The organism is Allobosea sp. LjRoot237 (assembly GCF_964253285.1).
GTDB lineage: Bacteria > Pseudomonadota > Alphaproteobacteria > Rhizobiales > Beijerinckiaceae > Allobosea.
The window spans coordinates 3887179-4334102 of the sequence record NZ_CAXUQP020000001.1 but is presented as its reverse complement, the minus strand read 5'-3'; the positions used below and the strand labels follow the sequence as shown (position 1 = coordinate 4334102).

Below are 446924 nucleotides of genomic sequence, written 5' to 3'. Positions count from 1 at the left end.
CGAGCTGCGTCGCGAATTTGGTGAAGCGGTGGAAGCGATGCACCCAGGTCGCGTAATTGCCGGCACCGTTGCATAGGATCGCATCGGCCGGGATGTTGCGGCGTAGCCAGGTCACCATCTCGCCAGGGTGGAACTTGCCCGGCACCGGCGCCGGCTGCTCGCTCCAGCCGAGATAGGACTCATGCGCCTCGGATGCGGCACCGGCCCACGGGATCACCTGCGGCGGGTGCACCGTTTCGAGCGCGGCGCAGAAGGCGGTCGGCGAGGCGTTGATCGCGAGCTCCGGCCGGTAGACGCGGCCGAGCTCTTCCGCATCTGGATGGACATGCACCAGCGGCCGGCCCGGATTGGGAATGCCGAACAGCTGGTAGGACTGGCTCGGCATCTCAGAGAGCCGCCCGCCGACCAAGAGGACGAGATCGCTGTCCTGGATGCGCTTCAGCAGCTTCGGATTGGGGCCGATGCCAAGATCGCCGGCGAAGTTCGGATGATCGGCCGGGAAGACCATCTGCCGGCGGAACGAGACCGCGACCGGCAGGTCGAAGCGCTCGGCGAAGCGCTGGAAGCGCTCGATCGCTTGCGGGTTCCAGCGCGAGCCGCCGAGGATCGCGATCGGCGCCTTCGCCGTCCAGAGCCGCTTCTGCAGGTCGATGGTCTGGAGCAGAGACGGGTGCGTCTCGGTGACCTGATAGGGCAGCGCATCCGGTACGTCGGCGAGGTCGGTCAGCACGTCCTCTGGCAGCGCGATCACCACCGGGCCGGGCCGGCCCGCCGTCGCGACATGGAACGCGCGGCTGATGATCTCGGGGATGCGGGCGGCATCGTCGATCTCGGTCGCCCATTTCGTCATGGTGCCGAAGACGGCGCGGTAGTCCAGCTCCTGGAAGGCCTCGCGCTCGCGCATGCCGCGCTCGATCTGGCCGACGAACAGGATCATCGGCGTCGAGTCCTGGTCGGCGATATGGATGCCCGGCGAGGCGTTGGTCGCGCCCGGACCGCGCGTCACGAAGCAGATGCCGGGCTTGCCGGTCAGCTTGCCGGCGGCCTCCGCCATCATTGCCGCGCCGCCCTCGGCCCGGCAGATGGTGACCTTCATATCGGCGTCATGCAGCGCGTCGAGCACGGCAAGATAGCTCTCGCCCGGCACGCAGAAGGCGTCGGTCGCGCCATGGATCAGGAGTTGGTCGACGAGGATCTGCCCGCCGGTGCGAGGTCCGGTCATTGAAACATCCGTCCTAATTAGCTAAGTTGGTCAGGTTGAACGAGGAGACGGCGATGACGCGCGTCACCATCCATGAAGCCAAGACAAATCTCTCGCGCCTGATCGAGCAAGTCGAGAAGGGCGGCGAGGTCGTGATCTCGCGCCGCGACAAGCCGGTGGCGCGGCTGGTGCCGATCGAAGCGGTGCGACCCGAGCGCAAGCCAGGGCGATTCAAGGGCCAGTTCACCATTGGGCCGGAGTTCTTCGAGCCGCTGCCGGAGGAGGAATTGCGACTCTGGGAGGGCCATGGCGATTGAGGCTGCTGCTCGATACCTCGACCTTGCTTTGGTTCTGGCTCGGAGGCCGGACATTGAGCAGGTCGGTCATGGATGCGATCACCGATCGCAATCACCAGGTTTACGTCAGTCCGATCTCGGCGATGGAGATCGCGACAAAGCATCGGGTCGGAAAACTGCCCGGGGTTGAAAACGTCCTCGCGACATTCGACGAGGCGCTGCAAGCGGACGGATTTCAGTCGCTTCCGCTTCTGAATACGCACGCTCGCCTGGCAGGCTCCATTCCCGGCGAACATCGCGATCCTTTCGATCGCCTGCTGGCGGCGCAGGCGATCACCGAGGGACTGCTCCTGGTTTCCTCCGACACCGCCTTCGACACGCTCGGCGCCCGCCGTCTCTGGTGAGCCGGCCATTCAGCCGCCTCCGCCCCAGGCCGGGTCGTTCAGGATCTCGTCTTCGTGCTCGCCGAGGCGTGGGCTCGGCCGGCTCGCGACCTGCCTGACACCGTCGAGCACGATCGGCGAGGCGATCGTCGGGATCGCGCCGGCCTTGGCTGCCGGGCTCGGCAGGTCGACGCGCACGCCGCGCGCCTTGACCTGCGGGTCGGCGAAGACCTCCTCGATCGTATTGATCGGGCCGGCTGGTACGCCGACCGCCTCCAGCTTCGCCAGCAGATCGAGCTTGGGAACGCGGCTGGTCAGCGCATTGAGGCGCGCCGTCAGGGCGACGCGGTTGGCGACGCGCGAGCGGTTGTCGATATAGTCGGGCTCGCTGGCGAAGCCGGCATCGCCGACGACCTCGCAGAGCTTGCGCCATTGCCCGTCATTGCCGGTGGCGATGATGATGTGTCCGTCCGCCACCGGGAAGACGTCGTAGGGCACGATGTTGGGATGGGCGTTGCCGAGGCGCTGCGGCGCCTTGCCGGAGGTGAGGTAGTTCATCGCCTGGTTGCCGAGCACGGCGACCTGCGCATCGAGCAGCGCCATGTCGAGCGTCGCGCCTTGGCCGGTCTGATCGCGCTGGCGCAGCGCGGCGAGGATGCCGGTCGTGGCGTAGAGGCCGGTATAGATGTCAGCGACGGCATAGCCTGCCTTCATCGGCGCGCCATCAGGCTCGCCGGTGACCGACATCGGCCCGCCCATGCCCTGGACGAGGAAATCGTAGCCGGCGCGCGGCGCGTAGGGGCCATCCTGGCCAAAGCCGGTGACCGAGCAGTAGATCAGCCGCGGATAGGCCTTGCGCATAGAGGCTGCGTCGAGCCCGTATTTGACGAGCCCGCCGACCTTGAAGTTCTCGATCACCACATCGGCATGGGCGGCAAGGTTATGCACCAGCACCTGGCCTTCCGTCGTGCGGAAATCGGCCGTGATCGAGCGCTTGCCGCGATTGGCCGAATGGAAATAGGCGGCCGAGAGATGCTCGTCGCCGACGCCCTCGACGAAGGGCGGGCCCCATTTGCGGGTGTCGTCGCCCTCCGGCGCCTCGACCTTGACGACATCGGCGCCGAGATCGGCAAGGAGCTGCCCGATCCACGGGCCTGCGAGGATGCGCGCCAGTTCGAGGACACGCAGGCCGGCGAGGGGAGGGGTCATGACGCGCTCTTTCCCTCCCCCCGCTTGCGGTGGGGAGGGTTAGGGTGGGGGGCCGGAAAGCAAGGCGCTACGTTGCCGAATTGGTGGGTTCCGGACGAGCGAGTGGCCGCGTCACCCAGTCGCGCGGCCCCCCACCCGACCCTCCCCATCGCAAGCGGGGGGAGGGCAGAGCCCTCATCGGCGATCACTGCAGCCATGACGGGCGAAGCTCAGAAGAACGCCTGCAGCCCGGTGACGGCCCGGCCCAAAATCAGCGCGTGGACGTCGTGCGTGCCCTCATAGGTGTTGACCGTCTCGAGGTTCGCGGCATGGCGCATGACATGATACTCGATCGAGATGCCGTTGCCGCCGTGCATGTCGCGGGCTTGGCGGGCGATGTCGAGCGCCTTGCCGCAATTGTTGCGCTTGACGAGGCTGATCATCTCCGGCGCCATCTTGCCTTCGTCGAGCAGACGGCCGACCCGCAATGAGCCCTGCAGGCCGAGCGTGATCTCGGTGACCATGTCGGCGAGCTTCTTCTGGAAGAGCTGCGTCTGGGCGAGGGGCTTGTTGAACTGCTTGCGGTCGAGCCCGTATTGGCGGGCGCGGTGGAAGCAATCCTCGGCGGCGCCCATCGCACCCCAGGAGATGCCGTAGCGGGCGCGGTTGAGGCAGCCGAACGGGCCCTTCAGCCCCGAGACGTTCGGCAAGAGGTTCTCTTCCGGCACGATCACGCCGTCCATCACCACCTCGCCGGTGATCGAGGCGCGTAACGAGAGCTTGCCGCCGATCTTCGGGGCGGACAGGCCCTTCATGCCCTTTTCGAGGATGAAGCCGCGGATCTGGTTGTCATGCGCGGCGGACTTGGCCCAGATGACGAAGACGTCGGCGATCGGCGAGTTCGAGATCCACATCTTCGATCCCGTCAGCTTGTAGCCGTCGGCGACCTTCTCGGCCCGGGTCTTCATGCCGCCGGGGTCGGAGCCGGCATCCGGCTCGGTCAGGCCGAAGCAGCCGACCCATTCGCCCGAGGCGAGCTTGGGCAGGTATTTCTTGCGCTGGTTCTCGTCGCCATAGGCGTAGATCGGGTACATCACCAGCGAGGACTGCACCGACATCATCGAGCGGTAGCCGGAGTCGATGCGCTCGACCTCGCGGGCAACCAGCCCGTAGGAGACGTAGTTGGCGCCGGCGCAGCCATACTCTTCGGGAACCGTCACGCCGAGCAGGCCGAGCTCGCCCATTTCGTTGAAGATGCCGCGCTCGGTCTTCTCCTCGAGATAGGCGTCCGCCACGCGCGGCATCAGCTTCTCCTGCGCATAGTCGCGCGCCGTGTCGCGGATCAGGCGCTCGTCCTCGTTGAGCTGGTCGTCGAGCAGGAAGGGGTCCTGCCAGTTGAACTCCGCCAGCTTGTGGCTCTGGGCGGTCTTGCGCGCGGCTTCGGCCATGATCTCAACTCCCCGTTTGGTCTGATCGTCATGGTCGGGCTTGGCCCGACCATCTCGGAAACCAGCTGGCTGGTCACGAGATTCTCGGGTCTGCGCTTCGCTTCGCCCGAGAATGACGGCTTATCGATCACGCATCCACATCGAAGCTGACGCCCTGCGCCAGCGGCAAGGTGATGCCGTAGTTCAGCGTATTCGTGGCGCGGCGCATATAGGCCTTCCAGGCGTCCGAGCCGGCCTCGCGGCCGCCGCCGGTCTCCTTCTCGCCACCGAAGGCCCCGCCGATCTCGGCGCCTGACGGGCCGATATTGACGTTGGCGATGCCGCAATCCGAGCCCTCGCCGGAGACGAAGGTCTCGGCCTCGCGCATGTCGAGGGTGAAGATCGAGGAGGACAGGCCGGCGCCGACCGCATTCTGCAGGGAGATCGCCTCAGCTAGCGTCTTGTACTTCATGACGTAGAGGATCGGCGCGAAGGTCTCGCGCTCGACCGGGCCGCACTGCCTGGGCATCTCGACCAGCGCCGGGCGGACGTAGAAGCCGCCTGCGCCGACATCGACCTTTTCGCCGCCATGGACCTTGCCGCCTTCGGCCTTTGCCTCGGACAGCGCCTTCTGCATGCCGTGATAGGCGGCCTCGTCGACCAGCGGGCCGACCAGCACGCCGGCCTCGCGCGGGTCGCCGATCTTCACGGACCCGTAGACCTTGGCGAGCTTCGGCACGAGCGTGTCGTAGACGCTCTCATGCACGATCAGGCGGCGCAGCGTGGTGCAGCGCTGGCCGGCGGTGCCCATCGCGGCGAAGGCGATGCCGCGCAAGGCGAGATCGAGATCGGCCGAGGGCGCGACGATCGCGGCATTGTTGCCGCCGAGCTCGAGGATGGCGCGGGCGAAGCGGGCGGCGAGCTTCTGGCCGACTTCCTTGCCCATCCGGGTCGAACCGGTGGCGGAGAGGATGGGAACGCGATGGTCCTGCACCAGGATGTCACCGATCTCGCGGCCACCGATCAGGATTTCCGACAGGCCGATCGGCGCCTCGGGGCCGAAGCGCTTCATCGTCTTCAGGGTGATCGCCTGTACGGCGATGCCGGTCAGCGGGGTCTTCTCCGATGGCTTCCAGACGACGCTGTCGCCGCAGACGAAGGCGAGTGCCGCGTTCCACGACCAGACTGCGACCGGGAAATTGAAAGCCGAGATCACGCCGCAGACGCCGAGCGGGTGCCAGGTCTCCATCATCCGGTGGTTCGGCCGCTCGGTGGCGATGGTGAGCCCGTAGAGCTGGCGCGACAGGCCGACGGCGAAGTCGCAGATGTCGATCATCTCCTGGACCTCGCCGAGGCCCTCGGAGGTGACCTTGCCGGCTTCGAGCGTGACCAGCAGGCCGAGATCGTCCTTGGCGGCACGCAGTTCCTCGCCGAGCAGGCGGACGAACTCGCCCCGCCGCGGCGCCGGAACCTTGCGCCAGGCGAGGAAGGCGGCCTGCGCCCGGCCGATCGCGGCCTCGGCTTCCGCCGGAGAAGTCTCGCGCAGCGTCGCGACCGTCTCGCCGGTGATCGGCGAGGAGGCCGAGAGGCCGGCGCTGGCATAGGCGCTCTCGGAGACGCCGAGGCGTTTCAGCAGGGCAAGAGCGTCTTTCGGGAGGGAGGTCGTCATCGTTCGCTTATGCTCCTGCCGCCATCGGGCCATCGCGCAGCATCAGCAACGCAAATGAACCCGGATGCCGGTCCATCCAGGGATGGCGGCTTGCCGGAAGCCTGCCAGTTCGGCTGCACAATGCCCTCTTCCGGTTACTCTCCGCAATCGATATGTTCTCACGACTTGATGATATGAGGTCATGAACTTGGAGATCGTTCCCGGCCGCCTCTCTGTGCCCTCGCTCTCGGCGCTCGCCGCCTTCGAGGCGGCGGCGCGCCATGGCAGCTTCACCCGCGCGGCCGAGGAACTCAACCTGACGCAAGGCGCCGTCAGCCGCCAGATCGCGCTGCTCGAGCAGAATCTCGGCCTGAAGTTGTTCGAGCGGGTGAAGAAGCGCGTCAGCCTGACGCCGGCCGGCGGCGCCTATGCAGCCGAGGTGCGCGATGGGCTCTCGCGGCTCGCCGCCGCGACGCTCTCCGCCATGGCCTTTCGCGGTGGCGCTGGCCTGCTCCATCTCGCCATCCTGCCGACCTTCGGCACGCGCTGGCTGATCCCGCGCCTGCCGCGCTTCACCGAGGCGCATCCCGGCGTCACCATCAATTTCTCGACCAAGCTGGTGCCCTTCGATTTCGCCCATGACGAGGCCGACGCCGCCATCCATTTCGGCCATCCGGTCTGGCCCGGCACGCGCCTGCATCGGCTGATGGGCGAGGAGGTCGTGCCGGTCGCGGCGCCGGCGCTGGTGGCGCGCGCTGGCATCCGCGAGGCGGCTGATCTCCTGCGCCAGCCCTTGCTGCAGCAATCGACCCGTCCGCGCGCCTGGGCCAACTGGCTGGAGCAGCAGGGCCTGCCGCCGGAGCGGGCGCTGATGGGCCCGCGTTTCGAGCAGTTCGCCATGGTGGCGCAGGCGGCGGTGGCGGGCCTCGGCGTCGCCATCGTGCCGCGCTTCCTGATCGAGGAGGAATTGCGCTCAGGCGCGCTGGTCATTCCGGTCGATCGGCCGGTGCGCGGCCCTGAGGGCTATTACCTCGTCTACCCCGAGGCCAAGGCGAGCCTGCCGGCGGTGATCGCTTTCCGCGACTGGCTGCTCGGCGAATGCGGAGAGACGAGCTAGCCTCTCGACAAGCGCCGATTGAGGCGTCATTCATGCGCTGAGATCACGAACCACCGCTCGCGCAGGTCACTCATGTCTTCCGCTACAGGCTCGGCCGACATCGTCATCGTGGGGGGCGCGGCGATCGGCTCCTCCGTCGCCTATCACCTCGCCAGCGACCCTGGCTTCAAGGGCAAGGTCGTCGTCGTCGAGAAGGACCCGACCTATCGGCTCTCGGCTTCCGCACTCTCGGCCGCCTCGATCCGCCAGCAGTTCTCCAGTGCGGTGAACATCCGCGTCTCGCTCTTCGGCATCGATTTTCTGCGCAATATCGGCCAGCACCTTGCAGTCGATGGCGAGGTGCCGTCGATCGATCTGCACGAGGGCGGCTATCTCTATGTCGCCGGCGACGAGGGGCATAAGATTCTCGAGCAGAATCAAGGCCTTCAGCAGCAGGAAGGCGCCGATGTCGCGCTTTATGCTGCAGAAATGCTGCGCAGCAAATTCAGCTGGCTAAATACCTCCGACCTCATTTGTGGCACCTATGGCGTCAGCGGCGAAGGCTGGTTCGACGGCTGGGCCTTGCTGCAGGCCTTCCGCAAGAAGGCGCGCTCGCTCGGCGTCGAATATCGCCAGGGCGAGGTCGTCGGCTACGTGGTCGAGGGCGGCCGGGTCACCGGCGTCGAGCTGGCCGATGGCAGCCGCATCGCCTGCGCCGCCGCGGTCAACGCCTCCGGCACGCATGGCGCCAGGCTCGCCGCCACCGCCGGCGTCGACATCCCGGTCAGGTCGATGAAGCGCTATGTCTATAGCTTCACCTGCAAGGGCGAGGTCGAGAACTGCCCGCTGCTGATCGACACCTCCGGCGCCTATGTTCGCCCCGAAGGCAAGCGCGGCAATGACGGTCAGATGTTCATCTGCGGCTCGTCCCCGCCGGCCGAGCTCGACCGCGAATGGATCGAGACCGACGCTGATGTCGAAGACGTCGACTGGTCCTTTTTCGAGGAATATGTCTGGGCGCCGCTCGCCCATCGCGTCCCCGCCTTCGAAGCGATCAAGCCCGGCCGCGCCTGGGCCGGCCCCTATGACATGAACGGCCTCGACGGCAACGCCATCCTCGGGCCGGCAGTCGGCGTACCGAACCTCTACCTCGCCAACGGCTTTTCCGGTCACGGCCTGCAGCAATCCCCTGCGGTCGGCCGCGGTCTCGCCGAACACATCGTCAACGGCCGCTACCTGTCGCTCGATCTGGCCGATCTCGGCCATGAGCGCATCACCGCGGGCCGGCCGCTGAGGGAAGCCAACATCATCTGATATCAATTACAGCCCTCATCCTGAGGAGCGATCGCAGATCGCGTCTCGAAGGATGCTTCAGATGGTTCCGGAGCCTCGGCGATCATCCTTCGAGACGCCGCTGCGCGGCTCCTCAGGATGAGGGCTGTTGGGCAGACTGAGCCGGGAGCTGGAGAGAAATGCCATGATCGACAAAGCCTTCGTTGCGACCATGGCGCGCTACAATGCCTGGCAGAATGAGAATCTCTACGGCGCGGCCGCGAGCTTGAGCGATGAGGCGCGGCGGCAGGATCGCGGCGCCTTCTTCGGCTCGATCCATGGCACCTTCTGCCATCTCCTCTGGGCCGACCGGATGTGGCTCTCTCGTTTTGCCGGTACGCCGAAGCCGTCCGTCCCCGGCAGCGAATCCTCCAGGATGATCGAGGCCTGGGAGGAGCTCGTCGCCGAGCGGCAGGTCACCGACGCGCTGATCGGCGACTGGGCGGCGGGTCTTTCGCCGGACTGGCTTGCCGGCGATCTGACCTGGGTCTCCGGCGTCTCCCGCCGCGAGCTGACCAAGCCGAAAGCCCAGCTCGTCATGCACTTCTTCAACCACCAGACCCACCATCGCGGCCAGGTCCACGCCATGCTGACGGCCGCCGGCGTCAAGCCCGGCGACACCGACCTGATGCTGGTGGAAGCGCGAGGGTAGCGCGGGGAACCCCTCTCCTGGAAGGAGAGGGGCAGGGGTGAGGTGTTCGGACTGAAAACGTTGGCCTGAACCCAACCGCGCGGTCAGGCCTCGCGGCACTGGTCACAGGGCCTACCCCTCACCCTGCCCTCTCCCTCCGGGAGAGGGTTCCCCGCGCGTCACTGGTTTATTGGGTTGCCTTTTTAGCCCCGGCGGTCTTCGGCACCCGCGGAGCAGCCAGTGGCTTCTCTTCCTCACTCCCTTTGTCCTCGACATCGTCGGGGATCGCTGCCGTCGCATGCTGGCTCAGCTTCTGGAACAGGCCGAGCCCGACCAGTGCTGCGACCGCGACCAGCATCAGCAGGGCCGGGAACAGGATGTCGGCCGGCTTGTCGCGCGCCGCCTTGGTAATCAGCACCAGCGATTCCAGGCTGAGCGCGACGATGATGATGGTCATGAACTTGGTCAGCGATCCCCGCGCCTCCGCCGGCCGCCGCAGTTCCCGGTCGGCGATGACCTCCTCCTCGAACAGGAACTTGCCGACATCGGCGACGGCGACCGCGATGATCACCAGCCCGATGCCGTCGAGCATGGTGTCGAGCGCGCCTTCCCCGGTCCAGAAGCCGGTGAAGGTGCGCGAGACTGCGACCGCCATCAGCAGGACTGCGGCCAGCAGCAGGACACCGGCGATGGCGGAATAGAGCAGGCGACTGAACAAGGTCATGGTGCGTCTCCCCCCGAAATCGTGCGCCATGAAACCCGGCAGGCGGCTACTCGTTCCCGCCAGCTCCTGTCAGGACCCGCCGAGCTTGGGATGGCGGCGATGCGGCGGCTGCATGAGCTGCGTCTTGCGGTCGTTTCGCCGGCAATGCCATGGTCCTGCACCTAGAGCCGGAAGATTTCAGATGGAATCGCTTTGCGCTTCCATCTGAAATCTGAATCCGTCTCTCATCAAAAAGTTAGAGCAGGATTCTTGCGAAAAACCGGTTTCCACTTTTTCGCATCCTGCTCTAGCCGCCGGAGCGCGCCATGATCGACACGACCAATCTGATCGCCTTCATCCTGCTCGCGTTCGGCATGGTGCTGACGCCCGGGCCGAACATGATCTACCTGATCTCGCGTTCGATCTCGCAGGGGCCGGGCTCCGGGCTGATCTCGCTCGGCGGCATCGCGCTCGGCTTCGTCTTCTACGTCGTCTGCGCCGCCTTCGGCATCACCGCGCTGCTCTTTGCCGTGCCTTTCGCCTATGACGCGCTGCGGCTGGCCGGCGCCGCCTATCTGCTCTGGCTCGCCTGGCAGGCGGTTCGGCCTGGCGCCAGCTCGCCCTTCCATGTCCGCGCGCTCAAGCATGACGGGCCACGCAAGCTCTTCGCGATGGGTTTTCTCACCAGCCTGCTCAATCCGAAGATCGCGATGTTCTATCTGGCACTGCTGCCGCAGTTCATCGACCCTGCCGCCGGCAGCGTGCTGGCGCAGTCGATCATCCTCGGCTTCATCCAGATCATCGTGTCCGTCAGCGTCAACACGCTGATCACCTTCGCCGCGGGCGGCATCGCCATCTTCCTGCGCACGCGTCCGTTCTGGGCGCTGGTGCAGCGCTGGCTGATGGCCACGATGCTTGCGGGCTTTGCCGTGCGCATGGCGGCCGAAGCACGCCGTTAGACCCGGCAGTACCGCTGTATCGCGGCGCCGGTTTGCACCACCGGTAAGGATTGTGCATAGCGCCAGCCGGTTGCGGCGGGGCTGGTCACGTCGCAGCGCAAGGCAGGAGCTTTCCATGAGTGTCGCCAATGGCCGGGCCCTGCTCGCGATGCCGGGTCCGACCAATGTTCCCGATCGTGTGCTGCAGGCGATGATCCGGCCTGCCGAGGAGCTCTCCTCGAAGACGATCGTCGATCTGACCGAGACCCTGCTGGGCGATCTCAAGGCGATCTTCCGCACGACCGGCGAAACCTTCATCTATGCCGCCAACGGCCATGGCGGCTGGGAAGCGGCGCTCACCAATGTCATCGCGCGCGGCGACAAGATCCTGGTGCTCGCCAGCGGCCGCTTCGCAGTCGGCTGGGGCGAGACCGCAAGGTTCATGGGCGCCGAGGTCGAGGTGCTCGCCGGCTCCTGGCGCGCGGCGGTCGATCCGGCTGCCGTCGAGGAGCGCCTGCGCCGGGACACGGACCATGAGATCAAGGCCGTCCTGACCGTCCAGGTCGACACCGCCTCGGGCGTGGTCAACGATATCCCGGCAATCCGCCGCGCCATCGACGCTGCCGGCCACCCGGCGCTTTACATGGTCGATGGTGTCGCCTCGATCGGCTGCATGCCGTTCGAAATGGATGCCTGGGGCGTCGATGTCGCGATGTCGGCCTCGCAGAAGGGCCTGATGACGCCGCCCGGCCTCGCCTTCGTCGCCGCGAACGGGAAGGCCCTGCAAGCGCATCAGCGCGCGACGATGCGCACGCCCTATTGGGATTGGACCGCGCGCCTGAACCCGCTGCTCTACATGAAGCATTGCGGCACGCCGCCCGAGCATCTGATGTTCGGCCTGCGCGCCGCCCTCGACATGATCTTCGCTGAGGGCCTCGACGCCGTATGGCTGCGCCACGCCTTGCTGGCTTCGGCGACCCATGCTGCCATGTCGAAATGGGCCGAGGGCCAGGTGCTGAGCTACAATGTCGTCGAGCAGTCCCAGCGGGCGCCCTCGGTCACCACGATCCTCGTCGACGGCGACCCGGCTGCGATCACCGATTACGCACAGCAGGTCTGCGGCGTGACGCTCGGCATCGCCATCGGTGATCTCTCCGGCAAGGCTTTCCGCATCGCTCATATGGGCCATGTCAACGCGCCGATGGTGCTGGGCAGCTTGGGCGCGGTCGAGATGGCTCTGCAGGCGAAGGGCATCCCGCATGGCAGCGGCGGTGTCGCGGCTGCGATCGCCTATCTCGGGACCCACGCGCGCGAAGTGGCTGCGTAGGCAGATCGTCGGGATACCCGTCTCAGCCGGCCGAGACGCGCTGCAGGAACTGATGCACTGCCGCCTCGAGCTCCTCGGCCTGGCCTTCCAACGCCGTGGTCGAGGCGAGCACCGCGCTCGCGACCTCATGGGTCTGGTTGGCCGAGCCGCGGATGTTGTTGGTGTTCTGCGCCAGATATTCGGTGCCGGTCGCGACCTCGGCGATGCTGCGGCTGATGACATGGGTCATCTGCCCCTGCTCTTCCAGCGCTCCTGCGATCGAGAGCGTCCGCTCATCCATGTCGGCCATGCCGGCGGTCAGCCTGGCGATGGTCTCGACCACGCCGGCCGTGGCCTGCTTGATCTCGCCGATCTGCCCGGCAATGTCCTGCGTCGCGATCGCGGTCTGGTGCGACAGGCTCTTCACTTCGGCGGCGACGACGGCGAAGCCCTTGCCGGCATCCCCGGCGCGGGCGGCCTCGATCGTCGCGTTGAGCGCCAGGAGATTGGTCTGCTCGGCGATGCCGCGGATCAGGGTGACGATGCCGTCGATGCGCTGGACCGCCTGATCGAGCAGGCTCACCGAACTGGCCGTTGTCCGAGCGTTGCCGTTCATGTCGGCGACCAGCGCCTGGGTGGTGGCGAGCTGGCGGTCGATCGCCGTGATCGCGGTCGAGAGCTGCTCGGTCGCGGTGGCGACGTCAGAGACGTTGCGCGAGGATTCCTCCGAGGTCGAGGCCACGGCGGTGACTTCGCTATTGGCGATGTTGGCGATCTCGTTCAGGGCGGCAGCGCGCCCTTTCAGGCCGCGGATATTGTCCAGAACCGTGTCGAGCGTGGCGAGGAACTGGGTGTTGAAGCCAGCGACGATGTTCTTCGTCGCCTTGCGGCGAGCCGCCTCGCGCTCCATGTCGCGCAGTTGCGCCTGATGCAGTTCCTCGGCCTGGGCCGTGGCGTCCTCGCGCGCCTGTGCCGCCATGTCGCCCGCCGCTGCGAGCGTCCTGGCCTGCTGCCGCGTGATCCAGAGCAGCAAGCCCAATTGGATGACGATACAGGCGAGGAACAGTGCCTCGTCATGCAGGGAGAGATTGGTGCCGGACAGGAGCATCCGAAGCAGGGGGGCATGGCCGAGTGCCAGGATGGTGGTGGCGACGAGCGGCTGCCAGGCGCACCAGCCGGCAGAGAGCGTCAGCATGATCAGCAGCACCGCGTCGCTCGCCTCATGCCAGCTCGGGCCCTTGAGCGCGAAGGTGAAGGCGAGGGCGCTGCCGGCGGCGCCCACGGACAGGATGATCTGCGTTGCCACGCCCGTCGGATCGCGCCGCCAGGCCAGGGTCGCGAGCGCTGCCAGCCCGACCGTGAGCAGCAAAGGCGGCAACGGCTCGACGCTGCCGGCTGCGAGCGAGGCCAGCATCGCCGCCGGTGCGAAAAGCCAGAGCAGCAGGATCAAGGCTCCACCGACGCGCAGCCGCAGCTGCGTCAGATAGATCTCGGCGGAATCTGTGTGCATGCGGGCGGTGGCCTGTGAGCGCGCGATCCGAGGATGGCTGCTGGCAAGCCTATTCCCCTTGGATAGTCTGCCCTCTCTCACTGAATTTTCGCTTAACCAGCCGCGTGCGCCCGGCCGCGCCGGAGGTCTGCCGGGCTTGCGCGCTCGTCCTATCGGCGCCGGAAAGGCTTGGCTAAGCTCGCGGCAGTTCTAGCAGCCGGAAGCCCGATCATGACCGACACGACACAGGAAGAAGCCCGCATCCTTGCCTGGCTCGGCGAGCGCAAGCAGGCGATGATCGATCTGCTGCGCGAGATGGTCGACACCGATTCAGGCTCCTACGACAAGGCGGGCGTCGACCGGGCCGGCCAGGTCCTGGCGCGCTTCCATGAAGCGAACGGGCTCTCCGTCGAGATCGTGCCCGATGCCCGCTATGGCGACGCGGTCAAGGCGCACCTGCCCAACCCGACCGCCAACGACCAGCGACCGGTCCTGCTGCTCGGCCATCGCGACACCGTCTTCCCCGAGGGCGAGCCGACGCGCCGCCCCTTCACCATCCGGGACGGGCGCGCTTATGGGCCGGGCGTCGCAGACATGAAGGCGGGGCTCGTCATCGAAGCTTTCGTCGCCGCCGCCTTCGCCGCCAATGGCGGCCTGAAGGCACCGCTGATGATGCTGACCACCAGCGACGAGGAGATCGCGTCGCCGTCCTCGCGCCCGGTGATCGAGGCCGCGGCGCGCGAGTGCCGCTGCGTCTTCAACGCCGAGCCGAGCAGGCTGCCGACGGGTACGGATTACGGCCGGGATCACAAGCAGTCGATCACATCAGGCCGCAAGGGCGGCGTCTTCATGCGCGCCGAGTTCGTCGGCAAGGCCGCCCACTCCGGCGCGAATTACGAGAAGGGCGTCTCGGCGATCGTCGATCTCGGCCACAAGATCCCGCGTTTGCAGGGGCTGACCGATCTTCAGGCCGGCGTCACCGTCAATGTCGGGCTGATCGGCGGCGGCCAGACCGTCAACACGGTGGCGCCATCGGCCTGGTGCGAGATCGATCTGCGCTACAAGACACCGGCGCAGCGCGCGGAACTGGTCGAGGCGATCCGTACGATCGTCGAGACGCCGGTGGTCGAAGGCACCTCGGCCAGGCTGATCATCAAGGGCGAGTTCTACCCGCTGGAGCAGACGCCGGATTCACTGCTGCTCTACGACACCTATCGCGAGGCGGCGGCTGGCCTGGGTATCGCGGTGACGGCGGAATACACCGGCGGCTGCGCCGATTCCGGCTTCACCGCGGCGCAGGGCTGTCCGACCCTGTGCAGCGTCGGCCCGATCGGCGGCATGGCCCATACGCCCGACGAGTTCCTCGAGGTCGAGAGCATCGTGCCCGCGGCGCAGACCTTGGCGCTGGCGGTGATGCGGACCGCGGCACGGATGGAGTGAACAAGCGACATCGCCGCGTCAAGTAGAGCGCGGGGAACCCCTCCCCCTTGTGGGGAGGGGCAGGGGTAGGGGTCGCAAAGCCGGAACAACCGGCAGGAGCTGGGGGTGCTTCCGCTGCTGCCAGCCCCATTTCCTGCTGGCAATCACCAAGCGGCACCACCCCCATCCCCAACCCTTCCCCACAAGGGGAAGGGAGGAGCCCAGGCGATCGGCCTTGCGCAGGGGAAACCATCCGGGAGAACGGATTCCGCGCGCTTGATTGGCTCAGTTCAGCGCAACCCCGGCCGGCCGGCTCTCGCTCGCGGCGGGAAACTCGCCAAGCATCAGCCCGGCCGGGCCCACGGTGAGCGGCACGCTCTCGCCGTCGCGGATCGTGCCGGCGAGCAGCAGCTCGGCCAGCGGATCCTGTACCGATTTCTGGATCACGCGCTTCAGCGGGCGCGCGCCATAGGCCGGGTCGTAGCCCTTCTCCGCCAGCCAGTCGCGCGCCTCCTCCGAGAGATCGAGCGCGATCTTGCGGTCGATCAGCAACTTGCCGAGCCGCGCCATCTGGATGTCGACGATCGCGCCCATGTCCGCGCGCCGCAGGCGGTGGAACAGGATGATGTCGTCGATCCGGTTGAGGAACTCCGGCCGGAAGGCGTGGCGCACCACGCCCATCACCTCGTCGCGCACGGCGTCGCTGTCCTGTCCCTCGGGCTGGTTGACCAGATACTCCGAACCGAGGTTCGAGGTCATGATGATCAGCACGTTGCGGAAGTCGACCGTGCGACCCTGGCCGTCGGTCAGGCGCCCGTCGTCGAGCACCTGCAGCAGGACGTTGAACACGTCCGGATGCGCCTTTTCGACCTCGTCGAACAGCACGACCTGATAGGGCCGGCGCCGGACGGCTTCGGTCAGCGCGCCGCCTTCCTCATAGCCGACATAGCCGGGAGGAGCGCCGATCAGCCGGCTGACCGAGTGCTTCTCCATGTATTCCGACATGTCGAGCCGGACCATCGCCGTGTCGTCGTCGAACAGGAACGACGCCAGCGCCTTGGTCAGCTCGGTCTTGCCGACGCCGGTGGGGCCGAGGAACATGAACGAGCCGATCGGCCGGTTCGGGTCCTGCAGGCCGGCACGCGCCCGCCTGACCGCCTTGGAGACGGCCTCGACCGCTTCGGCCTGGCCGACGACGCGGTTGGAGAGGCTCTGCTCCATATGCAGCAGCTTCTCCTTCTCGCCTTCCAGCATCCTGTCGACGGGCACGCCGGTCCAGCGGCTGACGACCTGCGCGACATGGTCCGGCGTCACCGCCTCCTCGACCATGCCGGGCGCATCGCCCCTGGCCTCGATCTCGGCGAGCTGCTTCTCGAGCTGCGGGATCTCGCCATAGGCGAGCTCGCCGGCGCGCTGGTACTCGCCCTTGCGCTGCGCCTGGGCGAGCTCGTTGCGGGCATTGTCGAGCCTGGTCTTGATCTCCGCCGCCTGGCCGAGCTTGTCCTTCTCGGCTTTCCAGGTCGCGGTGATCACGGCAGAGCGCGCCTCGAGCTCGGCAAGCTCGGATTCGAGCCGCTTCAGCCGTTCCTTCGAGCCGGCATCGCTTTCCTTCTTCAGCGCCTCCTGCTCGATCTTCAGCCTGACGATCTCGCGGTCGATCGAATCGAGCTCCTCAGGCTTGGAATCGACCTGCATGCGCAGCCGTGCCGACGCCTCGTCGACGAGGTCGATCGCCTTGTCGGGCAGGAAGCGGTCGGTGATGTAGCGGTTCGACAGCGTCGCGGCCGAGACCAAAGCCGAGTCGGTGATGCGCACACGGTGGTGCTGCTCGTACTTTTCCTTGAGGCCGCGCAGGATCGAGATCGTGTCCTCGACCGTCGGCTCGTCGACGAAGACGGGCTGGAAACGCCGCGCCAGCGCCGCATCCTTCTCGACGTATTTCCGGTACTCGTCGAGCGTGGTCGCGCCGACGCAGTGCAGCTCGCCACGGGACAAGGCGGGCTTCAGCAGGTTCGAGGCGTCCATCGCGCCGTCGGTCTTGCCGGCGCCGACCAAGGTGTGCATCTCGTCGATGAACAGGATGACCCCGCCCGCCGCGGCCGAGACCTCGGAGAGCACGGCCTTCAGCCGCTCCTCGAACTCGCCGCGATATTTCGCGCCGGCGATCAGCGAGCCCATGTCGAGGGCGAGCAATTCCTTGTCCTTCAGACTCTCGGGCACGTCGCCATTGACGATGCGCAGCGCGAGGCCTTCGGCGATCGCAGTCTTGCCGACGCCGGGCTCACCGATCAGCACGGGATTGTTCTTGGTACGCCGGCTCAGCACCTGGATGGTGCGGCGGATTTCCTCGTCGCGGCCGATCACCGGGTCGAGCTTGCCGTCGCGGGCCGCGGCGGTGAGATCGCGTGCGTACTTCTTCAGCGCGTCATAGCCTTGCTCCGCGGAGGCCGAGTCGGCGGTGCGGCCCTTGCGGATCGCCTCGATCGCAGTGTTGAGGCCCTGCGGCGTGACGCCGGCCTTGGCCAGGATCTTGCCGGCCTCATTGTCCTTCTCGATCGCCAGCGCGAGCAGCAGCCGCTCGACCGTGACGAACGAGTCGCCGGCCTTGTCGGCAGCCTTCTCGGCCGTGTCGAACACACGCGCCAGCGCGGGGGTCAGGTGCAGGCTGTTGGCGCCCGCGCCGCTCACCTTGGGGAGCTTGGCGAGCGCGGCGTCGACCTGCTGCTTGGCCTGCCGCGACTGTCCGCCGGCCCGGTCGATCAGCCCGGAAGCCATGCCCTCGCTATCGTCGAGCAGTGCCTTCAGCAGATGCTCCGGCGTGAACTGCTGATGGCCTTCGCGCATCGCGATCGTCTGCGCTGCCTGCAGGAAACCCTTCGCCCGGTCCGTATATTTCTCGATGTTCATTCAGTTGCCTCCGCCCGCCGGTCACGCCCCGAAGCGACGGAGCCGGCTGCCTTTCATGGGATAGGGCCCCCTCGAGCCCGTCCCGATCGGCTTGCTTCGCAAGTCGATCGGGACGGGCTCGATCTTTAGATGGGAGACGGATTCACCGATCAGGCTGAGTCAGCCTGATCGGATCCGGCTCCCGCGGGCAGCCCTTCGTCCAAGAAGATAGTGTTGCTTTCGCGCAACGGAAGGGGGATGGCGCTGCTTTCGCATTGACCTTCACCGCCGGCCTCGCCCAGCCTGCAGCAATGGTCGGCACCAAACGGCAACAGGCGATTCGCAAGGCGCTGCGGGCTCTCGCGCCCGGCATTCCGCTGCTCGATGCCGAGGCGGTGCTGGCGCTCGCCGGCCGGGCCCAGATGAAATCGCTGCCGCCGTCGACCGCGCTCTGGCTCGCGCTCGGCAGCCATATCCGGCACAGCCACACCGACTACGACAGCCTGCTCGCCGAGGGCTATGAGCGCGATGCGGCCCGCTTCTTCGTCGTCGACGCCATCGACGATGTGCTCTCGAGCTGGGGCTGCCAGCGCTCGATTGCCGAGGAGGACGTGGAGGAGGGCGCAGAGCAGCCGCATTGATCGGATCGATGCAATCCTTTCATCGACCATCGAGTGCGCCACTGTAGCGTCTTGGCGCTCGGCATGGCAGGTTCCGGCGCCTCGCAATCGGAAGGGCAGAGCCTATGCGTATCGCTTCGCTGTATCGCTATCCGGTCAAGGGATTGTCGCCGGAGCGGCTGAGCCAGGCCGAACTGCCGACCGATGGCTATTTCCCCGGCGACCGACTCTTCGCCATCGAGAATGGCCCCTCCGGCTTCGATCCGGCCGAGCCGGTGCATCAGCCGAAGATCAAATACCTGATGCTGATGCGCAATGAAGCGCTGGCGCGCCTGCACACCCGCTATGACGATGGCAGCGGCGATCTCGTCATCGGCCATGACGGTGCGGAGACAAGGATCGCGACCGGCGCGGCGGCGGGCCAGGAACGGCTCGGCGCCTTCTTCAAGGCCTTCATGCCGGAGGAATTGCGCGGCGAGCCACGCCTGCTCGCGGCGCCCGAAGGCTATCGTTTCACCGATTCGCGCTCGGGCTTCGTCTCGATCATCAACCTCGCCAGCGTCGCCGATCTCGAGGCTCGGCTCGGCGTGCCGGTCGATCCGCTGCGCTTCCGCGGCAACATCATGGTCGAGGATCTGCCGGCCTGGGCCGAGCTCGATCTGGTGGGGCGTGAGCTCGCCGCGCCGTCCGGCCTGCGGCTCTCGGTGATCAAGCGGATCGAGCGCTGCGCCGCGACCAATGTCGACCCGGCGACGGGAATTCGCGACCTGCAGATTCCGAAGGCGCTGATGCAGGGCTATGGCCATGTCGATTGCGGCATCTATTGCAGGATCATCGCCGGTGGTGCGCTGGCCGAGGGCGAGTGCCTGACCCTGGTCGAGGCCAGCGAGCCGGCAGCGCTCGGCGTCGCCTGAAAAGAAAGAGGGCCCTTTCGGGCCCTCTCTAAACGATCCTGTTGTCCCTTGGAGGATTACTCCGCCGGGGGCTCGCCACCGTCGCCGCCGAGCGCGTCCATCACCTCTCGCGGCGAACGCCGCCGGGGCGCCCGGCGCTTCGGCTTCTCACCGGCCTCAGGCGCACCCTCCGCTGCTTCCACCGGAGCGGCTGCGGCTGCGGCAACTGGAGCCTCCGGCTCAGCGATCGAGATCGGCACGCGGGTCGGCGTGGTCAGGAAGGCCGGCAGCCCCGCCGGGACGTCCTGCTCTTCATTGTTGTTGCTAGCCCGGGCCTCGTCACGGTCACGGCGCGAAGGACGCTCGCCGCGTGGAGGGCGGTCCGGGCGCTCGGAGCGTTCCGGACGCTCGAAGCGACGCTGCTCGATCGGCGGCTGGACCGGCGCGATGTCAGGCTGTTCCGCACCGGGCTGGGCCTCGGGACGCGGAGCATAGGACGGCTGGCCGTTCTGGCCCTCGGGCCGGTCGAAGCGGCGCTCGCCCCGGTCCTGCCGCTCGCCGCGATCAGGGCGGTCATTGCGATCATTCCGGTCGAAGCGGCGCTGGCCGTTCCGATCGAAATTGCGATCGTTGCGATTCGGCCGGTCGAAGCGCTGGCCGTTGTTCTGGCCGCCTTCAACATCCTCGCCTTCCTGGCGCTGGCCGCCATGGCCGTTCACGCCGTTGCCGTTGTGCTGGCGCTCGCCCTGCTGCTGGCCGCCCTGGAAGTTGACGTCCTCTTCGCCCTCTTCCTCACCATCGTCAGCGTCTTCGACGAAGGCGCGGTTCGGCTGGAAGCTGTGGCCGAACTGCTGCGTCATCTGCTCCTGGGCAGCGAGCAGGATGCGATAATAGTGCTCGGCGTGCTGGAAATAGTTCTCCGCCGCGACTGGATCGCTGGAGGACTGTGCATCACGAGCAAGCTGGAGATACTTCTCCGCCACATTTTGCGCCGTACCCCTGACCTTGACGTCCGGGCCGTTCGACTCGTAGCTGCGCTGCAGCGGGTTGGGTGACTTACGGTTGCCGTTGTTGCTGTTGTTATTGTTGCTGTTGTTGCTACGGCCGCGCATGCGCCGGTTCTGACCTGGTCTCATTCGCGTCTGTCTCGCGTTCCGTTCATTCAAAGCAACCTTGAGGTCGTCATGCGCGTCGTGACGCGCGGCGGGTTGCGACGCCGTGCGTAAGAAATCCGACCTGAAAGGGCTCTGAGCCGATATGGGTCTTCACGCGCTCTTTCCAATGGAGCCTACCGGCTCCCCCTCCGAACGGCTGTCTCGCGCATTCGGAGTCTCGGTCTCGCTATGTCAGTAACGTCGATTCTGGCAGTGATCCGAGGGCTTGGTCTGCTCTACAGGGCCCAGCCAACGATCATATGCTGTCGACACTGTCTTCAAGACCATGCGTGCATAACTGGTTTTGCGGCTGCTTCCAAGCAAATTCGCGCAACTTGCTGTGCACGGTTCACGATCGATGCCCGAAGACAAGGGCACGAATATGGCCGCCGAGATCGCGGCGGGAGTGAAGATGGCGCAAGCCCGCCTGCTCCATCAGCGCGACGACAGCCGCCTCCTGTCCGGCTCCGATCTCCAGGATGGCATGGCCGCCGGAATTCAGATGGCCCGGCAGCGCGGCGGCGAGCGCGCGATAGGCGGTGAGCCCGTCGAGCCCGCCGTCGAGAGCGAGGTGCGGATCGTGCTCGCGCACGTTCCTGTCGAGCTCGGCGATCTCGTCGCTGGCGATATAGGGCGGATTCGACAGGACGAGATCGAAGCGCTCCTCCACCCCGTCGGTCCAGTCGCCCTGACGGAAAGCGGCGCGCTCGGCGACGCCGTTGCGGGCGGCATTCGCCGATGCGGTCGCGACCGCATCGGCCGAGAGGTCGATGCCGAGCCCGGTCGCCTGCGGAAACTCGCGCAGCGTTGCGATCAACAAGCAGCCTGTGCCGGTGCCGAGGTCAAGCACGCGCAGTGGCTCGTGCCGGCGAGCGGCAAGATGGATGAGCGCCGCCTCGATCAGGGTTTCGCTGTCCGGCCGCGGTTCCAGCGTTCCCTGTGAAAGCGTGAAGGTCAGCCCCCAGAACTCGCGTGCCCCGATGACGCGCCACAGAGGTTCGCCGGCAAGGCGTCGCGCGAGCGCATCATTCAGCCGCGCGGAGGCTGCTTCATCAATTGGATCGCTGTCGCCGGCGAGATCCTCGACCAGGATGCGGGCCTCAAAGGTGAAATCGCCGATACCGGCGCGCTTCAGCGCCAGCGCAATGGCCTTGCGGACAGCAGACACAGCTTCGCCCGTTGCCGGAGAAGCAACGGGCGCGATGTCATTTGGTATTTTGTCCGTGCCGGTCAAGCGCGTCCTTGGTCCGGCGCCTGGCCGGTCATCTGCCCTGCATGCCTTCCCGGATGCAGTCGTTGATCTTGATCCGCAGCGCGGATTTGCTCTCCCTAGCCCCGCGATACTGGCGCTGGCAATCGCGCCGTGCCTGCGATTCGGTCTTCGCACCTTGAAGCGTCGCCGGCTGGCCGCTGAGGATCTTCTTGGCGGTCCGCTCCTGCGCGCCTGCGGATGCCGGCACGAAGGCGACGGCGGCGGCGAGGGCAATGGCGCTGAACAGAACTTTCATCTCTCTATCCTCCCCATGAGAACGGTCAGGTGCGTCCAGAACGCGCGAGAGCGGTGAAGGTTTCACACGCGGCCTTGCTCGGCGAGAAGTTCGGCCTGGCGCTGCGCCGTCAGCGCATCGATGACCTCGTCGAGCACGAGCCCCTGCATCATCTCGTCGAGCTTGTAGAGGGTCAGATTGATGCGGTGATCGGTGATCCGCCCCTGCGGGAAGTTGTAGGTGCGGATACGCTCCGAGCGGTCGCCGGAGCCGACTTGCGAGCGTCGGTCGGCCGAGCGCTCGGCATCGGCGCGGCTGCGCTCCATGTCATAGAGCTTGGCCCGCATCAGGTCGTAGGCGCGCGCCTTGTTCTTGTGCTGCGAGCGCTCGTCCTGCACCAGAACGACGATGCCGGTCGGGATATGGGTGAGGCGCACGGCCGACTCGGTCTTGTTGACGTGCTGGCCACCGGCGCCCTGAGCCCGCATCGTATCGATGCGCAGGTCCTTGTCGTCGAGCGTGACGTCGACCTCGCCGGCGAGCGGCAGCATGGCGACGGTTGCCGCCGAGGTATGGATACGTCCGCTCGTCTCGGTGTCCGGGACGCGCTGCACCCGGTGCACGCCGGATTCGTATTTGAGCCTTGCATAGACGCCCTTGCCGGAGATTTCGGCGATGACCTCCTTGAAGCCGCCCATCGTGCCCTCGCTCTCCGTGAGGACATCGACGCTCCAGCCTTTGCCGGCGGCGTAGCGCTGATACATCCGCAGCAGGTCGCCGGCGAAGAGCGAGGCCTCGTCGCCGCCGGTGCCGGCGCGGATTTCGAGGATGACGCCGCGCTCGTCGGCAGCATCCTTCGGCAAGAGCGCGATCAGGATCTCGCGGGCCCGCGCCTCGATCTCGGCCCTGGAGGCATCGCGCTCCTCATAGGCGAGGTCGCGCATCTCGGCGTCGGTCGATGGATCGTCGATCAGCGCGAGCGCCTCCTCCAGCCCGGCCTGCGCCTTGCGCCAGGCTGCGATCGCCGCGACCACCGGGTCGAGCTCGGCGATCTCCTTCGACAGTTCGACGACGCGGACCGCCTCGGTCGCATGGTTGATGGCGTCGCTCGCCGCGGCATGGCGGGCGACGATCGAGTCGAGGCGGTCTTGCGGGAGCTGGAGCGACATGATGCGGGAACAATCTGAACGGAACTGAGGCGGGTGCAGGCGAGGGGTGTCCCGCTAGACCGGCACTTTCATCTCGGTGGCGAGGGCTGAGAGCAAGGGACGCAGGCTGGCGGCGCCGTCGGAGGAGCCGAGCCAGGCGTCGAGGCGCTGGCGGGCCTTGCCGGCATCGAGCGCGCGCAGCATCGCTTTCACCGGGCCGACCGAGGCGGCCGACATCGAGAACGAGCGGTAGCCGAGCGCGATCAGGGCCAGCGTCTCGATCGGCTTGCCGCCCATCTCGCCGCAGACGGTGACGGGGCAATCCGCCTTCCCGGCCTCGTCGACGATGCTGCGCAGCGCCCGCAGGCCCGCCGCGCTCAAGGGGTCGAAGCGTTCGGAGACGCGCTTGTTCTCGCGATCGGCCGCGAACAGGAACTGCATCAGGTCGTTGGTGCCGATCGACAGGAAATCGGCCTCGCGCGCGATCTCCGGCAACTCGAACAGCAGCGAGGGGACCTCGACCATGACGCCGAGCTTCAGGCTCGTCGGTCCATGTCGGCCATCGCGCTCCAGCATGGCGAGCTCGCGTCGCACCAAGAGGCGCGCCCGCAGGAACTCGTTCACCGTCGCGATCATCGGCAGCATGATCTTCATGTCGCAGCCGGCGCCGGCGCGCAGCAGCGCCCGGACCTGGCCGCGCAGCAGCCGTGGCCGGTCGAGGCCGATGCGGATCGCGCGCCAGCCCAGCGCCGGGTTCTCCTCCTCGAGCCGCTCCATATAGGGCAGCACCTTGTCGCCGCCGATGTCGAGCGTGCGGAAGGTCACCGGCCGGCCGTTCGCGGTCTTGAGCACGGCGCCATAGAGCGCCTGCTGCTCGGCCGTGGTCGGCATGTGCTGCGCCACCATGAACTGCAGCTCGGTGCGGAAGAGGCCGACGCCCGAGGCGTTGGTCTCGTCGAGATTGGCCATGTCGACGAGGAGGCCGGCATTGATCTGCAGCTGGATCTCGACGCCGTCCTTGGTCACCGAGGCCTGCGTCTTGAGCTTGCGGTATTGCTCCTGCTTGCGGGCGCGCAGGCGCGCCTTGTCCTTGTAGGCGTTCTCGACATCCGGCTGCGGCCGGATCTGCACCTCGCCGGCCTGGCCATCGACGATGACGGCGTCGCCGGCCTGGATCAGCGCTGTCGCATTGGCGATCTCGCCGACGGCCGGAATGCCCAGCGCCCGTGCCACGATGGCGATATGGCTGGTCGGACCGCCTTCCTCGAGCACGACGCCGCGCAGGTGCCTGCGATCGTAGTCGAGCAATGCCGCCGGCCCCATCGAGCGCGCGATCAGGATCGCGTTCTCGGGCAGGTCTTCGCGGGTGACGCCGTTCGACTTGCCGACCAGCGTGCGCAGCAGCCGATTGGCGAGGTCGTCGAGGTCGTGCAGGCGCTCGCGCAGATAAGGATCGGTCTGGCGCAGCATCTTCGCGCGGGTGTCCGACTGCACGCGCTCGACTGCGGCCTCGGCGGTGAGGCCGGTCATCACCACCTCGCGCATGCGCCTGAGCCAGCCCTGGTCGTGCGCGAACATGCGGAAGGTCTCGAGCACGTCGCGGTGCTCGCCGGTATGGGCGACGTCGCCGCGCTCGATCAGTTCGTCGATGGCGAGCCGCATCGTCGCGATCGCCGCTTCCAGCCGCTGCACCTCGCGGCCCGGATCCTCGGCGATCAGGTTGGTGATCGCGACGCGCGGTTCGTGCAGCACGGCATGGCCGAGGCCGACGCCGTCGGCGAGTGTGGTGCCGATGCTGTGGATCGGCCGGTCGAGACCGATGGTCGCGCCGGGCTTCGACAGCGCCTTGAGGCCGCCGGCGGCGATCATCTCGGCCATGATCATGGCCGTGGTCTGCAGCGACTCGACCTCGTCCTCGCTGTAGAGCCGCGAGGCGCGGTTCTGCACCACGAGCACGCCCATCACCGCGCCGCCGCGCAGGATCGGCACGCCGAGGAAGGAGCGATAGATCTCTTCGCCCGTCTCCGGCCGGTAGGAGAAGGCCGGGTGCGATTGTGCGTCCGAGAGCGCAATCGGCTCCGCCTCGCTGGCGATCAAGCCAACCAGGCCCTCGCCGGCGCGCATGGTTGTGAGGTGGACCGCCTCGCGGTTGAGGCCTTCGGTGGCGTAGAGTTCGAGCGAGCCGTCTTCGCGCAGGACATAGACCGAGCAGACCTCGGCCACGAGGTTGCCGGCGATCACGACGACGAGGCGGTCAAGCCGCTCCTGCGGACTGACCGGCGCCGCCATCACCTCGCGGAGACGGCGCAGCAGCACGCCCGATCCCCCGAGTGCGCCTCGCATCAAGAAAGCCCTCCGCCCGCCTCCTCGGCCGTTTCAGCCGAATACCCTCAGCAGACCTGACACCGCAACAGCTGAGTCGCAAGCGCAAGCCGGGTTCCGCCGCCCCCTAGAGCCGGATCCGACCGGATTGAAACAATCTGATCGGTGAATCCGTCTCTCACTTTGAGATAGAGCGAGGAGCTTCTAGCCAGCCGAGGGAGCGTTCGGCAAGGCCTTTGCGCGCACCGAAGCGAACTTGCCATGCGCTGGCCGGGAGGCCTGGGGGAGGGTATCTAGGCGTGCAGGCTTGCTGTCCGCGCCCGATTTGCGTGTGCTGCGCAGCGGTTTCGGCCGTCCTGGCGGCACGACGTCGCCGCTGGGAATGTCGAGGCCGGAGAGTGCGGCGAGATAGCGCGATGTCCACCATGCGATGTCGGTCGAGGAGATCGTCGCGTAGAGTCGCTCGAAGCGGCGCAGACGCTCCGACTTCGGCATGGCGAGCGCGGTCCGGATCGCTTCGGCCACCTCGTGCGTGTCGAACGGGTTGACGATCAGCGCCTCGCCGAGCTGCTGTGCCGCGCCGGCAAAGCGCGAGAGGATCAGTACGCCAGGATCGTCGGGATTCTGCGCGGCGACATATTCCTTGGCGACGAGGTTCATGCCGTCGCGCATCGGCGTCACCAGCCCGACCTGTGCACGCCTGTAGAGGCCGGAGAGGGCGCTGCGTGAATAGGCCTTCTTCACCACGCGGATCGGCGTCCAGTCGAATTCGCCGAGAGCGGCGTTGAGCCGGCCCGCGACCTCGTCGGACATGCGGTCGAGCTCGACATATTCAGGCACGTCGGTGCGCGAGGGCGGCGCGATCTGCAGGAGGCCGACCTCGCCGCGGTGCTCCGGGTGATTGCGCAAGAAGGTGCCGAAGGCCTCGAGTCGTTGAACGATGCCCTTGGAATAGTCGAGCCGGTCGACGCCGATCACCAGCTTGCGGCTGCCGAGCGGCGCCGTTGTCGCCCGGACCGGCTGCGTCGCGGCCCGGACGGACGCGACGGCGAGCTTGCGGAAGGCCTCGACATCGATGCCGATCGGGAAGGCCTGCACCACGGCCTTGCGCTGGCCGGACCTGACGCGGTTGCCGTCGCGCTGCGCGCCGCATAGCGCCACCATCCCGCCGATCAGGTTGGCCACGTCGTTCGGTGTCTGCATGCCGATCAGATCATAGGCCGCCATCGTGCTGATCAGCGTCGCGGAGAAGGGCAAGGCGCCGAAGACCTCGGCCGGCGGCCAGGGGATATGGTGGAAGTAGCCGATCCGGTTGGTGACGCCGCGCCGGCGCAGTTCGGCTGCGAGTGGGATCAGGTGGTAATCATGGATCCAGATGATGTCGTCCGGCTTGAGCAGCGGAATCAGCAGCCTGGCGAAGCGGCGGTTGACGCCGAGATAGCCGGCATAATCGGTGCGGGTGAATTCGGTCAGGCCGAGCCGGTAATGCATCAGCGGCCAGAGCGCCCGGTTGGCGAAGCCGAGATAATAGCTTTGGCGCTCGGCTTCGGTCAGGTCGGTGACGGCGTAGGTGACCTTGCCGTGCCGTACCGGCTCCACGCTGCTCGCCGGCTCCGCCTTGGTCGCTCCGCTCCAGCCGAACCAGAGGCCACCATGCTCTTCAAGTGCGGAACGCAGGGCGACCGCCAATCCACCTGCCGCCACCTTTTCGCCTCGCTCGGGCATGGTGACGCGGTTGGACACGACGACAAGACGCATGATGCCTCACTTTTTTGCTGACGCTCGCCATAGAGGCGCGGGAACAGAACGCGCGGGCAGGCGTAATGTTTCGTGTGCACGCCGGCATCCCGGCTGGATCGCGTCGCCGCCGTGACCGGAACATGGCGACCATGCGCCAAACTGAACCGCGAATGTGGCGATGAGGGGACCATCTCTCGATTGTCGTCCTTTCGCCCGTTTCGCCTTCTAACCAGGCCGTCATGTCACAGATGCTAAATCCCGAAATCGCCGATCCTCCCGCAAAAGCCGCCGCCCAGACCGCCCAGACCGGGCAGATCGCGCTTTTCCTGGATTTCGACGGAACCCTGGTCGAGATCGCGCCCTCGCCGGACGATGTGAGGATCGACCGGCGCTTGCCGGGAGCGCTGGACGCGCTGCGCCAGCGGCTCGGCGGGGCGCTGGCGCTGGTTTCGGGGCGCCCCGTGGCGCTGCTCGACGAGATGATGGCGCCCCATCGCTTCGACGCCGCCGGTCTGCACGGTGCGCAAATCCGTCTCGGCAGCGCGGACGCGCCGCTCGCGGCGCCCTCCGAGGCGCTGCACACTGCGATCCGCGCCATGGTCCGCTTCGCCAACACGAATGTCGGCGTCATCGTCGAGGACAAGCGCCAGTCGGTGGCGCTGCACTGGCGGCTTGCGCCCGCGCTTGCCGACGAGGCGTTGGCGCTGATGGAAAAGATCGCTGCCGATATCGGCCCGTCCATGCGCCTGCAGCGCGGCAAGGCGGTTGCCGAGCTGGTACCCGCAACCGCGAGCAAGGGCGGAGCGATCACCTGGCTGATGCAGCAGGAGGCCTATGCCGGCCGCACGCCGGTCTTCATCGGCGACGACATCACCGACGAGGACGGCTTTGCCACGGTGAATGCCGCGGAAGGGCTGTCCATCCGGATCGGCGGGGGAGAGACCTGCGCCCGCCACCGTCTGGCTTCGCCGACCGCATTGCATCATGTTCTGCTGGCGGCCGCCGATGGCGGCGACCTAACGCTCGAAACCTTCTTCCAAGGCTGACTTCAGGAACAGGCATGACTGTGACGACCACCGCCTCGCCGCGCGTCGCTTCGCTCGATCTCGGCGTCATCGGCAATTGCTCGATCGCGGCGCTGATCGACCGGCGCGCCCATATCGTCTGGGGCTGCTTTCCGCGCTTCGACCGCGACCCGGTCTTCTGCTCGCTGATCGACAATCAGATCGACGACGGCGACGTCACGCCGAAGAAGGGCGTCTTCGCCATCGAGATGGTCGGCATGACCCGTTGCGAGCAGAGCTATCTCGACAACACCGCGATCCTCTCCTCGGTGCTCTCCGACGATCAGGGCAATGCGCTCGAGATCCTCGACTTCGCGCCGCGCTTCGTCCGTTTCGAGCGCTTCTTCCGGCCGCCGCAGCTGGTGCGCCGCGTCCGCCGCATCTCCGGCCGCCCGCGCATCCGCGTCGTGGTCAAGCCTTGCCTCGGCCTCGGCGAGGAGCCGGACGAGATCACCCGCGGGTCCAACCATGTCCGCTTCGTCGGCGCCGATCAGACGATCCGCCTGACCACCGACGCGCCGATCTCCTACGTGCTGGAGAGCATCCCCTTCGCCGTCGAGAAGCCGTTCTCCTTCTTCATCGGTTCGGACGAGGCCTTGCGCGCCGAGATCGAGACGACCTCGCGTGAGTTCCTCGACAAGACCACCGACTATTGGCGCGACTGGGTCCGCTCGCTCTCGATACCCTTTGAATGGCAGCGCGAGGTCATCCGCGCCGCGATCACGCTGAAGCTCTGCTCCTTCGAGGAGAGCGGCGCGATCGTCGCGGCGCTGACCACCTCGATCCCGGAGGCGCCGGGCACGCAGCGCAACTGGGACTATCGCTTCTGCTGGCTGCGCGACGCCTATTTCGTCGTCCATGCGCTCAATCGCCTCGGCACGACGCGGACGATGGAGGACTATCTCGGCTTCATCACCAACATCGTCGACACCTATTCGGAGAGCGGCGCCGAGCATCTGCCGCCGCTCTATCCGATCACCCGCGGCGGCGAATTGCGCGAGTTCGAGGTGCCGAACCTCGCCGGCTACCGCGGCCATCAGCCGGTTCGCGTCGGCAATGGTGCGGCGACGCAGATCCAGAACGACGGCTATGGCGCGGTCGTGCTCGCCGCGACCCAGTCCTTCTTCGACCGCCGCCTGATCCAGCCCGGCAAGGAGGCACTCTTCGCCCAGCTCGAGCGTATGGGCGAGCGCGCCATCGCGGTCTTCGACAAGCCCGATGCCGGCCCCTGGGAGCTGCGTGAGAAGCAGGTCGTGCACTCCTTCTCCAGCGTGATGTGCTGGGCCGCCTGCGACCGGCTCGCCCGCATCGCCGGCACGCTCGGCCGTGCCGACCGCAAGGAATACTGGCGCGGCGAGGCCAAGCGCCTGAAGGGCATCATTTCCGACCGGATCTGGAACCAGGAGAAGGGCCATTTCGTCTCGACCTTCGACGGGGCCGATCTTGACGCGACCCTGCTGCTCATCGCCGAGCTCGGCTTCGTCAAGCCTGAGGATCCGCGCTACATCGCGACGGTGGAGGCGATCGGCCGCGATCTCGGACGCGGCGATTTCATTTTGCGCTACGGCACCGAAGACGATTTCGGCTTCATGCACACGGGCTTCCTGATCTGCGCCTTCTGGTATGTCGATGCGCTGCACGCGATCGGCCGCAGGGACGAGGCCAAGGAGCTGTTCGGCCGCATCCTGACGCGGCGCAACAGCTTCGGCCTGCTCTCGGAGGATGCCGATTTCGAGACCGGCGAGCTCTGGGGCAACTTCCCGCAGACCTATTCGATGGTCGGGCTGATCAACTCGGCGATGCGGCTCAGCCGGAATTGGGAAGAGGCGTTTTGAGAGTAGCCGTCATTCTCGGGCGGGCACGTACTTTTAGCGAGGCGCGGGGAACCCCTCTCCCGGATGGGAGAGGGGCAGGGGTGAGGGCCCGCCGCTGATCATTAGGACGATGCGGAGCCGTTGCGCCTTTTGCGGATAGGGCAGGCCCTCATCCGGCGCTCCGCGCCACCTTCTCCCATCCGGGAGAAGGTTGGGTTGCGGTTCCGATCGCGAGCTCTCTTACCCCCGCTTCAGCAAAAACACCGCCTGCGCGCCGAAGAGGTTCCAGAACCACCAGGGCGCGCTGACGCCGACCCTGCCGCCGGCGACGTCGAGCGCGACCGCGCGCTCCTTTTCCGCGCCCACCGTGTCGCAGAGCGCCACGAAGTCGCGGATCGTGCAGAAATGGATGTTGGGCGTATCCCACCAGGCATAGGGCAGGGAGTCGGTCACCGGCATGCGGCCGAGGAAGAAGACCTGGGTGCGCATCCGCCAATGCCCGAAATTCGGGAAGGAGACGATGGCGCGCCGCCCGATGCGCAGCATGTGCTCGAGGACGAGGCGCGGATTGCGCGTCGCCTGGATTGTCTGCGAGAGGATGACGTAGTCGAACGAGTCGTCGGGATAATCGGCGAGATCGGTGTCGGCGTCGCCCTGGATCACCGAGAGCCCGCGCGCCACGCAGCCGGCGACGCCCTCGCGCGAGAGCTCGATGCCGCGCCCGTCGACGCCGCGGGTCTCGGCGAGCAGCGACAGCAATTCGCCGTCGCCGCAGCCGACATCGAGCACGCGCGAGCCCGGCGTCACCATCTCGGCGACGAGGCGCAGGTCGATGCGGTTGGTCTGGGTGTCCGGGAGGGTCATACGCAGCACCTCGTCAGCACGCGCCATTCCCTCCCCCCGCTTGCGGTGGGGAGGTTAGGGTGGGGGGGGGCGAAAAGCAGGGTTGCGCCAAGTCTTCGTCGTCGGGCCGAGCGGCACTGCCCCCCACCCCAGCCCTCCCCACCGCAAGCGGGGGGAGGGGGATCGGGCTGTGCTTGTCACGACGGCCATCACAACCCCCTGGCCCGCGCTGCGGCGCCGATGAAGCCGCGCGTCGTCGCGAACAGGTTGGGCTCCTCGAGCAGGAAGGCGTCGTGTCCCTTGTCGCTTTCGAGCTCGACGAAGGAGACCGAGGCCCCCGCCGCATTGAGCGCGTGCACGATGGCGCGCGAGTCGGTGGTCGGGAACAGCCAGTCCGAGGTGAAGGACGCGACGCAAAAGCGCGTCCGCGTCCCGGCGAAGGCTTTCGCCAGCACGCCATCATGGTCGGCGGCGAGGTCGAAATAGTCCATCGCCCGCGTCACATAGAGATAGGAGTTGGCGTCGAAGCGCTCGACGAAGCTGATGCCCTGGTAGCGGAGGTAACTCTCGACCTGGAAATCCGCGTCGAAGGTGAAGGTCGGGGCGCTGCGCTCCTGCAGCTTGCGGCCGAACTTGCGGTGCAGCGCCGGCTCCGAGAGATAGGTGATGTGGGCACCCATGCGCGCCACCGACAGCCCTTTCGAAGGCCGCGTGCCCTCGTCGAGATAGCGCCCCTGGCGCCAGTCGGGGTCGGCCATCACCGCCTGCCGGCCGACCTCGTGGAAGGCGATGTTCTGGGCCGAGTGCTTGGCGGCGGTCGCCAGCGGCAGGGCAGAGAACACCCGCGTCGGATAGGTCGCCGCCCATTGCAGCACCTGCATCCCGCCCATCGAGCCGCCGGCGACGCAGAACAGGCTGTCGATGCCGAGTGAGTCCATCAGGTGGGCCTGCGCCCGCACCATGTCGCGGATCGTCACCATCGGGAAGGACAGGCCCCAGGGCTTGCCGGTATCCGGATTGGTCGAGGCCGGGCCGGTCGTGCCCATGCAGCCGCCGAGCACATTGGCGCAGATCACGAAGAAGCGGTCGGTATCGATCGGCTTGCCCGGCCCGATCATCGCGGTCCACCAGCCGCCCTTGCCGGTGACGGGGTTACGGCTCGCGACATACTGGTCGCCGGTCAGGGCATGGCAGACCAAGATGGCGTTCGACCGAGACGCATTGAGCTCACCATAAGTCTGGTAGGCGATCTGCCAGTGCTCCAGCGTCGCGCCGGAATCGAGCTGCAGCGCCTTGTCCGGCCCGAACCGGGCGAGCAGGCTCGACGGCTGGTTGGCTTCGGCCAGCGGGTCGGCCAGGAGTTCGGGAGCTTGCGTCCGGTTCGGCATTCGGATTTGTCTTGTCGTCCGGTCCGTTCGTAATAGCGGACTTTACCGATGGCGCGGCTCTTCCCGCCTGTCAACGCGGCGATGCGTGGCGAGCGCTTTGCCAAGGCGGCTTGGCGCGCGTAAGAGGCTTTCGAACCTCAGCCCTCATCCTGAGGAGCGATCCGCAAGGATCGCGTCTCGAAGGATGCTCCAGCGTACTCTGGATCATCTTTCGAGACGCCGTTTTGCGGCTCCTCAGGATGAGGGCTGGAGGTCGTTCTTTCTAGAGGTTGGTCACAAGCCCCATGACCGAAGCCGCACCGACCACGCTTGCCGATCTGCGCAGCGAGATCGACCGCATCGATTCAGCGATGCACGGCCTCCTGATGGAGCGCTCGCAGATCATCGAGACGCTGATCGCGATCAAGAAGACGCAGGTTTCCGGCTCGGCCTTCCGCCCCGGCCGCGAGGCCGACATGATGAAGCGCCTGGCCTTGCGCCATCAGGGCCTGCTGCCGCTCGACACGGTCGAGAGCATCTGGCGCATCATCATCGCGACCTTCACTTATGTGCAGGCGAACTATTCGGTCCATGCCGACGTCTCGGGCGGCGATGCGCCGATGCGCGACAGCGCCCGCTTCCATTTCGGCTTCACCGTGCCTTACGTCCCGCATGAGGATGCCCGCGCCGTGATCGCGGCGGTGGCGGAATCGGCCGGCGATCTCGGCATCTTCCGCATGGATCTCGGCGCCAGCGCCGGCGTCTGGTGGCGAGACCTGATCGGTCCTGACCAGCCCAAGATCATCGCGCGCCTGCCCTTCATCGAGCGCCCCGACCATCCGGCCGGCACACCGGTCTACTGCATCGCCAAGCCGCTGACCGACGCCGCCGTGCGCGAGATCGTGCTTTATGCCGCCCGTGTCGAGCGCTGGTCGGAGCAGCTTCGCCACGGCCTCGCCCATCATCTCGCCGAGGTCTCGGCCAGTGCCGCCGACGGCTCGCATCTGGCCTTGCTGGTCGCCGCTTCCGGCGAGACGCCGGTCGAGGCCATCCGCGGCGCGCTCGAGCCGGCCGGCCTCAAGGAGCTGACCGAGATCGGTAGCCACGCCGCCCGCTTCGCCTTCAAATCCGTTCGCTCTTGAAATGAACCCTTGTCGCTGAACCCTCTTCGTCATCCCGGACAAGCCGCGTCAGCGGCGCCGATCCGGGATCCATTCCTGAACCGTTCCGGCATGGATCCCGGGTCTCCCTCCGGTCGCCCGGGATGACTTGGGTGGTTTAGAGAAACGCCTGAAACCGAAAGCCCCTCGTCATGGCTCTGCCCGCTCCCCGTCCCGTCCCGCGTCCCGGTGTCCTCGACATCGAGGCCTATGTCCCTGGCAAGTCCTCGGCTCCGGCCGGCGTCAAGCTGCACAAGCTCTCCTCGAACGAGACCCCGCTCGGGCCGAGCCCGAAGGCGGTCGCGGCCTATGGCGGCCTCGCCGGCAAGCTCGAGCTCTACCCGGACGGCTCGGCGACGAAGCTGCGCGAGGCGATCGCCGGCCGCTACGGCCTCGATCCGAACCGCATCGTCTGCGGCACCGGCTCGGACGAATTGCTGCAGCTGATCACCAAGGTCTATCTCGGCGATGGCGACGAGGGCGTGTTCACCGAGCACGGCTTCCTTGTCTACAAGATCGCCATCCTCGCCGCCGGCGGCAAGCCGGTGGTCGTGCCCGAGAAGAACCTCACGGCCGATATCGACGCGATCCTTGCGGCAGTGACGCCGCGGACCAAGATCGTCTTCCTCGCCAACCCCAACAATCCGACCGGCACCTATCTGCCCTTCGACGAGGTCAAGCGCCTGCAGGCCGGGCTGCCGCCGCATGTGCTGCTGGTGCTCGACGCGGCCTATGCCGAGTACGTCCGGCGCAATGACTATGCCTCGGGCCTCGAACTGGTCGCGACCAGCGAGAATGTCGTGATGACGCGCACCTTCTCGAAGATCTATGGCCTCGCCAATCTCCGCCTCGGCTGGCTCTACGGGCCTGCCGATATCATCGATGCGCTCAACCGCACTCGCGGCCCGTTCAACGTCAACGGCGCCGCGATCGAGGCCGGCGTCGCTGCCATCGCCGACGAGGCGCACATCGCCGCCGCGATCGAGCACAACGATAAATGGCTGGCCTGGACGACGGCCGAGCTGGAGAAGCTCGGCCTCACCATCACGCCCTCGGTCGGCAACTTCATCCTGATCCATTTCCCGGCGGGCGCCGGCAAGAGCGCCAAGGAAGCCGACGCTTTCCTGAGCCAGCGCGGGCTGATCCTGCGCTCCGTCGCGTCCTATGGCCTGCCGGACGCATTGCGCATGACCATCGGCAGCGAGGAGGCCAACCGCCTCGTCGTCTCAGGCTTGGCCGAGTTCCTGGGCAAGACAGCGTGAGCGCGCCGGAAAGCTTCGCGCCGCGCCGCGACGAGCCGCTGTTCGGGCGGCTCGCCATCATCGGCATCGGCCTGATCGGCTCCTCGATCGCGCATGCGGCGAAGGAACTGAACCTCGCCGGTCATATCGTGCTGAGCGACGCCGACGGCGATGTCCGCCGGAGAGCCCGCGAGCTCGATCTCGGCCATGAGATCGCCGAGAGCGCCGTCGACGCCGCCCGCGACGCCGACCATATCGTGCTCTGCGTGCCGGTCGGCGCCTGCGGCGCGGTCGCAGCCGAGATCGCCGGCGTGCTGAAAGCCGGCGCGATCCTGTCGGATGTCGGCTCGGTCAAGCATGCGGTGGTCGAGGCGGTGATCCCGCATCTGCCCGAGGGCGTGCATTTCGTTCCGGCCCACCCGGTCGCCGGCACCGAGAATTCCGGTCCCGACGCCGGCTTCCCCAGCCTCTTCCTCAATCGCTGGTGCATCCTGACGCCGCCGCCCGGCACCGACGAGGCCGCGATCGCCCGCACCCGCCAGTTCTGGGAGGGGATGGCGGCGATCGTCGAGGTGATGGGTTCGCAGCACCATGACCTCGTCCTCGCCATCACCAGCCATCTGCCGCATCTGATCGCCTACAACATCGTCGGCACGGCCGAGGATCTGGCGGCGGTGACGCAGTCGGAGGTGATCAAGTTCTCGGCCGGCGGCTTCCGCGACTTCACCCGCATCGCGGCATCAGACCCGACGATGTGGCGCGACGTCTTCCTCGCCAACAAGGAGGCGGTGCTGGAGATGCTCGGCCGCTTCAACGAAGATCTGGCGCTACTCACCCGCGCCATCCGCTATGGCGACGGCGAGACCCTGCACAAGCATTTCACCCGCACCCGCACCATCCGCCGCGGCATCGTCGCGCTCGGCCAGGAGAAGGCCGAGACGGAGAAGCTGAAGAAGGGGTGAATGAGAGGGGCGCTTACGGCCGTGCAGGATTCCTGGGCCGGGTGTGAATTCCGTGCGCCTTGCGACGCCTGCCTGCCTTGTCAAAATGGGGTCGGGCTGATACAGCCCCACCCGTCGCCGCAATAGCTCAGCTGGTAGAGCACCTCATTCGTAATGAGGGGGTCGGGGGTTCGAATCCCTCTTGCGGCACCATCCAACCTCTTGAGGTTGTTGATTTTCCTCGCTAATTTCGACCTGAAGCCGCTCCTTGGTACAAAAGGGCGGTACACATGGCCTTGCGAATGGCGAAGCTAGAACGAGACCCCAAGACCGGAAACTGGCGAGCCCGTAAGGTGATTCCTGCGGACTGCCGGGTCGAGTTTGGAAAGCGGGAAGAGAAGCCCGTCTGGCCCGCGAGGCTCTCCGAAGGGGAAGCTCGGGAACAGTTCGGGGTTTGGCTGGCGACCGTTGAAGGGCGCGTAGAAGCCATCCGACAGCGCAAGGCATCGCCTTCGGTCTCCGAGCTGTCAGACTTCCATATCGACCGGCTGGCTCGGCTCTGGCACGCCCATCTCCTTCAGGAGGACGAGGACCTTCGCAGCGACGGCCTATCCGATCACGGCTTCCGAAAGCATGGTGAAACGCTACAGGTCGCGGACGCTGTCAGCGGCTACGATGTAGCTCGGGGAGACACTGGCCGACTTCAGGAAGAGATGGACGATTTTGTTCGCTCCTACGGGTTCCGCCCCGACCTTGCCTCGCCGGAATACCGGAAGCTCTCGCTCCGGTTCCTGAAGGACTACCGCACTGCCACCAAGGGGGCCGTAGCGAGGCAGGAGGGGGAGATAATCGAAACCCCGAAGGCCCCTGAAGAGGTCGAGCTTCTCACAACCACGGAACTCTTCAGGCGTTTTGAAGAGGCGAAGAAGGGCCGGCTGGCTGATGTCACCCTGCGGGGATATGGTCGGAAACTGGCGTCATTCGGGGAGTTCGTGAAGGGCAGGGATGCGCGGTCCCTGACGGATGACGATGTGTACGCATGGGCGGCGCATCGGGAGAAGGAAGATAAGATCAAGCCGCATATCGTCCAGAAGAATGACGTGGCGGCCGTCAGCTCTGTCTTCGGGTGGGCGGCTTCGAAGCTCGGCGGCCAGCTTGTCCCCGTCAACATCGCGAAGGATATCGACCTTCAGGCTCCCGACCCTGTCCAAAATCGGGAACCGGTCTTCACCCTGAAGGAGGTCCGGAAGATACTGAAGGTTGCCCAAAAGGCGGGCGACGATAAGGAAACTCACGAGACCCGCAGGAATGCTCGCCGCTGGTGTCCGTGGCTCTGTGCCTACTCCGGAGCCCGGATCACGGAAACGACGCAGCTCCGCAAAGAGGATTTCTTTGAGGAGGGCGGCCAGTGGTTCATGCGGTTCACTCCCGCCGCAGGCAGCATCAAAACCCGCAGTTCCCGTGTCGTGCCCCTGCATGAGCATGTGCTGGCTGAAGGATTTCTGACCTTCCTACAGGCGGCCAAGCCGGGTCCCCTGTTCTATGATCCTAGCCGCAGGGCGAAGGAAGGAGCGGTGACGAGTCAGGCTGAGATTGAGTCGCAGAAGCTCGCGACATGGCTGGGGAAGGAAGCCAAGATCACGGACGGGGGCGTCCGGATCAACCATGCGTGGCGGCACACATGGAAGACAGAAGCCCTTGGGGTCAGGATTGAAGAGCGGATACGCGATGCCATAGCCGGCCATTCGGTCGGGAAAACCGCGCGGAAGTACGAGCATCCGAGGCGCTTGCTGGCGGAGGCTATGAAGCGGTTCCCGAGATACCGGCTGGATGACAAGCCAGCGCCAGCGGCCGGGGAGCTTCGGGAGGACGTTGGTCAGCCTGGAGGAGAGCACGGATTGGTAGCCGAGACTCCAAGCCGCAATGGCTAGAATGCTGCCGACTTATTCGGTGCAATGACATAGCTGAAAGTCAGCTCGTCTAGGGGGTCGCCGTGGCCTCGGCTCTGCAATCTCGTGATCTTAGTCGCGAGATAGTAGCCGGCCGCATTCTGCCAAACGACAATTTCGCCGAGATGCGGACACCTATTTTGTGAGGAGGTATCGTAGAGGGCCGCGTCCCCTATATCCTCGATGCGTGACACATTAAGAGCTAGTGCCACGGAGCGGATGCTAGGTGGATTCGAGTAGACGTAGATCGCTGTCGATCCTGCCCGCGACCATGCTGTCTCGAATGCCGTATCACCTGCGCCAACAACGTACCTGCCGTTGTTATTTGAGTAGTCGAAGGTCACCGTGCCTGACATTGCCGGGGAGACGTACCGCTCGGACGAGAATGACAGGCGCGGGACGACTACGTCGGGGCCCGGCTCCAAAAAGGGGTTCTGGCCCAATGGCGGTCGGGGCCTAATCTGCTCCCCGTGAATGTCCCGAAGAAGTTCCGCGTAGCCCGACTCATACAGCACCTCGTCACGGAAATCGACGTAGACCCGCGATGAAAGGAAAGTGGGCACAGGCGCCGTGGTCGCACTCTGACGGACTACAGGCACGATGCGATCTGATTTGAGGTCGCGCATGAGCTGTGCCGTGAGGATCATTTTCTCGTAGCCAACTCCGCCTTCCCCTGCGTTCGCCTTCTGAACGTAGCGTTCGGTACAGATCGCTAACACCCGGTCGGCATCACTCAGCCCGGACTCCATGAACCGAGGAAGATCGCTTCCGAATGTGAGGTCCCATTGGTCAAGGATAATGTCTACTCCGTTCTTGACCAGTCTCGTGGATACGCCAAGAACCCAATCCTTATGGGCCTGACTATCATGGGAGTAGGAAACGAAGACGCGCGGCGCAGGCTTCAAGGCGTAGTTCCAGTTTTCGCTACAGCGATGCTAACCAAAGCCTAGCTATAAGGATAGCGGATTGGCTGGGCACCCGGAGAGCTTTCACCCTCCGGGGCTCCAAACATGAAGTCACTTCACTTTTCGTCGCCGCTACCCGGAACCATGGCCCGGTGTGCCCTAATCCTATCCTTCAGGATCGCCTCACGGACCTCCGGGTTCTCCTCGCCAAGCCGCCGCTCATCTCCCGCCGCTAGCCCTAAACGCGGCTATCGCTCCCGGACTCACATCGCTCGGGTAGCAGAGTGGCGCTCGGCCGCCTGCCCGTGAGTGGGCGCTTCTGGCTCCGCATCGCCGCCCGGCTCTGTCTGTGTTTTCGGGGCAGCGGCAGTTGCCGGAGTAGGAAGCTGCGTCGAGCGTAATGAGCTTCGCGATGATCGCCGTATCAGTCAGGACTTCGATTTTGGGAGTCGGCTTCTGCTCCGCCTCGTCGTCGGGTGAAGGGCGCTTCGTCGTCAGCCTCCGCGTGCTCATCCACCCTTTAATGGCGCTGATCGGATGACGGACCTCCACCCATCCTTCACGCCTCGCCAGTTCTCCGACCTCCATCCCTGTCGGTAGTCTGTCCAGTATCTTCGCCCTGCTATCAGGGGCCGCGCGGAGAGGCACTTCCTTTCCGGTGACATACAGGCTCCGTTTAACGGAACGCTGGACTGCCGCAGACTCCCCCGGTGCCGTTTGGCGAGGAGGCGCTTGCCGAAGGCTTGGCTCCGGAGCTGATTGGGTTAGCCACTGTGAGGAGTTCCCGGTAGATGGCGCGAGCTCTGGCTGTATGAGGGCGACACGGGTAGGTGCGGGAGCCGTCGCAACAGGGGGCGACTTCGTCTCCCCGCACTTCGCGAGGGCGAACACGCACGCTCCTACAACGAGCCACCCGTTTAGCTTCCGCCCCATCGCCCGTTCTCGGACTGCTTGAAGGGACGCTAAGTCATCGCTTGGGCAACCTCAAGTTGGTCGGTGCGCCGTCCTGGTTGAGGCCTTCCTGGCTTCTGCGTCCGCTTGGATCGTCGCCTCGGTTAGGCACATGTCGAGGAAGTAGGCGAGCCCCGCGTAGCCTCCTGCCTTCGCGGCTTGCCGAAGGTTGGCTATGGGGTGGATGAAATCCTCGGCGCTGTAGGCCGGCGAAATACGGGCAGGGGAGTGACTCTTTTCCATGCCTTGCCTCATCCAGCGGCCGGGAACCTTCAGGAGGGCCTAGGGTAGCCTGAAGTGACGAACGGGTCTGTAGGGTCGAGCACATCGGAAGGCGGGTCAAAGTCGCGCTGCTCTTCTCACTTCAAGCAGGTCATCACCCCGCTCTTGACCTTCTCCTCCCATTCCGGCCCCAAGGCGGCCTTCGCCGGGATAGCATTCTCGGAACCGGGTTCTCCGTTCTTGAACATCCGAACGACGAGTGACTGGTCGTGCGATCCAGAGACGATAACGGGGCCAGGTGTGTAGGACGTGGTTGCACTGTAGCTGCCGCTGCCGCCGCCATAAGTCAGCGAGCCTTGCGTTTGGTACTGGCCGGGTAGCTGAGTCGTCGTGACGTTATTTGCGGCCGATCCACCGCCGATTACGTAGCTGTCATATCCAGCCTTGATGGTCTCAACCGCGGCCATATTGGAGGCGACTCTCGCCGCACCTGTTGAGCCGCAAACGGGGGCTGCGCTCGTTTGGATGACTAGCGTATTTCCTGACGTTCTGATTGCTTCACTTCTTGCGCAAGCGGTAAGCACGACAGCAGTAAGCATAGCGAACGCCAGATTTTTCATTGTAGCTCCCCCCGTCTTTGAGGCCACCATAGACGGCAGTGCACGCACAGCAAGAGCGTCGAGAGAAATGTGCTTAAGACGCGAACTTCCTCACGCTCCATAGCTGCCCCTTCACGTACCCTTTGGACACCTTCCTGTTGCTGTCCTCGGCAAGCACCTTCAGGTCCCTTATCAGGGCTCCTATGGCGTCCCTCGGGTTCCCTTTGAACTCGTACAGGACCGCGTCAATCTCGGCCTCCGTTGTTTCCTCCACGACAATCTCCGGCTCCTCGTCCGCCATCGCTTGACTCCCACTTCCGATATGATGTTCTAGGTATGTTCTCATATCGGAGGGAAGGCAATGGGAAGCGTGACCTATTTCGTGGCGCTGCCGTTTGGCCGGGATGATGATGGCAATCTCTGTGCTGGCGAGGCTGTGGAGGCTCCGTCAGAGCTGATCGCTAGGAGCCGGGCGGCAAGGCTCGCGGCGGTACATGAAGGTGCGGTGGCGTTCTCCCGAACGGGGGACCCGGACCTTGGCGAGTTTGCGGAGGCGGTGGTTCTTGCCCGCTATGGTGAGGTGCCGGCAGACGTAGCCACCTATGTCCTGTGACTGCCCCCCCGGAGCACCCTCCGGGGCTCCAAACATGAAGTCACTTCACTCTACGTCGTTGTCGCCCGGAGCCATCGCCCTGATCCGATCCTTGATGATCGCCCACGGACTGAGGGTTTTCCTCGCCAAGCTGTTGTTCCGCCGCCTGCCAGTAGGCCCCGAGGATGGACTTCAGGACCTTGATACGGGAGCCGTCGTACTCTTCGTCACCATCCGTCAGTTCCGTCCGGTGCTCCGGGGACCTGATGAACTCCTGCATGGTCTCCTGAGCGTCTTGTCGTCCAGCTTCACGAGCCCCGTCAGCTCCTGATGCGGTTAGCGGCCCACTGCTTTTGCTGCGTCATCGATCCACCGGCCGATCAAAAGCGAACCAAGCTGACCAGCGTAGCAGTGTTCCTTGGTTCCCATGCTCAAAGGCATTGCTACGTTGAAGGCGGCGTCCGGCAGGTACCTCGGGCGGTCTACTGCCGCAGTGTGGTTTGCATAGGGTATCCACCCGTCGGCTGTTAACTCGCACAGGTGCCATGTTGGCTCTGAAAGAATGCCTCGGGCTTTCTTATAGACCCCCATGAAATGGAGTGGGTTTGGGCCAAGCTGATCTGGGCGTAGCCGTCGATGGTGGTTGATACCGTTGAGATGAACGGCCAGCAGACCTCGCTTATCGACTACAGCGCGCGCGATTTCGTACCGAACCCATTCGCGCTGCCACGTCTCGTGGCCAACGAGAACACACACAACCGAGGTGTGCCCGACACCATATCGAATAAGGTTCTTTATACCCTCGCGGCTCGTGAGCTTCCGTTCTTCCCACAACGAGCTGTCGAAGAACCTTGGATGTCTTTTGGCGTCTCGCTCTCCGAACTCGAAGGCCTTCCTGACGTTATTGACCCGCATCACGTCGTCGTAATGGAATGAGAAAAAAGCTCGCCGTTCTTTTTGGTCCGAATAGAGCGCCGCAAGGCTGGCCGCGACAGAGGCACTAGGCGAGGATGCGCCGAGTAGTGCAAGGGTCGCGGGTCGCGGAGACGGGCCGCCAAGTCCGAAGAGGCCTCCTAACGGTAGCTTAGTCGGTCGGTCGAAGACGGACCCTCCCATCATCACCTCCAAAGAAACCAAACCAGCCCAATCAGAGCGGCTAGTAGGCTGTAAAACGGCCAGATCGACCAACTGCTAGCAGCGTTCCACCAGCCAATCTCAGACTTTGTTTCCAACTCCAGCCGGAACGTCGGCGGCGAGGTCCAGTCCTCGTCTGCAACTTCTCTGAAGTGTTCGCGGAACCACCGCTCGGTTTTCAGGTAGCGAGCGTCCAAATAGACGAGCCCTACGATAGGCACGAATGCGGCCAGCAAGAGAGCTGATGTCTTCAGGGTTAAGGCGATGCCCATCACGGCAGCAACGAGTGTCACTGCTGTTGTCTTGAGGCCAGCACTGTACCCGGCGGTGCGCGTGATGATTGTCTGGATCATCTCCAGGTTCTTCACGCGCAGCTCGGCAGTTTTGTCACGACTCAATGTCATGGCGCTAGTGTAGCACGTCTTACGTAGAGGGAGATGGAGGGCTGAGCGTTGTCCACGGGAAAATAGGGCATCGGGCCTACCAACCCCGGAGAGCTTTCACCCTCCGGAGCCTCTTTTGCATTCGTGAAGTGACTTCAGTTTTGCTTGGGCTGCTGAACGAGTGCCCGAGCTCTCGCGATCTGGCCCTTGATGAGTTCCTGCGCGAGGTCAGGCATCTCCTTCTTCAGGGCCTCCATCGCCATCAAGCGGAACCCGCCGAGGATAACCTTGAGGTGCCCTAAACGGGACCCGTCGAGGTCCTCTTCCTCATCGCCGTCCGTCATCATGTCCTGATAGGCCCGGCTGGCGATTTCAGCGGCGAGCATCTCATGGACGTTCATGCCGCCCATCTTCACCTCGCCGGTCAGCTCCAGATAGCGATCGTAAGCCGTCCTGCCGGTGACCGGACTGCGGTGGTCGAGGAGGTCAACGCCGTCCTGCACGGTCGGCGGGTGGGTGAACCCTTTGTCGCCGATCAGCGCCAGCCGTGCCATCTCGTCCTTCACGTCCTCGCGGGGGCTTGCCTTCCACTCTTTGGTGGTCGGCTGCTCCTTCCCGGTATGGACGCCAGCGACGATAGGCGAGAGCCAGCCCGGCCCGTAGGTCGGGGGCGGAGTGACCGGCTCGCCGAGGATGTTCCGGACGGGGTCCAGGTCCTGAGAGAAGCCGGGGACCTTGCGCCTCATCGCCTCCATGACCGTCCGCGCCTCCCGCTGGTACGGGTCGTCGTTCATCTTGGCGATGACGTTCGGCGCAAAGGACGCGGCGAGGCTCTTGGCGAGCTTCTCAGCGTTCCTGTCGGGATTGGTCAGAGTGTCGAGGAACTCCGTCAGCCCCTGAAGGTAGGATTTGGAGCTGAGCTGCTTCAGGGTGACGACCATGGCCTTGCCAGCCGTCTCCCACATGTCCTCATCTGACATCCCCCCGGCAAGCTCGGTGTAGTCAGCGGCCATCCCCAGGAACCCCGCGAAGGGGTCGAACCGGGCGAAGCTGACATAGGCGGTCGAGCCGTCCTCCTTTTGGACCCGCATCGAATAGGGCCGCCAGCCGGTAGCCTCCAGCAACTTGCGCTGCTTCGGGTCCTGCGGGCCGGCTCCGGTGAGAGAGCCTTCCGTTGCCAGCGCAACAGCGCCACCCCAAAGCAGCCCGCCCATCGCCATCTTCGCCTTGGCGTCGGCCTGAGCCTGAACACCACGGGCTCCGGCGAGAGCGTCGTAGTATTCCTTCCGACCCAAGTTCAGGACTGGCGTGCGATCCCAAGCGAACCGAAGGAGGTTCGTAGGTGTCCTGATGAAGGGCATGATGACCCGCATTGACGGGTGGTTGCCGGCGAACCGCTGGAGGTCCTCGCCAACGGTCGGCCTGCCGAACCATGTCGCCGCCTTGAGGTCCTTCGTGAAGGTGCTCTCGCGGGCATACTCAAGAGCGTCCGGGTTCTGAGCCCGGCCGAGGTCATCGACGCTCTCCTCCAGGCGCTTCGCGACGATCTGCCCGAAGGTCGTGAGGTCGCCCGACTTCCACGAACCCTCCTGCATCGCCTCTCGGTACGCCTGAGCCCGGACCTCGCCGCGATAGCTGATCTGCTTCACGAACTCGTCCATCGACATCATCGCGCGGCCCGGAAGGTTCACGAGGGTCCCGACAGCATCCGCGACCTGAGCGATGGCCGGGTTCTGGATGTTGAAGGCTTCGGACGGCGGGCGCTTGTAGGACATGTTCTCCATAACTCGAGAACGGCCGGGGTCGAGCTGCGGGGCGTTGAGGCGGAACGCCTTGGCGGCCATGCTGATGCCGTCCTTCACGGACGCCACCATGGTGCCGTACTGGATCGCCGCCTCAGCCATCTGAGCCCTTCCCTCCGCCGTGGAGTAGCGGGAAGCTCCGGCAAGGAACTTCTCTGCCGGCCGGAGCGCGGCGGTCATCGTGGAGGACACGAGGTTGACCGTCTGCGTCGTGAGGGCGGAGAGCATTCCGTTGGTGCGGAAGGAGATGACCGCGTTGACGAGGTTCTCGGCGAAGCCTCCCCGGATGACCTTGGAGACCGCCTTGGTGTTGATGCTGCCGTCAGCGTTCTTGCCGGCCGCCGCGATGTCCCCTGCCATGGCCCGGAGGCGCTCCTCGCCGGCTCCCCGCAGGCTCTCGATGTCGAGGTCCGCAAGAGCTCCGGAGCGGTTCTTCGCCGTGATCTTCATGGCGTTGAGCGACCGCGCGATCTGCGTCTGCTGGCCCCGGTAGTAGGCTTGGATGTTGGCGGCCACCTCGTAGTTCTTGATGAACGCCTCCGTCACCTCCTGCCGGTTCTTGTAGGAACCGACGCCGCCGAGCGGGTCGTGGTAGATCGCGGCGATATCGGTGAGCTTCGTGTACGCGGTCGTGAGCACGTCCCGATACATCAGCATCGCAGCCGGCAGGTTCTGAAGGTCACCCGCCGTCTTCCCGATCTGCTGGAGGAGAGCGGTCGAGTTGGTCCCGACCACGTCCGCCAGCTCGTCAGCCTGAGCCTTGAGCATCTCATTTGTGAGGACCTCGGCTCCGCCGCGCTGCTTGGCGATGGCGTCGGCATACATCCGCTGCGTCGCCGACATGACCGCAGTGAGGTCGTCGCCGTTCTCGATGAGGTCCGTGCGGATGCCCGAGAGGTTCCGGCCTTGGCCCCATGCCTGTTCCGCGATGGTCAGCTCAACGCTTTCGCGCAGGGCCTTCTCATCCACCTTGATCGGGGCTTCGGGAGCCACGGAGTTATCGTTCGAAGGCTTCGGCGCGGTCTCTTCGGTGACCTTCGCGGATGCCTCTGCGGAGGCCTTGGGGGCCTCCTTGGCGGCAGCTTCAGGGTTGGCGTTAGGATCAGCCTTGTTGTCGTTCGTCGGCTTCTGAGCGGCTTCCTGCGGTTGCTCGATGCGGTCCTTCGAAAGGTCCGGCTCCTCCGGCTTGAAGCCAGACTGCTCCATCTCATCGAAAGCCTTCACGGCCTCCTCGCGGTTGCCCGCACGGATCGCCCTAATCCCCCTGACGGTGTGGATCAGGCCCTCCGCCGCCATGCCGATGCCGAGACCTTCGACCGCATTCTTCAGGCGTCCGAGTGCCTGGCTGTCGTCTGGCTGGGCAGCGAGGAACTGCGTGACCGGATCGCGAAGCGAGGTGTGCGTCTCGATCAGGTTGGACAGGCGCTCCTCGTAAGGGTCGAAGGAGAGCATATCGACCAAAGCGCCACGGCCTGCGCCTTGAGCGACAGCAGCGCCGACAGTCGGGGCCGCGACCATGCCCGCCGCCTTCAGGAAGCGCCCGCCTGCGTAGTAGGCGGTGGCGAACTGAGTGACTTCCTTGACGAGACCTCCGGTGACCGTCTCGGCCTTCGGAGTGACTGCGGTATCCAGTGGGAGCGCCAGCGGGTTCGCGGCTCCACTGACGATGCCGGGCGCAATGCCCGACATGTCAAAGAGGTTGTTATGGATCCACTGGACGGCCGGCTGAGTGACCAGCCCGTACATGGCCCCGGAGGTTTCGTTGACGGCGGTTGCGATACCCCGGTTCACTTGGCCGGGGATTTCAAGAATGCCCCCGCCGATGTCCTTGGCGACCTTGCCGGCTGTGGCGAGGGGGCCTGTAGTGGAAGCGGGAGCAGTGAGAGACTCACCTTTTGCTTCAAGTGCGTCCAGCTCGTCTAGGAGCGGGTCCTCTCCCGGTGCGATCAGGGATTGGCCGGAGGCTTCAAGAGCGTCCAGCTCGTCAAGCAATGCGTCTTCGCCCGGCGCGATGCGCTGGGGTGCTGTGGTGTCTGCCATGGTGGCGTGAGGCTTTCTGTGAGGGGTCGGGGTTAGGCCGCCGAAGCAGGCGCTAGCCGGAGAACTGCCGGAAACTCGGCGGGTTTGCTGGGATGGTAGGGCGAGAGGGGGCGATGCCCCTGCCGGCTGGCCTTAAGCCGAAACCGGCTCAATTTCCGGGGTTTCCTGCCGGTGGCCATAGAAGGGGTTTGAGCCCATCCTGAAGGGCCAGAGCGGGCAGGCGACGGCCGTGCAGCGCCGGGCTTCGGAGCGGCTTCCACCGCTGCAATCTAGGCACTTTTCGCGGATCGCCTTCAGGATGGGCCTAGGCTCATGGCCGAAGGATCGAAGCTCGGAAACGTCCAAGTCTTTCGGGTTTCTGCCGATGAGGAAGCCTTCCACGGGGTCGGCTTCCATTACGGCGGTCAGGTTGGAGTAGAGGAGTTGGGACAAGGGGTCTTTCAGGGTAGGAGAAAACGAAACCCGCCGAGCGGATTGGCAGGGCGGGTTCTGGACTGGAGGTTAGGCTGCGCTTGACAGGCTATCGATGGCACCCCGCGCCATATTCAAGTTGAAATAGTCTGGCCAGACATCAGGCAGCGGCGGCATGATCTTGTACATGTTGAGCCGGAGTCGCTCTGCCTCCTTCAGACCCTCCTCGCAAAAGTAGTGAGCGTCCGAAATCAGGCCGAAGCTGCCTTGTTGTCCGAAACTAGCGCCCGAGCGTTCTCGACCTAGGCGGCTGAGCACACACAGGACATCGTCAATCAGCCAGTTTAGCCATTGATCGAACGCCCGCCGCTCGTGGCGCGACATTCTTTTCCACGACTTCCGAACCGGAGGGGTGGTCCACGGGCCAGTGATTACATTCTGCATTGGTTTTTCTCCAGGAAGCTCAGTCGGGATGTCCGACATGAAAAGCCCGCCAAGCAGGATTGCCGGGCGGGGTGGGTGAACTCGAAATGTGAAGTGACTTCAGGCGATCTTCTGGCGGGCCAAGTGCGCTTTGAGCTTTTCAGCTTCCGCCCTCGCCAGTCCATCGACCTCCTCATTCTGGAGGTGACCGGCATGCCCCTTCGTCCAAACCCATTCGAGTTTGGCAGGCTTCTCCGCCAGCTCCACGAGCTGAAGCCAAAGGTCGAGGTTCTTGATTGGCTTGTTGTCCGACCCGCGCCAGCTCTTTCGCTTCCAGCCGAAGCGCCACTCGGTCATGCCTTTGGTGACGAGCTGAGAGTCCCCGACCATCGTGACGAAGGCTCCCGGCCGGATGGCTTCAAGGGCCTTGATGGCGGCTGTTAGTTCCGCGCGGTTGTTCGTCGTGTCGGGCAGGGGGCCTTTGAGAGTCTTGCGGGAGCCTGTCAGGTCGTTGAGGAGGACTGCGGCGTATCCCCCTGGGTGAAGCGTTCCGGGCGGGGCTCCGGCAGTGAGCAGGCATGAGCCGTCGAAGTGGACGGTGATTTCCCGACGGGGCAGAGCTTCAGAGCCAGTCGGTGATTGCTCTTCGGTTTGGGCGAGCACCTCACTCATCGTTCTCTTCCTTCGGAAGGACCCACACTCGATGGTGCCTTTGAGTTGGCGACATCCGATGAAGAGTTGGGGCGTACCTGAGAAGCTCAACAATGGTGAAGTTCGGATCAGTGGGCTTCACCCAGCGGCGACCGCAATCCGGGGTGTAAAGTGCTTCAGTAATGTATCCATCAGGCAGGGCCTCACTGTCCGACCACTTGATGGCTTCGACAGGCGCGGTGCAGCTTCGACCCCGAGGCGGGACTTTGTCCCCGACCATCCGCTTAGCCCAATATAGCGCCTGCTCTTTCCGACGCTGGCAAGCGGCTCGCTGTGCTTTGCGGGCTTGGCTGTACCGCGTGACCAATGCAGGTGTGACCTCAAGGATGGTCGCTACGGTCTTGAGCATCAGGTGCGGGTAGTGGTCGAGAACCCAACAGGTGAGCTGTCGGGTATCGAGCGGTTCCTGACGGGTCGCCTTGAAGGCGGTGAGGGCGCGCCTGACTTCGCCGACCTCATCATCCTTCCGACACTCCCTCTCATAGTCAGCCCTTGCATCGTGCCATCCTTGGTCGATGACGGCTTGCCCATAGGGGCTGAACACGTCGAAGGGGTATCCGGACCTGGGCTTGTCATGGCGTAGGCCAAACCCCGCCTCTACGAGGTTTCGGGGAAGTCGGAACCGGACGCCCTCCTTAGCGAGGATGCCCATGTGATGAAGAATGAGACGGGTGGTCTTTGGACCTACCCCGTACCGTTCGCCGAGTTCGGTGGTCGTGATCCACTCTCCGATGGACTTGGTTTCTAACCGGCCGGTGGCACGGTCGAGGACCTCTTGTTGGTATTGCATGATCGGGTCTCCAGCGGGCCGAAGGCCCTGAGAAACGAGAAAACCCGCCACTGAGGGCGGGTCGGTGAAGTGACTTCAGATTTGGTCAGCTAAGTCGGCTAGGTTCGCCAGCCGGCTCCGGAACGGGCCTGCGGGCGTCTGTCATCTCTTCCGTAGCGGGGCTTGGTCTCTGAGACTTTACGGATGGTCAGGTTCAGGCGGCGAAGGTCGGTGTGGTCGCCGCTGACATATGAGACGCGCACTGAGCGATCCTGCGGGGATGTAAGCCCGAGGATGACGCGGGCAACCCGGGCATGGCCGCGCCCCTTCGCGTAGGTGGTGACGTATCCGAGGTGGAGATACCAATTCGGGGAGAAGCCTGCGGCAAGCACCCGCTGGTGGTCTTGAGGTGAGATGCGGGCGAACCTGTCAGAGTTCGCGAGGGGAACGCGGAGGAAAGGCTGTCCGGTTCGGACGTCGGTCGTCGTATCGGGTGGCCGGAGGGCCTCGTAAGGCATCGGCAGGGGGCTCCTGTAGTTGTGTATGAGGATAAAGCGATAGATCAGACAGAGATGAAGCGGAACTTCACAAGTGAAGTCACTCCACGTTTGGCATCGGTATGGGTAGAGGTGGTCCCTATTCGACCGCGCGCGCTCCGGCCAATGCGACCGAAGCGGTTTTTAGGGCAATAGTGGTCCCTAATCGACGCCCGGCAGCACGTTCCCGTACTTCGGGGCGGCTACGGCTTAAGGTGCAACCCAATCGACCTGAAGTGACTTCACGGTGGCCGGCAATGGCGGTCTGGATAAGTGAAGGTGGTCCCTAATCGCCGCGCGCGCCTAAAAGTCCCTCAATCTCTCCTGCAACGCCCCTGCCGTACTCCGTCAGGCTCACCACAAGCACGCCCTTCTCCTTCCGCGTCCGCACCAACAGCGCATCCTCCATGAGCACGATGTTCCGGTAGCCACTGCCGGCTCCCATCGTCAGGGCCTTCTCCAGCTCTGGCTTCGCTATCTCTCCCCGGCAGGCGACCAGCAGGAACGCGGCGGCCGACCTCATCTCCCATCGGTCGTGGATTTGGTTGAGCCGCTGGAGGACTAGGAGGAGGCGTGCAAGGGGCGGGAGGCGGCTGGCGGGTTTCGTCCTGGGGGCCTGCGTCGTCATGGGCAGCTCTTCGGGCAGTAGCTCGGGCGGCCGCTCTCCGGGTGGTCGGGACCGCAGTAGGTCAGCGCATGGCGGACGATCTGCGCATTGCTAGGCGAATAGACCCACATGAAGAGGGTCCCGGCGAGGAACCAAATGACCGGCATTGGGGGGCTCCGGATGGTCGAGCTGGAGACGGAAAGGCCGGAGTGGATTGCTCCGCCCCGGCCGGGTAGGCATCGAAAAGTGAAGGGACTTCAGGTTTCTGAGGAGAGACCCTGATGGGTGCGTCCCAAGGGCTTGCCGATGAAGTGGCTGAAGAGGCCCCCGAGGAGGCATGCGGAGAAACCTGCGAGGGTGACGACAGGAGCAGCGAGGGTGAGCCAAGCGGTCTGGTTCCACGTCAGCGGGGAGTTCCGCGTCTCCAATCCGGCCTTGGTCGGGCGGTCCACGTTGATGAGCCAGCGTCCAACCTGAAGGCTATAGCCCCGGATGGCCCCGGTCCCTTTGATCTCAACGCCATCGTCGCCGCATGTATCGTCTTCGTGGTGCGTGTCGAGGTGGAAGAAGGGGAGCCAGTCATGGCGCTTCTCTTCCCGCTGAACGAATGATGCGCCGATGAGAGGGATGGCGATGTACTGTGAGAAGTTGATGCTATTGCTGGAGGTCGTCACGGTCGGTCCCCGGAAAGGCAGCCTTATGGCTACACTTTCATGAGTCCTTGTCCGTTTCCGGTCTAATCAGTTTTTTGACTCGATCAGGCCGGATGGATTCCGTTCTGTGATGTATCCGGGGGTGGATCGCTGTCGGCACTAGGGCGTCGTCAGAGGACCTCTGCTCCAAGACGTTTTTGGAGGCGTCCCTTCAGTTCGAAGAGGCCCGAAATGAACCGCTGCAAGCTGAAAAAGTCGCGAGTCGCAAAAAGGTCTCGCATGTGATCTTCATCGAAATCGTCCACCCCCACGCCGAGATGATCGAGCATTAACCGCTCAAACTCCTCGGTCTCGTCGTCCGGAAGATACCGCAAGACGCCGTCCGCGATCACGGTCTCGCAAAAGCACTCGGCCACCCGCTCGCCAATCGGGAGAGAGTTCAGCGTCGTGCTATAAAAGAACTGGTCTAGGGAGGCATGAAGACGCTCAAGGCCGTGCATCTGACAAACTCCGAATCAGGTCGCTTTAGCGTAGATCGGATCATATCTCAGCCATGACAGCCACGCGGCTTTGGCGCTATGCCGCTTCCTGAGCTTCCTTCCGGGCCTTTAGGATACGGTGGACGCTCGCCTTACCGATGCCGAGCCTGCGGGCAATCTCTGACAGGCTGACCTCCTTAGCGGCCAGCTCGGCGACCTGAGCCTCCTTGGCCTTGGCTGTAGGAGCCCGGCCCTTATACTTCCCTGCGGCCTTCGCTTTGGCGATACCCTCACGCTGACGCTCCAGCATGATCTCCCGCTCAAACTGCGCCACGCTCCCGAGCACGTTGAGCATCAGGCGTCCCGTAGGCGTCCCGGTGTCGAGGCTCATGGACAGGATGCGGAGGCTCGCGCCCTTGCCTTCGATGGCCTTCAGGAGGTCCATCAGGTGAGCCATCGAGCGGGCGAGGCGGTCCAACTTCGTGACCACGAGCGCGTCACCCTGCCGGAGGTTGTCGAGGGCGCGGGCAAGCTCCTGCCGCTCCCCTACGTCTACCGACGACACTTGCTCAACATAGGTCCGCTCGCACCCGGCCGCTGCAAGGTCACGCTGTTGAGCGTCCAAGCCGGCTGTCTGGTCGAGGGTCGAGGTGCGGGCGTATCCAATGAGCATGGCGTGGTCTCCGAGAGGCTAGCGTTCCACTAGGCTCTTAGAGTTCGCACTGAATGTCAATGGGCCATTCTTGCGGAACGATTTCGCTCGATCCGGAACGGTCCATATGAGCCTGCCCTATTGGGCCGAGAAGGTTCCCTGTGGCTGGCCGAGCATCTGGTCTTCACTCGCTCGTTCAACCTTTTTGTCCAAGCTCGCGAGAAGGGAAGGCCCATTGTCCATCGCCCATTTGGCTGCCTCTGGCGTCAGCTCTCTAGAATGAACGGCTGCGTTGAGGAGCGGTAGCAAATCGCTAATGACGCTCGCCTCTTGAGGCGTCAGGACGCCCTTCGAGCGTAGCCAGCGAACTTGCTGAGGCAGCATTGGGCGGGAGGAACCCGAAGGCGTTTTGCCCTGTTCCCAATCAGACTTCAGGAAGAGCGCATTGAGTCGGCGCTCAAGTTCGATGCGCAGGCCAGCTAGAGCAAGGATTGGATCATCGTTGAAAACGGCCTGATATGCAGGTGTTGGTACGCGATCAGCAGGCTCATGAGGCAAAAGGCCAGCGTCCTTGGCTTTTTCTGCAACCTCTTCGAGTTGCTGCATTTCGACGGACACCCCGCCAGGCAGTTCGAGGCGCTTTACGAAGCGCAGCAGCCACGGCAGGACAGCGAGTACAGAGAGCCCAAGGGCTACCAGCGTCAATGGCTTAACGAACGAGTCGATGATTATAAGGACGACCGCGAACAGCGCGATCCAATGCTGAGGCTGAGCATCACTTAGCCACCATCCCGGATGGAGCAACCGGCTTCCATATTGTTGCCACCACGTTCGGACTGACCACTTTTTCATTATTTCATCAACTCAGGGCCCGCATCTTCGGTCAAGGGCTGCGTAGTTGGCCTCCACAGTAGGATCAGAGTCCGCTTCTCGTCCTCTGCGGCGGGGCCAGCATCTCGACGCCCTCCGGCACTCGGCAGGTTCCCGTGATGTCACCTACAGGAAACGCGAGGGTGCCACGGGGGGAAATCCGAAAGCGGCCGGAGAGAGGAGGGCTTTCACATTTTGGCGGCTGAATATGCGAGGATCGCGAGAACACCTTCGTCATATAATCTGAACTAGCAGTCGGATCGCCCATGCGCGTCTACGTTGATGAGAGCATTCACGACAGCGGCGGCTTCATAGTCGTTGCAGCCGTTGCGAGCGCCGGACCTATTCAGTCGATCATGGACGATGCCTTACGAGCGAGCGGTTTTGTGCCCGGTCGCGACGAGTTCAAAAGCTCTTCGAAGATGCTGGGGAACGAGAAGGCGCAGCTTTTGCGGGATCGTATCAAATCCCTTCTAAATACAGAATGTAAGATCGCGATTGCGGTTTGTGATGTCAGCGAACGCAATAGCGTTATGGCCTACGGGGGGCAGCTTGCAGCCCATATCGCCCGCAATAAAAGCCCCGGCAATGGAGTCGTCTATTTCGACGGCGGCATGAAACGAAACGCGCTGGATTTGCCCCTTGGCTGGCAAACAGAATGCGACTGTGACTCTCGGAAGGTAGCAGGGATACAGCTCGCCGATAGTGCCGCGCACACTGTTTCGATAGTGATCCTAGGTGCGATGGGATTGTTCACTAAAACCGTCCCCATGAGCAACTTCGATCCAACTGATGATGGTGAGATAGCAGTCGCATGGGAACTGTGGGCATCGACAAGATACGCTCTTGCCGGTGGCGAGCCCGTGAGCGGCTACGATGAGGAAGGATGGTGCGATCCGCTGATGAAGCCATTCGGCTTGATAGTGTCTGACAAGTGCTCAGCCGAGGTTAAGTCTGCTGTCGAGAGGCGGCTTTCGTCAGTATGGGTAGGATGCATTCACTGAACGGCTAGAGACCTTCCCGACGCACCAATACCGTGCCGCCCCCTTCATCCCCACTTCAAAGCCCGTCAACTGCCCGAATAACGCCCCTTTCCGAAAGTCCTCATCGACCCCCCAAGCCGGAATACGTCTTTGCTTCCGGCTCTCCAAAACCCAACCATCTGAGGGGGCGGGGGATCGGGATGCGGCCGGAAAGGGCTTGGCAGTGAGATAGGGGTTGGTCGTGTTCAACCATGAGCGTCTTTACGCCGTTCGTCGCCTGATCTTTGACTATCTCCGCAGTCCCTCGCTGCGCCACCTGCGTGACCCTCACTCGGTCAATGGGTTCGCGGAGCGCATCGTCAAAGCCATCGACCGGGAGCAATCTGTCTGGCGTAAGTGGGAAGGCGCACGAGAGGACCTGATACGAGCCGCTGCCCTGTGCTGGGTACCTGAGGATGACCTCCGGGAGTTCCTCAACAGCCTGCCCGGCCCTCGGCTCACGGGGACCGACGTGGCTCAGCGTCTCAGGGCGATCCACGCAGAGCCGAATGGGGCCTATCCTGACGAGGACCTTCGCAAGGGGTGTCTGGCTCTCTATGCCCGCGAGATCGAGGAAGGAACGGAACTACCGGCGATCATTGGTGCTCTCCAGGAGTACATAGAGACCGAGACCGAGCGTCAACGCCTTGCGCGTGAGAACGCATGGCGCCAGCGCGTCCAAGAGGAACGAGACGCATTGGAGCGGCGGTTTCTCTCCGGGGCCGACTGTAGGTGGACCCACTTGAGCGGTTCGCGAGACCTCTACATCCGCAAGAATGGTCGAGCCTACCGGCTGGTTCTCAATAAAGAAAAACGCTGGGACCTGTTCCGGATCGAAGCAGCGACGGACACGGGCGCCATGGTGGGCACCTATGGCTCACGAGGGGATGCCGGCAAAGCCCTGACCAAGTTGGCCTACGAGCCCGAGCCTCGTTGGTAGGTGTAAGGCCGCTCTTGCAGTTCGGTACAAACATGAAGTACAAAACATCATCGGCTTCAGGCTGAAAAACGCAGTAAAATCAGCAAATGGTAGCCTCCGGTGGGAACTTCGAATCCCTCTTGCGGCACCACCACTCTCCCTCCTCACGTTTCGTCAGAGTTCACGCGGCGCCTTCGCATGTCACGTGCGCCTCCGAAAGGATGTTGCGGGTTCTGTTGAGCAAGGGTGTTCCACCCGTCAGCCCTGCGACTTTCAGCGGTGCGGCGTGTCCAAGTCGTTGTATTGGGCGCCTGGCTATTGCCATCCCGGCCGGGAATCATGACGGTCCCGGTCCCGGTCCCACTGACGTGCCTGCAGCCCCGGAAGCCGGGCAGGCCAGAGCGCGCGGATTGCTTCGGATCATTTTAGTCAGCGTTAACTAAGGTTCACCCGTCGGATCCAGGTCGTATTCGACAGGGCGGCGCGATCATGTTTCCATCCTCCAGGCTATCGAAGTTAAGCCTATTTGATTCACGAGCCTATGCGGAGGTAGTGAATGTCGCGGCTACGCCTCTCAAAGCTCCCGCGCACAGCCATTTTGTCGGCGCGCAAGAGCAAGTGTTTGTGCGATTGTTTACCGCTATTGGACGGACGTCGGCACGATACGCGCAGGGCCGTGCTTTTCGTCTCCGCGAGCGTCATCGCCATTGGGTGGCTAGGTGCCGAGAGCGCATGGGCGCAGACGACTTGCGCTATCCCGGCAGGCAACGGAGGCGTTGTCCAGAACGGCCTCCCGCCCTGCGTCGTCGGCGATATAGCCGTCGGCTTCGGTACCGCGATCACAGCGACGAATAGCGCCGATGTCACGGCCAATGGCTTGGTCTTGGCCCAGGGGTTCGGTACCGGCATTGACGCGAGCGGCAATTCGCTCGTCACGGTCAATGGATCTGTGACGGCGAGCGGCCTCGGGTTGAGCGCGAGCAGCGGCGCCCGCATCGAGGCCAACGGCATTGTGCTCAGCAACGATGGCGGCGGCGGCGCCATCGCCATGAGCGCGAACAACGGGACCATCATTGCGCGCGGCGTCACCGTGAACTGGCCGAGCGGCGGCGGCCAGAGCCTGGTGCAGGCGCTCGGCGGAGGCCTCATCCAATTCACTGCCGGATCCGCGATCAACAACCCAAATGGCGGCATCCCATCGGCCCTCCTCTCGGACGGGGCCGGCAGTCGTATCCTTGCCGACGGGCTGTCCATCTCGTTGGGCAGCGCAGGCGGGATTACCGGGGCTCAGGCACAAAACGCAGGGGCAATCAGCTTCTCCGGAAGCAGCCAGATCAGCTTTGCCGGCGGCGGAGGTAGCACTGGCCTGTTGGCGACCGGGGTTGGCAGCATGATCGCTGCTCAGGACCTGACCATCACCGCAGCGAACGGCGGCGGCAATGATGTCGGCGCCAGAGCTGAGGCTGGTGGCGTGATTCAACTGGGCGGCGGCAGCATCACCATCAACGGTGCCGGCGGTGGCGAAAAGGGTCTGCGGGCGACCGATGCCGGCAGCGTGATCTCGACGACGAACAACACGGTCAGCGTCACCGGCGGCGGCGGCAACGCCGGCGTGAATGCCGTGAACCGCGGTCGCATCGAGACCACCGGCGGCTCTGTCTCGGTCGTCAACGGCGCCGGCGGCCTGCTGGAGAACAGCGGCATCGCCAGCATGACCGGGACCAATGTGACCGCCTCAGGCAATGGCGGATTCGGCTTCCTGCTCAACAATGGAGGCATCAACCTGCTGCGCTATGGCAACGGGGTTATCCAGGCGAGCGAGGCTTCCTTCTCTGTCCAGGGGGCAACAGGCGACATTATCCTGAACGGCACAACTGCCGTCGCGAACAACAATACGTTGTTGGAGACGAACGGTGGCGGAAGCACGCTTTTCACCGCCCGGGGATCAACGCTGCGAGGGGTTGTGACCACACCCGCCGGGAACACCAGCAGTCTTGTCCTGGCGCAGTCTTCAGTCTGGACGATGACCGGAAGCTCGACCGCCACGAACGTCGCCAACAGCAACAGCCAGATCGTGTTCACGCCGCCGACGGGCGACGCCACTCAACTGGCGAGCTACAAGACGCTCACCGTCACCAACTATATCGGCCGGGGTGGCTCTCTCGCCCTCAATACCTTTCTTGGCGCCGACAGCTCACCGTCCGACCGCCTGGTCATCGGCGGCGGTCGTGCGTCGGGTACCTCTTCGCTTCTGATCAGCAACACCATCGGGCCGGGCGATCTCACGCAAGGCAACGGCATTCTCGTCGTCGACGCGACCGATGGCGGCACGACCAACCAGGGCGCGTTCTTCCTGGGCAGGCCGGTGGTCGCCGGTCCTTATGAATACGCTCTCATCCGCGGCAGCGTGGACGGCTCCGGACCGCAGAACTGGTATCTCCGCTCGGACGGCGCAGTTCCGCCACTCCCACCGGCGCCTAGTCCAACGCCTGATCCCGGACCGGAACCGACGCCTGGTCCCGACCCCGATCCGGGACCTACCCCGGCGCCATCGCCAGCCCCGCAGCCATCGCCCACCCCGAATTTCCGGCGCGAGGTCTCGCTCTACGCCGCGCTGCCCTCGATGGCTCTCATCTACGGCAGGACGATCATCGACAGTCTGCACGAGCGTCGTGGGGAACAGCGCACCCTCGAGCCGCTGCCGGTAACCGAGCAGCGCTATATCTGGTGCAAGGATCCCTCGATGAATTACCGCTGCACCACGACCGTTCAGCTCCCCCCGAGCGCCGTGGCGCAGCGAAGCTACGCATCAGCCGGCTGGGCTCGGATCATCGGCAGCCACGGCGAGCGTGATAACGGTGTGAACGGCATTTTCCGGGGTGGGCCGAGCTTCGATTACGACATCTTCGCCCTCCAGGCTGGCCTCGACCTCTATCGCGGCCAAAATGCCGACGGCTCCCGAGACCACGTCGGCATCTACGGCGTGATTGGTCGTCTTCAGGGCGACGTCAGGCACTTCAACGGAATCAAGGCTGGGACCAATACGATCGACGGCTACTCGCTCGGCGCCTACTGGACGCATTTCGGCGCGTCGGGCTGGTATCTGGACGGAGTCGTTCAGGGCACCTGGTACGATGTCGAGGCCGACTCCAAGCGCCTGATCAGTTTGAAGCGTGAGGCTTTCGGCTTCGCCGGTTCTCTGGAAGGTGGCTACCCAATCCATCTTGGCAATGGCTGGCTTATCGAGCCTCAAGCTCAGCTGATCTATCAGACGCAAGTGAACGGCTCCGGTCACGACGGCGCCGCCCTTGTCCGCTTCAGCGATGTCGAATCCCTCGCTGGTCGGCTAGGCGCGCGGCTGGCCAAGAGCTGGACCCTGGAAGAGGCCACGGCGCAGTCGCAGCCGCGAATGATGACGGCCTGGCTCAAGGCCAGCGTCTGGAACGAGTTCCTGGGAAGTCCCAAGGCGTCTTTCTCATCCGCCACCGGCTTTATTCCGTTCCGTTCGGATCTGGGAGGAGCCTGGGCCGAAATCAAAGCAGGCGTTGACGCGGCGATCACCCGGAACACAGCACTCTATGCATCTGCCGGCTATTCTGTTGGCTTCGACGGTCGTTCCCATGCCTATGACGGCCGCGTTGGCATCAAGATCACTTGGTAGCCCTTCCACCTGATCGGCAAGCTCTACGAGAACACCTCGATCATCACCGCCGCAAATGCGGCCTTCGCCGATTGGCCGCAGCTCTTCGCAGAGATGGCGACCGGGATGCTCGATCGGTTCGCCGACCGACGGCGCTTTGCATCCTCATCCCTGTGCCAAAAGCCCCGCCGGCTCCCGCCGCGAGGGTTTGAAGGCGAGCGCAATCCCAAGGGGTGCGCGGGGTCCGGGTGCGGCAGCTTTCGCCGCTGTGTCGAATGTCGATGTCGAAATGTCGAAGCGGCTTGGAGTTGCCGCTCCCGAACCCCGCGCGCGGTTCTCTTCAGGTGCCTCGCCGTACCATCGGGTCGGGCAGACCCGGCTTCGCCCGGACGAGGCCCTCCGCCATCATCGACCCGCAACGGTCGGTCAGGACGGACACCGCTCTCCCGCCCGGCCGCACGATGCCTCGCGACAGCCCCCTTGGTCGGGTGGGACGGGATGAGAATACGCCAGGTTTCGAGGGCGGGGATTGATTGGCGAGTTATCCCCGCAGGTTCTATCCCTCAGGCTTGTATTGCCGCGAGCGCCCGATCTCGCGCCCCGCGCTCGCCAAGACAAGTGCGAGCCCTCTGCGGGCTGTGTCCGGCTTGTCACATGCTCGAAAGTTAATTGGATGTGAACAGCGGTTCATTGTGCCGGCACTTCGATGACGTAAGGTCGTGCCACGGGCGGGGTGGGACAGTGTCAGCCAGACGAAGAATGCAGGCGAGCCCGATGCGGCCGACGGCGGAGTGCGTCTTGCCGGCGCAAGGGCGGCGGCCTGCACTCGGCCATGCGCTGATGCGGCCTATGACGGCTTCGCTTGATGACGCGCGTTTGCTAAGCCCGCCCCCCATCGTCAGGCATCTTCGCGCTCGGCTCGCGGCCGCCTCGATTCTCGCCCTCCTCGCCGCGATGCTGGCCACGCCAGCTCTGGCCAATGGCGGCAGCGGCGGCGACGAGCTGGGCGCACCCGGCACCGGCGGCGCCGGCGGGGTCGACAATCCGACCGGCGCTGGCGGGGCCGGGAGCAGCGGCACCAACGTTGTCAGCGGCGGCGGCGGCGGCGGCGCAGGCGCCGTCACGGGCGGGGCCGGGGGCTTTCGCGGTTCCGGAGTTCCCGGTTTTGGCGAAGGCGGCACGGGCGGCGTTCACGGCTCGGTCGGCACGGACCCGCCGGCTGGCGCCAGCGCCGGCAGCAATGGCGGTGCGGGGAACGATGGCTTCAGCTGGAGCGGCGGCGGCGGCGGCGCCGGCGGCTATGGCGCGGTCGTCACCGGCGCCGGGACGGCGGGTACGATCACAGGCGCCGTCACCGGTGGCAATGGCGGGGCTGGCGGAACCAGCATTGTCGACCAGAGCGGCTCCGGCGGCTCCGGCGGCATCGGCCTGCTCTTCACCAACGGCAGCTTGCCGACCACGCTCGTCGTCAACGGCACGGTCCAGGGCGGCAACGGCGGCGCGGCGGGCGCGGGCGGCTCGGGCTCGAGCGCCAATGGCCTCGGCGGCTTTGGCATCGTCGGCTCCAATCTGCACATCACCAACAACGGCACGATTTCGGGCGGGCTCGACGGCGGCGGCGGGCTCCTCAGCTCTGCTATCGTGTTCACGGGCGGTGCCAACTCGCTCACCTTCGGCAACGCCAGCTCCGGCCTCACCGGCGAGATCACGGTCGGCGGCGGCACGCTGACCTTCGCCCAGCCGACCTACGTCATGGTCGACAACGTGATCAGCGGCGCCGGCGCCGTCATCAAGACCGGTGCCGGCACGCTCGAACTCTCCGGCGTCAACAGCTACGCCGGCGGCACCACGATCAATGCCGGCAAGCTCTCGGTCGCCGCCGACGCCAATCTCGGCGCCGCCGCCGGCGGGCTGACGCTGGATGGCGGCACGCTCCTGGTCAGCGGCAACGTCAGCACGGCCCGCACGGTGACGCTGAACGCCGGCGGCGGCACGGTCGAGGTCGATGCCGGCCGCGCGCTGTTCGTCTCCATCGCCGGCAGCATCACCGGCGATGGCGGGCTGACCAAGATCGGCGCCGGCACGCTCGCGATCCAGGGCACCAGCGACTATAGGGGCGCCACGCTGGTCCAGGCCGGCCGGCTGGTCGCGAGCTCCGATACGGCGTTCTCGGCCAATTCCGACTATACGATCGCTGCCGGCGCCGTGCTCGAGATCAGCGACGTCTTCATCGCGCCCGTCGTCGGTTCACTCTCGGGCGCCGGCGCTGTCGAGATCGGCTCGGGAGCGATGCTGGTCACCGGCGCGACCAGCCGGACCGCGACCTTCTCCGGCAGCTTCTCCGGCAATGGCTCGCTCGCTTTCACCGGCGCGGGCACGCAAATCTATACCGGCACCGGCACGCTCGGCGGCGGCTTCTCGATCTGTGCCTGCGACACCGGCCAGTTCATCATCCGCGGCGGCTCGCTGACCTTCGGCGACCATATCGACATCGGTGGTGGCACGCTCGTCGTCGACCAGGGCGGCACGCTCACCAATCCCGGCTGGGGCCTCGTCGTCTATTCCAATCTGCGCATCGACGGCGTCGGCTCCTCGGTCACGACCGACGTGTTCCTGCTGCAGGGTCTGGCGAGCAACGCTTCGCTGATCATCTCGGGCGGCGCGAGGCTGACCGTCACTCTCGGCGCCGCGGTCCAGGCCGATTTCGGCGGCAGCGCCAGTGCGCTGGTGACCGGCGCGGGCTCGCTCTGGACCATCCCCAACACCTTCGCCATCGGTCCCGGCTCGGCGGATCCGACGTCCGTCACCCTCGCCGAGGGCGGCGAACTCCGGATCACCGCGGGCGACCTCGTGATCGACACGCTCGGCACGCTCAACCTCGGCAATGGCGGCACGGCCGGTCTGCTGACCATCGCGGCGGGAGCGATCGTCAACGACGGCGCCATCGTCGCCGACTTCACCGACACGGCGACGCTGGCCTATGACATCTCCGGCTCGGGAACGCTGACCAAGCGCGGTTCCGGCGTGCTGACCCTGACCGGCACCAATACCTATACCGGCGGCACGACGCTGGCGGGCGGCGTGCTGAGCGTCGCGGCGGAGGCCAATCTCGGCGATGTCTCGGGTGCGCTGACCTTGAATGGCGGTGTGCTGCAGGTGACGGGCACGACCTTCAGCCAGACGGCGCGCAACATCGTCTTCGGCGCGGCCGGCGGCGGCTTCGACATCGCCGCAGCCGGCAACACCTTCACCGTGACGCAGTCCTTCTCGGGCACCGGCTCGCTCTCGAAGGCAGGGGCCGGCACGCTCCTCCTGACCAACACCCATAGCTACGCCGGCACGACGACGGTCTTGGGCGGTGTGCTCCGGGCCGGCCGGATCGGTTCGTTCTCGTCCAACTCGGCCTTCACGGTCGCGGCCGGCGCGACGCTCGACCTTGCCGGCTTCAATCAGACGATCACCTCGCTTGCGGGCGGCGGCACGGTCAGCTTGGGCGCCGGCCGACTGGCCACCGGCTCCGACAACTCATCGACGACCTTCTCGGGCTCGATCTCCGGGACCGGCGGCTTGACCAAGACCGGCACCGGGACATTCACGCTGACGGGGACGAGCAGCTATAGCGGCGCGACCACGGTCAACGCCGGCAAGCTCGTGGTCAACGGCTCGGTCGCGAACTCGGTGACGACGGTCAATGGCGGCGCGGAGCTCGGCGGTACCGGCACCGTCGGCGGCATCGTCGCGAATGCCGGTGGCACGGTCGCGCCCGGCAACTCGATCGGGACGCTCAACGTCTCGGGCAACGTCGCCTTTGCGAGCGGCTCGACCTATCGGATCGAGATCAATCCGGCCGGGCAGGGCGACAAGATCCTGGCTTCGGGGCTGGCGACGATCTCGGGCGGCACGGTCGCCGTGCTGGCCGAGAGAGGCACCTACGCGGCGTCGACCAGCTACACCATCCTGACCGCTTCGGGTGGGGTCAGCGGCCGCTTCGCCGACGTGACCTCGGACCTCGTCTTCCTGACGCCGTCGCTGGCTTATGACAGCAACAACGTCGTCCTGACCATGACCAGGACCGCCACGAGCTTCCCGGAGGTGGCGGGGACCCGCAACCAGGCCTCGATCGGGCATGCAGCCGAGGCGCTCGGCGCCGGCAACCCGATCTACGACACGCTGCTCTCAGGTACCGCCGCCGAAGCGCGCGCCGGCTTCGACCTGCTCTCGGGCGAGGCCCATGCGCAGGCCGTCAGCGTGATGATCGACGAGAGCCGGCTGGTGCGCGAGACCATCCTGGGCCGCCTGCGCGGGCCGCTGCTGACGCAGGTGCCCGGCCAGGTCGCGGCGGGCTTCAGTGCCGATCTGCCCGGCCGCAAGGGTGCGGTGCTGATGAGCGCGCCGCAGCCGCGCTACGCACTCTGGGGCGAGGCCTTCGGCGGCGCCGGCAACACCAACGCCGACGGCAATGCCGCGAGCCTTGGCCGCCGCAGCGGCGGCGCCCTGCTCGGCGCCGACCTGATGCTCTACGACAATCCGGGCTCGTCGCTCAGGGTCGGCGTCGCCGGCGGCTACAGCCAGTCGCGCTTCGATCTCGATGCGCGGCGCTCCTCGGGCAAGCTCGAGAGCGGCCATGCCGGCCTCTATGCCGGCGCCCGTTTCGGCAACCTCAGACTCGATGCGGGCCTGGCCTACTCATGGTCTGAGACCGACATCCGCCGCCAGGTCCAGATCCGCGGTTTCGGCGATGCGTTGCGCCTGCAGCGGCCGGGCGCGGTGGCGCAGGGCTTCGCCGAACTCGGCTATGGCTTCGCCTTCAGCGGCTTCGCGCTCGAGCCCTTCGCGCAGCTCGCGCTGATCCGGGTCAGCACGGATGCCGGCACCGAGCAGGGCGGCGCCGCGGCGCTCCGCGTCCTCTCCTCAGAGCAGCTGCTCGGCTTCAGCACGCTCGGCCTGCGGGCCGAGGCGCAACTCGGTACAGCCCCGCTGTTCGCCCGCGCCATGCTCGGCTGGCGCCACGGTTTTGGCGAGCTCACCCCGATGGCCAAGACCGCCTTCGCGCTCGGCACGACGCCGGCCCAGGTCTTCGCCGCCCCAATCGACCGCGAGGCGCTGGTCGCCGAAGCCGGCCTCGACTGGCGCATCTCCTCTGCCACCGCGCTCGGCCTGACCTACTCGGCCGCCATCGGCGAACGCTCGCGCGACCACGCCCTCAAGGGCAGGGTCGAAGTCAGGTTCTGAGGGGAGGCGCTCTACTGCGCCTCGAGCACCAGCTCCAGCGTCATCAGCACCGGATTCTCGCCGCGCTTGAGCGCGCCTTGCGCCAGGCCGCCGGTATAGTCGACCAGCGCGATGGCGAGTGCCGCTTCCGGCTTGCCGTCTTCGCCGGGCGCGACATGGCCGGCGGTGATCGCGATCTCGGTGGCGAAGGGCTCGATGACGCGCTCATCGGCGAAGCGGGCGCCGATGGTCGAGCCGACGCCGCCATGGATGACGGCATGCGTTATCCCGCGCTCGGCGCAGAACGCTTCCAGGGCGGTGAAGACATCGCGGTTCGGCCGCAGCCGCAGCACGAAGAAGCGGCCACTGGCGTCCGCGCCGCGGCTCGGCCGCTCGGCCGGCATGAACAGCTTGAAGTTGGTCTCGGGGTCATGGCCGGCGACGAAGCCGGCGCCATCCAGCCCGACCGCATCGACGCTGATCGGCTCGGCCAGGAAACTCTGGTCCGGCAGGATATGGCCGCCATTGTGCCTGCCGTCGGCCTCGCGCCAGAGCGCGTGGCCATGGAAGAACGGGGCGCCGTCGCGCTCGCCGAAGGTCAGGGCCCCGGTCTCGATCCGGGTCACGCCATCAGGCCGGAAGGTCTCGCTGTAGAAGGCGGCATGCTCCGGCGTCGCCGAGAGCGCCGGCATGACATAGGCGAAGGGCGCGAGCGCAAGCCCGGTGGGCAGGCGCAGCACGCCGCTGGAGAAGCCCTGCGCGGCGAAGGCCTCGGTGATCGCGTCGAGCAGCAGGCCGGGCTTCAGCTCCAGCGTGAGCTTGCGGCCGCGCGCTTCGACCCATTGGATGCGCTCGGGCTCGGCCGGCCCCGGCTGCTCTATTCGCCTCATGCGGCCGATCCCGGTGCACGAATGAAATCGAGCAAGCCGCGCTTCTCCAGTTCGTCGCGCACCAGCCGCTTGGGCACCTTGCCATAGCCGGACTTAGGCAGCTCCTCGAAGAAGAAGAAGCGCTTCGGCATCTTGTAGCGCGGGATCTTCTCGGCAAGATAGTTTGCCAGCTCATTTTCATCGATATGACTGCGCGCAACGCAGACTGCGATGCCGATCTCGCCCCAGACCGCGTCGGGCACGCCGAGCACGGCGGCCTCGGCGATCGCCGGATGGGTCAGGAGCTTCTCCTCGATCTCGCGCGGATAGATGTTCGAGCCGCCGGAGATGTACATGTCGGAGGCCCGTCCGGTGATGTAGACGAAGCCCTGTTCGTCCATATGGCCGAGGTCGCCGGTGCGGAACCAGCCGTCGCGGAACGACTTCGCATTGGCTTCGGGGTTCTCGTAATAGCCGGCGAAGACGGCCGGGCCGATCACGCAGATCTCGCCGGTCTCGAACGGCTTGAGCTCCTCGCCCGCGTCGTTCTGGATCGCGACCTGGATGCCGGTGCGCTCGATGCCGCAGCTGCCGATGCGCGCGGCCGGCCCGTCCTCTTCCTCGTGCAGATAGGGCGGCAGCACGGTGATGTTGCCGGTGACCTCGCCGAGGCCGAAATACTGCACCAGCACCTTGCCGAGCTTGGCGAGCGCCGTCTTCTGGTCCTCGCGATACATCGGCGCGCCGGCATAGATGACATGGCGCAGGCTGGAGTGGTCGTGCTGGTCGACGGCCGGATGCTCGACCAGCATCTTCAGGATCGTCGGCACGGTGAAGATATTGGTGACCCGGTGCTTTGCGATCAGCCGGAAGGCCTCGTCGATGTCGAAACGCTCGGTCGGCAGGAGGATCGTCGGCGCGCCTCGGGCGGAGAGCACGAGCTGATGCACGCCGGCGCCATGCGAGAGCGGCGCGACCACGAGCGATGCATCCTGCTCGGTCGAACCGGGTACCAGATCGGCAAGGTGGTTGGTCACCACGAAGCCCATCTGGCCATGGGTCAGCACCGCCGCCTTGGAGCGGCCGGTGGTGCCGGAGGTGAAGAAGAACCAGCAGGGATCGTCGCGGTCGACGGCCGCATCCGGCACGCGGCTGCCCTGATGCGCGGCGATCGCCTCGGTCAGCGTCGTCTCGCCGAAGGCGCCGGCGCCGATCCGCCAGATGAATTCGAGCGCCTTGCTCTCCTTGGCGACGGCCTCAGCATGCTCGGGGAAATCGCCATGGCAGAGGAAGCCCTTGGCGCCCGAGGAGGTCGCGAGCCAGGCGACCTCGTCCGGCATCAGCCGGAAATTGGTCGGCACCCAGACGGCGCCCAGCCGGAAGGCGGCGAACATCGAGACGAACATCTCGTTGCAGTTCTTCGAATGGACGAGGATGCGGTCGCCCTTGCCGATGCCGCGGGCGGCAAGCGCGGCGCAGAGCGCATGTGCGGCCGCGTCGAGCTCGCTCCAGCTCCATTGCCGCTCGCCCCAGATCAGCCCGGGCCGGTCCGCGAAGCGGCGGGCGTTGCGCGTCAGGAAATGCGCGAGGTTCATCACCCGCGTCGTGACGGGCTTTTGCCCACCCGCCGGGCCGGCGCCCGTTCCCGAAGTCGTCATGGTGCAAGCCCTCCCCCCGCTTGCGGTGGGGAGGGTTGGGTGGGGGGCTGTGCCGCTCGGCGAAACATCGAAGAAGTCCCGAATCCTGCTTTCCGACCCCCCATCCCTAGCCCTTCCCCACCGCAAGCGGGGGGAAGGGGATTCGCGCCTCCTCCGTTTGTCGTCATGGCGTCGTCTCCGCTGTCCTGATTTCGTCTTGCGCGGGCTGCTCCGGCTTCGTTCGCCGCTCCAGCATGGCGACGATCCGCGTCTCGACCTCTCGCGCCTCATGGCGCAGCACGACGGCGAGTTCCTCCTGCCGCTGCGGCTGCATGCGTGAATCGATCGCGGCGATGCTGAGCGCGCCGGCGACCCGCCCGTCGGGGTAACGCACGGGCACGCCGACGCCCCAGGAGCTGGCGACGATGTGGCCGGGATTGAGGGCGAAGCCCTGGCGCCGGGTCAGGGCGATCTCGGTCCTGAGCTGCGCCGGCGAATAGGCCGGGTAGCGCGCGTCGAGGATGGCGCGATTGGTCTCGATGATCTCCGCGATCTCGTCGTCCGGTAGCGCCGCCAGCATGGCGAGCGAGCCGGCGCCGACGCCGAGCGGGTGCTGGTCGCCGGCCTGCAAGGCATGGGTGCGCACCGGCCAGGTCCCTTCCTCGCGGTGCAGGCAGATGACGAAGCGGTCGCGCCGGATCGAGAAGAAGCTGGTGTCCTGGGTCGTGTCGGAGAGCGCCCGCAGACTCGGCATGGCAAGGTCGAGCAGCCCGTGGCGCTGGCCTGAGAGCAGGCCGAGCACGAAGGCTTCCTCGCCGAGATGGTAGCGCCGCGTGCGCGCCTCCTGCTCGACCAGCCCGGCCCGCATCAGTGCCAGCAGCAGGCGCCGGACGGTCGGCTTGTTCAGCCCGCTATCCTCGACGATCTCGCTGAGCGGCAGGCCGGATGCCGTCTCGCGGCCGACGAGCGACAGCAGCCGCAAAGCGCGGTCGACGCTCTGCGAACCTGACAGATCGGGCGTCGTGATGGCCTCGGGCTGCATTTCCTCTGCCGTATTGGGTCCATGATGCGGACCTCTCTTCTGCTTTAAAGGTGTAGATGGCTGCGCCAGCGATTGCAACAACAGCCGATCCGTGTATGTTCCAGGCGGAACGAGCGAGCTAAATCGCCATAATGTGGACCCCTTGCGATCGGCGATGCCGACGCGGCGGGCGGATGGGAGGAGCGGCCCTTATGGCCGAAACAAGCACGAGCGCAGCCGCCGGCGCGCATGCCAGCGATGGCGTCGCCGCGGTCCTGGAGAGCCTCGACCATACCCCGAAGCGTGTCGGCTCGGCGCTGGTGCGCCCGCTCGAGGTGATCGCCGCGATCCTGCTCGTCGCCATCGTCACATTGCTGCTTGCCGGCGTGACCTCGCGCTATGTGCTCTCGATCCCGGTGGTCTGGATCGATGAGGCCGCCTCGATCTGCTTCCTCTGGCTCGCCATGCTCGGTGCCGCCATTGCGATCGACCGCAACGAGCATCTGCGCCTGACCTTGTTCGTCGGCATGTTGCCGGAGCGCTGGCGCGGTCTCGTCCATGCCTTCGGCCTGCTCGCGGTCGCGACCTTCCTCGCGGTGATGACCTGGCCGGCGATCGATTATGTCATCGAGGAATCCTACGTCACCTCGGCGGCGCTCAACATACCCTCGAGCTACCGGGTCTCGGCCATCGCCTTCGGCATCATCGCCATGCTGGCGCTGGTGCTGACCTATGCGGTGCGCACCTGCACGCTGCGCGACCTCCTGATCTCGGCTGCGGTGATCGGCGTCGTCGCGGCCGCCTTCTTCCTGCTGACGCCGGTGTTCAAGACGCTGGGCTACGTCAATATCGCGATCTTCCTGCTGGGCGTGGTCGGCCTCTGCCTCGTCGCCGGCATCCCGATCGCCTTCTGCTTTGGGCTGGGCGCGCTCTGCTTCCTGTCGTTCAGCACCACCGTGCCGATCTTCGTGATGATCGGGCGCATGGACGAGGGCATGTCGAGCCTGATCCTGCTTTCGGTGCCGATCTTCGTGCTGCTCGGCTGCGTGCTCGACGCCACCGGCATGGGCAAGGCGATCGTCGACTTCCTCGCCTCGCTCCTCGGCCATGTCCGCGCCGGCATGTCCTATGTGCTGCTCGGCTCGCTCTTCCTGGTCTCCGGCATCTCCGGGTCCAAGGTCTCCGACATGGCGACGGTGGCGCCGGCGCTGTTTCCCGAGATGAAGCGGCGCGGCTACCAGCCGAAGGAGCTGATCGCGCTGCTCTCGACCGGCGCCGCCATGGCCGAGACCGTACCGCCCTCGATCGTCCTGATCGTGCTCGGCTCCGTCGCCGGCGTTTCGATCGCCGGGCTCTTCACCAACGGCCTCGTCGTCGCGACCGTGCTGTTGCTCGTGCTCGCGATCCTGGCGCGCTGGAAGGCCCGGGGCGAGATGCTGAAGGGCGTGCGCCGCGCCCCGTTCGCGACGATCTGGAAGACGGCGCTGATCGCGGCTCCCGCCCTCGTCCTGCCTTTCCTGATCCGCAGCGCCGTCGGCGGCGGCGTCGCCACCGCGACCGAGGTCTCGACCATCGCCGTGCTCTACGCGCTGATCGTCGGCATCGTCCTCTATGGCGGCATCAGCTGGCGCACCTTCTACGGCATGCTGGTGGAGACCGCGGCGCTCTCCGGCGCGATCCTGCTGATCCTCGGCACCGCCTCGGCCATGGCCTGGGCGCTGACCCAGACCGGCTTCGCCCGCGATCTCGCAGTGGCGATGTCGCATCTGCCCGGCGGCTGGATCAGCTTCATGGCGGTGACGATCGTCGTCTTCATGATCCTCGGCTGTGTGCTCGAGGGCCTGCCGGCGATCGTCCTGATGGCGCCGCTGATGTTCCCGATCGCCAAGAGCCTCGGCATCAACGACATCCACTATTCGATGGTCGTCGTCACCGCGATGAATATCGGCCTGATGACCCCGCCAGTCGGCATCGGCTTCTATATCGCCTGCAAGATCGGCAATGTCGAACCGGACGAGGCTATGGGCGCGATCTGGCCGTACCTGCTGGCCCTGCTCGCCGGCCTCGCCATCATCGCCTATGTGCCGTCCTTCTCGACGATGTTCCTGTGATCGTGATGGCGCACATGTTTCGTCATGCCGTCATTGCGAGGAGGCCCTGCCGACGAAGCAATCCAGGAGGATTGCGCGAAACCTTCTGGATTGCTTCGCTTCGCTCGCAATGACGACGAAACCTGATCGCCGATAACAACGAATGTTTGGAGGAAACATCATGTCGATTTCACGCCGCACGATTCTGCAGGGCGCCACCGCCGCCGCCACGGTCGGGACCTTCTCGATCGCCCGCGCCCAGACGCCGGAATTCACCTACAAATACGCCAACAACCTGCCGCTGGCGCATCCGATGAACGTCCGCGCCGCCGAGGCGATGGAGAAGATCAAGGCCGAGACCAATGGCCGGGTCGTCATCCAGATCTTCCCGAACAACCAGCTCGGCTCCGACACCGACATGCTGAACCAGGTCCGCTCCGGCGGCGTCGAGTTCTTCACGTTGTCGCCGCTGATCCTCTCCACCCTGGTGCCGAACGCCTCGGTCAGCGGTATCGGCTTCGCCTTCCCGGACTATGACTCCGTCTGGAAGGCGATGGATGGCGAGCTCGGGACTTACGTCCGTGGCCAGATCGCCAAGGCGAACCTGCACGTCCTCGACAAGATCTGGGACAACGGCTTCCGCCAGATGACCTCGTCGAAGGGCCCGATCAACTCCCCGGCCGACCTCAAGGGCTTCAAGATCCGCGTGCCGGTCTCGCCGCTCTGGACCTCGATGTTCAAGGCCTTCGACTCGGCCCCGGCCAGCATCAACTTCGCCGAGGTCTATACGGCGCTGCAGACCAAGATCGTCGACGGCCAGGAGAACCCGCTCGCGATCATCGCGACGGCCAAGCTGTTCGAGGTGCAGAAGTACCTCTCGCTCACCAACCACATGTGGGACGGCTTCTGGTTCCTGGCCAATCGCCGCGCCTGGGATCGGCTGCCACAGGACCTGCGCACCATCGTCGCCAAGAACATCGACGCCGCCGCCCTGCTCGAGCGCGCCGACGTCGCCAAGCTCAATGCCGGCCTGCAGGCCGAGCTGACCTCGAAGGGCATGGTCATCAACCCGACCAAGGCCGACGAATTCCGCGCCGCGCTGCAGAAGGCCGGCTTCTACGGCGAGTGGAAGGGCAAGTACGGTGACGAGGCCTGGGCGATCCTGGAGAAGGCGGTCGGCGGCAAGCTGGCCTGAGTTCTTCGGACTGACGAACCACACCGTCATGGTCGGGCTTGTCCCGACCATCCACACTTCTGCCGTCATTGCGAGCGCAGCGAAGCAATCCAGGATGTCTCGCTCCGTCCCTTCTGGATTGCTTCGTCGGCTTTGCCTCCTCGCAATGACGCGCAAGCCTTAACCGCCCTTCTTCGCGGCCTTACCTGGCTCGCTGAAATCGAGCTGCTTTTGCAGGCCGAGCTGGACCACGAAGGCCGGCACCGCTTCCAGCCCGGTGTCCTTGGTCTTGCGCCAGGCGGCCGAGGCGGTCGCGGTCATGCCGTCGCCGAGGCCGCGCGCATAGTCGAGGCCGATGCTGGAGGTCCGCGTCGTCGAATCGAGCCCGAGATAATCCTCCAGCTTCTGCCTGATAGTGAGGGAGAGCGCGTTGGTGTCGTTGAAGCGCGCGGTGAGCTTGCCCTCGTGCTGGGTCACGAGATTGACCACGGCGAAGGGCAGGGTGGTGTCCTCGACGGTCCGGCCCGACGACAGGTCGAGCGTCAGCCGCTCATAGGGAACGCGCAGCTTGGCCGTATAGAGCAGCGTCTTCTCGTTCTCGAACTCCTTGTCCGGGAAGATGATCTGCAGCGGCGAGAGCGAGGCCTCGAAGCTCGCGCCCGCCAGCGCTGTCGAGACGAACAGGTTGGGCTGCAGCCGGTAATTGTCGCGGCGCAGGCCGAGATAGTCGGTGCCGTTGGTGAAGCGCGTGCGTGACGCCGTGAAGGAGACGCCGATCTCGGTCTCGCCCTGGCGCCAGGCGATACCCGGCGTGATGCCGAGCGTGGTGAGGTTCTCGTCCTGCGGCAGGAAATCGCCGCTGGCGAAGACGTTGCGCTCGTTCAGGGCGGCGAGCCGCGCCTCGGCATTGGCGAAGAGCCTGATGGAGCCGAGGCTGAGATTGAGCCGCTCGCGCCAGGTCAGGCTGCTGCGGCGACGCGACCAGGTCTGCTCGTTCTCGAGCGCGAGCGAGGATTGCAGGGTAAGGTTCTCGCCGATCCCGGTTGCGTGCTTCAGCGTCAGCGTGTGCAGCCGGCTGGCGGCGAGTTGGCGTGGATCGTATTGGGTGTCGACCAGGAGCAGGTCGAGCCCGTAGCCGTCCTGCACCGTGCCGCGCAGATAGTTCCAGCTCGCAAAACCGGTCAGCGTCGGGCTGCCCTTTTCGCCCTTGCTGTTGGTCGGGCTGGAATCGAAACCGCCGCGCAGGCCGACCACCGCCGTCGAGACCAGAGTCTCCGCCGCCTTCTCTTCGGCCATAGCCGGAAGAGTGCAGAGCAAGGCGCAGACAAGCACGAATACCCTACGGACAGGACGCATGACATCACCCCTCTAAGATAAAGATAGGTGATCATGCCTAATGGCTGGTTAATCTAGCCAAGATATCGCCGGAGTCTTCAAGAATAGATTCCATGAAATACATAATATGCGAAGCTGTATTGGTTTCTGTATTCAAGTGCTCTCCGGTTAAGGCTAGCAAGTATGGTTAACAATACGTTCAGATTGTGCTCAAAGTGAAGCACAACCATAACGTGTATATCGCTTCGACACCCGGAGCGAGAGCAGGGAGAGAAAGATGAAATACGCAATTGTTCTTGCCTCGATCGCTGCCTTTTCCGTCACCCCCGCCTTCGCCGGCAGCAAGGGCGGCCGTGGCGGCGGCCTTCTCGGCGGTCTGGTCACCTCGGTGGCCTCGGTCACGACCGCCGTCTCGAACGTCAAGGTGCTCAACAACGTCTCGGTGCTGAGCGGCAACGGTATCCTGAACGGCAACCGGGTCAGCGTCGGCCGCGGCGGTATCGGCATCGGCAATGGCGGGCACGGCTGCGGCTGCAACTGAGCCCTGAGGAGAGCTAGGCCGGTCGACGACACCGGCCCGGAGGAAGAGAGGAGCGAGCGCCGCTCCTCTCTTCTTCGCGGCATTCGGGAGTTGTCTACCTGCCGACCGGTAGGGTAAGCTAGCGCGGAGGCACAGGGAGCATGCTGGCGGCGATGGACAGTTTCGATGCGGCTGGCGGCGGGACACTCCGTTCGCCCTATTTCAGCGAGGAACACGAGGCGCTGCGCGATCAGTTGCGCCGCTTCGTTACGACTGAGGTCAAGCCGCACGGGCTCGCCTGGGAAGAGGCCGGCATGGTGCCGCGCGAGGTGCTGCGCCGCATGGGCGAGCTCGGCTTCCTCGGCATCCGCTACCCGGCCGAATATGGCGGCTCCGAACTCGACACGCTCGCGACCGTGGTGCTGGCCGAGGAACTCGGCCGCTCGACCTTCTCGGGCTTTGCCATCACGGCGCTCGTCCACACCGACATGGCCTCGGTCCATGTCTTCAATGCCGGCAGCAAGGAGCAGCGCGACCGCTGGCTGCCCGATGTCATCGCCGGCAAGGTGATCTGCGCCATCGCCGTCACCGAGCCCGATGCCGGTTCCGACGTGAAGGGCATTCGCACCTCGGCGCGGCGCGAGGGCGATTCCTATGTGCTGAACGGCGCCAAGATGTTCATCACCAATGGCGTCCACGCCGATCTCTACTGCGTCGCCGCCAAGACCGACCCGTCGGCCAAGCCCTCGCAGGCGGTCTCGATGTTCCTGGTCGAGAAGGGCACGCCGGGCTTCCGCGTCGGCCGCGCCCTCGACAAGCATGGCTGGCGCTCTTCCGACACCGCCGAGCTGATCTTCGAGGATTGCCGGATTCCGGCCGAGAACCTGCTCGGCGGCGAGGGGCGCGGCTTCTACGCGATCATGCGCAACTTCCAGAACGAGCGCACCGTGATCGGCGCCATGGCGATGGGCGAGGCGCAGGCCGCGATCGAGCTGACGCTCGATTATGTCCGCACGCGCATGGCCTTCGGTGCGCCGCTCTGGGAAAAGCAGGCGATCCGCCAGAAGCTCGCCATGCTCTCCGCCAAGGTCGAGGCCGGGCGCCAACTCGTCCATCACGCCGCCTGGCTCGACGCCAGGGGCTTCGACGCGACGCGCGAGGTCTCGATGGTCAAGGCTTATTGCGGCGAGCTGGTCAACGAAGTCATGTACGCCTGCGTCCAGTTCCACGGCGGCATGGGCTTCATGCGCGAGAGCGCGATCGAGCGCATGGCCCGCGACGCACGCGTCCAGGCGATCGGCGGCGGCGCCACCGAGGTCATGCTCGAAGAGGTGGCGAAGCGGCTGTGACGATGCGCTACCGTCTTTCCGGGGCGCTGCGCAGCAGCGAGCCCGGAACCCATGAACACGACCTCTCTCCGTCATGGTCGGGCTTGTCCCGGCCATCCACGTCTTCCTTCGGGCGGTGCGGTGTTCAAGACGTGGATGCCCGCCACAAGGGCGGGCATGACGGGCTGGATTGGCGTCGTGGTCATGGGTTCCGGGCTCGTGCCTGCGGCACGCCCCGGAATGACGGGAGCGGTTCATGAGCCAGGCAGTGGCAATCTCCCTCGCCCGGCCAGGAGGTGGTTCCCGCCGCCTGATCCTCGATCATGCTGCACGTTTGCTGCGCAGCAATGGCTATCACCAGACGAGCCTGCGCGAGATCGCCGAGGCGGTCGGCATCCGCAAGGCCAGCCTCTATCACCACTTCGCCTCGAAGGAGGAGATCGTCGAGGCGGTGGTCAATGACGGTGTCCGCCGCGTCCACGAGGCCGTGGCGGCAGCATTGGCCGCTGCCGGCGAAATTGATCCGCGCCGCCGCCTCGCCGCGGCGATCGCCGCGCATCTGGCGGCGCTGCACGGGCATTCCGACTACACCTGCGCCAGCATCAAGGTCTTCAGCTTCGGCGAGAACCCGACGCCGGAGAGCGTCCGGCGCATCCGCCGCGACTATGAGGATGTCTGGCGCTCGCTGATCGAGGAGCTCGCCGGCGCGGGCGCACTGGCGGCCGGGGCGGCGCCGGAGCGGCTGCGCCTCTTCCTGCTCGGGGCGATGAACGGCTCCGTCGACTGGTATCGCCAGGGGCGCTTCGACATCGCCCAGCTTGCGGATGAGCTCGCGGCGCTGGTCGCGCCGGTCAAGGCCGGCCGAGGGGGCTAGCCAAGACTATTGGCCAAGACAGCTGGCCGCTTCGCCTTAACCTCGCTTTGACCAGCGCCGGGTGACGGTACGCGCATGACGCGCGACGGCCTGTTTCGATTCGGTGGTGAATTCCGCGATTCCCTCCGGGAGGCGGCGTTCCGCGATGCGCGCTTTGCCGAGATGCTCCGGCAGTGCCGCCTGATCTTCCTGATCTCGGCGATCCTCAACACGCTCTTCCTCGCCAGCGACTGGCGTTTCCACGGCACGCCGCATGTCTTCGTCGCCGTGCCGGCGCGGCTCGTGGTCGTCTTCGCCTCGCTGCTCTGCTTCGCGCTGGTGCGCCGGGCGACACGGTTCTCGCAAGCTCAGGCCGTGCTGATCGGCTGGGAGGTCACGACCGGCCTTGCGGTCGCGCTGCTGGTGTCGTCGCGCAGCGATCTTGCGCTCTTCGTCGTGCTGATGCTGCCCTCGATCTTCTACCTGGTCGCGCCGACGGCCTTTCGTTGGACCATGGTCCTGGGTGTCGGTTGCAGCGCCCTGATGCTAGTCGGCTATCTTGGTCGCGGGCTGCTGCCCACGACCTTGCCGGGCCTGATCCTCGTCCTCGTCATGCTCAATTTCGCGCTTGGGCTGGTCGTCGTGCACGGCAACCGCCTGCGCCGGCTCGAATGGGCGGCGACGCAGGCCGAACGGCAAGCCAAGGACGAGCTCGTCGCCAGCCAGGCGATGATCGAGCGCATCTTCATGGCGGTGCCGATCCCGCTCATCGTCACCTCGCGAGACGAGGGCCGCTTCCTGCGCGGCAACGATGCGGCCAAGCGCTATTTCGGCGAGGAGGTCACGCAGGCCCAGGTCCAGGATATCCTGCTCGATGGCGGCAACCGGCGCATGATCGCCCGCTTGCTGCACGAGCAGGAGCAGATCAAGAGCCATGAGGCGAAGGTCCGCGACGGCAGCGGCGCCGTGCGCGACGTGCTGATCACCGCGACGACGCTGCCGATCGGCGAAGCACCGGCGGTCGTCGCGGGGATCGTCGACATCACCGACCGCAAGGCGGCCGAGGCGCGGACGCGCCTGCAGGCGACACATGACGCGCTGACCGGCCTGCCGAACCGGCTGCTCTTTGGCGAGCGGCTGCAGCAGGGACTGGCGCGCATGGCGCGCAAGGGCGGCGCGGTCGGGCTCTTCCTGATCGATCTCGACGACTTCAAGTCGATCAACGACACGCTCGGCCACGATGCCGGCGACGCGCTCCTGATCCAGGCGGCGGGGCGGCTTGCCGCAGCGATCGGCCCGGAGGACTTCGTCGCCCGCCTCGGCGGTGACGAGTTCATCGTTTTGTCCGCCGAGCGGCTGACGACAATGCAGGCCCTGGCGAAGGGTGAGCGGCTGATCGAGGCGCTGCGCCAGCCCTGCGAGCATGCCGGGCAGACGATCGCGACGCGGGCGAGCCTCGGCATTGCGTTTGCGCCGGAGCATGACCGGGATGCCGTCGAGCTGATGAAGGACGCCGATCTCGCGCTCTACCGGGCCAAGGCGAACGGCCGCAACATGGCGATCGTCTACGAGCCGGCGATGCGCGCCGCGATGGCACGCCGCGTCGCCGTCTGCCAGGGGCTGGCCGGGGCGCTGAAGGAAGAGCGCATCCTGCCCTTCTACCAGCCGCAGGTCGCGCTCGACACCGGCCGGATCATCGGTTTTGAGGCGCTGGCGCGCTGGCGTCATGCCGAGCGCGGCATCATCCCGGCCGCCGCCTTCCAGGAAGGTTTCCAGGACGCCGAGATCGCCGCCGGGATCAGCGATGCGATCATCGCCGCGGCGGTGAGCGACCTGCGGCACTGGCTCGATGCCGGCCTCGATGTCGGGCACGTCCATGTCAATCTCTCGGCGAGCGTCTTCCGCGACCCTGCGCTGCCGGAGCGCCTCCTGGCGCAGCTGGCGGCCGCCGGCGTGCCGGCCGATCGCTTCGGCGTCGAGGTCACAGAGACGGTGCTGCTCACCCGCGATGCCGACGAGGCCGAGCGCACGCTGAAGACCCTGCGCGCGGCGGGCCTGCGTGTCGCGCTCGACGATTTCGGCACCGGCTACGCCTCGCTGACCCATCTCAAGCGCTTCCCGGTCGACGCCCTCAAGATCGATCGCGGCTTCGTCAGCCATGTCGCCGAAGGCAGCGACGATGCGGCGATCGTGCGGGCGCTGATCCGGCTTGCGGCCGATCTCGGTCTCGACGTCATCGCCGAGGGGGTCGAGACTGCCGAGCAGGAGGCCTTCCTGCGCGAGCATGGCTGCCGCTTCGCCCAGGGCTATCGCTATGCCAAGCCCGCTCCTGCCGGCCGCGTGCCCTGGCTCTTGCAGCTTCCGGATCTGTTGCCGAAGAACGGCGCCATGCATGGGGATAGTGCCGCCGCCTAAGCCGGCGCACTGGTCGTGGCGTAGTTTTCGTGGCGCTATGCGCGCTTCCGGACCAAAGCCACGAGCCTTGCATGCGCGCCTTCTATCATCCCGACCAGTCCAAGCACGATCCGCAGCAATATATGCGCTTCGGCCAGATCGTCGCGCCGAAGGACCTGCCGGAGCGGACCGAGCGGCTGCTCGGCGCGTTGGCCAAGCATGGCATCACGCCCGAGCGTCCGGCCGAGCATGGCACCGGCCCGATCCTCGCGGTTCATGACGAAGGCTTCGTCCGCTTCCTCGAGGGACTATGGCAGCGCTGGCTTGCTTTGCCCGAGCGCGGACCGGAGGCCTGGCCCAACACCTTCCCCTATTGGAGCGGCCGCACCGACGAGGACGTGCGCCCACCCTGCAGGCCGACCGGCATCGTCGGCCAGATGGGCTGGTATCTCGGAGACATGTCGGTCCCGGTCGGCGAGCATTGCTGGCTCTCGACCCTGCGCTCGGCCGAGACGGCGGTTTCGGGCGCCGAGGCGATCCTCGCCGGCGAGCGCGCGGTCTACTCGCTCTGCCGTCCCTCGGGCCATCACGCCCGCGCCGACCGCGCCTCCGGCTTCTGCTATCTCAACAACACCGCGATCGCGGCGCAGCGCCTGAGATCAAAGTTCGGCAAGGTCGCGATCCTCGATGTCGACGCCCATCACGGCGACGGCACCCAGCAGATCTTCTATCGCCGGAACGACGTGCTGACGATCTCGGTCCATGCCGATCCGGTGAACTACTACCCCTTCTTCACCGGCTATGCGGACGAGCGCGGCAATGGGGCAGGGGAGGGCTTCAACCTCAACCTGCCGCTTGCCCCTGGCGCCGCCGGCGCCGAGATGGAAGCGGCGGTCGATCGTGCCGGCCGCGCCATCCGCGAGTTCGGCGCCGAGGTCCTCGTCATCGCGCTCGGTTATGACGCGCACAAGGACGATCCGATCGGTGTGCTCAAGCTCGAAGCTGCCGATTTCGGCACGATCGGCGAGCGGGTGAAGGCGCTCGGCCTGCCGACGCTGGTGGTGCAGGAAGGTGGCTACGCGATCGAAGCGATCGGCGATTGCCTGGATGCGTTCCTGGGCGGGTTCAAGGGTTAGCATCCTTCTCCCCTCGGGGGAGAAGGTCCCGGCAGGGGGATGAGGGCGCCTCAACGGGCGAAAAGAAAAGGGCCGCTTGCGCGACCCTTCCCTCATCCGTCAGCGCTTCGCGCTGCCACCTTCTCCCCCGAGGGGAGAAGGGTAGGTTTCCGCTGCTATTCCGCGGCTTCGCGGCGTGGCAGCACCCAGTCCGGGCGGACCCAGTGGCAGGTATAGCCGGCCGGGTAGCGCTCGAGATAATCTTGGTGCTCCGGCTCCGCCTCCCAGAAATCGCCCTCGGGCTTCAGTTCCGTGACCACCTTGCCCGGCCAGCGGCCGGAGGCGTTCACGTCGGCGATCACCTCCTCGGCGATCTGCTTCTGCGCCTCGTCGACATAGTAGATGCCCGAGCGATAGCTGGTGCCGAGGTCGTTGCCCTGGCGGTTCAGCGTCGTCGGATCATGGATCTGGAAGAAGAACTCCACCAGCTGCCGGTAGCCGATCTTGCCGGGATCGAAGGTGATCTCGATGCCCTCGGCATGGGTCTCGTGATTGCGATAGGTCGCATTCTTCACGTCGCCGCCGGTGTAGCCGACCCGGGTCTTCTCGACACCGGGGAGCTTGCGGATCAGGTCCTGCATGCCCCAGAAGCAACCGCCTGCGAGTACAGCACGTTCCGTCATGTCAAACCTCCTTGATCCCGCCGAGATAAGCATCGAAGCCTGAGTTCGCCATGTCGCCGCGTCAGGTTACGGCTCGCAAGGCCGATCCTTCAAGGCCATCGTTTTGTGGCGGTCGCCTCTCTCGGCTTCGCCAAGTGCCTTCCTCAGATCACCGCCTCGATCAGGAACGGCCCCTTGCGGCCGAGCGCGCCCTTGAACAGCCGGGTGAATTCCTCGGCGGTCGTCGCCCGTCCGGCCTCGACGCCCATGCCCTTCGCAATCGCGACCCAGTCCAGCGCCGGCTCGTCGAGGTTCAGCATCAGCTTGGCGTTGCGGCCGAAATCATTGACGCCGACTGCGCGCATCTCGCCGTGCAGGATCGCATAGGTCCGGTTGGCGAAGATCACGGTGACGACGTCGAGGTTCTCGCGCGCCTGCGTCCACAGGCCCTGCACGGTGTACATGCCGGAGCCGTCGGCCTGCATGCCGATGACCTTGCGGTCGGGGCAGGCGACCGCGGCGCCGACGCAGAGCGGGATGCCCTCGCCGATCGCGCCGCCGGTGAGCTGGATGTAGTCGTGCTGCGGCGCGCTGTGGCAGTCGTAATAGAAGCTGCGGCCCGACGAGACCGACTCGTCGCAGATGATGCAGTTCTCCGGCAGCAGTGCCGAGACGATGGCGCAGACCTTGTCGGCGTCGAGCGTGCCGGTCGGCAGTGACGGCTGCTCGGTGCGCGAGGGCGCGATATAGGCGGGGGCGATCCTGGTCGCGCCCATCTCCTCGGCGAGCGCCGTGACCGCCGCGGGCAGGTCGTCGCCGGGGCGCGCCAGCGTCGCGACCTCGCAGCCATCATGAACCAGCCGGCCGGGCTTGCCGGGATAGGCGAAGAAGCCGACCGGAACCTGCGCGCCGATGAGCACGAGGTAATCGATGTCCTTGAGCTGATCGAGCGCCTTGTCGATCGGGTAGAACACCTTGGGCATGGCGACGCGGCCGGCGCCGCGCTGGATCCGCCCGTTCGACATCTGGCTGAAGATTTGGGCGCCAGTCGCCGCGCAGGCGCGGGCCGCCATCTCCATCGACTTCTCGCGCAGCGCAAGGCCGGTCAGCATGATCGCGGCGCGGGCGCCGTGCTTGCGCAGGCCGGCTGCGGCCTCGCGGATAGTGGCGGCATCGACGCTCTTCAGCGCCGGCAGCGGCGTCGGCTTCAGCTCAGCCGGCTCGACGCTGCCCCAGGCGCAATCGGCCGGCAGGATCACGGTGGTGACGCCGGGCAAGGTGAGCGAAGCGGCATAGGCCTCGCCGATCGCCGGGCCGACATCCTCAGGCGAGGCGATGCGGCGCACGAACTGCGACATCGGCCGGGCGAGGCTTTCGATGTCGCTGGTCAGCGGTGCATCATGCTGGAGATGATAGGTCGCGTGGTCGCCGACCACGTTGATCATCGGCGTCCAGGCGCGCCTGGCGTTGTGCATGTTGGCGAGCGCGTTGGCCATGCCGGGCCCGCAATGCAGCAGCGTCGCCGCCGGCTTGTCGGCCATGCGGGCATAGCCATCGGCCGCGCCGGTGACCACGCCCTCGAACAGGCCGAGCACGCAGCGCATCTGCGGCTTGCGGTCGAGCGCCGCGACGAAGTGCATTTCGGAAGTGCCGGGGTTGGCGAAGCAGACATCGACATCGTTGACCAGCAGCGTGTCGCACAGGCGGTCGGCGCCATTCATCCCTGAGAACCTCTCGATAGCCATGGCGTTTCGCGCCGATAGCCCGAGGGGAAGGGATCGCTCCTGCGGTGTCAAACAAGAGAATGTCATTGCTTTCCCAAGCGGCGTTGATCGGCGCGTTCCCTTCCCCCGCTTCTCCAATGTCGGCTGTTGCCGACATTGGCGCTCGAAGTGCCCGAAGTCGGGAACACCCGACTTCGGATGGGGGAAGGGTTAGGGATGGGGGGACGGAAAGCAGGGCTTGGGTTCTTTGTCCATGTCGCGCCGAGCGGCACTGCCCCCCATCCAACCCTCCCCACCGCAAGCGGGGGGAGGGCGGGCGTCCGTCAGCAATGATCGAGGCCTCCAGTGGCCGGCGCAGCGCCTTGACGGAATTGCATATGCATTTAACGTGAATTGGAACGAAGCTTGCTTTCTCGGATGCGATCGGGCTGCGATGGCCGGGGCGTCCGCGGCGGGCGGAATCAAGAGGGGAAGAGGTTCGTCATGACAGTTGTGAAGCGTATCGGGATGGCCGCCGGGATCGGCCTTGCAGCCCTCATGGCCGCAGGCGGCGCCCAGGCGCAGACCAAGGTCAATGTCGGCATCTCCGGCTGGACCGGCTTCGCCCCGCTGGTGCTCGCCAAGGAGGCCGGCATCTTCGCCAAGAACGGCCTCGACGTCTCGATCAAGAAGATCCCGCAGAAGGACCGCCACCTCGCCATCGCCTCGGGCGACATCCAGTGCGCTGCGACCACGGTCGAGACCTGGATCGTCTGGGACGCCGCCGGCATCAAGACCAAGCAGATCTTCCAGCTCGACAAGAGCTATGGCGCCGACGGCATGGCGGTGCGCAGTTCGACCGGCTCGATCAAGGACCTCAAGGGCAAGACGGTCGCGGCCTCGGCCCCCGGCACCTCGCCCTATTTCGCCCTGGCCTGGATCCTCAAGGAGAACGGCATGTCGGTGAAGGACGTCAGCGTGGTCAACATGGAGCCCGGCCCGGCGGCGCAGGCCTTCATCGCCGGCCAGAACGACGCGGCCATGACCTATGAGCCCTATCTCTCGGCCGTGCGCGAGAAGCCGGATGCCGGCAAGATCATCGCCACCACGCTCGACTACCCGATGGTGATGGATACCTTCGGCTGCACGCCGAAATTCCTCGCCGAGAACGATGCGGCCGCCACGGCGCTGACCAAGAGCTATTTCGAGGCGCTCGCCCTGATCAAGGCCGACAAGGACAAGGCCTATGGCATCATGGGCGCCGATGTGAAGCAGTCCGGCGAGCAGTTCGGCAAGTCGGCGAACTACCTGCGCTGGTCCGACGCCGAGGGCAACAAGGCCTTCTTCGCTGGCGAGTGGCAGGCCTTCACCAACAAGGCTGCGGACCTCCTGCTCGAGATCGGGCTGATCAAGGCCAAGCCCGACCTCAATTCGCTGATCGAGACCAAGTACGTCGCCGGCAAGTGAGCTGAGCACCGCTATCAGGACAAAGCGCGCGGGGAACCCCTCTCCCGGATGGGAGAGGGGCAGGGGTGAGGGACCGCCGCTGATTATTTGAGTGCAGCGGCGCCGTTGCGTTTTCTACGGATAGGGCAGGCCCTCATCCCTGCCCTTCTCCCACACGGGAGAAGGGTTCCCCGCGTCCGTCCGATTCGTCAGCATCTACTGGAAAACTTTCGGCACAGATGAAACCACTTCAGCCCGTCTCAGCCGGCGCCCGCGTCGGCTACGGCGTCGCCTTCTTCGCGCTCTTCGTCGTCGTCTGGTCTATCGCGACCTTCGGCGGCTATGTGCAGAGGCTCTTCCTGGCCGATCCGCTGACCATGGTCGCGGAAGGCTGGAACCTGCTCGTCAACCACGGCTTCCTGTTCGACATCGGCATGACGATCTGGCGGGTGCTGGGCGGCTTCGTCCTGGCTGTGGTCCTGGCGCTGCCGTTCGGTATCCTGATGGGCGCCTACAAGCCGGTCGAGGCCTTCCTCGAGCCCTTCGTCTCCTTCGCGCGCTATCTGCCGGCCTCGGCCTTCATCCCGCTGCTGATCCTCTGGGCCGGCATCGGCGAGACGCAGAAGCTGCTCGTCATCTTCATCGGCTCGTTCTTCCAGCTCGTGCTGATGATCGCCGTCGCGGTCGGCGGCATCAGGCGCGATCTGGTCGATGCCGCCTATACGCTGGGCGCGAGCGATCCTTCCGTGGTGCGCCGTGTGCTCCTGCCCAATGCCGCGCCGGAGATCGCAGAGATCTTCCGCCTCGTGCTCGGCTGGGCCTGGACCTATGTCATCGTCGCGGAATTGATCGGCTCGTCCTCCGGCATCGGCCACATGATCACCGACAGCCAGGCGCTGCTCAACACCGGGCAGATCATCTTCGGCATCATCATCATCGGCCTGATCGGGCTGATCTCGGATTTCCTCTTCAAGGCGGTCAACCAGCGCCTCTTTCCGTGGGCGCAGGCATGAGCAAGCTCCTGATCGACCAGGTCGGCAAGGTCTTCCCGGCGCGCGGCAAGGGCCAGCCGACGCGCGCGCTGATGCCGACCTCGCTCAGCGTCGCCGACAACGACTTCATCACCATCCTCGGCCCCTCGGGCTGCGGGAAGTCGACGCTGCTGCGCATCATCGGCGGGCTGGAGACGGCGAGCGAAGGCAAGATCCTGCTCGATGGCGCGCCCGTCACCGGGCCAGGTGCCGATCGCGGCTTCGTCTTCCAGAGCTACACGCTCTTCCCCTGGCTGAATGTCGCCCAGAACATTGCCTTCGGCCTGCGCGAGAAGGGCGTGCCGGAGCGCGAGCGGCTCGGCATCGCCCGCAAATGGGCCGAGCGGGTCGGGCTTTCGGGGTTCGTCGACCATTTCCCGAAGCAGCTCTCGGGCGGCATGCAGCAGCGCACCGCGATCGCCCGGGCGCTCGCCAACGATCCAAAGATCCTGCTGCTCGACGAGCCCTTCGGCGCGCTCGACAACCAGACACGCGCGCTGATGCAGGAGATGCTGCTCGGCATCTGGGAGCGCGAGCAGAAGACCGTACTCTTCGTCACCCATGACATCGAGGAGGCGATCTTCGTCGGCTCGCGCGTCGTGGTGATGAGCGCGCGGCCCGGCCGGATCAAGGCTGACATCGCGGTCGAGCTGCCGCATCCCAGGCCCTACACGATCAAGACCTCGCCGGAGTTCGTCGCCCTGAAGGAGCGGCTGGTCGAGGAGATCCGCGTCGAAGCCGTGCTGGCGGCCGAGGGGCACTGAGCCCGGAGTTCAGTGCGCTTCCGGCAGGTTGAGGTGCTGCTCGACCCGGCGCAGGCGGGCTTCAAGTTCGCTGATCAGCACGCCGTGGCCGATGACCGAGGTGTGGTATTCGACCACGGCACGGCGAAGCCCGACGATGCGGTCGCCCAATTCCTTGCGCAGGGCGATCATGTCCGACGCGACATCGGCCCTGAGCGAGCTGAAGTCGGCTTTCAGACCGCCGAACTGGGATTGCATGGCCGCGATGTCACCCTTCACTGCCGCGACATCGTCCTTCGTGGCCATGTCGGCGCGCATCTCGCGCAGCATTTGCAGGATCAGACTGTCCGGTTCGGTGCTCATGCGGATCCGGTGGGTTTTGGGTCACGCCTCGCTGAAATTGTAGCCTGCGCGCAGAACAGGTGGCAATGCCACCGCTCGGGCCACTTACTCGTCACCCATCGGTTCACTGAATTGAACGCGCGGGCGATTGACACTGGACCGGTATGGTGGTTCCTTCCCTCCCGAAATTGGCCTGACCACATGGCCAAATCGATGCCACGCAAACGGGCGGGGCAGGGAAGGGTCCAGGGAGCTGATGCCGCTCGCAGTCGTCGAGTCGCCGCGTCTTTATCGGCAGATTGCCGATCAATTGCGCCATCTCATCGACCAGCATGAATTCCCGGTCGGCAGCCGCCTGCCGCCCGAACGCGAGCTCGCGGAAAAGCTCGGCGTCTCCCGCCCCTCGGTGCGCGAGGCCCTGATCGCCCTCGAGGTCGAGGGCCGCGTGCGCATCCGCATGGGCTCGGGCGTCTATGTCGTCGATCCCGCGCAGGCCGCGGCGCAACTCGCCGGAGCCGGCTTTCCCGCCGAAGGGCCGTTCGAGGTTCTCGCGGCGCGCAGGCTGATCGAGGGGACGGTTGCGGCCGAGGCAGCGGCGCAGGCGACACCGGATCGGCTCGCCGAACTCGCCGGCATCCTCGACCAGATGGACCAGCCGGGCCTGCCGGCGGAGCGGCTGATCGCGCTCGACCGCGCCTTCCATGTCGAGATCGCCGCGATGCTCGGCAACACCGTGCTGGTGCGCTGCGTCGGCGAGCTCTTCGACCAGCGCATGAGCCCGTATTTCCGCCAGCTCGCGCAATATTTCGAGAACGAGCAGTCATGGCGCACGGCCGCCATCGAGCATCGCGCGATCCATAGCGCACTCGCCCGCGGGGATTGCGAAGCGGCGCGCGCGGCGATGTGCGCTCATCTCCAGGCCTCGCAGGAGCGCTTTTCGCAAAGCTTCGGCGAGACCGACCTCAAGCGGGCAGGCGAGCGTCAGCGCCGACCCGGCCCGATCAAATGACGCAAGGCCAGATCACATCCGTGACCTTCAGGGAGGACAGACGATGAAATTGCACTACGCCCTCGCCGCGCTCGCCGCCGGCGCTCTTTTCGCCGGCGCTCCGGCGCAAGCCCAGACCAAGCTGAAATGGGCCCATGTCTACGAGACCTCCGAGCCGTTCCACACCGAGTCGGTCTGGGCCGCCGAGGAGATCAAGAAGCGCAGCAACGGAAAGTACGAGATCACGGTCTATCCGGCCTCGCAGCTCGGCAAGGAGACCGACATCAACCAGGGCCTGACGCTGGGGACGGTCGACATGATCATCTCCGGCTCGAGCTTCGCCGCCCGCGCCTATCCGCCGATCGGCGTGACCTATTACCCCTTCATCTTCCGCGGCCCCGACCATTTGCTCGCCTATGTGAAGAGCGATGTCTTCAAGGAGATGGCCAAGGGCTATGAGGAGAAGAGCGGCCACCAGATCCTGGCTGTGACCTATTACGGCACGCGCCACACCACCTCGAACAAGCCGATCAAGACCTGCGCCGATATGAAGGGCCTGAAGATCCGCGTGCCCGACGTGCCGGCCTATCTCGCCATGCCGCGCGCCTGCGGCGCCAACACCACGCCGATCGCCTTCGCCGAGGTTTATCTCGCGCTGCAGAACGGCACGGTCGAGGCGCAGGAGAACCCGCTCAACACCATCGACGCCAAGAAGTTCTACGAGGTCCAGAAGCACATCGTGCTGACCGGCCATATCGTCGACCATCTCAACACGGTGGTCTCCAAGCAGCTCTGGGCCAAGCTCTCGCCCGAAGATCGCAAGCTCTTCACCGACGTCGCCCAGGAGGCGGCGACGCGCGCCACCAAGAAGATCCAGGACGACGAGGTGAAGCTCGTCCAGGTCTTCAAGGACAAGGGCCTCTCGGTCACCGAGATCGACAAGGCCGACTTTCTCGCCGCCGTGCAGAAGAACGTGAACTTCGAGCAGTACGGCTATCGCAAGGCCGACTGGGAGAGGATCCAGGCGATCAAGTGAGCTGACTGCAGGGCTCGTCATGCTCGGGCTCGACCCGAGCATCTCTTTCAGGAGATTCTCGGGTCTGCGCTTCGCTACGCCCGAGAATGACGCCTGGCACGCCGCCTTCGTTAGAAAAGACATGCCATGACCACGACGCCGGAAGTCCATACCCAAGTCACCAGCGAGGAGATCGCCCACGTCTTCGACGAGGCGCCGCCGCCGGCCGATCTCTCCGGCTATGGCCTCGAGGACTGGGCGACGTTCGCCGCCTTCTGGCTGATGGTCGCCTGCGTCGTGGCGCAGTTCTTCACCCGCTATGTGCTGAATGACAGCTTCGCCTGGACCGAGGAGATCGCGATCTATGCCCTGATCGTCGTGGTCTTCCTCGGCTCCGCGCTCTGCGTGCGTGCCTCGCGGCACATCCAGGTCGACTTCCTCTACCGCTATCTGCCGCATGGCGGTGGACGGGCGCTCTCGACCTTCGTCGACATCGTCCGTATCGGCTTCTTCGCCTATGGCACGGTGCTGACGCATCGCTATGCCGAGCTCATCCCGGACGAGATGATGACGACGATCCAGTTCCCGAAATCGATCGTGTTCTATGCGGTCGTGATCGCCTTCGCGCTGATGACGCTGCGCGCGATCCAGGTCGCCTGGCAGAACTGGCGCCGCGGCTACTCCGTGCTGGAGCGTCCCGCGGCCTTCGACGGCTCGGAGGCCTGAGAGAGACCATGCTGATCTTGCTCGGAACCTTCCTCGGCCTGATGGTGCTCGGCGTTCCCGTCGCCATCGCGATGGCCGTCGCCTCGCTCGCCTTCATCCTCGCCTCGGGCACGGTGCCGGACGTGATCCTGGCCCAGCGCATGATCGCCGGCGTCGAGAGCTTCCCGCTGTTGGCGGTGCCCTTCTTCATCCTCGCCGGCAACCTGATGAACATCGCCGGCGTCACCGGCCGCATCTACGCTTTCGCGGTCTCGCTCGTGGGCTGGATGCGCGGCGGTCTCGCCCAGGTCAACATCATCGGCTCGGTGATCTTCTCCGGCATGTCGGGCACCGCGATCGCCGATGCCGCCGGCATCGGCACGATCGAGATCAAGGCGATGAAGGACCACGGCTATTCGGCCGAGGTCGCGGTCGGCGTCACCGCGGCTTCCGCCACGCTCGGGCCGATCATCCCGCCGTCCTTGCCCTTCGTCATCTACGGCATGATGGCGAATACCTCGATCGGCGCGCTCTTCCTCGGCGGCGTCATCCCCGGCGTGATCATGACCCTGTTCATGATGCTCACGGTCGCGATCTTCGCCCGCATCTACAAATGGGGAGCGGATACCAAGTTCTCGCTGCGCGAGCTCGGCTCGGCCGGCGTCGAGGTGCTGGTCGTCATGGGCTTCCCGGTGCTGGCCTATGGGCTGGTCTTCGCCGGGCTCGATCCCAACCTCGCCATCGGCATCGCACTCGCCGTGCTGCTGGCCATGGACTACTACTTCAACTTCGCGGCAGTGATGGCGCTGATGACGCCGGTCATCCTGATCGGCGGCATGACCATGGGCTGGTTCACGCCGACGGAGGCAGCCGCCGCGGCGGTGATCTGGTCGCTCTTCCTTGGCCTGGTGCGCTACCGCTCGATGACCATGCGCAGCCTGACCAAGGCGACCTTCGACACCATCGAGACCACGGCCTCAGTGCTCTTCATCGTCACCGCCGCCTCGATTTTCGCCTGGCTGCTCACGGTATCGCAGACGGCCCAGCTGCTCTCCGACCTGATCCTCGGCTTCACCCAGAACAAGTGGGTGTTCCTGATCCTGGTCAACCTGCTGCTGCTCTTCATCGGCTGCTTCCTCGACACCATCGCGGCGATCACCATCGTGGTGCCGATCCTGTTGCCGATCGCGCTCAAGCTCGGCGTCGATCCGATCCATTTCGGCCTGATCCTGACGCTGAACCTGATGATCGGCCTCCTGCATCCACCGCTCGGCATGGTGCTGTTCGTGCTCTCGCGCGTCGCCAAGCTTTCGGTCGAGCGCACCACCATGGCGATCCTGCCCTGGCTGATCCCGCTCTTCGCGGCGCTGTTCGCGATCACCTTCATCCCCGAGCTGACGCTCTGGCTGCCGCGCACCATGGGCATGATCCGATAGCGGAAAAGGCGGTGGAGCCGGTCCTGGCGCCGGCTCCGCGGCCGCGGAACATGCCGCAACCTTCCTCGTTTCTCCTGATGGGACTGACGGTTGCGGCATGCGGCAGGCGGGGATCAGCTTTGCGCAGAACCCACTGTTACGCTGCCGCAGGAGATTGCCATCTTTGATGGCGAAGGGGGCACTACCGCGAGGTGGAGCCATGCGGGCGCTGATTGCGAAGATGTTGTCCCGGTTGGTCCGGGAACCCAGGATTGACGTCGTATTCGCCGATGGATCGCTCTATTCGGCCGGTCAAGGTGCTGTGCCGGCGATCAAGCTGCGTATCGCTGATCGCGAAACCGAGTTCAAACTGGCGCTCGATCCCGAGCTCGCGCTTGGCGAGGCCGTGATGGACGGCCGCGTCATCGTCGAACGCGGCACGATCTACCAATTGCTGGAGACGCTGGTCTGCGGCCTGTCGCGCCAGCCGCCCTCGGCCTGGGCCGGAGCCCTGGAGCGGTTGCGCACCTCGGTCAGGCGCCTGAAGCAGCACAACACACCAGCCTGGGCGAAGCGCAATGTCCATCACCATTACGACCTCAAAAGCGAGTTCTTCCGGCTCTTCCTCGATGCCGACCAGCAGTATTCCTGCGCCTTCTTCGAACGGCCGGATGCGACGCTGGAGGAGGCACAGGCCGCCAAGAAGCGGCGTATCACCGTGAAGCTGGCGCTGAAGCCGGGCCAGCGCGTGCTCGACATCGGCTCCGGCTGGGGCGGGCTCGGGCTTTCGATCGCGCGCGAGACCGGCGCCAAGGTGACCGGGATCACGCTGTCCGAGGAGCAACTTGCCGCGGCGAGCAAGCGGGCGGAGGAATCGGCCCTGCCGGTCGAGTTCCGCCTGCAGGACTACCGCGCTGTGAGCGAGCGCTTCGATCGCATCGTCTCGGTCGGCATGTTCGAGCATGTCGGCGTCGGCTATTACCGCGACTACTTCCGCAAGATCCGGGAGCTGCTCGAGGAGGACGGCGTCGCCCTGATCCATACGATCGGGCGGACGACGCCGCCCGGCGCCACCAACCCGTTCATCGCCAAGTACATCTTCCCCGGCGGCTATATCCCGGCGCTCTCGGAGGTGATGGCGGCGGTGGAGAAGGAGGGGCTGGTCATCGCCGATGTCGAGGTGCTGCGCCTGCATTATGCCGAGACGCTGAAGGCCTGGCGCGAGCGCTTCCTGGCGCGTCGCGAGGAAGCGGTCGCGATGTATGACGAGCGTTTCGCCAGGATGTGGGAATTCTACCTCGCCGCGTCCGAGGCGAGCTTCCGCTATGACGGCCTCGTCGTCTTCCAGCTCCAGCTCGCCAAACGGCTCGACACGCTGCCGATGACACGCGACTACATGAGCGAGAAGGGACGGGCTGCCGGGACGGTCGAACGGGCAGCCTGACCGGCGCGATTGAGCTGCCGCACCGCCCCCGCTAGGCTCCGGCCCGGCGGGGAGCATTAGCGGAGGTTGATCGTGCGATCATCGATGATTGCGCTTGCGGTGGCAGCGCAGATGTCAGCTCTTCCAGCCCTTGCCCAGGAACGCCAGCCTCGCGACGAGTTCTTCTGGCTCGGCGAGATCAACAAGGCCACGGCCGTGATCAACACGGATGAAGGCCTGCTGGACAAGGCGCTGGCGCCGCGCATCGCAGCGGGTCTCGGCAAGGTGCTGCAGGAGGGAGCCAGTCCCGGCGCGAAACGGCCTTCGACCGTGATCAGCTTCGAGCCGCTGCTGATCGCCGCCGCCGGCCAGGAAGTCACGCTGCTGCATGCCGGTCGCTCGAGCCAGGACATGCACGCGACCTATCGCGCCGCGATCCTGCGCGACGACATGGTGGCGCTCGCCGACCAGCTCAATCGCACCACGGCAACGCTGGTCGGGCTGGCGGAGAAGCATGCCGCGACCATCGTGCCGAACTACACCAATGGCGTCGCAGCCCAGCCGAACAGCCTAGGCCACACCCTGCTCGGTCATGCCGCCGGGCTCGAACGCGACGCCCAGCGCATCCGCGAGGCCTATGCCCGGATCGACCGCTCGGCCATGGGCACGACCGTGCTCAACGGCACGAGCTGGCCGCTCAACCGCAAGCGCATGGCCGATTATCTCGGCTTCGCTGCCATTGTCGACAACGCCTATGACGCCGGCCAGATCTCCTCGGCCGAGCATCCGGTCGAGGCGGGCGCGATCGTCACCAGCATCGCCCTCCATGCCGGCGCCTTCGTCGAGGACGTGATGACGCGATACGCCTTTGCGCGGCCCTGGATGCTGCTGCAGGAAGGCGACGGCAACACCTATGTCTCCAGCGCCATGCCGCAGAAGCGCAATCCCGGCCTGCTCAACACCACGCGCCAGCAGGCCTCGACCGCGATCTCGCTCGCGATGGGCGCCGCAATCCAGGCTCACAACATCACCCCGGGCATGAGCGACCCCAAGGACGTCAGGCCCAATAGCGCGATGGTGAAGAGCGCGGTCACCGTGCTCGCCAACTGGGACCGTATCCTGAAAGGGCTGGTGATCAGCCCCGAGCGGGCGCTGGAGGAATTGAACAGCGACTGGACCGCCTCGCAGGAACTGGCCGACCTCCTGATGCGCAAATACAGGCTGCCCTTCCGCGTCGGCCACCACTTCGCTTCCGAGGTCGTCTCCCACGCCAAGGATCACGACATCAAGCCGCTCGACTTTCCCTATGCCGAGGCGAGGCGTATCTACGCCGCAGCGGTCAAGGGCACGGATTATCCGGCCGAGCTTCCGATCAGCGAGGCCGAGTTCCGCGCCACGCTCGATCCCGTCGCGATCGTGCGCAACCGCGCGACCGTCGGCGGCCCGCAGCCGGCCGAGATAGAGCGGATGCTGGCGGCGGCCAAGGGCCGAATCGCGGAGCAGGGCGCCTGGATCAAGGAGCGGCGCGAGCGGATCGCGACCGCGCTCGCCAGGCTCGACAAGGATTTCGAGACGCTGCGGGCACGGGCGCAGTAGCGTAGCCTCGTCATCGGCGCGCTGTTTTTAGTGCGTGCTGATTTCACACGGAACCGCCATCGTCATCCTGGGCGAGCGCAGCTCGGCCCGGGATTCATCGTAGAGCTCCGGAACCTTACGATGGATCCCGGAGCTGCGCGGCTCCGCCGCTTGTCCAGGATGACGGCGTGGTTCCGAGTAATATCCGCATGCTCTAGGCGGGCGCCGGCCCGACATAGCGGGCGCGCGGGCGGATCAGCCGGCCGGTCTCGTTCTGTTCGAGCGCATGGGCGAGCCAGCCGGTGCAGCGCGCCGCCGCGAAGATCTGGAACGGCGCGGTTTCCGGCAGCTCAAGCCTCGCCGCGAGCGCGGACAGGGCGAAGTCGATATTCGGCTCCTCGCCGGTCAGCGCTCCGATCGCGGCCTGCGCCTGCACATAGGGAGCCGGCGCCTCGAAGGCCGCGAACAAGGCCCGCGCCCTGGGGTCGCCGTCGGGGTAGAGCGGGTGACCGAAGCCGGGCAGCTTGGCGCCGGTCTCCAGCCTTGCCGCGATCGCCGTCTCCAGCCCGTCGCGCTCGATTTCCCGCATCAGCGCCAGCACGCGCGGCGCGACGCCGCCATGCAAGGGACCGGACAGCGCCGCCAGCCCGGCCATGGCGCAGGCGGCGAGCGAGGCGCCCGTCGAGGCGGTGACGCGCGCAGCGAAAGTCGAGGCGTTGAGCTCATGGTCGGCGAGCAGCACCAGCGCTCGCCGGATCGGCTCGGAACCTTGTGCTTCGCAGCCCCAGGCTCGTGCCAGCCGCGCATGGATCGGCCCTTCGCCCGGCCCGCCGGCAATGGCGTCGACCAGCGCGTCGAGCACGGCGGCGGCTTCGAGATAGAGCGCCTTCTTGGCCCGCCCCGCCATCGGCCGGTCGGTTGCGGTCCGGGCGGCGATCACCGCGAAGATGCGATGGAGCGGCTCGCCCGGCGGGACGATCGTCGTCAAGGGCGGGAAGCGCTGTGTCCCGCAATTCCAGAGCAGGCGGGCGACGTCCTCGAGCTTGGCGCTCTCGGACAGGCGCGCCGCATCCTGTCCGCGATACCACAGGCCGCCGCGCTCGATCGTGGTGATGCCGGAGGCGAGCACGGGCTCGCCATAGGCGATCGCATCCTCGGCGATCGCGGCCGGGCGCCGGCCGCGCGCCTTGCGATGCTCCAGCCGGGCGACGTCCTCGGCGCGGTACAGGCTACGACGCGAGTCCCCTTCGTCGCCGCGGGCCTCGATCAGCCCGCGACTGACATAGGCGTAGAGCGTCTGCGGCTTCAGTCCGAGCCGCGCCATCGCCTCCTGCGCCGTCAGCCAGTCCTGCATCGCCTCTCGCTCGATAGATTGATTATATTGTTCAAGATTGATTCTAGCAGTGCGGAGACCGATCCTCAAGGCGAATGCTTTTGAGGAGTTCAACTCATGTCCGATGGTCTCGATGACGTCGTCGCCGCCCATACCGTGCTCTCGGAAGTCGACGGCGCCGCCGGTCGCCTGGTGATCCGCGGCCACAGCCTCGCGGAGCTCGCCGGCCGAACCAGCTTCGAGGAGATGGCGGCGCTGATGCTCGACGGCTTGCTGCCCGGCCTGCCGACGGGGCGCGAGTTGCCGGCTGCGCTCGGCCGCGCCCGTGCCGATCTCTTCGGCATCGTCGAGCGCACTGCACTTGCGGACGGTCTCGGACCGGTCGAGGCGGTGCGTGCCTGGACCGCTCAGATCATGGATGGGGAGGGGCCCGAGACGGCGCTGAAGCTGCTCGCTGCGCCGGCCGTCTTCACGGCGGCCGCTGTCCGCAAGCGGCGTGGCCTTGCCCCGATCGCGCCCGATCCAGCGCTGTCGCAGGCGGCCGATACGCTGCGCATGCTGCGCGGCGAGGCGCCGACGGCGACCCAGGCGGCGGCGCTCGACACCTATCTCGTTACCGTCGCCGATCACGGCCTCAACGCCTCGACCTTCGCGGCCCGCGTCGTCGCCTCGACCCGGGCCGGGCTGGTCTCGGCCGTGCTGGCCGGGATCAGCGCGCTCAAGGGTCCGCTGCATGGCGGCGCGCCGGGGCCGGTGATCGAGATGCTCGATGCGATCGGCGAGCCGGCCAATGCCCGCGCCTGGCTGGAGGATGCGCTGGGTCGCGGCGAGCGTTTGATGGGCTTCGGCCATCGCATCTATCGTGTCCGCGATCCGCGCGCCGATGCGCTGAAGCAGGCGATTGCGAAGCTCGGCGCCGATGCCGGGCGCCTGCGCCTTGCCGAGGCGGTCGAGCAGGCGGCGCTCGCCATCCTGCGCGAGCGCAAACCCGGCCGTTCGCTGGAAACCAATGTCGAGTTCTACACGGCGCTGCTGCTCGAGGCGCTCGGCTTCCCGCCCGAGGCCTTCACCTGCGTCTTCGCGCTCGGCCGCACCACCGGCTGGCTCGCCCATGCCCGCGAGCAGATCGAGACCGGCCGGCTGATCCGGCCGCAATCGGTCTATGTCGGCCCGCAGCCGCGGCGGGCGGCGTAGGAGAGAATGGGCGACGGCGTAGATGGCATCCGCGGGGAACCCTTCTCCCGAGTGGGAGAAGGGCAGGGATGAGGGCCTGCCCTAACCGCAGAAGGCGCTGCGGTATCCCCATCGCCCCAGTAATCAGCGGCGGTCCCTCACCCCTACCCCTCTCCCATCCGGGAGAGGGGTTCCCGCGCCTGTCTACGATGCCGTTAGCCAAACTGCGTAGAGTTCCGCTTGAGCACCATCACTGTCGGCAACCAGCTCAACGCGCCCCGGCGCGTCGAGGATCGCGCTGTCGCCGGCGGCGAGCGCCACGTCGTTCACCTGCCAGTCACCCTTGCGGGCGACCAACACCAGCAGGCCTTCGCTTGCGGCGAGCGACGCAGCGCCAGACAGGCGCTCGACCCGGTGCCGCCAGCGACCGCGCCGGGACATCACATTGAGATCGTCGATCGGCCCCTCGACCAGCAGCCCGTCGACGGCCCGGTCGGCGGCAAAGGGGTAGGGCGTGCTGGTGCGATCCAGCCTGACGCATTCGCCATCGCCGAAGGCCAGCGTGATGCCGGCTCCGGTCAGGACCGACAGCGTCCGGTCGATGCCGGGAAAGGATGAGAACGGTCCGTCCTGCCCGACATGGGCCATGCTGATGCGCCAGTCGAAATCATCAAGCGAGGCGCCTTCCGGCGCGACCGCGATCTCGGTGGTCGTCCCGCCGCCGTTTTTCCACGGCATGGAGAGGCAGTCGGCGGCGCGGATGATGCGCATCGAACGGTCCTTCGAATTCAAGCGGGTCCCCTTGTCATTCCGGGGCGTCCGAAGGGCGAACCCGGAACCCACGACGGGGTGCACCGTGATGGTCAGGTCGGGCTCGCCCAGTCATGGGTTCCGGGTTCTCCGCTGCGCGGAGCCCCGGAATGACACGTGGGGTCAGCCCAAAATCCCCGGCAGCTTCAGGCCCTTCTCTCGGGCGCAGTCGAGCGCGATGTCGTAGCCGGCATCGGCATGGCGCATCACGCCGGTGGCCGGGTCGTTCCAGAGCACGCGTTCCAGCCGCTTGGCTGCTTCCGGCGTGCCGTCGGCGACGATGACGACGCCTGAATGCTGCGAATAGCCCATGCCGACGCCGCCGCCATGGTGCAGCGAGACCCAGGTCGCGCCGCCGGCGGTGTTGAGCAGGGCGTTGAGCAGCGGCCAGTCGGAGACCGCGTCCGAGCCGTCCTTCATCGCTTCGGTCTCGCGGTTAGGCGAGGCGACCGAGCCGGAATCGAGATGGTCGCGGCCGATCACGATCGGCGCCTTGACTTCGCCCTTGGCCACCATCTCGTTGAAGGCGAGGCCGAGCCGGTGCCTGTCACCGAGGCCGACCCAACAGATGCGCGCCGGCAGGCCCTGGAACTGGATGCGCTCGCGCGCCATGTCGAGCCAGTTGTGCAGGTGCTTGTCGTCGGGCAGCAGCTCCTTGACGCGCTGGTCGGTGCGGTAGATGTCCTCCGGATCGCCGGAGAGAGCGGCCCAGCGGAACGGGCCGATGCCGCGGCAGAACAGCGGGCGGATATAGGCCGGCACGAAGCCCGGGAAATCGAAGGCGTTGTCGACGCCCATATCCTTGGCCATCTGGCGGATGTTGTTGCCGTAGTCGAGCGTCGGCACGCCCATCCTCTGGAAGTCGAGCATCGCCTTCACATGCTCGGCCATCGACTTCTTGGCGGCCTCGATGGTACCCGCCGGGTCGCGCTCCTTACGCTCCTCCCACTCTTCCAGGGTCCAGCCGGCCGGCAGATAGCCGTTGAGCGGATCATGCGCCGAGGTCTGGTCGGTGACGACATCCGGGCGGATGCCGCGGCGGACCATGTCGGGGAAGATCTCGGCGGCGTTGCCGAGCACGCCGACCGAGACGGCGCGGCCCTTGGCGTGGGCGGCTTCGATGATCTTCAGGGCTTCGTCGACGCTGTCGGCCTTCTCGTCGAGATAGCGGGTGCGCAGGCGGAAATCGATGCTCGACGGCTTGCACTCGACCGCGATCATCGAGGCGCCGGCCATGGTCGCGGCCAGCGGCTGGGCGCCGCCCATGCCGCCGAGCCCGCCGGTCAGAACCCATTTGCCCTTGAGCGAGCCGCCATAATGCTGGCGGCCGACCTCGACGAAGGTCTCGTAGGTGCCCTGAACGATGCCCTGCGTGCCGATATAAATCCAGGAGCCGGCCGTCATCTGGCCGTACATCATCAGCCCGAGCTTATCGAGATGATGGAAATGCTCCCAATTGGCATAGGCCGGGACGAGGTTGGAATTCGCGATCAGCACGCGCGGCGCGTCCGCATGAGTCCTGAAGATGCCGACCGGCTTGCCGGACTGGACCAGCAGGGTCTCGTCGGCCTCGAGCGAGCGCAGGCTGGCGCAGATCCGGTCGAAATCCTCCCAGGTGCGGGCGGCGCGGCCGATGCCGCCATAGACCACGAGCTCACCCGGCTTCTCGGCGACATCCGGGTCGAGATTGTTCATCAGCATGCGCAGCGCAGCTTCGGTCAGCCAGGACTTGGCGCTGCGCTCGTTGCCGTGGGGCGCGCGGATGACGCGGCTGTTGTCGATGCGGGTCATGGCTTGCTCCGTTCGAGCTTGGTGGCGGCGGCGATCGCGGCCTCGATCATGGTGGAGAGAGTGGCTTGCAGGCTGGCGGCCTTGGCGGGCGCGAAGGTCCAGGGCGCGGCTTCGTCGTCGAGATAGGCCGAGAGCGCGATCTCCATCTGGAGCGCGTGAACGTGCTCGGCCGGTTGGCCGTAATGGCGGGTGATCCAGCCGCCCTTGAAGCGGCCGTTGACCACCTGCGTGAAGGCGCTGTCGGCCATCGCCGCGGCGGCAGCGGCCTCGACGGAAGGTGCAGCGCTCGCGCCGGAATTGGTGCCGAGATTGAGCGTCGGCAGCGTGCCGGGGAACAGGCGTGGGATCACCGGCTTGATCGAATGGCAGTCCCAGAGCAGGCAGAAGCCGTGCCGTGCCCTGGCGTGTGCGATCTCGGCGGCGAGTGCGTCGTGATAGGGCCGGAAGTAAGCCTCGCGCCGGCGGATAATCTCGGCCTCGTCCGGCGTGGTCTGCCAGATCGGCGCGCCGTCGAAGGTGGTGGTCGGCACCAGCTCGGTCGTCGCCTGGCCGGGATAGAGCGAGACGCCGGCCGGGTCGCGGTTAAGGTCGATGACGAAGCGCGACAATTGCGCCTCGACGATGCTCGGCTGGAAGCGCTCGGCGAAGGCGTAGAGCTGGCGCATATGCCAGTCGGTGTCCTCGACGAGGCGGCCGCGCGCATTGAGCTGCGCCGCGACCTCGCCCGGCAGGCCGGTGCCGGGATGCGGCATCGACAGCACGAGCGGGGAGGCGCCGCGCGTGACGGAGACGGTGTTGGTGCTCATGCACGGCGTCCTTCGCTGTGTCGCCGGGCGTTGAAGCCGAGCGACATCCCAACGAGAAAAAGCGCGGGGAACCCCTCTCCTGTAAGGAGAGGGGCAGGGGTGAGGTGTAGGCCCGAAATCGTTGGCCTGAACCCGACCGCGCGGTGAGCGCCGCGCCTCACTGGTCGAGGGGCCGACCCCTCACCCTGCCCTCTCCCTCCGGGAGAGGGTTCCCCGCGCTTGTTGTTGCGAGGGCTCACCTCTCGAACTCCGCGAAGCTGTCGACGCCGGCCGCCTGGCCGAGCGCACCCGAGAGGACGAGTTCCGTCGCCGCCGCGAGATCTGGCGCGAGATAGCGGTCCTCGGTCAGCGGCGCGATTCTTTCGCGGATCAGCGCCAGAACGGGCTCCAGCCGCGGCGAGGTCTTCAGCGGCCGGTGATGCTCGATCGCCTCGGCGGCGGCCATGAGTTCCACGGCGACGATGCTCGCCGCGTTCTTCGCCATCTCGATCAGGCGGAAGGCGCCATGCGTCGCCATCGAGACATGGTCTTCCTGATTGGCCGAGGTCGGGATGGTGTCGACCGAGGCCGGATAGGCCCGCTGCTTGTTCTCCGAGGCGAGGGCCGCGGCCGTCACCTGCGCGATCATGAAGCCGGAGTTGAGGCCGGCATCGCGGGCGAGGAAGGGCGGCAGGCCGCTCATGACGGGATCGACCAGCAGCGCGATGCGGCGCTCGGCGAGGTTGCCGATCTCGCAGACGCCCATCGCCAGCATGTCGGCGGCGAAGGCGACCGGCTCGGCGTGGAAATTGCCGCCCGAGACGATCTCGCCCGGCCCGAGCACCAGCGGATTGTCGGTGACCGCATTGGCCTCGATCGCCAGCGTCGCCACGACATTGGCGAGCAGGTCGCGCACCGCGCCCATCACCTGCGGCTGGCAGCGCAGCGAATAGGGGTCCTGCACCTTGGAGTCGCCGAAGCGGTGGCTCTCGCGGATCTCGCTGCCGGCGATCAGCTGTAGCAGCAATGCTGCGACCTTGATCTGCCCGGGCTGGCCGCGCAGCTGCTGGATGCGCGGGTCGAACGGCGTGTCCGAGCCCTTCAGCGCATCGACCGAGAGCGCGCCGGCGATCAGCGCCGCATCGAAGACGCGGGCGATGCTGGCGAGCCCGGCCAGCGCCAGCGAGGCCGAGACCTGCGTGCCGTTGATCAGCGCGAGGCCCTCCTTGGCGCCAAGCGCCAGCGGCGCCTGGCCGATGCGCTTCAGCGCCTCGGCCGCCGGCAGCACTTCGCCCTTCAGCCTGACCTCGCCGACGCCCATCAGCGCCGCGGTGAGATGTGCGAGCGGGGCGAGATCGCCCGAGGCGCCGACCGAGCCCTTGGCCGGCACGACCGGCAGCGCGCCGGCCCTTAGCGCGCCGATCAGCGCCTCGACCACCACGGGGCGGACACCGGACGCGCCGCGGGCCAGGCTCGCCGCCTTCATGGCGAGGATCAGGGAAACGACCTCGTCCGGCAAGGCAGGGCCGGTGCCGACCGCATGCGAGAGGATGAGGTTGCGCTGCAGCTTGGCGAGATCATTGTCGGCGATGCGCACGCTGGCGAGCTTGCCGAAGCCGGTATTGACGCCATAGGTCACGGTGCCCGCGGCGACGATGTCGTCAACGATCGCCTGCGCGGCGGCGATCGCGCCGGTCTCCGTGAGAGAGATGGTGGCGCCGTCGAGGACATCGCGCCAGTCGGCGAGGCGGGCCTCGCCGGGAGTGAGGGAGAGCGTGGTCATTGTCCGTTCCGGATGCGGGCGTGAAGCGGGTTGAAGCCGATGCGGTAGGCGAGTTCGGCCGGGCGCTCGATCTCCCAGATCGCGAGATCGCAGGCCTTGCCGGCTTCGAGCGTGCCGATCTCATCCTGGAGGCCGAGGGCGCGGGCGGCGTTGCGGGTCATGCCGGCCAGCGCCTCCTCCGGCGTCAGCCGGAACAGAGTGCAGCCCATGTTCATGGTCAGCAGCGGCGAGGTCAGCGGCGAGGTGCCGGGATTGGCGTCGGTGGCGAGCGCGATCGGCACGCCATGCTGGCGCAGAAGCTCGATCGGCGGTTTCACCGTCTCGCGCAGGAAGTAGAAGGCGCCGGGCAGCACCACCGCGACAGTGCCGGCCTTGGCCATGGCGATCACGCCGGCTTCGTCGAGATGTTCGAGATGGTCGGCCGAGAGCGCGCCAAAGCCGGCGGCCAGCGCCGCGCCGCCGAGATTGGAGAGCTGCTCGGCGTGGATCTTGATCGCAAGGCCCTTCGCCTTGGCTGCGGTGAAGACGCGGGCGGTCTCGTCGGGCGAGAAGGCGATGCCCTCGCAGAACACGTCAACGGCGTCGGCGAGCTTCTGCTCGGCGATCGCATCGAGCATCGGGCCGCAGACCAGGTCGATATAGTCGCCGGAGCGGCCCTTGAATTCGGCCGGCACGGCATGGGCGCCGAGGAAGGTGGTCTGCACTCCGACCGGACGCTCGCGCCCGAGCCGGCGGGCGACGGCCAAGACCTTGACCTCGCTCTCGGTATCGAGCCCGTAGCCCGACTTGATCTCGACGGTGGTGACGCCTTCGGCGATCAGGGCAGCGAGGCGCTTGTCGGCGCTGGCGAAAAGCTCGTCCTCGCTCGCCGCGCGCGTCGCCTTGACGCTGGAGACGATGCCGCCGCCGGCGCGGGCGATCTCCTCATAGCTCGCGCCCTTGAGGCGCAGTTCGAACTCGTTGGCGCGGTCGCCGCCATAGACGAGATGGGTATGGCAATCGATCAGCCCCGGCGTGATCCAGCGCCCCTCGCAGTCGACCACCTCGGCGCTGCCGAAGGCGGGCGCCTTGGCGCGCGGGCCGGCGAAAGCGATGCGGCCGTCACGGGTGACGACGACGCCGTCCTCGATCGCGCCATAGGGCGTGCCTGCATCGGCCGCCATGGTCGCGAGCCGTGCGTTGGTCCACACTCGCTCGCTGGGGGAAGGGGTCGCCAACACGTCGCTTCCTCTCGACTTCATTCGCCTTATGGCTATGCTAGACAATTGCATATGCAATTAGCAAGCTTCATTTGCATATGCAATTAAACGAGGACGCCAGCGTGACCGGATCGACGACACTGCATCTCGCCCAGGCGCTGCTGCCCGAGGGCTTCGCCGAGAACGTCACGCTGACGCTCGCTCATGGAACGATCATGTCGGTCGCGGCGGGGCAGGCGGCACCTGCGGGTGCGACGAAGCTCGCAGGCCTCGCGCTGCCCGGCCTTCCCAATCTGCACAGCCACACCTTCCAGCGCGGCATGGCCGGCCTCGCCGAGCGGCGCGGCGCTTCCGAGGATTCCTTCTGGACCTGGCGCGAGGTGATGTACCGCTTCCTCGACCGCCTGAGCCCGGACGATGTCCAGGCGATCGCGGCGCAGGCCATGGTCGAGATGCTGGAAGGCGGTTTCACCGCCCTCGCCGAGTTCCATTATCTGCATCACGACAAGGATGGCCGTCCCTATGGCGACATCGCTGCGATGGGGGCGGCGATCGCGGCGGCGTCCGAAGAGACCGGCATCGGCCTGACCCTGTTGCCGGTGCTCTATCGCTACGGCAATTTCGGCAATGCGCCGGCCGCGGCTGGCCAGCGCCGCTTCCTCAACGATCGCGATGCCTATGCCCGCCTGATCGAAGGCAGCGAGAAGGCGGTAGCCAGTCTGCCGGACGCCCGCGTCGGCCTCGCCCCGCATTCGCTGCGGGCGGTGGCGCTCGAAGACCTGACCTGGATTACGGAGCTGCGCCAGAACGTGCCGCTGCACATCCATGTCGCCGAGCAGACCCGCGAGGTCGACGACAGCCTCGCCATTACCGGCCGCCGCCCGGTCGAGCTGCTGATGCATAACGTCGCGGTCGACGCACGCTGGTGCCTGATCCATGCGACGCATCTCAGCGATGCCGAACGTGATGCGATGGCGCTGTCCGGCGCCGTCGCGGGCCTGTGCCCGATCACCGAGGCCAATCTCGGCGATGGCATCTTCGACGGCGTGCGCTACCGCGAGAAGGGCGGACGCATCGGCGTCGGCAGCGATTCCAATGTCGAGATCGGGGCCGGCGGCGAACTGCGCCTGCTCGAATATTCGCAGCGTCTGCGCGACCGGCGGCGTGCGCTCTGGGCTGAAGCTGGCGTCTCGGCCGGTCTCAGGCTCTGGCAGGACGCCTGCGCCGGCGGGGCGCAGGCCTGTGGCCGCAGCATCGGCGCGATCGCCGCCGGCCACCGCGCCGACCTCGTCACGCTCGATGCCGAGCATCCCGCCATCGTCGGCAAAGGCGGCGACTTCGCCCTCGACAGTGCGATCTTCGCCGCTCCTGCTCTGCCGGTCGCGGAGGTGATCGTCGGTGGAAAGCCTGTGGTCAGCGCCGGCCGCCACATTGACCGCGCCCGCATCGCTGCCCGCTATGGCCAGGTGATCCGCAATCTCCTCGCCTGAGAGTCAGGGAGCCGATGTCAGCCCCTCAGATCGATGCCGTGACGCTGGATGGAGCCGGGCCGCTCTACGACCAGATCCGCCGCGCGGTCCGCGATCTGATCCTGGCCGGGACCTGGCCGCCGGGCACAGGGGTGCCGCCGGAACACGCACTGATGGAGCGTCTTGGCGCCTCCCGCATGACCGTGCATCGCGCGCTCGCGCAGCTTGCCCGCGAGGGGCTGATCACGCGCCGGCGCCGTTCGGGCACGATCGTCGCGAGCCCGCCGGCGAGCCACGCCATGCTCGACATCCTCTCGATCCCGCAGGAGGTTCGCGAGCTCGGGCAGGCCTACAGCTATCGCATCCTGCAACGGCGTGACGGCAAGGTGCAGCGTGAGATTGCCGCGCGCTTCGGGCTCGGTCGAGCCGCCGAGATCGCACACCTGACCTTGCTGCATTTCGCGGGAAGCGCGCCGCATGTGCTGGAAGACCGGGTGATCCATCTTTCGACCATCCCGCAGGTCGCGGACGAGACCTTTGCCGAGACGCCGCCGGGCGACTGGCTGCTTCAGAACAGCCTCTGGAGCCAGGCGGAGCACGCGATCAGCGCAGTCGCCGCCGAGCCGCACGAGGCGGAGCTGTTGAAGGTCGATGCCGGGGAGCCTTGCCTCCTGGTCGAGCGCCGGACCTGGAACCAGGCCGAGCCGATCACCGCCGTGCGATTGCTCTATCCGGGCGGCCGCCACCGCTTCGTCGGCCGTTTCGGGCCTTACGGACAGGTGTAAGGGGGCGAGTGGCGAATGGCGAGTGGAATTCGCCAATCGCCATTCGCCTCTTTATCAGCAGGAGTAGCGGACGCGCCGGCCCCATTCGTCACGGCCGACGCAGACGCGGTCCGGTGACGTCGCGTGGCCGATGATGGCGCCGCCGGCGCCGCCGATCGCAGCGCCGGCCAGAGCGCCACCGGCGCGACCCGTCGCGGCGCCGCCGATGAGGGCACCCGCTCCAGCGCCGATCAGCGCACCGGTCGCGGTTCTTTCTTCACGGGGCGTGCACGCACCAAGCGCAGCCACCGCGGCGGTCACGAGAAGGAACTTCTTCATCATCGGACGTTTCCTTTGCTTGTGTCTGCTGCGAACGCGCACATGGCGCATCGCGGCGAGGCATCGCCTGTTCGCCGCCTGGTTTCGCACCGACGCAAATCCGCGCGGCCGATCGTTCGCTGCCCTGTCAAACAGCAGGCTCCGGGTTTTGTTCCGCGTCGCGCTCGGCTGGGCCTTCGTCCGGCCGATCCCCGGGACTTCTGAAGCGCACAATTTTGTCGTCTGAGGCGGGAACCTAGGCGCTGACGCCGGGTTGAAGGGACAGGCCGGCCTCGCGCCGTCCAGTCCGATATTCATGGAGGAACCGATGAGCGCTACGATGACCGCAGCCTCTCACGCCGCCAACCCGCTGATCGCCGGCGCTCGCGTTGCCGGCACCGATGTCTACAACACCGCCAGCGAGCATCTCGGCTCGATCTACGACGTCATGCTCGACAAGGCGACCGGCAAGGTCGCCTACGCGATCATGTCGTTCGGCGGCTTTCTCGGCCTCGGTGAGAAATACCACCCGATCCCGTGGAGCATGCTCGACTATGACGTCGAGAAGGGTGGCTATGTCGTCCCACTCACCCGCGAGAAGCTCGAAGCCGCTCCGATGTACGGCGCCGATGGCGAGCCCGACTGGCACGACAAGGAGTACGGCAAGCGGGTGCACGATTACTACGGCACGATGCCGTACTGGATGATGTGAGAGCGCGCCGTACGGCCTGCGTTCCACACAAGGGCGCAACTCGCGGCGGTCGCTATCCCCCCAGCCGGATCGTCGTGATTGCGTGGTGCGGGCCGAAAGGTCCGCACCTTTTTCATGCGCCGATGTGCAGGGCGGGCAGGGAACTTCGCGGGGAGCCGAGCGTCATTGTGTGCCGGCTGGGCGCCGACCAGCCGCGGTGGGGCCGGGCGTTCGTATATCGTCGAGGTCATCATGCATATCCGCTATGGCTACCGGATCGAGGTCGTCTGCGAGCAGCCGACTGCCCTGCTCGTGCTGCTCGATATTCATCCCTCGCGCCGGCACGATCTGATCCGTCCGGATGAGATGCGCGTGGCGCCTGTCATGGGCCGGCCTGCGCCGATCGAGATCAGCCAGCATCTCGATCCGTTCGGCAACATCTGCCGCCGCTTCACCGCGCCGGCAGGTGGTGTCGTGCTCGCATGCGAAGGCCTCATCCATGATAGCGGCGAGCCAGATGCAGCTGATCCTACTGCCCGCGAAGTTATGCCGGCGGACCTGCCGGACGAGGTCCTGCCCTATCTGCTCGGCAGCCGCTATTGCGAGACCGACCGGCTGGCTGACGCCGCCTGGAGCCTGTTCGGCCAGATCGCGCCGGGCTGGGCTCGTGTTCAGGCCGTGACCCAGTTCGTCCATAACCATGTCAGCTTCGGCTACGCCTTTGCGCGCAACACCCGGACCGCAGCCGAGGCCTTCGAGGAGCGGATCGGGGTCTGCCGGGATTTCGCCCATCTCGCCATCGCGCTTTGCCGCTGCCTCAACATCCCGGCGCGTTATTGCAACGGCTATCTCGGCGATATCGGCGTCGTGCCCAACCCGGCGCCGATGGACTTCAACGCCTGGTTCGAGGTCTGGCTCGGTGGGCGCTGGTTTACATTCGACGCCCGGCACAACCAGCGCCGCATTGGCCGCATCGTCCTCGCTCGCGGTCGCGACGCGACCGACGTGCCGATGATCACCTCCTTCGGTCCGCACTGGCTGCGGCGCTTCGAGGTGATCACCGAAGAGGTCGAGGAGGAACCGCTGCGGATTGCGCCGCCGGCGACCCGCCTTGTTCCCGCCAAGAGAGACGCCCATATCGCCGCCTGACATGGCGAAACTGTCGGACCCGTTACCCGAGCTTGAAACGCCGGCGCCAACGCGCTGCTTCCGCGTCATCGCCAATGCGCGTGCCGGCACGGTGCTGGAAGCGGGAGCCGACACCTTCGCGCGGCGCATCGAAGCGGCGTTCGAGGCCGCCGGTTGCCGCGCCGAAGTCGAACTGGTGCCGCCGCGCCAGTTGCGGGAACGCTTGCAAGCCGCGGCTGCCGACGAAGCTACGATCCCCGTCATTGCCGGCGGGGACGGCACCATCAATGGCGCTTTGCCGGTCCTGATCGGCTGCCAGCGGCCGGTCGGCGTGCTGCCGCTCGGCACGATCAACGTGCTCGGCCGTGATCTCGGTCTCACCGGCACGGTGGAGCAGCAGATCGCCGCGCTCTGCCAGGGCGAGCCGGTGGCGATGGATCTCGGCAGCGTCGATGGCCGCCTGTTCCATTCGGTCTCGGGCATGGGCTTCTTCAGCCTGATGGCGCGCCAACGCGAATATGCGCGCCGGCGCTTTCCCTTCAGCCGGCTCGTCGCCTTCCTCTTCGCCGCGATCCGCTCGATCCTGTTCACCCGTCCTATCCGCATCGAGATGGAGATCGCCGGCGAGCGCCGTCTGGTCGAGGCCGATGCGGTTCTGGTCACCGTCAACCAGTTCGACGGTGCCGAATGGCGTCGCACCTGTCTCGATGGCGGCGAGTTCGAGATCCATATCCTCGATACCGGCGGCCCCCTCTCGCGCGCCAAGGCGGCGTTCTCGATGCTGACCGGTGGCTGGCGCAACTCCCGGCACCTGGTCTCGCTGACGGGCACCGCCGTCACCCTGACCCGTCGCGACAAGCGCCGCGGCCATGTCACCTTCGACGGCGAGGTCGAGCGCCGCGCCAGCCCGTTTGCCTATCGTCTGCTGCCAGGTGCGTTGCGCGTCATCGCAGCGCGCTCCCAAGAGACCTGACCATGCCCCGCCCAATCATGGCCCCGCGCTTTCGGACGACGACCTGATGTTCCTGCTCCAGCCTCGCTTCCTTCTGCCCGTCGCCGCCGCCTTCGGTTTCGTCGGGCTGGCGATCTTTGTCGCCTCGGGCCGCGACTTCGCCTTCGACACCACGTTGGTGATGCTGTTTCGCGATGCCGCCGACCCCTCGGTGCCGATCGGCCCTGCCTGGTTGCGCGAGATGATGCGCGACCTCACCGCGCTCGGCAGCTTCGTCGGATTGGGCATCGCGACGGTGATCGCGGCGCTGACGCTGAGACTTTGCGGCCATCGGCCGCTGGCGATCGGCCTGGTGGTCAATGTCCTGGCGGCGACAGTGACGAGCACGTTGCTCAAGCTCGCCTTCGGCCGCGAGCGGCCGGGTATCGTCGAGCATGCCGCGCTGACCTTCACCGCGAGCTTCCCGAGCGGTCACGCCTTCCTTTCAGCGGTGGTGCTCCTCGGCATTGCCGGCTTCGTCGGTATCGCCTCGCGCCGCGCCGACATCGCCCGGGTCTGCCTGTGGACGGCCTGGGTCCTGATCATCGCGATCGGGGTGAGCCGGATCTATCTCGGCGTGCACTGGCCGAGTGACGTGCTCGGCGGCTGGTGCCTTGGCGTCGCCTGGTCCGGCCTCGCCATCTTCCTGATCGGACGTTTCGCGGCTCGGACGGAAGCGAAGATGGCGCAGGTCACCGCGGCAGGCGGCGAGCCAGCCGTGTGAGACGGGCCGGGGCCTTCAGCTACGCGCTCCATCAGGAGAGGAAGCAGCCTGAGGGCGTCGAGATCTCGGTCGGCAGGCACGGCCTGTCGATCAAGGCGAAATAGGCTGGCCGCTCAGCTGTTCGCCAGGATCATGTTGCGGACGATCGGGTAGATCTGGCTCTCCCATTTGCGGCCCGAGAACACGCCGTAATGGCCGACGCCGGCCTGCATGTGGTGGCGCTTGCGGAAGGGCTTGAGCCCACGGCAGAGGTCGTGCGCCGCCGCGGTCTGGCCGAGCGAGCAGATGTCGTCGCGCTCGCCCTCGACCGTGAGCAGCGCCGTCTTGCGGATCGCGCCGCAATCGACGCGCTCGCCGCGATAGGTCAGCGTGCCCGCCGCCAGCCGCGCCTCCTGGAAGATCCACTGCACGGTCTCGAGATAGAACTCGGCCGGCAGGTCGAGCACCGCGAAATACTCGTCGTAGAAGGCCTTGATCGTTTGCGCCTTCTCGGTTTCGCCGGCTGCGAGGTGGGTGAAGAGATCGATATGTGCATTGACGTGCCGGCTCATGTTCATCGCCAGGAAGGCGCCGAGCTGGACGAAGCCGGGATAGACGCGGCGACCGGCGCCGCCATAGCGCCGCGGCACGCTCGAGATCAGGTTGCTGCGGAACCACTCGATCGGCTTGTCGCTGGCGAGCCGGTTGACCGCGGTCGGGTTGATGCGGGTGTCGACCGGCCCCGCCATCAGCGTCATGCTGCGGGCCTGGGCGCGATGGCCGGCCTGCGCCATCACTGCCGCCGCGGTGAGCACCTGCACACAAGGCTGGCAGACCGCGACGAGATGTGCCTGCGGACCGAGCACGTCGAGGAAGTGGATCAGATAGTCGACATAGTCGTCATAGCCGAAGGGGCCGGCCTCGAGCGGCACGTTGCGGGCATTGTGCCAGTCGGTGATGTAGACGTCGTGATCCTGCAGCAGCGTCGCGACGGTGTTGCGCAGCAAGGTGGCGAAATGCCCCGACATCGGCGCGACCACCAGCACCTTCGACTGGGCGAGATCGCTGTCCTTGCGGAAATGCAGCAAGGTACCGAAGGGCAGGGTCAGCGCCGCCTCTTCGATGATAGGCACGTCGCGATTCCCGACGCGGGCGCTGGCGATGCCATAGGGCGGGCGCTCATGCGTGAGCTCGGCCCGCGTCACCATCTCGTAGCCGGCGGCCGCGGCACGCAGGCTCAGCGGCTCGCCGAGCAAGGCGCGGCTGCCGAGCGTCACGATCGCCGCCTGGGCGAGCGCGCGAGCCGGATCGAACAGGTCGGACTGGGCCTGATAGGCGAGATAGAGCATCCGTCTGGTGATCCCGATCGTGCCGCGCCTGCATGGGCCGGTTCACCGTGCAATCGCCGTGCCCGCGCCGCCGCGCTCGTGCCGGCGTCGCTGGAACGTCTCTTGCTACGTTGGCTCTCCCAGGGCCGAGGATGCCGAGCATGCCTGCCACCACGCTGACCATCAGCAGCAAGAACTACTCGTCCTGGTCGCTGCGCGGCTGGCTGCTCTGCCAGCTCGCGGGTCTCGAGGTCGAGGAGATCATGCTCTCGGTCGACGATCCCTCGGCGCGGGCCGAACTGCTGCTGCTCTCGCCCTCCTTCCTGGTGCCCTGCCTGCGCCATGACGGCACGAAGGTCTGGGACACGCTCGCCATCGCCGGCTATCTCGACGAGCTGAAGCCCGAGGCCGGGCTGCTGCCGGCCGAGGTCGGCGCGCGCGCCCATTGCCGCGCCATCTCCGGCGAGATGCATTCGGGCTTCGCCAATCTGCGCTCGGCCCTGCCGATGAACCTCAAGGCGCATTATCCCGGCTTCAAACTCTGGGCCGGCGCCCAGGCCGATATCGACCGCGTCACCGAGATCTGGCGCGACTGCATCGCCAGCTATGGCGGGCCCCATCTCTTCGGCGAACGGCTCACCATGGCGGACGCGATGTATGCGCCGGTCTGCCTGCGCTTCCTGACCTATGACGTCGGGCTCGACCCGCTCAGCCGGGCTTATTGCCAGACGATCCTCGGCTGGCCGGCGCTGCAGCGCTGGATCGCGGCCGCGAAGACCGAGCCGGACGAACTCGAGGAGCTCGACGCCGAGTTCTGAAGGCGCGGCCAGGACTGAAATTTCAGATTCTGCATGCGGGCCTGTTCTTCGTGCATGGCGCGCGCCGGCCAAAGGCGCTAACACGGCCGTCCGTTGTCAAGACAAGCTCGGGAGGCCCTGCCCATGAATGCTCCGTTCAAGAACCTGATCGCCGGCGAGTGGGCCGCGTCGCAGAACGCCTCGCGCAACATCAACCCGTCCAACACCAACGATGTCGTCGGCGAGTATGCGCAGGGCTCGGTCGATGACCTGAACAACGCGGTCGCCGCCGCCAAGGCTGCCTTCCCGGCCTGGAGCCGCACGACGCCGCAGGAGCGCTACGAGGTCCTGAAGAAGGCCTCCGACGAGATTCTCGCCCGCAAGGACGAGCTCGGCCGCCTGCTCTCGCGTGAAGAGGGCAAGACGCTGGCGGAGGGCATCGGCGAGGCCGGCCGCGCCGGCCAGATCTTCGCCTTCTTCGCCGGCGAATGCCTGCGTCTGGGCGGCGAGAGCATCCCCTCCGTGCGCCCCGGCGTCGGCGTCGAGGTCACCCGCGAGCCGGTCGGCATCATCGGCATGATCACGCCCTGGAACTTCCCGATCGCGATCCCGGCCTGGAAGATGGCTCCGGCCCTGGCCTACGGTAACTGCGTCGTGATCAAGCCGGCCGACCTCGTGCCCGGCTCGGCCTGGGCGCTGGTCGACATCATCCAGCGCGCCGGCCTGCCCAAGGGCGTGCTCAACCTGGTGATGGGCCGCGGCTCGGTCGTCGGCCAGGCGCTGCTCGAGCACAAGGATGTGCACGCGATCTCCTTCACCGGCTCGGTCTCGACCGGCCGCAAGGTCGCCACGGCTTGCATCGCGGGCAATCCGATGAAGAAGGTCCAGCTCGAGATGGGCGGCAAGAACCCGCTCGTGGTGCTCGATGATGCCGACCTCAAGGTCGCGGTCGAGGCGGCGGTGCAGGGCGCGTTCTTCTCGACGGGCCAGCGCTGCACGGCCTCATCACGCCTGATCGTCCAGGCCGGCATCCATGACCGCTTCGTCGAGGCGGCGATCGAGCGGCTGAAGGGCGTCACCGTCGACGACGCGCTGAAGGCCGGCACCACCATCGGCCCGGTTGTCGACCAGAGCCAGCTCGACCAGAACCTGAAATACATCCAGATCGCCCGTGACGAGGGTGGCAAGCTCGCCTGGGGCGGCGAACTGCTCAACCGCGAGACCCCCGGCTTCTACCTGCAGCCGGCGCTGTTCACCGAGACGACGAATGCCATGCGCATCTCGCGCGAGGAGGTCTTCGGCCCGGTCGCCAACGTCGTCCGCGTCAAGGACTACGAGGAGGCGCTCGCCGTCGCCAACGACACCGAGTTCGGCCTGTCCTCGGGCATCTGCACGACCTCGCTGAAGCATGCGACGCACTTCAAGCGCAATGCCGAGGCCGGCATGGTGATGGTCAACCTCGCCACGGCCGGCGTCGACTACCATGTGCCGTTCGGTGGCCGGAAGGGTTCGAGCTATGGCCCGCGCGAGCAGGGCGCCTATGCCCGCGAGTTCTACACCACGGTGAAGACCTCCTACACGCTGGCGTGAGGTGGAGAGCAGGCGCTCTTCCGGTGATGATGAGGCGGAGCGTCGGATGAAGAGCGCGGGGAACCCTTCTCCCGAGTGGGAGAAGGGCAGGGATGAGGGCCTGCCCTATCCGCAGAAGGCGCTGCGGTGACCGCCTCGCCTCAATGATCAGCGGCGGTCCCTCACCCCTGCCCCTCTCCCATCCGGGAGAGGGGTTCCCCGCGCCTATTTCTGGAATGTTGGCATAGAAGCGAGGAACTCCCTCAGCCGAACAGCGCCTGCTCCAGCGTGGCGATGCTCGGCAGCAGCAGATGGCTGAGCGGGCGCAAGGTCTCGGCGCTGCCGGCGCCGGTCAGCACGGCGATGCGATAGCCTGCGCCGGCCGCTGCCGCCATGTGCATGTCGTGGCTGGAATCGCCGATGACGGCGACAGTTTCAGCCGGCAGCCCCGTCGCGCGGCAGAAGCCGTCGACCATGCCGCGACCCGGCTTGGCGCCATGGCCGGAATCATAGCCGCAGAGAAAGGCGAGATGCGGTTCGAGGCCGAAGCGCTCGGCCGTGGCGGCGACAGCCACCTCGCTGTCGCTCGACGCGATGCCGAGGACAAGTCCGCGACCTGCGAGGCTGGCGAACAGGGCGGCGAGGTCGCAGACCGGCACCGCTGCGACGACCGCCGAGCGGAACAGGGTATCGAGCCGATCGGTCAGCTCGGCCGCGCCGAACGGTGAACCGGCCTCGGCCCAGGCCTCTGCCACATCCTCGGTATTGCCGGAGGCGAGCAGTCCGTCGGAGGTCGCATAGCCGGTCGCGGGGTCGACGCCGGCCACGGTCAGCAGCCGCGCCGCGAGTTCCAGGTCGCCCTGCGCAGCCAGCCGCCCGGCCTCGAGATTGGTTGGCGCCCAGCTCGCCTGGTAGTCGATCAGGGTGCCGTCCTTGTCGAACAGCAGGCCTCGAATGGCGGGCAGGGCCATCAGATGACCGGGATCACGTCGACCTTGACGTCGAGCTTTTGCCGGCCGGGCCCGACGAGCACGCCGTCGAGCGGGGAGACATCGGCATAGTCGCGCCCGGTCGCGGTGACGATGTGGTCGTCGGCGACGATCAGGTCGTTGGTCGGGTCGAGGCCGATCCAGCCGGTCTCCGGCCCGCACCAGAGCATCACCCAGGCATGGGTCGCATCGGCGCCTTCGAGACGGGCCTGGCCCGGCGGCGGGATGGTGCGCAGGTAGCCGCTGACATAGGCCGCCGGCAGGCCGAGGCCGCGCAGGCCGGCGATCATGATGTGGGCGAAGTCCTGGCAGACGCCGTGGCGGGCGGAAAAAGCCTCGCGGATCGGGGTCGCGACCTCGGTGGCCTCGGGGTCGTAGCGGAATTCCTTGCGGATGCGCGCCATCAGATCGCAGCCCGCCTCGAAGATCGGCCGCTTCGCCCGGAAGCTCTTGCGGGCATGGTCGGTGATCTCAGGCACGGTCGGCGCAAGGCGGCTCGGATAGAGGTACTGGGCCGGGGAATCCGGTGCGAGGCTCTGCGCCGCGAGCGCGAGCTGGGCGACCTCCTCCCAGTGCCGGGTTATCGCGGGGAAGGGGGCGGCGGTCCGCATCACCTCGACCCGCGAGGTCATCTCGATCCGCAGTTCGCGATGTGGCTTGGCGATCGTCAGTGTGGTCGTGCGGTTGCCGAAGAAGCAGATTCCGTCCCGCCGCTCCGCTCCGCGTGGCGTGACGGCCAACGCGCTCGTCAACACGCGCTGGCCCACCCCCTCGCGCGGCAGCACGCGCAGGACGCAGCGCGCGAACGGGACCGGCCGGCTGTAGGCATAGGTGGTGAGATGGCGGATGTCGTAGATCACGCGGACTCCCTTACGCGAGTCGCGTCATCCGCGAACCTTCGGGCCTGGAGTTCTGCAGGAAATAACGCTCGGCCACCGCGCTTGAGAGACCCATCAGCAATTGCTCGAAGAACAGGATGCCGGTGCGGTCGAGACGGCTCGCCTCGGCGGTGCGGTTCTCGGCGGCCAGCTTGAGCGCGAGACGGCGTGGTTCCTCCAGCATGCCATCGTCATGAAGCGAGGGCAGGGCGGCGATCTCGGCATCGAGCCGCTCGATCTGGAAGGCGACGGAGCGCGGGTTGTAAGGATCGAGCATGACGAGATCGAGCACCGGCTGCAGCGAGGCGCCGAGCATGTAGCGCGAACGGTAGGTGATCTGCGAGTCGGTCAGGTCGAGCAGCGCGTCGAGGCAGTTGCCCGGCGCGTCGTTCTCGATGAAATGGCGGGCGAAGCGGCAGGTGGTGACGCCGCGCTCGATGCGCCGGCCGATATCGAGGAAGCGCCAGCCGGCGCCGCGCACCATGTTTTCCTGGGACAGGCCCGAGAAGGCGGCGAGCGATTTCAGCGCGGTGTCGGCGATCTCGAAGGCCTCGCCTTCGCTGGTCGGCTTGCCCGGTGGCGCGGCGAGCTGGCGCTGCAGGTCGCCGAACAGGCGCCAGGCATCGACCGAAAGCCGCTCGCGGATGACCGAGGCGGTCCGCCTGGCCTCGCGCACCGAGGCCGCGGCCGAGCCGTACTGCTCGATATCGTGCAGTGCGGAACGCGCCTGCGCCGCGACCGGCCGGTTCCTGGGCGTCGCCGGCGCCGCTCCCCAGGCGACGAGCAGGTTGGCGAGGCGCTTGATCGTCTCGCCATGGCCCGGGGCCTGGTCGTCGGCATTGATCAGCCGCCCGAGCAAAGCGCGCACCAGGCGCAGCGTCGCCTCGCTGCGCTCCAGATAGCGCCCGAGCCAGAACAGATTGTCGGCCGCCCGGCTGGGCAGGATGCCGACGATGCGGCGAATGGGGATTCGGTCCGGGCTCGGCAGCAGCGTCACCTGCTCGACGGGCTCATCGGAGGTGACCCAGACATCGCTGGAGCGCACGCCCGAGCGCATCGTCACGGCACGCGCGTCGGATTCGTCCGAGACGCGGCAGAAGCCGCCCGGCATGACCTGCCAGCCGTCGGGCGTGGCCGCGGCGAAGACCCGCAGCGTCATCGGCCTCGGCTCCAGCCGCCCGCCCTGCATCACCGGCATGGTCGAGAGCCGGACCACTTCCTGTCCGACATGGTCGAGCCCGCGCTCCGTGATGCGGATGCGCAGTGCTTCGCGCTCGGCGCTGCTGAGGTCGGCGACCAGCACGGTGCCGCCATCGAGCCCGTCGCCGGGTGCGCGGAAGGCTGGCGCGACATTCATCTCGTCGAGGCGGTCGAGCACGATCTGACGCTCACGCGGCTGGCCGCACCACCAGGTCGCGATGTTCGGCAGGATCAGGTCCTCGCCGAGGACCTCGCGCGCCAGCCGCGGCATGAAGCCCATCAGCGCCCGGGCCTCGATCACGCCGGAGCCGAGGCCGTTGGCGACGACGACGCTCTCGCCGCGCACCGCCTCGACCAGGCCGGGCACGCCGAGCGCCGAGGCGGCGTTGAGTTCGAGCGGGTCGGCGAAATCGCCGTCGATGCGCCGCCAGATCACGTCGGCGCGCTTGAAGCCGGCGATGGTGCGCACATGCACCAGCCCGTCGCGCATCACGAGGTCGCCGCCCTCGACCAGGAGGAAGCCGAGATAGCGGGCGAGATAGGCCTGTTCGAAATAGCTCTCGTTGAGCTGGCCCGGCGTCAGCAGGCAGATCCGCGGCTCGACCCGCTTCGCGCGGGCGACGAGGCCGGCGCGGAAACCCTGGAAGAAGGTGGCGAGCCGCTCGACATTCATCGTCCGGAACAGGTCCGGAAAGGCGCGTCCGATCGCGAGCCGGTTCTCCAGCGCATAGCCCGCGCCGGAGGGCGCCTGGGTGCGGTCGTTCAGCACCCACCAGCGCCCGTCAGGGCCGCGGCCGAGATCGGCGGCATAGATCTGAAGCTGCCCGGCGCCGGCCACTCCTTGTACGGGCCGCAGATAGTCGGGGCTGCCGGTGACGGCGGCGGCCGGCAGCGCGCCGCCGGCGATCAGCCGGCCGGGCCCGTAGATGTCGCCGAGCACGGCATCGAGCAATTGCGCGCGCTGGGCGACGCCGGCCGCGATCGTCTTCCATTCCTGCCCGGTGAGCACCAACGGCGCGTGATTGAGCGGCCAGGCCCGCTCGCTGGCGAGCGGGTCGTTCTCGTCGAGGTCGCCATGGACGCGGTAGGAGACGCCGGTGTCGCGGACATGCCGGTCGGCGAGGCCGAAGCGGCGCTGCAACTCATCGCTCGACAGCGCCGACCATTCGGCCAGGAACGGCTCCCATTGCGGCCGGATCGTGCCGTCCGCCGCCATCAGCTCGTCATAGGCGCCGGGCAGCGGCCTGTAGCCCGAAAGCAGGGCATTGCGGCGCTCGTTGCGCACCCGTGTCGAGCTCGATCGGCCCTGCAGAGCCATGCTTGACCTCAAACCCCGGTCGGCCGGCGCAGGTCGAGGGTCATCGGGAACTCCGGATTGCGCTCTTCTGCGGGAATCGCCAGCGGTCCCGGACTATGGCCGATCGCCTCGAAGCGAGCCAGCCTTCTGGCTTCCGCCTCGTAGGAATTCACAGGAGGTGTCTCGTAATTGCGACCGCCGGGATGGGCGACATGGTAGACGCAACCACCGAGCGAGCGGCCCACCCAGCTGTCGACGATGTCGAAGGTCAGCGGCGCATGCACCGGGATCGTCGGGTGCAGTCCCGACGCCGGCTGCCAGGCCTTGAAGCGCAGGCCGGCGATGCAGACCCCAGCGGCGATTTCGGTCATCGGCAGCGCCCGCCCGTTGCAGGTGATGACGTGCCGGCCTGGCGTGAGCCCGCTCGCCTTGAGCTGGAGACGCTCGACCGAGGAATCGACATAGCGCACCGTGCCGCCGACCGCGCCCTCCTCGCCCATGACATGCCAGGGCTCGAGCGCCTGGCGTAGCTCCAGTTCGACGCCGCCCTGGTTGACCTTGCCGAAGAAGGGGAAGCGGAACTCGTGCTGCGCCGCGAACCAGGCCGGGTCGAAGCGGTAGCCGGCCCGCTCCAGATCGGCGAGCACGTCGCGGAAATCCTGCCAGACGAGTTCGGGCAGCATGAAGCGGTCATGCAGGCTCGTACCCCAGCGGGTGAGCCTGCCCAACTGCGGCTCGCGCCAGAACCAGGCGATCAGCGCCCGGATCAGCAATTGCTGCGCCAGCGACATCCTCGCATCCGGCGGCATCTCGAAGGAGCGGAACTCGATCAGCCCGAGCCGGCCGGTCGGTCCGTCAGGCGAATAGAGCTTATCGATGCAGATCTCGGTGCGGTGGGTATTGCCGGAGACGTCGACCAGGAGGTTGCGGTAGAGTCGGTCGACCAGCCAGAGCGGGATCGCCGGCGCGTTCGGGCCGGGCGTCTGCGCCAACGCGATCTCGAGCTCGTAGAGCTGGTCGTGCCGCGCCTCGTCGATGCGCGGGGCCTGGCTGGTCGGGCCGATGAACAGGCCGGAGAACAGGTAGGACAGCGAGGGGTGGCGCTGCCAGTAGAGCACGATGCTCTTGAGCAGGTCCGGCCGGCGCAGGAACGGGCTGTCGGCCGGGGTCATGCCGCCGAGCACGACATGGTTGCCGCCGCCGGTGCCGGTATGGCGGCCGTCGACCATGAATTTCTCGGCGCAGAGCCGCGACTGCCGCGCTTCCTCGTAGACGCCGCGCGTGATTGAGACCGCTTGCGCCCAGCTCTTCGCCGGATGGATGTTGACCTCGATCACGCCGGGGTCGGGCGTGACCTTGATGACGTTGAGGCGCGGATCATGCGGCGGGGAATAGCCCTCGATATGAACCGGCTGGCCCTTCTCTTCGGCCGCCGCCTCGATGCTGGCGATCAGGTCGAGATAGTCCTCAAGCCGCTCGACCGGCGGCAGGAAGACGCAGAGCACGCCGTCGCGCACCTCGATGCTCAGCGCCGTGCGCACCGACTCGGCGCCGAGCTCCTGCTCGACGATGTCCTGGCGCTGGGCTTGCGGCTCGCTGCTTCCGCCCGGACGTGTCGGCTGGACCAGGCCGGCGAAGGCGGGTGGCGGGGCGGTCGCGCGCGGCGCGCCCGGCGAACCGGCCGTGGCGGGCGGCAGCGGTCCGCGCGGTTCCAGCGGGTCCTGCGGATGGATATGCGGATAGGCCTTCTCCGGGACATGCGGCAGCGATCCGAGCGGCAGCCGGAAGCCGACAGGGGAATCGCCCGGCACCAGGAAGAGCTTGCCGCGCCGGAGCTTCCATTTCTCCGAACGCCAGCGCCGGTCGTCCGCCGCCGCCTGCCAGCGCTGCACGGGGATGACATAGCCGCTCGGCTTGCCGAGCCCGCGCTCGAAGACGCGGACCATGCGGGCACGCTCTTCCGGATCCGACAGCTTCGGGTCGAGCGGATCGACATTCTCGGGCAGTTGGCCTTCCTTCACCAGCCAGTGGCCGGTGTCCTCATAGGCGGGCAGTACATAGTCGGCGCCGAGGCCGAGCCGTTCTGACAGGTTTGCGGCGAGTGTCTCGACCGCAGTCGAGGTCGGCACGGCCTCGTGCTCGCGGTCGCTGCCGGTCTTGGCGCCTGGCTCGCGCGCGATCAGCGCGGCATTGCGCCAGATCGGCTCGCCATCCTCGCGCCAGTAGAGCGCGAAGGCCCAGCGCGGCAGGCTCTCGCCCGGATACCATTTGCCCTGGCCGTAATGCAGCATGCCGCCGGGCGCGAAGCGCTCGCGCAGGCGCCGGATCAGTACATCGGCGCGCTCGCGCTTGGTCGGCCCGACGGCGGCGGTGTTCCATTCCTCGCCGGTCTGGTCGTCGATCGAGACAAAGGTCGGCTCGCCGCCCATGGTGAGCCGGACATCCTGCGCCTGGAGGTCGGCCTCGACTTTTTCGCCGAGCGCATCGAGCTCCAGCCAGGACTCGTCCGAGAAGGGCAGGGTGATGCGCGGCACCTCGTGAACGCGCGCCACGCTCATCTCGAAACCGAACTGCGTCTCGGCATAGCTCGCGACACCGCTGACCGGTGCGGCCGAGCGGTAATGCGGGGTCGCCGCCAGCGGCAGATGGCCCTCGCCGGTAAGCAGGCCGGAGGTCGGGTCCATCCCGATCCAGCCGGCACCGGGAAGATAGACCTCGGCCCAGGCATGCAGGTCGGTGAAGTCCTTGTCGGTGCCGCGCGGACCCTCCAGCGGATCGATGTCCGCCTTCATCTGGATCAGGTAGCCGGAGACGAAGCGGGCGGCGAGACCGAGATGGCGCAGGATCTGGACCAGCAGCCAGCTCGTGTCGCGGCACGAGCCGGACCTGATCGCCAGCGTCTGTTCCGGCTCCTGCACGCCGGCCTCCATGCGGATGCCATAGGCGATCATCCGCTGCAGGCGGGCATTGAGGTCGACGACGAAGTTGACGGTGTTGGTCTTTTCGCGCGGGACGGTGGCGAGGAACTCGGCGAGCAGCGGCCCGGTCTCCTCCTTGACCAGATAGGGCGCGAGCTCGTCATGCAGCTCGTCCGGATAGGCGAAGGGAAATTCCTCCGCCTCGGCCGCGACGAAGAAGTCGAACGGATTGATGATCGAGAGCTCGGTGACGAGATCGACCTCAATGCGGAACTCGCTCACCGGCTCGGGAAAGACGTAGCGCGCCAGCCAGTTGCCGTTCGGGTCCTGCTGCCAGTTCACGAAATGCTGCGCCGGCGTGACCTTGAGCGAATAGCTCTTCACCGCCGAGCGGCAATGCGGCGCCGGTCGCAGGCGGATGATCTGCGGCCCGAGCGTGACCGGCCGGTCATAGCGGTAATGGGTAACGTGATGCAGTGCAGCGATGATGGCCAAGAGCGAGCGCCTGCTTTGCTTCGAAGCCGGCCGGAGCGGCCGGACCCTGTCACGATAGCTGCAGAAGACGCCGGAGCAAGCAGGTTCGTGCGCAGGAATGCGCCGGCAATTCAGGCTGTTGCGCAAGAAGCGTGCATGCTGCGCGGTATCGTTCGAACTCTGCTTTGGCCCTGCTGGACATCGGACACGATCTGGCCACAGAGTGCGCGCCAACGGGCGCCCGGGAGCGCTCGCAGACAGCACAATGGGGAATTTCCATGCGTCATGTTGCGAAATTGATGGCGGCTTCCGCCTTCGCCGCTTTGCTGGCGACGACCGCCCAGGCCCAGACGCCCAAAGACACCATCGTCATGGCCAAGCAGATCGACGACATCATCACGCTCGATCCGGCCGAGGCCTTCGAATTCTCCGGCGTCGAGGTCGGCGCCAATGTCTATGACAAGCTGATCGGCGTCGATCTCAAGAACAACAACGCCCTGATCGGCGAGCTCGCCCAGAGCTGGACCGTCAGCCCCGATCAACTGACCTACACCTTCAAGCTCCGGCCGGGCGTCAAGTTCCACTCCGGCAATCCGCTCACCGCGGCCGATGTGGTCTATTCCTTCCAGCGCGCGGTCACGCTGAACAAGTCGCCGGGCTTCATCCTCACCCAGTTCGGCCTGAACAAGGACACCGTGCTGGAGAAGGTCAAGGCGACCGACGACCAGACCGTCACCGTCACCGTCTCCAAGCCCTTCGCGCCGACCTTCTTCCTGAACTGCCTGACCTCGGGCGTCGCCGCGGTGGTCGACTCCAAGCTGGTCAAGGCCAATGAGAAGGATGGCGACTGGGGCAATGGCTGGCTCAAGCTCAACTCGGCCGGCTCCGGCGCCTACAAGGTCCGCGTCTATCGTCCCAACGAGCAATATGCGCTCGACGCCAACGAGGGCTGGTACAAGGGCGCGCCGAAGACCAAGCGCGTCATCGTCCGCCATGTCGCCGAGCCGGCTTCGCAGCGCCTGCTGCTGGAGAAGGGCGACATCGACATCGCCCGCAACCTCTCCAAGGACCAGCTCGCCGCGGTCAAGAGCAACGCCAATGTCGAGATCGTCCAGGGCGACAAGGGCTACATCCTTTATCTCGGCCTGAACCAGAAGAACCCGAACCTCGCCAAGCCCGAGGTCCGCGAAGCCCTGAAGTGGCTGGTCGATTACGACTCGATCGAGCGCAACATCGTCGAGGGCACCTATAAGGGCCACGAGAGCTTCCTGCCCAAGGGCTTCCTCGGCGCGATCACCGACAGGCCCTACAAGCTCGACGTCGCCAAGGCCAAGGAACTGCTCGCCAAGGCCGGCCTGCCGAACGGCTTCACCGTCACCATGGACACCCGCTCGGTCAACCCGATCACCGACATCGCCCAGGCGGTCCAGTCGACCTGGGCCCAGGCCGGGATCAAGCTCGAGATCCTTCCGGGCGACGGCAAGCAGACGCTGACCAAGTACCGCGCCCGCACCCACGACATCTATATCGGCCAATGGGGCCCGGACTATCTCGACCCGCATACCAATGCCGAGACCTTCGCCATCAACGAGGACAATGGCGAGGAGGCCAAGTCGAAGACGCTGGCCTGGCGCAATGCCTGGGACATCCCGGACATGACCAAGCTCACCCAGGCCAACGTGCTGGAGAGCGACGCGACCAAGCGAGCCAACGTCTATGGCGAGTTGCAGCGTGACCACCAGAAGGTCTCGCCCTTCGTCATCATGTTCCAGCAGGTCGAGGTTTCGGCCGACCGCAAGGGCATTGCCGGCTGGGTGATCGGACCGACCTCCGACACCAATTTCTACGCTCCGATCACCAAGAACTGAGGCAAACCGATTTGGCGAGAGGCGCGCCCCTCCTTCTCCCCTTGCGGGAGAAGGTGGCTCGGCGAAGCCGAGACGGATGAGGGGTCGCGCGAGGTTGGGGCAACCTAAGCGCCCTGGCAGCCGCCGTCATCGGACGGGACCTGCGCGACCCCTCATCCGGCGCTGCGCGCCACCTTCTCCCGCAAGGGGAGAAGGGAGGGTGCGTCCTTCGCCGGCAGCGGCCGACGCCCTCCAAGAACAAGAAGAACGGAGCCGACGATGGTTTCCATCACTGCACCGACCCCGCCCGCCCCGCCGCCCCGCGCCAAGAGTGCTGTTGTTCGCTGGGCGAAGATCCTCGGCCGTGAGCTGACCACGGTCGCGATCACCATCTTCGGCCTGCTGCTGGTCACCTTCCTGATCGCCCGCGTCATGCCGATCGATCCGGTTCTTGCCGTGGTCGGCGACCGCGCACCCGCCGACGTCTACGACAAGGCGCGGCTCGCGCTCGGCCTCGACAAGCCCTACTGGCAGCAATTCGCCGTCTATATCGGCAAGGTCTTCACCGGCGATCTCGGCACCTCGGTGCTGACCTCGCAGAAGGTCACCGACGACATCAAGACGGTGTTCCCGGCGACGCTGGAGCTGGCGACGCTCGGCACCCTGATCGGCGTCGCGCTCGGCGTGCCGCTCGGCATCCTCGCCGCCGTCAACCAGGGCCGCTGGATCGACCAGATCGCCCGCGTGATAGGCCTAATCGGCTATTCGATCCCGGTGTTCTGGCTCGGCCTGATGGGGCTCCTCTTGTTCTACGCCAAGCTCGGCTGGGTGGCCGGACCGGGGCGGCTCTCGGTCGCCTTCGAGGATTTCGTCACGCCGATCACCGGCATCGTCATGCTCGACGCCGCGATGCAGGGCGAATGGGAGGCGGTCCGCGACGCGTTCTGGCACCTGATCCTGCCGGCCTCGGTGCTCGGCCTGCTCTCCGTCGCCTATATCAGCCGCATGACCCGCAGCTTCATGATCACCGAGCTGCAGCAGCAATATGTCGTGGCGGCGCGGGTGAAGGGGCTGTCGGAATGGCGCGTGGTCTGCGGCCATGCGCTTGGCAACGCCCTCGTGCCGCTCGTCACTGTGATCGCGCTCTCCTACATGCACCTGCTCGAAGGCTCGGTGCTGACCGAGACGATCTTCGCCTGGCCGGGCCTCGGCCGCTATCTCACCAATGGGCTGCTCAATGCCGACATGAACGCGGTGCTCGGCGCCACGCTCGTCGTCGGCGCCGTCTTCATCGCGGTCAACCTGTTCTCCGACATCCTCGGCCGGCTGGCCGACCCGCGGGCGCGCTGAGGAGGATGGCCATGAGCGATCACGCCTCCGCCCCCGTCAGCTGGTATGCCTGGCTGACCACGACCTCGCCGGAATCGCGCCGGCAGGCCAAGCTCGGCCAGCTCTACCGGCAATGGCTCGCCTTCAAGAAGAACCCGGCCGCCGTGGTCGGCCTCGTGATCGTGCTGGCCCTGCTGCTGCTTGCGGCCTTCGCGCCGCTGATCGCCCAATACGACCCGCTCGCCCAGGCGCTCGACCAGCGCCTGCTCGCGCCCTCGGCCAAGCACTGGTTCGGCACCGATGCGCTCGGCCGCGACATCTTCAGCCGCATCGTCTACGGCACCCGCGTCACGCTGGTGATCGTCATGCTCGTGGTCATCACGGTCGGGCCGCTCGGCCTGCTGATCGGCTGTGCCGCCGGCTATTTCGGCGGCTGGATCGACACCGTGCTGATGCGCATCACCGACGTCTTCCTCGCCTTCCCGCGCCTCGTCCTGGCGCTCGCCTTCGTGGCGGCGCTTGGCCCCGGGCTGGAGAACGCCGTCATCGCCATCGCCTTTACGGCCTGGCCTCCTTACGCCCGCGTCGCCCGTGCCGAGACGATGATCATCCGCAATGCCGACTACATCTCGGCGATGCGCCTGCAGGGCGCGAGCCAGATGCGGATCGTACTCAAGCATATCGTGCCGATGTGCGTGCCCTCGCTGATCGTGCGCACCACCTACGACATGGCCGGGATCATCATCATCGCCGCCGGCCTCGGCTTCCTCGGCCTCGGTGCCCAGCCGCCGATCCCGGAATGGGGCGCGATGATCTCGACCGGCCGCGAGCAGATTTTTGACCAGTGGTGGGTCGCGACCTTCCCGGGCGTCGCCATCTGCATTGTCGCGCTCGGCTTCAACCTGCTCGGCGATGGCCTGCGCGACGTGCTGGATGCGAGGTGAGCGCCAAGATGACTGCGACGTCTGAAGCACCTCTGCTCACGCTCGACGATCTTCGCGTCGATTTCCACACCCCGACCGGTATCGTCAACGCGGTGCGGGGGCTCTCCTTCACGCTTGGGCGCGAACGGCTCGGCATCGTCGGGGAATCCGGCTCCGGCAAGTCGATGACCGGCCGTGCCATCCTCGACCTGATCCCGCATCCCGGCGTGGTCAGCGCCAAGCGCATGGAGTTCCGCGGCAAGGACCTGACGGCGATGGACAAGGCGAGCCGCCGCAAGCTGCGCGGCCGCCACATCTCGATGGTGATGCAGGACCCGAAGTTCTCGCTGAACCCGGTCCAGACCGTCGGCGACCAGATCGCCGAGGCTTACCGCGTCCACCACAAGGCGAGCTCGCGCGAGGCGAAAGAGCGCAGCCTCGCCATGCTCGAGGCCGTGCAGATCCGCGAGCCGGGGCGCGTCTACGACCTCTACCCGCACGAGGTCTCGGGCGGCATGGGCCAGCGCGTGATGATCGCGATGATGCTGATCGCCGAGCCGGAGATCCTGATCGCCGACGAGCCGACCTCGGCGCTCGACGTCACCGTGCAGTTGCAGGTCCTGAAGATCCTCGATGATCTCGTCACCAGCCGCGGCATGGGGCTGATCTTCATCAGCCACGATCTGCATCTGGTGAGGTCGTTCTGCGACCGCGTCATCGTCATGTATGGTGGCAAGGCGCTGGAGACGCTGCCGGCGAGCGAGCTCGACCGGGCGCAGCATCCCTATACGCGCGGCCTGCTCGGCTGCCTGCCCGATCTCGACCATCCGCGCGAGAAGCTCGCGACCCTCACCCGCGACCCGGCATGGCTGGCATGATGACGTTCTTCTCCTTGCAATGGTTGGCGCAGACGCATTCCCTCCCCCCGCTTGCGGTGGGGAGGGCTAGGGTGGGGGGCAGTTCCGCTCGGCGAAACGATGCAGGATGGAGCTCCGGCTTTCCGGCCCCCCACCCCAACCCTCCCCACCGCAAGCGGGGGGAGGGACGCTGTCCCGCTCCGTCACACAGGTGGGTGCATTCATGACGACCCCACCCGCTATCTCCGTCGACAAGCTCAACGTCTCCTTCGGCGACTCGCATGTCGTGAAGGACCTCTCCTTCGCGGTCGCGCCGGGCGAGAGCTATGGCATCGTCGGCGAATCCGGCTCGGGCAAGTCGACCGTGCTGCGCGTGCTCGCCGGCCTCAACCGCGACTGGAGCGGCGAGGTCGACATCCTCGGCAAGCGCCAGCCCAAAATCCGCGACAAGGCCTTCTATCGCGCCGCCCAGATGGTCTTCCAGGACCCGTACGGCTCGCTGCATCCGAAGAAGACCGTCGACGACACCCTGGCCGAGCCGCTCGCCATCCATGGCGTCCGCGACGCCGAGGCGAAGATCAGCCGCGCCATGCAGGATGTCGGCCTGCCGACCTCCTTCCGCTTCCGCTACCCGCACCAGCTCTCCGGCGGCCAGCGCCAGCGCGTCGCGATCGCCCGCGCACTGGTGCTCGAGCCGACGATCCTGCTGCTCGACGAGCCGACCTCGGCGCTGGACGTCTCGATCCAGGCCGAGGTGCTGAACCTGCTGCAGGCGCTGCGGCACGAGCGTAAGCTGACCTATATCCTGGTCAGCCACGACCTCGCCGTGGTCGGCCATATGTGCGAGCGGCTGCTCGTCATGCAGTTCGGCCGCGGCGTCGAGGAGATGACGGCGGCAACGCTCGCCGCACGCGCCCCGCAGACGGCCTATGCCCAGCAATTGCTGACCGCGAGCGAGGGTTTCAGGCGGGCGGGGTAGGGCGCGCTTCCCTTCTCCCCTTGCGGGAGAAGGTGGCCCGAAGGGCCGGATGAGGGGTCGCACAAACCTGTCCGTCATGCTCGCCCTTGTGGCGAGCATCCACGTCTTGAACGCTGCCCTCCATCACGGAAGGCGTGGATGGTCGGGACAAGCCCGACCATGACGATCAAGCGTCGCGCGACCCCTCACCCTAACCCTCTCCCGCAAGGGGAGAGGGGATAGGTCACGGCAACTCTGCGCCCAAAGCGTTTGGCAAGCTGCGCCCTTGGTCGCATTGTCGTCGCAGGATTCGGTTCGACTGGCGCGCTTTCCGATCGACCGGAACGGATCGATCGACGAGAATTCGCGCCGACCTCGTGTCGGCCGATCAGGAGTATGCCGCCATGGACGCCATCGCCGAACGCCTGCTGAAGCCGGAGGCTGCGCCGGAGCGCACCCCGGTCCCGCCCTTCGATCTGGTGATCTTCGGCGCCGGCGGCGACCTCGCTTTGCGCAAGCTCTTCCCGGCGCTGGCCCAGCGCAATGAGGAGGGCGTGCTGCCGGAGGAGAGCCGCATCCTCGGCATCGTCCGCAAGCAGGAGGATGTCGAGGGCATCCCCAACGAGATCGCCGCCAAGCTCGCCGCCGCCGGTCTGTCGCAGGAGCGCATCGCCGCCTTCCGACGCCGCCTCACCATGGTGCTGCTCGACGCGGTCAAGCCCGAGACCTATGGCGCGCTGAAGGAGGCGCTCGGCGACTCCCAGCGCGTGCGCTCCTTCTATCTCTCGACGCCGCCGGACCTCTTCATCCCGATCTGCGAGAACCTGGCGAATTCCGGCATCCTGACGCCGACCTCGCGCGTCATCCTGGAGAAGCCGCTCGGCCGCGACCTCGCCTCGGCCCGCGAGATCAACGATGCCGTCGCCCGTATCCTGCCGGAGAGCCGCACCTACCGGATCGACCATTATCTCGGCAAGGAGACGGTGCAGAACCTCCTGGTTCTGCGCTTCGCCAACACCCTGTTCGAGCGCTCGTGGTCGAGCCGCGACATCGACAATGTCCAGATCACGGTGGCCGAGACAGTCGGGCTCGAATCCCGTGCCGGCTATTACGACAAGGCAGGCCATCTGCGCGACATGGTGCAGAACCATGTGCTGCAGCTGCTCTGCCTGTTCGCGATCGAGCCGCCGAACCAGCTCGAGGCCGACGCCGTCCGCGACGAGAAGGTCAGGGTGCTGAAAGCGCTCCGGCCGATCGTCGGGCCGGACGTGCAGCGCATGACCGTGCGCGGCCAGTATGGCCCGGGCGTCATCGACGGCCAGCGCGTCAAGGGCTACTCCGAGGAGCTTGGCCATCTCAGCGGCACCGAGACCTTCGTCGCGATCCGCTGCGAGCTCGACACCTGGCGCTGGGCCGGCGTGCCGATCTATCTGCGCACCGGCAAGCGCATGGCGCAGCGCTATTCCGAGATCGCCGTCACCTTCAAGCCGGTGCCGCATTCGATCTTCGGCCGCGCCCCCGGCTGCGAGGAGCTCTACGCCAATCGCCTGGTCATTCGCCTTCAGCCCAATGATGGCGTGCAATTGCAGCTGATGATGAAGGTGCCGGGCTCCGGCAAGCTCAAGGTCGTGCCGCGCCAGCTCGATTTGCGCTACGAGACCGCCTTCGACGTGCGCACGCCCGACGCCTATGAGCGGCTGCTCACCGATGTGATCCGCGGCGACCAGACCCTGTTCATGCGGCGCGACGAGGTCGAGCAGGCCTGGAGCTGGATCGACCCGATCCTGACCGGCTGGCAGGAATACTACCCGCAGCCGCATCGTTATGCCGCCGGCTCCTGGGGGCCATCGCAGGCGATCGGGCTGATCGAGCGCGAGAGCCGCTCCTGGGCCGATCCGGAGTTCACGGAATGAGCGCGGCCGGGCCGCTGATCCGCCATCGTTTCGAGACGTTGGCCGACGCCTCCGAGGCCCTGGCCGAGGCGGTCGCGGTCAGGCTGCGTGCGCTCGTCGCGGCGCAGGGCAGGGCGCTTATCGCCGTGCCGGGCGGCACCACGCCGGCGCGCTTCCTCGCGGCGTTAGGGGCGCATGATCTGCCTTGGGAGAGCATCACGCTGATGCCGACCGATGAGCGCTTCGTCGCGCCCGGCGATCAGGCCTCGAACGAGCGCATGATCAGGGCGGCCTTCGCCCCTTTGCGAGAAGGGCGGAGCCCCTTCGTCTCCTTCCACAATGCCGGCGATGACCTCGCGGTCGCGGCCGCCAGCCTCGACCGCGTCTTGAAGGACCTGCCGCCGCTGGACATCGTCGTCAGCGGCATGGGAGCGGACGGGCATATTGCTTCGCTCTTCCCCGGCGAGACGGCGGCGCTCGCCGCGCCGGCTTCCGTGCATGCCGTCGCCGCAAGCCCGCCCGACCTGCCGCCCCGGCTCTCGCTGTCGCCGGCCCGGTTGCAGGGCGCCGGCCATGTCGCATTGCTGATTTCCGGGCAGGAGAAGGAGCAGGTGCTGGCCTCGGCGATCGAATTGCCGGCGGCCTTCCCGGTCGGCCTGCTGCTCGCCCGCCCGCAAGGGCTCGACGTCTACTGGGCCAAGGCCTAGAGGCTGCGATGATGTCTTTCAAACCTCTTCGTCATTCCGGACAAGCCGCGTAAGCGGCGCAGCTCCGGAATCCATCGAAGGGCGCCGTGCTCTACGATGGATTCCGGCGCTCCGCTTCGCTGCGGCCGGAATGACGGCGGAATATTAAAGAGCCGAGATAAGGCGTCAGTCACGCCACGTGAGAGGAACAGCGTCATGTCGATTGCCCCCGAAATCTCGATTGCCCCCGAGATTGCCCGCCTCAAGGCTTGCGGCGTCGTCCCCGTCGTCGTCATCGACGAGGCCGAGATCGCCGTGCCGTTGGCAGAGGCCCTCCTCGCCGGCGGCATCGACGTGATCGAGATCACGCTGCGCCGTCCGGCCGCGATGGCGGCGCTTGAGGTCGTGGCCAAGAAGGTGCCCGGCATCCTGCCCGTCGCCGGCACGGTGGTGACGCCGGCGCAGGCGGCCGAGGTCCACAATGCCGGCGCGCTCGCCGTGGTCAGCCCCGGCTTCACCGAAAGCGTCGACGAGGCCATGCGCAAGACCGGCCTGCCCTGGCTGCCGGGCGTCGCCACGGCTTCCGACTGCATGCGCGCCGTCTCGGCCGGTCGCCTGACCTGCAAGTTCTTCCCGGCAGAGCAGGCCGGCGGCGTCGCCGGCCTCAAGGCGCTGTCGGGCCCGTTCCCGCAGATGCAGTTCTGTCCGACCGGTGGCGTCTCGCTCGCCAATCTCGGCAGTTATCTCGCGCTGCCGCAGGTGATCTGCGTCGGCGGCTCCTGGCTCGTCCCGGCCGATGCGGTGAAGAACCGCAACTGGGCGGAGGTCACCAGGCTGTCGAAGGAAGCGCGCGAGAAGGTCGCCGAGTTGCGCTGACCGTCATTGCGAGGAGCGCAGCGACGAAGCAATCCAGGGGCCGTCGAGCGAGCCCTCCTGGATTGCTTCGCTGCGCTCGCAATGACGACACAGCGGAGTCGTGAGGCTTTTCAATCCTCGCTCCGCGCTGCGCTCCAGGCCAGTTCCTGCGCATAGGTGCGGATATCGGCGGGCCAGCCCGCGGCCTGCCGGAAGAAGCCGATCTCGTCATTGGCGAAGAGCGCGCGCGTCGCCTCCTCGAAACCCGGCAGGTTGCCGGCGAGCGCACTCATGAAGCGATAGGCCGTCTCGCGGGCAATGCGCCCCTGCGTCTCGCCAAGATCGCCGCGCCGGGCCTCGTCGATCAGCCGCCGTAGCGCCTGCGAGGCCCCGCCGGCCTGTGCCGACAACCATTCCCAATGCCGCGGCAGCAAGGTTACCTCGCGCGCGACGACACCAAGCTTCGGCCGCCCGCGCCCGCGGGCTTCGCCGCTGAGACGCGCGACGATCTCGGCCGGCGTGCCGCGCAGGTCGAGATCGACCACCCGCCCGGTCGCGTCGTCGAAGGTCAGGACAGCCGCTTCCGGGCGCTCGGCCAAACGCTGCTGTACGGCAAGCGCGACCTCGGCCAGGCGGCCGCGGGCGAGGATGGTGCTGCCGTCGAAGGCGGTTGAGAGGTGGTCGGCGTCGGGCATGGTCGTTTCCTGAGTGAGGCAATAAAATACCCGGATAAAAATACTTGAGTCAATATTGTCCGGGTGATATTTGCGGCCCCTCAACAGGGAGGGCGCGATGCGTCACGAGGACAGGAGAGCCGCCGTTGCGGCCTATAAGGAGCGCAAGGTCGTGGCCGGCATCTATCTGGTGCGTTGCCTCGCCACCGGCGAGCGCTGGGCCGGGCAGGCGCCGGATCTTTCGACGATCCAGAACCGGGTGTGGTTCACGCTGCGCCATGGCGGGCATCGCGGGCGCAGCCTGCAGGCAGCCTGGATTGCGCATGGCGAGGGCGCCTTCGCCTTCGAGGAGATCGAGCGGCTGGGCGAGAAGGCGCTGGAGGCCGGCCGCGAGCGCGTGATGAAGGCGCGGCTGGCGCATTGGTGCGCGGAATTGGGCGCGGAGGCGATGTGAATGCGCCGTCAGGGTCGAGACCTTGCGAACAAGATCGCGATCGAAATGTACGTCGTCATTGGCGAAGAGCGCGGTCAGCCGCCGTTGGGCCTGATGCGATAGAGTGCAAAGCGGGAACTCGATGCGACCGGCTCCAGAAGCGGCGTGCGCAAGGCCTCACCCTTGGGATTGATCAGAAGCAGGTAATCGAAGTCGCGCGTCCAGTTCCTGACATAGGCGAGCTCCTCAGGGGGAGTGACACCGTTCGCGTAGGCCTGGAGCAAGCTCCAGGGGATCGCCGCGCCTTCGAGCAGTTTCAGGTGCTGAACCGATGGATGGGGCCTGAGAGGCTGCTTGCCGGGGGAGGTGAAGAGGGTCGGCACGAACGCGTCGCGCCTATGCACGGCGAGCGTCGCGGCATGATACATCGGATAATCCTGGAGGTTGGAGGGAGGATCTTCCTCCTGTCCGAGGCCAGCCGGAAGCAGGCGCGATCCAGGTGGCATGAGTTCGAACGCAGTGATCAGAGCCCGATAGTCGCTCCGGTAGCTCAACTGCACGAAGATCGCGAAACCGGTATTGACCAGACAGGCCAGGACGAGCGTTGCGCGGAAGAGCTCGGCGGTCCGCTCGCGTGGGAAGCGAGTGGCGGAGAAGGCCGGAAGGATCAGCAGTGCCGCGAGCAGGACGCGACCATCGACGAAGGCCGTGTCGAAGAGCCTGAACGGCAACACCAGAAAAAGCAGCGCGAAGCCCACAGCCAGCCAGAGTCCGGGGCCGACCAGACGAAGCCAGCCGCGCATGAAGGCGAGACAGAGCGGAACCGCGAGGAAGAGCGTCGGAACCAGCGAGAATTCGCGGCTCCATCCGTTCAACATACTCAGCCAGTAGAGTTTGGCGCCTACAGACCAATTTGTGCCGGTTCCGCCAACCGCCCCCCCGCCGGCACCGGCCAGGAGCGCAACCGCGATCGCCGGTGCCGCCATGCCGCCCCAGAGAATGGCAACGCGGTGCGGCGGCGGCCGGTCCTGCCTCAACCGCCAGAGCTCGATCAAGCCGATGGCAAAGCCGTAGATGCCGAGGGCGAAGAGGTGAGCGAAATAGAGGATCGTGACTGCAATCGCATGCACGGCCAGGCGCAGGCCGAGCGGGCGATTTGCGAGCCGCACCCAGATCGCCAAGGCAAAGAGTGCAAGGCCGAGGGCGAACTCGAAATTCACGAAGCCGAAGGCGAATGGCATCGCATAGAGCAGCAGGCAGGCGATGATACCGGCCGTCATCGTCCTGCCGCCGGCCGCCGCCGCGAGCGCCGCCGCGCCGCCGACGATCAGGATTTGTGAGACGAGGTAGAACAACTTGGTCGCCGCTTCGACGCCGATCCAACGAGCCACAGGCGGAACGATGACGTCCATGGCGAGATTGGGATAGGGCGCCCAGGCAATCTGATAGAGCGGATGTTCCAGCACTGTGCCTGCCCGGGCCAGGATCGACATGCGGGCGAGATGGTTCGGGTAATCCACCATCGCCGGGATGTCGACGAGCAGCACCGGCAGCAGGCAAAACACCGTCAGGCACGCCAGCGCGGCCAGGCTGGCAAGCGATGGTGATGCAGGAGTCGGGCGGGAAAGGACCGAGACGGCGGGGCCGGGCATATGCGCACGCTGAAACTTGGGACGTGCAGGCCAGAATACGCCGGAACCGTATACATCTCGTTTGGAGGCAGCCGCCGCGAACTCTCTCCGTTCGAACGAAAAGCGCGCTAGCGCAGCCGCTCCACCACCAACTCCGCGATCGCGAGCGAGCTCGTCAGCCCGGGGCTCTCGATCCCGAGCAGGTTGACCAGCCCGGGGACGCCATGCACCGCCGGCCCATCGATGCGGAAGTCCGGCATCGGCTCGGTCGGCCCATGCAGCTTCGGCCGGATGCCGGCGTAGTCGGCGACGAGCGCGTCGTCAGGCAGGCCAGGCCAATAGGTCCGGATCGCCGCATAGAATTTTTCGGCGCGGGCGGGGTCGACGATCAGATCCTGGTCGTGCTCGACCCATTCGACATCGGGACCGAACTTGACCCGGCCGGCCATGTCGATGGTGGCGTGGATGCCGAGGCCTGCGGCCTCCGGCACGGGATAGACCAGATGGCTGAAGGGCTGCTTGCCGAGCAGCGAGAAGTAGTTGCCCTTGGCGAATGACTGTTTCGGGACGTGTGCGGCCGGGAACCCGTCGAGCTTGCCGAGCAAACGCGGCGCGCCATGGCCGGCTGAATTCACCACAGTGTTCGCCGTATAGGTCGCCGGGTCATCGCCGCCGAAATCGACGCTGAATCCGTCAGCCTCGCGCCGCCAGGCCAGGATCGGTGTGTTGAGCGCAAGCGAGCCCCCGGCCGCCTCGCACTCGCCGAGCAGCGACAGCATCAGTGCATGGCTGTCGACCACGCCGGTCTCCGGCGAGAGCAGGGCGACCTCGCAGGTGACCTCCGGCTCCAGCGCCTTCGCCTGCTCACCATCGAGCCAGCGCAGCGAGGTCACGCCCGAGGCCTCGGCGCGGGTCGCGATCGTCTCCAGCGCCGGGCGCTGGCCGGCATGGGTGCCGACGATCAGCTTGCCACAGGCTTTATGCGGCAAGCCGCGTTCACGGAGATAGGCGTAGAGGAGCTTGCGCCCTTCGACGCAGACCCGCGCCTTCAGCGAGCCCGGCGGGTAGTAGATGCCGGCATGGATGACCTCGCTGTTGCGGGCCGAGGTCTGGGTGCCGATGCCGTCCGCGGCCTCGGCGATCACGACCTCGCGGCCGGCGAGCGCAAGCGCGCGCGCCGTCGCGAGGCCGACGACCCCGGCCCCGATCACCAGGCAGTCGATGTCGGCCGCGCTCACACCCTCCCCCCTTGTGGGGGAGGGATGGGGAGGGGGGTGACTGGGTGAGCGTTTGCGAGGGAGCTTTCGATCTCAGCCTCACGGCTGACTACCCCCCTCTCCAACTCTCCCCCACAAGGGGGGAGAGAGCGCGTCGTGTTCCCGGCGAGAGCCGTCGAGGAGAGGTTCATGCAGCGCGCTGCGGCATCGCCATTTCGACCAGGCTCGCCCAGTAGGTCATGCCCACCGGAATGGCCTTGTCGTTGAACTCATAGGCGGGGTGGTGCAGCCCGGCGGAATCGCCGTTACCCATGAAGATGTAAGCGCCCGGACGCTCCTCCAGCATGAAGGAGAAGTCCTCCGAGCCCATGGTCGGCGGCACGGTGGTGTCGATCGCCTCCTTGCCGAAGGTGCTCTTGGTCGCGCTGGTGACGAAGTCGGTCTGGCCGGCATGGTTGAAGGTGACCGGATAGCCGCGATCGTATTCCAGCGCGAAGGTCAGGCCGAAGGCCTGGCAGGTGCCGGCGACGATCTCGCGCAGGCGCTTCTCGGCGAGGTCGCGCATCTCGGTCGAAAGCGTGCGCACCGTGCCCTTGATCTCGACATGCTGCGGGATGACGTTGAAAGCCGTGCCCGCCTGCAGCGCCGTCACCGAGACGACGAGGGAATCGAGCGGGTCGGCATTGCGCGAGGCGATGGTCTGCAGCGCGGTGACGAGCTGGCAGGCAGCGACAAGCGGGTCGATCGTCTCATTCGGCTTGGCGGCATGGCCGCCGCGGCCTTCGAGCTTGAGCAGGAACTTGTCGGCCGCTGCCATCATCGGCCCCTTGCGGATGGCGAACTGGCCGATCGGCAGGCCCGGCATGTTGTGCAGGCCGTAGACCTCCTGAACGCCGAAGCGCTCCATCATGCCGTCGGCGCACATCTCGCGGCCGCCGCCGCCGCCTTCTTCGGCTGGCTGAAAAATGACGATCGCGGTGCCGTCGAAGTCGCGGGTCTGCGCCAGGTATTTGGCGGCCCCTAACAGCATGGCGGTGTGCCCGTCATGGCCGCAGGCGTGCATTTTGCCCGCCACGGTCGAGCGGTGCTCGAGATTGGTCTCCTCGTGGATCGGCAGCGCGTCCATGTCGGCACGCAGGCCGATGACCTTGCCCGAGCCCTGGCCCTTGCCCTTGATCACACCGACGACACCGGTGCGCCCGATGCCGGTCACGACCTCGTCGATGCCCCATTCCTTCAGCTTGTCGGCGACGATGCCGGCGGTGCGCTCGACGTCGAAGAGCAGCTCAGGATGGCGATGGAAGTCGCGGCGGATCGCGCTGATCTCGGGTTCGATCGCGGCGATGAGATCGGATTTGGGCATCTTGTCCTCGACAGGTCGCGGCTTTGCAACAAACGGGTTTGGCAGAAAACGGGTTGCCAGCCGCGCAAGCTAGCGCGGAGCCGTGCATCCTGTCCAAGCCGATTGCGGCATGACGGGTGGGAGACTGGCGAATGCGTCGCGTTCCGTTGTCCATATCGTCGGGAAAGGGTTAAGAGCGGCGGAGCCGGAGAGTGTCGCTCCGGACGCGATCCCGACCTGACGAGTGCTGCGATGTCCGAGGCGAACACCATCCGCGATGTCACGATCCCGGAGCTGCCGAACCATTATCGCGGCAAGGTCCGCGAGAACTACGATCTGCCGGATGGACGTCGCATCATCATCGCGACCGACCGGCTCAGCGCCTTCGACCGCGCCATCGCCTGCATCCCGTTCAAGGGGCAGGTGCTGACGCAGACGGCGCGCTTCTGCTTCGAGCAGACGGCGGACATCTGCCCGAACCACGTGCTCGAATACCCCGATCCCAATGTCGTGGTCGGACAGCGGCTCGATATCCTGCCGGTCGAGATCGTGGTGCGCGGCTATCTTGCCGGCACCACCGGCACCTCGATCCTGACCATGTACAAGCAGGGCAAGCGCGAGATGTACGGCGCGCACTTTCCCGAGAGCTTGCGCGACAACGAGGCGCTGCCGCAAGCGATCATCACCCCGACCAGCAAGGCCTTCGACGGCGGCCATGACGAGCCGCTCTCGCCCGCCGAGATCCTGGAGCAGGGCCTGCTCACCAAGGCGCAGTGGGAGACGCTGTCGGATTATGCGCTGGCGCTGTTCGCCCGCGGCCAGAAGCTCGCCGCCGAGCGTGGGCTGATCCTCGCCGACACCAAATACGAGTTCGGCACCGATGCCGAGGGCAAGATTATCCTGGCCGACGAGATCCACACCCCCGATTCGAGCCGCTACTGGTTCGCCGGAAGCTATCCCGAGCGCTTCGCCCGTGGCGAAAAGCCGGAGAGTTTCGACAAGGACTTCGTCCGCAACTGGGTCGCGGCGCGCTGCGACCCCTATAACGAGCCGATCCCTGCGATCCCGGACGAGCTGATCGAGCAGACCTCGCAAGTCTATATCAGGGCATTCGAGACGATCACCGGCAAGACCTTCGCGCCACCGGCCGCCGATGTGGCACCGCTGGAGCGGATCCGGCGGAACCTGGCGCGCTATTTCTGACCTGATGAGGACTCAGGTCCGGGGGCCGTCGAAGCGGCATTGCCGGGCCGGGGCCGTCGCAGGAAGGCGTCAGAAATCCATGCCGCCCATGCCGCCGCCACCCATCGGGGGCATCGGGGCCTCCTTCTTGGGCACTTCGGCGATCAGGGCCTCGGTGGTGATCAGCAGGCCGGCGATCGAAGCTGCGTCCTGCAGTGCGGTGCGCACCACCTTGGCGGGGTCGATCACGCCGTTCGCGACGAGATCCTGATATTTGCCGGTCTGGGCGTTGTAGCCATAGGCGTAGTCTTTCGACTCGAGCAGCTTGCCGACCACGACCGAGCCGTCCTCGCCGGCGTTCTCGATGATCTGCTTGGCCGGAGCCAGGAGCGCGCGCCGTACGATCTCGACGCCGGTCTTCTGGTCCGGATTGGCCGGCTTGACGTCGGCGAGCGCCTTCAGCGCCCTGAGCAGGGCGACGCCGCCTCCTGGCAGGATGCCTTCTTCCACCGCAGCGCGGGTGGCGTGCATGGCATCATCGACGCGGTCCTTCCTTTCCTTGACCTCGACCTCGGTCGCGCCGCCGACGCGGATGACCGCGACGCCGCCGGCGAGCTTGGCCAGGCGTTCCTGGAGCTTCTCGCGGTCGTAGTCCGAAGTGGTGTCCTCGATCTGCGCCTTGATCTGCGCGATGCGGGCCCGGATCTGGTCCTTCTTGCCGGCGCCGTCGACGATCGTGGTTGTCTCCTTCTCGATCGTCACAGTCTTGGCGCGGCCGAGCATGGCGAGCGTCACGGTCTCCAGCTTGATGCCGAGGTCCTCCGAGATCGCCTGGCCACCGGTCAGGATCGCGATATCCTCGAGCATGGCCTTGCGTCGGTCGCCGAAGCCCGGAGCCTTGACGGCCGCAATTTTGAGGCCGCTACGGAGCTTGTTGACGACGAGCGTGGCGAGCGCCTCGCCCTCGACGTCCTCGGCGATGATCAGCAGCGGTTTGCCGGTCTGCACCACGGCTTCGAGGATCGGCAGCATCGCCTGGAGCGACGACAGCTTCTTCTCGTGAACCAGGACATAGGCGTCTTCCAGTTCGGCCCGCATTTTTTCGGCATCGGTGATGAAGTAGGGCGAGAGGTAGCCGCGGTCGAACTGCATGCCCTCGACGACGTCGAGCTCGATGGCGAGCGATTTCGCCTCCTCGACGGTGATGACGCCCTCATTGCCGACTTTCTTCATCGCAGCAGCGATCATGTGCCCGATCTCGGTGTCGCCATTGGCCGAGATCGTGCCGACCTGAGCGACTTCCGCGTTCGAGGTGACCTTCTTCGCGTTCGTCTTGAGGTCCGCCACCGCGGCCTCGACTGCCATGTCGATGCCGCGTTTCAGATCCATCGGATTCATGCCGGCAGCGACGGCCTTGGCGCCCTCGCGGACGATCGCATGGGCGAGCACGGTCGCGGTGGTGGTGCCGTCACCGGCGGCGTCATGCTGTTTCGCGGCCACCTCGCGCACCATCTGGGCGCCCATGTTCTCGAACTTGTCGGAAAGCTCGATTTCCCTGGCGACGGCGACACCGTCCTTGGTGATGCGGGGCGCGCCGAACGACTTCTCGATGACGACGTTGCGGCCCTTGGGACCGAGCGTGACCTTGACGGCGTTGGCGAGGATCTCGACGCCGCGCAGCATCTTGTCGCGGGCTTCCGACGAAAATCGCAGTTCCTTGGCAGCCATGATCCGATCCTCCTGGTCGGGGATGAAATGGCGCGGCAGTCGGTCAGGATGCCGGTGCGGCGATCCTCCTGCCTGGTGATGTCGGGATGATGGTGATGTCCTTAGGCTTTCCCCGTTTCTTGCCGTTCGCATGTCCGACGGGCGCCGCTCGGCCCGCGGTGAGATGGGCCTGCCACCCGGGCGCCGTACCCTCGAAGATACAGCCTGTCCCGCCTTTGCGCCTGCGAGATTGGTGGCGCCCATCCCGATTAAGTGCTAAGATACTGGAAATATTGTGAAACGGCAACTTTTGGGTGCCGTGCCGTTGACTTGGCGCCGCGATTTTTCGCCAGCAGTCACGGAGCAGAAAATGGCCTCGTCCGACTTCGCGCGCCAGCTCGCCGGCTATGGTCTGACCACCGCCGACATCCTTTACCGGCTGCCGGACCATCCCTCGATCCTGCAGGAATATATCTGGCAGGAATACGATCTGGCGCCGTCCTTCCCGGAGTTGAAGCGCTTCCTCACCTTCTGGCAGAGGTCGCTCGAAGGCAAGCTCTTCCGCGTCATCGTGAGTCATCACGGCCTGATCGGCCCGGCGGACCTGCGGGCGATCTCCGGCGAATTCAGGCTGCAGTGACGAGGCGGCGATCCACCTCGCGCAGACGGGGCCGGCGGGGGGCCGGCGCCGGCTCCGGTGTTCGTTCAGCGATTCACTCCGGCTGGATGCCGGCTGCCTTGACGATATCGGCCCACTTCTTGATCTCGACCGGCACGAAGGCCTTGAGCTCGTCAGCCGTGCTGGTCTCGGGCTCTATGCCGGCAGCGAGCAGCCGCTCCTGCGTCGTCTTGTCGTTGAGGGCGGCGACGAAGGCCTGGTTGAGCCTGTCGATGACCGGGCGCGGCGTCTTCGCCGGGGCGAAGGCGGCGAACCAGGCGGCGAGGTCGTAGCCGGCGACCCCGGCCTCGACCATGGTCGGCAAATCGGGCGCGAGCGGGCTGCGCTTCGCAGTCGAGACGGCGAGCCCGTTGACCTTGCCTGCCTTGATCTGCGGCAGCGTCGTCGAGATGTCGGCGAAGACGATCGAGATCTGGCCACCGAGCAGATCGGTGATCGCCTGCGGGTTGCTGCGATACGGCACATAGGTGAGATCGAGGCCGGCGAGCGATTTCAGCATCTCGCCGGCGATGCGCGACGAGCTCGAGCCGGCACCGAAGGTGAGCTTGCCCGGATTGGCCTTGGCGTAGGTGATGAGTTCCCGCACCGTCTTTGCCGGCACGGATTGGTGGGTCGCGAGCGCCAGGGTGATCGTGCCGAGCTTGCCGACCGGCTCGAAATCCTTGACCGCGTCATAGGGCACGCTCTTGAGCAGGCTCTGATTGGCGCCATGGGTGGTGTTGGTGGTGATCAGCAGAGTGTGGCCGTCGGGATCCGCCCGCACCACGTTTTGCGCCGCGATGATGCCGCTGGCGCCGGGCAGGTTCTCGACCACGACCGGTCGGCCGAGAGTTCTCGACAGGTGTTCGCCGAGGATGCGCGCCAGCGCGTCGGTCGCGCTGCCGGCGGCGAAGGGCACCACGAACTTGATGTTCTTGGCTGGGAAGTCCTGCGCCGCGGCCGGCAGCGCCAGTCCGGTCGCAATCATGGCCGCCGTCGAGAGCAGCCAACGCCTCGTCTTCATCATCGTCTCCTCCATTGTCGTGGGTCATCGCCCGCTTCGCGCGGTGTCTTCAGTCGTCGGGCAGCTCGAGGTCGAGCAGGGCCGAGCTCAGGCTCTTGCCGTGGGTGTCGAGGACGAGGGAGCGGGTGACACCGCCGCCGAGTGCCTGGCGCATGACGAAGTTGAGCGCGCCCAGGCTCGGCACCTCGTAGCGGGTGATGTCGCCGGCGACGAGCGCACCGAAATGCGCGCCGACGCGCTCGGCCGTGACCTCGCGCGCAAGCCGCGGATAATCGGCGGGATCGAAAGCGATGAGCGCGATGCTGGAGGTGTTGCCCTTGTCGCCGGTGCGGGCATGGGCGATCTGGCGCAGCTTCATCTCAGCTCTCCAGCATGTGCACGGCCGGCACGACCTGCTCACGCGGTAGATAGGTCGAGAGCACGCCGAGCACCTCGCGCACCGAGGTCGTGACGCCGCCGCCGCCGGCCGGGCCATTGGTGTAGAGCGTCTCGACCTCGCGGCCGATGCGCTCGGCTTCGGCTCGGTTTGCGGTGCGGCCGACGACGCGAGCCCGGACCTCATAAGGCTCCTGGCTGCCGCGGGCCGAGAGAGTCTCGCCATGCAGGGCATTCACGCCGATCAGGTCGAAGCGCAGCTCGCTGGTGGCGACGCCGGTCAGCGCCAGCCGCTCGCGCACGATCGCGAGCGCGAGTTCGCCGCGCGCTTTGGCGCCAGGGCCGGCATAGGATATCTGGCCTTCGCCGGTGAAACCTTCCGCGACGCCGAGCGAGACCTTGAGCTTCTCCGGCCGCTGCCGGCCGCTTGCACCCTCGATGCGCACCCGGTCCGGCCCGATCTGCGCGACGCGAACCTGCGAGAAATCGGCGGTGACGTCGGGCGTAAGATAACGGGCCGGGTCGTGCAGTTCGTAGAGGATCTGCTCCTTGCAGGTCGCTGGCGTGACCTGGCCGCCCGAGCCCTCGACCTTGGTGACGACGACGCTGCCGTCCTCCGAGGCCTCGCCGATCGGGAAGCCGAGGCGTGCGAGGCCAGCGACATCCTTGAAGCCGGGATCGGCGAAATAGCCGCCGGTGACCTGGCCGGCGCATTCGAGCAGATGGCCGATCAGCGTCGCCTGGCCGAGCCGGTGCCAGTCGTCGAAGGACCAGCCGAACTCATGGACGAGCGGTCCGACGAAGAGGGAGGGATCGGCGGCGCGGCCGGTGATGACGATGTCGGCGCCCTCGGCCAGTGCCGCGGCGATCGGCTCTGCGCCGATATAGGCGTTGGCGGAGACCAGGCTGTCGCCGAGCGCGGACACCGGTCGCGCGCACTCCTCGATGGCGAGCCCGCTGCCGGCGATGGCCGCAAGCACGTCGTCGCCGGTCACCGCGGCGATCCTGAGACCGGGAAAGCCGAGCTCACGGGCGATGCTGGCGGCCTGTTCGGCGGCGGCCAGCGGATTGGCCGCGCCCATATTGGTCACGATGCGCGTGCCTGCGCGCCGGCAAGGTGCCAGAACCGCTCGGAGCCGTTCGCCGAGCAAGGGGTCGAAGCCACCAGCCGGGTTCTTGCGGCGCGCCTGCTGGGCCAGGGCGATCGTGCGCTCGGCCAGGCATTCGAAGACGAGGTAATCGAGCGCGCCCTTCCGGGCGAGTTCGAGCGCCGGCTCGATCCTGTCGCCGGCATAGCCCGCTCCCGCTCCGATCCGGATCGTCTTCATGGCTCCTCCCATGCCGGGCATCAGGAGCAGAGCCAGATTGATTAAACAATTGAAATTATTGGATATCAGTAATAGAGAAGAATTATGAATCTCGATGTCGGGCAGCTGCGAGCCTTTGTGACGATCGCCCATAGCGGCAGCTTCACCCGCGCGGCCGCGAGCCTGAACCTGTCGCAGCCGGCACTCACCGTTCAGATCCGGAAACTCGAAGAGGCGCTTGGCGTTCGCCTGTTCGATCGCAACACCCGCGTGGTCGCGCTGACCCGCAACGGCGCCGAGCTTTTGCCGACGCTCGGCCGCATCCTGCGCGATCTCGACGGCGTGCTCGCCGAGACGCGCCAGCTTTCGACCATGCAGCGCGGCATCGTCAGGCTCGCCGTGCTGCCATCCTTCGCCTCGGGCATGCTGCCGGAGGTCATCGCCGATTTTCGCGCGAGCCATCCGGGCATCGGCTTTGTGATCCGCGACGTGATCGCGAGCGGCGTCGCCGAACTGGTTGCCAGCGGCGAGGCCGATCTCGGCCTGACCGGCGGCGCGGTCGCGAATGCCGACCTCGAAACCTTGCTGCGCGGTAGCGACCGGATGCACGCGGTCTATCCGAAAGATCACCCGCTTGCCCGCCTGGCGAAGATCGGGATCGCCGATCTGGCAAGGCATCCGCTCGTGCTGATGGATGCTGCGACCAGCGTCCGGCAGGTGGTCGACCGGGCCTTCGCCGAAACCGGCACGGTGCCGCTCGTCGGCGCCGAGGTCACCTACATGTCGAGTGCCGTTGGCATGGTGCGCGCCGGCTTGGGCGTCGCTATTCTACCGGGCGCGGCCATGGAGGTCCGGGCCGAGCGAAGCCTGCGTTCGCAGCGGATCGAGGGCGATGGCTTCGTCCGCCCGATCGCGGTGGTGAAACGTCGCGGCCGGACCCTGCCGCCAGCGAGCGAGCGCTTCCTGAGCGAGCTCAAGCGAATGCTCGCAGCTGAGGCTTGACCTGTCGTCGAGCGGCCGCTTCCTTGGAACAGCCTCAGTGCTCGCGCGTTCATGGTGGACCGTCCTTGTCGCCAAGGGAGGCTGCCATGCGCCGCCTGATCGTTCTCGCCGCTTCTATTGTCCCCTTGCTGGCTTTCGCCGCCAATGACGCCTCGGCGCAGATCAGCGGCAGTGCCTTCCGAGGAGGCGGTGTCCCAGCGGGCGGCGCCGTCAGCGGCGGAGGCCGTGCGCTGTCCGGCGGAGGCTTCGGCGGCGGCAATCGCGCCATGCTTGGAGGAGCGTTTGGCGGCTCTCGTGCCGGCCTCGGAGCGGGAAGCTATGGCTATCGCGGCGGCGTCTACCGCGGCGGCGGAAATTGGGGCTACCGGCCCAATCGCTGGCAAGGCGGCGGCTATTACGGCCGCGGGGCGTATTGGAGGCGCGGCTATGGTGGCGGTTGGGGATGGGGGGCGGGAGGCCTGGCGGCCGGCGCCATCCTCGGGAGCGCTGCGGCCTATCCCTACTATTACGGCACGCCCTATTACGAGGAGCCGGCCTATTATTATCGCCGGCCGTACTATGCCGAGCCCTACTATGCCGTGCCGGCCTCGTCAGGCATCGGCAACTATTGCCAGACGCCTGTCCGTACCTGCCAGCTGATCAATCCGGCCGATCTCGGCGCCGGTTGCTCCTGCCGCGTCGCGGGTGGACGGGCTCGCGGGACCGTCATTCCATAGCCGAAGCATGAATCCGGAGAGTGTGCCGGTCGGCGCATTCTCCATCATCTATCGGTGAGTTCAGACCCCGAACTCCTGGCGCCAGCGCTCGATGTCGTCGAGCGCGACGTTCGAGCCGCACAGCACCAGCGCCACGCGCTCGCCCGGCTTGAACTGGTCCTTGCGCGTCATGGCGGCGGCGACGGTGCAGGATGCCGCAGGCTCGAGCAGGACCCGGCCGTTCTGCAGCACCCAGACCAGCTCGCGCACCGCTTCGGCATCGGGCACGACGATGATCTCCTCGAGAAACTGGCGCGCGGCCGCCATCGTCCGCTCGGTCGCGAAGGGAGCGCCGAGCGTGCGGGCGATCGAGGTCGGGCGGATCGGCACCGGCTTTCCGGCTGCGAGCGCCTGCGTCATCGTCGTCGCGCCCTCGGTCTCGACGCCATGGATGCGCACGGCCGGGTCGAGCCCCTTCAGCGCCGCGCCGACGCCGGCCGAGAAGCCGCCGCCGCCGATCGAGATGAAGACATGGTCGATCCGTCCGCCGGCGTCGGCCGCGAGCTCGAGGCCGACCGTGCCGTGGCCGGCGATGATCGCGGGGTCGTCATAGGAGTGGACATGGGTCATGCCCTTGCCCTCGTACTCCTCCGCCTTGGAGAAGGCGGCGAGCGCATCCTCGCAGAGCTCGACCTCGCCGCCGGCTTCCTGGGTCAGGCGGATGTTGAGCGGGGCGACGTTCTTCGGCATCAGTACGAGTGCCTTGATGCCGAGCATGCTGGCGACCAGCGAGACGGCGATGGCGTGGTTGCCGCCGGAGACGGTGACGACGCCGCGCGCTTTCTCGGCTTCGGAGAGGCCGAGCAGCTTGTTGTAGCAGCCGCGCACCTTGAACGAGCCGGCGAGCTGCAGGCTCTCGACCTTGACCACGGTCTCGACACCGAGCCTGGCCGAGAGGCCGGCGCTCATGAAGGTCGGCGTGCGCCGGACCTTGCCGGCGATGCGGGTGGCGGCGGCCTGGATGTCGGCGAGGGTAACGTCGAAGGTCATGGCGGACTCACGGGAAGCTTTGCTTGGCCGGCACAACAGCGCGCCGGGCGCAGCCCGGTCAAGCCGGTTGCGCGCATGTCGGGCGAACTGTCGGAGCGACACCGCTATTCCCTTCCTCCCGCTTGCGGTGGGGAAGGGCTAGGGATGGGGGGCGGCAAAGCAGGACTCGGGATTTTTTCCAGTCCTGTGCCGAGCGGCACTGCCCCCCACCCAACCCTCCCCACCGCAAGCGGGGGGAGGGCGGAGCCCGATCGTCATGCGCCGGCACATGCGCTGATGCGGCGTTGATGATGATTGACCCTGCATTGCGCCAGCGTAGCCTGCGGCACGCTTCCTGCCTGTCGGCCAGCTCATCGGAGATTTATACCCGTGCGTTATTCCCCCAAGGAGATGCTGGCCAAGCTGGTGTCGTTCAACACCGAGTCCTGGCGCAGCAATCTCGAGCTGATCCATTTCTGCCGCGACTACCTCGCCGCGCATGGCGTCGAAAGCACGATCGTGCCGAGCCCCGATGGCGAGAAGGCCAATCTCTATGCGACCGTCGGGCCGAAAACGGAGGGCGGCATCGTCCTCTCCGGCCACACCGACGTGGTGCCGGTCGAAGGCCAGGACTGGAGCTCCGATCCATGGACGCTGACCGAGCGCGACGGCAAGCTCTATGGCCGCGGCAGCTGCGACATGAAGGGCTTCGATGCGATCGCACTGGCGCTGGTGCCGGAGATGCTCGAGGCGGGGCTGAAGCGACCTTTCCACATCGCGCTCTCCTATGACGAGGAGGTCGGCTGCATCGGCGCCGCGATCATGATCGACGCCATGGCGGCGGCTGGATTGAAGCCCTCGGCGGTGATCGTCGGCGAGCCTTCGATGATGCAGGTCGTCACGGGCCACAAGGGCGGCACCCGCATGAAGACGACGGTGCGCGGCCATGCCGTGCATTCGAGCCGCGTCGATATCGGCGTGCCGGCAGTGATGGTCGCCGGCAAGCTGATCGCCTGGCATGACGAGGTCATGGCGCAGAACAAGGCCAATGCGCAGCCCGGCATCGCGTTCGAGCCGCCCTATTCGACGCTGCATGTCGGCGTCGTCGCCGGTGGCACCGCGGTCAACATCACCGCCGAGCATGCCAGCCTCAGCCACGAGGTCCGGGTCATGCCCGGTGACGATACCGACTATGTCGCGCGCTACCGGGCGAAGATCGCCGAGCTGGAGGCGCCGATGAAGGCGATCGCGCCCGAAACCGGCATCACCATGGAGATCACCTCCCAGACGCCGCCGCTGGCGCCGGAGAAGGAGGGCGTGGCCGAGACGCTGTCGCGCCGCATCACCGGTGACAACGCCAGCCACGTCGTCGCCTACGGCACCGAGGGCGGCTTGTTCCAGGCGGCAGGCTGGTCGACGGTGGTCTGCGGACCCGGCGATATCGCCCAGGCGCACCAGCCGGACGAGTTCCTCACAGTGGCTCAGCTCGACGCCGGCACGGCGTTCGTGCGGGCGCTGATCGCGGAGCTGGCTCGCTGACTGCGCAAGACGGGGCGCTTCATTGCGGGCCTTTGGCGCGCCCTTCGCAGCTTCGTGCGTTGCATTAGTAAGATTCGCAACAAAGTTCGATCTGGAACGAAGTCGATCGGCTGCACTGGACGCGGGCTTCGAACCGTCATTAATCTGCCGTCTTCGTCGGCGTGCCGCCAGAAAAAGCAGGCAGCCGGCACCGCTCCTGGGGAGGAGTGGTTTTCAACCAATCGGGAGCAGTCTCACATGTCGTTCAAGACCCATTGCCTGGCAGCCGTAGCGGCCCTGGCCTTGATGTGCGGGGCTGCGCAAGCCCAGACCTTGCGATACGCAAACCAGGGCGAGCTGAAGTCCCTCGACCCCTACACCGTCAACGAAACCACCACGAACGCCCATCTCGGCCATCCCTATGAGGGCCTGACGGCGCGCGGCAAGGACCTCAAGATCGAGCCGGCCCTCGCCGAGAAGTGGGAAGTGTCCGACGACGGCCTGAAGTGGCGCTTCTTCCTGCGCAAGGGCGTCAAGTTCCATGACGGCTCGGACTTCACCGCTGATGACGTGCTCTTCTCGGCCGACCGCGTTCGCGCCACGGGCTCGAACTTCACCACCCGCATCCCGACCAGCGCCAAGTTCGTCAAGGTCGACGACCACACGGTCGACGTCGTCCTGACCGCGCCGAACCCGATCCTGAACGCGCAGTGGGACACCTGGTACATCATGTCGAAGAAGTGGGCGGAGGCGAATAATGCCGTCGCCCCGACCCCGGCGGCTGCGACCACCCCGAGCCACGCCTCGCTCAACGCCAACGGCACCGGCCCCTACAAGATCGAGAGCCACCAGCCGGGCGTGAAGACCGTCTTCAAGTTCAACGAGAACTACTGGAAGAAGATCGAAGGCAACATCAAGGAGATCATCTTCACGCCGATCTCTTCGGACGCCACCCGCGTTGCCGCGCTGCTCTCCGGCGAGGTCGACGTGATCGAGCCGGTTCCGATCCAGGACATCCAGCGCGTCAACGCCTCGGGCAACGCCCAGGTGCTGACCGGGCCGGAGCTGCGCACCATCTTCCTCGGCTTCGACCAGACCCGCGACGAGCTGCTGGAATCGAGCGTCAAGGGCAAGAACCCCTTCAAGGACGTCAAGGTTCGTCAGGCCTTCTACCAGGCGATCGACATCGAGACGATCAAGAGCCGCGTCATGCGTGGGCTCTCGACCCCGTCGCCGCTGATGATCGCGCCGGAGCTGTTCTCGACCGCCGGCTTCACCCGCGCCAAGTTCGACGCCGAGGCCTCCAAGAAGCTGCTCGCCGAGGCCGGCTATCCGAACGGCTTCGAGCTCGGCATGGACTGCCCGAGCGACCGCTACGTCAATGACGGCCAGATCTGCCAGGCCGTGGTCGGCATGCTCGCCCGCATCGGCATCAAGGCGAATCTCAACGCCCAGCCCAAGGCGCAGTACTTCGCCAAGGTGCTGAAGCCGGGTGGCTACAAGACCTCGTTCTACCTGCTCGGCTGGACCCCCGGCACCTTCGACAGCCACAATGTCCTCTATGACATCCTCGGCTGCCGCGATGTCGCCGGCTCCTCGCGCGGCGAGTCGAACCTGGGCAATTACTGCAACAAGAAGGTCGACGAGCTGACCGACAAGATCCTGGTCGAGTCGGACACCGCCAAGCGCAATGCGATGATTGGCGCGGCCTACAAGATGACCGTCGACGAGTTCGCCTACATCCCGCTGCATCAGCAGGCTCTGGCCTGGGGTGTGTCGAAGAAGGTGAAGCTCGCCCAGCGCGCCGACAATTCGGTGCTGCTCTACTACGCCACCAAGGAGCAGTGAGGGCCCGCGCGCGCCGAGCGTCCTTGGCGCGCAGCCTCTCCAGCTTCGCAGAACAGCGCCGTCATTCCGGACAAGCCGCGTAGCGGCGCAGCTCCGGAATCCATCGTAAGCCTCCGCGCTCTCCGATGGATTCCGGCACTTCGCTTCGCTCCGGCCGGAATGACGAAGCTGGCGAAGCCCTACTTGAAAGGCGACCATGCTCGCATTTGTTCTGCGCCGGCTGTTCCAGTCGTTGATCGTGATGCTCGCGGTCGCGCTCATCGCCTTCGCCATGTTCCGCTTCGTCGGCGATCCGGTGAACCAGATGGTCGGCGTCGACACGCCGCAGGAGCAGGTCGCGCAGCTGCGCCAGACGCTCGGCCTCGACGAGCCGGTGGTCGTCCAGTTCGCGCGCTACATCTACAACGCCGCCCGGCTCGAATTCGGTGTCTCCTACCAGTTCCGCCTGCCGGTGATCTCGCTGCTTGGGGAGCGCGCCCCGGCGACGCTCGAGCTCGCCTTCATGTCGGCGCTGTTCTCGCTGCTGGTCGGCATACCCATGGGCGTCTACACGGCGCTGCGCCGCGACAGCTGGCTGGCGAAGATCTTCCAGACGATCTCGCTCGTCGGCATCAGCCTGCCGACCTTCCTGATCGGCATCCTCCTGATCTACCTGTTCTCGGTGACACTCGGCTGGCTGCCTTCCTTCGGGCGCGGCGAGGTCGTCAAGATCGGCAACTGGTGGACAACCGGCCTCCTGACCGCCTCCGGCTGGAAGGCGCTGATCTTGCCGTCGATCACGCTCGGCCTGTTCCAGATGACGCTGATCATGCGCCTCGTCCGGGCCGAGATGCTCGAGGTGCTGCGCACCGACTACATCAAGTTCGCCCGCGCCCGCGGCCTCAAGACCCGCGCCATCCATTTCGGCCATGCGCTGAAGAACACGCTGGTGCCGGTCATCACTATCGCCGGCCTGCAACTCGGTTCGATCATTGCCTTCGCTATCATCACCGAGACGGTGTTCCAGTGGCCGGGCATGGGCCTGCTCTTCCTCAAGGCGGTGCAGCAGGTCGATATCCCGATCATGGCGGCCTACCTCATGTTGATCTCCTTCCTGTTCGTCAGCATCAACCTGATCGTCGACCTGCTCTACGCACTGGTCGATCCGCGCCTGCGCGCGACGATCGGGGCGCATTGAGGGGAGGCAGAAATGGACCTGTCCGCAGCGCCTGCGCGACGCCGCTCTTCCCCCTCCCCCCGCTTGCGGTGGGGAGGGCTGGGGTGGGGGGCCGGAAAGCCGGAGCTCTATTCTTTATCGTCACGCCGAGCGGCGCTGCCCCCCACCCTGACCCTCCCCACCGCAAGCGGGGGGAGGGGATTCGCGTCGAGCCCCGATCGTTGCTGGAGTGCAAGATGAGCAACGAGACAATTCTCGCCCCGCCGCCGAAAGCCCCCTCGCTCTGGGCCCGCATCCTCGACAGCGACATCCTTGCGAGCTTCCTGCGCTCGAAGGTGACGATGGTCGCCGCCGTCGTCGTGCTGGTGCTGTTCATCGGCGCCGCCTTCTCGCCCTGGATCGCCCCGACCAACCCGTTCGACCCGGCGACCGTCTTCCTCGCCGATGCCAACATCCCGCCGGCCTGGCAGGATGGCGGCGACCCGAAGTTCATCCTCGGCACGGACGACCAGGGCCGCGATCTCTACTCGGCGATCCTCTATGGCCTGCGCGTCTCGCTGATCGTCGGCCTGCTCGGCGTCGCGCTGGCGGCGACGATCGGCATCACGCTCGGCCTGCTCGCCGGCTATCTCGGCGGCCGGGTCGATTCGCTGATCATGCGCATCGCCGACGTGCAGTTGACCTTTCCGGCGATCCTGATCGCGCTTCTGATCGACGGCGTCGTGCGCGGCATCTTCAAGGGCGCGAATCGCGAGGACACCGCCCTCTATGTGCTGGTGATCTCGATCGGGCTCTCTTTCTGGGTGCAGTACGCCCGCACCATCCGCGGATCGACCCTGGTCGAGCGCAATAAGGACTATGTCCAGGCGGCGCGCCTCGTCGGCCTGCCGGCGCCGCTGATCATGCTGCGCCATGTCCTGCCGAACGTGATCGGCCCGGTGCTGGTCATCCTGACCATCAACCTCGCGCTCGCCGTGATCACCGAGGCGACGCTCTCCTTCCTCGGCGTCGGCCTGCCACCGACGCAGCCTTCGCTCGGAACGCTGATCTCGATCGGCAACCGCTATTTGTTCTCGGGCGACTGGTGGATCGTCACCTTCCCGGGCGTGACGCTGGCGATCCTGGTGCTGGCGGTGAACCTGCTCGGCGACTGGCTGCGCGACGCTCTGAACCCGCGGTTGAGGTGAGCCGATGAGCGAGACCGTCCTCTCCGTCCAGGATCTCACCGTCGAGTTCGTCACCCGCCGCGGCACATTGCGCGCGCTCGACAAGATCTCCTTCGACATCGCTCGCGGCGAGGTGCTCGGCGTCGTCGGCGAATCCGGCGCCGGCAAGTCGGTCACCGGCTCGGCCATCATCGGCCTGATCGACCCGCCCGGCCGTATCGCCGATGGCAAGGTCGTGCTCTCCGGCGAGCGCGTTGACCATCTCCCGCCCGAGCAGATGCGGCGCATCCGCGGCAAGCGCATCGGCATGATCTTCCAGGATCCGCTGACCAGCCTCAATCCGCTCTACCGGGTCGGCGAGCAACTGGTCGAGACGATCCAGACCCATACAGACCTCAATGCCGCTGATGCGCGCAAGCGCGCCATCGCTCTGCTCGACGAGGTCGGCATCCCGGCGCCCGACAGGCGCATCGACGGCTATCCGCACGAGTTCTCCGGTGGCATGCGCCAGCGCGTCGTCATCGCGCTCGCGCTCTGCGCCGAGCCGGAATTCATCATCGCCGACGAGCCGACCACCGCCCTCGACGTCTCCGTGCAGGCGCAGATCATCACGCTCATCAAGCGGCTCTGCAAGGAGCGCGGGACGTCGGTGATGCTGGTCACCCACGATATGGGCGTGATCGCCGAGACGGCCGACCGGGTCGCGGTGATGTATGCCGGCCGCGTCGCTGAGATCGGCCCGGTCCGCGACGTTATCAAGGAGCCGCTCCACCCTTATACCCAGGGGCTGATGGGCGCGATTCCCTCGATCACGGGCGATGCCGAGCGGCTCGTGCAGATCCCGGGCTCGATGCCCAGGCTCTCCAGCATCCCCAAGGGCTGCGCCTTCAACCCGCGCTGCGCCAAGGTGTTCGCCCGTTGCCATATCGACCGGCCGGAGCTCATCGATGTCGGCGGCCACCAGGTCGCCTGCCATCTCTACGACCAGGCCAAGGCGCCGGCCGGCAAGACGGAGATCGCGGCGTGAGCGACAAAGCCTTCGTCCAGGTCCGCGACCTCAAGCGCGTCTTCGATGTCTCCAGGCCCTGGCTCAACCGGGTGCTGGAGAACGCGCCGAAGCAGTATCTCAAGGCTGTCGACGGCGTCTCCTTCGACATCCGCAAGGGCGAGACCTTCGCGCTCGTCGGCGAGTCCGGCTCGGGCAAGTCGACCGTGGCGCGCATGGTCGTCGGCCTCCTGAACCCGTCCGGCGGCACGGTCGCGATCGACGGCGTCTCGATGTCCGATGCGAAGGCGAGCCAGGAGCGCCAGCGCCTGCGCAAACGCATCCAGATGATCTTCCAGGACCCTTATGCCTCGCTCAATCCGCGCTGGCGTGTCGGGCGGATCATCGCCGAGCCGATCCACGCCTTCGGCATCATCCAGGGCGATGCGGCGATCTCGGAGCGCGTCGGCGAACTGCTCTCGCTGGTCGGCCTGCACCCGGACGACAGCAAGAAGTTTCCGCACGAATTCTCCGGCGGCCAGCGCCAGCGCATCGCGATCGCCCGGGCGCTCGCCTCCAATGCCGAGTTCATCGTCTGCGACGAGCCGACCTCGGCGCTCGACGTCTCCGTGCAGGCGCAGATCCTCAATCTGATGCGCGATCTGCAGGAGAAGTTCGGGTTGACCTATCTCTTCATCAGCCACAACCTTGCGGTCGTCCGGCACATGGCGACGCGGATCGGCGTGATGTATCTCGGCCGCCTGGTCGAGGTCTCCGACGGCAAGCAGCTCTTCGCCGCCCCGCGCCATCCCTATACCAGGATGCTGCTCGACGCGGTGCCCGACCTCGCCATGGTCGGCAAGCGGCACGAGGGCGTGAAGGGCGAGATCCCGAACCCGATCAATCCGCCCTTGGGCTGCACCTTCCATCCGCGCTGCCCGCTGGTCTTCGACCGCTGCCGCGTCGAGAACCCGCCGGTGATCGATGGCGTCGCCTGCCATGCGGTAAATGCGGGCCGGGTGGCGGCGTAGGCTGCGCACCCTTTCCTTCTCCCCTTGCGGGAGAAGGTGGCCCGCAGGGCCGGATGAGGGGTCGCGCAGGTCTGGCAGATTCTGGGAAATACGGCGCCGGGTTGACGATTAGTGTGGCGCGACCCCTCATCCGTCAGCGCTGCGCGCTGCCACCTTCTCCCGCAAGGGGAGAAGGGAGGAGCGACCATGCGAGCTGAGCAGCTCATGGCCCTTGCGCGTCACCGTGACCAGCCTGTCCTGACGCGTGAGATAGCCGCGATCGACCGCGTCCTCCCAGACCGTCAGGCGCGGGCAGGAGGTGCGCCAGCTCTCCAGGAGCTCGGCATGGCTGCGCTCATCGCGTGCGACCCATTCGACGAGATCGAGGATCAGCGGATCGTCTTCGGCAAGCATGGCGGCCTCGCCTTCCCGTGACGGGGCTTGATGATAGCGCTCCGCAGCCGGCGGGAAAAGCCGCGTCCGGTCACGCTCCGGCTGGCGGCGGGCTCGGCGCCTTCGGACGGCGGCTCAGCGGTGCTACCGGCCGCTCGGTGCGGTATTGGCCGCGCGCGATCGCGGTGAACAGCAAGGCGACGGCGGTGAGCGTCATCAGCCACCAGGTCTGGAACGAGGCAAAACCGAGCGCCGCCAGCGCGAAGGCCGTGACATAGGCCGCGACGCCGCCGGCGGCGAGTGCGCCGGGCATGCGGCCGGCGGCGCTGACCGCGAAATAGAGGCAGAGCGCGCTCGTCGCGGCACCGACCAGGCCGAGCTCGTACCAGGTCTCGAACAGGATCGTGGTCGGCACTTCGAGCGGCAGGGCGCCGGTGGTGCGCCCGCGCAGGACCGTGTCGAGCCCGTGCCCGGTGATGAGCTGCACCGGGCGGCTCGAGATGATGTCGGCCCAGATGTCGAGGCTGATGCCGACCGTGCTGAACACCGCAGGCGAAAGCCGGAAGAACGGCAGCAGCAGGAAGGGCAGGAGCGGGGCGAGCAGCATCAGCCCGGCCATGATGCCGCCCATCAGCCGGGCGCCGACGATGCGGTTGGCGCTGACCGCGCCAAAGGCGATCGCGCCGCACAGCATCGCCATCGCCTCGCCGTCCTCGATACGCGAGAGCGCGAGCAGGCCGACGACCAGCGCCAGCCCCAGCGCGGTCAGGCCGCGCTCGCGCGAGAGCAGCCAGGCGAGTGCCGGCCAGGCCATGATCAGCACGATGCTGACGCCGCGCTCGACGCTGCCGGCGGCGTTGGCGGCGCGCGAGTCGATCGGGCTCAGCGCCTCGGTCAGGAGCAGGCCGAGCGCGAAGATCGCGGCGGTGCCGGCACCTAGGGCCGCAAGGTTGAGGTTCGAGGCACGCATGCGCTCGGGCAGTGCGGCCGCGCCGGCAAAGCCGAGAGCCACGGCGAGGAAGAGATTGGCGGCCTTCTCGGTGGCGGAGCCGGTATAGGGGCTCCAGATCAGCGAGAGCACGGCCCAGCCGACCAGCGCCCACAGCGTCACGCCGGCGCGGCTGAAAATCGCTGCCCTGATGTTGCCGGCGAACCAGCGCGGCGCCTCGATCAGCGCGGCGATGGCCAGCAGGATGACGCCGATCGGCACCAGCACGACGGCGGCACGGCGCGACACCAGCGAGGCCAGCGGCAGAGCGAGCGCCAGCGTCGCAAAGCCGATGCGGCGCAGGAGCAACGCGGCGTCTGTCGCGGGATCGAGTGGCGTCTGGGCGTTGGGACGGATCATGGGCAAGCGGGTACTCGGCGAGCCGCGTCCGGCCAGGATGCCGGGAACAGCCCACGTCACCCTAGCGCCCGCCGCGGGCTTCGACTGTAGGTGCGCTGCAACACTGGCAAAGCATCTCGCGCAGTTTGGAACACCTAAAGTTCACTGGCCGCGAAAGCCGTTCCGTGGGATGAAGGAGACAATGACTGCTCCGCTTGCCGCGATCGTCTATTCCACCGGCTTCCCCATCGACGAATTGATGGCGGAGGTGGCCGATACCTTGAAGCGCGAGGCCGTTCGGCTCGGCGGTGTCGTCCAGCACAACAATGGCGACTGCATGAGCGGCTGTGCCAGCATGGCGCTCGAGGATCTTTCTTCCGGCCAGCTCTTCCCGATCAGCGAGGACCGCGGTGGGGGCTCGGCCGGCTGCCGGCTCGACGCGGCCGGGCTCGCCGCCGCCGGCGCTGCCGTCACAGACGCATTGTCGGGGGCGGTCGACCTGGTGATAGTCAACAAGTTCGGCAAGCAGGAGGTTCTCGGCCAGGGCCTGCGTGCCGAGATCGCCGCCGGCGTCGTTGCCGGACTGCCGCTGCTGATCGCGGTGCGCGACGACATGCTCGCCGCCTGGTCGGACTTCGCGGGCGAAGACTGGCAGCGTCTGCCGCCCGAATCTGCCGCCGTGACGGATTGGGCGATGGCGGCATTGCGCCAGCCGGCCTGACGGCTCGCAAGGAGCTACCCCGTGCCTGTTGGCAGCGACTTCCTCGACGACTATCTGATCCGGCCCGATCCGGCCGCTGCTCGCCTTGGCGCGACCGTCGCCGGCATCGACCATAGCGGCGCCCGCGTCGAGACCCGCGTCGTCACCGAGCGGGCGCTGACGCTCTATCTGAACAGCCAGGAGATCGTCACCATGATGACGATCGGCGACCATCCCGAGTATCTGGCGCTCGGCTACCTGCTCAACCAGAACATGCTCAGGCGTGGCGACCCGGTCGAGGCGGTCGACTATGACGAGGAGCTCGAGGTCGTCGTCGTCCGCACGCCGGAGCGTACCGATTTCGAGCAGAAGTTGAAGAAGAAGACGCTGACCTCGGGCTGTGCCCAGGGTACTGCCTTCGGCGACCTGATGGAGGCGATCGACGAGATCGTCCTGCCGAAAGCCGAATTGCGCACGAGCTGGCTCTATGGGCTGACCCGCAAGATCAACACCACGCCCTCGCTTTATCTCGAGGCCGGGGCGATCCATGGCTGCGTGCTCTGCGAGCGCGACAAGCCGCTGGTCTATATGGAGGATGTCGGCCGCCACAACGCCGTCGACAAGGTCGCCGGCTGGCTCTTCCGCCACGATGTCGATCCCGGCAGCATGATCTTCTACACCACCGGCCGACTGACCTCGGAGATGGTGATCAAGACCGTGCGGATGGGCATCCCGATCCTGGTCTCGCGCTCGGGCTTCACCGAATGGGGCGTCGAGCTCGCCCGCAAGGCCGGCTTGACCCTGATCGGTCGGGCCCGTGGCAAGCGCTTCCTGGCGCTCGCCGGCGAAGACCGCATCGTCTTCGATCAGGACCCGGACAGCGTCGAGGAGGAAGGCGGCAAGCATCGCCGCAAGGGGGCAGGGGGCGATGAATGAGCATTCTTATACCTGGGAAGGACGTGCCCCGCCCGACGCATCTACTGGATGCTGGCGAACAACTGATCTGGTGGGATAGGCCCAATCCCAAAGAATATGCACTGAAAGAGGCCTCGATTTTCAAGGCTCTGTTCCTCTTGCTTTTCACAGCATTCGGTGCCGGAGTGACATGGAGTGAGTTTCATGCAGGTACTTACTTTTGGTTGTTTGGTCTTATACTTGTTGTTGCGCCGCTATTTTGTCTGGCTGAGCCGATATGGCGTTATCAGAAGGCGCCACGAGTCCAATATCTTCTGACCGACCGGAGAGCAGTGATCGCGACAGACAGGTCGGTTAAGAGCGTCGCCTTAAACAGAATCGATTTCGTCGAACTTGATCGTGGTGAGGGGGGAGTGGGAGATGTTCTCTTCATCGTTGAGCAAGTGAAGGACGCCGAAGGTGAGACGATCACAAATCGCGACGGCTTCGTCGGTATCGCCGACGCGGAGAAAGTCGAACGGGAGTTGAGACGGCTGCAGCAACTGGCCCTGTCATGACCACGCCTCCCACCCTCGGCCTCCTGCTCGCCGGCGGGCTCGCCCGTCGCATGGGCGGCGGCGACAAGCCGTTGCGCACCATCGCCGGCCGTACCATCCTTGCCCATGTGATCGAGCGGCTGGAGCCGCAATGCGACGGCCTGCTGCTCAACGCCAATGGCGATCCCTCTCGCTTCGCCGATTACGGCCTGCCCGTCGTCGCCGACAGCGTGCCGGATTTCGCCGGCCCGCTCGCCGGCATTCTTGCCGGGCTCGATTGGCTCGCGGCGAACCGGCCGGGCACGCAATGGCTGGTCAGCGTCGCCGCCGACACACCCTTCATTCCGCGCGATCTGGTGGCGCGGCTGCATGCGGCACGCGCGGCGGCGAATGTCCCGCTCGCCTGCGCCGCCTCGGGCGGCTGGACTCACCCTGTGATCGGGCTCTGGCCGGTCGCGCTGCGCGAGGAACTGCGCCATGCGCTCACCGTCGAGGACGAGCGCAAGATCGACCGCTGGACGGCGCGCCATGGCGTCGTTTCGGTCGAATGGCCGGTGACGCCGGTCGACCCCTTCTTCAACGCCAACCGGCCGGATGATCTCGCCGAGGCCGAGCGGCTCCATGCCACGCTGGGCGACGCTTGATCGGGGAAGGCGCCGCCCCTAGATTCGACTGATAAGCGAAGCTTATTCGCCTGCCTCTGGGGGAAGTCGCATGAAGTCCTTTGTCATCGCTGTCGCCTTCGCCGCCATCGCCGCCTACGGCGCGAGCCTGGTGCTGGCGACCTATCAGCGCCCGGTCGACGTCGCCTATGCGACGAGCAGCGTCCGGCTCTGACGGGCCTGGCCTAGCCTTCCAGCAGAGTTTTCAAGCGCGCCAGATCGGCCGCGATCGTTTCGGCGTCGCGGGCGAGTTCGTCGTCGCTCATCTCCGGGCGCCTGAACAGCGTGAACACCACCTCGCTGCCGCTGCCATTGGCGAGCGCCCGCATCGGGTTGTGCATCGGCGCTCCGCTGTCGGGCACGACCGCGTGATCGAGGATGCCATAGCGATTGGGCTCGCTGAACATCACCCGCATCGGCCCCATCGGTGTCTTCGCGTGATAAGTCATGCCCTCGACATGGCGGAACTCGCCGCCGAGCCCTTCTGCCCATTTCGGGAAGTTCATCGGCTCGGCGAGGAAGCCGTAGACCTCCTCGATCGGCCGCTTGATCGAGATGCTGATATGACGCGTTGGCAGGACGGGCATGATCGCGTCTCCGTAGTTTCTACATACAAGAACATAACATGAACAAAATCGGATGTCATCGCGTATCGGTGATGGGCCGTGCGCGAGCTCGCCGCGGATCGATCAAGATTCCGCCGGCTTCGCTGGCCCTTTATTCCAACGGCGACGGATGAGGAGATTCGCGATGGAGCACAGTATCGGCGTCGGCCTGACGATTTTCGTACAGCACGGACGCGAGCAACAGGCAGCGGATTTCTACAGCGAGGCGTTCGAAGCGCGGCAGATCAAGGGATACAGGGTCGACGGCGAGCTTGCCGGTGTGGAGATGCTGATCGGTGGAACGCGTGTCTCCGTCGCCGGTTCCAATCCGCGCCGCGAGGAGGAGCCGTCCTATGGCGGCCCGTTCTTCCCCAAGGCGGCCGGCGCGGTCAGCACCATCGTCCAGCTGACGGTGCCGGATATCGAGGCCTGCTTCGCGCAGGCGATCGTGGCCGGAGCCGCGCTGCGTGACCGGGTCCAGACCGATGTCGAGGGGCGGCGGGTCGCCTCGCTGTTCGACCCGTTCGGGCACATCTGGGTGCTGATCGAGCGGCAGGCGGAGCCGGCGAGAATGTCTCCCGACCAGCTTGTGTTACAGGCCGATCGATCAGGCGGGCTCAATCTGCAGACCTAGGGCGAATTCCGCTCGGGCTGCCCGTCATTGCGAGCGCAAGCGAAGCAATCCAGAGGGACGTGGAGCTCTGCCGCCCCTGGATTGCTTTGTCGCTTGCGCTCCTCGCAATGACGGAGGTGCGCTTCAGCCAGGGCAAATCTGATCCAAAACCCTACTCGATCACGATCCGTGGCGCTGCCCTGGCCGGCCCGGCGAGGCCGGCCTTCACCTGCCGCGCCAGGGCGACATAGGCCTTGGCATGGGGGCTGTCGGGGTCGCTCGCGACGATCGGGCGGCCGCCATCGGAGGTCTCGCGGATCGGCATGGCGAGCGGGATCTCGCCGAGGAAGGGCACACCCTGCCGCTCCGCCTCGTGCCGGGCGCCGCCATGGGCGAAGATGTCGGAGCGGTGGCCGCATTCCGGGCAGATGAAATAGCTCATGTTCTCGACGATGCCGAGGATCGGCACCTCGACCTTCCTGAACATGGCGACGCCGCGGCGGGCATCGAGTAAAGCAAGGTCCTGCGGCGTCGAGACGATCACCGCGCCGGCGAGCGGGGTCTGCTGCGCCATGGTGAGCTGGGCGTCGCCGGTGCCGGGCGGCATGTCGACGACGAGCACGTCGAGCTCGCCCCAGGCGACCTCGCGCAGCATCTGGGTGATCGCCGAGATCACCATCGGCCCGCGCCAGATCATCGGCGTTTCCTCGTCGATCAGGAAGCCGATCGACATGATCTTGAGGCCATAGGCCTCCATCGGCGCGAGCGTGCGGCCCGAGACCAGCCGCGGCTTGCCGGTGATGCCGAAGATCTTCGGCACGGAGGGGCCATAGATGTCGGCATCGAGCACGCCGACCTTGAGGCCGAGCGTCGCCAGGCCGACAGCGAGGTTGGCCGTGGTCGTCGACTTGCCGACGCCGCCCTTGCCGCTCGCCACCGCGATGATCTGCTTGACGCCAGGAATGCCCGCGGCTTTTGGCACCGGGCCACCGGGGCCGGGCTGGCCATGCGCCTGCCGGCGCGCTTCCGCCGCTTGCGACGGCGCCGGGCGCCCCGGCGCCTTGTCGGCGGTGAGGCCGACCAGCACCTGCGTCACGCCGGGAATGCCGCTGACGGCGCTTTCGGCCGCCTTGCGCACCGGCTCCATCGCGCTGGCTTCGGTCGCGTCGATGCCGATCGCGAAGATCACCTTGCCGCCGTCGATCAGGATATCGCCGATGCGACCGGACGCCGCCAGCGATTGCCCGCTCGCCGGCAGCTTCACCAGTTCGAGTGCGCGCAGGATGTCGTTTTGCGAAAGGGCCACGATGCGGGCTCCGGTTGTTGCGCGACGCTAGGCCGCGGTCTTGCGGATGTGGAAGACCAGCAGTTCGCCCTCGCTGCTGCTGAGTTCGATCGCGTCGCCGGTCTCGCGCATCAGGTTCGGGATGTCGATCGCAGCCATCGGATCGGTGCATTCGACCAGGAACAGATCGCCCGGCGCCGCGCCTTTCAACGCCTTGCGCACGCGCAAGGCGGGAAGAGGGCATTTCAGGCCGCGCAGATTGAGCGGGATATAAGACATTAGGCCAAGCCGGTCGAAGGATGTTGCGCTTCATATGATGGCTTTTTGTACGGGAGCAACAGGGGGCCTTTACCCTTCTCCCACTGATCTCGGGCTTGCCCGAGATCAGCCCTATGGTGCCAATATCGGAAACATCCGACATTGGTGGGGAGAAGGTGTCTGCGAAGCAGACGGATGAGGGAAGTCATGCGCCGACGCCTTTCATTCCCTCATCCGTCAGCGCTTCGCGCTGCCACCTTCGACGGGTTCACTTGCGACAATCCGACGTGGTGCTACCTGCCCTCTCCCCCCTTGTGGGGGAGAGTTGGAGAGGGGGGTAGACAGTCGCGCGGCCAATCGTCGGCGAAATCTCGACCCCGCTCACCCAGTCACCCCCCTCCCAACCCTCCCCCACAAGGGGGGAGGGCTCCCGCGCATGACTCGGCGCTTTGCAGAGGAAGCCTCGGGGGGAAAAGGCTAGGTGCTGCGCTCCTGGCTCTGGCGATGTCGATGTTCCCTGCCACCGCCCAGGAACTGCGCGGCCATGGCGGACCCGTGCGCGCTGCGGCTGTCTCGGCCGATGGTGCGACGGCCCTGACCGGTTCCTTCGACCAGTCGGCGATCCTCTGGGACCTCGCGCGCGGCAGTGCGATCAAGGTGCTGCGTTTCCATCAGGGTGCGGTCAATGCGGCCGTCGCGGTCAACGGCCTCGGCTTCGCCACCGGCGGCGAGGACGGCAGGATCGCGCTCTGGCGCGGCGATGCGCCCGAGCCGGCCAAGGCCATCGAGGGGCATAAGGGGCCGGTCGCGGCGCTGGCAATCTCACCGGAAGGGCAGCATCTCGCTTCGGCCTCCTGGGACGGGACGGTCCGGGTGGCCGGGCTCGCCGATGGTTCTGCGCGCGTGCTCGAAGGCCATCAGGGTCCGGTCAACGGTGTCGCCTTCGCGCCGGGCGGTCTCGTCGTCTCCTCCGGCTATGATGCGAGCTTGCGGCTCTGGCCTGCTGACGGCGGTGCGCCGCTGATCGTCACAACGCCCGCGCCGCTCAACGGCGTCGTCGTCGCGCCCGATGGCGAGATCGCGGTCGCCGCCGCCGATGGTCGCCTGCGCCTGTTTGGACCGGACGGAGCTTCGCGCGCCGAGATCGCCGTCGGCGAGACGCCGTTGATCGCGCTCGCCATCTCGCCCGATGGCGCGACCATCGCGGCCGGCGGCCTGCGCGGCCAGGTCGCGCTGATCGACCGCAAGGCGCGCACCATCCGCGCCACGCTGGTCGGCCCCGGCCTGCCGGTCTGGTCGCTCGCCTTCCTGCCGGATGGCAGGCACTTGCTCTCGGGCGGCGCCGACCGGCTGGTCCGGCGCTGGAACGCCGCCACCGGCGAGCATGTCGGGGCGGTGGTGCCGCGTGCCGGCGAGGATGCGCTCGCTGCCTTTCGGGGCGAGCGGGGCGCTGAGGTCTTCCGCGCCTGTGCCGCCTGTCACACCCTGACGCCGGCCGATGGCAATAGGGCCGGCCCGACCCTGCACGGCATCTTCGGCCGCCGCATCGCGACCGCACAGGGCTATGCCTATTCAGACGCGCTCAAGGGCATGGACATCGTCTGGGGCAAGGAAACCGTCGCCAAGCTGTTCGAGGTCGGCCCGAATGCCTACACGCCCGGAACCAAGATGCCGGAGCAGACGATCGGCTCGGCGCAAGATCGGCAGGCCCTGGTCGACTGGTTGGAGAAGGTGACGCGGTGATTTGAGCGTCAGGCCGGTATCAGGGTCAGCTTCATACCGAGAGCCCGGGTCGCCTTGGACAAGGTTTCCAGCGTCGGATTACCGCCGGCGCGGAAGGCCTTGTAGATCGTCTCGCGGCTGATGCCGGATTCTTCGGCAAATGTGGTGACACCGCGTGCCCGTGCGATGTCGCCGAGCGCGACCGCGATGAAAGCGGGGTCGCCATCTTCAAGGGCGGCTTCCAGATAAGCGACCTGCTCATCTTGTGTCGTAAGATGGTTCTGGATGTCGAAGGGGCGAGTCTCGTCTGCCATTTCAATACTCCGCCGCCATCTGCTTGGCCCGGGCTATGTCGTTCGCCTGCGTTCGCTTATCGCCGCCACAGAGAAGAATGATCAGCTCTTTGCCGCGCTGGACGAAGTAGACCCGGTAGCCGGGCCCGTAATCGACCCGCATTTCGCTCACGCCTTCGCCGACCGGCTTGACGTCGCCGGGATTGCCGAGTTCAAGCCGGCGTAGCCGAACGAGGATGCGTGCCTTGGCCGCGTTGTCGCGGAGGTCCTCGAGCCATGTCGAGAAGACCGCCGTCTGACGAAGCTCAGACATGTGTACTATGATACACGAATTTGCGGCGTTGTCATCTACCCCAGCGGGTCCTCGCCGCGCTCCGCCCGCTCGCGCAGATAGTCGTCGGTGGTGCGCACCGGCGGGCGCTGCGGCGAGAGGTGCGGGTCGAAGCTCTCGTTGACCACCGCCTCGACCCGGCAATCCTCGCACATGCGCAGGATCGAGGCCCGCTTCGCCCCTTCGCCGGCGAACATCCAGTGCTTGTTCTCGAGCTTCGCCGCGATCTTCTCGATCGTGCTCCGGACGCCGAAGGGCTTGGCGCAGGCGATGCAGTGGAACGGCTCCTCCTGCTTGACGATCCGCCGGCCGCCCTTCCAGGCGTCGAAATCGATACGCGGCTCCAGCGTGATCACCTTCTCCGGACAGGTCGCGGCGCAGAGCCCGCACTGCACGCAAAGGTCTTCCTGGAAGGTGAGCGTCGGCCGCTCCGGATCGTCGCCGAGTGCGCTGACCGGGCAGGCCGAGACGCAAGCCAGGCAGAGCGTGCAGCCATCCGTGTCGACGTGGACCGTCCCGAAAGGCGCGAGTGGCGGCATCGCGACGTTGGCGATCGGCGCCGGCGCGACGGCATGCAACTCGCCGATCGTCTGGCGCAGCAGCGGGCGTCCGGCGCCCATCGGCCGGAAGCGGGCGGGCTGCGCCGCGCTCGTGCCGGGCGCGACCCTCGCGAGCGCGGCGGCCAGTAGATCGGGGTCGTCGGCCTCGATCAGGGCGGCACGGGCCTCGCCATAGCCGAGCGCGCCGGCGAGGGCGTTGGCATAGTCGAGATTGCGCGTGAGGCCGGATATGTCGTGCTTGGGCTTGCCCCGGCCGAGCACGCGGATGGCGGAGGCGCCAAAGGCGAGTGCGGCGGCGAAGGTCTCCAGCCCAATCTGGGTGATCTCGTTGACGCGCAGGGGCAGCACGCGCGCCGGCAGGCCGGCGCCATGGCGGGCGAGCGCCTCGATCAGAGGCTCGCCATGGTCGCCATCATGCAGCAGTACGACCGGCTCGCGCCCGCCGGCCTCGGCATAGGTGACGAGCAGGGTCCGGATCTTGCGCAGCAGCGCATCGGCCGGCGGCAGCGCATAGGTCACCGCGCCGGTCGGGCAGACGGCGGCGCAGGCTCCGCAGCCGGCGCAGATCTCGGCCGAGATCGCGACATGGTCGCCCGCCGGGGTGATCGCGCCGGTTGGGCAGAGTTCGAGGCAGCGCGTGCAGCCGGTCTTCTTCGAGCGCGAATGGGCGCAGAGCCCTTCGTTCAGCGCGACATAGGCCGGTTTGTCGAACTCGCCAACGAGCCCGCTCGCCTGGAAGGCGAGCCGCTCGACCGCCGCGGCATCGCGCGGGTCGGCGCGCAGATAGCCGGCGCGCAGGTCGCCGGCCGGAAAGAGCGGCGTCCCGCCGGAGATGTCGATGACGACATCGCATTGCGAGACCGCGCCGTTGCGCGGAGCGTCGAAGACGAGCTTGCCGCGCGAGGACGGGCTCGGGGCGGCGTAATCGTTGACGGTCAGCTCGAAAGCGCCGAGCCAGCCGCTCGCCTGCGCGATCGTGCCTTTCAGCACCGGGAACTCGTCCATGCGCGGCGGCGCGATCTCGCCCGGCCGCGACAGCAGCACGGTGACGTCGAGATGTTCGGCGAGGCGATGCGCCAGGGCGATCGCGACCTCGTCGCGGCCATAGATCAGCGCGATGCCCTTGCTGGTCAGCGTGGTGAAGGAGGCGGGCGGCATGGGTTCGCTCGCAGCGGCGAGCAAGGCGGCCATTTTGGGACCAGCTGCCTTGGCCTGGTCCGACCAACCGGCCATCTCGCGGATATTGGTGAAGGTGAGGTCACCCGCGTAATCGAGGTCGGCGGCGACCTCCTCGAAGAGCGGCGCTTCCTGCGTGCAGGCGACGGTGATCGCGTTGCTCTGCGCCAGCGTGGCGCGGAAGCGCTCGATCTGGCTGCGGCAGAGATGGCGGTGCTCGCTGATCTCGGCGCCGCCGCAGCCACGCCGGAGCGCCGCGCCGTCGAGCGGCATGGTGTCCTCGCACGAGCAGACCATCAGCGTGCGGGCGACATCGGTCATTGTAGGCGTCCTCATGGTCGCAGCCGCGTCTTTGGTCGCGCTTGCGATAATCTCATCTTATATGGAATTGGAATGACTCCAAAGAAGCAAGCCTCTCCCTTGAGGTGAGACTTAAGGCGCGGACGATGGCGGCAGGGCCGGTCAGGCAGGACGACCTCAGGCGCGAGCCGGTGCTGCCGCCGGGGTTTTCGGTCGTCACCTTGCGCGAATCCGGCGATGCCTTCGCCCATGCGCAGGCTATTGCGGCGCAGGCCGGCGCCGCGACCTTGGTCTGGGTGCGACGTTTCGACATCGTCGAATTCGCGGTCGTGCTGGAGCCCGATGCCATTCTCGCCGAGGCGAGGCTCGCGCATTACCTCGCCATGAATGCGCTGGCCGATGCGCTTAGTGTGCATTCGCCGCCGGAGCGGCCGGTGCTGTTCCGCTGGCCGGATGCCCTGACCTATGATCTTGGCCTGATCGGCGGCGGCCGCCTCGCCTGGCCGGCAGATTGTCCGGAGAACCATGTGCCGGACTGGCTCGTCTTCGGCGCCATGGTTCGGGCGACGACGATGTCGCCCTTCCAGCTCGGCCAGACCGGCGTCGGCATGGCCGAGGAGGGGTTCGAGGAGGTCGATGCGGTCGATCTGATCGAGGCCTTCTGCCGCCATCTCATGCTCGGCGTTAGCCACTGGCAGGAGGAGGGCGCCAAGGCGGCGGCGCAGCGCTGGCTCGACCGGCTGGAGAAGGTCGTCGGCGTGCGCCACGGGATCGAGCCGAATGGCGACCTGATCGCGACCTCGCAGCACGGCGTCGAGCGCAAGAGCATGGTCGAGGCGCTGGCCAAGGTCGACTGGCTCGACCGGGAGAGCGGAGCACCGAAGCTGTGAGCACGATCGTCATTGCATGGCGGCCTTCTCCCTCCCCCCGCTTGCGGTGGGGAGGGTCGGGGTGGGGGGCAGTGCCGCTCGGCGAGGCTATGCAGGACGACGCTCTGGCTTTCCCGCCCCCCATCCCTAGCCCTTCCCCACCGCAAGCGGGGGGAAGGGGACAGCTCGGCGGCGAGGCACCATGACCCTCAAGCTTCCTCGCGCCATCCGGCTCGACCCGTCCGATGGCTTCGTCTTCCGCAAGGCGGCGGAGCCGGGCGAGTGGCTCGTCACCGGCTCCTTCCTGTTCACGCCCGAGAGCGTCGGCGAGCTCGACACCAAGGGGCGCGTCGCCTTCCGCTCCGGTTTTCTCGGCATCGGTAGTTTCGGCTGGAGCACGCTCGCCATCGTCAGCGAGGCGACGGCGGAGGAGCGCGAGCAGGCGGTGGTGCAGCTCGCGACGCAGTTCGTCGAGAAGCTCGGCGCGCCCGATCTCGTGGCTGCACGCATCGCTGCCGAGGAGGAGATCGCCTTTGCCGCCTCGCTCTGCGATCATCCGGCGCAGACCCTGCTCGCCTTGCATCGCACGCTGGAGGATGGCGAGATCTGCGAGCGCTTCCGCAGCTTGAAGCCACGCGGCGACATGCCGAAAGATGCTTTTCGCGCCTTCGAGTTCGTCGAAATCGATGGCGAGGACGAGCCGCAGGAGCAGGTCGACCTGATGCAGCTGATGAAGGACACGCCGCGATGACCCATTTCTGGGCGAGCTCCGGCCATCTCCTGCTCGACCGCGAGCCCGGCGGCGGCCTCCTCGTCACCGATGATTTCCTGAAAGCCTATCTGGCGCGGCCGGAAGTGCTGCCGCCGGAGGAGGCCTGCGCGGCCGAGCGGGCGCTGCATGCGAGGCTGATGGCAGAGCCGCAGGCCGAGGTCGCCGACCGCGAAATCGCCGCCATCGCCGATGCCGATGCACGCGAGAACTGGCGCTTCCTGCTCGGCTGGCGCGAGCGCCTTTTGGCGGCGCCGACCTTGCAAGCGGCCTATGTCGGGATCATCCGCGGCGGCGCCTCCGGCATTCCCCCTGTCTTCCTCGATCAGCTCGTCCACGTCATCCTGCGCGCAGGGCTCGACGAGGAGGGCGACCCCTTCGTGGTGCGCGCCGCCGAATGCCTGTTCCGGCCGCAGCGCGCCACGCTCCACGAGAACACGATCCTGCTCGCCGATGCCGAGATGATCGAGGGCCATGAGACCGACCGGCACGCCTCGCCGCTGCTCGCCATGCTCGGCGGCCCGGCGGTGACCTCGCTCGACATCCTCAAACAGGCCGATGCCGACCGCTACTGGCAGCGCTCCGACGCTTTCGACATGGTGCTCGATCTCGGCGGCAAGCCTTCGGGCCGTGCCGCGCTCGGCAGGGCGATAGGCCACTGGATCGCGCAGGTCCACGGCTTTTCGGTCGAGATCGAAGCCGTCGAGAATGTCCGCGATGCCAACTGGCGCTGGTTCATCGGCCTTGATGCACAGGCGACCGCGATCGGCAATGCGCTCTGGAAAGGTGAGATGCTCGATGACGACAAGGCCTCGCGCCTGATCGCACTCTACCGTTTGACGCTGCCGCCGGAGGTGCCGGTGCTGCCAGCGGCCAAGGGAGCGCCTATCTATCTGATGCTGGCGATGGACGGAGACCGGATCGTCCGGATGAAGCCGCAGAACCTGGTGACGGGTCTGCCGCTCGCGGTGCACGAGATGGCGAACTGAGGACGAGGCCATGCAGCAGCATCACGAGGTCGGTGTCGTGGTCGAGCGGCGCAAGCTCGACTCGCCCTGGGCCGACCATGCCTGGACGCCGATCGCGGTGCTGCCTGAGCCCCCGCCGCTCGCGCCCTGGAGCCGGCTTGCCGGCAACGCGGAACGCGAGCAGTTCTATCTCGGCTCGGCCGTGCTGACGCTGCACTCGGTCGACACCGCCCATTTTCGCGAGAACTTCGCGACGGGCCAGGCCCGGCTCTGGGTCGCCGTCAGGCCGACCGGGATCGAGCCGGCGCTGGAGCTGGTCGGCGTCACCGCCGATCCGTCCGAGGGCGAGGTCTTCCTCGAGAATGTCGACGATATCGTCGAGGCCGTGCCGATGCCGGCCGCGATCGCTGATGCGGTGCTCGCCTTCTTCGAGGCGCATCATGTCGAGCGCGAATTCATCAAGCGCAAGCGCACGGAGCACGATCCGCGCAAGGGCGGACTGCGACCGCGTCCGGGTCTCGAACGGGGAGAAGACTGATGTCGCGCCCTGACGACGAGGATCGTGACGAAGGCTTCCTCGGGCGTTGGGCGCGCCGCAAGAAAGAGGCGCAGAGCCGCGACCTGCCCTCTCCCCCCTTGTGGGGGAGAGATGGAGAGGGGGGTATGCCGCCCTCGACAGAGGTTGCGTCGGGCGCGGACGGGACTGCGGATGCGATACCCCCCTCCCAACCCTCCCCCACAAGGGGGGAGGGCTCCCGCGCTGAACCCGAGCCTGAGATGGTCGAGCCGCCCGCGCTCGACCTCGTCGACAAGGATTTCGACCTCGCTCATTGGCTGAAGCAGAACGTGCCGGAGGAGTGGAAACTCAAGGCGCTGCGCCGCGCCTGGGAGACCGATCCGATGATCTCCAGCTATCTCGACCCGGCGCGGGACTATGCGCTCGACTGGAACACGCCGGGCGGCGCGCCGGGCTATGGCCCGCTCAGCGAGTCGGACAATGTCGAGGAGATGCTGGCCAATATCTTCGGCAAGCCGCCTGAACCCGCCGCCGAGCAAGGCGAGGCGGTGCGTAACGACGTCGCAGGTGTTGGACCTTCGTCTAATGAAGGGGGCGAGACCGATTCTGCTGCGCCGCAGCAGGTTTCGGCAAGTGCCGCCGACATCCCCGAGCCGATGCGGCTGAGCGAGGGGGGGGGTCCCCGAAAATCCGCTGAAAATGCCGCGAAATTGGCTGCTTCTGCGAGCGGTGATTCTGCTGCGGTGCAAAAAACACACGAAACTGGGCCATCCCAGCAGCTATCGAGGCGGCGTGGAGGCAGCGCTACACCGCTCTGAGCGTTAGTTGAGAACAATTGCAATCTAGCGCGATAAGGTCTCATTATCACTGCGTGTATCAGCACGTCCGAACGTGCCGGTGCGGTATTGGAGACGCCTTCATTTATGCGGGACCAGGCTCTGGAACGGGCGATCGGAGCGGCCGGCGGCGTACGTGCGCTGGCGCGGGCAGTCGGCGTCTCGCAACCAGCGATCTCGAGCTGGAAACGCGTCCCCGCCGACCGCGTGCTCTCCATCGAGGCTTTGACCGGTATCGCGCGTAGCGAGCTTCGCCCCGATCTCTACCCGCATGAGCCGATCGTCGTTGAGACGACGGCGCCTGCGATCGACGAGATCGACGCTGCCCGCGCCGATGAATTCGAGCTGGTCGGTGCGCTGCTCTGGCGAGCGCCGACGGCTGGGACGCTGGCCGCCTTGCAAGGCCTGCGCGGCGATGCCTCGCCGCTCGGCATGGCCCATCTGGCGCTGGCCGAGGCCGCGGCCGAGGTGACGCCAGACCAGGTGCGCGACGAGTTCTTCCAGCTTTTCATTGGCGTCGGCCGGGGCGAGCTTCTGCCCTACGCCTCCTATTACCTCACCGGTTTCCTGCACGAGCGTCCGCTCGCTCTGGTGCGTGAGGACATGGGCAAGCTCGGTCTCGCCCGGGCCGAACGTGTCGGCGAGCCCGAGGACCATGTTGCCGTGCTGATGGACATCCAGGCCAAGCTGATCCGTGGCGAAGTCTCGGGGGAGGGCGTCGACGAGGCCTCTTTCTTCGCCCGCCATATCCGGCCCTGGGCCGACCGTTTCTTCGCCGATCTCGAAACCGCCGAGGCAGCGCGCTTCTACCGCGCCGTCGGCCGGGTCGGCAGCCTCTACCTTTCGATCGAGACGCAGGCTGCGAGCCTGCCCGCATGACGTACGGCACGGAGGAGACGACGATGTCGCAGAAGAGCAAGGAGACGGCTCTCGACCGCCGCAACTTCTTCAAGGCGCTCGGTGCCGGCGCGACCGTGGCCGTCGCTCCCGTCGCGGTCACGCCTGCCGCCGCCGTCGATCCCGGCAAGGACGAGACCAAGGCGCGCTATCGCGAGAGCGAGCACGTCAAAGACTTCTACCGCGTCAACCGCTACTGAGGAGGCCGGCGTCATGCTGATCAAGCGCAAATCCGCCGACGTCCAGCGCGGCAGCCTGCAGAGCGCCCTAGGGGGCCTCGCCTCCGGCGTGATGGACCGCCGCTCCTTCCTGCGCCGCTCCGGCCTCGTCGCCGGTGGTGTCGCGGCTGCCGGAGCCCTGCAGATCGGCGCGGTCCGCAAGGCGGAAGCTGCCGGTTACGGCCCTGCGACCGGCACCAAGGTCGTCAAGAACATCTGCACGCATTGTTCCGTGGGCTGCACGGTCAAGGCGGAAGTCGCCAACGGCGTCTGGGTCGGCCAGGAGCCGGCCTGGGAGAGCCCGATCAACCGCGGCAGCCATTGCGCCAAGGGCGCCTCGGTGCGCGAGCTCGTCCATGGCGACCGGCGCATCAAATACCCGATGAAGCTGGTTGATGGGCAGTGGCAGCGCCTGTCCTGGGACCAGGCGGTCAGCGAGATCGGCGACAAGATGATGGAGATCCGCGCCAAGTCGGGCGCCGATTCCGTCTACCTGCTTGGCTCGGCCAAGTTCTCCAATGAAGGCTCCTACCTGTTCCGCAAGTTCGCGGCCTTCTGGGGCACCAACAACGTCGACCACCAGGCGCGCATCTGCCACTCGACCACGGTCGCGGGCGTCGCGAACGTCTGGGGCTACGGCGCCATGACGAATTCCTACAATGACATCCGCAACTCGAAGACCGTGATCTTCATGGGCTCGAACGCGGCCGAGGCGCACCCGGTCTCGATGCAGCACATCCTGACCGGCAAGGAGCAGCAGCGCGCCAACGTCATCGTCTTCGACCCGCGCCTGACCCGCACGGCGGCGCACGCCACCGACTATGTCCGCTTCCGCTCCGGCACCGACATCGCGGTGATCTGGGGCCTGATGTGGCACATCTTCCAGAATGGCTGGGAGGACAAGGCCTTCATCGCCGCGCGCGTCCACGGCATGGACGACGTCCGCAAGGAGGTCGAGAAATACGATCCCAAGACGGTCGAGGACATCACCGGCATTCCGGGCGAGCAGCTGAAGCGCGTCGCCCAGACCTTCGCCACGGTGAAGCCGGCGACTTTCGTCTGGTGCATGGGCGTGACCCAGCACTCGGTCGGCACGGCCAATGTCCGCGCCATCTGCACGCTCCTGCTGGCGACCGGCAATGTCGGCTCGAACGGCACCGGCGCCAACATCTTCCGCGGCCACTGCAACGTCCAGGGCGCGACCGATTTCGGCCTCGATATCTCGAATCTGCCTTGCTATTACGGCTTGGTCGAAGGCGCCTGGCGCCATTGGGCCCGCGTCTGGGGCGTCGATTACGACTACTTCGTCTCGCGCTTCGACGAGGTCCCGGCCAAGGGCGGGCGCGCGGCCCGCACCCGCAAGCAGAATATGGAGACCTCAGGCCACACCTCGACCCGCTGGTTCGACGCTGCGAACCTGCCCGCCGAGCAGGTCGACCAGAAAGACAACCTCAAGGCCATGTTCGTCATGGGCCATGGCGGCAACACCATTCCGCGCATGCCCGATGCGGTGAAGGGTCTCGAGAAGCTTGAGCTGCTCGTCGTCTGCGATCCGCACCCGACCAACTTCGTCTCGCTCGGCGGGCGCAAGAACGGCACCTATATCCTGCCGGTCTGCACCCAGTTCGAGACCTCGGGCTCGCGCACCTGCTCGAACCGCTCGGTGCAATGGGGCGAGAAGATCGTCGAGCCGATCTTCGAATCCGCCAGCGATTACGCCGTCATCTACAAGCTCTCGCAGAAGCTCGGCTTCGCCACCGAGATGTTCAAGCCCTACGAGATGGTCCAGGGCAAGATCGGGCCGGAGCCGACGGCCGAGTCGATCCTCAAGGAGATCAACCGCGGCGGCTGGTCGACCGGCTATACCGGTCAGTCGCCCGAGCGCCTGAAGCTGCACATGGCGAACCAGGACAAGTTCGACATCGTCACGCTGCGCGGCGCCAAGGGCTCCCCGGTCGAGAACGATTTCTACGGCCTGCCCTGGCCGTGCTGGGGCACGCCCGAATACAAGCACCCAGGCACGCACATCCTCTACAACACCTCGCTCGCCGCGAAGGATGGCGGCGGCACCTTCCGCCCGCGCTTCGGCCTGACCCGCGAGCGCACGCTGCCCGATGGCAGCAAGGTCAACGACACGCTGCTCGCCGAGGGTGGCTCCTACTCGCTGAATTCGGACATCAAGGACGGCTATCCCGAGTTCACCATGGGCGTGCTGAAGAAGCTCGGCTGGGACAAGGACCTGACGCCGGCGGAACTGGCGACGATCTCCTGGATCGGTGGCAACAACATCGACACCGTCTCCTGGTCGACCGACCTGTCGGGCGGCATCCAGCGCGTCGCGATGGAGCATGGCTGCGTGCCCTATGGCAACGGCAAGGCCAGGGCCAATGCCTGGAACCTGCCCGATCCGGTCCCCACACATCGCGAGCCGCTCTATTCGCCGCGCGTCGACCTCGTGGCGAAATGGCCGGCAAGGCCGGACGAGCGCACGCTGCGCATCCCCAACCTGCACACCTCGGTGCAGAAGGCGGCGGTCGAGAAGGGTATCGCCAAGTCCTTCCCGATCGTGCTGACCTCCGGCCGCCTCGTCGAATACGAGGGCGGCGGCGAGGAGACTCGCTCGAACAAGTGGCTGGCCGAGCTGCAGCAGGACATGTTCGTCGAGATCAATCCGGCGGACGCGGCGGCGCGCGGCATCAGGGATGGTTCGCAAGTCTGGGTGACCGGTCCGGAGAACAATTCGAAGGCCAGGGTCAAGGCGCTGGTCACCGAACGCGTCGGCAAGGGCGTCGCCTTCATGCCCTTCCATTTCGGCGGCGTCTTCCAGGGTGTCGACCAGCGCGGAAACTACCCCAAGGGGCTCGACCCGATCGTGCTCGGCGAGTCGGTCAATACCATCACCACCTATGGCTACGACCCGGTGACCGCCATGCACGAAGGCAAGGTCACGCTTTGCCAGATCGCGGCGGCGTGAGGAGGAACTGAATCATGGCCCGGATGAAATTCCTCTGCGACGCCGACCGCTGCATCGAGTGCAACGCCTGCGTCACCGCGTGCAAGAACGAGAACGACGTGCCCTGGGGCATCAACCGCCGGCGCGTCGTCACCATCAATGACGGCAAGCCCGGCGAGCGCTCGGTCTCGATGGCCTGCATGCACTGCACGGACGCGCCCTGCGCGGCGGTCTGCCCGGTCGATTGCTTCTACACCACGGCGGATGCGGTGGTGCTGCACAACAAGGACCTGTGCATCGGCTGCGGCTACTGCTTCTACGCCTGCCCGTTCGGCGCCCCGCAATATCCGAAGGTCAGCAACTTCGGCTCGCGCGGCAAGATGGACAAGTGCACCTATTGCTCCGGCGGCCCGGAGGTCGACCTCTCGCCGGCCGAGTTCCAGAAATATGGCTCGAACCGCCTCGCCGAGGGCAAGCTGCCGCTCTGCGCCGAGATGTGCTCGACCAAGTCGCTGCTCGCCGGCGACGGCGAGGTGATCGCGCAGATCTACAAGGAACGGGTGGTCAAGCGCGGCTACGGCTCGGGAGCCTGGGGCTGGCAGACTGCTTACCGGGAAACCATCACGATCTGAGCTGGGGGAGGGGGGCGCATCACGGCCTGAAAAGGGTCGGGTGCGTTCCTCCCCGGGTCGATATCGCCTTCGCGAAGAGGATGTCCGCAATGCAACCTGGAGCCGCGACCCATCCTCTCCCCCCTTGTGGGGGAGAGTTAGAGAGGGGGGTAGTCAGCCGTGAGGTAGGTCGCAAGCGATTCGACGCTCGCCCAGTCACCCCCCTCCCAACCCTCCCCCACAAGGGGGGAGGGCTCGCGCGCTTGGGCTTGGGGGCCTGGCTAGTCTTCCGGGTGATCGTCTTCCTGTTCGCTCTCGCGGTCGGCTTTGCCCAGCCCGGCGCCGCCCAGCAGGTCAATCCGACCGCGGATTCGGTCAAGGAGCAGCAGTTCCTCGACGCGCTGAAGGGCAACCCCTCGGCCGAGCTGCAAGGCCGCATCACCATTCCCGACACCAAGGCGGCGACGCTGGAGCGCCCGGCCGGGCGCGAATGGCGGGCCTTCCATCAGAATACGATGACCAGGATCGGCGCGGTCGCCGTGCTCGGCATGCTGATCCTGCTCGTCGCCTTCTATCTCTTCCGTGGCCGCATCCGGATCGAGGGCGGCCCGTCCGAGCAGACACTGACGCGCTTCAACGGCTTCGAGCGCTTCGTCCATTGGCTGACCGCCGCCTGCTTCATCGTGCTGGCGCTGTCAGGTCTCAACGTCACCTTCGGCAAGTCCCTGCTGCTGCCGCTGATCGGCCCGGAGGTTTTCACCAACATCTCGATCGTGGCGAAATGGGCGCATAATTATCTCGCCTGGCCGTTCATGCTCGGTATCGCCCTGATGTTCCTGATCTGGATCAAGGACAACATCCCCTCGATGATCGATCTCCGCTGGTTAGCGGCCGGCGGCGGCATCGTCGGCAACGCCCATCCGCCGGCGAAGCGCTTCAATGGCGGCCAGAAGATCGTGTTCTGGACGGTGGTGCTCGGCGGCGCAGCACTCGCCGTTTCCGGCATCTACCTGCTCTTCCCGGCGGTTGCCGGCGGCGTGCTCAACCTGCAATTCTGGAATGTGGTCCACGGCATCGTCGGCGTGCTGATGGTCGCTGCGATCCTGGCGCATATCTATATTGGCACGATCGGCATGGAGGGCGCCTTCGATGCCATGGGCTCCGGCGAGGTCGATCTCAACTGGGCCAAGGAGCACCATTCGCTCTGGGTTGCCGATGAGGTGCGCAAGGGGCACGTCGCCGGCGGCAAGCTGCAGCCGGCGGAGTAGAGGCGCGGACGTCATTGCGAGCGCAGCGAAGCAATCCAGCAGGTTTCGCTCGGCCGCTCTGGATTGCTTCGTCGCTCCGCTCCTCGCAATGACGGCGAGCCTTGACCGGCTGAACCGATTTGCACGATGACAGCCGGGCGCCTCTTGCGCCCGGCTTTGTCTTTTGAGGATGTCCTTGTCGATGCGTGTGATCGGACTGGCTGGCTGGAGTGGGGCCGGCAAGACGACCCTCCTCACCAGGCTGATCCCGGAGTTCAACCGCCGGGGCGTCACGGTCTCGACGATCAAGCACGCCCATCACGCCTTCGACCTCGACACGCCCGGCAAGGATTCCTGGGCTCATCGGCAGGCCGGCGCGTCCGAGGTGCTGATCTCGTCGGCCAAACGCTGGGCGCTGCTGCACGAACTGCGCGACGAGCCCGAGCTTGCGCTGCCGGAGCTGCTGGCGCGCTTGTCGCCGGTCGATCTCGTCATCGTCGAAGGCTTCAAGCGCGATCCGCACGCCAAGCTCGAGGTCTATCGTGCCGCCAATGGCAAGCCGCCCTTGCATCCGGATGACCCCAGCATTGTCGCGATCGCCAGCGATACCGCTTTTCCGGATGCAGGCCGGCCGGTGATCGGGCTCGACGATGTCCCGGCCATCGCCGATTGTCTCTTCGCTGAGGCGCAGCCGCTCGCCGCGGTGCTGGCGCGGGCAAAAGAGGGTCTCTGACGATGGCGCAGCTCAGCGCGGATGCCGACGCCTTCGGGCCGATGCTGACGATCGAGCAGGCGGCCGAGCGCGCCGCTGAGCACATGCTGCCCGTGGCCGGCGTCGAGACGATACCGCTTTCCGTGGCCGACGGGCGCGTGCTGGCGCAGGACGTGATTGCGCCGGTCGATCTGCCGCCCTTCGCCAACTCGGCGGTCGACGGCTATGCGGTCCGCTTCGCTGATTTGGCGGTGGGCGGCGAGACGAAGCTGCCACTATCGGGCCGCGTCGCGGCTGGCGCGGACGCAGCCGGTGTCACGACGACGGGCAAGGCGGTACGGGTTTTCACCGGCGCGCCAATGCCCGCCGGCGCCGAAACCGTCTTCATGCAGGAGGATGTCGCACTGGAGGGCGGCGCGGTCGTTCTCCCGGCCGGGCTGAAGCGCGGAGCCAATGCGAGGCCCGCCGGCGAGGATATCGGGCGCGGCAGCCTCGCGCTTGCCGCCGGCCGGCGCCTGCGCCCGCAGGATCTGGCGCTGCTCGCCGCACTCGGCCTGACCGAGGTCGTGGTGCGCCGCCGTGTCCGCGTCGCGATCTTCTCGACCGGTGACGAGCTCAACGAGCCCGGCTCGGCCCTGCCGCCAGCCGGCATCTACGACGCCAATCGCAGCCTGTTGCGCGCAATGGTGGCTCGCGCCGGGGCGGAGGTCATCGACCTCGGCATCCTGCGTGACGAACCTGAGAGCCTCGCCGCGCGGCTGCTCCAGGCGGCGGAAAGCTGCGACCTGATCCTGACCTCGGGCGGCGTCTCGACCGGCGAGGAGGACCACGTCAAGGCGGCGGTGGAGCGCGCCGGCGAGCTCGCCTTCTGGCGCGTCGCGATCAAGCCCGGCCGGCCGGTGGCGATGGGCCTCGTCGCCGGCAAGCCCTTCATTGGCCTGCCAGGCAATCCCGTCGCGGTCTTCGTCACCTTCGCCTTCGTCGCGCGCACAGTGATCGCGCTTTTGTCGGGGACGACGCCGATGCGCCTGCATGGTCTGCCGGTCAGGCTCGGCTTTCCCTACAAGAAAAAGGCCGGGCGGCGCGAATATATCAGGGTCGCGCTCACGCCCGGCGCCGACGGTATCGCAGTGGCGCACAAGCACCCGCGGGACGGGGCCGGCGTGCTGACCTCGCTGACCGAGACCGATGGGCTGGTCGAGCTCGCCGACGACCTGACTGGTGTCACTGAGGGGACGATCGCGCCCTTCCTCGCCTATGAGATGTTGACCGGCTGAAACTCAATCGCGCCGGAAGATCACCGTAGCCAGCCAGCCGAACAGCAGCGCGAGGACAGCCGTCGCCAGGCCATAGAGGAACGGCCGCTCATGCGCCGCCGCCGCCATGCTCTGTTCCGCGCCGGTCTTCACCACCTCGAAATTGGTGGTCTGGCGCGCCAGCACCGAACCGCCGGCATAGAGCAGGACCTCGACCTCGTAAGGACCGGTCGGCGCGGTCGCCGGGATCTTGATCTGCGAGCTGAACAGGGCCGGCGACAGGAAGGTGACGCCGCGCTCGTCGAGCAAGTAAAGCTGCCTGCCCTGGAGGGTTCGAATCAGCGCGTCGCGATAGCGGCCGATGTCGAAGTCGAAATCGAAGCCGGCTTGCGAGCGCTGCGCGTTGGCGAGGCCGATCCGGTCGCGCCGCGCAGCGTCCTCCGACAGGATCTCCTTGATCGGCCGGTTCGTCGCGACGGAGAGATAGATCGAGCGGTCCGGGAAGCGCCGCTGGCTGCGATTGATCCAGATCGGCCCGACGCGCTCCTTCTCGCGCACGATCAGCATGCGCTGCGGTCCGCGCACCGTGACGACGATGTCGTGGGGGTCGGCGCGTGCCACCGAGCGGCCATCGCGCTCGACCAGGCCGAATACCGCGAGCTGGTCTCCGGTGAAATTGGAGGCGATAGCGATCCGGTGGGTCGACAGGGCCGCGATCAAGGTCTCGGCCTTCGACGGCACGCTGGCGAGCACCGCCAGGCAGGCTGCAGCCAAAGCGAGCGCCGCGCGTCTCATCGCTGCGCTCCTTCCGGCACGACCACCGAATAGGGCTCATTCGGCGGCAGGAAGAGCTCGACCCCAAAGCGTAGGCCGACCGAGAGGATCAGCAGTGCCAGCAGCAGCCGGAACGATGAGACGTTGAGGTTGCGTGCGGCCCGGCCGCCGAACTGCGCGCCGATGACGCCGCCGACCAGCAGCAGCATGGCGAGGATGATGTCTACCGACTGGTTGGTGACCGCGTGCAGCACTGTCGCGCCTGACATGGTGACCAGGATCTGGAACAGCGAGGTGCCGACCACCACGGCTGGCGGAATCCGGAAGAAATAGATCAGCGCCGGTACCAGCATGAAGCCGCCACCGACGCCGAGCACGGCGCCGATGAAGCCGATGATGACGGCGAGGCCCGCGATCGGGATCGCGCTGGCATAGAGCTGCGAGCGCGGGAAACGCATCCGCAGCGGCAGCCCCATCCAGGGCGGGTGCGAGCCGCCCTCGCGGCGCAGACGGGCCGGCTTGCCGGCCCGGTCGCGCATCGCGGCGCGGACCGCATCGAACAGCATCAGCCCGCCGATCAAGGTGAAGAGCGTGACATAGGACAGGGTAATGACCAGTTCGAGCTGGCCGAGGCGCCGCATCGAGTTGAAGAACAGCACGCCCAGGATCGTGCCGAAGAGACCACCTGTGACCAGGATGCCGCCGAGCTTGAAGTCGAGCGCATTGCGCCGCCAATAGGTCAAAACGCCGGTCATCGACGAGCCGGCGACCTGGGCCGCCACGGTCGCGACCGCGACCGCCGGGGGGATGTCGAGGAAGATCAGCAATGGCGTCAAAAGGAAGCCGCCGCCGACGCCGAACAGACCCGAGATGAAGCCGACCGCGCCGCTCAGACCAAGGACGAGGAAAACGCTGATCGGCAGTTCCGCGATCGGGAGATAGATCTGCACTCTTCCAAACCCCGTCCGCCGTCGACGCCTTCACGCCGGGCATGGTCCGCAGAAGTGGACACCACTTTTGCGACGAGAACGTGCCCGCTCCGCCGTGCCGGCGCGAATTCAGGCCGAACGGAACGTGCTGCAGCGTCGAGATCGTGACGCTACAGCCGAAACCTTTTCAATTTGTGCAGCTCTGAGGGCCTCTCGGGCGCCTGCCGAACGGCTTGCGCCGCGACGGCTCAGCCGCGACCGGGCTTTGCCGGCTTCTTGGCGGCGACTGGCTGCTCGTCCCAGCCCTTTGCCGGCGGCGTCACCTCGTTGGCGTTCGCCTCCAGCGGCTTGGCTTTCCAGCTCTCTGTCGCTGCCTTGGCCGCGGCAAGATCGCTCGCAGACAGCCGGCCCGCCACTTCGTCGCGCTTGCGCCCCGCATCCTCGTCGCCCTGGGCGGCGGCGATCGCGAACCAGCGATAGGACTGGCCGAGATCGGCGGGCGCGCCAAGGCCGCGGCCGAGCAGGATGGCGAGATTGTACTGGCTGTCGCGCACGCCGTGCTCGGCGGCGCGGCGGAACCATTCGGTCGCCGTGGCATAGTCCGGCTTGCCGCCGGCGCCCTCGGCGTAGAGCACCGCGAGATTATGCATCGCCTTGGCGTTGCCGCGCTCGGCGGCGCGGCCATACCAGACCTTGGCGAGAGCCGGGTCGCGATTGGTGCCGATGCCCTTCTCGAACATGTTGCCGAGGCGGAACTGGGCCGGCGTGAGGCCGGCGACGGCCGCGCGCTCGAACAGGCGCAGCGCCAGCTTCGGGTCGCGATTGGTCGGGCCGTCTGCCGCCTGGGCGGCGAGCTGGTAGACGGCGCGCGCATCGCCTGCGAGCGCTGCCTTGCGCAGGCCGGCGCTGCCGAGCGCCGCCGGCAGGTCGCCGATGCCGGTGACGGTCTCGGTCGCCTCGGACAGGCTCTGCAGGGGCAATGCGGCGACCAGCGAGGGCACTGCGGCCGCCGGTGCCTCTGGGCTCGCTGCTGGCAAGGTCGGGACAGGCGCGAACGCGGCGGCCTGTGCCGGTGTCGTGCCGATCTGCAGCGGGGGCAGGGCGGAATTCTGGTCCTTTGCCGGCGGCGGCGGCTCGATCGGGGCGGACTGCGGCGTCGGCTGGATCGCCGGCGTCTCGGCGGGCGCGGCCTTGGAGGGGGCGGTCTGGGAGGGGGCGGTCTGGATGCTCTCGTTCGCCGCCTGCTTCTTGGCGCCCTGCTGGACACCGGAGAAGACCTGCGCGGCGCCGATCGCGAGCACGAGTGCAGCGAGGCCGAGCAGCAGGGGCCGCCGGCGCTTCTCCATGATCTCCTTGAGACGCCCGCGGGAGGTGGGCTTGCCGGGCTTGGTCGTCTCGGCCGCGGCGGCCGGATTGGCGGAAGCCGCCTCGCTGGCGGCCTTGGCCGAGCGCCGTGCTGCGGCGATCAGGCTCTGACGCACGGCCTGGGGATCATTGGCCTGCGGGGCTGGCGCATCGGGGCGCGGCCGGCCGGAGCCGGGCTCCAGCGGCAGGTCGTGCCCGCCGGTGCGCGGCAGCCGCGGCTCGGCGGCGAAGCGCTCGGCCATCATCGGAGCGGTGAGGGCAGGCGCCCTGGCATCTTCGGCCTCGATGGCAGCCTGAGCCCGCGGCGCTGGAGCGCTGCCACGCCGGCCGCGGTCGACGCCGAGCTCGGATTCGAGGTCGCCAAGGCGGCCGATGATGGTCTCCAGCGTCCGGTGAACGGCGCCGATCGCATCCTGGGTCTCGCGTCCGGCCGAGACATGGGTCTCGCGCAGGCCGGTCATGAGATCGCTGAGCTCGGACAGGCGGGGCGGTGCCATATCGGCCATCGCGGCTCGCGCAGCCCGCTCGGCGGTGACGGCGGTGTCCTCGCGCATGCCTTGCAGATGGACGACGAGGTCCTGCAGCGTCCGCTCGATGCCGCTTTCGGCCGTGCGCGTCGCCGCCTGCTCGTCGAGCCGCCGCGTCAGGCCAGCGATCTGCTGTTCCAGCGCATCGAAGGAATCCGAACCGGCTCCCGGCCGGCCGGCCTCGTCGATCTTGGTGGCAAGGCCGCGCAGCATCTCCTCGACCGGCCGCATATCGACCCGCGCCAGCGGGGTGCCGCCGTCGTCGACCATATGGGCGAGGGTGCTCGAGGCAGCGAGCTGCTCGACGCGGCTGGTCAGCGCCTCGATCCGCTCATCGAGCCGGCTCGGGGGCCTGTCGGTCAGGTGTTCGAGTTTGACCACCAGGGCTTCGATGCGCTCGGCCAGCTCATTGGACGCCGGGCGCCCACTGGCGTCGAGCTCGCCGAGGCGGGCGATCAGCTGGTCGACCTGGCCGTCGATGACGGAGGTCTTCATCGCCGGCAGGGAATCGATCTTCTGGGCGAGCGCCTCGACCTGGCGCGACAGGGCCAGCAGCGGCCCGCTGTCGCCGGCCCGCTCGCGCAGGCGGTCGGCATGCAAGGTCTCGCGGACATCCTCGATCGCCAACGACAGGCCATGCAGGTCGCGGGTGTCCTCGCGCAGGCGGCCGACATCTGACGTCAGGGCATTGAGCTGAAGCGAGAGGTCGTCGAGCCGCCGCCCGTCTGTCGCCGAGACGACGTCGCGCAGTTCGGCGATCTCGCGCAGGATCCGCGCGGCCGACTGGTGGTCGCCGCCGCGCGTCGCGAGCGCATCGACCTTGGCGGCGAGATGGGCGATCTCCAGCTCGAAGCGGTTGTAGCTCTCGCCCGAACGGGACTCGGCGAGACGGCCGATCTCGGCTTCGATCCGCGCCAAGGGCTTGAGGACGGGATCGAGCCGGTCACGCCCGTCGAAGCGATCGAGCCGGGCCCCGAGCTCGCCGATTGCGCGCTCCAGCGGCCGATAAACGCCGCGCTGGTCTTCGGCGCGCGGCGCGGGCTGCGGGGCCGGGGCGATCCGGTCGCTGAGCTGGCGCAGGTCGTCGCGCAGGTTCCCGAGCGATGGCGCAGCGCTCGGCCGCTCGAAGGCGGCAACGCGTGTATCGCCGTCAAGGGTACGCTGGCGCGAGCGGATATCGGAAACGGCGGCGGCCAGGCCGTCGCGGCTCAGCACCGGACGCGGCGGCTGCGCGACCGGCCGGCGGCTCGCCTCCTCGGCCCGGCGTTCCATCTCGACGAGGCGCTCGCTCATCGCCTTGATCGAATCGGCGATCACGGAGGTGGTGCGTTCCTGCCGCTCCACCGTGGCGCGTTCGCCGTGCGACAGACGGCTTTCGGTGCGCTCCATCCATTTGGCGATCGAGTCGAGGGCGCTTGCCGTCCTGGCATTGCTGTCGCGGGTCAGGCGCTCTGCCATCGCCGCCTGGGTGATGAACGCGTCCATGCGGTCGCGCGTGATCTCGGGCCTGGCGGCGGTCGGCTGGGGAGCGGCAGCGGTCTGCATCCCGCCCTGGGAGAGACGGGCCAGGCGTTCCGACAGCGCGACGATGTCCTGCTCTTCGGCGTGGTTGGCAGCGCCGACCGGCTCACCGGCCTCTTCAAGAATTTTGCTGTCGAGCCATTCGCCGAGCGTCATCCCGGCCCGGCGAGCAGCAGTCTTCGCCGCATCGCGTGTGCGCGGGTCGACGCCCTTGACGCTCCAGGGCAGGCTGGTCGCCATGTCACGTTCGCCTCGAGGGGCAGGTCTTTGCTTAGCGGGCGCGCTGCCCCCTCATACGGCGGCGCCCCTGCGAACTCGGCATTCATGAACATCGGGTTGATGCGGCCGACACCGGAGATCGCGGGAACGACTTTTCGCAGTCACGGTAAACAGAGCGTTAAGATCGGCGGGGCGGACGTTAATTTTGTCCAAACTTGCGCCACGACAGCTCCTGAGCTGCGCGCTATTGGGGGGGCATAACCGTAACTTACCCCGAGCCGGAGGCGGATAACGTGACGTAAGGGAGCCGCGCCCCTACATTGCCGGCAACGCAGGAGTGCCTTCCGATGGGTCAGGCAGCTCCGCCCCGCAACCCGCAAGGATCAGATATGCCGCGCCAAGGCTCAGCTCTGGCGGCCACACCGAGTCACGACGGCCGCTCCGCCTCCCCCCAGACGACGAACGACACCGACGCCGGTGGCTTCACCATCAGCGACCTCGCCCGCGAGTTCGGCGTGACCCTGCGTACATTGCGCTTCTATGAATCGCGCGGCCTGCTCGCGCCGGCGCGCTCCGGCCTGACCCGGATCTATTCCGGCCGCGACCGCGCCCGCCTCGCGCTCATCCTCAAGGGCAAGCAGCTCGGCTTCACCCTGGTCGAGATCCGCGCCATGCTGGCCAATGAGGAAGGCAAGGAGACCAAGGGCAAGGAGCCGTCCGCGTCGGTCGGTGGCCTGCAGCTCAGCCGCGGCCAGATCGCCGAGCAGCTCGAATTGCTGCGCAGCCAGCGCACCGAGATCGAGGCCGCCATCGCCGAGCTCGAGACGACCCTCGCGCGCCTCGACGCCTGAGGCGGTCCGGTCCTCGGCCGGCCCATCCCGCTAGATCACGATGCCCTGAACCCTAGTCGGTTCGGGGCATTTTTCGTTTGCAAGCCTGTCGCTGCTCGCGCCAATCTCTCCAGGCAGCGCTGTCCGGGCGAAAAAATTGGCGTGGCCCCTTGGCAAGCTGCGACCAGATAGTTTATATATGAACTATTCCGAGGCGCCGCTGTCATATAGAGCCGGCAAGCTTCGTCCAAGATCGTTGTCAAAACGCCAGGGAGGGATGCGATGCCGGTTTACAAGGCACCCGTCGAAGACACGCTGTTCCTGCTCAACGACGTCTTCCAGTTCGAGCGCTACAACAACCTCCCGGGCTTCGCCGAGGCGACACCGGATCTGGTCGAGGCCGTGCTCGGCGAGGGCGCAAAGCTCTGCGAGGAGGTGCTGCAGCCGCTCAACCATTCCGGCGACAAGGAAGGCTGCAAGCGCAACGACGACGGCTCGGTGACGACGCCGAAGGGCTTCAAGCAGGCCTATGAGGCTTATGCCGCCGGCGGTTGGGTTGGGCTCGCCATGGATCCCGAATATGGCGGCCAGGGGCTGCCCTATACGCTCGGCGCCATCATGAACGAGTTCTCCTCCTCGGCGAACATGGCCTTCGCGATGTATCCCGGCCTGACCATGGGCGCGATGGCGGCGCTCTATGTCCACGGCTCCGATGAAGTGAAGCGCACCTATCTGCCGAAGATGGCCGAAGGTACCTGGTCGGGCACGATGAACCTGACCGAGCCGCATTGCGGCACCGATCTCGGCCTGATCAAGACCAAGGCCGTGCCGAACAGCGACGGCTCCTATGCGATCACCGGTACCAAGATCTTCATCTCGGCCGGCGAGCAGGACATCACCGAGAACATCGTCCACCTCGTGCTCGCCCGTATCGAGGGCGCGCCGCAGGGCGTCAAGGGCATCTCGCTCTTCGTCGTGCCGCGGAACGAGGTCGGCGCCGACGGCTCGGTCGGCGCGAACAACCACGTCTCCTGCGGCTCGATCGAGCACAAGATGGGCATTCACGGCAACTCGACCTGCGTCATGAACTATGACGGAGCCAAGGGCTGGCTGGTCGGGACCGAGAACAAGGGCCTCAACGCCATGTTCGTGATGATGAACGAGGCCCGCCTCGGCGTCGCGATCCAGGGGCTGGCCCAGTCCGAGGTCGCCTACCAGAACGCCGTCGTCTACGCCAAGGACCGCCTGCAAGGCCGCGCGCTGACCGGCGCCAAGAGCCCCGACAAGGCCGCCGACCCGATCATCGTCCATCCCGACGTGCGCCGCACGCTGATGTCGATCAAGGCCTTCAACGAGGCGGCGCGCGCCTTCGTGCTCTGGAACGCGATCAAGTCGGACGTCGCCCACCGCTCGACCGATGCTGCCGAGCGCCAGGCCGCCGACGACCAGCTCGGCCTGATGACGCCGGTGCTCAAGGGCGTGCTCACCGATGTCGGCTTCGACAATGCGGTGAAGGCCCAGCAGATGTATGGCGGCCATGGCTACATCGCTGAGCACGGCATGGAGCAGTTCGTTCGCGATGCCCGCATCGCCATGATCTACGAGGGCGCCAACGGCGTGCAGGCGATGGACCTGGTCGGCCGCAAGCTCGGCCGTGACGGCGGCCGCGCCATCATGGCCTTCTTCAACGAGGTCGGCGCCTTCGTGAAGGAGAACGAAGCCGACGAGGCATTGAAGCCGCTGCTGGTTTCGCTCGCGGTCTCGCTCGGCCATCTCCAGCAGGCGACGATGTGGTTCATGCAGAACGCCCTCGCCAAGCCGGACAATGCCGGCGCCGGCGCGCATGACTATATGCACCTGCTCGGCCTGGTCTCGCTCGGCTATATGTGGGCGAAGATGGCCAAGGTCGCACAGGACAAGCTCAAGGCCGGCGCCAATGGCCAGGCTGAGCGCATGAACGCCAAGCTCGTCACCGCGCGCTTCTTCATGGAGCGCTCGCTGCCCGAGACCGCTGCCCATCTGGCGCGGATCACCACGGGGGCGGATTCGACCATGGCGCTCGCGCCGGAACTGTTCTGAGCACCGTCATTGCGAGGAGGCGAAGCCGACGAAGCAATCCAGGAGCGGCAGAGCTCTACGATCTGGATTGCTTCGCTTCGCTCGCAATGACGGCTAGGCTGCACGCAAAAGTCCACATGGGAGGCCTTGATGGCTGACGCCTTCATCTACGATCACGTCCGGACGCCGCGCGGCAAGGGCAAGGCCGACGGTTCGCTCCACGAAGTCACTGCGATCGAATTGGGCACGCAGACCCTGCGCGCCATCAAGGAGCGCAACAATCTCGACACCAAACTGGTCGAGGACGTCGTCTTCGGCTGCGTCGATCCTGTCGGCGAGGCCGGCGCCGACATCGCCCGCACCGTCGCGCTGAAAGCCGGCTACGGCAAGGAAGTGCCAGGTGTCCAGATCAACCGCTTCTGCGCCTCCGGCCTCGACGCGGTGAATCTCGCCGCGGCGCAGGTCATGTCCGGCCAGAAGGAGATGGCGATCGGCGGCGGCGTCGAGAGCATGTCCCGCATCGGCATGGGCGCCTCGGGCTTCGGTATCGCGGTCGACCCGTCTGTCGCGATCGACACCTATTTCATGCCGCAGGGCGTCTCGGCCGACCTGATTGCGACGAAATACGGCTTCTCGCGCGACGATGTCGACGCCTATGCCGTGCGCTCGCACAAGCGCGCTGCAGCCGCATGGCAGGACGGGCGGTTCAAGAATTCGGTGATCCCGGTCACCGACGTCAACGGCTTGATCCTGCTCGACCGCGACGAGACCATCCGCCCGAACACCGACATGCAGGCGCTGGCCTCGCTCAAGGCCTCCTTCGTCCAGATGGGCGAGATGGGCGGCTTCGATGCGGTCGCGACCGCGGCGCATCCGGATGTCGAGTTCGTCAACCACGTCCACCATGCCGGCAACTCCTCTGGCATCGTCGACGGCGCTGCGGCCGTGCTGGTCGGCTCGAAGAAGGCCGGCAAGGCGTCTGGCCTGAAGCCTCGCGCCCGCATCCGCGCCTTCGCCACCATCGGCTCCGATCTCGCGCTGATGCTGACCGGCCCGGTCGACGTCACCGAGCTTGTCCTCAAGAAGGCGGGCATGACGACCAGGGACATCGACCTGTTCGAGCTGAACGAGGCCTTCTCCTCGGTCGTGCTGCGCTACCAGCAGGCCTTCGACATCGACGACGCCGTGCTTAACGTCAACGGCGGCGCCATCGCCATGGGCCACCCGCTCGGCGCCACCGGCGCGATGATCCTGGGCACCGTGCTCGACGAGCTCGAGCGCACCAACAAGCAGGTCGCGCTGGTCACGCTCTGCGTCGCCGTCGGCATGGGCGTCGCGACGATCATCGAACGGGTCTAGCACCGCCGTCATTCCGGGGCGGCCCGAAAGGGCCGAGCCCGGAACCCATGACCACAGGCCGATGCAGAAGAGACGCAGCGGCAGCCGCAGTAAGCCATTCACCGAATGTCGCGTTCATGGGTTCCGGGCTCCTCGCTTCGCTCGGCCCCGGAATGACGAGGGAGGATTTGAAATGAACCTCACCAATTTCCGCTTCGAGACCGATGCCGACGGCATCAGTACCCTGACCTGGGACATGCCCGGCCGCTCGATGAACGTCATCACCCCCGAGGTGATGGCCGAACTCGACCAGGTCGTCGACAAGGTCGCGGGCGACGAAGCCATCAAGGGCTGCGTCATCGTCTCCGGCAAGGAAGCGTTCTCCGGAGGTGCCGACCTCACCATGCTGCAGGGCCTGCGTGACCTCTACGTCAAGCTCGCCAAGGAGCAGGGCGAGCAGGTCGCGATGCAGCGCTTCTTCGACGAGAGCCGCAAGCTCTCGTTGCTCTACCGCAAGCTCGAAACCTGCGGGAAGCCGTTCGCGGCGGCGATCCATGGCGTCTGTCTCGGCGGCGCCTTCGAGCTCGCGCTCTCCTGCCAGCTGCGCGTCGTCTCGGACGATGCCTCGACCCGCGTCGGCCTGCCCGAGATCAAGGTCGGCCTGTTCCCGGGCGCCGGTGGCACCCAGCGCGTCTCGCGCCTGATGCAGACCGGCGACGCGCTGCAGATGATGTTCAAGGGCGAGCAGATCAAGGCGCTGCCGGCCCGCAATTCCGGCCTCGTCCATGCGGTCGTGCCGCGTGACCAGATCGTCGCCGCCGCCAAGGAATGGCTCAGGGCCAATCCGCAGGCCAAGGCGCTCTGGGACGATCCGAAGTTCAAGCTGCCCTCCAACAAGGTGCACTCCCCGGCCGGCATGCAGATCTGGCCGCCGGCCAGCGCGATCTATCGCCGCGAGACCAACGACAACTATCCGGCCGCTCGCGCCATCCTGAGCGCGGTCTACGAGGGACTGCAGCTGCCGATCGACCTCGCCCTCAGGGTCGAGAGCCGCTACTTCGCCAAGATCCTGCGGACGAAGGAGGCGGCCTCGATGATCCGCTCGCTCTTCGTCTCGATGCAGGAGCTCAACAAGGGCGCCCGCCGCCCGGCCGACGTGCCGGCCTCGAAGCTGAAGAAGGTCGGTGTCATCGGCGCCGGCTTCATGGGCGCCGGCATCGCCTATGTCACCGCCAATGCCGGCATCGAGGTCGTCCTCGTCGACAAGGACCTCGAGGCGGCCGAGAAGGGCAAGGCCTATTCGCACAAGCTGGTCACCGACCAGATCACCAAGGGCCGTGCCAAGACCGCCGATCGCGACGCGCTGCTCGGCCGCATCAAGGCCTCGGCCGACTATGCCGACCTCAAGGGCTGCGACCTGATCGTCGAGGCAGTGTTCGAGGATCCCAAGGTCAAGGCCGAGGTCATCGCCAAGGTCGAGGCCGTGGTCGGACCCAAGACCATCTTCGGTTCCAACACCTCGACGCTGCCGATCACCGGCCTCGCCGAGCACAGCGAGCGGCCGAAGAACTTCATCGGCATCCATTTCTTCTCGCCGGTCGAGAAGATGCTGCTGGTCGAGATCATCATGGCCAAGAAGACCGGCAAGAAGGCGCTCGCCATGGCGCTCGACTTCGTCCGCGCCATCAGGAAGACGCCGATCGTCGTCAACGACGTCAGAGGCTTCTACGCCAATCGCTGTGTCGGCAACTACATCCGCGAGGGGCACCTCATGCTGATGGAAGGCGTGCCGCCGGCGATGATCGAGGCCGCCGGCAAGCAGGCCGGCATGCCGGTCGGCCCGCTGTCGCTCAACGACGAGGTCGCAGTCGATCTCGCCTACAAGGTGTTGAAGGCGACCAAGGCCCAGCTCGGCGAAGCCGCCGTCGATCCGGCGCAGGAGAAGCTCCTCGCCGAGATGGTCGAGAAGCACGGCCGCCTTGGCCGCAAGAACAGGAAGGGCTTCTACGACTATCCGGAAGCCGGTCCCAAGCGGCTCTGGCCCGGCCTTGCCGAGCTCATCAAGAACAAGCTCGAGCCCGAGCTGGTCGACATGGAAGAGCTGAAGCACCGGCTCCTGGTCACCCAGGCGCTGGAGGCCGCCAAGACCTATGAGGAAGGCGTCGTCACCGATCCGCGCGAGGCCGATGTCGGCTCGATCATCGGTTTCGGCTTCGCGCCCTATAGCGGCGGCACGCTCTCCTACATCGACAATATGGGCGCGGCCGCCTTCGTGAAGCTCTGCGAGAGCTTGGCGAAGAAGCACGGCGAGCGCTTCAAGCCGAACCGGCTGCTGAAGCGCATGGCCAAGACCGGCGAGAGCTTCTACGGCAGCGCCGGGAAGAAGGCCGCGGCCTAGCCGCGGCCGGCGCCTTGGCTGTCCGGCCGATCATCGCCTTCCCCGATCCCCGGCTGCGGCTGCCAGCCGCGCCGGTCATGCGCTTCGACGCGGATCTGCGTGCGCTCGCCGACGATCTGCTCGAGACGATGCGGGCGGCGCCAGGCATCGGCATCACCGCGCCGCATATCGGCGTGCTCTCGCGGCTCGTGGTGCTGGAACTCTCGCCCGGTGAAGCCCGCATTTATGTCAATCCGGAGCTGGACCAGGTCTCGCGCGAAACCATCCGCCACACCGAGGGCAGCGTCTCGATGCCGGGCGTCACCGACGAGCTCGAACGCCATGCCCGCATCCGCGTGCGCTATCAGGATCTCGAAGGGGTGGAGCAGAGCGAGGACGCCGACGGCCTGCTCGCCATCTGCCATCAGCACGAGATCGACCAGCTCGACGGCGTCTTCTGGATCGACCGCCTGTCCCGCCTCAAGCGCGACAGGCTGATCGCCCGCTACAACAAGCTGCGGCGGGGGTAGATTCCTCTCTCCCGCGATCGTCTAAGCTCGTCATGCTCGCCCTTGTGGCGAGCATCCACGCCTTGAACACGGCCGCATTGCGCCGCTGATTTCGCGAGCGATCGCTCTCCTGACAGGCGTGGGGCTTCACTGGTCTTACTTTACGAGTGATGAAGGCGAGGGAGCGCCATGAAAACGCTGGTCGAATACATGTATCGCGATGCATCGAATTACAAAGAATTTGGTTCATTCGTCTTGGAAGGCGATTTTACGATTTCGGCGGTGCAGGATTTTCTCTCCGATGGCGAGTTCTTCATTCCCGAGCGCGTGGGGGTAAAGTCGCTTGTCCCCGCAGAGAAGACAGCGGACGACCACTACCTCCACACCCTTGAAGCCGCGAGCAGGGTTGATGCTGGCTCTTCTATGATGAGCGCTGGGCTGTTCGTAGAGAGAATGAAGCGTGCAAGCGCCGAAGGATGGTTCTACGGGAACCTATCACGTGCGGAGCGACAGGCAGCACTTGCCGAGGGACGAGTAACGGGCTTGGTCAACCCGGACTGGGATGGGTGAAGCGCGCGCCTCAACCCTTGAATACGTGATTGCGATGATGCTCGATGAATGAACGATGGGGCAGGGCGGCCTTGTCGCGCGGCGTGAATAGCGGGCGACCGTGTTGAACCAAGCCTCCGAGAGCGTCCGGTATGAGCTTGACTGGCGCGATGAGCGAAAGATCGTCTGCTATCGAAATCAAGCCGCGATCGAACAGCCAATGGACTGTTCCTGACAACGCTAACCCATTCCGGACAGAGTCAGGCCCGTGGGACGCTACCGGCATGATGTGCGCCGCTTGAACCTCGGGACGCCCGCCGCCGTTAATGAGTCTTAGGCCAGTGACAGCGCAGCGGTTATCGTAAGCTGCGCGGACATGACGCCGAAAGCTTTCCTCACGAAACGGGCGGCTGATCAACGTCTGAACGATTGGGCGCTCGTAGGGCGTTTGGTCGCTTTCGGCGAAACCGAATTCGGGCGCCCTGATTGGCGTGAACTCGCCCTGTGCCGTAGCGGGGTAGCCCGCTGAGCATATTGCGGCGAACTCATGCTCTGGCAGCACTCGAACAGACCGCCCAAACGCTCCCTTGCTCGTCTGGCCGCCTTCGCGTTGAAGCGCGCTCTCAAGAAACGTGTCGCCCAATCTAAATGGAACAGGTCGGTCAAAATCGAGATAGTTTTCGACATCGGCGTAGAAATGGTCTGCGAGTTCCGGGTCAGGTCTAATCCGCAAAACAGTGGCTATCGCAAAATAGGCTTGCCGGCCTTGTCCCTTGCCATTGCTCAAGCCGGTGCGGCGCGGCTCATAGTAAATCACCATGTCGCCGACAGCGGCTTCCGCCTGTCTCAGATAGGTCCGCCCAAAATGATAGTAGTGTTCTGGGACGTCCTTATAGGACGGCGATACGCGAGTGGTGAAAACAGCCTTTGCCATTCAATTCAGACTGCTACATCCGACTGTCTGTTGTCACCAATCAACTGCTCCGCCGTTATGCTCGGCCTCGTGCCGTTTTACGACGCAGAGGCTAGCCAAAGGCGTGGATGGTCGGGACAAGCCCGACCATGACGCAGGTGGCCGTGAAGCGCCGTCAGTTCGCCACCGCCCGGATCACCCGCCTGAGCTTCTCGATCAGTTCCTCGACCTGGCTCTCCGTGATGATCAGCGGCGGCGAGAAGGCGATCGTGTCGGCGGCGGTGCGGACCATCAGGCCCTCATCGCGGAAGAGGCGGTCCATCGCCTCGAAGGCGCGCTTGCCGACGCCATCCGCCCGCGGCGCGAGATCGACGGCACCGACCAGGCCGAGCGTGCGGATATCGACGACGTTGGGCTCGCCCTTCAGGCTCATCACCGCATCGGCCCAGCTATCCTCCATCGCCCGGGCGCGCTCGAACAGGCCCTCTTCGCGATAAATGTCGAGCGCCGCCAGGCAGGCCGCAGCCGCCAGCGGATGGCCGGAATAGGTGTAGCCGTGGAACAGCTCGATGACGTTGTCCGGCCCGCCCATGAAGGCGTCGTAGATGTGCTTGCGCACGATCACGCCGCCCATCGGCACCGTGCCCGAGGTCACGCCCTTGGCGAAGGTGATCATGTCCGGGATGACGCCGTAGCGCTCGGCGGCGAAGGCGAAGCCGAGGCGGCCGAAGCCGGTGATGACCTCGTCGAAGATCAGCAGGATGCCGTGCTTGTCGCAGATCTCGCGCAGGCGCTTGAGATAGCCCTTCGGCGGCGGCAGCGCCCCTGTCGAGCCCGCCATCGGCTCGACGATCACGGCGGCGATGGTCGAGGCGTCGTGCAGCGCGACGACGCGTTCCAGATCGTCGGCGAAATGCGCACCGTATTCCGGCTCGCCCTTGCTGAAGGCCTGCTTCTCGCGGTCATAGGTGTGCGAGATATGGTCGGTGCCGGTCAAAAGTCCGCCGAAGAACTTGCGGTTGTTGACCATGCCGCCGACCGAGATCCCGCCGAAGCCGACGCCGTGATAGCCGCGCTCGCGGCCGATCAGCCGGGTCTTCGAGCCCTTGCCCGAGACGTTCCAGTAGGCGAGGGCGATCTTCAGCGCCGAGTCGGCCGCCTCCGAGCCCGAGCCGGCGAAAAAGACATGGTCGAGATCGCCCGGCGCCAGCGCCGCGATGCGGGCGGCAGCGGCGAAGACCTTAGGGTGGCCGTATTGGAAGGACGGGGCGTAGTCGAGCTCGCGCGCCTGCGCCTGGATCGCCTCGATGATCGGCTCGCGCGCATGCCCGGCATTGCAGCACCAGAGCCCGGCCGTGCCGTCCATCACCGGCTTGCCCTCGGGGGTGTAGTAGAACATGCCCTCGGCCCGGGCGACCATGCGCGGGTTCTGCTTGAACGACCGGTTCGCCGTGAACGGCATCCAGTAGGCTTCGAGATCGTTCGGCGAACTGATCGCGCGCGGCGCAGAGGTCATGATCCGGTCCCATTTAGTTTTTTAAAGCTTCCTCAACCTAGCAGCGCGGTCGGGGCTGTAAATCCGCATCGGCTCGGGGCATGCCTGCGTCCGGTGGGCGGCGGCCCGTCGCTGGTGCAAGATGACGTAACGTCGTTTGTGGCGTAGGCTCGATAAGGGGGTAACACTGGACTACGCCCCGATGGCCGAGGATGTCGCTGGTCCGGACGGCAACGAGCCCATCGCGACGGAGGAGATCCGTGCGCAGCTCGATCGCATCCTCGCGTCGGATATCTTCCGCAGCACGCCGCAGTTGACCGCCTTCCTGAGCTACGTCGTCGAGCAGGCGCTGGCCGGCCGGGCCGGCGAGCTGAAAGGCTATACCATCGCCGTCGAGGCGTTCGGCCGCTCCGCCGATTTCGATCCGCAATCCGATCCGATCGTCCGCGTCGAGGCGGGGCGGCTGCGCAAGGCGCTCAACCTTTATTTCGCGGCTGACGGCGTGCGCGATCCAGTCCGGATCGCTATCCCGGTCGGAGCCTATGTGCCGAGCTTTACGCGGCTTGCCGCGTCCGAGCCGGAGTTGGCCGCGCCGGCGTCGGATGCCGGGCGGGCCGCGATGCCGGCTGCTGCACCGACGCGGTTCCGGCTCTATGCCGCCGGCTCGACTGCGCTGCTGGCGGCTCTGATCGCGCTTGCCGCCTGGCATGTCTCGCGCAGCGGGTCGGAGCCCGGCACGACAATGTCGAAGGCGGATGCGCCCGCATCACGGCCCGCCTTGTCGGCCACGCCGGAGCAAATGGCGCCGGAGACCGCAGCCAAGCCGGTCACGGCGGCGGCGAGCCTGCCAGTGGTCGCCGTTGTCGTCGCCGGTGATACCGCCGATCCCGCGATCGAGGATGCGGCGCGGCTGTTCATGCGCCATCTCGTCGATACCATGGCCCGTTTCGACGATTTGCTCGTGGTCAAGACGCCAGGCACGGCGCTGCGACCGGAGGAGGGAGCCGATTACGTCCTCACCCTCAACACCGCGCGGGCCGGCGACAAGGTCGAGGGCTTCGTGCGGCTCAGTGCCGCGAAGGACGGCCGCATCGTCTGGACGACGTCCGGCGAGCGCAGCCTTGCCGCACTCGGCGACGGTTCGGAGCTGCGCGACATGGCGCAACGGCTGGCGATCCGGCTGGTCCAGCCCTTCGGCATCCTGCATGCAGACCTCAGGCTAGCCACGCTGCCGCCCGCGACCGGCTGCATCTATCAGGCGCTCAACGTCCGCCGGCACATGAAAGCCGAAGAGCATCTTTCCGCCCGGAATTGCCTCGATGCGCTTATCGCCCGCGATCCCGAGTTCCATCCGGCCTGGTCGCATCTGGCCCTGCTCACCGCGGACGAATACGCCTCCGGCCTGAACGTCCGCGCCGGCTCGCCACTCGATCGCCTTCTCGCCGCCGCGGTCAATGCCGTGCGGCTGGCACCGGTGAGTGCGCGCGCGCACCAGGCGATGATGGAGGCGCAGTTCCTGCGCGGCATGACGGAAGAGGCGCTCAAGTCAGGCCAGGAGGCTTTGACGCGCAACCCTTACGATCCCGATATCATGGCCGATCTCGGAGCGCGTTATGTCCAGCTCGATCGCGCGGCAGAAGGGTTGCCGCTGCTCGAGCGTGCCGTCGCCCTGAGCAGTGGCCGTCCGTCCTGGTACGATATCTATCTGTTCCTGGCCGCGCATCTGACCGGCGCCGGCAAGCTGGCCGAGACCCAGGCTGCCTTGATCAAGTCGGACGAGACCCCACTCGGCTTGATCGGGCGCGCCGTGGCGAGCGCCGCCGCCGGCGATCGTGTCGATCTGGCGGAGGTGCTGCGCTTGCTTGGGCAGGTCGAACCGCTGTTTGCCCTCGATGCGCGGCTCTATCTGACCCGCAAAGGGTTTTCCCCGGCTGCCAGCGACCGCATTCTCACTGCCATCGGGCAGGTCGGATTGCAGCCGCATTAGCGCCGGTTCCTGTGTGCTTCTCCGGATGCTCCCGCAAGATTTGGCGAAGGGCCTCGCAGTCGCTGAATCAGGCCGCTATTCTGCATTCGTCACAGCTGATTCGTAGCGTCGCGTTCCCTCTCAACCCCTTGCGCGATTTCAGCCCTTGGCTCGCATCCGCCTCAGCGCTCTCTCTCCGGCCGCCAGCGGCGTCGCCGGCTTTTCGCTGGGCGCTGCCGCTATGCTGCTGCTGCCGGGGAATCTCGCCAATGCGATCGGCCTCCTGAGCGCAGGGCTCGGTCTTGCCGGCGCCGCGGCTCTGGCACGCCGTAACTCGGCGCGCGAGCGCGAGCAGCTGCTCGCGGCGATCGGCGAGGTCAAGGTCCGCCTCGCCACCAACACCATTCGCGTCGACGCGATGGCGAAGCGTTTCGACCAGTTGCCGATGGCCGAGGCTGATGCGGCACCGGCCAAGGCGATGCTCAACGAGCTGACGGCCGAGGTCGGCCTGCTCGGCGACCTCCTGCAACAGGTCGCGACGACGCTCGGCGAGCATGACGATCAGCTCAGCCGGATCGAGGGGCGGCTCGCCAATCCGCAGCCACAGCCGGCGCGCCTCGCGGCGTTCGCGCCCGAACGCACCGAGCCCCGCGTTCCGGAGCCCCTGACCGCGAGCCGGCAGGATCCCGGCGAGATAGCGCAGCTTCGCGCCGCCGAGGAGCGTGCCGCCTTGATCAGCGAGGCGCTGGCGAAGGGACAGGTCGAGGTCCATCTCCAGCCGATCGTCAGCCTGCCGCAGCGCCGCACGCGTGGCTACGAAGCGCTGGTCAGGCTCCGGCTCGACGAGAAGACGCTGCTGCTGCCCTCGGAATTCCTGACCACGATCGAGGAACGCGGCTTCGGCCCGACCCTCGATGCGCTCGTCCTGACGCGGGCCCTGGCCATCGCCCGTCATCTCGGCAGCAAGCCGGGCGAGCTCTTCGTCTCCTGCAATTTCAGCGCGGCGACCTGGAATTCGTCACGGGCGCTGGCGGCGTTGTCGCGCATCCTGGAAAAATACCACGATCATATCGGCAATCTCGTCATCGAGGTGCCGCAGCGGGTGTTCAGGTCGCTGGAGCCGGCGAGCCTCGGCCTGCTCGGCGCCATGTCGGCGGGCGGCGTGCGCTTCGCGCTCGACCATGTCTCGGACCTGCGCTTCGACCCGGTTTCGCTGCATGATCGCGGCGTGCGCTTCGTCAAGGCTTCGGCCGCGCTGCTGCTGGCAGAGGCGCGTGGCAGCAAGCTCGTCGATATCGCCGTGGGCGATCTCGCCACCCAGCTTGCGCGCGGCTCGATCCAGCTCGTGGCCGAGGAGGTCGAGGACGATCCGATGGTCGCCGATATGCTCGACCTCGGCATCGGCTTTGGCCAAGGCATCGTCTTCTCGCCGCCGCGTCCGGTCAGGCCTGAAGTCTTCGCCGAGCCGCAGCCGGAGGCGGCTCCTGCCGCAATTCCCACGCCTGCGGTCGCTTTGGCGCCGCCCGCTTCCGCCGAGGTGGTGGAGCATCCCGCCATGGCGACGCCGCCTGCCGTGAAGCGCGTTCCCTTCCGCGATATCCTGCGCCGCGCCACCGCTTGAACCCTCGCTGAGGACGGAAGCGCTGGCCCGATCCGGCGAAGCCGCGTAAACAGGCCGCGCCTGTTTGCTAGGAGCCCTTCGCCCGTGCCGTCATCGACCCGCCTTCTGTCCGGGGTTGCGCCCGTCATCGGCCAATACGAGCTTTGCCTCTGCGATATCTGGGGCGTGGTCCATAACGGCGTTGCGCCCTTCGCTGCGGCCTGTGATGCCCTGGCAAGGATGCGGGCGGCCGGCGTTACGGTTGTTCTGGTCTCGAATGCCCCGCGCCCGCGTTCGGAGATCGCCGTCCAGCTCGGCAAGCTCGGTGTCCCCGGCGATACCTTCGATGCGATCGTCACCTCGGGCGATGTCGCGCGCGATCTGATCGCCCATCGTGCCGGCGAGCCGCTTTATCATCTCGGCCCGTCGCGTGACCTGCCGCTCATGGCCGGGCTCGATGCGCCGCGCGTCGGCCCTGCCGAGGGGCATTATATCGTCTGCACCGGCCTGTTCGACGACGAGACCGAGACCGCCGAGACCCATGCCGATCAGCTCGCCGATTTCGCGCGCCGCGACCTGACGCTGATCTGCGCCAATCCGGACCTCGTCGTCGATCGCGGCGGGCGCATCGTGCCCTGCGCCGGTTCACTGGCTGTGGCTTACGAGAAGCTCGGCGGCAAGGCGATCTATGCCGGCAAGCCGCACGCGCCGATCTACGATCTCGCCATCCGCCTCGGCCAGGAGCTGCGCGGCGAGACGGTCGAGAAGGCGCGCATCCTGGCGGTCGGCGACGCGATTCGCACCGACATCGCCGGTGCGGTCGGGTATGGGCTCGATTCGCTGATGTGCGTGGCCGGCATCCATGCCGGTGAGATGGCGGGCTTGTCGGAGGAAGCGCTGCAGGGCTGGTTCGGGCGGCAGAGCCACCGGCCCGATTACGCCATGCCGCATCTGGCCTGGTGAGGGGGCGATAGGAACCACTCCGTCATTCCGGGGCGCTGCGTAGCAGCGAACCCGGAATCCATGAACACAGTGGGGTTTCGCGAAGGCGCGTCGATGCGTGCGACTCCTTGATCAAGTCCAGTGTTCATGGATTCCGGGCTCAGGCCTGCGGCCTGCCCCGGAAAGACGGTGAAGGAAAGATGGAGAATCGGCGCGCAGCCGATAGCTCAGGCGGCGCAGGCCGCCTCGATCTTCGATTTCAGCGTCTGCGCGTTGAACGGCTTGACGATATAGTTGTTCACGCCGGCCTTCTTGGCGGCGATGACGTTCTCGGTCTTCGATTCCGCCGTGACCATGATGAACGGCGTCTCGGAGATGGCGTCCTCGTTGCGGACCTGGCGCAGCAGCTCGTAGCCGGTCATCGGCTCCATGTTCCAGTCCGAGATCACCAGCCCGTATTTCTTGTCGCGCATCTTGGCGATCGCGGCGGTGCCGTCGGAGGCGTCGTCGACATTCTCGAATCCGAGCTGCTTCAGGAGGTTACGGATGATCCGCACCATCGTCTGATAGTCGTCCACCACCAGGATCGGCATTGACGGATCGACAGCCATGACGGCGCTCCAAGCAAGTAGTCCGCAGCGCCGGACGATACCGACGCGGGCCGCTCTCGCAGAGAGGCGACCTTTGGTCAACTGTGATAGGCGGGCGACGTTTCAAAGCCGTTAACCCGGTCGCGGAGTGACCTTGCGGCATACGACCTTTGGGGGAGGGCGGAACCACCCAACAGGCACCAAAGTTCAATGGTGCAGTGCAGCGAGGTGTGAGACGCTTGCTGATCGATTCCGGATGCGGACGGCCTTTCGCCGTGCTGCAGTTGCGAGAGCTGACCGATGATGGCGAGCACGCTCTATCAAGTCCATGCCTTCGAGGACCTGGTCGTCGGCCAGCGCGAGAGCCTGATGCGCACCGTCATGGAGCGCGACGTCTCGCTGTTCGCCGATCTCTCGGGAGACGCCAACCCGATCCATCTCTGCGACCGCTATGCCGCCTCGACCAAATTCGGCCAGCGCATCGCCCACGGCATGCTGACGGCAAGCCTGGTCTCGGCGCTGCTCGGCACGCGCCTGCCCGGGCCGGGCGCGGTCTATCTCTCGCAGACTCTCAATTTCCTCGCGCCGGTGAAGATCGGCGACGTCGTCACGGCCCAGGTCGAGGTGGTGGAACTCGTAGCGGAGCGCCGCCGCGCCCGGCTGTTCTGCGAATGCCTGGTCGACGGCAAGGCCGTGCTCGAAGGCGAGGCCTGGGTGGCGTTGCCGCGTACGGCGGCAAAGGGCTGAATTCCCTTCCCCCGCTTGCGGTGGGGAAGGGTTAGGGATGGGGGCCGGAAAGCATGGCTCTGACTTTCCCCCAGTCCTGCGCCGAGCGGCACTGCCCCCCACCCAACCCTCCCCACCGCAAGCGGGGGGAGGGCTACCTACCCTTGACGCTCCCCGCCGCTTGGGGCCAAACACGGCGCTAGCCGGGGCTTCCCGGCGCCGACCCTGCGTTCCATGACCTCATCCCCCGACGCGCCGCGACCCGATGCGCAGCCCGTCTTTATCCTCGATCCCGGCAAGCCGGTGCCGGCCGAGCTGCGCGCCCGGGTGCTGGCGCTCGGCAATTTTGACGGCGTCCATCGCGGCCATGCCGAGCTGGCGCGCGTCGCCGGCGTGATGGCGGCAGCGCAGGGGGCGCAGGCCGCGGCGCTGACCTTCGAGCCGCATCCGCGCACCGTCTTCCGGCCGGAGCAGCCGGTGTTCCGCCTGACGCCGGAGCCGATCAAGGTCGCGCTGCTCGCCGGCCTCGGGCTTTCACCCAGCTTCATCATCCCCTTCGATCGCGCGATCGCCGGCATTCCGGCGGAGGCCTTCGTCGACGACCTGTTGCTCGGTCAGCTCGGCGCTGCTGGTCTCGTCTGCGGTTATGATTTCCATTTCGGCAAGGGCCGCACCGGCTCGCCTGAGATGCTGCAGGCCCGCGCCGGCCATGTCGGCGTGCCCGTTGCCGTCGTGCCGCCCTTTACCTTCCAGGGTGAGGCCGTTTCCTCGACCCTGGTGCGCGCCGCGCTCGAAGCCGGCGACGTCGGCCACGCCGCTGCATTGCTCGGCCGGCCCTGGTTCGTGCGCGGCGAGGTCGCCCATGGCGACAAGCGTGGCCGCGATCTCGGCTATCCCACCGCCAACATGCATCTGGCCCGCGATTGCCGCCTGCGCTTCGGCATCTATGCGGTCCGGATGAGGATCGACGGTGTCTGGCGCGATGGCGTCGCCAGCTTTGGCAGCCGCCCGACCTTCGACGATGGCGCGCCCCGGCTCGAAACCTTCGTCTTCGACTTCTCCGGCGATCTCTACGGCAAGACCGTCGATGTCGCCTTCGTCGCCTGGCTGCGTGGCGAGGCGAAGTTCGACTCTCTTGAAGCGCTGATCGCCCAGATGGATGCCGACAGTGCGAGCGCGCGCGACATTCTGGCGAAGACACCGGCCTTTCTTCCCTGAGTGCGCTTTGCTAGAAGCCGCTGATGTCCGCTCCGCTCCTCGTTCCGCCCCAGCGAATTACCGGCCCGGCTGCCGCCCTGCGCTGATGCGCGGGCGTTTGCGCAGGCCGGGACGACGATCGCTTCCCCGTGACATTCCAGGATGGGCGCCGCCTCGAGCCTCGAAGGCCGCCATCCTCACTGCCGAGCCGGATCATGACCGACAAGACCGCCGAGAAGCCTGAGACCACCGACTACTCGCAGACGCTGTTCCTGCCGCAGACGGAATTCCCGATGCGCGCCGGGCTGCCGCAGCGCGAGCCCGAGCTGCTCGCCCGCTGGGCCAAGATGGACCTCTACCGCAAGCTGCGCGAGGCCGGCCAGGGCCGCGACCGCTTCGTCCTGCATGACGGCCCGCCCTATGCCAACGGCAACATCCATATCGGTCACGCCCTCAACAAGGTGCTGAAGGACCTGGTGACGCGCTCGCAGCAGATGCTCGGCTATGACTCGAATTACGTGCCGGGCTGGGACTGCCATGGCCTGCCGATCGAGTGGAAGATCGAGGAACAGTACCGCGCCAAGGGCCTGAACAAGGACGACGTGCCGGTCGTCGAGTTCCGCAAGGAATGCCGCGTCTTCGCCGAGAAATGGGTCGATATCCAGCGCGCCGAGTTCAAGCGTCTCGGCGTCGAGGGCGACTGGGACGATCCCTACCTGACCATGGCCTATGGCGCCGAGGCGCAGATCGCCCGCGAGATCATGAAGTTCGCGCAGAATGGCCAGCTCTATCGCGGCTCCAAGCCGGTGATGTGGTCGGTGGTCGAGAAGACCGCTCTGGCCGAGGCCGAGGTCGAGTACGAGGAGCACGTCAGCGACACGGTGTTCGTGGCGTTTCCGCTGCTCGGTTCCGGCCCACTCGCTGGCGCGGCGGTGCTGATCTGGACGACGACGCCCTGGACGATCCCCGGCAACCGCGCGATCTCGTTCCATAACAAGATCGCTTACGGCCTCTACCGGATCACTGCCGCGCCGGAGGGCAACTGGGCCAAGGTCGGGGCGAGCTATGTGCTGGCCAAGAACCTCGCCGAGTCGGTGTTCAAGACTGCCAAGGTCGAAGCCTACGAGCTGGTGCGCGACGTCGCTGCGAGCGATCTCGCCGGTCTCGCCAGCGCCCACCCGCTGCGTGGCCACGGCTACGATTTCGACGTGCCCCTGCTCGACGGCGACCACGTCACCGACGATGCCGGTACCGGCTTTGTCCACACTGCGCCCGGCCATGGCCGCGAGGATTTCGACGTCTGGACGGCCAATGGCCGGATGCTGGCCGAGCGCGGCATCGAGACCCGCATCCCCTATACCGTCGACGCCGATGGCCGCTTCACCAAGGAGGCTCCGGGCTTCGAGGGCGCGCAGGTCATCACCGACAAGGGCGAGAAGGGCAACGCCAACGAGGTCGTGATCAAGGCGCTCGCCGCCAGCGGCAACCTCGTCGCGCGCGGGCGTCTCAAGCACCAGTATCCGCATTCATGGCGCTCGAAGAAGCCGGTGATCTTCCGCAACACGCCGCAATGGTTCATCGCCATGGACAAGCCCTATGGCGATCTCCCTTCTCCCACCCATCTCGGGCTTGCCCGAGATGGGCAGACAAATGTGCCAATGTCGGCAACAGCCGACATTGGTGCGGGAGAAGGTGGCATCGCGTCAGCGATGACGGATGAGGGGTCTCGCGACGCTTCCGTCGAGGACGGCGCGACCCCTCACCCCAACCCTCTCCCGCAAGGGGAGAGGGGGCTGGGCGCGCCCGGCAACAATGCCGACACGCTGCGCAATCGCGCGCTGAGCGCGATCAAGCAGACGCAGTGGGTCCCCGCCGCCGGCGAGAACCGCATCAACGGCATGATCGCCAACCGGCCGGACTGGGTGGTCTCGCGCCAGCGCGCCTGGGGCGTGCCGATCACCGTCTTCGTCGAGAAGGAGAGCAAGGAAATCCTCCTCGACCCCAGGGTCAACGCCGCGATCGCCGAGGCCTTCGAGCAGGAGGGCGCCGACGCCTGGTTCACCGACACCGACGGCGCCCGCTTCCTCGAGCCCCATGGCTATGACCCGGCCAAGTACGAGCGTGTCGTCGATGTGCTCGACGTCTGGTTCGATTCAGGCTCGACCCATGCCTTCACGCTGGAGAAGCGCGCCGATCTCAAGACCCACCGCGTCGTCGACGGCGGCCGCGACAAGGTGATGTACCTCGAAGGCTCGGACCAGCATCGCGGCTGGTTCCATTCGAGCCTGCTCGAAAGCTGCGGCACGCGCGGCCGCGCGCCCTTCGACGTGGTGCTGACCCACGGCTTCTGTCTCGACGAGAAGGGCGAGAAGATGTCGAAGTCGAAGGGCAACGTCACCGCGCCGCAGGACATCATCAAGGACAGCGGTGCCGACATCCTGCGCCTCTGGGTGGCGGCGGCCGACTATTCCGACGATCTGCGCATCGGCAAGGAGATCCTCAAGACCTTCGTCGAGACCTATCGCAAGCTGCGCAACACCATGCGCTGGATGCTCGGCACGCTGGCGCATTTCGACGAGGCGATCCGCATCTCCGAGCCGGCCGCGATGCCGGAACTGGAGCAGCTGATGTTGCACCGTCTCGCCGAGCTCGGCCCTCAGGTCGAGGAGGCCTACCGGACCTATGACTACAAGAAGGTCGTGACCCTGCTTTCGCAGTTCATGAACACCGAGCTCTCGGCCTTCTATTTCGACGTCCGCAAGGACGCGCTCTACTGCGATCCGCGCTCCAGCCATGTCCGCAAGAGCGCGCTGACCGTGGTCGACCATCTCTTCCGCTGCCTGACGACCTGGCTCGCGCCGATCCTGGTCTTCACCGCTGAGGAGGCCTGGCTCGAGCGCTATCCGGACGCCAGGGCCGGCGATGCGTCCGTCCATCTCGAGCTCTTCGCCAAGGCGGATGAGGCCTGGCTCGCTCCTGAGCTGGCCGAGCGCTGGGCCAAGGTCCGCAAGGTGCGCCGCGTCGTCACCGGCGCGCTCGAGCTGGAGCGCGCCGGAAAGCGCATCGGCTCTTCGCTGGAGGCTGCGCCGATCGTCCATATCGCCGACCCCGATCTGCGCGCGGCGCTGAGCGGCCTCGACCTCGCCGAGATCTGCATCACCTCCGGTGCCAGGATCGCGGACGGGGAGGGGCCAGCCGACGCCTTCCGCCTGCCGGATGTGCCCGGCGTCGCGGTCGTGCCGGTGCGAGCCTCCGGCATCAAATGCGCCCGTTCGTGGAAGTATTTCGATCCGGCCACGGCCGAGCTCGGCTTCCCGGAGGTGACGCCGCGCGACGCCAAGGCGCTGCGCGAGCTCGGGCGCGCGGCCTAGCGCATGTCCCGGAAAAGTGGATCCCGGTTTTCCGATCAGGACATGCGCCAGAACGATCTGATGACGCCGGCACGCCGTCTCGGCATCTGGATCGTCGCGCTCACCTTCGTGCTCGACCAGGCGCTGAAGCTCTGGCTGCTCTTCGGCCTGAAGCTGGCCGAAGAGGGGCCGTTCCAGCTCGCCTCCTTCCTGGAGATCGTGCTCGCCTGGAATCGCGGCATCTCCTACGGCCTGTTCCAGCAGTCGACCGATATCGGCCGCTGGGCGCTGGTCGTGCTCTCCATCGTCGCGGCGATCTGGCTCTGGCGCTGGATGTGGCGCACCGGCGACAAGCTCACCGTGGTGAGCCTGGCGCTGATCATCGGCGGTGCGCTCGGCAACGGGCTCGACCGCATCGTCTACGGCGCCGTCGTCGACTTCGTGCATTTCCACGTCGGCAATTTCAGCTGGTACATCTTCAACATCGCCGATGCGGCGATCGTCTTCGGCGTGCTCGGACTGCTCTACGAGTCGCTGCGCCCGGGCGCGGATCGCTCGAAGCCGGCCTGACAGAGCCGCTCTGAGCTGGCTGGCCACAGGCCATTTACGGCAATCCGGCAAAAGGGCTCCCGATTTTGCCGGATATGGGTTAAAAGGCCCGCCATGCTTTTGCCGCGCCGCTGATCCATGACAGCGGCCGACATCCGTACGGAGAGGTGAAATGGCTTATCGGATCCGCGCTTCGCGCATGCTGCTCGCCGGCGGCCTGTTGCTGGCGACGACCCCCGCTTTCGCCCAGGAAGGCATGCTCTTCCAGAATCTGGTGAAGGGCATGGGCCTGTTCGGCACCGACAAGGCGGACATCGAGTACAAGCAGCGCGCCCCGCTGGTCGTGCCGCCGGGCTCGACCCTGCCGAAGCCGCAGGAAGCCGGCGCCAATCGCAGTGCCGCCTGGCCTGATGATCCGGACGTCGCCCGCCGCAGGGCCGAGCGCGACAGTTCCAACATCCTGTTCTCGAACTCCGAATCCTATCGCGCCAACACCAAGCCGCTGCTGTCGCAGGAGGAGCTTCGGCGCGGGCGCGTCACCGGCCGTACGAACGGGCCGGAAGGGATCGTTCCGGACCACAATACCGGCAACAATCAGATCGAGCCGATTCGCATCGGACGCGAGATGGCAGCCCGCCAGGCCCAGACCGATACCTCCAACCTCGAATACGGCAGCGAACCCTCGCGCCGTTATCTGCACGAGCCGCCCTCCGGCTATCGCCGTCCGGCGGGCACGGCCGCGCTCGGCCCGGGCCAGTCCGGACCGCGCGAGGACAAGCAGGCCGTCGGCCAGCGCGAATTCCTCACCGGCCAGAAGGTCTACGAGTAAGCGCAAGCCATCGTTCCGCGCCGCGTTGGTTTTCCGCCGCAGCCGACCTATCTATGAGCGAGCCTTTCCCCGGCTCGGGTCCTTGCGGGCCCGGGCCGGATTGCTATCGAGCCAGCGTAGGAGCCCACCCCGACATGACGGTTCACATCCCGCCCGGCCAGGTTCCGTCCGGCAACGCAGCCAGCCAGGTCGAATCCTACAAGCTCCCCAACGGGCTGGAGATCGTCGTCGCGCCCGATCATCGCGCACCCGTCGTCACGCATATGGTCTGGTATCGCAACGGCTCCGGCGATGATCCGGCAGCCAAGTCGGGCATCGCCCATTTCCTTGAGCACCTGATGTTCAAGGGCACGGCAAAATGGCCGGCGGGCGAATTCTCGAAGATCGTCGCGGGCTATGGCGGCCAGGAGAACGCCTTCACCTCCTACGACTACACCGCCTATTTCCAGCGCGTGCCCAAGGAACATCTGCGCGCGATGATGGATTACGAGGCCGACCGGATGACCGGCCTTGCCTTCGACGAGAGCGTGGTCGCGCCTGAGCGCGACGTCGTGCTGGAAGAGCGGCGCATGCGCGTCGATGCCGACCCCGCTGCCCAACTCAGCGAGGAGTTCTCCAGCGCGCTCTATGTCCACCACCCCTATGGCACGCCAGTCATCGGCTGGGAGCACGAGATCGAGGGTCTCTCGCGCGACGACGCCTTCGCCTATTACCAGCGCTTCTACACGCCGGAGAACGCCATCCTGGTCGTCGCCGGCGACGTCGAGCCGGCGCAGGTGCTGCGCCTGGCGCAGGAAACCTATGGCGTGATCCCGGCTCGCGGCGAGGCGCCGCGCCGCAAGCGCCCGGCCGAGCCGGAGCCGCGTGCCGCCCGGCGCGTCGTGCTCAACGATCCGCGCGTGCAGCAACCTTCGCTGCGCCGCGCCTGGCTGGCGCCGACCTATGTCTCGCCCGAGCGTGACGAAGCCTTCGCGCTCGAGCTCGCAGCCGAGATCCTCGGCGGCGGCACGACCTCGCGGCTCTATCGCAAGCTCTGCGTCGAGCAGGAGCTCGCCGCCGGTGCCGGCGCCTATTTCATGGGCTCGATGGTCGATCGCTCGACCTTCCAGCTCTCGGTCAGCCCGCGCCCGGGCGTCGAAATGGCGGCGCTCGAAGCCGGGCTCGACGTCGCGCTCGCGGCCTTCATCGCGGAAGGGCCGACCGAGCTCGAACTCACCCGCGCCCGCACCCGCCTCGTCGCCGAGACGATCTTTGCCCGTGATAGCCAGTCCTCGCTCGCCCGCATCTTCGGCTCGGCGCTCGCCGTCGGCGAGACCGTCGAGGATGTGCTGCTCTGGCCGCAGCGGGTCGAGGCGGTGACGCGCGAGCAGGTCACCGAAGCGGTCAGGCGCTATCTCAAGCCCGACCGCTCGGTCACCGGCCTGCTCCTGCCGGCCGCCGCCTGACACCGCGATCAAGCCATTACGGCGGGCTCCGGTCCGCCATCGAGGATTGCTGATGACCGTTTCGCTCGCCCCCGCCATCGCCTCACCGGGCCCCTCGCTCACCGTCCAGCGCGTCACCGCCGCCTGCGGCGTCGAGGCCTGGCTGGTCGAGGAGCATAGCCTGCCGCTGCTCGCGCTCGACTTCGCCTTCGACGGTGGCGCCAATCGCGACCCGGCCGACGCGGCCGGCAGTGCCAACCTGGTCTCGGGCCTGCTCGACGAGGGCGCCGGCGATCTCGATGCCGAGGCTTTCCAGGGCCGCCTCGCCGACCACGCCATCAACCTCTCCTTCGACGCCCGCCGCGACGATTTCCATGGCCAGCTCCAGACCCTGTCGCAGCATCGCGAGGTCGCCTTCGAGTTGCTCGGCCTGGCGCTCAACGCGCCGCGCTTCGACGCCGACGCCGTGGCGCGCGTCAAGGCGCAGGTGATCGCCGGGCTGCAGCGCCAGGCGCAGAACCCCGACGTGATCTGCCGTAACGCGCTCTTCGCCGCGGCCTTCCCCGGCCATGCCTATGGCCGGCCCGAGCGTGGTGACGTCGCCAGCGTCGGCTCCCTGCAGCCGGCGGGGCTGAAGGCGCTGACGCGCGATCTCTTCACCCGCGGCGGGCTGAAGGTCGTCGCGGTCGGCGACATCACTGCGGCCGAGCTGGCCGCGCGTCTCGACGCCCTGTTCGGCGCGCTGCCGGCCGGCGCGACGCGCGCCGCGCCAGCCGCTCCGTTGCCGATCGCCGATCTCGGGCAGACCCACGTCCTCGACCTCGACGTGCCGCAGACCGTGCTGCGTTTCGTCGGCCCCGGCCTGATGTGGAACGATCCGGATTTCATCGCCGCGACCGTGCTGAACCATATCCTCGGCGGCTCGGCTTTCACCTCGCGCCTGTTCATGGAGGTGCGCGAGAAGCGCGGCCTCGCCTATGGCGTCTCCTCCAGCCTGATGCCGCTGCGCCAGACCGGCTTCCTCGTCGGCGGCACTTCGACCCGCAATGACCGCGTCGCCGAATCGATGAGCGTGATCCGCGAGGAGATCGCCAAGCTCGTGACCGAAGGGCCGAGCGAGCACGAGGTCGAGGAGGCCAAGCGCTATCTGATCGGCTCCTATTCGCTGCGCTTCGACACCTCGCCGAAGATCGCGGGTGAATTGCTCGGCCTGGCGATCCGCGGCGAGCAGCCGGACTTTGTCGAGACGCGCAACCAGCGCTTCGCCGCGGTGACCTTGGCCGATGTCCGGCGCGTCGCGCAGCGCCTGTTCGGCGACGGCAAGCTGCTCGTCCAGGCCGTCGGCCGCCCCATCGGGCTGGTCTGACGCAACTCTTGTTTTTGGATGGAAACACCTCGTCATTCCGGACAAGCGGCTTTAGCCGCGCAGCTCCGGAATCCATCGAAAGGCGCCGCGCTCTACGATGGATTCCGGCGTTCCGCTTCGCTCCAGCCGGAATGACGGCGTGGTTTTCGAAGAATCGAACCAGTCAGTCGCATAGCCCATGACCGTTCGCCGTCTCGATCCCGTCCTGGTCGATCGCATCGCCGCCGGCGAGGTGATCGAGCGGCCGGCTGCGGCGGTGAAGGAGCTGGTCGAGAACGCGATCGATGCCGGCGCCACCAGCATCGCCGTCACCATCAAGGCCGGCGGGCGCGAGCTGATCCGCGTCGTCGACGACGGCAGCGGCATGAGCCCGGACGATCTTGCCCTCTGCGTCGAGCGCCACGCCACCTCGAAGCTGCCCGATGGCGACCTCTTCGCCATCCGCTCGCTCGGTTTCCGCGGCGAGGCGCTCCCGTCGATCGGTTCGGTAGCGCGCTTGTCTATTACCACCCGCCAGCGCGACGCGGCGCAGGGCTCGGTGCTCGTGGTTGAGGCTGGAGCCAAGGGGCCAGTGCGGCCCGCAGCCGCCGCGTCCGGGACCCGCATCGAGGTCAGCGACCTCTTCATCTTCACGCCGGCTCGCCTGAAATTCCTGAAGAGCGACCGGGCCGAGGCGCAGGCTGTCTCCGACATGCTGCGGCGGCTCGCCATCGCCCATCCCGAAATCCGCTTCTCGCTCGAGGGCGAGCATGTTTCGGCCTTCGACTGGCCGGCAGAACCGTTCAGCGAGGAGGGCCGTTTGCGCCGGCTCGGGCGAGCGCTCGGACGCGACTTCCCCGAGAATGCACTGCCGGTCGAGACCGAGCGCGACGGCGTCAGGCTCTCGGGCTTTGCCGGCCTGCCGACCTTCCATCGCGGCACCTCGGCCGGCATCCACATGGCGGTCAATGGCCGCCCGGTGCGCGATAAATTGCTGCTTTCGGCGGTGCGCGGGGCCTATGCCGATGTCGTGCCGTCCGACCGGCATCCGGTGCTCTATCTCGACGTGCTCTGCGATCCCGCCGTGGTCGACGTCAACGTCCATCCGGCCAAGAGCGAGGTCCGCTTCCGCGATCCGGCTTTGGTGCGCGGGCTCGTGGTGTCGAGTCTCAAGGCCGCGCTCGCCAGCGCCGGCCACCGCGCCACCACCACCGGCGGCGCCCGCACGCTCGATGCCTTCCGTGCGGTCTTTTCAGGCGGCGGCCTCGGCGGCGGGCCGGCCACGATCCAGCGCCCGCATTTCGGCAGCGTCGCCGACTGGCGCATGCCCGAGCCGGGCGCCCAGCCGATGCAGGCCGGCTTTTCCGACCTCGCCATGCCCTCGGCCGATGCCCGCGCCCATCTCGCCGAGCCGGCTCAGGACGCGCTCGACCGGCCGCTCGGTGCTGCCCGCGCCCAGGTGCACGGCACCTATATCGTCGCCCAGACCCGCGACGGCATGGTCATCGTCGACCAGCACGCCGCCCATGAGCGCCTGGTCTATGAGCGCCTCAAGGCCGAGCGGGCCAAGGCCGGCATCATCAGCCAGCCCTTGCTGCTGCCGGAGGTGGTCGAGCTCGATCCCGTCGATGCCGACCGGCTGAACGCGGCGGCGGCCGATCTCGCCTCGCTCGGCCTCGTGATCGAGAGCTTCGGCCCTGGCGCCGTGCTGGTGCGCGAGGCTCCGTCCGCCATCGCCGGCGGCAACCTGCAGGGCATCGTCCGCGACGTCGCCGATGCGCTCGCCGAGCATGGCGACGCCGGCTCGCTCGATCACGCTGCATCTGGACGGGTCCGTCCAGATGCAGACAACGTGATCGATCCTAAGAGTTCAGAGCATGCTTTCAGCGAAAAACCGGTTCCCACTTTTTCGCAGCATGCTCTGGAGCGCCGGCTCGACCATGTGCTGGCGACCATGGCCTGCCACAACTCGGTCCGCGCCGGCCGGCGCCTCCGCCCCGAGGAGATGGACGCGCTGCTGCGCGAGATGGAAGCGACGCCCAATTCCGGCCAGTGCAATCACGGCCGGCCGACCTATGTCGAACTGAAGCTCAGCGATATCGAGAAGCTGTTCGGGAGAAGGTGAGGGAAGCGCTTCCCGTCATTGCGAGGAGCGTCAGCGACGAAGCAATCCAGGGAACGTAGAGCACTGCCGCCCCTGGATTGCTTCGCTACGCTCGCAATGACGGCTATTGATGCTCTGAATTGTCGAAGCCGAAGGCCGAGCATGCGCGAACCGGCCGTCTACATCATGGCGAGCCAGCGCAACGGAACGCTCTATGTCGGCGTGACGTCGAACCTGGCCGGGCGCGCTTGGCAGCATCGAGAGGGATTGTTGCCGGGCTTCACCAGAAGATATGGCTGCAAGATGCTCGTCTGGCACGAGCGCCATGAGCGTATGGACGAAGCCATCGGTCGGGAGAAGCAGATCAAGGGTGGTTCGCGCGCGAGAAAGCTCGCGCTGATCGAAGCCATGAATCCAGGTTGGCGCGATCTGTATGAGGATTTGGCCGGCTGATGCCCCCGTCATTGCGAGCGAAGCGAAGCAATCCAGGTGGGACGTAGAGCACTGCCGCTCCTGGATCGCTTCGTCGCTTTCGCTTCTCGCAATGACGGAGAGGTCTAAACCGCCCTTAAAAACCGCACCTGCGTCTCGCCATAATCTCGTCGGTCCAGCTCCTCGAAGCCCTCCGGCAGCGCGATCTCAACGTCAGAGGCCTCCTCCAGCACGATCAGCGCCCCGCTCGCCAGCCAGCCGCCATCGCGGGCCGAGGCGAGGGCCTTTTCGCCCAGCCCCTTGCGATAGGGCGGGTCGCAGAAGACGAGGTCGAAGGGCGCCATGCCGGTAATCGGGCCGAGCTTCGTCGCGTCGCGGCGGAAGATGCGGCTATGGCCGGCGAGCCCAAGCGCCATCTGGTTCTCGCGGATCAGCCCGCGCGCCTCGGCCCCGTCATCGACCAGGAGGGCGAAGGCGGCGCCGCGCGAGAGCGCCTCGAGCGCCATCGCGCCGGTTCCGGCGAAGAGGTCGAGCACGCGCGCCCCGTCTGCCGCATCGCCATGGCCATGCGCCAGCACGTTGAACAGCGATTCCCGCAGGCGGTCCGAGGTCGGCCGGATCGCGCCGATCCCCGGCCTCGGGCTGGCGAGTGGCCGGCCGCCGAAGCGCCCTCCGACGATACGCATCGCTCAGGCCTCAGCCGCGACGATTACCGCCGCCAGAACGCGGCGGACCCGAGCGCGGCGGCTTGCCGCCGCCCGGGCGCGGAGCACCACGCCCGCCCGGACGGTCACCCGCAGGCCTGTCGCGGAATGGGCGTTCGGGCCGTGCCTCACCAGCGCCGCCGCTAGGCGGGCGCTTGCCGCGCGGCGGCTTGTCGGCCCAGTCGCCACTGCCGCGCCAGGGCGACTCGCCGCCACGATCGCGGCCGAAGCTCTCCTCGCGTGGTGCCCGCTCCGGGCGCTCGCCGCGTGGCGCGCGCACCGGCCGCTCGGCCCGGGGCTCGTCGCTCGGCTTGGCACTGATGCGCTCGACCTTGACGCGCCGCCCCTTCGGATCGGCGATCGCCTTGTCGCGCACGCGCTTGACGGTGCCGGTCGCCTCGCGCGCCTGCCGCTCTTCCTTCGGGTCGAGACCACGCCGCGGTGCCGCCTTGCGCTCGCGCTGCGGCTCGGCCTCGGCGTCGCGCCAGACGCCGCGCGTCCACGGCTTGTCGCCGCGCAACGGGCGGGCATCCTCGGACCGCTCGTCATGCTCGGCGCGGGGACGGCGGCGCGGCCGGTCGTCGCCGGCGGGCGCGGGCCTGCCGCGCGCTGGCCTCTCGTCCGATCGGACTTCGTCGCGCCGCGGCGACTCGAAATCGACGCCCGCCTTCGCCATCAGTTCGGTACCGAGCTGGTCTTTCAGCACCTTGGAGCGCACCTCCTCGGCTTCGCCCTCGGGCAGATCGCCGAGCTGGAACGGCCCGAAGGAGACCCGGATCAGGCGGTTCACCTGCAGGCCGAGATGCTCGAGCACCGTCTTGACCTCGCGGTTCTTGCCCTCGCGCAGGTCGACGGTGAGCCAGGTGTTCGAGCCCTGCTCGCGCTCGAACTGGGCGATGACCGGGCCGTACTGGACGCCGTCGATGGCGACGCCGCCCTTCAGCGTGTCGAGCTGGCCCTGGTTCACCTGGCCGAAGGCGCGGACGCGGTAGCGCCTGAGCCAGCCGGTCTCGGGCAATTCGAGCATGCGCGCCAGCCCGCCATCATTGGTCAGCAGCAGCAGGCCTTCGGTGTTGATGTCGAGCCGGCCGACCGAGAGCACGCGCGGTAGGTCTTCCGGCAGCGCGTCGAACACGGTCGGGCGCCCCTCCGGATCATGGTTGGTCGTCACCAGGCCGCGCGGCTTGTGGTAGAACCAGAGCCGCGTGCGCTCGCGCGCCGGCAAGGGCTCGCCATCGACCAGCACGATGTCGTTCGGGCCGATATCGAGCGCCGGGCTCTCGATCACCTTGCCGTTGACGCTGACGCGGCCTTCCGCGATCAGCGCTTCGCTGTCGCGGCGCGAGGCGACACCGGCCCGCGCCATCACCTTGGCGATGCGCTCGGGCTCCTGCGGCGCGGCCGGAACCGAGACGGCCTCGGCGATCTCGGCGGCGTTGCGATGCGCCCGGTCGGGGCGAGTGCGGGTCGGATTGCTGCCGCGCGGCGCGTCGAAGCGCTTGGCGCCGAAGCTGCGGCCTTCGCCGCCTCTGCTGCCACCAAAGCTCTTGCCCGCCGGCCTGTCGCCGCGAGGGCGTTCGCCCTCACGCGGCGGCCGGCTCGGGCGCTGCTCGTCATTGCCGCGCTGGCGGAAGGGGCGCTCGCCGCCTTCGCGCGGGGGGCGTGACGGAGCGCCGTCGCGGGACGGGCGCCCGAAGCCGCCGGGCCTGTCGCCGCCAGCCCTGTCGCCACGGGGTCGTTCGCCGTCGCGAGGCGGTCGGCTGCTGCGGCGCTCGTCACCGCCGCGGTCGCGGAATGGCCGCTCGCCACCCTCGCGCGGTGGGCGCGACGGGGCGCCGTCACGGGAAGGACGCCCGAACCCGCCGGGCCGGTCTCCGCCAGTCCTGTCGCGACTTGGCCGTTCACCGTCGCGCGGCGGACGGCTGGCGCGGCGTTCGTCGCTGCCACGGTCACGGAACGGCCGTTCACCGCCCTCGCGTGGCGGCCGCTCGCCGCTCGGGCGCTCGCGGAATGGCTTCTTCTCGAAGCGCGGCGCCGCCGGGCGCTCGCCCTCACTGCGGCGACGCTCGGCGCCTTCAGCGGGTGCGCGCCGGGGCCGATCCTCGCCATCGCGCGAGCGGAAGGGAGGCTTGCCAGCGCCGCCGCGGCTGGGCGGCCGGCCGCCAGGCCCACCGCGGCCGGGGCCGCCATCGCGCCCGCCGCCGCGGCCGCCGGTTCCGCCGCCCTTGCGCGGGCCGCGGCTTTTCTGGTTGTTGTCGTCGCTCATGGTGGCTCCTGAAGCCGGATCATCACGGACCGGGTTGCGAAGCGATCCGGGACGGCAGCGGCTTTTGAATCTGGTATTAGCCGGCGCTTGTAGCAGGCGCTTTCGTGCGCTGCGACGGCAAAGATGGGGTTTTATGGGATCGATCGACGCAAAGCGGGCCGAGGTGGCGCCGATGGCGCTGGCGCTGGCTGAGGCGCGCGCCGCGGCGGAGCGTGGCGAGGTGCCGATCGGCGCCGTGATCGTTCGCGACGGACAGGTGCTCGCCAGCGCCGGCAATCGCACGCTCGAATTGAAGGACCCGACGGCGCATGCCGAGACATTGGCGATCCGGCTGGCCTGCGAAGCGATCGGGTCCGAGCGGCTGATCGATTGCGATCTCTATGTCACGCTCGAGCCCTGCCCGATGTGCGCGGCGGCGATCTCTTTCGCCCGGATCAGGCGGCTTTACTTTGGCGCGCCCGATCCCAAGGGCGGAGCGGTCGAGAACGGCGTCAGGCTCTATCGCAGCCCGAGCTGCCATCATGCGCCAGAGGTCTATGGTGGCCTCCGAGAGCGCGAGGCGGCGGAGTTGCTGCGCGATTTCTTCCGGGAGCGGCGCTGATGGCAGGCGCCATTCGCGCCGCGAAACCGGCCGATGCAGAAGTCATTGCGGCGCTCAACCGCGCAGCCTTCGGTGGCGAGGACGAGGTCGGCGTCGTCGAGCGCCTGCGCCGGGATGGCCTTGTTGCCGTCGAGCTCGTCGCCGAGCGGGACGGCACGCTCATCGGCCATATCCTCCTGAGCTGGCTGCCGACGATGATGGACGGGCGCGCCGTGAAGGCCCTGGCGCTGGCGCCGATGGCCGTCCTGCCGGGATACCAGAAGCAGGGTATCGGTGGTCGGCTGATCGCGGCGGCGCTGGACGAGGCGAAAGCGGCCGGAGCCGAGGCTGTGATCGTGCTCGGCCATCCCGATTATTACCCGCGCTTCGGCTTCTCGGCGGCGCTGGCACGGAACCTGGCCTCTCCCTTTTCCGGCGAGGTCTTCATGGCGCTGGAACTTGTGCCGGGAGCCCTGGCGGGCGAGCGGGGATCGGTCAGCTATCCGGCCGCGTTCGGGCTGTAGCCGTCTGTTTCAAAGCTGCTTCGCCGATCGGAAGTCGACTTCGTCAGCGCATCGAGGGCCACGGTGGCGCAGCCTGAAGCGCGGCGGCAGAGCTGGTGTGCGAATTCTTCCCGGCGGCGGTTTAGCACTTGGATTATAGGTAATTAGCCTGTTATCTGTGTATATATCGGTTCTAATTGAAGTATAAATTAGGCATCTCACATCTGTGGAGAGCCTAGTTCGATGGACCTACCCCTGATGGGGTAGGGACGCGGTGAGTTGATCGGTTTTGGCGTTGCTGTCATCACCTGCCATGTTTTGGCCTTGTATCGCCCGTAGTTCGCCGATGCACTGCTCAGCCAGACCAAGGAATGGTGGCTTGAGCTTCCATTCTCCAAAATCGGTTCATCTCCCTTATGCGTAAAGTTGCGTTGGCTGCGCTGTTCGCGGCCTGTTGGCCTGTGTCCTCTTCCTTCGCCGCGGATGCCCCGCTCGCGAAGATCTCGTTTCAGCCGCAGGTGAAAGGGCTCGGCTGCCTCAAGGCGGAGACCCTCGGCATGATCAAGGAACTCACCGCCAAGATCGGCCCGATCCAGATCACCTCGACCTGTGGCGGTCGCCATGCCCGCAACTCCCAGCATTATCGCGGCAACGCCATCGATTTCCGCCCGCTCGCCACTTCGCCCCGGAACGCCGCGGCCGCCGCCAAGGCGATCGAGAGCGTCGGCGGCGTCGGCTCCTATTCGAACGGCCTCGTCCATGTCGACGTCGGCGATCGCGAAATCGCCTGGTACGGCAAGAAGCGCAGCCGCCGGCTGGCCTATGCGGGACGCGGGCGCTGAGCCGGAGCGGACTTCGATCCGACTTGCTTGCAAGGGTCGTCATTGCGAGGAGCGGAGCGACGAAGCAATCTAGGGGGACGTAGAGCGCTGCGGCCCTTGGATTGCTTCGCTGCGCTCGCAAGGACGGTTGCGGCAATCCAATCTGATCAGAATCTGATCTTACTTCCTAGAATCCTGCCCGGGCGACGAGGTAGCCGCCCAGCCCCAGCAGTCCTGCGAAGAAGCAGAGCTTGAAGGTCGCCGCCGAGATGCGCTGCCGGATCGTCTGGCCGAACCACATGCCAGCCAGCGCCGGCAACAGCGCCGCGAGCGAGGCGCCGGCGACCTTCATGTCGAGCGCGCCGGCACCGACCAGTCCGAAGGACAAGGCGATCGTCGAGACGATGAAGGAGAGGCCGAGCGCCTGCACCAGCTCGTCCTTGTCGAAACCGAGTGCCTGCAGATAGGGCACGGCCGGCAGCACGAAGACGCCGGTCGCCGCGGTGGCGGCGCCGGTGATGATGCCGACCAGCGGGCCGAGCCAGATCTCGGCCTTCTCCGGCACCCGCAGCTTGGCGGCCTTCAGCCCGACCAGCGCATAGAGCACCAGCGCGATGCCGAGCCACAGCGTCGCTGAACCGTCCTTGGCCTTTTCCAGCAGCCCGGCGCCGGCCCAGGTGCCGACGCATGTCCCGGCCAGCATCGGCCACAGCCGTGCCGCGATGGCCTTCAGCTTCGGCCCGGTGATCTGCCAGCTATTGGTGACGAGGTTGGGGATGACCAGCAGCGCCGCGGCCTGGGCCGGCGCCATCACCACGCCGAGCACGCCGACGGCGATCGTCGGCAGGCCGAGCCCGATCACACCCTTGACGAAGCCGGCGAGTACGAAGGTCGCGGCAATGAAGGTGAGGAGCGTCGTCTGATCCATGATCCTGCCGGCCCTGTCGGTCGATTGCGATGGATCGCTTGTCGCAGTCCTGCCCGCTCCTGTCGCGAGCGGATACTACGGTCTCGGCCGTAGCGTCCTTGCTTGCCTCAGCGGGCACGGACGTCATCATGGCAGCCACAATGGAGGGCGTTGAGCCATGGCCATGAACGGACCCTATCTCGCCGAGATCGCCCATCTGATGGGCGATCCCGCCCGCGCCAACATGCTGCACGCGCTGATGGACGGGCGCGCGCTGACGGCCAAGGAACTCGCCTTCCTCGCCGGCGTCGCGCCGCAGACGGCGAGCGGCCATCTTGCCAAGCTGATGCAGGGCGGCCTGCTCGGCGTCGCTGTGCAGGGTCGCCACCGCTATTATCGGCTCGCGGGGCCGGAGGTTGCTGCCGCGCTGGAAGGATTGATGGTGCTTTCCGGCGGGCAGGCGAACGGGCGGCGGCTGCCGCCGCGCGTCGGAGCGGACCTCGCCCGGGCGCGTACCTGCTATGACCATTTCGCCGGTCGCTTGGGCATCGCGATTCATGATGCGCTCGTCACTGGCGGGCATCTCTCCGTGGCCGATGGCGGCTATGGGTTGACGCGCTCCGGCGTGGCGCTCTTCGCCGGGCTCGGCGTCGATCCCGCCACGGCGAGCAAGGGCAAGCGGGCTGCGCTGCGCCCCTGTCTCGACTGGAGCGAGCGCCGCCCGCATCTCGCCGGCTCGCTGGCGGCAGCGCTGGCCTGTCGCTGCTTCGAAACAGGCTGGGTGACGCGGATCAGAGACAGCCGCGCCGTCATCCTGACGGAGCAGGGCCGCGCGGCGCTGGAGGCTGGCCTGCCAGGCTTCCGCTGCGATGAGCCGGAGATGGCTCGTCATTCTCGGGCGGAGCGAAGCATAGACCCGAGAATCTCATGACCAGATGGCACTGCCGCCTTCTCCAGCGCCTCTGACAGCCTCCGCTTGACCTCTTCCTTCGCCGGCTGGGCGGCGTCGAAGATTGCCTGCCAGCGGAAGAAATCGAGCCCGCCGAAGCCCTCGCCGCCGGCACGGATCAGGATATCCGGCGGCTGGCGCTCGATCATGCGCTGGACCAGCGCCCGCGTCAGGATCTGCGAGACGCCGACCATCGCCTCCAGCGGCTCCGGCACGCGGCTGTCGCTGACCGTCGCCGGCGCGCTGGTGTCGACCGCGAGCACGAGGCGGCCCGGTCCGAGCAAGCGGTCATAGGGCAGCGGATTGATGGCGCCACCATCGATCAGGACCCGCCCGCCGATCGTCACCGGCCGGATCAGGCCGGGGATCGCCAGCGAGGCGGCGACGGCAGGCGTCAGCGGGCCGCTGCCGATGATGACCTCGTCATGCAGGTGGTAGTCGGTCGCGACGCAGAGGAAGGGAATGCCGAGTTCCTCGAACCGGTCCGGCACCGCCTGCGGCCAGAACAGGTCGAGCAGGCGCTCGCCGTCGACCAGCACGGGGTTACCGAGCCCGCCGCGCCAGAGATCGGCGATCTTGCCGACACGCGCTTCGAGCAGACGGGCGATCACCCGGGCGCGGTCGCGGAAGCTTGCCTCGACATGGGCGCGCAAATCGCGGCCGGAAAGGCCGGCGGCATAGGCCGCGCCGACGATCGCGCCCATGGACGAGCCGGCGATCAGCGCCGGCTTCAGCCCGAGTTCGTCGAGCGCTTCCAGCACCGGGATATGGCTTAGCCCGCGCGCGCCGCCCGAGCCGAGCACGAGGACGAGCTCGGGTTGTGAAGAGACTCTGTTCGTCGCAGGCAGGATCGAGGTCATGGCGAAAGGCGATCCGCTTCAAGGCACATCGAGGCGAACCCCATTCATAGTCGTCCCGGGCGACCGAAGGGAGACCCGGGACCCATTCCGGAACCTTTCCGGTAGAGGTTCAGGCATGGATCCCGGATCTCCGCTTCGCTTCGTCCGGGATGACCACCGTTTTTATGAAAGCGGCCTTGCCAGGAAAGGTTTCACTGCCGCGAGCGTGTCCTGCGGATTCTCCTCCGGCAGGAAATGGCCGCTGGCGATCGCCTGGCCTTCCGCCTGCGGCGCGAAGGTCTCGCGCCAGATCTCGAGCGGGCTCGCGCCCTTGGCCGGGATGCCGGCCTCGCCCCAGAGCACCAGCACCGGGCAGAGGATCTTCTTGCCCGCTTCGAGATCGGCCTTGTCATGGTCGGCATCGGTCGTGGCACCGGCGCGATAATCCTCGCAGGCGGCATGGATGCGCGACGGATCGTTGAAGGACGCGGCGTAGGCGGCCAGCGCCAGCGGGTGGAAGGCCTTCAGCTCCTTCGCCCGCGTCCAGCTCGCAATGGTATGGTCGAGCCAGCCGGCGGGATCGGCCTGGATCAGCTTTTCCGGCACAGGCTCGGGCTGGGCCAGGAAGGTCCAGTGATAGACCTGCATGGCGCGCGCCGCGTTCATGCCCTCCCACATCGACACGGTCGGCAGGATGTCGAGCAGGACGAGCCGCTCGACCCGGCCGGGATGATCGAGCGCGAGGCGATAGGCGACGCGGGCGCCGCGGTCATGACCTATCACCGTGAAACGGTTGAAGCCGAGCGCGCTCATCAGGGCGACGATGTCCTCGCCCATGCCGCGCTTGCTGTAGAGCGCCTTGCCGCCGTCGCCATGCGGCGCGGCCGACCAGCCATAGCCGCGCAGGTCCGGGCAGACGACCGTATGCGTTTTCGCCAACTCGCCTGCCATCTCATGCCATTCGGCATGGGTCTGCGGGAAGCCATGGATCAGCACCAAGGGCGGTCCCTCGCCGCCGACGCGGGCGAAGATCTTGCCGATCGGCCCGTCAATCCAGCGAGCCTCGAAACCGGGGAAGAGGCTGTCGATATTGGTCATGGCCGCAACTCCTGTGACGATTCGGCCGCCACGATGTCGGTGCGGCCGAAATCCTCGCCCTTGTAGAGCAGGGGCGCGTTCAAGGATCTGGCAAGAGCATAAGAGAAGCAGTCGCCGAGGTTGAGCTTAGCGGGATGCCGGCCCTTGCCGAAGCGCAGGAAGGCCTGGGCCGACAGCATGCTCTGCTCGTCATCGACCGGAACACGACGGATTCCAAAACCGTCCATCAAGGCCATGTAACGCTCGAACGTGAAGTCCGGCACACGGCCCATCGCCACCATGAAGGTTTCCACGAAGGTCACTGCCGAACAGCAGGCGTCGGCGCTGTCGTCCAGGACGGAAACGAACAGGGCACGCTCCGGCTCCTTGAGCAGGATCGCGATGATCGCCGAGCTGTCGACGACAATCGGCGAGGCCGTCACGACGGGACACCGTTCTCGTCATAGCCGATGATCTCATCATCGCTGAGATCACTGTTGATCTTCGGCATGGCGTCGATCTCGGCGAGCAGCTTATCGAGCTTCGCCCTGTCGATCCGCCCCTTGCGCGGCGGCAATTCGGCGAGCTCGCGTTCCGCGGCTGTCTTGACCGCGTCGGTGATCGTCCTGCCTGTGCGTGCCGCGAGCTCGCGGACGATACGGTCCGTTTCGGGGTCCTTGATCAGGATGGCCATGGCATCCTCGCGTATATATCGATCGTGCCTCGATATATACGACCTTATAGCCGCCTTGTCAGCCTTCGCGCTCGCGCTTCACCGCCTGCCAGCCGATATCGCGCCGGCAGAAGCCACCCGGCCAGTCGATCAGGTTGACCGCGCGGTAGGCCTTTGCCTGTGCCTCGCTGACGGTCTTGCCGAGGGCCACGATGTTGAGCACGCGCCCGCCATTGGCGACGAGGTCGTCGCCCTTCGCCTGCGTGCCGGCATGGAAGACCAGAACGTCCTTTTCGGCGGCGGCCTTCTCGATGCCCTTGATGACGCTGCCCTTCTCGGGCATGGCGGGGTAGCCGTTCGCGGCCATCACCACCGTCAGCGCCGCCTGGTCCGACCAGCGCAGGTCGACTGCATTCAACACGCCATCACGCGCGGCGAGCAGCGCCGGCACGATGTCGCTCTTGAGGCGCGGCATCAGCACCTCGCATTCGGGGTCGCCGAAGCGGACATTGTACTCGATCAGCTTCGGACCATCAGCCGTGATCATCAGCCCGGCATAGAGGATGCCCTTGAAGGGGGCGCCGCGCTTGGCCATGCCGGCCAGCGTCGGCCTGATGATCTCGGCCATGACCTGCTCTTCCAGTGCCTTGGTCATGACCGGCGCCGGCGAATAGGCGCCCATGCCGCCGGTGTTCGGCCCGGTGTCGCCGTCGAAGGCGCGCTTATGGTCCTGGGCCGAGGCGAGGGCGAGCGCATGCGTGCCGTCGCAGAGCGCGAAGAAGCTCGCCTCCTCGCCGATCATCCATTCCTCGATCACGACCTCGGCGCCGGCCGCGCCGAGGCCGCCCGAGAACATCATCGCCAGCGCCTCGTTGGCCTGCTCGACCGTCTCGGCCATGACGACGCCCTTGCCGGCGGCGAGCCCGTCGGCCTTGATCACCAGCGGCGCGCCGGTCTTGGCGACGTAAGTCCTGGCCGCGGCCTCGTTGTCGAAACGGGCGAAGGCCGCCGTCGGGATGTCGAACTCCGCACAGAGCTCCTTGGTGAAGGCCTTCGAGCCTTCGAGCTGCGCCGCCGCCCTGGACGGGCCGAAGGTCTTGATCCCTGAGGCTTCGAGATCATCGGCGATGCCGTCGACCAGCGGGCCTTCCGGCCCGATCACGGCGAGGCCGACGCCCTGCAGCTTGCAGAAGTCGGCGACGGCGCGGTGATCCGCGATGTCGAGGACAACATTCGTGCCGCATTGGGCCGTGCCGGGATTGCCGGGCGCGATGAAGAGCTTGTCGCAAAGCGGCGAGGCCGAGATCGCCCAGGCCAGGGCGTGCTCGCGCCCGCCGGACCCGATCAGAAGAATGTTCATCGTGCGCCCCGCTTTCGACCGGCTCTCAAGGTGAGCCCTCATCCTGAGGAGCGATCTGCAAGATCGCGTCTCGAAGGATGCTTCAGTTGTCTCCAGAGCCTCCTGAAACACCCTTCGAGACGCCGCTTCGCGGCTCCTCAGGATGAGGGCTCACACATCTGAACGCGCAATACCCGCCATCACCTGACGGAGCAACGCTTCTGCTTGCATCCTCGTGCCGCTAAGTTCGCGCCATGGACAGCGAATCGCCTCAGCCTGCCGGCAATGCCCCCGAATGGTCGGTCTCCGACCTCTCCGGCGCGCTCAAGCGCACGCTGGAGGATGCCTTCGGCTTCGTGCGCGTGCGCGGCGAGATTTCCGGTTACCGCGGCCCGGTCGGCTCCGGGCATGTCTATTTCTCGCTGAAGGACGCCAACGCCAAGATCGACGCGGTGATCTGGAAGGGCGTGTTCGGCCGCCTGAAGACCAAGCCCCAGGAAGGGCTCGAGGTCATCGCCACCGGCAAGATCACCACCTTCGCCGGCAAGTCGAGCTACCAGATCATCATCGATTCGCTCGAGCCGGCCGGCATCGGCGCGTTGATGGCGTTGCTGGAGGAGCGCCGCAAGAAGCTCGCCGCCGAAGGCCTGTTCGATGCCGGCCGCAAGCAGCTCATCCCCTTCCTGCCGCGGGTGGTCGGCGTCATCACCTCGCCGACGGGCGCCGTCATCCGCGACATCCTCCACCGCCTGGAGGAACGCTTTCCGCGCCATGTCCTGCTCTGGCCGGTGCGCGTCCAGGGCGAGAGCAGCGCGGCCGAGGTCGCCAACGCCATCGCCGGCTTCAACGCGCTCCCCGAAGGCGGGCGCATCCCGCGACCCGACGTGATCATCGTCGCGCGCGGTGGCGGCTCGCTCGAAGACCTGATGGGCTTCAACGAGGAACTGGTGGTACGCGCCGCCGCGGCCTCGCTGATCCCGCTGGTCTCGGCCGTCGGCCACGAGACCGACGTGACCCTGATCGATCACGCCGCCGATCTGCGCTGCCCGACGCCCACCGGTGCGGCCGAAAAGGTCGTGCCTGTACGGGCCGAACTGCTGGCGCAGGTCACAGATCTGTCGCGCCGGCTGTCCGGCGCGACGCTGCGCCTGTCCGAGCGTCGCCGCAACGACCTGCGCGCGCTCGCCCGGGCTCTCCCAACGGCGGAGGGATTGCTGGCGGCCCCGCGTCAACGGCTCGATCTCGCTGCCACCAAGCTCGGTCCGGCGCTGGCCCGCAATGCCCGCGTCCATGAGCAGAAGCTCGCCCAGCTCGACAGGCGCCTGCACGGCCAGTCGCCGGCGACGCGGCTGGCGACCCATGCGGCGCGGCTCGACGGACTCGGCAAGCGGCTCGCGGCGGCGCGCGGCGCGCTTCTTCGTACCGAGCGCGACCGTATCGCCCGCACCAGTGACCGGCTCGAGGCTGTCGCCGCACGCGCGGTCGCGGCTTTCACGCGCCAGATTCAGCGCCGGCGCGACCGGTTGGACAGCGTCTGGGCGCTCGCCGCCTCGCTCGGCCCGCAGGCGGTGCTGGCGCGCGGTTATGCGCTGGTGCGGGACGAGGACGGCAATCTCCTGCGCAGTGCGGCAGCGGCGAGGCCGGGTTTGGCCCTCCAGGTCACGCTCGCCGATGGCAGCTTCGGAGCCGTCGTGCCGGGCGGACCCTCGGCACCACAGGCGCCACGGCAATCGGGACGCAAGCCGACCGGAGGTGGCGGGCAGGGCGATCTGTTCTGACCTCCCTGAAAACCTGCGATTCACCAGGGTTCTGGATGAGGCGGCTCCCGTTCAGATAGCGTTCAGCTAGCTCCGGATAATTGCTGTTTGATCGCGGTTGGGGGATGCTCCTTGATGCTCGCCGGTTTCCGGACAGGCTTTGCTTGCGCCTTTGCCATGCTTGCGGTCTCAGGCCTGCAGTCCCGGCAGGCGAGTGCCTCCGAATTCATCTGCAAGCCGTCGACACTCACGCGCGACGCTATCGATCTCGCTTCGGCCTCGAACAGGGGCGGCGCGCCTCTGCGCATTCTCGCCATCGGCTCGTCCTCGACCGAGGGCGTCGGCGCCAGCGGCAAGGACAGGACCTATCCGGCCCGGCTCGGCACGCTGCTCCGCGAGGGACTGTCCGGCCGCTCCATCGAGATGGTCAATGCCGGCATCGGTGGCGAAACCGCGCCGCAGACGCTGCTCCGCCTCAAGGCCGCGCTAGTGGAAGGCCGCTACGATCTGGTGATCTGGCAGGTCGGGACCAACGATGCGGTGACCGGCGGCGATCTCGCGACCTTCCGTCAACTCGTCGCCGACGGCATTGCTGCCGCCAGGCAGACGCGCACCCGGCTCGTCATCCTCGATCCGCAGTTCTACCCCGGCATCAAGGAGACGGCGCGCTACCGCAGCTATGTCGATGCCATCTCCGAGGTCGCCAGGGCGCAAGCCGTCCCGGTCCTGTCGCGCTATCAGGCGATGCTCGGCTGGTATCAGCGCGATCCAGCCGGCTTCACGGAAGCGCTGGCTGGCGACCGTTTCCATATGAGCGATGCCGGCTATGCCTGCCTGGCACAGGACATCGCCCGCTCGCTGCTGGGCGACAAGCCCCCGGTGACGCTCGCAGCTTCGGCGCGTTGAGCGGCAGGCCGTCGCTATTTCGGGGCCGCCACTGACCTGACGAAGTCGATGACTGCGACCGTTGCTGCGCGGGTCGCCCCGGGGTCGGCCCCGACCGTTGGACCCGTGCGCACGCATTCGTCGCCATAGTTGAAGCGGGCCTTGGTCGCCTCGTTGATCAGAACGGCGCTCTCGTCTTCGCGGATCCGGCACTCGCGGACGGACTGGTCGGCACGCGCCGGGACAGGCGGGTTCGCCCCCAGCGGATTGTCGAAGCCGTGCGGCGCGTTCGGGTATTCCGTGAGTTGAACATCGGCGCCTTGGGCTTTGAGCCGCTCGACGAAAGCCTTGCAGGGCGCGACAGGATTGTAGTCGTCCGGGGTGCCGTGGAAGATCCGGATTGGGCGTTTGGTCACCTCGGTATCGTTACGGTACGTCGTCGCGCAATCAGGATAGAACACGACATAAGCGGCGAACTCTGCGCCGCTCCGATTCCAGAGCTTCTGGAAGCGGCTGACGCTCGAATAGAGTGCCGCCTGGCCGCCGCGCGAGAAGCCCATCATCACGATGCGGTCGGGATCGACCCGCGGATGCTTTGCCAGGATGTCGAGTGAGCGATAGCTGTCGAGGATGAAGTTCAGCCGGCCCAGCGCTGCCTGATTGTCGCCGACACGCATCAGGCCACGACCGGTCAGTCCGTCGATGACGAAGGTCGAGACGCCGATCGCATGGAGCTGGCGCTTCCAGTATTCGATATTGCCGCCGATGCCACCGGAACCGTGCATCAGTACCGCGACCGGAAGACGGCCGGAGCCCTGCGCAAGGCTGAGCGCTCCGGTTAACGTGATCTCCTTGCCCTTCTCGTCGCCCGCCAGGAACTGGCTGTCGCTGATGGTGAGCGAGGGAAAAGCATGAAGCTCGACCCGCGGCGGCATGTCCTTGAGGGCGATGGACTGCGCGCCGGCCGCGGCGGTGAGAAGGCAGATGGCGGCGGCAACGCTGCACAGGCGGATCATGAGCTTCCTCCAATGGCAACGTTTGGACGGCAGCAGCCGCTGCACGTCGGTTGGGAGCCTATTGAGGACAGTCTGCGACGTCCAATGCTGGAGGTTAGCGGTCCGGCCGTCCGGGTCACTTGCCTAGCAGGAAGGCCTTGACCCGCTTGATCGCGTCGTCGCGTGCCGCCGGGTCGGTGCCTACGGTAACCTTGCCGGTTCCGGAGGCGGAATAGGCGACGCCTTCCTTCTCGCGCCGGTCGAGGCGTGGATGGTCGAAATCATGCACGGCGCCGGGATAGAGCACGAGCTCGACCGGCTCGCCGCGGGCCCGGGCGGCCTTGACGAGGAAGTCGCACGGGGCGGGCGGCGTCCAGTCGTCGGCGTCGCCCATCAGGATCAGCGTCGGCAGCCTTGCCTCGAAGCTGTGCGATTCCGATTGCAATCGGCAGCCTGGATAGAAGGCCACGGCGCGGGCGAAGTCGGGCTGGCGGTCGGCCGGTCTTCGGTCCTTCCGGATCGCGGCGAGAATGGTCGAGCCGCCGCCCGACCAGCCGAGCAGCGCGATCGTGTCGCGGCGCACATCGGGCCGCTCCTGCAGCCAGCGCCGTGCCGCCATCGCGTCGCCGACGCGTTCGCGGCTGGCGCGGATCGTCACTTCCTTGACACCGCATTGCGACCCGAGCCCGCGCGAGCCATAGCTGTCGGGCATCAATACGATCAGGCCTGTCGCCGCCAGGCGCTCGCCCCAGTCGCTGTGCCGCAGTGAGAGCTTGTCGGGCTCGCGCCAGAGGCCGCCGCAGCCATGCAGCGCGACGACAGCCGGGAAGGGGCCGGGGCCCGGCGGGCGGAACAGCACTGCGTCGAGCTGATAGTCGTCATGCGGGATGCGGACGCGCTCGTAACCACCCGCATTCGCGGTCGCCGCGAGCAGGAAGACAAGACCAATCGCCAAGGCTAAGGCGCGGGCCGGACTGGACATCATCGCAACTGACGCTATCACAGAAAGACCATGTTGGAACAATGCGTTGATTCAGAAGTGGTTGCGTCATACTGCAACCTGTACGCTAGCTCTCTGCCGCTCCATCGTCCGGCTCCGTAATGAACATCAACGAACGCCTGCCCCCCTCCGGATCGGAAGCGCTGGTCGATTACGGCCATGGCGAGTTCCGGGTCGTGCGTCCCGGCGCTTTTGTCCGCTGCGCCATCACCGGCGCCGTGATCCGGCTCGAGGATCTGCGCTACTGGTCGGTGGAATGGCAGGAAGCCTATACCTCGCCGGAGGCCGTGCTGCTCAGGGTCCGCCGCTCAGGCCGCAGCTGAACGAGCCCGTGCGAGCATCGCACGCAGCAGTACATCGAGCGCGGGCTCGTCCTCGAAGACCAGCGTGACCGGCACGCAGAGCAGAAGCGAACGCTCGGCGATCGGCCAAAGCGGCGCGAGCTTGACCATGTCCTTTTCAGTGACGGCGATGCAGCAGGCTTTCGCCTTCGCTTCGGCGATCAGCGCCGCGACATCGCCCGCCGTATAGGCGTGGTGGTCGCCATAGGCGCGTTCGCCGACGAGCCGCGCTCCCGCGGCACGCAGCGTCGCTGCGAACTTCTCCGGCCGGCCGATCCCCGAAACCGCCAGAACCGGCAGATCGGCGAGCTCCGTCTGGATCTCGGCAGGTGTTGCGAGGCTCGCGCGCAGCACTGGTTTTCCGGCAGCAAGCGCCTGCGTGGCGACATGGTCGCCTGCCGGGCCTTCTCCGATCAGGACGATCGCGTCGACCTGTTCCATCTGGCCGCCGATCGGCGCGCGTAGCGGCCCCGCCGGCAGGCATAGGCTGTTGCCGACACCGACCACGCCGTCGACGACGGCCAGCCGCAGGTCCTTGTGCAGCGAAGGATTCTGCAGCCCGTCATCCATCAGGACGAGGCTGGCGCCGGAACCGCGCGCGAGGGCCGCGCCCGTTGGCCGCTTGCGTGCGACGATCGTCGGCAGGCGGGTGGCGAGCAGCAGCGGCTCGTCACCGACATCTGCGGGGACGTGCCGGGCCGGGTCGACACGAACCGGACCCGTGAGCCGGCCGCCATAGCCGCGCGTCAGGGCAAAGGGCGTCTCGCCCATTGCAGCCAGTCGTGCCGCCAGCGCCAGCGTGGTCGGCGTCTTGCCGGCGCCACCTGCGACGAAATTGCCGACGCAGATCACCGGAATGCCGGCCTGTGCGCCCGGTTGGCGCATGCGCTGCAAAGTGACGGCGCCGTAGAGAGTCCCGAGCGGTTGCAGCAGCCGGGCGAGGGCGGTTGGGGGCGAGCGCCACCAGAAGCCCGGGGCGCGCATCAGTCGACCGTCTCGCGCTGGCCGATGGCGGCGCGCAGCAGCAATGGCTCGATCGCCTGGACCGTACGGTCGAGTGCGCCGCTGAGCTCTGCGCTGGTCCGGGCCGCAGCGCGGGCGGCCTGGCGGGCGGCCGCCGGATCGCTGAGCCAGCGATGCACCGCCTGGGCGAGTTCCTGCCGGTCGGCGACCTGGATCGCTCCGCCGCCCGCATCGAAGGCGGCGAAGAGCTCGGCGGATTTGTGGACAAGCGGGCCGTGCAGCAGGGCGCAGCCGAGCTTGGCCGGCTCGATCGGGTTATGGCCGCCGATCGGCGCGAGCGAACCGCCGATGAAGGCGACGGGCGCCAGCCGGTAGTACAGGCCGAGATCGCCGAGCGTGTCGGCGATGTAGAAGTCGATGTCGCGCTCAGGCAGCTGGCCGAGCGAACGGCGGGCGCTCACGACGCCGTTGGCCTTTGCCAGCGCCTCGACCTCGCCGCCGCGATCGGGATGGCGGGGCACGACGATGGTCAGGAGCTTGGGCAGATGCGCCCGGACGCCGAGATGGGCGGCGAGCACGTCCTCCTCCTCGCCCGGATGGGTCGAGGCCGCGACCCAGACCGGCCGCCCCGCCGCCAGCCCATCGAGCAGGGCAAGCGTGTTGGGATCGGCCGGCGGTGCTGGGACGTCGAATTTCAGGTTGCCGGCGATGCTGACGCGTGGCGCGCCGAGCTGGGCGAGGCGCTGCCCGTCCTCCTGCGATTGCGCCAGGCAGCGGTCGAAGCCGGAGAGCAGGTAGCGCGAGGTCTTGGGGAATTTGTACCAGCGCTGGAAGGAGCGCTCCGACATGCGGCCATTGACCATGACCAAGGGCACGCCGCGCTTGCCGGCCTCGATCATCAGATTCGGCCAGATCTCGGATTCGCAGATCAGGCCGAGATCGGGGCGCCAATAGTCGAGGAAGCGGCGCATATAACGCGGCACGTCGAGCGGCAGGAACTGATGGATCGCGCCGGCCGGCAGGCGCTGCGCCAAGAGCCGCGCCGAGGTCACGGTCCCCGAGGTCACCAGCACGGCGAGCCCGCGCCGCTGCAGGCGCTCGATCAGCGGCAGCAGCGTCACCGTCTCGCCGACGCTGGCACCGTGCAGCCAGACCAGCGTCTTCTGCGGCCGCTCGATGCTCGGATAGCCGCGCCGCTCGGACAGCCTCGCCGGGTCTTCCTTGCCGCGCCGGCGCCGCCAAAGCAGCAGCCCGGCGGCGGCCGGCTCGAGCAGGGCCGAGAGCGTCCGGTAGGCGTTGATGACGAAGCTCCGGCCGATCATGCGGCGTTGGCCTTGGCAGCGGCCTTGGCGGCCGCAGCCTCGCGCAGGCCGGCGCCGGGATCGCGCGCGCCGATCAGCGCGTAGGCGCGCTCATGCACGGCATCGAGCCCGGCCTGGACGGCGAGCCGCGCGGCCTCGCAGGTCGCTTCGTCCGCGTCCCGAGCGATCCGGACCGGTTCGCCGACGACGATGGCGCCGCGCCCGAAGGGGAGCCCGATCGAGGCGCGGTCCCAGTTGTTGAAGTCGATCCGCCGGCTGGTCACGACTGCGATCGGGTGGATCGGCCGGCCCGAAGCCCGCGCCAGCTGGATGATGCCGGGGCCGCAGACGCGCGCACGCTTGGGGATGTCGGCGGTCAGCACCATGGTGTCGCCGGCCGCGAGGCGCCTGACCATGGCGAGGAAGGCCGGCGCGCCACCCTTCTCGCGAACCTTCTTGCCCGAGGCGCCCGAGCCGCGGATCGCGCCGATGCCGAGTTCGCGCAGCGCCACCGCATTGAAGCCGCCGTCGCCATGGCGCGAGACCAGCGAATAGGAGGGCATCCAGTCCGGCCGGGCGAACGGGATCATGATGTGCTGGCCGTGCCACATCGCGATGATCAGCGGCAGCTCGCCGCGGACCTGCTCATAGATGTCGGCCGGCTCGACGACGAAGCGGTTCGTGCGTCGCACCAGGCGCAGATAGAAGGCGAGGCTGCGACCGAGCGCCTCCTGTGCGAACTTCGTCTTGAGCAGGGAAAATCCCATCGAACCGGTCTGGCAGCGTTCTTATCGTCAGTGCTGGCCTGTCGACGGATCGAGCAGGCGGTGCAGGTGCACGACGAAATAGCGGGTCTGGGCCTGGTCGACGGTCGCCTGCGCCTTCGCCTTCCAGGCGGCATGGGCGGCAGCGTAATTGGGGTAGACGCCGACGATGTCGACCTTGGAGAGATCCTTGAACTCGACCCCGTCGAGCGAACTCAACTCGCCGCCGATCACGAGGTGCAGCAGCTGCTTTGTGTCCTGGCTCGCGCTCATCATCCGTCTCCGGCCTATGTCTTGAAATCTCTGGCGAAAGCACGCCGAGGCGCTGCCGGACCCGCTCCGGCTTGCTCCAACTGCATTTTTGCCGTGCGATCAGATAAGCCATCCGCAGCCCGCGCGCGAGGCCCGTTCAGCAAGAAAATGCGGTTATTTCCGGCAGTTTTCGTCCTGACGTGGCGGCATCAGCCCTGCGTCGCGCTCAGCTGCGCTGCGGCTGGCTTTCGCGCAGGCGCCGCAAGGCCTGCGCAAGTGGGGCGACGAGGCTGCTTCCCGACGCCACCAGCATGCCATGGACCGGCACCTCGCGATTATAGCTGAGGGCCTCGCCTTCGCCTGTCGTGACCTGTCCACCCGCTTCGCTGAGGACGAGGTCAGCGGCGGCGAGATCCCAGTCGCGCGCATCGGGCGAGACCAGCCCGGCGTCGATCGTGCCGTCGGCGATGCGGGTGAGGCGCAGCGCCAGCGAGGGGATCTTGTCGGCCGCGATGAAGTTCTCCAGGCGCGCCAGCGCGTCGAGCATCGGTTTCGGGCCGGCGATGCGGGCGCCGGCGAGCGTGTCGACCGCGCTCGTCCGGATCGGCCTGCCATTGCTCATGGCGCCGCCGCCGCTGATCGCCGTATAGGTCGTAGCCCCTGCAGGGGCATGTACCACGCCGAGGATGGGCTTGCCTTCGTCGAGCAGGGCGACGCAGACCGCCCAGTCGGGCGAGCCGGTCATGAAGGCACGGGTGCCGTCGATCGGGTCGACGACCCAGACGAAGCGGCGCGACAGGCGCAGCGCATCGTCGACCGTTTCCTCGGAGAGCCAGGCTGCGTCCGGCAGCAGCGCCGACAGGCGCACATGCAGGAAGGTGTCGACGCCGATATCCGCTTCCGTCACCGGCGAGCCGCCGGCCTTCGACCAGGTTTTGGCGGCTGTCTGCGCGCCGGGGCGGAACAGGTCGAGCGCAAGTTGGCCAGCCTCTCGGCAGGAAGCCTCAACGGCAGGCAGCATATCCTCGGCGATTGGCAGCGGGATCGATTCCATCATGTCCCGTTATGGCCGGAGAGTGCGACGGAACAAGGAAAAAACCGGGGCCGTTCGAAAGATTCCGTCAAGCATCATCCGGGAAACCGACCGGTGACGGGCTGAAAACCGCTTCAACACCTTTGTTTAACCCAAGCTCTTAAGCGCTCGGACAACCCTTCCGGCCAATCTCCTCCCGGCAAGCACGAGAACCCCGCATCGACAGAGGGTTCCGGCAGCAGGGATTGAAGAGAGGCGTTAAAACCGATGGCCAGCGTCACGCCGGCCGCCGGGGAGGCTGGCTGCGTGCCTGCCTTCCCCGGTGGCGCACAGAATCAGAACGGACAGTCCTCGCAGTCGGCAAATGCGCCGCTGCAGCAGGACGGTCCCCGCATCGAGCGCATCGGGCCGGTGCGCATCCTGCGCGGCGGCGCCGGTTGGCGTGGCATCGCGCTGCGCCTGGCCAGTGGCGCGATCGCCGATGACGACCGCTTCCAGCTCGCCTTGACCGCGGGCGACGGCCGCTCCGTCATCGTCGCCGTGCTCGATCAGGACGACGCCATCGCCGTCTGGCGTGACGCCGGCCGCGCCAGCGGCCTGCCGCTCCTGCTCGAAACCAGCGATGGCGCGATCACCGAGCCCTACCCGCAACTCGGCCGGCTCGCTCTGGGACCGACCCGGATCCGCCGCCGCCACGCTTTGCTGGCCGGCCGCCGCCCGCGCTTCCTGACCCGGCGCAAGACCGGCCGCCTGCCGGAGCGCCCGGTGGTGATCCGGGGCGAGATCCTGTCGTAAAGCTGCTCGACTTTCGTAGGAACCCCGCCGTCTTTCCGGGGCAGGCCGCAGGCCTGAGCCCGGAACCCATGAACACGGCGCCGCTCGAAAAAACTCCGTCATTCCGGCGCTCCGCTTCGCTGCGGCCGAAATGACGACATCTTCTCCGGAACGGTTGTGTTCATGGGTTCCAGGCTCGACCCTTCGGGTCGCCCCGGAATGACAGCGTAGTTCCGTCTCTAGAACGCGAACTGCACCAACGCGTCGAGCGCGAAGCCGGCGGCCAGGATCAGGCCGGCATGCCAATTGGAGCGGAACAGCATCAGCGCGTTACGCCCATCGGCGCCGGCGATGCTGTGAACCTGCCAGCCCAGGTGCAGCGCAAATATCCCGAGCCCGATGAAGGCGACCAAGCCGGCGCCGGCGAACCAGGCGGCGACACCGGCGAGCGCGATCGTCGCGCCATAGCAGAGCCCGACGGCCTGCTGGGTGAAGGCGCCGAAATAGCGCGCGCTCGACTTGATCCCGGCGATCACATCGTCCTCGATGTCCTGCATCGCGTAGATCGTGTCGTAGCCGATCGTCCAGAATATCGCCGCGGCATAGATCAGATAGGCCGATGGATCGAGCTGGCCGAACACCGCGCTCCAGCCGAGTAGCCCGCCCCAGGAGAAGGCGAGGCCGAGCACGAATTGCGGCATGTTGGTGATCCGCTTCATGAACGGATAGATCGCGACGATCGCCAGCGAGGCGATGCCGGCAATCACCGTGAAACGGTTGAACTGCAGCAGAACGACGAGGCCAAACAGCGACAACCCGACCATGAAGAGCGCGGCTGCCTTCGCGCTGACCTGGCCGGAGGGCAGCGGGCGGCCGCGCGTGCGCGCCACCTGCGCGTCGAGCTTGCGGTCGACGATGTCGTTGAAGGTCGAGCCTGCGGCGCGCATCACGATGGCGCCGATCAGGAAGAGCAGGCAGTGCCAGAGATTGGGAAAGGGCAGCCCGGCCGCGACCGCGGCGAGCCCGGCCGACCACCAGCACGGCAGCAGCAGCAGCTGCCAGCCGATTGGGCGCTCGATCCGGGCAAGCTTGAGATAGGGCCGCAGGCGCTTCGGCGCTTTGGTGTCGACCCAATGCCCGGTCAGCGCGTCCGGAAGCGGCGCGTCAGCGAGTGGGGGTGAGGGCGCCATGTGGCGCCGGCCGGGTCAGAGCGCGCCCTGCGGCACGCGCATCGCACCGCCGGTGATCGAGTCGGCGCCGCCGAACGGGTTGGCGCCCTGCCGCTGCTGCGCTTGCTGCTGGGCGCGGCGCTGCATCACCTCCTGCTGCTTCACCGCATTGCAGGCCTGGCCACGGATCGTGCCGGCCTTTTCATTGTCGGTCTTCATGCCGTCGACGAAGGTTGCCGGAATCTGGCACCAGTCCTGATTGGCGGTCGCGAACTTGATCAGTGTGTTGCCGTTGCCGACCAGTCGGCCCAGGATGCCGCAGGCCTGTTGAGGCGTCATCTTGCGCTTGGCCTTCGCGTTTGCATTGAGCTGCCCCACGATCGACTGGCGCTCCTGTATGAGCTTTTGCAGGTTCTCGCAGCCCGAGGGCACTTGCGCATATGCTGGCTCGGCCAGGCCGAGGCCAGCCAGCGCCGCAGCCAGCTTCAGGGTCGCGTATCGCCGCATCATCCGCTCCGCTCTTGTCCCGTAATCTACGCCCGTCCCGGCGTTGCGGGCTTTTCCATAACAGTGAGAGCCATGCGCCAACAAGCGCTGGCTCGCATTTCGCCACGATCCACTTGCCGATAGCGCGGGATTGTGGCGACTTTCGCGCCATTCTTGTGGATATCGGATCGGGTTAGCATGCGGGATTTCACCAAGCATCGGCTGTATAGCGAGGCGCCGCTGGTCGCGGGAGCTGTGCTGGAGCTCGCACGCGACCAGGCCAATTACCTGCTCAACGTCCTCAGACTGCGTGGCGGTGACACCATTCTGGTCTTCAACGGCCGCGACGGCGAATGGCTCTGCGCGATCCGCGCGGAGGGGCGCAAGCAGGCTAGCCTCGAGGCGCTGGAGCAGGTTCGCCCGCAGCCGCCGGCGCCCGATCTTATCTATCTCTTCGCGCCGCTGAAGCATGCGCGGCTCGACTATATGGCCCAGAAGGCGGTCGAGATGGGGGCGGGCATGCTCCAGCCGGTGCTGACGCGCTTCACCCAGGTCTCGCGACTCAATCTCGATCGGCTCGCCGCCAATGCGATCGAGGCGGCGGAACAGTGCGGCATCCTGGCCTTGCCGCAGATCAGGTCCGAACAACCATTGGCCGCGGCGCTTGCCGCGCTCGAACCGGAGCGGCTGTTGATCTTCTGCGACGAGGCGCTCGGCGCCGAAAGTCCGATTGCTGCCTTGCAAGGCGCATCACGCGGGCCGCTCGCCGTACTGATCGGTCCCGAGGGCGGCTTCGACGAATCGGAACGCGCACTGATTCTCCAGCGCGAGCGGACGCTGCGCCTGTCGCTGGGGCCGCGCATCCTGCGGGCCGACACGGCAGCGGTCGCGGCGCTCGCTGTCGTCCAGGCGACACTCGGCGACTGGTCCGCCAACTAGCTCCGTGGCTTGCGCATGATCGGCCTCCTTGCTGCCGGTTGGAACGCGACGGCTGGTTCCGCGTTTAGGCGTGGAAACCGCGCCACCGGTCGCAGTTCCGACTCATTGACTGGCAGTCTGGCGCCGCCGCTCCGTTTCGGAGCACGCCGCCACGGGGGAGAGACATCATGGTGAGCAGCGCCTACCGCTTTGGCGTCGAGGAAGAATATTTCCTGTCCGATGCCGAAAGCCGCGGCGTCGTGCGCAAGATCGCACCGCATTTCATCGAGGCGGCGCAAGCCGCATTCCCAGACGAATTGCAGCGCGAGATGCTGCAGTCGCAGATCGAGGTGGCGACGCCGGTCTGCGAAAACATGGCCCAGGCGCGCCTGTCGCTGCGGCGGCTGCGCTCGGATCTCGCCGCGCTGGCGCGCGAGCATGAGATGCTCCTGCTCGCCTGCGGCACCCATCCGAGCGCCGTCTGGGCGCGTCAGCGCGCCACCGAGGCCAAGCGTTATGACGGCATCATGCGCGACCTGCAGATGCTCGGCAGCCGCAACCAGCTCTGCGGCCTGCACATCCATGTCGAGGTGCCGGACGAGGAGCAGCGCATCTCGATCATGGTCAGGATGCTGCCCTTTCTGCCGCTGCTGCTTGCGCTGTCGACCTCCTCGCCCTTCTGGCAGGGCCGCCGCACCGGGCTGATGGGCTACCGGCTCTGCGCCTATGCGGAGCTGCCGCGCACCGGTCTGCCTGAGCTTTTCGCCGATGCGGCCGACTATAAGACCTATGTCGACACCATGGTGGCGTCGGGCGCCATGCGCGATTCCAGCTTCATCTGGTGGGCTATCCGCTTGTCCCGGCAGCATCCGACGCTGGAACTGCGCGTCGCCGACAGCTGTACGCGGCTCGACGATACGCTCGCCATCGCCGCGCTCTATCGCTGCCTCGTGCGCCATCTGGCCCGCAAGCCCGGGCTCAATGCCGATCTGACCGCAGCCTCGCGTGCCCTCGCCGGAGAGAACATCTGGCGTGCCCAGCGCTATGGCCTGCATGGCGGCTTCGTCTGCGAGAAGCGGCGCGCCATGCTCCCGGTCGGACAGGTGCTGGATGAGGTGCTGACACTGCTCGACGAGGATGCTGCCGCGCTCGGCTGCGCCCTCGATCTCGCCCATTGCCGCACGATCGTCGCCGGCGGCACCAGCGCCGACATGCAGCTCGCGGTCTATGAGGAGGCGCGCGCAGGTGCCGGTGGGCAGGCCGCTGGGCTTGCGGCCGTCATCGACTGGATCGCGGCACAGACGCGCGTGGACGACGATGGGCTCGTTCCGCAAAGGGCGAACCTGCTGCGCGGCGCCGCCTGAAGCATCCGAGAGTATGCATGCATCTGTGCAAGGTCCGGGCGCGTCGGCACGCGCTGACGGTCGTTGTCGGATTGTCCCGGCTCGCCTATGTCTGGCGCTCCTCAGCGCATGGCGCGGCGGGGCGTCCGCTCCTGCCTGTCATGCTGCACAGTTCGACCCGGCGCGTCTTCCTTCTGCCTGAAAGGGCAGGCGGCGCGCCGGAGCACGCATGCCGGAGCGCCAATGGCCCGCGACGTATCCGATTCCACGCCGATCAGCTCGAAGGCCGAACTCATCGGCTGGATCGCGCAGGGCGAAAAACCGGCTTCCGAATTCAGGATCGGCACCGAGCACGAGAAGTTCCCGTTCTACACTGACGATCTCAGCCCGGTCCCCTATGAGGGCGCTGCCGCGGGTCGCAGCGGCGGCATCCGGCAATTGCTCGAAGGCATGCAGGAGCGCCTCGGCTGGGAGCCGATCCTCGATGCCGGCCACATCATCGGCCTCGCCGGTCCCGATGGCGGCGGCGCGATCTCGCTCGAGCCGGGCGGCCAGTTCGAGCTGTCGGGTGCGCCGTTTGCAGACATGCATGAGACGGCGCGCGAGCTCGACCAGCATCTCGCCGATCTGAAGGCGGTGGCCGAGCCGCACGGCATCCGCTTCCTCGCGCTCGGGCACTCGCCGCTGTGGACGCGCGAGGACACGCCGATGATGCCGAAGCGGCGCTATGAGATCATGAAGAACTACATGCCCAAGGTCGGCACGCGCGGCCTCGACATGATGTTCCGCACCTGTACGGTCCAGGTGAATCTCGACTTCGCCAGCGAAGCCGACATGGTCCGCAAGCTGCGGGTTTCGCTCGCGTTGCAGCCGCTGGCGTCGGCGCTCTTCGCCGCCTCGCCCTTCAGCGAAGGCAAGCTCAACGGCTTCCAGTCGATGCGCTCCGAGATCTGGCGCGACACCGACAATGCCCGCTCCGGCATGCTGCCTTTCGCCTTTGACGAGGGCATGTCCTACGAAGGTTATGTCGACTGGGCGCTCGACGTTCCCCTGTATTTCGTCAAGCGCGGCGACACCTATCACGACGTCGCCGGCGCCTCCTTCCGCGATCTGCTCGCCGGCAAGCTGCCGCAGCTGCCCGGCGAGCGCGCCACCATCTCGGACTGGGTCAACCATCTCGGAACTCTGTTCCCGGAGGCGCGGCTGAAGCGCTATATCGAGATGCGTGGCGCCGATGCCGGCCCGGTCGAGATGCTGAACGCATTGCCGGCCTTCTGGGTCGGCCTGCTCTATGATGACGCCGCACTCTCGGCCGCCTGGGACCTGGTCAAGGACTGGAGCGCCGAGGAACGCCAGCAGCTGCGCGACACCGTGCCGAAGGCCGGGCTCAACGCCAGGATCGGGAGCCGTGCCTTGCGGGAACTGGCCCGCGAGATCGTGGAATTGTCGCGCGCTGGCCTCGCCCGCCGGGCCCGTCTCGACGTACAGGGCCGCGACGAGACGCAGTATCTCGATCCGATCGTCGCAATCGCCCAGAGCGGCCGCACGCTCGCCGAACGCCTGGCGGTCCGTGAGCAGGGCGCCTGGGGCGGGAAGGTCGAGCCGGTCTTTCCGGAGCTCGCCTTCTAGCCGGCGGGTTCAAGATCAGGCGAAGACGAACCAACCTGTTTCGCGCTTCGGATTAACCAATCGTCCGGAGTTTTGCGCCAATACTGGGGCCATGGCACGCTTTTCCGCCCTCGCCCTCGACTTCTTGCGCGATCGTCGCGGCGCGACCGCGCTGGAATACGGCTTCATCGCGTTTCTGATTTCGATTGCTGCGGTCGCCACGATCCGGGAAATTGGTCCGTCGCTCGCCGCGAAATATGCCGGCGTGCTACCCGGCCTCCAGTAAGGCGGACTTGCGGCCACGCGCTCCGGCTCCTCGCCTTCCGCGCGTCCGCTCTCCTTTCAGTTTTAACTGCATTTTACCATGTTGGCGGAGAACTCGGCTGTTCCGCCGGTTTTCGCAGCGATACCAGAGACATTCATTGGTTCTGGAAAGGTTTTCTCAATCGCAACGCGCCTAGCGTCCGGGCAATCGTCCCGTTGCTTGCTTGTGCCATTTGCGAGGCCTATCGATGCCCGGCCTGTTCCGATCGTTCCTGAAGGACACTCGCGGTGTTACCGCGCTGATGTTTGGCCTGGCGGCACCGGCGATCGCGCTCGCGGTCGGCGGCGGTATCGATTTCAGTCGTGCAGCAGCACAACATCAGCGCATGGCCAGTGCGATCGAGCTCGCTTGTCAGCAGGCGGTACAGGAGATCCGGTATCAGGCGGCGCAGACGGGGGCCGATCCGAAAAAGGACTATGGCCCGCTCGTCAAGGACCTCGCGGCGAAGAAGGTCGCGGACGACGGCCTGACTGAGGTCACGGCGACCGTGGCCATCGTCGGTGAAGTCGTCACCATCACGGCGGCCGGCGCGAGTCCGAACGTCTTTGCCGGCATCGTCGGTTACAATCAGGTTGCGCTCCGGGTCAGTCGGAGCTGCACCAAGCTGCCCGTCGCGCCGCCGGCGGGCAAGGTGCTATTCACCGAATCCTTCGAGAGTTACCACAACGTTGCATCGAATAGCTGGACCGTGCTGAACAACTGGAATGGCTGGACCACGCAGAATGGCAAGGGCGGCATCGAGATCAACGGTATTCGCGAGCTCGCGGCCAACACGATTCGTTTCGGAAATTTCTTCGCCGAGCTGGATTCGCATTGCTACACCTCGGGGTGCAGGACGAATTCCAACATGTGGCGCGAGTTCAAGGATCTCGACCCGGGCAATTACGAGCTGAGCTACTGGTATATTTCGCGTGTGCGGAATCCCGCTTACGCCGGCCGGAGGCTGTGCGCCTATAAAACTGATGAAAAGGCTGTGTGGGACGAATTAAAGGCAGCGGATTGGGAAGGGCGGACCAATCGCATAGAGGTCTTCATCCAGCGAAAGAAATCAAGCGGATATGACGCGGTGACGATCGACAAGGATGATAGCGCCGATTTGGTGGATGTCTGCGTGCATACGGATCAGTGGACTGAGCGCAAGATATCTCTGAGCGTCGCCACGAAAGGAACCTATCGCATCTACTTCCAGGCCGCAGGGCGGGAAGATACTTATGGCGGATTGCTTGACTATATACGCTTCTGCAGCGGCACGTGCCCATGATCGGGAGGGTAGGGTGAAGTTGCGTCGATCCTGGCAAGCCGTGGTGAAGCGCAGAGCGCGCCCTGTTGGTTCGTGCAGCCGGGCTTCGTTCCCTGGCGGTCTCTGGAGACGGTTGCGCCGGAGGGCGTGTGCCTTCGGCACGGACAATGCCGGGGCGACCGCTGTCGAGTTTGGCTTCGTCGGCCTGCTGTTTCTGACGGTGTTGCTGGCGATCCTGCAGTTTGCGTTGCTGTTTCTTTCGCAGATGAATCTGGAGAACGCCCTTTCGGATGCGGCGACCGGCAATACGACTGCAACCTACGCCAATAATCGATCTGAGGTGGTGGAGCGCATTTGCGGTCGACTGGTCCTGATGGATAACTGCCAGACCAAGCTTCTGCTCGAAATGCAGCCTTTGACGAATTATGCCGCGTCCGGGCAGGCGATTGCTGGAACGGTCTTCACCGTGGGTGCGGCTAAGGAAATGACACTGATGCGTGCGCGGGCGCCGCTTCTCACCGTTGTTCCGGGTTTGCCGCAGCTATGGATTCAGGGTCAGGCCCTGTTCATGAGGCCAGCATGAGGACTTGTCGTTGCAGACAAGGCAAGATCGGCGCAGCCGGATTGCGCCGGCCCGGTCTGCGCAATGTCTTGTGGAATCGTTTTCTGACGGGACGCAGGGCTCGCGGCAGCGCAATGGCCTCCGGTGCGCTGCTCCGAGATCAACGCGGCGTCGCAGCGGTCGAGTTCGGCCTGGTGGCCATCATCATGTTCGTCATGATGGCTGGCGCCGTCGATCTTTCGCAGCGAGTGATTTTCCAGCGCGATCTCAAGCGCTTCGCCACGTCGTCCGCCCTGGCCATGGCCAATTGTCAGGGAGGCGGAGACTGCATCATCAAGGCGATCACCGCCATAAACAGCCGCATGGCACTTCTGCTTCCGGGGGTCGCGACGACGGAGCTGCGCTTGGGTTCCTTTTCTCTCGTGAATAACGCCATTGTCTGGGGCCCTGGCCTGACGAACGTTTTTCAGGGCACCGAGGAAGTAGAAGCCAAGGCGTTGCTGCTACGCGAAGGGGACACGGGCGTGCTTGTTTCTGTGAAGGCAACTCATGACCCGATTTTCCTCAGTTTTGCAACGAAATGGGGTTTGGTCAGCAAGCAGTTCTATGAGTACAAAATGCAGCTGAGCTACCGCAAGGTTTGATCACCATTGCTCCGACCACCTACTCCGCCGCCACCTTGAAGCTCTGCAGGTTGTCCAGGCTCTGGATGATGTGCTCGGCGAGCGCGTTCGACAGGATCGACGGGTCATGCCTGGTGCGTAGCAGGCCGATCTTGCAGGAGGGCAGGGTGGAGAAGCCTTCCGACGGCCCGAGGATGCGCATGCCGGGCCTGACCGCGCTTTCCGGCAGCACCGAGACGGCAAGTCCCGCGACCACGGCCGCGCCGACCGCAGTCGAGTTCCAGCTGGCATAGAGCACGCGGAAGCGCCGGCCTTTGCTCTCCAGCGCCTCGACCGCCGCCTGGCGCCAGTTGCAGGTCGGCCGTCCCAGCGCCAGGGGCAGCGGGTCTTCCTCGTGCACGCAATGGCGGGCCGAGGTCACCCAGAGCAGCGGCTCGATCCGGATGATCTCGCCCTGACCGCGGCCCTCGACATGGGTGATGATCGCAAGGTCGATGTCGCCGGTGCCGATCCGCTCCGCCAGCATCGGCGTCGGCTCGCAGACCACGGTGACCTCGGTGCGCGGATTGGAGCGGGCGAAGCGCGCCAGGATCTCCGGCAGGTAGCGGTCGGCGTAGTCGTCGGGCACGCCGAGCCGGATGCGGCCCTTGAGGTCGGCCTCGGTGAAGCTCGCGACGCATTCGAGGTTGAGCCGGACGATGCGCCGGGCATAGTCGAGCAGGCGCTCGCCGTCTTCGGTCAGCTTGGCGTGGCGCCCGTCGCGGCCGAACAGCGGCCGGCCGACACGCTCTTCGAGCCGCTTCATCTGCATCGAAACGGCCGATTGCGTCTTGAAGACGATCTCGGCGGCGCGGGTGAAGGAGCCGGTGTCGGCGATAGCGACGAAGGTCTTGAGCTGATCGGCGTCGAGCACATGGGCCATGACCGGCCTCCTCCCAGAGGTTCATCAAGATCGGTTGTGTCAACCATCATAACCATTCGTTTGGCTGATGACCAGAGCAGAGTTATCCTTTGGTCACTGTCCCGCTGCTGACCGCCGATGTCGCGGCTGGGTGGGAAGATGAACCGTCCAACTCCCGAGGAGGCTGTCATGCTGGTCATGACCTTCGTCACGAAGTCCTTGTCTGCCGTTTCTGGTGGCGCGACGCGTGCTGCCACCCAGACGGTCATCGGCGTCAAAAATCTGGTGCGAGCCCTGGTGCACCGCCGTGAGGTGCTGCGCCTCAGCGAACTCGACGAGCGCGGGCTGAAGGATATCGGCCTTGTCCGCTCCGACATCGACGGTGCGCTTGCGACCTCGTGGCTGAGCGACCCGTCCAGCGTGCTGCAGGCTCGCTCCGACCAACAGCAGTCGGCTGCCGCGAGCCGGCGAGAGGCCGGGGTTCGACGGCCGGTGGTGATCCAGGCCGCGGCGCGGCCGAGCGCAAAGGACATCAAGATCGCGTGCAACGCCTGACCCCTTGGCGTGACGCGTCCCTGCGGGCGGTGGCTTCGGCTGCCGCCCTTTTTTGTGCCCGCATGGGATCGTTAACCGGATCGCGCGCATCGTAACGCTTCATTCAGCAAGTTCGACCACATTTGCGCCGCATTGCGCCGAATCCGGCGCCCCGATCCCTCGCCCCGGGGTTTCCCATGCGTCGCTTTCGCTTTCAGGATCTGCGGATCAGGACCAAGATCGCCATCCCGATGCTGGTCATGGGAGCGATCGGCATCGGTTCGGCCGTCTATGGCGCACTCGAATTCCGCAGGATCGAGAAGACCTACTCCGATCTGATCTCGCAGCGAGCGGCCGCCATCCTCGACTCGGCCCGTGCCGCCAGCGCCATGGGCGAGATCGTCGGCAGCCTCTACCAGGCGATCGCCTATCCCGAGTTCATGAAGCAGAACACGACCAGCATCGAGGAGGTGAAGACCGCCTATGCGGCTTCGCTGCAGGCGTTGGTCGAGGCGAAGATCAGCTTCCCGCAACGGGCCGAGGGCTTCGACGAACTCAGCCGCCGTCTGCAGGCGACCAAGTCCGACATCGACCAGATCGTCGCCCAGGCCGCCCGCGACGAAGACTTGCCGGCGCTGTCGATCATGTCTCAGCTCGACAGGACGATCAGCGAGATCGCTGGCGCTGCCGCCAAGATCAACGGCGAGATCAAGAAGGATACCGAGGCGACCGCGGAGGGGCTCGGAGCCGATGCGCACCGCATCACCATGATCGCGATCGGCCTCAGCCTCGCCGGATCCTTGCTCGGCCTGCTCGGCGGCGTGCTGCTGACCGGCGCGGCGATCACGCGGCCGCTCGATCGGCTGAAGCAGAGCATGGGGCAGATCGCCAAGGGCGACTATGCCAGCGAGATCGAGGGCCAGGGCCGCCGCGACGAGGTTGGCGAGATGGCCCGCGCCGTCCAAGTGTTCAGGGAGAACGGCCTCGCCGTCCAGCGCCTGGAGAGCGAGACGGAAGCCGGCCGCACCGAAGCCGAGCGGCAGCGTCTTGCGGCCGATGCCGAACGCGCCAGCACCGCGGCGCTGCAGCAGCGCCTTGCGGCCGAGCAGGCGGTGGTGGTCAGAGCCCTGGCTGAGGGTCTGACCCGGCTCTCCCAAGGCGATCTCAGCGTCCGCGTCGAGGACGAGGTTGCTGCCGACTACGCCGCGCTGAAGCAGGATTTCAACAGCGCCGTCAGCCATTTGGCAGAGACGATCGCGACCATCCAGGCGACCTCGGCCGATGTCGGGACCGCCGCGCGCGAGATCAATTCCGGCGCCGACGACTTGTCGAAGCGCACCGAGGAGCAGGCCTCGTCGCTCGAGCAGACGGCCGCCACCACCGAGCAACTCGCCGCCTCGGTCAAGGCTTCGGCGCAAGCTTCGCGGCAGGCGGTCCAGCTCGCCAACGAGGCGACCGGTGTCGCGGTCAATGGCGGCGCCGTCGCCAGCCAGGCGGTCGACGCCATGGCGCGGATCGAACAGGCCTCGAAGAAGATCTCCGACATCACCTCGGTGATCGACGAGATCGCCTTCCAGACCAATCTGCTCGCCTTGAACGCCGCGGTCGAGGCGGCGCGTGCCGGCGACGCCGGCAAGGGCTTCGCCGTCGTCGCCAGCGAGGTTCGCACGCTGGCTCAGCGTTCGGCCGAAGCCGCCAAGGACATCACCGCCCTGATCGCGCAGTCGGGCGTCGAGGTCGAGCAGGGCGTCGGACTGGTGCGTGCCGCCGGCGAGGCGCTGAACCAGATCGTCGAAGCCTCGAAAAAGGTCTCGGCGACGGTCTCCGACATCTCGGCGGCATCCGCCGAGCAGGCCAACGGCATCGACGAAATGAGCCAGACCGTCGCCCATATGGACGAGATGACGCAAGCGAACGCCGCGCTCGCCGAAGAGAGCGCGGCTTCCGCAGGCTCGCTCAGCGGCCAGATCCGCCGTCTCAACGAGCTGGTCGCGAGCTTCCGCACCGGCGACGACGTCGTGGCGCTCACCGGCACGCCGGTCGCGGATGAGGCTTACGAATGGGATGAACGCCGCCGGGCCTGAGCATAAGCGGCATCACTGGAATTGATGACGGCCACCTCGGGGTGGCCGTTTTCTTATGGGCTCAGGCCTTGCGCTGGCCACCGCCGAGCATCGTCTCGAAGATCGAGCGCAGCGCGTCCTGCTGGTCGGTCTGGACCTTGCGGCCGTGCTCGAACATCTGGTTCAGCGCATCGAGCCCGATCGAGCCGGGGCTGGCTTCGCCGGTAGGCGGCGCATCCGGCTCAGGCTCAGGCTCGGGCGCCGGCCGGCGCGATTGCGGTGCCGGGCGCGGGCTGCTGTCGGGGGCCTGCCCCTGCGTGCCGCCGAACATGCCGCCGAGGATCTGGCCGAAGATGTTACCCATGTCGGCAGGCATACCCGGCATGGCGCCACCCCCGAAGGGTCCGCCGCCCTGCGCTTGGCCTGCCGGGGGCTTTTGCCCGCCGAACATGCCGCCGAGAATCGCTTCCAGCGGATTGGCGGGGTTTGCCTGCGGGGCCTGGGGTTGCTGCCCGGGCATCTGACCGCGCATCATCTCGGCGAACTGGCCGAGAATGCCGCCGAGGCCTTGGTTGTTTACCGATTTGAACAGCCCGCCCATCAGGATCGAGGCGATCACCGGCAGCATCTGCTTCAGGACCGCTTGGCCGACGCCGCTGGTCGCCGCGGCCTGGGCGGCAACGGCGTTGGCGACCTCCTTCGAGCCGAAGAGCTGGCTCATCACGTCCTGGCCCATCGGCATCGCCCGGTCGGGAATGCCGTCGCCGTCGCTGTCGTACATCTGCCCGAACGGCGTCGCCGTCATCATCTGGGCGAGGTTGCCGAAGGCATAGGGGTTCTGGGTCTGGCGCTGCAGCCCCATCGAGAAGGCGGGGAGCAGAGCGTCGAGCGCAGACTGGGTCTGCTGCATCGAGAGCCCGTATTGCCGGGCCAGGTTCTGCATGGCCTGGCCGTTCTGGGCCGATTGCATCATCTCGAAGAGGTTCATCATGGCGCACTCCCTCGCGGGACGAGCCCGCCAACTCACGGAATTGACGATAGCAGCCGGTCGCCGTCAGGCAAGCGACGGCCTCGCTGCCATCTGAGCCGAGCGTTCGAGCCGGGCGATGCCGCGATAGGCGGTGACCAGCGCGGCGATGCCGAACAGGACCGCGCCGAGCGCAGCCCCCGCGAGCGCGCCCTTGGGGCCGGCATATTGTGCGCCGAGCCAGGCGAGCGGCACGGTGCCGAGCGTGGCGCGGCCCCAGCTGAACAGGGTCGAGTAGAACGGCATGCCGAGATTGTTGAAGGCCGAGTTGGCGACGAAGAGCGCGCCGACGAACAGCCACATCGGCCCGGCGATCAGGCCGAAGAAGGCGACGAGCTCGGCAGTCTCGCCGCTGGTGCCGAATAGCGCGCTGATCTGGTGGCGCAGCAGTGCCAGCAGCAGGCCGGCGACCGCGACATAGGCCGCAGCGAAGCTGACGGAATCGGTCAGCGCCTGGCGCATGCGGTCATAGCGCTGTGCACCCCAGTTCTGCGCCAGGATCGGCCCGACCGCGCCGGACAGCGCGAACAGCACGCCGAAGGCGACGGGCACCAGCCGGTCGATGATCGCGCTCGCCGCGATGACCTGATCGCCGAAGCGGGCGATGATGCCGAAGAAGCAGGCATTGGCGATCGGGTTGGCGAGATTGGTCATGATCGCCGGAGCAGCGATCGCGAAGGTCGGCCTTGCGTCGCGGCGCAGCGCCGCCAGCGTCGGGCGCGCGATCATCCGGTGGACGCGAAGCGCGCCGTGGAAGCCGACGGCGAGGAAGACGACGCGCGAGAACACGGTCGCCCAGGCGGCGCCATCCGGGCCGAGCCCGAGGCCGAAGATCAGCAGCGGATCGAGCGCCGCCGTGACGATGCCGCCGGCCAGGGTGACATACATCGCCCGCCTGGCGTCGCCGACGGCGCGCAGGACGCCGGACAGGCCCATGCCGAGCGCCATCAGCGCATTCGAGGGCAGGGTGATCCACAGGAAGGAGGTCGCGACGGCGAGCGACTCGCCATGCGCGCCGAGCTTGGGCAGCAGCCAGGGCAACAGCGGCAGCATGACGACGCTGAGCGCCAGCCCGGCCATCGCCATCACCGTGAGTGTCGAGCCGGCGATGCGGCGCGCGCCCTCGCGGTCGCCGGCCCCGAGCGCCCGCGCCGTCAGCGCCGTCACCGCGATCATCAGCCCGACATTGAAGGAGATCATCAGGTAGAGCACGATGGTCGCGTAGCCGACGCCCGCCGTCGCCTCGGGCCGGCCGAGGCGCGAGACGTAGAGCAGCGACAGGAAGTCGACGACGAAGATCGCGATCAGCCCGACCGAGGCGGTCGCCGTCATCACCGCGACATGTCGGAGCGTCGAGCCGCTGACGAAGACGGCCTGCGAGGGCAGCGTGGGAGCGTTCACTCGGCCGGTTCCCCGACCCCGCCGACCGCAATCTCGGCGCCGCCATCCTCGATGACGTCCTGCGTCTCCTTGGTGAGCGCCTTCGACTTGCCCTTCGGTGCGATGATGGGCTCGGGCGTGACGCGCGGCACCTTCTCGATGCCGGCGGCGACGCCCTCGCTGAACTGGATCTCCATGCGCTGGGCGTCGCGGTCACGCACATGCTCGATCACGAAGCTCGCTTCCCCATAGCTCAGGCCGAGCGCTTCCAAGGTCACCCGGCCGAAGCCGAGCGCCGATTCGAAGGTCTCGCGCATCTGATAGTCGACATCGAGGCGCATCAGATCCATCGCGTGGACGCGGTCATAGGCGCGGGCATGAATGCGCACAGCCGGGAATTCGACCTTGGCCATCTCGACAATGCGCAGCGCCGCCTGCCGATCGTCGATGCAGATGCACACGACCTTCGCCTTGCCGGCGCCGGCGGCGCGCAGCACGTCGAGCCTGGTGCCGTCGCCATAATAGATCTTGAAGCCGAACTTGGCGGCCGAGCGGATGCGCTCGATGTCGGAATCGATGATGGTGACATCGAGATGCTGCAGCAGCAGCGCCTGCGTCACAACCTGGCCGAAGCGGCCGAAGCCGATGACCAGCACCGAGGGCGTCACGCCGTCGAAGGTCTCCTCGATCTCCTCGGGCGGCGGTGCGTTGGCAGCGAGCCAGAGGTCGATCAGCTTGGCGGCGATCGGACCGATCAGCATGCTGAGCGCGGCGATTGCCGTCGCCAGCGCGCCCTGCTTCTCGTCGAGCAGGCCGAGCGAGGCGGCGAGCGGCAGCAGCACGAAGGCGAACTCGCCGGCGGGAGAGAGCAGGGCGCCGGCGCGGATCGCCTCGCTTGTCGAGGAGCAGGAGGCGCGCAGGATCGCCGCTGCGGCCGCGATCTTGAACAGCACCAAAAGCGGCGCCGCCAGCGCCAGCAGCAGCGCGTTTTCGGCGACGAGCTTCAGGTCGATCGACATGCCGACCGCCATGAAGAACAGGCCGAGCAGCACGCCGCGGAAGGGCTCGATATCGGCCTCGAGCTCGTGCCGGAAATGCGAATCCGCCAGCAGCACGCCGGCGAGGAAGGCCCCCATCGCCATGGAGAGCCCGACCTGTTCCATCAGCAGGGCGGCGCCGAGCACGACGAGCAGCGCGGCTGCGGTCATCACCTCCTTGGCGCCGGCCTTGGCCAGCAGGCGGAAGAACGGGTTCAGCGCATAGCGGCCGGCGAGCACCACTACCGCGATGGCGAGCAGGGCGAGGCCAAGCCCCGTCAGCGCCTTGGTCGAGCCGCCGCCATGGGCGGCGCCGGTCGTCGCCAGCAGCGGCAGGAGGGCCAGCGCCGGAGCGATCGAGATGTCCTGGAACAGCAGGATCGAGAAGGTGCGCCTGCCATAGGGCTCGGCGCCGTCACCGCGTTCCTCCAGCAATTGCAGGGCGATCGAGGTCGCCGACAATGCGAGAGCGAGCCCGATCGCGATCGCACCGCCCATCGCGACGCCGAACTGCCAGGCGGCCGCGCCGATTACGACGGCGCTCAGAACCATCTGGGTCAGGCCGGCGCCGAGGATGTCCTTGCGCATCGAATAAAGCCGCGCCGGCTGCAATTCGAGCCCGACCAGGAAGAGCAGCAGCACGACGCCGATCTCGGCCGTGCCGCGGATCGCATCCGGGTCCTTGATCACGGCGAGCGCCGAGGGCCCGATCGCAATGCCGGCGGCGAGATAGCCCAGCACCGCCGACAGTCCGAAGCGGCGGAACAGGGGCACCGCCACGACCGCCCCCGCACAGAAGGTCAGGATCGGCGGCAGATAGCTGGCATGCGAGGCGGCGTCGGCCATGCGGGAACTCGTGCTGGAGCGAAGGCAGGCCGCGCGAAGGCAATGGCCGATCGTGCGCAATGTAGGGCTTGCCGCGGCATCCTGCGAGAGGGCGCTCGAGGGGTATGCCATGTGCTTCGCGACAGCCGCTACACTAATCCCTTCCCCCCGCTTGCGGTGGGGAAGGGTTAGGGATGGGGGGCGGGAAAGCAGGATACTGGACTTTTCCGGTTCGGCGCCGAGCGGCACTGCCCCCCACCCAACCCTCCCCACCGCAAGCGGGGGGAGGGCTTGTCCCTCGCTGCGGCGCCAGGCTTTCTTGACATCGAAGCCGCCAGACCGAAAGAAGGCGCGATCTCCTTGGAACCAGCGCTCCAGTGACCGCCAAGCCGCCGCTCGACATTCTGCTCTGCGCCCCGCGCGGCTTCTGCGCCGGCGTGGTCAGGGCGATCGACGCCGTCGAGAAGGCGCTGGCTCTGCATGGCGCGCCGGTCTTCGTGCGCCACGAGATCGTGCACAACAAATACGTGGTCGAGTCGCTGAAGCGGAAGGGCGCTGTCTTCGTCGCCGAGCTTTCCGAGGTGCCGGATGCGACGCGGCCGGTGATCTTCTCCGCCCATGGCGTGCCGAAATCGGTGCCGGCCGAGGCGCAGGCCCGCCAGTTCTTCGCCATCGACGCGACCTGCCCGCTGGTCACCAAGGTGCACCGCGAGGCCGAGGTCCATCGCAAGCGCGGCCGGCACATCCTGCTGGTCGGCCATGCCGGCCACCCCGAGGTGATCGGCACGATGGGGCAACTGCCCGAAGGCGCGATCACGCTGATCGAGACGCTCGACGATGTCGCGACACTCGCGCCGCCCGAGGGCAAGGAACTGGCCTACGTCACCCAGACCACGCTCTCGGTCGACGACACCCGCGAGATCGTGCAGGCGCTGCAGGCGCGCTTTCCCGCGCTGATCGCCCCGCACAAGGAAGACATCTGCTACGCCACCACCAACCGTCAGGAGGCGGTCAAGCGCGTGGCGCCGCTGGTCGACGGTTTGATCGTGGTCGGCTCGCCCAATTCCTCGAACTCGCAGCGCCTGCGCGAGGTCGCCGAGCGGGCCGGCTGCCCGGTGTCGCGCCTCGTCCTGCGCACCGACGAGATCGACTGGGCGCTCTTCGGCGATATCCGTCGCCTCGGCATCACCGCCGGCGCCAGCGCGCCCGAGGTGCTGGTCGAGGAGATCATCGACGCCTTCGCCGAGCGCTACGAGGTCACGGTCGAGACGGTCTCGACCGCCGATGAGAGCGTCTTCTTCCCGCTGCCGCGCGAGCTGCGCGAGCCGACCCCGACCGCAGCCGAGTGAGCGTCAGAGTTTAGCGTGGCCGTTTATACCGAAGTACCCGATGACGAGATGGCTGCCTTCGTGGCGAGCTATGGCATCGGCGACCTGCTCGCGGTGAAGGGCATCGCCGAGGGCGTCTCCAACTCCAATTTCCTGCTCCATACCAGCAAGGCCTTCTATATCCTGACGCTGTACGAGGAGCGGGTCGATCTCGCCGACCTGCCCTTCTTCATCGGCCTGATGGAGCATCTGGCGGCGCGCGGGCTGATCTGTCCGCAGCCCGTCAAGGCACTGAACGGCTCGGCGGTTGGTCGCCTCGCCGGCCGTCCCGCCGCGATCGTGACCTTCCTGGACGGGCTCTCGGTGCGGCGTCCGAACGCGACGCACTGCGCCGAACTCGGCCGCGGTCTGGCGTTGTTGCATCAGGCCGGTGCCGATTTCCCGATGGAACGGGCCAACTCGCTGTCGGTCCCCGATTGGCGGCCGCTGGCCGAACGCGCCGGGGCTGCCGCCGACAGCGTCTCGCCCGGTCTCGCCAACCGCATCATAGCCGAGGTCGACATCCATGAGCGATCATGGCCGCAGGATTTGCCGCGCGGCGTGATCCACGCCGATCTCTTCCCGAACAATGTCTTCTTCATCAAGGACAGGCTTTCGGGGCTGATCGACTTCTATTTCGCCTGCACCGACGCCTTCGCCTACGATCTCGCCATCTGCCTGAACTCATGGTGCTTCGAAGCCGATGCCTCGTTCAACCTGACCAAGGGCCAGGCGATGCTGGCCGGCTATGAGAGCGTGCGCCGGCTCGAGGATGCCGAGGTCGCCGCGCTGCCGGCGCTCTGCCGCGGCTCGGCGCTGCGCTTCCTGCTGACGCGGCTGGTCGACTGGCTGAACGTCCCGCCGGGCGCGTTCGTCAAGCCGCTCGACCCTCTCGAATACGACCGCAAGCTCGCCTTCCACCAGCGCGTCTCGGACGCGCGCGAATATGGATTGAGGCGATGATAGTCGTTTGGCTGCAAGACAAGGCGCGGGGAACCCCTCTCCCGTGTGGGAGAGGGGCAGGGGTGAGGGCTCGCCGGTGCAATCTGAGGCGCGTGCGAGCCGCTCTCAAGGTTGGGGGAGGGGACCGAGTTTCGATGTTTGCGCGCAGGCCCTCACCCCTGCCCCTCTCCCATCCGGGAGAGGGGTTCCTCGCGCCCTTGCTTGCCGGGCAAGCGTCATGAGCGACCCCGTCGAAGTGTGGACGGATGGCGCCTGCTCGGGCAATCCCGGACCCGGCGGCTGGGGTGCGATCCTCAGCTACAAGGGCAAGGAGCGCGAGCTCTCCGGCGGCGAGGCGATGACCACCAACAACCGCATGGAACTGATGGGCGCGATTTCGGCGCTGGAGACGCTGACCCGGCCCTGCACGGTCGCGCTCCACACCGACAGCCAGTATCTGCGCCAGGGCATCACCAGCTGGATCCATGGCTGGAAGAAGAACGGCTGGAAGACCGCCGATCGCAAGCCGGTCAAGAACGAGGAGCTCTGGAAGCGCCTCGACGCGGCATTGAAGCAGCACAAGATCGAGTGGAAATGGGTCAGAGGCCATGCCGGCGACGAGATGAACGAGCGCGCCGACGCGCTGGCGCGGGCAGGGATGGCGCCGTTCAAGCCGGGACGGTGAGCGGCGGCGGACTGCTATCTCAACGGCAGCTGTGGGTGGAGAGCAGAAGTTCGTCACACGAGCTAAGCACGCCCCGATTGCGCAGGAGCAGAAGCTGGGCTGCCGTCCGAAAGCGGACATGGGCGCCCGAACCGCTCTCCCGAATTCCGGGACATATTGCGTGGACGGGCGGGACATCTGCCTCATGACAAATTGTTGGTCCGAATTCAAAGTCCGGAGGCATGGCTAAATCCCCGTTAGCAAGGAGTTCCGATGCCTCCTCCACTGGTTAAATCGATCATCGTTCTCGCCGCGATGGGACTGACCGTTGCGCAAACGAGGAACGGGGTATCGCAAGAGAGCTATCCGAACCGGGCCATCTGGATGATTGTTCCGCTGCCCGCAGGGGGCGCTCCTGACGCTGTGACACGCGCCATCGCGAGCAAGCTCGCAGCGAAATGGAGCCAGCCCGTACAGATTGAAAATCGGCCGGGCTTCGTCCTGAACATTGGCGCCGAAGCAGTCGCGAAAGCTCTACCCGACGGCTACACGTTCTTGTCGACACCACCTGGACCGCTGGTCACCAATCAGTTTCTGCAATCGAACCTGAACTATGACGCTCGCGCATTCGTTCCCGTCACGGTGATTGTGACATTTCCTTTCATTCTCCTCACTCACGCCCGGTCACCGTTCGCGACTCTGGAAGAGCTGATCGCCTTTGCCAAAGCCAATCCGGGAAAGCTCAATTTTGCGTCCCCGGGGATTGGCAGCCCTCCCCATCTCGCCGGAGAGATGCTGAAGGCAAAAGCCGGCATTCAGCTGAGCCACGTTCCCTACAAGGGCCTCGAACCGGCGCTCGCAGACCTGCTGGGAGGGCACGTTGATTTGATGTTTCATGTGGCCAACGACACATTGGAGCATATTCAATCGGGAAAACTGAAGGCGCTTGGCGTCGGCGCCGAGAATCGTATTCCCGAACTCCAAAACGCGCCGGCGATTGCCGAACTTCTCCCCGGCTTCGTCGCGACGACATGGATCGCTGTCGTCGCACCACCGAAGACTCCGCCAGCCATCGTCGAAAAGATGTCGCAAGCAATTGGCGAAGCGGTTCGGTCACCCGATGTCGCCGACCGATTCCGGGCCGGAGGCATGACGCCGGTCGGGGCTACGCCGGAGGAGACAGCCACATTCTTGCGGCAAGAAACTGACCGATGGCGGGAGGTAATCGTCAACGCGGGGATCAAGCCGCAGTGACGCCGGCCGCCGGGTTCGCGTCATGCTTCGTAACGACTGGGAACGCCGCAGTGTCCGAACACATCAAAGAGCAGGATCGGGCAGGCGACGCTGCGCAGCTTGTCAATCTGATCAACTGCGCCGTCCTCTCGCAGGCGGCCTGTGTCGCCGCCGAGCTTGGAATCCCGGATCTGCTGGCCCAGAGCCCGAAAACGCTGGACGAGTTGGCGCAGGCCACATCATCGCACGGGCCGTCATTGAGGCGCCTGCTTCGGGCGCTGGCGACGCTCGATCTATGCAGGGAACGCGAAGACGGCGCCTTTGCCCTTGGCAGCCTGGGAACGATACTCTGTACGGAAGCGCCGTCCTCCCTGCGCTCCTGGACCATTCTTTGTGGGCGCCACCTGTGGCCGCTCTACGCACATCTGCTGCGCAGCGTCCGCGCCGGCACCAGGACTCGTTCCCGCATTTCCACGAGGCAGGTTTTCAGGCGATTGGAGCACGACGCCGATGCTTCACAGGTCTTCAATCGTGCAATGGCCGAACTGAGCCGCCTGGTCGCGGCCGATCTCGTACGACTGCATGACTTTTCTGGGAAACGTCTGATCGTAGACGTTGGTGGCGGTCATGGGGATTTGTTGACGTCAATCCTGCAGGTCCATCCAGACGCCCGCGGCGTATTGCTAGACCTGCCTCACGCAATCCCTGGTGCGGTCGAACGAATAGACAGGCTTGGCCTCGGAGGGCGCTGCCGGGCGCTTTCGGGCGACTTCTTCCAGTCAGTCGCGCCCGATGGCGATGCGTATCTCCTGAAAACCATCCTGCACGACTGGAGCGACAAAGACTGCATTTCCCTCCTGCGAAACTGCCGCAAAGCCGTAAAGCCAGATGGATCGCTTCTTGTCGTCGAGCGGGTCATGCCCGATCATATGCAGCCCTGCGCGCAGCATCGGTCAGTCGCCAGAATGGACCTTACAATGATGTTGGGCTTTGGCGGCCACGAGCGCACGGAAGCGGAATTTCGGGCGCTGCTTGAACATGCCGGTTTCACACTGGTCAAGATCAGCCCGACCGCGTTTGAATTTTGCGTGCTCGAAGCAAGGCCGCTCTGATTCCAAGCAGCAGGCGCGGGTTTATTTATCTTCGGGCGATGGCTACAGTTGTTTAGAGCAATTGTGGTTCCATGCCCGTTCCGAACCAGCAGATCCAGTTCTGCACCAGCCGTGACGGCACGCGTATCGCATTTGCGCGATGCGGCACCGGTCCACCGCTGCTGTGGATCGGTCACTGGATTCGTCATCTTGAACTCGACTGGGAAAGCCCGGTTTGGCGGCCGTGGCTGACCTTGCTGGCGCGTCGCCACACCTTGATCCGATACGACTGGCGTGGTTGCGGGCTCTCTGACCGGGACGACGTTGAGTTTTCGTTGGAAAAACACACCGAGGATCTCGAGGCGGTCGTTCGCGCCGCAGGGTTGGATCGCTTTGTCCTGTTCGCCTGTGCAGGCGGTGCGACCATGAGCTTGCGGTTTGTCGCAAGGCATCCGGATCGGGTCAGTCGACTGATCCTGTATGGCCCGCAGACGCGAGGGGCCATTGCGCGTGGGATGAACCCGGAGACGGCGCTCGAGGCTCATGTGCACTTCAAAATGGTCGAACTTGGATGGCACGACGACAGGCCGGCTTATCGCCAGTTCTTGACCATGCTGCACATGCCGGATGCGGATCCGGATCTATTGCGCAAACACGACGACCTGCTTCGCCTGACGACATCGCTGTCCAATACGGCAGCATTGCTTCAGGCATTCTTTGAAGCTGACGTTCTGGACGACATCCCAAAAATTCGTTGTCCGACCCTGGTCCTCCATGCCCGGGGGGATGCCATCATCCCATTCGATGAGGGGCGCCGCGTTGCTTCGCTGATTTCAGGCGCTGAGTTTGTACCGTTGGAGAGCCGAAATCACTTGCTGCTGGAGAACGAGCCCGCCTGGCATCACTTTGTTACTGCCATCAGCTCGTTCCTTCCCGGCAGGGGCCTTGAAGGCAAGAGTTTTGATGATTTGACCGCCCGCGAGCGCGACATCGTCGAGCTGATCGCGCAAGGCCTGGACAATAGGGACATCGCGGCACGCCTGAAAATCACTGATAAGACGGTGCGGAATCACATGTCGGCAATTTTTGGCAAACTGGCCGTCGACTCTCGGGCGCAAGCGATTCTGCAAAGTCGCGCAGCCGGGTTCGGTTCCAGGATGGTCTAAGTTGTCAGGCGCGACGAGCCCAGCTCGACGATGACAGAGGTGCTGACGCCTATGCGGCGTTGCCGGTTAGGTCCGGTGCTCGCCGCGTGGCTTTGACCGCTGCCGGGAAGCAGACATTCGGAACGCCGGATAAGAGCCCGTTTCGATCGCAATGCGAGCACGCCGCAAATGTCTGGCAAGGGTCGGAAGCGGAACGATCAGACCGGTATCCCGTTCTCCGACGCCGAAGCGCTGCCCCCTCAGCGCCAGCCCAGCCCCGGCGCGACATGCTTCAGGATCGCCTCGATGACATGGGCGTTGTAGTCGACGCCCAATTGGTTCGGCACCGTCAGCAGCAGCGTGTCCGCCTCAGCGATCGCCTCGTCTTTTGCCAGTTCATCGATGAGCCTGTCGGGTTCGGCCGCATAGCTGCGTCCGAAGATCGCGCGCGTGCTGTCGTCGATGTAGCCGATCGAATCGTCGCCCTGATTGCCATGGCCGAAATAGGCGCGGTCGCGGTCGTCGACCAAGGCGAAGATGCTGCGGCTGACCGAGACGCGCGGCTCGCGCCCATGGCCGGCCTCCTTCCAGGCCTGCCTGTAGAGGCGGATCTGCCTGGCCTGCTGGATGTGGAAGGGCTCGCCGCTCTCGTCGGTCTTCAGCGTCGAGCTCTGCAGGTTCATGCCTGACTTCGCCGCCCAGATGGCTGTGGCGTCGGAAGAGGCACCCCACCAGATGCGTTCGCGCAAGCCCTCCGAATGCGGCTCCAGCCGCAGCAGGCCGGGCGGATTTGGAAACATCGGGCGCGGATTGGGGCGCGCGAAGCCCTCGCCGCGCAGCACGTCGAGGAAGACCTCGGTATGGCGGCGCGCCATATCGGCATCGCTCTGCCCCTCGGCCGGCTGGTAGCCGAAATGGCGCCAGCCATCGATGACCTGCTCGGGCGAACCGCGGCTGATGCCGAGTTGCAGGCGCCCGCGGGCGATCAGATCGGCCGAACCTGCGTCTTCCGCCATATAGAGCGGGTTCTCATAGCGCATGTCGATCACGGCGGTGCCGATCTCGATGCGGCTGGTCCTGGCGCCGACCGCCGCCAGCAGCGGGAAGGGCGAGGCGAGCTGGCGGGCGAAGTGGTGCACCCTGAAATAGGCGCCGTCGGCGCCGAGTTCCTCGGCCGCAACCGCAAGCTCGATCGACTGCAGCAGCGTATCGCCCGCCGAGCGCGTCTGCGACTGCGGCGAGGGCGACCAGTGCCCGAAGGAGAGGAAGCCGATTGTCTTCATGGTGCAGCGCCTGTGAATGACCGCGAGCGCGGATCTGCTCGGCCAAAGGAAAACGCCCGGGCGGCCGATGCCGCCGGGCGTAAGTGTCCCTCATATAGGCGGCATTCGCGGCCTCGCCCGGGCTTTCGTGCAGGGATGCCAATGTCGCGATGCAAGCTCGGCGGCAGCAGCGCGGTGGTGCGCCAGCTCAGCCCAGCGGCTGGCGATAGACGATGAAGCCCGATTTCTGCGCGACCTTGTCGTAGAGTTCCTGCGCCTGCAGGTTGCTCTCATGCGTCTGCCAGTAGACGCGGAAGAGGCCCTTTGCCTCGGCCATCTGCCTGACGGCCTCGATCAGCTTGCGGCCGACGCCGTGGCCGCGTGCCTCCTCGCTGGTGAAGAGATCCTGCAGGTAGCAGATGTCGTTCTGACTCCAGGTCGTGCGGTGCAGCAGGTAGTTGACGATGCCGAGCGCCTTGCCGTCGCGCTCGGCGATGAAGCCGCCCATCGGCTCCTGGCCGTTCGTCAATCGCGTGAAGGTGGTGTCCGTCGTCTCCGGCGTCAGCGACGACTTGTAGAAGGTGATGTAGCCCAGCCAGAGTGGCTCCCAGGCGGCGCGGTCGCTCGCGACGAGCGGACGAATGCTGATCTCTGACATGGGCTTGGCGTCTCCTCGATTTATCGGGAGGCTAGCGGTGGTCTTCGGCGCTGTCTCATGACAAGCGCAGATCAGATCGATCGGATTCGCTGCTGGAAATATCGCGACCGCCATGCTCGGGCGTTCTTCCCTTCTCCCCTTGCGGGAGAAGGTGGCTCGGCGAAGCCGAGACGGATGAGGGGTCGCGCAGGTCTTGAAAGGTCTGAGAAGGCGGCTCCGGACCAGCGATCAGCGTCGTGAGACCCCTCACCCTAGCCCTCTCCCGCAGGGGGAGAGGGAACAGGTCCCGCCCGATAACGACCGGGTAGAAACTGTGCAGCTCAGAGCTGGTTCAGCAGCGCCTCGGCGCCGGAGACATCCGCCTTGCCCGGCGCGTCCTCGACATTGAGCGCGGTGACGACGCCGTCCTCGACGACCATCGAATAGCGCTGCGAGCGGGTGCCGAGCCCGAAGCCCGAGCCGTCCATCGACAGGCCGATCTCCTTGGCGAAATCGGCATTGCCGTCGGAGAGGAAGGTGATCACGCCGACGCCGCCGGTCGCCTTCGACCAGGCGTCCATCACGAAGACGTCGTTGACGCCGGTGACGAAAATCTCCTCGACGCCCTTGGCCTTGATCTCGGCCGCCTTGTTCACATAGCCGGGCAGATGGTTCTTGTGGCAGGTCGGGGTGAAGGCGCCCGGCACGGCGAAGAGCACGATCTTGCGGCCCTTGAACAGGTCGTCCGTGGTCTTGGCGGCCGGCCCGTCGGCCGTCATCACGCGAAACGTCGCCTGCGGAAGCTTGTCACCGACCTTGATCGCCATGTCTGTTCTCCTGCTTGCGCGTTTCCGTTCGACCGCGGTCGGTCGACACGCTCGCGGCATCGCGCCGCCCGGCGGCAGGGTTACGGCTTCGCGGTGCCGATGTCGAGTTCGAGCCGCGTCTCGACCGCCTGCGGTTTTCCGCGCACGGTGATGATCAGCGGCGTCGGGCCGGTCGCGCCCTTGGGACGCTCGACGATCTTGAGCTTCGCGGCGACTGTGCCGTCGGGCTGCGGCATCAGCATCGGCCGGCCGAAGGACCACATCCCGGCGCCCTCGACGAAGACGTCCTCCACCGAACCGCCCTCGGGCGCCTTCAGCAGCAGCTTCACGGCTGCGTCGCTATGCGTGACCTCGAGGATCGAGAGCCGGTCGCTGGCCGCGCCTGGCTTGATCGCGTGTGGGATCTCCGCCTCGAACTGCTCGAGCCGCGGCGAGGCCACCGAGGTGACACCCGGCTCGAGCCACAGGCGCGCCTCGCCCTTCGCAGGTACGCAGATCTTGTCGCAAACCGCATAGTCGAGCTTCAGCACCACGGTGACCGGACGCGCCGGGTCGATCGGCTGGACCGAGACCGGCACCACCACCTGGCCGACATAGCCGATGCCGGAACCGGCGCCGTCCTCGAAGCGCTCGGGTGTCGGCCAGCGCACATCGAGCCCGCCGACATTCTCCGATCCGCTCCAGTCGAAGACCGGCGGTACGCCGGCATCGCCGGGGCTGCGCCAATAGGTCTTGAAGCCAGGCGACATCGTGATCTCGACGCCGATGCGCTGCTTGCCCGACGGCGCGGTCGCGCCGGCGATCAGGCGCACCGAGGAATACGCGGCCTTCGACCACGGCGAAACCGCGGCTTCCTGGGCGGAAGCCGGCGTGCCGAGCGCCAGCGCGGCCAGGAGAGTGAGGGCTGTGACCGTTTTCACGCGTTTGATTTAAGCGATCCAGTCCAGTTTTGCGAGGAGGATACCGATGCTGTGATCCCGTATCGGGACAGGTTCAAGCATCGCCAGTTTTGTGCCAGCATTGCGGCGGGCACAGAACGGGCATTTCGGGGCACGTTCGCGCTACAGGAAGCCCGGGGATCACTATCGAGCCAAAGTGGCTCCCACATCAGCCCAACATGCTTTACCATAGCGGCATGAATCTCGGCTCGAACCAGCGCGTCAGCGGACGCAGCTATCTCGACGGGCAATGCCTGATCGCCATGCCGGGCATGAGCGACCCGCGCTTCGCCCGCAGCGTCGTCTATCTCTGCGCCCATTCCGAGGATGGCGCGATGGGCATCATCGTCAACAAGCCCGCGGCCGATACGCGCTTTCCCGAGCTGCTCGTCCAGCTCGACGTGATCCCGTCCGGCCAGGCGATTCGCCTGCCGAGCCAGGCCGAGAAGGTCAAGGTCCTGCGCGGCGGGCCGGTCGAGACCAAGCGGGGCTTCGTCCTGCACAGCGCCGACTTCTTTCTGGAATCGGCGACGCTGCCGATCGATGACGGCATCTGCCTGACCGCGACGCTCGATATCCTGCGCGCCATCGCCGTCGGCACCGGGCCGGAGAGCGCGGTGCTGGCGCTCGGCTATGCCGGCTGGGGAGCGGGCCAGCTCGAATCCGAAATCCAGTCCAATGGCTGGCTGCATTGCGAGGCTGATGCCGCGCTGCTGTTCGACGACGCGCTCGATACCAAATACACCCGCGCGCTCGGCAAGCTCGGCATCGACCCGGCCTTCCTGTCGAAGGACGCCGGACACGCCTGACACGCGTCATGCTCGGGCTTGACCCGAGCATCTCAGGCCGGAAGAGGCGCCCGACAGAGCTTTCTCGTCATGAGATTCTCGGGTCAAGCCCGAGAATGACGCCTTCCGCTCAAGCCGCCTCGAAGGTCGAGCTCGACGCGCCCACCAGTCGCCGCGCCTCCGCCGCCGTCATCGGCTGGCCGAAGGTGTAGCCCTGCGCGTACTGGCAGCCGAGCTGATAGAGCTCAATCGCGTCCGATTCGGTCTCGGCTCCTTCGGCGACGACGTCCATCTGCAGGTCGCCGGCGAGCTGGACGATCGAGCGCAGGATCACCGGCGGCTTGCCGTTGCCCATCTGGCGCACGAAGCTCTGGTCGATCTTGATGGTGTCGAACGGGAAGCGCTGCAGATAGGACAGCGAGGAATAGCCGGTGCCGAAATCGTCGAGCGAGAGCCCTGCGCCGAGGTCGCGGATGCGCGAGAGCATCTGCGCCGCATATTCCGGGTTCTCCATCACCAGGCTCTCGGTGATCTCGAGCTTGAGCGTGCCGGGCAGCACGCGCCGGCGCGCCAGCACGGCTTTCACGTCCCGCAAGAGGTCATGGCGCAACAGCTGGCGGCTGGAGACGTTGACGCTGGCGAAGATCGGCGGCTCGACCTCGAGCGCCGCCTGCCAGGCGGCGAGTTCGCGCGCGGTGCGGTCCATCACATAGACGCCGAGATCGACGATCAGCCCGCTCTCCTCGGCGATGGCGAGGAAGTCCTGCGGCAGCAGCCGGCCCTCGCGCGGATGATCCCAGCGCATCAGCGCCTCGAAGCCGGCGATGGTCCGGTCCTCCAGCCTGACGATCGGCTGGTACATCACCTGGATCTCGCCACGCTCGATCGCCCGGCGCAGGTCGCTTTCGAGCGCGAGGCGGTCGTTGCGGTCGCTGCGCATCGCCGGCACGAAGACCTCGACCAGATTGCCGCCCTGGTTCTTGGCATGTGCCATGGCGAGCTCGGCGTTCTTGAGCGCGTCGTCCTTGCGCGCCGTCGGCGTGCCGTCGAAGAGCGCGAGCCCGATCGACGGCGTCAGCACGATCTCGCGCTCGGCGAAGGTGATCGGCGTCGAGACGGCGCGGCGGATCAGCTCGGCCAGGGCCAGCACCCGCTCGGGATCGCTCTCCGAGACGATGATCATCGCGAAGATGTCACCGCCGATCCGCGCCAGCGTGTCCTGCGTCCTGAGCAGCCGGCCGAGGCGGCGCGCCAGCGTCAGCAGGATCGAATCGCCGGCCGAGAAGCCGACCGATTCATTGACCTGCTTGAAGCGGTCGATGTCGATCACGATCACGGTCGGGCGGATGGCGTCGTCGGCACGGCTGAAGCCGAACACCGCGGTAAGCCGATCCTGGAACAGCTCGCGATTGGGCAGGCCGGTCAGGTTGTCGTGCACGGCGTCGTGCAGCATGCGCTCCTGCGCCGTGCGCTGCTCGGTTACATCGGCGAGCGTGCCGATGACGCGGATGACCTCGCCGTCCGAGCCGATGACCGGCCGGGCCTTCAGGCTGAACCAGTGATAGGCGCCGCTCGCCGCGCGCAGGCGGAAATCGAGCTGCAGCTTGCCGCGGCGCTGCTCGATCACCGCGTCGAGCGAGACCCGGTAACGGTCGCGATCGGCGACGTGCATGTGTTCGAGCCAGCGCGCGGCCGAGCCTTCGAGCGCGCCTTTGGACAGGCCGAGCAATATCTCGGTCTGCGGCGAAATGAAGATCTTGTCGGCGGAGACGTCCCAATCGAAGACGAGATCGCCGGAGCCCGAGAGCGCGAGGGCCTGCCGCTCGGTGTCGGAGACCAGCCCCTGGGCCAGCGCGCCGCCGGCGAAGGCGTGCTGCACCACCGTGAAGCCGATCAGCAGGACGATCAGGACGAGGCCGCCGATCAGTGCCGGCGGTACGAGATCGCGCGTGACCTGGCCGACGACGGTGAAGCCCGCTGCCGTCACCCAGACGAGCAGCAGGAACCAGGTCGGGATCAGCATCACCGCCCGCTCATAGCCATGAGTGGCGAGGTGCAGGATCAGCACGAAGCCGATGGCAGCGACGGCCGCGATCGAGATGCGGGCGATGCCGGATGCCATCGGCGCGTCGAAGACCGCAAGGCCGACCAGCCCGGCCAGACCGAGGATCCAGAGGAAGGTGATGTGGCTGTAGCGCACATGCCAGCGCGACAGGTTGAGATAGGCGAAGAGGAAAACGAGCAGCGTCGCCGCCAGCACCACCTCTGCGCCGGCCCGATAGATTCGCTCGATCGCCGGGGTCAGCGGGAAGATGCGCTGGAAGAACCCGAAATCGAGCCCGGCATAGGCCAGAACCGCCCAGGCCAGCGCCGCTGCGGCCGGGAAGATCACTGCGCCCTTGACCACGAAGATGATGGTCAGGAACAGCGCGAGAAGGCCGGTGATGCCGATGATGATGCCCTTGTAGAGCGTCAGCCCGTTGGTCTTCTGGCGATAGGCCTCCGGCTCGAACAGATAGAGCTGCGGCAGGTTGGGCGATTTCAGCTCCGCCACGAAGGTGACGGTGGTGCCGGGATCGAGCGTGATCTGGAAGATGTCGGCGTCAGGCGCCTCTTCGCGCTCGGGCCTGAGGCCCTGGCTCGCGGTGATCGCCTCGATCCGGCGGTCGCCGAGATCGGGCCAGACGACGCCGGAGCCGATCAGGCGGTGGAAGGGCGCGACCAGCAGCCGATCGATCTGCTCGTCGGAATCATTGGTCAGCGCGAAGACAATCCAGTCCGGCCGTGCCCCGGATTCGCGCGCCCTGACGGCGATGCGCCTGACGATGCCGTCGGCGCCCGGCGCCGTCGAGATCTGGATGACGTCGCCGTCGGATTTGTTGCGCTCGACCACATCCGTCAGGTCGAGCACCGGCACGTCGAGCGGCACGCGCTGCGCTTCGACCGCCAGCACCGGGCGCGGCAGCGTGAGCAGCACCAGCATCAGGAAACCGAAAACGGCGATGCCGGACCGGAAAAAGCGATATGGCGATGACAAGGTGGACTCTGCGGCGGGCTCTTCAGGCGTAATGGTCAGTGGTATCGGCGCGACGTGGCGAGGGCAAGGCAATGCCGGCCTGTTCACAGCTTGCGGCCGGTTTCGGGCGGGCGACGCGGTTCCGAGGAGAGCAGGCCATAGAGCAGGTGGTCGGCCCAGACCCCGTTGATCCTGAGATAGCCGCGGGCCTCGCCTTCGCGTGTGAAGCCGACACGTTCCAGAAGCCGGCGCGACGGCTCGTTGTTCGGCAGGCAGGCCGCTTCGACCCGGTGCAAAGCCAGCTCGGAAAAGGCGAAGTCGAGCGCGCCGCGCACCGCTTCAGTCATATGGCCCTTGCCGGCATGGCGCTGGCCCATCCAGTAGCCGAGCGTGCAGGCCTGCGCGACGCCGCGCCGGACCAGGCCTAGAGTCAGTCCGCCCAGCAGGGCTTCCGAATGTGCATCGAGGACGAACAGTGAATAGGCTTCATCGCTCGCGATCTCGCGGGCGGCGCGCTTGACGCGCAGGCGGAACGAGGTGCGGGTCAGATCGTCTTCGCTCCAGACCGGCTCCCATGGAGTCAGGAAGTCGCGGCTCTGCATCCGCAGGCTCGCCCAGGCCGAATAATCGCCGGCGAGTGGGGCGCGCATGATCAGGTTCTGCGTCCTGATCAGCGGCCGCGCCGGTGGGTCGGTGGCGAAGCGGAAGAGCGCCATTTTCGTCAGGCGGCCCGCGCCAGCATGGCCCGCAGGGTGGCCACGGGGGCAAGATTGTCGAGAGGGCCGACGGCCGCGACGGTGACCACGCCGTCGAGCAGGGCCTGACCGGCCGCACGCACATCGGCGAGGCTGACCGCATCGAGCCGGCGCGCCAGCTCCTCGCGCGGGATTGCTCGGCCGAAGACGAGTACCTGGCGCGCCATCTGCTCGAGCTTGCCGCCAGGGCTCTCCAGCGAAGCCAGCAGGCCGACCTTCATCTGGGCCCGGGCGCGGGCGACCTCGACCTCGCTGACGTCGCGGGCCGCCTGGCCCAGGCAGTCGAGCGCGACCTCGACCAGCTCGCCGACGTCCTCCGGCGCGGTGCCGGCGCTGATGCCGAAGACGCCGCAATCGGAGAAGGGCCAGTGGAAGGCGTCGATCGCATAGGCCAGGCCACGGCGCTCGCGCACCTCCTGGAACAGACGCGAGGACAGCCCACCGCCGAGCACGGCCGAGAAGATCTGAAGCGGATAATGCGCGCCGTTGGTGAATGGCTTGCCGGGGAAGCCGAGGACGATGTGGACCTGCTCCTCGTCACCGTCGATGCGGGCTTCGCCGCCGTGATAGCTCGCCTGCGATCGCGGGCTGGGTGCTGCGGCAAGCTTCGGCGGCAGGTCGGCAAGAGCCTTCTTCGCCAGCGCGACGAGTTCGTCATGGTCGACGGCGCCGGCTGCCGCCAGCACCATGTTGCCGGCATGGTAGTGCCGGCCGAGATAGGCGCGGATCGCGTCGGGCGTGAAGCTGTTGACCGTCTCCGCGGTGCCGAGGATCGGGCGGCCGAGCGGCTGCTCCGGGAAGGCGGCCTGCAGGAAGCGGTCATAGACGAGATCGTCCGGCGTATCCTGGACGGCGCCGATCTCCTGCAGGATCACGCCTTTCTCGCGGGCCAGCTCTTCCTCGCTGAGGGCGGGGGCGGTCAGGATGTCGGAGAGGATGTCGACGGCCAGCGGTAGGTCCTGGCCGAGCACGCGGGCGGTGTAGCAGGTGTATTCGACGGATGTCGCGGCATTGAGGTCGCCGCCGACGCTCTCGATCTCCTCGGCGATCTCAAGCGCGGTGCGCCGGGCCGTGCCCTTGAACGCCATGTGCTCGAGCAGATGGGCGAGGCCGTGTTCATGCGGCAGCTCGTCGCGCGCGCCGGCGCCGATCCAGATGCCGAGCGAGACGGTCGAGGCATGGGCCATGCGCTCGGAGACGATGCGCAGGCCGGACGGCAGCGTCGTCAGGCTGACGGCCGGATCGTGGCCGGCTGCCTCGCCCTGTTTCACGCTCTTCGGCTTGTCGGTCTTCGCCTTCAACGTCTTGATCACCTTCATGCTGCGGCGCTCCGCACGGCGCGGGCGCGCTCGGCGACGAAGCGCTCGAGCTTGCCTTGGTCGTTCGGCAGCACGCTGAAACGCTCCTTGCGCTCCATCAGGTCGGACAGATGCTCAGGGAGAGCGGGCGTGACGCCGCTCGCCGCCGCGACCGCGGCCGGGAACTTGGCCGGATGGGCGGTGCCGAGCGCGACCACCGGCGTTGCCGGGTCGCTCGCGAGCAGTTTGCGGGCGGCGGCGACGCCGATCGCGCTGTGCGGGTCGAGCAGATAGCCGGCCTCACGCCAGGTCGTGCCGATCTCGTTGGCGATCGAGGCCTCGTCCTGCGAGACCGCGTCGAAATCGGCTCGGATGCGGGCGAGCGGCTCGGGCGCGATCTCGAATCGGCCGGATTGAGCCAGCGATTGCATCAGCCGGCGCACGGCGGCGCCGTCGCGGCCATGCGCCTCGAACAGCAGGCGCTCGAAGTTCGAGGAGATCTGGATGTCCATCGAGGGCGAGGTCGTCGCCGCAACGCCGCGCATCTCGTAGACGCCGGTCTCGAGCGTGCGCGCCAGGATGTCGTTGCTGTTGGTGGCGACCATCAGCCGGCCGATCGGCAGCCCCATCTGCTTGGCGATCCAGCCGGCGAGAATGTCGCCGAAGTTACCGGTCGGCACAGCGAACGAGACCGGACGGTGAGGTGAGCCGAGCGCGCTCGCGGCGGTGAAATAGTAGACGACCTGTGCCGCGATCCGCGCCCAGTTGATCGAGTTGACGCCGGAGAGACGCAGTTCGTCGCGGAAGGCGTGGTGGTTGAACAGCGCCTTCACCAGGTTCTGGCAATCGTCGAAGGTGCCCTCGATCGCGATGGCGTGGACATTGTCGGCTTCGACGGTGGTCATCTGCCGGCGCTGCACGTCGGAGACGCGGCCTTCCGGATAGAGTATGAAGACGTCGACCCGTTCCAGCCCCTTGAAGGCGTCGATCGCGGCGCTGCCGGTGTCGCCCGAGGTCGCGCCGACGATGGTGGCGCGCTCGCCGCGCTGCGCCAGCACATGGTCCATCAGCCGGCCGAGCAACTGCATCGCCACGTCCTTGAAGGCGAGCGTCGGGCCGTGGAAGAGCTCGAGCGAGAACAGGTTGTCGCCGAGCTGGACGAGCGGGCAGACCGCTGGATGGCGGAACGTGCCATAGGCCTCGCCGATCATGGCCTTCAACGCATCGGCGGCGATGTCGCCATCGGCGAGCGCGCCGACGACGCGCTCCGCCACTGCGGCATAGGGTTTGCCGGCGAAGCCCGCGATCTCCTGCGTGCCGAGGCGCGGCAGCGTCTGCGGCAGATAGAGGCCGCCGTCACGGGCGAGTCCGGCGAGCAGCGCGTCGGCGAAGGAGAGCGACGGCGCTTCGCCACGGGTCGAAATATGCAGCACGGTGATGATCTCTGATGTCGTGCTGATCCTATAGGCCCGTTGGCGGGGGAGGGCAAAAGCAAAGGCTGATCAGCCGCCCTGCGTCGGCCTCCGCGCCTGCCAGGCATAGGCGCCGAACACGCTGATCAGTGTCGCCGCCAACCCGAACCAGGTCAGCGCATATTGCAGATGGTTGTCCGGGATGCGGGCGATCAGTTCCTTGACGTCGACGCCGGCCGGCGGCGTCAACCCGTCGCCCTGCCGCTCGGCTTCGAGATAGAACGGGGCGGCCGTGGCCAGGCCGAGCGCTGCGGCGATGCCGGCAGGGTCGCGCGTGTAGAACTCGCGCTGCTGCGGCAGATCGGCCGGCGTGAAGCTGTTGCGGGTTTCCGGCGCGCGCAGATAGCCGGTGATGGTCGCAGCGCCGGTTGCCGGGGCGATCGCCGCAAAGCGGCTTTCCGGCACGAAGCCGCGATTGACCAGGATCGTCGCGCCGTCTTCCAGCCGGAAGCCCTGGAAGACCCAGCGGCCGAAGCCGGAGAGCTGGCGCGAGCCGGGCGGGCCGGCGGCGATGGTGGTGCGCACACCGGCGATTCCGTCGAGATAGCTGCCCTTGGCGACAGCTCTTGTGAGATCAATCGCGGCGAGGTCGAGCCGTGGCCAGTCGCTCGTCGGCGGCAGCGGGGCGGCGGGGCCTGCGGCTTGTGTCTCCAGCCGCGTGATGAAGGCGCGCTTCTCGTCCATGCGCTGCCATTGCCAGGCGCCGAGGTAGAAGAGCACGCCGACGCCGATGGCAGTCAGCAGGGCCGGCAGCAGCAGCTTTGGCCGGCTCGCGGAAGCAATCTGTTCGCTCACTTCTTCAGCCTGCCTTCTTCGGCCTTGTGGGCGTATTGCAAGGCGACTGCCAGGCCCTTCATCGGCCGCAGCAATCCGAGGCAAGTGACGAGCGCCAGCGGCAGCCAGAGCAGGAGGTGCAGCCAGATCGGCGGCGTGTAGGCGATCTCGACATAGAGCGCGAGGCCGAGCACGAAGAAGCCGGCGATCAGCATGATGAACACGGCCGGCCCATCGGCCGAATCGGCGAAGGCGAAATCCAGCCCGCAGGCGGAACAGCGCGGCTTCAGCTTGAGGTAGCCATCGAACAGCTTGCCCTCGCCGCAGCGCGGACAGCGGCCCGCCAGCCCCGTCGAGAAGGGTGATGGCGGCGTGATCTGCGGCTCGGCCATGACAGCCTCCTCAAATGGAAAGGGCGGCCTCGCGGCCGCCCCTTTGTAAGGTTCGCGGCCGCTTTCGGCCCGGGACCTAGTGTGCTGCCGGCGTCCCGGAGCCCCAGACATAGATCGAGGCGAACAGGAACAGCCAGACCACGTCGACGAAGTGCCAGTACCAGGCGGCGAACTCGAAGCCGAGATGCTGGTCCGGCTTGAAGTGGCCGAGATAGACGCGCCACAGGCAGATCGCCAGGAAGATCGTGCCGATGATGACATGGAAGCCGTGGAAGCCGGTCGCCATGAAGAAGGTCGCGCCGTAGATGTTGCCCTTGAAGGCGAAGGCGGCGTGGGCGTACTCGTAGCCTTGGGTGATCGTGAACAGGATGCCGAGGATCACGGTCAGCCACAGAGCCTGCTTCAGGCTCTTCCGGTCGCCCTGGATCAGGGCGTAGTGCGCCCAGGTCACGGTCGTGCCGGAGGTCAGGAGGATCAGGGTGTTGAGCAGCGGCAGGTGCCAGGGATCGAAGGTCTCGATACCCTTGGGCGGCCAATGCCCGCCGGTGAACTCGGCGCGGGCGTACTGGATGTGCTCGCCGGTGAACAGGCTGGCGTCGAAATAGGCCCAGAACCAGGCGACGAAGAACATCACCTCGGAGGCGATGAACATCATCATGCCGTAGCGGTGATGCAGCTGCACCACGCGGGTGTGATGACCCTCGCGCTCGGCCTCGCGGGTCACGTCCATCCACCAGGCGAGCATGGTGTAGAGCACGCCGAGCAGGCCGATGCCGAAGACCAGCGGGCCGATGTTCATGCCGAGCAGCGGCAGCGACTTCATCCACATCACGGCGCCGATCGCCATCGTGGTTGCGCTGGCGGCGCCGACGATCGGCCACGGGCTCGGGTCGACGAGATGGTAGTCGTGGTTCTTGGTGTGGGCCCCGGCCATCGTGCTTAACTCTCCACGTCCGATAGAAGCGCAGCGCGTCAGCGCAGCTTTATAGTTTCGGTTGGTTGCCGTCACCCTTGCTTTCCGCCACCGGCTGCCCGTTCTTCGACGGGAAATAGGTGTAGGACAGGGTGATCGATTTCAGGCTGGCGAGCTCGCGGTTCAATTCGATCTCGGGATCGATGTAGAACACCACGGGCGCTTCCAGGGTCTCGCCGGGCTGCAGCGTCGTCTCGGTGAAGCAGAAGCACTGGATCTTGACGAAATAGGCGCCCGACTGGTTCGGCTGGACATTGTAGGTCGCGATCCCGGTCATCGGCCGCGAGGACGTGTTGGTGATCTTGTAGAACACCGTTTGCGTCACGCCGACCTGCGCCTTGATCTCCGTCTTCTCCGCCTCGAAGCGCCAGCCCAAAGCCGGCGCGACATTGGCGTCGAAGGCGACCGAGACGATCCGCTCGCTGGTCTTGCCGGTGGCGGCGGTACCGACCATCGGCGTGCCGGCAAAGCCCGTGACCTTGCAGAACAGGTTGTAGAGCGGCACCGCGGCGAACGAGAGCCCGGTCATGGCGAGCACGGCGGCGCTGCAGGCAAGGACGGTACGGCGGTTTCTGGAGGCGGCCGTCATCGTCACAGCGGCCTGTTGAGGATCGCCGGCCCGGTCTTGGCCAGCGTCACGATGAAGAAGAACAGCACGAGCCCGCCGAGTACGAGCGCAAGCGCGATCGAGCGGCGATTGCGCCGGGCCATGTCCTCCGGCGAGAACGGCGCCGGAGCGGGACGCGAAAAAGTGGGAACCGGTTTTTCGCGAGAATCCCGCTCCAGCCCCTTAGAATCGATCACGTTCACGATTTTGGATCGATCCGATCCAAAATCGTCGTGATCTTGCGGCTGCTTCTTGTCCTGCGGGTCCTTACTCATCCCAGCACCTTGGGCAGGGCCCACATCAGGCCGAGGCCGTTCTCGGCCAGCAGCACGGCGAAGAGCAGGAAGAGGTAGAGGATCGAGAAGCCGAACAGGGCATAGGCCGCCTTGTTGGCCGCTTCGCCCTGCGTGACCCGCAGCACCCGCAGCGACAGGCCGATCATGGCGAGCCCGGTCACCACCGAGACGATGAGATAGATCAGCCCGCCGAAGCCCATCAGCGCCGGCAGCACCGCGACCGGAGCCAGCACCAGCGTATAGGCGACGATCTGTCGGCGGGTCGCGGCCGGGCCGGCGACGTTCGGCAGCATCGGGATGCCGGCGCGGGCATAGTCGTCGGACTTCACCAGGGCCAGCGCCCAGAAATGCGGTGGCGTCCACAGGAAGATGATCGCGAACAGCACGATCGAGGTCATGCCGAAATCGCCGGTGACCACGGCTTCGCCGATCATCGGCGGGAAGGCACCGGCGGCGCCGCCGATGACGATGTTCTGCGGCGTCGCCCGCTTCAGCCACATCGAATAGACGACGATGTAGAAGAAGATCGTGAAGGCGAGCATCGCCGCCGAGAGCAGGTTGGCGACGAGGCCGAGGACCAGCACGGAGCCGATCGAGAGGGTCAGCCCAAAGGCGAGCGCCTCGGACGGCAGGATACGGCCGGCGGGGATCGGGCGACCGGCTGTGCGCGCCATCACCGCGTCGATGTCGGCATCCCACCACATGTTGAGGCAGCCCGAGGCGCCGGCACCGACCGAGATCGCCAGCAGGGCGGCAAAGCCGATCACCGGATTGACCGCCCCTGGCGCCGCGACCATGCCGCCAAGCGCCGTCACGATCACGAGGAACATCACCCGCGGCTTGAGCAGCGCGAAGAAGTCGCGCGCCTCGCCGGTGGAACTCAGCGAGACTCCGTCGTCAGCCTGGGGGATCTGATCGAAGGCAGCAGACATCGAAATTCGTTCGCTTCAACTTTCGTGATGCCCGAGGGCATCGTTTGCGGGATCCGCCCGTCTCCGGAACGCCTTGAACCAGGCGCTCGGGGGAGGGGCGGCGGCGGGCGAGAGGCCCGCCGCCGATGTGTTCAGTGGTCCGAGCCGGTGATGCGCGGCAGCGTCTCGAACTGGTGGAAGGGCGGCGGCGAGGACAGGGTCCACTCCAGCGTGGTCGCGCCTTCGCCCCACGGGTTGTTGCCGGCGAGCTCCTTCTTCGTGAAGGCGACGACGATGCCGTAGAGCCAGATCAGGAGGCCGGCCGCGAAGATATAGGAGCCGATCGACGACCAGAAATGCCAGCCGGCGAAGGCGTCGGGATAGTCGACATAGTGCCGCGGCATGCCCGAGAGCCCGAGGAAGTGCTGCGGGAAGAACAGCAGGTTCGCGCCGATGAAGGCGACCCAGAAGTGCAGGCTGCCGATCCAGTCCGGGATGATGTAGCCGCTCATCTTCGGGAACCAGTAGTAGAAGCCCGCGAAGATGCCGAACACCGCGCCGAGCGACAGCACGTAGTGGAAGTGCGCCACCACGTAGTAGGTCGCGTGCAGCGAACGGTCGAGACCGGCATTGGCGAGCACGACGCCGGTGACGCCGCCGACGGTGAACAGGAAGATGAAGCCGACCGCCCAGAGCATCGGCGCGGTGAAGCGGAGCGAGCCGCCCCACATCGTCGCGATCCAGGAGAAGATCTTCACGCCGGTGGGCACCGCGATCACCATCGTCGCGAACACGAAGTAGCGCTGCGTGTTGAGCGACAGGCCGACCGTGTACATGTGGTGGGCCCAGACGATGAAGCCGACCACGCCGATCGCGACCATGGCATAGGCCATGCCGAGATAGCCGAAGATCGGCTTCTTCGAGAAGGTCGAGATGATGTGGCTGACGATGCCGAAGGCCGGCAGGATCATGATGTAGACTTCGGGGTGGCCGAAGAACCAGAACAGGTGCTGGTAGAGCACCGGGTCGCCGCCGCCGGCCGGATCATAGAAGGTCGTGCCGAAATTGCGGTCGGTCAGCAGCATGGTGATCGCGCCGGCCAGGACCGGCAGCGCAAGCAGCAGCAGGAAGGCGGTGACCAGCACGCCCCAGGCGAACAGCGGCATCTTGTGCATGGTCATGCCAGGCGCGCGCATGTTCAGGATGGTGGTGATGAAGTTGATCGCGCCCAGGATCGAGGCTGCGCCGGCAAGGTGCAGCGACAGGATGCCGAAATCGACCGAAGGGCCGGGATGGCCTGTCGACGAGAACGGCGGATAGACCGTCCAGCCGGTGCCGACGCCCTTGGCGCCGGGGGCGCCCTCGACGAACATCGAGATCAGCAGCAGGATCAGCGCCGCGACCGTCAGCCAGAACGAGATGTTGTTCATGCGCGGGAAGGCCATGTCCGGCGCCCCGATCATCAGCGGCACGAACCAGTTGCCGAAGCCGCCGATCACCGCGGGCATGACCATGAAGAAGATCATGATCAGGCCGTGGCCGGTGACGAAGACGTTGTAGCTCTGGCCGTTGGCGAAGATCTGCAGGCCCGGCTGCTGCAACTCGATGCGCATCATGATCGACAGGAAGCCGCCGATCAGGCCCGCGATGATCGAGAAGATCAGATAGAGCGTGCCGATGTCCTTGTGGTTGGTCGAGAGCAGCCAGCGCCGCCAACCCGTGGGGGTATGGTGCTCGTGGGCGTGGGCGTCGTCATGCCCGTGGGCGTGGGGAGCCGCGGTAGCCATGAAATTCGTCTCCTCCTGCGAATACGGTTCGCGTGAGTTCTTTCAAGAGTGTCGGGTTCAGCGGGTCGCTTCGGCGACCTTGCTGGCGGCGTCGGCCGCATTGGCGAATTTCTGCTTCGCTTCCGCGAGCCAGGCCGTGTAGCGCTCCTGGCTGACGACGCGGATGGCGATCGGCATGAAGGCGTGGTTCTGGCCGCAGATGAACGAGCATTGGCCGTAGAAGATGCCTTCGCGATCGGCCTTGAACCAGGTTTCGTTCAGGCGGCCGGGGATGGCGTCGATCTTCAGGCCGAAGGCCGGCAGAGCGAATTTGTGGATGACGTCGGCGCCGGTGACCTGCACGCGCACGATCTTGCCGACCGGAACGACCGCCTCGTTGTCGACGGCGAGCAGGCGCGGCGCCTCGGATTCGGCGATCTTCTTGGACTGGATCGCCTCGGCGCGCTGCTTCTCGTCGAGCATCAGCGAATCGAAGCCGAAGCTGCCGCCTTCCTGCGGGTACTCGTAGGACCAGTACCACTGCTTGCCGGTGACCTTCACGGTCATGTCGGCCTGCGGAATCTCGAGCTGCAGCTTGAGCAGGCGGAAGGAGGGGATCGCGATCACGACCAGGATCAGAACGGGGATGATCGTCCAGGCCACTTCGAGCAGCGCGTGGTGCGTCGTCTTCGAGGCGACTGGGTTCCGCTTCTCGTTGAAGCGCCAGGCGACATAGATCAGCAGCCCCAGCACGAAGAGCGTGATGATGAAGATGAGTACGTTCACCGAGTCATGGAACCAGTGGATGAACGTCGCGACCTCGGTCGCAGCCGGCTGCAGATTCAGCTCCCAGGGCTGCGGCATGCCGTTCTGGGCCGATGCGGCGGCCGGCGAAAACGCTGCCAGAGCTGCAGCGAGGGCCGCCAGCGCGTTCCTGAGAGGAGTGGTCACAAATCGCATCGGTCCGACATAGCTCCTTTGATGCCGCGCGATCTGCCTCGGTCAGCTTCAAGGCAGGCGCGCCGGGACGGCCACGTCTGGCCACCCCGGTTGTTCGGCATTGCGATAAATCAAAGATCACGCTTGCGCCAGTGGGACAATGACAGGCTGTGACGCAGTCCGTGCGGCATAAGTACGCGACATGCGCATGGGCGGCGGGCGGCCGGTCGACGCTGCCAGCGTCGAGTCCGCCGCGCGGGCGCTTATGATGCTTCGCCTTGACAGGAATCGGGACGCATGGTCGGAACGCATTCTCGCATGGCGGGGGCGCCGTTCGACATGGGTATGCGTGCATCCCCATGTCCATCAGGAGAGGAGGACACGGATGCGCTTATCTATCGGTCCCGTGGCCGCGGCGCTCGCCGTCCTAGGCTTCGGCTGGCTTTCGGCTGTGCCTGCCCTTGCGCAGGGTGCGGTGCGTTCCACCCATGGCGACTGGCAGATGCGCTGCGAGACCCCGCCCGGCGCCAAGGCCGAGCAATGCGCGCTCGTGCAGAACGTCGCCGCCGAGGATCGGCCGAACCTCACCTTGCTGGTGATCGTGCTGAAGACGGCTGACCAGAAGAGCCGTCTGCTGCGCGTGGTCGCGCCGCTCGGCGTGCTGCTGCCCTCCGGCCTCGGCCTCAAGATCGACGACAAGGATATCGGCCGCGCCGGCTTCGTGCGCTGCCTGACGACCGGCTGTGTCGCCGAGGTCGTGATGGACGATACCCTGCTCGGTCAGCTCAAGACTGGTAAGAGCGCCACATTCATCGTGTTTCAGACGCCGGAGGAAGGGGTCGGAATTCCGGTTTCGCTCAACGGATTCGGCCCCGGCGTGGAGGCTTTGCCGTGATTGATCGCTTTGCTGGCCGTATCGGCCGGTTCATTCTGCCTGCCGGCCTGGCGCTCGCACTCGCCGGCTGCGGCTCTTCCGGCTCCTCGAGCACGGGCGAGCCCAGCACCACGCAGAAGCTCGGCAATATCCTCATGTTCCAGTCGACCACGCCGCCGGCGCCCAATCAGCTGCCGACCGACGATGAGGTCAACTTCATCTGCCCCTCGGTGATCATCGCCGATGGCGGCGCCGCGATCCGCGCCCAGTCGGGGCAGGACAGCGGCAGCCTGCGCAGCCAGGTCTCGATCACCACCACCGCGCGCGAGTGTACCCAGGCCAACAAGGATGGCGGCTTCACCCTCAAGGTCGGCGTCGAGGGGCGTATCCTGATTGGCCCGGCCGGTGGCGCCGGCAGCTATGGCGCGACATTGATCACCCAGGTGATGCGCAATAACCAGGTCATCGCGCGCCGTAGCGCCCGTGTCGGCGGGGCGATCCCCTCCGGCCAGACCGGTGCCGACTTCTCGCATGTCGAGGGCAACATCGTTGTCCCGCCTGGCTCCGGCGAGGTCGAGATCATCGTCGGGTTGAGCACCGGCGGCGGCGAGCCGGCACGGCGCCGGCGCAGATAAGCAGCACGCTGCCGTGAACTGAGGCAGGGGGCCGATTGACTCGGCCCCTCGCTCGTCTATTGCTGGCTCAGCCGCATCATCCCCGCGGGAGAGACCGGAGCCGGACTTGTCCGGACCCGGCGCCGAAGGCGCAACCGCCCCGGAAACGCTCAGGCAAACGGACCGCGTGGGAATTGGCGCTCTGGAAAGTGGCGGGCCTTTTAGGCTCGCCCACCGACGGGGGTAACTCGCCCAAGGCTTTAAGCCTGGCGGGGAAATCTCTCAGGTCCCGAGACAGAGGGGGCGCGCTCCGGACGATTCCGTCCGGGGCTCGCGCTCGACTCTGGAAGGGATGCCATGGCTGCCGAAGCCGAGACTGCAAGCACCGAGCCGCTGCTCAAGACGCCGTTTCATGCCCGCCACGTTGCGGCAGGCGCGCGCATGGTGCCGTTCGCGGGCTACGACATGCCGGTCCAGTACCCGGCTGGCATCATGGCCGAGCACAACTGGACGCGTGAGAGTGCCGGCCTGTTCGACGTCTCGCATATGGGCCAGGCCTTCCTCGTCGGTCCCGACCATGAGACCACGGCCCGCGCCCTCGAGGCGCTGATCCCGGCCGATATCGTCAACCTGCCGCCCGGCAAGCAGCGCTATTCGCAGCTGCTGAACGAGGACGGCGGCATTCTCGACGATCTCATGGTGACGCGCTCGGCCGATCCCGACGAGGACGGCGCGCTGCTGCTCGTCGTCAACGCCGCCTGCAAGATCGCCGACTACGCTCATATCGAGGCGCGCCTGCCGGCCAATGTGAAGCTGGTCAAAGCCGAGCATCGCGGCCTGATCGCCCTGCAGGGGCCGAAGGCCGAGGAAGCGCTGGCGGCGCTCAATCCCGAAGCGGCCGAGATGGGCTTCATGACCTTGCGCACGATGAAGCTCGGCGGGGTCAAGGCCAATGTCAGCCGCTCCGGCTACACCGGCGAGGACGGCTACGAGATTTCCGCTGCGGCCGACCGCATCGGCGAGATCTGGGACGCGCTCCTGCTCGACATGCGCGTCAAGCCGATCGGCCTCGGTGCCCGCGATTCGCTGCGGCTCGAAGCCGGGCTTTGCCTTTACGGCCATGACATCGACACCACGACCTCGCCGGTCGAGGCGGCGCTCAACTGGTCGATCCAGAAGCGCCGGCGCGAGGAAGGCGGCTTCCCGGGCGCGGCGCGCATCCAGCGCGAATTCGCCGAGAAGCCGGCCCGCATCCGCGTCGGCCTGCTGCCGGAAGGCCGCGCTCCGGCGCGTGAGGGAGCGGAGATCGCGACCGCCGACGGCACCATCGTCGGCAAAGTCACTTCTGGCGGTTTCGGCCCGACCCTGAACGGCCCCTGCGCTATGGGCTACGTCGCCCGGGAGCATTCTGCTCCCGGCACGAAGCTCGACCTGATCGTGCGCGGCAAGCCGCTGGCGGCGACCGTCGCCGCCATGCCTTTCGTCCCCAACCGCTACAAGCGCTGAGCTTCATCCCTTTTCGCCGGAGGAAACCCATGGCCGAGACCCGCTACACCAAGGACCACGAATATATCCGCATCGAGGGTGATACCGGCACGGTCGGCATCACCGACTACGCCCAGGGTCAGCTCGGCGACGTCGTCTTCGTCGAGCTGCCTTCGGTCGGCAAGGCGCTGACCAAGGGCGGTGAGGCCGCCGTGGTCGAGAGCGTCAAGGCAGCTTCCGAAGTCTATGCGCCGGTCTCCGGCGAGGTCGTCGCCGTCAACAGCGAGCTCGAGGCTGCGCCCGGCACGGTCAACGAGGACCCGGCCGGCAAGGGCTGGTTCGTCAAGCTCAAGCTCACGGACGCTGCCGAGCTGGAGGGCCTGCTGAGCGAGGCCGAGTACCAGGACTACGTCAAGACGCTTTGAGGCGTCGGGACGCGTCATTCTCGGACGGAGCGCAGCGGAGATCCGAGAATCTCCGGACGAGAAGGCACTGGTTGAAGAGATGCTCGGGTCAAGCCCGAGCATGACGGGCGGTGGCCCGCCGCATCGATCGAGGACTGGAAACCGGAATGCGCTATCTCCCCCTGACCGAGACCGACCGCGAGGACATGCTCGCGCGCATCGGCGTCCCCGATGTCGACGCGCTCTTCTCCGATGTGCCCGCCGGCAAGCTGCTGAAAGAGCCGCTCGACCTGCCGCGCGCCAAGGGCGAGCTCGAAGTCGAGCGCATCCTCGGGCGGCTGTCGGCGAAGAACACGGCCGCCGGCGCGGTACCGTTCTTCGTTGGGGCGGGCGCCTACAAGCACCATGTCCCGGCGACGGTCGACCATCTGATCCAGCGCTCGGAATTCCTGACCAGCTACACGCCCTACCAGCCCGAGATCGCCCAGGGCACGCTGCAATATCTCTTCGAGTTCCAGACGCAGGTCGCAGGCTTGACCGGCATGGAAGTCGCCAACGCCTCGATGTATGACGGCTCGACCGGCACCGCCGAGGCGGTGCTGATGGCGCACCGCGTCACCAGGCGGCGCAAGGCGGTGCTCTCCGGCGGCCTGCACCCGCACTACACCCAGGTCGTCGAGACGCTGTCCGAGATGGCGAACGACGAGGTCGTGGCGTTGAAGCCCGATGTCCGCGCCACCGAGGATATTCTCAGCCAGATCGACGACAGCGTCTCCTGCGTCGTCGTCCAGTCGCCCGACGTCTTCGGCAATCTGCGCGATCTCAAGCCGATCGCCGACAAGGCCCATGCCCATGGCGCGCTGCTGATCGCGGTCTTCACCGAGGTCGTCTCGCTCGGCGCGGTGACGCCGCCCGGCGCCCAGGATGCCGACATCGTCGTCGGCGAGGGCCAGTCGATCGGCAATGCGCTGAACTTCGGCGGCCCCTATGTCGGCCTCTTCGCCGCCAAGTCGAAATATATCCGCCAGATGCCGGGCCGGCTCTGTGGCGAGACCGTCGACGCCGATGGCCGCCGCGGCTTCGTGCTGACGCTCTCGACCCGCGAGCAGCATATCCGCCGCGACAAGGCGACCTCGAACATCTGCACCAATTCCGGCCTCTGCGTGCTGGCCTTCACCATCCACATGACGCTGCTCGGCCAGGCCGGCCTGTCGCGCCTCGCCGAACTCAACCACGCCAATGCGGTGAAGCTCGCCGACGCACTTGCCGGGGTGAAGGGCGTCGAAGTTGTCAACGAAACCTTCTTCAACGAATTCACGCTGAAGCTTTCCAAGCCGGCAGCTGAGGTCGTCGAAGCCATGGCCGCCAAGGGCATCCTCGCCGGCGTGCCGGCCTCGCGCCTGAGGCCCGGCGCCGGGCTCGACGATCTCCTGATCGTCGCCAATACCGAAGTGAACACGGATGAAGATCGAGCGGCCTTCGCCAAGGCGCTGGGCGAGGTTTTGGCGTGACCGCGGCTACAGAGCGCGACCTGTCCCCTTCCCCCCGCTTGCGGTGGGGAAGGGTTAGGGATGGGGGGCCGCAAAGCAGGGCCAATCTATTCTTTCAACGTGGCCCCGAGCGGCACTGCCCCCCACCCCAACCCTCCCCACCGCAAGCGGGGGGAGGGGAGGCGTTGCGCGCGTCATCGGCTGTTTCGCTTCATCGTGAAGGGGAAAGGCGTATGGCTCCGATTCGCAAGGACCCGCGCACTGCAAACGCTCGCCGCCTGCGCCGCGAGGCGACGCCGGCGGAGAAATGCCTCTGGCTGCATCTGAAACAGATGGACGTGTCGGGTGGCCATTTTCGCCGTCAGGCGCCGATGGGGCCCTATTTCGCTGACTTCGTCCATTTTGGCGCAAAGCTCGTGGTCGAACTTGATGGCGGTCAGCATGGTCTGCCCAATGCTGCTGCGCGTGATGCGCGGCGCACAGCCTACTTGGCAGCGCAAGGCTTTCGCGTCATCCGCTTCTGGAATCACGAACTCACCGACAATCTCGATGGCGTCGTCGAAACGATCTTCCGCGCCGTTCACGACATCTCCAACCGAACCGGAGACATGGAATGCTGAACCGTCAGGGACGTCCCACCCAGGCTGGCTCCACTGTGGACCACGGCCGCGAGACCTTCACCGGCAATCGCGCGCTGCAGCAGATCGAGCCGCTGATCTTCGAGATCGGCCATCACGAGTCGACAGGCGTCGACATCGACAAGCCGGCACCATTCAAGAGCCGCCTCGGCAAGCATGCCCGCCAAAGCGAGATCGGCCTGCCCGGCCTCTCCGAACCCGAGACGATGCGCCATTATGTGCGCCTCAGCCAGAAGAACTACGGCATCGACACCGGGCTGTTCCCGCTCGGCTCCTGCACGATGAAGCACAATGCCCGCCTCAACGAGAAGGTGGCGCGGCTGCCGGGCTTCTCCGACGTGCACCCGCTCCAGCCGGTCTCGACCGTGCCGGGCGCGCTCGACGTCATGCTCGAGCTCGCGCGCTACCTGATGACGCTGACCGGCATGCCGGCCGTGGCGCTCTCGCCGAAGGCCGGCGCCCACGGCGAGGCCTGCGGCATGATGGCGATCAAGGCCGCGATCGCCGCCAAGGGCGAAGGCGCGACCCGCAATGTCGTGCTCGTGCCCGAATCGGCCCATGGCACCAATCCGGCGACCGCGGCGCTGATCGGCTTCACCGTCAAGTCGGTGCCGGCGCGCGACGACGGCACGGTCGCGGTCGAGGACGTCAAGGCGCTGCTCGGCCCCGACGTCGCCGCGATCATGCTGACCAACCCGAACACCTGCGGCATCTTCGAGCCGCAGATTGTCGAGATCGCCGCGGCGATGCATGAGGCTGGCGCCTATTTCTACTGCGACGGCGCCAACTTCAACGCGATCGTCGGCAAGGCTAGGCCTGGCGATCTCGGCGTCGACGCCATGCACATCAATCTGCACAAGACCTTCTCGACCCCGCATGGCGGCGGCGGCCCCGGCGCCGGTCCCGTCGTGCTTTCGGAGCGCCTTGCTCCCTATGCGCCCGTGCCCTTCATCCATGCCGAGAACGGCAAGTCGCGCCTCGTCGAGCACAAGGCCGATGCGCCGGATGGTAGCGACCCCTTCGGTCGCATGACCGCCTTCCACGGCCAGATGGGCATGTATGTCCGGGCGCTCGCCTATATGCTGAGCCATGGCGCCGACGGCATGAAGCAGGCCTCGGAGGACGCCGTCCTCAACGCCAACTACATCCGCGCCGGCCTCGCCGACCTGATGTCGCTGCCCTTCCCCGACCACCCCTCGATGCACGAGGCGCTGTTCGACGACGAGTGGCTGAAGGGCACCGGCGTCTCGACGCTCGACTTCGCCAAGGCGATGATCGACGAGGGCTATCACCCGATGACGGTGTATTTCCCGCTCGTCGTCCACGGCGCCATGCTGATCGAGCCGACCGAGTCGGAATCGAAGGCCTCGCTCGACCTCTTCGTCGCGACGCTGCGTGACCTCGCCATCGCCGCCAAGGGCAACGACAAGACCCGCTTCACCGCAGCTCCGCACCATGCCCCGATCCGCCGCCTCGACGAGACGAGAGCGGCGCGCCAGCCGGTGCTGAAATGGGAGAAGCCCGCGCCGGTGAAGGAAGCGGCGGAGTAAGGGCTCAGCGCTGCTCGATCCAGGGATCGAGCAGCCGCAGGCCGAGGCGGTCGAAATCGCGGATGTTGCGCGTGACGAGTGTCAGGTCGCGCATCCGGCTCGTCGCCGCAATCAATCCGTCCATGGGCTCGAGATTCGCGCCGTTCCGGCGCGACCACGCCATCAGATCCCCCCACACCAACGCAATGTCGTGTGCGACATCGATGATGCGGCCGTCGAAGCGCTGTGGCAGGTCGGTGCCCAGCCAGGCCCCTAGCGCATCGCGTCGCTTGCCAGTTGGCAGCAGCGCGACGCCGCAGCGTATCTCTGCGATGGTGATCACGCTGATGAAGAACTCGTTCTGGGGCTTCGTCCGAATGAATTGAGCTACGTTCGGTGACAGGTTCCGCTTGGCGAGCTCGGACACCACATTGGTGTCGAGCAGAAAGCTTAAAGGTCGACCTTCCGAAAACCGCCCTTGAAGCGTTCAATCTCGATTCCGCTGTCGTAGAGCGGCGAGTTCTGGAAGAACTCGACGAGCGTTTCTTTCGGCGTCGTCTTCTTCTCCCACTCCTCCACCGACACCAACACCGCCGCTGGCTTGCCGTTGCGCGTCACCGTCTGCGGGCCTTCGGATTTCGCCTTGTCGATCAGCTCCGAGAAGCGCGCCTTGGCGTTGGCCACGGTCCATGTTTCCTTGGGCAGTGCGGTCATGCTGGCCTCCGCAAGAAATGACTATCATGACCATATAGGTCAGAGCTTGGCTGCGGCAAGGCGGCCGCTGCCCTTTCGTCACCTGAGCCGGCTGCCTTAAGGCTTCCTTGACCATATGCGAGGGAAGCTTCCGATGGCGTGTATTCTCGCGCCTTGGAAGCTCGCCCATGTATCGCGTTCGCCTTCGCCATGTGCTCGCCGCCGCAGTCTCCTTCGTGGCGATGCTCTCGGCCTCCCGCGCCGAGGAGCCGGGCTATGGCCCCAAGACCTATGACCGCACGCTCGAAGCGCTGATCACGCATGAGGACATCGCAGGCCGTGGCGGCTGGCCGAAGGTGCCGGGCGCGGCGACAACGCTGAAGCCCGATTCGCAGGGCCCGGATGTCGCCCTGTTGAAGCAGCGCCTGATGCTGAGCGGTGACCTGTCGCCCGACGCGTTGCCGGGCGATATCTACGACGCGGCCGTCATCGCCGCGGTGAAGCGTTTCCAGCGCCGTCACGGCTTGTCCGAGCTCGGTACCGTCGGCCGCCTGACCTTGAAGTCGCTCAACGTCCCGGTCGAGATCCGCCTCAACCAGCTCACCGCGACGCTGGAGCGGCTGAAGGGCAACGGCTTCAGCTTCACCGAGCGCTATGTCGTGGTGAACATCCCCGGTGCCAGCGTCGAGGCGGTGGAGAAGGGCGTGGTACAGCGCCGCCATCTCGCCATTGTCGGCCGGCCCGACCGGGCCTCGCCGGTGCTGCAGGCCAGCATCACCTCGGTCAACCTCAATCCCTATTGGACGGTGCCGATGTCGATCGTGAAGGCCGACATCATCCCGAAGATGCGCAAGGAACCGGACTTCATCGCCAAGTCCAACATGAAGCTGCTCGGCGCCGAGAACCGCGAGATCGATCCGGCCAGTGTCAGCTGGGCGAGCCTGACCAACCCGTATTTCTACGTCCGGCAGGAGCCGGGACCGACCAACTCGCTCGGCCAGCTCAAGATCGATATGCCGAACAGCGAGGCGGTCTACATGCATGACACGCCGAAGAAGTCGCTCTTCCGCAACGATGTCCGTTTCAACTCCTCGGGTTGCGCCCGCATCGAGGGCGTGCGCGACCTCGCAGCCTGGTTGCTCGAGGGCACCGAGTGGACCCAACCGGCGATCGAGGCCGAGATCGCCAAGGGCGAGCGCAAGAACATCACGCTGAAGAAGGCGGTGCCGGTCGCCTGGGTCTACATGACCGGCTGGCAGGACGCCGAGGGGCTGGTGCAATTCCGCGACGACATCTATGGGCTCGACACGCCGCAGGGCATCGTCACCTCCACGATCCAGCCGCGCCGGCCGAAGCCCAAGCCTGTCGTTGCGCCGGCGGCGGCACCTGCCACGGCGAAGCTGCCTCAACCTGTCGTCCGACCGGCGATGCCGAAGTCTGCGGCCGCTCCGGTCCCGGCGCCGCTCCCGCCGCCTGGGACGGCTGTCGCCATCCAGTAGGGCCGGCGCTTTTACGCCTCGATCCGGAATGCAAATGAAAACGCCGCGGTCCGAAGACCGCGGCGTTCTTGTTTTTCTTGCCTGAGGCTCGGGCGGCTCAGTTGAGCTTGGCGCGAACGTCCTTCAGCCCGGCGGTGACCAGATCGGCACCGGCCTTGCCGGCGACCTGGCCACGCAGGATGACCTCGGCGGCGCGCGTCGCGGCCTCGGCAGCGGCGGCGCGGACTTCGGCGGTCGCCTGGGTCTCGGCCTGGGTGATCTTGTCTTCGGCCGACTTGGTGCGGCGGGTGACGAACTCCGCCAGCTTCTCCTCGGCATCCTTGGCGAGACGCTGGGCCTCGTCCCGGGCGTTGGCGACGATCGCCTCGGCCTCGGCCTCGGCCGCCTTGCGCTTGCTCTCGTACTCGGCGAGCAGCAGCTCGGCCTCGTGGCGCAGGCGCCTGGCTTCCGCGAGCTCGCGGGCGACAAGTTCGCCGCGGCCGTCGAGTGCGCCGATGATGCTCTTGAGGGCACCCATCTTCACCGCCATGGCGAGGAAGATGACGGTCGAGACCAGGACCCAGAAGGTTGGGTTGCTCAGCATGGCGGTCAGCCTCCCAACGCGGTCTTGACCGCCTTGGCGGCGTCGGCCGGAGCCGGAGCGGCGCCGGTCAGGCGGTTGACGATGGCGCTGGCCGCGTCGGCAGCGATCGCCCCGACATGACTCATCGCTTCCGTCTTGGTGGCGACGATCATGGCCTCGGCGTCGGCGAGCTTGGCGGCAAGATCGGCCTCGACCGTCTTGCGCCGCGCGGCGCTGTCGGCGTTGACCTTCTCGCGCGTCTCCTGCGCGATCGCCTGCGACTTGGCGCGGGCTTCGGCAAGGGACTTCTCATAGGCCTGGCCGGCCTCTTCGGCCTTGGCCTTCATCGCGGCCGCCTCATCGAGATCGCTGCCGATCTTGTTGGCGCGGTCCTCGAGGATGCTGCCGAGACGCGGCACGATCACCTTGGCGGCGAGCCAGTACAGGACGCCGAAGGTGATCGCGAGCCAGAGCAGCTGCGAGGCGAAGGTATTACCCTGGAAAGGCGGGAAGCTGGCACCGTGAGCGGGGGCAGCGCCGCCATGGGCGGTCGTTCCGGTGGTCGTGGCTGGTGCTGCCATCACTGAACCTCATCCGGCCGCACGAGCCCGGAGGGTTCGCACGGCATATGGGAAGGGAGGCGGGAGCCTGCCGCGTGACGCCCCGGGGGGTGTCGCCTGCGGCAGGCCCGGGTAGCGTTCGCGGATCAGACCGCGAAGAGCAGCAGCAGCGCGATCAGCAGCGAGAAGATGCCGAGCGCTTCGGTCAGTGCGAAGCCGAGCAGCAGGGTGCCGCGCTGGCCATCGGCCGCCGACGGGTTGCGCAGGGCGCCCGAAAGGAACTGGCCGAACAGGTTGCCGAGGCCGATGCCCGCGCCGGCCATGCCGAGGCAAGCGAGACCAGCGCCGATGTACTTGGCTGCGACGGGATCCATGGAAATGCTCCTTAGGGGGATGGTTGTAACAGTCGAGGGTGAACTTGAAGACCGCGCCGCTCAGTGGCCCGGATGCAGGGCGTCGTGCAGGTAGATGCAGGTCAGCACGGCGAAGACATAGGCCTGCAGCACCGCAACCAGGAATTCGAGCGCGATCAGCGCAATCGTCAGCACGAGCGGCAGCGGCGAGAGGATCGCCCAGCCGCCGGCGAAGAGCAGCGTCGCCACGAAGCCGGCGAAGATCTTCAGCGCGATGTGGCCGGCGAGCAGATTGGCGAAGAGACGAACCGACAGGCTGATCGGGCGCGAGACGAACGAGATCACCTCGATCGGCACCAGGATGATCAGCATCAGCGGATGCACGCCCTTGGGCACGAACAGCCCGAAGAAATGCGCGCCATGCTTGGCGATGCCGTAGATGATGACGGTGAGGATCACGATCGCCGCGAGCGCGGCGGTGACGACCAGGTGGCTGGTGACGGTGAAGGCGCCGGGAATCATGCCGAGCAGGTTGCAGACCAGCACGAACATGAAGAGCGAGAACACCAGCGGCACGAACTTCATGCCGTCATGGCCGGCCGAGTCCCTCACTGTATTGGCGACGAACTCGTAGCCCATCTCCGCCAGCGCCTGCAGCCGGCCCGGGACCAGCGAGCGGTTGCGCGTGCCGTAGACGAAGAGCAGCGCGATGATGGCGACGGCGGCGACCATGAACAGGGCGGAATTGGTGAAAGCGATCTCGCTTCCGCCGATCTTGCCGAGAGACACGATCGGCTTGATCTCGAATTGTTCGATCGGACTAGCCATCTGTCGCCCTTGTTCCTGCCATAAGACGGCCCTTTTCGGGGCCGCGCCTCAGTTCTGCGCGCTCGACTTATCGTCAGTGCGCGATTTCATCAAGCCCGCTGCGCGCACGACGTTCATCACGCCAGCGCCGAAGCCGAGCATCAGCAGGACGATCATCCCGAAGGGCGCCGTCCCGAACCACTTGTCGACGGCCCAGCCGAGCCCGCCGCCGACGATGATGCCGGCGATGAATTCGGTGGAAAGCCGCATCGCCTGACCGATTCCGCTGGAATCGGTCCGACCGCTTTCGCTGCGGCTTTCGGCCTCCGCCTGGCTGGTCACACGCTTCAGGCCCGCATCGAGGGATTTGAGCCGGCTCTCCAGGCTCGCATCCGTTTCCGCAGGCCGCTGCGGGTCCGGACTTTTGTCGTCCCGGCCCGTCATCGCAGATAGACAGCCATCATGACACGACCTTTCCGTGCTCGGTTCGCGAGAGAACCGGACAATACCGGAATTGTCGCTGATTTGCGCTGCCTGAACCGGTTGACCCGTTGCCGGATCGCCAATGGCGGGCGCTCGTCGGATTGCCGATCGTTCCTTGCGATGAAAAAGCCCCGCCGCCCGGAAAAATCGGGCGCACCATATTGGCGGGTCCAGATGGTGTCAAGCTGAGCGCGTCGCGATTAATGCATTGAAAAATAAAATGATTTTAGACTGCGGCGAAGCGCTGGGAGTGATTCTTGTGCGCTGCGGCGAAGGAGTCAGACCGCCTCGCGGATGCGCTCGGCCGTGGCGAGGTCGACCGAGACCATCTGGCTCACCCCGCGCTCGGCCATGGTGACGCCGAAGAGCCGGTCCATACGCGCCATGGTGATCGGGTTGTGGGTGATCAGGATGAAGCGCGTCGCGGTGTTGCGCGCCATCTCCTCGAGCAGGTCGCAGTAGCGCTCGACATTGGCATCGTCGAGCGGAGCGTCGACCTCGTCGAGCACGCAGATCGGCGAGGGGTTGGTCAGGAACACCGCGAAGATCAGGGCGGTCGCGGTCAACGCCTGCTCCCCGCCGGAGAGCAGCGTCATCACCTGCGGCTTTTTGCCCGGGGGGCGCGCGATGATCTCGAGCCCGGCTTCGAGCGGATCTTCCGAATCGACCAGCGTCAGCTCGGCCGTGCCGCCGCCGAACAGCACCCCGAACAGATGCTGGAAATGGCCGTTGACGATCTCGAATGCGGCAAGAAGCCGCTCCCTGCCTTCGCGATTGAGCGCCCCGATCGCCTGGCGCAGCCGCCGAATCGCCTCGGTCAGGTCGTCGCGCTCGGTCGTGAGGCCACTGCGCTTGCCCTGAACCTCGGTCAATTCGTCATCGGCGCGCAGGTTGACCGCGCCGAGGCGCTCGCGCTCGGCCTTGAGCCCGCCGAGGCGGCGCTCGATGTCCTCCGCATCCGGCGGCGTATCCCCCACCTTCAGCCCGGCGAGCTGATGCAGGTTGGCGACCTCGGTCTCCAGCCCATCGACGATCTGGCGCACGACATCGGCGAGGCGTTGCCGCCCCGCTTCGAGCCGTGCTTCCGCGCTCGCCCGGCCTTCGCGTGCAGCCGCCAGCCCTTCCAGCGCCGCGCGCGCCTGCCGGTCGGCCTCGGCCTGCGCGACCTCGCCGGCGGCGAGCTTGTCGGCGGCGCCACGCCGGTTGCCCTCGGCGGTCTCGATTTCGGCAAGGAGGCGGCGACGCTCGACCAGGAAGGTGTCAGGCGCCTCCAGCAGCGCCTTGTGCTCGGCCGCCGTCGTCTCGATTCGTCGGCGCGTATCGGCGGCGCTCTGCTCGTTCGTCGCCGCCCGCTCGCGCCAGGCGCGCAGATCCCCAGCGATCGCTTCGCGCCGGCGGCTGCGCAACTCAGCCTCACGCCCCTGCGTCTGTACGCGCGCTCGTGCTTCGGAGGCGGCAGCGCGCCGCTCGCCCAATTCGGCGCGAGCAGCAAGCAAGGCGTTCTCGAGTTCGGGCGCCGGCGCGAGACCGGCGAGGTCCTGATTCGCGGCCTCGGCCTGTGCCTGCGCATCGGCGATGTTCTGGCCGAGCCGGCCGATCGCCTCGGTCAGAGCCGAGCGGCGGGCCGCCGTCTCGCCGGCCTTGCGCTCCGCCTGCGCCAGCCGCTCGCGGGCCTGATCGAGGGCGCGCCGCGCCTCGCGGGCCGCCTCCAGCGCCTTCGCCTCGGTCAACGCCGCTGCCTTGGTGCGCTCGCTTGCCTGGTCGAGGCCGTCGCGCGACGCTTCGGCTGCCTCGCGCGCGGCCTGCGCTTCGCGTTCGAGGTCGCCGAGCCGGTTCTTCTCGGCGAGCCTGCGCGCGGCAGGCGAGGGCGCATCGGCGGCGCTGGTGAAGCCGTCCCAGCGCCAGATGTCGCCTTCGCGCGAGACCAGGCGTTGCCCCGGCAGCAGTTTCGGCCGCAGTGCGGTGCCGTCTGCCCGGGCGACGACGCCGATCTGGCGCAGCCGCCGGCCGAGCGCCGCCGGTCCGCGGACATGCTTGGCGAGCGGCTCGACGCCAACTGGAAGGGCTGGGTCGTTCTCGCCGCTGCCGCCGTCGGACCAGTGCGCCGGCGCCGCCGGATCGGCCGAGGCGTCGAGGTCGTCACCCAGCGCCGCACCGAGCGCGGTTTCATAGCCTTTGGCGGCTGCGATCGAATAGAGGATCGCTGGCCAGCGCCCACCCGCCGCCGGAGCGAGCAGCTTCTGCAGGGTGCGGACTTCGGTTTCGAGGCGTTGCGCCTTGCGGTCCGCTTCCGCCAGCGGGCCACGCAGCCGCGTTTCGTCCTCGCGAGCGCCGGCGAGGGCGCTGCGTGCCGCACCGGCGGCCGCATCCGCACCTTGCATCGAAGTCTCTGCGGTCGCGACCGTGGTGCGCAGCCCGTCGAGCGAAGCGGCGGTACCGTCGGCGTCGAGCGCCGCCTGGTCGCGTTGCAGCCGCTCGCGCTCGCCGGCGTGGCGGGTCTCGCGTTCTTTCGCCTCGCGCACAGCACGTTCGAGCGCACCGCGCCGGGCTGCCAATTCGGAAAGCCGTGCCTGGACCGCGGCATGCTCGGCTTCGGCCACCGCCAGCGCCTTTTCGGTCTCGGCGAGTTCGGTCGCGGCGGCCTTGCTGCCACTCGCCGCCGCCTCAGCCTCCAGCCGCAGGCCCTCATCCTCGGCCGTCAGCCGCGCCAGGCTGTCGGTGGCATCCTTGCCGAGATTCTCCTGCCGGGCGAGATCGCCCTGCAGTTCGGCAAGGCGCTTGGCCAGTTCCTCGGTGCGCTGCTTCGTGCGCCGGTTCTCGGCCTCGATCTCGTCGAGACCGCGCTTCAGCCGGACGAGCGCTGCTGCTGCGGCCGCCTCATTCTCGCGCAGCTCCGGCAGGGCATGCGCCGCGATCGCCTGCAACCGCGCCGCCTCCGCCTGCACGCCGGTCTTGTCCGCGACCTCGCGCACGGCCGCTTCGAGGGCGCGCTCGGCCACAGCCTCCTGCGCGCGCGCTTCGTGATGGGCGATCAGCGCCAGCACCGCCTCGGCCTTGCGGATATCCGAGGCGAGGTTGCGATAGCGCGTTGCCTGGCGCGCCTGGCGCTGCAAGGCCTCGACCTGCCCGTCGATCTCGGCGAGCACGTCCTCGAGCCGGTTGAGATTGTCCTCGGCGCCCTTGAGCCGCAGTTCGGCCTCGTGCCGACGGCTGTGGAGCCCGGCGATGCCGGCAGCGTCTTCCAGAATGCGCCGGCGCGATTGCGGCTTGGCGGAGATGATCTCGCTGATCTGACCCTGGCGCACCAGCGCCGGCGAGCGCGCGCCCGTGGCTGCGTCGGCGAAGAGGAGCTGCACATCGCGGGCACGCACCTCCTTGCCGTTGATGCGGTACGTCGAGCCTTCCTCGCGCTCGATCCGGCGGGTGACCTCGAGCACCTCGGCGTCGTTGAAGGCGGCCGGCGCCTTGCGGTCGCTGTTGTCGAGGGTGAGCGCGACCTCGGCCATGTTGCGGGCCGGGCGCTCTGACGAGCCGCCGAAGATGACGTCGTCCATGCCCGAGCCGCGCATGTTCTTGAACGAGCTTTCGCCCATCACCCAGCGCAGAGCTTCGACGAGATTGGACTTGCCGCAGCCATTGGGGCCGACGATGCCGGTCAGCCCCGGCTCGATCTGGAACTCGGCCGGTTCGACGAAGGTCTTGAAGCCAGCGAGTTTGAGGCGCGTCAGCTGCATCGACGCGTCCTTCCTTCTCCCCTCGGGGGAGAAGGTGTCTGCGAAGCAGACGGATGAGGGCAGTGCGACCGGGTGAGACGAGGACAGGTCACCGCTGTCCTTCCCTCATCCGTCAGCGCTTCGCGCTGCCACCTTCTCCCCCGAGGGGAGAAGGGCAGGCGCGCGTCAGCTGCCGAGCAGCGGCTCGATGATCTTGTCGAATTCGGCGAGGCTGAGTGCACCGGAGCGCTTCTGCCCATTGATGAAGAAGGTCGGGGTGGAGTCGACGCCAGCCTTGGCCCCACCTTCCTTAACCTGCGTGACAGCGTCGTAAATGTCCTGCCGTTTCAGGCAGGCCTCGAAAGATTCCTGTGTGAAACCGGCCTGCTTGACCATGGTGGAGAGCGCATCGACCGGCTTCTCGGTGAAGGCCCAGTTGCGCTGCTGCGCGAACAGCAGGTCGGTGAGCGGGTAGTATTTGTCGTTGCCGTTGCAGCGCGCCAGCATGAAGCCGGCCGTGGCCAGCGGATCGAGCGGGAACTCGCGCAGCACGAAGCGCACCTTGCCTGTGTCGATGTACTTGGCCTTCAGCGCCGGCCAGGTGTCCTTGTGGAAGGTGGCGCAATGGCTGCAGGTCAGCGAGGCGTACTCGATGATCGAGACCTTGGCGTCGGGGCTGCCGAGCCAGACGTCGCCGAGCGGATTGGCGACACCGGGAGCCGTCTGGGCGAAGGCGCCCTGGCTGGCGAGAAGCGGCGAGAGGGCCAAGGCGGCGGAGCCGATCAACACCTGGCGGCGGCTGGTCATGAGACAATCCCTGATGGCGACGTAATTGCTGCGGACCATAGTCGCCACCAGGATTGTGGCAAGATCGGTTCGCCGGTTCCCGCTCACGAAGCCGTGTCGTCGGCCGCGACCTGGCGCCGCTGCGCGATGCCGCGCCCGAGCCGCGCCAGCGCCTCGCGCAGCTCGGTACTCTCGACGCCTGCGACCTGCGCCTCGATCCGCGCCAATACGGCCGGATCCGGCGGCGGAGCGGGCTTCGGCGCAGGCGGCGGCGCGACCGGCCCCTGCTTCAGCACGAGCTTGCCGACGGCGCGCCAACCGAGATGGCTGTTGACCCGCTCCAGCACCAGCGGGCCGAGCTGCTGCATCTCCAGCGCGAAAGCGCCTTCGACGCGCACCACCAGCGTCGCCGGGTCCGACAGCTCTCCCGGCGCGCCGCGCCGCCGTGGCCAGTCGATCTTCAGCGGCCGCGTGCGCTGCGCCAGCCGCTCGCCGACGATCTCCGGCCAGAAGGCGACGACCGAGCGCCCGGCGAAGCCCTGCGCCGCGAGCGCGGGCGCGAGGCAATCGTCGATCAGTTCGGCGAGGGGTTTTGCGGCCATGACCCAGTTTGCGCCAGGGAGCGATGAGCACGCAAGCGGTCGACCGTGATCGAGGGCGACAGCTGCGGCCAAATCCTTGTGGCAGCGCCAATCTCAGAAGCGCGTGGTCAGCTCGACCAGCCATTGCGGCGAGGCCTCGACGAGGGCCGCTTCCAGGCGTTTGTCGTAACCGGTCAAGATCAGGCCGCCAACCGCGACCAGGACGAGGCCGAGCGCCACTTTCGCGGCCTTGCCGCCCTGCGCCAGCCTGTCACGCCAGCGCATCAGAGCCTGGCGGGACAGGCTGCCGAGCGCCAGCAGTGGCGTTGCCGCACCGATCCCGAACAGGGTCATGGTGGCGGCGACCTGTCCGATGTCCTCGCTTCGGGCGGCCAGTAGCGAGGCTGCCCCCAGCGTCGGCCCGACGCAGGGGCTCCAGACCGCCCCGAGCAGCAGCCCGACGCCGAACTGCCCCCAGATGCCCCGCGTCGAGAAACCGCCCATATTCCGCTCGGCCCAGTCGCTGACCGGGCCGCCAGCAGCCGCCAGCCGGACTTGCAGCAGCGGAACGGCCAGAACCGTGCCGATCAGGATCATCAGTAGGGCCGAAGCGCTCCGGAAGGCATCGGCATTGAGCCCGATCCCAAAGCCGATCGTCGCCACGAAGAGGCCGATGCCGACGAAGGACAGCACCACGCCGCCGGCGAGCGCTGCCGGTGCGAAACGATGCTCGGCCGCCGCCGTGCCGAGAATGATCGGCAGTAGCGGCAGCACGCAGGGCGACAGGATGGACAGGAGGCCTGCCAGATAGGCGAGCCCAAGGTTGCCGATGGCCATGAGTCGACCCTCAGAGCGTCTTGGCCAGCAACGCGCCGATCGAGGCCTTGTTGGTGTCGCCCACGGAACGTCCTGCCTCGGTGTTGCCCTTGAAGGCGATCAACGTGCTCTGCGAGCGGGCGCCGAATTGCTTGACCGCCTCTTTCTGGCTGTCGAAGTCGACGCGGAAGACGACGAGTTCCTTGAATCGCGGCTCCTTGCGCAGCTCGGAGATGATCGGCGCCTGCGCTTTGCAGGTAGGGCACCAGTCCGCATGGACCTCGACCAGGATCGACTTGCCGGCTTTCCGTGCTGCGTCGAAATCGGCTGGGGAGAACGTGCGGATGTCGTTGGCCGCGGCGGCTGCGAGCGGGATCAGCATGATCGAGGATGCGGCGATGAGGATGAGATTGCGGCGGGAGATCATGGGAGCCTCGTTACACCATCGGAAAAAATCTGCGATCGGCAGCTCCCGTTTATTCGTGGTTGCGGCGGCCCGGGTTACATGGCGTGGTGGCGATCACGTCGAGTTGATCGCGCTCGGCCGGCGCCGTTCGATGGCTTGCTCCGGCTCCTGCATTGCGGTCGACGGTTGAGGCGCTAAACCAGAACCATGGACGCTCCCGTTCGCCAGCCCCGTGCAGCCGACCTCCTCGCCTGGTACGACCGCCATCGCCGCGTCCTGCCCTGGCGCGCGCTGCCGGGCGAGCGCGCCGATCCCTACCGCGTCTGGGTCTCCGAGATCATGCTGCAGCAGACCACGATCGCGGCGGTGAAGCCCTATTTCGAGCGGTTCATGGCGCGGTTTCCGACGGTCGAGGCTCTGGCTTCCGCACCGTCCGAGAACGTCATGCAGGCCTGGGCCGGGCTCGGCTATTATTCCCGCGCCCGCAACCTTCATGCCTGCGCCAAGGCGGTTGCGAGCGAGCATGGCGGCCGCTTTCCCGACAGCGAGGACGGCCTGCGCGGGCTGCCGGGGATCGGCGCCTATACGGCCGGTGCCGTCGCGGCGATCGCCTTCGATCGGCCGGCGGTCGCGGTTGACGGCAATGTCGAGCGCGTGATCACCCGGCTCTTCGCGATCGAGGACGAGGTGCCGGGTTGCAAACCGCTGATCCGCGAGCATGTCCTGGCGCTGCTGTCGCACGATCGGCCCGGCGATTTCGCGCAAGGCTTGATGGATCTCGGCGCGACGATCTGCACGCCGCGCTCGCCGGCCTGCGGGCTCTGTCCCTGGCGCGAGCCTTGCCAAGCGCGCATCGCCGGGACGCAGGAGAACTTCCCGCGCAAGGCGGCGAAGAAGACCGGCAAGACCCGCTACGGCGCCGCCTTCGTCGCGATGCGCGAGGATGGCGCCGTGCTGGTGCGCACGCGCCCGGCCAAGGGTTTGCTCGGGGGCATGGTCGAAGTGCCCGGTGGCGAGTGGCGGGCGGATTACGAGCTGGGCGATGCCATGCGTGATGCGCCGGTGTCGGCTGGGTGGCGCCGGCTGATGCTGCCGGTCCGCCACGTCTTCACGCATTTCCCGCTGGAGCTGACGGTGTTCGCCGGGCGCGTCCCGCTGGAGACGCAGGCGCCGGGCGGCATGCGCTTCACGCCGTTCAACCGGCTGAAGGAGGAAGCGTTTCCGAACGTCTTCCTGAAGGCGCTGGAAGCGGGGCTGGAAGAGCTGCAGCGGGCTTCATAGCGCTCGGAACCGCTTCCGTCTTTCCGGGGCTTCGCGCAGCGAAGAGCCCGGAATCCATGAACACAAGTTAAGCCGGTGAAGCCGCGAGCACTGTCGTGTTCATGGGTTCCGGGCTCGGCTCTTCGAGCCGCCTCGGAATGACTGCGGAGTTCTCAGGCGGCCGCCATCTGCGTCCTGATCTCGCCGCGCAGCGCGTCGAGCAGCAGCGCCTTGCCCTCGCGCTCGACATGCCAGAAGGTCCAGCCATTGCAGGCCGGTAGCCCCTGCGCCAGCGCGCCGACCTTGTGGATCGAGCCGACGGCCGGGCCGAGCACCAGCGTGCCATCGGCGCGAATGGTGGCGCTGTGGCGGCGCTTCTCGTCGAAGACGCGCTCGCCCGCCTTCACCAGCCCGGCCTCGACCAGGCTGAGAAAGGGCACGCGCGGCTCGCTGCGTTTTGAAGGCGCAGTAGCGAAGGCCTCTGGCGGCAGCGGCGTGACGGCCGCGATGCGCTCGCGCGCCGCGTTGGCGTAGACCTGCTCGCGCTCGATGCCGATGAAATGGCGGCCGAGCGCCTTGGCGACAGCCCCGGTCGTGCCGGTGCCGAAGAAGGGATCGAGCACGACGTCGCCGGGATTGCTGGCCGAGAGCAGCACGCGGGCGAGCAGCGATGCGGGCTTCTGGGTCGGGTGGACCTTCGCGCCCTTGTCGTCCTTCAGGCGCTCATCGCCGGTGCAGAGCGGCAGATACCAGTCCGATCGCATCTGCAGGTCGTCATTGCCGCCCTTCAGCGCCTCGTAGTGGAAGGTGTATTTCGAGGCCTCGCCGCGCGCCGCCCAGATCAGCGTCTCATGCGCATTGGTGAAGCGGCGGCCACGGAAATTCGGCATCGGGTTGGCTTTGCGCCAGACGATGTCGTTCAGCATCCAGAAGCCGAGATCCTGCAGGATCGAACCGACCCGGAAGATGTTGTGATAGGAGCCGATCACCCAGAGCGCGCCGTCGGGCTTCAGCGCGCGGCGGCAGGCGGTGAGCCAGGCGCGGGTGAAGGCGTCGTACTCGGCGAAGGAGGCGAACTTGTCCCAGTCGTCGTCGACGGCATCGACGAGGCTGTCGTCGGGCCGGCGCAGATCGCCGCCGAGCTGCAGATTATAGGGCGGGTCGGCGAAGACGAGGTCGACGCTGCCCGGCGGCAGCGCCTCGATCGCGGCGACGCAATCGCCGACGATCACCTGATCGAGCGGCAGCTCCCGAGGGAGAATCTGAGTGGGAAGAAGGCTCGTGGCCTTCATCCGGGCCCCCAGCGCAGGCCGTCCGGTACGCGAAACCTGAATCCGGACGGGAGCGCTGGCGGTCCCGGTACGCGAGGTACTCATGACGCCAAGACCGTTACGCAACTTCAACAGTCGCGATCCTCGCCGGTCAGGGTAAAGGTCGGGTTTCCGGGGTGAAAAAAATGCGTCCCATTCTGGGGCTGCAGATTTTGCCTACCCCATTGAATACGTTGATAAATTCGTAACGGAAGTTAAGGAATGGTAAGCGGCTCCGGGCTGCCGTTGAGAGAGGCGTCGTGCTCGGGCCTGACCCGAGCATCTCATGCCGCAAGAGCCCCCATCGGCGCGATTCTCGGGTCTCCGCTACGCTGCGCCCGAGAATGACGAGCTGGCCGTCGGCGTTAGCGCGACCAGACACCTTTGATCGGCGCGAAGGAATAGCGGTGCGCGGGGCAGGGGCCATGCGTCTTCAGAGCGGCACGATGCGCGGGCGTGCCGTAGCCGACATGGCTGATGAAGCCATAGGCCGGATAAGCCAGCGAAAGCCGCGCCATCATCCGGTCGCGCGTTACCTTGGCGACGATCGAGGCCGCGGCGATCGAGGCGATCAGCCCGTCGCCGCCGATGATCGACTCGCAGCCGCAGGCCAGTGCCGGCGGATCGTTACCGTCGACCAGGACAAGATCGGGTGACAGCGGCAGCGCCGTCACCGCGCGCCGCATGGCGAGCAGCGTCGCCTGCCGGATGTTGATCGTATCGATCTCGACAGCAGATGCGCTGCCGACGCTGACAGCGAGCGCGCTGGCGAGAATCAGGACGCAGAGCTCCTCCCGGCGCTCGGCTGAAAGCTCCTTCGAATCGGCGAGCCCGTCCGGGATCGCCAAGGGATCGAGGATGACGGCGGCTGCGACGACCGGGCCGGCGAGCGGGCCGCGTCCGACCTCGTCCACGCCGGCGACGCGGGCGCGCCCGGCAATCATCGCGGCCTGTTCGCGGCTGAAATCGGCGGTCATGGCTTCGCTATGCCAGATCGCGACGCGAAGGTCTGCCGCCAGTTGGATCACATCCACAGTTCAGCCCGGGTCCAGGAAGAATTCGCGCAGCGCTTCCGCCGTTGCCATCGGGTGCTCTTCCGGGAAGAAATGTCCACCCACCACCGCGTTGCCCTCGACCTCACCCGCCCAGCGGCGCCAGATCGCGAGCGGCCCGCCATCGGCTTCATACCATTGCGCCAGCGGGCCCTCGGCGCTCCACAGGGCGAGCATCGGACATGCGATGCGCCGCCCGTTTCGCTGGTCGTCGGCATCATGCTCGCGATCGATTTCGGAGGCAGCCCGGTATTCCTCGCAGATCGCATGGATATTGCCGGGATCGCGCAGGGCGTCGACATACGCCTCGCGCACGATGGGCGGGAATGTAGAAGCAGGAGTTCCCCAGCCGTCCAGCGCGCTGTCGATGATCGCCTCCGGCGCTGCCGCGATGAGCCGCTCGGGCAGGGGCTCTGGCTGGGCGAGCAACGTCCAGGGCCAGAAGCCGAGGGCGAAGCGCGCGTCGGCCCTGTCCCAGGCTTCGGCTGTCGGCAGGATGTCGAGCACGGCGAGCTTGGTGATCCGCTCAGGATGGTCGAGCGCCAGGCGATAGGCGACGCGACCGCCGCGATCGTGCCCGGCCACGGAAAAGCGCTTGAGGCCCAGCCGCTCCATGACGGAGACCATGTCAGCCGCCAGCGCCCGCTTGCTGTAGGGCGCATGGTCGGCCGCAGAAGGCGGGCAGGAGCTTGCGCCATAGCCGCGCAAATCGGCGCAGACGACGGTGAATTCCTCCGCCAGCAGCGGAGCGATGTCTCGCCACATCAGATGCGTCTGCGGAAAGCCGTGCAGCAGCAGGAGCGGCGGGCCGGTGCCTTTTCTCCGCAGGAAGATCGCAGCTTCCTCCGTTTCAATGATTTCGCTGCTGAAATCGTCCATGCCGGCCTCCGCTTCCTCTGGCGGAAACGCGCAGGAAGTCGATCGGTGCCGCGACGCGTTAGGCGGGAGCGATCAGAACAGGCTGAGTTGCGCCTTATCCTTCTCCGGCTTTACGAAGAGGTCGGTGCGCAGCCGCAGCCGCGCACTGTTGAAGCCGAGCCGTTCCGCCGCCATCTCGAAGCGCCGGCCGATCATCCAGGCATAGGGCCCGGAGCCGACCTGGCGCTGGCCCCAGGCGGCGTCGTAATCCTTGCCGCCGCGGGTCGAGCGGATCAGCGAGACGACATGGCGCATCTTGTCGGGATGGTGCGTCACCAGCCAGTCCTGCACGATGTCCTTCACCTCGAGCGGCAGGCGCAGCAGCACATAGCCGGCCTCGCGCGCTCCTGCCGCTTTCGCTGCGTCCAGGATGCGCTCGATCTCGTGCTCGTTGATCGCCGGCACGATCGGGGCGACCAGCACCGTCACCGGAATCCCGGCCTCCGACAGCTTGCGAATCGTCTCGATGCGTTTGGCGGGCGAAGCAGCGCGCGGCTCCATGTTGCGGGCGAGCTTCGGATCGAGCGTCGTCACCGAGAGCGCAACCTTGACCAGCCCCTTCGCCGCCATCGGCGCGAGGATGTCGATGTCGCGCTGCACCAGCGCTGATTTGGTGACGATGCCGACCGGATGGTTGAATTTCGCCAGCACTTCGAGGATCGAGCGCATGATCCGCAGCTTCTTCTCGATCGGCTGATAGGCGTCGGTATTGGTGCCGATCGCGATGGTGCGGGGTTGGTAGCTCGCCGCCGAGAGCTCCTTCTCCAAAAGCAGCGCCGCATCGGGCTTGGCTGTCAGCTTGCTTTCGAAGTCGAGCCCGGGCGACAGCCCGAGATAGGCATGGCTCGGCCGCGCGAAGCAGTAGACGCAGCCATGCTCGCAGCCGCGATAGGGGTTGATCGAGCGGTCGAACGAAATATCCGGGGAGTCGTTACGTGTAATGATCGTCCGCGGCTTCTCGACCGAGATTTCGGTCTTGAACGGCGGCAGCTCGCCGAGCGAGCCCCAGCCGTCATCCTCGCTGATGCGTGTCTCGGCCTCAAAGCGGCCGCCGGGATTGATCGTCGCGCCGCGCCCGCGCCGCCGCTCCGGGTCGATCTGGCTGCCGACATGGGCGAGCGGGTCCACCGGCGCGAGCCGTACTGGCGCCGAGATGCTTCCCGGCTCGGAGTCGCGACGCTTGAGCGGTTGCGTCCTGGCTGAGGGTCTGGCCTGCAGCATGGCTTCGTCTCCCGGCGGAATCGGTTGATCCGAGACCAAGGAATGTGAACATAACAGGAACAGAATGCAAGTGACAGGATTGCGACATGTTGCACTGCGTCATAAGCTGATTGCCCATGATCACCGCCGTCATCCGGGCCAATCGCGACGTCGAAGCGCTCGCAGCGACCTTGTCCGTGCTGATTCCCGCGGTCGCGCAGGGCGTGATCGGCCATGCCGTGGTGATCGACGAGGCGGATGACGCTGCGATCGAACGTCTCGCCGACGAGACCGGCGCCAGCTATGTCCGGGCGAAGAATGGCGAGGCCTGGTCGTGCGGGGTCGCCCAGGCGCGCGGCGACTGGGTCATCCTGCTCGAAGCCGGAGATCTGCCCGAGCCGCAATGGACGCCGAGCATCGAGCGGCATTTGCTGACGATGGCGATGCGGCCGGCCTTGATGCCGCTGCGCGGCATGGCCGCGGGGTTGCGCGAATGGGGGGCGGTCTCGCTGCGCTCGCGCCACGTCAGGGCCGGGCTCCTGGCACCCAAGACGCAGATCCTGTCCGGCCGGCTGGCGCGTGCGCCGCGCCGGCTCACCGTGCGTCGCGAGCGCGCCGAGCTCTGACCTCGGCCGTCAGAGCTGGTTGGTGCGGAAGGTGTCGCAGCTCTGCATCGAGCCGGATTTGAAGCCCGTGTTGAACCAGCGCGTGCGCTGTGCCGACGAGCCATGCGTGAAGGAATCCGGCACGACGACGCCGCGGCCCTGTTGCTGCAGCTTGTCGTCGCCGATCGCAGAGGCGGAGCGCATCGCTTCGTCGATGTCGCCGGGCTGGATGCGGTCCATCGCCTGGATGTTGTAGGCCCAGACACCGGCGAAACAGTCCGCCTGCAACTCGACCCGCACCGAGAGCTGGTTCGATTCGCGCTCGGAGATCCGTTGGCGCATCTCGTTCACCTTGGGCAGGATGCCGAGCAGGTTCTGGATGTGATGGCCGATCTCGTGGCCCACGACATAGGCATAGGCGAAGTCGCCGCCGCCACCGAGCTTGCGCTGCATCTCCTGGAAGAAGGAGAGGTCGAGATAGACCCGCTGGTCGTTGGGGCAGTAGAACGGCCCCATCGCCGCCTGCGCCGTGCCGCAGCCGGAGCGGTCGACGCCGCTGAACAGCACCAGCTTCGGTGGCACGTATTTGCGGTTGGCCTGCTGCGGCAGCACCTTGCTCCAGATATCCTCGTTCTGCGCCAGAACCGCCGAGACGAAGCGGCCCATCTCGTCCTGCGGCGGACCGGCCGATTTGCGCTGCTCCTGCGTCGGCGCACTGCGCCCGCCGATGCCGCCGATCAACTCGGCCCCGCCGATCAGCAGGCGTGGATCGATGCCGAGCGCCCAGCCGAGGAGGCCGAGCACGACCATGGTACCGATGCCGATGCCGCCGCGGCCGCCGGGAAGGCCGGCGAACTCGCCTCCGCCGCCGCCACGCCGGTCCTCGAGGTTCTCGGACTGGCGATAATCTTCCCAACGCATGGCAAGGCCCTTGTTGCAGCCTCGCAATGTCCGCGAGCCGGCGGCGGAACTCAAGTCCCGTGGCAGAGGTGCTCAATGATTGCCGGCATCGGCTTTCACCTTCCCGCGGAAGGTCCAGTACACGAAGGCCGTGTAGAACAGGATCATCGGCAGGAGGAAGGTCACCCCGATCAGCACGAAGATGTGCGAGGATGGCGCCGCCGCGGTGTCCCAGATCGTCAGGCCGGGCGGCACGAGATAGGGGTAGTTCGAGATCGCGAGCCCGAGGAAGCAGAGCAGGAAGATCGCGATGGTGAAGGCGAAGGGCGTGAATTCATGCGCGCCATGCAGGCGTTTCCACGCCAGGTAGCCGCAGAAGGCGGTCAGCACCGGGAAGGGCCAGAGCAGCATCAGGTTCGACGGCGTGAACCAGCGCTCGGCGATGCGCGGATGCGCATAGGGCGTCCAGAGCGAGACCAGCACGGCGAAGGCGAGCAGGCCGATGAGGAGTGTCTTGGCCTGCCGGCGCGCCCGCTCCGCCACCGGCCCTTCCGTCTTGTAGACCAGCCAGGTCGCGCCGAGCGTGGCGTAGCCGATGACGACGCCGACGCCGCACATCAGGGTGAACGGGGTCAGCCAGTCGAGCGGACCGCCGGCGAACTGCTTGTCGACCACCGTCACGCCCTGGAGCAGCCCGCCGAGGATCAGCCCCTGCGCAAAAGCTGCGACCGTCGAGCCAGCCCAGAAGGCGAAGTCCCAGACCTTGTGATGCGGTTTTGCCACCCAGCGGAACTCGAAGGCGACGCCGCGGAAGATCAGCGCCAGCAGCATCAGGATCACCGGGATGTAGAAGGCCGGCATGATGATGGCGTAGGCATAGGGGAAGGCGACCCAGAGGCCGCCGCCACCGAGCACCAGCCAGGTCTCGTTGCCGTCCCAGAACGGCGCGACCGAGTTCATCATCTGGTCGCGTTCGCCTTCGTCCTTCGTCGTCGGGAACAGGATGGCGATGCCGAGGTCGAAACCGTCGAGCACGACATAGAGCATCACCGCGGTGCCGATCAGCCCGGCCCAGATCACGGGGAGATACCATTCCATCTCAGGTTCTCCTCAGCTCGCCGGCTGGATCTTGTCGTCGCCGGGATGGCCGTCGCCGAAGATGGCGGAGGCTGGTGCCTGCGCCGCCTTGAGCGGCCGCTTCGACGGCTGCTCGGGCGGGTCCTCCTGGCTGATCTCGTCCGGCCCTTTGTCGATCAGGCGGTTGATCAGCAGGATGCCTGCGGTGAACACGACGCAGTAGACGAAGACGAACAGCGCCAGCGAGATCGCGACCTCGAGCGACGTCACCGGCGAGACCGCGTCCTTCGAGCGCAGGATGCCGGTGGCGAGCCAGGGCTGGCGGCCGACCTCGGTGACGAACCAGCCGGAGAGGATGGCGACGAAGCCGGCCGGCCAGCTGTACTGCGCGAGCCAGAGCCAGCTGCGTGCCTCGAACACGGTGCCGCGCTTCCACAGCCAGGCGCCGACCCAGCCGAAGACGATCATCAGCGTGCCGATGCCGACCATGATCCGGAAGGCGAAGAAGGGGATGAGCACCGGTGGCCGGTCCTCGACCTTGAAATCCCTGAGGCTCGGGAACAGCGCATCCATGCTGCCATGGGTGAGCAGGCTGGCGACGCCGGGAATCGCGACCTCGAAGCGGTTGAGCTCGGCCTTTTCGTCAGGCCAGGCGAAGAGCACGAGCCCGCCGGGTTTGGACGAATCCCAATGCGCCTCGATCGCGGCGAGCTTGGCCGGCTGGTAGATCGCGGTCTGCTTGCCGTGGAAGTCGCCGATCACCGCCTGCAGGGGCGCGGTCAATGCGATCATCAGGATCGCCATCCGCACCATCGTCCTGGCCGATTCGGTGCGATGCCCGGCGAGCAGATGGCGTGCGCCCGTCGCCAGCACGACGAAGGCGGTGGTGAGATAGGCGGCTGTCATCATATGCGCGAAGCGCAAGGGGAAGGTCGGGTTGAAGACGATCTTCAGCCAGTCGACCGGATAGGCGATGCTGTCGCGGACCTCGTGCCCGGCCGGATACTGCATCCAGCTATTGGCGGAGAGAATCCAGAAGCCGGAGAGGGCGGTGCCGCCGGCGACGATCACCGCCGAGAGAAAGTGCAGCCAGGGTGGCACCCGCTTCCAGCCGAACAGCATGACGCCGAGGAAGGAGGCCTCGAGGAAGAAGGCGGTCAGGACCTCGTAGCCGATCAGCGGGCCGATGACGTTGCCGACCGCGACCGAGAACCGGCTCCAGTTCGTGCCGAACTGGTAGGAGAGCACGATGCCGGAGACCACGCCCATGGCGAAGGAGACCGCGAAGATCTTGGTCCAGAAGCGAGCGAGGAGATGGAATTTCTGGTCGCCGGTCTTCAACCACAAGCCAAGCAGCGTCGCGATATAGGCCGAGAGCCCGATCGTGAAGGCCGGGAAGACGATGTGGAAGGAGATCGTGAAGGCGAACTGGATGCGTGAAAGCAGAAAGGCGTCGATCAGCATCGCATCGCTCCGGCGTTGCGGCCAGGTTCGTCATGGCCGCGAGACCCTGCTGGTTGCAAGGTCTACTTTACACACGGAATAATCAAGCCGATGCGACAGGGCAGCTGTTGGCGATGACGCAGTGGCATCGCGCCGCTGCGTCAAAGCGCGTCGAGAGCGGCCCTGAGCGCGCGCAGATCGCGCCAGGCGAGACGCTTCTGCAGCGGTTGGCGCAGCAGATAGGCCGGGTGCAGCGTCGCGATCGCCCTGATCATGCGGGTGCCGGTGTCGTATTCCCGCCAGCGGCCGCGCGAGGCCAGGATGCCGGAAACGCCGAGGAGCCCCTGGGCAGACGGACCACCGATGCAGACCAGGATGTCGGGATCGGCGAGCTCGATCTGGCGCTGGATGAAGGGCAGGCAGATCGCGACCTCCTGCGGCGTCGGCGTCCGGTTGCCGGGCGGGCGCCAGGGCAGGAGGTTGGCGATATAGACATGCTCCTGCCGGTTGAGGCCGATCGCCGCCAGCATCCGGTCGAGCAATTGTCCCGAACGCCCCACGAAGGGCAGGCCAGCGCGATCCTCGTCCGCGCCCGGCGCCTCGCCGACGATCATCACTTTCCCGGCCGGATTGCCGTCGGCGAAGACGAGGCTCTTCGCCGAGGCCTTGAGCGGGCAGCCTTCAAAGCTGGCGAGGGCCGCCTTGAGCTCTTCCAGCGTCGTCGCCTCCCGCGCCAGCGCCCGGGCCGACAATGCCGCCTCATCCGGCGGCGCCGGCGCGGCCGCCGCAGGGCGCCCGGCTGTCTGTTGGGAGGATGCCACGAGGCGTGCGACAGCCTGTCGCGCCGGGGCAGGCTCCGCTGCGGCTGCGAAATGGTCGTGCGGCGTCTCGTCGAGCGCCTCCGTCACGCCCATCTCGGCGTACCAGGCGATCAGTTCGGCTGCGGAGACGTCGTCGAAGGACATGGGCGACAGAATACCGCGCCGCACGGAACGAAGCGAGCCCGTTCGCTGTTGCAAAATAATCGGGAGCCCCGGATAGAGGAATTCCAATCAGCCCTGCGGCTTGGCGGGATGATCGAGATAGTTCATATATAAACTATCTAACGACATAAGCGGCGCGGGGGTGGAGGGCAGCATGGATCTGAAGGAAGCACAGAGCACGCCGCGCGAAAGCATGGACTATGACGTCGTCATCGTCGGCGCTGGCCCGGCCGGGCTCGCCGCCGCGATCCGGCTGAAGCAGCTCGACGGGGCCATCTCCGTCGTCGTGGTCGAGAAGGGCTCCGAGGTCGGCGCGCACATCCTCTCCGGCGCGGTCATCGATCCGATCGGCCTCGACAAGCTCCTGCCTGATTGGCGTGAGGACGAGGCACGCCCGCTGCATACGCAGGTCAGCGAGGACGTCTTCTATTTCCTCGGCCCGGCCGGTGGGGCACGCCTGCCGAATTTCGCCATGCCGAAGCTGATGAACAATCACGGCAACTTCGTCGGCTCGCTTGGCCTGGTTGCGCGCTATCTCGCTGGCCGCGCCGAGGCGCTCGGCGTCGAGATCTATCCCGGCTTCGCCGCCGCCGAATTGCTGTTCAACGAGGATGGCTCGGTCGCCGGCATCGCCACCGGCGACATGGGCATCGCCAAGGACGGCACCGTTTCCGAGCGCTTCACCCGCGGCATGGAGCTGCGCGGGCGCTATACCCTGCTCGGCGAAGGCGCCCGCGGCTCGCTCTCGAAGATCGCGATCAAGCGCTTTGCTCTGGATGAAGGCCGCGAGCCGCAGAAATACGGCATCGGCCTCAAGGAAATCTGGCAGGTCAAGCCGGAGAAGTTCAAGAAGGGCCTGGTCCAGCACTCCTTTGGCTGGCCGCTCGACATGTCGACGGGCGGCGGCTCCTTCCTCTACCATTTCGACGACAACCTGGTTTCGGTCGGCTTCGTCGTCCACCTCAACTATACGAATCCGACGCTCTCGCCCTTCGACGAGTTCCAGCGCTTCAAGACCCACCCGATGATCCGCGACGTCTTCGAGGGCGCCAAGCGCCTCTCCTATGGCTCGCGCGCGATCACCGAAGGCGGCTGGCAGTCGGTGCCGAAGCTGACTTTCCCGGGCGGGGCGCTGATCGGCTGCTCGGCCGGCTTCGTCAACGTGCCGCGCATCAAGGGCAGCCACAACGCCATCCTGTCGGGCATGCTGGCGGCCGAGCATCTCGTGCCGGCGCTGGCGGCAGGCCGTTCCCATGACGTCGTCGACGGCATCGAGGACAGCTGGCGTTCTTCCGAGATCGGGCGCGACCTCAAGCTTGTGCGCAACGTCAAGCCGCTCTGGTCGAAGCTCGGCACGCTCGGCGGCGTTGCGCTCGGCGGCATCGACATGTGGCTGAACCAGCTCTTCGGCTGGTCGCCCTTCGGCACGCTGAAGCACGGCAAGCCGGACCATGCCACGCTGAAGCCGATCGGCATGGTCAAGCCGATCGTCTACCCCAAGCCCGACGGCAAGATTTCCTTCGACAAGCTCTCCTCGGTCTTCCTCTCGGCGACGAATCACGAGGAGGACCAGCCGGCGCATCTGAAGCTGACGGACCCCAATGTCCCGGTGCTGCAGAACCTGCCGATCTATGGCGAGCCGGCCCGGCTTTACTGCCCGGCAGGTGTCTACGAGGTGGTCTACGCCGATCCGGAAAAGCAGACGCTGCCGCGCTTCGTGATTAACGCGCAGAACTGCGTGCACTGCAAGACCTGCGACATCAAGGATCCCGCCCAGAACATCACCTGGGCGGTGCCGGAAGGTGCGGGCGGGCCAAATTACTCGAATATGTGACGGGGAACCTGTCTGCTCAAGCAAATACCAAGCTGAAAAAGGCCGCGCCGGTTTGCCCGCGCGGCCTTTTCTGTCTTCCCTTTCGGGAGGGCTGGTCAGCCCTTGCGGATGACCGGAGCAGGCTTCTCCGGCTCCTTCGTGGCGCAGCCGCCGGCGATGCCCGCAAGGGTGAGAACGGCCGCGAGCGCGAGCGAGACCTTCTTCATTTGAAACATCCTAATCGAATCGCCGCGAGAGGCCGCGACAAAAGCAAATCTACACGTAATTTCTTGATCGAATCTATCATAAGCACAGCGCTTCCGCATGAACCCGGCGCATTTCACGTCAGCGTGACGCCGATGCCGCAGCGTGCCGGCCGGACTTGTCGCGCAGCCCGGAAACGGCCATGTTGGCGGCCTAATCGTTCAGGTCACGGTCCCGTCTACGGACCAGTTCCCGGCAGCCGGGGCGGACCGAGGGAGAATGGTGGACGTGACGTTTCAGATCGACGGCCGTAGCGCCGCTCTTATGCTTGCTTTTATCGCGGGGCTGCATGTCGGCATGCCAGCGCTCGCGCAGGCGCGTCCGGTTGACAAGTTCGAGCCGGCCGAGAGTCTCGAAGGCAATTATCTGGCGGCTGTGGTGGCAGGTTCTGCCCGCGACCTCGGCGCGGCTTCGATCTATTTGCGCGAGGCGATCAAGAACGATCCGCAGAACAGCGAATTGCTCGAGCGCGGCTTCGTCGCCTTCCTCGCCGACGGCGCGATGAACGAGACCTTCCGCGCCGCCGAGAAGCTGATCCAGCGCGATGCCACCAACGGCCTCGCCCAGCTGGCGCTCGGCGTGCGCGCGCTGAAGCAGAAGAACTACACTGCGGCCCGCACCCAGCTGCAGCGCGGCGGCCGCGGCCGCTCCGCCGACATCACCGCGACTCTGCTCGCCGCCTGGGCCTATTCCGGCTCCGGCGAGACGAACCGCGCGCTCGACACGCTGGAGCGTCTCAAGGGCGAAGCGACCTTCGACCGCTTCCGCGATTTCCATGCCGGGCTGATCCTCGACATCGCCGGCCGCCGCAACGATGCGAATCGCCGGCTCAAGGCGGCTTATGACGCCGAGAAGACCAATCTGCGCCTCGTCGATCTCTGGGCCCGCCAGCAGGCGCGCGCAGGCGACAGCGACGCGGCCCTGGCGACGCTGAACGATTTCGAGCAGCGCGTGCGCCCGAACCATCCGGTGGTGCGCGATGCCATCGCCAAGATCAGCAGCAAGGAGCCGCTGCAGCGCATCGTCGGCAACACCCAGCAGGGGGCGGCCGAGGTGCTCTATGGCCTCGCCAGTGCCGGTATTCTGCAGGGCGACGAGGCGACCGCGCTGCTTTACCTGCGCTTTGCAGCCTATCTCGACCCCGGCCACGACCTCGCCGTGCTGACGCTGGCCGATATTCTCGAGCGTGCCAAGCAGACCGAGGATGCGGTCCAGGTCTACCGGCGCATGCCCGAAAACTCGCCGCTGCGGCCGGTCGCCGACATTCAGATCGGGCTTGGCCTCGAGCAGCTCGGCAAGACCGAGGAAGCGGTCAAGCATCTCGAGACGATCATCGCGGCACGTCCGGAGGAAGTCGACGCCATCTCCGCGCTCGGCAACATCTACCGCTCGCGCAAGCGCTTCGAGGAGGCGGCGACGACCTATGACAAGGCGGTCGCCAAGCTCGGCACGCCCGGCCGTTCCAACTGGGACCTGCTCTATTCGCGCGGCATCGCCTATGAGCGCACCAAGAAATGGCCGCAGGCCGAGGCCGATCTGCGCAAGGCGCTGGATCTTATGCCGGAGGCGCTCAGCCGCGAGCGCGCGCTGGTGCTCAACTATCTCGGCTATTCGCTGGTCGACCAGAACCTCAAGCTCGAGGAGGCGCTCGGCATGCTGCGCCGCGCCGTCGAGCTCAGGCCGCGCGATGGCTACATCATCGACTCGCTCGGCTGGGCGCATTACCGCCTCGGCCGCTATGAGGAGGCGGTGACGGAGCTCGAGAAGGCGATGGAGCTGCGGCCCTCCGATCCGGTGATCAACGACCATCTCGGCGACGTCTACTGGAAGACCGGGCGCTATCTCGAGGCGCGCTTTCAGTGGAACTATGCCCGCGATCTCGGGCCGGAGCCGGATGACCTCACCCGGATCCAGCGCAAGATCGAGAAGGGGCTCGACGATCAGGCGCCCTCGGCCAATGCGGCCGAGCCGAAGAAGGATGGCGGCTGATCCTTGCCTGCCAAGCTGGCGACCCGCGCCCCGGCCAAGGTCAATCTCTCCTTGCGCGTCCTCTGCCGGCGCGCTGACGGCTATCATGAGCTCGACAGCCTCGTCGCCTTCGCCGGCGTCGGCGACGAACTGAGCCTGTCGCCGGGCGAGCCTGCCGGGGTGCAGATCGCAGGCCCGTTCGCCGCGGGCCTCTCGACCGGACCCGACAATCTCGTCCTCAAGGCCGAGCGCGCTCTACACGAAGAGATCGCCGGCCTGCGTTCCGGCCGCTTCCATCTCGTCAAGCGCCTCCCGGTCGCCTCCGGTATCGGCGGCGGCTCGGCCGATGCGGCGGCAGCGCTGCGCCTGCTGGCGCGGCACAATGATTTGCCGCTGGTGCATCCGGCTTTGCTCGCCGCCGCCGGCCGCGTCGGTGCCGATGTCCCGGTCTGTCTCGAAGCCCGCGCCCGTGTGATGGCCGGCATCGGCGAGCGCCTTGGGTCGCCGCTGCGTCCGCCGCGCCTGTTCGCACTGCTGGTCAATCCCGGCGTTGCGGTCGAGACGGCGGCGGTGTTCCGCGCGCTCGGCCTTCAGCCGGGGCAGGGGCATGTGGGCGGCAGCCAGGCATTCAGCGCGCAAGAAGCTTCGCCGGCAACGGCGGCGGTTCTGATCGCCGCGCTGGCCGCCTCCGGCAACGATCTCGAAGCGCCCGCACGAAGGGTAGCCCCTGTTATCGATGAGGTGCTGTCGGCGCTATCCGCACTTCCCAATTGCCGGCTGGCGCGCATGTCCGGCTCGGGCGCGACCTGCTTCGCCCTGTTCGACGATTGCCGCGCCAGCGCCGAGGCCGGCAAGCTTCTGGCGCATGGCCAGCCGGATTGGTGGGTGAAGCCGACTGTGCTGAGATAGGCGCCTCGGCTTCAAGCCGGAGGACGCATCATGACGCCGGCCTCTTTCCTCGCCTTTGTCGGCGTCGCCGCGCTGGTGATCTGCACGCCCGGGCCGGATACGGCGCTGACCATCCGCAACACGCTGTTCGGTGGCCGCGCTGGCGGCATGCTGACCGCGCTCGGCGTTGCGACCGGCCTCTCGATCTGGGCGCTGGCGACCAGCCTCGGTCTCGTCGCGCTTCTGGTGGCAAGCGAGCCGATCTTCCGCGCGATCCAGTATGCCGGCGCCGCCTATCTGATCTATCTCGGTATCATGGCGCTGCGGGACGCTTTTCGCCGGCAGGGGCCGGCGTCGCCGGCAACTGCCGCGATCTCGCCGCGGGGGCTTTCACCAGCTATCGCCTACCGGCAGGGGCTGATCAGCAATCTCGGCAATCCGAAGATCGCGGTCTTCTTCGCCAGCCTCCTGCCGCAGTTCGCTGCCGGCGGCAGCAGCTTCACCACGCTGTTCCTGCTCGGACTGGTCTTCGCGGCGATGACCCTGCTCTGGCTCTCAGCCTATGCGCTGGTCGTCGCCAAGGTTGGCGACGTGCTGCGGCGCTCGCAGGTTCGGCGCGTCATCGAAGCGCTGACCGGCGGGCTCCTGCTGGCGTTGGGCCTCAGGATCGCCGCCGAGCAGCGCTGACCGGCGCTAGTGCGCCCGCGCCACGCAGAAATCGACGGCGTCGTTGAGCGCCTGCTTCATCGGCGATGACGGGAACAGGCCGAGCGCGTCCTTCGCCATCTTGGCGTAGTGGCGGGCGCGCTCGATCGTGTCGGCCAGGGCGCCGTGCTTGCGCATCAGGGCCTGCGCCTCGTCGAGGTCGCCGTCGCGGACCTCGCCCTCCTGCAGGGTGCGGCGCCAGAATTCCCGTTCGCTCTCAGCGCCACGGCGGAAAGAGAGCACGACGGGCAGGGTGATCTTGCCCTCGCGGAAATCGTCACCGACATTCTTGCCGAGCTGACCCGACGAGCCGCCATAGTCGAGCGCATCGTCGATGAGCTGGAAGGCGATGCCGAGGTTGAGGCCGTAGCTGCGGCAGGCGGCGGCTTCGCCCTTCGATGACTGGGCGATCACCGGCCCGACCTCGCAGGCGGCCGCGAAGAGCTCGGCGGTCTTGCCGCGGATCACGGCGAGGTATTCGTCCTCGGTGGTTTCGGTGTTCTTGGCGGCGGCAAGCTGCATCACCTCGCCTTCGGCGATCACAGCGGCGGCGGTCGAGAGGATGTCGAGCGCGCGCAGCGAGCCGACCTCGACCATCATCCTGAAGGCCTGGCCGAGCAGGAAATCGCCGACCAGAACGCTCGCCTCATTGCCCCAGAGCATGCGGGCAGCGAGCTTGCCGCGGCGCATGTCGCTCTGGTCGACGACATCGTCGTGCAGCAGCGTCGCCGTGTGCATGAACTCGACCGAGGCCGCGAGCTTGACGTGGCCGTCGCCCTGGTAGCCGCAGAGCGCTGCCGTCGCGAGCGTCAGCATCGGCCGCAAGCGCTTGCCGCCCGAGGAGATCAGGTGGTTCGCGACCTCCGGGATCATCGTGACCTCGGAACCGGTGCGCGACAGGATCATCGCGTTGACGCGCTCCATGTCGGCGCGCGTCAGCCCGACCAGCGGCGCGATCCCGCTTTGGCCGGTGTCCTTGTCTTCGAAAGCTACGACGACGCCCACTCGCAAACTCCGGCCGTTTCTCGCGCGCTCGCGCGCCATGCCCTTGCCATGAACGTCGCATGCGTGACCAGCCCCCGGCAATCCTTTCGCGGCGCAGCAGATTGACGCTGCGCTGCCGCGCGAACCGGTGGCTGCGATCTTTCCTGTTGCGCCGAGGCTGCCCGGCGGGCTCCATGACGGCATGCATGAACTCGTCCGCTCGAACGACATCGTCCTGCTCGGGGCCATCGAGGCGCTCCTGGCCTCGGCCGACCTGGGTTGCCTGATTGCCGATCAGCACATCAGCGCGCTCGAAGGCATGATCGGTGCCTTTCCGCGGCGCCTCCTGGTGCGTGAGCAGGACAGCAAGCGCGCTCGCGCTTTGTTGATCGAGGCGGGCTACGGCGACGAGTTGCGCCATGAACCCTGAGGCTCCGGGTCTCGGCGAAATCGCCGAGGACCGGCTGCTGGGAGGCCGCCTGCGCCTGCTGCAGCCGGTGAAGGGCCATCGCGCCGGGTCGGATGCGGTGCTGCTTGCCGCGGCGATCCCGGAACTGGGCGAGGGGCCGCTCGCCGATTTTGGCGCCGGCGTCGGCACGGTCGGGCTTGCCGTCGCCTCGCGGCAGCCTGGGCTCAGTGTCGTCCTGGTCGAGCGCGATCCCGACCTGGCTGCGCTCGCAGCCCGCAATGCCGAGCTGAACGATCTGGCTGGGCGCGTGCGCACCATGGTCGGGATGATCGGCGAGCGGAGCGCGGACCTCGCCCGGGAGGGTCTGACGGCGGCCTCCATGGCCTGGGTCGCGATGAATCCGCCCTTCTTCGAATCAGGCGAGATGCGCGAATCCCCGGTCGCCAACCGGCGTGCGGCGCATGTCGCCGGCCAATCGCTCGCCGATTGGCTGAAGACGGCTCGCCATGTGCTGAAGCCGGGTGGTGGCGTCAGCGTCATCCACCGCGCCGAAGCGCTGGGGACGATTCTCGCAGCTCTGGAGACGGGCTTCGGCGCGATCGAAACCCGCCCGATCCACGGCCAGGCCGGGCGGCCGGCGATCCGGGTGATCGTCTCTGCGCGGCTCGGCAGCAGAAAGCCGGCAGCGTTGCTGCCGGCTCTCGTTCTCAACGGGGCCGATGGACGCTTCACCGCCTTCAGCGAAGCGCTCCATCGCGGCGAGGCCGTGCTCGCCTAGTTTGGCTCAGCGGCAGATGCGGCGCTCGCGCACCACCCAGCCCCAGCCATCCCAATAGCGGACCGGGCGGCTAAAGCAGCGCGGGCCGTAGTAGCCGCCGCCGTAGCCGTAAGCGGGACGGCCATAGCCATAATAGGGGCGGCCATAGTAACCGCCGCCGCCCCAGCCGGGCCGGCCATAATAGCCGCCACCACCCCACCCCTGTGCGTCGGCCGGAGTTGCCGTGACCGCTCCGATGCCGAGTGCGGCCACCCCGAGGGAAGCTGCGGCTGAAAGTCCAAGAACGAGTTTGCGAAGCATGGCTACCTCCTTCGCGAGTGCCCTACGGCCTGTGCCGGGGTCATCGGGTGTCATCATTGCGGCGAGCTTGCAGCATCGAGGCTGAACGGCGCGTGGCCGGGCCGTTCAGCCGTTCTTCATCCGCCCTGGCGCCGTGTCAGCGGCAGACGCGCACCGGGCGGATCACCCAGCGCCAGCCGTTCCAGACGCGCCGGTCGACGACATAACAACGCGGACGGTAGACCGGGCGGCCGTAATAGCGGCGCGGACTATAGTAAGGGCGGCCGTAATACTGAGCCTGCTCGACCAGCCCGCCGCCGGTCGAAGCGGCGGGAGCGCCAGCCGCGATCGGCGCAGCGCTGGCCGGGGCGACAGAAAGGCCGGTGAAAAGCAGCGCGCCGGCACCGAACAGGGCGGCAGCGATACGGTTCGACAGCATGGTAACTCTCCTACTCATCGCATCGGCCCGTCTCAAGCACTCGCCCCGAATGCCGCGGTCCGTTCGATGTGGCACATCTTGCGCCTGCCTTCCTGAACGCGTCCTTGGGCCGGGGTTCAGGCAGCGTTCATCCCGCCGAGCTTGACCATGAGCGCCGCCAGCCCCTAATCACGCCGCAAGTTTCCCGACAGTTTAAAAGGCTGATGCCCTTGGCCGCGTCCTCCAACCCGCTGAACCCGACCCGTTCGTTCCAGGGATTGCTGCTGACCTTGCAGCGCTTCTGGGCCGAGCGCGGCTGCGTCATCCTCCAGCCCTACGACATGGAGGTCGGCGCCGGCACCTTCCATCCAGCGACGACATTGCGCGCGCTCGGACCGAAGCCCTGGAAGGCGGCCTATGTCCAGCCCTCGCGCCGCCCCAAGGACGGCCGCTATGGCGAGAATCCCAACCGGCTGCAGCACTATTACCAGTTCCAGGTCATCCTGAAGCCGTCGCCGCCCGACCTGCAGCAGCTCTATCTCGACTCGCTCAAGGCGATCGGGGTTGATCTCGCTTTGCACGATGTCCGCTTCGTCGAGGACGATTGGGAAAGCCCGACGCTGGGCGCCTGGGGCCTCGGCTGGGAGTGCTGGTGCGACGGCATGGAAGTCAGCCAGTTCACCTATTTCCAGCAGGTCGCCGGCGTCGAATGCGCCCCGGTCGCGGGTGAGCTGACTTACGGGCTCGAGCGCCTGGCCATGTATGTCCAGGGCGTCGAGAACGTCTACGACCTCAACTTCAACGGGCTCGACGGCGAGGACCGCATCTCTTATGGCGACGTCTTCCTGCAGGCCGAGCAGGAGTTCTCGCGGCACAATTTCGAGCACGCCAACACCGAGGTGCTGTTCCGGCACTTCAGTGACGCGGAAGCCGAGTGCAAGGCGCTGCTCGCCGCCGGCGAGGCCGACATCGGCAGCAACGATCCCAGCCACAAGCTCGCTCTGCCGGCCTATGACCAGTGCATCAAGGCGAGCCATGTCTTCAACCTGCTCGATGCGCGCGGCGTGATCTCGGTTACCGAGCGCCAGAGCTACATCCTGCGCGTGCGCGAGCTCGCCAAGGCCTGCGGCGCGGCCTGGCTGAAGACCGCCGGCGGGGGAGCGAACTGATGCCTGATCTCCTGCTCGAACTCTTCTCCGAGGAAATCCCGGCGCGCATGCAGCGCAAGGCGGCGGAGGACCTGAAGAAGCTCGTCACCGATGCGCTGGTCGAGCGCGGCCTGACCTATGAGGGCGCCAAGGCCTTCGCCACGCCGCGCCGGCTCGCCCTCACCGTTGCCGGCTTGCCGGTGCGCGGCCGCGATGTCCGCGAGGAGCGCAAGGGCCCGCGCGTCGGCGCGCCGGATGCTGCCGTGCAGGGCTTCCTCAAGGCGGCGGGGCTCACCTCGCTCGCTGAGGCGACCATCATCAGCGATCCGAAGAAGGGCGATTCTTACGTCGCCGTGATCGAGAAGCCGGGGCAGGAGACGGTCCAGGCCATCGCCGAGATCGTGCCGGCGGTGATCCGCGCCTTCCCCTGGCCGAAATCGATGCGCTGGGGCAAGGCCTCGGCCGGGAGCGGCTCATTGCGCTGGGTCCGCCCGCTGCATTCGATCCTCTGCACCTTCGGCGCCGAGACCGAGGATCCGGAGGTGGTGCCATTCGAGGTCGATGGCATCAAGTCGGGCAATATCACCTACGGCCATCGCTTCCATGCGCCGGGGCCGATTCCCGTCAAGCGCTTCGAGGACTATGTCGCCAGCCTCGAGCGGGCCAAGGTCGTGCTCGACGCCGATCGCCGCAAGGAGATCATCGCGACCGACGCCAAGAACCTCGCCTTCGCCGCCGGCCTTGAGCTGGTCGAGGATGAGGGGCTGCTGGAGGAGGTCGCCGGCCTCGTCGAATGGCCGGTGGTGCTGCTCGGCGATTTCGAGGAGCGCTTCCTCGAAATTCCGGGCGAGGCGATCCGCGCCACCATCCGCGCCAACCAGAAATGCTTCGTGCTGCGCGATCCCAATTCCGGCGAGCTGGCCAACCGCTTCATCCCGGTCTCGAACCTGATGGCCAGCGATGGCGGCTTGGCGATCACCGCCGGCAATGGCCGCGTCGTGCGCGCCCGCCTCTCCGACGCCGCTTATTTCTGGCAGACCGATCGCGGCTCGCTGCCCGATCTCGGTACGCTGAAGGACAGCGCCGAGAAGCTCGGGCTCGACCTGTCGAAGCCGCTCGACCAGCGCATGGCCAAGCTCGACAGGCTCGGCGTCGTCTTCCACGCTAAGCTCGGCACGCAAGGCGAGCGCGTCCAGCGCATCGCGGCGCTGGCGAAGGAACTGGCGGAAATCATCGGCAAAGACTTGCCGGATGTAGAGCGTGCCGAATTGGTCAAGAACGCCGAGCGCGCCGCCAGGCTGGCCAAGGCCGATTTGCCGACCGAGATGGTCGGCGAGTTCCCCGAATTGCAGGGGCTGATGGGGCGGAAATACGCCGAGTTGCAGGGTGAGAATCCCTCGGTCGCCGCGGCGATCGAGGAGCACTACAAGCCGCTCGGCCCGTCCGACCGCGTGCCGACCGACCCGGTCTCGGTCGCCGTCGCGCTCGCCGACAAGCTCGACACGCTCGTCGGCTTCTGGGCGATTGACGAGAAGCCGACCGGGAGCAAGGACCCCTACGCGCTGCGCCGCGCGGCGCTGGGCGTGATGAGGATTCTGATCGACAACACGATTAAATGCAGCCTGAGCGTCCTCACCGAATGCACACTGTTTGCGTTCGTTGGCCACCTGAATCGTATGGGAAACGTCTTTGTCTCGATCTATGAAGATGGACCTGTTTTCCGAACGTCTAGGAAAGCGAATTTTGCGGATCGGAAGATTTGGTCTGAGAACAACCGCTTAATCGTAGGGAGGGTCGAGAAACCCGACGAGTGGGTCAATGATCCTGAGGCGTCACTGCTAACAGACAGCAAGTCTGGTATTCGTGAGGAGCTGGCTGAGCTTTTGAGCTGGCCCATTGTTCTCGATGGTCTCGTATCCTTCTTCCACGACCGGCTGAAGGTCATGCTGCGCGACCAGGGCGCGCGCCATGATCTGGTCGATGCGGTGCTGGCGGGTGCCGGTTCGGGCTCCCCTTCTCCCCTTGCGGGAGAAGGTGGCATCGCGTCAGCGATGACGGATGAGGGGTCTCGCGACGTTGCCATTACCAGCGCCCTGCCGACGCAAACCGGTGAGGACGGTGCGACCCCTCATCCGTCTGCTGCGCAGACACCTTCTCCCGCAAGGGGAGAAGGGAGGAGCCCGCAAGGGCAGGTCGGCGGTTCCGACGACCTCCTGCTCATCACCCGCCGCGTCGCCGCGCTCGGGCGCTTCCTCGAGACCGAGGACGGCAAGAGCCTGCTCGCCGGCTACAAGCGCGCCGCCAATATCCTCAAGGCTGAGGAGAAGAAGGACGGCGAGGGCGCCTTCGCCGGTGCGGCCGATCTCCAGCTCATCGCCGCTGCCGGGCTGATTGAGGAGAAGGCGCTCGCGGTTGCACTGGCCCAGGCGACGCCGAAGGCGGAGGCGGCGGTCGCTGCCGAGGATTATGAGGGCGCCATGACGGCGCTCGCCGAGCTCAGGCCGGCGGTCGACGCCTTCTTCGACAAGGTCACGGTCAACGATCCCGATCCGGCCTTACGCGCCAACCGCCTCAAGCTGCTGAACCAGCTGCGCGAGGCGACGCGCGCGGTCGCGGATTTCTCGCGGATTGCGGGTTAGAGCGCGACATAAAACCCCTCTCCCGGATGGGAGAGGGGCAGGGGTGAGGGACCGCCGCTGATTATTGGAGTGGGACGGCGCCGTTGCGCCTTCTACGGATAGGGCAGGCCCTCATCCCTGCCCTTCTCCCACACGGGAGAAGGGTTCCCCGCGCCCTTTGACCCAACATTCCAACACCTCAGCCAGCTACCCTTCCGGAACTTTTTCCCACGGCTCGACGTTCTCTTGCCCGAGAACGCTGCCTGCGAATGCGTCGCAGCTAGCGCCTCGGGGGGCCGGCTTTCGGCCGCGATAAGAGGATTTGAGCCATGAGCATTCTGATTTCGCTTCTGATCACCATTCTGGTGATCGCTCTGGTGCTTTATCTCGTGCGGATGCTGCCGCTCGACAGCAACATCAAGAACATCGTCCAGATCATCGTCATCATCATCGGCATCATCTCGCTGCTGCGTTATCTCGCGGTCTTCTAGAACCCGTCCCGATCAGCTTGCGCTGCAAGCTGATCGGTAAAACAGCCTCTAATCTAAAGTGAGAGCCAAAGGGGCCGCCGTCATGCTCGCCCCGTGGCGAGCGTCCATGTGAACTCGCCTTCGTGGCGAGCGCCTGGATGGTCGGGACAAGACCCGGCCATGGCGGTGGTGACGTTTCGGCAGCTGGATTGACGAAAATCCCGCACTGATCCAGAATCCCGTTGGTCCAGAGGGCCCCGGACGCGACCCGTCCCGGGGCCCTTTCCCGTTTGGGCATGTTCACGCAGGAGCGGCGACCGCTCTTGCGGCCGGAGCATGCCCGACAGATCGAGCGATCGCCGCGATGAATTCGCAGAACCGCACCACCCATATCCGCCTGACCTCGCATCCCGAGCCTGGCAACGCCTCGACCCGCTTCCCGATCCAGTGGGGCGCCTCGACCCCGGAGGAACGCGGCCCGGTCATCGCCTCGACCACGGCGCCGGGGGATCGCAACGTCATCGGCGCCCATGGCGGCTCCTATTCGGTCTATCGCGCGCTCGCCATCTCCGCCCGCGCCATGAACCCGGCGCAGCGCCCGGACCTGACCAACACCTACCCGACCTCAGACATCCTGCCGCAGCCGCAATGGTTCGAGCCTGGCAGGATCGTCTCGCTCGATCCGTTCGGCCATCGCGTCGCCCAGGATTTCGGCAAGTGGATCGGCGAGGGCATCGACATCCGCCCGACCATCGCGGTCACCAAGGCGCGGCTCAACCTGCCCGAGATCCTCGCCGCCATGGCCGGACATCGGCTCGCGGCGGATGGCGCCATCCTGCACGGCTCCGGCGATATCAGTGTCACCAAGATCGCGGTCGATCCGGTCTGGCACCTGCCGGGGATCGCCGAGCGCTTCGCCACCAGCGAAAACGAGCTGCGCCGGACGCTGTTCGAGCAGACCGGCGGCATGTATCCCGAGCTGGTGACGCGGCCCGACCTCAAGGTCTTCCTGCCGCCGATCGGCTCGATCACCGCCTATGTCATCGGCGAGGTCTCGGCGATCTGCGACCCGAAGAAGACGCTCGCCTGCCGCGTCCATGACGAGTGCAACGGCTCTGATGTCTTCGGCTCCGACATCTGCACCTGCCGGCCCTATCTCGTTCACGGCATCGAGGAGGCGGTGAAGGAGGCGCAGGCCGGCGGCGTCGGCCTGATCGTCTACAACCGCAAGGAGGGCAGGGCGCTCGGCGAGGTCACCAAGTTCCTCGTCTACAACGCCCGCAAGCGCCAGGAGGGCGGCGACTCCGCCGCGACCTATTTCGAGCGCACCGAATGCGTCGCCGGCGTCCAGGATGCCCGCTTCCAGCAATTGATGCCGGATGTGCTGCATTGGCTCGGTGTCAGGAAGATCGACCGGCTGATGTCGATGTCGAACATGAAATACGACGCCATGGTCGAGAGCGGCATCGAGATCGGCGAACGCGTCGCCATCCCGCCCGAGCTGGTCCCGCCGGATGCCTCGGTCGAAATCGAGGCCAAGAAGGCGGCGGGCTATTACTCGCCTGACGGCGCCCCCGGCGACAACGCCCTCAAGGCCACTGTCGGCCGCGACCTCGAAAAGTTCTGAACCCGCCTATGCCTGACTCCAATCCCGACGCCGTTCGCCAGCTGCTCAAGCCGGCCGCCGTCCGCGAGCGTGCGCATGAGATGCTGCGGCTCGGCCTTTCCGGCAAGCTGACGCATTTCAGCGTCCACCCTGAGCGGCTCGCGGCCTGCGCCGCCTATGTGCTCGAGACGATCCGCCAGAACTACCCGTCGCTCGACATCCCCTTCCATGCCCGCTGGCGCCATTTTGTCATCGCCGGCATGGACCGCTGGAAGGTGCTGGATGCCGGCGCCCAGTTCGCCGACGCCCGGGCGAGGGGCCGTGCTGCCTATGATCTTGCGGTCGTCAGCGTCCTGCTCGATGCCGGCGCCGGCGCCGACTGGCGCTACCGCGATGCGGTGACCGGCCAGAGCATCGGCCGTTCGGAAGGGCTGGCGCTGGCCTCGCTCGACATGTTCGCCGCCGGCGCCTTCTCCAGCGATCCGGCGCAGCCATTGCGCGTCGACAGCGAGGCGCTAAGGCATCTCGACGCCGCGGCGCTGGCCGATGGCTTCCAGGTTTCGGAAGGCAATCCGCTCGTCGGGCTGGGGGGCCGCGCCGCGCTGCTCAACCGCCTCGGCGAGGAGCTTGAAAAGCATGGGCTGACCCGGCCGGGTGACCTGTTCGACCGACTGATGGAGGCGGCCGAGGGCCGCTCGATCCGCGCCGCTTATATCCTCTCGCAGGTGCTGGAGGTGCTGGGCGGCATCTGGCCGTCGCGCCTGAGCTACGCCGGCATCGCGCTCGGCGACAGCTGGAAGCATCCGTTGATCGCGCCGGGCGCGGTGACGGCCGGCATCGTGCCTTTCCACAAGCTCTCGCAATGGCTGAGCTATTCGCTGATCGAGCCGCTGCAATGGGCCGGCATCCAGGTCGTCGGCATCGACGATCTCACCGGCCTGCCGGAATACCGCAATGGCGGACTCCTGCTCGATCTCGGCGTCCTCGCGCTGAAGGACGTAGCCGATGCCGTGCGCGGCCACGAGGTCGGCTCACAGCTCGTCGTCGAATGGCGGGCGCTGACGGTTGCGCTGCTCGACAAGATCGGCGAGCTGATACGCGCCGAGCTCGGCATGAGCGCCGAGCAGTTGCCGCTTGCCAAGGTGCTGGAAGGCGGTACCTGGGCCGCTGGCCGCCGGATCGCCCGCGAAAAGCGCGAAGGCGGCGGTCCGCCCTTGACCATCGTCAGCGACGGCACGGTATTCTAAGCAACCAAAAGAAGACGAAGGGGATCAAGGCTACATGACCACGAGCGTGAACGGCGTAACCGTCGTCGACCACCCGCTGGTGCAGCACAAGCTGACGCTGATGCGCGAGAAGGACCGCTCGACCAAGAGCTTCCGCCAGCTCCTCAACGAGATCGGCATGCTGCTCTGCTACGAGGTCACGCGCGACCTGCCGACCGAGCTGATCGAGATCGAGACGCCGCTGCAGAAGTCGATGCAGCCGATCATCTCCGGCAAGAAGCTGGTTTTCGCGCCGATCCTGCGCGCCGGCGTCGGTTTTCTCGACGGCATGCTGGAGCTGGTCCCGGCGGCGCGCGTCGCCCATATCGGCCTCTACCGCGATCCGCAGACGCTGCAGGCGGTCGAATACTATTTCAAGGCGCCTTCCGACATCGCCGACCGCATGATCGTGGTGATGGACCCGATGCTGGCGACGGCGAACTCGGCGGTCGCGGCGGTCGACCGGCTGAAGGAGCGCGGCGCCAAGGATCTGCGTTTCGTCTGCCTGCTGGCTGCCCCCGAAGGAATCGCCCGCTTGCGCGATTCCCATCCCGACGTTCGCATCTGGACGGCAGCGATCGACGAGCATCTCAACGATCACGGCTACATCGTGCCCGGCCTCGGCGATGCCGGCGACCGCATGTTCGGGACCCGCTAAGCCATAAAGGAAGGCCCACGCCGTTGCCGCCGCGGGCCTTCCGCTGTCGCGTCAGTCGACCACCTCGACCACACGGCGGGTACGCGGCTCGACGATCACCGGCTGGTCGTTGACGACCGTATAGCGATAGCCGGACGCTCCGTATTCGGCCGGCACCTGGCGATAGACCACGCCGCGTGAGGGCAGCACGGTGCCAACTTCCACAGGCTCGCTATAGCGATACGACCGCATGCGCTGCGCCGTCACGAAGTTCCGGAAGGCCGCTTCGTCGTTGATCATCGTGCCTCCGGCCGGGTCCCGCCTCAGCGGTGGAGACGCCGAGGGGCCACCGGGCATCATCGGGTCGGCGAGAGCCGGATCGCGAATGGCCGAGCCGCCGGCCGGATCGCGGATGATGGGCCCGGTGCTCTGCGCGATGGCGGTGGCGGGAAGGGCAGCGAGGGCTGCGACGACGAGAATCCGTTTCATCGTGATTGACCTCCTAGAGATGCAAAGCCCCAAAAGCCCCACTTGGAAACGTGACCGCGAGCGGTCGGGTTCCTGTCGGCGCGATCACAAAAAATTGCGGCCCGCCCCGTTGCCGGGGGCGGGCCTTGCGATCCGGATGGTCACTCAGGCCGTGACGGCGCGAGCGGCGAGCGGATCGACCTCAGGTCATTCGATGATCTGGACGATGCGGCGGCTCTGCGGCTCGACCAGCACGGCGCGGTTGTTCACCACCGTGTAGCGATAGCCGCTGGCGCGCTCGCCGAACTCGGCCGGGACCTCGCGATAGACCACGCCCCGCTGCGGCAGCACGGTGCCGACCGTTACCGGCTCGGCATAGGTGTAGGACGGCACGCGCTGCTCGACCACATAGCTGCGGAAGCGCGGGGTGTTGTCGCCGATGATCCCACCGGTCACGCCGCCGACGACCGCGCCACCGACGCCGCCGACCACTGCGCCGACCGGGCCGCCGACCACGGCGCCGCCGACGGCACCCGCAGTCGCGCCGCCGACGATGCCGCTCGCGGCACCGCCCTGGGCGCCCTCCGGATTCTGGGCGAAGGCCGCAGCCGGAACGATGGCGAGGGCCGTAACCAGAGCAAGTTTCTTGAACATGTCCGTTCTCCTTCAGAGGGGAAACCTCTGAAAAGGAAACGGGAAAGCGCCCGGCAGGGTTCCACTTCGGGGGTCACGAGCTGTGTACGATCGTAACCGGACCTATCGATTCTTTTGATTTTCCGGCGAGTTAGTGTCGATCACGAGCTCGATTCCTGCAGCCAGGAAATCGCAAACCTGGGTGCGCTCTGGTGCGCGCCCCGGATTCTCGAACAATTCGCTGACCGTCGCTTCCTCTGAGAGGAAGAGGAAATCGGCGTGGCTTCCGCTCTCCGGATAGGCGTCGATGGCGTGCCAGGTGCCGCGGTGGAACAGCACGCCCTCGCCGTCGAGCCGGAAGGCGCGCAGCATCTCCGGCGCCGGCGGCGTTTCGGACGGTTCTGCGACCACGATGATCGCCGGAGGACCGCCGAGCGGTTGGCGCGCCTCGGTGACGTGCAGGTGCCGCTCGATCAGGGCGACGGCGAAGGGCCGCGCGTGATAGCGCACGATCTGCACTCGCGGCCGGCTCCCGGCAGTGAAGGGCTGGATCCAGATGTCGTAGCCCTCGCGGCCCGTATCGCGCTCTCCCGCGGGAGTGAGGATGCGGCCATAAGGAGCGAAGGCTTCGGCGGAGATCGGGGAGACGGGCAGGACGATGCGGCGCATGCCACATCGTAGAGCGAGCCGCGCAAAAGAAAACGGCGGGCATGAAGCCCGCCGTTCGGTAGGTAAATGATCCGAGACGCTTACTGCTTCGGCGCGGCGGCAAGCACCGGCGAGAGCTTGTCGGCGTCGCGCTTGATCAGCGCGGTGAAGCCGGCCGGGGTGCGCTCTTCCTTCGTCGGCAGCACGGTGCCGAGGTCGAGGAGGCGCTTCTTGACGGTCTCGTCGTTCAGCGCTTTGTCGAGCGCGTCAACGAGCTTGTCGACGGCTTCCTTCGGCACGCCCTTCGGCGCGGCAATGCCGTTCCAGGCCTCGATCTGGTATTCCGGCAGCCCGGCTTCCTTGGTGGTGGGAACGTCGGGCAGGGCCGGCGAGCGCTGCGTCGAGGCGATGGCATAGGCCTTGATCGTGCCGGCCTTGACCTGCTCGGCGACGCTGACGATCTGGTCGCACATGAAGTCGATCTGGCCGGAGACGAGATCGTTCAGCGCCGGGCCGGTGCCACGATAGGCGACCGAATTCAGCTTCGGTACGCCGAGCTGGCCCTTGAGCAGGGTGCAGGTCGTCCACGACACCGAGCCGACGCCGGCATGGGCCTCGTTCACCTTGTCGGTGTTCGTCTTCACATAGGCGACGAACTCCTTGAGGTCCTTCGGCTCGAAGTTCTTCTTCGCGACGATCAGGATCGGCGTACCGCCGGCGAGCCCGATCGTCTGCATCCCGTTGATCGGGTCGTATTTCAGGCCGGGATAGGTCGCGGGCGCCGCCGAGAAGGTGCCGAGATGGCCCATCGCGATGGTGTAGCCGTCCGGCGTCGCCGTCAGCGCGCGGGTGATGCCGGTAGTGCCGCCGGCGCCGGCGACGTTCTCGACCACGACCTGTTGGCCGAGGGTCTTCGACATGTTCTCGCCGACGATGCGGGCGATGATGTCTGTGGGGCCGCCGGCCGCGAAGGGCACGATCATGGTGATCGGCCGCTCCGGGTACTTGGACTGGGCCTGAGCCGGCAGCGCCAAGGCGAGCGCTGCGGCGAGGCTGAGGGCGAGCTTCTTCATGGGTAATCCTCCCTGACGCGATATCCTGAAGATGGTGGAGCGGGGGTGGGTGACAACCCCGTCATTCGGTGAAGACCTCGTCGCGCTTTTTCGACATCGACGGCAGCAACGCGATGACGAGGATCGCGACGGCGACCAGCAGCAGCCCGGCCGAGATAGGCCGCTCGATGAAGGTCATGAACGAGCCGCGCGAGATGATCAGCGCCTGCCGCAGCTTCTCCTCCATCAGCTTGCCCAGCACGAAGCCGAGCAGCATTGGGGCGGGCTCGAAGCCGAGCTTGATCAGGATGTAGCCGAACAGCCCGAACATGGCGGTGAAGGCGACGTCGACCGGCTGGTTGTTCACCGAGTAGATGCCGATCGAGCAGAAGATCAGGATCGCCGGGAACATCAGGCGGTAGGGCACCTGCAGCAGTTTCACCCAGAGCCCGACCAGCGGCAGGTTGATGATCAGCAGCATCAGGTTGCCGATCCACATCGAGGCGATCATGCCCCAGAACAGGTCGGGGTTCTTGGTCATCACCTGCGGGCCAGGGATGATGCCGTGGATGGTCATCGCGCCGACCATCAGCGCCATCACCGCATTCGGCGGGATGCCGAGGGTGAGCAGCGGGATGAACGCGGTCTGGGCGCCGGCGTTGTTGGCCGCCTCCGGTCCGGCGACACCCTCGATCGCGCCCTTGCCGAAGCGCGACGGGTCCTTGGCGATCTTCTTCTCCACCGTATAGCTGGCGAAGGGGCCGAGCACGGCGCCGTTGCCGGGCAGGATGCCGAGGATCGCGCCGATGCCGGTGCCGCGTAGGACAGGCATGGCCGCCTGCTTGATGTCGCTCCAGCCCGGCAGGAGCCGGCCGATCTTGGCGCGGACGACGTCGCGCGCCTCCGGGTTCTCCAGATTGCGCAGCACCTCGGCGAAGCCGAACACGCCCATCGCCAGCACGGCGAAGTCGATGCCGTCGGAGAGTGGAGGGAAGCCGAAGGTCATGCGCTCCTGGCCGGTCTCGAGATCGGTGCCGACCGTCGAGAGCAGCAGGCCCAGCATGATCATGCAGAAGGCCTTGAGGATCGAGCCGCGCGCCAGCACGACTGCAAAGCACAGGCCCATCACCATCAGCGAGAAATACTCGGCCGGCCCGAAGAGCAGCGCCAGCTTGGTCAGCGGCGCCCCTAGCGCCGCGATGACGACGGTGGCGACGCTGCCGGCGAAGAACGAGGCGAGCGCGGCGGTGCCGAGCGCGACGCCGGCGCGGCCCTGCCTGGCCATCTGGTGCCCGTCGAGCGTCGTCACCACGGAGGTGGCCTCGCCGGGGATGTTGACGAGGATCGCCGTGGTCGAGCCGCCGTACTGGGCGCCGTAATAGATGCCCGCCAGCATGATCAGCGCGCCGACCGGATCGAGCCCGAAAGTGATCGGCAGCAGCATGGCGATCGTGGCGATCGGCCCGACGCCCGGTAGCACGCCAACCAGCGTGCCGACCAGACAGCCGATGAAGCAGAGCGCGACGTTCTGGAGGGTGAGCGCGACACCGAAGCCGAGCCCGAGATGGGCGAACATTTCAGACATCTATCAGATTCCCAGCAGCCAGGGCGCCAGCGGGATAGGCAGGCTCAGCGCGTATTTGAAGAGGAGGGCGCAGGCAGTCGTCATCGCCACCGCGAAGATGGCGAGTTCCTTGATCCTGACATCCTCGGCCGCGAGGCCGGCAATGAACACGACCAGGGGGCCGGACACCAGCATGCCGAGCTGGGGCACCTTGAGCGGGCCGATCTCGAAGCCGCGGATCGTCAGGCCGAAGACGACCGCCGCGCCGAGCACGAACAAGACACCGCGCCAGGACCAGCCACTGAGCTTCTCGCCCTTGTAGCGCAGTGCGTTGAAGGCCAGCAGTGCACCGAGTGCGGCGCAGATCACCGCGATCGACTTGGGCAGCATGCCCGGGCCGATCTGGCGCAACGTGCCGAGCGGCAGGTCGCGCGCCAGAAACAGCGCCAGCGCGGCGAGCGCGATCATGAACAGGCCGCCCGCGAAATCCTGCGTCGAGCGGATGCGCCAGCCTTGCGCGGCCTCGATCTTGTTCAGACTCATCAATGTCCTCCGGCTCGGGTGGTTGCAGTGCGCGGAGCAGACTTCCTGCCGCGCCCGGTTACGCTGAACGGCAGAATGTTGCCGTCGTCGATCAGGGTTACGCTCTCGCGCAGGATGGCGAGGAAATCGTCGCGCGCCGCAAGCTTCTGATGCGGCCGCCAGGCGACGCCGACCAGCGCGCCGGGCGGCGGTGGGTCAAGCAGCGCGCCACGCAGGCGCCGCATTGTCACTCCGGGAAAGCTCAGCCGCGAAACCCAGTCCGGCGCCAGCGCCATGCCGAGCCCGGCTGCGACCGCCGACATCATCGCCGGCTTCTCGGTCGCCTCGATGGTGACGTTGGGAACCGCGCCGACGCTCTCGAAATAGGCCATGACGAGGTCGTAGGCGAAGGGACGGATGCGCTTCGACGGCACGACGAAGGGCTCGCCGACCAGGTCCTGCATGGTCAGATGCTCACGTGCGGCGAGCGGGTGGCTCTCGCTCAGCACGACGATCGGTCGCTCCACGCGCAGGATCTCGAAGGCGCAGTCGGTCGGCTTGCGTGGCGGGCGCAGCAAAGCGAGGTCGAGCTTGCCGGCCTCCAGCATCTGCACCAGCGGCGCCGTCATCGCCTCGACGAACTTGATCTCGATGCCGGGATGGCGCGAGCGGAAGGTGACCAGCGCTTCCGGCACGAAGCTCGACGATGCCGCATCGATCGCGCCGACCCGCAACACCTTGCTCGAGGCCAGCGAGGCCTCGCGTACCGAGCGGGAAGCACGCTCCATCCGGACCAGGATGGCCTTGGCCTCTTCCAGCATGATGAGCCCGGCGCGCGTGAGCGCGACCTGCCGCGTGGTGCGGGTCAGGAGGCTGACGCCAAGCTCGTCCTCGAGCGCGCTGATCTGGCGTGAAAGTGCTGGTGGTGCGAGGCCGAGCCGCTCGGCAGCTCTGCCGAAGTGCAGCTCTTCCGCCACCGCGATGAAACATCGCAGTTGCCGCAGATCCATGGTTGGTGCGCTCCCCTCTGGCGTATCGCTTTTTGTGATATCGTCCAGTCGTTTCGGTTATGCCCTTTAGCGCCTATCGCCAGTTTTGCGACCCTAGAGCAATTCATAATTTTTTGGCAACAAAGCTCGCAAGCACGAAAGCGGCGTCCACAGGGTGAACCCCGACGCCGCGATCGGCCATGCTGCAGGGACTTATCTTTGCAGGTTTGTGGGTGCCGAACCGAGCCCGGTCAAGCCGTCGGAGCGTTAGCTCGCTTGGCGCTCCACAATCCGGCGACGCGGCCGTCGATCAAGGCGAGCCCGGCGAAGATCGCCGCCATGCCGGCGAAATGGCGCGGCAGCAGCTCCTCGCCAAGGAGGCCGGAGCCGAGCAGGATGGCACTGACCGGGATCAGGAAGGTCACGAGCATGACATTGCTCGCCCCGGCCGTGCGCATGATCCGGAAGAAGATGATGTAGGCCAGCGCCGTCGAGATCAGCGCCAGGCCGATCGCAGCGAGGACGGCTTGCTGCGACGGGACCGGCAGCGTCCATGGCGGATGCAGGACAAAGACGATCGGAACGATCATCACGGTCGAGGCGCTGAGCTGGCCGGTGGCGGCGACGAGCGGCGGCAGGCCGCGGAAGCGGCGGCCAAACAGGCCGGAGAAGGCATAGGACACTGCGGCGAGAACGCAGGCGAGCTGTGCCATGAGGTTGGAGCCGAGGCCGCCGAGCGCGTCGGGACCCATCAGGATACCGACACCGACAAGGCCGGCCAGCACGCCGCCGAGCTTCAGCCCGGTCGCCTTCTCATTTGCAAAGCAGTGCATCACCAGCACCGAGAAGATCGGCGTGGTCGCGTTCAGGATCGAGGCGAGGCCGCTGGCGATCTGCTGCTGGCCCCAGAGGAACAGGCTGAACGGGATCAGGTTGTTGAGGATGCCCATGCCGAAGAAGGCGAGCCAGAGGCTGCGCCCTACCGCCATGGACTGCCCGGTGATCCGCACCACGAGCAGCAGCGACAGCGCCGCCAGACCGACGCGCACCTGCACGACGGCGAAGGGCGGCCATTCCGCCACGGTGAGCTTGTTGAAGAAGAACGAGCCGCCCCACAGGATCGAGAGGGCGACGAGCAGGAGCCATTCTAGCGGGCCCATGCGCAGCGAGGGAGCGACGGTTGACTGTGTCATGACGGAAGCTGTCCTCGCAGGGCGGGTCATCCTGCGTCAGTAGGCAGCCGGGCAGGGCCCGGCCACCCGATTTCCGCTAGTCTCAGGCCGGTTCGGCTTCGCGCGCCGCCCACATCGCCTTGAAGGCGGGCCGGGCATGGCAGGCATCGAGCCAGGCCTTGACGTTCGGCGCCGCGTCGAAGAGCTGGGTCGCCGGTTTGGCATAACGGATGACCTCGGCGACATTGATGTCGGCGACGGTGAAGCGCCCGCCCATCACAAAGCCCCCGCCCTCGGCCAGCGCCTTGTCGAGCACCGCAAAGGGAGCGGGGAGGGCGGCGAGAGCCGTGGCGACGATGGCGGGATCGCGCTTTTCCGGAGGATAGGCAGCCAGATGATAGGTCAGGTTCAGCGCCTGCGTCTCGCATTCGGTCGCGGCCCAGAGCGACCACATCGCTGCGAGCCCTTCTTCTTGCACATCCTTCGGCGCGACCGGGCCGCCATGCTTGCGGGCGAGATAGAGATTGATCGCCAGGGATTCGTGCAGGACGAAGCCGTCATCGTCGATCGACGGAACATGGCCGTTCGGATTGACCGCCATGAACTCGGCGCTGCGCGTGTGGATCGGCGCGTCCGGCGCATGGGGGTCAGCGACGCGATAGACCTGGATCACCGGCACATGCTTGAAGGTGATGCCGAGCTCGTTGGCGAGCCAGACATTGCGCGTCGCGCGCGAGCGATAACAGCCATAGATGGTCAGGGACATGGGCGTTTCCGGTTGGTGCGAGGTAGACGATTCTTCTCTTCGTCATTCCGGCCGTAGCGCAGCGGAGTGCCGGAATCCATCGGAGGGCTCCGGCGCTCTACGATGGATTCCGGGTCTGCGCTTCGCTTGCCCGGAATGACGGCGGCGGCTTCAGCCGAGCTGGCGCAAGGTCTCGCGGGCGATGATCAGACGCTGGATTTCCGAGGTGCCCTCGTAGATCCGGGTGATGCGGGCGTCGCGGGCATAGCGCTCGACCGGAAAGTCGCTGCAGTAGCCGGCCCCGCCATGGATCTGGATCGCCGCGTCGGTGCAGCGATGCGCCGCTTCCGAGGCGAAGAGCTTCGCCATCGACGCCTCCCTGGCGAAGGGCTCGCCGCGATCCTTCTTCGCGGCTGCATCGAGGATCAGCAGGCGCGACGCATGCAGGTCGACCTCGCGATCGGCGATCAGCCATTGCAGGCCCTGGAATTCGGTGAGCGCCTGGCCGAACTGCTTGCGCTCGCGGGCATAGGACTTGGCGGCGTCCATCGCGGCTCGCGCGATGCCGAGCGAGACAGCAGCGACGCCGATGCGACCGCCGGCGAGCTCGCCGACCGCGACCCGGAAGCCGTCATTCTCTTTGCCCATGAGGTTGGCGGCCGGGACGCGCGCGCCATCGAAATGGATGGTGTTCGTCGCCGAGCCGGTCTGGCCCATCTTCTTCTCGGCCTTGCCGACGCCGACGCCGGGCGTGTCGGCCGGCACCAGGAAGACCGAGATGCCCTTGCCCTTCGGCACATCGGGATTGGTTACGCCCCAGACCACGAAAAGCCCGGCGTACTCGCCGGAGGTGATGAAGATCTTCTCTCCGTCGAGAACGTAGGCATCGCCGTCGCGCCGGGCGCGCAGCTTCATGCCGGCAGGATCGGAGCCCGCCCCGGCCTCGGTCAGGCAGAAGGCGCCGGCGGGATAGCGGCCGTCGGCGAGCTTCGGCAGATGGTCGGCCTGCTGCCGGGAGGTACCGACCGCCTGGATGACCTCGCCGACCATGTTGGTGACCGAGGTGGTCACCGCCGTCGAGGCGCAGGCCGCGGCCAGCTCCTCGAGCGCCAGCGCGAAGGCGACGGTACCGGCCTCAGTGCCGCCGAAGCCGGCCTGGATGTTGAGTGCCATGAAGCCGTTTTCGGCGAGCAACTTCAGATTGGCGAGAAACTCCGGCCGGCCCTCACCGCGGTCGAGCCGCTCGGCCAGAGGAGCCAGCCGTTCGGTAGCGAGCTTGCGCGCGCTCTCGCGGATGAGCTCTTCCTCCTCGGTCAGGGAAAACTGCATAGGACTGGCTCGCTTGGTTGAGGCTCTTGGGCGTCAGCTTAGAAGCTGGCGCGAGGCGAGCCAATGCGCGGCTTCGCCAGCCCGATCGTGCACTCTCGGGCGCTCGCTAGCCTTATGGAATTTTGACTTGACGGCGCCAGCCGCAAGGCGCATCTGCCCGGTCGTTCGCCAATCCGCGCTGCGGCCCGGCCGGCGACTCCACAGGAACCCATGAACCCCATGCCAAGCGACAGTCCCAGTCGACAGTCTTTGCCGTCCTCGGTCCGCCCGGGCGCCTGATCCCTAACCGGCAGGCTCGCCCTGGTTTGGCCGTTCGACGGCCAAACCAGAAGGAAGCGAGCCATGAACGCCGCTATCACCGAAGTCCTGCCCACCACCGACCTCCCGGCCGGAGTCCTGGCCGCAACGCTGGCGCGCACTCACGTCGCCGACATCGTCGAGACGCTGAACGAGCATGAGCCTGCCTATGCCGCGCAGGTGCTGCTCAATCTCCCCAATGGACGGGCAGTCGATATGCTCGACCAACCCGAACTCAACGAGCCGGGCGCCATCCTGAAGGCGCTGCCGCTCGACCGCGCCATCGCCTTGATCCAGGGCATGTCGTCCGACCGGATCGCCGACGTCTTCCGCAACGACCTCTCCGAGCCGGAGCGGCATCGCTTCGTCGCGCGGCTCGACCGTGAAACCAAGGCCGCGCTCGCCTCGCTGCTCGCCTATCCCGAGCATAGCGCCGGCGCGATCATGACCACGGAATTTGTCAGCGTGCCCGCCCATTGGACGGTCGCGCGGACGCTCGATCATGTGCGCACCGTCGAGCGCACCCGCGAGACCGTCTACGCGATCTACGTCCTCGATCCCGAGACGGGTACGTTGCAGCAGGCTGTCGCGTTGCGTCGCCTGATCTCCGGCGAGTCCGATGCTCTGGTCGGCTCGGCAGCAGCTCGGCGCGACCCGATCAGCGTTTCGCCCCTGACCGACCGCGAGGAGGTGGCGCGGCTGATCGCCAAGTACAACCTGCTCGCCGTGCCAGTGGTCGACGATAACAGGCATATCCTCGGCATCGTCACCGTCGACGACGTCATCGACGCCATGGTCGACGAGACCACCGAGGACGTCCAGAAGCTCGGCGGCATGGAGGCGCTCGGCGAGCCCTACAGCCAGATCGGCTTCTTCAAGATGATCAGGAAGCGGGCCGGCTGGCTCAGCATCCTGCTCGTCGGCGAGATGCTGACCGCGTCCGTCCTGCAGCATTACGAGGGCGCGCTCGAGAAGGCGATCGTGCTCACCTTGTTCATTCCGCTGATCATGAGCTCGGGCGGCAACTCCGGTTCGCAGGCGACGTCGCTGATCATCCGCGCGCTGGCCTTGCGCGAACTCGCCCTGCGCGACTGGTGGCGCGTGGCATTGCGCGAAGTGCCGACCGGACTGACGCTTGGCGCCATCCTCGGAGCGATCGGCTTCGTCCGCGTCGTGGCCTGGCAGAAGCTCGGCTTCTACGACTATGGCGAGTACTGGTTGCTGGTGGCGGCGACCGTCGGCGCGGCGCTGGTCGGCATCGTGACCTTCGGCTCGCTGACCGGCTCGATGCTGCCCTTTATCATGACGCGGCTCGGCTTCGACCCGGCCAGCGCCTCGGCCCCCTTCGTCGCGACGCTGGTCGACGTCTCCGGCCTGGCGATCTATTTCAGCATTGCCCTGCTGATCCTGAGCGGCACGCTGCTATAAGGCGCGCCGCCGGGCTTCAGGCGCCGCTCAGGCGGCCGTGCGCGCGACCACCCGGTTGCGGCCGGCCGCCTTGGCTTCGTAAAGCGCCTGATCCGCCGCCTCGACGAGATCGAGCCAATTGCCGCCGGCAGGCGCCATTGCGGCGACGCCGAAGCTGGCGGTGACGTTCAGGGTCGCACCGGTATCGAGCGTGAAGGGCGCAGTGAGGAAGGTGCTGCGCAGGCGCTCGGCGATCTGGTCGGGCCTGGCTGTGGGATCAGTCAGCAGGATGGCGAATTCCTCGCCGCCGAAACGGGCGATGACGTCTGCCGGCCGCAGGACCGCCTGCAGCCGGCGGGCGGTTTCCTTCAGCACCTCGTCGCCGGCGATATGGCCGTAATTGTCGTTGATCCGCTTGAAATGATCGATGTCGAGCAGGATCAACGGCAGCGGTTGCTGCTCGGAGCGCGCGGCCAGCATGCTCACGGCGCGTTGTTCCAGAGCGCCGCGGTTGAGAATTCCGGTCAGACCGTCCGTTTCCGCCAGCTGCCGCAGCTGGGCCGTCAGCTTGAGCTTTTCCCGATCGAGGGCGTCACGCTCGATCAGCTTGCCGCGCAATCTGTCGAGCGCCTTGAAGAGGCTGTCGATTTCGCCGCGTGCGCTGCCCGTCACAAAGGTTCCGCCGGTCTTGCCGGCGGCCAGGGCCATGACGGCGTCCCGCGCCGACAGGAGCGGACGAAACAGCAATGTCTGGCTGGCGATCACGAGAACAAGTTCGAGGAGCAGGGCGACCAGCGTGATGGCGCTGATGATGATCAGGAGCCGAAGCGCATGTTCGCCATCGGCCTTTACCTGCAGCATGGCGGAATCGAGATACATATCGCGCAGCCGTTCCAGCGAGGCGAAGGTCGGCACGATCTGGTTGGTGAAGGTGATCGTGTCGAAACCGTAGTTGCCGTCCTGGCCGGTGGCGAGGAGCTCGCGGTAGATCGCCATGCCCTTGCCGAAGAAGTCCTCGACCACGGCGCGGCGCATCGCGGCGATCTGCGGATCGGTGTTCGTGCCCGCCTGCTGCTCGACCAGCTGCCAGAAGCCGAGCACGCGGCCATAGGCGATATCGTGCGCTGTGCGCCGCTCGGGGCCGATCGGCATGCGTGCCGCGATCGAGGCGACGAAATTGGAGCCCATCCGCCCGACCTGCTCGCGGATATCGCTCAGCATCCGGGCGACCAGCGCGGTGCCGGTCAGATGCTTCGATTCAGCGGTGTTGAAATCGCTGATCGCGGCATCCACCAGCGCTTGCGCCGTATCGACGACGCCGAACATCGCCAGGACGACTTTGTGGAAGTCCTGCGGCCTGCGCGCCCGCAAGGGCTGCCTGTCGAGGACGTCGATCAGTTGGCGGGCTTCGGTCAGCGACCGCCTCGTCTCGGCCAACTGCCGCGAAAAGCCGGCGATCGGGGCTAGTTGGTCCAGTGCCGCGTCGGTGTTTGCCCGGAAGGCGACCAGGCGCTGGCGCGACGGGCTGTCGGCGCTGGGCTCCTCGCCGAGCACGCTGTTGACCGGGCCACGCTCGGCCGAGAGGCGGTTCACGGCACGCATCACCAGCTGGAAGTGCTCGAGCCGTGTCTCGCTGAGCCGTGTCGCCTGGAGTTCCCGGTAGTAGGTCGAGATCAGGATCGCGCTGAGGACGACGGAGCAGCCGAGGATCAGGGCGGTGGCCGCCCAGAACTGGTAACTGAGACTGCGATGCTTCGACATGGGCATTACCGGAACAGGTGACGGCGCTAGCCGGCCGTTTGGGGAAACGCACCGGCGTCGCGGTGCCGTGCAGCCAGAGCGTTTGGTCATCGGAGCTGCGCGGCTGCGCACGGCACCCTGGAAGATGTGCGGCGCTTTCCTTAAGATTCCGCTGCGGCAGCTTCGACACGACAATGCGGCGCACTCTTTGCTAAGGCTGGTCCTATGGAAATCCTGACCAGCAGGCTCTCACTGCGTCCCACCAAGCTCTCCGACGTGCCAGCGCTGTTTGCGTTTCTCGGCGATGCCGAGGCGATGCGGCACACGAGCCAATTTGCGACGCTGCGCGCCTGCCGCCGCCACGTCGCCGGACATGAATGGCAGCGCCGCCGGCTGGGCTGCGCGCCCTGGACGGTCAGGAGCCGGGCAGACGGAGCGATCATCGGCTGGGGAGGGCTGTTCGAGGACCCGTTCGACCGCGGCTGGGGCGTCGAGCTCGGCTACTGGTTCGCGCCTTCGGCCTGGGGCAGGGGCTATGCGAGCGAGCTGGCGGCGGCAAGCGTCGCCGAGGCGCGGGACCGACTGAAACTGCCGGAACTGCGGGCCTTCGCGCGGCCGGAAAACCTCGGCTCGTGCCGGGTTCTCGAAAAGGCCGGTTTCACGCGGGAGCGCTACGTGCCGGAACTGCAGCGCAATCTCTATCGACACGCCCTCGAACGCTGACCTCAGCTCGCCAGCACCCGCTGCGGCGGGAAGGTGACTTCGACCAGCGTACCTTCCTTCTTGACGCTGGTGATGGTCAGCGCCGCCCGGTTGGCTTCGACCAGCGCCTTGGTCAATGGCAGGCCGAGGCCGGTGCCTCCGGATCTGCGCGTCGTCGGCACCTGCCGGAACGGCTCCAGCGCCAGCTTGATCTCGTCATCGTCCATGCCGATGCCGGTGTCGCGCACCCGCAGGATCGCCTCGCCCTGGTCGCCGAGCGCCGTCGAGACGATCACCTGTCCGCCGGCATCGGTGAACTTCACCGCATTGGAGAGCAGGTTGATCACGATCTGGCGCAGCGAGCGCTCGTCGGCGACGACCGGCGGCAGCTTCGGCGCCAGCCCCGAGCGCAGCACGACCCGGCCGCGCTGGGCTTCCGGCTGCAGCAGGTTCACCGCCGAGAGCGCGATTTCGTTCAGGTTGACGCTGCCGAAGTCGAGGTCGAGCTTGCCGGCCTCGATCTTAGCGAGGTCGAGCAGGTCGTTGACCAGGCTGATGACGTAGCCGCCGGATTGATGGATGTCGCGGAGGTATTCCTTGTAGCGCTCGTTCTCGATCGGGCCGAAGCGCTCCTCTGCCATCACCTCGGCAAAGCCGATGATGGCGTTGAGCGGCGTCCGGATCTCGTGGCTGATCTTGGCGAGCACGTCGGATTTCTGCGCGCTCGCCTTCTCGGCGGTCTTGCGCGCCTCGACCAGCTCGCTCTCGGTCTTCTTCCAGGCGGTGATGTCGCGCAGCACCGCGCAGAACTTGCTGTCCGGCTTCTCGGCGATGCGGCCCATGGTCATGAACAGCGGGATGCGCCCGCCCTGGCGCACGCGGCCGACGACCTCGCGGCCATCGTTCATCAGCGAAGCGACGCCGCCGCCGATCAGCCCGTCGAGATAGTCGAGCGCCGGCGAATGGCTCTCCGGTGCGAACAGCAAGGTGAAGAGCTCGCCGGCAACCTCGCGCTGATCGTAGCCGAACAGCGCTTCGGCGCTCTTGTTGAGCGAGAGGATGCGGCCGCGCCCGTCGACGGTGACGACCCCGTCGGTCGCCGTGTCGAGCATCGCCGAAAGCTCGGCGACACGGGCGTCGTTCGCCTGGCCCTCGAGCCTGAGCTGGGCCACACGGGAGGCGGCCTCTTCCTCCTCGGCCTCGAACTCGGCCGCGAGCTCCTGCTCCTCGGCCTCTTCGGGTGACAGCATCTTGAGATCGCCACCCGGCACGCTGTTGCGGAAGGCCATCAGCGTCGCGGGCTCGCCCTGCCAGCTGACGCTGGAGAGCCGGCCGTCGACGCTGATCAGCCCGCCCTTGCGGTCGACCAGGATCATCGCGCCGTCGCTGCTGCGGCTCGCTCCCTTGATCAGCCGGCTGACGCCACCCGCCGAAGTGAGGTCGTCGAGATCGGCATAGTCGAGCAGGTCGAGCAAAGTGCGATTGGCATAGAGCGCGGCCTCGTCACGATTGACCAGCACCGCGATCGGCAGCCGATCGAGGATCTCGGCATGGGCGTTGGCGACGCGCGGCCGCTGTTCGGGTGCGGCGGTTGGCGGCGGAGCGGTCGTCGCAGGAGCGTCCGCCTGCGACTCATCGGCCCCCTTGGCACGGATGCGCAATGGAGCGGCGGCCGGCAGGCGCGGCTCGCCGGGCGCGTCCTCCTCGCCGGCGATGCGGGCGCCGAGCGCCTTGGCGATCTCGCGAAAGGCGTTCCTCTCGGCTGAGGACAGCAAGGTCTTGGACGGTTCGAGCACCGGGCGTACCGCCGCCAGATGGCCGTTGCGCAGCGGCACGACATTGGCTCGCGGTGCCTCGGGGGGCGATTGCGGCGGCTCGTCGGCTTCCGGCGCAGCGTCGCCGTCTTCGGCTGGCCTCGCCGGAGCTTCGGGATTCGCCTCAGCCGGCTCGGTTGTCGCGTCGTTGATCTCTGCCTGTACAGGCGCGTCGGCCGGCGCGGTCTCTTCAGTCTTGTCTTCGCTCGAATCGGTTTGGGCCGCCTCAGCTGGGGCTGCCTCGACAACCTCGTCCGAAACCTGCCCAGACACGGGTTCTTCCGCGACTGCTGCCTCCAGAGGGGCCGCTTCTGGGATATCGGTTTCGGGCACGACCGGGACAGGCGCCTCTATCGGAGCCTCCCGCTCAGGAAAAGCCTCGTTGGCGGGCGAGCGGACGAGGCCGAAGCCGCGGAAGCCGGCGGGATTGCGCTCGCTGTCGAACAGCGGAAAGCCCGAGAGCTCGACGCGAGCGCCTTCGCCCGGACCAACGCGCCACAGCACGGCCCGGCCGCTCCAGGTCGAGGACGTCGCGAGACGCGTCGCCAGATCACCTTCGACGTCGAGAACGTCGGTAGCGAGCAAAGCGGGCCAGTCACGGCCTTGAGCCGTGCTCGCGGCCCGCTGGCCGACGAGCTCGGCGAAGTCCCCGGACAAGCTGACCAGTGTCCCATCCAGATCGCTTTCCCACAGGAAGCGCAGATTGGCGCGGCGCTGCCCAGGTGATTCGGCTTGGGGATCGGCTGCCGTGGCGCTCGTCGTCGGGGCGGCCGGGACCGTCGGAACGCGCGGCTCCTCCTGCGGCACGGTGATGCTCAGGCGGCGCAGGTCGGAGGCGCTGACGCCGATCGCGAGCGCCGAGCCTGCCTCGGCCTCGACGAGCTTGCAGGCGCAGGTCACGAGTCCGGCAAGCGAAGCGCCGAGCCGCAATCTTTCGAGCCTGAGCCCGTTGCGCGAGGCGAGTCCGCCGGCAAGCAGGCGCAGGCGCTCGCGTGTCGCGGCCGGCAGTTTCGCAGCTCCCCCGAAAGCGTTGAGGAGCGCCTGGCCGCCCGCATTGGCGAAAGCTGGTTCGTCACCATCGGCCGGCCAAAGCAGCAGCGCACCCTCGCCGACGAAGCCCGCGAGTGCGGGATCCTGCGCGAGTGCGCCGGCAAGGTCGTTCCAATCCCGTCCGGATTCGCTCATCCCGTTCCGCTCAACCTGCTGGTGACCCAGCCCGCGCGAATATGCCTAACAAATCTTTAATAACCGCGCGAGGGAGGTGAATCCATGCGGGAACACTGCCTCTCCCCTGACGTTTCCAAACAGCGTTAATATGGCGCCGCTGCCCTGGCCGGTGGCAGCGTTGTCATCGCACTGCAATAATGATATTGCAGTGCACAATTAAGGCTCGACGCCGGAGGCGGCGCAGAAGCCTGGCTCGCTCATCAGGAGGACCACCATGGACGGCAAGAACCCCTACGAAGTCCCCACCGAAATGCGCGACTTCGCCGAAAAGAGCGTCGACCAGGCCCGCAAGGCTTTCGATGGCTTCATTGGCGCTGCCCAGAAGGCGGTCGATAGCGCCCATGGTTCGGCCGAGTCGGCCCGCGTCAACGTCCAGGACATGACCAAGAAGGCCATGACCTATGCCGAGAGCAACATCGCGGCCGCCTTCGACCTCGCCGACAAGCTGGTCAAGTCCCGCGACATGAACGAGGTGCTCCAGCACCAGTCCGAGTTCCTGAAGGCCCAGGTGGCCGCGCTGCAGACGCAGCTCAAGGAAGTCAGCGCGACGGTGCAGGATGTCGCCAAGAAGACCGCCGAGACCGCCGCCAAGGCGACCAAGCTGAAGTGAAGCCGGCGCGCCACGGGCGCGGAGCGGGCTTTCACGATGAGGCGGCCGGACCAATACACGACTCCGTGAGGTGGAAACTCCTCGCGGGGATACGACTGGGCCGGTTTCGTCGAACGCGCAGGCTCGTCCTGCAGGATCTGTGAAGGAGACATCCGATGGCGAAGCAGACTATTCCCGGCAAGTCCCCGATCAGCCTCGCGCCGGTCAAGGCGCTGAGCGAGTCGAAGCCGGTGGCGCCGGTCGCTCCGGCCAAGACCCCCGAGGCCAAGCCTACGGTGGACGCGAAGCCCGTCGTCGCCCCGGTCGTGGCTGCACCCGTGCTCAAGGCCGCGCCTCAGCCAGTTGCCTCGCAGGCCGCGTCGCAGCCGGCCGTGAAGGCTACCGCTGTGTCGCCAGTCGCCAAAGCTCCCGAGGCCAAGCCCGTGATGGAAGCGAAGCCGGTCAGCGCTCCCGCGGCAGCGGCTCCCGCCCCCAAGGTCGAGGCCAAGCCTGTAGCTTCCAAGCCTGCCGCTCCGCAGCCGGTTGCGAAGGCTGCGCCCGCCGCCGTCGCCAAGTCTGCGCCGCAGCCCGCCGCCAAGATTGTCGCGGCGCCGGCCAAGCGTGTCGCCCCGCAGAAGAAGAAGGTTGCGAAGCCGGCCGCCAAGGTCGCCGCTCCTGCCAAGCCCGAGACCATCAAGGCCGCGGCTGCGAAGTCGGCTCCCGCCAAGCCAGCTTCCGTCCCGGCCAAGCCCGCGGCTGAACCGGTCAAGGCGCAACCTGCTCCGGTGAAGCCGGTCGCTGCGGTTGCGGCAAAGCCCGCTCCCGCTCCGGTCAAGCTCGTCGAGGTCGCTCAGCCGGCCAAGCCGGCTCCTGTCGCCACGCTAGCCGTTGCCAAGGCGATCGAGGCGACGAAGCCGGTTGCCGTTGCGCCCTTCTCGGCTGTCAACTGGTTCGAGTCGACGCTGGTGCTGACGCGCACCTTCGGGGCCGTCCAGGCCAAGGTGCTCGACCATGCTTGCGCCGAGCTGAAGGCGACACTCGGCGAGATCGAGACGCTGGCGCGCACGCAAAGCGCTGCCGACGCCGTCGCGCTCCATGCCAAGGCCTTCCGCCGCAGCTATGAATCGCTCGCTGCCCATCTTGGCGATCTCGCCGCGACGGCCCGCAAGGACCTACCGCGCTCGTGATTTTCAAAGCCGGCGCGGTTTTCCCCGCGCCGGCGTGCATTTCGCCGTTGCATTCAGCGAAATGCGGCACTAGGTTCCGCGCCGTCGCCGGACAGCTTCCGGGCGCCGCGACATCAGGCGCAAGCCGTGCAGCCATAGCTCAGTTGGTTAGAGCGCTAGATTGTGGATCTAGAGGTCCCCCGTTCAAGCCGGGGTGGCTGTACCATCTCTCCTTATCCAGTTCCGTTGGTCCCTGAGATTGCGCGCGCAGCCTGCGCCGGCCTAGCTTGCCGCCCTGACTGCGCGGCACGGGCCGCCGGCTTCGGGAGCATGCCATGCCCAGCAAGATCGATCTTATCAACCCCGCTTCGCTCTCGCCGCCGACCGGCTATTCACACCTCGCCATCGTCAAGGCGGAGCGGCAGCTTCATGTCTCCGGCCAGGTCGCCTACGACCCGATGGGGAAGGTGGTGGGGGAGGGCGATATCGCCGCCCAGGCCGAGCAGGTCTACGCCAACCTCGCCGCGGCGCTGGCTGCTGCCGGGACAGACTTCACCAAGGTGTTCAAGCTGGTGACCTATGTCGTCGATCTCAGCACCGACAAGGCGGTCGCGGTGCGCAAGGTGCGCATGAAATACCTCGGCGACGGCCCCTGTCCGGCGAGCACCATGGTCGGTGTCACCGCCCTGGTCGATCCGCGCCTCCTGATCGAGATCGAGGCGATCGCCGCGCTGGATTGAGTGCCGGCCGGCAGGACTTGCGACAAAGGGTGGCGCTCGCCATATCCGGTTCACGCGGTTGGGTTCGCCTTTCGCGTACGGAGCGCTGCGCAAGCGGGCTCCGGTAATTCCAGAGGCGCCTTTCAAAGGGCTTCGTGATGACGCGTCCGCCTAGCCTGTCGCATCCATTCCTGCTCGGCTTCGACGATATCGAGCGGGCTCTCGACCGGGTCGCCAAAGGCGCCGGCGATGGCTACCCGCCCTATAATATCGAGCGCCTGCCGCGCACGGAGGACGAGCCCGACAAGCTCAGGATCACGCTCGCGGTGGCCGGGTTCTCGCGCGAACAGCTCGAGATCACGCTGGAGGAAAACCAGCTGACCATCCGCGGCCGTCAGGTCGACGACAAGACGCGGCATTTCCTGCATCGCGGCATCGCCGCGCGGCAGTTCCAGCGCTCCTTCCTGCTTGCCGACGGCATGCAGGTCCTGGGCGCCGATCTCTCGAACGGGCTGCTCGCGATCGATCTGGCCCGTCCGGAACCGGAACGGCTCGTCCGGCGTATCGATATCATGAGCCGCGACTAGGGGCCTGGAGAAGGCGCTTCATAGACGTCAGTCCGAGGAGGCATGCGGTTTGCCTTCCGTTCATGATCAAGGATGCACAATCAAGCCGCCTCGCACTGCTCTGAAGGAGGGCGCGATGACTGAGACCAGAACCACCCCTCTGACCACGGCCGAATTCGCCGCCCTCGGCAACGGCCAGGTCGCCTATCTCAAGCCGATCATGTCGGATGAGCTGGCCCGCATCTTCCCGCAGGCACCTGACATCGAGCCCGGCCTGCAGCTCTTTGCGCTGCTCGCAGCCGATGGCGCACCGATCCTGGTGACGGATTCCCGCGAGGCCGCGACGGCCAACGCCTGGGAGCACGACCTCAGGATGGTCAGCCTGCACTAACCGGTTTCAGGCCGTCGCGGGTACGACTCCCGCGACGGCTGTCACCAGACGCTCGATGTCGTCCGGTGTCGACAGCCGATGGTCGCCATCCTTGATCAGCGTCAGCACGACCGGATCGTGGGGCAGGTGCTCGACCAGCTTCAATGCCTGGCCATAGGGCACGTCGGGATCCTTCATTCCCTGGAGTATATGGATGGGGCAGCCGGTCTCGAGCGGCTGCCCGAACAGGAGATGGCGCCGTCCGTCCTCGATCAGCGCCCGGGTGATCGGCATTGGTTCCGGCGAGTACTCCGACGGCCGCTGCCAGACGCCTTCTGTCATGATCGTCTGGCGGATCGCCTCCGGCATCTGCGCCCACATCAACTCCTCGGTGAAGTCGATGGCCGGCGCGATCAGCACCAGGCCGGCTGGGCGCAATTGCGGCGCAGTCTGGCGCAGGCGCAGCGTCGTCAGCAGCGCGACCCAGCCGCCCATCGACGAGCCGACCAGGATTGCGGGGCCGCGTGCGTGGGTAGCGAGGACCGCCTGCGCGTCCTCGAGCCAATGTGACATGGTCCACTGGGCGAAGTCGCCGCTCGATTCGCCATGGCCGGCATAGTCGAAGCGGATGAAGGCGCGTCCCGCGCGCTCGGCCCAGGCGGCGAGCGCCTCGGCCTTGGTCGCGCGCATGTCCGAGCGCAGGCCACCGAGCCAGACCACAGGCGGGCCCTTGCCGGTCTGCGCCAGCACCGCGACCTCGCGGCGCTCGTCACCGGCGCCGACGCTCAGAAATTGCGGCTCAGGCCTCATCACCCTATGCTCTCCTGTGGTGAACCGGGGGAAAGCAGGCACGTCCCTGCTGCAATACCGCCCGATTTGGTCATCATCTGAACCCGATAGCATCGGCGAGTCGCCAAGCAGAAGGCCCTTTCGAATAGTGAACACCTCCTTGCGTTCCGGCGCGCAATTATCCCTGCCTTCGACCGAGACGCATCCGCTGGCCGGACGCACCGTGCTGCAGATCATCCCGGATCTGGAAGCGGGAGGCGCCGAGCGCACCGCCGTCGACATCGCCGCGGGACTGACCGAAGTGGGTGCTCGTGCGCTGGTCGCGACGGAAGGTGGGCGGCTCGTCGCCGAACTGCAGGCCAAGGGCGGCATCTGGCTGCCGTTTCCGGCAGCGGCCAAGAACCCGGTCTCGATGCTGCTGAACGTGCGCACCTTCGCTTTGCTCTGCAAGCGTGAGCGGGTCGACCTCGTCCACGCCCGCTCGCGGGCGCCGGCCTGGGTCGCGCTCGCAGCGACGCGGGCGCTGAAGCTGCCCTTCGTCACCACCTATCACGGCTCCTACAACGCCCGCTCGGCCGTGAAGAACCTGTATAATTCGGTGATGGCGCGCAGCGACGTCGTCATCGCCAATTCCGCCTATACCGCCGATCTGATCCGGGCCCGGCACGGCTTCGCCCGTGACCGCATCCGTGTCGTCCATCGCGGCACGGACTTTTCCGCCTTTGCGCCGGCGGCTGTGAACCCGGAACGGATCAGCGCGCTGCGCAGCGCCTGGGGCGTCGAGCCGCACCAGCGCATCGTTCTGCTGCCCGGCCGGCTCACCGGCTGGAAAGGCCAGAAGGTGCTGATCGAGGCGGCGCGGCAACTGCGCGATGCCGGCGATGAGGACACGGCCTTCATCCTCGCCGGCGATGCGCAGGGCCGCGACGGTTATGTGCGCGAGCTCGACGACGCCATCGCCAAGGCCAAACTCGAGGGCCGTGTCCGCCGTGTCGGCCATTGCAGCGACATGCCGGCGGCCTTCCTGGCTGCGGCCGTCGTCGCCGTGCCCTCGACCGAGCCCGAGGCCTTCGGCCGTGTCGCCGTCGAGGCGCAGGCCATGGGCACGCCGGTCGTCGTCTCCAATCTCGGTGCCGTGCCGGAGACGGTGCTGGCGCCGCCGCAGGTCTCGCCTCAGGAGCGCAGCGGCTGGCATGTGCCGCCTGGCGATGCCACGGCGCTCGCCGAAGCGTTGCGCGAAGCCCTGGCGCTCAGGCCCTCCGCGCGCGATGCGCTGGCGCGACGCGCCAGGCTGCATGTCGAGCGCCATTTCTCGTTGGCGTCGATGGTCAACGACACACTCGACGTCTATTGCGCCCTGCTGGGGCGCTGAACCTCGCCTGATCCATTGACAACGCTTCTCGTTGTGCAATGTGTCTCACCAACGGCGCGATGCGCCAATCATAGGAGAATACAGCCATTCGTCGTCCCTTCCGTGCCGCACCAACCCCCGTCAAGGACGGTCCCCGCGCCAACCGCGACATTCGTGGCGTCCGCGACGTCCAGCTCATCGACGATACCGGCGCCAACCGTGGCGTGGTCTCGTTCTTCGAGGCGCTCAAGATTGCCGAGGACGCCGGTCTCGACCTGGTCGAGATCGCCCCCAATTCTGAGCCGCCCGTCTGCAAGATTCTCGACTATGGCCGCTTCCGCTTCCTTGAGCAGAAGAAGGCAGCCGAGGCGCGCAAGAAGCAGCGCACCATCGAGATCAAGGAAATCAAGCTCCGCCCCGGCATCGACAAGCACGACTACGACGTGAAGATGAAGGCGATGCACGGCTTCTTCGACGAAGGCGACAAGGTGAAGGTCACCCTGCGCTTCCGCGGCCGCGAAATGGCGCACCAGGACCTCGGCGTGAAGGTGTTGGAGCGCGTCAAGGCCGATCTCGTCGACATCGCCAAGGTCGAGAGCGACTGGCAGCTCGAAGGCCGCCAGATGGTGATGGTGCTCGCGCCGAAGTGATGCCGAGCCGCGCGCCCGAATAAGGCTCGCATTCGCATCGTTTTTACGAAGCCCGGCCGTTCCGGCCGGGCTTCGTTGCATTCGGACCGGCCCTGCCATCAATCGACCAGGTCAAGCCATTCCCTAGCTGACGGAACGGATGATCTCGCGATAGGCCGCCTCGGGGAAGGCTTTGAGCGTTTCCGTGCGGACATTGCCGAGCATGGCCAGTTGCAGGCAGAAGCGCGCCTGCACGGCATCGTCCGGCGCCTCGCAGATGACGACCATGTCGTATTTGCCCATCGTCATGAAGAAGGCTTTGAAATCGCCGCCCATATCCCTCAACGCCTGCTTGGCGGTGTCGAGACGGGCGGGCGAATCCTTCAGCTTGCGTGCGCCTTGGTCGGTCCAGTTGAGCAGCATGATGTAGGTGGTCATCGCGCCTCTCCCCGAAAAGGCCCGGCCTTTCCTCGGAAGCAGCATACGGCGCCGGCTTGTCGCCGCGCAGGTTCCGGATGGGCCGTTGAACCATCCGCCGGGCCTGCCTTGCCACTCTAACATCACAGGCCGGTATCCGGCAGGGCCTATCGGCTGAGCAGCCGCTTCAGCTTCCGCACCGCGCTGTCCGGGGTCGTCAACACCGGCTTGCCGGACGCAGCCGCGACCGCCGCCGCTGCTCGCGCCAGGCTGAACTGCGCCAGCGCGATCGCGTCGCAATCCGCCAACGCGCTGGCTGCCAGTGCCGCCAGCCGGTCATGCTCCGGCCCGTCGCCGCGATCGAGCGCGGCGAGCGCGCCCTCGGCGAGCTTCGGCGTCACCGTCAGCGAGGCCGGAAACTCTGGCGGCATCGATTGGAGTGTCGGCCCGAAGCTGGCGAGAAGGCCGATCTGGCCGCCGATCGCCTCGGCCTCTTCGATCATCGCCTCGTTCGGCTTCAAGACCGGCAGCGGCGACAGAGCCCGTTGCACCGCCTCGATGCAGGGCCCAAAGGCCGAACAGGTGAAGAGGATGCCATCGGCGCCGGTCGCACGGGCATAGCTTGCGAGGCTCAGGAAGCGCCCGGTCATTGCCTCGGTGATCCGTCCGTCGCGGGACAGATCGGCCGAGAGGCTGTCATCGAGCAGGTTCATCAGCGTGACTTCAGGCCACAGCCGCGCGAACGCCGCCTCGATCGGAGGCGGCGAATGGCGCAGCGCGTGGATCAGCGCGATCCGCATCGGCAAGCTTACCGGATCGGGTGCGGGTACTGCAGTCCGCCCCTGGAGGCGAGGTCGTTCAGGCCACGCTTCAATTGCAGCTTGGAGCCCGCGCCGACATTGCGCTCGAAGCTCTCGCCGTAATTGCCGACATGCTTGATGACGCGATGGGCCCAGTCATTGGTGAGGCCGAGGCCCTCGCCGAACTTGCCCTCGACGCCGAGCAGGCGCTTGATCTCCGGATTGCCCGATTTCAGCTGCTCCTCGACATTGGCCTTGGTCACGCCGAGCTCCTCGGCATTGAGCATGGCGTAATGCACCCATTTCACCAGCGCGACCCAGCTCTCGTCGCCGCGCTTCACCGCCGGGCCGAGCGGCTCGCGCGAGATCAGCGTCGGCAGGATGACGAAATCGTCCGGCTTGGAGAATTTGAGCCGCTCGGCGGCGAGGCCCGAGGTGTCGGTGGTGAAAGCGTCGCAGCGCCCGGCCTCCAGGGCCTTGACGCCCTCCTCATTCGTGGAGAAGCCGATGATCTCGTATTTGAGCTTATTGGCGCGGAAGAAGTCGGCGAGGTTGAGCTCGGTCGTCGTACCCTGCGTCACGCAGATCGAGGCGCCGTCGAGCCCCTTCGCCTCGCTCACGCCGAGCGATTTGCGCACCATGAAGCCCTGGCCGTCGAAATAGTTGATGATCGGCCAGGACATGCCCGCCGTGGTGTCGCGCGACATCGTATAGGTCGCGTTGCGGGCGAGCATGTCGACCTCACCAGATTGCACCACGACGAAGCGCATCTGCGGCGTCGTCGGGATGAACCTGACCTTGTTCGGGTCGTTGAAGATCGCCGACGCGACGGCGCGGCAAAGATCGATGTCGAGCCCGTCCCAGCGCCCGTCCGACCCCTGGATGCCGAAGCCGGGCAGGGCGATGTGGTTGCCGCAAATCAGTTCGCCGCGCGCCTTGACGCGCTCGAGCGTGCTGCTCTGGGCGGCAGCCACGCCGGAGAAGCCGAGTGTGGCGAGCCCGGCGAAGAGCAGGTGTTTCAACAATTTGGTGTTCGGTCGTTTCATGGCAGTTCCCCTGTGGTGGTCGCTACGGGCTCTTGATGGCCCGGATCAGGTAGAGCCTCAGGCCGGTCGGGCCGAGGTCAGGCTCGCGTCGATGGCGTCACCCAGACGCTCGACGATCGTATCGACGGTAGCAGCATCGATGATGAAGGGCGGTGCGAGCAGGATATGGTCGCCGGCCGTGCCGTCGGCCGTGCCGCCCATCGGGTAGATCAGCAGCCCGCGCTCCTGCGCCGCCTGCTTGATCCTGGCGTTGAGCTTCAGCGCCGGATCGAAGGGCGCCTTGCTAGAGCGGTCGGCGACGATCTCGACGCCCCAGAAATGGCCGCGCCCGCGGATATCGCCGACATGATGGTGATTGCCGAAGCGCTCGCGCAGGCGTTGTTCAAGCCTCGCTCCCTGCGTGCGGACATTGGCGAGGAGGTCGTCGCGCTCGATCACCTTCTGCACCGCGAGCGCAGTAGCGCAGGCGAGGGGATGGCCGACATAGGTCTGGCTGTGTGGGAAGACGTCTGACCCTTGCCGGACCGCCTCGACGACCCGCTTCGAGGCCAGCATCGCGCCGATCGGCGCATAGCCGCCGCCGAGCCCCTTTGCGATCGCCATCAAATCGGGCGCGATGCCCTCCTGCTCGCAGGCATGCAGCGTGCCGGTCCGCCCCATGCCGCTCATCACCTCGTCGAGGATCAGCAGCACGCCATGGCGGTCGCAGATCTCGCGGAGGCGCTTGAAGTAGCCGGGCGCGGCGGGGACGGCGCCGAGCGTCGCCCCGACCACGGTCTCGGCGACAAAGGCACAAACCGTCTCCGGCCCGAGCTCGAGGATCTTCGCCTCGAGCTCGTCGGCGACGCGAAGCCCGTATTCCTCGCTGGTCTCGTCGGCGCGCCGGTCGCGGTATTCATAGCAGGGCGAGATGTGGTGGCCCTGCATCAGCATCTCAGCGAAGGGCGCGCGGTCCTTCATCCGCCCGCCGACCGAGAGCGCCCCCAGCGTGATGCCGTGATAGCTCTGCCGGCGCGAGATGAAGTTGACTCGGCTTCTCTCGCCTTTCTCGACGAAGTAATGCCGCGCCAGCTTCAGACAGGCTTCGATCGCCTCCGAGCCGGAACTGCAGAAGTAGACTGATCCCATGCCGGCCGGTGCCCGCGCGATCAGATGATCGGCGAGTTCCTCGGCCGCATCGGTGGTGAAGAAGCTGGTATGTGCATAGGCGAGCTTGTCGATCTGCGCATGCATTGCCGCCAGCACATCGGGGTGGGCATGGCCGAGGCAAGAGACGGCGGCGCCGCCCGAGGCGTCGATATGCTCGCGCCCGTTCTGGTCGCGCAGCAGCATGCCTTCGCCGCCGGTTGCCGTCGGATAGCTCTTGCTCAGCATGCGATGCAGGATGTGGCTCATCGGTGGCCTCGCTTGGCGGGTCTTGAATTCAGAAATGTGCCGGCGGCGTCGAGTGCAGCCTCGTGGCGGACGATCGCGGCGAGTGCCGCCTCGCCCTTGCGCGCCGTCATCAGCGCCGCCAGGCATTCGACCGCGGCGAAGGCCGGCGTCATCGTGTGGAAGAAGGACGGTGTCTCGGTCCTGACCAGCAGCGTCGCATCGGCGAGGGCGGCGAGGGGCGAGAGCGCGCTGTCTGTCAGCGCCACGACCGTTGCACCGCGCCCTCTGGCGATCTCCGCCGCCTGCACGGTCAGCCGCGTATAGGGCGCGACCGAGACGGCAAAGAGCGCATCGCCCGGGCCGATCCGGCGCAGTGCATCGATGCCGCGCCCGCCGGCGCCGTCGGCGAGCACCGAGCCCGCGCCGATCAGGTCGCGGATGTAGTCGAGCATGAAGGCGGCCGGGAAGGCTGAGCGCAGGCCGAAGCAGAAGACGGTCTGTGCTTCGCTGAGCAGGTCGGCGGCCTGTTCGAAGCGGACCAGTGCCTGCGGCTCGCGTAGCGCCTTGAGATGCTCGGCGAGCGCCGCGAACATGTCCTGCGCGATCGCGCCCGGGCCCTCTTCGCCATGGCGCTGCATCAGTTCGCCGGCGCGGCCGGCAAACCCCTCCGGCCGCCGCCGCAGTGCCGCTGCGTGGACGGCGCGGAGCTCATCATAGCCCTTGAGGCCGAAGCGCTGCGCCAGCCGGGTCAGGGTGGCCGGCGACAGGCCGGCCCGCTTGGCCTGCTCGCGCGTCGTCAGCAATGCGACATCGGCCGGATGGTCGAGCACCCAGCGCGCCGCCGCCTGCAATTGCTGCGGCAGCTGCTCGAAGCTCTCGGTGAGGCTCGCCGTCAGGCGGGGCTTGTCCATGGCCAGGACGCTAGCAGGGAGTCGTGACGTCTGAAACAGAAAAGTCGATACGATAAAAAGGAAACATTTGTTTCACACGGCGATATGCGCCGCTGCACTCTGCCATCGGCTCAGTTGCGAGCGAGCAGCCCGTCGAGCATCAGGTTGAAGGCCTCGATCGCCTTGCGCGAGGTCGCCTCCGGATCGGGCGCATGCGCGATCCATTGCGCCGCATACTGCGTCGCCCCGGCGATCAGCCGCGCCGCAGCTTCGGAATCGATCGGTGCGATGACGCCGGTCTCGGCGAGCTTCGTCAGGCTCTCCGTCATCGAGCGGATGCATTCGCTGAGTGTCGGCCAGTCCCAGGGATCGCCGAGAACGGCCGGGCCTTCGCGCAGCATGATGCGCTGGATTTCCGGATCGAGCGCCAGCTCGATATAGGCGGTGCATTCGTCACGAAAGCCGGTCCAGGGGTCATCAGCCTTCGCCGTGACGGCGCGCATATGTGCGTTCATTTCGCCGTCGATCTCGGCGATCACCGCGGCGAGCAGGCCCTTCTTGTCGCCGAAATGATGGTAGAGTGCGCCCCGTGTCAGCCCGGCCGAGGCGGTGAGCTCGTCCATCGAGGTCTCGGCATAGCCGACCGTGCCGAAGGCGGTGCGCGCCGCGGCGATCAGCTTGGCCCGGGTCTCGGCAATCATCTGCGTGCGCGGCTTGCGCGTCATCCATGTTCCTTTCGCATACGAGGCGTATGTGAATTGACATACGGTGCGTATGTAATTATTCATGTCACATACGCTACGTATGTCAATTACGCTTTGATGCGACGGAGACGTCCATGCCTAACCCCTATCGCGAGATTTTCCGGGCTCCCGGCTCGATCGGCTTCTCAGCCGCCGGCTTCATCGCCCGCATGCCATTCTCGATGGTGACGATTGGCATCGTCACCATGCTCTCCCAGGCGCGCGGCCAGTACTGGCTTGCCGGTGGCGTCGCCGCGACATTCGCGCTCGCCAATGCGCTGATCGCGCCACAGATCTCGCGGCTGGTCGATCGCCACGGCCAGAGCAAGGTGCTGATCCCCGCTACACTCGCGACCGTCGTCGCGCTGACCGGCCTGATGCTGGCGACGCGGCTCAACGCGCCGACCTGGGTGCTCTTCCTGTTCGCCGGCCTCGCCGGATTGACGCCCAGCATGATGGCGATGGTGCGTGCCCGCTGGACCGAGATCTATCGCGACACGCCGCATCTGCGCACCGCCTTCGCCTTCGAATCGGTTGTCGACGAGGTCATCTTCATGCTCGGTCCGGTGATCGCGATCGGCCTCAGCGTCGTCTGGTTCCCTGAAGCCGGGCCGCTTGCGGCGACGATTCTGCTTGCCATCGGCATGGCTCTGTTCGTGGCGCAGCGCGCGACCGAGCCGCCGGTGCATGCCCACGGCGCTGGCGCCGGCGGCTCCGCCATCCGGCTGGTGCCGGTGCAGATTATCGCGCTGCTGATGGTCGCGCTCGGCGTTGTCTTCGGCACGGCCGAGGTCACCGCGGTGGCGTTCGCGGAAGCACAGGGCAACAAGGCCGCGGCGAGCCTGGCGCTGGCCGCCTATGCCGCCGGCTCCTTCATCACCGGCCTGATCTTCGGTGCGCTCCGCCTGCGCCTGCCGCTGGCGACGCAATTGCTGCTCGCGATCGGACTCGCCGCAGCGACGACGCTGCCGCTGCTGATCGTGTCGTCGCTCTGGATGCTGGGCACCGTGCTCTTCATTGCCGGCGCCTCGATCTCGCCGACCGTCATCGTCGCCATGGCGCTGGTCGAGCGGCATGTGCCGGCCTCGAAGCTGACCGAGGGCATCACCTGGGTGATGACCGGCATGGGTATCGGCATGGCGGCGGGCTCGGCCGCCTCGGGCTGGTTGATCGATCTCTATGGTGCGAGCACCGGCTTCTACGTCTCGGTCGCCGGCGGCTTCTCGGCGCTGGCGATCGTCGCAGTCGGGTTCTGCCTGATCGCCGAGCCGCGATCGGCCGGGCAGAGGCAGGTGGCTCCGGCCTGAAGGCCGCAGCGGACCCGCATTCCTGCCGCCAAATCGACGAAACTGCCTATCAAATCAGCAGTTTCGCCGCCCGCACCGGATGCGAATCAGATCTGCTCTGGTCTAGCGTCCGGCCTTGTGCCGGACGCTGACGGGGAATGCGTCCAGGCCTGATCGGGAGCAGACGATGGGGGGCAGCCAGGATTTGGCCGCGGGTCCACAGCTTGCGCGTTTGGTCAGGCATATGCATGCGATCACCGCCTATCGCGAGGATCTCGGCCGACTGCAGGCCTCCTGGGATACGCTGAGTCTGCTCGGCGAATTGTCCGGCAACGCCACCGAGATGGCCGGAACGCGCGCCGCCTTCGGCGAGCTCAGCATGACTCTCCTCAGGCACCTTGCGGTCGAGACGCATCGCAAGGCGCTGGCGGACCTCAGGACCAAGGCCCAGAACGCCATCAACATCCTGATCCGCAATCTCTTCGAGCGCACGGCCGATATCGGCTTCCTCTGCGCGGACGCGCATGTTCGTGCCCTGCTGGAGGACGATGGCGAGGACGCCGCTGCTCGCATCGCCCTGGAAGCGCGCTTCCGCGAATACGTCGCCAAGTATTCGGTCTATTCCGACATCGTCCTGTTGGATGCGCAGGGCGTTGTTCAGGCGCGGCTGGAGCCGCACGCAGCCGCAGGCAGCAGCCATTCGATCGTCGCCGATGCGCTGGCGAGCGAGGGAGGCTATGTTGAATATTTCGGTCCGCTCGACGTGGTTTCCGGCGAAGCGCGCCTGGTCTACGCATGGCGGGTCGAGCGGCCGGGGCAGCGCCCGCTCGGTGTGCTCCTGCTCGTCTTTCGGCTCGCCGACGAGATGGAGGGCATCTTTCGCAAGCTGATCCCGCCGGAGGACTGGACGGTGCTCGCCTGCGTCGGTCCTGACGGTTCGGTGATCGCCAGCTCCTGCCCGATCCAGGTGCCAGCTGGCGTGAAGCTGCCGGCGCAAGCGCTGCGAGCCTCGGAGCAGCCGCTGCGGTTTGGTGGGCGCCAGTATCTTGCCGTGGCCTGCACCGCTGCGGGCTATCAAGGATATCCCGGTCCGGGCTGGACCTGTGTCGGGTTGCTGCCGCTCGAGATCGCATTCGAGCAGGCGGGGGATGTGGGCGGCGGCACGATCGACCCAGGTCTGCTCGATGCAATGTCGGGCGGCTCCGCGCTGTTGCCCGACGAATTGCGCACCGTTTCGCGCAAGGCCGCCGTGATTCAGCGCGACCTCAACCGCTCTGTCTGGAATGGCTGGATCCGGTTGTCCGACTCGACCGAAGCCAATGTCGACTTCTCGAAGTTGCTCCTGTCGGAGGTTTCGAATGCCGGCGGCAGGACCCAGGCCGTTTTCGAGGCGTCGATCGGCGATCTCTATCGCACGGTGATCGCCGCGATCCTGGCGAAATGCCAGGCGCATGCCGCTTTCGCGATCGACGTCATGGACCGCAATCTCTACGAGCGCGCAAACGACTGCCGCTGGTGGGCGCTGGATGCGACCCTCGCCGCCGGCTTGGCCGGAAAGACGCCGCAGAATGCCCGCGCCTGCCATGAGGTGCTCGGAGCGATCAATGCGCTTTACACCGTCTACAGCAATTTGATCCTGTTCGATGCGGATGGATGCGTAATCGCCGTCTCGCAGCCCGGGCACGAACATCTGGTGGGCAGCGTCCTCGGCGGCGAGTGGGTGACGCGGGCGCTGTCGCTGCGCACGACGCAGGACTACGTCGTATCGGCCTTCGAACCGACTGCGCTCTATGGCGACGCGGCGACCTATGTCTATGCCGCTGCGGTCCCAAGTCGGAACGGCCGTCCGCTCGGAGGCGTCGCCATCGTCTTCGATGCAGCACCTCAGTTCGCGGCGATGCTGCAGGACAGTCTCCCGCGTGATGCCGCCGGGCGACCGCTGCCGGGCGCCTTCGCACTTTTCATCGATGAGGCGGGCTACATCATCGCCGCCAGCGACGAGCGTTTTCCAGCCGGCTCCAGCTGCCCCTTCGACCTCGACCTCGCCAGCGTCGGCGCCGGGAGAGATTCGACCCGGATCGCGGTCTTCGAAGGAAGCAGCTATGCGATCGGCTCTGCCCTCTCGCAGGGATACCGCGAATACAAGAACGGGGACGGCTATCGTTGCGACATTGTCGCCGTTTGCGCCGTGCCGCTGGGTGCCGCCGCGACAAAGGCGGCGGGGGTGCCGCTGCTACCCTCGACCAGTGCCGAGGGATTGCTGCGCCGCGGCGGCGAGCGCGGCCCGGTGACCGAGATCGCCAGCTTCCATATCGGCCCGCATTGGCTCGGCGTCCCGGCTCGCGAGGTGATGGCAGCCGTCGACGCGCTCGACATGAAGCCCGCCGCCGCCACGCGCGCCGGAGCCGCCTTCGCCGGCTACAAGCTGCATCAGGGCGTGCCGGTGCCGGTGCTGCGGCTCGGCGCCCGTCTGGGAATCGCGGAGGGTTCCTCCGACGACCAGCAGATCGTCATCGTGCGCTCGCAAGGCAGGGCGCTCGGCCTTCTGGTCGACGCGTTGGGCGCCATTCCCGCCGTGGCTTCGGACGACATCCGGCCGTTGAAGGACCTGACGGCGCGTGACGACGTTCCGGCGATCGGGGTCGTCGGCAATGCCGGCGCCGGCATGCTGATGCTGCTCGATGTCGAGCGGTTGGGGCGCGACCTTGTGGGAGCGCCGGCACCGCGCGTCGAAGCGGCCGAGTAGTCCTCTGATCGCGGGCCCTTGTCACCGGCTGGCTTTTCTGCGATACGCGCGCCTTCGATCGCCCGGCTGATAAGGGCTGCCGTGGCGGTCGTACTTTGCTTCCCAAAGCAAAACTCAAGCGGCGCACCTTGCGCGCTCGCGACCTATGAGGAGCTGAAATGCCCAAGATGAAGACCAAATCGGCCGCCAAGAAGCGGTTCAAGCTCACCGGAACCGGCAAGGTGCTCTATGCCCAGGCCGGCAAGCGTCACGGCATGATCAAGCGGACCAACAAGCAGCTCCGCAATCACCGTGGGACGAACGTTCTTTTCGAGGGCGATGCTGCCAACGTGAAGAAGTATTTCCTCCCCAACGGCTAACGCCTGACAACCTTTCCGGAGATTAAACATGGCTCGCGTGAAACGGGGCGTTACGTCCCACGCCAAGCACAAGAAGACTTTCCAGGCCGCCAAGGGTTTCTATGGCCGCCGCAAGAACACGATCCGCGCCGCCAAGGCGGCTGTCGATCGGTCGATGCAATATGCCTATCGTGACCGCAAGAACCGGAAGCGCACCTTCCGCGCGCTCTGGATCCAGCGCCTGAACGCTGCGGTGCGCGAGCACGGCCTGACCTATTCGGTCTTCATCGGCGGCCTCATCAAGGCGAACCTCGAGCTCGACCGCAAGACCCTGTCGGCCCTCGCCATCGACGACGCAGCTGCCTTCGCTGCGGTGGTCGAGACGGTCAAGGGCGCGCTCGCCGCCGAAGCCAAGGCCGCCTGAGCGGTCCGACCTGATCGGAATACGAAAGGCCGGCGGAAACGCCGGCCTTTTTCGTTTGGCAGTGCGGCGCAACGAGAACGAGGTCATCCCGGACAAGCCGCGATAGCGGCGCCGATCCGGGATCCATTCCTGAACCGTTCCGGAATGGGTCCCGGGTCTCCCTGCGGTCGCCCGGGACGACTGAAAGGGTGGAGCGCAATCGGGCGGTTACGTCTGCACCTTATCGACCGCCTTCGGCGTCCAGCTCTCGCCGGCGCCGTCGACGATGCGCTGATAGGCTTCCTCCGGATTGTCGGCATAGCAGAACAGCTTCAGGTCCTCCGGGCGGATGAAGCCCGCTTCGGCCATCCGTTCGAGGTTGATCAGCCCCTGCCAGTAGGCGCTGTCATAGAGCACGATCGGCACCGGCGGCATCTTGCCGGTCTGCACCAGCGTTATGATCTCGAATAATTCGTCGAGCGTGCCGAAGCCGCCGGGGAAGACCACCAGCGCTGCCGCCCGCATGGCGAGATGCATCTTGCGCATCGCGAAATAGTGGAAGCGGAAGGTCAGGTCCGGCGTCGACCAGGCGTTCGGCTCCTGCTCATGCGGCAGGGTGATGTTGAAGCCGATCGAGACCGCGCCGGCTTCGGACGCGCCACGGTTGGCGGCCTCCATGATGCCCGGCCCGCCGCCGGTGGCGACGACATGGTGGCGCCCCTCGGTGCCCGGCTTCAGCGCGCCGCCGCGTTCCGAGGCGATCCGGCCGAACTCCCGCGCCGCCTCATACCAGGGATTGCCTTCGCGCACCCGCGCCGAGCCGAAGACGACGATGGTCGAGAGGATGCCGCGGGCCCGCAAGCTGTCCTCGGCCTTCTGGTATTCGAGCATGAAGCGCACCCCGCGCGTCGAATCCCCGAGGAGAAAGTCCTGGTCGAGCGCGGCGATCCGGTAGGAGGGCGAGTTCTTCTGGGCGCTGCTGTCGGGCATAGGCGAGCTTCTCTGCGGGCGGCGGGTTGCGCTGAAACGATGCGCCACGCCTATCACGTCACGAGATGTATTTCCGCAATACGCCCGCCATGCGTTCGGCGCCGGAGTTATGGGGCAGCAGGGTCAGGAAGCGGCCGTCCGGTCCCATCAGATAGGTCAGCGAGCCGTGGTCGATGGTGTATTCGCCATGGCCGTGATGCGTTTGCGTCAGCTTGCGGCGATGGACCTTGTAGGCTCTGGCGACCGCTGCCAACTCAGCCTCGCTGCCCGATAGCCCGATCAACCGGGGATGGAAGTTCGCGACATAGGCGGCCATGACGGCCGGGGTGTCGTTGACCGGATCGACGCTGATGAACATTGGAGCGATCTTCGCGGCCAACGGCCCGAGCGCGTCGAGCGCCTGCGCGATGATCGGCAGGTCGATCGGGCAGGTCTCGGCGCAGGTGGTGAAGCCGAAATAGATTAGCATGAAGCGGCCACGGAAATCGGCCTCGGTGACGCGCTTGCCGCTATGATCGGTCAGGCTGAACGGGCCACCGAACTGCGTCGCCAGCGGGTCGCGTGGGCGAGGGGAGACGGGTGGCGCGTTGTGGTCATGGCCGAAGGCTCGCGTGGCAAGCGTCACCATGAGGCCGGCGAGAAGGCTCCGGCGCGCGAGGCAGCCGCTCACGGCTTCGGCTTGGGCTGGAGCCCCTTGATGCCGAACGGCCCATCTTCGGCGATGATCCGGTTGGCCTGCGGATCGCCGCGCCACCATTCCTCCACCTTGCCGTTCCTGGCTTCCCAATCGGCCTTGAAGCGCTCGGCGGCGATCCAGTCCTGGTCGGGCCGTTCCCGCAGGCGCTGCACGAAGAACAGGGTCACCGCCGGGTTCTCGATCAGCAGGCCGTCGGCCTCGATCTCGCGCCCGCAGTAACCGGCGAGGTCGCTGGTTGCGCCGGCGAAGTCGGTGTTCGACTTGGCGACCAGCCTGAAGGTTCCGTCGGCGAGCGCGAGTCCCAGCTGCCGTCTGCCGCCGCCGCAATCCGGCAGGCAGCGGCCCTTGAGCTGGCAGAGCGCGTCTACGACGCGGCCCTTCAGGAGCGCCTGCTTCTCATGCGGGATGTTCCAGGGCTCGGCGGCGAGCGCGGTTCCCGCGATCAGCTGAGCCGCGACGCCAAGTGCTGCTGCGATGGCCCGCATTGCCTCAATTCCCGAACGGCTGGATGCCGTGTTCCTCATGCGTCATCGTGATGACGCCCTTGTCATCGGCGATGCGGTCGACCAGCAGGTACTTGACGCCGTCGCGCTCAAGCAGTTCGCCATCGACCGTGACCTCGTGGGTCGCCAGTTTCGCCACGCGCGGATTGCCGGCGCTGTCCTCGTCGTCGCCGATCTTCAGGATCAGATAGAGATTGCCGCCGGCATCGCGGATCGCGACTGGAATGCCGCCGAGGGCGCACCAGATCGCGCATTGATGATGGGCCGTGCCCTTGGCGAACATCAAACCGCTGATCGTGCACCAGCTGTCGCTGATCTCGCCGGTGACGGTGACACGCTGGCCGCTCTGCTGGGCGGATGCGGGCGCCGTGAAGGCGAAGAGCGCTGCAAAAGCTGCGGACAGGACCGCTGGTCGCAGGGCTTGAGACAAGATTGTCATCTTTGCACGCGATCCCGGAATTCGACTGGCATTTGCGCGCTTGCGCGATGCTTTGCCAGCACGATTGCCCCTAGCCTCACCGCCGCTGACACCATAGAAGATGCCTCGCAAACGGACCAGAGCAGGCATGAACGACATCGACACCCTTCGCGATTCACTTGTCGGTGAGATCGAGGCGGCGAGCGACGAGGCGGCGCTCGAGCAGCTGCGCATCGCAGCGCTCGGCAAGACCGGCTCGGTCTCGGGCCTGCTGAAGACGCTCGGCACGATGACGCCGGACGAGCGCAAGGAGCAGGGGCCGCGCATCAACGGCCTGCGCGACATCGTCCAGCAGGCGCTCGCGGCCCGCAAGGACGCACTTGGCGAGGCTGCCCTCGAAGTCAGGCTCGCGGCCGAGCGGCTCGACATCTCGCTGCCGGTGCGCGAGGGGCCGGAGGCGCGCGGGCGCATCCACCCGATCAGCCAGGTCATCGACGAGATCACCGCGATCTTCGGCGACATGGGCTTCTCGGTCGCCGAAGGGCCGGATGTCGAGACCGACGACCTCAACTTCACCAAGCTCAACTTCCCGGTCGGCCACCCGGCCCGGGAGATGCACGACACCTTCTTCTTCGCGCCGGATTCCAATGGCGAGCGCAAGCTCTTGCGCACCCACACCTCGCCGGTCCAGGTGCGCACCATGCTGTCGCAGGAGCCGCCGATCCGGGTGATCTGCCCCGGTCGGACCTACCGCATGGATTCCGACCAGACCCACACGCCGATGTTCCATCAGGTCGAAGGCCTCGTCATCGACAAGAAGACCCATTTCGGTCACATGAAATGGGTGCTGGAGGAGTTCTGCAAGGCGTTCTTCGAGGTCGAAGGCGTCAAGATGCGCTTCCGGCCGTCCTTCTTCCCCTTCACCGAGCCGTCGGCCGAGGTCGACATCCAGTGCTCGCGCAAGGATGGTGAAATCCGCTTCGGCGAGGGCGACGACTGGCTCGAGATACTCGGCTGCGGCATGGTCCACCCGAACGTGCTGAAGAATTGCGGGCTCGATCCCGACGTCTATCAGGGCTTCGCCTGGGGCATGGGCATCGACCGCATCGCCATGCTGAAATACGGCATGGCGGACCTGCGACCGTTCTTCGAGGCCGATATCCGCTGGCTCTCTCATTACGGCTTCCGCCCGCTCGACCTGCCGACGCTGACCGGTGGGCTGTCCTCGTAACCGCACGATGAGGGGAGACGCATGAACGCGGCGCAATGGGCTGGCCTGATCGCGGCAACGATGGTTGCCGCCAATCTGCTTTGCTTGGGCGTCGCCTTCGTGCGCCTGCGCCGTCGGCAAGTGCCGTCGCGCCTGCAGAAGCTCGCGCCGCCGGTGACGATCGTGCGCCCGGTGCGCGGCATCGAGACCTTCAGCCGGGAGACGCTGACCTCCGGCCTCGAGCTCGATTATCCTCAGTACGAGACGATCTTCTGCGTCGCCGACGGCCATGATCCGATCGTGCCGCTGATCGAGGAGCTGATCGGGGCCTATGGTCCGGACCGCGTGCGCCTGATCATCGGCGACGTCGCCGTCAGCGCCAATCCCAAGCTCAACAACTGCGTCAAGGGCTGGGAGGCGGCGCGCCACGACTGGGTCGTCCTCGCCGATTCCAATGTGCTGATGCCCAAGGACTATATCCAGCGGCTGATGGCCGCCTGGCGCGAGGACACCGGCCTCGTCTGCTCGACGCCCGCCGGCTCGCGGCCAGGCTGCTTCGGCGCCGAAGTCGAGTGCGCCTTCCTCAATACTTTCCAGGCGCGCTGGCAATATGCTGGCGAGGCGCTCGGCTTCGGCTTCGCCCAGGGCAAGTCGATGCTCTGGAACAAGCCCTTCCTCGACGCCAATGGCGGCATCGCCGCGCTCGCCGCCGAGATCGCCGAGGATGCGGCGGCGACCAAGCTGGTGCGCAGGGCCGGCAAGCATGTCCATCTCGTCGGGCAGCCCTTCGAGCAGCCACTCGGGCCGCGCAACCTGCGCGACGTCGTCCAGCGCCAGTTCCGCTGGGCGCGGCTGCGCCGCGTCACCTTCCTGCCCTTCTTCGCGCCGGAGATCCTGGTCGGGCCGCTGGTGCCGGCGCTGCTCGCCGCTTACGCCGCTCCGGCTTTCGGGCTGGCGATCTGGCAGGCCGTGCTCGCCGTGCTCGCTGTCTGGTATGCCGGCGAGATGGTGCTGGCGAAGGGCGTCGGCTGGTTCCTGAACTGGCGCACGCCTGCGGCCTATCTGGTGCGCGACCTCGTCTTTCCCGGCATCTGGGCCTATGCCTTCGTCGCCCGCGAGGTGAGCTGGCGCGGCAACGATATGAAGATCAAGACGGACGGCGAGGACGAGCTGAACGCGGCCCCGGCGCTCTCCACAGCCAACATGCGTAGCGACGGAAGATCATGAAGTTCACCCTCTCCTGGCTCAAAGAGCATCTCGACACCACGGATTCGCTCGACACCATCACCGAGGCGCTGACCCGCATCGGTCTCGAGGTCGAGGCGGTCGAGGACAAGGCCAAGGCGCTCTCCGCCTTCACCATCGCCTATGTCATCGAGGCGAAGCAGCACCCGAACGCCGATCGCCTGCGCGTCTGCATGGTCGACACCGGCTCGGGTGAGCCCGTCCAGGTCGTCTGCGGCGCGCCCAATGCCCGCACCGGCATGAAGAGCGTCTTCTCACCGCCCGGCACCTACATTCCCGGCAAGGACATCACGCTCGGCAAGGGCGTGATCCGCGGCGTCGAGTCGAACGGCATGCTCTGCTCGGCCGCCGAGCTGCAGCTCTCCGAGGATCATGACGGCATCATCGACCTGCCCGAGGATGCGCCGGTCGGCCAGCCCTACGCGACTTACGCCGGCCTCGACGATGCCGTGATCGAGATCGCGGTGACGCCGAACCGGGCCGATGCGCTCGGCGTGTCCGGCATCGCCCGCGACCTCGCCGCGGCCGGCCTCGGCACGGTCAAGACGCCGCCGGTCCAGCCGGTGCGCGGCACCTTCCCGTGCCCAGTCGATCTCAAGCTTGATTTCGTCGAGGAGGACCGCAATCTCTGCCAGGTCTTCGCGCTGCGCCTGGTGCGCGGCGTCAAGAACGGCCCGTCGCCGGAGTGGCTGCAGGCGCGGCTGCGCGCCATCGGCCTTCGCCCGATCAATGCGCTGGTCGACATCACCAACTTCATGACCTTCGACCGCAATCGGCCGCTTCACGTCTTCGACGCGGCCAAGGTCAAGGGCGATCTCGTCGTCCGCCGCGCCAAGGATGGCGAGGAGGTGCTGGCGCTCGACGGCAGGACCTATGCGCTGACCTCCGACATGGTCGTCATCACCGACGACAACGGCGTCGAATCGATCGCCGGCGTGATGGGCGGCGAGCATTCCGGCTGTGACGAGACGACGACCGATGTGCTGGTCGAGAGTGCGCTCTGGAACACGCTCAACATCGCCCGCACCGGCCGCGCCCTCGGCATCAACTCCGACGCGCGCTATCGCAACGAGCGCGGCATCGACCCGGACTTCACTCGGCCCGGCCTCGACATGGCGACGCAGATGATCATGACGCTCTGCGGCGGTGAGCCGTCCGAGGTCGTCTTCGCCGGCGATTTGCCGGAGAGCCCGCGTGCCATCGATTTCCCCTGGTCCGAGGTCAAGCGCCTGACCGGGCTCGACCTGCCTCAAGTCGAGATGAAGCTGGCGCTGACTTCCCTCGGCTTCCACGTCTCGGGCGCTGGCGAGCGCGTCAAGGTCGCGCCGCCGTCCTGGCGCGCCGATGTCGAGGGCAAGGCCGATCTCGTCGAGGAGATCCTGCGCATCGCCGGCATCGACCGCGTCGATCCGGCGCCGCTGCCGCGTATCAAGGGCGAGGTGATCAAGCCGGTTCTGACCGTGCTGCAGAAGCGCACGCGCCTGGCCAAGCGCCTGCTCGCCAGCCGCGGCCTGGTCGAGGCCGTGACCTGGTCCTTCATCTCGCATGATCAGGCCAAGCTCTTCGGCGGCGGCTCGCGCAAGCTCGTGCTCGCCAATCCGATCGCGGCCGATCTCTCCGACATGCGACCCTCGCTGCTGCCGGGGTTGATCCGCTCGGCGCAGGCCAATGCCGATCGCGGCTTCGGTGACGTCGCCTTGTTCGAGGTCGGCCAGATCTTCCAGAGCGACGAGCCGGAAGGCCAGCTCATCGCCGCCGCGGGCCTGCGCCGCGGCACGGCCAGGCTCGAGGGCGCCGGCCGCCATTGGGACGGCGCGGCCAAGCCGGTCGACGCCTTCGACGCCAAGGCTGACGTGTTCGGCCTGCTCTCCGGGCTCGGTGTACCGGTCGGCGGTCTGCAGATCGTTGCCGGCGGTCCGGCCTGGGCCCATCCCGGCCGCTCGGCCACCTTGCAGTTCGGTCCCAAGGGCGTGATCGGCGCCTTCGGCGAGGTTCATCCGCGCGTGCTCAAGGAACTCGACGTCAAGGGGCCGCTGGTCGCCTTCGAGATCCATCTCGATGCGCTGCCGCTGCCGAAGTACAAGCCGACCAAGGTCAAGCCGAAGCTCGTACTCTCCGATTTCCAGCCGGTGACGCGCGACTTCGCCTTCATCGTCGACAAGGCGGTCGCGGCCGGCGACATGGCCAGGAGCGCCCAGAACGCCGACCGGGCGCTGGTCTCCGAGACGAGCGTCTTCGATCTATACGAGGGCGCGGGCGTCGAAGCCGGCAAGAAGTCGGTGGCGCTGGCGGTGACGCTGCAGCCGACGCAGAAGACGCTGACCGACACCGAGATCGAGGCCGTGGCCGGCAAGATCGTCGCGGAGATGGCCAAGCGCTATGGGGCTGTGCTGCGGGGATAAGGATGTCGCGCAGAAACTGAGGGGCGCGGGGAACCCTTCTCCCGTATGGGAGAAGGGCAGGGATGAGGGCCTGCCCTAACCGCAGAAGACGCAGCGGTCCTGTCGCGTTCCAATAATCAACGGCGGTCCCTCACCCCTACCCCTCTCCCATACGGGAGAGGGGTTTCCGCGCTTACCCACTGCCCGCCGTTATTGACCAGGATTATGAAATAATCGGCGCACGAAATCGGGTGAAAATCCGGGTATCGGCTTTGATTGTTGCAACCCGAGAGGCCTGATGTCGCTGACCGAGCTCCCTGTCGCGGACGATCTGTTTTCGGGCTTCCGCCTGCTCGACGTCGCGACGACGGGTGCGCGCATTCGCGTTCGCACCGGCGGGGAGGGGCCGCCGCTGCTCCTGCTCCACGGCTATCCGCAGACGCATATCATGTGGCGGCGCATCGCTCCGCGGCTGGCGCAGCGCTTCACCCTGATCTGCCCGGACCTGCGCGGCTACGGCGATTCCGAGAAGCCGCCGAGCGCGGCCGATCACGCGCCTTATGCGAAGCGCGCCATGGCGCAGGACATGGCCGAGGTCATGAGCGCGCTCGGTCATGACCGCTTCTGCGTCGGCTCGCATGATCGCGGCGCCCGCGTCGCGCATCGACTGGCGCTGGACCATGGCGAGCGGGTGTTGAAGCTGGCGACCCTCGACATTGCGCCGACGCGCGAGATGTATCGCCACACCACCGATGCCTTCGCCCGCGCCTATTGGCACTGGTTCTTCCTGATCCAGCCGGCACCGATGCCGGAGCGCATGATCGGCGCCGATCCGGAGTTCTACTGGACGAGCCGGCGCGCATCGGACATGCGGCTGTTCGAGCCTGCGGCGCTGGGCGAGTATCTTCGCTGTTTTCGCGATCCCGAAATGATCCATGCGAGCTGCGAGGACTATCGCGCCGCGGCGACGATCGACATCGTCCATGACGACGCCGATGGCGGCAGGAAGGTCGAATGCCCGATGCTGGCGCTGTGGGGCGAGCGCGGTGCTGTCGGAAAATGCTTCGATGTGCTCGGGCTCTGGCGCGAGCGCGCGGAAAACGTCCAAGGCCGGGCCCTGCCGGGCGGGCATTATCTGGCGGAGGAGATCCCCGATCTCGTCGCCGCCGAATTCTCGGCCTTCTTCGGAGAAGACACATGAGCCGCACCAACCGCGTCTACCGCATCGCTGCCATTGCCGGTGACGGCATCGGCAAGGAGGTCATGCCCGAGGGCCTGCGCGTGCTCGAGGCGGCTTCGAAGAAATACGGCTTCGAACTCCAGCTCGACGAGTTCGATTTCTCCTCCTGCGACTACTACGCCAAGCACGGCAAGATGCTCCCGGACGATTGGAAGGAGAAGATCGGCGGCCATGACGCGATCTATTTCGGCGCTGTCGGCATGCCGGCCCAGGTGCCGGACCATATCTCGCTCTGGGGCTCGCTGCTGCTGTTCCGGCGCGAGTTCGACCAGTACGTCAACCTGCGCCCCGTGCGGCTGATGCCGGGCGTGCCCGGGCCGCTCGTCGGCCGCAAGCCGGGCGACATCGACTTCTTCGTCGTGCGCGAGAACACCGAGGGCGAGTACTCCTCGGTCGGCGGGCGCATGTATGCCGGCACCGAGCGCGAGATCGTCATCCAGGAGACGATCATGAGCCGCGTCGGCGTCGACCGGGTGCTGAAATACGCCTTCGAACTGGCCCAGCGCCGGCCACGCAAGAAGCTGACCTCCGCGACCAAGTCGAACGGCATCTCGATCACCATGCCGTACTGGGACGAGCGGGTGAAGGAGATGGCCAAGAGCTATCCCGACGTCGCGGTCGACCAGTACCATATCGACATCCTGACCGCGCATTTTGTGCTCAATCCCGACCGTTTCGACGTGGTCGTCGCCTCCAACCTGTTCGGCGACATCCTCTCCGATCTCGGCCCGGCCTGCACCGGCACGATCGGCATCGCACCGTCCGGCAACATCAACCCGACTGGCGATCATCCCTCGCTATTCGAGCCGGTGCACGGCTCGGCGCCGGATATCGCCGGGCAGGGCATCGCCAATCCCGTCGGTCAGATCTGGTCGGGAGCGATGATGCTCGACCATCTCGGCGAGCACGAGGCGGCCAAGGCGATCGAGGCGGCGATCGAGCGCGCGCTCGGCGACGCCCGCACTCGCACGCGCGACCTCGGCGGCAGCCTAAAGACCGAAGCCGCCGGCAAGGCGATCGAGCAGGCGCTGGGTTGAGCCGTGGACGTCTTTGCGGCGCCGGGCGCGATTTCTCGGCGTCCGACGCTTGCCTAAACCGCCCGATCGGGCCAAACGGGGTCGCACGGCCCGGATCATGAGGGAATGACCGAGATCATGGACTTCTCATCGTCGACATTCTGGCTGTCGCTGCTGCAGATCATCTGGATCGACCTGCTGCTTTCCGGTGACAATGCGGTGGTCATCGCGCTCGCCTGCCGCTCGCTGCCGGAGAACCGGCGCAACCTCGGCATCTGGCTCGGCGCCGGCGCGGCGGTTGGCTTGCGCATCATCTTCGCGCTGGTCGTCACCTACCTGCTCGCCGTGCCTTATCTGAAGGTGATCGGCGGCATCCTGCTGTTCTGGATCGCGATCAAGCTCGCCAAGGGTGAGGAAGAGGCGCATAACGAGATCGAGGCTTCTGACAATCTGTGGAAGGCGGTCCGCACCATCGCCATCGCCGATGCGGTGATGAGCCTCGACAACGTCATCGCCATCGCCGGCGCGGCCAAAGGCCATCCCGAGCTCTTCATCTTCGGCCTGTTGCTCTCGATCCCGCTGATCATCATGGGCGCGCAACTGTTGACCTCGATCATCGAGCGTTACCCGATCCTGGTCTGGCTCGGGGCGGCCTTGCTCGGCTGGATCGCGGCTGAGATGATCCTCGGTGACGCCGTCGTGTTGCGCTCGCTGATGGCGGTGATGCCGAACTGGGTGCTCACAGTCCCGACGGATATCAATCCGGTCGGTCTCGCACCCGCCAGCCTGCCGCACTACATGGCGGCGATGATCGGAGCGGCCCTCGTCTGCGTCGTTGGCTATCTCCTGAAGAAGAAGGCGGTCGATCAGCCGGGCTGAGGTCCGCTCAATCGAGCGTGATGAACGCGGCGGCCATGGTTTCATGGCCGCCGTTTTTCGTGAGCTGGATGAAGCCGCTGGCGTGGCGGCCGTCCTGCTCGTCGCTGACAGTGAAGCGTTCGGCGCCGTCGAGCTGGACGACGAAGCTCTCCGGCGCCCGTGCGAAGCCGGTGCCGAGCGCTTTCACATAGGCCTCCTTGGCGCTCCAGAGCTGGGCGAAGGCCAAAGGCCGGGCAGGGGCGGGCAGGCTCTCCAGCCAGCGCCGCTCGTCGGGATGAAGCATTGCGAGCGGAGGTTGGCTTGCGAGCGCAACCTGCTCGACATCGACACCGACCGGCCGATGCGCCAGCGCGATCGCGACGAGGCCCGCGCGCGTCGCAAGCGACAGGTGCAGCCCGGTACCGTGCGGGGCGACGATCAGCGGCCGGCCCGCCGGCTCATGCCCGATCTCGACAGCATCTTCCGCTAGACCGAACTGACGGGCCAGCACCTTGAGGGCGAGCGAGCGTCGCAAGGCCGAGCGCTCCGGCAGGTTTGCGGGCTGCGCCTGCGTTGCGATCAGCCAGACGGCTGGCAGGGCAGGGGCAGTATCGTCGGCGGAGGAGAGCCAGAGCATGCCGCGGTTCTAGTGCACTGCGCTCTGCCGCGGAAGGAGACGGCCCGGCCCGCCCTGCGCCGCGTTCATGGAGGCCCGGAGCTTGCAAGGCGTTGACGTGGGCGGGTGAAACCGGTTCGAGGATACATGCCTTCCGAAACCAGATCCGAGCCGCCGACAGCGGCCCAGCTCACCCTCGCCGGTATGCGGCTCGGGATCCGCCGTGTCGCCGTGCTGATGCCGGGCATCGTCGTCTTCTCGGTGGCCTTCGGCGCTGCCGCCTCGGCCAAGGGCCTCAGCCTGTTCGAGGCCGTGCTGATGAGCGCGCTGGTCTATGCTGGCGTCTCCCAGCTGGTCGCCATGGAGCTCTGGCGGCCGGAGTGGAGCTGGGGAGCGATCGCTGGCCTTGCCGTCGTCACCGCGACGGTGAATGCGCGCATGGTGCTGCAGGGCGCTTCGCTCCAGCCCTGGTTCGCGCGCCATTCCAAATTGGTCAATGCGGCGCACCTCTTCTTCTTCACCGACGCCAACTGGCTGATCGGCACGCGCTACCATGGCGAAGGCGGGCGGGATCTCGGCGTGCTGATCGGCGCAGGTCTCGCGCTCTGGCTCGTCTGGGTGGCGGCGACCGTGCCGGGCTATCTGCTCGGTGCGCTGGTTTCCGATCCGCGCCAATACGGCATCGACTTGGTCATGCCGATCTTCTTTGCGGCGATGATCGTGCCGCTCTGGCGCGGCAAGCGCGGGGCGCTGCCCTGGATCGTCGCCGGCATCGTCGCACTGGTCACCGCGCGTCTCGTCGACGGCTACGCCTTCATCATCGTGGGGGCGCTGTCCGGCGCCGTGGCAGGAGCTTTCCTCGATGACCCTGCCTGAACCCGGAAGCTGGGGCCCCTATCTCGCCATCCTTGCCATGGCGCTGGCGACCTATCTCTGCCGCATCTCCGGCGTCGTGCTGATGGGCTTCGTTCCGCTGACGCCACGGGTCAGGCGCGGGCTCGCGGCCTTGCCGGGTTCGATCGTGGTCGCGACCGTGCTGCCGCTGATCGAGCGCCTCGGCCTCGCCGCCGGCCTTGCTCTCTTGGCCGCAATCGCCAGCATGGCCATCCGGCGCAGCGAATTGCTCGCACTGCTCGTCGGCATGGGCGTGGTCTCGCTGATGCGTGCCGCCGGCTTCTGACGCTCAGACGCGATGGCGCCTGCCGCGGCGATCCATCACCGGCTACGATCGCATCCATCACATCAAACACTCGCCGGCATGTTGACGCGGCCTTGCCTGCGGCGGACGGTGCCGGCTCTCGCTTTTTAGCTGACCGATCGGAGCGCATGATGGCCTGGTATTCGCAGACATGGACCTGGTTCGACGGTGAGTGGCGCGAGGGTAACCCCGGCATCATGGGGCCGCGTACCCACGCCGCCTGGCAGGCCTCCTGTGTCTTCGACGGCTCCCGCTATTTCGACGGCGTCTCGCCCGATCTCGACCGGCACGCCGCGCGCGTCAATCGCTCCGCCGTGGCGCTTGGCCTCAAGGCGACCGTGTCGGCCGAGGAGATCGTCGCCAAGACCGCCGAAGGCGTGAAGAAATTCGGCAGCGGCACCGCGCTCTACATCAAGCCGATGTACTGGGCCGAGGCCGACGGCCCGTCCACCATCATCGGCGATCCCGAATCGACCCAGTTCGCGCTCTGCCTGTTCGAGGCGCCGATGGGCGATCCCGGCAAGGGCTTCTCGGTGACCAAGGGCGCCTATCGCCGCCCGACCCTGGAGAACGCGCCGACCGACGCCAAGGCCGGCTGCCTCTATCCCAACAATGCCCGCATTCTGCGCGAGGCGAAGGCCAGGGGCTTCGACAATGCTCTCGTCCTCGACATGCTCGGCAATGTCGCCGAGACCGGCACCTCCAACATTTTTCTCGCCAAGGACGGCGTGGTGAAGACGCCGGTCGTCAACGGCACCTTCCTCAATGGCATCACCCGCCAGCGTACCATCGGCCTGCTGCGTGGCGCCGGCGTGCCGGTCGAGGAGACGACGCTGGGCTATGCCGATTTCGAGCAGGCCGACGAGATATTCTCCTCCGGCAACTATTCCAAGGTCATGCCGATCTACAAGATCGACGATCGCGAGCTGCAACCCGGTCCGATGTTCCGCAAGGCGCGCGAGCTCTACATGGACTTCGCCCACAGCAAGAGCGCCTGAAGCCAGCAATGGCCCGCCTCACCACCCGCCTCACCGAGCGCCTCGGGATCGAGCATCCGATCCTGTCGGCGCCGATGGCTCTGGCGGGCGGCGGAGCGCTTGCCGCCGCCGTGACGCGAGCCGGAGGCCTTGGCCTGATCGGCGGCGGTTATGGCGATGGCGACTGGTTGCGCACGCAATATGCCGCCGCCGGCAATACCCGCACCGGCTGCGGCTTCATCACCTGGTCGCTGGCGAAGCAGCCGCATCTGCTGGGTGAGGTGCTGGCGCACCGGCCGGCGGCACTGATGCTCTCCTTCGGCGATCCCGAGCCTTTCGCGGCCGAGATCGCTGCGGCGGACGTGCCGCTGATCTGCCAGTGCCAGAACCTCGATCACGTTCGGGCGGCGCTGGAAGCGGGCGCCAAGATCATCGTCGCGCAGGGCGCCGAGGCCGGCGGGCATGGTCACAATCGCGGCACGCTTCCGCTCGTGCCGGAGGTTGCCGATCTGCTGACTCGTGAAAGCCCGGACACCCTGCTGCTCGCTGCCGGTGGCATCGCCGACGGGCGCGGACTTGCCGCGGCGCTGATGCTCGGCGCCGATGGCGTGCTGGTCGGCACCCGCTTCTGGGCGAGCCGCGAGGCGCTGGTCCATCCGAACCATCATGCCGTGGCCGTTGCGGCGACCGGTGATCAGACGGTGCGTTCGCCGCTTCCCGACATCGCCCGCCGACTCGACTGGCCGCGGCCCTTCGATATCCGCGTCAGCGACAATGCCTTTATTGCGAAGTGGCGCGGTCGCGACGTCGAGCTGCGCGCCGCGATCGAGGAGGAGGCGCCGGCCTATCGCGAGGCCTTCATGGCCGGCGATCCCGACAAGGCGGCGGTCGTGTTCGGCGAGGCCGCGGGCCTGATCTCGGACATCCCCTCGGCCGGCGAGATCGTTGCGCGCATGGTGGATGAGGCTGCCGGCCAGCTGAAGGCGGGCGCGAAACTGATCGTGGGTTGAGCTATCGCAGCAGTCGCCAGAGCCCGGCCGATCTCAGCCCTCCGAGCGCGACTGCACCGTAGATGCAGGCAGCGGCGAAGCTCAGTATGGCGAGCGCGATCAGCCGTGGTTCGTAAGGGAAAGCGATGAGCATGCCGTAGAGCGGCTCGGCCAATAGCCGGGCGACCAGTGCGGCGAAACCCGCGGCGACGCCGACGATCAGGATCAGCAAAGACAGGCCGCGATCAGGATTGGTCCAACCGCGTTTCAGCGCCAGCAGATAGAGCGCGCCGAGATTGATCCAGGCGCCGACTGCGGTGGCGAAGGCTAGGCCCGGTGCGCCATGGCTGCGCCACAGCAGCAGCTTCAGCCCGACATTGGCGGCGATGGCGGCGAGCGAGACCAGCATCGGCGTCATCGTGTCGCCGCGCGCCTGGAAGCTCGACACCTGGGCGCGGATCAGCAGGGTCGCCGGCAGGCCGATCGCATAGGCGAAGAGCACGGCACCCGCGGCCTGCGTCGCCGCCTCGTCGAAGCGGCCGCGTTCGAATAGTGCCCCGACGATCAGTTCCGGGAAGGCCAGGAAGGCGGCGGCGAAAGGCGCCGCTGCGACCAGGGTCAGCGCGATCGCCCGGTTCTGCGCAGCTTCCGCCCTGGCCTCGTTGCCGGTGGCGATGGCGCGGCTCATCGTTGGCAGCAGCACGGTGCCGACGCCGATTGCGATCACGCCGAGCGGCAGCTGGTAGAGGCGCTCGGCATAATACAGCGCCGAATAGGCGCCCGCCGGCAGGAGCGAGGCGATGATCGTGTCGGCGAAGAGCGCGATCTGCACCCCGGCCGAGCCGATCACGGCGGGACCGAAGGCCTTGAGGAAGCCTTTGACCTCGCCGTCGAGGCGAGGCCGTGTCAGCGCCGCCGAGACGCCCACCCGCCGCGCCGAGACCCAGAGCAGCAGCCATTCGAGCACGCCGGCGACAGCGACGCCCCAGGCGGCGGCATGGGCGGCGCTCGGAAACAGGAAGGCGGTGAAGAGCGCCCCGATCAGGCAAACATTCAGCAGGATCGGCGCCGCCGCTGCCGCCGCGAAGCGGTCGACGGCGTTGAGATTGGCCGAGAGCAGCGTCACCAGCGTGACGAAGAGCAGATAGGGGAAGGTGATCCGGGTCAGCGTGACCGCGAGATCGAAGCGGGCGGGGTCGTTGACGAAGCCTGGCGCGAGCAGCCGCACCAGCTCCGGCATGAACGGCAAGGCGAGCCCCAGCAAGACGAGCTGGACGACGAGGTTCAGCGAAAAGACGCGGTCGGAGAACTGCGCCGCGGCCGCTTCGCCCGACTGCTCGCGGATGCGGCTATAGGCCGGGATATAGGCTTGGTTGAAGGCGCCTTCGCCGAAGACGGCGCGGAAATGATTGGGCAGGCGCAAGGCGACCGAGAAGGCGTCCATCATCCCGCTGGCGCCGAGCGCAGCCGCCAGCACGATGTCGCGGAGGAAGCCGGACAGCCGCGAGAGCAGCGTGAAGCCGCTGACGGAGAGGATCTTTCTCAGCATCGCGCCACTCGGGGCCGCCGAGGTCGGCAGGCCGGACTGAGCTTAGCCGCATAGCTGCGTCGCGCGAGATGGTCCAGCGCGCGAGCCCGCGCCATCCCCGTCATTGCGAGCGAAACGAAGCAATCCAGGAGCGGCAGAGCTCCGTCCCCCTAGATTGCTTCGCTTCGCTCGCAATGACGGGGGTTACCCGATCCCGGGCGGCAGCACATCGCCCCGGAGTGGCGCGCCATCGCGCTTGGTAAAGCCGATGCGCTCGCCGACCAGATAGAGCGGCCGGCGCTTCACCTCGGCGAAGATGCGCCCGACATATTCGCCGATCATCCCGAGCGAGATCAGCTGGATGCCGGAGAAGAACATGATCGAGACGATCAGCGAGGGGAAGCCGGGCAGGTCGGTGCCGAAAAGCAGCGTCCGGACCATGAAATACAGACCGGTCAGGGTCGCCACGATCGCGATCAGCACGCCGAGCCAGGTCGCGATCTTGAGCGGCACGGTCGAGAACGAGGAGATTCCATCGAAGGCGAAGCTGAACAGCTTGCGGAAGCGGAACTTGCTCTCGCCATGAGCGCGGTCGGCGACCTCGAAGGGCACGCCGGTCGCCGGGAAACCGACCCAGGCATACAGACCCTTCGAGAAGCGCGCCCGCTCGGGCAGGGCGCGCAGCGCCTCGACCACGCGCCGGTCGAGCAGGCGGAAATCGCCGGCGCCCTCAGGCAATTCGGTCTCGCCGAAGCTGGCGAAGAGCTTGTAGAACGCCTTGGCGAAATTGCGCTTGAGCCGGCCTTCGCCTTCGCGGTCGGTGCGCTGGCCATAGACGTTGAGGAAACCCTCGCGCCATTTGGCCAAGAAGGCGGGGATCACCTCCGGCGGGTGCTGCAGATCGGCGTCCATGATCACCACGGCCTCGCCATTGGCATGGTCGAGCCCCGCGGCGATCGCGACCTCCTTGCCGAAATTGCGGCTGAAGGAGATGGCGTTGATGCGGCTGTCCTGCGCATGCAGGGCGCGAAGTGCAGCGAGCGTCCCGTCGCGGCTGCCGTCATCGACGCAGACGATCTCCCAGGAGGCGACCTGGGCGTCGAGTATCGGTTCGAGCCGGGCGATCAGCGGCGCGAGATTGGTTGCCTCGTTGTAGACCGGCACGACGATCGAGAGCTCCGGCCGCGGGGCGGGCGATGCTGTTCCGGCGGAGACAGAAGTGGGCGCGATCGCGGACAAGACTTTCGGGGCCTTCATTGCTCGGCTAGGGCTGGCATCATGGGGCCAGCCACAGGCTCCATATACCAGCGCTGATGAATAGGGGGTAACAGCCGGCATGACCCGCAGCTTCGTGCTCTGCGCCGACGATTTCGCCATGACCGAAGGCGTCAGCCGCTCGATCCTGGAATTGTTTGCGGCCGGCAAGCTCTCGGCCACGGGGGCGATGACCAATCGGCCGCACTGGCCGCGGCTGGCAGGCGAGCTTTCTGCATTCTCCGGGCAGGCTGATCTCGGACTTCACCTCAACCTGACCTGCGCGGCACCGCTTGCGGCGATGCCGACCGTGGCGCCATCAGGCAATCTGCCGAGGCTCGGTGAACTCGCTCCCCTTGCGCTGCGCTCAGGCGCCGCGCGCAACGAGATTGCCAGTGAGATCGACCGCCAACTCGACGCCTTCGAGCTGCATCTCGGCCGGGCGCCGGATTTCGTCGATGGCCACCAGCATGTCCATGTCCTGCCGGGCATCCGCCGGGCAGTGCTCGATGCGCTTGCTCGGCGCTATCCCGCCGGCTCGGTCCATCTGCGCGATCCGTCCGATTCGATCGCAGCGATTCGCGCGCGGGGCGTCGCCATTGGCAAGGCGCTGACCGTCGCCGGGCTCGCCACCGGCCTGCGCCAGGCCGCAGCCCGCCGCGGCATCCCGACCAATCGCGGTTTCTCGGGCTTCTCGCCCTTCGATCCCCGGCGCGACTTCGCCGCCGACCTGACGGCCTTCCTCGTCAACCCCGGTCCGGCGCATCTGGTGATGTGCCATCCTGGCCATATCGACGATGAACTCGTCGCACTCGACCCGGTCGTCGCGACGCGGCCTCTGGAGCATGCGGCGCTCATGACCTTCGAGCCGCCCCAGGGGCTGCGAATCGGTCGCTTCGAGGCGCTGGCCTAGAGCCGGCCGCCCTGTCGACCTGGCGTGCAGGCTGCGCCCCGTACGCAATCGAAAATTTACCCTGATCGAGCATCGTGTCGCTGCCGACCCCGACCTGTCCGGGAAGCGTCGGGTCTGGAGTTCGCAGGATATGAGCGTGATGACCTGGTTACAGTCGCGGTCGCGGCGATCGCAGGTGGCTGTGCCGCAGATCGGTCAGGTCGAGACGGTGATGCGTTCGCTCAGCAGCCAGATCGCCGGCGCGGCGGTCGCCATCGTCGCTGTCGCCATCGTCTTCGTCGTCATCGCGGCCGCCCGTTATAACGAAACCAAGACACGCGGCGATCTCGAGCAGAAGATGATGTCGCTGACGGCGATGATCGCGCATGCCTCGCCGCCTATGATCCTGGCGCGCGACACCATCACCTTGAGCTACATTCTTGAGTCGCTGAAGCGCGATCCCGACTTCGACGCCGGCTTCGTTGCCGATGATCTCGTCGCCCTCGCCTCGGCTGGCCGCAACGATGACGCACGGCTCTCGTTCACACCGAACAGGCTCGCCAAGTCGATGGGGCGCGAAGCCTGGGAGGTCCTTGGCGAGCAGAATACATTGCGGCTCGAGGACAAGACCTATGTGACGCAACTGCTCACGGTGAAGGTCGGCGGATTCCAGAAGCAGATCGGCTATGTCGCGCTGCGCTTCGACAAGACCCGGCTCATCGCGCGTTCGGCCTGGGAGCAGTTCCTGACGATCGGGATCGGCATCGCCCTGCTCGTGGTCCTCGGCCCGCTGCTCTGGATTTCGCTGTCCCGCACCATGCGTCCGCTCAAGAGCATGACCCGCGCCATCGTCAATATTTCCGACGGCAAGCTAGACACGCCGATCGACGCCGTTGGTCGGCAGGACGAGATCGGTGCGATCGCACGGGCGCTCGGCGTGCTCAAGCTGCGCCTGGCCGAGCGGGCGAGCTTGCAGGAACAACAGTTGACGACGGAGGCGCAGCGCAGCCGTGAGCAGAAGCATACCGAGGAGGCGATCGCGCTGTTCCGCGGTGAGGTCGGCGTCGCCCTCGAAGCCTTCAAGAGCAATGCCGACCGGATGGGTGAGGCATCCGACGGTCTGGCACGCGTCGCGGCCGAGTCGTCGGAGCGCGCCGCCCGTGCCGCCCAGAACTCTCACGGCGCCTCGGCCAATGTCGAGAACGCGGCCCAGGCCGCCGAGGAGATGGGCGCCGCGATCCGGGAGGTCGAATTCCAGATCCGCCGCGTCCGCACCGAAATCGTCGAGGCCGCCTCGGCTTCCCGCGACACGGCAGGCTCGGTCCAGGCGCTGGACGAGACGGCGCGTGCCATCGGCGAGGTCGTCAACCTCATTCGCGACATCGCCGCGCAGACCAACCTGCTGGCGCTCAACGCCACGATCGAGGCGGCGCGTGCCGGCGAAGCCGGGCGCGGTTTCGCCGTCGTCGCGGCCGAGGTGAAGAGCCTTGCCTCGCAGACCGCAGATGCCACCGACCGGATCGTCAGCCAGGTCGGCGCCATCCAGGGAGCGACGACCGAGGTCGTCGACGCGATCCAGAACATCGCCAGCCGCATGGGGGCGATCGAGAACTTCGCCAATTCGGTTGCGACTTCGATCGAGCAGCAGGCGATCGCCACCGGAGAGATCGCGAGCGGCGTTGCCATGGCGAGCACTTCGGCGCTCTCGGTCTCCAGTGACCTGAGCGTGCTGGCCGACAGCGTCGAGGAGACCGGTCGTTCGGCCGAGCAGGTTCGTGACGCCGCAGGCGAGGTCTCGGCCCAGGCGATGCGGCTCGATTCGACCGTCGACCAGTTCCTCAAGCGCGTCGCCGCCTAAGGGTCGACGCAAACGAAACGGGGCCCTTGCGGGCCCCGTCCGTTTTCATCTCATCGATAGATCCGCGCGGATCAGGCCCTGGCGCCGTCATAGAGCTCGGCGACGTAGTCCCAGTTCACCAGGCTCTCGAGAAAAGCCTTGAGATAGTCCGGGCGGCGATTGCGGTAGTCGATGTAGTAGGAGTGCTCCCAGACGTCGACGCCAAGGATCGGCGTGCCGCCATGGACGAGTGGGCTCTCGCCGTTCGGGGTCTTGCTGATGGCGAGCTTGCCGCCCTTGACCTCGAGCCAGGCCCAGCCGGAGCCGAACTGGCCAACGCCGGCGGCGACGAAGTCTTCCTTGAACTTGTCGACCGAACCGAAGGAATCGGTGATCGCCTTCTCCAGCGCGCCCGGCAGCTTGCCGCCACCGTTCGGCTTCATCCACTTCCAGAAGTGGAGGTGGTTATAGTGCTGGCCGGCGTTGTTGAACACGGCCGGGTTCTTGCCGTAGGAGCCCTTGACGATCTCCTCGAGCGATTTGCCCTCGAATTCCGTGCCCTTGATCGCGTTGTTGCCGTTGTTGACGTAGGCGAGGTGGTGCTTGTCGTGGTGGTACTCCAGCGTCTCCTTCGACATAAAGGGCTGGAGGGCGTCATGCGCATAGGGAAGATCGGGCAGGGTAAAGGACATGGGGCCTCTCCTTGGGCTGTCGAAATCGCGACGTAAGAATGGCTGCAATGACGCAACGCATGGGCAATGTATGCCCGGCGGAACACCCCGCCATTCGCCTGTTAGTTAAGCCGCCCGGTCCGCAGCGGCAACCGCCGAGACCTGAGAATTCCGGCACGGCCGGCCTGCGTCGCACGGGGAGGTGGCCTCGGGTCCCGTTCGGTTGGCAATAAGGCATGGTATCGATAGGTTAACTGCTGGGGCGGCAAGCTGTTGCAGCTCGCCCAGCCTCAAAGGAGCAAGCGTTGGTCAAGCTTTTCGTGGTTCTCGGGCTCGCTCTGCTGGCGGGCGGCGCCTATGCCATCGTCGATGGCTGGGCTTATGTGGTCCTGGAGCGCGGCTTCACTGAGGTGATCCTGGGGGCACTGGCCGTGACGGCCGGCTTGATCCTGCTCGCGCTTGCGGCGGTGCTCGCGGAAGTCCGCCGACTCAAGGGATTGGTCAGCGGCGCCATGGCAGTCGTCGCGCTGTCCGAGCCGCGCTCCAATGAGCGGCCGGCGCCGAACGAAGCGCCGTCGCGCTCGGAGCCCGTGCTCGAAAAGGAAGGGGGACCCCAGGCAGGGCATGTCGGTATCGCGACCACGCTGGCTGCTGGGGCAGGCGCCGCTGCGGTCGCTGGCGCTTTGACCAGTCTGGCGAAGGCCGAAGAGCCGACGGGTGAAAAAGCATCCGATAAGCCGGAAGAAGCCGATAAGACGGACGACGATGACGGAGGAGACGGCAAGCGCTCCGACCATGTCGGGGTGGTGGCAGCCGAGCCGCAGCAACCGCCTTCGATCGTGACCGGCGAAACCGACGACTGGCTGTTGCCCCCGCTGCCTGCGGCGTTCGATGCCGCGCCCTCGGAGGTCAAGCCGGACGAGCGGAACGAGGCTGAAGAAGAGCCCACCTCTCCGGAGGTCGAACAGGACCACCCGATCTCGAGTGACGACGACAAGTCATTGCGGGAGGATCCCGACAACAAGGAAGGCGACGAAGCCGAACCTGTCCAGGTTCCGGTGGAAGAGCCCGAAGCAGAGCAGGCGAGTGCCGAGGGCGGCACGGCCAAGCAGGAGATCCCGCCCGAGCCGGAAAAAGACCGGCTTTGGTGGCCGAGCATCGACCGCCCCTCGACCGAGGCGACCGCCACGGTCACGGACGAGTTCACCGCGCTGCGTGATCAACTTTCGGGAGTCGTCAATGCGCCCGAGGTCGAGTTGCCGCGACGCGATCGCGTGGGCGTAAGCGATGGCTTGGGCGCATCGGAGAGCTGGATGGCGCCGCGCGCCTGGCCTCCGGTGACGCAGCCGCGCGATCCTCGCGCCCTGAGCGATGTCGAAGGCGAGATCGCCGGCAAGGCTGCTCCAGAGGGCATCGAGGCCGAGACCATTGCCACTGGAGAGCCTGCAGCTCCCGAACCGGAGCCGCAGGAAGAGCTGACGCAGGTGTCGGATCTGGCCGAGGCGGAGGTGCCCCCTGCGGAGGCGGCGGAACCGGCCGCCGAAGCCAAGTCGGACGAGGAGCCCTTGGGCAAGGAGCCGTCGGACGAGGAGCCAGCGGCTTCGGAGGAGGGCGTGATCGGAGCCTATCAGGTCGGCGAGACGCAGTTCACCATGTTCGCCGACGGTTCGATCCATGCCCGCACGCCGGACGGCGACTACACCTTCGCCTCGATGGACGAACTGAAAACCTATCTCGCCAGCGAGAAGGACAAGCTGGAGCCTAGCTCGAACTGACCGCTTCGCTTGCCTCGTCCCAGCCGCCGTCAGCCGCCGTGATCGCGAAGGCGTAGGCGAGGGCGGTCTCCTTCAACGAATCGAAGCGCCCGGCGGCCCCGGCATGCCCGGCGTCCATGTTGGTGTGCAGCATGACCGGGCCGCCGCCGGTCATGGTCGCGCGCAGGCGCGCCACCCATTTCGCCGGCTCCCAGTAGGTCACGCGCGGATCGGCCAACCCGCCCGTCGCCAGGATCGGCGGATAGGCCTGCGCCTTGATGTTGTCATAGGGCGAATAGCCGAGGATCGTCCGGAAGGCGGCCTCGTCCCGGATCGGGTCGCCCCATTCGGGCCATTCCATCGGGGTCAGCGGCAGGCTCTCGTCGAGGATGGTGTTGAGCACATCGACGAAGGGCACCTCGGCGATGATGCCGGCGAAGAGATCGGGCGCGAGATTGGCGACGGCGCCCATCAGCATGCCGCCGGCGCTGCCGCCCTCGGCGACGATGCGCCCGCGGCTGGTGAAGCCTTCCGCCGCCAGCATCTCGCCGGCCGCGATGAAGTCGGTGAAGCTGTTGGACTTGTTCGTGCGCTTGCCGTCGAGATACCAGCCCCAGCCCTTGTCGGTGCCGCCGCGGATATGGGCGATGGCGTAGACGAAACCGCGGTCGACCAGGCTGAGCGGCCGTGTCCGGAATGAGGCTGACATCGCCGCGCCATAGGAGCCGTAGCCGTAGAGCAGGCAGGGCGCCGAGCCGTCGAGCACGAGGTCGCGCCGGTGCAGCAGCGAGACCGGCACCTTGGCGCCGTCCTTGGCCGTCGCGAAGATGCGGCGCACGACATAGGCGTCGGGGTCGTGACCGGACGGGACCTCCTGGCGCTTCACGAAGGTGCGCTCGCCGGTCGCCAGATCGTAGTCGAAGGTTTCAGCCGGTCGGGCCATCGAGGCATAGATGAAGCGCAGTCGATCGGTGTCGAATTCGTAGCCGGCATCGATTCCGAGCCCATAGGCCTCCTCATCGAAGGCGATGCTGCTTTCGGCTCCGCTCCTGAGGTCGCGGATGACGATACGCGGCAGACCTTCCTCGCGCTCCAGGCGGATCAGCCGGTCGGCGAGGCAGAGATGGCTGAGCACGAGCCGGCCGCGCCTGTGCGGCACGAGATCGGTCCAGTTGGACGGCGAGGGGTCGGCCAGCGGCGTGCGCACGATCTTGAAGTCTTCGGCGCCATCGGCGTTGGTCAGGATCAAGAGCTCGTCGCCATGGTGCTCGACGCTGTATTGCCGTCCTGCCTGCCGGGCCGCGATCAGCTTCGGCGTGCCTGCCTTGTCGGTGAGATCGACCAGCCTGACCTCTGACGTCTCGTGATCGCTGCTGGAGATCAGCAGAAACCGGCGCGATTGCGTCTGGTCGATATCGGCGAACAGGCCGGGGTCGGTCTCCTCGTAAAGTAGTTCGTCCTCGCTCTGCGGTGTGCCGAGCCGGTGGCGCAGCACGCGCGTTGGACGATGGTCGTCATCGAGCGCGACATAGGCGAAGGCGCTGGAATCGGCGGCCCAGATCATCTCGCCGGAGGTGTCGGCAATCCTGTCCGGCAGGTCCTCACCGGTTGAAAGGTCGCGTACCCGGATCAGATAGAGCTCCGAACCGGCCTCGTCGGCACTCCAGGCGAGCAGACGATGATCCGGGCTGTGCTCGGCGTCGCCGAGATCGAAGAACTCATGGCCCTTGGACAGGGCGTCGGCATCGAGCATGACCTGCTCGCGCCCGGGCTTGCTGTCTTTGCCTGAACGCGGCTTGCGGCAGATCAGCGGGTGTTCGCCGCCGCGCCGGTAGCGGCTATAGTAGAGAAACGGTCCGTCCGGTTGCGGCGGCTCGCTGTCATCTTCCTTGATCCGTCCGCGCATTTCCTTGATCAGCGTGCGCTGCAGCGCTTTCGTCGGCGCCATCAACTTATCGCACCAGGCGTTCTCGGCCTCGATATGCGCCCGGATCTCGGCCGGCAGCACATCTGGATCGCGCAGTACGTCGCGCCAGTTCTCGGCTCGGAGCCAGGCATAGTCGTCGGTCAGGACGACCCCATGGACCGTGCTGCTTTGGGGGCGGATGGCGGCAACCGGCTGGGCGGAGACCCTGCGTTGGCTAGTCATGCTTGGTCTCCAGGCTCGGTTCAACCATCTTTAAAGTCTCGATCTATGGTGGGATCGCTTCATCTTGGTCGAGACGACAGGTAGAGGTCGGCGGCGGCACTGACAAGGACAACCTTTTCGCGCAAATGCTGCGGTGCAAGGCGTCATGGTTACGATGCACGCTCACAATTTCAGCAATAATATGTCTCGATGAATGTATTCGAATCCTTGTCAAGCCACTTGCGATATTGAACTGCATGGCTTAGACGATTGCCGACTGGTCCGTTTTGCATGATTCTATTCCGGTAGGAATTCGACCGTCTGCCGGCGGAGGTCAGGGAGGCGCTCGCGCCTGGAAACAGAGCTGGGCGCAGTCATGCTACGACTGGTCAAGAAAACAATGGAGCAACGCCATCATGGCTGACCAAGACGGTTCCGATTTCATCGAGCTGACGGCAGATATCGTTTCCGCCTACGTGTCGAACAATTCTGTCCCGGCATCGGAGTTGCCTGCGCTGATCAGCGACGTTCACGCTGCACTCAATCGTGTCGTCGGCGGCGCTGCACCGATTGTTCCGGTCGAGGCGCCGAAGCCTGCGATTGCAGTGAAGAAGTCGATCACGGCCGACTATCTGATCTGCCTGGAAGACGGAAAGAAGTTCAAGTCGCTGAAGCGCCATCTGCGCACGCAGTACAACATGTCGCCCGAGCAATATCGCGAGAAGTGGGGCCTGCCGCCGGATTATCCGATGGTCGCTCCGAACTATGCCGAAGCGCGCTCGCAGCTCGCCAAGAAGATGGGTCTCGGCCAGCAGCGCCGCAAGCGCCGCTGATTGATCGCCGGCCCAGCCGGCACGATCGCCCATGCAGTGAAGCCGCCGGCTAAGCCGGCGGCTTTTTCTTTGCACTCACCCCTCATGCGCAGCCTGACTGGCGAGGGGCAACACGACGAATGGCTCTCTGATGGGTGGGGCTTCCGTTCAGGGGCTGGCCGCCACGAGCACAAAACTGTCAGGAGCCTGTCGGGATGGGCCATAGCGTGCTTGTGGAAGGCGTTATTAGGAATATATACCTTATCCGTCGCGGTTGAATTCGGGGAGGCGATACCCGCAATGGAACATATCATGAACATATTGATTGCCAAGCGACCGCATCCAGCTCGGTTGAACGCTCCGGCTCGGTTGGCGGAAGCGGCTGTCAGCGGCGCGATGAGCCTACCGGCCGGGGCGCTACGTGCCGGCCGTGGAACCCGCCGGATCGCCTTCGCTCGCCAGCTCGCAATGTATCTGACTCATGTTGGTTTCGGATTGACCCTGACAGAGGTCGGCACCTGCTTCGAGCGCGACCGCACGACTGTGCGTCACGCTTGCGCCCTGGTCGAGGATCGGCGCGACCAGCCGGCATTCGATTTCGCCGTCTCGGCGCTCGAGATCGGCCTGGCGCATCTCGCTTTCGGATTGCAGCTGAGGCTCGGCCCGGAGGGCTCCCGATGAGCGCAACTGGCGACCGCCCCCCGTCTCGCTTGCTCCGGCACCTGAGCGAGCCCGGCGCCTATGCCGTCGACTCGCCGCTAGGCTGCGGGCGGCTCGCGCTCTACCGCCGTGCAGCCGGCGGAGCGACACTGGGGGCCGGCTATGTCCCTGCGGCCGAGGCCGATGTCCTCGTCGCCGCCGGTTTTGCCGCCTGGTTCACCGAAGAGGGCAGGCGGCGACTGCGGCTCGCCGGCACAGGGGCGCAAAAACCGCGCGCGACGGTGACGGTGATGGTCGATGGCCAGGCACAGGAGGTCATGCTGGATGAGCGCGAGAGCCCGCTGCTCTGGCTTCATCGCCGCCTGGGCAAGGACGGGGCACCGCAAATATCGGCGGCCGAGTTTACCGCGGGCGAGCGCTTCCGCGCCGATCTGACGCTGGCGCAGATGCTGCCTCGGATCACCGTCAACTGGGACGCAGCGCTCGCTGCCGGGACTCATACATCGGGGCGCGGTCCGGCCGAGGCCTCCGATTCCAGCCTGGCGGCGCGTCAGCGTGTGCGCCTCGCCTGCAAGCGCCTCGGCCCCGAGCTGTCGGGCCTGGCGATCGATGTCTGCGGCTTCCTCAAGGGACTCGACCAGGTCGAGCGCGAGCGCAAATGGCCGGCACGCTCGGCCAAAGTCGTGCTCCGGCTGGCGCTGTCGGCGCTCGTCGAGCATTACGGGTTGGATGAGAGGTCGAGCCCGCCTCCTTTCTCAACGGCCTGGCGGGCACCGGATGCGCGTCCGTCGATTCCGCCTGCGCCGAGACGCGGCGACTAGACGAGTGCAGCGCGGGCGTCGCTCTTGATCCGCTCCATCATGGCGCGCACGCCGTTGGAGCGCTGCGGCGTCAGATGGGCGGCCAATCCGAGCCGCTCGTAGATCGCGAAGGCGTCGGTCGTCAGGATTTCGTGTGCCGTGTGGCCGGAATGGATGGCGATGGCGAGTGCGACGAGCCCGCGCACGATATGCGCATCGCTGTCGCCGCGGAACGTGAGACGCGTCGTTTCGCCGGGGCCGCCTTCGGTACGCGTCTCCAGCCAGACCTGGCTGGCGCAGCCGCGTACCTTGTTGGCGTCGCTATGCGCGTCCTCTGACAGGGGCGCGAGCGTCCGCCCGAGCTCGATCAGATAGCGGTAGCGATCGTCCCACTCGTCGAGCAGCTCGAAATTGGCGACGATCTCGTCGAGGCTCTCGCTCATGATCTCCGCAGTCGGCCTCCGCCGCGTCCAGCGCCGATGTGTACGGCAATGGCGAGCGTCTTCGGCCTCTCGCACGGCGAGGTCAAGCGTCAGCGCGGTCGCAGCTGGGGTTCGCTCGAGCCGGATCCGATCAGATTGTCTCAATCTGATCCGTGAATCCGTCTCTCACGTTTAGTCAGGAGGCCGTTTTACCGGACTGCTTGCGATGCAAGCTGACCGGAACGGGCTCCGGCACGTGTCGCGGCGCTCGCCGCCATGGCAAGCACCCGGGCGCGGGTCTCCGGTTCCAGCCCGGCCAGGACCTCGGCCGCTTCGCGCAGGCTGACCGCGCCCTGCAGCGCCGCCTTGGGGTCGATCCTGGCCAGAATCGCAATGGCGGCCTTGGCATCGATCACGGTCGCCTCAGGCTCGTTCTTCGTGCCGTGCACGGGCGAGTTCAGCGCGATCACGCCGACGATCGCCAGGCTGCGCAGAAGATAGGCCATGCTCGGTCCCCGTCCGGTTCCGGGCTCCCCAGCCCGCGAATGCGAGAACCTTAGCGCGCGGACCGAAAGATCAGGTGTCGCCGAAAGCATCGATTTGAATCAAAGACGGCCTACCGTCTTCAGCATCCGTTCACCTTGTGGCCAACAACAGCCGGCGTGGGGTATCGCCCTGAGATCCGTGCAATTTGTTGAAAAATAAAGCTTATTTTGGCAATCGCCGAGGAAGGGCCCGGTTTCGGACCCCGTCTCTTTAAGTCCCGCTTAAACGGCGGCCGCGAGGATCACAACAACAAGGCGGGGTGTAAGTGCCCACGGCCGGCAGAGGTGTTCGTTTGCGGTTTTCCAGTTTGATGACGGCGGTAAAGGCGCAGGTCGCGGCGATGGTCCATCCATCGGCGCTGGCCGATTCGCTCGAACGCATGCGTCACGAGCGCTTCATGCTGACGAGGCTCGTCGTCTCGACCGCAGCGCTCAGCCTGATGCCGGCCTACGTCACCTGGCGCGGCCGGATCGGCGCGCTCGAACTACTCGTGCTCGTCGCGCTGGCGCTGCCGCTGCTGGCGATCTTCCTGCTCTCACGCACCGGGCGGCTCGACCTCGCGCACTGCATTTCCGGCGCCGCCCTGACATTGCTGATCACCACGCTCGCCTGCCTGACCGGTGGGGCCGCCTCGCCCTTGCTGCTCTGGCTTGCGGCGGTTCCGGCCGAAGCGATGTTCTTCGGTTCCCGCTCCTATGTGGCACGCGCCGGGGCGCTTGCGGCCATCGGCCTCGGCGCTGTGGTTGCTCTGCAGGGGATGGGGGCAATTGTCGAGCCGGCGTCCTGGACCTGGCAGGCGATGCCTGCTTTCGCCGCGGTCGCGATCCTGCTCACAGCATTGATCACGGTCGGCTTCCTCTATCGCCGCGACGACGAGCTGCGCGAGCATCGTGCCTCCGATGCGCGGGCGCGACTGATGCTCGAGCATGTCGGCGATCTCGTCACCTGGCACGATGCCGCCGGCTCCGTCGTCTTCGCCAACGAGGCCGCCCGTGTCCTGATCGGGGCCGAGCCAGCCCAGCTCTTCGGCCGCGGCCTGTTCGATCGCGTCCACATCGCCGACAGGCCGCTCTTCCTCAAGGCCCTGAGCGATGCCGCGCATGGCAGCGGCCGGGCCAACGCCTGCTTCCGTGTCCTGTTCGTCCCGACGGGCAGCGATGGGCATGCCTCGGCGAGCCCTGTCGTGCGCTGGCTCGATCTCAGTGTCCGGCGGATCGAGCAGGCGGGCCCGCATGGCGTTGCGGCCGTGGTCGGCGTCAGCCGCGACGTCACCGACCGGCATGCGATCGACGAGGAACGCGAGCGCAATCACGCCGAGGCGGTCAAGGCGAGCGACGTCAAGGGGCAGTTCCTGGCGACCGTCAGTCATGAGCTGCGCACCCCGCTCAACGCCATCATCGGTTTCTCGGAGATGCTGGGCGGCGAGCTCGGCCCCTCCTTCAGCCCGGCGCAGCGTCGGGAATACGCCAGGATCATCCATGATTCCGGCCAGCACCTGCTCGATGTGGTCAACACGCTGCTCGACGTCTCGAAGATCGAGAGCGGAGCGATGACGATCGAGCAGGACTCGCTCGACATGGCCGAGCTCGCCGCGGATTGCTGCAATGTCGTCGCGCTCAAGGCCAAGACCGGATCGGTCGCGCTCGAGCGGATCATCGGTCCGGACCTGCCGCAGCTTCTCGGCGACCGGCGGGCCCTGAAGCAGGTGATGCTCAACCTTCTGTCGAACGCCATCAAGTTCACTCCGGCCGGGGGACGCGTGACGCTCGCCCTGGTGCGCGATGGCGGGATGATCGATCTGTCGGTGTCCGATAGCGGTATTGGCATCGCCGCGGCGGATCTGCCACGACTGGGCGATCCGTTCTTCCAGGCCAAATCATCCTACGATCGCGCTCATGACGGCACCGGCCTCGGCTTGTCGGTGGTTCGCGGCCTGGTCGGCCTGCATGGCGGAACGCTCACCATCGAGAGCGCGCCCGGGGTCGGTACCCGTGTCGGCGTCCGCCTGCCGCTCGGCGGCATGTCCACCGCGTGCGAGCCGGCGCGCATCGCAACCTTCGCCCGCGCGCCACGCCGTGGCCTCGAAACCAAGCAACCTGTTCGCCTGACCGCCTGACCGAGAGCTTAAAGACCATGTCCGCAACGCTCGCCGCCCGCGCCCGCTCCGATGCGACGCTGTCCATGCCCGCCCGCCGCTCCGCCGGCCGACGCGCGCCCTCGGCGCCGGCTCGGCTCATGCGCTGGTTCGCGCGGCGGCCTGGCCGAGGGCTGATCGTGCTGCTCTTCGCAGCCGTGTCGGTGCTGATCGTCCTGAACGCCGTCCTGTTCCAGAAGGGCCGCCACCCGGCGCCGATGCTGTCGCCGCCGTCGCAATCGGCAGCTCGCCCGACCGAGCGCCGGGCCGAGACGCCGACGCTCGCCGAACCTGTGAATCCGACGGGGCCAGCCCAACAGGCCATCATGCCGCCAGTCCGACCCGGCGCGTTGACGCCCGCGACCCGTGACACGGCGCCGCGCCCGCCGGCGCCGATCGCTCCTGCTCAGCCCCGGCAGGCGCAGGCGGCTCCGGCTCGCCCGGCTCCGGCCGCCCCGCCGACGGTGCGCGATCCGATCGCCGATTTGATCAACGGCGCCGATATTCGGCCACCGGCGGATATCCGCGGACAACGCCGCTGACCGCCGTGGTCCGCGGATTGCCGAGGAGTTCCTCTTGCCCCGCCTGACCAGCGACTTCTGGGTCTCGGCCTATCTGCGCCAGGCTGCTCGCGATGGGCTCGTCGCGGTGCTCCGTCGGCGCGGCGCGCGCGAGGCCGGCGCCGTCTTCGTCAAGCTCGACCGGCTCGACGGCACGGCTGCGCTCTACGGCCCGGCGCCGCAGGCTCTCGCGGACGAGGCCGGCGAACGGCGCTTCCAGCTCGTGCTCGACGCCGATCCGCTCGCGATCGAGGACCGGGTCGCGCGCGAAGTGCGCTTCGACAGCGATCTCTGGCTGGTCGAGATCGAGAATCGCGCCGGCGATGCGCGGCTCGATCTCGTAGAGGGATAGCGTCAGCCGTTGCCGCTGCCGAGTCTACGCCGCACGTCCTGAGCGATGCCGCGCGCAGGCGCCCGCTCGGCGCCGGATCGGGCTGGCGTACCGCTCGGATCCATGGCGGGCTGCAGGGTTCCTGGACGGGCATGGCGTGGCGCGACACCGCCGATCTGTTGTGCCAGCCGGCGTGCCACTGTCGGCTGTACTGAGCGCATCAGCTCGACCAGGGCAAAAATGCGCTCGACCGAGCGCGCCGCGTCGTCGCCGAGCCCGATCAGGAAACGCGTCGCATCCTCCGGGCTTGCCCCGCAGCCGATCAGTGCCAGCGCCGCGAGCCGACGCGATTGATCGCTCGCCATGCCCGCCGCGAAGCGCGCATCGCTGCCGAAGGCATCCGCCAGCGCCGCGAAGGCGCTGGGCCGATCGGAGAGCGCCGTTGCGATCAGGCCGGAGATCCGTTCGGTCGCAAGCGTTGCCGGTCGCGGCGAGGGCGCCAGCGCCTCATGGGCCGCGACGGCGTCGATCATGGCGAGGCGCTTTTCGAGGCTTGCCTGCAGGAAGAGCGGCGTCAGCTCCGACACCGGCAGATCGGCGCGCGCCAGCAGGCTTGCACCTAGGGTGGGCGTCGCGGCTGCGCGCGGCAGGAGCAGGTCGAGCGCTGCGTGCGGCAGCGGTACGGCCATGTTTGCGACCAGCGCCGCGTCGATCTCGGGATTGTTGCAGCCGGAGAGCGTGATGGTGGCGTTGCCGGTGAGGTCGTGCCGGCTGGCAAGCGCGACTCTCGCCTCGCTGCTCCCCGCGGCAGCGATCTCCTCGATCTCCTCAGCGGTAAGCGGCATGCCATGGCTGATCAGTGCAGCCAGCACCTCACCACCCCGGGCGCGCAGGTCGGCAAGCACCTCACGCGGCGCATGCGGCCAGCTCGCAAGCTTGCGGGCGAGGATCGTTGCTGTGGCGTCGTCGATCACCGGGATCGAGGCCTCCGCCATGGCGCGGAAGGCCTCCATGTCCTCGGTCGACGGGCTCGGCGTCGCCAGCAGCAGATCGGTCTTCACCCGCAGCGCGACCTGGCGCAGATCGAGCCCGCCATCGCTGGCCAGCCTGGCGAGCTCGGCGAGATCTGTGGCGATGCGGGACGGCATGGGATGTTCTCGTCGACGAATTTCACGTTTCGGCAACTTATCCCCGATGCGTTAGCACAGCGTTAACCATGATGCGTGCTGATGGTGCTGAGGATGGCGGCGTGGCTCGCGCGTGAGTCCGGTCTTACGTGTCGTCCGCGAATTGGGCACAGGCGCCAGCAAGGGAGGCGCATCATGGCAGACGTCATTCCTTTTGCGCCGCGCAGGCGCTCAGCCAGCCAGAGCCCCGCGGCGGTGGGCCCTTCCGGGCAAATCCTGTTCTTCACTGGCGTCCGCTACGAGCGCCAGCCCGAGCCTGCCGCGAGCAAGCCGCCACGACGGCCGCGCCCCGCCGGCCGCGGCGAGCGCGAGACGCGGCGCAGGCGGCCCGGGTGAGAGCTGCGGATCGTGATTTTGGATTGATCCAAGATCATCACGATCCGTTCTTGAGAGTTCGAGTGGGATTCATGCGAAAAACCGGTTCCCACTTTTTCGCATCCCACTCGGTCGCAACGGCGGCCCTGTCCTGCGTTCTGCTCGCCGGCTGCTCCACGACCGGCGACCTTGGCCGCCCCCGTCCCAACATCTTCGCCGACCAGATCGCGCCGGCAGCCGGCGAATGGAGCGCCCGCTTCCGCGGCGAGGCCTCGTCCTGGTTCCACATGACCGACGACGAGGAGCAGTTGCGGGCCCGCGCCTGGCGGATCGTCCTGCCTGCCCATGAGCGCAGTCATTTCGAGCGGGAGGTCTCCAAGCTCGCCCATGCCCGCATCCTTCCGGTCGAAGCCCAGTTGAACGATGTCGCCGCCTATCACGGTGCCTTGACCTCCGGCGCCTTCGCCTCGCAGGCGTCGCGCTACAACCGGCTGGCCGAAGACGCCAATGGCGACCGGCTGCTGCTCGGTCAATTCCGGGCCAACGCCTTGCGGGTCATCAATGCCGATCGCGCTCGGCTGCGTGCGCTCGATGCCTCCCAGCAGGTGCCACCCGAGCAGCGCGATCCGGCCACTCAGCGCGTCGCCGAGAATGAAGGGCTGATGCTCTGGGTCTGCGAACGGGCTCGTTTCAGGCTGAAGAGCTACCGCTTCTCGCTCGACAATCTCGTCGTCGAGATGCCCTCGCGCGAGGCCGTTCGGGCCGAGCGCGCCATCATGGGGCTGGAGAGCGAACTGGGCGGCGCCTGCAACCTGCCGCTGATCGGCATGTTCGGCGGAAAGGGCGAGGGCGCGCCGGCGGGGCGGGGACCGGTCGTCTACAAGGGCTAGCTGGCTTGCGCCCGATCTCCGATTTCAGGCGCAAAACAGGATTCCCATTCCCGTGGAATTGGGTCTAGCCTGCGGACCATGAGCTGGCGAACGGTGGAGTGACCCCATGTCAGTCGCACACGTCAGGTTCACGCCCTCGGTCGCGGCGGAAATCCCTGGCGATCCGCCTGTCGACCAGGGGCATCGCCACGAGGCCGGCGTCATCGCCTCGAGCGTCTACGCCCATGGCGTGCGCATCGCCGACGTCCCGATCGACGAGGCCGGCGAATGGGCCCGAAAGGACGGCCACGTCGTCTGGATCGGACTGCTCGAGCCTGAGGCAGCCTTGCTCAAATGCGTGCAGGAGCAGTTCGGCCTACACCCTCTTGCGGTCGAGGACGCGACCAACGCCCACCAGCGGCCCAAGCTCGAACAATACGGCGACGCGCTGTTCGTCGTCGCCCGTACCGCCCAGATGGTCGACAAGCGCATCGCCTTCGGAGAGACGCATATCTTCATCGGCCGCGGCTACATCGTCAGCGTCCGCCACGGCGCCTCGACCTCGTACACATCGGTCCGGCAGCATTGGGAGACCTGCCCGACCTCGCTGGCCAAGGGCGAGGATTTCATCCTCTATGCGATCCTCGATTTCATCGTCGACAATTACATGCCGGTGCTCGAGTCGATCCATGACGAGGTCGAGGAGATCGAGGACAAGATCCTCGCCCGGCCGATGACGCGCACCGATATCGAGCGACTCTACATGCTCAGGCGCGACCTGCTGCGCCTGCGCAACGCGGTCGGGCCGCTGGTCGATGTCTGCCAGCGCTTGAGCAATGGCAGCGTGCCGCAAGTGCGCCCGACGCTCGCCCCGATGTTCCGTGACGTGACCGACCATGTCCGCACCGTGCAGGAGAAGATCGACAGCCTACGCGAGGTGCTGGCCTTCGCCTTCGAGGCGAGCCTGCTGGTCGGCCAGAGCCAGGAGAACGCGATCACCAAACGGCTGGCCTCCTGGGCAGCCATTCTCGCGGTGCCGACGGCGGTCGCTGGCATCTACGGCATGAACTTCAAGAACATGCCCGAACTCGAGATGCATTACGGCTATTACGGCGTCCTGGCGGTGATCGTCACCACCTGCCTGACACTGTTCTGGCGCTTCAAACGCAATGGCTGGCTCTAGGTCGTGGTGACGATTTAGGGTTCCCGACGGCCCGCGGTTCTGATTCAACGCTGCTTTTTGGAGGCGGAGTTGGAAGGCGAGGTTCTTCGGGACGATCAATGGGCGCGCATCGAGCCATTCGTGCCTAGCGGCCGCAAGGGCAAGCGGGGGCCGCGCAGCAATGGCCGGTTGTTCGTGGACGCGCTGTTGTGGATGGCGCGGTCAGGCGGTCGGTGGCGTGATCTGCCCACGCGATTTGGGCCCTATCAAACGGCCAAGCGGCGCTATTACCGCTGGATCGAGATGGGCGTGCTCAATCGCCTGTTCGAGGCGGTGGCCGCTGAGCCCGACCTGGAATGGGTCATGCTGGACGCCACGGTCATCCGCGCCCATGCCCAAGCCGCCGGCGCGCGGCGAAAAAGGGGGGACCGGACGCCCAGGCGCTTGGCCGGTCTCGTGGCGGCTTCGGCACCAAGATCCACGTCTGCGTAGACGCGCTGGGCCTGCCGGTTCGCATCCTGCTGGGGCCGGGTCAGCAGAACGACATGGCTCCGGCCTGTGACCTGATCGACGGCGTCGCCGCTCAATCCGTCCTGGCCGACAAGGCCTATGACGCCGATCGGCTCTATCTGAAGATCATCCAGCAGGGCGGCGATCCCGTCGTCCCGCCCCGCCGCCATCGTAAGCGACAACACGCCTATGATCGGCTCCTCTACAAGGAACGAAACCGCGTCGAGCGCTTCTTCAGCCGCATCAAGCACTTCCGCCGCATCGCCACACGATACAACAAGCTGGCGGCCACCTTCATGGGCTTCGTCACTCTCGCCGCCATCATGCTCTGGCTCAAATAGCTAAATCGTCACCGCAGCCTAGAGCATTTTCGAGCGAAATGGACATCGGTTCGCGTGAAGAAAGTGCGATAAAACAGAGTATTAGGCGCTAGCGCCTAATCCGCCAGCCCGCAGGCCACGCCGGTCGCCAGCGCCTCCGCCTCGTTGCGGTCGAAGGCGCGGCGGACCAGCACCCTTGCGACGACGAGCCCTTGCAGCGAAGGCGAAACCACACGCAGCTCCCGCGAGGTCTCGCCCTCCTCGTCGTTGGCCAGCCGCTCGTCGAGCTGCTCCTGCGTCATCACCACGAATTCGAGGACGCCGCGGATCGCGGCCCTGTCGGTGATCGCATAGGCCGCGCCGCCGCCGCGGCGATGAACCGTGAGGCCGAGCGGCAACGAGCCGGTGCGCGCTACGACGCGTAGCGGCCCTGCCGCGAGGTCGTAGCTGCATACGGCCGCGACGCTGTTCGGGTCGGTGTCGAGCATGGCAGGCAGACCGACCGGTGGCGGCGTCACCAACTCGGCCCGGCCGTTCATGCCCAGCGCCGCGTAGACGGTGGCCGCGTCGCGCGTGGCCAAGGCTGGGACCCTCAGCACGGTGACGATGTGGACGATGCCGGCGAGCACCAGCCCGGCCAGTGTCAGCAGCACGAGCCGCAGCATGCCGCTCCCGAGCCGCGACAGCCAGCGGCGAGGCTGCGATCGGCCCGTGACCCTGGGCTGGCTCGCTGCAGGCAGCGCTCCGGTATTGTCCGCAGCGCTCATCGGCAGTCGATCCGGGCAATACGGGGCAGGGCGCCGGGCCTGAGTTCGCCGGCATGGCTCGAGATCGGCGTGTCGTAGAGCCGCAGGCGGAGCTGGAACCGGCCGCCCGGCGGCAAGGGCAGCCAGTTGCCGGCCTCCGGCGCCGTCGCCAGCACGATGCGCATGCCGCCGCGTTCGCCGCGGACGATCTCGGCATCGGTGAAACTCGCGCGCTCGGCAGCAGGCTGCAGGGAACGGCCCGTGGGGTCGGCGAGGTCGAGCGACCAGCCGCGCGCCGGCGGCGTTGTTCCGCTGACGAGATAGCGGCAACGGGCGTCGAGTGCCTGCCCGGCATCATCTGCCTTGGCTATGAGTTCCAGGCCTTCACCGGCTCCGAGCGGCAGGTGAACGCCGCGCGCCAGATAGGCCCGCATATAGGGATCGATGTCGCGCGCGCCGCCGTTCGGCCAGGTCGTCCAGGCACCGATCTGGGCTCGCCCGAACCAGGGCCGCTCCGCCACCGCATAACGCGCCGAGACGAGGCCGAGCCCGGCGCCGAGCGCGATCACATAAGCGAGGGGGAGTACGCGCATCGGATGATCTTGGCCCGCATCGGCGTCTGAGCCTAGCGAATGACGGAGAGGCCGGTGGGAGCGCCGCGGATCCCGGCCTGGACGGAGGCGCGCGCGGCCCGCGGAGCCTCGACCGATTTGAACATCGTGCCGACGGCGGAGAGCAGCTCGAAGGATTTGCGCGACATATGGCCGGCGCTGGCGCCGGTTGCGGGATCGCTGGCTTTCGCCACCACAGTCTTGGCGTCGCCGGGCTGCGGCGTCACGCCCGGGATCGGCTTCAGCTCGATGCCCTGATGCGCGAAGCCCATGATCTCCTTCCAGGTCATTGCCGGCAGCGAGCCGCCGGTCATGTTGTTGGTCTCGGAGGAATCGTCGTTGCCGAACCAGATCGCGCCGACGAGATTGCCAGTGTAGCCGACATACCAGGCATCCTTGTAACCATTGGTCGTGCCGGTCTTGCCGGCGCTGACGACGCCATCGAGCGCGGCGCGCCGGCCGGTGCCTGCCGTCGGTACGGTCGACAGCATCTGGTTCATCTCGAAGGCGACCTGCGTGCTCAGCACCTGAGCGGGCGCCGGCTCGTCGCGGTCATGGCGATAGATCTCCTCTCCCCCCGAATTGCGGATATCGAAGGCGGCGTAAGGCTTGGCCCGCTTGCCGCCGCTGGCGAAGACGGCATAGCCGGCCGCCTGGTCGATCACGGTCACCTCCGCCGCGCCGATCGGCAGCGAGACGGTGTCGATCAGCGGTGTGGTCAGGCCCATCGCCCGGCAGGTCTCGACGATCTTGGTCCGGCCGATGCGCGCCGCGCGGGCCTCGTGGGTTTCGCCGGTGGCGCGGCCGATCGCGATCGACATCTGCACCGGGATCGTATTGATCGACTTCGCCAGCGCCACCGTCAGCGGCATGGAGCCGGCATAGGAGCGCCCGTAATTGTTCGGGCACCAGTTGCCGATGCAAACGGGTCGGTCGGTGACAATAGTCGTCGGCTTGTAGAGCCCGGCGCTCATCGCCGCCGCATAGACGTACGGCTTGAAGGAAGAGCCGGGCTGGCGCAGGCTCGAGGTGGCGCGATTGAACTGGCTCGCGCCATAGTCGCGTCCGCCGACGATGGCGCGCACCGCCCCGTCCGGATCCATGATCACCGCGGCCGCCTGCTTGGCGCGATAGGCCGGGCCGTACTGGCGCAGGATCGACTCGACCGCTTCGTCGGCGCGCTTCTGGATCGCCGGGTCGTAGGGCGTCTTCACTGTCAGCACCCGTTCCGGGCCGAGTTTGCCGTCCTCGGCGAGCCTGCGGGTCTCGTCGAAGGCCCAGTCGAGATAGTAGTCCGGGCTCGAGTCGCGCCGCCGGTCGATCGGCGTCGCCGGGTTGCGCTTGGCCGAATCGACCTGGCCGGCCGTCATGAAACCGGCATCGACCATGGCGTTGAGCACGTCGTTGGCGCGCGCCCGTGCCGCCGGCAGGTTGACATGCGGAGCGAACCTGGTCGGGGCCTTGAATAGCCCGGCCAGCATCGCCGCTTCCGCAAGACTGACATCCTTCACCGATTTGCCGAAATAGTAATCGGCCGCCGCCGCGACCCCGAAGGTGCCACCGCCCATATAGGCGCGGTCGAGATAGAGCTTGAGGATCTCGTTCTTGGTCAGCCGGTATTCCAGCCAGAGCGACAGGAAGGCTTCCTTGATCTTGCGGTCGAGCGAGCGTTCGTTGTTGAGGAAAAGGTTCTTCGCCAGCTGCTGGGTGATCGAGGAACCGCCCTGGACCACGCCCGAGGCGCGGGCGTTGACGGTGAGCGCCCGGAAGGTGCCGAAGGCGTCGATGCCGAAATGGTCGTAGAAGCGGCGATCCTCGGTCGCCAGCACCGCCTTGAGCAGATGGTCCGGGAACTCCTCGAGCTTCAGCGAATCGTCATGGCGTGCGCCGCGATGGCCGATCTCCGAGCCGTAGCGGTCGAGGAAGGTGACGGCGAAGACCTGGTTCTTGAGCGCCTCTTCGCGTCCTTCCTGGAAGGCCGGGATCGCCAGCATCAGCATGACGATCGCGCCGGCGATGCCGACGTTCAGCCCCTCACTGGCGAATTCGGCTGCGAGCCGTTTCGGCCCGCTGACGGTCAGCCGGTCGGTCGCGCTGCGGATGCGTTCATAGACCTCGCCGGCGCGTTGGCCGGCCGCATAGAGCGAGGCGCCGATCCATGCGTCGACGCTGAGCGCGAGGCGCTTCAGGCGGGTCGTCCAGCGGGCCTTCCTGAACTCCATCACGGCTCTGCGCCACCCTGAGCATGCCGGCGGCTCGCGTCCGCGGCGTCCCGGTCCGAGCAGCGAGCGCCCGATCCGACACAAGAAGGTAAGTGCTCGATGCCTGCAACGGAAGAGGGCAGCGGTGGAGCTGCACGGCAAAAACGGGTGTTCTGCGGTAGGCTCAGGTCTTCGTCGCGAGCAGCGCGAAACGGGTCGATGACGCCAGCCGGAGCGCATCGTGCAGGGCGGCATGGCGCTGCTGCGCCTTGACCACCTGCGCGTAGTCGGCGGGCTCGACGTGGGCGAAGCCGGCTTGCCGCAACATGCCGGAGAGTCGCTCCGCGCTCAGGCCCTCCCGGAAGAAGAAGCGGCTGGTGATCGAGTCGAAAGCCTCGCGATCGGCTGCTTGCGGAGCTGCGCCGGCACGCTCGCGCAGGAAGGTCGCTACCCGATTGAGCAGGCCCTGCAGCCAGGAGCGGTTGATCCAGTCGCCGTCGATGACGAGCAGCTTGCCGCCGGGCTTCAGGACCCGGAACCATTCGGCGAAGGCCGCTTCGGGCTCGGTCAGCGTCCAGACCAGATGGCGGGTGACCAGCGCGTCGTAGGTCTCGTTGTCGTCGAACAGGCGCTCGGCATCGCCGGCCAGGATTCGGGCCCTCTCGCCATGCTTGGCGCGGGCGCGGGCCAGCATCTCCTCGGAGAAGTCGATTCCCGTGACCTTGTGCCCGAGTGAGAGCAGAGCGCGGGTGATCTCGCCGGTGCCGCAGGCGAGGTCGAGCACGTCGCGCGGCTGCGTGCCGAAGGATTGCCGCAGCAGCGACTGGAAGGCGGCGAGCTCGGCGTCCGATTTGATGGCGTGGCCGACCTGCTGGTCGAAGGTGGCGGCCCGGCCGGACCAGTAGGTCCGAATCTCCTCCTTGAGGGAGTAGTTGGCGCCGGAGGGAGAAAAGCTGCTGTCGGACATTGGCATTCGCCACGCGGAACTAGAGGGGAATTAAGCCGCCCGTCAGACCGGCGCAAGCTGCGTTACGCTATGCGTCCGCCTGCGGGCCGAGCCATGGACGACGACGAAGGGCGTCTCGCCTTCAGCCGCCTCGACGCGGGCGACGACGCCATAGACCTCTTCGAGCAGGGCCGGCGTGACGATCTCTCGCGGATCGCCGAAGGCGGCGAGCCGACCCTTGGCCAACACCATCACCTTGTCGGCGATGCGCAGCGCCTGGTTGAGGTCGTGGATCGCGATCAGCACGCAGACCTGCCGCTCGCGCGCCAGCCGCGAGACGAGACTCAAGACCTCGAACTGGCGGTGCAGGTCGAGCGCGCTGGTCGGCTCGTCGAGCAGCATGATCTCGGGCCGGCGCACCAGCGTCTGGGCGATCGAGACGAGCTGGCGCTGGCCGCCCGAGAGCTCCCCGAGGCCGCGGAAGGCGAGGTCGGCGATGTCGAGTGCGTGCAGCGCCTCGTCGATGGCCGCGAGCTCGTCGTCACCGACGCCCCAGGAGCCGCCCTGCTTGCGGGCGAGCAGGATCGATTCGTAGACGGTCAGCACCGCGTTCACCGCCGTGTCCTGCGGCAGGTAGCAGGGCGACTTGCCGGTCGCGCTTTCGACGTGGATTGAGCCGGCACCTCCGAGCAACCCGGCGATACGGCGGAACAGGCTCGACTTGCCAGCGGCGTTGGGGCCGATCACGGCGACGATTTCGCCGCCCTTCATCTCCGGCGTGCTGATCCCGCTGAGGATTTGGCGCTTGCCATAGGCGACGCCGACATCGTTGAGCGTCAGGCGCTTCACCACGAGCGTCTCCGGCTGGTCAGGATCAGGCTGAAGAAGAAGGGCACTCCGACCAGTGCGGTGACGATGCTGATCGGGAAGATCAGGCCGGGGATCAGGGATTTGCTGACCACCGACGAGGCCGAGAGCACGGCGGCGCCGGCCAATGCCGAGGCCGGCATGAAGAAGCGCTGATCCTCGCCGATCACCATGCGGGCGATGTGCGGTCCGACCAGCCCGATGAAGCCGATCGTACCGACGAAGGCGACCGGCACCGCCGCCAGCAGGGCGACGAGCAGCATGGTCTCGAGCCGCAAATACCTGACGTCGATGCCGAAGCTCGCGGCCTTCTCGTCGCCGAGGCGCAGCGTCGTCAGCGCCCAGGCCCGGCGCGCGAACAGCGGGATGCAGAGAACGAGCACCGTCGAGGTGATCGCCAGCTTGTGCCAGTTCGCCTTGGTCAGTGAGCCCATCATCCAGAACACGACCGCGCCGAGCGCTTGCTCCGATGCGAAGAACTGCAGCAGCGAGAGCAGGGCGTTGAAGGTGAAGACCAAGGCGATGCCGAGCAGCACCACCGTCTCGGTGGTGACGCCGCGGCGCTGGCTCAGGAGATGGATCAGCAACGAGGCGCCCATCGCCATGATGAAGGCGTTGAGCGGCACGACATAGTCGATGGCGAGCGGGACGATGGAAACGCCGAAGACCAGCGCCAGCGCCGCCCCGAAACTCGCCGCGGCCGAGATGCCGAGCGTGAACGGGCTGGCGAGCGGGTTGTTCAGCACGGTCTGCATCTGTGCGCCGGCGATGGCGAGCGCGGCTCCCGTCACGACCGCCATCAGCGCGACCGGCAGGCGGATGTCCCAGATCACCACTCTGACCGCGGCCGGCGCGGTCGAGGGCGAGATCAGCGCGTTGACGGCTTCGGCGACGCTGTACCGAGCCGGGCCGAGCATCAGGTCGACGATCAGGCAGGCGAGCAGCACGGCGGCGAAGCCGGCGAGGATCAGCTTGCGGCGCAGCGCCAGCGCCCGATAGGCGTCGCGCCCTTGGGCCATGCTCTGGCTTGCCTCTGCCGGCTTGGTCACGATCTCGTCGGCGCTGACCGGCGCGAGGCTCATTTGCCGGCCTCGAGCGAGACCCACAGACCGGGCTCATAGGGCAGCGGCAGGAAGCGCTCGTGCAGCACTTTCATCGTGGCGCCCGCGTCGACGTCCTTGAACAAATCGGGGTGCAGCCACTTCGCGATCTCCTGGATCGCCACGAACTGGTAGGGGCTGTTGTAGAACTGGTGCCAGATGCCGTGGACCCGGCCGCTCTTGACGGCGGCAGTCTGTGTGAAGGCCGGGCGCTTCATCAGATTGGTCAGCTTGCGGCGCGCCTCGGTCATGTCGGCGCCATAGCCGAGGCCGACCCAGTTGCCGCCCGGGACATAGCCGTCCCAGTTGCTGCCGGTGACGATCACGACATCGGGATTGGAGGCGACGATCTGCTCGGCGTTGACGGTGCCGAAGGTGCCGGGGATCAGCGGCGTCGCCAGGTTCCGGCCGCCGGCGAAGTCGACCATCTTGCCGAAGTTCTCGTTGCCGAAGGACATGCAGCAATCGTCGGAATAGCCGCCGGCGCGCTCGACCATGACCAGCGGACGCTTGAGATCGGTCGCCTTGGCGAGGCGGTCGGTCACGACCTTGATCTGCTCGGCGCGGAATTTGATGAAATCTTCGGCAATCTGCTCCTTGCCGAAGAGCTTGCCGATCAGGCGCATCGATGGCTCGGTGTGCTCGAACGGCTTCTCGCGGAAGTCGACATAGACGACCGGGATGCCGACCGAGGCGAGCTTCTCGACCAGCTTGGCCTCGTCGCTGGCGATCTTGGCTTCGATGTTGAGGAAGAGCACATCGGGCTTGAGCGCGATCGCCTGCTCGATGTCGAAGGTGCCTTCCTTCATGCCGCCGAAGGTCGGCAGCTTGGCGATCTGCGGATAGCGCTTCTCATAGCCGCGATAGGTCTCGGGATCGGCCTTGCCGAGATCGTCGCGCCAGCCGACGACGCGCTTGAACGGCTCGTCCTTGTCGAGCGCGCCGACGAAATACATCTGCCGGCCTTCGCCGAGGATGATCCGCTTGACCGGGGCCTCGACCTCGACCTTGCGCCCGACGATGTCGGTGACGGTCACCTTGTCGGCCAATGCGGGGAGGGCCGCGACGGTCAGGCCTGCGGTGATGGTAAAGGCGCGCAGCAGGGATCGGCGGGTCAGCATCGGGAGGCTCATGAGCGAGGGAATTCTTCCTCCCGTTAGGCCGATCCGAGTATTCGGTCAATTTTCATAGATTATAATGCCTCTAAACAAAGATTAGAATGAATGTAAATTTTCGAGGGGAGGCGTGCCCTCCTGCGACGCTGGCGCGCTTCCCTCTGCCGCCGCGGCAGGGCATAAGCGGCCATGGCCGACCCGATGACCGACAGCGCGCCCTTCTGGCGCACCAAGACGCTCGAGGAGATGACCGAGGCGGAGTGGGAATCGCTCTGCGACGGCTGCGGTCGCTGCTGCCTGGTCAAGCTCGAGGATGACGACACCGGCAGGCTCCACGCCACCGATATCGGCTGCCGCCTGTTCGACGCGGGAACCTGCCGCTGCCACGATTACGCCAACCGCTCGAAGACCGTCCCCGATTGCGTCACGCTCACGCCCGAAGCGGTGCGCACATTGTCCTGGCTGCCGCCGACCTGCGCCTACAAGCTGGTTGGGGAGGGCAGGGATCTGCCCTGGTGGCATCCGCTCGTCTCGGGCGATCCGCAGACGGTCGTCGCCGCTGGGGTGTCGGTCCGGAACCGCGTCTACGCGAACGAGGACGAGGTCGCCGAGGACGAGATCGTCGAGCGCATCGTCAATTGGCCGCTGCGCTGGCCGAAGGCGGCACGCGGGCGCAGATAGCCGTGTGTGGTGGCGCTTGCAGCGCCAGAGGTGTATTCTTACTCTTACAAGTAAGAGTAAGGAGATTGCAATGCGGATCACGTCCAAGGGGCAGGTGACCATTCCCGCCGATATTCGCGAACGGGCCGGACTCCTGCCTGAGACCGAGGTGGATTTCGAGTTCGATGGCAAGGTCGTCCGGATCGTGCCCGTGGCGGCGCGCCGTAAGATGGGGCGCGGCGACAGGCTCGTTGCGCATCTGCGCCGCAGCAAGGGCGATATCGTCATGACGACCGATGAGATCATGGCGCTGACGCGCGAGCCCGAATGAACGCAGTCCTCGTCGACAGCAATGTCCTACTCGACGTTCTGACGCAGGACACCCGCTGGTCCGCCTGGTCGGCGCGAGCCCTATCCGAGGCTGCTGATCGGCAGCGGCTTGTGATCAACGCCATAGTCTATGCCGAAATCTCGACCCATTATTCGCGGGTGGAGGATTTGGATGCGGCCCTCCCCACGACGATGCTGGAGCGGGAGCCGATTCCATTTACCGCTGCATTTCTGGCCGGCAAATGCTTCCTTGCCTACAAGCGCCGAGGCGGGGCGAAGCAATCGCCGCTTCCCGATTTTTTCATCGGCGCGCATGCAGCGGTGGCCGGCTACACGCTGATCACACGCGATGCTTCCCGCTATCGGACATATTTCCCCGGCTTGCCGCTGATCGCTCCGGACGCAGCACCCCAAAAGTGAGACATCACTGGGCCGGCTCTATCTGAAGCGCAAATTCTCGCGCGACAGCTGATCGAGGCTGGTCACGCCCATCAATTTCATGCCGCGCTCGACTTCCGTCTTGAGCTGGCCGAGGGCGCGTTCCACCCCAGGCTGTCCGGCTGCCGCGAGCGGGTAGAGATAGTAGCGCCCGACGCCGACCGCCTTGGCGCCGAGCGACAGCGCCTTGAGTACATGCGTGCCGCGCTGGATGCCGCCATCCATGATCACGTCGATGCGGTCGCCGACCGCATCGACGATCTCGGCAAGCTGGTCGAAGGCGGCGCGCGAGCCGTCGAGCTGCCGGCCGCCATGGTTGGACAGGACGATGCCGCTGCAGCCGATCTCGACCGCACGCCTGGCGTCGGCGACGGACATGATCCCCTTGAGGCAGAACTGGCCGGACCAGAGCCTGACCATCTCGGCGACATCGTCCCAGGTCATCGCCGGATCGAGCATCTCGGTGAAATAGCGGCTGATCGACATCGCGCCGCCACCCATATCCACATGCTGGTCGAGCTGCGGCAGGCTGAATTTCTCGTGGGTGAGGTAGTTCAGCGCCCATTGCGGCTTGATCGCGAACTGCGTCACGCCGGCGAGATTGAGCTTGAACGGGATCGAAAAGCCGGTGCGAAGGTCGCGCTCGCGATTGCCGCCGGTGATGCTGTCGACGGTCAGCATCATCACGTTCACGCCGGCCCCCTTGGCGCGCTCCATCATCGCCCGGTTCAGGCCGCGATCCTTGTGGAAGTAGAACTGGTAGACCTGCGGCCCGCTATGGGCCTTGCGCAGCTCTTCGAGGCTGACGGTGCCGAGCGACGACACGCCGAACATGGTGCCGTAGCGCGCCGCCGCGGCGGCGACTGCGCGTTCGCCCTGATGATGGAACAGGCGCTGCAGGGCCGTTGGCGAGCAGTAGAACGGCACGGCGAGCTTCTGGCCCATCACGGTGACCGAGGTGTCGAGGCTGCTCACGCCGCGCAGGACGTTCGGAACGAGGTCGCAGCGTTCGAAGCTCTCCGAGTTCCGACGGAGGGTGACCTCGTCATCGGCGCCGCCGTCGATGTAGTTGAAGATCGGACCCGGCAGCCGCTTTCTGGCGAGCGTGCGGAAGTCGTGGAAGTTGTGGCAGTCGTTCAGGCGCATCGTTCGCTTCGGCGTCGTTCTGGGCAGGAGAGGCGGCGCTGGCGACCGTTGGATCGGCGCTGGCTGCTCAAGGCGGGACGGTACCCTATCGCCGAGCGTCGGCCTTGGCCATATTGCGCCGCCTGTCGCCGCGCGGTCTGTGATTGCCCGGCAGCGGTTGGTACTGCGCATGCTCATTGATTGTTCATGCGCTTTTCGGCATGACCACGCCGCGCGGTGCGTTGCAGCAGGCGCTGCCGCAAATGCGAAACCATGCGGGCGCGCCGGCGTTCATTGCCGGTCACCAACGTTGGGAAAGGCAGGCTATGGCAGGCGAGAAGTGGGTCTACACCTTCGGCGACGGCAAGGCCGAGGGCGAGGCGGGCATGAAGAACCTGCTCGGCGGCAAGGGCGCGAACCTGGCCGAGATGAGCAATCTCGGACTTCCGGTGCCTCCGGGCTTTACCATCACCACCGAGGTCTGCACCTGGTACTACGACAACGGCAAGAAATTCCCGGCGGCGCTCGATGCCGAGACCAAGGCGGCGCTCGCCGGCATGGCCAAGCTGACCGGCAAGACCTTCGGCGATCCGGCCAATCCGCTGCTCGTCTCGGTCCGTTCGGGCGCGCGCGCCTCGATGCCGGGCATGATGGACACCGTCCTCAATCTCGGCCTCAACGACGTCACCGTCGAAGCTGTCGCCAAGGCCTCGGGCGATGCCCGCTTCGCCTATGACAGCTATCGCCGCTTCATCACCATGTACTCGAACGTCGTGCTCGACATCGACCACGGCCATTTCGAAGAGGCGCTCGAGGACTACAAGGAGCGCAAGGGCCACAACCTCGACACCGATCTCTCGGCCGATGACTGGAAGGTGCTGGTCGGCAAGTACAAGGACATCGTCAGGAAGGAGCTCGGCTCCGACTTCCCGCAGGATCCGCAGGAGCAGCTCTGGGGCGCGGTCGGCGCCGTCTTCTCCTCCTGGATGAATGCCCGCGCCATCAAATACCGCGAGCTCAACAGCATCCCCGCCTCCTGGGGCACGGCCGTCAACGTCCAGTCGATGGTCTTCGGCAATATGGGCGAGACCTCCGCGACCGGCGTCGCCTTCACCCGCAACCCCTCGACCGGCGAGAACGCGCTCTATGGCGAGTTCCTGATCAACGCCCAGGGCGAGGACGTCGTCGCCGGCATTCGCACCCCGCAGGACATCACCGAGGTGGCCAAGGCCGCCGCCGGCTCCGACAAGCCTTCGATGGAGAAGGCGATGCCGGAGGCCTATGCCGAGCTCTGCCGCATCTACGGCATCCTCGAGAAGCATTACCGCGACATGCAGGACATGGAGTTCACCATCCAGGAGGGCAAGCTCTGGATGCTGCAGACCCGTTCCGGCAAGCGCACCGCCAAGGCGGCGCTCAGGATCGCGGTCGATCTCGCTCAAGAGGGTCTGATCAGCGAGAAGGAAGCGGTCGGCCGCGTCGAGCCCGGCGCGCTCGACCAGCTGTTGCATCCGACCATCGACACCAAGGCCGAGCGGCGCGTGCTGACCGCCGGCCTGCCGGCCTCGCCCGGTGCAGCTGCCGGCGAGGTGGTCTTCACCTCGGAGGCGGCCGAGCTCGCCAAGAAGGGCGGCAAGAAGGTCATCCTCGTGCGTGTCGAGACGAGCCCGGAGGACATTCATGGCATGCACGCCGCCGAGGGCATCCTGACCACGCGCGGCGGCATGACCTCGCATGCGGCGGTCGTGGCGCGCGGCATGGGCAAGCCCTGCGTCTCCGGCGCCGGCCAGATCCGCGTCGATTACGCCAAGGGCACGATGACGGTCGGGTCGACCACGTTGAAGGCCGGCGACTTCATCACCATCGACGGCAGCAACGGCCAGGTCCTGCTCGGCGAGGTCAAGATGCAGCAGCCCGAGCTCTCCGGCGACTTCAGGACGCTGATGGGCTGGGCCGACAAGGTGCGTCGCCTCAAGATCCGCGCCAATGCCGAGACCCCGCGTGACGCCAAGATGGCGCGCGAGTTCGGCGCCGAGGGCATCGGCCTCAGCCGTACCGAGCACATGTTCTTCGATGCCGGCCGCATCCTCTCTGTCCGCGAGATGATCCTGGCCGAGGACGAGAAGGGCAGGCGCGCCGCGCTCGCCAAGCTCCTGCCGATGCAGCGCCAGGACTTCGTCGAGCTCTTCACCATCATGCAGGGCCTGCCGGTGACGATCCGTCTGCTCGATCCGCCGCTGCACGAGTTCTTGCCGCAGACCGATGACGAGATCGCCGAGGTCGCCTCGGCGATGGGCACGACCGTCGACAAGCTGAAGCGCCGCGCCGCCGAGCTGCACGAGGTCAACCCGATGCTCGGCTTCCGCGGCGTGCGTCTCGCCGTCGCCTATCCCGAGATCGCCGAGATGCAGGCGAGGGCCATCTTCGAGGCGGCAGTGATCGCCGCCAAGGAGACCGGTCATCCGGTCATCCCGGAGGTGATGGTACCGCTGGTGATGGGCGCGCCCGAGCTCGACCTGGTCAAGGGCCGGATCGATGCGATGGCCGAGGCGGTGAAGAAGGAGAGCGGTACCGAGTTCACCTATCAGGTCGGCACCATGATCGAACTGCCGCGTGCCGCGCTACGGGCGGAAGAGATCGCCAGGAGCGCCGAGTTCTTCTCCTTCGGCACCAACGACTTGACGCAGACCGCGCTCGGCATCAGCCGTGACGATGCCGGTTCCTTCCTCGGCTCCTACACGGCTCGGGGCCTGCTCGAATCCGATCCCTTCGTCACGATCGACCAGGACGGCGTCGGCGAGTTGGTCAGGATCGCCGTCGAGCGTGGCCGCAAGGCGCGCCCCGACATCAAGCTTGGCATCTGCGGCGAGCATGGCGGCGACCCGGCCTCGATCGGCTTCTGCGAGAGCGTCGGCCTCGACTACGTCTCCTGCTCGCCCTTCCGCGTGCCGATCGCGCGGCTCGCTGCGGCGCAGGCGGCGCTGGGGGCGATCAAGGCCAAGGACGCCTGAAGCGCTCCCCGTCATTGCGAGGAGCGGAGCGACGAAGCAATCTAGGGGCCGCCGGGCGAGCCCTCCTGGATTGCTTCGCTGGCGCTCGCAATGACGGAAAGTGCCCGTGAGAACCCTCACCACCATCGGCTTCGATGCCGACGACACGCTCTGGCAGAACGAGCAGTTCTTCCGGCTGACGGAAGACCGCTTCGTCGCGCTGCTCGGCGAGCATGGCGAGGCGGCCGAGATCTCCGGCAAGCTGCTCGAGGCCGAGAAGCGCAACCTCGCCTTCTACGGCTTCGGCATCAAGGGCTTCACGCTTTCGATGATCGAGACCGCGCTCGAGATCACGCGCGGCCAGGTTCCGCCGGCGGTGATCGGCGAGATCCTCGCCGCCGGCCGCGAGATGCTGACCCACCCGGTCGAGACCCTGCCACATGCGCAGGACACGCTGGCCGCGCTTGCCGACCATTACCGGCTGGTGCTGATCACCAAGGGCGACCTCTTCGATCAGGAGCGCAAGCTGGCGCAGTCCGGCCTCGGCGATTTCTTCGAAGCGGTCGAGATCGTCAGCGACAAGAGCGCCGCCACCTATGAGAAGCTCTTCGCCCGCCATGGCGATGGGCCGGGGCGGGCGCTGATGGTCGGCAACTCGCTCAAATCCGACATCGTGCCGGCGCTCGCCGCCGGCGCCTGGGCCGCACATGTGCCCCACGAGCTGACCTGGGTGCTGGAGCATGCCGAGGAACCGGTCGGAGAGGTTCGCTTCCGCAAGCTGTCCGATCTCGGCGGACTGGTCGATCTGGTGCGCGAGATCGGCTGAGCGTCTACTCGACCCAGAGTCCGCGTTTGCGATGCCATTCCTCGATGGACTCTTCGGGGTAATCGTCAAAACTCCGATCACGAGGCCCGATGTCAGGCTCGACCCAGCTCGCCTTGAAGCGGAGCAACAGATGCGTCTTCTCGCTGGCTTTCGGTAGCTCGCTGTCGATTGCGGACGCAAAGGGGTGAATGAGTTCCGGCCAGGCGGGATCGTAGACCCACAAAGCCGTCCCGCAGCCTTTGCAGAAGCGCCGCTCGCCACGCGATGTCTCGCAACGGCCCGACTCGTCGCGGATCTCGGCGTGGAAGACACTAATCGAGTCTTCGCCTTCGACCTTGAGGGTCGCCGCATCCGCCATGATGTTGATGGCGAAGCCACCACCGCCTGCGGTCTTGCGACAGATCGAGCAATAGCAGAGCTGGTAGGGCACCGGCGTGTGACTGGCGGCAGTGAAGCTCACCTTGCCGCAGCGGCAGGAACCTTTCAGCGTGACCGGCATCGCTCACCTCCGATAACCTTCTCGGCGATAACCGGCCCGCCACGCGATTGTTCAATCTGTCATGACGGCGAGGAAAATCCGCTCTGCTGGACCAGCCTTGCAATTTATGGTAGATCGACCGATGTAAGACGAGATGCGGCCGGTTCTGGCCAATCCTCCGCGCGGGTATTCCGACCGGCGGGCCACTTCAGATCCACCACACGTCGCTACAAGACCATGGCAAGGCGTCCGCGCGTCCGGTCCTGGGTTTCACGAATACGCGGATCTGAAGTGCAAGGATTAGTCCCGATATGAACAAGGGCACCGTCAAGTGGTTCAACGCCACCAAGGGCTACGGCTTCATCACCCCTGAGAACGGCGGTCAGGACATCTTCGTCCACATCTCCGCCGTCGAGCGGGCCGGCCTGCGCGAGCTGCGCGAGGGTCAGGTCGTCTCGTACGAGCTGATCGCCGATCGCAAGACCGGCAAGTCCTCGGCCGGCAATCTCGCCGTCGCCTGACGATACGATCCGGACGGACTATCGCGGTCCGTCCGTTCCAAGATCGGGCTGGCACGCCTGTCCTCGGCCGTAATGGCCGGACGATGGGGCGTGCCATGCTCGTTACACCATATCCCCCGGCGCAGTGGCTAGCGGTTCGCCGGGCGGAAAGAGACCATGCGTAGACCGAGATGGCATGCCGAGGCGCTTCCGTTCACCACGTGCGCCCCTGTCATCCGGCTCAGAAAGACCTGATTTGACAAAGTTCACCGACCTCGGCCTGGCCGAGCCGCTTCTCAAAGCGCTCGCCGCCGAAGGTTACGAGACGCCGACGCCGATCCAGGCGCAGGCGATCCCTTCCATTCGCGACGGTCGTGACCTGCTCGGCGCCGCTCAGACCGGCACCGGCAAGACGGCTGCCTTCACGCTGCCCATGCTGCACCGGCTGATGAACCAGCCGCGGCGCATGCAGCCGCGGTCCGTGCGCGCCCTCATCCTGTCGCCGACGCGTGAGCTCGCGGCCCAGATCGAGGCGAGCATCCGCACCTACGCCCAGTTCACCACGCTGAAGTCGACGGTGATCTTCGGCGGCGTGCCGGTCGGCAAGCAGATCCGCGCGCTCGGCCAGCACATCGACATCCTCGTTGCGACACCCGGACGCCTGCTCGACCTCGTCGACCAGCGCGCCGTCTCGCTGCGCGAGATCGAGTTCCTGGTCTTGGACGAGGCCGACCAGATGCTCGACCTCGGCTTCATCCACGCCCTGCGCAAGATCGCGACGCTGATCCCTGCGAAGCGCCAGACATTGCTGTTCTCGGCGACCATGCCGAAGGCGATCCGCGAGATCGCCTCCGCCTACCTGACTGATCCGGTCGAGGTCGCGGTCGCGCCTGTCGCGACCACGGCCGAGAAGGTCGACCAGCGCGTGATCTTCACGGAAGCCGGCCAGAAGCCGGCCCTGCTGGCGAAGACCCTGAGCGTTCCCGAGATGGAGCGCGCCATTGTCTTCACCCGCACCAAGCATGGCGCCGACAAGGTCGTGCGCCAGCTCGAGCAGTCCGGCATCGCGTCTGCCGCGATCCATGGCAATAAGAGCCAGGGCCAGCGCGAGCGTGCCCTTGGCGCCTTCCGTGATGGCGAATTGCGCATCCTCGTCGCGACCGATATCGCCGCCCGCGGCATCGATGTCGACGGCATCAGCCATGTCGTCAATTTCGACCTGCCGAACGTGCCCGAGACCTATGTCCACCGCATCGGCCGCACTGCGCGCGCCGGGGCGTCGGGCGTGGCTATCGCCTTCTGCACGCCGGAAGAACGCGGTGATCTTGCCGCGATCGAGAAGCTGACCAAGGTCGCGCTCACCCCGATCGGCGACGTGCCGCATTGGGATGGCCGCACCCCGAAGAAGCCACCGCAGAATCGCGGTCGCAACCAGGGCCAGGGCCGACCGCAAGGCCACAATGGGTCGGGGCAGGGCCAGCGCCGCGACGGCAGGGGCGGGCAGGGCCGCAACGCCCAGCGCCCCGAGCAGGGCGAGCGTCAGGAGCAGCGTCGCGAGCAGCCGCGGCCGCACCAGGCCCGTCAGGATCAGCCGCGCCATGAGCGTCCCGCCCCACGCCATGAGGCGGGTGGCGCGCGAAAAGAAGCGGTTTCCGGCAAGGAAGGGCTTGGCGGCGTCGCGTTCTTGCAGCAAAGAACGGAACAACGACGCACCGGCGGCGGACGGCGGCGCCCGAACTGATACGCGCTAAAAGCCAAGGGCCGAGCCGATATGGCTTGGCCCTCCTGCCGCAGACAAGACGAAGGATCAGCGAATGGCGAAAGAAGAACTGCTCGAATTCGACGGCACCGTGGTCGAAGTGCTTCCCGACGGCAATTATCGGGTGAAGCTCGACAATGAGCACGTCATCCTGGCCTATGCGGCCGGCAAGATGAAGAAGAACCGCATCCGCACCATCGCGGGCGACCGCGTGGTCGTCGAGATGTCGCCCTATGATCTCGATCGCGGTCGCATCAATTTCCGCCAGAAGACCGCGAGCCCCGGCCCGATGCCGCCTCGCCCGCAGAACTTCCGCCGACGCTGACATGAGCATGTTCCGCAAAAGTGGGCACCGCTTTTGCGATGCGAACATGCTCGATTTTTTTGCTTCTGCGCGAATTCTTGTCGTTCGGCCGATTCCGGCAGAACGGAAAGCGCGCTGATGCGCTTCAGCCGGCCCGAACAGTTTTTCGCCGCTGCCGGCGTCGGGCTGGGCGCGTTCGCCTCACTGGCCGTCAACACTGGCTGGATCGCCAGGGGCGGCAGCTTCCCGCCCTTCGTCTATGTGCTGCTGGCGCTGGCGCTGGTCGAGGTCGTCGCCGGCTTCGTCACCAAGCAGCCGCCCGGCACACTCTTCTCGATGCCCGCCCGCATCCTCGCCTTCGCGCTCGGCATCGGCGTGCTGCTCCTGTTGACCGGTGGGCTGGCCTGAACGCCAGCGACGTTTCAAGCTCGACGTTGACCCATTCGCGTCATGCTCGCCCTTCTGGCGAGCATCCACGTCTTGAACACGGCATGAGATCAGTAAGGCGAAGACGTGGATGGTCGGGACAAGCCCGACCATGAAGGGCAAGGGCAGCTTGCGCGCCTCTTCACCAGTGACCTTGGACAAAAAAGCCCCGGCCGAAGCCGGGGCGTGAGGTGTTTGTTACGTGGTGACAGGTACTACGTAGAAAACTCGAAAAACTCAGTAGCCGGACCGGGCCCAGTATTGCGCGCCTGGGCTGACCAGGACCTGGCGCTGGCGCGTCGCATATTCGGCAGGCACGGTCTCGTGCACGACACGCGTCGCGCTGACCATCACGCGCCGGCTGCGCTCGCCATAGACGGCGGGAACGACGTCGTAATCGACCGAGGCCGGCGCCACTTCGACGGTGCGCTGCTGATAGCCGTACTGCGCAGGGACATGCACCCAGCAGCCGGTGGTCTGGCCGTAAGCGTCGCGGCTGACTTCCCAGCGCTTGGTCGCCGACGAGATCAGGACCTTCTCGGAGACGGTCTTGTACTGGGCCGGGATGTGGCGGGCGATGCGGCGCTCCGGCTGGACCACCACCTTCTCGGTGACGGTGTCGTATTCGGCGGGGATGACCTTGGAAAAGGTGCGCTCGGGGCGCACGACATAGCTTTCGTCGACCGCGCCGTAGACCGGCGGCTTCGAGACCAGCTTGTAGCAGGAGCCGCCACCGCAATTGCTGACCGGCGCGCTGTAGCAGGAAGAGCCGCAGCCGCCCGCCATGGCCGGGGCGGCGAGGCCGACGAAGGCCGTGGTGGCGAGCGCCGAAAGCGAAAGAAGCTTGAACGTCATAGCTGACTCAACCCTGCATTGCGCCGCGATGCCGCTGCGTCGTTGAGGAGAGAAAGCCTGATGTGACCTATGAAGACAAGGTTAACTGCGAAACAAGGTAAAATTAACCAGTCTGAGCCGGCTGCGGGCCGCCCAGCCTGCAGCTGAAACGCTTGACGAAGCGAGTATTTGGCGACACCGGGACCGGTCGAAAGCGCGGCCGAGCGGCTCTGCCGCAGCTAGAGCCGGATGATTTCAGTTGGAAACGCAAGGCGATGCCAACTGAAATCTGAATCCGTCTCTCATCAAGAGTTAGAGCAGGATTCTTGCGAAAAACCGGTTCCCACTTTTTCGCATCCTGCTCTGGCCTCATTCGATCGCGCCCCGCTTCATGCCGAAGCCTTCGATATAGCAGCCGCAGGACGAGTTCCTTGGCGCGGGTTCGGCCGCGCAAGAGCCGCGCGAGGTCAGGCAGACATCGCCGAAGCGACGGCGCTGCGGCCGGTCATAGCCATAGCGCGGGCCGTCATCGCGATAACGCGGGCGGTCGTAGCCATAGGGCGGCGGCGGCCTGTCGTAATCGTAGCGCGGCGCCGGCCGATCATAGGGATCGTAGTATTGGGCGTTCGCGCTCGACACGGACGAGATGGCTGCGCCGATGAGGGCCGCGAGAGCAAGGGTCCGGATCATGTCTGTCCTCCTGGTCTCCCCGGCCGTGGCCGGGTGTGAATCATTGAAGACCAGGATAAGGGCGGTTCGATGAATGGCGCCTGAGCGCGGCATCTGCGTCGGCTGTGAGGTGGAGAGACCCATCACAGCCGGAATGTGGGATCTGCCGGTCGGCCGCGTCAGCTCAGCTGCCGGCCTTCATGCTGGCGGCCCAGTGATCCTTGACCTGCTTCACGAGCGTATCCGGCAACGGGACATAACCGAGCGCTGTGGCATCGGCCGCACCGCTATCGAAGGAGAGGCGGAAGAAGTCGAGCACCTCCTGCGTGCGGCGTGTGCGCGGCTTCGGCACCAAAGCGAAGGTGGTGGCGACGATCGGATAGGCGTCGGCGCCGGGTGCATCGGTCAGCATCAGCCCGAAATCCTTGGCCGTGGCCCATTCGGCGCTGGCCGCGGCAGCCGTGAAGCTCGCCGGGTCCGGCTTCACGAAGGCGCCGGCCTTGTTCTGGACCTGGGCATAGGCGAGGCCGGCGCGCACGACCTGGCCGAACTCGACATAGCCGATCGCGTTCTTCGTCCGCTTCACCATCTCCGTCATGCCCTGGCTACGCTCGGCGCCCACGCCGACCGGCCAGGGAACCTGCGTGTTGACGCCGATCTTCTCGCGCCATTCCGGGCTCGCCTTGGCGAGATAGTCGGTCCAGTTGAAGCTCGTGCCCGAGCCGTCGGCGCGATAGATCACGCTGATCGGCGCATCGGGCAGTTTCAGCTCGGGATTGGCCGCCTTGATCGCCGGGTCGGACCAGAGCTTGATCTTGCCGAGATAGATCTCGGCAAGGAGGGCGCCGGTGAAGCGGATCTGGCCGGGGCCGACGCCGTCGATGTTCACCACCGGCACGATGCCGCCCATCACGATCGGGAACTGGATCAGGGCCGAGCGCTGCAATTCTTCGGAAGAGAGCGGCCGGTCGGAGGTGCCGAAATCGGCGGCGCGCTGGGTGACGCGGACCTCGCCGCCGAGCGAGCCGATCGGCTCGTAATCGACGCCGATGTCGAGCGGGGTCATCTCGGCCCCATCGGACTTGGCGGTGCGATAATTCTGCGCCCATTTGCCGATGACCGGGAAGGCGAAGCTCGACCCCGCGCCGGTGATCGGCTCGGCGTACGCAGGCGCCACGGACGAGGCGAGAAGGGCGCCGGCGACAGCCAGCCTGGCCAGGAGCTTCATGCAATCACCCACGATCTCGGGCCCGTTCGATGGGCCGCGGTCAACAGGGTGACGCTAGGGCGGGGCGGTGACGCTGCGATGACGGCTTCGGCCGGCAAAGCGAAAGGCCCCGCCGGCGGGGCCTCTCCAACGGTCATGCCTGCTGGGCGCCCGCGGTGGCCGGCTCACTTGATTGACGCCCGATCATCCGCAGTGGCCAGCCGTGGCAATCCTGGCGCAATCAACGATCTTTACGGTGCGCAGATGGACAGGGCGGAGCGCCTGCATTTGCACGCAGTCGCGGCTGCATGGCTTCGCCTCAAGCTGACATGCGATCGATCGGAGCTTTGGAATGCTTTACTGCGGCCGGCCGGAAAGAATAGCGATAGCGTCCCGTCAAAGCTGGCCGGGGTTTCTCCCCGTTCATGCCTCCCTGATCGATGCGCCTGATCAGATGCCGGTCAGCGCCAGGCCGAGGCGGCAGCGATTTGGCGGCCGGGTCCGGATGGCAGGGTTTGCCATCGTGTTCCCGATGTCGGCCGCCTCCGCTGCGGAGCTTGCCAGGCCGACCGCTCAGACCATCCCGGATACTCCGGTGAAAAAGCGGCCTGACTGGACGGTCGAGCTCGGCGCGTTCGGCCTGTTCTCGCCAAAATTCTTCGGCGCCAAGGACTCCAAATTCTCGGCGCTTCCCTATGTCTCGCTCAAATACAAGGACATCGCCTTTGCGTCCTTCGACAAGGGCATCGGTGTAAACCTCTTCTCGGCAAACGGCTTCACGGCGGGAGCGTTCGTGAATCTTAGGTCGGGGCGTGAGGAGAAGGAGAGCCGGCGATATCTGACCGGCCTCGGCGACATCGATCCTGCCCTCGCCGCAGGCGCCTTCGTCAAATACGACTACGGACGGTTCTTCTCCACGCAGGTCACGCTCAGCAAAGGCATCGTTTCGTTCGGCGACAGCAAGAGCAAACTCAACGCCCTGGGGCTTCTGGAGAAAACCGAGGGCAATCTCGGCACGCGGATCGACTGGAGCGCCGATGTTCGGATGCCGCTATTCGACAATCGCCTTCATCTGTCGGTCGGCCCCCGCGTCAGCTTCTTCGACAAGGAATACGCGGAATCCGCCTATGGCATCACGGTCAACCAGGCGCTCGCATCCGGTTACCGGTCCTACAAGCCGAAAGGCGGCATCGGCGAAGTCGGCGTCGGCGGCAGCGCCCGCTACCGCATCACCGACAACCTCTCCGCGACCGCGTTCGGCAGCTATACCCGGATTGTCGGCGACGCCGCCAAGTCGCCGCTCGTGACCGGCCCCGGCGGCTCGAAGGACCAGTTCAAGGCAGGCGTCGGGCTGACCTACCAGTTTGGTTTGTAGAACTGGCAGTGTGGCGACCCGCCGCGACCAGCGGCGTCTAAGGCAGCCCCAGGGCAGCTTTGCCATGGTCGAACCGTGCCGACGCAACCAGCGACGGCACCTCGAGATCGGCCGAAGCCTGGCGCAAGCCGGCGCTTATCGTCCCTGCTGTGCCCGGCAGGGCGGAGCAGGGACCTGTTCGAGGGCTTCCGCCTGCGCCTCGTACGCGCGCGCCATGGCCATCAGGCGGGCCGCGGCCTCACGATCGCAGGCCGTAACGGCCCAGCGGCGGCACTTGAACGCTTTCACACGCAAGTCCTGAGCCTGTCGCATTCTGTCGTGGTCCATGAGGGGCGCTCCAGCACAGCAGATCGTTGTGCTGCTTGCGGCCGTCAGGGCAGAAAATGCTTGGGCTGGGTGGAGGAAGCGCGAGAGCCTGAACGATTTGAGCGCGTCCGCCTTCTCGCGCTGGGATACGAATGAGCGCATCGAACTCGGAACCGTCGAACAACCCTGATCCTCAAGGCGGTGCGCGAGTGTCTCGCTGGCGTCTGGGTCCACTGCCTTGCCCTAGCGGAAATTCATCCTGCGCTGGCACCGGCTAGGCACGCTGTTCTAACTCAATCCGCCCTATTCGGGCACCGAGCAGTATTATAGCCGTGGATTATTTGGCCGGAGCTGTTCGCCGAGCTCAGCGCCGCTTTACAGCAGGTTGAAGGCCGCTTCATCCTCTCGCTCAACGACGTGCCCGAGGTGCGCGAGCTCTTCGCCTGGGCCACGATCGAAACGGTCGAGCTCAGTTATCAGGCGGGCGGGGCGGAACATACAAAGCGAGTACGAGAGGTGCTCGTCGCGAACGCGTCATGCGGTGGAAGCGCAGATTAGCACTGGCTCAGGACTTCATGATCAAACTTAACCCTGAAACTCGAAATGTTCTGCGGAACGCGTTGGTGGAGCCCCTTGCCAATATGTCGGCTCAGGGTGTCTTCACCATCGAGGCTTGGAAATCATTAGCATCTGTCAGCACCGCGGTGCCGAAGGATCATAAGCCGAAGCCTGACGCAGACCCATCCCGACGGGCTAGAACAGCGCTGACTGCCATGATCGGCGAGGATCCGGTACGCAGCTTCGTGCTGGATTATCTGTTTCGCCAAGTGATGGATAAGGGCGGCATTGCCCATCCGCCGGGTCCCTTGCTGCAATTGCTCGGAACCGATGCGTCGACGCTCGCCGACGAGCTCGTAGGTGCTTTAGAACGGTTGCCCAACAAGTATACCTTCTTAGTGCCTCTGAGCGCACAGCTCGGCTCTCTTCTGCAAAGCGGACAGAACGAGTTTATCGTCAACGACCATATTTGCCTGGTTAGAGCGGGAGAGGATTTCTGGCAGCGTTTTCCGGCTACGGACCCGACCCCGACTCGCAGGGTGGGAGACGCGCTCATTGGCATGCAGCGAACGATCCCGCAGGGGCGGATTGTGCTGCAGATCACGCTCGATGGCTATGTCTCGTGCTTTGGGCACACAGCGACCGTCCAGGACGCGTTGCTGATAACAAAAGCGTTTGTTGCCTTTTGCGTGGCCGAGATACTCGTTGGAGGCCAGCGCGCTTGGGACTCCAATGAGCAGGCCCAGCTTATCGTTTATCGAGGAACTGAGTTCGAACCTGTCGCTCGACAGCCTTTCGACAACGATGCATCGAACTACCTGCTCAATTTGCAAATGCACAGCACGCTTCCGCTCGAAGGAGAAGCCAGTTGGCGCAAGCGTTTCGAGGAAGGGCTCACCCGCATTGGTGGCTGGCTAGGGCGCGGAGTAGGCGCGCGGCGGCTACAACTGGCTGGGCGTTGGCTTTTTGACAGCTCCGCTACCAGCGATGATGTGACGGGTTTTGTACAAGCAATGATCGTTTTGGAGACGCTGCTTGGCGAAGGCGACCCATCCAATCGCAACGCGATTTCCCTAGGCGAGCTGTTGCGCAATCGATGCGCCTATCTGCTCGGCGAGACCTCCGAGCAGCGCCGGTACATTTTAGAGGTCTTTCCTAAAATCTATGCGGTCAGGTCCGCAATCGTACATGGCGGCCACCATCGCTTATCCTCTGAGGAGCAAGGGCTCCTCAGCGAGCTTCGACAACTTTGCGGCAGGGTTATCAGGGCTGAAGGACGCGTCATCAATCGATCCGAGACGTTGGCACGGCTAGGGGGTGTTTAATGCTCGGCCGCTTTTGCCAGGCCTCTAGCTCAGCGGCCGCGAGCTGGTCTGACAGCCATCCAACTTGAGAGGTAAGAAATGCCTGTAGAGGTGAAATCCATCGAAGTCGGCCCCCGTTGTGTGAGGGATTTTCCCGATGGCAGCAACATGGTCGCGGACGTATTGGCTGCTGGGGTTGAAATCGAAATCTCGCTTGCGATGATTTTGGGAATGCTCTCGGGCTCTGATCCTCAGGCTGCCGCGATCGTTCTCCGTCAAATGCGCTCGGTGGCTGATCAAGAGAAGGCGGTACTTAATGTTGCAGGCGCTCGCTTAGCGCCTAAAGCATTCGATATTGCAAAGATCGCGTCTCAGGCGATTGCAGGCCATCGGACGCGGCGCAATCGCTTTGCACACAATCCTTGGGCGTGCTCTGCCGAACTTCCTGGAGCAATTTTCCTGATCGAAGCGACCTTGTTGACGCATTACCTGACCGGCCATTCTGGCACCGTGCAGAGGGCGCATGAGAGCACAGCCCCCTTTGAGATAAAGGACGACGACATTTATCGGACGGGGGAGGTCCAACGGGCTCGCGAGGAAGCAAAGGACGCGGCGGCCGTCATGAGACTATTGCTCAAATTTGTGAGGGCCCACTATCGGCCAGACCTCGCTCCTATGGGAGAAAGCGCCGAGGAAGCTCTTTCGGAGCTCCGCGCGGTTGGCTCGTTCGCCAAGGCGGAGACGGAATTTCGAATCCGCGCCGCAAAGAAGCGCTCACGCTGAACCAGAATTCGCTTCTGTTGCCATTTGATCGTTCGCTAAGTGCCATTTGGTTGTTCGCGCTACAACAGCCACCTACGTCTGCCCAGGCCGCAGCTTGTAAAAAACATGCCGGCCAATCGTGTCCATTTTTTTCAGCTTGCGGGCCCAATACGGACGGACATAGTCGGCGTGGTAATGCGTCGAGGCGCCGACTTCGGCCAGATAGGTCGTGCCGTCATAGACCTCGCGGGCGATGCGGGTGGCGTCGCGCCAGGGGCCGGGCTCGGTGATGCGCAGCGACTTGCCCTCGCAGGCGAAGGTGAACTGGCAGGCGAGATGGCGGCTGGCGTTCTGGTAGACCGCGCCGCAGACCGTGTTTGGGTAGAGCCCGCTCTTGACCCGGTTGAGCACGACCTGCGCCACCGCGGCGCGGCCCTGCTCGCCCTCCGAGCGCGCCTCGAAATAGACCGCTTCGGCGAGGCAGCGCTGCTCCTTGGCCATGTTCTCGGGCGCGATCAGGCTGGTGTAGATCTGCTTTTCGGCAGGATCGACGGTGCGCAGGTCGGTGGTCGTCCCACGCTCCGACTTGGCGATGCGGCTGCGCGATTTGGGTTCGGCGGCGACGGGCGCCATCTGCATCGGCGTGGCCGAGGTGGCGGCTGCCAAGCCGTTGGCCGCCGGCGTGCTGGAGGACTGGCCGAGCGTCGCGGAGACAGTCGGCGTCGCGCCGTCGACGTTCTCCGGGGTGAGTTCGCCATGGCGCGGCGAGCCGGCGCTCTTCGTGACCGCCGTCGGCGAGGAATCGGACAGAGCCGGATCGGTGACACCTTCGTCGCGCAGGAAGGGCTCGAAGCCGAGCGGCGGCTCGTCCGGGCTTTCCAGCGCGTCGAGCGAGAAGCCGCCCGAGATCAGCCCCGGCTGGGTGTCGCCGAAGACGACGCGTTCGAGCTCGCCGGGCGGGCCGTTGCGGGTCAGGGTCGGGCGAAGGCCGATAAGCGGGTCGCCCTTGCTGCTGCGGTCGACCTGCGGGAAGGCACTGGCGGTGCGCTTCATGTCCTCACGCGGCCGGCGCGGATCGATCGCGAAGACGGTCTCGGGCTGCTCGAAGGAGTGGCGCGCCGGCTGGATCAGGCGGGAATAGGCGCGCTCGGGCAGGTGGAAGGCGCTGCTGGCGACGAGTAGAGACGGGCCCTCAGTGAGATCGGAGAGCGGGCCGGGCGCGGTGCGCGCGATCAGCGAGCTTGGTGGGCCGGAGGCGTCGGGATTCTGCCCGGCCGAGGCGGTGAACGAGACCAGCATGCCGGCCGAGAGCGCCCAGGGCGCGACCGTCGCCAGCGCCCAGCGCAGGCGCTGCCAGCCCATTCGCTTCGATCGCCGACGCAGACGCAACTGACCAGAGCCCTCATAGCCGTAAGACATAAAAAGCGAGCCGCGAACCGCGATGATGCAAATGCGCGACAGTTCGATAATCCCTTGTCAGGGTTGAAAGGGTGTTAACGCGTCGCGCTTGACCGGCCGCAAGGGGAGGCACGTAGCCCTCATCCTGAGGAGCCGCGAAGCGGCATCTCGAAGGATGCTCCAGTTGTCTCTGGAGCCTTCTCGATCATCCTTCGAGACGCCATCCCTCAAGGGGATGGCTCCTCAGGATGAGGGCTCAGGGATTGCGAGCGGGCCGGAGCCCGCTGCGGCGGATCTTCGCCAAAAGACGGCTTTCGCGATCGGCGGAATTTCCCTTATGCTGCGCCGCAACAAAGGGAGAGAGACATGACCGCCACTGCCCTCAAGGCCGATTCCGAAGCCAATGCCGTTGCGCTGATCGCTGCCGCCTTGCCCGGTTTCGAGGCCTTGCTGGAGGAGGCTGTCGCTGCCGTCAGGCAGAAGGTGCTGGTCGAGGGCCGCATCTCCTCGGCGAAGCTGGAGCAGGAGCAGCACGCTGCCCATGGTCTGTCCTGGCTCGCGACCTATGTGATGGCGCTGCGCGAGCTCAAGGCCTATGGCGAGCGCCTGCAAGCCGAGGATCGCTATGGCGCGATCGAGGACTACGCCATCCGGATCGGCGCCGGCGAATATGCTGCCCAGATCTTCGGCGGCATCCCGATGAGCCAGGGCGAGATCGTCCGCCTGCCGACGCTGGGTCTCTCGGCCAAGGCCGTCGCCGCCGCCTGCTCCGATGCAGCCGAGGCGCTGATCGCCGAGGGCAATACGCCTGAAAACCGCGCCCGCTTCGTCGCGCTGTTCAGCCAGAGCCAGGGCCTCGCCAGCGTCGGAGATCCCGGCCTCGACGAGACGCTGGAAGCGATCCGCTCCGAGATGCGCCGCTTCTGCGAGCAGCAGGTGACGCCGCATGCCCATGAATGGCACCTGCAGAACGAATACATCCCGATGCCGGTGGTCGAGCAGATGGCCGAGCTCGGCGTTTTCGGCCTGACCATCCCCGAGGAGTTCGGCGGCATGGGCCTGTCGAAGGTCTCGATGTGCGTCGTCTCCGAGGAGCTCTCGCGCGGCTATATCGGCGTCGGCTCGCTCGGCACCCGCTCGGAGATCGCCGCCGAACTGATTCTGAACGGCGGTACCGACGAGCAGAAGGCCTATTGGCTGCCGAAGATCGCCTCCGGCGAGATCCTGCCGACCGCCGTCTTCACCGAGCCCAATACCGGCTCCGACCTCGCCTCGTTGCGCACCAAGGCGGTCAAGGACGGGGATGTCTGGAAGGTCCATGGCAACAAGACCTGGATCACCCATCCGGTCCGTGCCGACATCATGACGCTGCTGGTCCGCACCGATCCGGAGGCGCCGGGCTATCGCGGCCTCTCAATGCTGATCGCCGAGAAGCCGCGCGGCACCGACGCCGACCCGTTTCCGGTCGAGGGGCTGACCGGCGGCGAGATCGAGGTGCTCGGCTATCGCGGCATGAAGGAATACGAGCTCGCCTTCGACGGCTTCGAGGTCAAGGGCGAGAACCTGCTCGGCGGCGTCGAAGGGCAGGGCTTCAAGCAATTGATGCAGACCTTCGAGGCCGCCCGCATCCAGACCGCGGCGCGCGCGCTCGGCGTCGCCCAATGCGCCTTCGATCTCGGTCTGCGCTATGCCCAGGAGCGCATCCAGTTCGGCAAGCCGCTGATCGCCTTCCCGCGCGTCGCCGACAAGCTCGCAATGATGGCGGCCGAGCTCGTCATCGCCCGCCAGCTCACCTATTTCGCCGCCCGCGAGAAGGACGCCGGCCGGCGCTGCGATCTTGAGGCCGGCATGGCCAAGCTCTTAGGCGCCCGCGTCGCCTGGGCCGCGGCCGACAATGCGCTGCAGATCCATGGCGGCAACGGTTTTGCGCTGGAATACCCGGTCAGCCGCGTCCTCTGCGACGCCCGCATCCTCAACATCTTCGAGGGCGCCGCGGAGATCCAGGCGCAGGTGATCGCGCGGCGGCTGGTCGAGGGGTGAGAGCTTGCGGCGCAAGCGGGCGGCCCCGCAAGCATAAAGAAAGTGCGCCGGGGCGGATCCTTGCGATATATTTTGCTTGGTCATCCCCTCCTGGCGATCCCGCTGTTGCGTGCGAGGGCTTGTTGCGCTCGAATATTGGGCCTTGCGAGCAAGGTTGGCAGCCGCAGTTGGCACCGATTTGAGGGGGCAGCTCTCAGCCGAATACTGCTAGCGAGATGGACGAAGCCGGGTCCGATCGCACTTCATCAAGGTAACGACGGGAGGGGTAGCATGTCCGCCATCCGCGACAAGGCTAGGGATATCCTCGACAAGTTCTTGCCACCTGGCAAAGTTTTCACCTCGAACGGCGCTGACGGGAATTATACGAGGCTGACCGGTATTTCCCACAAGACACTTGAGGCTAGTTGGGCGAAGGGAGGCAAGCTGACCGGATGCAACGGCTTCACCGGCTGGTACGGAGGCCAACTCGGCTCGAAGACTTATCTTGGTGGCTTTGAGCTGGCGAAGATCGCGGGCAAGGCCGGGAAACCGGGTGCCTACATCGCCTCGACCAGCACGAAGCGCCCACTATACGGTGATATCCTGTTTCACAAGAGCTTCCATGTAGACGTCGCGCTCGACTTCGACGGCGATGTCCTCAGTTATGCCGCCGGAGGCCAGGGCGGCCCGCGCGCTGGTTACGACATCGTAAAGCGGATTACGGGCAAGGGACCTTATGACCACTCCAAGATAGGCGGTTGGCTCGACATCGATATTCTGCTCGGCGGAATGTCGGCGAGCCTCCCGGTTCCGGCCTGGCTCTTGGGCTGGTGGTCGATCAGCGAAGGGGCTTCGCGCTACTACTATTACTTTTACCGTTCCGGCGTGATGCAATACACGCCAAATTCGTCTTATCTCAGCGTCTGCCCCAACCTCGGCGACGCGGCCAGCGCTTCCTTCCTTGTCGATGCCGTCGGCAACGTCACCATCAGGTGGGGCGACGAAGCGTCGGATGAGCTCTTCTCGCCTTCACCGAAGGGCTCGCAAACCGAGATGACAGGCAAGTATGCTGATGGGCGCTCATTGAAAATGAGCGCCACAAAAGTCGGGGGTTGAGGAACTGGGCGCCCGCCGGCTGGTCGAAGGTGAGGAGAGAGGGGCTAACTCAAAGACTCGCCGCCGCTCGCGCCGCCTGGTCATACTGGCCCGACAGCGAGCGCATCGCGGCGGCGATCTCGGATAGACGCGCCGGATCAACGCCGGTCGCCAGCACCGACTTCACCAGCAGCTGCTCGCGGATCTGGGCGTAGCGCTTGCAGGCGTCCTCGCCGACCGGGGTAATGGCGACGGTCTTCTCCTTGCCCTTGCGCCCGCTCTTCAGGAGCTTCAGGCGCTCGAGCTTCTTCAGCGAATAGTTCACCAGATGCGTGTCCTCGATATTGAGGACGAGGCAGATGTCGGCGAGGCGCTTGGGCTTGCCGCGATGGTTGACGTTGTGCAGGACGAGCACGTCCATCGGCGTCAGCTCCGGCACGCCGGCCGCCGTCATGCAGCGCAGCATCCAGCGCTGGAAGGCGTGCACGCTCATCGTCAGCGCGAACTCGAACTCCGACAGCGCCGGCATCGCGCCTGAGGCGAGATGGCCGGAGGAGACGATCGGGCCGAGGTCGTCGGAAGATTGCATCATGCGGTGCCGGATAGAGCGCGGGATCCCCTCTCCCGAATGGGAGAGGGGTAGGGGTGAGGGACTGCCCTCTCAAGTTTGGATGACAGCGTTGCCGCGGCGCCATTTACGGAAACGGCAGGCCCTCATCCGGCGCTCCGCGCCACCTTCTCCCATCCGGGAGAAGGGGAAGAGGCGGTTCGTCCGTCTTGGCCGTAATGCGTCACATCTTCTTGTAGGCGTCGACGATGGCCTGGCCGTCGGCGCCGGCCTTCTTCAGCCAGTCGGCGGTCAGGGTCTCGCCGGCCTTCTTGAAGCCGTCCTTGAGGGCGGGCGACGGTGCGTTGACCTTCATGCCCTTGGCCTTGAGCTGGTCGAGATACCAGTTGGTCTTCTCTTCCCAGGTCTTCCAGCCCCGCGCCTCGGCGTCGGCCGAGGCCTTGAGGATCGCGTCCTGCGTCGGCTTGTCGAGCGCGGCGAAGGCGGCCTTGTTGACGAAGGTGGCGTTCTTCGGGATCCAGGCCTGGACGTCGTAGAAATGCGTCAGTGTCTCCCAGGCCTTGGAATCGTAGCCGGTGCCGCCCGACGACATGAAGGAGTTGACCACGCCGGTCGCCAGCGCCTGCGGCAATTCCGCCGCCTGGATCGTCACCGACTGCATGCCGAGGATTTCGCCGAGGCGGGTCGTGCCGACATTATAGGCCCGCCATTTCAGGCCCTTCATGTCCTCGATCGTGTTGAGCTCCTTCTTGGTGTAGACGCCTTGCGGTGCCCACGGGACCATGAACAGCAGCTTGATGCCCTGGCTGTCGAGCTTCTTCTCGACCGCCGCCTTCGAGGCCGCATAGAGCTTCTTCGAGTCCGCGAACGAGGTCGCCAGGAACGGCACGACGTCGATGCCGAAGACCGGGTCCTCGTTCTCGTGCAGCGACATCAGCACCTCGCCCATCTGGGCCTGGCCGGTCTGGACGGCGCGCTTGATCTCCGGTGCCTTGAACAGGGCGGCGTTGGCATGGACCGTGATCGAGAGCTTGCCCGATGTCGCCGCCTCGACGTCCTTGGCGAAGGTCGCGAGGTTCTCTGTGTGCGGATTGTCCGACGGGTAGGCCGCCGGCAGGTTCCACTTCGCTTGCGCGAAAGCGGCCGGGGCGGCGAGCGAGAGGCTCGCGGCGGCGACGCCGGCGACGAGCATGCCCTTGATGAAATCGCTGCGCTTCATGGTGTTCTCCGTTCCCTCTTGGTGGTGGTTACGCATCATTTCGGAAAGGCGAGTTCGGGCAGGACCATCACGATCTGCGGGAAGATCGTAATGATCGCCACTGCGGCGACCAGCAGAAAAAAGAAGGGCAGCGCGGCCAGTGCGACCGTGTTCGAATCCTTGCCCGACATGGTCTGCAGCACGAAGAGATTAAAGCCGACCGGCGGCGAGACCTCCGCCATCTCGACGATCAGCACCAGGAAGATGCCGAACCAGACCAGGTCGAAGCCGGCGGCCTTGATCATCGGCAGCACGATCGCGGTTGTCAGTACGATCATCGAGATGCCGTCGAGCGCAGCGCCGAGGATGATGTACATCACGGTCAGCGCGGCGATCAGCGCGTAGGGCGAGAGGTGCAGCGAGTCGACCCAGGCGGCGAGTGCGGCCGGGATGCCGGTATAGGCCATCGAGGTCGACATGAAGGAGGCGCCGGCAAGGATCAGCATGATCATGCAGGTGATCCGCGTCGTGCCCATCACGCTCAGCCAGAAGGCCTCTTTCGTCAGCGAGCCAGACCACCAGGCGATGCCGAAGGAGCCGAGCACGCCCCAGGCGGCACATTCCGTCGCCGTCGCCCAGCCGAGCAGCAGCGACAGGAAGACCAGCGCGATCAGCAGCATGCAGGGGATGAGGTTGGCCGATTCCCTGAGCTTCTCGCGCAGCGCCATCTTCGGCTCGGCCGGCGGCGCCTTGTCCGGGTTCATGAGGTGCCAGGCGACGATGTAGCCGGAATAGAGCGCCATCACGAGCAGGCCGGGCAGGAAGCCGGCGAGGAAGATCTGGATGATCGAGACGTTCGCCGCCACCGCATAGACCACCATGGTGATCGAGGGTGGGATCAGGATGCCGAGCGTGCCGGCGCCGGCGAGCGAGCCGAGCGCAAGCTTCTCGTCATAGCCGCGACGCTTCAGCTCGGGCAGGGCGATCTTGGCGACGGTGGCGCAGGTCGCGGCCGAGGAGCCGGAGACCGAGCCGAAGATGCCGCAGGCCAGCACGTTGACGTGCATCAGCCGGCCGGGCAGCCAGTTCAGCCAGGGGGCGAGGCCGCGGAACATCTCTTCCGACAGCCGTGTTCGATAGAGGATTTCGCCCATCCAGATGAAGAGCGGCAGCGCGGCTAGTGTCCACGAGGCGCTGTTGCCCCAGATCGTCGTCGCGAGCACCGCGCCGGCCGGGATGCCGCCGGCGACGAACTGCATCGCGACCCAGCCGCAGGCCATCAGCGAAATCGCGATCCAGACGCCACCGGCGAGCAGGACGACGAGCAGGACGAGCAGCAGCGCGGAGATTTCGATCATCGCCATCGTGTCAGACCCCGCTCGCCATGGCGCGCTCGACGATCTCGTCGTCGGATTGCGGCGGCGGCTTCTCGTAGCGCGGCGTCTGCCCGCGCAGCACGACATGGACGAACTCGTCGAACATGGCGATGAACAGGATGACGAGGCCGCCGGAATAGCCGAGCTGCGGAATCCACATCGGCATGGCGACGACGCCGCCGGCGACGTCGTTGAATTCGTAGGACTGCCAGGTCATCACCACGGCGTGCCAGGCGAAGAAGCCGGCGAAGCCGAGGCCGAGGATCAGCGAAAAGCACTCGAAGACCCAGCGCGTGCGGCCCTGGAAACGGTCGATCAGCAGGCCGACGCGGATCATCTCGCCGGACTTGAAGGTGTGGGCGAGGCCGAGGAAGGCCATCGCGGCCATGCTCCAGGAAGCGAAATCGTCGCCGGCGGGGATGTTGAAGCCGACCTCTCGGCCGATCGACAGCCCCATCATCAGCACCAGGATCGCGATCAGGAAGAGCCCGGCGGCATAGCCGGCGAAGAGGTAGAGCCCGTCGAGGAAGCGGCGGATCATGCGCTTTCCCTCCCCCCGCTTGCGGTGGGGAGGGCCAGGGTGGGGGGCAGTTCCGCTTGGCTCAGCGAGGTAGAATAGAGTTCCGGCTTTCCGGCCCCCCATCCCAGCCTTCCCCACCGCAAGCGGGGGGAAGGAGAAACGGCGTGCGGCCCGCGCGATCTCTCGAACGTCGCTCGCCCACGCAAAGCAGCGGTTGCCAGGACCGGTCCCGTCATGAAAGCCTCCCGTCAGATCGGTCCGGCCCCTCAGCCATGTCCCGATCGCAAAGCCGATCCTAATCGGCGAAATGAGCTTGTCAACGTTTCATCGACGATTTATCGATGAAACGTCAAAGAGCCTTATTGGCCAATAATCGGGGGATCAGATGACGAGCGGCCGTTGGGACTTCTGGATCGACCGTGGCGGCACCTTCACTGACGTGATCGGCCGCGATCCTGCAGGCAAGTTGCATGCCCGCAAGCTGCTCTCCGAGAATCCCGGCGCCTATCGCGACGCCGCCGTCCAGGGTATCCGCGACCATCTCGGCCTCAAGACGGGTGAGCCGATCCCGGCCGGTACGGTCGGCGAGGTCCGCATGGGCACGACGGTCGCGACCAATGCCCTGCTTGAGCGCAAGGGCGATCGCACCCTGCTCGTCACCACCAAGGGCTTCCGCGACGCGCTGCGCATCGGCTACCAGGCGCGGCCCGACATCTTCGCCAAGGAGATCATCAAGCCGGAGCAGCTCTACGACGCCGTTGTCGAGGTCGAGGAGCGCGTGCTCGCTGACGGCTCGGTCGAGAAGGCCGCCGACGAAGCCGCGATCCGCGCCGCGCTCAAGGCGCAGTACGAAGCCGGATTCCGCGCCGTCGCGATCGCCTTCATGCACGGCTATCGCTATCCGGCGCATGAGCAGCTCGCTGCCAAGGTCGCTCGCGAGATCGGCTTCCCGCAGGTCTCGGTCAGCCATGAGGTCTCGCCGCTGATCAAGCTGGTCGGCCGTGGCGACACCGCCGTGGTCGACGCCTATCTCTCGCCGATCCTCGCCCGCTACGTCGCGCAGGTCTCCGAGGAACTCGACATCGCCCGCACCGGCGCCCGGCTGATGTTCATGATGTCCTCGGGCGGTCTCACGGCTGCCGAGCTGTTCCAGGGCAAGGATGCGATCCTGTCCGGCCCGGCCGGCGGTGTCGTCGGCCTCGCTGAGACCGGCCGCTCGGCCGGGTTTGACAAGGTCATCGGCTTCGACATGGGCGGCACCTCGACCGACGTCGCCCATTTCGACGGCGAGTATGAGCGCGCCTTCGAGACCGAGGTCGCCGGCGTGCGCATGCGCGCTCCGATGATGCTGATTCACACCGTCGCGGCCGGCGGTGGCTCGATCCTGCATTTCGATGGCTCGCGCTTCCGCGTCGGCCCCGATTCCGCCGGCGCCAATCCCGGCCCGGCCGCCTATCGCCGCGGCGGGCCGCTTGCCGTGACCGACGCCAATGTCATGGTCGGCAAGCTGATCCCGTCCTATTTCCCGACGATCTTCGGGCCCGGCCAGGACCAGCCGCTCGATGTCGAGACGGTCCGCGAAAAATTCGCGACGCTCGCGGCCGAGGTCGGCGATGGTCGCTCGCCGGAGGAGGTCGCTGACGGCTTCGTCCAGATCGCGGTCGCGAACATGGCCGAGGCGATCAAGAAGATCTCGGTCCAGCGCGGTTACGACATCACCCGCTATGCGCTGAACTCCTTTGGCGGCGCCGGCGGCCAGCATGCCTGCCTCGTCGCCGACGCACTCGGCATCAAGACGGTGCTGCTGCACCCGTTCTCCGGCCTGCTCTCGGCCTATGGTATGGGCCTCGCCGAGATCCGCGCCACCCGCACCGCGGCGCTCGATGTGCCGCTCGACGCCGAGGCCAAGGGTGCGATCGGCGTGGTCGCCGACAGGCTTGGCGCCGAGGCGAAGGGCGAGGTAGCCGGGCAGGGTGTCGCCGAGGGCGATATCGCCATCCACATCCGCGCTCATATCCGTTATGCCGGCACCGATACTGCGATCGCGACGCCCTTCGGCAGCCGCGCCGAGATGCAGGACGCCTTCCAGTCAGCGCACAAGGCCCGCTTCGGCTTCATGGACGAGACCAAGGCGCTGGTCGTCGAAGCCGTCGAGGTCGAGGCCGTCGGCGGCGGCGCCCGCTTCGAGGAGGCTGCGGCGGCCGAGAACGCCGGCGAGCCCGGAATCGCCGAGCGCACCCGCTTCTTCTCGAAGGGGCAGTGGCACGAGGCGGCGATCGTCCGGCGCGAGGCGATGGCACGAGGGCAGGGCATCGCTGGCCCGGCGATCGTGATCGAGCCGAACCAGACTGTGGTGGTCGAGGATGGCTGGACCGCGAAGCTGACGGCGAAGGACCATCTCGTCCTCACCCGCAGCAAGGCGCTGGTCCAGAACGCCGCGATCGGCACCAAGGCCGACCCGGTCATGCTCGAGATCTTCAACAACCTGTTCATGTCGATCGCCGAGCAGATGGGCGTGACGCTGCAGAACACGGCCTATTCGGTGAACATCAAGGAGCGGCTCGACTTCTCCTGCGCGGTCTTCGACCAGACCGGCGCCCTCGTCGCCAATGCCCCGCATATGCCGGTGCATCTCGGCTCGATGGATCGCTCGGTCGAGACGGTGATCTCGAACAACCCGGTGATCCGCCCCGGCGACGTCTATTGCCTCAACGCGCCCTATAATGGCGGCACGCACCTGCCCGACATCACCGTCTGCACCCCGGTCTTCGACAATGAGGACAAGGAGATCCTGTTCTGGGTCGCGAGCCGCGGCCACCATGCCGATGTCGGCGGCACTGCGCCGGGCTCGATGTCGCCGCTCGCGACCAATATCGAGGAAGAGGGCGTCTATATCGACAACTTCAAGATCGTCGATCAGGGCCGCTTCTGCGAGGAGGAGTTGGTCAAGGTCCTGACCGGGGCGCGCTACCCGGTCCGCAACGTCGTCCAGAACGTCAACGACCTGAAGGCCCAGATCGCCGCCAACGAGAAGGGTGTGGCGGAACTCCGGAAGATGATCCGCTCCTTCGGCCTCGATGTCGTCCAGGCCTATATGGGCCATGTCCAGGACAATGCCGCCGAGAGCGTCGCGCGCCTGCTGACCCGGCTGCACGACTCGGAATTCACCTATCCGATGGATCAGGGCTGCGCGATCAAGGTGAAGATCACCATCGATCGCGACAAGCGCGAGGCGACCGTCGACTTCACCGGCACCTCGCCGCAGCGGCCGGACAATTTCAACGCGCCGGCGCCCGTCACCCGCGCCGCCGTGCTCTATGTCTTCCGTGTCATGGTCGACGACGCGATCCCGATGAACGCCGGGTGTCTGCGCCCGATCAAGGTGATCGTGCCGGAAGGGTCGATGCTGGCGCCGCGCTATCCCGCGGCCGTCGTCGCCGGCAATGTCGAGGTCAGCCAGGCCGTGACCAACACGCTGTTCGGCGCGCTTCAGGCGATGTCGTCCTCGCAGGGCACGATGAACAACCTGACCTTTGGCAACGACCAGTATCAGTACTACGAGACGATCTGCTCGGGCTCGCCGGCCGGTCCGGGTTTCAACGGCACCTCCGGCGTGCACGTCCACATGACCAATTCGCGCCTGACTGATCCGGAGATCCTGGAGACGCGCTTCCCGGTCGTGCTCGAGGACTTCCACATCCGGCTGGGTTCCGGCGGCAAGGGCGAGTGGAACGCCGGCGACGGTACTAGCCGCACCATCCGCTTCCTCAAGACGATGGACTGCGCCATCCTCGCCTCGCATCGCAAGGTCAGGCCCTTCGGCATGAGGGGCGGCGAGCCGGGAGAGCTCGGCAAGACGCTGGTCCGGCGGCTTTCGGGCGCGGTCGAGGAGCTCCAGCCCAGCGACCAGACGCTGCTCCAGGCCGGCGAGGCGGTGACCGTGATCACGCCGACCGCCGGCGGCTATGGAAAGCCGAAGGGCTGAGGCTTAGGTCTGGTGTCTTCGAGTGGGAGACGAGACCATGCCCCAGACTTGGATGATCACCGGCGCCAATCGCGGCATCGGCCTGGCGCTGACGATGGAATTGCTGCGGCGGGGCGACCATGTCGTCGCCGCGGCGCGCGATCCCTGGGGCGGGGCGCTGGCGGAGGTCGCAGGCGGGCAGGCCGGGACGCTGACCCCGCTCGAGATCGACGTCACCTCCGACAGGAGCGTCGCCGCGGCCAAGCAGGCGCTCGATGGCCGGCCGATCGACGTGCTCGTCAACAATGCCGGCGTCTACGGCCCGCGCGACCGGCAATCGGCGCTCGACATGGATTTCAAGGCCTGGCGCGAGGTTTTCGAGGTCAATGTCTATGCACCGCTCAGGGTGGCTCAGGCCTTCTTGCCCAATGTCGAGGCCGGCTCCGGCCGCAAGATCGTGACGATCAGCAGCCGCATGGGCTCGATCGGCTCGAACCCGTCCGGCGCCGTCGCCTATCGCTCCTCGAAGACGGCGGTGAACATGGTCATGGTCGCCTTCGGCAATGCGGTCCGCGATAGCGAGGTCGCGGTGCTGCTCTTCCATCCCGGCTGGGTGCGCACCGATATGGGCGGCGGCGGCGCCGACATCCCGCCGACCGAGAGCGCCGCCGGATTGATCGCGACGATCGACGCCTCAGGGATGGCCCAGACCAACAGCTTCCGCAACTGGAAGGGCGAGGAGATTCCCTGGTAGGCCTCAGTTGCCGCGAGTCGAGGCGAGCCAGAGCCCGCCGCCGATCAGGAAGCCGCCGCTGAACTTCGACATCAGCCGGACGCGCCTCTGCGACAGGAAGCGCCCGGCCCGGCCGGAGAGGATCGCATAGGCGCCGTCGCTGAGCGCTGCGAACAGCATCGTGGTCGCGCCCATGATGGCGATCTGGGTGGCGTAGTCGCGCGCCGGATCGAGGAATTGCGGGAAGAAGGCGCCGAAGAAGACCAGCGTCTTCGGGTTGCTCAGCGCGACCAGCAGCCCCTGCAGGAAGAAGCCGCCACGTGGCGGGCGGGCTTCGCCTGCGCCCTCGGCGGTTGTACCGGCGTTGCGATATATTTTCCAGCCGAGCCAGATCAGATAGGCGGCGCCGGCGAGCCTGATCCAGTCGAACCAGTGGCCCATCGCGGCGATCACCGAGCTCAGGCCGATGCCGACGATCGCGATCATGATCGCCAGGCCCGCCTGGGTTCCTGCCATGTTGAGAAGTCCGGCGCGGCTACCATGCCTCAGGCTGTTGGCGATGATCAGCGTCACCGTCGGGCCGGGCACGATGATGATGACCAGGCAGGCGACGAGATAGGCGGCGAAGAGTTCGAGTGACATGAAAAGCCTCCCGGCGGCTAGAGCCCGTTCCAATCAGCTTGCAGCGCAAGCAAATTGGAAAAACGGTCTCTATCTCAAAGTGAGAGACGGATTCACCGATCAGATTGATCCAATCTGATCGGATCCGGCTCTTGCGGCCGCCTCGGAGGCGACGCTCCATTCCTCGCCTGTTTGCGGAGACCTGTCGAGAGAGGGAGGACCACATGACGAGCACCGAGTTTCAGGTCGTCCCGTTGACGCCGGAGCATTGGCCGGCGCTGGAAGAGCTCTTCGGCCCGCAGGGGCCCTGCTATGGCTGCTGGTGCAACCACTTCCGCATGCCGCCGAAGCTGCGCAAGCCGCTGCTCGGCGAGGGCGCGCGGCAGCTCTTCGAGGAACGGGTGCGGAAAGGCCCGCCGCCCGGCGTGCTCGCGTTCGCCGGTGACGTTGCCGTCGGCTGGCTGCAGATCGGGCCTCGGGCGCATGTGCCCGAATGGAACAATCCACGCCGTGCTTCGACGCCTTTGCCGGACGTAGCCGCAGAGGACGAGCGCAACTGGGCGGCCTCCTGCTTCTTCGTCCGCAAGGGTTTTCGTGGCCAGGGTGTCACGGCTGCGTTGCTCTCCGGCGGAGTGGCTTTCGCGCGGGCGAGCGGGGCGCGCCTGGTCGAGGGGGCGCCGATGGACAATGAGGGCAAGCGCAGCGCCGATGGCCTCTATGTCGGCCCGGAGAGCGTGTTTCAGCGTGCCGGTTTCGTCGAGGTTGCGCGGCAGAGGCCCGGCCGGCCGCTGATGAGATTCATGCTCTGACGGAAGGACGCCGAAGGTTGATGCGTAAAAGGCTGTCAAGCTAAAAGTTTCAAATATTTGAGTTGGTTAGCTGGCTCCGTTAAGCATCTGTTTGCTTCGCAGCTGCGAGAAGTCGGCCGCTCGGCTTTGGCGGTGGATGTGATGCGGCGGTTCGGGTTGACGGCGAAGATCACGGTGCTTTTCGCGATCTTCGGCATCGCGGCGGCGCTCGGTCTCGCCAGTGCCGTTCGTGGGCTCGATTCCGTTCATGAGATCGACCGCGAAGCCTTTGGCGGGCAGCAGCTCGCCAACAAGGCTGCATTGCTTTCCAGCCGTGTCGCGCAGGCTTCGCTGCTCAGCCGTTTCGAGGATGCGGCCGAACCGCGAGCCGTCGAGCAGGCGCTCGATCAGCTCGATGCGGCGGTGGAGCTCGTCGATGCGGCACGTGCCAATCTGATGTCCTCCTTGCCGCCGAGCGTGCTGCAATCCAATGCTACCCTGGATGCGCGCATCCGGAGCTTCATCGATTTCCAGCGCGACATCGTCGAAATCGGCCGGAGGGTCTCGCCGAAGGCGGCATTGATCGAGGCCTCGGCCGAAGCCGCCAAGGAGAATGTCCGCCAGATCATGCTGGTGACCTCGGTCATGCGTGACGAGCTCGACCGGCAGGCCGGGGTAGCTGCGGCGCGCGCGCAGGACCTCGCCTCGCAAGTGCGGCTGCGCGTCATCCTGATTGCCGCCGGCTTGCCGCTCGCCGGCGGGCTGCTGGCGATCGTCCTGTTGCGGGCGCATCTGACCCGGCCCCTGCGCGAGCTGATGGATACGATCAAGCTGGCGACATCCTCGGATCGGGTCGTCGATGTGCCGCATCGCAAGCGCCGTGACGAGATCGGTGAGCTCGCCCGCACGGTACGGACGCTGAGTGAGGTCCGGGCCACCCTCGTCACGCGCGATGCCGAGGCCGACCTGTCGCAGCTGCACCGGCAGCGGCGCACCGACGAACTGCACAAGATCGCCCAGGAATTTGAGGCGCGGATCGGCCGCCTGCTCGCCGATATCGGCCGGCTGAGCGAGGGCCTGCGCGCGACGCTGGGCGAATCGGCCGCCCGAGCCGGCCAGATTTCGCATAGCGGCAGTGCCGCTGCGCAGGCGGTTGCCGGGGCAGGTGAGGAGGCCGAACGTATTGCCGATGCCGCGGCGCGGCTGGAGGAGGTCGTCGAGCAGATCAATCGCGAGGTCAGGCGCGTGTCGGAGACCGCGAGCCTGGCGACCCGCGACGCTGCCGGCACGGTCGGGCTCGTCGGTCGGCTGACTGAGAACGCCGGCAAGATCCGCGACGTCGTCCAACTGATCGAGGCGATCGCACGGCAGACCAACCTGCTCGCGCTCAACGCGACGATCGAGGCGGCGCGGGCGGGCGCACAGGGCCGCGGCTTTGCCGTCGTCGCCAGCGAGGTGAAGGCCCTGGCGACGCAGACCGCCGACGCGACGGCGCAGATCTCCACCCGGATCGCGGCCGTGGACGCGGCGCTGTCGCAAGCCGCTCAGGCGATCATCGGGATTGCCAGCCGTGCCGGCGCGGTCGAGCAGGCGAGCACCGAGATCTCGACCATGGTCGCCTCGCATACCGGCCTGCTGCAGGGCCTGGGCGAAACCATCGCGCGCATCTCGGTGGTCACCGGTCAGGCCGCCGCCGCGGTGACGACGATCGCCGGCGCTGGCGTCCAGACCACCGCCCATGCCGAGCAGGGCGCGAGCGGGGCCCGCCAGCTCGATGAGCGAATCTCGGCTTTGCAGGCAGAGGCCGACGAGTTCGCCCGACGCCTGCGCGCCGCCTGAACCGGCTTGCCTTGGCCGGCCGACTCGCGGCCATGTGCGCCATGCCCGAAAGCATGTGCATCTCCTCATGAGCTGGTCACCGCAGCAGGATGCGGCGCTTACCGCCGTGGCCGATTGGCTCAAGGTCGGCTCGCCGCAGCTTTTCCGTCTGTTCGGCTATGCTGGCACGGGCAAGACCACGCTTGCCCGCCATATCGCCGAGGGCGTCGACGGCACGGTCGTCTTCGCCGCCTTCACCGGCAAGGCGGCGCTCGTCCTGCGCAACAAGGGCTGCGAGGGCGCGCAGACCATTCATTCGCTGATCTACCGCTCGCGCGGCGTCGACGAGGAGAGCCCGACTTTCGTGCTCAACCGCGAGAGCACTGCCGCCAAGGCCAAGCTGATCATCATCGACGAATGCTCGATGGTCGACGAGGATCTCGGCCGCGACCTGCTCTCCTTCGGCACGCCGGTGCTGGTGCTGGGCGATCCGGCGCAGCTGCCGCCGGTCAAGGGCGGCGGATTCTTCACCGAAGTCGAGCCCGATGTGATGCTGACCGAGGTCCACCGCCAGGCGGCGGACAACCCGATCGTGCGCATGTCGATGATCGTCCGCGAGGGCGGGCGGCTCGAGATCGGCGACTATGGCGCGAGCCGGATCATAAGGCGCGCCGAGATCACGCCCGAGATCGTGCTGTCGGCCGATCAGGTGCTGGTCGGCCTCAATAAGACGCGCCGGCAATACAATGCCCGCATGCGCCAGCTCATGGGCCATGTCGCCAATGTCCCAGCGGTCGGCGAGAAGCTGGTCTGCCTGCGCAACGACAAGAGCAAGGGCCTGCTCAATGGCGGCGCCTGGATCGTGCAGGAGCTCAAGACCTCGAAGAAGGGTCTCATCACCATGCGGGTGACGCCGGAGGACGACACGGGCGGCAAGCCGGTCAAGGTCTCGGTCATGCCGAACTTCTTCGACGGCACCGAGGACGAGGTGCCCTGGGAGCTGCGCCGCCACACCGACGAGTTCACCTTCGGCTACGCGCTCACCGTCCACAAGGCGCAGGGCTCGCAATGGGACAACATCGTCATGTTCGACGAGGCCTTCGCCTTCCGCGAGCACCGGGCGCGCTGGCTCTATACCGGTCTGACCCGCGCGGCCGAGACGATCACGGTGGTGATGTAGGCCCTGCGAGCAGGCGGGCGCGCTCGAGGTCCTTGGGACGGCCGAAACTTTCGATGATGCGCCTGAGTTCATCCTGCTCGGGGACGTAGACGGTTGCCGCGCCAATTGCGATTGCCTGGCGTGTCGTCAGTTGGACTAGGTGCCAGCTACCGCCGACGCGATGCTCGAAGCCGGCCATGAGATCCACCGGCACGGGTGGCGCCAGCCATTTGGCGAGGATCTTCGAGCGGAACAGCGGGTTCGGCGGCCCTCGATAAGGCTCGATGCCGAGAGCCGGCAGGATGCGGCGGATATCTTCGACGCTGAGCAGGACGTCGACATCGGCGACGGAGATCGGGCTGGCACCGTGCAGGGCCGCGGCGGCACTCGCGATGATCCACCAGGGCTCGCGGGCGGCTTCCATGACGACAGCGACGGAACCGAGGGTTTCGATCAGCGGCGCTGGCAGGCTCATGGCCGGCCTATAGCAGCTTCCAAAGCGGCCTCGCCATGCCTGGCGAAGGACGGCGCGCGCACGCGACGAGGTCGAGCCAGACCGCCACGGTAGATTGGAATTGCGCGGAGCGATGCTGGCGGAGAAGGATTTTCTTGGTATGCGATGGTGTCGGCCCGCCTGGCGACGCATCGAGAGCCATCATGAACATCGCCCAGAACTTCGACTTGTGGATCGACCGCCGCGGCAGCAACTGCGCCAAATGGGACAAGATGGAGGCCATCTACGGCGTGCCGGCCTCCGACGGCATCGCCATGTGGGTTGCCGACATGGACTTTCGCCCGCCGGCTTGCGTCCAGGCCGCGATCGAGGCGATGGCCGCTCACGGCGTCTATGGCTATTTCGGCGACGAGCGGACGAACAGCGACGCCATCCGCTGGTGGATGAAGGAGCGCCATGGCTGGGTGGTCGAGCCGCAGGCGATCTTCACCACGCATGGGCTGGTGAACGGTACCGCGCTCTGTGTCGACGCCTATACCAGGCCGGGCGACGGCGTCGTCCTGATGACGCCGGTCTATCATGCCTTCGCCCGCGTCATTAAGGCGGCGGGCCGCAATGTCGTCGAATGCAAGCTCGCGCAAGAGGACGGCCGCTACGTCCTCGACATCCCCGCCTGGGATGCGCAGATGACCGGCAAGGAGCGGATGCTGATCCTGTGCTCGCCGCATAATCCCGGCGGGCGGGTCTGGAGCCAGGGTGAGCTCAAGCAGATCGCCGATTTCTGCGTCCGCCACGACCTGATCCTGGTCTCCGACGAGATCCATCACGACCTGGTCATGCCCGGCTACAAGCACACGGTCATGGCCAATGCTGCGCCGGGGATCCTCGATCGCCTGGTCATGATGACCGCGACGACCAAGACCTTCAACATCGCCGGCGCCCATATCGGCAACGTCATCATTCCCGATGAGGCGCTGCGCGCTCCGTTCCGCGCCCGGATGAACGCGCTCGGCATCTCGCCCAATTCCTTCGGCATGGAGATGTCGACGGCCGCCTACAGCCCGGAAGGAGCCGCCTGGGTCGACTCCCTGGTCGCCTATCTCGACGGCAACCGCCGGCTCTTCGACGAGGCGGTCGGCAGCATTCCCGGTATCCGCTCGATGCCGCTGGAATCGACCTATCTCGCCTGGGTCGATTTCGCCGGCACCGGGATGGACGCCAAGGAGTTCGTTGCCCGCGTCGAGAAGCAGGCGAAGATCGCGGTGAACCACGGTACGAGCTTCGGCGCTGGCGGCGACAGCTTCCTGCGCTTCAACCTCGCGACCCAGCGCTCCGTCGTGATCGAGGCCGCCGAGCGCCTGAAGGCTGCCTTCGTCGACCTGCAATAGGCGGCACTGGCGAGGTCTAACTCGCCAGCCCTGCCTTCCGCCTCACAGCCTCTGCGAGGTCGTGCCCTTGGCGATAATCGGGCCAGTTGGCCGGCCGGTCGGGGAGCCGGTTGCGGGTTCCAGCGTGATCTCGAAGAGCTGATCCTTGCCGAGCGGCAGGTTGTCGAGCCGCAGCGGCGTCGAGCGGGCGCGGTCGATCAGGCCGACCGAGCGCGGGCCGACGGCGCGATCCCACAACGTCCAGATCTCCAGCGCCTTGCCGGCCGGCACGTCGATGCTCTGCAGAGGCAGCATCTCGACGCGCCCGTCGGCGAAGGTATGCACCACGGCGGCGGCGGCGTTGTTGTCGGTCAGAAGCACCGCAACCATCAGCGGCTGGCGGCCGGCGCGGTCGAGCGCACTGATGAGGCCGGCTGCCAGCAGGATGGTCGCCAGCGCGCCGGCGAAGGCAGCGCCGCGCCAGACGAAGAGGCTATTCCACCACTCGGCAAGGCGGCTCGGTGCCGAGACCGACGCCGGCGCAAGCCTGGCCGACACCCCGGTCGTGGTCAGATTGGCTTCGATCCGGTCCCACAGGCCGGGGGAAGGTGTCATTGGTGGAGCGGTGGCGTCAATCGCGGAAAAGTGCCGGCGCCAGCGTTCGACCGAAGCGGCGAAATCGCCATCGGTATCGAGACGGCGCTCGGCCGTCACAAACTCGGCGCCTTCGAGCAGGCCGAGCACATATTCTCCGGCTAGCGCGTCGCGCTCCTGCGGTGTCAGGGGAGCATCCTGCAGAGCGCTCATCCGAGGCACTCCTTCAGCGAGAGCAGCGAGCGGCGGATCCAGGACTTGACCGTGCCGAGCGGCAGCTTCAGGCGCCCGGCGATCTCGCCATGGGTCAGCCCCTGGACAAAGGCGAGCAGCACCAGGCCGCGCCGCTGCGGCGGCAGCATCTCGAGGCAGGCGCGCAACGCCGTGGCGTCGGAGAGTTTCGACATCACGGTCTCCGGATCATCCTCTTCGCTTGCCGTTTCCTCCGCGATCGGCGTGTCGCTTGTCTCGGTGCGCTTCTCGTCGCGCAGGATCGAGAGCGAGCGGTTGCGCAGGATGGCGTAGATCCAGGTCAGTCCAGCTCCGCGCTCCGGGTCGAAACGGGCCGCATGCCTCCAGATCAGCACGAACGCATCCTGCACCGCTTCCTCCGCCAGGGCCCGGCGCTTCAGAAGACGCTGCGCCACACCGAGCATACGCGGCGACTCCGCCTCGTAGATGCGCTTGAGCGCTGATTTATCGCCGGCAGCGCAGGCGAGCAGCGCGGTTTCGATCTCGCCTTCATGCCGCGGCTGCGTTGCGTGCGTTGCCATCCCTCTCTCCAGCCGCCTGCCTCCCCGTGCGAGGCAGGCTCATTCTTACGCCGCTCCGGCTACTTCGGATGCAGCGGTGGTCTTTTATTTTTTCGTCCGCATCCGGTCCGGGAGCCCATCGCTATCCGCCATGGGTACCGCGCCAAAGCAGGCGCTGGCCGACCCCTTTTTGAGATCGCGACACGAACCGGAGGACATCCAATGACCAAGGCTCGCAACCTGCTTCTCGCATCCACCATTCTCGCCACGGCCTTCGCTGCGGCGACCGCAGCCCAGGCCGGCATGGTCGCGGTGCTGACCGGCGACGATACGCTCACCATGGTCGACACCGCCACCCAGAAGGCCGGCAAGTCGATGAAGGTCAGCGGTATCGCCGGCAAGATCGCCGGCATCGATGTCCGCCCGGCCGACGGCATGCTCTATGCGCTTGGCGTCGACGGCACGATCTACACGGTCGACAAGGCCGGCAAGGCGACGATGAAGTCGAAGATGGACACGGTGCTCTCTGCCGGCACCATGGCGACGGTCGACTTCAACCCGGCCGCCGATCGCTTGCGCGTCATCGGCTCGGACGGCACCAATCTCCGCGTCAACGTCGACGACGGCAAGACCACGGTCGACGGCAAGCTGAAATTCGCCGAGACCGACATGCACAAGGGCGAGACGCCGATGGTCGTCGCCGGCGCCTACAGCAACTCGGTCAAGGGCACCAAGGAGACGGCGCTCTACGACATCGACGGCAAGATCGGCGGGCTCTTGAAGCAGGCGCCGCCGAATGACGGCGTGCTCGGCGCCATCGGCAAGCTCGGCGTCACCGTCAAGGCGATCGCCTTCGACATCGAGACGGCCGCCGACGGCACCAACACTGGCTGGCTGGTCGCCGATGGCGGCCTCTACAAGATCGATCTGACCTCGGGCAAGGCCGCGATGGTCGGCAAGATCAGCGGGCTGGGCGCGCCGGTACGTGATGTCGCGGCGTTGCCGGCGATGTGAGCCGATCGCATCGTCCGATTTGCGGGAGGCCGCCGTTCCGCGAGGAGCGGCGGCCTTTCCATCTGAGGAACAGCTGGCGGGGCGGCCGGGCTTTCGCCATAGTTGCAGTGGACCTTGCGATCGGCGACGCAGACGGCGGAGGCAAGAGCATGGCGGATCGGTCCGACCCGCACATGAAGAGGCTGGTGCTGCGACGCTTCGGTCTTGGGTCGAAGCCGGGTCAGGCTGGGGATGCCGAGGATATCAGCGAGCGCCTGCTCGCCGATATCCGCAGCGAAGGCGCACCGCAGCCGAGCGTCAGCTTTTCCGGCGCCGCTCCGATCGGCCGGGCGCTCTATGCCTTCGAGGATGAGGAACGAGCGGCGCGGGAATCGCGCCGCGTCGCCGGGCAGATGGGCCCGGGGCAGGGCGTGCAGGTCGCCGCCGCGCCGCCAACCCCTGGCCAGCCGCAAGGCCAGATGACGCCGCCACGCCCGGCCGAGCCGCCCTTTCCGCAGAGGATCTATCGCGAGGAGGCGATCGCGCGGGTGCATTTGGCGCTTGAGGCGCAGACCGGCTTCGCCGAGCGGCTCGTCCAATTCTGGTCGAACCATTTCTGCGTCTCGGTCGCCAAGGGCAATTTCGTGCGCGCCATGGCCGGCGCCTTCGAGCGCGAGGCGATCCGGCCCAACATCTTCGGCCGCTTCGAGGACCTCTTGATCGCGGTCGAGAGCCATCCGGCGATGCTCAACTTCCTCGACAACCAGCTCTCGATCGGCCCGGATTCGCGCGCCGGCAAGCGTCGTGGCCGCGGCCTCAACGAGAACCTCGCCCGCGAGATCATGGAGCTGCACACGCTCGGCGTTTCCGGCGGCTATACGCAGACGGATGTCACCAGCCTGGCGCGGATCATCACCGGCTGGACGGTGGTGGGGCGCGATGCCCGCCTCGGCTTTCCTGGCTCCTTCGCCTTCAATCCCGGCCTGCACGATCCCGGTGGCCAGAGATTGCTCGGCAAGGTCTACCGGCAGGACGGCAAGGAAAAGGGCATGGCGGCGCTCGCCGACCTCGCCCGCCATCCGAGCACCGCAACCTTCATCGCCCGCAAGCTCGCCCGCCATTTCGTCGCCGATGAGCCGCCGCAGGCGCTGGTCGCCGAGCTTGCCCGCATCTTCCGCGAGACGGGCGGCGATCTCGCCGCGCTCTCGCGGGCGCTGGTCACGTCGGAACTCGCCTGGACCGCGCCGGCGACCAAGCTGCGCACGCCGCAGGAATTCCTGGTCGCGGCCTTCCGGGCGCTCGGCCGCAAGCCGGATTTCGGCCAGATCGCCGGGCCGCTCGGTGTGATGGGCCAGCCGCTCTGGCAGCCCTCCGGCCCGGACGGCTACCCCGACACCAACGCGGCCTGGGCGACGCCGGAGGGTATCAAGACCCGCATTGATGTCGCCGCCCAGCTCGGCAGGCAGGCGGCGGGCTCGGTCGCCGATCCGCGTGCGCTGGTCGAGGAGGTGCTCGGCCCGCTCGCCTCAGCCCAGACCAGGCAGGCGGTGGCGCGCGCCGAAAGCAAGCAGCAGGCGATCGCGCTGCTGCTGATGTCGCCCGAATTCCAGCGGAGGTGAGCATGGCCGCCGACGATGATGATTGCGAACGGATGACGCCCTCGCGCCGGGCCGTGCTCGGCGCCGCCAGCGCACTCTTCGCCTGGTCCTACATGCCGAAATTCGCCCATGCGGCGGCGGGCTCGCGCGATTCCCGCTTCCTGCTGGTGGTGCTGCGCGGCGCGCTCGACGGACTCTCGGCCGTGCCGCCGCTCGGCGATCCCGGTTACGCGGACCTGCGCGAAGGCATCGCGCTGGCCAAGGACGGGCCGGAGGCGGCGCTGCCGCTCGACGGCTTCTTCTATCTGCATCCGGCGATGCCGAATCTGGCGCGGCTCTATGCCGGCGGACAGGCGACGATCGTCCATGCCAGCGCCACCGGCTATCGCGAACGCTCGCATTTCGACGGGCAGGATGTGCTGGAGAGCGGGCAAAGCGGGCCGGGCAAGACCGATTCAGGCTGGCTCAACCGGCTGATCGCCAGCCTGCCGCCGGGCGAAGCGGTCTCACGCCATGGTGCGCTCGGCGTCGGCGTGGTGCCGCCTCTCGTCGTGCGTGGCGAGGCGCCGGTGCTGGGCTGGGCGCCGCCGCGCATGGCGCGGGCCGGGGCCGACCTCGTCCAGCGCCTCGGCGATCTCTATGGCGAGCGCGATCCCGGCTTGGCGCTGGTGCTGAAGCGGGCGATCGAGACCGAGCTGATCGCGACCCGGCAGGGCGCCGAACAGCCGCGCGGCGGCGGCGGGCCTGATAGTGCCGAGGGCATGAAGCGCATCGCCGAGGGCGCGGCGCGGCTGGTCGGCGCCGAGGATGGCCCGCGCATCGCTGCGCTCGCCTTTGAGGGCTGGGACACGCATGCGAACGAGGGCGGCGCCAAGGGCCGTCTCGCGACCCTGCTCGGCGGGCTCGACGGCGCGCTCGCGACCTTTGAAAGCGGTCTCAAGCCGGTCTGGAAGGACACGGTGGTGATGGTCGTCACCGAGTTCGGCCGCACCGCTCGCGTCAACGGCACGGTCGGCACCGATCACGGTACCGGCACGGTCGCCTTCCTGGTCGGCGGTGCGGTCCGCGGCAAGCGGATGATCGCCGACTGGCCCGGTCTCAAGCCGGAGCAACTGCACGAGCAGCGCGATCTGAAACCGACGACCGACATCCGCGCCGTCGCCAAGGGCGTGGTGGCGGACCTATTCGGATTGTCGGGGCCGGTGCTGGCGGAGAAGGTTTTCCCCGGCAGCGGTGGGCTCTCGCCGATGCAGGGGCTGGTGATCTAGCTTCCTTCTCCCCACGGGGGAGAAGGTGCCGGCAGGCGGATGAGGGCGGCACGACCGGGTGAATGGAAAAGGGCCGCTCGCGCGACCCTTCCCTCATCCGTCAGCGCTTCGCGCTGCCACCTTCTCCCCTGAAGGGAGAAGGAAACGTCACGCCCAGGCGCGGCCCTTCAGCTTCTGCTCATAGGCGTCGATCTTGGTCGACTTCTCCATGGTCAGGCCGATGTCGTCGAGGCCGTTGAGCAGGCAGTGCTTGCGGAACGGGTCGATCTCGAAGCGGATCTCGCCGCCGTCCGGCCCCTTGATGCTCTGGTTCTGAAGGTCGACGGTCAGCGTCGCGTTCGAGCCGCGATCGGCGTCGTCGAAGAGCTTCTCCAGATCCTCCTGGCTGACCACGATCGGCAGGATGCCGTTCTTGAAGCAGTTATTGTAGAAGATGTCGGCGAAGCTGGTGGAGATCACGCAGCGGATGCCGAAGTCGAGCAGCGCCCAGGGCGCGTGCTCGCGCGATGAGCCGCAGCCGAAATTGTCGCCGGCGACCAGGATCTCCGACTTGCGATAGGCGGGCTGGTTGAGGACGAAATCGGGGTTCTCCGAGCCGTCGTCCTTGTAGCGCATCTCCGAGAACAGCGCGGTGCCCAGCCCGGTGCGCTTGATCGTCTTCAGGTACTGCTTGGGGATGATCATGTCGGTGTCGACATTGATCACCTTCAGCGGGGCGGGGGTCGAGGTCAGGGTGGTGAAGGGCTGCATGGCGGATACTCCGGCAGGTCTTTTCTGATCAGGATAGGGCGGTGGGGCGCGTTACAGCTGCGCCGTCAGGAGCTTGAAGCTGGCGAAGGTGAAGAAGGCGGCGAGGCAGGCTTCGGCGCGGCGGCGGATCCTGCGGTAGCCCGCCACCATCGACGCCGTCGAGAACAGCCAGGCATAGGTCTGGTTGATCGCGAGCGAGATCGTCAGGCAGCCGAGGATGATGGCGTAGAGCACCACCACCGGCGTCTCGGGCCTGAGGCCGAGCGCGATGATCGCCGTCCAGCTCAGGATCGCCTTCGGATTGGTGAGATGCATCAGATAGCCGCGCAGATAGAGGCGACCGCCGGAGAGACCGGCTTTCGGCGGCGGCATCTCCGCCTGCATGGCCGAGCGAGCCGAGCGCCAGGCCAGGAACAGCAGATAGAGCCCGCCGATGATCTTGATGGCGTAGAGCGCGCCGGGATGGGCGACGATCAGCGCGGTGACGCCGATGGCGGCGAGGATGCCCCAGGTCAGGGAGCCGGTGGTGACGCCGAGCGCCAGCGTCATCCCGGCCTGCCGGCCATGCTCCATCGAGGTCGCCATCACCTGGAGATTGCTCGGGCCGGGGCTGGCGACGGCGATGAAGAAGGCCGAGAAGACCAAAGCCAGGTCAGGCAGGTGGCGGATCAGTTCGTCGATCATCGTTTTTATCCCGCCGCCTTCTCGATTGCGTCCATGTCGTCGTCGTCGAAGCCGAAATGGTGGCCGATCTCGTGGACGAGCACATGGGTGACGATGGCGCCGAGCGTCTCGTCATGCTCGGCCCAGTAGTCGAGGATCGGCCGGCGATAGAGGTGGATGGTGTTGGGCATCTGCCCGGTCTGCGGGGCGTAGCCCTGCTGCGGCAGGCCTATCCCTGAGAACAGGCCGAGCAGGTCGAAGGGGCTCTCGGCCTCGAGCTCCTTCAGCACGTCGTCCTCGGGGAACTCGGTGACGTTGATGACGAGGTCGGCGCAGAGCTTGCGGAAATCCTCGGGCAGGCGGTCATAGGCCGCCTGCGCCAGGATCTCGAACTCGGCCGCCGAGGGCGCACGCACGCCGTCCCAGTCGAGACCCTGCGAGCCTTCAATCGAGGCGGATGTCTTGATCGAGGGAACGCTGCCCATCACCAGATCTTCAGTTGATGCCCGAGCCACCAAGACAGGCCGATGAAGGCGATCAGCGAAAGCCCGCGGCCGATACGCCGGCCCCAGAGCTCGATCTGATCGCCGTCCGGCGCGTCCTTGCCGGAGAAATGGTCGGCCGCGCGCCCCATGGACGAGCCGAGGAAGCTCTCATCGTCGCGCCGGACGCGATCGAGCGCTTCCTTGGCTTCCTTGGCGCGGGCGGCTTCGCGGGGATCGGTGCTCATGACGTCCTCCCGCGAAACGATCCGCTTCAGCCCAGCGTGCGCACGTCGACGAAGTGGCCGATCAGCGCCGCTGCCGCCGCCATCGCCGGAGAGACCAGATGGGTGCGGCCCTTGAAGCCCTGACGGCCCTCGAAATTGCGGTTCGAGGTCGAGGCGGCGCGCTGGCCCGGCTTGAGCTGGTCCGGGTTCATGCCGAGGCACATCGAGCAGCCCGGTTCGCGCCATTCGAAGCCGGCGGCGAGGAAGACCTTGTCGAGCCCTTCGGCCTCCGCCTGCTGCTTCACCAGGCCGGAGCCCGGCACGATCATGGCGTAGTCCAGGCTCTCATGGATCTTCTTGCCCTCGACGATCTTGGCGACGGTGCGCAGATCCTCGATGCGGCCATTGGTGCACGAACCGATCCAGATCACGTCGAGCGGGATCTCGGTCATCTTGGTGCCGGCGGTCAGGCCCATATAGTCGAGCGCGCGCTGCTTCGAGCTGCGCTTGGTCTCGTCCTCGATCAGCGCCGGGTCGGGCACGGCGCCGGTCACCGAGATCACGTCCTCGGGGCTCGTACCCCAGGAGACGATCGGCGGCAGGTTGGCGGCATCCAGTCTGACGATCCGGTCGAAATGCGCGCCCTCGTCGGTCCGCAGCGTCTCCCAGTAGCGCAGCGCCTCGTCCCAGGCGGCGCCCTGCGGCGCCTTCGGGCGGCCTTTCAGATAGGCGTAGGCCTTCTCGTCCGGCGCGACCATGCCGGCGCGGGCTCCGCCCTCGATCGACATGTTGCAGACCGTCATGCGGCCTTCCATCGAGAGGCCGCGAATGGCTTCGCCGGCATATTCGATCACCGAACCGGTGCCGCCGGCGGTGCCGATCTCGCCGATGATGGCGAGCGTGATGTCCTTGGCGCCGACGCCCGGAGCGGGCGTGCCGTCGACCTGGACCAGCATGTTCCTGGCCTTCTTCTGGATCAGCGTCTGGGTGGCGAGCACATGCTCGACCTCCGAGGTGCCGATGCCATGGGCCAGCGCGCCGAAGGCGCCATGCGTCGAGGTGTGGCTGTCGCCGCAGACGATGGTGGTGCCGGGCAGGGTGAAGCCCTGCTCGGGGCCGACGATGTGGACGATGCCCTGGCGGATATCGAGCTCGTTGAAATACTCGACGCCGAATTCCTTGGCGTTCTTGGCCAGCGCCTCGACCTGGATACGGCTCTCTTCCTCGGCGATGCCCTTGCTGCGGTCGGTCGTCGGGATGTTGTGGTCGACAACGGCCAGCGTCTTGTGCGGCGCATGGACCTTGCGGCCGGTCATGCGCAGACCCTCGAAGGCCTGCGGGCTGGTGACCTCGTGGACGAGGTGGCGGTCGATATAGAGCAGGCAGGTGCCGTCGTCCTGGCGGTCGACGACGTGGTCCTCGAAGATCTTGTCGTAGAGGGTGGTGGGGGCCTTGGTCGCAGTCATGGCTTCAAACGCCTTCGGTATGGAAATCGGGTAGCGGCCCGCTTTGGGGCGAGCATGCATCGCAACGGCCTGTCGCCGGCCGCATGGCCGGTCTCAGGCGTGCGTAAGGCCGGCTGCGAGCGAGGCCGTGAAACGGCCGAAGAAGCGCCAGGGCAGGCGGGCATGATCATGCAGCGCGGCGAAGCCCTGGGTGGTCGGAAAACGGCGCACATTCAGCGTGCGGCGCACTACGCGCCGGACTTCGCCCCTGTTCTGCCGTTTCGTCGTCATGACGTGCTTCTACCAGTTCCAAACTGCACGGGCAACGCGGTGGGACTGTCGCAGCGGCAGCCGCGTAGCGCGTTCTGTGCAGGGCTGTTATCTAGCGGCTCCCGACGCGCCGCGAAAGAGCAGGCTGCGCCGGCAAACGGAACGGTGATGCGATGGCGCGCTTCTTCCCCTTCATGCTGCTGGCGGTCATCGCCTATGGCGTCACCGTCGCGGCGATGGGCGTGCCGCTCTCGCGCGAGCTTCTCAATATCGGCCTGCCGTCCGGCACTGCCTTCGTGCTGACGGTCAGCGAGCTCCTGCTCGCGATCTCGACCATCGTGCTGTTCTTCGAGATCATGAACGCGACCAGCGCCAAGTCGAGCTCGATCCTGAACCACGGCCTGTCCATGGTTGTGTTCATCGCCTGCGGGCTGATCTTCCTGTTCGTGCCGGGCTTCGGCACCGGCACCTTCGTGATCATCACGCTGATGGCGCTGGTCGACGTGATCGCCGGCTACTCGATCAGCATCCTGACGGCGCGCCGGGATATGACCTTCGGGAACAACGAGTAAGGACGCCTACCGTCATTGCGAGGAGCGCAGCGACGAAGCAATCCAGGGGCGGCGCGAGACCTCCTGGATTGCTTCGCTTCGCTCGCAATGACGGTCGAGGCTGTCAGAGCTCGCTCCGCAGCTGCCACAGCTCCGGGAAGAACGAGCGCTCCAGCGCGGTCCGCAGGAACTTCACGCCGCTGGAGCCGCCGGTGCCTTGCTTGAATCCGATGATGCGCTCGACCGTCTTCATGTGGCGGAAGCGCCATTGCTGGAACTGGTCCTCGACATCGACCAGCTCCTCGGCAAGCTCGTAGAGATCGAAATAGCTGTGCGTGTCGCGGTAAATCGCGAGCCAGGCCGCCTTCACCGCCTCGTTCGCGATATGCGGCTGCGTCCAGTCGCGATCGATGCAGTCGGCCGGGACCGGCAGGCCGCGCCGCGCCAGCAGGCGCAAGGCCTCGTCATAGAGGCTCGGTGCTTCCAGCAGCTCCTTCAGATGGGCGTAGTGCTCGGGATGATGCTTGTGCATCGCCAGCATGCGCGGATCCTTGGCGCCGAGGCGGAATTCGAAGGCGCGGTACTGGTGGGACTGGAAGCCGGAGGACTGGCCGAGCGCGTCGCGGAAGGCGAGATAATCGGCCGGGGTCATGGTCGAGAGAACGTCCCAGGCGCTGATCAGCTGCGCCTGGATGCGCGAGACCCGCGCCAGCGACTTGAAGGCCGGCTGCAATTCGTCGGCCTTGATCGCGGCGATGGCGCCGTCGAGCTCGTGCGCCGCGAGTTTCAGCCAGAGCTCCTGGACCTGGTGGATGGTGATGAACAGAAGCTCGTCTGGCGCATCGCTCAGTGGCTTTTGCGCTGCGAGCAGCAGGTCGAGACCGAGATAGGAGCCGTAATCCATCCGCTCCTTGAAATCGGTCTGCATGCCCGGTTCGATCCGGCTCTTGTGATCGCCTGTCCCGGTGGTCATCGCGCCGTCCTCGCTCGACTCGCGCCTTGACTGGGGAGAGACGCAAGATATTTTAAGCTTAAAGTATTTTGCCGCGTCGGCAAGGCTCGCGGAAGCACGGGGATGGCGATGGACAAGATGACGAATGCTCCCGCAACGCTCGGCCGCCCGCCCTTCGATCTTTCCGCCGAATTCTCGCATTTCCGCCAGAACTGGCCTGACAAGCTGCATTTCGCCGCCCACAGCCATCATTTCTGGCCGGATGCGACCCGCGAGGCGCACTTACGCGCCTGGGACGATGCCGCCCGCCTCGTCGACGGCAAATGGCAGGAAGTGCTCGGCCCGGTCTGGCAGAAGGTCGCGCAGGGCGTGGCCAAGCACCTGAATCTGCCCGGGATCGACGGGCTCGTTCCGGCTAACAACACCCATGAATTCGTCAACCGGCTGCTCTCCTGCCTGCCGCGCGAACGCAAGCCGCGCATCCTGACCAGCGATGCCGAATTCCATTCCTTCCGCCGCCAGATCGAGCGGCTGGCAGAAGACGGATTGATCGAGCTCACCGTCGTGCCGGCCGAGCCTTTCGCCAGCCTGACGGAGCGGTTGGTCGCGGCGGCGACGCAAAGTCCCGGTCCCGACATGGTCTTCGTCAGCCAGGTCCACTTCAATTCCGGCTATGCACTAACCGACCTCGAGGCGCTGGTCGATGGTGTCTCGGCGCCCGGCCGGCTCGTCGTCATCGACGGTTATCACGGCTTCCTGGCCCGGCCGACCGACCTCTCGGCCATCGCCGACAAGGCCTTCTACATCGCCGGCGGCTACAAATACGCCATGTCGGGGGAGGGGGCCTGCTTCATGCACTGCCCACCCGGCTTCGCCATGCGGCCGCGCGACACCGGCTGGTACGCGTCGTTCGGTGCGCTCGCCGGCCCGCAAGACAGCATCGGCTACACGCAGAATGGCTGGCGCTTCATGGGCGCGACCTTCGATCCCTCCGGCCTCTACCGCATGGGCGCGATGTTCGATTGGCTCGGCGCCAAGGGCCTCGACGTTCCGGCGATCCATGCCCACGCCCATGCCCTGCAGGAGATCGTCATGGCCGGGCTGGCGCAGCGGCCCTGCGGCGTGCTCGCGCCGGAGAACCTTGTCGTTCCGCTGAGCGAACCGGCGCGCGGCAATTTCCTGACCTTCCGCCACGCCGATGCGGCCCTGTGGCATGAGAAGCTGAAGCAGGCCGGCATCACCGTCGACCTGCGCGGCGACCGTCTGCGGGTCGGCTTCGGGCTTTACCAGAACGCCGCCGACGTGGAGACGCTGCTGGGGCGATTGGCCGAACTCGCCTGAGCCGACCTAGATCCGTGCCTTGCTGACCGGGTCGAACAGCACGGCCTTGTCCAGATCGAGCGCCAGTCTGAAAGTCTCCCCGGGTTTGACCGGGGCGTCGGCGCGCAGGCGTGCGGTCAGCGTCACCTCGCCGCGGCGGGCAATGGCGTAGAGGTCGGAGCCGGTCGGCTCGACCACTTCGATCTGCACGTCGAGCGGGGCGAGCGTGCCGGCAGATTGCTCGGTGATGGCGGTGTCGGTCACTGCTTCGGGCCGGATGCCGAGGATGACCTCCTGACCATCGCTCAAGGCGGCGCCGTGGGTGCTGCGCGGCAGCGCGATTGCGATGTCCTCGCCGTTCTTGCTGACCAGGCCCTTGCCGGCGACATGGCGCAGCGTCAGCAGGTTCATCGCCGGCGAGCCCATGAAATCGGCAACGAAGAGGTTGGCTGGCCGATTGTAGATCTCGTCCGGCGTGCCGACCTGCTGCAACTCGCCATCGCGCATCACCGCGATCTTGGTGGCAAGCGTCATCGCCTCGATCTGGTCATGCGTGACGTAGACGATGGTGTTGCCGGTGCGTTGATGCAGACGTTTGATCTCGTGTCGCATCTCGACGCGCAGCTTGGCGTCGAGATTGGACAAGGGTTCGTCAAACAGGAACACGCGCGGCTTGCGCACCAGAGCGCGGCCCATGGCGACGCGCTGGCGCTGGCCTCCGGAGAGCTGGGCCGGGCGCCGGCCGAGCAGATGCTCGATCTGCAATGTCTGTGCGACGGCACGCACGGCCGCCTCGCGCTCCGGCTTGGGCACGTTGCGCATTTCCAGGGCGAAGGCGATGTTCTGCGCCACGGTCATGTTCGGATAGAGCGCATAGGACTGGAACACCATGGCGATGTCGCGCTTGGACGGGGCCAGATGCGTCACCGTCTGGCCGTCGATCAGGATATCGCCGCTGGTCACCGGCAGAAGCCCGGCGATGGTGTTGAGCAGGGTCGACTTGCCACAGCCGGACGGGCCGACCAGCACGAGGAAGCCGCCCTTTTCCAGGGTGAGGTTGATGCCCTTGAGAACCGGCGTGGCGCCGATGCGCTCGTGCACGTCGCGAATTTCGAGGAATGCTGCGCTCATGCTCACCCCTTGACCGCTCCGGCCATCAACCCGCGCACGAAGTAGCGGCCGGCGACGACATAGACGAGCAATGTCGGCAGGGCGGCGATCATCGCCGCCGCCATGTGGACGTTGTATTCCTTCACCCCGGTCGACGAGTTGACCAGGTTGTTCAACGCCACCGTGATCGGAGCCTGATCGCCGGACGAGAATGAGACGCCGAACAGGAAGTCGTTCCAGATATTGGTGAACTGGTAGATCACCGTCACCACGATGATCGGTCCGGAGGAGGGCAGGAGGATCCGCCAGAAGATCTGGAAGAAGCCGGCCCCGTCGATCTGGGCCGCCTTGACCAGCTCATCCGGGAAGGCCTCGTAGAAATTGCGGAAGAACAGGGTGGTGAAGCCGAGACCGTAGACGACATGCACCAGCACCAGCCCGGCGGTGGAGTTGGCGAGCCCCATGATGCCGAGCAGCCGCGCCATCGGGATCAGCACGATCTGGAACGGAATGAAGCAGGCGAACAGCATCAGGCCGAAGATCAGCTTGTGGCCGGAGAAGCGCCATTTGGTCAGGACGTAGCCGTTCAGCGCGCCCAGCATGGTCGAGATGATCACCGCCGGCACGACCATTCGGAAGGAGTTCCAGAAGAAGCCGCGGATGCCGTCGCCATTGACGCTGCCGACGCCGATCCGTGCCTCGCTCCAGGCCTTGTGCCAGGCTTCGAAGGCCACCTCCTGCGGCAGGGCCAGCATGGTGCCGTTGCGCAGCTCGTCGAGCGATTTCAGCGAGGTGACCACCATGACGAACAATGGCAGCAGGAACAGCGCCGCGAAGATCGCCAGGAGGCCATAGATCACGATCCGCGAGGTGATATTGCGGGGGCGCATCGAGCCGACGCTGCTGCTCATCCGCGCCGCTCCCTGAGTTCGGAGTAGAGGTAGGGCACGATGATCGCCGTGATCGTCATCAGCATGATCACCGCGCTCGCGGCGCCGACCGCCATCTGGCTGCGCTCATAGGTGAAGGAATACATGAAGGTCGAGGGCAGCTCGGTGGCGTTGCCCGGGCCGCCGCCGGTGAGCGCCTTGACCAGGTCGTAGGACTTGATCGCCATGTGCGCGAGCACGATGAAGACGGAGAGAAACACCGGCCGCAGCAGCGGGATGATGATGCGGCGATAGATGGTGAAGCTCGAGGCGCCGTCGATCTCGGCCGCCTTGATGATCTCGCCGTCGATGCCGCGCAGGCCGGCCAGGAACATCGCCATGACGAAGCCGGAGGCCTGCCAGACGCCGGCAATGACGACGGTGTAGATCGCGGTCTCGGTGTTGACCAGCCAGTCGAACTGCGCGTTTTCCCAGCCGAGCCAGCGTACCGGTGCCCATGTCGCCCAGCCGAGCGCCTGCATGGTGCGCCCGAGGCCGAGTGTGGGGTTGAGGAACCATTGCCAGGCGGTGCCGGTGACGATGAAGGACAGCGCCATCGGATAGAGAAAGATCGGCCGCAGCAGGCCCTCGAAGCGGATGCGCTGGTCGAGCAGGATCGCCAGGGTCAGGCCGATCGCCGTGCACAGCAAAAGGTAGAGCGAGCCGAAGATCGCGAGGTTCTGCAGCGCCACATACCAGTTCGGCTGCGACCAGAGCCGTTGGTAGGCGTCGAAACCGATCAGTTGATAGACCGGCAGCATGCGCGAGGGGGTGAACGACAGATAGATCGTCCACAGGATGAAGCCATAGACGAAGACGAGCACGAGCGCGAAGCTCGGCGCCAGCACCAGCTTCGGCAAGGCGTACCGCAGCCGCTCGGCCCGGGAGCTCGACGATCTCCCAGCTGCATCAGTCAGGGGGGGCGCGGTCATGACACAGAGCAATCGCTTGAAGATTGTGTCCGCTCGCTGCGGAGCCACGACCCGTCCTCTCCCCCCTTGTGGGGGAGAGCTAGAGAGGGGGGTATGCCACCCTCGACAGAGGCCCAGTTCGGCGCGGAAAGGATTGCGGGTGCGATACCCCCCTCCCAACCCTCCCCCACAAGGGGAGAGGGCTCCCGCGCCTTACCGACAAGAATGAAGCTATCGTTCAAGCGATTGCCCTGGGTCATAGCGATGGGATCCGGCCGATGCCGGCGCGCCTGGCGCCGGCATCGGGGAGGGCAGGGGCTATTTCGCCGCGGCGATTGCCGCCGGCAGGCGGGTCAAGGCCTGGTCGGTGGTGAGCTGGCCGTTCAGGTGCTGGGTCACGACGTCGAAGAAGGCGTTCTTGATCGAGTCGGGCTGGGCGTAGCCATGCGCCAGCGAGCCGACCATGGTACCGGCGGCGATCGCCTCGGCGACATCCTTGATACCCTTCTTGCCGCAGGCATCGAACTCGGCGTCGGAGACGCCCAGGCGTGCCGGGGCCGAGCCCTTCACCTTGTTGAAAGCGACCTGGAAGCTCGTATCCAGCACCGCCGCCGCCATCTTGTGCTGTGCCGGAATGTCCTTGGCGCCGAGCTTGAACATCATGAACTGGTCGGCGTTGAACAGCACATTGCCCTGCGTGCCGGGGAAGCGGATGCAGACGAAATCCTGATCCGGGGTCTTCTTGGCGCCGATGAATTCGCCCTTGGCCCAGTCGCCCATTTCCTGCGCCCCGGCCTCACCCTTGATCACCATGGCGGTGGAGAGGTTCCAGTCGCGGCCGGAGAAGCCCTTGTCGAAATAGCCGCGCAGCTTCGTCATCGTGTCGAAGGCCTTGCGCATCGTGTCCGATTTCAGCGCCGCCGGATCGAGCTGGAGCACGGCCTTCCTGTAGAAATCCATGCCGCCGATCGAGAGCACCACCGCCTCCCACAGGGTGGTGTCCTGCCAGGGTGAGCCGCCATGCGCGAGGGCGGTGATGCCCTGGCCCTTGAAGGCGTCGAGCATGGCGATGAACTCGTCGAGGGTCTTGGGCGGCTGCAGGCCCGACTTGTCGAGCGCCGCCTTGTTGATCCACAGCCAGTTGGTCGAGTGGATGTTGACGGGCACGGCGACCCAGTGGCCGGCATCCTTCGAGAACGCCTTGAGCGGTTCGGGAACCAGCTTCTCCCAGTCGTTCGCCTTGGCGACGTCGTCGAGATTGGCGGCGAAGCCCTGCGAGCCCCAGTCGCGCAGGTTGAAGCCGAGCAATTGCGCCGCCGTCGGCGGGGTACCGGCGGTGACGCGGGCGCGCAGCGCCGTCATCGCCTGCACGCCGGAGCCGCCGGCGACCGGCATGTCCTTCCAGGTGACGCCCTGCTTGGCGAGATTGTCCTTGAGCACGCTGAGGGCGGCCGCTTCGCCGCCGGCCGTCCACCAATGCAGGACCTCGACCTGCTCCTGAGCCTTGGCCGGGGCGAGGCCGAGCACGCCAGCGGCCAGAACGAATGCGAACTTCCGGATTCTCATCGTTGTCCACTCCCTGGAGAATTGCTGGTTCTTGCGTCGGCTCTCGGCCGATCGCTGCCATTTTGATGCGGGCGAGTTCACCCGCCCGTCGGTGAGGAAATTATCGTCGCCGGTCCGCTTCACCCCGCTCGGTTTCAACGTTCCTGCTGGTCTCGCCATGGCGAGGCGATCAATCGCCAGCCTACATCGCCAAGGCGAATTCCACGGACCGATCAACCTAACATGGTGGGATCGAAGCCGACGCGTCAATCCGTGATGCGCATCCAAAAAAGGGCGCATGCGGCTGGAGCAGCGAGTGACGTTGCGGTAGCATTCCGTCCGGTCGGCCGCGCCATGGCTGATCGATCAAGCGGACGGAGCTGACGCATGAAGACGCTGCCAGGCCTGGCGATCGCTGCCGTTCTCGCCGCTCTCACTCCTGCTTTCGCCCAGGCTCCCAAGCCGGCCAGCGCCTCTCCGGCCGTGCAGAAGGAGTTCGATGGCTTCATCGGAAAGTTCCGCGCGGCGCTGAAGGCCAACGACGCGGTAGCCGTCGCCGGCCTGACGCGGCTGCCCTATATGGGCGACGCCTCCATCGGCGACGCCGCGCAATTCCGCGCCAAGGTCTATCCGCGCGAATTCACCGCCAAGAACCGCGCCTGCCTTCAGCGGACCAGGCCGGTCTACGACCGCGACGGCAACAAGAACGAGATCTACGCTATCGTCTGCGGCGGCGACGTCTTCACCTTCACGAAGACGCCGACCGGCTTCCTGCTCACGGATGTCGATGTGGCCGATTGAGCGGGCGGTGGGCCTCAGATCGAGTTTCGCGGATCCCGGCTCATGGGGCTTCGGCTGTTGTTTGGCGCCGTCAGCGCTGCGCGGTGTCGACGCTGACCACCACCGACATGCCGGGCGAGAGCCGCTCGGCCAGTTCCTGACCGGGCTCGATTGCGATCCGCACCAGCCTGCGCGCCAGCGCCGGGCCAGGCCCCTGTCCCATCGCGGTCGGCAGGAACAGGGCCGAGCCGAATGCCGCGCCTCGCATCGAGGCGCGGCAATAAAAAACGCGGCCCGAAGGCCGCGTTCCTGAAACCCAAAAAGGAAGAGCGGCTTACTTGCCCTTGCTCTCGCCCTTGGCCGGCCTGGCGTCGACGCGCTCGGCGATACGGGCCGACTTGCCGCGGCGATCGCGCAGGTAATACAGCTTGGCGCGGCGAACCTTGCCCTTGCGGACGACCTTGATCGAGTCGAGGTTCGGCGAATACAGCGGGAAGACGCGCTCGACGCCCTCGCCATAGGAGATCTTGCGGACCGTGAAGCTCTGGTTCAGCCCGCCGCCATTGCGGGCGATGCAGACGCCTTCATAGGCCTGGACGCGGCTGCGCTCGCCTTCTTTGACCTTGACGTTGACCTGCACGGTGTCGCCAGGCTGGAAATGCGGGATTTCCTTGCCGTCGGCGAGCTTGGCGATCTGCTCTTGGTCGATCTGCTCGATGATGTTCATGGGTCTCTCCATGGCCGTGTTCGCGCGGAAGCGCGGGCTTTCGGCTCGCTGTTTTAAGTTGAGTGCCGGGCCTTACAGGAGCGCGGCGGGTTTGTCGAGCGCGAGATAAGCTGTGTGAAGGGTTTTGCCTTGCCTGGCCGGCCTGCCTATGGTCGCGGCCATCACCAGCTTTACTTCGGACAGCCGTCATGCCCCAGGACATCGCCAAGGTCGCTCTCGTCACCGGCGCTGCGCGCGGGATCGGCCTCGCCACCGCCAAGCGTTTCCTCGCCGATAACTGGCGCGTCGCCCTGCTCGACATCGACGCGCCGGAACTGGCGAAGGCAATGGCCGAGCTCGATGCGCCGACTGCGACGATGACCATCGCCTGCGACGTCGCCATGCCGGAACAGGTTTCGGAGGCGATCGACGCTGTGGTCGAGCGCTTCGGCCGGCTCGATGCTCTCGTCAACAATGCCGGCACGGCCGTGTTCAAGCCGCTGCTCGAAACCACTTATGCCGAGTGGCAGCGCGTGCTCGCGGTCAATCTCGACGGTCCGTTCCTGGCGACGCAGGCCGCAGCTCCGGTCATGGCCGACAATGGTGGTGGCGCGATCGTCAACATCACCTCGATTTCGGGCCTGCGCGCTTCGACGCTGCGCGTCGCCTACGGCACCAGCAAGGCGGCGCTCGCCCATCTCACCAAGCAGCAGGCGGCCGAGCTTGCGGCCCTGGGCATTCGGGTGAACGCCGTCGCGCCCGGGCCGGTCGAGACCGCCATGGCCAAGGCCGTGCACTCGCCCGAGATCCGCGCCGATTATCACGACGCCATCCCGCTCGCCCGCTATGGCGCGGAAGAGGAGCTTGCCGAGGCGATCTTCTTCCTGTGCAGCGAGCGGTCAAGCTACATCACCGGCCAGGTGCTCGCCGTCGACGGCGGCTTCGACGCGGTCGGCATCGGCCTGCCGACGCTGCGCGGGCAGCGGCGCAACCGCTAGAGCATTCTCGAGCGAAGTGGGCACCGGTCCGCGTAAAGAAATTGCGATAAACCAAAGGATTAGAGCATTTCAGCGGTTCGGAGAAACGCGGAAATACTCTAACCCAGCAGACCGGCCAGCGCCTCTTTCAGCGTGACGCTGCCGCGGCGCATCTCGCCGACGTCCTCGAAGGCGATGCGGCCGGCATTCATGGCATCGTAGAGCCCGGCCAATTCGCGCGCATGGCTTTCGCTGAGGCCTGCAGTGACGAGCCCAGGCTCCCACTCCTCGCGCGGCGTCGGCACGGCCGCAATGGGCTTGCCGAGCAGTTCGGTGAGCGCCTGCGCCGCGTCTTCAGGCGAATACTCCGCCGGCCCTTTCAGGTTGACGATGCGCTCGCCGGCATGCGGACGGGAAAGTTCGGCAGCTGCCTGCCTGCCGACATCGACGGCGGAGACGGTCTCGCCGGCGGCATCGAGCGGCTGGCGCATGCTCGGCAGGATGCCGTGCTCGGCCGCGACGCCAAGGACGCTGCCCCAGTTCTCCATGAATTCGGTGGCGCGGATGAAGGTCAGCGAAGGGGCCGCGCCGCGCAAGGCCTGCTCGAAATCGTACAGCGCCCGTACGATGCCAGTCCCTTCCGGGCGATCGGCCCCGCTCGACGACAGCGCCACCACATGCGGCACGCCGGCGCGGCGGATCGCCTGCGCAATCGCAGTTCCGTTCTTTGCCGCGGCAGCGAAGACGTCCTCGGCCGCGAGCGGGACTGGGTTGAGCACATAGACCGCATCGGCGCCGGCGAAGGCTGCTGTCAGCGCCTCGATATCGTCGAGATCGGCCTTGGCCAGAACTGCGCCCTTATCGGCGAGCGCCGTGGCGCGGTTCGGCTCCCGGACGATCGCCCTGGTCGCATGACCTGCTGCGAGCGCCGTCGCCAAAGCCGCGCCGCCCGTCTGTCCCGTCGCTCCCATGATCGCAAACATCGTTTCCTCCATCGGTTGCTGGGGAGGAGATAACAGGGCAGTATCAGAAACATAAGTACGCACAATTTTTATACTGGATTGGAGCAGCCGATGCACCCGTCGCTGAAGTACACCCCTTATGTCTGGTGTCCGGTCGAGGCGACGATCGACGTGATCGGCGGCAAGTGGAAGGCGCTGATCCTGTTCCAGCTGACGCACGGGCCGCGCCGCTTCAACGCGCTGCGCCGGCTCCTGCCGCATGTGACGCAGCGGATGATGACCCTGCAGCTGCGCGCGCTGGAAGAGGATGGCGTGATCTCCCGCACTGTGCAGGAGACGGTGCCGCCCAAGGTCGAATACGCGCTGACCGAATGTGGCTGGGCGCTGGCGCCGATCTTCGAGGCGATGATGCTCTGGGGCGAAGCGCATGGCGCGCGCCGGTCGGAACCGGCCTGAGCCAGCGGCAACATTCTCCTTGCGCCGGGTGGGGAACGGCGCGAACCTGTCTTTCGACATCCCTCTTCGACGGCCGCCCGACCCTGTCGGGCCCGAGCGACCGCCGCTCCACCGGCGTGAGCGCTCCATTCCTGTTCCCGCCGGTCAATCGCTGCATCGGACACGAGGCCTCGGGCCATCGTCCGCGCGCGGCCAGAACCGAAGGAGGACGACATGGCTGCGACTTCCAGCAATGGAGGAAACCCGTCCGGCGTCAGAGGTAGGGGCCCGCGATGCATCGCGATCGTCGGTCCCTTCCAGAGTGGCAAGACCAGCCTGTTCGAGAGCATTCTGGAGCGCTGCGGCGCCGTCTCGCGCGCCGGCTCCGTGAAGACGAAGAACAGCGTCGGTGACGCCTCGCCCGAGGCACGCTCCCATCAGATGAGCACCGAGCCCAATGTCGCCAGCGTCGACTTCATGGGCGAGCGCTACACTTTCATCGACTGCCCCGGCTCCGTCGAATTCCTGCACGAGATGCGCCATGTCCTGCCGGCGGTCGACGCCGCGGTCGTGGTCTGCGAGGCCGATGATCGCAAGGCACCGGCGCTGGAACTCGTGCTGCGCGAGCTCGAGGAGGCCGACATTCCGCGCTTCCTCTTCCTGAACAAGATCGATTCCGCGGCGCGGCGCGTGCGCGAGACACTGGCATTGCTGCAGCGCGCCTCGCGCACACCATTGCTGCTCCGGCAGATCCCGATCTGGCGCAATGGCATCGCGGTCGGTTTCATCGACCTCGCGCTCGAACGGGCCTTCATCTATCGCGAGCATGCTCCGAGCGAGATCGTGCCGCTTGCTCCCGAAGAGGTCGAGCGCGAGCGCGACGCTAGATTCTCGATGCTGGAAAAGCTCGCCGACTACGACGATGAGCTGATGGAGGGGCTGCTCGGCGACATCGAGCCGCCGCGGGACCTCGTCTTCGACGACCTCGCCCGCGAGCTCAAGGAGCGCCATGTCGTGCCCGTGTTGATCGGCGCGGCCGAGCGCGGCAATGGCGTGACCCGGTTGCTCAAGGCGCTCAGGCACGAAGCGCCGACACTGGCGGTGACGCGCGGGCGGATCGGCGTCGTCGACAGCGGCGCGCCGCTCGCGCTGGTGCTGAAAACCTGGCAGTCGGGGCAAGGCGGCAAGCTCTCGCTGGCGCGCATCCTGCGCGGGCGCATGGCGGAAGGCGATGTACTGACCTCGTCCGGCGGTGTCGAAGCCCGCATCGGCGGGGTGCTCGAGCTCAAGGGCACCGAGCAGCAGCGACGCCCTGCGGCGGATGAAGGCGAGGTCGTCGCCTTCTCGCGGCTCGAAGGCATCCGCACCGGCGACACCGTCGCCGTCGGCAAGGCCCGGCCGGATATCGTCAGCGCCGTGGCGCCGCCCGAGCCGGTCCATGCGCTGTCGGTCGGCGTCAAGGACCGCAAGGACGAGGTCAGGCTGACCGCCGGCCTCGCCAAGCTGATCGAGGAGGATCCGGCGCTCGCCCTCGAGCATCGCGCCGAGTTCGGCGAGATGCGCCTCTCCGGCCAGGGCGAGATGCATCTGCGCGTCGCGCTGGAGCGACTGGCGGGGCGCTACGGCATCAGCGTCGACAGTGGTGCGACGCAGCTCGGCTATCGCGAGACCCTGCGGGGCAGGGCGAGCGCGCGTGGCCGGCACCGCAAGCAGAGCGGCGGCCACGGCCAGTTCGGCGATGTCGTGCTCGAGATCGCGCCGCTGCAGCGCGGCGAGGGCATCCGCTTCGTCGACCGTATCACCGGGGGCGTCGTGCCGAGGCAGTACATCTCGTCGGTCGAGGCCGGCGTGCGCGACTATTGCCAGCGCGGCCCGCTCGGTTTTCCGCTCGTCGATATCGAGGTGACGCTGACCGACGGCTCCTATCATACGGTCGATTCCTCCGACATGGCCTTCCGGCAGGCGGCGCGGATCGCGATGGGCGAGGCCTGCCCGCAGGCCAAACCCGTGCTGCTGGAGCCGATCCTGGCGGTCGAGATCGTGATTCCGTCGGATGCGATGTCGCGTGCCTCGGCGATCGTCTCGGCAAGGCGCGGCCAGATACTCGGTTATGATGCGCGCCCTGGCTGGCGTGGCTGGGACCAGATCAACGCGCTGATGCCGGAGGCCGAGATGGCGGGGTTGATCGTCGAATTGCGCTCGGCGACCGCCGGCGTCGGCTCGTTCAGCGCCCGCTTCGACCATCTTGCCGAGCTCGCTGGCAAACCAGCCGATGCGGTGGTCGCGGCTCAGGCGATGGCGCAGGCGCGTTAGCCTGGTTGCGGCGAAAAGGTTTATATGTAAACTTTCCAGCGGCGAGCGCTTGCGCCCGCCGCTAAGCTTGCGCAGTGTAGCGCCAGACAATCATAAGGTGCGGAACGCGATCGGCCGCCAGCCGAGCGTCCGCCACGCGGTACCCACGCCCGGTAACAGGGCGGGTCGCTGAGGGGAGGATGAGGATGACGGCAGTTTCAGCGGTTCAGACGACGCCGGATGCACGTCCCTGGCTGGCGCATTATCCGCCGGCGGTGCCGCCCACCATCGACGAGGCCGGAGTCGGCACGCTCGCCGATCTGATCCGCAGCGCCTACGAGACTTATCCCGATCGCGAGGCATTCGAGAGCTTCGGCAAGTCGATCACCTTCGCCGAGGTCGGTCGCGCGGCGCGCGCCTTCGCCGCCTGGCTGCAGGCACAGGGCTTCAAGAAGGGTGACCGCATCGCGCTGATGATGCCGAACATCCTGGCCAATCCGGCGGCGATCTTCGGCACGCTGCTCGGCGGCTTCACCGTGGTCAACGTCAACCCGCTCTATACCGCCCGCGAGCTGACGCATCAGCTCAACGACTCCGGCGCGCGCGCGCTGGTCGTGATCGAGAACTTCGCCCATGTCGTCGAGGAGGCGCGGCCGAACCTCAAGCTCGACGCCATCATCATCGCCACGGCTGGCGATCTGATGGGCTTCAAGGGGGCGATCGTCAATTTCGTCGCCCGCAAGATCAAGAAGGTGGTGAAGCCCTACAACCTGCCGGGCGCGGTTCCGCTCAAGACGATCTTCGCCCATCCAGGGGCCATGAGCCCGGTCACGATCACGCCGGATGACATCGCCTTCCTGCAATATACCGGCGGCACGACCGGCGTCGCGAAAGGCGCGACGCTGACCCACCGCAACGTCGCTTCCAATGTCGCGCAATGCGCGCTCTGGCTCGGCTGGCAGCTCGAGCCGCCGCATGGCCGCAGCGACTATCAGCACGTCATGGTGACGGCGCTGCCGCTCTACCACATCTTCGCTTTGACCTGCTGCTGCATGTTCATGCTGCGCATCGGCGCCAAGAGCCTGCTGATCGCCAATCCGCGCGATATCGCCGGCTTCATCAAGATCCTGAAGGGGAGCCGGTTCACACTCTTCTCCGGCGTCAACACGCTTTTCAACGCGCTTGCCAGCCATCCCGATATCAAGGATGTGAACTTCTCCGAGCTGCGCTTCGCTGTCGCCGGCGGCATGGCGACGCAGGCTGCCGTCGCCAAGCGCTGGAAGGAAGTCACGGGGCGGCCGATCATCGAAGGCTATGGCCTGTCAGAGACCTCGCCGGTCGCTTCGGTCAACCGCACCGACATCGCCGAATTCACCGGCACGATCGGATATCCACTGTCTTCGACCGATTTTGCCATCCGCGATGCCGAGGGCAATGACGTTCCAGCAGGCGAAGCCGGCGAGATCTGCATCCACGGACCGCAGGTGATGATCGGTTACTGGAACCGGCCGGACGAGACCGCCAAGGTGATGACGGCAGACGGCTTCTTGCGCACCGGCGATGTCGGCATCCTCCTGCCGGACGGGCAGTTCAAGGTCGTCGATCGGATGAAGGACATGGTCCTCGTCTCCGGCTTCAACGTCTATCCGAACGAGGTCGAGGATGTGCTCGCCAAGCATCCGGGCGTACTGGAATCGGCCGTGATCGGCCTGCCGGACGAGCATTCCGGTGAGGCGGTGACCGCCTTCGTGGTCAAGCGCGACCTGGCCGTCACGGCAGAAGAACTGCGTGCCTTCTGCAAGGAGAACCTGACCGGCTACAAGGTGCCCAAGCAGATCATCTTCCGCGACGCCCTGCCCAAGACCAATGTCGGCAAGGTGCTGCGCCGGGCGCTGCGCGAGGAGGTCGCCGCCGGGCAGAACGCCTGAGCGGCGTACGTAAAGCCTTATTCCGGTGCGTGGATCGTCGCGCGCAGGGTCCTGAACAGCGGCAGCGCGGCGGCGAGTCCGGCCTGGTCGGTCACGCAGATCAGCGCGGTGCGGCCCTTGGCCGTCTCCAGGGTCGAGGTGAACATGCGCACGTTCTGCGCGTTCGGGCCGGCCTTGGGCGTGACGATCAGCTCGATGCCGTTGAAGCCCTGGTGCTCGAACAGCTTGAGATCGGAGACGGTACCGATCGTCTCGAACATATCGCGGTAGAGTTGCTGCCATTCCGGCTTGGCCATCTGCTCGTTGACGACCTCGCGCGTCAGCTTGGCGTTCTGCGCCGCGCTCTTGAAGCCGAGTGTGCAGAGCTGGCCGGTGCCGTTGACCGCCTTCGGCGTGCCGGTCTTCGAGCTGATGTCGATCGTGACCTCGAACTGCGGATGCGGCTTGCCGGCCTCCGCCTTGAAACCGGCGGGCGGCGCGACTGACAGGCTGGTCGCAGGATCGCCATAAGACTGTGCGGCGGCGCCTCCTGCGAACAGGGCGGTGGCTAAGGCTGCGGAAAGATAAAGCGGTCGGATCATGGCCACGAGCTAGTTCCCGATTGCGACAGCAAGGAGACAGACGGTTCGGTGCGGCTATGGGCGTCGCATGGGCTTCACGTCAAGCCGCGAGCAGGGATTTACCGGCCTGGGCATGGGCCGTCACTGGCAGGATCTGGCCGGGCGCGACGCTGCGGCCGAAGCGCACCAAAGTGAAATCCTCGGCCCGGCCGGTGTCGCCGCGCTCGGTCAGGACCGAGAGCCGCCGGCCGACGCGGGCGGCAAGGTGCCGGGCATGTGCGGCTTCCGCCGCCTCGCGCAGCCGGGCTGCGCGCTGCTTGATCTCGCTGCCGGCAACCTGCGGCATGCGCGCCGCCGGCGTGCCCGGCCGGGCTGAGAACGGGAAGCCGTGGACATAGGACAGCCCGCACTCTTCGAT

415 protein-coding genes, 2 tRNA genes and 2 riboswitches (2 of these 419 only partly in view) are annotated in these 446924 nt (G+C 66.6%); of the genes, 216 read left to right on the top strand and 201 right to left on the bottom strand.

All coding sequences use genetic code 11. The features are described 5' to 3' along the window. Window positions 1-1222: the 5' portion of a thiamine pyrophosphate-binding protein gene (locus tag ACSQ24_RS20980; RefSeq protein WP_436096550.1), read on the bottom strand. Its footprint begins 458 nt before the window's first position; 1222 of the gene's 1680 nt are visible here — the first part of the coding sequence; its start codon is at window positions 1220-1222; its stop codon lies beyond the left edge, outside the window. 53 nt (window positions 1223-1275) lie between these two features. Here ACSQ24_RS20980 and ACSQ24_RS20975 point away from each other — a divergent pair, with 53 nt between their 5' ends. Together ACSQ24_RS20975 and ACSQ24_RS20970 are read left to right on the top strand one after the other, a co-directional pair. Continuing rightward, window positions 1276-1518 (top strand): type II toxin-antitoxin system Phd/YefM family antitoxin, encoded by a 243-nt coding sequence (locus ACSQ24_RS20975; RefSeq protein ID WP_436096549.1) that lies wholly within the window; start codon window positions 1276-1278, stop codon window positions 1516-1518. Further along, window positions 1515-1901 carry a type II toxin-antitoxin system VapC family toxin gene (locus tag ACSQ24_RS20970; protein ID WP_436096548.1) on the top strand — a complete coding sequence of 129 codons (387 nt, stop codon included), beginning with the start codon at window positions 1515-1517 and terminating at the stop codon, window positions 1899-1901. Before ACSQ24_RS20975 ends, ACSQ24_RS20970 begins: the two co-directional genes overlap by 4 nt. Before the next feature lie 9 nt (window positions 1902-1910). Here the strand turns inward: ACSQ24_RS20970 and ACSQ24_RS20965 are convergent, their stop codons facing one another. The 3 genes from ACSQ24_RS20965 to amaB form a co-directional block, all read right to left on the bottom strand. Further along, entirely contained in the window at window positions 1911-3089 is a 1179-nt protein-coding gene (locus ACSQ24_RS20965; protein WP_436096547.1) for a CaiB/BaiF CoA transferase family protein, read from the bottom strand. Between the two features lie 209 nt (window positions 3090-3298). After that, entirely contained in the window at window positions 3299-4516 is a 1218-nt protein-coding gene (locus ACSQ24_RS20960; RefSeq protein WP_436096546.1) for an acyl-CoA dehydrogenase, read from the bottom strand. A 127-nt stretch (window positions 4517-4643) separates the two neighbouring features. Then, window positions 4644-6164 carry an L-piperidine-6-carboxylate dehydrogenase gene (gene amaB / locus ACSQ24_RS20955; RefSeq protein WP_436096545.1) on the bottom strand — a complete coding sequence of 507 codons (1521 nt, stop codon included), beginning with the start codon at window positions 6162-6164 and terminating at the stop codon, window positions 4644-4646. 181 nt (window positions 6165-6345) lie between these two features. On the opposite strand from amaB, the gene ACSQ24_RS20950 reads away from it, so the two are divergent. The 3 genes from ACSQ24_RS20950 to ACSQ24_RS20940 all read left to right on the top strand — a co-directional run bounded on the left by ACSQ24_RS20950 (window position 6346) and on the right by ACSQ24_RS20940 (window position 9223). Continuing rightward, the gene (locus ACSQ24_RS20950) at window positions 6346-7260 is read left to right on the top strand and encodes a LysR family transcriptional regulator (RefSeq protein ID WP_436096544.1); all 915 of its coding nucleotides are present in this window, start codon (window positions 6346-6348) and stop codon (window positions 7258-7260) included. Between the two features lie 72 nt (window positions 7261-7332). Beyond that, on the top strand, window positions 7333-8553 hold the full coding sequence (locus tag ACSQ24_RS20945; protein ID WP_436096543.1) for an NAD(P)/FAD-dependent oxidoreductase: 1221 nt from the start codon (window positions 7333-7335) through the stop codon (window positions 8551-8553). A 163-nt stretch (window positions 8554-8716) separates the two neighbouring features. Next, window positions 8717-9223, top strand: coding sequence for a DinB family protein (locus tag ACSQ24_RS20940; protein ID WP_436096542.1), 507 nt, complete (start codon window positions 8717-8719; stop codon window positions 9221-9223). Between the two features lie 166 nt (window positions 9224-9389). Here ACSQ24_RS20940 and ACSQ24_RS20935 read toward each other — a convergent pair whose 3' ends face one another. Continuing rightward, window positions 9390-9926: a GNAT family acetyltransferase gene (locus ACSQ24_RS20935; RefSeq protein ID WP_436096541.1), complete on the bottom strand. Its 537-nt coding sequence runs from the start codon at window positions 9924-9926 to the stop codon at window positions 9390-9392. Between the two features lie 305 nt (window positions 9927-10231). On the opposite strand from ACSQ24_RS20935, the gene ACSQ24_RS20930 reads away from it, so the two are divergent. Both ACSQ24_RS20930 and ACSQ24_RS20925 read left to right on the top strand, forming a co-directional pair. After that, entirely contained in the window at window positions 10232-10864 is a 633-nt protein-coding gene (locus tag ACSQ24_RS20930) for a LysE family translocator (RefSeq protein ID WP_436096540.1), read from the top strand. Window positions 10865-10979: 115 nt separating this feature from the next. Then, window positions 10980-12170, top strand: a complete 1191-nt coding sequence (locus ACSQ24_RS20925) for a pyridoxal-phosphate-dependent aminotransferase family protein (protein WP_436096539.1) — start codon at window positions 10980-10982, stop codon at window positions 12168-12170. Window positions 12171-12192: 22 nt separating this feature from the next. On the opposite strand, the gene ACSQ24_RS20920 is transcribed toward ACSQ24_RS20925, so the two are convergent. After that, the gene (locus ACSQ24_RS20920; protein ID WP_436096538.1) at window positions 12193-13659 is read right to left on the bottom strand and encodes a methyl-accepting chemotaxis protein; all 1467 of its coding nucleotides are present in this window, start codon (window positions 13657-13659) and stop codon (window positions 12193-12195) included. 210 nt (window positions 13660-13869) lie between these two features. Between ACSQ24_RS20920 and ACSQ24_RS20915 the strand changes: the two genes are divergently transcribed. After that, window positions 13870-15078 (top strand): M20 family metallopeptidase, encoded by a 1209-nt coding sequence (locus ACSQ24_RS20915; protein ID WP_436096537.1) that lies wholly within the window; start codon window positions 13870-13872, stop codon window positions 15076-15078. A gap of 264 nt (window positions 15079-15342) precedes the next feature. Here ACSQ24_RS20915 and clpB read toward each other — a convergent pair whose 3' ends face one another. Then, window positions 15343-17964, bottom strand: a complete 2622-nt coding sequence (gene clpB / locus ACSQ24_RS20910) for an ATP-dependent chaperone ClpB (protein WP_436096536.1) — start codon at window positions 17962-17964, stop codon at window positions 15343-15345. Between the two features lie 290 nt (window positions 17965-18254). On the opposite strand from clpB, the gene ACSQ24_RS20905 reads away from it, so the two are divergent. Then, the gene (locus ACSQ24_RS20905; RefSeq protein WP_436097938.1) at window positions 18255-18584 is read left to right on the top strand and encodes a DUF2293 domain-containing protein; all 330 of its coding nucleotides are present in this window, start codon (window positions 18255-18257) and stop codon (window positions 18582-18584) included. 104 nt (window positions 18585-18688) lie between these two features. Further along, the gene (locus ACSQ24_RS20900) at window positions 18689-19477 is read left to right on the top strand and encodes an MOSC domain-containing protein (RefSeq protein ID WP_436096535.1); all 789 of its coding nucleotides are present in this window, start codon (window positions 18689-18691) and stop codon (window positions 19475-19477) included. Window positions 19478-19533: 56 nt separating this feature from the next. On the opposite strand, the gene ACSQ24_RS20895 is transcribed toward ACSQ24_RS20900, so the two are convergent. The 6 genes from ACSQ24_RS20895 to ACSQ24_RS20870 all read right to left on the bottom strand — a co-directional run bounded on the left by ACSQ24_RS20895 (window position 19534) and on the right by ACSQ24_RS20870 (window position 27328). Beyond that, the gene (locus ACSQ24_RS20895; RefSeq protein WP_436096534.1) at window positions 19534-20568 is read right to left on the bottom strand and encodes a DUF4167 domain-containing protein; all 1035 of its coding nucleotides are present in this window, start codon (window positions 20566-20568) and stop codon (window positions 19534-19536) included. A gap of 391 nt (window positions 20569-20959) precedes the next feature. Further along, entirely contained in the window at window positions 20960-21778 is an 819-nt protein-coding gene (gene prmC / locus ACSQ24_RS20890) for a peptide chain release factor N(5)-glutamine methyltransferase (protein ID WP_436096533.1), read from the bottom strand. 94 nt (window positions 21779-21872) lie between these two features. Further along, window positions 21873-22118, bottom strand: a complete 246-nt coding sequence (locus ACSQ24_RS20885; RefSeq protein WP_436096532.1) for a hypothetical protein — start codon at window positions 22116-22118, stop codon at window positions 21873-21875. A 62-nt stretch (window positions 22119-22180) separates the two neighbouring features. After that, window positions 22181-23266 (bottom strand): peptide chain release factor 1, encoded by a 1086-nt coding sequence (gene prfA / locus ACSQ24_RS20880; RefSeq protein WP_436096531.1) that lies wholly within the window; start codon window positions 23264-23266, stop codon window positions 22181-22183. A gap of 54 nt (window positions 23267-23320) precedes the next feature. Next, window positions 23321-25588, bottom strand: coding sequence for a phosphoenolpyruvate--protein phosphotransferase (gene ptsP / locus ACSQ24_RS20875; RefSeq protein WP_436096530.1), 2268 nt, complete (start codon window positions 25586-25588; stop codon window positions 23321-23323). 183 nt (window positions 25589-25771) lie between these two features. After that, window positions 25772-27328: an alpha,alpha-trehalose-phosphate synthase (UDP-forming) gene (locus ACSQ24_RS20870; RefSeq protein ID WP_436097937.1), complete on the bottom strand. Its 1557-nt coding sequence runs from the start codon at window positions 27326-27328 to the stop codon at window positions 25772-25774. Between the two features lie 218 nt (window positions 27329-27546). Here ACSQ24_RS20870 and otsB point away from each other — a divergent pair, with 218 nt between their 5' ends. Both otsB and ACSQ24_RS20860 read left to right on the top strand, forming a co-directional pair. Then, window positions 27547-28353 carry a trehalose-phosphatase gene (gene otsB / locus ACSQ24_RS20865; RefSeq protein WP_436096529.1) on the top strand — a complete coding sequence of 269 codons (807 nt, stop codon included), beginning with the start codon at window positions 27547-27549 and terminating at the stop codon, window positions 28351-28353. A gap of 14 nt (window positions 28354-28367) precedes the next feature. Then, the gene (locus tag ACSQ24_RS20860; protein WP_436096528.1) at window positions 28368-30206 is read left to right on the top strand and encodes a glycoside hydrolase family 15 protein; all 1839 of its coding nucleotides are present in this window, start codon (window positions 28368-28370) and stop codon (window positions 30204-30206) included. A 219-nt stretch (window positions 30207-30425) separates the two neighbouring features. On the opposite strand, the gene metW is transcribed toward ACSQ24_RS20860, so the two are convergent. Continuing rightward, complete coding sequence (metW, locus tag ACSQ24_RS20855; protein WP_436096527.1) at window positions 30426-31049, bottom strand: methionine biosynthesis protein MetW; 624 nt, start codon at window positions 31047-31049, stop codon at window positions 30426-30428. Between the two features lie 188 nt (window positions 31050-31237). Further along, window positions 31238-32416 (bottom strand): homoserine O-acetyltransferase MetX, encoded by a 1179-nt coding sequence (metX, locus tag ACSQ24_RS20850; RefSeq protein ID WP_436096526.1) that lies wholly within the window; start codon window positions 32414-32416, stop codon window positions 31238-31240. Window positions 32417-32700: 284 nt separating this feature from the next. Between metX and ACSQ24_RS20845 the strand changes: the two genes are divergently transcribed. From ACSQ24_RS20845 to ACSQ24_RS20825, 5 genes are all read left to right on the top strand, one after another. Then, on the top strand, window positions 32701-33537 hold the full coding sequence (locus ACSQ24_RS20845; protein WP_436096525.1) for a chorismate mutase: 837 nt from the start codon (window positions 32701-32703) through the stop codon (window positions 33535-33537). A 170-nt stretch (window positions 33538-33707) separates the two neighbouring features. After that, complete coding sequence (locus ACSQ24_RS20840; RefSeq protein WP_436096524.1) at window positions 33708-34817, top strand: pyridoxal phosphate-dependent aminotransferase; 1110 nt, start codon at window positions 33708-33710, stop codon at window positions 34815-34817. Continuing rightward, the gene (locus ACSQ24_RS20835; protein WP_436096523.1) at window positions 34814-35758 is read left to right on the top strand and encodes a prephenate/arogenate dehydrogenase family protein; all 945 of its coding nucleotides are present in this window, start codon (window positions 34814-34816) and stop codon (window positions 35756-35758) included. The genes ACSQ24_RS20840 and ACSQ24_RS20835 overlap by 4 nt, the downstream gene beginning before the upstream one ends. A 116-nt stretch (window positions 35759-35874) precedes the next feature. After that, a tRNA-Thr gene (locus ACSQ24_RS20830) sits at window positions 35875-35950 on the top strand. Between the two features lie 77 nt (window positions 35951-36027). Continuing rightward, entirely contained in the window at window positions 36028-37668 is a 1641-nt protein-coding gene (locus ACSQ24_RS20825; RefSeq protein ID WP_436096522.1) for a hypothetical protein, read from the top strand. On the opposite strand, the gene ACSQ24_RS20820 is transcribed toward ACSQ24_RS20825, so the two are convergent. The 4 genes from ACSQ24_RS20820 to ACSQ24_RS20805 form a co-directional block, all read right to left on the bottom strand. Next, on the bottom strand, window positions 37665-38591 hold the full coding sequence (locus ACSQ24_RS20820; protein ID WP_436096521.1) for a toll/interleukin-1 receptor domain-containing protein: 927 nt from the start codon (window positions 38589-38591) through the stop codon (window positions 37665-37667). The two genes, ACSQ24_RS20825 and ACSQ24_RS20820, sit on opposite strands and share 4 nt — an antisense overlap. A gap of 219 nt (window positions 38592-38810) precedes the next feature. Then, window positions 38811-39524 (bottom strand): SH3 domain-containing protein, encoded by a 714-nt coding sequence (locus tag ACSQ24_RS20815; protein WP_436096520.1) that lies wholly within the window; start codon window positions 39522-39524, stop codon window positions 38811-38813. A gap of 377 nt (window positions 39525-39901) precedes the next feature. Then, window positions 39902-40231, bottom strand: coding sequence for a hypothetical protein (locus ACSQ24_RS20810; RefSeq protein WP_436096519.1), 330 nt, complete (start codon window positions 40229-40231; stop codon window positions 39902-39904). 226 nt (window positions 40232-40457) lie between these two features. Then, window positions 40458-40664, bottom strand: a complete 207-nt coding sequence (locus ACSQ24_RS20805) for a hypothetical protein (RefSeq protein ID WP_436096518.1) — start codon at window positions 40662-40664, stop codon at window positions 40458-40460. 60 nt (window positions 40665-40724) lie between these two features. Here ACSQ24_RS20805 and ACSQ24_RS20800 point away from each other — a divergent pair, with 60 nt between their 5' ends. Beyond that, window positions 40725-40976 carry a hypothetical protein gene (locus tag ACSQ24_RS20800; protein ID WP_436096517.1) on the top strand — a complete coding sequence of 84 codons (252 nt, stop codon included), beginning with the start codon at window positions 40725-40727 and terminating at the stop codon, window positions 40974-40976. Between the two features lie 40 nt (window positions 40977-41016). On the opposite strand, the gene ACSQ24_RS20795 is transcribed toward ACSQ24_RS20800, so the two are convergent. From ACSQ24_RS20795 to ACSQ24_RS20735, 13 genes are all read right to left on the bottom strand, one after another. Continuing rightward, complete coding sequence (locus tag ACSQ24_RS20795) at window positions 41017-41235, bottom strand: hypothetical protein (RefSeq protein ID WP_436096516.1); 219 nt, start codon at window positions 41233-41235, stop codon at window positions 41017-41019. Between the two features lie 56 nt (window positions 41236-41291). Continuing rightward, window positions 41292-41870, bottom strand: a complete 579-nt coding sequence (locus ACSQ24_RS20790) for a TIR domain-containing protein (protein ID WP_436096515.1) — start codon at window positions 41868-41870, stop codon at window positions 41292-41294. A 203-nt stretch (window positions 41871-42073) separates the two neighbouring features. After that, entirely contained in the window at window positions 42074-42493 is a 420-nt protein-coding gene (locus ACSQ24_RS20785; protein WP_436096514.1) for a hypothetical protein, read from the bottom strand. 134 nt (window positions 42494-42627) lie between these two features. After that, complete coding sequence (locus ACSQ24_RS20780) at window positions 42628-46314, bottom strand: hypothetical protein (protein ID WP_436096513.1); 3687 nt, start codon at window positions 46312-46314, stop codon at window positions 42628-42630. Between the two features lie 501 nt (window positions 46315-46815). After that, window positions 46816-47208, bottom strand: coding sequence for a hypothetical protein (locus ACSQ24_RS20775; RefSeq protein WP_436096512.1), 393 nt, complete (start codon window positions 47206-47208; stop codon window positions 46816-46818). A gap of 60 nt (window positions 47209-47268) precedes the next feature. Further along, window positions 47269-47820: a ribonuclease H family protein gene (locus ACSQ24_RS20770; protein ID WP_436096511.1), complete on the bottom strand. Its 552-nt coding sequence runs from the start codon at window positions 47818-47820 to the stop codon at window positions 47269-47271. Then, on the bottom strand, window positions 47813-48649 hold the full coding sequence (locus tag ACSQ24_RS20765) for a hypothetical protein (RefSeq protein WP_436096510.1): 837 nt from the start codon (window positions 48647-48649) through the stop codon (window positions 47813-47815). The genes ACSQ24_RS20770 and ACSQ24_RS20765 overlap by 8 nt, the downstream gene beginning before the upstream one ends. Window positions 48650-49450: 801 nt before the next feature. Continuing rightward, window positions 49451-49792, bottom strand: a complete 342-nt coding sequence (locus tag ACSQ24_RS20760) for a hypothetical protein (RefSeq protein ID WP_436096509.1) — start codon at window positions 49790-49792, stop codon at window positions 49451-49453. Continuing rightward, window positions 49789-49938, bottom strand: coding sequence for a hypothetical protein (locus ACSQ24_RS20755; protein ID WP_436096508.1), 150 nt, complete (start codon window positions 49936-49938; stop codon window positions 49789-49791). The genes ACSQ24_RS20760 and ACSQ24_RS20755 overlap by 4 nt, the downstream gene beginning before the upstream one ends. A 90-nt stretch (window positions 49939-50028) precedes the next feature. Then, window positions 50029-50445 (bottom strand): hypothetical protein, encoded by a 417-nt coding sequence (locus ACSQ24_RS20750; protein WP_436096507.1) that lies wholly within the window; start codon window positions 50443-50445, stop codon window positions 50029-50031. Between the two features lie 149 nt (window positions 50446-50594). Continuing rightward, window positions 50595-50924 carry a hypothetical protein gene (locus ACSQ24_RS20745; RefSeq protein WP_436096506.1) on the bottom strand — a complete coding sequence of 110 codons (330 nt, stop codon included), beginning with the start codon at window positions 50922-50924 and terminating at the stop codon, window positions 50595-50597. Window positions 50925-51000: 76 nt separating this feature from the next. Next, window positions 51001-51576, bottom strand: a complete 576-nt coding sequence (locus ACSQ24_RS20740) for a recombinase family protein (protein ID WP_436096505.1) — start codon at window positions 51574-51576, stop codon at window positions 51001-51003. A gap of 117 nt (window positions 51577-51693) precedes the next feature. After that, window positions 51694-52359 (bottom strand): DUF4145 domain-containing protein, encoded by a 666-nt coding sequence (locus ACSQ24_RS20735; RefSeq protein WP_436096504.1) that lies wholly within the window; start codon window positions 52357-52359, stop codon window positions 51694-51696. Between the two features lie 332 nt (window positions 52360-52691). Between ACSQ24_RS20735 and ACSQ24_RS20730 the strand changes: the two genes are divergently transcribed. The 5 genes from ACSQ24_RS20730 to ACSQ24_RS20710 all read left to right on the top strand — a co-directional run bounded on the left by ACSQ24_RS20730 (window position 52692) and on the right by ACSQ24_RS20710 (window position 63238). Continuing rightward, window positions 52692-53429, top strand: coding sequence for a DUF3800 domain-containing protein (locus ACSQ24_RS20730; RefSeq protein WP_436096503.1), 738 nt, complete (start codon window positions 52692-52694; stop codon window positions 53427-53429). A gap of 220 nt (window positions 53430-53649) precedes the next feature. Then, the gene (locus tag ACSQ24_RS20725; protein ID WP_436097936.1) at window positions 53650-54387 is read left to right on the top strand and encodes a hypothetical protein; all 738 of its coding nucleotides are present in this window, start codon (window positions 53650-53652) and stop codon (window positions 54385-54387) included. 655 nt (window positions 54388-55042) lie between these two features. Further along, a complete protein-coding gene (locus tag ACSQ24_RS20720) occupies window positions 55043-58027 on the top strand; it encodes an autotransporter outer membrane beta-barrel domain-containing protein (RefSeq protein ID WP_436096502.1) in 2985 nt (994 codons plus the stop codon). Between the two features lie 9 nt (window positions 58028-58036). Further along, window positions 58037-58675 carry a hypothetical protein gene (locus ACSQ24_RS20715; RefSeq protein ID WP_436097935.1) on the top strand — a complete coding sequence of 213 codons (639 nt, stop codon included), beginning with the start codon at window positions 58037-58039 and terminating at the stop codon, window positions 58673-58675. Between the two features lie 180 nt (window positions 58676-58855). Then, complete coding sequence (locus ACSQ24_RS20710) at window positions 58856-63238, top strand: autotransporter domain-containing protein (RefSeq protein ID WP_436096501.1); 4383 nt, start codon at window positions 58856-58858, stop codon at window positions 63236-63238. A gap of 11 nt (window positions 63239-63249) precedes the next feature. Here the strand turns inward: ACSQ24_RS20710 and ACSQ24_RS20705 are convergent, their stop codons facing one another. From ACSQ24_RS20705 to ACSQ24_RS20695, 3 genes are all read right to left on the bottom strand, one after another. Beyond that, complete coding sequence (locus ACSQ24_RS20705; RefSeq protein ID WP_436096500.1) at window positions 63250-64107, bottom strand: PCC domain-containing protein; 858 nt, start codon at window positions 64105-64107, stop codon at window positions 63250-63252. Beyond that, on the bottom strand, window positions 64104-65744 hold the full coding sequence (locus tag ACSQ24_RS20700) for an acyl-CoA synthetase (RefSeq protein ID WP_436096499.1): 1641 nt from the start codon (window positions 65742-65744) through the stop codon (window positions 64104-64106). The genes ACSQ24_RS20705 and ACSQ24_RS20700 overlap by 4 nt, the downstream gene beginning before the upstream one ends. Before the next feature lie 163 nt (window positions 65745-65907). After that, window positions 65908-66765: an IclR family transcriptional regulator gene (locus tag ACSQ24_RS20695; protein ID WP_436096498.1), complete on the bottom strand. Its 858-nt coding sequence runs from the start codon at window positions 66763-66765 to the stop codon at window positions 65908-65910. 191 nt (window positions 66766-66956) lie between these two features. On the opposite strand from ACSQ24_RS20695, the gene ACSQ24_RS20690 reads away from it, so the two are divergent. Next, window positions 66957-68855, top strand: a complete 1899-nt coding sequence (locus tag ACSQ24_RS20690) for a TRAP transporter large permease subunit (RefSeq protein ID WP_436096497.1) — start codon at window positions 66957-66959, stop codon at window positions 68853-68855. 160 nt (window positions 68856-69015) lie between these two features. Beyond that, window positions 69016-70029 carry a TRAP transporter substrate-binding protein gene (locus tag ACSQ24_RS20685; RefSeq protein ID WP_436096496.1) on the top strand — a complete coding sequence of 338 codons (1014 nt, stop codon included), beginning with the start codon at window positions 69016-69018 and terminating at the stop codon, window positions 70027-70029. Between the two features lie 159 nt (window positions 70030-70188). Here ACSQ24_RS20685 and ACSQ24_RS20680 read toward each other — a convergent pair whose 3' ends face one another. Beyond that, a complete protein-coding gene (locus ACSQ24_RS20680; protein ID WP_436096495.1) occupies window positions 70189-71364 on the bottom strand; it encodes a hypothetical protein in 1176 nt (391 codons plus the stop codon). A gap of 256 nt (window positions 71365-71620) precedes the next feature. Between ACSQ24_RS20680 and ACSQ24_RS20675 the strand changes: the two genes are divergently transcribed. From ACSQ24_RS20675 to ACSQ24_RS20655, 5 genes are all read left to right on the top strand, one after another. Further along, window positions 71621-71884, top strand: coding sequence for a hypothetical protein (locus tag ACSQ24_RS20675; protein WP_126113652.1), 264 nt, complete (start codon window positions 71621-71623; stop codon window positions 71882-71884). Between the two features lie 140 nt (window positions 71885-72024). Continuing rightward, a complete protein-coding gene (locus tag ACSQ24_RS20670; RefSeq protein ID WP_436096494.1) occupies window positions 72025-73212 on the top strand; it encodes an acyl-CoA dehydrogenase family protein in 1188 nt (395 codons plus the stop codon). A 235-nt stretch (window positions 73213-73447) separates the two neighbouring features. Further along, a complete protein-coding gene (locus tag ACSQ24_RS20665) occupies window positions 73448-74065 on the top strand; it encodes a TetR/AcrR family transcriptional regulator (RefSeq protein WP_436096493.1) in 618 nt (205 codons plus the stop codon). 75 nt (window positions 74066-74140) lie between these two features. Further along, window positions 74141-76459 (top strand): putative bifunctional diguanylate cyclase/phosphodiesterase, encoded by a 2319-nt coding sequence (locus ACSQ24_RS20660; protein WP_436096492.1) that lies wholly within the window; start codon window positions 74141-74143, stop codon window positions 76457-76459. 71 nt (window positions 76460-76530) lie between these two features. Beyond that, window positions 76531-77574, top strand: a complete 1044-nt coding sequence (locus ACSQ24_RS20655; protein ID WP_436096491.1) for a histone deacetylase family protein — start codon at window positions 76531-76533, stop codon at window positions 77572-77574. 155 nt (window positions 77575-77729) lie between these two features. On the opposite strand, the gene msrA is transcribed toward ACSQ24_RS20655, so the two are convergent. Then, the gene (msrA, locus tag ACSQ24_RS20650; RefSeq protein ID WP_436096490.1) at window positions 77730-78236 is read right to left on the bottom strand and encodes a peptide-methionine (S)-S-oxide reductase MsrA; all 507 of its coding nucleotides are present in this window, start codon (window positions 78234-78236) and stop codon (window positions 77730-77732) included. Between the two features lie 143 nt (window positions 78237-78379). Next, window positions 78380-79936, bottom strand: a complete 1557-nt coding sequence (locus ACSQ24_RS20645) for an acetolactate synthase large subunit (RefSeq protein ID WP_436097934.1) — start codon at window positions 79934-79936, stop codon at window positions 78380-78382. A gap of 510 nt (window positions 79937-80446) precedes the next feature. Between ACSQ24_RS20645 and ACSQ24_RS20640 the strand changes: the two genes are divergently transcribed. From ACSQ24_RS20640 to ACSQ24_RS20630, 3 genes are all read left to right on the top strand, one after another. Then, complete coding sequence (locus ACSQ24_RS20640) at window positions 80447-81385, top strand: ABC transporter substrate-binding protein (protein ID WP_436097933.1); 939 nt, start codon at window positions 80447-80449, stop codon at window positions 81383-81385. 218 nt (window positions 81386-81603) lie between these two features. Next, on the top strand, window positions 81604-82377 hold the full coding sequence (locus tag ACSQ24_RS20635; RefSeq protein WP_436096489.1) for an ABC transporter permease: 774 nt from the start codon (window positions 81604-81606) through the stop codon (window positions 82375-82377). Next, window positions 82374-83159 (top strand): ABC transporter ATP-binding protein, encoded by a 786-nt coding sequence (locus tag ACSQ24_RS20630; protein WP_436096488.1) that lies wholly within the window; start codon window positions 82374-82376, stop codon window positions 83157-83159. Before ACSQ24_RS20635 ends, ACSQ24_RS20630 begins: the two co-directional genes overlap by 4 nt. A 9-nt stretch (window positions 83160-83168) precedes the next feature. Here the strand turns inward: ACSQ24_RS20630 and ACSQ24_RS20625 are convergent, their stop codons facing one another. Then, window positions 83169-83501, bottom strand: coding sequence for a hypothetical protein (locus ACSQ24_RS20625; RefSeq protein ID WP_436096487.1), 333 nt, complete (start codon window positions 83499-83501; stop codon window positions 83169-83171). 235 nt (window positions 83502-83736) lie between these two features. On the opposite strand from ACSQ24_RS20625, the gene ACSQ24_RS20620 reads away from it, so the two are divergent. The 6 genes from ACSQ24_RS20620 to ACSQ24_RS20595 all read left to right on the top strand — a co-directional run bounded on the left by ACSQ24_RS20620 (window position 83737) and on the right by ACSQ24_RS20595 (window position 90622). Beyond that, window positions 83737-84489: a FadR/GntR family transcriptional regulator gene (locus tag ACSQ24_RS20620; protein WP_436096486.1), complete on the top strand. Its 753-nt coding sequence runs from the start codon at window positions 83737-83739 to the stop codon at window positions 84487-84489. A 43-nt stretch (window positions 84490-84532) separates the two neighbouring features. Further along, a complete protein-coding gene (locus ACSQ24_RS20615) occupies window positions 84533-85504 on the top strand; it encodes a sialic acid TRAP transporter substrate-binding protein SiaP (protein ID WP_436096485.1) in 972 nt (323 codons plus the stop codon). Window positions 85505-85630: 126 nt separating this feature from the next. Beyond that, window positions 85631-86209: a TRAP transporter small permease gene (locus ACSQ24_RS20610; RefSeq protein ID WP_436096484.1), complete on the top strand. Its 579-nt coding sequence runs from the start codon at window positions 85631-85633 to the stop codon at window positions 86207-86209. Between the two features lie 8 nt (window positions 86210-86217). Beyond that, window positions 86218-87624 carry a TRAP transporter large permease gene (locus tag ACSQ24_RS20605; protein ID WP_436096483.1) on the top strand — a complete coding sequence of 469 codons (1407 nt, stop codon included), beginning with the start codon at window positions 86218-86220 and terminating at the stop codon, window positions 87622-87624. A gap of 199 nt (window positions 87625-87823) precedes the next feature. Next, window positions 87824-89047: a class I SAM-dependent methyltransferase gene (locus tag ACSQ24_RS20600; protein ID WP_436096482.1), complete on the top strand. Its 1224-nt coding sequence runs from the start codon at window positions 87824-87826 to the stop codon at window positions 89045-89047. 111 nt (window positions 89048-89158) lie between these two features. Beyond that, window positions 89159-90622 (top strand): lyase family protein, encoded by a 1464-nt coding sequence (locus tag ACSQ24_RS20595; RefSeq protein ID WP_436096481.1) that lies wholly within the window; start codon window positions 89159-89161, stop codon window positions 90620-90622. 193 nt (window positions 90623-90815) lie between these two features. On the opposite strand, the gene ACSQ24_RS20590 is transcribed toward ACSQ24_RS20595, so the two are convergent. Beyond that, window positions 90816-91955, bottom strand: coding sequence for a citrate/2-methylcitrate synthase (locus ACSQ24_RS20590; protein ID WP_436096480.1), 1140 nt, complete (start codon window positions 91953-91955; stop codon window positions 90816-90818). A gap of 96 nt (window positions 91956-92051) precedes the next feature. Between ACSQ24_RS20590 and ACSQ24_RS20585 the strand changes: the two genes are divergently transcribed. Then, the gene (locus ACSQ24_RS20585; RefSeq protein ID WP_436096479.1) at window positions 92052-93128 is read left to right on the top strand and encodes a citrate synthase/methylcitrate synthase; all 1077 of its coding nucleotides are present in this window, start codon (window positions 92052-92054) and stop codon (window positions 93126-93128) included. Between the two features lie 183 nt (window positions 93129-93311). On the opposite strand, the gene ACSQ24_RS20580 is transcribed toward ACSQ24_RS20585, so the two are convergent. The 5 genes from ACSQ24_RS20580 to hutI form a co-directional block, all read right to left on the bottom strand. Further along, window positions 93312-93878: a HutD/Ves family protein gene (locus ACSQ24_RS20580; protein ID WP_436096478.1), complete on the bottom strand. Its 567-nt coding sequence runs from the start codon at window positions 93876-93878 to the stop codon at window positions 93312-93314. A 162-nt stretch (window positions 93879-94040) separates the two neighbouring features. Continuing rightward, window positions 94041-95708: a urocanate hydratase gene (gene hutU / locus ACSQ24_RS20575; protein WP_436096477.1), complete on the bottom strand. Its 1668-nt coding sequence runs from the start codon at window positions 95706-95708 to the stop codon at window positions 94041-94043. Beyond that, complete coding sequence (gene hutG, locus ACSQ24_RS20570) at window positions 95705-96514, bottom strand: N-formylglutamate deformylase (RefSeq protein ID WP_436096476.1); 810 nt, start codon at window positions 96512-96514, stop codon at window positions 95705-95707. The genes hutU and hutG overlap by 4 nt, the downstream gene beginning before the upstream one ends. 235 nt (window positions 96515-96749) lie before the next feature. Next, window positions 96750-98276 carry a histidine ammonia-lyase gene (gene hutH / locus ACSQ24_RS20565; protein ID WP_436096475.1) on the bottom strand — a complete coding sequence of 509 codons (1527 nt, stop codon included), beginning with the start codon at window positions 98274-98276 and terminating at the stop codon, window positions 96750-96752. Further along, window positions 98273-99517: an imidazolonepropionase gene (hutI, locus tag ACSQ24_RS20560; RefSeq protein ID WP_436096474.1), complete on the bottom strand. Its 1245-nt coding sequence runs from the start codon at window positions 99515-99517 to the stop codon at window positions 98273-98275. The genes hutH and hutI overlap by 4 nt, the downstream gene beginning before the upstream one ends. Window positions 99518-99597: 80 nt before the next feature. On the opposite strand from hutI, the gene ACSQ24_RS20555 reads away from it, so the two are divergent. Beyond that, on the top strand, window positions 99598-100965 hold the full coding sequence (locus ACSQ24_RS20555; RefSeq protein ID WP_436096473.1) for a formimidoylglutamate deiminase: 1368 nt from the start codon (window positions 99598-99600) through the stop codon (window positions 100963-100965). 14 nt (window positions 100966-100979) lie between these two features. Beyond that, the gene (hutC, locus tag ACSQ24_RS20550) at window positions 100980-101729 is read left to right on the top strand and encodes a histidine utilization repressor (protein WP_436096472.1); all 750 of its coding nucleotides are present in this window, start codon (window positions 100980-100982) and stop codon (window positions 101727-101729) included. A gap of 54 nt (window positions 101730-101783) precedes the next feature. On the opposite strand, the gene ACSQ24_RS20545 is transcribed toward hutC, so the two are convergent. Then, window positions 101784-102050, bottom strand: a complete 267-nt coding sequence (locus ACSQ24_RS20545) for a glycine zipper domain-containing protein (RefSeq protein ID WP_436096471.1) — start codon at window positions 102048-102050, stop codon at window positions 101784-101786. 316 nt (window positions 102051-102366) lie between these two features. Here ACSQ24_RS20545 and ACSQ24_RS20540 point away from each other — a divergent pair, with 316 nt between their 5' ends. The 4 genes from ACSQ24_RS20540 (at window position 102367) to ACSQ24_RS20525 (ending at window position 105560) form a co-directional block, all read left to right on the top strand. Further along, window positions 102367-102738: a PRC-barrel domain-containing protein gene (locus ACSQ24_RS20540; protein WP_436096470.1), complete on the top strand. Its 372-nt coding sequence runs from the start codon at window positions 102367-102369 to the stop codon at window positions 102736-102738. A 231-nt stretch (window positions 102739-102969) separates the two neighbouring features. Continuing rightward, window positions 102970-103866 (top strand): transglutaminase-like domain-containing protein, encoded by an 897-nt coding sequence (locus ACSQ24_RS20535; protein WP_436096469.1) that lies wholly within the window; start codon window positions 102970-102972, stop codon window positions 103864-103866. A 1-nt stretch (window position 103867) separates the two neighbouring features. Beyond that, window positions 103868-104818 (top strand): diacylglycerol/lipid kinase family protein, encoded by a 951-nt coding sequence (locus ACSQ24_RS20530; RefSeq protein WP_436096468.1) that lies wholly within the window; start codon window positions 103868-103870, stop codon window positions 104816-104818. A gap of 46 nt (window positions 104819-104864) precedes the next feature. After that, window positions 104865-105560, top strand: a complete 696-nt coding sequence (locus ACSQ24_RS20525) for a phosphatase PAP2 family protein (protein ID WP_436096467.1) — start codon at window positions 104865-104867, stop codon at window positions 105558-105560. A 113-nt stretch (window positions 105561-105673) separates the two neighbouring features. Here the strand turns inward: ACSQ24_RS20525 and ACSQ24_RS20520 are convergent, their stop codons facing one another. Beyond that, on the bottom strand, window positions 105674-106888 hold the full coding sequence (locus ACSQ24_RS20520; protein ID WP_436096466.1) for a polyhydroxyalkanoate depolymerase: 1215 nt from the start codon (window positions 106886-106888) through the stop codon (window positions 105674-105676). Window positions 106889-107028: 140 nt separating this feature from the next. Between ACSQ24_RS20520 and ACSQ24_RS20515 the strand changes: the two genes are divergently transcribed. Then, a complete protein-coding gene (locus ACSQ24_RS20515) occupies window positions 107029-107685 on the top strand; it encodes a glutathione S-transferase family protein (RefSeq protein WP_436096465.1) in 657 nt (218 codons plus the stop codon). Between the two features lie 123 nt (window positions 107686-107808). Then, the gene (locus tag ACSQ24_RS20510; RefSeq protein ID WP_436096464.1) at window positions 107809-109254 is read left to right on the top strand and encodes an aldehyde dehydrogenase family protein; all 1446 of its coding nucleotides are present in this window, start codon (window positions 107809-107811) and stop codon (window positions 109252-109254) included. Window positions 109255-109496: 242 nt separating this feature from the next. Here the strand turns inward: ACSQ24_RS20510 and ACSQ24_RS20505 are convergent, their stop codons facing one another. Genes ACSQ24_RS20505 through ACSQ24_RS20490 form a run of 4 tightly spaced genes read right to left on the bottom strand, consistent with a single transcriptional unit; the run spans window position 109497 to window position 117010 of the window. Next, window positions 109497-110204, bottom strand: a complete 708-nt coding sequence (locus ACSQ24_RS20505; RefSeq protein ID WP_436096463.1) for an HAD family hydrolase — start codon at window positions 110202-110204, stop codon at window positions 109497-109499. Then, complete coding sequence (locus ACSQ24_RS20500) at window positions 110204-111082, bottom strand: transglutaminase family protein (RefSeq protein ID WP_436096462.1); 879 nt, start codon at window positions 111080-111082, stop codon at window positions 110204-110206. The genes ACSQ24_RS20505 and ACSQ24_RS20500 overlap by 1 nt, the downstream gene beginning before the upstream one ends. A 10-nt stretch (window positions 111083-111092) precedes the next feature. After that, the gene (locus tag ACSQ24_RS20495; protein ID WP_436096461.1) at window positions 111093-113618 is read right to left on the bottom strand and encodes a circularly permuted type 2 ATP-grasp protein; all 2526 of its coding nucleotides are present in this window, start codon (window positions 113616-113618) and stop codon (window positions 111093-111095) included. An 8-nt stretch (window positions 113619-113626) separates the two neighbouring features. Next, on the bottom strand, window positions 113627-117010 hold the full coding sequence (locus ACSQ24_RS20490) for a DUF2126 domain-containing protein (protein WP_436096460.1): 3384 nt from the start codon (window positions 117008-117010) through the stop codon (window positions 113627-113629). Window positions 117011-117267: 257 nt separating this feature from the next. Here ACSQ24_RS20490 and ACSQ24_RS20485 point away from each other — a divergent pair, with 257 nt between their 5' ends. The 8 genes from ACSQ24_RS20485 (at window position 117268) to eda (ending at window position 126357) form a co-directional block, all read left to right on the top strand. After that, a complete protein-coding gene (locus ACSQ24_RS20485) occupies window positions 117268-118857 on the top strand; it encodes an ABC transporter substrate-binding protein (RefSeq protein ID WP_436096459.1) in 1590 nt (529 codons plus the stop codon). A gap of 258 nt (window positions 118858-119115) precedes the next feature. Continuing rightward, complete coding sequence (locus ACSQ24_RS20480) at window positions 119116-120186, top strand: ABC transporter permease (RefSeq protein WP_436096458.1); 1071 nt, start codon at window positions 119116-119118, stop codon at window positions 120184-120186. Window positions 120187-120191: 5 nt separating this feature from the next. Beyond that, a complete protein-coding gene (nikC, locus tag ACSQ24_RS20475; RefSeq protein WP_436096457.1) occupies window positions 120192-121109 on the top strand; it encodes a nickel transporter permease in 918 nt (305 codons plus the stop codon). Between the two features lie 8 nt (window positions 121110-121117). Next, window positions 121118-121966, top strand: coding sequence for an ABC transporter ATP-binding protein (locus ACSQ24_RS20470; RefSeq protein WP_436096456.1), 849 nt, complete (start codon window positions 121118-121120; stop codon window positions 121964-121966). A gap of 202 nt (window positions 121967-122168) precedes the next feature. Further along, complete coding sequence (locus ACSQ24_RS20465) at window positions 122169-122924, top strand: ABC transporter ATP-binding protein (RefSeq protein WP_436096455.1); 756 nt, start codon at window positions 122169-122171, stop codon at window positions 122922-122924. A gap of 383 nt (window positions 122925-123307) precedes the next feature. Next, complete coding sequence (zwf, locus tag ACSQ24_RS20460) at window positions 123308-124816, top strand: glucose-6-phosphate dehydrogenase (protein ID WP_436096454.1); 1509 nt, start codon at window positions 123308-123310, stop codon at window positions 124814-124816. Next, on the top strand, window positions 124813-125502 hold the full coding sequence (gene pgl / locus ACSQ24_RS20455) for a 6-phosphogluconolactonase (protein ID WP_436096453.1): 690 nt from the start codon (window positions 124813-124815) through the stop codon (window positions 125500-125502). Before zwf ends, pgl begins: the two co-directional genes overlap by 4 nt. Window positions 125503-125697: 195 nt before the next feature. Then, window positions 125698-126357: a bifunctional 4-hydroxy-2-oxoglutarate aldolase/2-dehydro-3-deoxy-phosphogluconate aldolase gene (gene eda, locus ACSQ24_RS20450; protein ID WP_436096452.1), complete on the top strand. Its 660-nt coding sequence runs from the start codon at window positions 125698-125700 to the stop codon at window positions 126355-126357. A gap of 110 nt (window positions 126358-126467) precedes the next feature. On the opposite strand, the gene ACSQ24_RS20445 is transcribed toward eda, so the two are convergent. Beyond that, window positions 126468-127031, bottom strand: a complete 564-nt coding sequence (locus ACSQ24_RS20445) for a DUF2239 family protein (protein ID WP_436096451.1) — start codon at window positions 127029-127031, stop codon at window positions 126468-126470. A 97-nt stretch (window positions 127032-127128) separates the two neighbouring features. Here ACSQ24_RS20445 and ACSQ24_RS20440 point away from each other — a divergent pair, with 97 nt between their 5' ends. After that, window positions 127129-127464 (top strand): GIY-YIG nuclease family protein, encoded by a 336-nt coding sequence (locus tag ACSQ24_RS20440; protein WP_436096450.1) that lies wholly within the window; start codon window positions 127129-127131, stop codon window positions 127462-127464. Window positions 127465-127538: 74 nt separating this feature from the next. On the opposite strand, the gene ACSQ24_RS20435 is transcribed toward ACSQ24_RS20440, so the two are convergent. The 3 genes from ACSQ24_RS20435 to ACSQ24_RS20425 all read right to left on the bottom strand — a co-directional run bounded on the left by ACSQ24_RS20435 (window position 127539) and on the right by ACSQ24_RS20425 (window position 131654). Beyond that, window positions 127539-129095 carry a hypothetical protein gene (locus ACSQ24_RS20435; RefSeq protein ID WP_436096449.1) on the bottom strand — a complete coding sequence of 519 codons (1557 nt, stop codon included), beginning with the start codon at window positions 129093-129095 and terminating at the stop codon, window positions 127539-127541. Window positions 129096-129202: 107 nt separating this feature from the next. Continuing rightward, window positions 129203-130312 (bottom strand): NAD(P)/FAD-dependent oxidoreductase, encoded by a 1110-nt coding sequence (locus ACSQ24_RS20430; protein ID WP_436096448.1) that lies wholly within the window; start codon window positions 130310-130312, stop codon window positions 129203-129205. A gap of 166 nt (window positions 130313-130478) precedes the next feature. After that, on the bottom strand, window positions 130479-131654 hold the full coding sequence (locus ACSQ24_RS20425; RefSeq protein WP_436096447.1) for a M20 aminoacylase family protein: 1176 nt from the start codon (window positions 131652-131654) through the stop codon (window positions 130479-130481). Between the two features lie 231 nt (window positions 131655-131885). On the opposite strand from ACSQ24_RS20425, the gene ACSQ24_RS20420 reads away from it, so the two are divergent. Continuing rightward, window positions 131886-132836 carry a phosphoribosylaminoimidazolesuccinocarboxamide synthase gene (locus ACSQ24_RS20420; protein WP_436096446.1) on the top strand — a complete coding sequence of 317 codons (951 nt, stop codon included), beginning with the start codon at window positions 131886-131888 and terminating at the stop codon, window positions 132834-132836. A gap of 69 nt (window positions 132837-132905) precedes the next feature. Here ACSQ24_RS20420 and groL read toward each other — a convergent pair whose 3' ends face one another. Next, window positions 132906-134543 carry a chaperonin GroEL gene (gene groL / locus ACSQ24_RS20415; protein WP_436096445.1) on the bottom strand — a complete coding sequence of 546 codons (1638 nt, stop codon included), beginning with the start codon at window positions 134541-134543 and terminating at the stop codon, window positions 132906-132908. A gap of 349 nt (window positions 134544-134892) precedes the next feature. Between groL and ACSQ24_RS20410 the strand changes: the two genes are divergently transcribed. Beyond that, window positions 134893-135162 carry an usg protein gene (locus ACSQ24_RS20410; RefSeq protein WP_436096444.1) on the top strand — a complete coding sequence of 90 codons (270 nt, stop codon included), beginning with the start codon at window positions 134893-134895 and terminating at the stop codon, window positions 135160-135162. A gap of 73 nt (window positions 135163-135235) precedes the next feature. Here ACSQ24_RS20410 and ACSQ24_RS20405 read toward each other — a convergent pair whose 3' ends face one another. From ACSQ24_RS20405 to ACSQ24_RS20395, 3 genes are read right to left on the bottom strand one after another with little or no spacing between them, the layout of a single operon-like run. Next, entirely contained in the window at window positions 135236-136204 is a 969-nt protein-coding gene (locus ACSQ24_RS20405; RefSeq protein WP_436096443.1) for a Bug family tripartite tricarboxylate transporter substrate binding protein, read from the bottom strand. A gap of 49 nt (window positions 136205-136253) precedes the next feature. Continuing rightward, window positions 136254-136562 carry an AtuA-related protein gene (locus tag ACSQ24_RS20400; RefSeq protein WP_436096442.1) on the bottom strand — a complete coding sequence of 103 codons (309 nt, stop codon included), beginning with the start codon at window positions 136560-136562 and terminating at the stop codon, window positions 136254-136256. A gap of 1 nt (window position 136563) precedes the next feature. Next, complete coding sequence (locus tag ACSQ24_RS20395; protein ID WP_436096441.1) at window positions 136564-137907, bottom strand: acyclic terpene utilization AtuA family protein; 1344 nt, start codon at window positions 137905-137907, stop codon at window positions 136564-136566. An 84-nt stretch (window positions 137908-137991) separates the two neighbouring features. On the opposite strand from ACSQ24_RS20395, the gene ACSQ24_RS20390 reads away from it, so the two are divergent. Together ACSQ24_RS20390 and ACSQ24_RS20385 are read left to right on the top strand one after the other, a co-directional pair. Continuing rightward, complete coding sequence (locus ACSQ24_RS20390; protein WP_436096440.1) at window positions 137992-138888, top strand: LysR family transcriptional regulator; 897 nt, start codon at window positions 137992-137994, stop codon at window positions 138886-138888. A gap of 86 nt (window positions 138889-138974) precedes the next feature. Further along, entirely contained in the window at window positions 138975-139604 is a 630-nt protein-coding gene (locus ACSQ24_RS20385) for a hypothetical protein (protein WP_436096439.1), read from the top strand. A gap of 60 nt (window positions 139605-139664) precedes the next feature. Here ACSQ24_RS20385 and ACSQ24_RS20380 read toward each other — a convergent pair whose 3' ends face one another. Further along, window positions 139665-140633 carry a threonine ammonia-lyase gene (locus tag ACSQ24_RS20380; protein WP_436096438.1) on the bottom strand — a complete coding sequence of 323 codons (969 nt, stop codon included), beginning with the start codon at window positions 140631-140633 and terminating at the stop codon, window positions 139665-139667. A gap of 369 nt (window positions 140634-141002) precedes the next feature. On the opposite strand from ACSQ24_RS20380, the gene argE reads away from it, so the two are divergent. From argE to ACSQ24_RS20350, 6 genes are all read left to right on the top strand, one after another. Then, window positions 141003-142151: an acetylornithine deacetylase gene (gene argE, locus ACSQ24_RS20375; RefSeq protein WP_436096437.1), complete on the top strand. Its 1149-nt coding sequence runs from the start codon at window positions 141003-141005 to the stop codon at window positions 142149-142151. Between the two features lie 237 nt (window positions 142152-142388). Beyond that, window positions 142389-143978, top strand: coding sequence for an ABC transporter substrate-binding protein (locus tag ACSQ24_RS20370; protein WP_436096436.1), 1590 nt, complete (start codon window positions 142389-142391; stop codon window positions 143976-143978). Between the two features lie 196 nt (window positions 143979-144174). Continuing rightward, window positions 144175-145155 carry an ABC transporter permease gene (locus ACSQ24_RS20365; protein ID WP_436096435.1) on the top strand — a complete coding sequence of 327 codons (981 nt, stop codon included), beginning with the start codon at window positions 144175-144177 and terminating at the stop codon, window positions 145153-145155. 215 nt (window positions 145156-145370) lie between these two features. After that, window positions 145371-146321: an ABC transporter permease gene (locus ACSQ24_RS20360; protein ID WP_436096434.1), complete on the top strand. Its 951-nt coding sequence runs from the start codon at window positions 145371-145373 to the stop codon at window positions 146319-146321. A gap of 4 nt (window positions 146322-146325) precedes the next feature. Further along, window positions 146326-147327 carry an ABC transporter ATP-binding protein gene (locus tag ACSQ24_RS20355; protein ID WP_436096433.1) on the top strand — a complete coding sequence of 334 codons (1002 nt, stop codon included), beginning with the start codon at window positions 146326-146328 and terminating at the stop codon, window positions 147325-147327. Beyond that, window positions 147324-148316, top strand: a complete 993-nt coding sequence (locus ACSQ24_RS20350; RefSeq protein WP_436096432.1) for an ABC transporter ATP-binding protein — start codon at window positions 147324-147326, stop codon at window positions 148314-148316. Before ACSQ24_RS20355 ends, ACSQ24_RS20350 begins: the two co-directional genes overlap by 4 nt. 126 nt (window positions 148317-148442) lie before the next feature. Here the strand turns inward: ACSQ24_RS20350 and ACSQ24_RS20345 are convergent, their stop codons facing one another. Together ACSQ24_RS20345 and ACSQ24_RS20340 are read right to left on the bottom strand one after the other, a co-directional pair. Beyond that, window positions 148443-148709: a hypothetical protein gene (locus ACSQ24_RS20345; protein ID WP_436096431.1), complete on the bottom strand. Its 267-nt coding sequence runs from the start codon at window positions 148707-148709 to the stop codon at window positions 148443-148445. A gap of 70 nt (window positions 148710-148779) precedes the next feature. Further along, window positions 148780-150036, bottom strand: coding sequence for a peptide ABC transporter permease (locus tag ACSQ24_RS20340; RefSeq protein WP_436096430.1), 1257 nt, complete (start codon window positions 150034-150036; stop codon window positions 148780-148782). Between the two features lie 181 nt (window positions 150037-150217). Between ACSQ24_RS20340 and ACSQ24_RS20335 the strand changes: the two genes are divergently transcribed. From ACSQ24_RS20335 to ACSQ24_RS20315, 5 genes are all read left to right on the top strand, one after another. Beyond that, window positions 150218-150736 (top strand): DUF2478 domain-containing protein, encoded by a 519-nt coding sequence (locus tag ACSQ24_RS20335; RefSeq protein WP_436096429.1) that lies wholly within the window; start codon window positions 150218-150220, stop codon window positions 150734-150736. A gap of 21 nt (window positions 150737-150757) precedes the next feature. Next, on the top strand, window positions 150758-151651 hold the full coding sequence (locus tag ACSQ24_RS20330; protein WP_436096428.1) for a formate dehydrogenase accessory sulfurtransferase FdhD: 894 nt from the start codon (window positions 150758-150760) through the stop codon (window positions 151649-151651). Next, window positions 151648-152187, top strand: coding sequence for a hypothetical protein (locus tag ACSQ24_RS20325; RefSeq protein ID WP_436096427.1), 540 nt, complete (start codon window positions 151648-151650; stop codon window positions 152185-152187). The genes ACSQ24_RS20330 and ACSQ24_RS20325 overlap by 4 nt, the downstream gene beginning before the upstream one ends. Then, window positions 152184-152810, top strand: coding sequence for a molybdenum cofactor guanylyltransferase MobA (mobA, locus tag ACSQ24_RS20320; protein ID WP_436096426.1), 627 nt, complete (start codon window positions 152184-152186; stop codon window positions 152808-152810). The genes ACSQ24_RS20325 and mobA overlap by 4 nt, the downstream gene beginning before the upstream one ends. Before the next feature lie 70 nt (window positions 152811-152880). After that, window positions 152881-153003, top strand: coding sequence for a hypothetical protein (locus tag ACSQ24_RS20315; protein ID WP_284168445.1), 123 nt, complete (start codon window positions 152881-152883; stop codon window positions 153001-153003). 10 nt (window positions 153004-153013) lie between these two features. Here ACSQ24_RS20315 and ACSQ24_RS20310 read toward each other — a convergent pair whose 3' ends face one another. Next, window positions 153014-153415, bottom strand: coding sequence for an SRPBCC family protein (locus ACSQ24_RS20310; protein ID WP_436096425.1), 402 nt, complete (start codon window positions 153413-153415; stop codon window positions 153014-153016). A 163-nt stretch (window positions 153416-153578) separates the two neighbouring features. Here ACSQ24_RS20310 and ACSQ24_RS20305 point away from each other — a divergent pair, with 163 nt between their 5' ends. Continuing rightward, window positions 153579-154067 (top strand): VOC family protein, encoded by a 489-nt coding sequence (locus ACSQ24_RS20305; protein ID WP_436096424.1) that lies wholly within the window; start codon window positions 153579-153581, stop codon window positions 154065-154067. A gap of 151 nt (window positions 154068-154218) precedes the next feature. On the opposite strand, the gene ACSQ24_RS20300 is transcribed toward ACSQ24_RS20305, so the two are convergent. Beyond that, window positions 154219-155352, bottom strand: coding sequence for an Mrp/NBP35 family ATP-binding protein (locus tag ACSQ24_RS20300; protein WP_436096423.1), 1134 nt, complete (start codon window positions 155350-155352; stop codon window positions 154219-154221). A 27-nt stretch (window positions 155353-155379) separates the two neighbouring features. Then, window positions 155380-155610: a sulfurtransferase TusA family protein gene (locus tag ACSQ24_RS20295; protein ID WP_436096422.1), complete on the bottom strand. Its 231-nt coding sequence runs from the start codon at window positions 155608-155610 to the stop codon at window positions 155380-155382. A gap of 483 nt (window positions 155611-156093) precedes the next feature. Here ACSQ24_RS20295 and ACSQ24_RS20290 point away from each other — a divergent pair, with 483 nt between their 5' ends. After that, complete coding sequence (locus ACSQ24_RS20290) at window positions 156094-157332, top strand: c-type cytochrome (RefSeq protein ID WP_436096421.1); 1239 nt, start codon at window positions 156094-156096, stop codon at window positions 157330-157332. Window positions 157333-157340: 8 nt separating this feature from the next. Here ACSQ24_RS20290 and ACSQ24_RS20285 read toward each other — a convergent pair whose 3' ends face one another. From ACSQ24_RS20285 to ACSQ24_RS20275, 3 genes are read right to left on the bottom strand one after another with little or no spacing between them, the layout of a single operon-like run. After that, complete coding sequence (locus ACSQ24_RS20285; RefSeq protein ID WP_436096420.1) at window positions 157341-157625, bottom strand: addiction module antidote protein; 285 nt, start codon at window positions 157623-157625, stop codon at window positions 157341-157343. A gap of 1 nt (window position 157626) precedes the next feature. Then, the gene (locus ACSQ24_RS20280; RefSeq protein WP_436096419.1) at window positions 157627-157917 is read right to left on the bottom strand and encodes a type II toxin-antitoxin system RelE/ParE family toxin; all 291 of its coding nucleotides are present in this window, start codon (window positions 157915-157917) and stop codon (window positions 157627-157629) included. 35 nt (window positions 157918-157952) lie between these two features. Continuing rightward, window positions 157953-159992 carry a 4Fe-4S binding protein gene (locus ACSQ24_RS20275; RefSeq protein ID WP_436096418.1) on the bottom strand — a complete coding sequence of 680 codons (2040 nt, stop codon included), beginning with the start codon at window positions 159990-159992 and terminating at the stop codon, window positions 157953-157955. A 125-nt stretch (window positions 159993-160117) separates the two neighbouring features. On the opposite strand from ACSQ24_RS20275, the gene ACSQ24_RS20270 reads away from it, so the two are divergent. From ACSQ24_RS20270 to ACSQ24_RS20215, 12 genes are all read left to right on the top strand, one after another. Continuing rightward, window positions 160118-160861: a biotin/lipoate--protein ligase family protein gene (locus ACSQ24_RS20270; RefSeq protein ID WP_436096417.1), complete on the top strand. Its 744-nt coding sequence runs from the start codon at window positions 160118-160120 to the stop codon at window positions 160859-160861. 181 nt (window positions 160862-161042) lie between these two features. Then, entirely contained in the window at window positions 161043-161591 is a 549-nt protein-coding gene (locus ACSQ24_RS20265; protein WP_436096416.1) for a DUF6505 family protein, read from the top strand. Beyond that, window positions 161588-162598 carry a DUF6352 family protein gene (locus ACSQ24_RS20260; RefSeq protein ID WP_436096415.1) on the top strand — a complete coding sequence of 337 codons (1011 nt, stop codon included), beginning with the start codon at window positions 161588-161590 and terminating at the stop codon, window positions 162596-162598. Before ACSQ24_RS20265 ends, ACSQ24_RS20260 begins: the two co-directional genes overlap by 4 nt. Before the next feature lie 10 nt (window positions 162599-162608). After that, window positions 162609-163115, top strand: coding sequence for a DUF3305 domain-containing protein (locus ACSQ24_RS20255; RefSeq protein ID WP_436096414.1), 507 nt, complete (start codon window positions 162609-162611; stop codon window positions 163113-163115). After that, window positions 163115-163912 (top strand): DUF3306 domain-containing protein, encoded by a 798-nt coding sequence (locus ACSQ24_RS20250; RefSeq protein ID WP_436096413.1) that lies wholly within the window; start codon window positions 163115-163117, stop codon window positions 163910-163912. The genes ACSQ24_RS20255 and ACSQ24_RS20250 overlap by 1 nt, the downstream gene beginning before the upstream one ends. 105 nt (window positions 163913-164017) lie before the next feature. Next, entirely contained in the window at window positions 164018-164809 is a 792-nt protein-coding gene (locus ACSQ24_RS20245; RefSeq protein WP_436096412.1) for a Cro/CI family transcriptional regulator, read from the top strand. After that, entirely contained in the window at window positions 164806-165027 is a 222-nt protein-coding gene (locus tag ACSQ24_RS20240; protein WP_427363187.1) for a formate dehydrogenase, read from the top strand. Before ACSQ24_RS20245 ends, ACSQ24_RS20240 begins: the two co-directional genes overlap by 4 nt. 13 nt (window positions 165028-165040) lie before the next feature. Continuing rightward, entirely contained in the window at window positions 165041-168019 is a 2979-nt protein-coding gene (locus ACSQ24_RS20235) for a formate dehydrogenase subunit alpha (protein ID WP_436096411.1), read from the top strand. Between the two features lie 14 nt (window positions 168020-168033). Continuing rightward, the gene (gene fdh3B, locus ACSQ24_RS20230) at window positions 168034-168630 is read left to right on the top strand and encodes a formate dehydrogenase FDH3 subunit beta (protein ID WP_126113572.1); all 597 of its coding nucleotides are present in this window, start codon (window positions 168034-168036) and stop codon (window positions 168628-168630) included. 242 nt (window positions 168631-168872) lie between these two features. Beyond that, window positions 168873-169877, top strand: coding sequence for a formate dehydrogenase subunit gamma (locus ACSQ24_RS20225; RefSeq protein WP_436096410.1), 1005 nt, complete (start codon window positions 168873-168875; stop codon window positions 169875-169877). A 181-nt stretch (window positions 169878-170058) separates the two neighbouring features. Then, a complete protein-coding gene (gene mobB / locus ACSQ24_RS20220; protein ID WP_436096409.1) occupies window positions 170059-170589 on the top strand; it encodes a molybdopterin-guanine dinucleotide biosynthesis protein B in 531 nt (176 codons plus the stop codon). A 2-nt stretch (window positions 170590-170591) separates the two neighbouring features. After that, complete coding sequence (locus ACSQ24_RS20215) at window positions 170592-171845, top strand: molybdopterin molybdotransferase MoeA (protein WP_436096408.1); 1254 nt, start codon at window positions 170592-170594, stop codon at window positions 171843-171845. A 3-nt stretch (window positions 171846-171848) separates the two neighbouring features. On the opposite strand, the gene ACSQ24_RS20210 is transcribed toward ACSQ24_RS20215, so the two are convergent. The 3 genes from ACSQ24_RS20210 to ACSQ24_RS20200 all read right to left on the bottom strand — a co-directional run bounded on the left by ACSQ24_RS20210 (window position 171849) and on the right by ACSQ24_RS20200 (window position 177180). Then, window positions 171849-172619, bottom strand: coding sequence for a TIGR02186 family protein (locus ACSQ24_RS20210; protein ID WP_436096407.1), 771 nt, complete (start codon window positions 172617-172619; stop codon window positions 171849-171851). After that, complete coding sequence (locus tag ACSQ24_RS20205) at window positions 172616-173548, bottom strand: sulfite exporter TauE/SafE family protein (RefSeq protein WP_436096406.1); 933 nt, start codon at window positions 173546-173548, stop codon at window positions 172616-172618. The genes ACSQ24_RS20210 and ACSQ24_RS20205 overlap by 4 nt, the downstream gene beginning before the upstream one ends. 227 nt (window positions 173549-173775) lie before the next feature. Next, window positions 173776-177180, bottom strand: a complete 3405-nt coding sequence (locus ACSQ24_RS20200; RefSeq protein WP_436096405.1) for a hypothetical protein — start codon at window positions 177178-177180, stop codon at window positions 173776-173778. Between the two features lie 368 nt (window positions 177181-177548). On the opposite strand from ACSQ24_RS20200, the gene ACSQ24_RS20195 reads away from it, so the two are divergent. The 6 genes from ACSQ24_RS20195 to ACSQ24_RS20170 all read left to right on the top strand — a co-directional run bounded on the left by ACSQ24_RS20195 (window position 177549) and on the right by ACSQ24_RS20170 (window position 184841). After that, a complete protein-coding gene (locus ACSQ24_RS20195; protein WP_436096404.1) occupies window positions 177549-178010 on the top strand; it encodes a MerR family transcriptional regulator in 462 nt (153 codons plus the stop codon). A 261-nt stretch (window positions 178011-178271) separates the two neighbouring features. Continuing rightward, a complete protein-coding gene (locus tag ACSQ24_RS20190; protein ID WP_436096403.1) occupies window positions 178272-180068 on the top strand; it encodes an acyl-CoA dehydrogenase C-terminal domain-containing protein in 1797 nt (598 codons plus the stop codon). A 129-nt stretch (window positions 180069-180197) separates the two neighbouring features. Further along, window positions 180198-181406 carry an acetyl-CoA C-acetyltransferase gene (locus ACSQ24_RS20185; RefSeq protein WP_436096402.1) on the top strand — a complete coding sequence of 403 codons (1209 nt, stop codon included), beginning with the start codon at window positions 180198-180200 and terminating at the stop codon, window positions 181404-181406. A 172-nt stretch (window positions 181407-181578) separates the two neighbouring features. Then, a complete protein-coding gene (locus ACSQ24_RS20180; RefSeq protein ID WP_436096401.1) occupies window positions 181579-183783 on the top strand; it encodes a 3-hydroxyacyl-CoA dehydrogenase NAD-binding domain-containing protein in 2205 nt (734 codons plus the stop codon). A gap of 14 nt (window positions 183784-183797) precedes the next feature. After that, the gene (locus ACSQ24_RS20175; RefSeq protein ID WP_436096400.1) at window positions 183798-184292 is read left to right on the top strand and encodes a peptide deformylase; all 495 of its coding nucleotides are present in this window, start codon (window positions 183798-183800) and stop codon (window positions 184290-184292) included. Between the two features lie 168 nt (window positions 184293-184460). Next, complete coding sequence (locus ACSQ24_RS20170; protein WP_436096399.1) at window positions 184461-184841, top strand: hypothetical protein; 381 nt, start codon at window positions 184461-184463, stop codon at window positions 184839-184841. A 10-nt stretch (window positions 184842-184851) separates the two neighbouring features. On the opposite strand, the gene ACSQ24_RS20165 is transcribed toward ACSQ24_RS20170, so the two are convergent. Continuing rightward, a complete protein-coding gene (locus tag ACSQ24_RS20165; RefSeq protein WP_436096398.1) occupies window positions 184852-185754 on the bottom strand; it encodes an HNH endonuclease in 903 nt (300 codons plus the stop codon). A gap of 154 nt (window positions 185755-185908) precedes the next feature. Continuing rightward, entirely contained in the window at window positions 185909-187249 is a 1341-nt protein-coding gene (locus ACSQ24_RS20160) for an aspartate aminotransferase family protein (protein WP_436096397.1), read from the bottom strand. 181 nt (window positions 187250-187430) lie between these two features. Here ACSQ24_RS20160 and ACSQ24_RS20155 point away from each other — a divergent pair, with 181 nt between their 5' ends. The 3 genes from ACSQ24_RS20155 to ACSQ24_RS20145 all read left to right on the top strand — a co-directional run bounded on the left by ACSQ24_RS20155 (window position 187431) and on the right by ACSQ24_RS20145 (window position 191757). Next, window positions 187431-189215: a hypothetical protein gene (locus ACSQ24_RS20155; RefSeq protein WP_436096396.1), complete on the top strand. Its 1785-nt coding sequence runs from the start codon at window positions 187431-187433 to the stop codon at window positions 189213-189215. Window positions 189216-189360: 145 nt separating this feature from the next. Beyond that, window positions 189361-190815: an EAL domain-containing protein gene (locus tag ACSQ24_RS20150; RefSeq protein ID WP_436096395.1), complete on the top strand. Its 1455-nt coding sequence runs from the start codon at window positions 189361-189363 to the stop codon at window positions 190813-190815. 84 nt (window positions 190816-190899) lie between these two features. Beyond that, a complete protein-coding gene (locus ACSQ24_RS20145; RefSeq protein WP_436096394.1) occupies window positions 190900-191757 on the top strand; it encodes a TIGR01459 family HAD-type hydrolase in 858 nt (285 codons plus the stop codon). 206 nt (window positions 191758-191963) lie between these two features. On the opposite strand, the gene ACSQ24_RS20140 is transcribed toward ACSQ24_RS20145, so the two are convergent. Beyond that, window positions 191964-192347: a response regulator gene (locus ACSQ24_RS20140; protein ID WP_126113555.1), complete on the bottom strand. Its 384-nt coding sequence runs from the start codon at window positions 192345-192347 to the stop codon at window positions 191964-191966. Window positions 192348-192626: 279 nt separating this feature from the next. On the opposite strand from ACSQ24_RS20140, the gene ACSQ24_RS20135 reads away from it, so the two are divergent. The 9 genes from ACSQ24_RS20135 to ACSQ24_RS20095 all read left to right on the top strand — a co-directional run bounded on the left by ACSQ24_RS20135 (window position 192627) and on the right by ACSQ24_RS20095 (window position 204303). After that, window positions 192627-193073 (top strand): MaoC family dehydratase, encoded by a 447-nt coding sequence (locus ACSQ24_RS20135; RefSeq protein ID WP_436096393.1) that lies wholly within the window; start codon window positions 192627-192629, stop codon window positions 193071-193073. 213 nt (window positions 193074-193286) lie between these two features. Then, window positions 193287-194270 (top strand): bifunctional riboflavin kinase/FAD synthetase, encoded by a 984-nt coding sequence (locus tag ACSQ24_RS20130; RefSeq protein WP_436096392.1) that lies wholly within the window; start codon window positions 193287-193289, stop codon window positions 194268-194270. A 194-nt stretch (window positions 194271-194464) separates the two neighbouring features. Beyond that, the gene (locus tag ACSQ24_RS20125; RefSeq protein ID WP_436096391.1) at window positions 194465-197620 is read left to right on the top strand and encodes an isoleucine--tRNA ligase; all 3156 of its coding nucleotides are present in this window, start codon (window positions 194465-194467) and stop codon (window positions 197618-197620) included. A gap of 60 nt (window positions 197621-197680) precedes the next feature. Further along, on the top strand, window positions 197681-198169 hold the full coding sequence (lspA, locus tag ACSQ24_RS20120; RefSeq protein ID WP_436097932.1) for a signal peptidase II: 489 nt from the start codon (window positions 197681-197683) through the stop codon (window positions 198167-198169). Window positions 198170-198320: 151 nt separating this feature from the next. Further along, window positions 198321-198977 (top strand): hypothetical protein, encoded by a 657-nt coding sequence (locus ACSQ24_RS20115; RefSeq protein WP_436096390.1) that lies wholly within the window; start codon window positions 198321-198323, stop codon window positions 198975-198977. Window positions 198978-199111: 134 nt separating this feature from the next. Then, window positions 199112-200422, top strand: coding sequence for a M16 family metallopeptidase (locus ACSQ24_RS20110; protein ID WP_436096389.1), 1311 nt, complete (start codon window positions 199112-199114; stop codon window positions 200420-200422). A 52-nt stretch (window positions 200423-200474) separates the two neighbouring features. Then, window positions 200475-201767 (top strand): M16 family metallopeptidase, encoded by a 1293-nt coding sequence (locus ACSQ24_RS20105; protein WP_436096388.1) that lies wholly within the window; start codon window positions 200475-200477, stop codon window positions 201765-201767. A 178-nt stretch (window positions 201768-201945) separates the two neighbouring features. Beyond that, entirely contained in the window at window positions 201946-203871 is a 1926-nt protein-coding gene (gene mutL, locus ACSQ24_RS20100; RefSeq protein ID WP_436096387.1) for a DNA mismatch repair endonuclease MutL, read from the top strand. A gap of 141 nt (window positions 203872-204012) precedes the next feature. Beyond that, window positions 204013-204303, top strand: a complete 291-nt coding sequence (locus ACSQ24_RS20095) for a GIY-YIG nuclease family protein (RefSeq protein WP_436096386.1) — start codon at window positions 204013-204015, stop codon at window positions 204301-204303. Window positions 204304-204407: 104 nt separating this feature from the next. Here the strand turns inward: ACSQ24_RS20095 and rsmD are convergent, their stop codons facing one another. Continuing rightward, on the bottom strand, window positions 204408-204968 hold the full coding sequence (gene rsmD, locus ACSQ24_RS20090) for a 16S rRNA (guanine(966)-N(2))-methyltransferase RsmD (RefSeq protein WP_436096385.1): 561 nt from the start codon (window positions 204966-204968) through the stop codon (window positions 204408-204410). A gap of 10 nt (window positions 204969-204978) precedes the next feature. Continuing rightward, the gene (locus ACSQ24_RS20085; protein WP_436096384.1) at window positions 204979-207252 is read right to left on the bottom strand and encodes a pseudouridine synthase; all 2274 of its coding nucleotides are present in this window, start codon (window positions 207250-207252) and stop codon (window positions 204979-204981) included. A gap of 133 nt (window positions 207253-207385) precedes the next feature. Between ACSQ24_RS20085 and ACSQ24_RS20080 the strand changes: the two genes are divergently transcribed. The 3 genes from ACSQ24_RS20080 (at window position 207386) to ACSQ24_RS20070 (ending at window position 209177) form a co-directional block, all read left to right on the top strand. Continuing rightward, window positions 207386-207853, top strand: a complete 468-nt coding sequence (locus ACSQ24_RS20080; RefSeq protein WP_436096383.1) for a nucleoside deaminase — start codon at window positions 207386-207388, stop codon at window positions 207851-207853. Further along, window positions 207853-208356 carry a GNAT family N-acetyltransferase gene (locus tag ACSQ24_RS20075; RefSeq protein WP_436096382.1) on the top strand — a complete coding sequence of 168 codons (504 nt, stop codon included), beginning with the start codon at window positions 207853-207855 and terminating at the stop codon, window positions 208354-208356. The genes ACSQ24_RS20080 and ACSQ24_RS20075 overlap by 1 nt, the downstream gene beginning before the upstream one ends. Window positions 208357-208892: 536 nt before the next feature. Further along, complete coding sequence (locus tag ACSQ24_RS20070) at window positions 208893-209177, top strand: DUF882 domain-containing protein (RefSeq protein ID WP_164547524.1); 285 nt, start codon at window positions 208893-208895, stop codon at window positions 209175-209177. Window positions 209178-209343: 166 nt separating this feature from the next. Here ACSQ24_RS20070 and ACSQ24_RS20065 read toward each other — a convergent pair whose 3' ends face one another. Next, on the bottom strand, window positions 209344-210084 hold the full coding sequence (locus tag ACSQ24_RS20065; protein ID WP_436096381.1) for a sulfite exporter TauE/SafE family protein: 741 nt from the start codon (window positions 210082-210084) through the stop codon (window positions 209344-209346). Window positions 210085-210241: 157 nt separating this feature from the next. Between ACSQ24_RS20065 and ACSQ24_RS20060 the strand changes: the two genes are divergently transcribed. Next, on the top strand, window positions 210242-210994 hold the full coding sequence (locus tag ACSQ24_RS20060) for an ArsR/SmtB family transcription factor (RefSeq protein WP_436096380.1): 753 nt from the start codon (window positions 210242-210244) through the stop codon (window positions 210992-210994). Here ACSQ24_RS20060 and ACSQ24_RS20055 read toward each other — a convergent pair. The 5 genes from ACSQ24_RS20055 to purD form a co-directional block, all read right to left on the bottom strand. Then, window positions 210952-211872, bottom strand: coding sequence for a patatin-like phospholipase family protein (locus ACSQ24_RS20055; RefSeq protein ID WP_436096379.1), 921 nt, complete (start codon window positions 211870-211872; stop codon window positions 210952-210954). The genes ACSQ24_RS20060 and ACSQ24_RS20055 overlap by 43 nt on opposite strands. Before the next feature lie 162 nt (window positions 211873-212034). Then, window positions 212035-212949 (bottom strand): alpha/beta fold hydrolase, encoded by a 915-nt coding sequence (locus ACSQ24_RS20050; RefSeq protein WP_436096378.1) that lies wholly within the window; start codon window positions 212947-212949, stop codon window positions 212035-212037. Further along, window positions 212946-213371 carry a type II toxin-antitoxin system VapC family toxin gene (locus ACSQ24_RS20045; protein ID WP_436096377.1) on the bottom strand — a complete coding sequence of 142 codons (426 nt, stop codon included), beginning with the start codon at window positions 213369-213371 and terminating at the stop codon, window positions 212946-212948. Before ACSQ24_RS20045 ends, ACSQ24_RS20050 begins: the two co-directional genes overlap by 4 nt. Continuing rightward, a complete protein-coding gene (locus ACSQ24_RS20040) occupies window positions 213368-213622 on the bottom strand; it encodes a type II toxin-antitoxin system VapB family antitoxin (protein ID WP_436096376.1) in 255 nt (84 codons plus the stop codon). Before ACSQ24_RS20040 ends, ACSQ24_RS20045 begins: the two co-directional genes overlap by 4 nt. Window positions 213623-213680: 58 nt before the next feature. Continuing rightward, complete coding sequence (gene purD / locus ACSQ24_RS20035; RefSeq protein WP_436096375.1) at window positions 213681-214961, bottom strand: phosphoribosylamine--glycine ligase; 1281 nt, start codon at window positions 214959-214961, stop codon at window positions 213681-213683. Window positions 214962-215194: 233 nt separating this feature from the next. On the opposite strand from purD, the gene xseA reads away from it, so the two are divergent. Together xseA and ACSQ24_RS20025 are read left to right on the top strand one after the other, a co-directional pair. Further along, window positions 215195-216718 carry an exodeoxyribonuclease VII large subunit gene (xseA, locus tag ACSQ24_RS20030; RefSeq protein WP_436096374.1) on the top strand — a complete coding sequence of 508 codons (1524 nt, stop codon included), beginning with the start codon at window positions 215195-215197 and terminating at the stop codon, window positions 216716-216718. A gap of 114 nt (window positions 216719-216832) precedes the next feature. After that, window positions 216833-217603: an SGNH/GDSL hydrolase family protein gene (locus ACSQ24_RS20025; protein ID WP_436096373.1), complete on the top strand. Its 771-nt coding sequence runs from the start codon at window positions 216833-216835 to the stop codon at window positions 217601-217603. Between the two features lie 14 nt (window positions 217604-217617). Here the strand turns inward: ACSQ24_RS20025 and ACSQ24_RS20020 are convergent, their stop codons facing one another. Together ACSQ24_RS20020 and ACSQ24_RS20015 are read right to left on the bottom strand one after the other, a co-directional pair. Further along, window positions 217618-218598 carry a dienelactone hydrolase family protein gene (locus tag ACSQ24_RS20020; RefSeq protein WP_436096372.1) on the bottom strand — a complete coding sequence of 327 codons (981 nt, stop codon included), beginning with the start codon at window positions 218596-218598 and terminating at the stop codon, window positions 217618-217620. 115 nt (window positions 218599-218713) lie between these two features. Next, window positions 218714-219532, bottom strand: a complete 819-nt coding sequence (locus ACSQ24_RS20015; protein ID WP_436096371.1) for a dienelactone hydrolase family protein — start codon at window positions 219530-219532, stop codon at window positions 218714-218716. Between the two features lie 146 nt (window positions 219533-219678). On the opposite strand from ACSQ24_RS20015, the gene ACSQ24_RS20010 reads away from it, so the two are divergent. Beyond that, window positions 219679-219900, top strand: a complete 222-nt coding sequence (locus ACSQ24_RS20010) for a DUF2093 domain-containing protein (RefSeq protein ID WP_436096370.1) — start codon at window positions 219679-219681, stop codon at window positions 219898-219900. On the opposite strand, the gene lpxK is transcribed toward ACSQ24_RS20010, so the two are convergent. The 5 genes from lpxK to ACSQ24_RS19985 form a co-directional block, all read right to left on the bottom strand. Continuing rightward, on the bottom strand, window positions 219886-220902 hold the full coding sequence (lpxK, locus tag ACSQ24_RS20005) for a tetraacyldisaccharide 4'-kinase (RefSeq protein ID WP_436096369.1): 1017 nt from the start codon (window positions 220900-220902) through the stop codon (window positions 219886-219888). The two genes, ACSQ24_RS20010 and lpxK, sit on opposite strands and share 15 nt — an antisense overlap. Continuing rightward, the gene (locus ACSQ24_RS20000) at window positions 220902-222203 is read right to left on the bottom strand and encodes a 3-deoxy-D-manno-octulosonic acid transferase (RefSeq protein ID WP_436096368.1); all 1302 of its coding nucleotides are present in this window, start codon (window positions 222201-222203) and stop codon (window positions 220902-220904) included. Before ACSQ24_RS20000 ends, lpxK begins: the two co-directional genes overlap by 1 nt. After that, window positions 222200-222949, bottom strand: a complete 750-nt coding sequence (locus tag ACSQ24_RS19995) for a lysophospholipid acyltransferase family protein (RefSeq protein ID WP_436096367.1) — start codon at window positions 222947-222949, stop codon at window positions 222200-222202. Before ACSQ24_RS19995 ends, ACSQ24_RS20000 begins: the two co-directional genes overlap by 4 nt. A gap of 27 nt (window positions 222950-222976) precedes the next feature. Beyond that, window positions 222977-223219 (bottom strand): DUF4170 domain-containing protein, encoded by a 243-nt coding sequence (locus tag ACSQ24_RS19990; protein ID WP_110488448.1) that lies wholly within the window; start codon window positions 223217-223219, stop codon window positions 222977-222979. A 205-nt stretch (window positions 223220-223424) separates the two neighbouring features. Further along, window positions 223425-224255, bottom strand: coding sequence for a 3'(2'),5'-bisphosphate nucleotidase CysQ (locus tag ACSQ24_RS19985; protein ID WP_436096366.1), 831 nt, complete (start codon window positions 224253-224255; stop codon window positions 223425-223427). Between the two features lie 243 nt (window positions 224256-224498). Between ACSQ24_RS19985 and ACSQ24_RS19980 the strand changes: the two genes are divergently transcribed. Continuing rightward, a complete protein-coding gene (locus tag ACSQ24_RS19980) occupies window positions 224499-225026 on the top strand; it encodes a DUF6101 family protein (protein WP_436096365.1) in 528 nt (175 codons plus the stop codon). Between the two features lie 218 nt (window positions 225027-225244). Here the strand turns inward: ACSQ24_RS19980 and ubiA are convergent, their stop codons facing one another. Together ubiA and ACSQ24_RS19970 are read right to left on the bottom strand one after the other, a co-directional pair. Next, complete coding sequence (ubiA, locus tag ACSQ24_RS19975) at window positions 225245-226195, bottom strand: 4-hydroxybenzoate octaprenyltransferase (RefSeq protein WP_436096364.1); 951 nt, start codon at window positions 226193-226195, stop codon at window positions 225245-225247. Between the two features lie 15 nt (window positions 226196-226210). Continuing rightward, entirely contained in the window at window positions 226211-226681 is a 471-nt protein-coding gene (locus ACSQ24_RS19970) for a hypothetical protein (RefSeq protein ID WP_436096363.1), read from the bottom strand. Between the two features lie 177 nt (window positions 226682-226858). Between ACSQ24_RS19970 and ACSQ24_RS19965 the strand changes: the two genes are divergently transcribed. The 7 genes from ACSQ24_RS19965 to ACSQ24_RS19935 all read left to right on the top strand — a co-directional run bounded on the left by ACSQ24_RS19965 (window position 226859) and on the right by ACSQ24_RS19935 (window position 233300). Beyond that, on the top strand, window positions 226859-227599 hold the full coding sequence (locus tag ACSQ24_RS19965; RefSeq protein ID WP_436096362.1) for a 16S rRNA (uracil(1498)-N(3))-methyltransferase: 741 nt from the start codon (window positions 226859-226861) through the stop codon (window positions 227597-227599). A gap of 167 nt (window positions 227600-227766) precedes the next feature. Then, window positions 227767-228942: a carboxylate-amine ligase gene (locus ACSQ24_RS19960; protein ID WP_436096361.1), complete on the top strand. Its 1176-nt coding sequence runs from the start codon at window positions 227767-227769 to the stop codon at window positions 228940-228942. A 222-nt stretch (window positions 228943-229164) separates the two neighbouring features. Continuing rightward, a complete protein-coding gene (locus tag ACSQ24_RS19955; RefSeq protein ID WP_436096360.1) occupies window positions 229165-230550 on the top strand; it encodes a glutamate--cysteine ligase in 1386 nt (461 codons plus the stop codon). Between the two features lie 91 nt (window positions 230551-230641). Then, the gene (locus ACSQ24_RS19950; protein WP_436096359.1) at window positions 230642-230815 is read left to right on the top strand and encodes a Flp family type IVb pilin; all 174 of its coding nucleotides are present in this window, start codon (window positions 230642-230644) and stop codon (window positions 230813-230815) included. 226 nt (window positions 230816-231041) lie between these two features. After that, the gene (locus ACSQ24_RS19945; RefSeq protein WP_436096358.1) at window positions 231042-232115 is read left to right on the top strand and encodes a TadE/TadG family type IV pilus assembly protein; all 1074 of its coding nucleotides are present in this window, start codon (window positions 231042-231044) and stop codon (window positions 232113-232115) included. A gap of 13 nt (window positions 232116-232128) precedes the next feature. Continuing rightward, complete coding sequence (locus ACSQ24_RS19940; protein ID WP_436096357.1) at window positions 232129-232677, top strand: TadE/TadG family type IV pilus assembly protein; 549 nt, start codon at window positions 232129-232131, stop codon at window positions 232675-232677. After that, the gene (locus ACSQ24_RS19935) at window positions 232674-233300 is read left to right on the top strand and encodes a TadE/TadG family type IV pilus assembly protein (RefSeq protein WP_436096356.1); all 627 of its coding nucleotides are present in this window, start codon (window positions 232674-232676) and stop codon (window positions 233298-233300) included. The genes ACSQ24_RS19940 and ACSQ24_RS19935 overlap by 4 nt, the downstream gene beginning before the upstream one ends. A 19-nt stretch (window positions 233301-233319) precedes the next feature. On the opposite strand, the gene ACSQ24_RS19930 is transcribed toward ACSQ24_RS19935, so the two are convergent. Then, window positions 233320-234201: a LysR substrate-binding domain-containing protein gene (locus tag ACSQ24_RS19930; protein WP_126113518.1), complete on the bottom strand. Its 882-nt coding sequence runs from the start codon at window positions 234199-234201 to the stop codon at window positions 233320-233322. A gap of 168 nt (window positions 234202-234369) precedes the next feature. Here ACSQ24_RS19930 and ACSQ24_RS19925 point away from each other — a divergent pair, with 168 nt between their 5' ends. Together ACSQ24_RS19925 and ACSQ24_RS19920 are read left to right on the top strand one after the other, a co-directional pair. Continuing rightward, entirely contained in the window at window positions 234370-234735 is a 366-nt protein-coding gene (locus ACSQ24_RS19925) for a DUF1127 domain-containing protein (protein ID WP_436096355.1), read from the top strand. Between the two features lie 176 nt (window positions 234736-234911). After that, the gene (locus ACSQ24_RS19920) at window positions 234912-236798 is read left to right on the top strand and encodes a methyl-accepting chemotaxis protein (protein WP_436096354.1); all 1887 of its coding nucleotides are present in this window, start codon (window positions 234912-234914) and stop codon (window positions 236796-236798) included. 61 nt (window positions 236799-236859) lie between these two features. On the opposite strand, the gene ACSQ24_RS19915 is transcribed toward ACSQ24_RS19920, so the two are convergent. From ACSQ24_RS19915 to ACSQ24_RS19905, 3 genes are all read right to left on the bottom strand, one after another. Then, complete coding sequence (locus tag ACSQ24_RS19915) at window positions 236860-237768, bottom strand: DUF937 domain-containing protein (protein ID WP_436096353.1); 909 nt, start codon at window positions 237766-237768, stop codon at window positions 236860-236862. 63 nt (window positions 237769-237831) lie between these two features. Continuing rightward, on the bottom strand, window positions 237832-239205 hold the full coding sequence (locus tag ACSQ24_RS19910; RefSeq protein ID WP_436096352.1) for an MATE family efflux transporter: 1374 nt from the start codon (window positions 239203-239205) through the stop codon (window positions 237832-237834). Continuing rightward, window positions 239202-241067: a monovalent cation:proton antiporter-2 (CPA2) family protein gene (locus tag ACSQ24_RS19905; RefSeq protein ID WP_436096351.1), complete on the bottom strand. Its 1866-nt coding sequence runs from the start codon at window positions 241065-241067 to the stop codon at window positions 239202-239204. The genes ACSQ24_RS19910 and ACSQ24_RS19905 overlap by 4 nt, the downstream gene beginning before the upstream one ends. Before the next feature lie 356 nt (window positions 241068-241423). Here ACSQ24_RS19905 and ispH point away from each other — a divergent pair, with 356 nt between their 5' ends. The 6 genes from ispH to ACSQ24_RS19875 all read left to right on the top strand — a co-directional run bounded on the left by ispH (window position 241424) and on the right by ACSQ24_RS19875 (window position 247509). Then, complete coding sequence (gene ispH, locus ACSQ24_RS19900) at window positions 241424-242395, top strand: 4-hydroxy-3-methylbut-2-enyl diphosphate reductase (RefSeq protein WP_436096350.1); 972 nt, start codon at window positions 241424-241426, stop codon at window positions 242393-242395. Between the two features lie 15 nt (window positions 242396-242410). Beyond that, complete coding sequence (locus tag ACSQ24_RS19895; protein WP_436096349.1) at window positions 242411-243376, top strand: homoserine kinase; 966 nt, start codon at window positions 242411-242413, stop codon at window positions 243374-243376. A 217-nt stretch (window positions 243377-243593) separates the two neighbouring features. Further along, window positions 243594-244040: a ribonuclease HI gene (rnhA, locus tag ACSQ24_RS19890; RefSeq protein ID WP_436096348.1), complete on the top strand. Its 447-nt coding sequence runs from the start codon at window positions 243594-243596 to the stop codon at window positions 244038-244040. A gap of 252 nt (window positions 244041-244292) precedes the next feature. Continuing rightward, window positions 244293-245273 (top strand): Bug family tripartite tricarboxylate transporter substrate binding protein, encoded by a 981-nt coding sequence (locus tag ACSQ24_RS19885; RefSeq protein ID WP_436096347.1) that lies wholly within the window; start codon window positions 244293-244295, stop codon window positions 245271-245273. 50 nt (window positions 245274-245323) lie between these two features. After that, window positions 245324-246364, top strand: coding sequence for a methyltransferase (locus tag ACSQ24_RS19880; protein ID WP_436096346.1), 1041 nt, complete (start codon window positions 245324-245326; stop codon window positions 246362-246364). Window positions 246365-246435: 71 nt separating this feature from the next. Continuing rightward, a complete protein-coding gene (locus ACSQ24_RS19875) occupies window positions 246436-247509 on the top strand; it encodes an alpha/beta fold hydrolase (RefSeq protein ID WP_436096345.1) in 1074 nt (357 codons plus the stop codon). 239 nt (window positions 247510-247748) lie between these two features. Here the strand turns inward: ACSQ24_RS19875 and ACSQ24_RS19870 are convergent, their stop codons facing one another. The 4 genes from ACSQ24_RS19870 to ACSQ24_RS19855 form a co-directional block, all read right to left on the bottom strand. Further along, window positions 247749-248771 carry an LLM class flavin-dependent oxidoreductase gene (locus tag ACSQ24_RS19870; RefSeq protein WP_436096344.1) on the bottom strand — a complete coding sequence of 341 codons (1023 nt, stop codon included), beginning with the start codon at window positions 248769-248771 and terminating at the stop codon, window positions 247749-247751. 187 nt (window positions 248772-248958) lie between these two features. Then, the gene (locus tag ACSQ24_RS19865) at window positions 248959-249408 is read right to left on the bottom strand and encodes an N-acetyltransferase family protein (RefSeq protein WP_436096343.1); all 450 of its coding nucleotides are present in this window, start codon (window positions 249406-249408) and stop codon (window positions 248959-248961) included. Window positions 249409-249728: 320 nt separating this feature from the next. After that, a complete protein-coding gene (locus tag ACSQ24_RS19860; protein ID WP_436096342.1) occupies window positions 249729-250214 on the bottom strand; it encodes a peroxiredoxin in 486 nt (161 codons plus the stop codon). 80 nt (window positions 250215-250294) lie between these two features. Further along, entirely contained in the window at window positions 250295-251134 is an 840-nt protein-coding gene (locus ACSQ24_RS19855; RefSeq protein ID WP_436096341.1) for a protein-disulfide reductase DsbD domain-containing protein, read from the bottom strand. Window positions 251135-251331: 197 nt separating this feature from the next. Here ACSQ24_RS19855 and ACSQ24_RS19850 point away from each other — a divergent pair, with 197 nt between their 5' ends. Then, window positions 251332-251961, top strand: coding sequence for a YqgE/AlgH family protein (locus tag ACSQ24_RS19850; RefSeq protein WP_436096340.1), 630 nt, complete (start codon window positions 251332-251334; stop codon window positions 251959-251961). Between the two features lie 109 nt (window positions 251962-252070). On the opposite strand, the gene ACSQ24_RS19845 is transcribed toward ACSQ24_RS19850, so the two are convergent. The 11 genes from ACSQ24_RS19845 to coxB form a co-directional block, all read right to left on the bottom strand. Continuing rightward, window positions 252071-254923 carry an EAL domain-containing protein gene (locus tag ACSQ24_RS19845; RefSeq protein ID WP_436097931.1) on the bottom strand — a complete coding sequence of 951 codons (2853 nt, stop codon included), beginning with the start codon at window positions 254921-254923 and terminating at the stop codon, window positions 252071-252073. Window positions 254924-255060: 137 nt separating this feature from the next. Next, window positions 255061-255672: a GNAT family N-acetyltransferase gene (locus ACSQ24_RS19840; protein WP_436096339.1), complete on the bottom strand. Its 612-nt coding sequence runs from the start codon at window positions 255670-255672 to the stop codon at window positions 255061-255063. 5 nt (window positions 255673-255677) lie between these two features. Continuing rightward, complete coding sequence (locus ACSQ24_RS19835) at window positions 255678-257030, bottom strand: M16 family metallopeptidase (RefSeq protein ID WP_436096338.1); 1353 nt, start codon at window positions 257028-257030, stop codon at window positions 255678-255680. After that, the gene (gene thrC, locus ACSQ24_RS19830; RefSeq protein WP_436096337.1) at window positions 257027-258442 is read right to left on the bottom strand and encodes a threonine synthase; all 1416 of its coding nucleotides are present in this window, start codon (window positions 258440-258442) and stop codon (window positions 257027-257029) included. Before thrC ends, ACSQ24_RS19835 begins: the two co-directional genes overlap by 4 nt. A 69-nt stretch (window positions 258443-258511) precedes the next feature. Further along, window positions 258512-259276, bottom strand: coding sequence for an SURF1 family protein (locus ACSQ24_RS19825; protein ID WP_436096336.1), 765 nt, complete (start codon window positions 259274-259276; stop codon window positions 258512-258514). Next, on the bottom strand, window positions 259273-259647 hold the full coding sequence (locus ACSQ24_RS19820; RefSeq protein WP_436096335.1) for a DUF983 domain-containing protein: 375 nt from the start codon (window positions 259645-259647) through the stop codon (window positions 259273-259275). The genes ACSQ24_RS19825 and ACSQ24_RS19820 overlap by 4 nt, the downstream gene beginning before the upstream one ends. Window positions 259648-259723: 76 nt before the next feature. Beyond that, window positions 259724-260581 (bottom strand): cytochrome c oxidase subunit 3, encoded by an 858-nt coding sequence (locus ACSQ24_RS19815; RefSeq protein ID WP_436096334.1) that lies wholly within the window; start codon window positions 260579-260581, stop codon window positions 259724-259726. Window positions 260582-260630: 49 nt separating this feature from the next. Beyond that, the gene (locus ACSQ24_RS19810; protein WP_284168532.1) at window positions 260631-261209 is read right to left on the bottom strand and encodes a cytochrome c oxidase assembly protein; all 579 of its coding nucleotides are present in this window, start codon (window positions 261207-261209) and stop codon (window positions 260631-260633) included. Between the two features lie 289 nt (window positions 261210-261498). Then, window positions 261499-262455 carry a heme o synthase gene (locus ACSQ24_RS19805; protein WP_436096333.1) on the bottom strand — a complete coding sequence of 319 codons (957 nt, stop codon included), beginning with the start codon at window positions 262453-262455 and terminating at the stop codon, window positions 261499-261501. 131 nt (window positions 262456-262586) lie between these two features. Continuing rightward, window positions 262587-264221: a cytochrome c oxidase subunit I gene (gene ctaD, locus ACSQ24_RS19800; protein ID WP_436096332.1), complete on the bottom strand. Its 1635-nt coding sequence runs from the start codon at window positions 264219-264221 to the stop codon at window positions 262587-262589. A gap of 57 nt (window positions 264222-264278) precedes the next feature. Then, window positions 264279-265160, bottom strand: coding sequence for a cytochrome c oxidase subunit II (gene coxB, locus ACSQ24_RS19795; protein WP_436096331.1), 882 nt, complete (start codon window positions 265158-265160; stop codon window positions 264279-264281). A 364-nt stretch (window positions 265161-265524) separates the two neighbouring features. On the opposite strand from coxB, the gene ACSQ24_RS19790 reads away from it, so the two are divergent. The 7 genes from ACSQ24_RS19790 (at window position 265525) to gcvPB (ending at window position 272194) form a co-directional block, all read left to right on the top strand. After that, on the top strand, window positions 265525-266034 hold the full coding sequence (locus ACSQ24_RS19790) for an invasion associated locus B family protein (protein ID WP_436096330.1): 510 nt from the start codon (window positions 265525-265527) through the stop codon (window positions 266032-266034). Beyond that, window positions 266031-266648: a hypothetical protein gene (locus ACSQ24_RS19785; protein WP_436096329.1), complete on the top strand. Its 618-nt coding sequence runs from the start codon at window positions 266031-266033 to the stop codon at window positions 266646-266648. Before ACSQ24_RS19790 ends, ACSQ24_RS19785 begins: the two co-directional genes overlap by 4 nt. 75 nt (window positions 266649-266723) lie before the next feature. Further along, a riboswitch (glycine riboswitch) is annotated at window positions 266724-266823 on the top strand. A gap of 4 nt (window positions 266824-266827) precedes the next feature. Continuing rightward, window positions 266828-266927, top strand: a riboswitch (glycine riboswitch). A gap of 57 nt (window positions 266928-266984) precedes the next feature. Beyond that, complete coding sequence (gene gcvT / locus ACSQ24_RS19780) at window positions 266985-268133, top strand: glycine cleavage system aminomethyltransferase GcvT (RefSeq protein ID WP_436096328.1); 1149 nt, start codon at window positions 266985-266987, stop codon at window positions 268131-268133. A gap of 29 nt (window positions 268134-268162) precedes the next feature. After that, a complete protein-coding gene (gene gcvH, locus ACSQ24_RS19775) occupies window positions 268163-268537 on the top strand; it encodes a glycine cleavage system protein GcvH (RefSeq protein ID WP_126113491.1) in 375 nt (124 codons plus the stop codon). A gap of 146 nt (window positions 268538-268683) precedes the next feature. Next, the gene (gene gcvPA / locus ACSQ24_RS19770; RefSeq protein WP_436096327.1) at window positions 268684-270027 is read left to right on the top strand and encodes an aminomethyl-transferring glycine dehydrogenase subunit GcvPA; all 1344 of its coding nucleotides are present in this window, start codon (window positions 268684-268686) and stop codon (window positions 270025-270027) included. A 212-nt stretch (window positions 270028-270239) separates the two neighbouring features. After that, window positions 270240-270626, top strand: coding sequence for an endonuclease domain-containing protein (locus tag ACSQ24_RS19765; RefSeq protein WP_436096326.1), 387 nt, complete (start codon window positions 270240-270242; stop codon window positions 270624-270626). After that, a complete protein-coding gene (gene gcvPB, locus ACSQ24_RS19760; RefSeq protein WP_436096325.1) occupies window positions 270620-272194 on the top strand; it encodes an aminomethyl-transferring glycine dehydrogenase subunit GcvPB in 1575 nt (524 codons plus the stop codon). The genes ACSQ24_RS19765 and gcvPB overlap by 7 nt, the downstream gene beginning before the upstream one ends. A 4-nt stretch (window positions 272195-272198) precedes the next feature. On the opposite strand, the gene ACSQ24_RS19755 is transcribed toward gcvPB, so the two are convergent. Both ACSQ24_RS19755 and ACSQ24_RS19750 read right to left on the bottom strand, forming a co-directional pair. Continuing rightward, a complete protein-coding gene (locus ACSQ24_RS19755; protein WP_436097930.1) occupies window positions 272199-272618 on the bottom strand; it encodes a type II toxin-antitoxin system VapC family toxin in 420 nt (139 codons plus the stop codon). 5 nt (window positions 272619-272623) lie between these two features. Continuing rightward, window positions 272624-272887 (bottom strand): type II toxin-antitoxin system Phd/YefM family antitoxin, encoded by a 264-nt coding sequence (locus ACSQ24_RS19750; RefSeq protein WP_436096324.1) that lies wholly within the window; start codon window positions 272885-272887, stop codon window positions 272624-272626. 167 nt (window positions 272888-273054) lie between these two features. Between ACSQ24_RS19750 and ACSQ24_RS19745 the strand changes: the two genes are divergently transcribed. After that, entirely contained in the window at window positions 273055-274365 is a 1311-nt protein-coding gene (locus tag ACSQ24_RS19745; protein WP_436096323.1) for a L,D-transpeptidase family protein, read from the top strand. Between the two features lie 97 nt (window positions 274366-274462). Here the strand turns inward: ACSQ24_RS19745 and ACSQ24_RS19740 are convergent, their stop codons facing one another. The 10 genes from ACSQ24_RS19740 to ACSQ24_RS19695 all read right to left on the bottom strand — a co-directional run bounded on the left by ACSQ24_RS19740 (window position 274463) and on the right by ACSQ24_RS19695 (window position 283453). Further along, window positions 274463-274945, bottom strand: coding sequence for a F0F1 ATP synthase subunit B family protein (locus ACSQ24_RS19740; protein ID WP_436097929.1), 483 nt, complete (start codon window positions 274943-274945; stop codon window positions 274463-274465). An 8-nt stretch (window positions 274946-274953) separates the two neighbouring features. Beyond that, window positions 274954-275508: a F0F1 ATP synthase subunit B gene (locus ACSQ24_RS19735; RefSeq protein WP_436096322.1), complete on the bottom strand. Its 555-nt coding sequence runs from the start codon at window positions 275506-275508 to the stop codon at window positions 274954-274956. A gap of 125 nt (window positions 275509-275633) precedes the next feature. Then, complete coding sequence (locus ACSQ24_RS19730) at window positions 275634-275861, bottom strand: F0F1 ATP synthase subunit C (RefSeq protein WP_091831801.1); 228 nt, start codon at window positions 275859-275861, stop codon at window positions 275634-275636. A 60-nt stretch (window positions 275862-275921) separates the two neighbouring features. Then, window positions 275922-276668, bottom strand: coding sequence for a F0F1 ATP synthase subunit A (locus ACSQ24_RS19725; protein WP_129158655.1), 747 nt, complete (start codon window positions 276666-276668; stop codon window positions 275922-275924). A 48-nt stretch (window positions 276669-276716) separates the two neighbouring features. Next, window positions 276717-276917 carry an AtpZ/AtpI family protein gene (locus ACSQ24_RS19720; RefSeq protein WP_436096321.1) on the bottom strand — a complete coding sequence of 67 codons (201 nt, stop codon included), beginning with the start codon at window positions 276915-276917 and terminating at the stop codon, window positions 276717-276719. A 491-nt stretch (window positions 276918-277408) separates the two neighbouring features. Then, complete coding sequence (locus ACSQ24_RS19715) at window positions 277409-280864, bottom strand: chromosome segregation SMC family protein (RefSeq protein ID WP_436096320.1); 3456 nt, start codon at window positions 280862-280864, stop codon at window positions 277409-277411. 165 nt (window positions 280865-281029) lie between these two features. After that, complete coding sequence (locus ACSQ24_RS19710; protein WP_436096319.1) at window positions 281030-281650, bottom strand: DsbA family protein; 621 nt, start codon at window positions 281648-281650, stop codon at window positions 281030-281032. An 83-nt stretch (window positions 281651-281733) separates the two neighbouring features. After that, complete coding sequence (locus ACSQ24_RS19705; RefSeq protein WP_436096318.1) at window positions 281734-282231, bottom strand: DUF721 domain-containing protein; 498 nt, start codon at window positions 282229-282231, stop codon at window positions 281734-281736. Window positions 282232-282324: 93 nt separating this feature from the next. Further along, entirely contained in the window at window positions 282325-283047 is a 723-nt protein-coding gene (locus ACSQ24_RS19700) for a cytochrome c biogenesis CcdA family protein (protein WP_436096317.1), read from the bottom strand. A 10-nt stretch (window positions 283048-283057) separates the two neighbouring features. Continuing rightward, window positions 283058-283453, bottom strand: a complete 396-nt coding sequence (locus tag ACSQ24_RS19695) for a thioredoxin family protein (protein WP_436096316.1) — start codon at window positions 283451-283453, stop codon at window positions 283058-283060. A gap of 186 nt (window positions 283454-283639) precedes the next feature. Between ACSQ24_RS19695 and mutY the strand changes: the two genes are divergently transcribed. Beyond that, the gene (gene mutY / locus ACSQ24_RS19690) at window positions 283640-284713 is read left to right on the top strand and encodes an A/G-specific adenine glycosylase (protein ID WP_436096315.1); all 1074 of its coding nucleotides are present in this window, start codon (window positions 283640-283642) and stop codon (window positions 284711-284713) included. Between the two features lie 152 nt (window positions 284714-284865). On the opposite strand, the gene ACSQ24_RS19685 is transcribed toward mutY, so the two are convergent. The 4 genes from ACSQ24_RS19685 to ACSQ24_RS19670 all read right to left on the bottom strand — a co-directional run bounded on the left by ACSQ24_RS19685 (window position 284866) and on the right by ACSQ24_RS19670 (window position 289193). Next, on the bottom strand, window positions 284866-286068 hold the full coding sequence (locus tag ACSQ24_RS19685; RefSeq protein ID WP_436096314.1) for a site-specific DNA-methyltransferase: 1203 nt from the start codon (window positions 286066-286068) through the stop codon (window positions 284866-284868). A gap of 299 nt (window positions 286069-286367) precedes the next feature. Continuing rightward, window positions 286368-286979 carry a ribonuclease HII gene (locus tag ACSQ24_RS19680; RefSeq protein WP_436096313.1) on the bottom strand — a complete coding sequence of 204 codons (612 nt, stop codon included), beginning with the start codon at window positions 286977-286979 and terminating at the stop codon, window positions 286368-286370. Between the two features lie 60 nt (window positions 286980-287039). Then, complete coding sequence (locus tag ACSQ24_RS19675) at window positions 287040-287933, bottom strand: alpha/beta fold hydrolase (RefSeq protein ID WP_436096312.1); 894 nt, start codon at window positions 287931-287933, stop codon at window positions 287040-287042. Window positions 287934-288005: 72 nt separating this feature from the next. Continuing rightward, entirely contained in the window at window positions 288006-289193 is a 1188-nt protein-coding gene (locus ACSQ24_RS19670) for a PA0069 family radical SAM protein (RefSeq protein WP_436096311.1), read from the bottom strand. 116 nt (window positions 289194-289309) lie between these two features. Here ACSQ24_RS19670 and ACSQ24_RS19665 point away from each other — a divergent pair, with 116 nt between their 5' ends. Then, window positions 289310-289798, top strand: coding sequence for a hypothetical protein (locus ACSQ24_RS19665; RefSeq protein ID WP_436096310.1), 489 nt, complete (start codon window positions 289310-289312; stop codon window positions 289796-289798). A gap of 9 nt (window positions 289799-289807) precedes the next feature. Here the strand turns inward: ACSQ24_RS19665 and ypfJ are convergent, their stop codons facing one another. From ypfJ to ACSQ24_RS19645, 4 genes are all read right to left on the bottom strand, one after another. Beyond that, entirely contained in the window at window positions 289808-290698 is an 891-nt protein-coding gene (gene ypfJ / locus ACSQ24_RS19660) for a KPN_02809 family neutral zinc metallopeptidase (RefSeq protein WP_436096309.1), read from the bottom strand. Window positions 290699-290770: 72 nt separating this feature from the next. Further along, complete coding sequence (gene cydB, locus ACSQ24_RS19655) at window positions 290771-291775, bottom strand: cytochrome d ubiquinol oxidase subunit II (protein WP_436096308.1); 1005 nt, start codon at window positions 291773-291775, stop codon at window positions 290771-290773. 12 nt (window positions 291776-291787) lie between these two features. Continuing rightward, window positions 291788-293218, bottom strand: coding sequence for a cytochrome ubiquinol oxidase subunit I (locus tag ACSQ24_RS19650; RefSeq protein WP_436096307.1), 1431 nt, complete (start codon window positions 293216-293218; stop codon window positions 291788-291790). 140 nt (window positions 293219-293358) lie between these two features. After that, on the bottom strand, window positions 293359-294162 hold the full coding sequence (locus tag ACSQ24_RS19645) for a uracil-DNA glycosylase (protein WP_436096306.1): 804 nt from the start codon (window positions 294160-294162) through the stop codon (window positions 293359-293361). 172 nt (window positions 294163-294334) lie between these two features. On the opposite strand from ACSQ24_RS19645, the gene ACSQ24_RS19640 reads away from it, so the two are divergent. The 4 genes from ACSQ24_RS19640 (at window position 294335) to ACSQ24_RS19625 (ending at window position 299800) form a co-directional block, all read left to right on the top strand. After that, window positions 294335-296014 carry an electron transfer flavoprotein-ubiquinone oxidoreductase gene (locus tag ACSQ24_RS19640; RefSeq protein WP_436096305.1) on the top strand — a complete coding sequence of 560 codons (1680 nt, stop codon included), beginning with the start codon at window positions 294335-294337 and terminating at the stop codon, window positions 296012-296014. Between the two features lie 540 nt (window positions 296015-296554). Then, complete coding sequence (locus tag ACSQ24_RS19635) at window positions 296555-298246, top strand: tetratricopeptide repeat protein (protein ID WP_436096304.1); 1692 nt, start codon at window positions 296555-296557, stop codon at window positions 298244-298246. 3 nt (window positions 298247-298249) lie between these two features. Continuing rightward, window positions 298250-299134, top strand: coding sequence for a 4-(cytidine 5'-diphospho)-2-C-methyl-D-erythritol kinase (locus ACSQ24_RS19630; RefSeq protein ID WP_436096303.1), 885 nt, complete (start codon window positions 298250-298252; stop codon window positions 299132-299134). 30 nt (window positions 299135-299164) lie between these two features. Then, entirely contained in the window at window positions 299165-299800 is a 636-nt protein-coding gene (locus ACSQ24_RS19625) for a LysE family translocator (protein WP_436096302.1), read from the top strand. Window positions 299801-299806: 6 nt separating this feature from the next. Here the strand turns inward: ACSQ24_RS19625 and ACSQ24_RS19620 are convergent, their stop codons facing one another. Next, on the bottom strand, window positions 299807-300823 hold the full coding sequence (locus tag ACSQ24_RS19620; RefSeq protein ID WP_436096301.1) for a polyprenyl synthetase family protein: 1017 nt from the start codon (window positions 300821-300823) through the stop codon (window positions 299807-299809). A gap of 127 nt (window positions 300824-300950) precedes the next feature. Between ACSQ24_RS19620 and ACSQ24_RS19615 the strand changes: the two genes are divergently transcribed. Further along, window positions 300951-301232: a DUF2007 domain-containing protein gene (locus ACSQ24_RS19615; RefSeq protein ID WP_436096300.1), complete on the top strand. Its 282-nt coding sequence runs from the start codon at window positions 300951-300953 to the stop codon at window positions 301230-301232. Further along, window positions 301222-301989 (top strand): tRNA1(Val) (adenine(37)-N6)-methyltransferase, encoded by a 768-nt coding sequence (locus ACSQ24_RS19610; protein ID WP_436096299.1) that lies wholly within the window; start codon window positions 301222-301224, stop codon window positions 301987-301989. Before ACSQ24_RS19615 ends, ACSQ24_RS19610 begins: the two co-directional genes overlap by 11 nt. 6 nt (window positions 301990-301995) lie before the next feature. Here the strand turns inward: ACSQ24_RS19610 and ACSQ24_RS19605 are convergent, their stop codons facing one another. Together ACSQ24_RS19605 and ACSQ24_RS19600 are read right to left on the bottom strand one after the other, a co-directional pair. Then, entirely contained in the window at window positions 301996-302289 is a 294-nt protein-coding gene (locus ACSQ24_RS19605) for a hypothetical protein (RefSeq protein WP_436096298.1), read from the bottom strand. Between the two features lie 136 nt (window positions 302290-302425). Continuing rightward, on the bottom strand, window positions 302426-302707 hold the full coding sequence (locus ACSQ24_RS19600) for a hypothetical protein (protein ID WP_436096297.1): 282 nt from the start codon (window positions 302705-302707) through the stop codon (window positions 302426-302428). A gap of 209 nt (window positions 302708-302916) precedes the next feature. Between ACSQ24_RS19600 and ACSQ24_RS19595 the strand changes: the two genes are divergently transcribed. From ACSQ24_RS19595 to upp, 6 genes are all read left to right on the top strand, one after another. Continuing rightward, window positions 302917-303855, top strand: coding sequence for a glycine--tRNA ligase subunit alpha (locus ACSQ24_RS19595; protein ID WP_436096296.1), 939 nt, complete (start codon window positions 302917-302919; stop codon window positions 303853-303855). Further along, window positions 303855-306473 carry a glycine--tRNA ligase subunit beta gene (glyS, locus tag ACSQ24_RS19590; RefSeq protein ID WP_436096295.1) on the top strand — a complete coding sequence of 873 codons (2619 nt, stop codon included), beginning with the start codon at window positions 303855-303857 and terminating at the stop codon, window positions 306471-306473. The genes ACSQ24_RS19595 and glyS overlap by 1 nt, the downstream gene beginning before the upstream one ends. Window positions 306474-306781: 308 nt before the next feature. Then, the gene (locus tag ACSQ24_RS19585; protein ID WP_436096294.1) at window positions 306782-306943 is read left to right on the top strand and encodes a Thivi_2564 family membrane protein; all 162 of its coding nucleotides are present in this window, start codon (window positions 306782-306784) and stop codon (window positions 306941-306943) included. Between the two features lie 343 nt (window positions 306944-307286). Further along, window positions 307287-308549, top strand: a complete 1263-nt coding sequence (locus tag ACSQ24_RS19580) for a GTP cyclohydrolase II (RefSeq protein WP_436096293.1) — start codon at window positions 307287-307289, stop codon at window positions 308547-308549. 8 nt (window positions 308550-308557) lie between these two features. Further along, the gene (locus ACSQ24_RS19575; protein ID WP_436096292.1) at window positions 308558-309775 is read left to right on the top strand and encodes a URC4/urg3 family protein; all 1218 of its coding nucleotides are present in this window, start codon (window positions 308558-308560) and stop codon (window positions 309773-309775) included. A 34-nt stretch (window positions 309776-309809) separates the two neighbouring features. Continuing rightward, a complete protein-coding gene (gene upp, locus ACSQ24_RS19570; protein ID WP_436096291.1) occupies window positions 309810-310451 on the top strand; it encodes a uracil phosphoribosyltransferase in 642 nt (213 codons plus the stop codon). A 51-nt stretch (window positions 310452-310502) separates the two neighbouring features. Here upp and ACSQ24_RS19565 read toward each other — a convergent pair whose 3' ends face one another. From ACSQ24_RS19565 to ACSQ24_RS19520, 10 genes are all read right to left on the bottom strand, one after another. Next, complete coding sequence (locus ACSQ24_RS19565; protein ID WP_436096290.1) at window positions 310503-310919, bottom strand: DUF1236 domain-containing protein; 417 nt, start codon at window positions 310917-310919, stop codon at window positions 310503-310505. 186 nt (window positions 310920-311105) lie between these two features. Then, window positions 311106-311552, bottom strand: a complete 447-nt coding sequence (locus ACSQ24_RS19560; protein WP_436096289.1) for a DUF1236 domain-containing protein — start codon at window positions 311550-311552, stop codon at window positions 311106-311108. A gap of 102 nt (window positions 311553-311654) precedes the next feature. Further along, window positions 311655-312200 (bottom strand): ureidoglycolate lyase, encoded by a 546-nt coding sequence (locus tag ACSQ24_RS19555; protein ID WP_436096288.1) that lies wholly within the window; start codon window positions 312198-312200, stop codon window positions 311655-311657. 80 nt (window positions 312201-312280) lie between these two features. Next, the gene (locus tag ACSQ24_RS19550; protein WP_436096287.1) at window positions 312281-313252 is read right to left on the bottom strand and encodes a tripartite tricarboxylate transporter substrate-binding protein; all 972 of its coding nucleotides are present in this window, start codon (window positions 313250-313252) and stop codon (window positions 312281-312283) included. Window positions 313253-313313: 61 nt separating this feature from the next. Next, complete coding sequence (locus ACSQ24_RS19545; RefSeq protein WP_436096286.1) at window positions 313314-314816, bottom strand: tripartite tricarboxylate transporter permease; 1503 nt, start codon at window positions 314814-314816, stop codon at window positions 313314-313316. Between the two features lie 3 nt (window positions 314817-314819). Then, window positions 314820-315338: a tripartite tricarboxylate transporter TctB family protein gene (locus ACSQ24_RS19540; RefSeq protein ID WP_436096285.1), complete on the bottom strand. Its 519-nt coding sequence runs from the start codon at window positions 315336-315338 to the stop codon at window positions 314820-314822. After that, complete coding sequence (locus ACSQ24_RS19535; protein ID WP_436096284.1) at window positions 315338-316327, bottom strand: LysR family transcriptional regulator; 990 nt, start codon at window positions 316325-316327, stop codon at window positions 315338-315340. The genes ACSQ24_RS19540 and ACSQ24_RS19535 overlap by 1 nt, the downstream gene beginning before the upstream one ends. 230 nt (window positions 316328-316557) lie before the next feature. Beyond that, a complete protein-coding gene (locus ACSQ24_RS19530; RefSeq protein ID WP_436096283.1) occupies window positions 316558-317499 on the bottom strand; it encodes a DMT family transporter in 942 nt (313 codons plus the stop codon). Between the two features lie 82 nt (window positions 317500-317581). Beyond that, the gene (locus ACSQ24_RS19525) at window positions 317582-318244 is read right to left on the bottom strand and encodes a glutathione S-transferase family protein (protein ID WP_436096282.1); all 663 of its coding nucleotides are present in this window, start codon (window positions 318242-318244) and stop codon (window positions 317582-317584) included. Between the two features lie 150 nt (window positions 318245-318394). Continuing rightward, on the bottom strand, window positions 318395-319552 hold the full coding sequence (locus ACSQ24_RS19520) for an acyl-CoA dehydrogenase family protein (RefSeq protein ID WP_436096281.1): 1158 nt from the start codon (window positions 319550-319552) through the stop codon (window positions 318395-318397). A 342-nt stretch (window positions 319553-319894) separates the two neighbouring features. Between ACSQ24_RS19520 and mgtE the strand changes: the two genes are divergently transcribed. Continuing rightward, window positions 319895-321277 (top strand): magnesium transporter, encoded by a 1383-nt coding sequence (gene mgtE / locus ACSQ24_RS19515; protein ID WP_436096280.1) that lies wholly within the window; start codon window positions 319895-319897, stop codon window positions 321275-321277. Window positions 321278-321304: 27 nt separating this feature from the next. On the opposite strand, the gene ACSQ24_RS19510 is transcribed toward mgtE, so the two are convergent. Further along, window positions 321305-323017 (bottom strand): GGDEF domain-containing protein, encoded by a 1713-nt coding sequence (locus ACSQ24_RS19510; protein WP_436096279.1) that lies wholly within the window; start codon window positions 323015-323017, stop codon window positions 321305-321307. Between the two features lie 204 nt (window positions 323018-323221). Here ACSQ24_RS19510 and ACSQ24_RS19505 point away from each other — a divergent pair, with 204 nt between their 5' ends. Continuing rightward, entirely contained in the window at window positions 323222-323719 is a 498-nt protein-coding gene (locus ACSQ24_RS19505) for a GNAT family N-acetyltransferase (RefSeq protein WP_436096278.1), read from the top strand. Between the two features lie 2 nt (window positions 323720-323721). Here ACSQ24_RS19505 and ACSQ24_RS19500 read toward each other — a convergent pair whose 3' ends face one another. Continuing rightward, a complete protein-coding gene (locus ACSQ24_RS19500) occupies window positions 323722-326697 on the bottom strand; it encodes an ATP-binding protein (protein ID WP_436096277.1) in 2976 nt (991 codons plus the stop codon). 256 nt (window positions 326698-326953) lie between these two features. Here ACSQ24_RS19500 and ACSQ24_RS19495 point away from each other — a divergent pair, with 256 nt between their 5' ends. The 6 genes from ACSQ24_RS19495 to ACSQ24_RS19470 all read left to right on the top strand — a co-directional run bounded on the left by ACSQ24_RS19495 (window position 326954) and on the right by ACSQ24_RS19470 (window position 330170). Beyond that, on the top strand, window positions 326954-327349 hold the full coding sequence (locus tag ACSQ24_RS19495; RefSeq protein WP_164547519.1) for a phasin: 396 nt from the start codon (window positions 326954-326956) through the stop codon (window positions 327347-327349). Between the two features lie 155 nt (window positions 327350-327504). Further along, complete coding sequence (locus tag ACSQ24_RS19490; RefSeq protein WP_436096276.1) at window positions 327505-328515, top strand: hypothetical protein; 1011 nt, start codon at window positions 327505-327507, stop codon at window positions 328513-328515. Between the two features lie 128 nt (window positions 328516-328643). Further along, window positions 328644-328720 (top strand) — tRNA-His (locus tag ACSQ24_RS19485). Window positions 328721-328829: 109 nt separating this feature from the next. Continuing rightward, window positions 328830-329234: a RidA family protein gene (locus ACSQ24_RS19480; RefSeq protein ID WP_436096275.1), complete on the top strand. Its 405-nt coding sequence runs from the start codon at window positions 328830-328832 to the stop codon at window positions 329232-329234. Window positions 329235-329371: 137 nt separating this feature from the next. Continuing rightward, complete coding sequence (locus ACSQ24_RS19475) at window positions 329372-329800, top strand: Hsp20 family protein (RefSeq protein WP_110488076.1); 429 nt, start codon at window positions 329372-329374, stop codon at window positions 329798-329800. Window positions 329801-329915: 115 nt separating this feature from the next. Further along, complete coding sequence (locus ACSQ24_RS19470) at window positions 329916-330170, top strand: DUF1150 family protein (protein WP_436096274.1); 255 nt, start codon at window positions 329916-329918, stop codon at window positions 330168-330170. Window positions 330171-330176: 6 nt separating this feature from the next. Here the strand turns inward: ACSQ24_RS19470 and ACSQ24_RS19465 are convergent, their stop codons facing one another. Beyond that, window positions 330177-330959: an alpha/beta hydrolase gene (locus tag ACSQ24_RS19465; RefSeq protein WP_436096273.1), complete on the bottom strand. Its 783-nt coding sequence runs from the start codon at window positions 330957-330959 to the stop codon at window positions 330177-330179. A gap of 127 nt (window positions 330960-331086) precedes the next feature. On the opposite strand from ACSQ24_RS19465, the gene ACSQ24_RS19460 reads away from it, so the two are divergent. Together ACSQ24_RS19460 and infC are read left to right on the top strand one after the other, a co-directional pair. After that, a complete protein-coding gene (locus ACSQ24_RS19460; protein WP_436096272.1) occupies window positions 331087-332310 on the top strand; it encodes a glycosyltransferase family 4 protein in 1224 nt (407 codons plus the stop codon). A gap of 86 nt (window positions 332311-332396) precedes the next feature. Next, window positions 332397-332939, top strand: a complete 543-nt coding sequence (gene infC, locus ACSQ24_RS19455) for a translation initiation factor IF-3 (RefSeq protein WP_110488073.1) — start codon at window positions 332397-332399, stop codon at window positions 332937-332939. 123 nt (window positions 332940-333062) lie between these two features. On the opposite strand, the gene ACSQ24_RS19450 is transcribed toward infC, so the two are convergent. From ACSQ24_RS19450 to ACSQ24_RS19425, 6 genes are all read right to left on the bottom strand, one after another. Further along, window positions 333063-333356 (bottom strand): GYD domain-containing protein, encoded by a 294-nt coding sequence (locus ACSQ24_RS19450; RefSeq protein ID WP_436096271.1) that lies wholly within the window; start codon window positions 333354-333356, stop codon window positions 333063-333065. A 146-nt stretch (window positions 333357-333502) separates the two neighbouring features. Further along, on the bottom strand, window positions 333503-334135 hold the full coding sequence (locus ACSQ24_RS19445) for an arylsulfatase (RefSeq protein ID WP_436097928.1): 633 nt from the start codon (window positions 334133-334135) through the stop codon (window positions 333503-333505). Window positions 334136-334143: 8 nt separating this feature from the next. Beyond that, window positions 334144-335181 carry an amino acid ABC transporter substrate-binding protein gene (locus ACSQ24_RS19440; RefSeq protein WP_436096270.1) on the bottom strand — a complete coding sequence of 346 codons (1038 nt, stop codon included), beginning with the start codon at window positions 335179-335181 and terminating at the stop codon, window positions 334144-334146. Between the two features lie 57 nt (window positions 335182-335238). Beyond that, window positions 335239-336576, bottom strand: a complete 1338-nt coding sequence (locus tag ACSQ24_RS19435; RefSeq protein ID WP_436096269.1) for an aspartate aminotransferase family protein — start codon at window positions 336574-336576, stop codon at window positions 335239-335241. Then, the gene (locus ACSQ24_RS19430) at window positions 336573-337466 is read right to left on the bottom strand and encodes a MurR/RpiR family transcriptional regulator (protein WP_436096268.1); all 894 of its coding nucleotides are present in this window, start codon (window positions 337464-337466) and stop codon (window positions 336573-336575) included. Before ACSQ24_RS19430 ends, ACSQ24_RS19435 begins: the two co-directional genes overlap by 4 nt. Window positions 337467-337576: 110 nt before the next feature. After that, window positions 337577-338170: a TetR/AcrR family transcriptional regulator gene (locus tag ACSQ24_RS19425; protein ID WP_436096267.1), complete on the bottom strand. Its 594-nt coding sequence runs from the start codon at window positions 338168-338170 to the stop codon at window positions 337577-337579. Between the two features lie 113 nt (window positions 338171-338283). Here ACSQ24_RS19425 and ACSQ24_RS19420 point away from each other — a divergent pair, with 113 nt between their 5' ends. The 4 genes from ACSQ24_RS19420 to rplT all read left to right on the top strand — a co-directional run bounded on the left by ACSQ24_RS19420 (window position 338284) and on the right by rplT (window position 342982). After that, window positions 338284-339495, top strand: coding sequence for an MFS transporter (locus tag ACSQ24_RS19420; RefSeq protein ID WP_436096266.1), 1212 nt, complete (start codon window positions 338284-338286; stop codon window positions 339493-339495). Between the two features lie 223 nt (window positions 339496-339718). Further along, window positions 339719-342220, top strand: a complete 2502-nt coding sequence (locus ACSQ24_RS19415; RefSeq protein WP_436096265.1) for a chemotaxis protein CheW — start codon at window positions 339719-339721, stop codon at window positions 342218-342220. A 158-nt stretch (window positions 342221-342378) separates the two neighbouring features. Continuing rightward, the gene (gene rpmI / locus ACSQ24_RS19410; protein WP_110488066.1) at window positions 342379-342579 is read left to right on the top strand and encodes a 50S ribosomal protein L35; all 201 of its coding nucleotides are present in this window, start codon (window positions 342379-342381) and stop codon (window positions 342577-342579) included. 28 nt (window positions 342580-342607) lie between these two features. Then, window positions 342608-342982 carry a 50S ribosomal protein L20 gene (rplT, locus tag ACSQ24_RS19405; protein ID WP_436096264.1) on the top strand — a complete coding sequence of 125 codons (375 nt, stop codon included), beginning with the start codon at window positions 342608-342610 and terminating at the stop codon, window positions 342980-342982. Window positions 342983-343189: 207 nt separating this feature from the next. Here the strand turns inward: rplT and ACSQ24_RS19400 are convergent, their stop codons facing one another. Genes ACSQ24_RS19400 through ACSQ24_RS19385 form a run of 4 tightly spaced genes read right to left on the bottom strand, consistent with a single transcriptional unit; the run spans window position 343190 to window position 345590 of the window. After that, window positions 343190-343951: a TIGR00730 family Rossman fold protein gene (locus ACSQ24_RS19400; RefSeq protein WP_436096263.1), complete on the bottom strand. Its 762-nt coding sequence runs from the start codon at window positions 343949-343951 to the stop codon at window positions 343190-343192. Between the two features lie 58 nt (window positions 343952-344009). Beyond that, window positions 344010-344621, bottom strand: coding sequence for an SCO family protein (locus tag ACSQ24_RS19395; protein ID WP_436096262.1), 612 nt, complete (start codon window positions 344619-344621; stop codon window positions 344010-344012). Continuing rightward, the gene (locus ACSQ24_RS19390) at window positions 344618-345133 is read right to left on the bottom strand and encodes a hypothetical protein (RefSeq protein ID WP_436096261.1); all 516 of its coding nucleotides are present in this window, start codon (window positions 345131-345133) and stop codon (window positions 344618-344620) included. The genes ACSQ24_RS19395 and ACSQ24_RS19390 overlap by 4 nt, the downstream gene beginning before the upstream one ends. Before the next feature lie 4 nt (window positions 345134-345137). Next, window positions 345138-345590, bottom strand: a complete 453-nt coding sequence (locus tag ACSQ24_RS19385; protein WP_436096260.1) for a hypothetical protein — start codon at window positions 345588-345590, stop codon at window positions 345138-345140. Window positions 345591-345717: 127 nt separating this feature from the next. Between ACSQ24_RS19385 and pheS the strand changes: the two genes are divergently transcribed. From pheS to ACSQ24_RS19355, 6 genes are all read left to right on the top strand, one after another. Continuing rightward, window positions 345718-346800 carry a phenylalanine--tRNA ligase subunit alpha gene (gene pheS / locus ACSQ24_RS19380; RefSeq protein ID WP_436096259.1) on the top strand — a complete coding sequence of 361 codons (1083 nt, stop codon included), beginning with the start codon at window positions 345718-345720 and terminating at the stop codon, window positions 346798-346800. Window positions 346801-346821: 21 nt separating this feature from the next. Next, on the top strand, window positions 346822-348006 hold the full coding sequence (locus ACSQ24_RS19375; RefSeq protein WP_436096258.1) for a glycosyltransferase: 1185 nt from the start codon (window positions 346822-346824) through the stop codon (window positions 348004-348006). After that, entirely contained in the window at window positions 348003-350426 is a 2424-nt protein-coding gene (gene pheT / locus ACSQ24_RS19370) for a phenylalanine--tRNA ligase subunit beta (protein ID WP_436096257.1), read from the top strand. The genes ACSQ24_RS19375 and pheT overlap by 4 nt, the downstream gene beginning before the upstream one ends. A 277-nt stretch (window positions 350427-350703) precedes the next feature. Beyond that, window positions 350704-351606, top strand: a complete 903-nt coding sequence (locus ACSQ24_RS19365) for an alpha/beta fold hydrolase (protein WP_436096256.1) — start codon at window positions 350704-350706, stop codon at window positions 351604-351606. After that, window positions 351603-352682 carry a tartrate dehydrogenase gene (locus ACSQ24_RS19360; protein WP_436096255.1) on the top strand — a complete coding sequence of 360 codons (1080 nt, stop codon included), beginning with the start codon at window positions 351603-351605 and terminating at the stop codon, window positions 352680-352682. Before ACSQ24_RS19365 ends, ACSQ24_RS19360 begins: the two co-directional genes overlap by 4 nt. A gap of 117 nt (window positions 352683-352799) precedes the next feature. Next, window positions 352800-353540 (top strand): TerC family protein, encoded by a 741-nt coding sequence (locus tag ACSQ24_RS19355; RefSeq protein ID WP_436097927.1) that lies wholly within the window; start codon window positions 352800-352802, stop codon window positions 353538-353540. A gap of 7 nt (window positions 353541-353547) precedes the next feature. Here the strand turns inward: ACSQ24_RS19355 and ACSQ24_RS19350 are convergent, their stop codons facing one another. Next, a complete protein-coding gene (locus ACSQ24_RS19350; protein ID WP_436096254.1) occupies window positions 353548-354156 on the bottom strand; it encodes a 4'-phosphopantetheinyl transferase family protein in 609 nt (202 codons plus the stop codon). A 126-nt stretch (window positions 354157-354282) separates the two neighbouring features. Between ACSQ24_RS19350 and ACSQ24_RS19345 the strand changes: the two genes are divergently transcribed. The 4 genes from ACSQ24_RS19345 to ACSQ24_RS19330 all read left to right on the top strand — a co-directional run bounded on the left by ACSQ24_RS19345 (window position 354283) and on the right by ACSQ24_RS19330 (window position 357320). After that, window positions 354283-355011 carry an AzlC family ABC transporter permease gene (locus ACSQ24_RS19345; RefSeq protein ID WP_436096253.1) on the top strand — a complete coding sequence of 243 codons (729 nt, stop codon included), beginning with the start codon at window positions 354283-354285 and terminating at the stop codon, window positions 355009-355011. Then, window positions 354998-355315 (top strand): AzlD family protein, encoded by a 318-nt coding sequence (locus tag ACSQ24_RS19340; RefSeq protein ID WP_436096252.1) that lies wholly within the window; start codon window positions 354998-355000, stop codon window positions 355313-355315. The genes ACSQ24_RS19345 and ACSQ24_RS19340 overlap by 14 nt, the downstream gene beginning before the upstream one ends. Before the next feature lie 149 nt (window positions 355316-355464). Beyond that, window positions 355465-356331 carry a branched-chain amino acid aminotransferase gene (locus ACSQ24_RS19335; RefSeq protein WP_436096251.1) on the top strand — a complete coding sequence of 289 codons (867 nt, stop codon included), beginning with the start codon at window positions 355465-355467 and terminating at the stop codon, window positions 356329-356331. A gap of 8 nt (window positions 356332-356339) precedes the next feature. Next, window positions 356340-357320: an NAD(P)H-dependent flavin oxidoreductase gene (locus ACSQ24_RS19330; protein ID WP_436096250.1), complete on the top strand. Its 981-nt coding sequence runs from the start codon at window positions 356340-356342 to the stop codon at window positions 357318-357320. A gap of 1 nt (window position 357321) precedes the next feature. Here the strand turns inward: ACSQ24_RS19330 and murJ are convergent, their stop codons facing one another. Beyond that, window positions 357322-358848 carry a murein biosynthesis integral membrane protein MurJ gene (murJ, locus tag ACSQ24_RS19325; protein ID WP_436096249.1) on the bottom strand — a complete coding sequence of 509 codons (1527 nt, stop codon included), beginning with the start codon at window positions 358846-358848 and terminating at the stop codon, window positions 357322-357324. Window positions 358849-359031: 183 nt separating this feature from the next. Further along, window positions 359032-360066, bottom strand: coding sequence for a glycosyltransferase family 2 protein (locus ACSQ24_RS19320; RefSeq protein WP_436096248.1), 1035 nt, complete (start codon window positions 360064-360066; stop codon window positions 359032-359034). 97 nt (window positions 360067-360163) lie between these two features. Between ACSQ24_RS19320 and ACSQ24_RS19315 the strand changes: the two genes are divergently transcribed. Both ACSQ24_RS19315 and ACSQ24_RS19310 read left to right on the top strand, forming a co-directional pair. Continuing rightward, window positions 360164-360994, top strand: a complete 831-nt coding sequence (locus ACSQ24_RS19315; protein ID WP_436096247.1) for a ChbG/HpnK family deacetylase — start codon at window positions 360164-360166, stop codon at window positions 360992-360994. A gap of 139 nt (window positions 360995-361133) precedes the next feature. After that, the gene (locus ACSQ24_RS19310; protein WP_436096246.1) at window positions 361134-362831 is read left to right on the top strand and encodes a methyl-accepting chemotaxis protein; all 1698 of its coding nucleotides are present in this window, start codon (window positions 361134-361136) and stop codon (window positions 362829-362831) included. A 71-nt stretch (window positions 362832-362902) separates the two neighbouring features. Here the strand turns inward: ACSQ24_RS19310 and ACSQ24_RS19305 are convergent, their stop codons facing one another. Continuing rightward, window positions 362903-363502 carry a superoxide dismutase gene (locus tag ACSQ24_RS19305; protein ID WP_436096245.1) on the bottom strand — a complete coding sequence of 200 codons (600 nt, stop codon included), beginning with the start codon at window positions 363500-363502 and terminating at the stop codon, window positions 362903-362905. A gap of 362 nt (window positions 363503-363864) precedes the next feature. On the opposite strand from ACSQ24_RS19305, the gene ACSQ24_RS19300 reads away from it, so the two are divergent. Continuing rightward, complete coding sequence (locus ACSQ24_RS19300) at window positions 363865-365256, top strand: hypothetical protein (RefSeq protein WP_436096244.1); 1392 nt, start codon at window positions 363865-363867, stop codon at window positions 365254-365256. Here the strand turns inward: ACSQ24_RS19300 and ACSQ24_RS19295 are convergent. Continuing rightward, window positions 365243-367384, bottom strand: coding sequence for a S9 family peptidase (locus ACSQ24_RS19295; RefSeq protein ID WP_436096243.1), 2142 nt, complete (start codon window positions 367382-367384; stop codon window positions 365243-365245). The genes ACSQ24_RS19300 and ACSQ24_RS19295 overlap by 14 nt on opposite strands. Window positions 367385-367779: 395 nt before the next feature. Between ACSQ24_RS19295 and ACSQ24_RS19290 the strand changes: the two genes are divergently transcribed. The 3 genes from ACSQ24_RS19290 (at window position 367780) to ACSQ24_RS19280 (ending at window position 369656) form a co-directional block, all read left to right on the top strand. Then, window positions 367780-368196: a MucR family transcriptional regulator gene (locus ACSQ24_RS19290; protein ID WP_436096242.1), complete on the top strand. Its 417-nt coding sequence runs from the start codon at window positions 367780-367782 to the stop codon at window positions 368194-368196. A gap of 291 nt (window positions 368197-368487) precedes the next feature. After that, window positions 368488-368856, top strand: a complete 369-nt coding sequence (locus ACSQ24_RS19285) for a helix-turn-helix domain-containing protein (protein WP_436096241.1) — start codon at window positions 368488-368490, stop codon at window positions 368854-368856. Next, window positions 368853-369656: a DUF6456 domain-containing protein gene (locus ACSQ24_RS19280; protein ID WP_436096240.1), complete on the top strand. Its 804-nt coding sequence runs from the start codon at window positions 368853-368855 to the stop codon at window positions 369654-369656. The genes ACSQ24_RS19285 and ACSQ24_RS19280 overlap by 4 nt, the downstream gene beginning before the upstream one ends. Here ACSQ24_RS19280 and ACSQ24_RS19275 read toward each other — a convergent pair. Together ACSQ24_RS19275 and ACSQ24_RS19270 are read right to left on the bottom strand one after the other, a co-directional pair. Continuing rightward, complete coding sequence (locus ACSQ24_RS19275) at window positions 369653-370078, bottom strand: SufE family protein (protein WP_436096239.1); 426 nt, start codon at window positions 370076-370078, stop codon at window positions 369653-369655. The genes ACSQ24_RS19280 and ACSQ24_RS19275 overlap by 4 nt on opposite strands. Before the next feature lie 188 nt (window positions 370079-370266). Continuing rightward, window positions 370267-370563: a hypothetical protein gene (locus ACSQ24_RS19270; protein WP_436096238.1), complete on the bottom strand. Its 297-nt coding sequence runs from the start codon at window positions 370561-370563 to the stop codon at window positions 370267-370269. A 350-nt stretch (window positions 370564-370913) separates the two neighbouring features. Between ACSQ24_RS19270 and ACSQ24_RS19265 the strand changes: the two genes are divergently transcribed. Genes ACSQ24_RS19265 through ACSQ24_RS19255 form a run of 3 tightly spaced genes read left to right on the top strand, consistent with a single transcriptional unit; the run spans window position 370914 to window position 373649 of the window. Further along, window positions 370914-372719, top strand: a complete 1806-nt coding sequence (locus ACSQ24_RS19265; protein WP_436096237.1) for a sensor histidine kinase — start codon at window positions 370914-370916, stop codon at window positions 372717-372719. A 17-nt stretch (window positions 372720-372736) separates the two neighbouring features. Beyond that, entirely contained in the window at window positions 372737-373279 is a 543-nt protein-coding gene (locus ACSQ24_RS19260; RefSeq protein ID WP_436096236.1) for a hypothetical protein, read from the top strand. A 34-nt stretch (window positions 373280-373313) separates the two neighbouring features. Further along, window positions 373314-373649 carry a DUF1491 family protein gene (locus ACSQ24_RS19255; RefSeq protein ID WP_436096235.1) on the top strand — a complete coding sequence of 112 codons (336 nt, stop codon included), beginning with the start codon at window positions 373314-373316 and terminating at the stop codon, window positions 373647-373649. Between the two features lie 2 nt (window positions 373650-373651). On the opposite strand, the gene ACSQ24_RS19250 is transcribed toward ACSQ24_RS19255, so the two are convergent. Next, a complete protein-coding gene (locus ACSQ24_RS19250) occupies window positions 373652-374776 on the bottom strand; it encodes a hypothetical protein (protein ID WP_436096234.1) in 1125 nt (374 codons plus the stop codon). A 446-nt stretch (window positions 374777-375222) separates the two neighbouring features. Here ACSQ24_RS19250 and ACSQ24_RS19245 point away from each other — a divergent pair, with 446 nt between their 5' ends. From ACSQ24_RS19245 to ACSQ24_RS19235, 3 genes are all read left to right on the top strand, one after another. After that, window positions 375223-376020 carry a hypothetical protein gene (locus ACSQ24_RS19245; RefSeq protein WP_436096233.1) on the top strand — a complete coding sequence of 266 codons (798 nt, stop codon included), beginning with the start codon at window positions 375223-375225 and terminating at the stop codon, window positions 376018-376020. A gap of 106 nt (window positions 376021-376126) precedes the next feature. Next, window positions 376127-377182 carry a magnesium/cobalt transporter CorA gene (gene corA / locus ACSQ24_RS19240; protein ID WP_436096232.1) on the top strand — a complete coding sequence of 352 codons (1056 nt, stop codon included), beginning with the start codon at window positions 376127-376129 and terminating at the stop codon, window positions 377180-377182. Between the two features lie 69 nt (window positions 377183-377251). Next, window positions 377252-378012 (top strand): IS5 family transposase gene (locus ACSQ24_RS19235; RefSeq protein WP_436096231.1). Its coding sequence is split into 2 segments (ribosomal slippage): window positions 377252-377576 and window positions 377576-378012, totalling 762 coding nucleotides; the frame shifts between segments, so codons are not numbered across the junction. Window positions 378013-378107: 95 nt separating this feature from the next. Here the strand turns inward: ACSQ24_RS19235 and ACSQ24_RS19230 are convergent. The 7 genes from ACSQ24_RS19230 to ACSQ24_RS19200 form a co-directional block, all read right to left on the bottom strand. Then, window positions 378108-378758, bottom strand: coding sequence for a DUF1254 domain-containing protein (locus ACSQ24_RS19230; protein WP_436096230.1), 651 nt, complete (start codon window positions 378756-378758; stop codon window positions 378108-378110). Next, complete coding sequence (locus ACSQ24_RS19225) at window positions 378755-379330, bottom strand: DUF1214 domain-containing protein (protein WP_436096229.1); 576 nt, start codon at window positions 379328-379330, stop codon at window positions 378755-378757. The genes ACSQ24_RS19230 and ACSQ24_RS19225 overlap by 4 nt, the downstream gene beginning before the upstream one ends. Window positions 379331-379362: 32 nt before the next feature. Then, window positions 379363-381570, bottom strand: a complete 2208-nt coding sequence (locus ACSQ24_RS19220) for a transglycosylase domain-containing protein (RefSeq protein ID WP_436096228.1) — start codon at window positions 381568-381570, stop codon at window positions 379363-379365. Between the two features lie 163 nt (window positions 381571-381733). Then, a complete protein-coding gene (locus tag ACSQ24_RS19215) occupies window positions 381734-382516 on the bottom strand; it encodes a class I SAM-dependent methyltransferase (RefSeq protein WP_436096227.1) in 783 nt (260 codons plus the stop codon). Between the two features lie 42 nt (window positions 382517-382558). Further along, complete coding sequence (locus ACSQ24_RS19210; protein ID WP_436097926.1) at window positions 382559-383344, bottom strand: ABC transporter ATP-binding protein; 786 nt, start codon at window positions 383342-383344, stop codon at window positions 382559-382561. After that, window positions 383341-384381, bottom strand: coding sequence for a FecCD family ABC transporter permease (locus ACSQ24_RS19205; RefSeq protein ID WP_436097925.1), 1041 nt, complete (start codon window positions 384379-384381; stop codon window positions 383341-383343). The genes ACSQ24_RS19210 and ACSQ24_RS19205 overlap by 4 nt, the downstream gene beginning before the upstream one ends. A 59-nt stretch (window positions 384382-384440) precedes the next feature. Further along, window positions 384441-385583: an ABC transporter substrate-binding protein gene (locus tag ACSQ24_RS19200; protein ID WP_436096226.1), complete on the bottom strand. Its 1143-nt coding sequence runs from the start codon at window positions 385581-385583 to the stop codon at window positions 384441-384443. A gap of 183 nt (window positions 385584-385766) precedes the next feature. Here ACSQ24_RS19200 and ACSQ24_RS19195 point away from each other — a divergent pair, with 183 nt between their 5' ends. From ACSQ24_RS19195 to ACSQ24_RS19185, 3 genes are all read left to right on the top strand, one after another. Then, window positions 385767-386258, top strand: a complete 492-nt coding sequence (locus ACSQ24_RS19195; RefSeq protein WP_436096225.1) for a YcgN family cysteine cluster protein — start codon at window positions 385767-385769, stop codon at window positions 386256-386258. Window positions 386259-386328: 70 nt separating this feature from the next. After that, a complete protein-coding gene (locus tag ACSQ24_RS19190; RefSeq protein ID WP_436096224.1) occupies window positions 386329-386568 on the top strand; it encodes an AbrB/MazE/SpoVT family DNA-binding domain-containing protein in 240 nt (79 codons plus the stop codon). Then, complete coding sequence (locus tag ACSQ24_RS19185) at window positions 386565-386987, top strand: type II toxin-antitoxin system VapC family toxin (protein WP_436096223.1); 423 nt, start codon at window positions 386565-386567, stop codon at window positions 386985-386987. Before ACSQ24_RS19190 ends, ACSQ24_RS19185 begins: the two co-directional genes overlap by 4 nt. Window positions 386988-387005: 18 nt before the next feature. Here ACSQ24_RS19185 and ACSQ24_RS19180 read toward each other — a convergent pair whose 3' ends face one another. After that, complete coding sequence (locus ACSQ24_RS19180) at window positions 387006-388151, bottom strand: alpha-hydroxy acid oxidase (protein WP_436096222.1); 1146 nt, start codon at window positions 388149-388151, stop codon at window positions 387006-387008. Between the two features lie 305 nt (window positions 388152-388456). On the opposite strand from ACSQ24_RS19180, the gene ppdK reads away from it, so the two are divergent. Beyond that, on the top strand, window positions 388457-391141 hold the full coding sequence (gene ppdK, locus ACSQ24_RS19175; protein WP_436096221.1) for a pyruvate, phosphate dikinase: 2685 nt from the start codon (window positions 388457-388459) through the stop codon (window positions 391139-391141). Between the two features lie 106 nt (window positions 391142-391247). Further along, window positions 391248-391946 carry an HAD family hydrolase gene (locus tag ACSQ24_RS19170; RefSeq protein WP_436096220.1) on the top strand — a complete coding sequence of 233 codons (699 nt, stop codon included), beginning with the start codon at window positions 391248-391250 and terminating at the stop codon, window positions 391944-391946. A 4-nt stretch (window positions 391947-391950) separates the two neighbouring features. Here ACSQ24_RS19170 and ACSQ24_RS19165 read toward each other — a convergent pair whose 3' ends face one another. Then, entirely contained in the window at window positions 391951-392445 is a 495-nt protein-coding gene (locus ACSQ24_RS19165) for a GFA family protein (RefSeq protein ID WP_436096219.1), read from the bottom strand. 290 nt (window positions 392446-392735) lie between these two features. Here ACSQ24_RS19165 and ACSQ24_RS19160 point away from each other — a divergent pair, with 290 nt between their 5' ends. The 4 genes from ACSQ24_RS19160 (at window position 392736) to ACSQ24_RS19145 (ending at window position 395395) form a co-directional block, all read left to right on the top strand. Next, a complete protein-coding gene (locus ACSQ24_RS19160) occupies window positions 392736-392945 on the top strand; it encodes a cold-shock protein (RefSeq protein WP_110488019.1) in 210 nt (69 codons plus the stop codon). Between the two features lie 235 nt (window positions 392946-393180). After that, window positions 393181-394665 (top strand): DEAD/DEAH box helicase, encoded by a 1485-nt coding sequence (locus tag ACSQ24_RS19155; protein ID WP_436096218.1) that lies wholly within the window; start codon window positions 393181-393183, stop codon window positions 394663-394665. A 73-nt stretch (window positions 394666-394738) separates the two neighbouring features. Further along, on the top strand, window positions 394739-395008 hold the full coding sequence (gene infA / locus ACSQ24_RS19150; RefSeq protein WP_436096217.1) for a translation initiation factor IF-1: 270 nt from the start codon (window positions 394739-394741) through the stop codon (window positions 395006-395008). A gap of 117 nt (window positions 395009-395125) precedes the next feature. Continuing rightward, entirely contained in the window at window positions 395126-395395 is a 270-nt protein-coding gene (locus tag ACSQ24_RS19145) for a hypothetical protein (protein WP_436096216.1), read from the top strand. 255 nt (window positions 395396-395650) lie between these two features. Here the strand turns inward: ACSQ24_RS19145 and ACSQ24_RS19140 are convergent, their stop codons facing one another. The 3 genes from ACSQ24_RS19140 to pstS all read right to left on the bottom strand — a co-directional run bounded on the left by ACSQ24_RS19140 (window position 395651) and on the right by pstS (window position 398144). Continuing rightward, the gene (locus ACSQ24_RS19140) at window positions 395651-396268 is read right to left on the bottom strand and encodes a hypothetical protein (protein WP_436096215.1); all 618 of its coding nucleotides are present in this window, start codon (window positions 396266-396268) and stop codon (window positions 395651-395653) included. Between the two features lie 348 nt (window positions 396269-396616). Next, on the bottom strand, window positions 396617-396937 hold the full coding sequence (locus ACSQ24_RS19135) for a hypothetical protein (RefSeq protein WP_436096214.1): 321 nt from the start codon (window positions 396935-396937) through the stop codon (window positions 396617-396619). 163 nt (window positions 396938-397100) lie between these two features. After that, window positions 397101-398144 (bottom strand): phosphate ABC transporter substrate-binding protein PstS, encoded by a 1044-nt coding sequence (pstS, locus tag ACSQ24_RS19130; RefSeq protein ID WP_436096213.1) that lies wholly within the window; start codon window positions 398142-398144, stop codon window positions 397101-397103. 331 nt (window positions 398145-398475) lie between these two features. On the opposite strand from pstS, the gene ACSQ24_RS19125 reads away from it, so the two are divergent. The 3 genes from ACSQ24_RS19125 (at window position 398476) to ACSQ24_RS19115 (ending at window position 402449) form a co-directional block, all read left to right on the top strand. Continuing rightward, window positions 398476-399498: a MipA/OmpV family protein gene (locus ACSQ24_RS19125; RefSeq protein ID WP_436096212.1), complete on the top strand. Its 1023-nt coding sequence runs from the start codon at window positions 398476-398478 to the stop codon at window positions 399496-399498. Window positions 399499-400379: 881 nt separating this feature from the next. Further along, window positions 400380-401687: a hypothetical protein gene (locus ACSQ24_RS19120; protein WP_436096211.1), complete on the top strand. Its 1308-nt coding sequence runs from the start codon at window positions 400380-400382 to the stop codon at window positions 401685-401687. 78 nt (window positions 401688-401765) lie between these two features. Continuing rightward, window positions 401766-402449: a hypothetical protein gene (locus ACSQ24_RS19115; protein ID WP_436096210.1), complete on the top strand. Its 684-nt coding sequence runs from the start codon at window positions 401766-401768 to the stop codon at window positions 402447-402449. 72 nt (window positions 402450-402521) lie between these two features. On the opposite strand, the gene ACSQ24_RS19110 is transcribed toward ACSQ24_RS19115, so the two are convergent. After that, the gene (locus tag ACSQ24_RS19110) at window positions 402522-403790 is read right to left on the bottom strand and encodes a cell wall hydrolase (protein WP_436096209.1); all 1269 of its coding nucleotides are present in this window, start codon (window positions 403788-403790) and stop codon (window positions 402522-402524) included. Between the two features lie 402 nt (window positions 403791-404192). On the opposite strand from ACSQ24_RS19110, the gene ACSQ24_RS19105 reads away from it, so the two are divergent. Together ACSQ24_RS19105 and ACSQ24_RS19100 are read left to right on the top strand one after the other, a co-directional pair. After that, on the top strand, window positions 404193-405866 hold the full coding sequence (locus ACSQ24_RS19105; protein WP_436096208.1) for an acyl-CoA dehydrogenase family protein: 1674 nt from the start codon (window positions 404193-404195) through the stop codon (window positions 405864-405866). 270 nt (window positions 405867-406136) lie between these two features. Then, window positions 406137-406961 (top strand): hypothetical protein, encoded by an 825-nt coding sequence (locus ACSQ24_RS19100; RefSeq protein ID WP_436096207.1) that lies wholly within the window; start codon window positions 406137-406139, stop codon window positions 406959-406961. Window positions 406962-407010: 49 nt separating this feature from the next. On the opposite strand, the gene ACSQ24_RS19095 is transcribed toward ACSQ24_RS19100, so the two are convergent. The 4 genes from ACSQ24_RS19095 to ACSQ24_RS19080 form a co-directional block, all read right to left on the bottom strand. Next, window positions 407011-407532, bottom strand: coding sequence for a winged helix DNA-binding protein (locus ACSQ24_RS19095; RefSeq protein ID WP_436096206.1), 522 nt, complete (start codon window positions 407530-407532; stop codon window positions 407011-407013). A 199-nt stretch (window positions 407533-407731) separates the two neighbouring features. Further along, window positions 407732-408727, bottom strand: a complete 996-nt coding sequence (locus tag ACSQ24_RS19090) for a TRAP transporter substrate-binding protein (protein ID WP_436096205.1) — start codon at window positions 408725-408727, stop codon at window positions 407732-407734. 35 nt (window positions 408728-408762) lie between these two features. Next, on the bottom strand, window positions 408763-410070 hold the full coding sequence (locus ACSQ24_RS19085; protein WP_436096204.1) for a TRAP transporter large permease: 1308 nt from the start codon (window positions 410068-410070) through the stop codon (window positions 408763-408765). Window positions 410071-410074: 4 nt separating this feature from the next. Next, window positions 410075-410623, bottom strand: a complete 549-nt coding sequence (locus ACSQ24_RS19080) for a TRAP transporter small permease (protein ID WP_436096203.1) — start codon at window positions 410621-410623, stop codon at window positions 410075-410077. A gap of 364 nt (window positions 410624-410987) precedes the next feature. Between ACSQ24_RS19080 and ACSQ24_RS19075 the strand changes: the two genes are divergently transcribed. Together ACSQ24_RS19075 and ACSQ24_RS19070 are read left to right on the top strand one after the other, a co-directional pair. Next, window positions 410988-414587, top strand: a complete 3600-nt coding sequence (locus tag ACSQ24_RS19075; RefSeq protein WP_436096202.1) for a hydantoinase B/oxoprolinase family protein — start codon at window positions 410988-410990, stop codon at window positions 414585-414587. Between the two features lie 37 nt (window positions 414588-414624). Next, entirely contained in the window at window positions 414625-415320 is a 696-nt protein-coding gene (locus ACSQ24_RS19070) for an SDR family oxidoreductase (protein WP_436096201.1), read from the top strand. 3 nt (window positions 415321-415323) lie between these two features. On the opposite strand, the gene ACSQ24_RS19065 is transcribed toward ACSQ24_RS19070, so the two are convergent. Beyond that, window positions 415324-415941: a LysE family translocator gene (locus ACSQ24_RS19065; RefSeq protein WP_436096200.1), complete on the bottom strand. Its 618-nt coding sequence runs from the start codon at window positions 415939-415941 to the stop codon at window positions 415324-415326. A 203-nt stretch (window positions 415942-416144) separates the two neighbouring features. Between ACSQ24_RS19065 and ACSQ24_RS19060 the strand changes: the two genes are divergently transcribed. The 3 genes from ACSQ24_RS19060 to ACSQ24_RS19050 all read left to right on the top strand — a co-directional run bounded on the left by ACSQ24_RS19060 (window position 416145) and on the right by ACSQ24_RS19050 (window position 419706). Further along, window positions 416145-416729, top strand: a complete 585-nt coding sequence (locus ACSQ24_RS19060) for a GNAT family N-acetyltransferase (protein WP_436096199.1) — start codon at window positions 416145-416147, stop codon at window positions 416727-416729. 156 nt (window positions 416730-416885) lie between these two features. Further along, window positions 416886-418547, top strand: coding sequence for a methyl-accepting chemotaxis protein (locus tag ACSQ24_RS19055; protein WP_436096198.1), 1662 nt, complete (start codon window positions 416886-416888; stop codon window positions 418545-418547). A gap of 67 nt (window positions 418548-418614) precedes the next feature. Next, window positions 418615-419706, top strand: coding sequence for an ATP-dependent DNA helicase (locus ACSQ24_RS19050; protein WP_436096197.1), 1092 nt, complete (start codon window positions 418615-418617; stop codon window positions 419704-419706). Here the strand turns inward: ACSQ24_RS19050 and ACSQ24_RS19045 are convergent. Next, on the bottom strand, window positions 419690-420160 hold the full coding sequence (locus ACSQ24_RS19045; protein WP_436096196.1) for a hypothetical protein: 471 nt from the start codon (window positions 420158-420160) through the stop codon (window positions 419690-419692). The genes ACSQ24_RS19050 and ACSQ24_RS19045 overlap by 17 nt on opposite strands. 182 nt (window positions 420161-420342) lie before the next feature. Between ACSQ24_RS19045 and ACSQ24_RS19040 the strand changes: the two genes are divergently transcribed. Then, window positions 420343-421527: a MalY/PatB family protein gene (locus ACSQ24_RS19040; RefSeq protein WP_436096195.1), complete on the top strand. Its 1185-nt coding sequence runs from the start codon at window positions 420343-420345 to the stop codon at window positions 421525-421527. Between the two features lie 42 nt (window positions 421528-421569). Here the strand turns inward: ACSQ24_RS19040 and ACSQ24_RS19035 are convergent, their stop codons facing one another. After that, window positions 421570-422313: an anti-sigma factor gene (locus ACSQ24_RS19035; protein ID WP_436096194.1), complete on the bottom strand. Its 744-nt coding sequence runs from the start codon at window positions 422311-422313 to the stop codon at window positions 421570-421572. After that, on the bottom strand, window positions 422310-422873 hold the full coding sequence (locus tag ACSQ24_RS19030; RefSeq protein ID WP_436096193.1) for a sigma-70 family RNA polymerase sigma factor: 564 nt from the start codon (window positions 422871-422873) through the stop codon (window positions 422310-422312). Before ACSQ24_RS19030 ends, ACSQ24_RS19035 begins: the two co-directional genes overlap by 4 nt. A gap of 201 nt (window positions 422874-423074) precedes the next feature. Here ACSQ24_RS19030 and ACSQ24_RS19025 point away from each other — a divergent pair, with 201 nt between their 5' ends. The 3 genes from ACSQ24_RS19025 to ACSQ24_RS19015 all read left to right on the top strand — a co-directional run bounded on the left by ACSQ24_RS19025 (window position 423075) and on the right by ACSQ24_RS19015 (window position 426711). Beyond that, window positions 423075-423866, top strand: a complete 792-nt coding sequence (locus tag ACSQ24_RS19025; RefSeq protein ID WP_436096192.1) for a DUF4394 domain-containing protein — start codon at window positions 423075-423077, stop codon at window positions 423864-423866. A 149-nt stretch (window positions 423867-424015) separates the two neighbouring features. Further along, a complete protein-coding gene (locus ACSQ24_RS19020; RefSeq protein ID WP_436096191.1) occupies window positions 424016-425464 on the top strand; it encodes a DUF1800 domain-containing protein in 1449 nt (482 codons plus the stop codon). A 2-nt stretch (window positions 425465-425466) separates the two neighbouring features. After that, window positions 425467-426711, top strand: coding sequence for a DUF1501 domain-containing protein (locus tag ACSQ24_RS19015; protein WP_436096190.1), 1245 nt, complete (start codon window positions 425467-425469; stop codon window positions 426709-426711). 147 nt (window positions 426712-426858) lie between these two features. Here the strand turns inward: ACSQ24_RS19015 and leuD are convergent, their stop codons facing one another. The 6 genes from leuD to ACSQ24_RS18985 all read right to left on the bottom strand — a co-directional run bounded on the left by leuD (window position 426859) and on the right by ACSQ24_RS18985 (window position 430569). Further along, window positions 426859-427461, bottom strand: coding sequence for a 3-isopropylmalate dehydratase small subunit (leuD, locus tag ACSQ24_RS19010; protein WP_436096189.1), 603 nt, complete (start codon window positions 427459-427461; stop codon window positions 426859-426861). Window positions 427462-427512: 51 nt separating this feature from the next. Beyond that, window positions 427513-428145: a LysE family translocator gene (locus tag ACSQ24_RS19005; protein ID WP_436096188.1), complete on the bottom strand. Its 633-nt coding sequence runs from the start codon at window positions 428143-428145 to the stop codon at window positions 427513-427515. A gap of 5 nt (window positions 428146-428150) precedes the next feature. Then, window positions 428151-428609, bottom strand: a complete 459-nt coding sequence (locus ACSQ24_RS19000; protein WP_436096187.1) for a metallopeptidase family protein — start codon at window positions 428607-428609, stop codon at window positions 428151-428153. Beyond that, window positions 428609-428854, bottom strand: a complete 246-nt coding sequence (locus ACSQ24_RS18995; protein WP_436096186.1) for a hypothetical protein — start codon at window positions 428852-428854, stop codon at window positions 428609-428611. Before ACSQ24_RS18995 ends, ACSQ24_RS19000 begins: the two co-directional genes overlap by 1 nt. A 26-nt stretch (window positions 428855-428880) precedes the next feature. Further along, complete coding sequence (gene leuC, locus ACSQ24_RS18990) at window positions 428881-430299, bottom strand: 3-isopropylmalate dehydratase large subunit (protein ID WP_436096185.1); 1419 nt, start codon at window positions 430297-430299, stop codon at window positions 428881-428883. Between the two features lie 93 nt (window positions 430300-430392). Then, the gene (locus ACSQ24_RS18985; RefSeq protein WP_436096184.1) at window positions 430393-430569 is read right to left on the bottom strand and encodes a hypothetical protein; all 177 of its coding nucleotides are present in this window, start codon (window positions 430567-430569) and stop codon (window positions 430393-430395) included. Between the two features lie 152 nt (window positions 430570-430721). Here ACSQ24_RS18985 and ACSQ24_RS18980 point away from each other — a divergent pair, with 152 nt between their 5' ends. Next, complete coding sequence (locus tag ACSQ24_RS18980) at window positions 430722-431120, top strand: hypothetical protein (protein ID WP_436096183.1); 399 nt, start codon at window positions 430722-430724, stop codon at window positions 431118-431120. Window positions 431121-431223: 103 nt separating this feature from the next. Here the strand turns inward: ACSQ24_RS18980 and kynA are convergent, their stop codons facing one another. Beyond that, window positions 431224-432072 carry a tryptophan 2,3-dioxygenase gene (kynA, locus tag ACSQ24_RS18975; protein ID WP_436096182.1) on the bottom strand — a complete coding sequence of 283 codons (849 nt, stop codon included), beginning with the start codon at window positions 432070-432072 and terminating at the stop codon, window positions 431224-431226. A gap of 108 nt (window positions 432073-432180) precedes the next feature. On the opposite strand from kynA, the gene ACSQ24_RS18970 reads away from it, so the two are divergent. Continuing rightward, a complete protein-coding gene (locus tag ACSQ24_RS18970) occupies window positions 432181-433392 on the top strand; it encodes an aminotransferase class V-fold PLP-dependent enzyme (protein WP_436096181.1) in 1212 nt (403 codons plus the stop codon). A gap of 6 nt (window positions 433393-433398) precedes the next feature. Here ACSQ24_RS18970 and ACSQ24_RS18965 read toward each other — a convergent pair whose 3' ends face one another. The 4 genes from ACSQ24_RS18965 to ACSQ24_RS18950 all read right to left on the bottom strand — a co-directional run bounded on the left by ACSQ24_RS18965 (window position 433399) and on the right by ACSQ24_RS18950 (window position 437887). After that, complete coding sequence (locus ACSQ24_RS18965; RefSeq protein ID WP_436096180.1) at window positions 433399-434502, bottom strand: ABC transporter ATP-binding protein; 1104 nt, start codon at window positions 434500-434502, stop codon at window positions 433399-433401. A 2-nt stretch (window positions 434503-434504) separates the two neighbouring features. Continuing rightward, complete coding sequence (locus ACSQ24_RS18960; protein WP_436096179.1) at window positions 434505-435392, bottom strand: carbohydrate ABC transporter permease; 888 nt, start codon at window positions 435390-435392, stop codon at window positions 434505-434507. Then, entirely contained in the window at window positions 435389-436342 is a 954-nt protein-coding gene (locus ACSQ24_RS18955) for a carbohydrate ABC transporter permease (RefSeq protein ID WP_436096178.1), read from the bottom strand. The genes ACSQ24_RS18960 and ACSQ24_RS18955 overlap by 4 nt, the downstream gene beginning before the upstream one ends. Before the next feature lie 297 nt (window positions 436343-436639). Next, window positions 436640-437887 (bottom strand): ABC transporter substrate-binding protein, encoded by a 1248-nt coding sequence (locus ACSQ24_RS18950; RefSeq protein ID WP_436096177.1) that lies wholly within the window; start codon window positions 437885-437887, stop codon window positions 436640-436642. Between the two features lie 366 nt (window positions 437888-438253). Here ACSQ24_RS18950 and ACSQ24_RS18945 point away from each other — a divergent pair, with 366 nt between their 5' ends. Continuing rightward, complete coding sequence (locus ACSQ24_RS18945) at window positions 438254-438667, top strand: hypothetical protein (RefSeq protein ID WP_436096176.1); 414 nt, start codon at window positions 438254-438256, stop codon at window positions 438665-438667. A gap of 70 nt (window positions 438668-438737) precedes the next feature. Here the strand turns inward: ACSQ24_RS18945 and ACSQ24_RS18940 are convergent, their stop codons facing one another. Next, window positions 438738-438914, bottom strand: a complete 177-nt coding sequence (locus tag ACSQ24_RS18940) for a hypothetical protein (protein ID WP_436096175.1) — start codon at window positions 438912-438914, stop codon at window positions 438738-438740. Between the two features lie 66 nt (window positions 438915-438980). Further along, window positions 438981-439373: a 50S ribosomal protein L19 gene (gene rplS, locus ACSQ24_RS18935; RefSeq protein WP_436096174.1), complete on the bottom strand. Its 393-nt coding sequence runs from the start codon at window positions 439371-439373 to the stop codon at window positions 438981-438983. A gap of 188 nt (window positions 439374-439561) precedes the next feature. On the opposite strand from rplS, the gene ACSQ24_RS18930 reads away from it, so the two are divergent. Beyond that, the gene (locus ACSQ24_RS18930; protein WP_436096173.1) at window positions 439562-440350 is read left to right on the top strand and encodes an SDR family NAD(P)-dependent oxidoreductase; all 789 of its coding nucleotides are present in this window, start codon (window positions 439562-439564) and stop codon (window positions 440348-440350) included. A 98-nt stretch (window positions 440351-440448) separates the two neighbouring features. On the opposite strand, the gene ACSQ24_RS18925 is transcribed toward ACSQ24_RS18930, so the two are convergent. Continuing rightward, window positions 440449-441312: an NmrA family NAD(P)-binding protein gene (locus ACSQ24_RS18925; RefSeq protein ID WP_436096172.1), complete on the bottom strand. Its 864-nt coding sequence runs from the start codon at window positions 441310-441312 to the stop codon at window positions 440449-440451. Window positions 441313-441402: 90 nt separating this feature from the next. Between ACSQ24_RS18925 and ACSQ24_RS18920 the strand changes: the two genes are divergently transcribed. The 3 genes from ACSQ24_RS18920 to ACSQ24_RS18910 all read left to right on the top strand — a co-directional run bounded on the left by ACSQ24_RS18920 (window position 441403) and on the right by ACSQ24_RS18910 (window position 445946). Continuing rightward, window positions 441403-441747, top strand: a complete 345-nt coding sequence (locus ACSQ24_RS18920; RefSeq protein ID WP_436096171.1) for a winged helix-turn-helix transcriptional regulator — start codon at window positions 441403-441405, stop codon at window positions 441745-441747. Window positions 441748-441960: 213 nt separating this feature from the next. Further along, the gene (locus ACSQ24_RS18915) at window positions 441961-444039 is read left to right on the top strand and encodes an elongation factor G (protein WP_436096170.1); all 2079 of its coding nucleotides are present in this window, start codon (window positions 441961-441963) and stop codon (window positions 444037-444039) included. Between the two features lie 185 nt (window positions 444040-444224). Then, window positions 444225-445946 (top strand): AMP-binding protein, encoded by a 1722-nt coding sequence (locus ACSQ24_RS18910; protein ID WP_436096169.1) that lies wholly within the window; start codon window positions 444225-444227, stop codon window positions 445944-445946. Window positions 445947-445963: 17 nt separating this feature from the next. On the opposite strand, the gene ACSQ24_RS18905 is transcribed toward ACSQ24_RS18910, so the two are convergent. Together ACSQ24_RS18905 and mtaB are read right to left on the bottom strand one after the other, a co-directional pair. Then, entirely contained in the window at window positions 445964-446533 is a 570-nt protein-coding gene (locus ACSQ24_RS18905; protein ID WP_436096168.1) for a hypothetical protein, read from the bottom strand. A 73-nt stretch (window positions 446534-446606) separates the two neighbouring features. After that, window positions 446607-446924, bottom strand: partial view of a tRNA (N(6)-L-threonylcarbamoyladenosine(37)-C(2))-methylthiotransferase MtaB gene (mtaB, locus tag ACSQ24_RS18900; RefSeq protein WP_436096167.1) — the final stretch only. 960 nt of this gene lie beyond the right edge of the window; 318 of the gene's 1278 nt are visible here — the last part of the coding sequence; the start codon falls outside the window, past its right edge; the stop codon is at window positions 446607-446609.

Excerpts from the sequence above, each read along its gene's own strand:
- ACSQ24_RS20975 (WP_436096549.1), top strand. The coding sequence starts at position 1,276 with ATGACGCGCGTCACCATCCATGAAGCCAAGACAAATCTCTCGCGCCTG.
- ACSQ24_RS20965 (WP_436096547.1), bottom strand. The coding sequence starts at position 3,089 with ATGACCCCTCCCCTCGCCGGCCTGCGTGTCCTCGAACTGGCGCGCATC.
- ACSQ24_RS20960 (WP_436096546.1), bottom strand. The coding sequence starts at position 4,516 with ATGGCCGAAGCCGCGCGCAAGACCGCCCAGAGCCACAAGCTGGCGGAG.
- amaB (WP_436096545.1), bottom strand. The coding sequence starts at position 6,164 with ATGACGACCTCCCTCCCGAAAGACGCTCTTGCCCTGCTGAAACGCCTC.
- ACSQ24_RS20950 (WP_436096544.1), top strand. The coding sequence starts at position 6,346 with ATGAACTTGGAGATCGTTCCCGGCCGCCTCTCTGTGCCCTCGCTCTCG.
- ACSQ24_RS20945 (WP_436096543.1), top strand. The coding sequence starts at position 7,333 with ATGTCTTCCGCTACAGGCTCGGCCGACATCGTCATCGTGGGGGGCGCG.
- ACSQ24_RS20940 (WP_436096542.1), top strand. The coding sequence starts at position 8,717 with ATGATCGACAAAGCCTTCGTTGCGACCATGGCGCGCTACAATGCCTGG.
- ACSQ24_RS20935 (WP_436096541.1), bottom strand. The coding sequence starts at position 9,926 with ATGACCTTGTTCAGTCGCCTGCTCTATTCCGCCATCGCCGGTGTCCTG.
- ACSQ24_RS20930 (WP_436096540.1), top strand. The coding sequence starts at position 10,232 with ATGATCGACACGACCAATCTGATCGCCTTCATCCTGCTCGCGTTCGGC.
- ACSQ24_RS20925 (WP_436096539.1), top strand. The coding sequence starts at position 10,980 with ATGAGTGTCGCCAATGGCCGGGCCCTGCTCGCGATGCCGGGTCCGACC.
- ACSQ24_RS20920 (WP_436096538.1), bottom strand. The coding sequence starts at position 13,659 with ATGCACACAGATTCCGCCGAGATCTATCTGACGCAGCTGCGGCTGCGC.
- ACSQ24_RS20915 (WP_436096537.1), top strand. The coding sequence starts at position 13,870 with ATGACCGACACGACACAGGAAGAAGCCCGCATCCTTGCCTGGCTCGGC.
- clpB (WP_436096536.1), bottom strand. The coding sequence starts at position 17,964 with ATGAACATCGAGAAATATACGGACCGGGCGAAGGGTTTCCTGCAGGCA.
- ACSQ24_RS20905 (WP_436097938.1), top strand. The coding sequence starts at position 18,255 with ATGGTCGGCACCAAACGGCAACAGGCGATTCGCAAGGCGCTGCGGGCT.
- ACSQ24_RS20900 (WP_436096535.1), top strand. The coding sequence starts at position 18,689 with ATGCGTATCGCTTCGCTGTATCGCTATCCGGTCAAGGGATTGTCGCCG.
- ACSQ24_RS20895 (WP_436096534.1), bottom strand. The coding sequence starts at position 20,568 with ATGCGCGGCCGTAGCAACAACAGCAACAATAACAACAGCAACAACGGC.
- ACSQ24_RS20885 (WP_436096532.1), bottom strand. The coding sequence starts at position 22,118 with ATGAAAGTTCTGTTCAGCGCCATTGCCCTCGCCGCCGCCGTCGCCTTC.
- prfA (WP_436096531.1), bottom strand. The coding sequence starts at position 23,266 with ATGTCGCTCCAGCTCCCGCAAGACCGCCTCGACTCGATCGTCGCCCGC.
- ptsP (WP_436096530.1), bottom strand. The coding sequence starts at position 25,588 with ATGCGAGGCGCACTCGGGGGATCGGGCGTGCTGCTGCGCCGTCTCCGC.
- otsB (WP_436096529.1), top strand. The coding sequence starts at position 27,547 with ATGTCACAGATGCTAAATCCCGAAATCGCCGATCCTCCCGCAAAAGCC.
- ACSQ24_RS20860 (WP_436096528.1), top strand. The coding sequence starts at position 28,368 with ATGACTGTGACGACCACCGCCTCGCCGCGCGTCGCTTCGCTCGATCTC.
- metW (WP_436096527.1), bottom strand. The coding sequence starts at position 31,049 with ATGACCCTCCCGGACACCCAGACCAACCGCATCGACCTGCGCCTCGTC.
- metX (WP_436096526.1), bottom strand. The coding sequence starts at position 32,416 with ATGCCGAACCGGACGCAAGCTCCCGAACTCCTGGCCGACCCGCTGGCC.
- ACSQ24_RS20845 (WP_436096525.1), top strand. The coding sequence starts at position 32,701 with ATGACCGAAGCCGCACCGACCACGCTTGCCGATCTGCGCAGCGAGATC.
- ACSQ24_RS20840 (WP_436096524.1), top strand. The coding sequence starts at position 33,708 with ATGGCTCTGCCCGCTCCCCGTCCCGTCCCGCGTCCCGGTGTCCTCGAC.
- ACSQ24_RS20825 (WP_436096522.1), top strand. The coding sequence starts at position 36,028 with ATGGCCTTGCGAATGGCGAAGCTAGAACGAGACCCCAAGACCGGAAAC.
- ACSQ24_RS20815 (WP_436096520.1), bottom strand. The coding sequence starts at position 39,524 with ATGGGGCGGAAGCTAAACGGGTGGCTCGTTGTAGGAGCGTGCGTGTTC.
- ACSQ24_RS20810 (WP_436096519.1), bottom strand. The coding sequence starts at position 40,231 with ATGGCCGCGGTTGAGACCATCAAGGCTGGATATGACAGCTACGTAATC.
- ACSQ24_RS20805 (WP_436096518.1), bottom strand. The coding sequence starts at position 40,664 with ATGGCGGACGAGGAGCCGGAGATTGTCGTGGAGGAAACAACGGAGGCC.
- ACSQ24_RS20800 (WP_436096517.1), top strand. The coding sequence starts at position 40,725 with ATGGGAAGCGTGACCTATTTCGTGGCGCTGCCGTTTGGCCGGGATGAT.
- ACSQ24_RS20795 (WP_436096516.1), bottom strand. The coding sequence starts at position 41,235 with ATGCAGGAGTTCATCAGGTCCCCGGAGCACCGGACGGAACTGACGGAT.
- ACSQ24_RS20790 (WP_436096515.1), bottom strand. The coding sequence starts at position 41,870 with ATGCGGGTCAATAACGTCAGGAAGGCCTTCGAGTTCGGAGAGCGAGAC.
- ACSQ24_RS20785 (WP_436096514.1), bottom strand. The coding sequence starts at position 42,493 with ATGACATTGAGTCGTGACAAAACTGCCGAGCTGCGCGTGAAGAACCTG.
- ACSQ24_RS20780 (WP_436096513.1), bottom strand. The coding sequence starts at position 46,314 with ATGGCAGACACCACAGCACCCCAGCGCATCGCGCCGGGCGAAGACGCA.
- ACSQ24_RS20775 (WP_436096512.1), bottom strand. The coding sequence starts at position 47,208 with ATGTCGGACATCCCGACTGAGCTTCCTGGAGAAAAACCAATGCAGAAT.
- ACSQ24_RS20770 (WP_436096511.1), bottom strand. The coding sequence starts at position 47,820 with ATGAGTGAGGTGCTCGCCCAAACCGAAGAGCAATCACCGACTGGCTCT.
- ACSQ24_RS20765 (WP_436096510.1), bottom strand. The coding sequence starts at position 48,649 with ATGCAATACCAACAAGAGGTCCTCGACCGTGCCACCGGCCGGTTAGAA.
- ACSQ24_RS20760 (WP_436096509.1), bottom strand. The coding sequence starts at position 49,792 with ATGACGACGCAGGCCCCCAGGACGAAACCCGCCAGCCGCCTCCCGCCC.
- ACSQ24_RS20755 (WP_436096508.1), bottom strand. The coding sequence starts at position 49,938 with ATGCCGGTCATTTGGTTCCTCGCCGGGACCCTCTTCATGTGGGTCTAT.
- ACSQ24_RS20745 (WP_436096506.1), bottom strand. The coding sequence starts at position 50,924 with ATGCACGGCCTTGAGCGTCTTCATGCCTCCCTAGACCAGTTCTTTTAT.
- ACSQ24_RS20740 (WP_436096505.1), bottom strand. The coding sequence starts at position 51,576 with ATGCTCATTGGATACGCCCGCACCTCGACCCTCGACCAGACAGCCGGC.
- ACSQ24_RS20730 (WP_436096503.1), top strand. The coding sequence starts at position 52,692 with ATGCGCGTCTACGTTGATGAGAGCATTCACGACAGCGGCGGCTTCATA.
- ACSQ24_RS20710 (WP_436096501.1), top strand. The coding sequence starts at position 58,856 with ATGACGGCTTCGCTTGATGACGCGCGTTTGCTAAGCCCGCCCCCCATC.
- ACSQ24_RS20705 (WP_436096500.1), bottom strand. The coding sequence starts at position 64,107 with ATGAGGCGAATAGAGCAGCCGGGGCCGGCCGAGCCCGAGCGCATCCAA.
- ACSQ24_RS20700 (WP_436096499.1), bottom strand. The coding sequence starts at position 65,744 with ATGACGACTTCGGGAACGGGCGCCGGCCCGGCGGGTGGGCAAAAGCCC.
- ACSQ24_RS20695 (WP_436096498.1), bottom strand. The coding sequence starts at position 66,765 with ATGCAGCCCGAGGCCATCACGACGCCCGATCTGTCAGGTTCGCAGAGC.
- ACSQ24_RS20690 (WP_436096497.1), top strand. The coding sequence starts at position 66,957 with ATGGCCGAAACAAGCACGAGCGCAGCCGCCGGCGCGCATGCCAGCGAT.
- ACSQ24_RS20685 (WP_436096496.1), top strand. The coding sequence starts at position 69,016 with ATGTCGATTTCACGCCGCACGATTCTGCAGGGCGCCACCGCCGCCGCC.
- ACSQ24_RS20680 (WP_436096495.1), bottom strand. The coding sequence starts at position 71,364 with ATGCGTCCTGTCCGTAGGGTATTCGTGCTTGTCTGCGCCTTGCTCTGC.
- ACSQ24_RS20675 (WP_126113652.1), top strand. The coding sequence starts at position 71,621 with ATGAAATACGCAATTGTTCTTGCCTCGATCGCTGCCTTTTCCGTCACC.
- ACSQ24_RS20670 (WP_436096494.1), top strand. The coding sequence starts at position 72,025 with ATGCTGGCGGCGATGGACAGTTTCGATGCGGCTGGCGGCGGGACACTC.
- ACSQ24_RS20665 (WP_436096493.1), top strand. The coding sequence starts at position 73,448 with ATGAGCCAGGCAGTGGCAATCTCCCTCGCCCGGCCAGGAGGTGGTTCC.
- ACSQ24_RS20660 (WP_436096492.1), top strand. The coding sequence starts at position 74,141 with ATGACGCGCGACGGCCTGTTTCGATTCGGTGGTGAATTCCGCGATTCC.
- ACSQ24_RS20655 (WP_436096491.1), top strand. The coding sequence starts at position 76,531 with ATGCGCGCCTTCTATCATCCCGACCAGTCCAAGCACGATCCGCAGCAA.
- msrA (WP_436096490.1), bottom strand. The coding sequence starts at position 78,236 with ATGACGGAACGTGCTGTACTCGCAGGCGGTTGCTTCTGGGGCATGCAG.
- ACSQ24_RS20645 (WP_436097934.1), bottom strand. The coding sequence starts at position 79,936 with ATGAATGGCGCCGACCGCCTGTGCGACACGCTGCTGGTCAACGATGTC.
- ACSQ24_RS20640 (WP_436097933.1), top strand. The coding sequence starts at position 80,447 with ATGGCCGCCGGGATCGGCCTTGCAGCCCTCATGGCCGCAGGCGGCGCC.
- ACSQ24_RS20635 (WP_436096489.1), top strand. The coding sequence starts at position 81,604 with ATGAAACCACTTCAGCCCGTCTCAGCCGGCGCCCGCGTCGGCTACGGC.
- ACSQ24_RS20630 (WP_436096488.1), top strand. The coding sequence starts at position 82,374 with ATGAGCAAGCTCCTGATCGACCAGGTCGGCAAGGTCTTCCCGGCGCGC.
- ACSQ24_RS20625 (WP_436096487.1), bottom strand. The coding sequence starts at position 83,501 with ATGAGCACCGAACCGGACAGTCTGATCCTGCAAATGCTGCGCGAGATG.
- ACSQ24_RS20620 (WP_436096486.1), top strand. The coding sequence starts at position 83,737 with ATGCCGCTCGCAGTCGTCGAGTCGCCGCGTCTTTATCGGCAGATTGCC.
- ACSQ24_RS20615 (WP_436096485.1), top strand. The coding sequence starts at position 84,533 with ATGAAATTGCACTACGCCCTCGCCGCGCTCGCCGCCGGCGCTCTTTTC.
- ACSQ24_RS20610 (WP_436096484.1), top strand. The coding sequence starts at position 85,631 with ATGACCACGACGCCGGAAGTCCATACCCAAGTCACCAGCGAGGAGATC.
- ACSQ24_RS20605 (WP_436096483.1), top strand. The coding sequence starts at position 86,218 with ATGCTGATCTTGCTCGGAACCTTCCTCGGCCTGATGGTGCTCGGCGTT.
- ACSQ24_RS20600 (WP_436096482.1), top strand. The coding sequence starts at position 87,824 with ATGCGGGCGCTGATTGCGAAGATGTTGTCCCGGTTGGTCCGGGAACCC.
- ACSQ24_RS20595 (WP_436096481.1), top strand. The coding sequence starts at position 89,159 with ATGTCAGCTCTTCCAGCCCTTGCCCAGGAACGCCAGCCTCGCGACGAG.
- ACSQ24_RS20590 (WP_436096480.1), bottom strand. The coding sequence starts at position 91,955 with ATGCAGGACTGGCTGACGGCGCAGGAGGCGATGGCGCGGCTCGGACTG.
- ACSQ24_RS20585 (WP_436096479.1), top strand. The coding sequence starts at position 92,052 with ATGTCCGATGGTCTCGATGACGTCGTCGCCGCCCATACCGTGCTCTCG.
- ACSQ24_RS20580 (WP_436096478.1), bottom strand. The coding sequence starts at position 93,878 with ATGCGCATCATCCGCGCCGCCGACTGCCTCTCCATGCCGTGGAAAAAC.
- hutU (WP_436096477.1), bottom strand. The coding sequence starts at position 95,708 with ATGACCCGCATCGACAACAGCCGCGTCATCCGCGCGCCCCACGGCAAC.
- hutG (WP_436096476.1), bottom strand. The coding sequence starts at position 96,514 with ATGAGCACCAACACCGTCTCCGTCACGCGCGGCGCCTCCCCGCTCGTG.
- hutH (WP_436096475.1), bottom strand. The coding sequence starts at position 98,276 with ATGACCACGCTCTCCCTCACTCCCGGCGAGGCCCGCCTCGCCGACTGG.
- hutI (WP_436096474.1), bottom strand. The coding sequence starts at position 99,517 with ATGAAGTCGAGAGGAAGCGACGTGTTGGCGACCCCTTCCCCCAGCGAG.
- hutC (WP_436096472.1), top strand. The coding sequence starts at position 100,980 with ATGTCAGCCCCTCAGATCGATGCCGTGACGCTGGATGGAGCCGGGCCG.
- ACSQ24_RS20545 (WP_436096471.1), bottom strand. The coding sequence starts at position 102,050 with ATGATGAAGAAGTTCCTTCTCGTGACCGCCGCGGTGGCTGCGCTTGGT.
- ACSQ24_RS20540 (WP_436096470.1), top strand. The coding sequence starts at position 102,367 with ATGACCGCAGCCTCTCACGCCGCCAACCCGCTGATCGCCGGCGCTCGC.
- ACSQ24_RS20535 (WP_436096469.1), top strand. The coding sequence starts at position 102,970 with ATGCATATCCGCTATGGCTACCGGATCGAGGTCGTCTGCGAGCAGCCG.
- ACSQ24_RS20530 (WP_436096468.1), top strand. The coding sequence starts at position 103,868 with ATGGCGAAACTGTCGGACCCGTTACCCGAGCTTGAAACGCCGGCGCCA.
- ACSQ24_RS20525 (WP_436096467.1), top strand. The coding sequence starts at position 104,865 with ATGTTCCTGCTCCAGCCTCGCTTCCTTCTGCCCGTCGCCGCCGCCTTC.
- ACSQ24_RS20520 (WP_436096466.1), bottom strand. The coding sequence starts at position 106,888 with ATGCTCTATCTCGCCTATCAGGCCCAGTCCGACCTGTTCGATCCGGCT.
- ACSQ24_RS20515 (WP_436096465.1), top strand. The coding sequence starts at position 107,029 with ATGCCTGCCACCACGCTGACCATCAGCAGCAAGAACTACTCGTCCTGG.
- ACSQ24_RS20510 (WP_436096464.1), top strand. The coding sequence starts at position 107,809 with ATGAATGCTCCGTTCAAGAACCTGATCGCCGGCGAGTGGGCCGCGTCG.
- ACSQ24_RS20505 (WP_436096463.1), bottom strand. The coding sequence starts at position 110,204 with ATGGCCCTGCCCGCCATTCGAGGCCTGCTGTTCGACAAGGACGGCACC.
- ACSQ24_RS20495 (WP_436096461.1), bottom strand. The coding sequence starts at position 113,618 with ATGGCTCTGCAGGGCCGATCGAGCTCGACACGGGTGCGCAACGAGCGC.
- ACSQ24_RS20485 (WP_436096459.1), top strand. The coding sequence starts at position 117,268 with ATGCGTCATGTTGCGAAATTGATGGCGGCTTCCGCCTTCGCCGCTTTG.
- ACSQ24_RS20480 (WP_436096458.1), top strand. The coding sequence starts at position 119,116 with ATGGTTTCCATCACTGCACCGACCCCGCCCGCCCCGCCGCCCCGCGCC.
- nikC (WP_436096457.1), top strand. The coding sequence starts at position 120,192 with ATGGCCATGAGCGATCACGCCTCCGCCCCCGTCAGCTGGTATGCCTGG.
- ACSQ24_RS20470 (WP_436096456.1), top strand. The coding sequence starts at position 121,118 with ATGACTGCGACGTCTGAAGCACCTCTGCTCACGCTCGACGATCTTCGC.
- ACSQ24_RS20465 (WP_436096455.1), top strand. The coding sequence starts at position 122,169 with ATGACGACCCCACCCGCTATCTCCGTCGACAAGCTCAACGTCTCCTTC.
- zwf (WP_436096454.1), top strand. The coding sequence starts at position 123,308 with ATGGACGCCATCGCCGAACGCCTGCTGAAGCCGGAGGCTGCGCCGGAG.
- pgl (WP_436096453.1), top strand. The coding sequence starts at position 124,813 with ATGAGCGCGGCCGGGCCGCTGATCCGCCATCGTTTCGAGACGTTGGCC.
- eda (WP_436096452.1), top strand. The coding sequence starts at position 125,698 with ATGTCGATTGCCCCCGAAATCTCGATTGCCCCCGAGATTGCCCGCCTC.
- ACSQ24_RS20445 (WP_436096451.1), bottom strand. The coding sequence starts at position 127,031 with ATGCCCGACGCCGACCACCTCTCAACCGCCTTCGACGGCAGCACCATC.
- ACSQ24_RS20440 (WP_436096450.1), top strand. The coding sequence starts at position 127,129 with ATGCGTCACGAGGACAGGAGAGCCGCCGTTGCGGCCTATAAGGAGCGC.
- ACSQ24_RS20435 (WP_436096449.1), bottom strand. The coding sequence starts at position 129,095 with ATGCCCGGCCCCGCCGTCTCGGTCCTTTCCCGCCCGACTCCTGCATCA.
- ACSQ24_RS20425 (WP_436096447.1), bottom strand. The coding sequence starts at position 131,654 with ATGCCCAAATCCGATCTCATCGCCGCGATCGAACCCGAGATCAGCGCG.
- ACSQ24_RS20420 (WP_436096446.1), top strand. The coding sequence starts at position 131,886 with ATGTCCGAGGCGAACACCATCCGCGATGTCACGATCCCGGAGCTGCCG.
- groL (WP_436096445.1), bottom strand. The coding sequence starts at position 134,543 with ATGGCTGCCAAGGAACTGCGATTTTCGTCGGAAGCCCGCGACAAGATG.
- ACSQ24_RS20410 (WP_436096444.1), top strand. The coding sequence starts at position 134,893 with ATGGCCTCGTCCGACTTCGCGCGCCAGCTCGCCGGCTATGGTCTGACC.
- ACSQ24_RS20405 (WP_436096443.1), bottom strand. The coding sequence starts at position 136,204 with ATGAAGACGAGGCGTTGGCTGCTCTCGACGGCGGCCATGATTGCGACC.
- ACSQ24_RS20400 (WP_436096442.1), bottom strand. The coding sequence starts at position 136,562 with ATGAAGCTGCGCCAGATCGCCCATGCCCGCACCGGCGACAAGGGCAAC.
- ACSQ24_RS20395 (WP_436096441.1), bottom strand. The coding sequence starts at position 137,907 with ATGAAGACGATCCGGATCGGAGCGGGAGCGGGCTATGCCGGCGACAGG.
- ACSQ24_RS20390 (WP_436096440.1), top strand. The coding sequence starts at position 137,992 with ATGAATCTCGATGTCGGGCAGCTGCGAGCCTTTGTGACGATCGCCCAT.
- ACSQ24_RS20385 (WP_436096439.1), top strand. The coding sequence starts at position 138,975 with ATGCGCCGCCTGATCGTTCTCGCCGCTTCTATTGTCCCCTTGCTGGCT.
- ACSQ24_RS20380 (WP_436096438.1), bottom strand. The coding sequence starts at position 140,633 with ATGACCTTCGACGTTACCCTCGCCGACATCCAGGCCGCCGCCACCCGC.
- ACSQ24_RS20370 (WP_436096436.1), top strand. The coding sequence starts at position 142,389 with ATGTCGTTCAAGACCCATTGCCTGGCAGCCGTAGCGGCCCTGGCCTTG.
- ACSQ24_RS20365 (WP_436096435.1), top strand. The coding sequence starts at position 144,175 with ATGCTCGCATTTGTTCTGCGCCGGCTGTTCCAGTCGTTGATCGTGATG.
- ACSQ24_RS20360 (WP_436096434.1), top strand. The coding sequence starts at position 145,371 with ATGAGCAACGAGACAATTCTCGCCCCGCCGCCGAAAGCCCCCTCGCTC.
- ACSQ24_RS20355 (WP_436096433.1), top strand. The coding sequence starts at position 146,326 with ATGAGCGAGACCGTCCTCTCCGTCCAGGATCTCACCGTCGAGTTCGTC.
- ACSQ24_RS20345 (WP_436096431.1), bottom strand. The coding sequence starts at position 148,709 with ATGCTTGCCGAAGACGATCCGCTGATCCTCGATCTCGTCGAATGGGTC.
- ACSQ24_RS20340 (WP_436096430.1), bottom strand. The coding sequence starts at position 150,036 with ATGATCCGTCCCAACGCCCAGACGCCACTCGATCCCGCGACAGACGCC.
- ACSQ24_RS20335 (WP_436096429.1), top strand. The coding sequence starts at position 150,218 with ATGACTGCTCCGCTTGCCGCGATCGTCTATTCCACCGGCTTCCCCATC.
- ACSQ24_RS20325 (WP_436096427.1), top strand. The coding sequence starts at position 151,648 with ATGAGCATTCTTATACCTGGGAAGGACGTGCCCCGCCCGACGCATCTA.
- mobA (WP_436096426.1), top strand. The coding sequence starts at position 152,184 with ATGACCACGCCTCCCACCCTCGGCCTCCTGCTCGCCGGCGGGCTCGCC.
- ACSQ24_RS20315 (WP_284168445.1), top strand. The coding sequence starts at position 152,881 with ATGAAGTCCTTTGTCATCGCTGTCGCCTTCGCCGCCATCGCCGCCTAC.
- ACSQ24_RS20310 (WP_436096425.1), bottom strand. The coding sequence starts at position 153,415 with ATGCCCGTCCTGCCAACGCGTCATATCAGCATCTCGATCAAGCGGCCG.
- ACSQ24_RS20305 (WP_436096424.1), top strand. The coding sequence starts at position 153,579 with ATGGAGCACAGTATCGGCGTCGGCCTGACGATTTTCGTACAGCACGGA.
- ACSQ24_RS20295 (WP_436096422.1), bottom strand. The coding sequence starts at position 155,610 with ATGTCTTATATCCCGCTCAATCTGCGCGGCCTGAAATGCCCTCTTCCC.
- ACSQ24_RS20290 (WP_436096421.1), top strand. The coding sequence starts at position 156,094 with ATGTCGATGTTCCCTGCCACCGCCCAGGAACTGCGCGGCCATGGCGGA.
- ACSQ24_RS20285 (WP_436096420.1), bottom strand. The coding sequence starts at position 157,625 with ATGGCAGACGAGACTCGCCCCTTCGACATCCAGAACCATCTTACGACA.
- ACSQ24_RS20280 (WP_436096419.1), bottom strand. The coding sequence starts at position 157,917 with ATGTCTGAGCTTCGTCAGACGGCGGTCTTCTCGACATGGCTCGAGGAC.
- ACSQ24_RS20275 (WP_436096418.1), bottom strand. The coding sequence starts at position 159,992 with ATGACCGATGTCGCCCGCACGCTGATGGTCTGCTCGTGCGAGGACACC.
- ACSQ24_RS20270 (WP_436096417.1), top strand. The coding sequence starts at position 160,118 with ATGGCGGCAGGGCCGGTCAGGCAGGACGACCTCAGGCGCGAGCCGGTG.
- ACSQ24_RS20265 (WP_436096416.1), top strand. The coding sequence starts at position 161,043 with ATGACCCTCAAGCTTCCTCGCGCCATCCGGCTCGACCCGTCCGATGGC.
- ACSQ24_RS20260 (WP_436096415.1), top strand. The coding sequence starts at position 161,588 with ATGACCCATTTCTGGGCGAGCTCCGGCCATCTCCTGCTCGACCGCGAG.
- ACSQ24_RS20255 (WP_436096414.1), top strand. The coding sequence starts at position 162,609 with ATGCAGCAGCATCACGAGGTCGGTGTCGTGGTCGAGCGGCGCAAGCTC.
- ACSQ24_RS20250 (WP_436096413.1), top strand. The coding sequence starts at position 163,115 with ATGTCGCGCCCTGACGACGAGGATCGTGACGAAGGCTTCCTCGGGCGT.
- ACSQ24_RS20245 (WP_436096412.1), top strand. The coding sequence starts at position 164,018 with ATGCGGGACCAGGCTCTGGAACGGGCGATCGGAGCGGCCGGCGGCGTA.
- ACSQ24_RS20240 (WP_427363187.1), top strand. The coding sequence starts at position 164,806 with ATGACGTACGGCACGGAGGAGACGACGATGTCGCAGAAGAGCAAGGAG.
- ACSQ24_RS20235 (WP_436096411.1), top strand. The coding sequence starts at position 165,041 with ATGCTGATCAAGCGCAAATCCGCCGACGTCCAGCGCGGCAGCCTGCAG.
- fdh3B (WP_126113572.1), top strand. The coding sequence starts at position 168,034 with ATGGCCCGGATGAAATTCCTCTGCGACGCCGACCGCTGCATCGAGTGC.
- mobB (WP_436096409.1), top strand. The coding sequence starts at position 170,059 with ATGCGTGTGATCGGACTGGCTGGCTGGAGTGGGGCCGGCAAGACGACC.
- ACSQ24_RS20215 (WP_436096408.1), top strand. The coding sequence starts at position 170,592 with ATGGCGCAGCTCAGCGCGGATGCCGACGCCTTCGGGCCGATGCTGACG.
- ACSQ24_RS20210 (WP_436096407.1), bottom strand. The coding sequence starts at position 172,619 with ATGAGACGCGCGGCGCTCGCTTTGGCTGCAGCCTGCCTGGCGGTGCTC.
- ACSQ24_RS20200 (WP_436096405.1), bottom strand. The coding sequence starts at position 177,180 with ATGGCGACCAGCCTGCCCTGGAGCGTCAAGGGCGTCGACCCGCGCACA.
- ACSQ24_RS20195 (WP_436096404.1), top strand. The coding sequence starts at position 177,549 with ATGCCGCGCCAAGGCTCAGCTCTGGCGGCCACACCGAGTCACGACGGC.
- ACSQ24_RS20190 (WP_436096403.1), top strand. The coding sequence starts at position 178,272 with ATGCCGGTTTACAAGGCACCCGTCGAAGACACGCTGTTCCTGCTCAAC.
- ACSQ24_RS20185 (WP_436096402.1), top strand. The coding sequence starts at position 180,198 with ATGGCTGACGCCTTCATCTACGATCACGTCCGGACGCCGCGCGGCAAG.
- ACSQ24_RS20180 (WP_436096401.1), top strand. The coding sequence starts at position 181,579 with ATGAACCTCACCAATTTCCGCTTCGAGACCGATGCCGACGGCATCAGT.
- ACSQ24_RS20170 (WP_436096399.1), top strand. The coding sequence starts at position 184,461 with ATGAAAACGCTGGTCGAATACATGTATCGCGATGCATCGAATTACAAA.
- ACSQ24_RS20165 (WP_436096398.1), bottom strand. The coding sequence starts at position 185,754 with ATGGCAAAGGCTGTTTTCACCACTCGCGTATCGCCGTCCTATAAGGAC.
- ACSQ24_RS20160 (WP_436096397.1), bottom strand. The coding sequence starts at position 187,249 with ATGACCTCTGCGCCGCGCGCGATCAGTTCGCCGAACGATCTCGAAGCC.
- ACSQ24_RS20155 (WP_436096396.1), top strand. The coding sequence starts at position 187,431 with ATGGCCGAGGATGTCGCTGGTCCGGACGGCAACGAGCCCATCGCGACG.
- ACSQ24_RS20140 (WP_126113555.1), bottom strand. The coding sequence starts at position 192,347 with ATGGCTGTCGATCCGTCAATGCCGATCCTGGTGGTGGACGACTATCAG.
- ACSQ24_RS20135 (WP_436096393.1), top strand. The coding sequence starts at position 192,627 with ATGATGGCGAGCACGCTCTATCAAGTCCATGCCTTCGAGGACCTGGTC.
- ACSQ24_RS20130 (WP_436096392.1), top strand. The coding sequence starts at position 193,287 with ATGACCTCATCCCCCGACGCGCCGCGACCCGATGCGCAGCCCGTCTTT.
- ACSQ24_RS20125 (WP_436096391.1), top strand. The coding sequence starts at position 194,465 with ATGACCGACAAGACCGCCGAGAAGCCTGAGACCACCGACTACTCGCAG.
- lspA (WP_436097932.1), top strand. The coding sequence starts at position 197,681 with ATGACGCCGGCACGCCGTCTCGGCATCTGGATCGTCGCGCTCACCTTC.
- ACSQ24_RS20115 (WP_436096390.1), top strand. The coding sequence starts at position 198,321 with ATGGCTTATCGGATCCGCGCTTCGCGCATGCTGCTCGCCGGCGGCCTG.
- ACSQ24_RS20110 (WP_436096389.1), top strand. The coding sequence starts at position 199,112 with ATGACGGTTCACATCCCGCCCGGCCAGGTTCCGTCCGGCAACGCAGCC.
- ACSQ24_RS20105 (WP_436096388.1), top strand. The coding sequence starts at position 200,475 with ATGACCGTTTCGCTCGCCCCCGCCATCGCCTCACCGGGCCCCTCGCTC.
- mutL (WP_436096387.1), top strand. The coding sequence starts at position 201,946 with ATGACCGTTCGCCGTCTCGATCCCGTCCTGGTCGATCGCATCGCCGCC.
- ACSQ24_RS20095 (WP_436096386.1), top strand. The coding sequence starts at position 204,013 with ATGCGCGAACCGGCCGTCTACATCATGGCGAGCCAGCGCAACGGAACG.
- rsmD (WP_436096385.1), bottom strand. The coding sequence starts at position 204,968 with ATGCGTATCGTCGGAGGGCGCTTCGGCGGCCGGCCACTCGCCAGCCCG.
- ACSQ24_RS20085 (WP_436096384.1), bottom strand. The coding sequence starts at position 207,252 with ATGAGCGACGACAACAACCAGAAAAGCCGCGGCCCGCGCAAGGGCGGC.
- ACSQ24_RS20080 (WP_436096383.1), top strand. The coding sequence starts at position 207,386 with ATGGGATCGATCGACGCAAAGCGGGCCGAGGTGGCGCCGATGGCGCTG.
- ACSQ24_RS20075 (WP_436096382.1), top strand. The coding sequence starts at position 207,853 with ATGGCAGGCGCCATTCGCGCCGCGAAACCGGCCGATGCAGAAGTCATT.
- ACSQ24_RS20070 (WP_164547524.1), top strand. The coding sequence starts at position 208,893 with ATGATCAAGGAACTCACCGCCAAGATCGGCCCGATCCAGATCACCTCG.
- ACSQ24_RS20065 (WP_436096381.1), bottom strand. The coding sequence starts at position 210,084 with ATGGATCAGACGACGCTCCTCACCTTCATTGCCGCGACCTTCGTACTC.
- ACSQ24_RS20060 (WP_436096380.1), top strand. The coding sequence starts at position 210,242 with ATGGCCATGAACGGACCCTATCTCGCCGAGATCGCCCATCTGATGGGC.
- ACSQ24_RS20055 (WP_436096379.1), bottom strand. The coding sequence starts at position 211,872 with ATGACCTCGATCCTGCCTGCGACGAACAGAGTCTCTTCACAACCCGAG.
- ACSQ24_RS20050 (WP_436096378.1), bottom strand. The coding sequence starts at position 212,949 with ATGACCAATATCGACAGCCTCTTCCCCGGTTTCGAGGCTCGCTGGATT.
- ACSQ24_RS20040 (WP_436096376.1), bottom strand. The coding sequence starts at position 213,622 with ATGGCCATCCTGATCAAGGACCCCGAAACGGACCGTATCGTCCGCGAG.
- purD (WP_436096375.1), bottom strand. The coding sequence starts at position 214,961 with ATGAACATTCTTCTGATCGGGTCCGGCGGGCGCGAGCACGCCCTGGCC.
- xseA (WP_436096374.1), top strand. The coding sequence starts at position 215,195 with ATGGACAGCGAATCGCCTCAGCCTGCCGGCAATGCCCCCGAATGGTCG.
- ACSQ24_RS20025 (WP_436096373.1), top strand. The coding sequence starts at position 216,833 with ATGCTCGCCGGTTTCCGGACAGGCTTTGCTTGCGCCTTTGCCATGCTT.
- ACSQ24_RS20020 (WP_436096372.1), bottom strand. The coding sequence starts at position 218,598 with ATGATCCGCCTGTGCAGCGTTGCCGCCGCCATCTGCCTTCTCACCGCC.
- ACSQ24_RS20010 (WP_436096370.1), top strand. The coding sequence starts at position 219,679 with ATGAACATCAACGAACGCCTGCCCCCCTCCGGATCGGAAGCGCTGGTC.
- lpxK (WP_436096369.1), bottom strand. The coding sequence starts at position 220,902 with ATGCGCGCCCCGGGCTTCTGGTGGCGCTCGCCCCCAACCGCCCTCGCC.
- ACSQ24_RS20000 (WP_436096368.1), bottom strand. The coding sequence starts at position 222,203 with ATGATCGGCCGGAGCTTCGTCATCAACGCCTACCGGACGCTCTCGGCC.
- ACSQ24_RS19995 (WP_436096367.1), bottom strand. The coding sequence starts at position 222,949 with ATGGGATTTTCCCTGCTCAAGACGAAGTTCGCACAGGAGGCGCTCGGT.
- ACSQ24_RS19990 (WP_110488448.1), bottom strand. The coding sequence starts at position 223,219 with ATGAGCGCGAGCCAGGACACAAAGCAGCTGCTGCACCTCGTGATCGGC.
- ACSQ24_RS19985 (WP_436096366.1), bottom strand. The coding sequence starts at position 224,255 with ATGATGGAATCGATCCCGCTGCCAATCGCCGAGGATATGCTGCCTGCC.
- ACSQ24_RS19980 (WP_436096365.1), top strand. The coding sequence starts at position 224,499 with ATGGCCAGCGTCACGCCGGCCGCCGGGGAGGCTGGCTGCGTGCCTGCC.
- ubiA (WP_436096364.1), bottom strand. The coding sequence starts at position 226,195 with ATGGCGCCCTCACCCCCACTCGCTGACGCGCCGCTTCCGGACGCGCTG.
- ACSQ24_RS19970 (WP_436096363.1), bottom strand. The coding sequence starts at position 226,681 with ATGCGGCGATACGCGACCCTGAAGCTGGCTGCGGCGCTGGCTGGCCTC.
- ACSQ24_RS19965 (WP_436096362.1), top strand. The coding sequence starts at position 226,859 with ATGCGGGATTTCACCAAGCATCGGCTGTATAGCGAGGCGCCGCTGGTC.
- ACSQ24_RS19960 (WP_436096361.1), top strand. The coding sequence starts at position 227,767 with ATGGTGAGCAGCGCCTACCGCTTTGGCGTCGAGGAAGAATATTTCCTG.
- ACSQ24_RS19955 (WP_436096360.1), top strand. The coding sequence starts at position 229,165 with ATGGCCCGCGACGTATCCGATTCCACGCCGATCAGCTCGAAGGCCGAA.
- ACSQ24_RS19950 (WP_436096359.1), top strand. The coding sequence starts at position 230,642 with ATGGCACGCTTTTCCGCCCTCGCCCTCGACTTCTTGCGCGATCGTCGC.
- ACSQ24_RS19945 (WP_436096358.1), top strand. The coding sequence starts at position 231,042 with ATGCCCGGCCTGTTCCGATCGTTCCTGAAGGACACTCGCGGTGTTACC.
- ACSQ24_RS19935 (WP_436096356.1), top strand. The coding sequence starts at position 232,674 with ATGAGGACTTGTCGTTGCAGACAAGGCAAGATCGGCGCAGCCGGATTG.
- ACSQ24_RS19930 (WP_126113518.1), bottom strand. The coding sequence starts at position 234,201 with ATGGCCCATGTGCTCGACGCCGATCAGCTCAAGACCTTCGTCGCTATC.
- ACSQ24_RS19925 (WP_436096355.1), top strand. The coding sequence starts at position 234,370 with ATGCTGGTCATGACCTTCGTCACGAAGTCCTTGTCTGCCGTTTCTGGT.
- ACSQ24_RS19920 (WP_436096354.1), top strand. The coding sequence starts at position 234,912 with ATGCGTCGCTTTCGCTTTCAGGATCTGCGGATCAGGACCAAGATCGCC.
- ACSQ24_RS19915 (WP_436096353.1), bottom strand. The coding sequence starts at position 237,768 with ATGATGAACCTCTTCGAGATGATGCAATCGGCCCAGAACGGCCAGGCC.
- ACSQ24_RS19905 (WP_436096351.1), bottom strand. The coding sequence starts at position 241,067 with ATGGCCGACGCCGCCTCGCATGCCAGCTATCTGCCGCCGATCCTGACC.
- rnhA (WP_436096348.1), top strand. The coding sequence starts at position 243,594 with ATGAGCGACCCCGTCGAAGTGTGGACGGATGGCGCCTGCTCGGGCAAT.
- ACSQ24_RS19885 (WP_436096347.1), top strand. The coding sequence starts at position 244,293 with ATGCCTCCTCCACTGGTTAAATCGATCATCGTTCTCGCCGCGATGGGA.
- ACSQ24_RS19875 (WP_436096345.1), top strand. The coding sequence starts at position 246,436 with ATGCCCGTTCCGAACCAGCAGATCCAGTTCTGCACCAGCCGTGACGGC.
- ACSQ24_RS19870 (WP_436096344.1), bottom strand. The coding sequence starts at position 248,771 with ATGAAGACAATCGGCTTCCTCTCCTTCGGGCACTGGTCGCCCTCGCCG.
- ACSQ24_RS19865 (WP_436096343.1), bottom strand. The coding sequence starts at position 249,408 with ATGTCAGAGATCAGCATTCGTCCGCTCGTCGCGAGCGACCGCGCCGCC.
- ACSQ24_RS19860 (WP_436096342.1), bottom strand. The coding sequence starts at position 250,214 with ATGGCGATCAAGGTCGGTGACAAGCTTCCGCAGGCGACGTTTCGCGTG.
- ACSQ24_RS19850 (WP_436096340.1), top strand. The coding sequence starts at position 251,332 with ATGCTTTACCATAGCGGCATGAATCTCGGCTCGAACCAGCGCGTCAGC.
- ACSQ24_RS19845 (WP_436097931.1), bottom strand. The coding sequence starts at position 254,923 with ATGCTGGTGCTGCTCACGCTGCCGCGCCCGGTGCTGGCGGTCGAAGCG.
- ACSQ24_RS19840 (WP_436096339.1), bottom strand. The coding sequence starts at position 255,672 with ATGGCGCTCTTCCGCTTCGCCACCGACCCACCGGCGCGGCCGCTGATC.
- ACSQ24_RS19835 (WP_436096338.1), bottom strand. The coding sequence starts at position 257,030 with ATGAAGGTGATCAAGACGTTGAAGGCGAAGACCGACAAGCCGAAGAGC.
- ACSQ24_RS19820 (WP_436096335.1), bottom strand. The coding sequence starts at position 259,647 with ATGGCCGAGCCGCAGATCACGCCGCCATCACCCTTCTCGACGGGGCTG.
- ACSQ24_RS19815 (WP_436096334.1), bottom strand. The coding sequence starts at position 260,581 with ATGGCCGGGGCCCACACCAAGAACCACGACTACCATCTCGTCGACCCG.
- ACSQ24_RS19810 (WP_284168532.1), bottom strand. The coding sequence starts at position 261,209 with ATGACGGCCGCCTCCAGAAACCGCCGTACCGTCCTTGCCTGCAGCGCC.
- ACSQ24_RS19805 (WP_436096333.1), bottom strand. The coding sequence starts at position 262,455 with ATGTCTGCTGCCTTCGATCAGATCCCCCAGGCTGACGACGGAGTCTCG.
- ctaD (WP_436096332.1), bottom strand. The coding sequence starts at position 264,221 with ATGGCTACCGCGGCTCCCCACGCCCACGGGCATGACGACGCCCACGCC.
- coxB (WP_436096331.1), bottom strand. The coding sequence starts at position 265,160 with ATGCGATTTGTGACCACTCCTCTCAGGAACGCGCTGGCGGCCCTCGCT.
- ACSQ24_RS19790 (WP_436096330.1), top strand. The coding sequence starts at position 265,525 with ATGCGCTTATCTATCGGTCCCGTGGCCGCGGCGCTCGCCGTCCTAGGC.
- gcvT (WP_436096328.1), top strand. The coding sequence starts at position 266,985 with ATGGCTGCCGAAGCCGAGACTGCAAGCACCGAGCCGCTGCTCAAGACG.
- gcvH (WP_126113491.1), top strand. The coding sequence starts at position 268,163 with ATGGCCGAGACCCGCTACACCAAGGACCACGAATATATCCGCATCGAG.
- gcvPA (WP_436096327.1), top strand. The coding sequence starts at position 268,684 with ATGCGCTATCTCCCCCTGACCGAGACCGACCGCGAGGACATGCTCGCG.
- ACSQ24_RS19765 (WP_436096326.1), top strand. The coding sequence starts at position 270,240 with ATGGCTCCGATTCGCAAGGACCCGCGCACTGCAAACGCTCGCCGCCTG.
- gcvPB (WP_436096325.1), top strand. The coding sequence starts at position 270,620 with ATGCTGAACCGTCAGGGACGTCCCACCCAGGCTGGCTCCACTGTGGAC.
- ACSQ24_RS19750 (WP_436096324.1), bottom strand. The coding sequence starts at position 272,887 with ATGACCGCACTGCCCAAGGAAACATGGACCGTGGCCAACGCCAAGGCG.
- ACSQ24_RS19745 (WP_436096323.1), top strand. The coding sequence starts at position 273,055 with ATGTATCGCGTTCGCCTTCGCCATGTGCTCGCCGCCGCAGTCTCCTTC.
- ACSQ24_RS19735 (WP_436096322.1), bottom strand. The coding sequence starts at position 275,508 with ATGGCAGCACCAGCCACGACCACCGGAACGACCGCCCATGGCGGCGCT.
- ACSQ24_RS19730 (WP_091831801.1), bottom strand. The coding sequence starts at position 275,861 with ATGGATCCCGTCGCAGCCAAGTACATCGGCGCTGGTCTCGCTTGCCTC.
- ACSQ24_RS19725 (WP_129158655.1), bottom strand. The coding sequence starts at position 276,668 with ATGGCTAGTCCGATCGAACAATTCGAGATCAAGCCGATCGTGTCTCTC.
- ACSQ24_RS19720 (WP_436096321.1), bottom strand. The coding sequence starts at position 276,917 with ATGCGGCTTTCCACCGAATTCATCGCCGGCATCATCGTCGGCGGCGGG.
- ACSQ24_RS19715 (WP_436096320.1), bottom strand. The coding sequence starts at position 280,864 with ATGCAGCTGACGCGCCTCAAACTCGCTGGCTTCAAGACCTTCGTCGAA.
- ACSQ24_RS19710 (WP_436096319.1), bottom strand. The coding sequence starts at position 281,650 with ATGACCAGCCGCCGCCAGGTGTTGATCGGCTCCGCCGCCTTGGCCCTC.
- ACSQ24_RS19705 (WP_436096318.1), bottom strand. The coding sequence starts at position 282,231 with ATGGCCGCAAAACCCCTCGCCGAACTGATCGACGATTGCCTCGCGCCC.
- ACSQ24_RS19700 (WP_436096317.1), bottom strand. The coding sequence starts at position 283,047 with ATGGCCATCGGCAACCTTGGGCTCGCCTATCTGGCAGGCCTCCTGTCC.
- ACSQ24_RS19695 (WP_436096316.1), bottom strand. The coding sequence starts at position 283,453 with ATGATCTCCCGCCGCAATCTCATCCTCATCGCCGCATCCTCGATCATG.
- mutY (WP_436096315.1), top strand. The coding sequence starts at position 283,640 with ATGGACGCTCCCGTTCGCCAGCCCCGTGCAGCCGACCTCCTCGCCTGG.
- ACSQ24_RS19685 (WP_436096314.1), bottom strand. The coding sequence starts at position 286,068 with ATGAGTACCTCGCGTACCGGGACCGCCAGCGCTCCCGTCCGGATTCAG.
- ACSQ24_RS19680 (WP_436096313.1), bottom strand. The coding sequence starts at position 286,979 with ATGACCGCCGATTTCAGCCGCGAACAGGCCGCGATGATTGCCGGGCGC.
- ACSQ24_RS19675 (WP_436096312.1), bottom strand. The coding sequence starts at position 287,933 with ATGGACGATTTCAGCAGCGAAATCATTGAAACGGAGGAAGCTGCGATC.
- ACSQ24_RS19670 (WP_436096311.1), bottom strand. The coding sequence starts at position 289,193 with ATGCTGCAGGCCAGACCCTCAGCCAGGACGCAACCGCTCAAGCGTCGC.
- ACSQ24_RS19665 (WP_436096310.1), top strand. The coding sequence starts at position 289,310 with ATGATCACCGCCGTCATCCGGGCCAATCGCGACGTCGAAGCGCTCGCA.
- ypfJ (WP_436096309.1), bottom strand. The coding sequence starts at position 290,698 with ATGCGTTGGGAAGATTATCGCCAGTCCGAGAACCTCGAGGACCGGCGT.
- cydB (WP_436096308.1), bottom strand. The coding sequence starts at position 291,775 with ATGGAATGGTATCTCCCCGTGATCTGGGCCGGGCTGATCGGCACCGCG.
- ACSQ24_RS19650 (WP_436096307.1), bottom strand. The coding sequence starts at position 293,218 with ATGCTGATCGACGCCTTTCTGCTTTCACGCATCCAGTTCGCCTTCACG.
- ACSQ24_RS19645 (WP_436096306.1), bottom strand. The coding sequence starts at position 294,162 with ATGTCCTTCGACGACGTCTCCGCAGCCGAACTGATCGCCTGGTACGCC.
- ACSQ24_RS19640 (WP_436096305.1), top strand. The coding sequence starts at position 294,335 with ATGGATCTGAAGGAAGCACAGAGCACGCCGCGCGAAAGCATGGACTAT.
- ACSQ24_RS19635 (WP_436096304.1), top strand. The coding sequence starts at position 296,555 with ATGCCAGCGCTCGCGCAGGCGCGTCCGGTTGACAAGTTCGAGCCGGCC.
- ACSQ24_RS19625 (WP_436096302.1), top strand. The coding sequence starts at position 299,165 with ATGACGCCGGCCTCTTTCCTCGCCTTTGTCGGCGTCGCCGCGCTGGTG.
- ACSQ24_RS19610 (WP_436096299.1), top strand. The coding sequence starts at position 301,222 with ATGAACCCTGAGGCTCCGGGTCTCGGCGAAATCGCCGAGGACCGGCTG.
- ACSQ24_RS19605 (WP_436096298.1), bottom strand. The coding sequence starts at position 302,289 with ATGCTTCGCAAACTCGTTCTTGGACTTTCAGCCGCAGCTTCCCTCGGG.
- ACSQ24_RS19600 (WP_436096297.1), bottom strand. The coding sequence starts at position 302,707 with ATGCTGTCGAACCGTATCGCTGCCGCCCTGTTCGGTGCCGGCGCGCTG.
- glyS (WP_436096295.1), top strand. The coding sequence starts at position 303,855 with ATGCCTGATCTCCTGCTCGAACTCTTCTCCGAGGAAATCCCGGCGCGC.
- ACSQ24_RS19585 (WP_436096294.1), top strand. The coding sequence starts at position 306,782 with ATGAGCATTCTGATTTCGCTTCTGATCACCATTCTGGTGATCGCTCTG.
- ACSQ24_RS19580 (WP_436096293.1), top strand. The coding sequence starts at position 307,287 with ATGAATTCGCAGAACCGCACCACCCATATCCGCCTGACCTCGCATCCC.
- ACSQ24_RS19575 (WP_436096292.1), top strand. The coding sequence starts at position 308,558 with ATGCCTGACTCCAATCCCGACGCCGTTCGCCAGCTGCTCAAGCCGGCC.
- upp (WP_436096291.1), top strand. The coding sequence starts at position 309,810 with ATGACCACGAGCGTGAACGGCGTAACCGTCGTCGACCACCCGCTGGTG.
- ACSQ24_RS19565 (WP_436096290.1), bottom strand. The coding sequence starts at position 310,919 with ATGAAACGGATTCTCGTCGTCGCAGCCCTCGCTGCCCTTCCCGCCACC.
- ACSQ24_RS19560 (WP_436096289.1), bottom strand. The coding sequence starts at position 311,552 with ATGTTCAAGAAACTTGCTCTGGTTACGGCCCTCGCCATCGTTCCGGCT.
- ACSQ24_RS19555 (WP_436096288.1), bottom strand. The coding sequence starts at position 312,200 with ATGCGCCGCATCGTCCTGCCCGTCTCCCCGATCTCCGCCGAAGCCTTC.
- ACSQ24_RS19550 (WP_436096287.1), bottom strand. The coding sequence starts at position 313,252 with ATGAAGAAGCTCGCCCTCAGCCTCGCCGCAGCGCTCGCCTTGGCGCTG.
- ACSQ24_RS19545 (WP_436096286.1), bottom strand. The coding sequence starts at position 314,816 with ATGTCTGAAATGTTCGCCCATCTCGGGCTCGGCTTCGGTGTCGCGCTC.
- ACSQ24_RS19540 (WP_436096285.1), bottom strand. The coding sequence starts at position 315,338 with ATGAGTCTGAACAAGATCGAGGCCGCGCAAGGCTGGCGCATCCGCTCG.
- ACSQ24_RS19535 (WP_436096284.1), bottom strand. The coding sequence starts at position 316,327 with ATGGATCTGCGGCAACTGCGATGTTTCATCGCGGTGGCGGAAGAGCTG.
- ACSQ24_RS19530 (WP_436096283.1), bottom strand. The coding sequence starts at position 317,499 with ATGACACAGTCAACCGTCGCTCCCTCGCTGCGCATGGGCCCGCTAGAA.
- ACSQ24_RS19525 (WP_436096282.1), bottom strand. The coding sequence starts at position 318,244 with ATGTCCCTGACCATCTATGGCTGTTATCGCTCGCGCGCGACGCGCAAT.
- ACSQ24_RS19520 (WP_436096281.1), bottom strand. The coding sequence starts at position 319,552 with ATGCAGTTTTCCCTGACCGAGGAGGAAGAGCTCATCCGCGAGAGCGCG.
- mgtE (WP_436096280.1), top strand. The coding sequence starts at position 319,895 with ATGAACGCCGCTATCACCGAAGTCCTGCCCACCACCGACCTCCCGGCC.
- ACSQ24_RS19510 (WP_436096279.1), bottom strand. The coding sequence starts at position 323,017 with ATGTCGAAGCATCGCAGTCTCAGTTACCAGTTCTGGGCGGCCACCGCC.
- ACSQ24_RS19505 (WP_436096278.1), top strand. The coding sequence starts at position 323,222 with ATGGAAATCCTGACCAGCAGGCTCTCACTGCGTCCCACCAAGCTCTCC.
- ACSQ24_RS19500 (WP_436096277.1), bottom strand. The coding sequence starts at position 326,697 with ATGAGCGAATCCGGACGGGATTGGAACGACCTTGCCGGCGCACTCGCG.
- ACSQ24_RS19495 (WP_164547519.1), top strand. The coding sequence starts at position 326,954 with ATGGACGGCAAGAACCCCTACGAAGTCCCCACCGAAATGCGCGACTTC.
- ACSQ24_RS19490 (WP_436096276.1), top strand. The coding sequence starts at position 327,505 with ATGGCGAAGCAGACTATTCCCGGCAAGTCCCCGATCAGCCTCGCGCCG.
- ACSQ24_RS19480 (WP_436096275.1), top strand. The coding sequence starts at position 328,830 with ATGCCCAGCAAGATCGATCTTATCAACCCCGCTTCGCTCTCGCCGCCG.
- ACSQ24_RS19475 (WP_110488076.1), top strand. The coding sequence starts at position 329,372 with ATGACGCGTCCGCCTAGCCTGTCGCATCCATTCCTGCTCGGCTTCGAC.
- ACSQ24_RS19470 (WP_436096274.1), top strand. The coding sequence starts at position 329,916 with ATGACTGAGACCAGAACCACCCCTCTGACCACGGCCGAATTCGCCGCC.
- ACSQ24_RS19465 (WP_436096273.1), bottom strand. The coding sequence starts at position 330,959 with ATGAGGCCTGAGCCGCAATTTCTGAGCGTCGGCGCCGGTGACGAGCGC.
- ACSQ24_RS19450 (WP_436096271.1), bottom strand. The coding sequence starts at position 333,356 with ATGACCACCTACATCATGCTGCTCAACTGGACCGACCAAGGCGCACGC.
- ACSQ24_RS19445 (WP_436097928.1), bottom strand. The coding sequence starts at position 334,135 with ATGCGGATCGCGCTGATCCACGCGCTGCGCCATTCGCCGCCTCCGATC.
- ACSQ24_RS19440 (WP_436096270.1), bottom strand. The coding sequence starts at position 335,181 with ATGAAACGACCGAACACCAAATTGTTGAAACACCTGCTCTTCGCCGGG.
- ACSQ24_RS19435 (WP_436096269.1), bottom strand. The coding sequence starts at position 336,576 with ATGAGCCACATCCTGCATCGCATGCTGAGCAAGAGCTATCCGACGGCA.
- ACSQ24_RS19430 (WP_436096268.1), bottom strand. The coding sequence starts at position 337,466 with ATGGACAAGCCCCGCCTGACGGCGAGCCTCACCGAGAGCTTCGAGCAG.
- ACSQ24_RS19425 (WP_436096267.1), bottom strand. The coding sequence starts at position 338,170 with ATGACGCGCAAGCCGCGCACGCAGATGATTGCCGAGACCCGGGCCAAG.
- ACSQ24_RS19420 (WP_436096266.1), top strand. The coding sequence starts at position 338,284 with ATGCCTAACCCCTATCGCGAGATTTTCCGGGCTCCCGGCTCGATCGGC.
- ACSQ24_RS19415 (WP_436096265.1), top strand. The coding sequence starts at position 339,719 with ATGCATGCGATCACCGCCTATCGCGAGGATCTCGGCCGACTGCAGGCC.
- rpmI (WP_110488066.1), top strand. The coding sequence starts at position 342,379 with ATGCCCAAGATGAAGACCAAATCGGCCGCCAAGAAGCGGTTCAAGCTC.
- rplT (WP_436096264.1), top strand. The coding sequence starts at position 342,608 with ATGGCTCGCGTGAAACGGGGCGTTACGTCCCACGCCAAGCACAAGAAG.
- ACSQ24_RS19400 (WP_436096263.1), bottom strand. The coding sequence starts at position 343,951 with ATGCCCGACAGCAGCGCCCAGAAGAACTCGCCCTCCTACCGGATCGCC.
- ACSQ24_RS19390 (WP_436096261.1), bottom strand. The coding sequence starts at position 345,133 with ATGCGGGCCATCGCAGCAGCACTTGGCGTCGCGGCTCAGCTGATCGCG.
- ACSQ24_RS19385 (WP_436096260.1), bottom strand. The coding sequence starts at position 345,590 with ATGACAATCTTGTCTCAAGCCCTGCGACCAGCGGTCCTGTCCGCAGCT.
- pheS (WP_436096259.1), top strand. The coding sequence starts at position 345,718 with ATGAACGACATCGACACCCTTCGCGATTCACTTGTCGGTGAGATCGAG.
- ACSQ24_RS19375 (WP_436096258.1), top strand. The coding sequence starts at position 346,822 with ATGAACGCGGCGCAATGGGCTGGCCTGATCGCGGCAACGATGGTTGCC.
- pheT (WP_436096257.1), top strand. The coding sequence starts at position 348,003 with ATGAAGTTCACCCTCTCCTGGCTCAAAGAGCATCTCGACACCACGGAT.
- ACSQ24_RS19365 (WP_436096256.1), top strand. The coding sequence starts at position 350,704 with ATGTCGCTGACCGAGCTCCCTGTCGCGGACGATCTGTTTTCGGGCTTC.
- ACSQ24_RS19360 (WP_436096255.1), top strand. The coding sequence starts at position 351,603 with ATGAGCCGCACCAACCGCGTCTACCGCATCGCTGCCATTGCCGGTGAC.
- ACSQ24_RS19355 (WP_436097927.1), top strand. The coding sequence starts at position 352,800 with ATGGACTTCTCATCGTCGACATTCTGGCTGTCGCTGCTGCAGATCATC.
- ACSQ24_RS19350 (WP_436096254.1), bottom strand. The coding sequence starts at position 354,156 with ATGCTCTGGCTCTCCTCCGCCGACGATACTGCCCCTGCCCTGCCAGCC.
- ACSQ24_RS19345 (WP_436096253.1), top strand. The coding sequence starts at position 354,283 with ATGCCTTCCGAAACCAGATCCGAGCCGCCGACAGCGGCCCAGCTCACC.
- ACSQ24_RS19340 (WP_436096252.1), top strand. The coding sequence starts at position 354,998 with ATGACCCTGCCTGAACCCGGAAGCTGGGGCCCCTATCTCGCCATCCTT.
- ACSQ24_RS19335 (WP_436096251.1), top strand. The coding sequence starts at position 355,465 with ATGGCCTGGTATTCGCAGACATGGACCTGGTTCGACGGTGAGTGGCGC.
- ACSQ24_RS19330 (WP_436096250.1), top strand. The coding sequence starts at position 356,340 with ATGGCCCGCCTCACCACCCGCCTCACCGAGCGCCTCGGGATCGAGCAT.
- murJ (WP_436096249.1), bottom strand. The coding sequence starts at position 358,848 with ATGCTGAGAAAGATCCTCTCCGTCAGCGGCTTCACGCTGCTCTCGCGG.
- ACSQ24_RS19315 (WP_436096247.1), top strand. The coding sequence starts at position 360,164 with ATGACCCGCAGCTTCGTGCTCTGCGCCGACGATTTCGCCATGACCGAA.
- ACSQ24_RS19310 (WP_436096246.1), top strand. The coding sequence starts at position 361,134 with ATGACCTGGTTACAGTCGCGGTCGCGGCGATCGCAGGTGGCTGTGCCG.
- ACSQ24_RS19305 (WP_436096245.1), bottom strand. The coding sequence starts at position 363,502 with ATGTCCTTTACCCTGCCCGATCTTCCCTATGCGCATGACGCCCTCCAG.
- ACSQ24_RS19295 (WP_436096243.1), bottom strand. The coding sequence starts at position 367,384 with ATGACTAGCCAACGCAGGGTCTCCGCCCAGCCGGTTGCCGCCATCCGC.
- ACSQ24_RS19290 (WP_436096242.1), top strand. The coding sequence starts at position 367,780 with ATGGCTGACCAAGACGGTTCCGATTTCATCGAGCTGACGGCAGATATC.
- ACSQ24_RS19285 (WP_436096241.1), top strand. The coding sequence starts at position 368,488 with ATGAACATATTGATTGCCAAGCGACCGCATCCAGCTCGGTTGAACGCT.
- ACSQ24_RS19280 (WP_436096240.1), top strand. The coding sequence starts at position 368,853 with ATGAGCGCAACTGGCGACCGCCCCCCGTCTCGCTTGCTCCGGCACCTG.
- ACSQ24_RS19275 (WP_436096239.1), bottom strand. The coding sequence starts at position 370,078 with ATGAGCGAGAGCCTCGACGAGATCGTCGCCAATTTCGAGCTGCTCGAC.
- ACSQ24_RS19270 (WP_436096238.1), bottom strand. The coding sequence starts at position 370,563 with ATGGCCTATCTTCTGCGCAGCCTGGCGATCGTCGGCGTGATCGCGCTG.
- ACSQ24_RS19265 (WP_436096237.1), top strand. The coding sequence starts at position 370,914 with ATGACGGCGGTAAAGGCGCAGGTCGCGGCGATGGTCCATCCATCGGCG.
- ACSQ24_RS19260 (WP_436096236.1), top strand. The coding sequence starts at position 372,737 with ATGTCCGCAACGCTCGCCGCCCGCGCCCGCTCCGATGCGACGCTGTCC.
- ACSQ24_RS19250 (WP_436096234.1), bottom strand. The coding sequence starts at position 374,776 with ATGCCGTCCCGCATCGCCACAGATCTCGCCGAGCTCGCCAGGCTGGCC.
- ACSQ24_RS19245 (WP_436096233.1), top strand. The coding sequence starts at position 375,223 with ATGCGAAAAACCGGTTCCCACTTTTTCGCATCCCACTCGGTCGCAACG.
- corA (WP_436096232.1), top strand. The coding sequence starts at position 376,127 with ATGTCAGTCGCACACGTCAGGTTCACGCCCTCGGTCGCGGCGGAAATC.
- ACSQ24_RS19230 (WP_436096230.1), bottom strand. The coding sequence starts at position 378,758 with ATGAGCGCTGCGGACAATACCGGAGCGCTGCCTGCAGCGAGCCAGCCC.
- ACSQ24_RS19225 (WP_436096229.1), bottom strand. The coding sequence starts at position 379,330 with ATGCGCGTACTCCCCCTCGCTTATGTGATCGCGCTCGGCGCCGGGCTC.
- ACSQ24_RS19220 (WP_436096228.1), bottom strand. The coding sequence starts at position 381,570 with ATGGAGTTCAGGAAGGCCCGCTGGACGACCCGCCTGAAGCGCCTCGCG.
- ACSQ24_RS19215 (WP_436096227.1), bottom strand. The coding sequence starts at position 382,516 with ATGTCCGACAGCAGCTTTTCTCCCTCCGGCGCCAACTACTCCCTCAAG.
- ACSQ24_RS19205 (WP_436097925.1), bottom strand. The coding sequence starts at position 384,381 with ATGGCCCAAGGGCGCGACGCCTATCGGGCGCTGGCGCTGCGCCGCAAG.
- ACSQ24_RS19200 (WP_436096226.1), bottom strand. The coding sequence starts at position 385,583 with ATGCTGACCCGCCGATCCCTGCTGCGCGCCTTTACCATCACCGCAGGC.
- ACSQ24_RS19195 (WP_436096225.1), top strand. The coding sequence starts at position 385,767 with ATGGCCGACCCGATGACCGACAGCGCGCCCTTCTGGCGCACCAAGACG.
- ACSQ24_RS19190 (WP_436096224.1), top strand. The coding sequence starts at position 386,329 with ATGCGGATCACGTCCAAGGGGCAGGTGACCATTCCCGCCGATATTCGC.
- ACSQ24_RS19185 (WP_436096223.1), top strand. The coding sequence starts at position 386,565 with ATGAACGCAGTCCTCGTCGACAGCAATGTCCTACTCGACGTTCTGACG.
- ACSQ24_RS19180 (WP_436096222.1), bottom strand. The coding sequence starts at position 388,151 with ATGCGCCTGAACGACTGCCACAACTTCCACGACTTCCGCACGCTCGCC.
- ppdK (WP_436096221.1), top strand. The coding sequence starts at position 388,457 with ATGGCAGGCGAGAAGTGGGTCTACACCTTCGGCGACGGCAAGGCCGAG.
- ACSQ24_RS19165 (WP_436096219.1), bottom strand. The coding sequence starts at position 392,445 with ATGCCGGTCACGCTGAAAGGTTCCTGCCGCTGCGGCAAGGTGAGCTTC.
- ACSQ24_RS19160 (WP_110488019.1), top strand. The coding sequence starts at position 392,736 with ATGAACAAGGGCACCGTCAAGTGGTTCAACGCCACCAAGGGCTACGGC.
- infA (WP_436096217.1), top strand. The coding sequence starts at position 394,739 with ATGGCGAAAGAAGAACTGCTCGAATTCGACGGCACCGTGGTCGAAGTG.
- ACSQ24_RS19145 (WP_436096216.1), top strand. The coding sequence starts at position 395,126 with ATGCGCTTCAGCCGGCCCGAACAGTTTTTCGCCGCTGCCGGCGTCGGG.
- ACSQ24_RS19140 (WP_436096215.1), bottom strand. The coding sequence starts at position 396,268 with ATGACGTTCAAGCTTCTTTCGCTTTCGGCGCTCGCCACCACGGCCTTC.
- ACSQ24_RS19135 (WP_436096214.1), bottom strand. The coding sequence starts at position 396,937 with ATGATCCGGACCCTTGCTCTCGCGGCCCTCATCGGCGCAGCCATCTCG.
- pstS (WP_436096213.1), bottom strand. The coding sequence starts at position 398,144 with ATGAAGCTCCTGGCCAGGCTGGCTGTCGCCGGCGCCCTTCTCGCCTCG.
- ACSQ24_RS19125 (WP_436096212.1), top strand. The coding sequence starts at position 398,476 with ATGCTTTACTGCGGCCGGCCGGAAAGAATAGCGATAGCGTCCCGTCAA.
- ACSQ24_RS19120 (WP_436096211.1), top strand. The coding sequence starts at position 400,380 with ATGATCAAACTTAACCCTGAAACTCGAAATGTTCTGCGGAACGCGTTG.
- ACSQ24_RS19115 (WP_436096210.1), top strand. The coding sequence starts at position 401,766 with ATGCCTGTAGAGGTGAAATCCATCGAAGTCGGCCCCCGTTGTGTGAGG.
- ACSQ24_RS19110 (WP_436096209.1), bottom strand. The coding sequence starts at position 403,790 with ATGGGCTGGCAGCGCCTGCGCTGGGCGCTGGCGACGGTCGCGCCCTGG.
- ACSQ24_RS19105 (WP_436096208.1), top strand. The coding sequence starts at position 404,193 with ATGACCGCCACTGCCCTCAAGGCCGATTCCGAAGCCAATGCCGTTGCG.
- ACSQ24_RS19100 (WP_436096207.1), top strand. The coding sequence starts at position 406,137 with ATGTCCGCCATCCGCGACAAGGCTAGGGATATCCTCGACAAGTTCTTG.
- ACSQ24_RS19095 (WP_436096206.1), bottom strand. The coding sequence starts at position 407,532 with ATGATGCAATCTTCCGACGACCTCGGCCCGATCGTCTCCTCCGGCCAT.
- ACSQ24_RS19090 (WP_436096205.1), bottom strand. The coding sequence starts at position 408,727 with ATGAAGCGCAGCGATTTCATCAAGGGCATGCTCGTCGCCGGCGTCGCC.
- ACSQ24_RS19085 (WP_436096204.1), bottom strand. The coding sequence starts at position 410,070 with ATGGCGATGATCGAAATCTCCGCGCTGCTGCTCGTCCTGCTCGTCGTC.
- ACSQ24_RS19080 (WP_436096203.1), bottom strand. The coding sequence starts at position 410,623 with ATGATCCGCCGCTTCCTCGACGGGCTCTACCTCTTCGCCGGCTATGCC.
- ACSQ24_RS19075 (WP_436096202.1), top strand. The coding sequence starts at position 410,988 with ATGACGAGCGGCCGTTGGGACTTCTGGATCGACCGTGGCGGCACCTTC.
- ACSQ24_RS19070 (WP_436096201.1), top strand. The coding sequence starts at position 414,625 with ATGCCCCAGACTTGGATGATCACCGGCGCCAATCGCGGCATCGGCCTG.
- ACSQ24_RS19065 (WP_436096200.1), bottom strand. The coding sequence starts at position 415,941 with ATGTCACTCGAACTCTTCGCCGCCTATCTCGTCGCCTGCCTGGTCATC.
- ACSQ24_RS19060 (WP_436096199.1), top strand. The coding sequence starts at position 416,145 with ATGACGAGCACCGAGTTTCAGGTCGTCCCGTTGACGCCGGAGCATTGG.
- ACSQ24_RS19050 (WP_436096197.1), top strand. The coding sequence starts at position 418,615 with ATGAGCTGGTCACCGCAGCAGGATGCGGCGCTTACCGCCGTGGCCGAT.
- ACSQ24_RS19045 (WP_436096196.1), bottom strand. The coding sequence starts at position 420,160 with ATGAGCCTGCCAGCGCCGCTGATCGAAACCCTCGGTTCCGTCGCTGTC.
- ACSQ24_RS19040 (WP_436096195.1), top strand. The coding sequence starts at position 420,343 with ATGAACATCGCCCAGAACTTCGACTTGTGGATCGACCGCCGCGGCAGC.
- ACSQ24_RS19035 (WP_436096194.1), bottom strand. The coding sequence starts at position 422,313 with ATGAGCGCTCTGCAGGATGCTCCCCTGACACCGCAGGAGCGCGACGCG.
- ACSQ24_RS19030 (WP_436096193.1), bottom strand. The coding sequence starts at position 422,873 with ATGGCAACGCACGCAACGCAGCCGCGGCATGAAGGCGAGATCGAAACC.
- ACSQ24_RS19025 (WP_436096192.1), top strand. The coding sequence starts at position 423,075 with ATGACCAAGGCTCGCAACCTGCTTCTCGCATCCACCATTCTCGCCACG.
- ACSQ24_RS19020 (WP_436096191.1), top strand. The coding sequence starts at position 424,016 with ATGGCGGATCGGTCCGACCCGCACATGAAGAGGCTGGTGCTGCGACGC.
- ACSQ24_RS19015 (WP_436096190.1), top strand. The coding sequence starts at position 425,467 with ATGGCCGCCGACGATGATGATTGCGAACGGATGACGCCCTCGCGCCGG.
- leuD (WP_436096189.1), bottom strand. The coding sequence starts at position 427,461 with ATGCAGCCCTTCACCACCCTGACCTCGACCCCCGCCCCGCTGAAGGTG.
- ACSQ24_RS19005 (WP_436096188.1), bottom strand. The coding sequence starts at position 428,145 with ATGATCGACGAACTGATCCGCCACCTGCCTGACCTGGCTTTGGTCTTC.
- ACSQ24_RS19000 (WP_436096187.1), bottom strand. The coding sequence starts at position 428,609 with ATGGGCAGCGTTCCCTCGATCAAGACATCCGCCTCGATTGAAGGCTCG.
- ACSQ24_RS18995 (WP_436096186.1), bottom strand. The coding sequence starts at position 428,854 with ATGAGCACCGATCCCCGCGAAGCCGCCCGCGCCAAGGAAGCCAAGGAA.
- leuC (WP_436096185.1), bottom strand. The coding sequence starts at position 430,299 with ATGACTGCGACCAAGGCCCCCACCACCCTCTACGACAAGATCTTCGAG.
- ACSQ24_RS18985 (WP_436096184.1), bottom strand. The coding sequence starts at position 430,569 with ATGACGACGAAACGGCAGAACAGGGGCGAAGTCCGGCGCGTAGTGCGC.
- ACSQ24_RS18980 (WP_436096183.1), top strand. The coding sequence starts at position 430,722 with ATGGCGCGCTTCTTCCCCTTCATGCTGCTGGCGGTCATCGCCTATGGC.
- kynA (WP_436096182.1), bottom strand. The coding sequence starts at position 432,072 with ATGACCACCGGGACAGGCGATCACAAGAGCCGGATCGAACCGGGCATG.
- ACSQ24_RS18970 (WP_436096181.1), top strand. The coding sequence starts at position 432,181 with ATGGACAAGATGACGAATGCTCCCGCAACGCTCGGCCGCCCGCCCTTC.
- ACSQ24_RS18965 (WP_436096180.1), bottom strand. The coding sequence starts at position 434,502 with ATGAGCGCAGCATTCCTCGAAATTCGCGACGTGCACGAGCGCATCGGC.
- ACSQ24_RS18960 (WP_436096179.1), bottom strand. The coding sequence starts at position 435,392 with ATGAGCAGCAGCGTCGGCTCGATGCGCCCCCGCAATATCACCTCGCGG.
- ACSQ24_RS18955 (WP_436096178.1), bottom strand. The coding sequence starts at position 436,342 with ATGACCGCGCCCCCCCTGACTGATGCAGCTGGGAGATCGTCGAGCTCC.
- ACSQ24_RS18950 (WP_436096177.1), bottom strand. The coding sequence starts at position 437,887 with ATGAGAATCCGGAAGTTCGCATTCGTTCTGGCCGCTGGCGTGCTCGGC.
- ACSQ24_RS18945 (WP_436096176.1), top strand. The coding sequence starts at position 438,254 with ATGAAGACGCTGCCAGGCCTGGCGATCGCTGCCGTTCTCGCCGCTCTC.
- ACSQ24_RS18940 (WP_436096175.1), bottom strand. The coding sequence starts at position 438,914 with ATGCGAGGCGCGGCATTCGGCTCGGCCCTGTTCCTGCCGACCGCGATG.
- rplS (WP_436096174.1), bottom strand. The coding sequence starts at position 439,373 with ATGAACATCATCGAGCAGATCGACCAAGAGCAGATCGCCAAGCTCGCC.
- ACSQ24_RS18930 (WP_436096173.1), top strand. The coding sequence starts at position 439,562 with ATGCCCCAGGACATCGCCAAGGTCGCTCTCGTCACCGGCGCTGCGCGC.
- ACSQ24_RS18925 (WP_436096172.1), bottom strand. The coding sequence starts at position 441,312 with ATGTTTGCGATCATGGGAGCGACGGGACAGACGGGCGGCGCGGCTTTG.
- ACSQ24_RS18920 (WP_436096171.1), top strand. The coding sequence starts at position 441,403 with ATGCACCCGTCGCTGAAGTACACCCCTTATGTCTGGTGTCCGGTCGAG.
- ACSQ24_RS18915 (WP_436096170.1), top strand. The coding sequence starts at position 441,961 with ATGGCTGCGACTTCCAGCAATGGAGGAAACCCGTCCGGCGTCAGAGGT.
- ACSQ24_RS18910 (WP_436096169.1), top strand. The coding sequence starts at position 444,225 with ATGACGGCAGTTTCAGCGGTTCAGACGACGCCGGATGCACGTCCCTGG.